This window comes from Grimontia kaedaensis, assembly GCF_023746615.1.
GTDB classification, from domain to species: Bacteria; Pseudomonadota; Gammaproteobacteria; order Enterobacterales; family Vibrionaceae; genus Enterovibrio; species Enterovibrio kaedaensis.
Map to the genome: position 1 here is coordinate 1,438,466 of NZ_CP082275.1, position 461,373 is coordinate 1,899,838.

Below are 461,373 nucleotides of genomic sequence, written 5' to 3' on the forward strand. Positions count from 1 at the left end.
AAACGCTCGCCATAAAACACCTCATCGAGTTCGAGTTGAACAAGGGTTTCCCGACGTGCGCGCACTGCTTGGACGTTTTCTTCCAGCGCATGCATGGCTGTCAGGCGAATTTCATTAATGCTGTTTGTCACGGCTTGCTCATGAAGCGCTTGCCTCTGGGTTTCGGCTTCCACGCATTTGACGATGGCGTCATTGATATTTTTGACGGCATGTTCTTTGGCGGTGAGGGCATCACCGGTGAACTCCGCGAAGTCATCCTGACTGATGGTCATCATGTCCAAGGCTTCTGCCATGTCATTGAGCTCGGTAAGCGACTCATGCCCCTGTGTTTCGCCTAGACGTTTGATGTTCTCAATGCGGGAAAGGATTTCGCTCTGGCGTGCTTCTTCCCGCTCGTTTTGTATAGCCTGCCATTCATCGCGGGGTTTGAGGACAGCACTTCGAATTCCTGAAAACTGCTCTTCCACATGCTTTTTGGTGGCCTTCACCGCTTTGACCTGCGATTCCGCATCCACCAAGGCGTTATCAATGACCTTCACCACGGCGGTTTTACTTTCACTGACTTTGCGAGCCAACGAACCAATGCGCTCACGGCCTTTGCGGGTTTCCACATCCGGGACTTCACTTAACGCTTCATTGCGTACCGCTTCGATGACCTTTTCCACACTGTGTTTGCTTTGAAAGGCTTCAAAGGCATTTTCAGGGGAAAGGGCGAGCACTTGGTCGAGAGAGGTGAGGGAGTTTTCCATGGTCTCTATCCTTCTTTGCTGGTCAGTACGTCACGTCTTTTGGTGTACTCAGACTTGAGGTACTCGATTGAGGACGCAGGTGACACGCCCAACTTGTCCGCTGAATTCGCCAGAATGCCGCAGTGCTTTTTATAGGCGTTGTCCAGCGTGGTCATGCTTGGCATGCCGTGAATGATGCGAGCGTATTCTTGGGCTTGTTGCTCCAGCTCGCCGAGGTGTTGCTGTTTGAACTGGTCGCTCTTGGCATCCAGCTCTTTCATCTTTAATTGGCGCAGTTGTTGAAGCGTTTCCCGCGCCTCGGTGTCTTGGGCAGATTTGATGGCTTTAATCGCCTGACCGAGTGCGGAGGAGAGGGCTTCTTTGGTTTCTGCTGCTTTTACTGCTTCAAAGTATTCGGTGAAGTCGATTTGGGGGAGCGCCCAAGCGGGGAGGGGCGGAAACGCCCAATCGATGTATTTGTCAGGGCCGCCTCTGGTTTTGACGACATGGACATTGCCGTAATGCTTGTCGCGCATGCCGATACACTGACGACACTCTGCAAATACGGTGTCCATCTGATACAAATAACGACCCACACCCCATTGGACGGCGCAACGCTTCATGGCAGAGGAACGGCCACCTTTAATCGCTTCAATGTGAGTGTTCTCGCTCGCGTCCCACTTGGTGACTTTCTTATCACCGAACCAGACCGAAATCGCGCATTCACACCCAGTGATTTGATTGCCTGACACAATGTCTTTGAACTCGACTTCCCAACCAAACAACCCGAAGACTTCATCAAACCTTTCTTGAACCGCCCTTGCCGTGATGTAAGGCACCACCATCGCCCAAGGTTTATCGCCTGCAAATCCAGCGCGTTGAATACGCCACTCGATATCGTCAGGCGAAAACATAGCTTGGAGCTTTTCACGAAGCTCGGACGGAGTGTGGTCTTTTGAGGCAAACATGGGATTAGGCCGCTTTTAGCTCAGCATCGAAGGCTGCAGTAATGGTCGACATGTTCTGGACAAAGAACCCTTCAAAGGCTTTGTCGATAAAGGCAAGGTGTGTTTCGAGATTGAGGAAGGTGTGAGTACGGGAGTTAGATTTTAGAGAACCAGCCAGTGAGACAAGGTGGTCTGCACAGCGTCCTTCCATGAAATCAGCAAAGTAATACGTCGTAAATTGGCTGATGGTGAGTCCTGCAAACTTATCATGTGCTAAGAGGGCTTGTTTGCCTTCTTCGATGTAGGCGTTAAGCGCTTCGTCTCGTGCGTTTGCCTCATCGATGCGGTTTGATTCTCGTGCTATCGCATTGTTCAAGTAGCTATCAGAGTGGGTGTTCATGACAATCTCCTTGTTTAGGTAAGCGTTCTAGACGCTCCATTCCGCAATGGACGATAGTCAGTGTAGGTTTTGTTTCTTTTTGTTGTCAAATAAATTACGCAATAAAAATTACAATATTGATGAGGGTGAGTTGATAGTTTCTAGCGAGGAGACAAAAAAAGCCCGTTGATACGGGCTGTTAGGTCGGGATTCTACTCAAAGCGGTTTTACATGAGCTACAACCGAGCCGATGATTTTACAGTGTTGGGATGCATTGACGTACTTTAGTTCAGGAGGGTAGCTAGGGTTGAGAGCTGTTAGAAATAGGCTTCCGTCGATGCTCTGAACTTGCTTGAAAGTGATATCACTAGCACTGTCAAATTTTGCGACTACGAGTTTTCCATGAAGAGGTTCAAGTGAATCGGGATCCACAAAAATCAGATCACCTTCTTCAAATCGGGGTGTCATGGAATCCCCCCTTACTTTAGTCACAAAAGTGCTTTTTCCACATACAGAAGGACACGCGATATATTCAAAATCATCTGAAGATACGCGGCCAGTATCAGCGAAATTATTGGCTTGCTCCCATGTTAGAAGAGGGCAAACTGTTATACCGTCGGTCTCTTGGCTGTTTGTAAATCCATCGCCTGCAACAAATTCAATGGGGCCTTTTCCTAAAACCAACCAATTCGCATTGCACTTTAGAAAATCTACAAGTGCTAATAGGACGACGTCTTTAACACTATTTTGAATTCCCAATTCTACGTTGGACAACGATACACGACTGAACTTCATGCTAGGCACTCGCTTAGATACCATAGACGCAAGTTCTTCTTGAGTAAGGCCTAGCTGGTTTCTTCTTTCTTTAATTCGATCGCCGAGAGTCATGATTTCTTCTTCAGTGAAACTTTTCTTACCTATCATGGCATGAGTAAATAATATATTTATTGCGCAATAAAACTTGCATTCATGATATTTGCTTCCTAGTATTTTCGCTGGAGGTGCCCATGAACGATGAACTATACGATTTACTGCTCGCTCACTTTGGCACGCAACAAAGTATCGCGAACACTTTCGGTGTTTCTCGTCCCGCTGTTGCTGGGTGGAAATATCATGTTCCGGAGCGCGTCGCTCTTCTCTGTCACCTTTCCCAAAACATCTCCTACACCTATGACCCTAGCCACTTTCAGCGGGATAAGAAGGCCCTGAAATTGAACTGCGTGAAACCCACGGCCTTACCGCAGGATTCTGAGGTAACTACTAATGACCAACATGTTCATTCAGAAGCGGCTTGAACGCCTCAAAGAAAACCGATTAGCAGGAAAGCCAGGACTGTCGATAGACCAAGTGAGAGATACTCAAATGAAGCTTCGCTTTAACAAGTATGAATCTCAATTTATCGAGCTCGTTTCCAAGCAACTTGATCACCCCAAGGCTCTTATTTCCAACGTTTTACTGATTGAAGCAATCATCGAACTGGTCGCCACTGACAAGGACCTGTGTGAACAGGTAATGGCTGAATGGTACGCCCAATCAAAACCTAGCCTCGATTTTTTCTCAGAAATCCGAATACGCGCTCGTCGACTCGAAGATCCAATCGAAGCCGAGTTCAGCGAGGTTTCGTCCTCGGTTTCGCAAGCACTGGAGCACAAATAGGGGGCAAGCAAGTGAATCCTCTTTGGGCCAAGTTACTGCGGGGTGAATGCTCCGCAGAAGAACTTCAAGCAAGTAGCGATTTCTGTGAGTTAGTGATTCAAAAAATTGCTGAACGGAGAGGGCTTCGTCCTGACCAAGTGAGGTGCTCGCTAAAGCTTGAAGCAATGGGAGACCCTGAAATTTTGGGGCCTGTGGATACATACAGACCAGAACATCACGGACTGCACTAATGGATACTAACTATCGCGTTCTCGCAGAACTTATGGGGCAGGGGGCAAACCTGTCCGTTCCCCGATTACTCATTCGATTTTTCCAAGGCCAGTACAACACGGCAGCAGTTATGAGCCAGTTGATATTTTGGTCAGGTAAATCCTCGCGCAAAGATGGTTGGTTTTATAAATCCCAATCAGAGTTAGCTGACGAGCTTTATCTATCACGCGATCAAGTTAAGCGCGAAATAGGGAAGATTAAAAAGCAGCTTGCAGGCGTCGTCACGACCAAAGTGACTAAAGCAGATGGCGCGCCGACGACACACTTTAAAATTGATTTACCCACCTTGATTGAGTTGCTCTCTAACGATTGTGCGAAATCGCCAAATGGTTTGGGCGATTCCGCACAATCGAATGGGCGAGACCGCCCAAACCATGGAATGGGCGAAAGCGCCCAATCCATAACAGATCCGAACCATATACAAACAACAGATCCGATAGATCATGCGCACAACGTCGAAACGCCGTTGGACGCTGAAACCGAACCGCCGGTGTTTGAACTGCTTTTGAAGGGGGGAGGCAAACATCCCGTAACACAATCTGACATCACTCATCTAAGTGAAACCTATCCCACCATCAACGTTCCCTCGGAGATTGCCAAAGCCTCAGATTGGCTTATCTCAAACCCCACCAAGCGCAAGACGCCCAGAGGCATCAAACGATTTCTATCTGGGTGGCTTTCCAGAGCAGGCGAGAGGCGATACCGCTCGTCAGGTCTGAGCCAGCAAGCGCAGGTAGAAGCCCATAACGCCTCAGCAGTTGCTCAATGGCTGGAAAGTCACGAAGAGAATGTTTACGAACATGTGGGGTGATTCTGATGGAAGCAAGAGATCTCAAAGCCTTTGCCAATGACCTTGAAGCCGTCATGGGGCTCTACGGCAAAACCTTAACGCCCACGGTGCTTGAGGCTTGGTGGAAAGCGCTAAAACACATGGCGCTTCCTGCTGTGATCAAAGCGCTAGAACTTCACACCCAAAACCCTGATGCCGGGCAATACCCGCCTAAACCTGCTCATGTGATTCGCCTTCTTGGTGGTACATCGAAAGACCGGGTAAACATTGCTTGGGCGAAAGTCGAGAAGGCCATCACCAGTGTAGGAGTGTGGAATGACGTCGTTTTCGATGACGCACTGATTCACATGGTGATTGACCAGATGGGCGGTTGGGCAAAGCTGTGCGAAACCAAATCCAAAGACCTTTCCTATCGGGCGAAAGAGTTTGAAAGCAAATACCAAACTGTGCTCTTCAATCCTGCCCAATCCTATCCCAAAAAGCTCTCTGGGATGGCAAGTGTTCATAACGCATCGCGAGGTATGGACGTGTCGCCACCCATGACTATCGGCTGTGTCGAGCAGTGTCGCCGTGTCTACAAGGGCGGCTCATCCCATGTCCAAATTGGAATGATGACGCTTGATGAGGCCAATGACACTCGACTGCTGTCGGCGAACCAATGAGAGGTAATGACCATGCGTAACTACACACCCTCACAACTTGAAATCAACGCGATGCGCCAAGAGCTGGCGGCTAATGGGTTTACCAGCTTCATGCGCAAGATGAAGGAATGTACCAACAAACCCACCATCGACATCATCAAGGTCATCTCTGCCGAAACAGGGGTGAAGCGCGATGATATCCGCAGTTGGAAGCATCAGGGCGTTTGTAACGGGGCATGCGCTAACGTGCTTTGCGGTTTGGCCGAAGAGTCGGGGTTCTATTTTGGTAAACACATGCTTGTCCCTACGAAAGCGGTTTGTGAGCAATGGCTAGAACACGAGCGTCATAACTTCTCCGGCAAATAGTCATGAGTGGCGAGGCAACAGGCATCGTTGTTTGGGTAGTTATAGTCGTAGCGATTTATCTGCTGTGGCTTGGCTCAGACCTTCGAAAAGACGATGACCGCGATCATTGGGACGATTAGCTATGCAATTGGCCTTAATCAAAAGACAGGGTGGGGCGCTGGCCCCACTGACTGACGCAGACAAAGAACTGCTGGACAAAAAACGCATCGGGACGGTACTCGAAGCCCATTTCAAGGTGACGCGAAACCCCAAGTTTCACCGCAAGTATTTTGCCCTGTTAAACCTTGGCTTTGATTACTGGAACCCAAAAGGCGGGGCGGTTTCTCCCCAAGAGAGAAACCTTCTCAATCGTTTTGCCGAAGAGCTATCTAAATGGGGCGGCGAGCAGCAGACACTCACGGATTTGGCAGAGTCCTTCCTTGATGCGGTTGCAAGAAAACGCGCCTCACTGACGGTCGAAAAGAGCTTTGAGGCTTACCGCAAGTGGGTGGCGATGGAGGCGGGTTTCTTTCGTATCGTCGTCTTCCCCAATGGTGCGGTGAAAAAAGAAGCCAAATCTATCTCGTTCGCCAAGATGGACGACAACGAATTCTCTGAACTCTACCGCGCCTCCTTCAACGTGATTTGGAATCACATTCTGCATAAGTACTTCGAGAGCGAAGCGGATGCAGAGAGGGCGGTGAATAACCTACTGGGATTTGCATCATGACCATGAAAAAACCAGCTATCAGAAGTAAGGCTCTCACGGAGGCGGCAAGAGGACAGGAATGCACATTGCAGATTTCCGGGGTGTGCTGTTTTAACCCTGAAACTGTGGTGTTTGCGCATTTTCCGAGTGCGACACATGGCATGGCTTATAAGTCTGACGACTTTTGGGGTGCCGATGCCTGCATGAACTGTCACGACGTCATGGATGGAAGGGTGAGCTACGACTTTGAACCGGGAGAGCGAGAGGAATACATGTTAAGAGCCGTGCACGCCACGCTCGCAAGGAGAGTGAGAGCCGGGCTTATTGAGATAAAGGGGCAACGCGTATGAGTCGGGGATTGGAGCTTTTTATCCGCATGCACTGCGAGAAGACGCCTTCCATGCAGCGCGGAAGGTCATCACTGACAGCAGACGTCATTCTAGGCGTACTAGGAAAATTGCAGCACGACTATCCAATGGGGAGCGATGCGATCATGTGGAAGTGGCTAAACGATATCCCGGCCTTTGAGCGGCTGCAAAAGCGATTAGAAGCGCAGATACCACCAGATGCAAAGCGAAAGGATGTGTATCGGCACATCATCACGCTCGCGCTCATGGTGTTCGCGGACAAGCCGCTTTTTCCGCAACAAGAGCAGCTCACCAAGCTATGGAAAAACCACAGTGAACAGGCGCGTCGGAGTAAACGGCGAATTCGAACCTGGAGGGTGCAAATCAATTTCTACGAGAAGCAGCTAGGCGGACAATCTGAGTTCAAAACCAAGCAGCTATTGGCAGAGATAGAGAAGCGTCAAACGTGGATGGTGGAGGAGGAAAAGCGCTTAGAGGTGTTTGCTCGAAAGCAGGCAGAAAAGAGCTGTCAGTGCCCGAGGTGCGGGGGAACGGGGGTGGCGAAGGTGGTTGAGGCGTGCTCGGGGTGTGAGGGGAGAGGGAGTGTTGGTTTAAAGGCTGATGGAGTTAGTGAGCACCTAAAGAGGGTAGGGGTTGATGTGTCGGACGAGGCATGTGGGGCGGAACCCATTCAATGGTTTGAAGGGGTATTAGCTAGTGTTTTTGGCGAACATGATGAAGTACTGAGGAAATTAAAGGAGCGCCTCTATTTAGAGGCGGCTTAAACTCGATTTTGGACAGAAACGGCTTAGGGTTGGTGCTCTAAGCTGTTTCCTTCGGACAAGGAGAGTTTGTAAATGTTTTGAGTAAACATTTACCTTACTTAAAGGCATATACATGCTCTGATTGGATTTAAACTAATAGCCTCACCTATTTAGAATAGTGCTCCCACGGTTTCCTTTCCATTTTCTTGGAAGCAACCTCACAAATCCTATCAGTATCATGGCGAAGCTCCCATACAGATTGATCAAGCTTACGCATTATACTCCAATCTAGCTCTTTATTTGGCTGGTCATCTGCTATTTGAAGACAAGGTTCCAGACGCTTAAGTTGCGCGTTAATCAATTTTATGTGTTCTACTTTACCATATATGGCATAACCGTCTAAGAATAGAGTAAGCCCAAATAAGGAAATTAAACTTAAACGAGTTATACCCCACATGGAGGATATCTTAGAAATCCATTTGTAATCCCATCGATACAGTGTAACCAACAGATAATATGCGATTGACATAAAGTAACCTTTTTAAAAAATAGTTATACAGTCTTGAATCCTAGCTCGGTAAACAAAGTGCTATTAGCTATTGACCGGAGAAGGGCTTATATGTGTTATACATTTTCTATCGTGGTGCACTGTTATAAATACGTTCAATTTCCGCATCCGATATTTCACGATGTTGATCTATTGTATTGAACAAAGAACGCATGACGTCTTGAACATCAAGACCGGTACCAAGCTTATAATTATCCCTTACTTCCAATAATTTTAAAATGACATATAGAAACTTGCTCGTTTCTAGTATGGCTCTAGCTGATAGTTGAGAATTGACTAGTACTTTGCCATTTTCTAGTTGTTTAGCGTTGTCGTTCTTCTTATTTATTACACTTTTCACGACTTTATCGTGTAACTTAATTTCTTTTAGAGCTTTTCTAATAGGAAAAGGAATATCTGCACCAAGCCCTTTCTGCAGATCGTTTAAATAGCCCCAATCTATTCCTAATGGCTTTACTCGGCTGTTACGAACAGGATGCCTAAACTCATCGAGCAAACTATCAAGTATAGATTCGAGGCTTTCCCTGATATCTTCCAGCTCTAACCATAGACTTTCTTTGTACTTTTTTTGTTCTCTGCCTGATTTTCTTTCACCAAGTACGAACGCAATTAAAACACCGACTATAGGTATAGCCGCAATTATTATATCGTTCATGTAACCTCATAAATGCATAACGAATGACATGGATTCCCCCTCACGAGGATTTGCCACACTTAGGTGTCGCGTTAAATACCGGAGGTAACCATGTCTTCTCAATTCTTTTTCGGCGTTGAACTCGTAAATATTACTTTCCGCTACAAGCTGTTCAAGACCAAGGAGAGGTCATTCTTCCTCCGCTCGTCCGAGAAGTTCACTTAACAAAGCACCGACGGGCTTGTTCAACACCCAAATAAAGTGTCGTCTACGCGGCAATTATTCATATTTGTTACCTTAATTACCACGATAAGGTATTGGTGTTTTCGTTACCTGCACTGCCGATAGATTGGATTTAGCAAGCAGCAACTCCAGCGATTTTTGAGCGAGATCCGAATGAGGGTTCGGACCAACGATCAGTTCTTTAACACAACTGCTATTAACATTTAGCTCAACATATGGAATTAAGAAATAGTCAGAGCTACGTAATTGGATTTTTCCATGTTTTTGCCCATAGACTACGTATCGCCACTCACACTCTTCCCTAAACCCAACGTCTTTCATTAGTGTACATGCAACCTTAGCTTTCGAGATAAAGTCTAAGGTTGCAGACTGATCATCACCATTCGGTGGTATAGGTTCACTAATATATCTTTTCAATAAATCTTCAGCATATTCATATTTAGATTTATCATCATATATAACTGGGTAAAAAAGGCCCTTATTGTTAAGCTCTGATTCAAAGTTTGGAGAAATACCTATAGAAACGCCATGCCCATTCGGGGTATAAGCCCTCCACTGACTCAACAGATCTTTCTGACTTGTCAATGAAAGAACAAAAACTCCAGCGTCCTGTGCAAAGGATAAATTTGTTCCAATTGCTTCAGTGAATCGAAAAAAAGGCTCTAAACTACTTAAACTTTGTAGGATTAGAGAATCTCCTTTATTTTCATATTTAAATCGAGTGAAAACATCTTTGAGTATTTTAAACCCATGAAAATACTCCTGATGATCATTCAGAAAATTTATTTCACTAACCCAAAATGATAGTTTTCCACTTCCTTTAACAATGTTATTGATTGCATCAAATGATGTGTAATGCCAGAGAGCATCAGGTTTATCCTGATTTAAGTATTCAAGGTAGTCTTTATACAACTCTATCTCCATGACCTAAATTATTCAGCTAACAATTTATTAGTACACAAAGTGGGTTTAATTAAACACCCCACCTTGCGATTTTTTAAACATCTTACTCACGCTACCGCCCTTCGCTTATCGGCACGCAACACGCCATCACTGTCTAAAACTTTTGGCGGAAATGTACCACAAAGTGCATAAAAGCAGATTTGATTTCGATCGCATGAGGAACTGAATGACTATTGATTAATCATCTGATAATTAAAAGTATTTATGGGGTGAATGGGTTAGACTTAAATGATGGTTTGGGGTTATCTATGAGGGTGGGGTGGCTGCGCGGGGCAGCCGGGATGCTGTGGGTTGTTGGCCGTGGGAGAGCATTGTAGAAAGAAAGCTCCTAGGAACTGCTTTCTAGTACAACCCATCAATTAGGTAACTCGGAAAATGGCCGGTCTCCCATGGCTTTTCCTTCTTTGTTTCGAAGTCATTCATTACATTCTCTAGTAGGGTATCGCAAAGGTTACCCAAGAATTCAGACGGATGAATAAGTTCAAGGTGAGCATTTTTCTCACCCTTATTCCAATACACATAGTGGACATTCTTGTGTTCTTTCGGAAAAAGAGGGAAGCCATTTGCGGAGTATTGTTGGTGTAGCAACCCATTTCTCATACCATATAGCAAATTGACGTGAGTGAAATGCTCTAGTTTTTTCTTATGGTGCTTTCTTTTTCCTTGGTCGGGCCATAGCTCAGCTATTTCATCTTTGTGTGGTGCTGAATCAAGATATATGATTCCATCTGGTTGGAGTTGCCAATCGTTTAGCAAACCATTCAATTTTTGTAATACTTCTGGTAAGCCGGGTGATACTTCTAAAAAACGATGGAGATGCATTGGGCATATTTTTTCTGCTTCGGGCCAATTACCGTGCTCGATAATTACACGAGTAAAACGCTCTCGAGTATTGACTTCTTTCCCATATCGCGTAGCGCCCAATGCATCAATAAAGGAAGTGTATAATATTGCCCGCATTATCGTTAGGTTATCAGAATGTGCCTGAATATCATGTATATTGTTTAGCCTTTCTCTCAGAAAATCATGTACTTCTGCAATACGCTCTCCAGTTCCCACTATAGCTCCTTTTTTGATTGTCATTAGAGTGTTTCTCTTAGTTGCATATAAGATGTATTAGAAAGATTGAAATCATGAGGGGCTTATTCGATATGTTATAGAAATAAGGTGTCATTTAGAAGAAATGTATGCAAACAAATCGGCCTAACACGAGAATGTATATAAGCGGGCTTATTCCAGAGTCAAATATAGTAATGGGTGAGTGTCACCGACTCTCATTTTTTAGAGCTACTATCCGCAACATCATGTTTTGTTTGATTTGTTAACGACTCTACTCGTTGATTTATGAATAGATATAAGTTGGTGGAAAACATACCTACGAAAATCGCAACTAATGCCATTGTGTAAAAATTTTCAGGGTTCTGAACAACACTATATGTTTCAAAGCCCTTCAGCTCCATATGGGGGGCTACAATAGCAAGTAAAACACCACTTTTGATTCCAATCCATGAAAACGCAGCCATCAAACCAGACGAAATAATTAATGAAACCTCATCTGCTACTCTAAGACCTGACATGATAATACGTGAGATTCCACCAATAGCCCCAAGAATAAAGGGGATCAGTAGAATAACCAAAGCATTAAACGCCTGATTAATAACTAGAAGAGTTTCTTCATTTATTCTATAAAGACCTTGATTTAATATCGAGACTATTGTGAGTATGAAAATCAGTATAAAGAATAGCATATAGAGCCTTATTATTTTATGATTCTCATTAGATCCACTTTCTGATTGATTTATGTTTCTATATTGATCGCTGCGATCTTGAGTGTCATTTTTTATAGGTTCCTCAAGTTTTTTTTCAGCTTCAACTGAATGTAAATTGCTTGTGGACTTTTTATTACTGCTCATTTTTGTACCATTTTATTTTTGTAGCCTTAATGAATAGGATAGCCATCCCCTAGCGAGTATTTACAATAGCTACCGCCCTTCGCTTATCGGCACGCAACACGCCATCACTGTCTAAAACTTTTGGCGGAAATGTACCACAAAGTGCATAAAAGCAGATTTGATTTCGATCGCATGAGGAACTGAATGACTATTGATTAATCATCTGATAATTAAAAGTATTTATGGGGTGAATGGGTTAGACTTAAATGATGGTTTGGGGTTATCTGTGAGGGTGGGGTGGCTGCGCGGGGCAGCCGGGAGGCTGTGAGTTATTGGCCGGGGAAGGGCTCATATGTGCTAAATGTTTTTTGTAAGTACATACTCTGCAATTTCAAATGCAGCAGCCAAGGCTTGACCACGTTGAGGATAGTCATTTGGGACCACCTCAATTTCTTGGACCTCCAGACAGCCATTGTGCTTTTGATTAGCACTTCGTACACCTTCCAATATTTCTTCGATATGTCTGTTGAGATCAAACTGTACTTCAGAGCCTTCTTGCTTGAGGGTAAGACGCCTTACTACTAACAACCCATCTTCTGGTGTTTTACCGAACTTTATTGAGACAAGGACACACCCAGTACCTGTGACATGCTGCCTTCGATAATATGTACTTTCGTGAATGCTCATAGACATTTAAACGTTCGAATAACGGGCACTTGCCCGCACTTGACCCGACCAAACCTATGTATTCACACCACTTTTTAGCGCTTTGAGGTTGGTAAGGTGCCCTGTTAATGACCTTGTTAGGTGCGCGTTTATAGACCCCGAAAAGAGCAATTCGACCTACCACATTTACACTTCACAATTGCAGCAGTTTCAATAATTTCCGTTTCTAATAGTTCGTCACAGTATGGGCAGTGTTGATCGATATCTAACCCATTTATGACTTGAAGAAAGGCGGTATAGGATTGCCTAGCATGTTTAGGTAAATTGTCTTTACCCTCCATTAGGGCCTCTACCTCTATTACAATTTCCTCTCGGACCATCATTGCCACCTAACACCCCGCCTAGGGGCAATAACACGTGGGCTAAAATTTGGAGCGAAGCGACTGAGACCACGTGTTATTGTCCCATGAAGCTTGCGACCGACTACAGCGGCTTGCTATGTGCGCTCTTGCATACAATGCGCATATACTTCGTTTAACTTTTCCCATGAAGGTTCGTCAACAACTTGCAACTCAATGGGCAGCTTAGAAAATGAAGATAGCGCCTCATTTATTTTTGAGCCAACCTTTTCGATGTCAGAAACATAGAAATGCCATTCACGCGTACCAGAGTGTGTATAACTGAAAACGAAAATGGCTAAACGATCACAATCGAGAGCATTCACAACAGTATCTTCGAAATCACGCATACTATCCATTTGGCTCGAACTTGGAAGCCCGCTTGAGTCTTCTTGGGTGTAATCCCAGAAAATGGTCAATCTTTGGGAATATTTCTCGTTATAGAATAAGTAATCCAGATCCGGCCTATAGCGAATTAGAATGGGTTGATCATTTCGTTGCCCCTCAGCTATGTTCCATGAAGCTGAGTCAGCCGATTCTATTTGCATAAATATCCTTCTAGCACATAACGTTGCAATAACGGGCGCCTATCGAACTACCCAAACTGCTTCAATCCTTTGTACTCACAACACTTTGAAAAGCTGCCACAGTGACAAAGCGTCCACGTTTATTGCTTTGTTATGTGCGTGGCTAGAATTCACCATTAATAACACCTTGATACCATGCTGCCATGTTAGGTGTTGTGAGCCTTTTTGACCAGTCAGCATCCTTAAGTGTCGAGGTGCCAATAATGAAGTAGACTGTACCGTTTTTATCTAGGCAAGCTAGTGTATTTGTCACGCTACTTTTAGCGAATGGGAATAGCTGGATTCTAGAGGAGAGATCTTCGTTTACCAAACTGTACGCTACGTCGAATAGCCCCTGCGAAGACCCAATAAACCACCATCGAAGCTCACCGAATTCTCCATCGTGCGAGCATACATAGCGCTCGTATTCCTTCGGATAGGAAAGCCCATATTTCTCAGCGAGATAGTATTCGTTCGATTTCATGATTGCACATAACGCCTTTGTAACAGGCATTTTTTGTATAGTGGAGTTTTGCGGTATAGTGGCGTGGCCACCGCAAAACGGAGCGTAGCAAAAAGTGTCCTGTTGACAAACTTGTTATGCATTATTTCCGGCCGCGAACAGGCATATCCCATAAGCAGCCATCGCCGTCTTGATTAATTAGCCAAGCACTCGGATCATCCATTGAGAGTATATCGATACTCTCTACCTGCATCTCTGCATTATTATATTTACTAATAGACTGTAGAATATATTCAAAGTCATGAATCAGTTCGTAAGCAACAACTAAATGTGGCAAGCTCACAGATCCATTTAAATATGGTACGTTAACCACCAAAATTTTTGGCAAAATATAGTCGCTTGCTATGCTCTCGCTAAACTCAAAGAATAATTCCTCAGTATTGATTGAGAACTGAACGACTTTCTCTGGCCACCATCTTGGATCTTCACCATATTCAACAACATTAATGCAACCGGCTAAAATGTCCCACATCTTATCCTTTAGCCAGAGGGAATATACTGGTTGCTTCCCATGATCCCTGTAATCTAGTAACCACTCCTTCTCAGCCAAAAATACAAACCCGTAATTTTCTTCCAACGCTTCCAATTCTTCAATTCGATCATCTACAGACCAACCAAGAAGACAAAATCCAATTCTCGTTTTGGTTTTTTGAACTCTAACTAGTTCTTCATACTCATCTTTTGATATTTTTTTTCGGATATCTTTATAATTGCTAAAAAGATTCATTCAACTCTCATTTCTTAGGTATGCATAACAGTGTATTGGACACCAAAGTGGTGTACTTAAACACCCCATTGTGTCCAACAATAACAAGCCACTGTATTTTTAAAGTAGCTTTCCCTATGTTTTAAAAGCCCTTTCTCGCGGTACTAAAAATGGCCTTGTGAAAACGCCCCAAAATGGGGCTACGTAGGTATTATGCGACACCTTTGCGTTTACTGTGTGTATCAACAGTGGAAAAGCACGTTTCGGATTACAAAAAGTAGGGTGAATAGGAGACTTTTAAACACCTCATCAAAAATGATGCTGGCTCACTTTGGGGCAAAAACGTGCTAGAGTAGATCGGACTAGCACGAGTATGGACAGGATTCAGTTAGGGTCAGAGGTCTAATCCGCTCGCTTCGGATAACTTCAATTTAGGTGAGTGAGCATGTCTCGAAAACGGGCTTGTTCAACACCCAAATAAAGTGTCGGCTGCGCTAATCTTTTCTTTTTTACGCAAAAATCGTATTGAGATAATTATCTATTTAGAAATGTAATTACGGTACAATTGCCCAATTAAAATCCCGAGCCCAGTTCCAACTGGCCACACCTGAACAACTTTTAATATTTGGATTGAACGTAATATTAACGCTTTTATCCTGTGCTTTTGCTGCTAGCAGCAAACTATATATAGCGCGGCAAGCCTCTGGATCTACATTATTTTGTTTCTCAGATAAATCACAGAGATAAGTAGATGGAAGACCACCAGGACCACTAATCAAAAGTACACTTCCCCTACCTACCGCTAGTGTTTCAATTTTTCCTTTACAGAAAGAATCTGCGTAGACCGGGGAGAAAGCGACGGACATCATCGCTACTGCAATAATTTTCTTGAACATTTTACTTCCTGTTAACGATAAATATGGTTCTTTATCACACCTATCAGACTCCAAAATGCGATCATATCGGTACTATACAACATCTTTATATTTACTGTATCTATTAACCGTGGAAAAGCATTTTTCGGATTATAAAAAGTAGGGTAGATAGGAGACTTTTAAATACCTCATCAAAAATGATGTTGGCTCACAATGGGGCATAAACGTGCCAGAGCAGAGCGGATTGACACGAGAAGGCCATTAATGGGCTTGTTCAACAACCAAATAAAGTGTCGGTTGCGCGATACTTATTCTTGTTTGTTATGTGATTTCATTTTGTATACCACCACTCATCGTTTTTGAGCCAAAATCAGCGCTTGGAACTAACTCTTTGTAGTTCCTCAACACCTTCTTAATTCTGGACTTTTCATGATTTGTATTTTTCTTGGAATACAACCAAAACTGATATGACTTTGCATAAGCAGAGAATCGAGGCAATAAGCAATAGACGATGAAAAATACCTTTCGCTTACTTGCATGCTCTATAGAAGTGAGTCGATCATAGTACTCATGAAGGATATCCACCTTTTCATCTTCACTTAGTTTAAAAAACGCATGCATATTCTTGAGTTTGTTTTTAACAAATTCATTAAGCTCTTGTCGTTCCAAATCGCTAGATTCGAGATACAGAAGTGTTTCATAACTACTTGATAAGTTGATATCGTCATAGCCTAGCAATAACATGTAGTCTTTAGGTAAATGGTTAGCTTCTGGGGAAGGTGCTTTTAATATATCAAACTCGTCAGCTAAGAACATTTTAGTGAGTAGTTCATTGTCTCCTTCCAAAATTCTCTCAATAGCCTTGATATGTGGAATTACTGTTGCCTTCATTATGCTTAATTCAGAGAGCATAATGTTGTGACACTGATGAAACACATATGAAGTCGCATATACTTTTTGCTTACTTTCTCGCACTCTGTGAGTGTTGAACTGGATAAACAACACCGTCAAAGATGCACCTAACGTAGCTAAGAATGGAAGAAACAATTTCTCACTAAGCATTACAACCTCGCTCACCGCTGCAAAAAATTGCATAAAAATTTATTAGATCCCAAAGTGGGATGTTTAAACACCCCATTTTGGTTGTTTTGTGCTTTCGCCGGACACTTGGGCTCAGCATAACTGCATTACTTGATTTACTAACGCTACCGCCATTCGCTTATCGGCACGCAACACGCCATCACTGTCTAAAACTTTTGGCGGAAATGTACCATAAAGTGCATAAAAGCAGATTTGATTTCGATCGCATGAGGAACTGAATGACTATTGATTAATCATTTGATAATTAAAGGTATTTATGGGGTGAATGGGTTGGACTTAAATGATGGTTTGGGGTTATCTGTGAGGGTGGGGTGGCTGCGCGGGGCAGCCGGGATGCTAGTGTCTATTGGACGGAGAAGGGCTCATATGTGTTAGGGCCAGCTGAACTTGAAGGGGGTATTACTTATTGACTTGAAGCCAGTCAGGAATTGGGAAGTCATCAATGCAACTATCTGTTAGATAGACGTTGATCGTCTTTCCTGCCAAAAGCGCAGACAACGCTGCAGAGTATTGAGCTTGGGAGCCAGGAAGGCTGATATTGAATCTAATTTGGTTTTTGAGAGGGCAGGAAGTATTCTTCGCCTCTTGTTCTATTTGCACGTAGCAGGTCCCTTGAGGAAAGCAACCCACAGCAACTACGTTATAATCAGCTGCTCCGGCTGAGTACGCTAATGAGCTAGGTAAGATTACACTGGTAGCAAGCCAGCGTATGATTGATTTTTTCATAATAATCCTAATAAAAACAACTACCTACTATACGGTTTGTATCCTAACGCCCGGCTCAGGCGCGACGGTTGGCTGTCGCTTGGAGCCGTTTGTTATGTGCTGGTGTCTTCTACACAGCTTGTTTTTACTCAACCCTAAGCAAAAAAATTAGTGGATTACACTAGAAAAGTTCACTTCACCAATCTGCAACTCAGTTATCTTAGCGGTGCTTGAACCTGGTTCACAAGTTATTGCAACACTAACTTTCCTATCGGCCGCTTGTGCTGCTAACAGCATAGAGACAATCCGCCCTTTCTCATCCACGAGCTTATATATCCCATTCTCATCTGAAGTTTTACAGCCAGCGTGAACGCTAGAAGTAGACAGTTTTATATGGTGGACAGTTGAGGATGGATACGCCCTAATCGCAAGAACCTTAGAAAATGGGGTCCACCCAGCCATGGCATTAAAACTAATCATAAAAACGAATAGAAACGGTATAGATTTCAAAACTACCTCGCAATGTATTCTAATAATTACAACTGGATAACCAAATAATTAACCAGTTACTTGCTGCCTGTAAAGAACTCACAAAGCTACTACACATAACGTCGCAATAACGGGCGCTTACCAATCCGCCCAAAACAGCTTTAATCCTTTGTATTCACAACACTTTGAAAAGCTTCCGCATTGACAAGGCGCTAGGTTTCTTTGCTTTAAACCTTTAAAGACTTTTAATTCTTGTTACTGTCATTCTTCCTTCCGCATGGGAAATGGTTCCACATTTTGTGGCATCGACCCCAACTTGAATCTCAGAATCACTGCGCTGAGCAGCTAGCAAGATTGAAAGCACCATTTCTAAATCCGCTTCTGATTGGCTGACTGAATAGTATGATGCATTAGGACAGTTTTTTGGGTTGTGATGGGGAGATTTAGTAGAGAACAATATTATCCCTTCTTTATATCCCGCTATAACTTCCTTAACTTTTGTACTACTACTCCATTCACTTGCAAAAGCTTGTGACGAAAAGAGAATGCATAATGCAAATAAAAAATTGTATTTCATAATAACTCCATTCCTTTGGTTTATAACGTTGCAATGACGAGCGCCAATCAAACTGCCCAACATCGCTTTAATCCAATGTAATCTCAAAACTTTGAAAAATCGCTCGAAGTGACGATGTCATTGTTGTATCAATTGCTGACTGCCCTTACGCCAACATTTTTATCAAAGGAATCGTCAGCATAATTGTAAATCGAGACTTTGGCACCGCAAGCTAAAGCGGTCAGCATCATAGAATAAGTACGGTTGTGTATCTCAGATGTTGATGCTTCAGAACGGGGAAAGAAAATGAGTTTATCTGAAGAATCTGATACGCAGGGGCCCGAACCTCCACGAACTATAGCTGTAAACGTATCATTGTTTCCGGATGTACTTTCTACGGCCACAACCTTAGCTTGCTCAGCTATCCAACCAGCATTTGCCAGACATAGGTATCAATACTAAAAGTGGTGATAAATATTTGATCATTGTTTTTCCTCGAATAACGCCTTCAAAAACGGAGAGCGATTTTTTGTGGTTTGTCTTTTGCCAAGCCGCCCCATAGATGACCTCTAGAAGGACTAGTGTACACAACTATTGTTTAACTATTATCAGATCCACTTTCTCGCGGTCTCTAATACACTCTCCGACACCCTGTCCGTATACTTCAATCGTCCTATCAGACGCTGCTGCCATCAAAATCACTGACATCACTGATTTACCTTCGGCCGTTTTGGTTTCGACTCCCCAAGCGGGTGTAGGGCAACCGGGATTTTGATGAGTACCAGCGGTGAAAAGCAATATTCCATCGCTTGTAATTAACATATCACCAACCTTACCAGCACTACTCCCAGAAAACGCAGGGAAGGAAAGCACGGCTAAAGACAAAATAAACATTATTTTTTTCATAACACATCCTAACTTTCTTTTGATTTGGTCATACTTAACGTTGAGATAATTGGTACCGAAATTCACCCGCCAATGATTGCGGGCGAATAGAAGGCTGATATCCCAAGGATATTTTGTAAATTTTACAGCGCAAACTTTCAATACCATTTTTGGTAGAATGCATGCACCTTCCTTTTTAGAGACAGCCATGACAACCTCCACCCCTAAGAGCCGCACCGACTGGCTCATCTTCTTCCGCCGTGCAAAGAACGTAGATACATTGGATTTGATGCTAGATGGAGCATTGAAGAAGTTGAAAACACCATCAGAGCAGGCTGATGCGATACTTGGTCATGAGGCGAGGTTGGATGAGCTGGAAGGTCCAGGTAGATAGGTTCGAGAGCCCAAACACCAGAGCGTTGGCAGGAAGAAAGGCGTGAAGGGCTCTCATTGATGATTAGAGCGGATTTGGCCGGTGAAGGCCAACCCAGGTGCCCGCTTTACGTGTGATGCGGGTACCCGATGTAATTGAGCGCTTTGTTATGCGGTAAGTTTGGGGGAGAACTAACACCCCACTCGACCTTTCATCTCCGCACTCTCCGTCACGGCCGGCAACTGGTAATCCAGACGGTTTTCTAGGTCGCTGACTTTAATCTGGGTATCGCAGTACTTCACCCCTTTCTCGATATCCTGGTCCATGACAAAGGCCACCCCATTCCCTTTGATGTCATACACCAGCTTGTAGAAGCCTGAAGGAACCTGGTGTTCTTCATTGGCGTTAGGCATGTCCTTCATCATCTTTTCATAGAGCGTGCCTGTCACCACATACACCGGCTCTTTATACTCAACGGAATGACGCACTGCTTCTTCCAGATCTTCCCAAGCGCGACCATTTAGGTGCTTATGCTGTGGCACGATATTGCTGATGTAGTTGGTCTCCCACCAATATTCGTTCCCTGCAAAGGCGGCCAGTGGTGTCATGTGGCCACGCTCCATACCAAGCGCCCCATAGGCACCGTCGTAGTCGCGCTCCTCGAGCTTGTCTTCATCTGGGATGAGGTTGTTTTCCATCCAGTCCCTACCCGGACCAGGTCCAAAGTTCAACACGTTCACCTCATACGCCGTCCAGTCCGCGAACTTGGTATCCGGATTGTTTGACAGTGCATATATGTGGGTAAAAACGAGGTTGTTACCCTCCTTTACTTCCGGGCAGCCCAACGGGCAAAACGGGGAGTAGATGTCAGCGGAGGAAACGGAGGTGGAAAACAGAAGTAGCGCAGCGAGCTTGGTGGCGGATTTCATTTGAGCATCCCTGTCCAGTTTGGATACCCGTTACTTTCACACTACAAAGGAAAGATGTCAGCCAAACATCGGATTGATGTGCCAGTAATCACGCAATGAAGTAATCAAAGCGAATTTGTTGTCATTAAAGCTTGTTATGCACGTTGGATTCAGCTGTTCCTTTAAGCAGTTCGACCATTACATTGGACATCGTCAAATCTTGGTGAGTAAATTACGCAACATACTGATCAGTTGGACAAATCAAGAATGGCTATCTTTGACGAAATAAAACCGCATTTGAAAAAATATCCACTCATATACGGGTTTGTACTGGGGATAATCTCGGCAGGTGCTGTTGGCAAGTACTATGTAGTAGAGCTTCTGGTTGAAGCTAAGGTCGGTGAGTTTAAGGCACGTGTCGTTGAGGCTGAAAGTCAGAGGGATAAAGTTAAAGAAGCTTTAGCGAACACCAAGGATACACACGACAAAACGATAAAGGAACTTCAAGCCAGCTATACAGAGAAACTCAGCGTTGTGAAACAAGACGCGAGTGAAGAAGCCGATGCATTAAAAGCCCGATTATCCAGCGTAGAGCAAGGCTATGCAGCGTTTAAACAGGAAAACGATACGTTGCGAAAGGACAATAATTCTCTTAAAGAAAAATTAGCCAATAGAGAACAACTCTTCGTATCACTGAATGAACTTCGGTCAAAAGAGTCGCAAATAGAACGTGAAATTAACAACAGCCAATTAGAGTCAAATAGTCTTTCTGCGAAACTCGGCGAATCAAAGGTCAATTGTGAGCAGTTTAAATCAAAGGAGAATAGATTCTCTGTAAGTGACCGAGACTGCATGACTTACTATGAATTAGAAAATGAAAAGAAAGGTTTAGCCGCTCTTATCGCCTCCAATCAACTTACTCTCGAAGCAGTGCGTCAACAGATACATAACCTAACTACAAAGGGTTGATTACAACCCTTCTTTTGCCAACGTCATCTGATTTTCTAGAGGTGGAGGCGTGAGAGCCTTTAACAGAAGTACGCCTTAGTAATCAAAAGATCCGGGGCACATTGTCTTTAGTGCGCGGGCAAACTCCTGACAGCTCATTTTTTCATCAATAACAAATACACCAGTCATAGCATCCACTGCCCCTGTGAACGGATCCAACATGCGTGTTTTCATGAATTCAAAATGCAGAGCGTTTAGGTCTCTGAGATCTTGAGTCGCACACCTCCAAAGTAGATTGTCTTTTTCTCTATTGAACTGTGCTCGCAAACTATCATCTGGCTGCTGCTGCTCGGTACAGTTCCTGATAAACCTAGCGTCGTACACGATGTCATAATTTTTCTCGAGATAGCCGTCTTTGGTGAGGTTGCTGGAATCGAGCGCGGCCTTTAAACCTAACAACCCTATCGCACCGAAAATCAAACTAGAACTTACATTCTCTTTCATTGAAACAAAATCACTGCATCCCCAAGAAATAACCAATATTGCGGTCAAAAACAAACTACCGCCTGTGAATACAGATGCTGTGAACGTTTTGAAAACTGCTGCGATTAACAAAATGAACGCAATGATTCCGAAAAAAATCAGCCTGTACATAACCTTGTAACCCTCTATATTTACATGTATGCATGCACAGTATCGAGTTAAACTCGCGAGTTAAACCAATAATTTAGTGCAAAAACATATACAAGCATTGAATTTTGATCCTCTCTACAGTTGCTATGCTCATCATGGTTTCGTTACACTTAATACTGTGTTTATGTACAGTTAATTTTATGCCTGCTATCCGCATCCAACACAATGCCGTCACTGTGGTCATTACCGCACCTAAAGCGTTTCTTCAGTGCGTCTCCCATCAAGAGCACCTGCCTGCGAAGGTGAAAAGCGGCGGCATGCTCTATTTTCCCTTTGGCGGCTTTGTAGAAAGGGAAAAGCTCAACAAGGACGCCCAGTTCGTGAAGCTGTTATCTATTGATGGATATTCAGAAGCGGATGATGGCAGCGGGCCATGGAAACACTTTCCTCATGGCATCGCTTTGCTCGGTGTGTTCAGGGAGAAGACTTACTACCTGGTGCTTGAAAGGGGAAAGGTGGTGAGGGTTTGAGCTTCAATCCATAATTAAATAGGATTGAAGCTCCTAAATCACAGCGTTTCTACGAAAAAATGAGCCACGAGTAAACATCCCGTTCATGTTTGCTATTAATAAAATTATCGCATTACCCCATAGTTCCATGTTTCAACGTATGTTCCTCCATAAACTCCACACTTTCCTAAGCCATATGCTTCAACCTCCACACCCATTGCTTTTGCTGATAAAGCAAGGCTAAGTACGGCTTGACCGCCTGCGGTATTCGCATCAAAGGCCAGCTTATTTTTGAACGCATGATGTACACAGCTAGGTGGAGTCCCCGCAATTGGCTTATCAAACTCCACCATACCTTGGCCTGTACCATCAACGCGAACGGCAACTACTTTTCCATGAACCGTACCTATCGCAAACGCGGGGTGTACAACACAAAAAAGTAAGAATGTACATATTATTTTCTTCATAAAAAATCTCCAATAATTGAAATATAACGTCGCAATAACGGGCGCTTCATAGACATAGGTTTTTAACGAACTAGCGTTTAGATTCCTTGTTTTGACATACAACGCCTTCATCAATTTATCAACTGATAAGACCAATCTAACTATCACTCCCAAATTCGAATGTTGGTTATCTGACGGATATTCTTTGCAATACAGGAAAAGTACCCGGATTATCTGTTTGAGGTAGAGCATGACATTCGTTGTCTAGAACGGAGAAAGCGACCGTCTTATCGCCCATTTTGGCAGCCAACATTACGCTCAAAGCTCCATCAGTGCCTAGTGAGTGTTTCATAACGTATGCTTGGGTGTGTGAACAATTGGCAGGATTAACTCGCTCTGTCCCAAGCGGGATAAAAGCGATAGAACCGTCAGGATATCCTGCAAAAACATAGTCAACTTTAGCGCTCGTAAAGATAGGGGCAGCAAAGGAAAGTTGAGATAGACATGTTAAAAAAATTGCGGCACTTGCCATCTTCATATCTAAACCCTTTCAGTTGGTTGTTTTTCCAATTACTTTCTTAATCTAATGTGTGTCAATAGTGCTACATTGCCCTGATGAGGCGAACACTGAAAGTCATCTACATAACCTGTCACGGTAAAATCACTGGCAAACGCGGCTAACAACATAGCCATGTATTGTTTCCCTTCTTCTGAAGATTTATCAAATCCAATAAAGTTGCCAGCGGATGCGCAGGCTGGTCTGGGTTGAACCATGCAGGTCAACGCGACATGACCATTTTTGGAACCTGCAGAAATTATCTCTGTGACCTTACAGTTATCAAAATCAGCTGAATGTACCGAACTAACAGAGAAGAACGATAGAAGTAATAGAAATTTGATTGCATTTTTAAACATACTGACACCTAACCTATTGATTTATTCTGCTTTTGATTATGAGTGTGATTTTATAGCCTAAATGTCACAGCGAACCTTGAGTTATTGCCCCGATGCTATTTTTTGAAATCATCTGCTAAAGCTTAAGAAGAAGCTTTATTACTTAATAACAAGTAGATATACGGGGGCAATATAGTGTTTAGTTAAGGTACTGCAGGCTTCACTACTTACACTGGGTGCAAAATGAGTACTAACGACTTTGTCAGACATCATCGCCGCAAGAACAATTGCCCCTCCGTTGTCTGTTGGTGTACAAAACCATTTTCCATTAGCATTTTCCAGCATGAATGCAGTTTGCCCGTTGCATTGCTGGGAATGGTCCATTACCCGAATGACCTTCCCTGAGCATTTTGTACCGCTGTTGGCGACTGCAATCCCGGGAATAAGCAATGTAAAAAGTAGTAATAGCGTTTTCATTCTCTATCTACCCAACCGTATTGAAAGTGATTTAGCTAATTCCATGATTTAATTTATTTTTTTGTTTTTTTTGCCCAACAAATGTGATGTTGGAAATCTACGTGTCAAAAATAGCAGAATTATCACTGCGCTTTCTTGGTTTCTTTGCTGAGACTGTGACGAGAATTTAATTCGAAAGCGGATATTCGGCTGTCTTTTTTCCTGATTTGTAGGCTGGAATAACGCCTCGTTTGTGGACTTAAATGCCTATCTATTAAATCGGGGGAGGTCCAGTAATCAAGGCGCTGATATTGTTATCAAACTTATGGATATATTGAAATTTGATATACCCATTCAAGGCCGCTTTGTGAGCAAGATGGAGTGTCTCCATTGGAGCCTCCAGTCACAACCCATATCTTTTTGTCGGCCATTAGTGCAGACAGAGCTATCGATAACATCTGCGCACGTTGGTCTGAAACGTTCTCGCCCTCGCTTATCAAAAACCATGGGTTTGGATTGCTCTGAGAGTGTCCACCACAGCCATGCCACGTGATGTTTTTGAATCTAATCAAAGTTTGGTTACCATGCGCCACTTTTATTTCAGCGATCTTATCTTCCTGAGACCAAGCCCAGCTTGAGGTGCTGGTCATTAGACAAACGAGTGCCGATAGAAATATTGGCTTAACTAAGTTGAGTTTCATATTTAAGTTCGATGCCCTTTGGGTACTAAATTCGGAATATCTCTTGCCTGACTACAAACCTTAACACGGTGTCAAATTTGGTCGATACGATTTACAAAGAAATGAGTCTTAGCACTCACTATTGAAAGCATTGTCAATAAGGCTGTTTTGAGTTAAACCGCTTGAGGCCCACCAAAAACCGCGTTATTTTATTCCCAATAATGTATAACCTCGACCTTTCAAAGGGCCGAGGTTTTTTTATACCTGAATTTCAGGAGGGAAGACGATGGCCTTTAAATTGGGTAAACGTTCCCAAACAATACTCTTACCTCTTCACACAGACATTCAACGCGTCATCGAGCGCGCCATTCAAATCACCAAGGTAGATTTCACTGGTTTAGAGGGCCTCAGGAAGCCTGCATGTCAAAAGCAGCTCTTTGCTCAAAGGCGCTAAGAGGACCTTTGTTAATACACCACGATTAAGAAGGGTATGCCATACTACTGGATTGCGTCGATTTGGAGTGTGTAAATACACCACTTCGGTTTCTAGTAGACCAAGGTCACTCTAATGTCGTACTAAGGGAATTATTTTGGGAAAAGCACAAGAAACATGGATTTGTGGATTCTGGACAAGAATCGGAGCTTTATATACTGATATTCTATTTTTAGCAATTGTTGGGAATCTTTTAGGTATCGTCCATAAAGATTTTCTCGCTCAGCTTGGTGGGTGGGGATGAAGGGGATATTGATGACGATTTATAAGTTAGCCATGCTTCAATATACGACATTTTACGCAGAAATAGCTGTAAAAGATGAAACTGTATATGATCTTCAATAAAGTCTTACATCGATAATGTTCCATAATATTTTAAATTGATACTACTGTAGCATTTCATTATGGTAGTCATACAAAGAAATAAAGTAGTTTTATGTGGATTATAGTTAGGAGAATTTTAATGAAAAAAACGATGTTTCTGATTATTTTTCTGATAAGTGGAAGTGTCTATGCAGACACTAACCTGCCCCCCCAAACAATAACCAAAATTGCGACAGGTTGGGATAAAGAAGGTATCTTCCTTTCTTTTTCTGAAGATATCAAGGTAGAAGGTTGCGCTGACTCTAGAGTTCGTATTGAACGTGATCATCCATTGAAAGACGACATATTATCCATTGCACTATCGGCTTTTTACGCGGGTAAGCAGGTTCAAGTAAGAGTCTCTGGATGTATTGGGGCTCAGCATAGAGGTATTGCAATATCTGTTCTTAATTAAGAACATAAAAGGCAATGGACGGGACGCATTTGTCAATACGATAAATTGTCAAAGTGTCATTAATTCAGAAATTTAAAGTGGTTTCTGGCGTTGTGATTACAACCACTAATACGGAGATTAAAAAATGAAGAATGTAATTATCTTGACTTCTATGTTGTTATCGGCAAATGCTTGGGGCGTAGAACATATTAATTTGACCGTTGATAAATGTCGAGTTATTCCTAACGGAGATCTTCGCGTGATCGGCAACTCAAATGGTATAACAAAAACTATATCTCTGCAGAATAGCACCTTTAGTAAAGATGTTATGGATAGGTATGTTTCGTTGTGTATGGCGGGTGTTGTATCTGGTAAGACAGTTCGTATTGACTATTTAAACTGTTCTGATTCTAACTGTACAGGAACAGGCAATACATCTTTGGAACTTTTTAAGTAAACTCATGTGATAAGGCTATGTCGAATTATTGAACTTAAAATCAGTAATTAGGCTTTGCATATTATTGAAGCTTGCCGAAAAGTGATGTAATTTATACCCATCATGCAAAACCTCGACCCTTCACCGGGCCGAGGTTTTTTTGTGCCTGTTTGAACCCGCCAAGTGCGGGTTTTTTCGTACATGGGATCTGGAGGCGATATGGCTTATCAGTTTGGAAAGCGATCACTCAAACGTCTTTCACCGCTTCATCCCGACCTTATCAAGGTCATGAAACGCGCCATTGAGATAACAGCGGTTGATTTTACGGTGCTGGAAGGGCGAAGAACGATTGAGCGCCAGAAAACGCTATTGGCGAAAGGGGCGTCAACGACGATGCGCAGCCGACACCTCACTGGCCATGCGGTTGACCTTGGTGCTTATGTGGATGGTCGTGTTGACTGGAGTTGGCCGCTGTACCACAAGATAGCCGAGGCGGTAAAACAAGCGGCAGCAGAGTTGGATATCCCCATCGAGTGGGGCGGCGACTGGAAAACGTTCAAAGACGGACCGCATTTCCAGCTTCCCTGGTCAGACTATCCGTTAGAGCAGGAGGCTGCCTGATGAGTGTTTGGAACTTTATCACGGGCCTCGTTGAGCCTGTAACCGACCTGATAGATGACCTGCATACCAGTGAAGAAGAGCGGCTTGAGGTCAAAGCCAAGCTATTTGCCATGCAAAGCGCGATGGCAGCCAAGGTGATGGATTATGAAGCGCGTCTGATTGAAGCCAAAACCAAGGTCATTACTGCAGAAGCACAAGGCGCGAGTTGGTTACAACGTAACTGGCGTCCTATCACCATGCTTACATTCCTCGTGCTCGTTGTTGCGGACACGTTTGGGTTAACTGAATTTCGTTTAGCCGCTGAGGCATGGACCTTACTACAAATTGGTTTGGGCGGTTATGTGGTTGGCAGAAGCGCTGAGAAGATTGTCCCGAAGATCACTGAGGTGATGAGGAAGGATTGAATATGAATGATTCCGCTTCGGCCATTTCCTATAGTGCTTCTGCTGTTACGACCATGGCAGGACTCACCATCAATGAGTGGGTTGCCCTGGGCGGCTTTCTGATTGGTGTCGCCACCTTTGCCGTTAACTGGTGGTACAAACACGTGCAAACCAAAATCCTTCAGGACCAGAGCAAGCAAGACTAGCTTGCCAATACTTCCATGACCTACAAATCCGGCCGCATCGCCAGCGTTATCCGTTGGAACGGTGTCAGTGCGCGCGTGAGACTCAAAGATGGCTCTCGAGTCACCACCAAGGCGAGCTATCGTCCCCGTGTTGGTGATTGGGTTGTGGAAGGGGAATTGAGCTGCGAGCAGGTTAGTTAGTTATGGCTAAGGATTGGAAGAAGCTACAAGCACAGTTTCAGCATGACCATGAGAAATACGGTACCGGTGCGCGTGAATGGTGCGAGGCAAAAGGGCTCAATTATCAGAGTGCGCGTCGATACATCAAAGTGCGCAGCACCCCGCCAATCGACAGTGCGCAAAAGAAAAGTGCGCAGAAACGAAATGCGCAGAGACGGGCGGCACAAGAGAAACTCCAGAAGACCCAGGTCATCATCATCGATGAGAGTCAACGCGAGAAAGCTGAACGTGGTGAAGACGTCAAAGGAGAGCCACTGAGAAAAGGCGGCATTTACGCGCGCTACTTTCCTACTGAAAAGCAGGTGATGTTTGATGCGGCGTTTACCGCCACGTTAGATGATGAACTGGCACTGACACGGGCAAGACTTCAAAACAGCATTGAGTATCTCGGCAAAATCCATGAGGACATCACCAAGGCAGAAGACCTCGAGCAACGAGTCGCGCTCTATGAGTCTTTCACCCGCCTGAATGGCCAGCTCGATACCTTAACGGCACGCATTGAATCACTGACGCGAACCATGAGCTCATTGGGCATCGATGAAGTGAGCCACGAGAAGATTGTCGCTGATACACAGCGTATAAGGAACGCCTCACGCAAACTGGCTCTGGAAGCGGATAACCTTTCGAAAGAGGGTAAAGGTGATGAGACGCCACTTGGCCGCATGCTCGATGAGCTGAGAAGAATGGGCTCTGGCGGATTGATGAACTCGTGAGGCGATGTTGATGAATGACAGAGCACGAGCAAGCGGAGGAAATCAGACGCAACCTTGGTGACAAGTGGTGGCGCCTTAACAACCTCTACAAAATCGAAAACGAACAGGGCGAGTTAGTCACCTTTCGTTTGAGGCCAGCGCAAAGGCTGCTGTTTGAGCTGATGCACTGGCTCAACATCATCCTGAAGGCCAGACAGATTGGCTTCTCCACCGCGATAGACATTTACCTGTTGGATGAAGCCCTTTTCAACAACAACCTGAAGTGCGGCATCATTGCCCAGGACCAAAATGCCTCGGGTGAGATATTCCGGACCAAGATAGAAATCCCGTTCGACAACTTGCCGGAGTGGTTGAAGGCCCGCTTCAAAATCAAATCGCGGACCTCAGGGAAGACGGGCGGCAGTATCCTGTTTGAGCATGGATCGAGCATTCAGGTCGCCACTTCATTCCGTTCAGGCACCGTGCATCGCTTGCACGTTTCAGAACACGGCAAGATTTGCGCGCAATACCCTCAGAAAGCCAAGGAAGTCAGAACCGGGACGCTCAATGCGATTCATCCGGGTTGTGTGGCGTTCATCGAATCGACCGCCGAAGGAGTTGGCGGCGATTTTCATGCGATGTCCATGAAGTCGATGGAGCATGCGAGAGTTGACGCCGAGCTAACCCAACTCGATTGGAAGTTCCACTTCTTCGCGTGGTGGCATGACCCGAAGTATCGGGCACCGGTACCAAAGCATGGTCTGGTGATGAGCAAAACCCATCGTGAGTACTTTGCTGCAGTGGAAGAAGCCATGGACTGCAGCATCGATGACGAGCAAAGACAGTGGTACCTGCTGAAAGAAGCAGAGCAGGGCGAAGAGATGAAACAGGAGTTTCCCTCGACGCCTATCGAAGCGTTCCTCACATCAGGGCGCCGCGTCTTTGATGCCAACCATGTGATGACCGCGGAAGGCCAATGCAGCAAACCACTCATTGTGTATGACGTTGAGCCCGTCACAGGCAAGCGCACCAAAGCGCCAAAACCTGAAAGGCTGGATGAGCAAGGCCAGCGTAGCTTGATGAACATGCTGTTGGTCTGGGAGCTGCCAGACCCCGATGAGGAATATGCCTTGGGTGTCGATATCGCAGAAGGGCTTGAGCATGGAGATAGAGCGAGCCTTGATATCGTTAAGCGTAGCGATGGCGAACAGGTGGCGCATTGGTATGGGCTCCTTGATGTTGAGCTCTTGGCGCATCTCGTGGCCCATTTAGGCAAGTGGTACAACAAAGCTTATGCCGGACCGGAGCGAAACAATCACGGGCACGCTTTCATTCTGGCCTTCAAAGAGCTTTACCCAACGCAGCGCATTTACTGCGAGCAATACATTGACCGCGATGACGAAGACGAAACGGTCAAACTTGGTTGGCTCACCACTAAGCATTCCAAGCCCATTCTCACTGAAGGCATGAAAACACTACTGCGTCATGGTCAGTCCGGCATCAACTGGATAGGTACCGTGTCAGAGCTGCATACCTTCGTGTATGACAAGAAAGGCGCAATGGGAGCACAGGAAGGGTGCTTTGACGACCAGGTCATGAGTTATCTGATAGCACAGGAGATGCGGGCAAGGATGCCAGCCCGCGTGGTGAAGGACAAAGAAGCGCAACACCCAAGAGTGAAACACTGGATGGCGAGGTAAATGACCGCAGCATTGACAGACAAAGGCATGGAGACCGAGCAGCTGACCGCCATCATGTCGGACATCGATGCGCAGCCCCAGTGGCGAAGCAACGCGAATCGGGCTTGTGCTTACTATGACGGCGACCAGCTTTCACCCCAGCTGATTGAGGTACTGCGAGAGCGGGGCCAGCCTGAAACCATGCATAACCTCGTGGCACCGGCCATTGACGGTGTGCTCGGGATGGAAGCCAAAACCCGCACCGATTTGATGGTGGTGGCTGACGATCCAGATGAGGAGATGGAAGCCATTGCCGAAGCCATCAATGCAGAGTTTTCCGATGCTGCCAGACTGGGCCGTTTGGATAGGGCCCGCTCAGAAGCCTATGCCGGTCAGACTAAGTGTGGCATCGGCTTTGTCGAAGCCTATCGAAACCCTGATCCCTTTGGGCCCAAGTACAAAATCAGGCATGTTCCCCGAGATGAGGTTTTCTGGGACTGGTTCTCCATTGAACCGGATTGGTCGGATTGTAATTGGGTGATGCGCCAGCGGTGGGAAGAGATAGATACTCTCAAAGCCCGTATGCCGGACAAAGCCAAGATCTTCGAATACGCGGTCAAGGAGTGGGAAGGCTTTGCGGATGTCGCGTTGATTGAAGGGATAGACGCCAACTTGGTGAGTGCCTGGGAAGAGTATCAAGGTTGGAGCCGTTCACACTCTGAGTACCTCAGCACCAACCGAAAGCGTATCCGAATCCAAATCGTGTATCGCCGGCACATAGAGCGCAAAACAGTGATCCGCTTGAGTGACGGCAGGGTGATTGAGTACCAGCCGGATAATTTGATGCATGCGACTGCTGTGGCCATGGGGAAAGCGACACTGGATGTGGGGCAGGTGAGCCGCATTGTAGAGACCTGGTTTGCCGGTCCCCATAAGTTGGGGTCACGACCCTGTCAGGCACCCAACGGCATGTTTCCCATCGTCCCGTTCTATGGGTACCGCAAAGACAAGAGCGGCGAGCCCTACGGTCTCATTGCCCGTGCGATTCCTGCACAAGACGAGGTCAACTTCCGCCGTATCAAACTGACTTGGCTCTTGCAGGCCAAACGGGTGATTGCGGACGAGGATGCCACCAACATGAGCCGCGACCGGTTATTGGAGGAGGTCGAGCGACCCGATGGCTACATCGAACTGAACCCACAGCGCAAGAACAAGAAAAGCCTCGCTGAAGCGCTGCAGGTACAACAGGACTTCAGTGTCGCAGCGCAGCAGTTCGAGGTCATGCAGGACTCGATGAAGCTCATTCAGGACACCATGGGGATTTACTCTGCGTTTCTCGGACAGGAAGGAGCGGCAGATTCAGGCGTCGCCATTGCTAATCTGGTTGAGCAAGGCTCGACGACACTGGCAGAGCTTAACGACAACTACCGCTTATCCAGCCAAATGTTGGGTGAACTCATCCTTGGTTACATCATCGAGGACTTAAGCAGCCAGACGAACAAGCCCGTCGTGATCAATCGCGACAACAAGCTCAAGCGCAAAACTGTCATTCTGAACGAAGACACCGGAGACGGGCTAAACAATGAGGTCTCGAGGCTACGCGCGCATATCTCGCTAGCACCGATTCAGCAAACCACCGCGTATAAGGCCCAGCTTGCCGACCGCATGATGATGCTGACATCCAACTTGCCGCCTGAAGCGCAGATGGCGGTATTTGATCTGGTGTGCGAGCTCTCCGATATCCCCAACAAGCAAGAGTTCATTGAGCGGATACGCGGGGCCTTAAACGTTCAGAAAGATCCCGAAGACATGACTCCACAAGAGCAGGAAGCGTTTGAAGCTGAGCAGCAAAAAGCCGCTGAGCAAGAAGCGCTGGTCATGCGTGAAATGGCCGCGAAAGTGGGTGAGCTGGAAGCCAAGGTCGAGAAACTGAAATCCGAGACCGCTTCTTCCCAATATGACAATGCCAAGAAGCAGGCCGAGACCGGTAAAACACTCGCTGAAATGCAAAAGCTCACGGAAGAAATGAAGCAGCTTCGTGGGCAGTACGATGCGTTTCTCTCCCAGCAAATAGATGCGTTGCAGTTATAGAGGTAAAGCATGAAATTCCATGGTGTTGGACGACATGAATATCGCGTCACGTTGACACTGGGCGATCTGGAAAGTGCCCAACAAATCGCGTGTGCACATGGCGGGAATGGGCGTATTTTTTTAGTACCGATGTTGGGCGGGGCTATTGCTGATGCGTCGTCAGGCCGATTGCGTTTCTCGGTGCTGTTGGCCGGTGTAAAGGAAGACATCCCCAACGGTGTTGTTGACCTTGCCACTACCACACCAGCCAATTATGAAAAGCCATCGTGGTCAGGACTTGCCGACAAGGTGCAGGTGGACATAGAGGCTCCCCTTGCCGGCATTGATGCGGTACAAGTGATCATCGAGAGGTGGTGAGATGCGTGATAAGGCGGAGACGTTTTCTGGGCTACCCGCAGGGTTTGGGTACCATGTGGAAGGTGAGTACCTTGTGCTTTCTTTCGGTGAGCAGGAAGTGTGGCGGGCCAAACCCGGCGAGCTCAAGCTTAATCGTCTGGAAGAAGGGTTTGAGCCACCGCGTGGAGAGGAACCTGGCGCACAATACAAGAACATTGTCTTCGTGGGTGATTCGCTGACCCGGGACATAGGTCAGAGTCTGACGACGCCCAGTGAGAAAGCCACGGCTATCTTTCAGGCTGAAGGCATGGATGTCACGGTGTATGGCTGGGGATGGTCGGGGTATCACATTAAAAATGGTACGCTGAAATTGGCTGAAGCCCTCAACGCGTTTGGCCCCGACACAAATACCCTGTTTGTGGTCACTCTTGGCATGAATGACGTGAATACCACCAAGCCGTATGCGTCAGCGACCCAAGAACAAAAAGACCGGATAGCGGCCGACTATGCCGCCATGGTCACTGTGATTGGTGACCGGATGGGTGATTGCATTATCAACAGCATTCCGTTTGCTGATTTTGACACCAATGGGGATGGTGTGGGAGAGGTGAAAGACGATGCCTCACTGGGCACTTTGGCTTACAACACGGCACTCATGCTGCCTATCCAAAACGATAAGTTTAAAAACAGTGATGGATACCCCGTCCTTGATTGGTATGGCATGACGATGGAGCTTCAACCATTGATGCATCCTGATGGGATCCATTACACCGCTGAAGGTAATCGCCTAAAGCAAAAGAAAACCGCGCAGCGCCTCGCCTACCTGTTTACAGGAGAGGGCATGCCACCGCCATATTCTCACGAACCATCGCTGGCGAGTATTGCAAACCCAAACGCTTGTCTGGTGAACTTCGGGGTCTCCGCCATCAATGGGACAGGAAAGGGAAATGGGCAGGGTGTGACTCGCCAGCAGATTATCGACAAAGCGGTTATCCCTCTTATCCCGAACAATAAAACTGCACCTGTATTGTCGTTAACGTTTGAGCACAGTGTGAGTGCGACAAACGAACTGAACATGTATTTTACGAACGTCATCGTTGACCGCGACTTTGATTACAGCCTGGGCTGCGATCCCTTTTACAAAGAAACACTTTTCGTCCGCCGGGGCGTCACGATGACCCTCATCATCCAAGGATTAGCCGCCAATGCGTCCGTCAACCTGGGGTTTATGGGATATCGAAGTGCATCCAGTGAAAACATCTCCATCGTTGAGGATGTGCTGAATCCTGCCAATGCTGCTCAATGGAATACGTCAGACCTTCAGGCGGAAGAGGCCACGTTAACGGTCACTGCCAATGGTAATGGCGAGGCTAGCGTGAGCTTGAAACCGGGGCCAGACAGTACCTTCGCTTACCTCGGAGGGATGCGAATATCCCCCTGAATAATCTTTTTTACTGAGCCGCCTTCGGGCGGTTTTTTTGTCTCTGCCGCTAAGGGTTCTTTCGAGAGCCTTTAACCGCACAGACAGCGACACGTCTACATAGGAGAAGCAAGCGTGGACATCGACATTACAGGTAATGAAACCCTCGAGGAACTGGAAGCATTGACGGAAAAGTATGCCGATGCGGAGGTAGTTGACGAACTGCCTGCAGACGACGAACAGCCTGAAGAGCAACCGGAGACTGACACCCCATCTGAAGCCGACACTGACGCGGACCCGGCACCCGCGGATGAGGAGCCAATCGAGGAAGAGGAGCCAACACCGACGGGCATCGAAGCCAAAGACGGCGAGCATGTTATTCCTTATGACGTACTCGAGCGTGAGCGCAAAGAGAAAGCCCAAATCAAAGAGCAATTGGAGAGCTCAGAACGGCTGCTTGCCGTGAGAGACCGACAGCTCAAGCGGTTAGGTGTGGACCCTGAAGATTTACCTGAAAACCTGCAGCTGACGGACGAGCAACTTGACGCGTTAGCGGATGACTATCCCGAGATTGGTTTTGCCATCCGGGGGCTGGTCGCCAAAGTCGCCCGTCTGGAACAACCGCAGGACCACGAGGCAGACCCTCCAAGGCCCTCAACCGAATCCGACACGGACACTCACCCAGTGTTAGCGGCTATTCATGCTAATGAAGCGCTCAAAGCGTGGCACGAAAGCGGGGGAGAGCAATGGAACAAAGCCATGGATATCGATGACCAATTGCGCGCGGATCCCGAATGGGCTGACAGGCCCCTAGAGGCACGTTTTCAGGAAGTGACTCGCCTGACAAAAGCGCACTTTGACCAACAGGTGAAAGAGAAAGCGAAGGAAGCCGAGCAGAAAATTCAAGAAGACGTCTTGCCCAGTTCACCGAGCGAGATGGGCTCATCCACTCAACACACCCCCACCAAAGCTGACCAACTCTTGAATGCAGATGCGTCAGAGATGCAAAGCCTGATGGCAGACATGTCGATGGAAGAGATAGACACCCTCCTTGCTCAGTTCAGTGATTAGCACTGCCGTGTAGACGGCATCGGAAACCGCCCGCGTGGCGGTTTTTTTTGTGTGAAGGATACCGAGCATGACAACCATTACGCGTGAGCAAGCCAGGCGCTTGCAGGAAGCGGCACTGTTTACTGCCGCCAACCGAAACCGCTCGATGACGAATATGCTGACCGAGCAGGCCCCGAAAGCCGCCATGGGCGACAAAAAGGGCAACAAGCAATCGTCACCTGGCGCGCCTATTGTGCAGGTCACAGACCTCAAAAAAACCAAGGGTGATACCGTGGACATGCAGATCGTCCACAAACTCACCAAACGCCCAACCATGGGTGATCAACGCATCGCGGGTCGCGGCGAATCGCTCGACTTCACGGAGTTTGAACTTTCCATCGACCAAGGCCGTCACCAAGTGGATGCTGGCGGTAAGATGAGCAAGCAGCGCACTACCCATAATTTGATGGGCACGGCGCGCACCTTGCTCGGCACTTACTACAACGATTTGAAAGACCAACTCGCCACCATTCACTTTGCTGGTGCCCGTGGAGACTTTCTGGCAGATGACACCATCGTGCCATTGTCTGCGCACGAGGAATACGCTGGCATGCTGGTAAATGACGTGTTGCCACCCACGTATGACCGCCATTTTTTCGGGGGCGATGCCACCACGTTTGAAACCCTCGATCAGGCGGATGTGTTCAGCATGAGTGTGGTGGACGACTTGTCACTGTTTCTTGATGAGATGGCCCATCCTCTTCAGCCCATTCGTTTTAATGACGACAAGCTGGCTGGCGATGAACCGTTTTTCATCCTGAACATCACGCCGCGCCAGTGGCATGACTTCAAGCAAACCTCGTCCTACAAAGATTGGCAACAACTCACGGCTACCGCGATGAAGCGCAAGAGTGACTTCAGTCATCAGGTGTTTCGTGGGGATTGCGTGATGCATGAAAACATCCTGGTCCGCAAATACCTTGGCATGCCTATCCGCTTCAATCCGGGTTCCACCGTCGATATCTCCGCCAACGACAACGATGCCACCGTTACTCAGGTGACTTCGGGTACCACCGTTGATCGCGCCATGCTCATCGGTGCGCAGGGGTTAGCGGATGCATGGGGTTCAACATCCAAAGGCAGTCAGTTCAGTGTCCACACGGAGAAAACCGACTCCGGTAACCGGGACGAGGTGACGATTGCATGGATGAATGGCCTTAAGAAAATCCGCTTTAAAGACAAACATGGCCGCATGAACGACCACGGTGTGGTTGCCGTGGATACCGCCATTTCGATGGGCTGAATGAAGGCTGGGTCAATCCCGGCCTCTGATTGGGAGAAAGATTATGCCAAACGTTATCAAAGCCCCATCCATGCATGACCGTATGTATGTGGGCGCCCACGGCAATGTCTCACAGGCTTTTACGGGCGTGGCATTGAATGCGGCTGCTATCGATACCTTGGTCGAAATGATCCAGGTTGAAATTGGCATCAGCCTGATTGGCCTTCGTGTGAACACGGATGGATTGGGCAGTGGGGTGGCCGTTGATATCAAGCTGGGTGATACCTTACTGGCGGCCGACATCGATGTCAGCCAGGCGGGCTCGCAGGCGCTCTTTATCGATACGGTGTACACCATGGGCAAGGACGTGCTCACGGCCACCGTTAAGGGCGCATCTGCAACTGGCCGTCTGGAGGTCAACCCTGAATACGTGGTGAAAGGGTACTAAGGCGCTTCGGCGCCTTTTCTTTTGGAGGAGAGTGAGGATGGAAAGCATCGTTTATGTGGGGCCAAAGGACGTTAAGCGTGACACCGTCACGGGGTCAAGGCTCGTTTTCCCGCGGCTCAAGCCGATTGAAGTCAGCGCTGAGCAGGCTGCCATGTTGCTGCGCTTTGAGCAGGTGTTCTTGCCCCAGGCAGCACTGAAAGCGTTTTTGGAGGCGGAAAAAGCCAATGAGAAAGCGCTGGAAGAAGCCAAAGCAATGGCAGACGCCGAGGCCAAATTACGTCAAGAAGCCTTGGATATGACCGTGACCATTGATGGCGATGTCGTAGATTTGTCCAAGATGGCAGGGCCCAAACTAGCGACATGGGTGGAGAGTGTGGAGGGGCTGGACGTTGAAGCGAAAGGGCCACAAGAGCCGATGCCGGATTACCGTAAACGCGTGCGTGATGCCGTGCGTGCTTTGGATGACGTGTGATGCGTGAAGTCCCGGTCTCTGCGTACTTGCCAAGGCTTCGAACATTAGTAAACGTCCCTTTAGAGCCCCTCATGGAGGAAGCGGTCGTTTGGGCCGCTCAGGCGTTTTGTCGCCGCAGTCTTGCGATTTGGCGCGCTCGTACTTTTCATCAAGTCTTCAAGCATCAGACCATCAGTACGATTGAACAGTCCTCGTTAAATCACCGCACGTTGGGGGCGCTCAAATCAGCAGAAATTATATCGGTAACGTCAAAAGGTGAGCGTTTGGTGGTTGGAAGAGACTATAACGCAGTCTCACTCGACGACGTGCATTTCCTAGATGCGTTTGATGATGTCACCGTGACGTGTGCCGTCGAGCCGAGGGTAGGATCTTCGCATTTGCCGGCGTCACTGTTCAATGACTGGGAAGACGGCATTTGCGCTGGCGCTGCGAAAAGACTGTTGTTGCAACCCGACAAAGATTGGTCGGACGTTGCCCTTGCCGGGTATTACGAGAGGGAGTTTGTCGAGGCCATTCGCAAAGCCCGACGTTGGCGTCTCGAGGTGAGCCCCGACGTGACACCAGAGAATCCGCTATCGCGAAAACGGAGTTTCGTCTGATGAAAATCTCAGATGTAGTTGACCGGCTTGGTAGTGATCTCGTGGATAAGGACTATGTTCACTGGTCGCGTGAAGAGCTCCTTGCTTATATCAATGATGGCTTGTCAGAAATGGCTCTCAATTTGCCTTCACAGTTTCGTGTCGTGGCCACCGTTCAAACCGATACCGGTGAAATCACGCTTCCCCCCGAAGGCATTAAGGTGTTGTCTGTCCAGCACGTCGAAGGGAGACCGGTCAACTATGTCGAGATGACAAAGCTCAACCAGCTCGATGCCGCTTGGCGGGGACGCGTAGGGCAGCCCTCTTCCTGGACGCAAGAAGAGGATGAACAGCGGTCTTACTCACTCTATCCGCGGCCAACCGCCATGATGAGTGTTACTCACGCATACTCCGCTTTTACGCCACTTCAAGAAGACGATGCGTTGCCCATTCACTCCGTTTATCTGTCAGCGGTTGTGGATTACGCCATGTACCGTGCTTATGGGAAAGACGGCCAGAATGCCAGCGAGCAAAACAAGTCGATAAACCATTATCAAATTTTCAATGCTGCTATTGGCCGAGAGGTGAATGTTAAGCACAGGCACAAGCTTGAGCGAGAGCAGAGAGAGAACAAGCGATGATTACCGTTAAAGGATGCTTGACTGATGCGACGGGTGAAGTCGTGTTGGGTAAAGCGATGATCGAGTTCGTTGCCCAGCGTTCAGTCGGAGAGGTTTTCGCATATGCCGGTGCTTATGAAATTACGGATGAAAATGGCAACTATGAATTTACTCTAAAGGCAGGCGAATACCTGGTTTATGCCCAGGTCAATAAGCGCAGTGATGTTGAGCCACTGGGGCCATGTACGGTGTTGCCGGAGATGGAGGGAGAACATGATATTGAGTCTCTGCTTCGATTCTCTGAGCCAGTTCTTCCTGAGACGGTGCAGCAAAGTATCGTATTGCGCGATGAGGTCCGAGAGAAGCATAACGATGTCTCGGGATGGCATACCACGGTCAATGAGAAAGCCCAAGCCGTTAATGAGGATGCTACGCAGACGGCATCAGACAGGGAACAAACGGGCCTTGACCTACAAAAGGTGGCTGAGCACCGCGAAGCGGTTGAACAAGCATTTGAAGATACTGGCTTACTCGCGCAGCAAGTAGTTGAACACCATACGGTAGTGAACCAAAAGGCACAGCAGGTCTCAACTCACCATAGTGACGTCACCGAGAAGGCCAATCAGGTTTCCGGAAACACCCAAACTGTCACTCAACTGCATTCAGAGGTTGAGTCACTAAAAGAGCATGCGCAAAACAGCGCTTCAACAGCTTCAAGTAAAGCTGACATTGCCAGAAACTGGGCTGAAAAAGACGTCGATAGCGAGGTTGCTCCTGACGCGTTTTCCTCGAAACACTGGGCTGTAAAGAGTGCAACCTTTGCAAGCTCTGCAAGCAATTCGGCTGTAGGAGCGGCACAGGCCGAGCACTCCACAGAGAACCTGAAAAATGAGACGAAAGGATTGAGGGATGAGGCGCTTCAGGCGCGCAGTGAGATCCAAGTTTTGGCGACTTATGAGAACGCGCTGTGGTCACTCATTCATACAACGGCCGATCAGGCGGTTCGACAGCTTCGATTCAATGAAAGGCTAAATACTTTGGAGGCATTATGAGTGTTGCAGAAGATGCCATCAGCGCTTTGCAAGAAGCCGCTGCTGCGTACCACGGAAAAATTGACGACATTAACAATCAGCTCGATGCAAAAAAACAGGAACTGGATGCATCTATCGCTGCATTAGGAGCCAGATTGGTTTGGGCAGGGGGACCTAACGGACACTCGCTTGGGGAAGGGCTTGTTGACATGGACTTGAGCAGCACGCATCTCGAAGCCAACTCTGTGTATGCTACGGTTACAGGCGCAGAAATTACCATTAACAAAGCAGGATTGTATATGCTGCATGGCTTTGTCTTGCAACATTCAGGGGGCGGTCAACGCTATCTAGTGGTTCTCATTAATGGTGAAGTTTACCAGTTCACTCACTCTGGTTCGTTTGGTGGCTGGAGTACAGGTTATCCTTCTGTGTTACATAAGTTTTCCGAAGGCGACGTTGTTAAGATTCAAGTGCAAGTATTTGGCTCAAACCTATATAGAGCCCATTCACATGGCCGACATACACGAGTGCATTTGTTGTATTTGGGAGGCCTGGCATGATTGAGTTATCAAGTGGAGAAATTCTAACAAAACTACCAGACGGCAATCTTGATTTTGAAAGCAAAGCTATCGAGTTGCTGGATGATGCAGCAACAGAAGAAACTATCTTGGCAAAAGCTGCAGAACTTGAGTCACAGTACTTGGAAGAGCGCAGCTTTCTGGCAATGACGCAAATGATAGAAGAGCAAGTCTACTTTCATTACAGCCAGAAACAGCAGTCCCAGGATGAGAAATGGAACAGTCGTTTTTCCGCAAAAATTCGGGCGATGGGTGTTACGGATATTGATACCACCATCGTAGACACAGGTAGTAGAGTTTACGCTTCATTGCCGTTGTTTGATGAAGAGGTGAGTGCTGTGTTTGCTGCGTTACCGACCGAAGTTCAAAGCAATGAACCCGACTATCTTCACTACATGCTCGAAAAACTCATTATGATCGCTGTCAAAACTGAATGGGCGGAGAACGTCATTGCTGAAGGGAAGCTAGCTAGGGCAGAACTTCGTGAACCAGTTTGGCCTCCTTTTCCCCGCTTTATGTAACTCATCATGCTCATTGACATTACCATGATGCGGGGGGAAATCCCCCGCCTCAAAGACCACTTATTGCCCAATGAGGCAGCATCATTTGCTACTGATACCCACTTTGAAAATGGGGTGCTGGCACCTTTAGCAGCGAGTCAATCGCTAGCCACCTTGCCTATGTCGGCAGGGAGCTTTCACCGATACAGTGATGGGTGGCTGGCGTGGGATAGTCGTGCCATCAGTGTTATCGAAAGCCCAGTGGCGCAAGACCCCTTTCAACGGGTGTACTACACAGGGGATGGCAGCCCAAAGGTCACGGCACAGGATATTGCTCTCAATGGTGAGGGAGTCGGGCCATCAGCTTCTTATGAGCTTGGGGTGCCGAGGCCGGATTCACCGCCTGTCGTGACAAGTGTTGATGGCAGTACCGGCGAAGAACCGCCAGAGGGGGAGTCGCCATCTTATGACGATGAAGACCGGGTTTACATCCAAACGTACGTGACAAGATTTGGCGAAGAGAGCGCACCAGGCGAGCCGTCTTTGTCTGTGCTTGTTGAACGCCCTGGCTCCACGGTGACCGTGAAGCTTACCCGCCCGCTGACAAACCGAAATAACATCACGCATACCCGTCTGTATCGCTCAGCCACGTCTACTGAAAGCAGTGATTATGTGCTGGTTGCCGAAGTGCCAATTTCCCACCCCCATTTTGCTGACAGTGCCAGAAATGTGAATGGCCCGGTGATGGAGACCTGGGGCTATGAGCCGCCGCCTGCCAACATGCAGGGGTTGTGTCAGATGGCGAACGGGATATGTGCGGGATTTGCGGGCAATGAAGTCATGTTCTCAGAAGCTTACTTGCCTTATGCCTGGCCATCGTCATATCGCAGCACGACAGAGCATGAAATCGTTGGAATTGCTGCCATCGGAACTTCACTGGTAGTTGTTACTAAGGGCTATCCCTATCTATTTGAAGGGATAACACCCGACGCGATAGCGGGCCATAAGCTCAATGTAGAACAATCATGTGTGAGCGCCGAATCTTTGGTTGTCCTGAAGGGAACGGCGGTTTACGCGTCCCCGGATGGGCTTGTTGTGGTGAGTTCAGAAGGCGCTAATCTGCTGACAGAAAACATCATAGACAGAAACAGCTGGCAAACGATGGCACCCGATTCGCTGTGTGCTGTCGCCGTCGAGGGTGAGTACATCGCGCAAGGCAGTGCAGGAGGCTTCATCTATGACCCGGTGTCTGAGTCGTTAACCCGGGTAACGGAAACCTGGGAAGCTGCCTATGTCAGCCTTGAACGAGATGTGATGGTGATTGCAAAAGGCCGCCAACTTTCAGAGTGGAAAAGTGCAGACGGTGTCCGTTCCTTTGTTTGGCGCTCAAAAGAGTTTTGGACGCCGATGCAGGCGATGCTCAATTGCGCGCGAATTCAGTCCCATGACCCCGAACATTTATCGGTCCGGGTGATTGCCAATGGCGTTACGGTGCATGTCGTGGAAAAGGGCGCGTTAACCGGCGAAGCGTTTCGCTTACCTGCAGTACGTGCCAACCGCTGGCAAATTGAAATAACGGGTAGCGCAGAAGTCGAACGCATCATGATGGCAAGCTCCATGGAGGAGCTTGCTTGAACGGGGTGCGGGGCGGGCGCCGTCAGGAGGCGATACGGGAGAATGTCGAGAAGCTGACAGGGCAAAGGGGCAATGGTCTGGATAGAGCGGTCACCGTCCGTGAACTGCAGGCACTGGGCCTTGCGACGGTGTTCCGAACCCATGATGGCAAGGTGGTACCCAAGCCTATCCCGCCGGTGGGCTCAGGAGATGACAACGTAGAGCGCCCTTCACTGCCACAAGATTTCAAGGCGGTCGGCGGCTTTGGCGCGATACTGTTGGAATGGAAGAATCCGGGCTACATCGGTCACGCACATACAGAAATATGGCGACATGATGAGGACACGTTATCGGAAGCCACAAAGATAGCCACGACGCCAGCGACTGTATTTAGCGATATCGTGTCGCCAGGTTCGACGTATTTCTATTGGATCCGCCATGTGAATGTGAATGACATTGCGGGTCCTTATAACGGAACCAATGGGATAGAGGTTTCCACCAGTCAGGACATCAGCGAAATTATCGATGAGATAGGCGAGCAGATGGAGAACTCACAGCTCATTCAGGCGCTACAAGAAGATGTTGATGGTGCGCATGAGAAGTTTGACGACATGTGGGCGGTCAAGGCGCAAGCCGATGATATTCAAGCTGGGATAGGCATTTTGGCGAACGCTGACGGTGTCAGCCAGGTCGCCATTGCTGCGAGCCAGGTTTTCGTCTTTGACCCCAATGATGCAAACCAAGGGTTGGCGCCATTGCTGGCAATCGACCAAGGCAACGTCATTATTCCCAAAGCGCTTGTCGAAACCGCAACTATCCAAATCCTCAATGCACAACACATTGTTGCCGATGAGGTCAGAGCGAGCATCTCGATTACTTCTCCAACCCTCACCTCTGCCGTCATCAATGGTGCTGAAATCAATGTTGGGAGCGGTGGTCCCTACAATGGGTACCACACGCGTATCACGGATAATGGCGTCATCTATACCGATTACCTGGTGGCATCGGGGGGACGGTTCAATAACGTTATCATCGAGGAAGACTGCACGGTCAAAGGCACTATCTATGCCAATCAAATTATTGGCGACGTGGTGAAACCGCACGTTTATACCAATGGCTCCAGAAGGCAAAGCCAGCGCTCAGCGGGCTCAGTGTGGAGTAACATCTTCAGCATCACCATCCCGGCAGCGCCCTTTCCCCGTTTGCTAATAGTGCCCGAGATTCGTTTTGACTCCGGGGGCTATGGTCAGCCCTATGTCAGGTATTACATCAACAACGGATTGGTGTTGAATGAGATGAGCAGGATTCTCGGTTCGAGTACGGCCTCTATTCCGATAAAGGCCTACAGCCTGCCTCTGAACACCACGGTAACGTTCCGTATGGATGGCTATTTCATCAACTTTTCAGGTTCTGCCTATCTTTCATTTCCTGCTCAAAGCTTACTGTTTATGTCGTTTAAATCTTAGGCGCGACGATGAAGAACCGCTTTAGCCAAGCAGATTGGGAATCGTATCGTGAGCGGTTGCTACCCATCATCAGCCAAACAGCCAAACGAAACGGCCACGATCACACACAGCGTATTGATGATGCCCTCTCAAACAAGAGGGCATTTTTGTTTCTATGCCCGGATGGTTTTGTGGTGCTAAGTCTGCGGGGGAAGCAGGAGAAGCGACGGTTGCTCGTCCTGTTTGCCTTTGGATGGGGAGAGCATTTAATCGCGCGTTACCAACCACAAATCGATGATATGGCGAGGCGGGCAAAGGCCCAGAAAGTGGAGCTGTACACCGCCGTGTTGGGCTTGTCTCCTTTACTGGAGAAGCAAGGTTATATCCGTTCCCAAACGAATGGGCACGTGGGCCATTGGACAAAAACACTGTGAGGTAGAAATGGGTGGTGGAGATGACAACAAGGTTGAGGAAACCGAATACGAAAAGGCATCGGCAGACATTGCCAACAAGTATTGGGATATCTACCAAAAAGACCTCAAACAATATGAAGATGTGTTTATTCAACGTGTCGATAATTTAAATAGCGATTCGAACATGGCGAATGTGAAAGCTGATACTGATTTGGCTTACAACAGCGCGTTTAGCGAGAACCGGGATGCCACGGCAAAACATCTCACCGCATCCGGTATCAATCCTTCAAGCAAGAAATTTGGCAGCGCCATGGCAGACCTTTCCACCGCTCAGGCAACGCATCAGGCTGACACGGTCAACAGGGCGCAAGCCTCAGAGCAGGATGCTCATATTGCCGGGTTGTCCGATGTGGTAGCGATGGGCTTGGGCGAGCAGGCAGAAGCATTGCAGCGTTCGACTGACGTGGCCCACATGAGTCTTAGGGAAGCCAAACAGGATGCGCAGGCGGACTTTAATCGCCGATCCGCTAACTTACAAACAGCAGGTGCTGTCGCGGGGATTGGTCTGAGAAGCGCCCAGCAGTTTTCTGGTCGCGGTACAGGAACGTCCAACCTGATTGATGGGTCAAGTACCTCGCTGAAGGGCCACTATGATCCGAACTTCAACCCTCAAGGGGCGATGAATGCGTAAGGAGAGTGATGATGGGTATAGCATCTGATACCTACGCGGAAATTACCCGCAACATGTACGACGACTGGCTCAACCGGTTTTACCCCAAACAGGTCGAATTGCTTCAGAAATCCCAAAGCGGTCAACTGCTGAACGAGCAGCTGGCACGGGTAGACAGCAATGCCAACGATGCCGGCGCGTCCGCCAAGCTTTCTGAAGCGAACAAGATGGCCAGATATGGTTTAACCCCTGAAGGTGATGTTCACCGGAACGCCAAGCTCTCATTGGCAAAGGTCGCGGCGAAAAACGGACTCAGAGATCATGAACGTGACCGCTCCATGCAAACGTTGGCAGGCGCTGGGTATGCCGTCAAACAGAATGCGTCAGTGGAATAGAAGGAGGCAGTATGGGGTATAGCCTGAGAAGTGTCGCCAGCAAAACTAAAGGCATGGCACTCAATGGCCTTCGAGACGCGGCCATGATGGAGAAAGACAGAGAAGCGGCCAACGAAAGCATCGAACAGGCTGAAAAACAGCAGACAATGAACAGTACAGTCAGCGGCGCGTCTCTGGGGTTTATGATTGGCGGGCCCATTGGAGCGGGGATTGGTGCTGTTGGTGGGTTTGTGCTTGGCGAGCTGTTTTAAGAGGTGGTCATGGGAAAGTTAGATACCCGCGGATTCATGGATACGGCGCTGCGCTCTTTTGATGTGGCCGACCGTTATTTCGCCCGTCAGGAAGACAGGGAATATCAACGGTTGCGGGATGCGAAATACGATGAGCGTTTTGACCAGCAAATGGCCCTCAGACATGCACAAGAACAGCGTGCTCGACAAGCTCACGAAGACAAATATGGTGTGGATGGTGAGGGCGGCTGGCTTGCTGAGCAGCGCCGGCGTGAGGGGGAGTTGCACGAAAAGAACTTAACCTTACGAGAGGCACAAATCGGATTAGCTCAATCGAGTCAACGTCGCAATGATTACAACCACCAACAAGAACAACGATCAGCGTTTGTCGATGAGAATGCGATATTGCTGGACACTGGATGGAAGCGATTCATTGAAACGGGTGAGGCAGATGACGTTTTTGATAGCGAGTATGTTAAGGGAACGGCACTTGATCCTCGTCGCTACCTTGACCCTGCATTAAATCAAGCTGCAGATACCCTTGAGCAGAAAATACCGGATGTTCTAAAGGGACAGCTCGACTTCAACGACGCTGATTTGAAAGGTGCATTCTCTGCGTTTTATAAAAACAACCTTAAGGCTTCGGTTGGGCAGATAGACGCTTCTTCAGGGAAAACTATTCAGGACGTGAGATGGGGAAGCCTGACTTTTGCCAAGGACATTGACCCTTCCCAAGCGGGAGCACAGCCGGGATTGGTCATTAACGCCGAGGTTCAGTATGAGGGTGAGAGTGAGTGGGTTACCCGTCCGATCACTAAAGGTCGCTCAACGTCCAGCAATGACAACGTGAAAGTTGTTCCTTTAGAACATGCTCTCCAAGACATCACCGGTCAACTGAAACTGCGTCGTCAGGCTCAGCTGTCACCCGCCTATCAGTCGATGTTCCGCAGCGCCTCTAAAGATGACAAGAAAGACTATCGACGCGCGGTGATGGACATCGAGAAGCAACGAAGCGAAGCCTTGAAAGAGCTGAGTGTGCTTGGCACCGAAGAGCAAGTGGCAGCCGTGAATCAGCATTTTGACGGTCAACTTAAGAAAGTTCAGGCGCTCTTTTCTGGCCAGGACATGGCGACATCAACAGTACCTGAGCCGGCTATCGAGTGGGCAGGAGACGACCGCAACAAACAGGGTTTTCTGAAAGCATTGAAAGCCAAAGGTGAAGACCTGTCAGAGGTGGATGTCGCCGTCTTAGAACGCGCTTATCAAGACCAAATCAATAAACAAAAATCGGACAAGGCAGAGCAGCTTGCCGGCCAAATCCGCACAGAAAACGCCAAGCGTTACACCAGTCGCTAATCCCTCATCGATAAGGAGTGACCATGCAAGACGATGATGCGCACTTCACCCTCTCCGACGATTTTGATCTAAGCCGATATAGGGAAGAAGAAAACGTGGAAGTGGGCGCCAGTGACCTTGGCAAGGCAGTCGCGGCAGGCACCTTGGGGGCGCTGGAAGGCGGCACAGAAACCATCGAACAAACGCAAGGCTTTCTGGGTGAGACAGCGCGAGAGTTGGGCGTGCCAGAGTCAGTGGTAGAGGCGGCCAACTACACGCCACAAGGCTTAGCCGCCAATTACATTTCGTTTCTCGGTGATGCGTACAAAGGCGCCAAAGACTGGGTGACAGAGTCGTTGTCGGATGATGGCAAAAAGGCGTTGTCCACCATGCCGGTGACAGAGACCCCTGAGGGAGACTGGAAATGGTCGACGGATCCCGCTGTGTGGAGCATGCAACTGGCCAGAGGCATTGGTTACATGGCGCCGACTGTGGCATCGGCGATTTCGACCGGTGGGATGTCATCAGCGAATGCCCTGTCGTCTCTGACCAGTCTTGCCGTGCGCAGTGGTGCTAAACCTTCGTTGGCCCCTAAGATTGCCCAGATGACACTGGGCATGTTGAAGAAATTACCCACCACGGCAGTTGCTGTTGGGACGGATGTGGGTGCGCAAGGCCTCCAAGCCAAAGAGGGTATTCTCAATACCAACTTCGAACAGCTGGCAAACAGTGATGCGTTTCGCACAGCCTTCCTTTCGATTGATGATGATCCGGCATTCCTGCATCTGTCAGATGAAGAAAAGCTTGAACTGGCCAGAGAACGCATTGCTGATACAGCGTCCAGAGCGACCATGACGGACCCTATAACGTTAGGTGCCAGTGTCGCTGCGACATTAGTGGGCGACGTGCCGCTCGCAAATACTTTGGTCTCAGGCACGGGCAAAGGATTCGTAAAAAGCACAGCTGCTGGCGTCGCTAGGGAAGGGCCAACAGAAGCGCTACAAGGGGCCGCTGAGCAGTATGTGGCGAATACAGTATCTAATGAATATGGTGGGACAGAACGCGATCCGATGGAGGGCGTGGCATTGTCTGCGGTTAACGAAGGGATGTTGGGTGGTGCCACCGGTGGCATGATGGGCGCTGTAAGCATGGGCCGAGGTGCGGAACCTGACGTCCCTGAGGTTACGGAATCTCCACTTGAAGCGCCGACTTCCAGCCCAGAAACACCGCCACCGACACCTCAAGAACCCTCCCTTCAATCAAGACTCCAAAACTCCCGCCAATCTCTGCGTGAAAAACACGTCTTGAGCGATCCTCACGACCACCACTTGAGAACACTTAAACTCGCCTATGCACTGGACCCTGACAAAACAGATGCATTATTGGATCGCATCGAACAGGGCGATGAGCAAGCCGAAATGGGTATTTACACCTTGGCTGAAGAGGCCAGCAGTGCAGGTATTGATGAGACGGGTGTACAGCAGCGCTTTGATGAGGCGGTTGCCAAGCGTCGAGCGGTAAAAGACAAGGCCCAATCCAAAGCGGAACGCTATATCCACGCACTAGAGCAGGGGCGAGAGCGTGTCATGCAAACACAGCATTCACCGCCGACTTACAAACCGTATCACCCACCAGAAGACCCCAGGCTCCAACAATGGGCTGAAGAAGAGGCGATGAAATCAACGCGCCAATTTGACCCAGCTTTGGCACGTGCAGAGTTGCTCAAGCGAGAATCACAAGCAGAGCGAGCAGTGAACTCTAATGACCAAACTTTGCAGCCAACTACGGAAACGAAAACCTATCAGCGCGCAAAAGCAGAGCAGCAAAAGAAACGTGTGAGAGAAAACGTTGAGGCTAGTCGCCAATCTCGAGGTGAGTTTTCTTCTCGTCCATATTCGATGAAATTGAGAGAAGAGGGCAAAACGCCTCTAAGAGATATTGCTAAACGCATCAAATCAGCACGCAAACGCTTAAAACACAATCTGGCTACCGCTAATCCACAATTGGCAGAAGCGTTGCTTGCGACGCTGCGAGAGGCGCCAAAACGTCTTATGGCATTTGAGATAGAAGCACATAAGCGGAAGGCCTATGAAGATGGGTTGCCGGAAAACCAAGCGCGACGTGCGCAGGCTGAAGCCTTATTTGAAGATACTGAGGCGGCTGATGCGCCAGAGTTTCAGCGCAACGCCATGATGCAGGTAATTGATGAGCTAAGAGCGCGTGGGAAAGCCATCATTCAAACCTTACCTGTCAATGAACACGCCTCGGCGAGTGATACCCTTGATGAGGTATCGAAAGAAGTGCAATCAGAGTTTCGCAAGATGATGGCAGAGGCGAAAACCCAGAGAACGAAACGCTTCAAGGACTTCACGCCAAGTCTTACCCAAAGAGACAACGTAAACACTGCCTCGAATTCATCAACCGAGACGAATTCAAGGCTGGAGGATGTCGGCGAGAAGATCGGCGGCGCCAGAAAGGATGTCTGGCAAGCTTATTCGAGCAGCATGCAAGGCAAAGATAACGATGAGATCAAGTCCCTTCCTATGTCAAAGGTTTGGCCCCAACCGAACTACCAGAATATGGTCAAAGCAGGTGTGTCGCTCGAGGCGTTGAGCTTGTTTCGAGCGATCCGCGAGATGGTACCAGCGAAACCCCGTACCAGCTATAAAGTCACCCGGTGGGCCACAAATATCAGCATACTGCGTGAGATCGCCTTAGCCGTCATAGACGGTACATTGCCCACACAAGAGGCTGTCGCTGAACTAAAAGCGAGTCCGAATCGTGACGCGTTGGGGATTGCCGGCAAAGCGGCCCTCTATGATGCGATAGGGCATGAGCACAGTTTGTCAGATTTTGAGGTTTCGTCAGGGGATTACTCTCTGTTTGAAGGGAAACATTATAGTCCCGCTAAAACCATTTGGACCGTCGCACGCAAAGCCAAAGGCGGCATCTATGGGCATTGGCCACGGACCCTTGCCAGTGGTGACACTCAGGCCGAAGCCATCGAACGTTTTAAAGGCCGCTTTGCCGAACTTCGAAAGGCGCCAAGCCCAAAAAAGAGCACGTCATTTGATATCTACACGAAGGCGGGGAACAGCGGCTTTTTCATTGGCAAAAAGGTTGGAAGAACCTATGTGGACTTGGCTGGGCCGATAGATAAGTTGGCTGAGGCAAGAAAGCGGCTGACAGAGGACCATGATGCACTTGCCGAGAAGTTAGAAAAGGCAAAAGTGATTCCGCCGCTACGCAGAGATACCAATCAGCCTCGATTGGGTGAAGACATTCGCCAGGGGGGAGATGTCACCCCTGAAGACTTTGCGAATACATTCGGATTTCGTGGCGTAGAGTTTGGCAATTGGGTAGAGCAATCCAAGCGTCAGCGTATGGTCAATGATGCGTTTGATGGACTGATGGATCTCGCTGCCGTGCTAGGTATCCCTCCCAAAGCGATTTCGCTGAATGGCGAGCTAGGGCTAGCTTTTGGCGCTCGAGGTCAGGGAGGCCGTGACCCAGCTGTCGCGCACTATGAACCAGGTCGTGTGGTCATTAATCTGACGAAGAAAAGCGGCGCTGGCTCGTTGGGGCATGAGTGGTGGCATGCACTCGATAACTACTTCGGCAAATTGGATTTAGGTCTTAACCGTGGCACCAATGCTGCCATCTACCTGACAAAAGATGCCAGTCACCCTAATGCAGGGCGTGAAGTGCGAGCGGAAATGAGAGAGGCCTTCGTGGGCCTCATGAAAACGATTGATCAAACGGAACTTCGTCAACGCTCCCTTCATTTGGATAGAAAAAAGGCCAACGACTACTGGTCGACGAACATCGAAATGAGTGCTCGGAGCTTTGAGTCATACCTGATTGCTAAGCTTGCTGACCAGAATGCGAAGAATGATTTTCTGGCGAATATTGTCACGGAAGAAGGCTGGGCTCGCCATGCCACGGATGCGCAAACCGCTGCTGCGTATCCCTATCCAACAGAACAAGAGGGTATGGCAATCCGTCGGGCTTTTGACCGTCTATTTAACAGCATGGAATCAAAGGACACCGGTGATGGACGTGTCATGCTGTACTCACGTGAATCTATCACGCCAGGGTATCGACAAGTCAAAGGTCTACCCAAAAGAAACGTAGAGCTAGGAGTGAAGCAATGGCTTAGAGATTATAAAGGGGGGGCGGGGGTAAACATCCGTGTTATCCAAACACAAAAAGAGGCCGAAACACTGCTCGGCCAGTCCTTTCCCGACGAAACTGTTCATGCGTTCTATCACGATAAGTCCGCCCAGGTGATGGTGGTATCGGACAATATTGCGAGCATGACAATGCTTCGCCAGAAGCTTCGCCATGAAGTTCTCATTCATCATGGCTTGAAAGCCGTCGTTGGCGATAGTGAATACCAAAAAATCGCAGAGCGTGTCTTTACCGGCAGAAACTCCAAACACTTGAAACCGCTCTGGGACACCGTAAAGAAGAACTATGGCAGTCTTGATCCGCTCTCACAGGTGGAAGAAGTGTTAGCCCATGCAGCAGAGTTGGAGCGCTCTACCTTTCAGCAATGGTGGGACCGGGTCATTGAGGCTATCGCTCATGCACTACGCCGCGTCGGACTGATGCGGCCTGGGGACATGACAAAAGCCGAAATGAACAACATTGTTCAAACGTTGATTGACCGAGTGAAGTCGGTCAATCACTGGCACCCGAATGAGGGCGAAAGCGGAGGGACAACCAAACTATCCAAGTCTCAATTGTCAAAAGCGCGGTTCTCCAAAGAGCAACATCGCGAAGTGGATTTGAGGTTTAGCAAAGCTTCAAAAGAAGACTTTGATGACATCATTAGCCGCATAGCGAGCCAAAAGACACCGGCTGAACGGTTCTCATCACTGTTCAAAGCGATGGGCTCCGCAGCTAAGGGTCTTGCTGGCGGCAAAGTGGGCCTGGGTGCAGTCACGTTGCGCCAATTGGCCGATTTGTCCAAAGAGACATTGCCGATGGTCAAAACCTATGTAGATACGGTCCATCGCATGCTGACACGTCGCAATCAGATGGCCTTTGAGGCAGCGGAAATCGCTCAGGACATCCGAAAATGGTCAGCTAAAAACAGTGCGGTTGCTGATCAAATGTTCTCTATCGCGCACGATGCCACAGTAGCGGGCGTTGACCCTGACGTAGCGTTTGTACCCGCAGAGGCCGCTATCAAACGTCGCATTGAATACCTCGAAAACGTCAACAAAGGCAGCGGGAAGTCAAAAGCGCAAACCGATGAGATACGCCAGCTACGAAACGACCTGAAAGACGAACCGAGACGGCAGCGTAGACACGCCCAACTGCAGCTTCAGTTCGAACGACTACCAGAAGAAGCCAAAGCACACTACCGGTCAATGCGAGACAACTATGCGGCGCGTCACCAGGACTACCGGCGATTGCTTGAACAACAAATCCTGAATGCTGAGATTGATGGCCATATCAAGAAGAAGCAAATCGCAGAACTTCGGACTGTCTTCGACCTGCAGGAAGTGAACGCTCCTTATTTCCCACTGACACGATTTGGTGATTATTGGCTGGCGTCAGTCGACCAACATGGCGAGAAGCGCTACATGATGTTCGACACGGAAGGAGAGCAACAGGCTACGGCTAAAGGATTGCGAGATAAGGGTTATGGCGTGAACACGGGGTATAAGATGGATAACGTCAATGCCATGAATGGCGCGAGCCTTTCGTATGTCACAGAGCTCATCAAGAAAGTCGAAGACACCTCACTCAACGACAGTAAAAAAGATGAAATCAAAGACACGATTTACCAATTGTATCTTCAAGCTTTGCCTTCTCGCTCCATGCGCAAACAATTCATGCACCGCAAGAAGGTGAAGGGGTGGAGCAATGATGCGTTGCGCTCATTGGCATCGAACATGATGAAAGGTGCCTATCAACTCGCGCGGATGGAGTTTTCCGACGAACTAACAAATCTTGCTAAAGAAGCATCAGAGACCTCCCAGAAGAACAATAGCAACCAAGCTGGCCGCTATGCAGAGGAGCTCCTCAAACGGCATGAATGGGTGATGAACCCAACACACTCAAAAGCTGCGCAGACAATAACCTCTGTGGGGTTTGTTTGGATGCTCGGTGTGTCTCCGGCAGCGGCGCTCATCAATACCACCCAAAACTTTGTTGTTGCACTCCCCATACTAGCGAGCCGATATGGGGCAGGGAAGGCGGCTTCAGCCCTGGCAAACACGACGAAAGAGTTCATTGCAGCCAAGGGAAGCATCAAGGCAAAACTTCGCAATTACGAAGAGAAAGACGCCTATCAGCAATGGCATGACATGGGTCTTTTAGATGCCACCAATGCGCATGATTTGGCGGGGATGGCAGAAGCAGAGAATTGGCAATATAACGAGAAATACGACAAAGCGATGGGGATGGTCAGTGCGTTGTTCCATAAGGCGGAAGTGTTCAACCGTGAAACGACCGCAATGGCTACATATAGGCTTGCGAGAGAAAAAGGCACGAATCATACACGAGCGGTTAAGCTCGCTGCAGATACGACCTGGGACGCGCATTTTGATTACACCAACGCTAATCGAGCCCGCTACATGCAGTCTCCGACAATGAAAGTCATTACGCAGTTCAAGCAGTACAGCCAGAACATGACGTACTACTTGCTGCGGAATTTTTACTTGGGCTTCAAAGGCGTTACCGCAGAAGAGAAGCAAGTCGCCAGAAAGCAACTCATAGGGACGTTAGGTACCACTGCCATGCTGGGCGGTGTCAGCGCACTTCCCCTTGGGTTGGTTTACACAATGGCCAATGCGCTGAATGCGGTTTTTGGTGATGAGGACGAACCTTGGGACGCAGAAATTGAGCTCAAGGCATATTTAGCTGATGCGGTGGGTGAGGAGTTTGCTGATCTCGTGATATATGGCGCAGGCGGGGCAGGTGTGTCGCCACGAATCTCTTTGGATGGTCTTTGGATTCGTGACCCCTATCGAGATTTACAGGGGCAAGACTTATGGAGCCACTATGCGCAGCAGGTCGCCGGACCCGTGTTGGGTGGCGTTATTTTGGGTGGTATTCGAGGTTCGGAGGACATTGCTAAGGGACAGTACTGGCGGGGTATCGAAAGAATGGTACCTAAATTTGTCAGAGACCCTTTGAAAGCCTATCGCTATTCTGAAGAAGGCGCGCTGAGTAACAAGGGTAAAACATATAAAGAAGCAGATGACTTTTCGGTGCATCAACTGTTGGCGCAAAGCATGGGCTTTTCAGACCATGAATTGATGAAACTTTACGAAAGTAGAAGCGCAGCAGAAAACCAAAGACAAACTATCTTGAAACGCCGTCGCGAATTGATAACCGCATATTGGGTGGCAGTTAGACAAAGGGACCATGTACTGTTGGCGACTATCAGGATGAAAATGTCCAGATTCAATCGATTAAATAGACGCCAAAGTATAAAAATAAAGATAGTAGGTAATTAGTTTTAAACCTTCGAAAGGATTAATGAGAGCTTACTTCAATATCATATATCCTATTTTACAATAACCTTTACCCGAACTTGATTCTCTTGTTGCATAAAGCTCGACGGTTCTGTCTGCCACTTTAGCACTTAGTAATACACTTAAGTAAGACTGATAATTAGCGTCACTTTCGTTAATGTATGCCCAGTCATTATTATTTCCACATAACTTTGGCCGGCCCTGCAAAACCACTCTGAGGTCATAGTTGCCGCCTCCCGTTACGTGCATGTCAAGAATTTTCCCACTCTTGACGGCATCCCAAGCGAAAAGCGGAGGTGAGATGATAGCAAACATAAACGTAATAAAAATTCGTTTTAACATAACAGTGCTCCTAGAGTTTCTGAGAGAATCTTAATTGGTTTAGAGTGGGAAAACTTGAAGATGAGTTTAGGGTCGGTAATCTCGTGGTTACTTACATTCTGAGCTATCTTCTTAACTCCACAGAATACATTTCACAAACTACATTTTTTGAGCCTTTCCAGCGATTATTATCATAAGCATAGATTCGTACAGGTGTTGCAGCATGGTACGCAGAAAGTAAAGTAGATACTATTGTTTGATAACCTTCGCTTTCCTTATTAATGAAGTATCCATGGACACAAACTGTGTCGTTCTGTCGAAGCGATACATATGTATCTCCTTTGCCAAACTTCGAATAGGTGATGAGCCGGTCAATTTGACTTTTCGGTGAGACTGCTTTCGCATAAGACAATGTACTGTGTAACAGTAAAAATATAATCAAAAAACTTCTAATCATTGTAATTCCTGATTTGAGACTTGTTTATTTGGTTATCGCTTTAGCTGAAGCGTTTTGATATCTTCACCGTCGCCCCATCTTGAGCACTTTCCTGAACCATGAATTATTACTTCTTTGTCTGACATTTAGGCTGAGAGGAGCATCGAAAATTGAGACTGACCGTATACAGACTTTTCATCACGAATCATCCAATAACTATGATTTCTCGCACAATGGGGTTTCTGGCTTCTGTTTCCTGATATATGAAACCAGTGTAAGCCGTCAGAGCGAACAAGGATATCAGTCACTTTGCCTGTTTGAGTACTTGCAAAACTCGGGAAACATGCACTCAGCGAAAGTAGTGTTGTGATAATGACTTTTTTCATGTGTAGATACTCATTAATCTAAATATTTCGTAGCCAATGTTACTTGGCAATGATCCTATGAATTTTGTGTGCTGCGGAAATGCCACCCATTTTTGTCTCAGCGCGGTCATAGCAGTGAATATCAGCTCTTTTTCCTGAGGAGTACAATGTGAGGATCAAAGAATGAATCATTATCTCTTCAGCTGGGACATAACACCAAACATTATCCTCCCTCTGGAAATATAAAGGATTAGAACCAGAACCTTCCCATATTGTGATTACCTTTATTCTTGTATTTGGATGGTGAGTCCATGAGTACGCACTACTCGAAAAAAAGACTGCAAGAATAAAAAATGCTGCTGCTTTTATCATTGCTAGAGTCCCTATGTGTCTTACCAAGGCATAGAGCCCATTTTAATACCTAAAATATCCTGAGCGTTACCCCAATGGTTACAGGTGTTAGTGACAAAAATGTCCACATTATTTTGTTGGGACGTATATGCTGTCATAACGAGAGAAACTATTTCTTTGTAATGGGGAACCGAACTACTAATTGCTAATCTTCCAGTGATGGCACAACCAGGCAAGCCAGCCTTAGAACCACTGAAATTTATCATTAATATACTTCGATCGCCACTGAAGTATATGCCAGCTCCAGTAATGGTTCGGTTTCGATAATATGTGTTGTTTGCAAAAACACTGGTGCAGAACAAACTAAGAATTAGAAAAATAAATATCCGTTTCATAATGAATTCTTCGAGATAAAAACCGCCAGCACAACTTCAGCTGTCGGTTGACAAATAATAATTGATAATTAGAGCCATCAGCCTGAAAGCTGATGGCTTGGTAATTAGCTCAAAGGTGGAAAAATACTTACATCAAACTCAGGCGGCGAAGCTTTGAGTTCCTCCAGGCTTGGCCCTTCTCCTTTGATAAGCCACTGCGGAAGAAAGGGTGAGTCAAAGCTAACGGTTTCACCGAGTGTTTGGTAGATGACACGCATGAACGCCAAAATGTTTATGTGCATCATGGCGTAGTCATTATTTAAGCAGTCAGAGTTAGGGCCTATATCGGGCTGCCCACCCGTAATTTTAGCTCGGTCTCTTGGAACAATTTCGCTGAAATATTCGTAGTTTGCTTGCATAGCAGCTTTAACAACGGTGTCTAAGTCGTCATTTGCTGCCCCCCAACCGTACGCCACTATCTGAAAAAGAGGGATAGTTCTAAACCACGCATAGGTCTCAACAAAAAGAGAATCTACCGCCTCGATGGCTCCCGGTTTGGCTAGGGCACGGCAGCGGTGAAACGCGTCTGTTCTCACATCGATATCGGGCTCATCTCCCAAAAATGCCTTGAAAAGGTCAGCAAACACTAATGATGTCTTGGTCGAATTAATTGCCCCGGTTTTCTCAAAGCTTTCAGTGGGTACCTTTAGTAAATCTTGGCATGCCTGCTTGTCGCCCGTCAGAATAGCAAGACTCAATGCGTTCAACCATGTCTCTTCATTTGAGTATTTTTCTGTCTTTTCGCCTACGCCCGCATAGTATTTGCCGTACAACTCAAAAGCGATTTCTTCCCCGGGTTTTTGCTGCATCAAGAAATGAGCACGATAGGCGTTAACGGCCTGTTGCAACAGCCACTTAATATGTGACGGCGGCGCATTGAAAACATTGTATTGAGCAGCCAGACCGACCATATCTTCTGCCTTTTGTTTTAAAATATGGCAATAACGATGGCTCTGAATACAGTCAAACCATTCTATGGCTTCCAGAAGATCCTCAATTAACAGAGCGGGGCGTGACTCATACGCCCCGTTTGCTTTCAACTTTTCAGGGAAATAGTGGACACTGAAGTCGTATTTTGGGGTTTTACTTAATGTCATACGTTTTTATTACCGCTTCTCCAAGGGCACCGTTGTTTGGCGATATTGTCTGCACAACCATCTTATAGCTAATATTTCCTGAATCTTTTGCTCTCATGATTGCTTTGTAGGTATCTCTATAAGGGTCATCGGGCGATAGTTTACCCACAACCTCCTTCATATTTGCCATCATACTATCAAAATACTTCTGCGTGCCCTGCAAATGCTTGTCATTACCTATCCTGTGACCGCTTAGCGATGGGCTTGAACTGACACTGCCTTTCGCTTCCAAGATTGTCACTTTTCCGTTGCCATCCACATAGACCTGATCGAAAACGAAATTGCTTTGGTTGCTATTGGCCGGTTTGTTTGCAAGCTCAGTACCGAGGTTGGCTTCTTGAGCATATTTACGTGAGCGAAGCTCGCCAAGTGCCTCCGAGTAATTATTGATGTCTTTATTCAAGTGTGTTTCACCAGCATCACGGCGCTTAATGAGTTCATATCTCGCTTTTTCAGCTTCAGCAACACTGATGGTGCTATCTTCTCCGCCGCGTATCCCTTTAATCTTGATGCGATCAGTAGGTTTCAATGCATCTGTTTTTTCTACAATTGTTGGACTAGCGCGGTTGATCGTGACGTCGAAATCTTTGTTTATCCAGCCACGGTCAGGGTCATAGTACTGGGTTTTGCTTCTCTCTAAGAAGCTCTCTGGAGTGATTTTGGCTGAAGGTGCCACATCAAGGTGTTTTAAATACTCACCATAGTCAGCTTCACTCATTCCACTCGGTTTAGGGTGGAAAGCGCTAGAAGAAGAGCTTCCAATTGAGAGCTTGCTACTGCCAGTACCATCAGGCTGTGCGGAAATGCTGAGATGGTTTAATTCTGCGAGTACATATTTGCTGCCAGGTAAATCAATTTGGGCAAGCTTGATTTTTATTTCTTCAACAAGCTCAATCAATTTATCTGCTGGAATTGCTTTGGTGACACGTCCAATTCCCAGTTCAACAGCAAGGGCAACAATTGCTGCCTTGATCTTCTCGTTTATCTGCGCCTCAGTCAGACCATTTGGGTTGTTCAGGAAGTCATTGATTTCTTTTACTGTTTTAATGGCTTCATTGACAGCCATCGCGGTCATTACGGCTTTCGCAGCAGCCCACAAGATTGGGAGTATGAACCATGCGTTGTGTTGAGCTGCATTACCACCTGTAGTGATTGCGGTGTTGATATCGCCACCCAAAGCATAAACACTAAGACCCGCTACCAACTTAGATATGTTGACGCCTTGTCTTCGAAGTTCGAGCATCTCTAGCTGATAGCGCTCGAAGAGTTCGTTTTTAGAGAGTGTCGGGTTCTTATCTTTTAGATCATTGATAACACCTTCTGCGAACTCTTCAGACTCTCTTTCAATGAGCCCCATTTTTTCCTTGTAAGTCTCAGCGACATACTCACCAATAACACCGCCGCCTGCACCTGAGTAACAGCCGTCTTTGACCGAATCAGAGTTGCCTTCAAGTGAGGCGAGAGCTGCTCCCATGCCACATCCTAAGCCTGCATGGGCGATATATTTTGTCACTAACCCAATATCAGGCTCAGTGATCTGTCCGTTATTATCTTTGCCGGGACGAGATGCTTCACCAATTTCATTGGCGAGTTTTTCTCCAAGCATGTAAACGGCAGAGGTCGCAACGCTCTGTACAAGGGCGTCACCAAATTCATCAAAACTATGTCCATTTGCGATTGAATTGAGGCTTGTTGTTGCTGTTGCTTGAGTGAGTCGCTGAATTACTTGGAATTCAAGACTTTTGGGAGCAAAGCCGTACAGCTGTTCCAGTTTGCTAGGTATGGCATTTCCGGCTGCATCTGTCGATGCGGCGAAGAATTCAGCATTGATATGGCTCATCACCCCTGCTGTCACCATTGATGTTGCAATGCTTCTAAGCGAATCGGAACTGGTTACATCCTTAAGTGTTTTTCCTAAATCTCCACCATTCGCAAGAAGTCCGACAACAAGTTGGGTTTGTATTGCATTCAAACCAGCGGCCATTGCTGCCTTCATTGGCCCAAGTGCCGCTAAAGATGTACCACCAGTCATCATTGCCATCGCAACCATTATCACTGCCATGGCCGGGCCAGTAAGGCCGCTTTGGTCATAGTCCCACGTTTCATGGATGAGCTGGAGCTCTTCCCATTGAGCCTGAACCGCCGGGTTATTTCTTATATCGCCCATCCATGCTAGCTCTGGCATAGCAGATAGCCGATCAATGGTTTGGTTTAGCGTTTCACCTTTCTCTCCGGCGTATTGGATATTGATACCATTGGTGGCATCAAGCATTAGACCGCCGTTTTGAATAAACTCTGTGTAGTATGCAATTTCACGATTGTATCCGTGGCCCTGGTGTCTGAAGGCCAAAGCACCCTCAGAAGAGTGTTTATAGCTATATTGTTCAATGAGTGTTGCTAGGGTGAAGTCAATTGAGCCATTTTCTGCAATGAGGTTAGACAGGCCTTTATTATCGACTGTGACAGCTTCTAGTAAGATATTGCCTTGCGTGGTTTTCAATACCATGCTTTGGCCGGCTTTGAGCAGAGTCCTGACTATCTCTGCCTCGGTCTTACTCTCTTCGTAAGTTTCGGTTGTACCGAAAACACCACCGCTGCTGGCTTCGAATTTCTTCTCAAACGATTTTAAATCCGCCGCACTTTTTAGGGTGATGCCGTAGCCCGATAAGATTTCAAGAAGTCCCTGACTTTCTAGGATCGCACCTTCAATATGAACGGCACCGCCAGCAATCAGAGATAGCGTGTCTACAGCAGAAAGGTTGGTTTGAAGGTTAACGAGCGAAGATTCGCTGTCCGACCACATATCACCAGATTCAGCGCGCTCATTTTTGGCAGTTTGCGGAACGAGGATTATGTTTCCGCCTGCATTAATTTTTAAATCACCCTGAGCAGAGAAGTTACCGCCATGGCTGGTAACATCGCCTGATGTAAATATATTGAGGTCGCCAAGCGAAGAGATAGTGCCGATTTGCTGGAAGGCTTCAGCATATCCATGGGCATAGTCTGTCCGAGTGACAAGTGTGCTATTTTCAAGGTGTTTTGCGATAAGGGTGACATCATCGCCCGTTATTGTTCCTGATAAATTCTGTAGCTCTCTTCCAACTCGAATGGTTATCTCTTTACCTTCCAGATAACCCTGAGTGTTGATAAAGTCATTCTCGACATCCAAAAGGGATTTGTGCTTAAAGATGACGTTAGCGCCATTAATTGAAAATGTATTGGTATTAATCTCCGCCGACCCAGCAATAAATGAGGAATCGGTGATTCTTTGCTCATTTACGGTGCTTTGAGCAAGGTACACAAATGGAACAAGATATTGAATGTCATTTATGGTTCTCAGCTCCGGCCAGATAATATCGACATTGATGGCTGCAATTTGCGTTTCGCTCAGAGGTTGCCCGAGCTTAAATCCATACTGCTTAGCAACTGACACAGCATTCTCATAGAGTGCTTTGTTTTGGTCGTTCTCACTGGAATAACCATCTCGGCTTATCCAAGACTTGTTGATTATCTGAGTGATTTGATCCCGAATAATCCCTCGCTCGACATAGGGCGACCCGAAACGGGGTTTCATTTCGTCAATAGTGGGAGCTGTCTTAGAGCTCGGGTTGTATCCTGGAATCAGGTCCGGTCTTTGTTCTTTGAGTTGATGGAAAAAATGCTGAAAACCATCAAGGATCCCAAGCTCTTCGCTTTCCAATCTACCCGCATACAAATAGTTATGACTTCCGTGTGTAAGTTCGTAGTACCTGCCCGAGTTTTGGATCGCATCATTCAACTCTTCCATTGCGATGGAGAACTTAACAGCAGCAAACACAGGCAAGGAGATTTGAGACAGTAAAACGCCAGTAACGATAGACGACGTGACTTTTTGCCATAGAGGGGCTTTAATTTTCGTTCTATTCATTATTTAGCACCTAAGTAAGCTTGTAGTTGAGCTGCATAGTTCGGGTTAGGAACAAAGAATGTGATACCGCTATTAATGATTGGGATAAACCTGCTTGGCTTTGTCGGTTTTGGAGGCGCAGGGGGCGTATACGTTCCTCCTGGACCGAAAGTAATTTCGTCATAATCATTTACGTTGGAACCAAAACCTGAGTGCGCATGGCCTTCCACGAGAAAGACAAATGGATATTTGGCTGTTGATTCGTCCTGGGTAAGCTCAGGGATCGAGGTGGTGGTCCACCAATGAGTGGATTTCTTTATACACTTACCGAATATTTTTCGAGTACAATATCTACGAGAATGCTCGGTTCTGGTTGTTGATTCCCAAACTGTTCTCAAGTTAAGACCACGCTGATAAACATTTTTTATATCACTTATCAAATCAGTTTTTATTTCTACCGCACTATGGTTGTTATGGAAGTCCTGGCTTTTTAAAAGAGCCTTATCACCAATAAGAATCTTCGATGCAGGGGATAGTGCCTTTATGTACTGAACGTATATATCGTTCGATGTGGTTTGGTTGCCACTCTGAGTCGTATGATTGACCTTTATCGTATCGGCCCAAATTGAGTACCTTTCGTTGGTGATTAAAGGCGCCTGAATAATGGTATTTCCCGTCCAAGACTCGGCTATGGAAGAAATATTCCAGAAATGATGCTTGAGTCGAATGTCGAGAATCAACTCAGCCGAGGTTATCACCTGTGTACTCTCGTACGTATCTAGTCTTAGTCTTGCAGAACATTTAGGCGGAATACTGGCAGTACATATAGGGCTGCCAATAACTTCATAGGGATTTACGTTAACAAAATCCCTAGCTTCAACCTTGACGTTCTGGCCTAGAATATAGGCTGAGAGTGTAGATACTGGAACTTTGTTCATATTAGATGGTGCAGGAGGTACAGCTAGTTTTGCACCATCTTTTATCGTATTTATATATGATGAACGAGCAGCGATATGGTTAGTGGTTTTTGGTGTCAGGCGATAAGGGTAGAGAGAGCCATTCGTGATAACGTTATCGGACTTCAAATGAATAAATTCACCGACCAATACACCACCAAACTGATTTTTTATAAATGCAGAGCCGTCAATTAAGAGCTCTTTTGAAGTTTCTATATCTCCCTCGTTGATCACGCTGCCTGCTTTTAAGTGCGCATTTTCAGCTGAAACTGCTCCGGTTACCTCAATCTTTTGGAGAGCAACCAACTCTACCTCAGCACCCCAAATATTCTCGGTTTGATACTCCACCACACCTCCAGGAGGCGTCACGAAGACATTGTTCGTGGAATCAATCGTCACTTTGTTAGTGGCGAGTATCTTGTCTACTACGGTAATGTCGCCGTTTGACTTAACAAAGACGGACTCCAAAGGGATTACAGATTGATTTTTGTATCTGCCTATGTAATTCCAAACGCCTTTGGCTTGAACTAAACCGTCTAGGAATATGTTGCCATTCTCGTGTGTAGACTCTAGGTGTAGATTACCCACTTTTACATCAGCGTTGTTGGTTAGAGTCAGTGCGTTACCAGAAAGTGTGCTGAATTCTGCATCAGATTGACGGTCTGCATAGCGAAAGTTGAGTTTGCCGACAATGACTTGAACATCACCATTTGCAACATCTAAGGGGCCAGATGGATCGATTTGTTTGCTTTCTTGACCTCCAACTTTAGTGATCCTTCCTTTGAGGTTTGTCACCAAGGGACCATCTATTTCTGCGTTGCCTGCGACGAAATCAACGATAGCACTTTGCTTGGCCTCGAAACCGTCGCCGGTAATTCTGATTTTTCCGCTTTCTAGCGTCTTGATAGTTTTGAGTTGGCCGTTATCTAAACTTGTCGTGCCGGTCGCCAACGTTACACGCTCGGTATTTTCAACCTTGCAGCCATTACAGTCGATACCATTTGGCGATAACAATATGACATCACCTGCCCGTCCATCTATTTTGAGTTTTTTGAACGAGGCAGCACTTGTGCTTTCGACTGACAAAATGATTTTTTGTGCGGGCTGGTCCCTAAGCTTTGTGTTGCCCCAGAGGGAGTTAACAAGAACGATATCTTTACCGTTGGCTTTCAATTCGGAAAGTCGGTTAAAAGAGATGCCATGTTCATTGGGACGCGCAATTTTTATAAGGTAACTACTGGCATTTTCGACTACGGAAGCACCTGTAGGTAGTTCACTATCCGATGCAATACCATTTACTGCAGAAAAAGCTGTACTGCTTGTCGTGGATATCGCTATTGCTAATGAGAGCTTCAAAACTCCATCTTTCAGAGATCTAGCCAATATTTTTGACATCATGTAATCCGTGTCCCAAGAATGACTTTAATATATTTGTTTTAAAAAACAATAAATTGCATGCTATTTGTTTGTCGCTTAAGATTTGTATTTTTCTAGGCGCTTATTACTCGCGATTTGTATGAAAATACAACGCTATCTCTATATTTCTTATGCTATTTTTTTCATTACTAACCTCTTTGAAATGAAAACAAAGAGTGTTGGTATGAGTTTGAATCACTCATTAATGCCCAAGTAACTTTACTGTGGGAATATAACTAATTTTGATTTGTCAGCTCAGAAGTCTAGGCATGAAGTGTGACTGACCCGTTAAAAAAAGACATTCATTGGGCGATGAGAGATTGTCGTAATGAATGTGTATTGTTCTTGTTGCCTTGATGTGGTTATAGGTTGGTGGATCTTCTGGGCTAGTGCTTTTCCGTTGGCGTAAGGTAGAGTCAACAGCGAAGTACAACCATAAAGCCAAAACAGTCTGGTGACGTCCTTTCCTACGGTAATACACTAAGGCTTACGTTCTGAAGAATATGTCTAAGTATGTGGATGAAATATCACATTAAAACTCAGCTAACTTACACTTAGGATGCATATTTGACTGGATAGCCATACTAAATGGATGACGGGTTACATGTTTGAACTGTATGGTTAATGCTTAATACATTTGAAGCAATGGATAAATCATAAAGATTATGCAGGATTTTATGTTTTTAAATACTTGCATCATTGTAATTGACTGATAAATATAAGCAGTACCTTAAGTAGTAAATTAAGGGTTATTAAATAATGAAAAAGTCAGTTGGTGATAACAAAGATGCTGAGACGGAGGTCGACCTGGAGGAACTATGTGATGAAATTGATGCGCTCATGGACTTGATGCTCGTCGATGGAGAGCTTTCCGATGGGACAAAGGTTTGGATTCGGCGAACCCTAATCCGACTAGTCAACGCATTAGATGTACGACATGAATAACAATCAAAAGCACTTCTGACAGAGGTGCCTTTTTTTTGATGCTAGACATCGTTTTGTACTTGTACAACCTGGGACAAAACGGGGGCAAAAAAGGGGCAAAACCGTCAGATAAAGCAAATTTTGGGGGCAAAAAGGGGACAAAATCTGCTGACAATAACTGCTAAACACTATCAGCTTTTATCCATCTAATTCAGAGGGATAAATGAGTTTTTTGGTGTTTTCATGGGTTTATCTGCACTCTCGACCGCATTCAGCCCAGTATTTTGGATAATCGAAAATCGGAGTTACAGAATTGCGCATTTTTTAACCTCTTTCTCGCGAGGCGTGAATTATAGCGGCTTGCGCAGGTGAGAGCCAGATCGAATAAACCCTAGTAACTAAGGGGGTTAGTAGTGAGCAAGTCGACACACATACCATGTCATTGTGCCGTAGCCTGGCAGGTTACTGATAGAAGAGTTACTGAACTTCTCTTAGAACATCTCTGTAGCTAAGCGCTTTTCAATCCCGTCCAATCTTATCCCAAAAAACTCTCTGAGATGGCGGCTGTCCATAAAGTCTCACGAGGTATGGCTGTTGCACGCCCTATAAGTCTGACGACTTTTGGGGTGCCGATGCCTGCATGAACTGTCATGACGTCATGGATGGACGGGTGAGCGACGACTTTGAGCCGGGAGAGCGAGAGGAATACATGTTAAGAGCCGTACATGCCACGCTCGCAAGGAGAGTGAGAGCCGGGCTTATCGAGATAAAGGGGCAGCAAGTATGAGTCGGGGATTGGAGCTTTTTATCCGCATGCACTGCGAGAAGACGCCTTCCATGCAGCGTGGAAGGTCATCACTCACGGCGGATGTCATCTTGGGCGTGCTAGGAAAATTGCAGCACGACTATCCAATGGGGAGCGATGCCATCATGTGGAAGTGGCTAAACGATATCCCGGCCTTTGAGCGGCTGCAAAAGCGATTGGAAGCGCAGATACCGCCGGATGTAAAAAGAAAGGATGTGTATCAGCACATCATCACGCTCGAGCTCATGGTGTTCGCGGATAAGCCGCTTTTGCCACAACAAGAGCAGCTCACCAAACTTTGGAAAAACCACAGCGAACAGGCGCGTCGAAGTAAGCGGCGAATTCGAACCTGGAGGGTGCAAATCAATTTCTACGAAAAGCAGTTGGGCGGTCAGTCTGAGTTCAAAACCAAGCAGCTATTGGCAGAGATAGAGAAGCGCAAAACGTTGATGGTGGAGGAGGAGGAGCGCTTAGAGGTGTTTGCTCGAAAGCAGGCCCAAAAGAGCTGTCAGTGCCCAAAGTGCGGGGGAACGGGCGTGACGAAGGTGGTTGAGACGTGCTCGGGGTGTGAGGGGAGAGGGAGTGTTGGTTTAAAGGCTGATGGAGTTAGTGAGCACCTAAAGAGGGTAGGGGTTGATGTGTCGGACGAGGCATGTGGGGCGGAACCCATTCAATGGTTTGAAGGGGTATTAGCTAGTGTTTTTGGCGAACATGATGAAGTACTGAGGAAATTGAAGGAGCGCCTCTGGGTAGAGGCGGCTTAAACTCGATTTTGGACAAAAGTTCGTTAGAGTTAGCGCTCGAAAGCGTCTGATTCGGATAACTTCAGGTAGGGAAAATCGAAGTAGACGGCTTTGTTGTTCGAGAGCATTGGCTGCTTAACGCAGCCAAAAGAAGACTATTGCTAATTGACCTGAGAAGCGCTCATATGTGTTATGCAGCGCCCCGAACAAACAATCTATCTTTAATTCAACAACCTAACGCGCTTACGCCAACAGAAGACCTTGCTCAAAACAATGCCCACAGCGGAGAAAACAACCAACCTCGCTCGGTGTTAACAAAGCAAATTACCGATTGAGATGTGGGTTTACTTTTCTAAGTTAAACTTAAACTCTCGAGTTATAGTTTTCGGCAGAAACGCGATTGTGTATAAACAAACTGGATTATCCCTGAACTGGATTAATCCTTGTTTAAAGGATCCTGCTTGATCATACAACCGAATTCGATAGAAAAGGATCCCAACATCTTTTCCTTCATGCTCTTCGTATATGTATTGCTTCCTCTCAGTCTCTAGGCGAGTAAAATCCTCGAAATCTTCTCTAGGAACGTGTTTAAAAATAATGTCCAAATCATTGTCAGTCATTTTGTTCGCTATGTCTTTGCAGTATATTGCTTTGAGAGATTCAGGCTTGTACTGAAAAAGTATATCGGTAACTTCTTGAAGCCTAATTTCATTGCTTGATAAAGACTGCCGCATATAAGAAAACACTTCAGTGTTTGCATACGCTAGATCTGTATTTAGAGCAACAATCAGTAGTAGAAACTTCTTCATGGTTATTCCCTGGATTCTAACTTTTGCATAAGCGGCGTGCGTTTATGCAAGCTTTGATCTAACGGCGCGATGTTTGATGTATTTGTTACGCTCATGCTGTATGTAAACCAAACATAGTAATAACAAACACCAATATATCTAGATGGCATAAAAACTGTTGCTAAACTCACAACATCTTCTTCGTTTTAGCGCATAACAACTTATTAGCAGGCATAAAGCCCGTTTAGTCCGCGTACACTTAAGTCACTTTACCATATAGCTTAGTAGAATCAGTGGATTAATTTATTGGCTTGTGGTCCAAAAATGAGAAATCTGGCGTCCCGAATTTAAAGCGTTCACATTTTTACTATATACATATCCCTGTATTTTTATACATAGGGAGTGCATTAGACAAATTTGGCCATTGTACGTCGATTCAAGTGCTGGATTGTTCGAAATGCTAACTCACTTTGGGGCATAAACGTTTCAGAAACGGCGTGTTCAATACCCAAATAAAGCGTCGACTGCGCGACACTTATTCTTGTTTGTTATGAGTTAATTTCCACCAATTTTTCTCTTTTCCCGATGAGCTCTGACTTATATTCTTGGTAACCAGCTTTAGCAAATACGCCTTCAGGAAATGGATTTTTTGCAAACTTGTTGTGAATGCAGACCGCAGAAACTTGAGTATGATATTTGCTACCGAGTATTAAGACAGCACACGAAATACTAGTATTTTTCTGAAAACTTAAGGCACGTGATTTACCATGACTATCAATACAGATTGTTCGATCATCAATACCTAACCATGAAATATATTCTCCATACATAGCTTGGTGAAGTTCAAATACTGGTGACTCAGAGCGCACAGCAAATTCTCGAACGTCTTCGATCGCTACAACGCAAAGATCTTTTGCATTCGAATAGCCTTTTAATTGATGATTTGCTTCAGAAAGAGCTTTTTGAAATCTCTTTCCATCTAGGTTAATCGACATTGATACTAAGTTACTCTCGTTAAAGCGATTTAATACTTCTTTCTCGTCCGGATTCTCACGTATCTCCTTCACTTCGACTAGGATTCGATTCCCAGTCAGCGTAGCCTCAAAGTCAGGTGTTTTACAGTGTGGTTCTGGTGACTCTGGTATCTTGCTTAACGATATACCCAAAAGCCCAAATAAAGATAGAGTGTTTTCTTCAGAAATGTTCATAGTTACCATTAACTCATAACAATTTTTTAGGCTCCAAAGAGGGGTAATTAAACACCCCCTCTTTGGGATTTTTTTGTGCATCCGCCGCACACTTGGACTTAGCATAAACGCATTTTTTGAATAGAGTATCATCATATGCCACGAAATCATGAACTAGAAAATACTACAAAGTGGGGTATTTTCTCCACACCTCACGAATGGATTATAAAATCTATGGAAAACTCTCGATGTGGGAATGAGTGGGTTGGCTTTTTCCCAACGCAGAATGGGGCATTTTTGAGTTAGCCATCATGGCCAACTCAAAAGTGGACAGAAGTGAGTTGGCTACTTTACTCACAGGGATACACTTCGGATAACTTCATTTTGGTCAAGTGATCATGTCGTATCGAGAAGATGGGCTTGTTCAACACCCAAATAAAGTGTCGGCTACGCGACACTTATTCTTATTTGTTAAATTTCAGATTTCGACCAAAGCTGCTTTAGATTCTCTACAACACCCTGCTCGTCAGCGATATACGCAATAGTTAAATTAGACAGGTAAGACAAATAGCAAACTTCAGACATAATTGCAGTTGTATCTGATGATGACAGCTTCATTGTCATGACCTTCCCATCAAACCTATTGGCAGTTTGGTAACTTAGCCCATGCGTGAAACTACTCAAAACTCCATAGTTTTTACCCAAGTACCTTTTCCCAAAAAATGAGTCGTTTTCGAGCGTGTTATCTAGACTTTTTACCATTGACTCTAAGCTTGGCCATGAACCGTCTTTTACTGCATGTCGCTCAGCTGACTCTAGCGTTTCTACACAATGAAAAACCCACAAACCTCTGATCACAGATTCAATACAAGGGCGCACTAAAGCTAAAGCAGAAGCATATAGTTTTAGGTTAATTAAATGTGCAATAGACCTAGCATGATCATTTGCTAAATCGAGCAGAGAAATAGCTAAAGCACCTTGCGAGTCTGTTTCAACTCCGGAAATCGCACCCAACCTAGAAGCTGAATTAATGAAATCAACTTGATTCTGTTCCATGACTACCTTTGAAATTTAGCCGCGTTAAGTGGTGAACAACGCCAACCACCAAGCCTAAACCACTGTACCTTAAACACTAAATTCAACTTAAATAAAGAGCGCAAAGCGTTGTGAGTCCGCCTTAAACGCCTTGTTGAACGAAGCCGCTATTTATTTAACGACCACCTTTTGCTTCAAGCTATCCTGAAATGACTTCGCAACGAGTGCTGATACAGGGAAGATTTCCTCACCTTTCTTACCAACAATTTTGAGGCGTAAGTCAGACTCAGTTAATTCTTGCAATTTTTCGGCTGTCAGTTTGATAGCGAAATATTCATATATATTTCCCGCATTAGCTGTATCTCTATCAATGAGCGTTACTGGGTACTTGACCCCCTTTTCATTGTAAACAGAGTCAACAAAATACCAATCCGGTGATTTCAACACGAAGTACAACTGAATAAATTGCGGTGAATTGGCATTTTCGGACTTGTAAAATGCACGATATTTATACGCTATGCCGTTAGTACCACTTTCAAACCAACTCATATAGTAATCCGAAGTTAACCAGCCCTCTTTCTCAAACTGATCGAAATCGTAGGTAACATTGACAGCTTCGACACTTTCAGGTGTATTCGATACATCTATACGATCATAGTAAGCATGTTTAAGTGACTGGCAACCAGCTAGCATAACCACTAAAGCTGATACTATTATTTTGTTCATTGTTTCTCCGATTTACTACATAGTGCCTAACGAATGACATGGATTCCCCCTCATGAGGATTTGCCACACTTAGGTGTCGCGTTAAATACCGGAGGTAACCATGTCTTCTCTATTCTTTTGTGGCGTTGACCTCGCCAAACACCACTTCTCATTGCACGCAGTTGATGACCGGGGAAAGGTCATCCTTCATAAATCCGTGTCACGCGCTAAATTACTGACTACATTAGCAAATATGCCAGCTATGCGTATAGGCATTGAAGCGTGTAGTGGTGCGCATTATTGGGCCAGAGCGTTCACCCAATTAGGCCATGATACCCGCATCATGGCGGCTAAGTATGTCAGCCCCTACCGCACAAAAGGCAAGAACGACCTTAATGATGCCATTGCTATCTGTGAAGCTGTTCAACGACCCAATACGCGCTTTGTTCCTGTTAAATCACCTGAGCGCCAAGCCATTCTTGCTATTCACCGAATGCGTGAGCATTGGGTGCAGGAGCGGACTGCCCTCATTAATCGTATCCGTGCTTTGCTCGCCGAATTTGGCATCGTCGTTCCAACCGGACGTGCCGCTGTCCATCGCGAGGTTCCTCTTATTCTCGAAGCCGCTGAAAACGGCTTACCTGATATCGCCCGTGCTGTCCTGGCAGATTGCTTCGAGCACTTACAGACACTGAATCAACGTGTCGAAGACACCGACCAGTGCTTTGAGATGGTAGCCAAAGCCAGCCCTACTGCGCAGCGTATGCTCAACGTCCGAGGCGTCGGACCTCAAACCGCCACAGCCATTATTGCTGCCATCGGTAACGGTGAGCAGTTCGACTCCGGCAGAGACTTCGCCGCCTGGCTAGGACTAGTCCCGAAACAGTATTCAACCGGCGGTAAACCTCGCCTTGGGCGCATCAGTAAACGGGGCGACAAGTATCTACGAACCTTGTTAGTTCACGGCGCGAGAGCCGTCATAACCAACCTCGGGGAAAAACAGGACAGGCTCAGTGTCTGGGGGAGAAACGTCCTCGAACGACGAGGGATGAACCGAGCCATTGTCGCACTGGCAGCTAAGAACGCCCGCATTATCTGGGCGTTGTTACACAACCAAACCGAATATCAAAACTACGCCGCCTGAGTATGAGGCGGCGCTGGGAAACACACCAACCGGGTCATTGCAGACGCAGCTGATGAGGATAGGTTAAGACCATTTGCAGAGAGCCTGTTAATGCGGCGGGCACGTTGATGCCTTCTAACGAATTAGGCACTGCAACCGCGTAATGTCATCAGGGCCATGACGTGAGTCAGTGAAAGGCCGAATGTAGAGCGGCAGTCCAAAACCCATCTTCAAAAGTCTAGCGGATGTTTGACGAACGGGGGAATCCATGTAGCCGCGTTAAGTAGTGAGCAACGCAACCATGAAGCCTAACCGTGCCACCGTAAACACAAAACCCAATGATGGAATGAAAAATGCCATGCGTTGGGAATCTGTCTTAAACGCTTTGTTATGCTGCTTTCCGAGTTTTTAACTTTTCTCTCAGAGACATGATTCTAGCAACGTCTTCCTGACACACTTCTTTAATATGTTGTAGCTCCATACTAACGTAGGCTTTGTCTATTTCTCGCTTATCTTTAACTAGCTGGCGTAAAAAAGTTTCATATGAGTTTTGTCGATACAACTGTTGGTCATAAACATTATTTACATAAAGCTGAAATCGTGATTCATAATCATTCTCCAGGCTACTATCTAAGACTTTACCTTCTTTCACGGCATGATAATAAATTCGAGCACTTGCAATCGAGTTTTTGATGACATCACACTCCACTGTAGATGCAACACCATCAAGTTGTAATGGTAGCTCTCGGTAGGCTTGCTGAAGAAATTTTCTGGACTGTTCAACACTAGCTTCATTAATATCTTTCTTATAGCCCATGATATTTTCCATATGCTCTAGGCAGGTATCGATATAGTCAACAACTCGTTGAGTTTTTTCTTTCTGCTTTGCCGTCCGTATTCCTACTATTTGTAGGGCTATATTTACTAATCTTAACATTTAACCTTTATCCGAAACTTTTGATTGCAGCATAACAGCTTATTAGCGGGCAACTTGCCCGTTTAGTACAAACCCGGGACGCCCGATTAGTCCGCTTACACTTGTGCCAGCTTACCATATAGCCGCGTAAAATTAGTGAGTTGAGTTTTATGGTTGCAACTTGAATGGGAGAAAACGGGCGTCCCGTACTAAAAACCAGCTCATTTTTACTATATCCATCTCACTGTGTATTTATACAGATGAAATGCATGAGAAAAAATTAAACCTTGTGGGATGATTTGAGCAGTCGGATGGTCGAAGCGCTAACTCACTTTGGGGCATAAACGTGTCAGAATAGATTGGCCTGACACGACGATTGAGGTCGATAGACTTGTCCAACACCCAAATAAAATATTAGCTACGCGATACTTATTCCTATTTATTATTCACCCATCACCTGATTAAACCAAAGAGTGCCATTCTTATCATTTTCGCAGAACTCTTTGAAAACGAGATCAATCGGAAAAATAATGTGTCCATTAACCATATTTGGCTTATCACATTTACAAAAATACATCGTGTAGTTGCCTTGTCCATTATATGCATCTAACTTTGATAACTTCCAAGCTGAATGAGATAAGTCATGGTAAGTTACCTGAGCTGATATTATTCTGTTATTTTCAGAAACTCCCAATATATCTATATCTTTTAGAGTTCTACCAACTGGCGCTAATGTATGTATTAGCTTAGGTAAGTTGTATTTTTCTGCGGCTCCAGACCGAAGAAACTCCATACACATTACTTCCTGTAGATCTGGAGTTAAACTCCCTACAGTTTTCTCTACATAACCTTCAAGTTTTGAACGAACTCTTGAGCCGACTTTACGCCAATGACAGATCGTTCCCTGCCGAGGTTGAACTGACTTAAATGAGATACTTTCTGCAGCTGACAGTTCTTTGCTTCTGTCCAACTGGATAACCTTAATGACTGCTTCTCGCCCAGAATAAGCTCCCTTTCTCCCCCATAGTCCTTTGAGTATCTTAACTTTAGAACCAGGCTTAACAAACCCAAGTTTAGCCCCTTCAAATCCACGATATACAGAAAATACATAGCCGCCATTTGAAGCAATCTCATGCAACTTTTTCAAGCTAGATTTACCTCGCCCATCATAATCATTTGGGTCAAGACTAGTAGAGTCACCGTCTTCAAAGTTGCCATTTTTGTCCGTGGGATAATGAATCGCGATGTAATTTCCCGTTCGTAATAACTTTATTGTGGCGTCATCAAGATCTAACGCAGAGCTATGTCGAATAAAATATGTTTTCATTTAAAATAACCGAATTTTCCTGGGGCATATTTCGTCAACTGAACCGTATATGTGATAAAAATTTATAACGCTACCGCACTTTACTTCTCGCAACACGCCATCACTGTCTAAAACTTTTGATGGGAATGTACCACAAAGTACATAAACCCAGATTTGATTTCGATCGCATGAGGAACTGAATGACTATTGATTAATCATATGATAATTAAAGTATTTTTGTGGTGAATGGTTTGAATTGTAGGTGTCTGTTGGGGTTATGTCTGAGGAAGGGGAAGGTTGCTACCAAAGGGGCTGGTGCAATTCAGGCGGCGTGGTTGTGGCGAAGCTGACAAAGCATTTGGGGGATAGCTTGTATCTTGCCTATGAATGGATATTGGAGTAAGTATGTCTGACGCTTTTGGGAGGCGTCTTTCTGCTTTGGGCGAGTAAAGTTAGCGGGACACCAAAAGACGACAATGGAGAAAAAATGGTAGCTGATAAAGAAGTAAGGCTCTGCGTTCCTATTGGTCATGTAATTGTTAACAAACGCATAGTCAGAAACAAAGAAAAGGTAGGATATTTTTATAGAGAAACCCCAGACAACGACAAGGATAGCGGCTGGCGCTTTTTCACTGGCACAGAAACTCAAGAGTATGCTGATAATGCCGACAATTTCATGCTTTATAAAGCATCAAAATTGGTCGAGATTCATCCTGAGATAGAAGAGTATTTGTTGGAAAACTCACCGGTAGAGTTTGAATGGGATGGTTCAAAGTACGTGAAAATTTAGTGGAATAATTAGCGGGACATATCTGGACGCTCATTACCTAAAAGCCTTCTCGGCGCATCCTGTGGATGCTATGGGTTCTCGACCGGAGAAGGACTCATATGTGTTATATCAGCTTAGGTTCAAAAACTGATTGGTACTTAAGGTGATATGAATTTCTCATAGCACTCCCGACACAGCCACGTATTACCACCGCACCAAAAGCCAACTCCTGACTCTTCGTTATTAGAAGCAGAAATGCTGCCCTCTCACTATCTTTTGTGAGCACTTCAAAATCGCGTTTCTCCAATTCTACTGTAGCGGCGTAATCCATATGCCCGCTAGAAACGTAGAGTTTTAAGTTATATTTACCAGAGTCATCAATAGCAACCATGTAAAGTTCATCGAATTTAAGTTCTCTCATGAATCCTTCTCTGATATTTAGTCAGCGACATGGAAGACAACAACGTACTAGTGGGGGTAAAGCCCGTTTAGTCCAAAACTGAAAGGCCCGGTTACTACGCTCACGATTGTATTGTCGAGTTTGTCTGAGAGTTAATATGTTCAGCGATTAGATTTAACAGCGCAAACTTTCAATATCATTTTGGGTAGACTGCACGCACTTTCCTTTTAAGAGACAGCCATGACAACCACGACACCTAAGAGCCGCACCGACTGGCTCATTTTTTTCCGCCGTGCAAAGAACGTAGATACATTGGATTTGATGCTAGATGGAGCATTGAAGAAATTGAAAACACCGTCAGAGCAGGCTGATGCAATTCTTGGCCATGAGGCGAGGTTGGATGAGCTTGAGGGGCCGGGTAGGTAGGTTGAGAGCCCATTCACTAAACATCTCTAACAAAGGAATGTGTGAAGGGCTCTCAGCTTTCTGAGTTTGGACACTTGAGACGTAGACTGGAACAGCGACAGCGGTGAGTAAAGCCATCACGGAAATGGTGACAATCATCTCGATGAGGGTGAGACTTCGATAACGCTTCATGATGGTTCCTGATGATGAGCGTTAGAGAAGGGTAGAGAAAGTCTTTAAAGGATTTAAGTGTCAGCGAAGAGTTTGTCGATGTACTTCAATCAGCACTGCAATTGTTGATTTTGTTGGAGATGGTCGAAGGTACTAGTTATTCAAGTTATCCTTTAGCATCAATAACAAACAAGCTGACCAATGTAATTGTCAGCTTGTTTATACTTCTTTATACCCGTTTGAGGCTACTAATCGATAGGGGAGATAGTGATGGATATTGAGCCATCAGTATGACTTAAAGTTGGAGTAGCAACAGCTTTTATGCCATCAAATGTCCATGTGATAGGTGTCGTATCATGCTTAGCGTCAACCCATTCTCCTCCTTTGTAATACTTCCAAGTACATCCTTCACCTATGCCGAAAGCCTGAGTGTGTTTCTCAAGTTTTACTAGTACCTTGATCTCGTCGTTATCTTTGTCTTTATATCCAAGCTGAATACCAAAGTAACCATGGCCAAGCTCACTTAAAAACCCATCTGATGCTGCGGCTTTCTGCATGCCTGAATTTGCATTCAGAGTTTCAGCTGGTGTGTCTTCCATGTTCCCACCTGAATTCAAAGACCCTAAAGTTTTGTAGTCCCAACGGTCCCATTCGTGGCTTGAATAATTTACATAAGTGACTTCGAAGCTCATTTCTTTTCCTTTAGATTGTTATGCAGCAAGGATTTCGGCAAGCGCGCTGCCGACGATGTCAAGAATGTCGATCAAGGTTTGACCATCTATCGCGCCCTGTACGAACTGAGCTAAGTAGTAAAGTTCGTCAGTTGTTGCGAACAGTTGCTGTACCACATCGGCAGGCACTGCTAAATCTGGTAATTCGAGAATTGCATCTATGCTTTGCCCAAGAAATTCAACGCCTTGCTCCATTGCTGTACTTAGTTGCTGAACATTGAGCGCCTGCTCTTCCAGCGTTGTCCCAACAAACCCATAGAGGACATCAGTATTTGCAATTTGTATCACCCACTGTTCATTATTTAATAGAACAATTTGTAAAACGCCCATTAGCTTTCCTCTGTAACCTTTGCATGATTGATATCGAGTTAGTCTGAACCACTACCCAGAAGCAACGTAAAGCTCTGAAACCTATTCTTTAATACCGGATTTGGCAGCCTACGCATTAGGTATGCCTAACAATCTATACTACACGGTTTGTCATATCTGCATTTTATCTATTGAGGTAATTCTAGTAACTATATGATTCATCACTATTTGGTGTGATTTTCGTGCAAAAGGGTGCCTGAGGGTTTGATGAGGATTTTATTTTCGAGGTGTGTCTATTTAATTGGTTGCATTAGGGGTGTGCTTCTCTGCATCTCTTGCGCTCTTCCTAATAAATGGGGAGCCATAGTTAACATTCTTCTATATTGTGGGATTCAAGTTCTCAACAAAGCAGTGTTCTTGAGCTCACTAACGGTTAAAAAACGAATCTGTCACTTCCTGTGTGTTTAAATATTTAAAGCATGTTCAAGTCACAAGGATGATGGCAATGAGATATTTTCTATACACCTTCCTACTTGTATCAACCATGTCGTTAAGTTCTGGCCCTACACCACCTTTACGCTGTCCGATGACTTTTATTTGGTTATTTTCCACCAGTTAGTGACGTTTGGCAGGCAGGGTGCAAAGGGAATGCGTGTAAAAGGCATACTAACCGGAGTTGGTGGACGGACTAAAGAGTATTGCGGAGGCGCAGGCGTGAATTATAGCGGCTTGCGCAGGTGAGAGCTAGATCGAATAAATCCTTAAGTTTTAAGGGTTTGCTTACACAAATCCCCTAAATAGAATTCTTAAAGGCTGCTGAAGGCTTATGTCGCAACTTTCTGATAAGACTCGTGATCTTTGAAGCTAGGTTTAAATCTATCAATTTGGTCAAAAGGAATCGCTCTCTCAAAGTAAAAACCTTGGATGTACCTCACTCCCATTGTTTTCAACTTTAAGTACTGGATGTCTTTCTCAACCCCTTCAGCCACGCAGTGGAGGCCGAGGTCGTTACACATGGTGAAAATGTTCTTACAAATATGATAACCCTTTTCTGATTCAATATTGTCAATCAGAGACTTATCAACCTTTACCGTATTCATCGGCAGGAAGGTAAGCGTTTCAAATGAGCTGTAGCCAACGCCAAAGTCGTCAAGAGAAATACCAAATCCGTTGTCGTGGAGTCGCATGATATTGGCGATAGAGCTGGGGCTCTTGACAGAATCACGCTCAATAATTTCAAACTCGACATTCAGCCCTTTTAATTCTCTGATAATTAACTCGATGGTTTTGTTATCGGTAAGGGTGTCAGGATGTATGTTGACAGCAACTTTGGGGTTGAATCCTCCGAGACGCCAAATCTGGAAATGTTTTCTTACTTCTTTGCATACCCACAGATCAATGACACTTGCCAAACCTGCAAGTTCTAGAGATTCAAGGAAGAATGGACCCGAGATAGTACCGTCGTCCTTCCTGATCCTGAGTAGGGCTTCGTAGGCACTGCAGCGCTCTTCAATAATGTCTACTTTCGGCTGATAGTGAACTTCGAGCTTATTTGAGCTGATGAATTTGATGATTTTGTCGACTTCTTGATTGGATTTAATGATTTTCGATTCTGCGGCATTGGACTTGATGCCTTCGTTTGACTCCATTAACTCAATCATCTCTAGGTTGTTTTTAAGGTTTTCTAAATGATTAGAAGAAGATTGTGCCAGTGAGTACCGTTTGATAAATGGTGCGTAAATGAGAGTACCAACAACCACGAGAAGGAGTTGCAGCAATAGTGCTCCACCATTCCCGTCAGTCGCGATGAAGGCGTTGATAAATACAGGTGTTATCCAGGAAATCTGATTGTTGACGAAGGAAATATCAAAGAAGTCGACGTAAAAGTAAGCGACCACAATATTGAACATAGGAATAAGAACAAACGGAGCCAGAAGATATTTGTTTAGGACAATGGGCAGGCCATAGATCAGCGTTTCGTTGACGTTAAAGATAGCGAAAGGAAGGGAGATTTTGGAGACCTTATTAATGTGCTTGCTCTTTGAATAAATAAGTGCGGCAAAAATTAACGATAAGCCTGAGCCTGAACCGCCATATATAACAAACACATCATAAAAGGCTTTATAGGAAATATCGTTAATGATGGGGGAAAAGTGGCTTTCACTGGGCGCAATAATCGAGAGGGTGTTAGGCCCATGCACTCCCAAGAACCAAAGGAACTGTGACGCGAGTGTTCTGAGCGTCATAATGGAAAAAAGGTCTAAATCCAGAAAGCCAAAACTGATACTGCTGGCAATGGCTTCCAGTCCTTTAACCATCAGTAAATAGGCCAGAATTGAAACAAAATAGATAAGGATAAATGATTTGAGGTGGAAGAAAACGTGGCTAAGTTGACCGTTTGATAGCTTTAGGTCTTTTTCAAAGCGAGGAATGATGTTGAATAACGCAACGGAAACGATGGGGATGATAAGGACAAAGAATGAGACGCCAGCATCATGAAGTAACCATTGCGACTTGTGGCCATTTATCATGGACTCAATGGTAATGAAAATCGAGAATGATAAAGTGATGATAAATATATTATTGATATTATTGCGTTTTGAGAAATGGAAAGCGATTGAAGTCATCAGTATGACAGGGAAAAAGTCGCTCATGTAACCAATGATTTTGGTCAGTAAAATACTGTTAAGATAGGGGGAGCTGAAATCCGTTAAAATCAGGAGTTGGTTGATAAGCACAATAATGGAAGATAAAACCAAGTAAGGAACTGTGCTGATGAACGATTCTTTAATCGCCATGAAAAATACGTCTCTTCTCAACCTTTTGATGTTGTCCACGCCACTTTCCCCAATCAATTTAGCCAATGATTTTTTTGTTCTGGACGAAATAACGACCAGTTAGCTGGCTAGCGATAGACTTAGCTTTGATTGTGATGTGTCATTATTGAAGTAAATATCGGAATATTTAACGCCATTGAATTAAAAATGAGTCACTTATGTATGTGATATTTACACATATTTTTTGATGATATTTGGAAAGTCAGGCAGAACGTTGACGATAGGGAATGGTTAGAAAAATCAAGGCCAGGGATAAGATAGAAGAGCAAGTGGCAAAATTTTGTCAGGGCCTTCAAAGTGAGAAGAGAAGGATTTGGAAGGCCCCGTCAGTTTTTGAGTTCATCGCGATACAACGGCGATTGTGAAAGTAGCGTAATGCCTCAGTGAACCGTTACTTTAATAAGTGAATCTGGTTCTAACTCAATATAGAAATTACCTTTTTTTAATCCGTCCAAATACTTAACGTAAACTGACCCTTTTACGGGGCATTTTTTGTGGTACTGCAGTTGTATCAGTTCACCGTGTTTGTTCATGCAAATCATACAAAGCTCCTCAACACACTTTTCTAGACTATTTTTCTGCACGCTACCAGTATCCATTCGTTCTTGTTTTGTACCTCTTGTTACTCTACGACGTACTGTTATTCCCTTTGCAACGTATAGGCCAACTTTTATAAGAGGACTCTAAATGATTAAGATATCAATAGGTTAATATTCATCTGTTAACATACTTTCGGGGTGCCTAAGTTTACCGTCTCGTTGCAAAATGATTTTCAGAATGCAATTGCAAAATAGGACCATATGTGTGGTGAATTTCATGAAATTCAGATATTTGCCGAAGTTATAGCAATGCTTGAATTTTCTGACATGAATGAAAAACGCCGTCTTGCTTTATGGCAAAACGGCGTTGAGTAGAACGTTGCTTTTTATCAGAATCGGTAGGTGACACCGACAGAGCCAAAGAACTCGCTTGCGTTATAGAAGTCGATGTTGGAATCAGTATTGTTGTAACCAGCCAGAGTAACGAAAGAGAGCGGATGCACTTCGAAGAAATGTGCGTATTCATAAGCAAGGAACGCGCTGAACTCGCTGTCATTACGGACTTCACCAAATATTGGATGAGACGCATCGTAATCGCGGTAATAGTATTTACCCGTTAATACGATTTTATTGCGACCAGCGAAACTGAAGTAACTCAACTCGCCACCAAAGGTTTGATGAGACATTGCATCGCCGTCTGATTCATTTTTCATATACACAAACGCGGGTGTCACACCCAGACCTTTGCCCAGGAATTGTCGATAACTGAATTTGGAGTAGAAAGTATCACCGCTGCGGTTCAGGCTTTGTTGTTCTGCCGTCGTTAGAGCTTGCGTGCTTCCGCTCAGCTCTTCTTTAATATCGGTCTGAGCATAAGCGAGGTCCAGCGAAAACATGGAGCCGCCAATACGATCGAGTTGCAGTCGGTAAGCATCGCCAGTCTTTTCCGTTTCAGCTCTTGCAGAACCGACAGTGAATGGGTCTTTCCAAACGTCTTCCGCTAGCACGGTAGGAAGATAAGACAACGACACTTTGGTGCCAGAGTCGAGTTGCTGGCGGTACCCCAATTCCAAGGCGATGGTGCCGACAGCGATATCTTCGCGAGAGGTACCAAGGAATATTTGCTTATCCAGCTCTTGGCCAAACGTAAATGACAAGCTACCAAGTGCGCCGGCAATAGAGCTGACTTCTTGCTCGCCTGTTGAATTCAATGGCGCGTTTTTTGTCGCATTACCGTTAGTTGAGAGGTTGGAATCCGTTGAAGTCATACCGGCGATAACCGAGATTTCACCGCTGATGCCCTTTTGGTCTGCAAGTCCGGCGTTAGCAGCGAGCGGGAGAAGTGCAATGGTTGTTAAAAGGGGGCTTGTTATTTTCATTTAGTATTTTGTCCCTGAAAGAATGTGTTCTGATGCATATGTTAACAGAGTGCTTGATACAAAAAACACCTAAAACTCTTTAACTTATCGTCACCTTCGTAGAGGCGCTGTTAGCGTTCGGGATGCGGTATATTTTAGACCAGATTTATTACGGCTTGACGTATTGCAGAGATCATTCGGCGGTATCTGAGCCGTTGATAAGATTCACCAGAACATCAATTTTCGCATTTGAAAGCTGTCGATAATCGAAGTATGGGCAGATAAAAATAGGGAGAGAAGGATGCTTGGCGAATTCATTGTTTAGCCAGACGGACTTCTCGGACAGGCCTAGATTGAGAGCATGCGTGCGACCCGCAATAATATGTATGCCACCCCCTTTTCCTCTTTGTTCCACATCCCACATACCAAAGCAAAGTGCAGTATCACTTTGGTCTTGCAACAGACATTGATCCCTATAGTTTTGCCAGTTTAAAGCGTTATTAGGCCTAAAAATTGACTGGTGTGGAAAAGCGAACAACAGTTTGGCGTAAACATTGAAAACCTTCCGCCATCCATTTCCTCCTAACTCTCCAAGCGATTTGATGTCACCATCAATCAGTGCTTTGAAGCTCCCCTCTGAGGGGGATTCTCCCCATAGTGTTTCAGATGGCGGCGCTTTTTCTATATAGACATTGATACGAGCTTGAGGATGACCGAAGGCATAGTGGTTCACATTTCTTTCCTATTTATTGTTTTGAACAAAATCGATAAAGGCGCGGTCGGCCAAAGAGAGATAGCCATGTTTACGCCAGGCCATCGCGATGTCCAGCGTCACGGGCTCTTCAAAAGGAATAGGAATAAGCCCATGTTCGTGTTCAGTCACCATTTCCAGCAGCGTGGTAATAGCAAAACCGTGCCTGACGATATTGAGGATCATCGCTAATAGGTTGGTTTCGAATGATAGCTGTGGTGAGATTTTATGGGTGGCGCAAATCCGGTCGACAAACTCTCGGTGGAAATATCCTTTTTTGAACATCACCAGTTCCTCATTGAAAAATTCCTGGAAACTGATCGAGCGCCTCTCTGCTAAAGGGTGATCGGTAGATGTTACCGCGACCATTTGCGAGGAAATAAGGTGTGTGGTTTCGAGTGTGGAGGGTACGTCCTGGTTGTGGATGACACCAATGTCCAGTTCTCCATCTAGCAGCATTTGGCGAATGGACTGAGTGCCAGCTTCAACCACACTGAGTTTGAGGTCAGGGTAACGACTTTTGAAGCCCATCAGAATTGATGGGAAAAAGTAAGATCCCAGCATACCTGGCACGCCGACGCGGACTTCACCTTTTTGCAGTCCCCTAAGTTCAGCCATAGCGGTGTTGGCATCTTCTACCTGTTGAAGTACACGTTGTGCATGTGGCAGTAGAATTTCACCTTCATGTGTCAGGTGAACCTGCCGCTCATTGCGATCAAATAGCGGGAGCGCAATGCTATGTTCCAGCTTTTTAATGGCGATACTCAACGCAGGTTGCGCAATGTTTAGTTGTCGCGCAGCACGGGTAAAGTTCTTATGCTCCGCAACACAGACGAAGTAACGTAATTGGCGAATATCCATTTCAAATCCCTTTCCCCATCATCACATCTAGGTATTAATAAAAGATCTTACTCCTATATATTTAATATACTTCTTTTATTAAGAGGGCGTTGCTAAATTCACTGTATATCGAGAGAAAAACAGTGAATAACATCATGATTGAATTACAGACACCCGCCTATAGAAAAGCCGCTTTTGCATTGTCATTTGGGTCTTTTCTTGTGTTCTGTAATCTTTACCTCTTCCAACCATTGCTACCTGTTTTTTCAGGTGCGTTTGAGGTTACAGCGACTAAAGCGAACTGGTTACTAGCATCCTCAACGTTAGGGCTATCTGTCAGCTTAATCCCTTGGGCGGTGATTTCAGAGAAGATTGGAAGAAGGCCAGTGATGCTATTCAGCCTAGTACTCATGCCGCTTGTTGGTGTGGCGTCTCTATTGATTGATTCTTTCTGGGGCTTGGTTGCTATTCGGGGTTTAATGGGAATCACGCTAGCAGGCTATGCGGCGGTTGCTGTGGCCTATATGGCTGATGAGTTTAGCCCAACGGCATTGGTTGTCGCTGTTGGGGGTTACATTAGCGCAAACTCGTTGGGAGGCATTTTTGGTAGGCTTTCCGGCGGTATGATGGCAGACTTTTTTGGCTGGGAAGGGGCAGTTGCTTCCATGGCAATATTCACTGCTTTGGGTATGGTAATGGTGTATTACCTGCTGCCACATCAACGTCAGTTTGTGGCTTCGCAAGATTCTTTCTTCAAGCAGTTTCGTGTTGTTGGTCGCCACATCAAAAATCCAATTCTCTGGATGGCAATGGTCGTTGGGGGAATTAACTTTGCGCTATTCGTCAACATCTACTCTGTGACAACATTTCGTCTGCTTGAAGCGCCATTCAGTTTGCCGGTCGGTGTGGCTTCAGCCATTTTTATCTGCTATCTGGCCGGTACCTTAACGTCTCGATTTAGTGGTCGTTGGGCCAACCGTTACTCGCCAATATCAGGAATGACGTTCGGCACATTGGTGACTTTGATGGGGGTGATGATTGCCAGCATTGAGCACCCCGCAACCGTCATTATTGGTCTCCTCATCGTAAGTGGTGGTGCTTTCTTCACTCATTCCCTGGCTTACGGCTGGGTGAGCCGTCGGGCTACCCAAGGAAAAGCGACAGCTACGGCTCTGTATTTGGTTCATTACTATGTCGGCGGCAGTTTAGGCGGTTTTTATCTGATTGGATGTTGGGAAATGGGCGGTTGGCATGCCGTCACCTTGGGTGCTATGTCTTTAGCTGCCGCGAACATTGTGTTGATTCAATTATTGGGTGCTAAAAACAAAAAGGTTCCTGTTGAGGAACCTTGTTAATGCGTCACAGTATTTTTGAGTTAATTGACTAGCTCCAGCCAAGGGCGCTTCTGACCATCTTCAACCAGATCTTCTTCCTGATCATAAGTGCTGCTCTGGTCGCGGCCCCCATTTTTCGCCTTAAACAGGGCTTGGTCAGCTTGTTCAAGTATCAGCGAAAGATCATCGCTCTTACAAAGACTGGTGCTGATGCCAATAGAGGTGGTCACTTTAAGTGGCTCTGACACTCCTTCTACCTCTATGCCCATATCACGAACACGGGTCATGATGCGGTCAGCCACCAGTTGCGCGTTGTTGGCGCTGCATCGCGGTAAAAACAGAATAAACTCCTCACCGCCAAATCGGCCAAAAATATCACTCTTACGCTGTGTTTCCTGCACGGCTTGAGTAAAAGCCTGAAGCACGATATCCCCGGCATGATGACCGTACCTGTCGTTTACTCGCTTGAATCTATCGAGATCCATCAATAAGACGGAATAAGGGCGGGATTTGGTTCGGGTGTTCTCGAAATCTCGCTTGGCAAGTGTCAGTAGCATTCGGCGGTTATAAACCCCAGTGAGTGGGTCTAACGTGGCGTGGCGGTAGAGTCGCAGCATCATGTGTAGCTTGGATGTTTGTGCCCAAATCACGAGGAAGCCAACGACGGTTTGTAGCCAGTAAAGTGCAATAGTGTCGAAAGACAACAGCGCGCCACTTTGAGTGTCGACATAAATTTGGGACGCGGCGATGATTAGCATGACACAGACGGATTCTTTCACTGTAAGTGGCAGAATGGTCAAGATAACCACATATACGAAGGGAAGCAGGTTGTAGCAGTAGCTGAACGCATCAATATTATGTGGGTAGCCAAGCTGGTGATTGCTCAACATGTAGAACATGTTGAGACTAACGACCAGCGCGAACATAGCGTTCCTGCATGCATTGAGCGTGCTGCGTTGACTTGTTGTCCAGCCAACAAATAGCAGGACAGCACAAAGTTTCAGGCGGAGTATCGCGAGCGTGGTAACTGACTCATCAAGAAGCAGTGCATCAACAGGGATCCACAGTGCACACAACGCTGCCCAAATGTAGCAAAGCGCTACAATGCGCGTGCGTAAATAGGTTGCACGAGTAGTATTGAATGCAGCAGCATGCGAGCGAGCTGTAAGCAACTCGCCGAGCTGGGTTTTGTACTGTGATAAGGACAGTTCCATATCCCGCACGTATCATCCTGTCTGATAAAGTTGTCGTTTCGCCTGTTTTTTAGGCGGTCAAAAGGTAATATTTTGAACCGTGTTCACAATTGTAACTATGTTATAAAAACAGTTACATATAGTTGCGACTGAATGCAAAATAATCATTACGTTCTGTGATCGTCTCAATGTTGTTACACACAAAAGATGTGGTTTTATACCGAAACAATCTGAAAACTCTTGACTCATAACGTTTGGGTATAAATCGACCTAAAGGTATATAATCTGCGTTCATTTGATTTGGGTGATAAAAGATGTACGAAATTTTTAGCGCCGTAATACTTACCGGTGTTTTAGGAGCGCAAGCAGTTCTGGCCTTGGTTCTGCTGAAAGGGGATATTTGTCCTGGGCAGCGCGGACGTTTGCACAAAGCTTTCTGGTTTTTGGTCGCTGGCTGGGCGGTGACAATTCCTTTCTCGCCATTTTCAGCGCTGCCTTTTATTACTCTCGGCATTTTTTCTCTGCGCTCCAAGTCAGGCAAAACCCGTCAATCGGGCCCGGTTCCGCTGTTACATTTATCGAATGGATTTGGCGTTTTGGCGTTGCTGATGTCCGGTGTTGGGCAAGGTTTGTTGCCAACCTTACTGATGCTCTCGCAAGTTCTGTTGGTAGGTGCAATCACCGCACATTGCCTTCTGGTTAGAGCACGCTCTCGCCTTCAGGCGTTTCACCGTATTCTGCCAGTGATTGGCGTTGTTGCAGCGATGCTGACAGCGGTAACATTGGCTGTAGGCAGTATGATGCTAGAACCAGATGCGGCAAATGCGTTGGTGAATTCAGTGCTGATGAGTCTTGGTTTGGCTTTGGCGGGTGTGGTGGTCTGGGCCTCCCACTTGCTTCGTCAGACAGCGCCCCATATTGCGCAGCTTTGCGTGTCTTTGATAGTGATTGGTTGCGCTTCTGGTGTGGCATTGTCAACAATGATCTAACCGGCTGTAAGCTGTCTCAGCAACAATAAAAAGGCACGTGAAGTGCCTTTTTTGTTGCCTGATTCGTACTGGCAATGTAGCAATCGAACTATGCTTTACTCATGTCCCCACGTGTAGGATTGCCGTCATGGAAATACACAACCTTGATCATCTCGATAGCGCCATTATGTATGGCATCGTCAATGAAAAGCTGCGCCTTGAGTGCTCTTCACTGGATGACTTAGCGTCTCAGTTCGACCTCGATTTACAAGAATTCCAAGCGAAAATTGATGCCATGGGTTGCTATTACGATCCTCTGGTGAATCAACTTCGCCAGAAATAGTCCATAGGGTCTGCTGATCTTTGGTGGTTAAATTTTGTTCTAGCCCTAAAACTATACGCGCTTGATCCCTTCCAAGTGCGTATGGCATTGGTTCCGAGCTGTTGAAAAGAATGCCTTAAGGTAAGGACGTTGCGCTTCTTGGTTTCTAACGGCGGCAAACAAACGTCTCCATAACCCTTTACCTAATGGTCTGTCTACTACCAAACCTTGTCGCGAGAATTCACTGATCGCCCAGTTGGGGAGTGCGGCCACACCAAGCCCTGCCGTGACCATTTGAATCAGCATCAGCGTATTGTCCGCCGATTTGAAGTTGGCAGGTTCTATCCCCGCTGGCTGCAGGAAGTGCCTAATTACATCCATTCTTTGGCGCTGAACGGGATAGGTAAGCAAGGTTTCATTGGCCAAATCTTCTGGTTCAATGCGCTTTTTCTTTGCAAGCGGGTGAGTGTCTGCCAGCACAAGCCGCATCTCGAAATCAAAGAGGGCTTCGTAGTGAATTTCACTGCGCGGCGCAATGTCTGACGTGATCACCAAATCTAGTTCTCCGCCAGCAAGTGCTGGCAAAGGCTCAAAGCCGAATCCTGATGAGAAATCGAGCGTCACCAGAGGCCAGCTGATTTTGTATTCCTTAAGCGCGGGCATCAGCCATTGGAAACAAGAGTGACACTCAATGGCCATGTGCAGGCGTCCTTGCGCATCTTCCTTCAAAGCGGCCAACTCAGTTTCTGCCTGAGCGAGTCTCGGCAGAACATCATCTGCCAGTTTCAGCAGTACCTGGCCTTCTGCGGTAAAGCGCACAGGGCGGGTTTTACGCAGAAACAGAGGCGCGCCGATACGCTGCTCTAAGTCTTTGAGCTGATGACTCAATGCGGATTGAGTCAGACACAATTGCGTGGCGGTTGAGGTCAGAGAACCTGTATCTCTCAGTACAGCCAGCGTACGTAAGTGTTTCACTTCTAGCATGAATTTTTCTCAATATCCGTTTGAGTCATTTGAGTTTGTTTTATGCACTCTAATGAATCAATGTGGACATGTAAACATCTGGACGGCTAAAAATGAGGAAAGAGTCATGACCACAACGCATATTCTTGGTTACCCTCGCATCGGTAACAAACGCGAACTGAAATTTGCACTCGAACAATACTGGCAAGGTGAGATCTCTCAACAAGGATTGCTTGATGTGGGTGCGACAATTCGTCATCACAATTGGCAGGTACAAAAAGACGCAGGGCTGTCGTTTGTCACTGTCGGTGATTTCGCTTGGTACGATCAGGTTCTTCAAACCAGTTTGACGTTGGGACACATTCCTAATCGCCACCGCAACGGCCACCCTGATTTAGATACCTTGTTCCGCATTGCCAGGGGCAAAGCGCCAACCGGTTGCAGTTGTGCCGCGTCAGATATGACGAAATGGTTCAACACCAATTACCACTACATTGTTCCTGAATTCACCAAAGAGGATCAATTCAACCTGAGCTGGAATCAAATCTTCGATGAAGTCAACGAAGCACAGAAGTCGGGTCACAGTGTTAAACCCGTGATTCTTGGCCCGCTCTCTTATTTGTATTTGGGTAAAGAGAAAGAAGAGGGGTTCAACCGCTTGGATCTGCTACCTCGATTATTGTCTGTGTATCAGCAAATCTTTGCCAAATTCAAAGCACAAGGTGTGGAGTGGGTGCAGATTGATGAACCTATTCTGGCGCTTGAATTACCAGAAGCTTGGCGAAAAGCTTACAAGCTCGCTTATCAAGTGATTGCAGGCGATGTGAAACTGCTGCTGACAACCTACTTTGAATCAGTGGAGCAACAACTCGACATCATTTCTCAATTGCAAGTGAACGGCTTGCACATCGACTTGAGCGTGGCTCCACAACAGCTTGATGCTGTGCTCAACTCTGTTCCCCGGAATTGGATTGTTTCCTTAGGCGCCATCAACGGCCGTAATGTTTGGAGAGCCAACCTGAACACCTGGATTAAAACACTGACTCCGGCAATCGAAAAATTGGGGGACCGTGCTTGGCTTTCAACCAGTTGTTCGTTGCTGCATACACCTGTGGATTTGGAGCAGGAAACCGACCTGGAGCCAGAAGTTGAATCCTGGCTCGCCTTTGCCAAACAGAAAACTGGCGAAGTCGTGTTACTTGCGGAAGCGCTGAGCGGTAACGAAACGGCTATCACGAAATGTGCTGAATACAGCGCTACGATTGAAGCCCGTGCGACCAGTACCCGAGTGAACAAGCCAGAAGTTCAGTCGAGAGTGAATGCGATTACAGACGCTTTGGCGAAGCGCGATGTGGACTACGGCCAGCGTGCAGAAGCGCAGAGAGCGACGCTGAAACTACCATTATTCCCAACGACAACTATTGGCTCCTTCCCGCAGACTGGAGAAATCCGCCAGCAGCGCCGTGCTCACAAGGCTGGAAATCTTACCGATGCAGGTTACAAGTCAGCAATGCAAGGACACATAAAAGATGCCATCAAACGTCAAGAGAAGCTGGGGCTCGATGTACTGGTTCACGGCGAGCCGGAACGAAATGACATGGTGGAATACTTTGCCGAGAATCTGGATGGTTTTGCAGTAACCCGATTTGGGTGGGTACAAAGTTATGGGTCGCGTTGCGTGAAACCTGCATTGATTGTTGGGGATATTTCCCGCGAATCACCCATTACTGTTGAGTGGGCGACTTATGCGCAGTCGCTGTCAGAAAAGCCAGTCAAAGGTATGCTGACGGGGCCGGTGACAATTTTGGGTTGGACTTTCCCTCGTGAAGACCTTTCGCGCCAACAAATCGCTGAGCAAATCGCGCTGGCGTTGCGTGATGAAGTCGCAGACCTTCAGGATGCGGGCATCAAGATCATCCAGATTGACGAACCTGCTATTCGAGAGGGCATGCCGCTGAAAGCGAGCGATTGGAAAGCTTATCTGGAATGGGCGGTAAATGCCTTTAAGATCTCAGCGGCAAGTGCAGTGGCTGACACTCAAATCCATACCCACATGTGTTACAGCGAGTTTAATGACATTATCGATTCGGTTGCAGCACTGGATGCCGATGTCATTACCATCGAAACCTCGCGTTCTGACATGGAGCTGTTGCAAGCTTTTGAAGAGTTTTCGTACCCGAATGAAATTGGCCCGGGTGTCTATGATATCCACTCACCAAACATTCCGTCGGTAGAAAGTATTGTTGGACTGCTGGAAAAGGCACGTAAAACAATTCCTGACCAGCGTTTGTGGGTGAATCCAGATTGTGGCCTGAAAACCCGTAACTGGACTGAAGTGGAATCAGCACTGGCTAACTTGGTGGAAGCGGCGAAAACATTGCGCTCTGCTACACAGTAGAAAAGTTTACGGAACGTTAACAAAATGCTCGGGTCTTTTTAAAGGTCTGGGCATTATTGTATTTCAACGTGTGGTTATTCTGTATTGATTGCCCAATGCTGGCGGGATCTAAGATTATGTTCAACAATTAGTTAACATCTTGAAAAGGACGATGAAGGGATGGCGAAGCGGGTTTTATATTCAACGATACTTACAGTCTTTGTGGGGCTGTTTTTTTCGTTCCTTGCCGCTATGTCACTTTATCAGTCTGAACAGCAGTCGATTGAACATGAAATCCAGAAGGACGTAGAGAATGCCGCGCTATCTCTTGGGCGCGAGCTGAACATCGGTATCGAGCTTATGTATGCCCTCAGAAATCAACTTGTGATGGATGAAGGCATTAACGAAGAGTCCTTTGTCGAGCTCTCCCAAGCTGTGATGGACAGACACCCCAACATCCATGCGATGGAGTGGGCGGAAGTGGTCAGTGAAATCGATCGTGAATTATACGAAGCTGAAGCGGCACTGGAGTTCGCGCTGTTTGAAATCGTCGAGGTGAATGAGGAAGGGAACCTTGTTTCTGCCGCTTCCCGTAATCGCTATTTTCCTGTTCGATATATCCATCCGTATGAGCAAAATCAAAATGTCTTGGGCTTTGATCTTGCTTCCCGTCCTTCGATGAAAGACGCGCTTGAAATGAGTTGGTATCGAGGGGTACCGATAGCGACTCCAGCCATCCGTCTAAAGCGTGAATTCGAGGATCACAGTGGATTCTTGATGCTACTACCGGTTTTTTTCGGCGATCCGGAAACGGATGCGGACAGGGAGGATGCACTTCGCGGCTTCTTGGTGGCATTGTTTGATGTTTCCGATATTTTTGACCTTGCTATCAACAATACCGTGAAAGAGTCGATCAATCTTGAATTGGTGGATAAAGGGCTCTCGGAACAAAGCGATATCATTTACTCCAATGTCGTGGACTTGGGCCAGCCGCCTGTAGAAACACTCACTTACGGATCTGAGCCGATTTTCTTTGCAGGTCGTGAATGGCTGCTACGTGGCACGCCATCGGCTGCTTATGTCCATTCCAGAATGAGCATTTTCCCGCACCTGATATTCTTTATCGGCGTACTGATCTTCTCATTACTTGCCTATCTACTTTATATGCTTCAGCACCGCGCACTGACGATTCAAAAGCGTGTGGATGAGAAAACCCGGGAGCTTCGCGAGGCCAACAAGAAACTGGAAAAGCTCTCTAAGAGTGATGGACTGACGGGTTACTACAACCGCGAGTACTTTGAGCAGAGTGTCCAAGCGGAAGTGCGTCGTACACAGCGCGACAGCCTCTACATCAGCCTGATGATCATCGAAATCGACAATATGTCGACGTACAACGTCAAACATGGTCGTGTGGCCGGGGACAAAGCGATTCGCCTTATAGGTTCTGCTATTGCAGATACCATGAAGCGTCCTGGTGACTTGCTGGCGCGTTACAGTGGGGAAACTTTCGCGGTGCTGCTGCCAAACACCAAAGACGGTGCGCCCATGGCTGAAGCGTGCATAGAAGCAGTGAAATTGTTAAGACTGCCATTCGACAAAGAAGTGGGATCAGAGATTATTTCTATCTCGATTGGTGGTGTGACTGTACATGAGGCAAAATCACTGGAAGCTTCTAAGGTGTTGGCTTACGGTGAGGTTGCGCTTGGCAAGGCTGTGGCAGAAGGAAGAGGAACCTTCAGTTGGGTCTATATGCCTGAAATCATACAGCCTCCCGGAGGAGGCTGTTAGAAACATCTGGATTTAGATCAGGTGTTCGAATCACTTCGTGTTTGGAATTAGTTTACCCAGTCACGAAGTTGGAACGTCAGTACGTGATCGCTGTTTTCCAGAACCAGAGTTTGCTTAGTCAGGGTCACGTCACTCCAATCACCCAACACTTTAGTCATAACACCTTCCAGCTTCATCGCAGGCTCGGGACACGCCATCATGGTGCTAGCCATCTTATCGATGCGGAACTTATCACCTTTCAGCTCGCCTTGACCAAAGTAGCGGTTACAACCACCGTGGCCGTTTGCTGTGAATGACTCACCAATTTCAAGACTCGGTGCTGCAAAACCTTCTGGCAGATTCAGTGGTTGACCATCAACGCTTTCCAAAACCCAGTTGTGGTGTTGCATGTTAGCTTTAGACACTTCCATTGCGTCACCTTTGCCTGAAGTGCTGGTTGCACAGCCTGCCAGAATTGCAGGAGCGACCAGCATTGCGATTGCCATCTTTTTCATTATTAACTCCAGATTAATCTCTGAGTGTTTCTACATTTCGTCACGTAGAGACAGCGCCTGATTGGCTTGGTTCAATATTTTGACCCCATGATTATTATGAATCTTAATCGCTTAGCAAGTCAGAAATCTGTCAAATTGGTATTAAATTGCGGAACTTGGACAGGGTTTGTTCGTTTTAAGAATTGTCTCAACGACCCATACCCAAACGACCTGAAGATGCTCGTATTCAGAGGTCATCAATGCGTTCAATTCGAGGCAAATTTCGTGAGGAATAGTCATTCTATTTCCGTGGAATTTAACGAAGAAGTGGGCGCATTGAGGTCCTCCCTTCGGGCGAGTTGACTGACGCCGTGCTCTTTGTTGTTCCTTTTTGATGGAGGTGGCTACACCTGCAAAGGAACGCCGCGATCACAACGCCAGTCAATCTCGCTGAATCATGCATCTTCAGGTTGTTTGGGTATATTAACCGAAATGACGATATTTTATAAATATCAGTGATTTATATTGGAGTGTTTTTTAGGGCAGTATGAAAAAAGCCCCCGGGAGACGGGGGCAAAATAATCCATCGCGATTGTTATAGTAGTAATGAGAAGCTCTTGTGCTCAACGGTTAGCTTTTTAGCCAAAGTCGCCGTTCACATACCCACGTGTACGGTCGTCACGCGGATTGGCGAACAGGTTAGTTGTTTCGTCATGTTCAACCAGTTCACCCATCAGGAAGAAGGCAGTGCGGTCAGAGATACGACGCGCTTGTTGCATGGAGTGTGTCACGATAACGATGGTGTAGTTCTTCTTAAGCTCTTCCATCAAATCTTCGATTTTCTTAGTCGCAATCGGGTCAAGTGCAGAAGTAGGTTCGTCCATTAGAATCACTTCTGGTTCCATGGCAATGGTACGGGCGATACATAAGCGTTGCTGCTGGCCGCCAGACAGACCAAAAGCGTGAGATTTCAGGCGATCTTTTACTTCATCCCAAAGCGCTGCACCGCGAAGACTTTTTTCTACCACTTCATCCAGCTTTTTCTTGTCAGTCACGCCTTGTGCACGGAGGCCATAAGCCACGTTGTCGTAGATGCTCATCGGGAATGGGTTTGGCTTTTGGAATACCATGCCGACCTTAATGCGAAGGCTGGCGATGTCGATATTGCCGTAAACGTTCTCGCTATCCATGTCTAAGCGACCGTTAATTTTCACACCTTCAATCAGGTCATTCATGCGGTTCAGGCAACGCAGTAGGGTAGATTTACCGCAGCCTGAAGGGCCAATCAGTGCCGTCACTTTCTTACTTGGGATCGGCAGCGTGATGTCTTTTAGTGCGTGGTTAGCGCCGTTGTTATAAAACAGGTTCAGGTTTTCGATATCGAATTTGTTTGCTGTGTTCATTGCAGTTGCAGTCATCATTGTGTTCTCTCCCGGGCTCAGTAAGTGGCTTTGCTAAATTTGCTGGCGATAAGCTTGGTCAGCATGTTGATAAACAGCACGACAACAATCAGCACTGTCGCGGTGGCATACGCCTGGTTCCATTCGTGAATGGTGTAGAGCTCCTGGGTTAATTTGTAGAGGTGTACGGTCAGTGTGCGGCCTGAATCCAGCACGCTTTCTGGGATACGTGCGACCATACCTGCTGTCAGAAATACCGGTGCAGATTCACCAATGACGCGACCAACACTCAAAATGATGGAAGTCACGATGCCTGGCATGGCACTAGGCAGAATCAGTTTCCAGATGGTGTAGATTTTAGATGCACCCAGACCATACGAACCTTCTCGATAGGTTTGAGGCACCGCCATCAGCGCTTCCTCGGTGGTACGGATAATCACTGGCAGGATGAGAATGCTCAGCGTCAGTGCACCAGAGAGGATAGAGAAACCAAGCCCTAGCACGGCAACAAAGAATGTCATACCGAACAGACCGAAGATGATAGACGGGATACCCGCCAGTGATTCAGTACAAAATCGAATCACTTTCACCAGACGGCTTCCTACTTTTGCGTATTCGGTCAGGTAGATTGCCGTCATGATGCCGATAGGCGCTGCGATAGAAATAGAGGCGATAACCATATAGATGGTTGAAACAATCATCGGCCAGATACCGGATTGCTCACCAATACGGGTGTAATCACTGGTAATGAATGACCAATCGACGTATTGCAGGCCATTACTCAGGATGTACCAGATAATCCAGAAAAGGAAACCGACGGTCATTGCTGCTGCAGCCCAAACGGTAACCAGTGAAATTTTGTCTTTCATTTGACGGTTCAACATGGTCATTACCTCGCTTTTTCGCGGTTAAGGTAAAGCAGTGATGCGTTCAGGATCATGATAAAGACCAGAAGGACGATACCTGTTGCGTAGAGAGCACTGGCGTGGACACCTGATGCGTATGACATTTCCAGCGCGATGTTGGCGGTCAGCGTGCGCGCTGATTCGAGTAAACCGTTGGGCATAGCAGGTGCATTACCCATCACCATGATAATGGCCATGGTCTCTCCCAATGCGCGGGCGACGCCAAGGATGACGCCCGTCATGATGCCTGAGCGCGCTGCAGGAACCAGCAACTTGAAGGTGGTGAACATCGGCGATGCACCAAGCGCCAGAGAGCCTTCTTTATAGGCCTTTGGTACTGCGCGCAGCGACGTTTCAGAGACAGCGATAACCGTTGGCAGAATCATGACAGCAAGAACGATGATACCCGCCAGTAGTGTGTTACCCGCTGGAACGTTGAAGATGTCCTGAATCATTGGCACGATAATCACCAGACCGAAGAAGCCGTATACCACAGATGGGATACCTGCCAAGAGTTCAACGGCTGGACGGATGATGTTTGCCAGCCATTTTGGGGCAACTTCAGCGATAAAAACGGCGGTTAAAACCGCGACTGGCACGCCCAGCGCGACAGCGCCTGCGGTTGATGCCAGCGACGCCACAATCATTGGCGCGATGCCGTAAAGGGCTGGTGGCAGCCATTCTGAGCCGGTGACGATACCGGTAACACCGGCTTCCTGAATAGCAGGGAGGCCTTCACGGAAAATAAAGAAGCCGATAGTCGCTAGAGACAACACGCCCAGCGCAGCGGCTGTCAGGAATAACGTGCGGAAGATGTCTTCGCGCCAATCTCGGCGCTTACCATTCCCCAGCTTGCCTGCCGGGATTTGGATGGATTGTTCGGTTGCGATGGTCATAGTTGCTGTCCTTTGTGTCATAAGATGACAGTAGGGAAATGCTTAAAAACTCAATAAAGGTGGCCCACCAAAACTTGGCAGGCCAAGGGGGATTACTTAACTGGCACGTAGCCTTGGTTTGAAACGATTTTCTGACCTTCAGAAGAAACGACCCACTTCAGGAATTCATCTGCTGCTGGTGAAGGTTTGCCATCTTTGCTCAGAACCAGGAAAGGACGTGCGACTTTGTAATCGCCTGCAGCGACAGCTTCAGATGTTGGCTTAACGCCGTTTACTTTCACGGCTTTCAGTGACTCATCAATTGAACCTAGAGAGATATAGCCAATCGCGAATGGATTGTTGGCGACGATAGTTTTGATCACGCCATTACCATTACCTACTTGAGCTCGCTGGGAGATAGCAGACACCTTCATACCGTTAACTTTACGCTTCAGACCCATGATGTCTTCGAATGCGCCACGGGTGCCCGATGCTGTATCACGGGTAACCACAACGATTGGCTTGTTTTCGCCACCAACCTGAGACCAGTTCTGCACTTCACCACGGTAGATTTTTGCGATGTCTTCGATAGTGAGGTCATCCAATGTGTTCGCGTTGTTAACGACAACGGCGATACCGTCGCGAGCAATAACGGTTTCTTTTAGCGCAGGTTCTTTTTCTGAATCTTTCAGCTCACGGGATGCCATGCCGAACATTGAGGTACCATTTTTCGCCGCTTTTACGCCAGCTGACGAACCTGTGCCTTGTACTTCGATAAAGGTTTTGTCGTTCTGCGACTGGTAAGTTTCAGCCAGAACTTCCATAACTTCTGTTACAGACGTTGAGCCAGAAACTGTGATTGTTTCTTGAGCAGTTGCAGTGTGAGCAACGAGCGCGCCGGCCATACAAAGTGCGGTGAATGCTTTTGATTTCATTATAGATTTCCTTAATCGTTGCCTTTCTCAAAGGTCGTATATGAGTCAACGATTGCAACTTTAGGTCTCTTTTATGACACTCATGTTTCAACAAAATTAAGCATTAATGACGACGAACTGAGTTAGATATGAGTCGAATGGTTTGCTCGAAAGACATTGTTTATGTCAATGAAAGAGGAGGGATAGGCCGAAACGTACCTTAGTTTTGACTGGCAACGCGTGAATTGACCAATAGCGTTTCGTTCAGCCAAGCGTCTGTTTGGGCGAGGTTCATTGGGCGTCCGTACCAGTAGCCCTGGATTTTGTCACATCCTATGGAGACTAGATACTGCCCCAAGGCTTCGGTTTCTACCCCTTCTGCGACTACCCTGCAATCCAGGCTATGTGCGAGGTAAATCGTTGATCTGACGATTGCTTCGTGGTTACTGCTGTAGAGAAGGTCTGTTACAAAACTACGGTCAATCTTAATCTCGTCTATAGGCATGTTACTCAAAATCGACAGTGACGAGAAACCAGTACCGAAGTCGTCAATACTCAACGACACGCCGAGCTTTTTGATCTTCTCTAACACCGATCGGGCTTTGGCGGGGTTCTGCATCATACTGGTTTCAGTGATTTCCAGCGTTAGCTGGCCGGGATCGATCGCATAGCGACTAAAGAGCTTCGATAAATACGGCTCCAATGAATCATCTTCAATGTCTCTGGCCGACAGATTGACCTGAACTTGAGGAGTAATGGAAAGATTCCGCCAAACGGCCAGTTGGGCAACTGTGGTTTCCAGTACCCAATGGGTGATTTTTTTGATCGCATTGGTCTGCTCAGCAAGAGGGATGAAATCGTCCGGGCTCACACTGTAACCGTCGCTAAGAGGCCAGCGAATTAAGGCTTCGAATGTTGTGTTATGTGGACTATGCACATTCATGACTGGCTGAAAATTTAACTCGAAGTCCATGGTTTCCACTGCATTGTGAAGCATGGCAGCAAGTTCTGTTTTGTCGTAGAAGTGGCTCGACGCGGCAGGTTCATAGATGGCGTAGGGCGCCTGAATGCGTTTAGCGTTGTACATGGCGACTTCAGCGCGCTTAAGGACCTCTTCGGCGTTGCTGCCGTGCTCCGGAAAAAGCGCAACACCCACGGTGTTGGTGAGATTCACATCGTGATCATTGATAGTCAGCGGGTGGTCTAAATAGCTCTGAATACTTTCGATGTATTGGGCGATATTGATATTTTCTGGGTCGCTAAGGATCATGGTGAAGCGGTTCCCGCTGGACCGGGCGAGGAAGATTTCATCTTCGACAAACTCTTTAAGCCGGGTAGAGAACTGTGCAAGTAACACATCGCCTTTCTGATGGCTGAAGACTTCATTGATGTTATTGAAGTTATTGATATCAATGATGATTAAGGCAAAGTGCTGTTGAGAAGTGTTATAATTAATGACTTGTTGGCCAATAGTGTTCAACAAAAAACGACGGTTCGGCAATCCGGTCAGTGGGTCATGAGACGCGTTGTGACGTTGTTGAAACTCTGCGAACGCGATGCGCTCCATGCTTTGTGAGACAACACCAAAAATCATGACGCAGAAAATGCCCCCGCCGAAAAAGACCGCGGCAACAATGAATTCGATCATGGTGGCTTCAGGTTGACGAGACAGGAAGGCTGCGAAAATGACGTAACCCAGCACGAAACCAAGCATTACTGGAATGAAACTGAAAGTAGATGGACGGCGGTCGCGACGATATAGAGCGATCGATGATTTCAGCGCCGAAATTAGGGCGAGCATTCCGAGTATGACAAGCACTATCGAGACGGTTTTTATCATCGTCCTATCACTTCGCCTGCGTTGAAATATTAAGGTCAACAAACCTTGAAAGGGATTAACGCTGCCTTGATATGCCAAGACAGCATAAGCTGTTATAAATGTAGTAGAGATTTTTCAATAGTGAGAAAACTATCAGCAAATCAATGAGATTGTGTTAGGTAATGCAGACAGGGCAGGTTGGGTATTTAGGCAGATTGAAGTTGCGCCATTCGCTGGTCATCGCATCGTAGAACATGACCTTACCTGTTGGCGCAGGTGCAAAACCTGACAATAGTTTAATAGCCTCTAGAGCCTGACAAGCACCAATGATACCTACGACAGGACTGAGAATTCCGGCCTCAACACAGCTCAGCGCCTGATCACCAAAAAGTGCGCTGAGGCATTGGTAGCATGGCTCGCTCTCTCTGTAGGTGAAAATCGCTATATGTCCTTCTAGGCGAATAGCAGCGCCACTCACCAATGGCTTTTTCGCCTCAAAGCACAGACGGTTTAACTGGTTGCGGGTTTCTACATTATCTGAGCAATCCATCACTAAGTCGTGCGAATGAATTAGCTGACGTAAGGTTTCGTCGTCCAATCGCTTTGGAATAGTATCTACAACAATGTGAGGGTTGATTTTACGGAGGCTCGCAGCTGCTGATTCGACTTTTAGTTCACCAATCGTGTCGTCACTGTGCAGCACTTGGCGCTGTAAGTTTGAGAGCTCAACCTTGTCGTCATCAACAAGGCTCAGTTTCCCGACTCCGGCGGCGGCAAGGTATTGGGTGGCAGCACAGCCAAGACCGCCTGCACCCAATACCAGAATACTGCCTTTCTTAAGCGCTTCCTGACCATCAAAATCAAACTGACGTAGAATGATCTGACGGTTATATCTGAGTTCTTCTTCAGGAGAGAGAATATCCACGCTTTCCTCAGTTCAACACAGCATCAAAAGGTTCAATGGTGACAGTTTCGCCCACTTCGACATGACCACGGTTTTGCTCAAGCACCGCGAAACAGTTCGCCAGTGACAGAGAACTGAATGCACCTGAACCTTGGTTGCCCGTTGTTGAAACCAACAAATCGCCATTTTCATCCGTGCGATAAATTGCACGTTGATAATCTGCACGGCCTGGTGCTTTCTTGAAGCGGGTTGCGGCTTTGGCTTTCAGCGCTATTGAAGGTTGCCACTGCGTATGGCCTGCCAATTTGGCCAAAAGCGGCTGAACCAAAACGTGCAGCGTGACAAGCACTGAAACTGGGTTGCCTGGTAGACCGCAGAAGAGGGCGTCTTTCACTTTGCCGAAGGCAAAAGGCTTGCCCGGCTTTATGGCGATTTTCCAGAATCCGACTTCGCCTTCCTGATCCAAAATGTCTTTGGTGTAATCGGCTTCACCCACGCTGACGCCACCGGAAGTCACAATCACATCGGCTTCAGCTGCCGCTTTGAGGAAGGCCTCACGAAGTTGGTCAGGACAATCAGGAATCACGCCGAGGTCAATGGCTTCGCAATGCATCTTCTCAAGCATGGCACGAATGGTGTAGCGGTTGCTGTCGTAGATTTCACCTTTGCCCAGTGTTTCACCCACCTGTCGTAATTCATCACCTGTCGAGAAAAAGGCGACTTTAGGACGGCGTATAACGGTAACGTCAGCAATGCCCAGTGTTGCGAGCATTGGCACTTCGCGTGGTGTCAGTAGTGTGCCTTTTGGAATAACAACGTCACCTGCTTTAACGTCATCGCCAATCGGGCGGATGTTTTGCTGTGGCTGGGCAGATGTGGTGAAAGTGATCTGGTCGCCTTCAACTATCGTTTGTTCTTGCATGATAACGGCGTCTGCACCTTCCGGTACTTCTGCACCAGTCATGATGCGAATACAACTGCCTTTCGGCCATTCGCCTTCAAAAGGAACACCGGCAAATGATTTGCCTGCTAACGTCAAGGTGCTGGATTCTCCCAAATCGCTGGTACGAAGTGCGTATCCATCCATGGCAGAGTTAGCGAAAGGCGGCACGTTTAGCGGTGAGCGGATGTCTTCCGCGGTAATGCGGTTTTGCGCATTAACAAGAGAGGCCACTTCTGTTTCGGTGAGTGGCGTTGTGTTCTCAAGAAGGGTAGAAATAGCCTCAGAAACGGGCATCAATCCCGGCGTGTCGCAGCAACCCATGTAAATACTCTCATTCGGTTTTTGAATACTGTAGCCGATTGCGAACGTCAGGTCATATGACGTGACTTTGATGCTTAGCCTATGATCTCTATGTAGAGATGTACATATGGCTCTCGCCATCGGGGCAACGAGATTTATGTCAGAGCGTATTCCGCCCAGCTCGTAGAAGAAAGGCGGTATTATCGCAAACTTTGTGGGCGGAAACTAATGCCCACACGCAATTCGAGGTGTAATTTTCCTAGTATTAACGTTATGCTTCAAAATTCTGACAGCACATTGATCCTTGTCCTCAAAAGGCGAGTAATAAATAAAACTATAACATTGGAACGATCCGAGGAATGACTATGACAGCATTGAGCGATTCTGCAAAACGAGTCCGTGAGGCGCTGATAGCACGTGGCATTGAGACTCCGATGCAGGCCGGTTCGTCGATGACCGCCCAAGAGAAGAAAGAGAAAATCGAATACCACATGCGCGAGATTCTGACTGCAATGGATCTCGACTTGGAAGATGACAGCTTGACCGAAACACCGATCCGCATAGCAAAAATGTATGTGGATGAGGTCTTTTCTGGCCTTGACTACACCAACTTCCCAAAAATTACAGTTATCGACAACAAAATGGGCTGTGACGAAATGGTGCGGGTAAAAGATATTACGTTGACCAGTACCTGTGAGCACCATTTAGTAACGATTGACGGAAAATGTACTGTGGCCTATCTGCCAAAGAACAAGATTATTGGACTTTCGAAGATTAACCGCATTGTGCGTTTCTTTTCCCAGCGCCCACAAGTTCAGGAGCGGTTGACGCGTCAAATCTTGGTAGCTCTGCAAACATTGTTAGAAACCGACAACGTAGCAGTCCATATGAATGCGACTCACTACTGTGTGAAAGCGCGTGGTGTTATGGATGCTACCAGTGCGACGACGACAACGGCTTTGGGTGGCATATTTAAATCGAATGCTTCAACCCGTGCTGAGTTTCTTCACGGCATCGGCTAACAATACCAATCGTAGTAAGTTTCTGATCACCTACCTGCTGTGATTGGTACAAATCAGGCTGGTATAAAACAGCTTAAAAAGAAAAAGCGCCGATTGGCGCTTTTTCTGTCTCTACCGTTTCGGATTATTTCAGAACAGCAGCAATACCTTTACATAGTGGGCCCATGTTTGAGCGGGTCATACCAGCAACGCTAATGCGTCCAGAGCCTACAATGTAAACACCGAACTCTTCTTTCAGTTGGTTCACTTGTTCTTTGGTCAGGCCAGAGAAAGAGAACATGCCGTTTTGACGTTCGATGAAGCTGAAGTCGCGGTCTACACCTTCTTCTTTCAAGGTCGCTACAAACAGTTCGCGCATTGCTTGAATACGAACACGCATGTCTGCCACTTCCTGCTCCCACTCTGCGCGCAGTGCCTCATCGTTCAGGATAACAGTCACAACCGCAGCGCCGTGTGCTGGTGGGTTAGAGTAGATAACGCGCGCAATGCTCTTTACTTGGCTAAATGCAGTTGCTGCTTGCTCGGCAGAGTGACCGACCAGTGTGAATGCACCAACACGCTCATTGTACAGACCGAAGTTTTTCGAGAATGAACTTGCGACCAGAAGCTCTGAACAGCTTTCAGTGAAAATACGCAGACCCGCAGCATCTTCTTCAACGCCTTTCGCAAAACCTTGGTATGCGAAGTCAAACAGAGGCAGAAGACCTTTTTCTTTCACCAGTGCTGCCAGTTGTTGCCATTGGCCAGCATCTGGGTCGATACCGGTTGGGTTATGGCAGCAGCCGTGCAGAAGCACAACATCACCAGCGTTTGCGGTTTGTAGGTCAGCCAGCATGGCATCGAAATCCATGTCTTTGGTTTCTGCGTTGTAGTAGCTGTACTGTGCTACTTCCAGACCTGCCGCTGCGAATACGCCATTGTGGTTTGCCCAAGTTGGGTTGCTGACCCAAACTTTCACGTCGCCAAGTTGGCGTTTAATGAATTCCGCCGCCAGACGAAGAGCACCGGTACCGCCCGGAGCTTGTGCAGTTTGTGCACGTTTGTCTGCAATTACTGGAGCGTCAGCGCCGAACAGCAGTTTTTGCACTGCCAGACCGTATTCAGGGGTACCTGGAATCGCCAGATAAGATTTAGTGGTTTCGTTTTCCAGCAGAACAGCTTCTGCTTTTTTAACTGTAGCCAGAACAGGGGTGTTTCCGGATTCATCCTTGTAAATACCTACACCCAAATTGATTTTCTCAGCGCGGGCATCGGCTTTGAATTCTTCGGTTAGGCCTAGAATAGGGTCGGCCGGAGCCGCAGCAATTTTTTCAAACATCTTCGTTCATCCATGGCGTTAGTAACTTTCTTTTTTTATAACATTTGGCTGATCGTAATAAAACGGAAATTTAAGGATTTTTTACGATTAGCTATCACTTGGCTACCGGATGACAATAAAGCCTCTATTTCTCTATCTTTTCTCATTGGCGTGATTCAGAACAGCCAAGTTTTGGAGGAGTGACACAAAATCCTGAAACATGCATGAGAAGGGGAGTGGGACGTGCCAGAGAAGACGAAAACCTCGCCCACCAGATGAAGAAAAATTACAGACAAAAAAGGCCGCTTTCGCGACCTTTTTAAACATCCAAAATGGATTAGAAGTTTGCGCTACGTGGTGTACGTGGGAATGGGATAACGTCACGAACGTTGCCCATACCTGTCACGTAAGAAACCAGACGCTCGAAGCCTAGACCGAAACCCGCATGTGGTACGGTGCCGTAACGGCGCAGGTCGCGATACCAGTTCATGTGTTCTGGGTCGATATTCATCGCACGCATACGCTCGTCTAGTACATCCAGACGTTCTTCACGCTGTGCACCACCGATGATTTCACCGATGCCTGGTGCCAGAACGTCCATGGCAGCAACAGTCTTACCGTCGTCGTTCAAACGCATGTAGAAAGCTTTGATGTCTTTCGGGTAGTTTTTAACGATAACAGGGGCGTTGAAGTGTTCTTCAGCCAGGAAGCGCTCGTGCTCAGAAGCTAGATCGATACCCCACTCAACAGGAAATTCGAACTTCTTGCCAGATTTGATAAGGATGTCGATAGCATCGGTGTAGTCTACCTGAGCGAAATCAGAGTCAACAAACTTCTCAAGACGGCTGATGGCCTCTTTATCGATACGCTGAGCAAAGAATTCCAAGTCGTCACGGCGCTCTTCAAGCACGGCCTTAAACACAAACTTCAGCATGTCTTCGGCCAGCTTTGCTACATCGTCAAGCTCTGCAAACGCGACTTCTGGCTCAACCATCCAAAACTCCGCAAGGTGGCGGCTGGTGTTTGAGTTTTCAGCACGGAAAGTAGGACCGAAGGTATAAACCTTACTGATCGCACACGCGTATGCTTCAGCGTTCAACTGACCAGATACTGTCAGAAAGGTCTCTTTGCCGAAGAAATCTTCGTTGTAATCTACCGCGCCTTTATCGTCACGTGGCAGGTTTTCCATATCCAGCGTAGAAACACGGAACATCTCACCAGCACCTTCAGCGTCAGATGCTGTGATTAGTGGAGCAGATACCCAGAAGTAACCTTGCTCGTGGTAGAAGCGGTGAATCGCTTGTGCCAGACAGTTACGTACACGTGCTACTGCACCAATGACGTTGGTGCGCGGGCGCAGGTGAGCCACTTCACGCAGGTACTCAATCGAGTGACGGGTTTTCGCCATTGGGTACGTGTCTGCATCTTCAACCCAACCAACCACTTTCACGTTAGTTGCTTGCAGCTCGTATGCCTGACCTTGTCCCGGGCTTTCTACCACTTTACCGGTAACTTCTACAGAGCAGCCTGTGGTAAGACGCAATACTTCTTCCTGGTAATTATTCAGCTCATTAGGAACAACCGCCTGAATAGGGTCAAAACAAGAGCCGTCATAAATGGCAAGGAAAGAAATACCGGCTTTTGAATCACGACGTGTGCGGATCCAACCGCGAACAGTGACTTCTGTGTCTACTGCCGCTTTGCCGTGCAGGACGTCTGCTACAGGCACATAGTTCATAATTTGCATCTAACTCCGTTGAAGAATATCCGACGATTCAGAGTCATCGGATTAGGATAATTCGCACTAGGACTGGCAAGTTTACCCGCATACCTGAGCTACCTCAAGATGCAGGTGTCGTAAGGATTGATGGTGCGATGAGATCGAAGAAAAAACCAGCTAAATTCGGAAGGTGGAGAGTTAAAGCAGTATTTGTTTTTTCCTTTTCACCTTGAGGTTTGCTTTAACTTCATTAGAGCTGTCCCCCATAGACAGGAAAAATTCAGAACTGATTCAGTTTGAGCTCAACGTAATAATTGAGTAGCATCGCCGCGCAATGTAAAAACTCTCGATCACAGGAACGCTAAAAATGCATACCGAACTGTTTAAAGAATTCATGTTTGAAGCGGCACACCGACTGCCGAATGTTCCAGAGGGGCATAAGTGTGGGCGCCTACATGGCCACTCTTTTTTGGTTCGTATCTATGTAGCAGGCGAAGTAGACCCACATACTGGCTGGGTGATTGATTTCTCCGAGATTAAACAAGCATTCAAACCGATTTATGATCGTCTTGACCACTACTATCTGAATGATATTGAAGGTCTGGAAAACCCAACCAGTGAAGTGTTGGCAAAGTGGATTTGGGATCAGCTCAAGCCTGAACTTCCAATCTTGAGCAAAGTGATGATTAAAGAAACCTGTACTGCGGGCTGTATTTACACGGGCGAGTGAGCGGTTCGATATTAATCGTTGAATAAGAAAGGGCCAAATTGGCCCTTTTTTTATGCCTTGAAAAATAAGCAGTCTATACGCTTAATTCAGGCAATCTCTAGATACTTATGCGTCTGTATTGATAAACGCCAGTTTCTTTTTATGCAGACTTCAATACACAGGTTTGTCGCACGTGCTTTTTGGCTGATAGGCTGCAGAGCAACTTCTTTTCCAGTTAAATCAGTATCTTTCAGTAGATCGTCAAGTTTCTCAATATCTGTTTCCGTGCCAACAGGGTGCTTAATTTCATTCGCACGTTGAAGTGCTTCTGCCAGCACAGGCAGTTTTCCACGCATGTTGATTTTAGGAGAAACCGTCACCCAAGTGTTTGGTGTAGCCTTCACAGCGTATGTGCCACTGGTTTCGATTTGACAACGATAACCTTCTGATTCTAAGAGTGAAGTCAGCGGAAGTAGGTCAAACATGCAAGGTTCACCACCGGTAATCACTACATGTTTTGCGCTGTAGCTGGCCTGCAAATGTGTGAGGACCTCTTCAGCAGTTACTTGGGTCCACAGCGGGCTGTCGCCGTTTTTGGTGATGATGGTACCAAAGTCCCGTTCGTCTGCTGGCAGGGTATCCCACGTCTGACGCGTATCGCACCAAGGACAGCCCACAGGGCAACCTTGGAGGCGAACAAAGACAGAAGGCACGCCGGTGAAGGTACCTTCGCCCTGAATGGTTTCGAAAATTTCGTTGACGTTGTACATACCGCTATAACAGTCACTGATTCTAAAGAGGGGGCAGATTATGTCAGTTTCAGTCGTGGCTGTCTTGACCCGAAATGAACAGAAACATCTGTTACAGATTGAAATGTCGCTAACTTGTTGATTTTAGGAAACTGAACAATTTGTCTATGCGGTAAATCAATTAGCTCGTGACGTGGTTCACGACATTATCTCATGACGCTTCACAATTACTTCGCAAAGTAAAAAAATTCAATATTAAAGAATTTCACAGGGAGCATGGGATGATCCTCGCCCAGCCAGGACATATAGATCACATCAAGCGTAACAACGCTGGAGCAGTATATAAGTTGATCGATCAGCTAGGGCCAATCTCCCGAATTGAACTCTCTAAGCGCAGCCAGTTAGCGCCTGCCAGTATTACCAAAATTACCCGAGAATTGATTGAAGCGCATTTGGTCAAGGAGACCGAATACGGTGAACCTGTCAGCCGTGGGCGTCCTGCGATTGGTTTGGTGCTGAATAATGATGGCTGGCAATTCCTCTCCATTCGCTTAGGGCGAGGGTATCTGACGCTGGCGTTACATGAATTGGGTGGCAACATTCTGGTGGAGGAACGTCACGATATTCTGGTTCTCGAGCAGGACATACTGCTTGAATTGATTCAGCAGCATATCAATCAGTTCTTCTCAACACATTCCAATGTCGTTGACCGTGTTACTGCCATCGCTGTCTCACTTCCTGGTTTAGTCAACAGTGCTCAGGGCATTGTGATTCAAATGCCACATTATGATGTTCACAACATGCCTTTAGGGCCTGCGATTCATCGTGCAACAGGTTTGCCAGTCTTTATCGGTAATGACACCCGTTCTTGGGCTCTGGCTGAAAAGCTATTTGGCAACGCACGTGATGTTGAGAACTCGGTGCTGATTTCCATTCATCATGGTGTTGGTGCTGGCATCATGATTGACGGTAAAGTGCTTGAAGGCCAGGTGGGTAACATTGGCGAATTAGGCCATATCCAGATTAAACCTTTCGGCAAGCGTTGCTATTGCGGTAATAGCGGTTGTTTGGAAACGGTGGCGAGCTTGCAAGCCGTGTTAGAAGATGCACAGGTACTGCTGAACCAAGGCCATGAAAGCATATTGCAAGATAAACCGCTGACGATTGATTCTCTGTGTGCAGCGGCATTGGAGGGTGATGGCGTTGCCGTAAAAGTGATCACTGAGCTGGGGCACAACCTGGGCCAGGCAATTGCTATCGTGGTGAACCTGTTTAACCCAGAGCGGATCTTGATTGGCGGTGAATTTAACCAGGCGAAATCTGTGTTGTATCCAGCCATTATGGAACGTATTCAGAACCAAACGCTTCCGCATTATTTTGAGAACCTGGCGCTTGAAGAAAGCCACTTCTACACACAGGCAACCATGCCGGGTGCTGCACTGGTTAAGCGCGCTATGTACGACGGCTATCTGCTGATGAAGGTGCTGGAAGGCTGAGTTATATTGTGCAGATTGAAAAAGGAGCCAGCGGCTCCTTTTTTCGTTTACAGCGGATACCAGACAACACCGTTGTCGAGTGAACGTTTAGTTAGTGCGAGCGCAACACAGATGGCAATCAGTGCCAACATGCTCCAGTCTTTCGCCACAAGTGGACGTTCGTTATACCATGTGCGCGACTTATTGCGCCCAAACCCGCGAAGCGTCATAGCATTAGAGATCTCGTCGGCGCGATCCAGGCTGGAGAAAATCAATGGGATGAGGATTTTTGCCACTCCGCGAAAACGTGTCATCAGAGGAGCGTTCTTTGAGAAATCTACGCCGCGTGCTTGCTGTGCATGCATGATATTGACGAAATCGTTCTTCACTTCCGGTAAATAGCGAAGTGTCAGACTGACGGCATAGGCAATTTTGTAAGGAACACCAATGCGGTTTAGGCTAGATGCAAATTCCGTTGGGTGAGTGGTAAACACAAATACCAGAGCGATAGGGAACATGCTGAAGTATTTCAACGTGACCGTAAGCAGGTAAAACAGGGTTTCTTGAGTCAGCGAATAGTTACCCGGTAACGCAACGATCTCGGTGGTAGTATTTGCCCATTCAGAGCCTTGCTGTGGCGCAACCAGAAACATGAACACCGCATTCATGCTCAGCACACTCAAGGTACCAATCAAAAGCGGTTTGTAAACCTGAAAAGCCACGCCTGTCATTTTCAACAAAGCCAGACCAAGCAGTACCATTACTACGATAATGCGCAAGTCGAACGTTGTTAATACGATGGTCACCCAAGCCATGAAGAGGGCAAATTTGGTGATGCCGTTCAGCGCATGAAGTGGCGATTGAGTATCAATGTAGTTGATACCAAACTTCATTTTGGATGCTTTCATTTGGCGTTGCTCTCTGTCTCAATAAACTGCTGCATGAATCCATTGATATCGCTGATATCAGCCCGCTCTGCCAGCTCATAAAGGCTGGTGGTGGTTAAGTTGGCACTCTCTAATAAAGCTGGCTGGCTGAAGACGTCAGTCATTGGTGCATCAGCAATCAACTTACTGTCTGCAATTACGATCGAACGGGTGGTGTTTTCAAGCACTAGGTGCAGGTCATGGGAAATGATGATCACTGTCACTCCGCGTTCTTCGTTTAGTCGTTTGATGAAGGACAGCATCGCGGTGTAGTTGCGGTAATCCTGACCCGCAGTCGGCTCGTCCAGAATTAGCAGTTCAGGCTCCATCACCAGAATAGAAGCGATAGTGACACGTTTCTTCTGGCCATAGCTGAGTGCATCAACCGGCCAGTGTCGGTATTTGCTCAGACCGCAAAATTCAAGTACTTCAAGGCAGCGTTGTTCGATCTCTTTGTCATACAAACCTTGGTTTTTCAGGCCGAATGCCACTTCATCCATGATCATATGGTGGGAGATCATATGATTAGGGTTTTGCATTACGACGCCGACTTTCTTGCTTCGCTCAAAGATCGACAGTTGATTGAAATCCTGACCCTCGAAAGTGATGCTTCCTGAGTCCGGCTCTAAAACACCCATCACCAACTTGGTGATGGTGGACTTACCTGAACCGTTTTTACCGAGAATGGATACCAATTCGCCGGGGTGAACAGTGAAGGAAACGTCTTCAAGCGCATTTTTCTCACCGTCATAGGAGTAGGTGAGGTTATTCACGCTCAGTAACGGCTCTCGTGTTTCTGTGCTGACTGCGAGTGCAGAGCACTTTGCCCAACGTTGCAGTTGTGTTTTGAACCTATCTACAGGCACTGCATCCAAATAGGCTGGAGAATCGGATTCAGCCAGTTGACAACCTGCATGTTTGAGAGCAGAAAAGTAGAGCGGTTGGCGGATACCATGAGTTTCAAGCAAACCAGACATGATCAGCGCATTCGGTGTGGTGTCAGCCACTATGGTGCCGTTGTCCATCAGTATCACGCGGTCAACATGTTGGGTCAGCACATCTTCCAAACGGTGCTCAATGATGATGATAGTTTTACCGGTATCACGGTGAAGTTGGTCGACAATTTCAATGGTGCGCTTGCCTGTTTTTGGATCAAGAGCGGCTAGCGGTTCATCGAACAGCAGCACATCGACATCGTCGACCAATACGCCAGCAAGAGATACGCGTTGTTTCTGGCCACCGGATAGATCATGAGGCGCATGGTTGAGCAGAGTTTCCAGCTCAACCATCTTGGCAGTGGCTTTCACCACAGGGTACATATCAGCAATTGACACCTGTTGGTTTTCCAGAGCGAAAGCGATGTCTTCACCCACGGTTAGGCCAACAAACTGGCTGTCGGTATCCTGCAAAACGGTTCCCACTTGCTCGGTGTATTGAACGAGTGACATCGAGCTAGCACTCTTGCCGTCAATAAATAATTCGCCCGAAACGTCGCCTTCTACGGAATGAGGGATCAAACCGTTGATACACTGACCCAAGGTGGATTTACCACTGCCGCTTGGGCCGATAATCAGGACTTTTTCACCTTTCTCAATACGCAGATTGATATTTTTAAGCGTCGGGTTTACCAGCGCATCGTAACGGAAGCTGAAGTTTTTAAATTCGATGGTCATGGAAATGGTCAGGCCTCAGTCAGGTTACGGCACAGGCTATTGCGCTTGGCGACAGATTGCAGGATGAAGTAGCCGACGACTGACACGAGCAAAGCATTACCAGCGGCAATGATACAAAGCTGGATAAACACTTTGGTGAAAGGTTCTGCGTACAAAATAGTGTCAAGAAAAGCTGAGCAGCCGTAACCGAGCACATTGCCGAGCAATGCTAACAGCGAAAACAAGAACACATCAGGCAGCTTGAATTGGCCGTATTTGAGGCGTTTTTTGGTTAACAGTGGGAATAGCCCGATGATCATACCGACAATGCCTGAGCCTAATACCCAGGTCAGCCATACGCCCCATCCTGCGAAAAGGTCTGTCACCCAGTGGCCAATGAAGCCAACAAAAAAACCGACACCTGGGCCAAAGAGTACGCTGAACAGCGCCAGAATCGCCATAGCAGGTTTCAGTGTGGTGTTGGCAAAAACGGGGATACCAAACATGGGTAAACCACCGATGCCGTAGAGCGCGGCTCCAATGGCAATGATAACGACTGTTTTTGCAGAGAAATTCATAGATAACCTTTCGCGCCCGGCTTATCGAAGGCGAGCCTGGGCGCTTCGTAATGCAAATTATTTTAAGTGGCTCGCAAAAAATGAGGCGGGATTATATAGGATCAATTTGGAGAAAGGAAAGCTATCTATCTAGACGTCTAAACCTTTCTGTAAACCAAGATAGACGTTTGATGAAGCTTAGAACGGAGCGAAATTGAGAACCAATAAAAAAGGCGCCTAAGCGCCTTTCTCAAAAGATGGGAATAGGTTGCTATTTCGCCAGCTTTTCCAGTACCGCTTTTCGCTCTACTTCACGACAAGCCGCCGCAGTAAATACTACGTCTGTTGAGCTGTTCAGTGCGGTTTCAGCTGAATCCTGAACCACGCCGATAATGAAGCCTACCGCGACAACTTGCATCGCCACATCATTAGGAATGCCAAACAGATTACACGCCAGAGGGATCAGCAGCAGAGAACCGCCAGCCACACCAGACGCACCACATGCTGAAACTGCCGCAACGATGCTTAGCAGAAGTGCAGTTGCCAGATCTACCTGAATGCCCAGAGTGTTAACTGCCGCCAGCGTCAGCACTGTAATGGTAATCGCCGCACCGCCCATGTTGATGGTCGCACCCAGAGGGATTGAAACGGAGTAAGTGTCTTTATCCAACTTCAAACGGTTACAAAGCTGCATGTTCACAGGGATGTTGGCAGCGGAACTTCGCGTAAAGAAGGCAGTCATGCCACTTTCACGTAGGCATTGGAGCACCAATGGGTATGGGTTAGAGCGTGTTTTGAAGTAAACAATAATTGGGTTAACGACCAGTGCGATGATCGCCATGCTTCCAAGTAAAACAGCCAACAGGTGAGCATAGCCCATTAGTGCTTCAAAACCAGTTTCCGCAAAGGTTTTCGCCACCAGACCAAAGATACCCAGTGGTGCTAGTTTGATGATGTTACGAACGATAAAAGACACGCTCTCTGCAACATCACTGAACACGGTTTTTGTAGTGTCATTCGCGTGATGAAGGGCAATCCCTAAACCAATTGCCCATGCAAGGATACCGATGAAGTTGCCATTCATCAGGGCATTTATTGGGTTGTCAACAATGCTGAACAGTAGGGTAGTGATGACCTGAGCAATACCCTCAGGTGGTGCGATTGGAGCGTCAGAGGTTGTTAGCGTCAGTTCTGTTGGGAACAGAAAACTCATGGTTACTGCTGTCAGTGCAGCTGCGAAGGTACCAACAAGGTAAAGGATAACAATTGGACGAAGGTGTGTATGTTGGCCTTTGCGTTGATTAGCAATGGATGCGGCAACCAGAATGAATACCAGAATTGGCGCGACAGCTTTCAATGCATTGACAAAAAGTCCGCCCAGGAATCCAACGGCTTTGGCGCTTTCTGGCGAAAAACTCGCCAACGCGACACCCGCAATAATACCTACCAGAATCTGGATAACCAGACTGGCATTGGCAATGCGAGCGAGAGGAGATTGTGTTTGCTTCATTATATTCTCACTTCACTGTGTAAGGGTCTTGGGGCCCTTTAACCTAGAAAACCTCAAACGTCATCACGCTTGAGGTCAAACTGTTAACACGAGGTTAGCGGTTGGATTAAATCAGGAGGGCTGCCGCTCTGTAAAGCGGAAAGTGATATAAAATACACAATCTGATCGCACGTGCATGATTTTATAACGATATATGTGTAATGAGTAATGTAATGTGTTGGATAAAATACTGTTTATTAGTTGTTAATGGGGTCAATAAAAAAGCGCCCTGCAGGGCGCTTTAGATGAATTGTGAATGCGAGAGTCTGAAATAATAACTTTAATAAATAACTCGACCAACTGTGTTAAGTAGCTGGCTTACCCCTTTAGTAAAGTGGAGGGGCGCATCGGCAACTGTGTAACACAGACAACCATCATGTGTTTGTGGCGTATGATGATTCGAGCTATCGAGAACAATGAAATCGCCCGGAACATATTGGTCGTGCTCGTCTTCGAAGTGACCACTCAACAGAAGCGTTACTTCCATGCCTTTGTGTGTGTGGCTTGGGACACTGCCATTCATGCCAATGTGAAGAAGGCTGGCTCGTGTGTCGCCTTCGTTCAACGGAAGCCTAGCGCGGCTGATGGATCCAATTGAACTCCATCCCAGATGGTGGTAGCGGCGAAGAGCAGTTGGCAAATTATAACGATCACCAGCTACTTCAATCTCCGAACTGGGTGATGCAGAGACCTTGGTCAGCGGCGAACTTTCTCCGTTGATAATGGAAGCCATCATGTCGGCAAAAATGTCTTCTTGAGCGCTTTCCTGGTCGATGGCATTGTCGTCATTAAATGCAGAATCGGCCGCTTTTGCTTCATAGTGTGCGAGCTTTTCTGCACAGCAAGAGCAAAGCTCGCAGTGAGCTGCTACGGCGATAGACATTGACGCCGGTAACTCACCCGCCGCGTGTGACTCTAGTAATGCTTCAGACGGATGGTACTTAATCATTGTTTACCTCCAAATGACTACGCAGTTTTTGTAACCCCAATCTTAAACGCGATTTTATGGTGCCTAGGGGCACGTTGAGCTGGTCTGCAAGTTCTTGATGCGTAAGTTGTTTCAAATAAACACCTCTCACAACCTGCTGTTGGAGATCAGGAAGCAAATCAATGTAAGAGAGAAGCTGAGTCTGAATCTGCTCTTGCAACGCTTCGTCTTCTTGATCGCCGACTTCTCCATCAATTAGCGGCCAAATATCGCCACTCAAACAGTCTTCCCGGTTACTCTTCACTTTTCTGAGCATGTCAAAACTCACGTTGCGCATGATTGTGAAGACCCAAGTAGAAGCCCCACCTTTGGAACCGTCGTATAAGTGAGCTTTGCGCCAAACCAAAATCATGGTTTCTTGCACTAGCTCCATTGCTTGCCCGTCCGCTCTGAGGTGGCGGAGGCCGTAAGCTCGGATTTTAGGTGCGAAGTGGCTGAAAAGGCTTGAAAAAGCCTTGTCGTCCCTTTTATTCGCAACGAGTGTAAGTAACTCCGCCAAATGTTCGGGAGTAGGTGTAGACATAGATGACCGACTGTTTGATCGTTTCTGGTTGCTTGAATTATATGTGCTTTCGACCAGTTCCATGATGTTTGTGTCCTTTAAATGTCTTATCAGTCGAAACGAATTAAATTCAATTTTGGATCACTAATACATCAAGTTTTTTCTTCTGTGAGGAGCAATGAAATGAATTGTTTTGCTTCTTGTAGGTCCTGCTGTGCCAAAAACCATTGGCGTTGGTTATTTGCGAGCGGAAGAATTTCCAACCAGCGTTGACAAACCCACAACATATCGTCAAATTGCTTTTCGCTATGATATTGGGAGGCATGTTCGGGGTGCGCATCAAACAGGTTTTCTAGCGCTTCGCCCAACACTCCGGCAACTTCGACTTCATTCCAGTCAGGTAATGCCTCAGCATCGCCAATCCATAACCCGTCTTCTTCCTGTCCTATGTTGTCGAGTTTGACACGGGATAGACCTCGTATGGTTATACCAAGAAGACCGTCTGGCAGGGTTTCAAAGTCGACGATCTTTACATGCGTGCCAAAGCGGCATATTGCATCACCGTCTTTCATTGCCAGAACGAAGCCGCTGTCGCTAGCCATTGATTCTTTCACCAGACGCACATAGCGCGGCTCAAAAATCCTCAGCTTGGTCAAACCGCCAGGCAATAAAAACAATGGTAATGGGAAAAGACCTAAGTGCATTGAAACCTCCATAAAATTACGTAGAAATTTACGGAGGGAACAATGTGTGCGATCACCGTTTTTTAACCTTTGTAATCAAAATAGTCATTCAAGCCAGAACGAATAGCCTCAACCAGTTGCTGTAATTGCACACTGTTCATGTCGTATGGCGGCATGATGTAAACCAGTCGACCAAATGGACGGATCCATACTCCTTTGTTAATGAAGTGTTTTTGTATGGTGTCAACATCGACGGGTGAGTGCGTTTCCACCACACCAATAGCACCAAGCCAACGTACATCTTTTACGTGTGGCGTTTCCAGTAATGTTGGAAGTAATTCAGCTAACTTTGCTTCGATAGCAAGTACTTTTTCCTGCCAAGGAGTGTCTTGGAGTAATTGAAGGCTGGCGTTGGCCACAGCACTAGCGAGAGGGTTTCCCATAAAGGTTGGGCCATGCATAAAGCAACCTGCTTCGCCGCCACACACTGTGTCTGCAACTTGCTTGGAAGTGATAGTTGCCGCCATGGTCATATAGCCTCCTGTTAAGGCTTTGCCTAGGCAGAGAATGTCGGGCTCGATACTGGCGTGTTCACAGGCGAAAAGCTTGCCTGTGCGGCCAAAACCTGTCGCGATTTCATCGCAGATTAGAAGAATGCCGAACTCGTCGCATAGCTCCCTGACGCGTCTGAGGAAGGTTGGGTGATAAATCCGCATCCCACCTGCTCCTTGAACGATAGGTTCCAGGATCACAGCTGCTATTTGCTTTGCATTGCTTTCTAGTTTGTCTTTGAAATCGGCAATGTCATTTTCGTCCCACTCATCGTGGAAACCGCATTGCGGGGAGTCCGCGAAGATGTGTTCCGGCAAGAAGCCTTTATACAGCTTGTGCATTGAGTTATCTGGATCGGTCACCGACATCGCTGCAAAACTGTCGCCGTGATAGCCGTGGCGAAGTGTCAAGAACTTCGCCCGGCTTTCTCCTTTTGAATGCCAGTACTGCAGCGCCATTTTAAGTGCGACTTCTACAGAAATAGAGCCTGAATCACAAAGGAATACTTTCTCAAGCGAAGGCGGTGTCATCGCTATCAGCTTCTTACACAACTCGATCGCTGGCTCGTGGGTGATGCCTCCAAACATCACGTGAGACATGTTGGCAAGCTGAGAAGTAACAGCTTCATTCAATACAGGATGATTGTAACCATGAATCGCCGCCCACCAAGAAGACATGCCGTCAATAAGCTCGGTACCATCTTCCAGATAAATGTGAACGCCTTCCGCCCGGCTAACGGGATAACAAGTCAGTGGGTTGATGGTGGATGTATAAGGGTGCCAAATGTGATTGCGGTCGAATGCGATATCCATGCTTAAAAAATACTCAGATGTAAACCATAGAAAGTGTTTGCTGTTGACATTGTAAAGGGCGACCTTAGACTGGACAAGTTATCGTTGTAATCAATTTGAGGAAAGACAGGTGGACGTTCGCCATAACTGGACTGTCGAGGAAGTGCAGGCCCTTTTTGAAAAACCTTTTATGGATCTGATGTTTGAAGCACAGCAGATTCACCGACAGTATCAACCCGCTAACCACGTGCAAGTCAGCACACTGCTTTCCATTAAGACTGGTGCGTGCCCTGAAGACTGCAAGTACTGCCCCCAGAGCGCACATTACCGCACAGACGTTGAGAAAGAGCGTTTGTTGGAGGTAGAGCGTGTTCTGGATGCAGCGCAAAAAGCGAAAAATTCAGGTGCGACACGTTTCTGCATGGGAGCAGCGTGGAAAAACCCGAAAGAGCGTGACATGCCTTATCTGAAAGACATGATTAAAGGTGTGAAGGGAATGGGTCTTGAAACCTGTATGACACTTGGCATGTTGAGTTCGGATCAAGCGAATGAGCTAGCAGGTGCAGGTTTGGATTACTACAACCACAACCTGGACACTTCGCGCGAGCACTACGGCAACATCATTACTACCCGTACATTCCAGGACCGTCTGGACACGCTATCTCACGTTCGCGGAGCGGGCATGAAAGTATGTTCCGGCGGAATCATCGGCCTTGGCGAGAGCAAACAAGACCGCGCTGGTCTGCTTGTCGAGCTGGCGAACCTTCCACATCACCCTGAAAGTGTGCCAATTAACATGCTTGTTAAGGTCAAAGGTACGCCGATGGAAAGTGTCGATGACGTTGAGCCTTTTGACTTCGTTCGTATTATTGCCGTGGCGCGTATCATGATGCCAAAGTCTGCCGTTCGTCTCTCTGCAGGCCGTGAAAACATGAACGAGCAGATGCAGGCAATGTGTTTTATGGCGGGCGCTAACTCGATTTTCTACGGATGTAAGCTATTGACCACGCCAAACCCAGATGAAGACTCAGATATGATGCTCTTTAAGAAGCTGGGCATTAACAGCGAGCAGGCTGTCCAAAAACCGGATCAGGTTCAGGAAGAAACGCTGCTGACTCAAGTGGCAGAGCGTGTAGCTTCACGTCCGGGTAAAGACGACCTCTTCTACGAAGCGAACGTTTAGGAGCACGCTTCGACAATGCGTGAACAATGCCAGCTGCAAAGCCGTATCGAGCAGAGGCTCGAAGCGCGGCGGCAACAACGCCTTCACCGTCAGGTGGCTGCATTCAGCCACCAAGACGGACTGATAACGGACCGCGATAATCGTCAGTTCGCGAACTTCTCGGGCAACGATTACCTTGGCCTCGCCCAGGACGCATCTCTCACTAAAGCCTGGCAAGAAGGGCTTTCCCTTTATGGCGCAGGAAGCACAGCTTCGCCATTGGTAACTGGCTTCTCTAAAGCTCACCAGTCCTTGGAAGACAAGCTTTGCAATTGGCTTGGCTTTGATCGAGCAATATTGTTTAACAGTGGTTTCTCTGCCAATCAGGCGGTGATTTTCTCTTTACTGGAAAAGGGGGATTTGCTGCTTCAAGACAAGCTTAATCATGCCTCTTTAATGGAAGCGGGCATGCTGTCTGAAGCCACTATGAAACGCTTCCCCCATAACGATGTGACTAAACTTGGCGCGCTTTTACAGAAAGCAGACAGCCCAACGCTGACGGTCACAGAAGGCGTTTTCAGTATGGATGGTGATTTGTCACCACTGGCTGATGTGAAAGCACAATGTGAAGCTCACGGGTCATGGCTGATGGTGGACGATGCGCATGGCTGTGGGATTCTAGGCGAAGATGGTCGAGGTAGTAGTAATCATGCAGGTATTAAACCTGACATACTGATCGTGACCTTTGGTAAAGCCTTCGGAATGATGGGCGCGGCTGTACTTTGCAGTGAGAGTGTCCACGATTATTTGACGCAGTTTGCCCGTCACTACGTGTATTCAACTGCGATGCCTCCTGCTCAGGCACATGCTTTAACACAAGCGGTGGAGGTCATCAGCACACAATCATGGCGTCGTGAAAAACTCGCATCGCTCTCTGAGCTTTTTCATTCTTCGTTAGCTGACGCCTCAGAAGTCATTCCTACGGTAACGCCAATCAAACCCGTTGTATTGGGCGATGTAGAACGGATGCAAATTGCCGCAACATCGCTTAAAGCTTCGGGTTTTTGGACGGGAGCGATTCGTCCACCGACAGTGCCAGCAAATTCCTCTCGCCTTCGAATCACGTTGTCAGTCAACCAGAGCGAATCACAGGTGAAAGAGTTAGCAGCGACACTGAGCCAGATTTTGCGGGAGGTGTCATGAGTCAGGCTATCGATTTTCAGCAAGGTGCATTCACTATGCTGAATGACGAAAAGAAAGCCATCAAGGACGCCTTCGGTCGTGCGGCAAAAACGTATGACAATAGCGCTTCATTTCAGCGACGTGTTGGACATCTGTTGATGGAAATGAACACGGATTGGGAAGGTAAGACTGTCCTTGATTTGGGCTGCGGCACTGGCTATTTCACCAAACAAATACTGGAGCTTGGCACAAACATGATTGCGCTCGATCTTTCCGACAAGATGCTTGAGCAGGCGAGGTCACGTTGCGGAGACAGCGTGGACTATGTCTCCGCCGATGCCGAAGCGCTGCCATTGGCAGATAACAGTGTTGATATCGCTTTCAGTTCATTGGCATTGCAATGGTGTCATGACCTTTCTGTCCCTTTGAATGAGTTGAAAAGAGTCTTGAAGCCTGGGGGAAAAATCCTATTTACGACCTTGCTAGAAGGTTCGCTGGAAGAGCTGAAGCAATCATGGCGTCAAGTGAACGGGCAGTCTCACGTTAATACCTTTTTATCACACAAGCAGGTAAACATTGCGCTCGCTCAAGCTCACTGTAACCACTACCACATAGAATGTAAGCCGATTACGGAGTATTACCCCTCAGCGTTAGCGCTAATGAGAGACCTAAAAGGGATCGGTGCAACGCATCTTCAAGAGGGAAGAAGTGCGGGACTAGTTGGCAAACGTGCCTTTATTGAATTGGAAAGCGCATATGACGTTTACCGGAACGAAGATGGCACAGTACCCGCTACGTATCAGGTTTGCTTTGGAGCTATAACAAATGAATAAAAGCTTTTTCGTCACAGGTACGGATACTGAAGTAGGAAAAACCGTCGCTTCAATGGCGGTGATGCAGGCCGTCTCCAAGGCTGGTTACAGCGTGGCTGGATACAAACCAGTCGCCGCAGGCAGTAAGGAAACAGAACAAGGCCCAATGAACTCAGACGCGATTCGTCTGCGCGAATGCACAACAGTAGAAGTGAGTTACGCGGATGTGAATCCGTGTCTTTTGCATGCGGCTTGTTCACCGCACATTGCTGCTGAATTGGAAAATGAAACGGTCGACTTTAGTCTACTAACGGATGGATTGAAGAATCTGCAGGCGCGATCGGAATTCACATTGGTAGAAGGTGCTGGTGGTTGGCGAGTGCCTGTCACTTATGACACTACGCTGGCAGACTGGGTTGTGGGTGAGAAACTGCCCGTGATTTTAGTGGTTGGAATCAAGCTTGGCTGTTTGAATCACGCTTATCTGACCGCTGAAGCGATTCGCAGAGACGGCATGGAAATCGTGGGATGGGTCGCGAACCGCGTGAATCCAGGTACAGAGCACTACTGCGATATCGTGAAAACGTTAGAACATCATTTGAAGGTGCCTAAGCTGGGTGAAATCCCTTACATGCCTTCCATCAAATCACGTGATCTGAGTGGGTATATCGACATCTCGCCACTGGGCTTGTAAGACCTTGCAGAAAAAGAAAAGCCAGCTTGATAGCTGGCTCTTTTGGAACTTGTTTTGGTGCTTATTTGCTGTCTTCAGGCAGCAAGCCCATCAGCGATTGCTGAACATCGGACACTTCTTTGAGCTTTTGATTTTCGTCGTCGGCAAGCCCTAACTCGGCACAAGCTTCGTCGAAGCTCATTCCCAAGTGACAGCAAAGGATATCGATCGCCATACGATAATTTTCTTTGTCAGCCATGATTTTCTCTCCTTAGAATCGCGTCCCTGCTGGGCCACAATAGTATGCCTTTAAGCATTTCGTCCTCATGCGTAAGTTATTCCTCTATGGCGACAAATACAACTCGACAAAAGTCTAATACCCTAGTCGAACACTCTCGATTTGTTACCTGTTTTACGCACGACTAAAAAATAGTATGTGGCGCATGTTTGCAAGGACTTGCGTTTTAAACTGTGCTCCTTCGCAAATAACGAATGATGGAGATGTTAACTGAGTACTTGGTTAGTTCATTCAGGCTGATGGGTTGTTTACTGTTGCATTATTGCCAATGTGTATTTCGAAGGTAAGCTGGTAAAGGCAAGGACGAGGAGTGGTGAGGGCATGTTATTGTTTTCGGGAGATATATCCAGCAAAGAAAAACCAAGGGTGTATCTTGACTCGATTTTTGTCGTACCTAGTGAAAGCCTCACATCGATAGATGAGTGGGGGATGTTTTTGAAAACAGAAAATTTTGAAAGCTCCATTCGTAAAGAGCTGGAAGAGATTTTCAATTTACCTCATGTGTCGTCAGCCGAGAATGAGAGTGGTAACGACCTTGGCTTGCAGGTCGCCGTCGTAAGCTATCGAGGTGGTGAGTTTTTAGACTTTACTATGCCTCCCGCTCACGTTCCCATTTTCTGGAGACCTAAAATCGAGGTTCACTCTAGGCTGTATTTTCTGAAAGACGACAAAACCTTTAAAACCTTCAAAGCAGTGGAAAGGTATTCCTGGTCTGATTTTACTCGACGGACACTAACCATTAATGGCCTGCTGCTGAGGTATAAGCCCCTGTACAACAACAAGGATATAGAAAACTTGCTTGTGAAAGCGTGTTTTGTGCTAGTCGGAAAAATGAAATCATCTCTCTGATACGATAAAGAAATCATAACTGCTTCAAAGCACATGATGTAGATGAATAACTTGGCTTCCTGATGGTGTGCGAGTGAATGGTTTTTCTTTTGGCTCCCCAGCCAAGATAACAAAAACACCAAATGTTCGTGATTTGTGTTTTAAATTGTTACACAGGCTTGTTTTTCCACATTTCGACCCTACTATTCGAGAAGTATACCCAAGCTAGCTGAGGTCACTGGAACCAGCGACTTGAGGTAGCTTGAGTAATACGCTTTCATGATTCGGAGAATATTGACGCAATGAAACGCATCGCATTATTTCTGCTGACAAACTTGGCTGTACTGTTTGTCTTCAGCATCGTATTAAACATCGTATATGCCGTCACTGGCCTGCAACCAGGCAGCTTATCTGGACTGTTGGTTATGGCGGCATTGTTCGGTTTTGGTGGCTCACTGATTTCGCTGATGATGTCGAAATCTATGGCACTGCGTTCAGTGCGCGGCCAGGTTATCGAACACCCACGTAACGAAACTGAGCACTGGCTGATGAGCACAGTGAGCCGTCAGGCTCAACAAGCGGGTATTGGAATGCCAACCGTCGCTGTTTACTACTCAGACGACATCAATGCTTTCGCGACAGGCGCGAAGCGGGATGATTCACTGGTCGCAGTTTCCAGTGGTCTGCTTGAAAACATGACCCGCGACGAAGCAGAAGCTGTATTGGCGCACGAAGTGAGCCACATTGCTAACGGTGACATGGTGACCATGGCGCTGATGCAAGGTGTCGTAAATACCTTCGTTATCTTCATCTCCCGTCTTATTGCTGGTGCCATTAGTGGCGTTAACAGTAGTGACGAAGAAGGTGAAGGTGGCGGCAGCTTCATTACGTACTTTGTCGTTTCCTCAGTTCTGGAAATCGTGTTTGGACTGCTGGCAAGCATTCTGACCATGTGGTTCAGCCGTCATCGCGAGTTCAAAGCGGATGCGGGCTCTGCCAAACTGGTAGGTAAAGAGAAAATGATTGCTGCTCTTGAGCGCCTGAAAGTGAGCCACGAAAGCCGCCTTGAAGGTTCTATGACGGCTTTCGGCATCAATGGCAAGAAATCGCTGAGCGAACTGTTCATGACTCACCCTCCATTGGATAAGCGCATTGCATCACTGCGCGCAGGTGAGCACCTGTAACAGGAAATCGTCCTGACTTTGATAAAAACGCCTCCTTATTCAAGGGGGCGTTTTTTTATCCCCCTCTTCTTCCACCGAAAAGACAATCATCAGCTGAATTTCAAGAAAACGTAGGAGGGGAAAGGAAGATGAATCCAGTTGATTGTTTGGGAATATATGGACAGAGCAATGGCATTTTACGAAGTCGCTCTAGGTATGACGCTAAGCGAGCAAGAAGTGGGCGGACAGTAAATGGCATGGTTCCCGGTAGAAAAAGAAACAGCCTATGGCGCAAGGGGTGCATTGGTTCCAGGAGAGCTTGGCGCTTCGGCAACCACTGTCTACTTTGGGGTAGAAAGCATTGAAGATGTATTAAGCCGCATATCGGAAGGAGCTGTTGTTATGCTGCAAACAGCAATTGGTGAAAACTTTGGCTTTTTCGCACAGCTTCGTGACAGTGAGGGGAACTTCATAGGTATACATAGTCACACTTAAGCGACAAGTTGTAAAAAATCCGACGTTGCGGTCACGTTTGTGGCCGCTTTTGCTTGAGTGGTTGTTTTTTCATCGCTCTCAATGTGTTGAAATGACAGTCAATGCATGCAGGCACTGTTAATAAAGTCTAATAAATCAGTCAGTGCTGATCGTTTATTATACAATTAAGGGGCCATGTAAGACTGATGCTCAAGGCAATTAAATTTGTCACCTATAGTGCTATCGTTCTGGCGCTACTCGCCACCGCTGTATTTTACGGCGCGCTTACGCTCAGCCTTCCAACCTTATCTGGCAGTACTTCTACCCGCAGCATTAAAGACACCACTTATCTTCAGCGTGATGATTTGGGTACGTCAATCATCATCGCCCAGAATCGGTCCGATGCCTCTTACGCGTTGGGGTTTGCTCATGGGCAGGACAGGTTCTTCCAGATGGATTTATTACGCAGAAATGCAGCTGGTGAACTGTCGGCGTTGTTTGGAGAAGCAGCGCTCCCGATTGATGAGAACCGTCGTTTTCACCAGTTCCGCAAAAGGAGCGAAGAGGCATTCAAGCGATTGCCAAAAGCTGATCAGCGAGAGCTCGAGACCTATACCAATGGCGTCAATGATGCTCTGGCACAATTCTCAGTACCTTCTTTTGAATACTTGGTGACGCAGACTCAACCCCAACCTTGGAAACCGGAAGATTCATTGCTGGCAATATTCAGCATGTATCTGGACTTGCAAGGGAGGAACCTTGAAAGGGATTTGCTGACGGATGCACTGTACCAACAATTTGGGGACGATATAGCGTCTTTCCTGCTGCAGCCTTCGCCATTTCAAGCAGCTCTGGATGGCTCAAAAATCAAGACAAAGCCAGAACCTGCACCTGAACTACCTTCTTCTTTGTTGGAAACAGCTCAGCGCGTAGAGATAGAAAAAACTATTGCGGTAGGAAGCAATAACTGGGCAGTAGAAGGTTCGTTAACGCGAAACGGTAAAGCCATGCTGTCAGATGACATGCACCTTGGCCTCGCCGTTCCTGTTATCTGGTATCGCACTCAGTTAAATATCCAATCCGGTGATGATCTGTTGCAGATAACGGGTGTCAGTTTACCCGGGGCACCAGCGATTGTGGTGGGCTCCAATGGTCATGTCGCTTGGGGGTTCACCAATGGCTACATGGATACAGCAGATTGGTATCGCTTAAGCCCGAAAGACAAAACCAGACTGGAAACTGAAACGATTCCTCTCAAAGAGGGAGAGCATAAGTACCTGCTGGAACAGAGTGAGTTTGGTCCAGTCCGCGTCATCGATGGAGAAAAATATGCGCTGAGTTGGGTCGCGCATCGTGACTACGCTGTGAACCTCAACTTAATGAAGCTTGAGCAAGCGGAAACGGTTAAACAGGCACTGGATGTTAGTAAAGCAACAGGCATTCCAGTGCAAAACATGGTGCTGGCAGATTCAAAGGGAAATATTGCCTGGCAAGCAACCGGGGCTATCCCTGACAGAAAACAACCGCTCGCCAGACCAGTACCTTCAAGTGCATATGACAAGCGCTGGCAACAAAGCGCAAAAGATGTTCCTTTTATCGTAAACCCTAAATCAGAAAGAATCTGGACGGGTAACAGCAGGGTAGTGAGCGCCAAAGAAGATCAGCGCTATGGAAACGGTGGTTACGCGCTTGGTGCAAGAAGTGCACAGATTAAGCGCCGGCTGATGGAAAAAGACATCTTCGATATTGAAGACTTCTACGCGATTCAGTTAGACAACGAAGCGGTATTTCTTCAACGGTGGTATGAACTGTTACTGGAACTACTGACGCGGGATGACACACTATTTCAGGAAGACATAAAAGCACTCAGCAGCTGGAACAATTGTGCATGCGAGGATTCTGTTGGATATACATTGGTTCGCAAATACCGCGATGAACTGATAGACAGATTGTTTGCGCCGTTGGAAACCCATCTAGAAGAGCAACAACTCTCACTCTCTCTGATTGAACGACAAATTGAACCCGCACTTTGGCAGTTGGTTAAAGAGCAGCCTGAATCTTGGCTGCCAAAGAATACGGCCGATTGGAATCAGTTTCTTGTTATGGCATACCTTGAGATGCGTGACAACCTGATGATTGAAATGACAGGTCACGCGAATGGGTCTTTGCAGGCGCTCAAGTGGGGGGCGGTAAATCAACTTGAAGTTCAGCATCCATTCAGCCGTCAGATCCCTATTCTTGGCAGCATTCTGGATATGCCGCCGGTAGCTGGCTTTGGAGATCGCTTTATGCCAGCAGTTCAAGGGCGAACTTTTGGTGCTTCTCAGCGTCTGATTGTTCAGCCCGGTGATGAAATAAATGGCGTTTTAACGCTTCCTGGTGGGCAGAGTGGGCACCCTCTATCGCCTTTCTATCGAAAAGGCTTTGAATCTTATAGCAATAATGCTTTTACGCCTTTGCTTCCCGGCCCTCCGGTACAACAAATTTCATTTGAGCCGAATTAAACAGGTCAAGACTTTAAATTATCATTACAAATTAATAATAATGTCCCGGCTAACTGAATGAATAATGGAGAGATTAGTAAGACTGTAGGTTATTTTTACAGCTTATTTTTTGACGAAAATAATTGATATTTAGCGATAATTTATCAGCGCGTAGGTAGTATTCTCTCCATCAGGATATTTACTCGCATATCTCATTAGTGTGTAAAATAGCAAGCAAATAGGTGTTTCAATATTGATAATATAATTAAATATTGGAGTAGTGATCTATATTTGTGCCAACAACATTTTTTGATCGGAAAAGTATGAATATTCTCATTTGTGTACCGAGTGATTCGAAAGAGAAACGTCGCATTATAAATGACGCTCTAGATTGCTCGGACAATTTGAGGGTATTTGATATGCAATTTGATTCTTTTTCTCATGCATCGCGCTGGCTGGACCTAGCGACTTTTGGTCCAAAAAAAGGCGAAGCAAACAATCTGGTAAATAAACGCGCAAAAGTTTGGTTTGACGAGCAAACTTCACTGCCAGCGACATCTCATTTAGAGCAATGCCATAAGCAATTTGAGGCGCAGGGCTACGGTAAAAGACCTTCTAAGGCAACCCGTGTAAGAGCCTGGCTTGATGTCGCATTCAACTCAAAAGATCAATTGCGACAGCGTGTCGCATATGCACTATCCCAAATCTTTGTCGCTTCAGACCAAGATTCCAACCTTGCCAACCACGCTCCAGCTATCGCGAACTACAACGATCTGCTGTGTCAGCATGCATTCGGAAACTTCCGTGACTTGCTGAAAGATGTGTCTGTATCTCCGGTGATGGGCCAATACCTATCTATGGTTGGCAATATGAAAGGTGACCCAGCAAGTGGACGTCGACCAGATGAAAACTATGCTCGCGAAATCATGCAGCTCTTTTCTATCGGTCTGTATGAGCGTGACATTGACGGGACTTATTACCTGGATGGTAATGGCAAGCCAATCCCTTGTTACACAGAAAGAGACATCCAGGAACTGGCGCGAATCTTTACCGGTTGGAATCACAGCGATGATTCACTGATTCAGCCAATGGTGAACAACGCCGTTGATCATGACCGTGGTGAAAAATGGGTAATGGGCCACCGTTTCCCGAAAAACATGCCTGCAGAGCAGGAGATGGATCAGGTTATGGATATGCTTCTGCACCATCCATCGACCGCACCGCACATATCACATGGCCTTATTCAGCGCCTGACCAGTTCCAACCCATCGCCTGATTACGTGCGCCGCGTAGCGGAAGTGTTCCTGGATAATGGCATGGGCATAACGGGTGACTTGAAAGCAGTGGTTTGGGCAATCCTGACTGACCCTGAAGTTTACACAGCAACACCAATGACAATGAGTAAAGTGCGCGAGCCTTGGTTGTCTTTGGTCGCTATCTACCGTGCTCTTGACGTAAAACCGGGAGCAGGGAGTGAAGTTGTAGAAACAGATTTGGTTTATCTGAAAACCTGTAACCAATATCCGCTGGGTTCACCTTCTGTATTTAATTTCTACCTGCCGGATTATGCGCCAAAAGGTGTTGTGAAAGAAAATAATCTCGTTGCGCCAGAATTACAAATTATTGATTGGTCGCATATTATTTATGTCCACAACTTTATTTACGGTCTTCTTCGCCTGAATCTTCAGAAAACAAGTGCTCCATTAAGAAAAGAGCTCTATATCAATGTGGAAGATTTTAAAGCGTTGATTGCTAAAAAAGATATTGATGGTTTTGTTCAGGAAACATCAGAACGCTTTTTCAATGGTACGATGCCAAATTCACTGAAAGAGTCAATGTATAAACAATATAACGGAATGAACTTGAACCCAGGTAAATGGGTGCAGCGTTTATTGTTTGTTGCTCTGGCATCACCATATTTCCACGTTCAGGAGAACCGCGCATGAAACTGACAAGAAGAAATTTCATCAAATCTTTGGGGGCTGCGGGTGCAACGGTAGCCGCGCCAATGAGCTTAAGCGTTCAGGCGAGCGGTGCGGAAGATTATAAAGCCCTTGTTTGTGTATTCCTGGCTGGTGGTAATGACTTTTTCCATCAAGTGTTACCTTTAGACAGCACTAACTACGGCAAATATGCCTCTTCACGGAATTCGACAGTGGTTTCACACAGCCAAGTGCACCCTCTGAATATCCATGATGCGAATGGTGTGCGTTTTGGTCTGCATAAAGGCATGACACCGCTTATGCCTTTGTTCGAAAAGGGTAAAGCAAATTTTGCACTAAATGTCGGCCCGTTGCTGGCACCTGTCACTCAAAGTGATATCGCTTCTGGCCGTGCCGATCTTCCCCCATTTCTGTTTGCGCACAATAAGCAGCAGGAAGTATGGCAGCATAGCTGGATGGGGCAGGATTACAGCGAAAATGGTTGGTTGGGGATGTCTATGGATGTCCTCTCTCGAAGCTATGGTGGCATGCCAAATGCTTTCCACACCGGCCCGAATACACTGCTGGATGCTTACGGTACCGAAAAAATCTTCGTGAACAGAAATGGTTTTGAGTCGTTTAACATGCTTCAGAACGCCGCAATGCGCTCGAGCTATGAAAGCAACGCAAACGAATACTATGATTCGCCACTGACTGCAGGTTACGCGGATGTAGTGAAACAAGCCATGTACGCGCAGGACCAGATGAGCCCAATCGTTGAGTCTATCCCAATGGATAAGCGTATCCCTGACTCTAGTCTTGGTATGCAGCTACGTGCGGTTAAGCAAATGATTGAGGGTGCGCAATTACTGGGCCATAACCGTCAGGTGTTCTATGTATCACTCGGTGGTTTTGATACTCATGACAATCAGGTTCGTCGTCAGGATGAGCTGATGAAAGAGTTTTCGGAGGGTATTGCTTCGTTCTACGCCTCTCTTGAAGAGGAAGGGTTGGAAGATAATGTACTGACTTGTACTTTGTCAGAGTTTGGCCGCACGATGCATGACAACTCGCGTAACGGTACAGACCACGGCTGGGGTGGCGGACACTTCCTTTTTGGTGGTGGCGCGCATGCAAGCACTTGTTTCGGTACATACCCAGACTTCACGCGCGGTGGCCAGGATGACAACGGTGAAGGACGCTTGATCCCTAAAATCTCCCATGAACAATATGCAGCGCATGTGGTTCAGTGGCTGGGGCTCAATAACGGTGCATTGAACACAGTATTTCCTAACCTGTATAAGTTTGGTGGGCCAATGGCCCAAACTGCGGCAGCGTAAATCAGCACGCAAAAAGCACATTCAGACCCCCTATGTATTCAAGCCCGCAAAAGCGGGCTTTTTGTTTTCTTCTGCAATTCTGGTTTTTTCTAATTCTTACGATTTCAGGGCTTTCTGACTCACCTTGATAGATTCAATAAACAAAATGCCATACCATTTATATTCAACCATAAACAAGCAAGGAAACAAAAATGAGCGAAAGCTGGGATGATTTGGCCGCAGGGTGGGACGAAAACGAAGCGGTCATGGTGTATTCAGAGAAAGCTTTCAGCTCCCTCGGCGAACTTATCAATATTGAGGACGCGGTCGTTTTGGATTTTGGCTGCGGCACAGGCCTTCTTACTGAAAAGCTCTCTCCAGCAGTTGCATCCATAACAGCAATAGATCCTGCTTCAAAGATGATTGATGTATTGGAAGGGAAAGCGCTTTCTAACGTTATTCCGATTGCAGGCGTTGTTGATGAAGCCTTCGTGCGAGAGTGTCGACAGGCCAAACAGCGTTTCGACGTGATTGTTGCTTCATCCGCGTTGGCGTTTGTTCCAGACTACCCAGAAACCATCGCCTTGTTGACTATGTTGCTTGCCGACAATGGGGTTCTCGTACAATGGGATTGGGAAAAAAGCAGTGACTCTAGTGTTGGTTTTTCTGCCATAGAAATTGAAGACGCTTACGAAAACGCGGGCCTCAAAATGGTGTCTATGTCGAACCCATTTAGTATGGGTGATATGAGGGTCATCATGGCAGTAGGACAGCGAGAAGCTTAAACACATTTTCCGAAGCGTATACAAAAAGGAAACGCCAGTGTCGAGCAGGCAGTAGTTTTGCTCTTCACTGACGTTTAAATTTTTTTCGAGGAGAGATTACTTCAGAAGCTCAACCATTGCTTCACCTACACCATGCGCACTTGCAGGGTTTTGGCCTGTCACCAACTTGCCGTCAGTAATCACGTGAACGCCCCAAGGTTGGATTTTGCTGTATTTTGCGGCCTTTCGCGTCAAAGACTCTTCTAGCAAAAACGGAATATCATTGATGGTGCCGAAATCTACTTCTTCTTCACGGGTAAAAGCGGTCACAGTTTGGTCTGCAATCAACGGCTGACCATTACTCAACGTGATTGGCAACAAAGCCGCAGGGCCGTGACAAACTGCACCAATAACACCACCATTTTCATAAAGTTTGGCTGCTAGGCTTGCCGTTGGAGCATGTTGTGCAAGGTCAGAAAGCAGACCAAAACCACCTGGGTAGAAAATCGCGTCGTAGTCGTCGGCATTCAACTGGCTCACCGGAATAGTGTTCTTTACACGAGACTGGAATTCGTCGTTGTTGAAAACACGGCTGTTAACGTCGTCACCTTCCATATCTTCGCCATAGAAAGGCACTTCGCCACCATTGATAGAAGCAACGTCATAGGCAAAGCCAGCTTTTAGAAATACGTCCAGTGCGTGAGTCAACTCTGGTGCGTATGTGCCGTTTGCCTGGTCTGTGGTTCCAAGTGTGGCGTGATTCGTAACAATGATCAGAATCTTATTCATGTTGTAATCCTTTTTTATCGGTGAGCGGGGTTCAGTTCGCTCGATGGATATACTCTATACTTTCGCTATATAGGTGATAATCCACTAATATGGAAAACCGGCTTTGCTATATGGCAATAATCAATGAAGAAACGCTCACTCAGTTTTGAAGGTATTGTTGAGTTCGTCTCCGTGGCTGACGCAAAGGGATTCAGTGAGGCTGCACGGCGGCTGAACTGCTCTGTAAGCCATGTGTCAAGGCAGGTTTCCCGTTTGGAAGAGCGATTGGGAACGGCGTTATTTGCCCGCTCAACAAGGTCCGTAAAACTGACGGAAAGTGGGCAGCAGTATTATCTTCAATGCCAAGAGTTGGTAAGTGGTCTTTCTCAAGCCAATGAAATGGTGACAGGGGCACAGTTTGATTTACAGGGAACGTTGCGGATCAGTATGGCAGGTTCTTTTGCTGAGCAATTTGTCGCGCCTGTACTGGTAGAATTTGCCAAACTTCATCCCGATCTTACCGTCGAATTGGATTTCAGTAGCCGTCACGTGAATTTTGTTGAAGATGGTTTTGATTTTGCTATCCGCTACGGGCGTTTGCAGGATTCCGGGCTGGTGGCACGAAAGCTGGCGAACAGAAACTTGATGGCGGTTGCTTCGCCAGAATACCTTTTAGCGAAGGGAGAACCACAGAGTCCTCAAGCATTGGCAAAGCATTCATGCCTTATTACCAATAACGACACTTGGCTGTTCGAAAGAAATGGTAAAGAGATGCCGATAAAGGTGTCTGGCCGTTTCCGGTGCAACAATGCGAACGCTATGGTTGAAGCTTGTAAAGCGGGGCTAGGTATTGGCTATATGCCGAAAAGCAGCTTTCAAAAGGCGGTTGAAGAAGGGAGCTTGGTGCCTGTTCTCGAGCCTTACTGGACGAAGAACATTACCTCGTGGGTGGTGTATCAAAACCGCCGATTCTTGCCCCTCAAGGCCCGTCTTGCTATCGAGCACCTGCTCGACCATTTCAAAGGATGGCAGGAGTAACGGAGAGAGTGCAATGAAGCGGTTATATTTCTCGAACCCATTTAGCATGGGAGACATTGGATTGATGATGGCGGTTGGGCACGAATTGATGGCTAAAGTCGCTAAAAAACTGCGACTTTAGCCAGTCTAAGAATCTGACGTCAGTAAATAGGTGTGATAACAAGGTTATCAACTAACATACCACCAGTCGGCGACCCTTGGGTTCCAGTTATTGACAGTCGCTCAGTGTGATTTGATGCGACGAACTCTTGTGAGTTGCTCTTCCAGCTCTCTTTGCCCCTATTGTTTGCATGCCAAGAGTGTATCAAAGAACCAATTTCCACTTTCGCTGAAGCTTGATTCCAACACCAGAACCAAAGCCATGGGTGACACGCTTTAGAGGCTTCATGCACGGCATAGTCAAAGGTGACTTTGTATCTCTGGCCGACGCTAAGGCCTTTAATGTCTTGCCAGATTTGTCCATTGGCGTTTAAGTCGAGAAATTGCTTTCCATTAAGTGCCTGGCCCATTTGCTGATGTGAGGAGGCTTGAACTTCAATACCGTTGTTTTGAACGTACCAATCTCCCAAACGTCTTCCAGGCATATATTCGCCAAAGCCTACATCGATCTGGTCTTTTGTGTTGAGAGAAAGCCCGACTAAGTTAGCTTGCGTTTGAATAACTCCCCGTGCGGCATTTTCGCCAATAACGCCACCCAGCGCCTGAATGGCAGGGGTCACATCAGTAACGTCTATAATGCCAGCATTCTCAAAGTTCCCATTTCTCACCAGTGGCTTTTGCTCTGTCCAGCCCGGATTCTTTGATCTCGGGGGGAGGTGAACAATTGTCCCTATTGAAGGTGTTCCTTTATCATTGATGGCGAAGACCATGTAATGGCCCGGAGTTAACTGGTATGGGGATGATGGAATTTTTACCGTCACTGATTTAGCGGTTTTCTGAATAACTGGGATATGGCGAAAACGCTGTTCGTTGTTGAACGAGTGTGTGACTACACCATTTTTCACCATGGTTATGGACTTTATCGTATTACTGTCATCAACATTGATCGTAAGCTCTTGTCCATAAGTGACCGTTTTATTGGATATATTAATGGTTGGGCGTTTCGCCCAGTTATTACCATCAAACAAGTAAGGCGGATAAAAGATCTGACCGTTCAAGTTGTTCTTGGGGCCGGGCGCACCTGTTCCAGCTGAAAGAACTGTGCCATCGGGGAGCAGTAGCGCTGAGGAATGGTAGTGACGGAGATGTTTTTCAGAGGTCATGGTCGTCCATTGTTCAGTTCTTGCGTCCCATAGCTCCGCTTCGTAGCCGACCGGATGACTAAGCACCTCACCAACGGCTCCATTTGCTTCTGAGCCGCCCGTGACCAACACATTTCCATCTGGTAGTAGCGTGGAGTTAGCCCAGTGGCGACGGTTTTTCATTGGAGAAATTTGTCTTACTGAAGGCCAATTCCCTTTGACATCAATGACACTTGCTACATTTGATGCAATGACAGAGTCGCCTACATGATTGGCTTTATCCCCTCCACCAACCTGAAGGATTTTTCCGGGGCGGTACATCACCGCTGTTGAGGTGGCTCCTATGTTCCCCGTACTTAACTCACCAGCAGGTATCGTTTGGCCAAAGTTCTGTACGTCTGTGTAGTACATCGCAGGCCCTGAAATAGTGAATATCTTTCGGTTCGGCAGGACCCAAGTTCTCGGATACCACCAGCGGAAAAAATCATCGCCATAAGCAAACTCGCTTCTGGCGTTAATCAATGTGCGATAGCCCTTTCTTGGATTGTATAGCTCTGGCACAGTTACGCCTGTACCGAGAACGCCGTTCGTACTCCCGCCCTGTACCAGATATTCATCGCCGGGAAGGGTCGTTACTGTGGGGTACCATCTTGGATAATTCATAGAGTAGGAGATATTTTTTAGCTCACCACTGGCAGTAAATAACGTCGTATTTGCGTTACCGAAATTCTCACCCGTACCATTGTCACCTCCCATCATGATGAGATCACCAGAGCTAGCAAGTCTCGATTGACCAGCACAAAATGTATCTGTTGGCATCACATTTGGCAGTGTAGTGAAATGATTACCAAACTGGCGATTCCACACCACATATTCCATTGTCCCCTGGCTGCCGTCTTTTCCTGAACCGTACATTAATACTCTGCCATCAGGAGCCAGAGACATGTGAATAGGTATGATTGGGATAGAAAATACATCTCCCCACTTTCCTGTTGTGGAAGGAGAACTCGCACAGGACGTGTTAGAGCATCCGTTGAGGTATTCAGGGTTGGTATCATCTTGGTTTGGATTACTGAGGTTCAGCAGCCAATCAAAAAGAGGCGAAATGCTGACTGCGTAGCTTGGCAGAGGCACGGCAAGTAAAGTGCTAATAAAAAGAGCCAATTTCCGTGATCTAATTTTTTTCTGATACATCGATACATCCTTGAGTTACATCAAAAATCTATTTGAAAGCGTTTACTTGTAAACGTTTAGCTTTCTAGGAATAGTTCTTTACAGTAACGGTATAAAGTATGGAAAAAGTTGCAAAATTATGTAACTTTATGATTACGCTCGGTATTTATTATTATTTTTGCCAAATAGATTTTGTTTGGTGGAATGTGGGTATCTATGATGACTGACCTGAAGACGTCCACCTTCGGAGGTGATCAGCGCTTTGAATATGGAGTAAACTTCTCGGGGAATAATGGACGTTCGCAGAATTTAATCAGGAAGTGGATACATGGAGTGTCTTTCTTCGGGGGGGTTGACTGGTACCGTTTTCATAGCGCCAGTTAAATACCCTGAATCGCGCATCTTTACGTTGTCTGGACGTCTAAATAGAAATAAAAAAACACCGCCTACGAAACCGCAGGCGGTGTTTTAAATTGGATAGCTTCTTAAGCCGCTTGAGGCGCGTCTTCAATCGCTACGCGGTTAGCGTTCCAGCTCAGCATCAGACCCAGCGCCACACTTGCGCCAGCACCCATCATTACCGCTGACACTGTCAACAGACCCTGGATTGCCAATGCAGATACCACGCCACTTGCCACGAAACAGATCATCGTCTGCAGGAAGTTCAGCAGACCCGCTGCCGTTGCGCTGCAGGTTTTGAATTCTTCCAGCGCTTTGTTTACTACGATTGGGTAAATTGCCCCGTTAGCTGCTGCCAGGAAGCAGAATGGGATCAGTACCGGCCAGATGTTGGTCACATCAGTCTGCCAAGACACCACGAAAATGATTGAAACACTCGCGATGAACAGGCCCACGAACCACGGCAGCAGTACAGAACCATCAAACTTGTTTAAAAGTGCACGACAGCTGTAACCACCGACAATGAATGCGATAGTTTGTGGTACATAGCTCATACCGATGTCAGCGCCGCTGTAACCCATTTCTGTCATCACGAACGGAGAACCAGTCAGCCAAGCAAAGAACGCTGCAGAACAGCCTGCAAATACCAGCATGTTGCCAACAAACTTGCGCGAGCTGATGATGTTCTTGTAATCGCTAACCAGTTTCGCACCCAGCTTCTCATTGCTGTTGACTGCCGGCGCACTTTCTTTCTGACGCAGAGTCGTGATCACCAACACCGCGCCCAAGGCAACCAGTGCGATGAAAATGCTGCGCCAGCCAAACTGAGATTCAAGTGCCGCACCCGCCAGTGGCGCAAGGGCAGGAGACAGAGCTACCAACGGCATGATGGTAGCGAACACGCGTTGAGACGTTTTGCTGTCATAACGATCGATAACTACCGCTTGCCAAATCACAGAAGCAGAACACGCACCCAGAGCCTGTACAAAACGTGCAGCCAGGAACACTTCAATGCTGTCAGCCATAAAACAGGCTGCGGTAGCAGCACTGAACAGTGCCATACCGCCTACCAGCACTTTAATGCGGCCGATGCGATCAGACAGTGGTCCATAAACGATTTGGCCCAGAGCCATGCCCAACAGGAACACGGTCAGCGACAAGCCAATCATGGATTGAGTTGTACCCATCTCAAGGCGGATATTTTCAAAAGCGGGCAGGTACATATCAGTCGCCAGAAAACCGAGCATGCTCAGGCCGGCAAACCAAATCATTGTTGTCATAGGAACAGTATTTTTCATTTTACTTATCCGTTGTTGCAATATGCGCGCAGTCTACTGCTAGCGAAAAGCGCTGTGAAACGCTAAAATTTCCACATTGCTTTCAAAAAATTTGATTCGTATGTTTTCCTATCAAGATCTGCAAGTTATCGATGCCGTTGCCCGTCGTGGTAGCTTTTCCGCTGCAGCCGAAGAATTGCACAAAGTTCCTAGTGCGGTGAGCTATACCGTCAGGCAGATGGAAGAGAAGCTTGCTGTGAATTTATTTGAGAGATTGCACCGCTCAGTCAAACTCACGCCTGCTGGCGAGTTCTTCGTGCAACAGGCAAGAGACTTGATGAAGCGGATGGATGAGATACGCGATCAAACCCAGCGTGTTGCCAACGGTTGGACGCGAAGTGTCTCGCTGGCTCTGGATAACGTGGTGCGTGAAGATCGTGTCGATTCATTGGTGCGGGACTTCTACGACGCTTTCCCTGACGTAGAACTGCTGCTGACCATGGAAGTGTTCAATGGCGTGTGGGATGCACTGGCGTACGACAGGGCAGATATTGCCATAGGTGCGACAGCGGCGGTGCCAGTCAGCGGAAACCTAAGTTATCGCGATATGGGTATTCTCACTTGGCGATTTGTGGTTTCGAAAGACCATCCTCTGGCGGCAGAGCCTGAGCCTCTGAGACATGAACAACTGTTGGCTTACCCTGCAATTTGCCTTGAAGACACCTCCCGCATTCTTCCCAAACGTGCCACCTGGCTGCTCGACAACCAGCGTCGCCTCACTGTGCCGAACTGGCATAGCGCCATACAGTGTTTTCGTTCAGGGTTAGGGATCGGAGCCATGCCTTCGCATATGGCTCAGCCTTATCTAGAAAGTGGGGAGCTGGTAGAGAAAATGCTGGTGGAACCCCCAGCCAAAAGTCCCTGTTGTATTGCGTGGCGATCAGACAAAGAAAACCCGGCGGTGAATTGGATTTTGGATTACCTGGGCGATGCGGAGAAAGCGCATCGTGAATGGTTGGAGTAAGTTAGATAGAAACAACCGCCGCCAAAGCTCTCTCTTTGACGGCGGTATCCGAATTAGCCGTTTAAATTACACCTTGGCTTGTTTCAACTGACGGGTCATTTTCTTACCCAGCGCCAACCTTCTCCAAATCTTCTCAAGTGGCCCCATTCGGTGATGTTTCAGCCAGTAGTTGGCAAACAGCACTTGAATCACACCCATTATCACAACGATGCCAATCAGTGGTGCGCGGTTTAGCGACCCGTAAAGATCCGGAAGTATCCACTGGAAAACCGCCACGGCAACAAATGATTGCGAAAGATATAGCGTAAATGCCATTCGCCCACAGGCAGCGAAAGGCTGCACAACGGCCGACCTTTTTTCCACTAGCCAAATCAGCAGCTTGGCATAGCACAATGAGAGGAGCGGAGACAGGGACATATTGAGCAACTGCAACACCAGGCTTAGCTCTTCGTTGAAGCCAATTTCGCTTCTGACGTTCACTAAAAATGCTGATGCAAAAGCGGTTAAAGCGCCGATTACACACCAGATAATTAAACGTTTTGATGAATTGAAGAAACCTGTTTTATACAGCCCCATACCAATCAGCATCAGACCGCCGACATGGAACATCAGCACGGGTAAGCCAGATATATAAACGCGGTAATACATTTCTAAACGCAAAGGGATCTGTTCGAAAAAGTAATTGCCAGTGGTAGCTTGAATGAGTTCGGCAGCTTTGCTTGGAGAAACGGGAAGGTAGGTGCCCATAATGGGAGGCGGGATTTCTTCCGGCGGCGCAAATGCAATAGCAGCAGAAAGCGCGAGAAAGAGCAATGCGGCTAATGAAACGAAGAAAACCCCCAAAATCAGCTGGGTGCGGGCTCGCCAATTAGCAGCGCGGAAGAGAACAAGACCTGTGACGGCATAAACAAACAGGACATCACCCGGCCAAATTAAAGCTGCATGAAGTAAACCAATCACAGCAAGCCAAAACAGTCGCCTTGAAATCCACTTGCCCGCAGATTGCTTTTTGCGCTGCCAACTCTCCGTTTGAATGACCAAGCCAACCCCAAATAGCAGACTGAACAGGCTCATAAAGCGTCCATCAAGGAATATGGCTTGGAAGGTATAGACCGCCATATCCATATCAGTCGCCGTTCCTTGCCAGTCTGGTGCGTGTAACGCTAGAGCCGGCAAAGCTTGATGGGCAAAAATATTCATAAACAAAATGCCAAGAATCGCGATGCCGCGGATGACATCCAGACTGAGTATCCGTTCGGCTGGGTTGGGCGGTGCAGTTGTCATTTCACTTCTCTCATTCAAATGATTAAAAACTGTTCTGTGACATCTATATGTAACTCGTTAAGTTGTTTCAATGAGATAGAGGTGTTTTTGCGGATACGGTAAGCAATTTAACTGGAGGAATGATACCCGGATCTATAATTCATCAGCTGAATGTCATGGGTTGCAGTTTTTATTTTTCTTATCAATACCCTGCAGAAAAAGTGATGTTTCTTTCCGTGGATTATGAGGCCCCAGTAGGTAGTATCTGGGTAAGTGATTGCATTGATGTGACCACTTTTAAAAAAGGAATTTGCCTATGCTGGAAATCAGACCCAACTGCGAATGCTGCGATAAAGATCTGCCGCCTAATTCAACCGAGGCGATGATTTGCACCTACGAATGCACTTTCTGTACAGCCTGTGTTGAAGACATCCTTTCCAACGTTTGTCCGAATTGCGGAGGCGGATTTATGCCTAGGCCTATTCGCCCAAAAACAGCGCGGCGTGAAGGGGTAAGCGTTCAGCACCAACTGCCTTCAACTAAACGAGTACATACGCCTTACACCATTGAAGAACTCAAAGTATTTGGCGAGCAGTTTAAACATATTGCGCCTGAAGACCGCTAATGCCAGCAACAAGCCAACTTGATAAACAGAGAACTGAGATGGTTGCGTGTTATCCGAGGTATGTCATCGACCCGACGAAAACCGCAGAGTTCGAGCAATATGCCAAGATGTGGATTCCTTTGGTGAACAAGTTTGGCGGTCAGCACAACGGATATTTTATGCCTTCTGAGGGGGCGAATAATATCGCGCTGGCGTTGTTCACGTTTCCGAGTCTGGCGGAATACGAAGCGTATCGAAATAAATCGTTTGATGATGAAGCCTGTAAGGCGGCTTTCAAGTTCGCAGAAGAGACAGCCTGTATCGTGAGTTACGAACGTCGTTTTTTCCGCCCAGTTTTTGAATAGGCCTCAAACCTGTCCCAAACGCGCCACATGGCTGCTCGACAACCAGCGCCGCCTCACTGAACCCAACTGGCATTGTGCCTTCATTGTTTTTGTTCAGGATTAGGGGTCTGAGGCATGGCTTCACACATGGCTGATCCGTGCCTTGAAGATGTTGAATTAGTAGAAAAAACGCTGTGGAGTCCCCAACCAAAAGTCCCTGTTGCATCGCGTAGCGCTCAGACAAAGGAAACCCAGCGTTTTGGATTACCTGGGTGATGCAGAGAAAGCGCGCAAAGAATGGTTGGAATAAGTCCGTCAGCTATGTTTCACCAACGGATACCCTGCAGAAGACCAATGGATAATCCCACCCTTAAGCGAACACACATTATTAAACCCCATCCTCCGTAAAGACTCTGTTGCTAAAGCTGAGCGTGAACCCGAACGACAATAGAGAGCAATAGTGGCATTAGAAACATCTTCAACTTTCAATGAATCAACGAGGTACGCAATGATATTCATTTCCAGTATTCCTCTAGGAATAGGATGAGCGTTTTTGATAACGCCACCCTCTACCTCATTGGGCTCTCTCACATCAATGAGGATAATGTCATCAATATTTTCGCTGAGCTGCTTTGGTGATATTTCTGTGATTTTGTTTTTAACGACATCGACGAATTGCTGACTGGTCAAGAGCATATGTTCTTCCTTTCACAATATTTGATTGAATACAAAAACGGTAGAAATGATGATTAATAGCGCTCCGAACATGCGTGACATGTAAGCTTGGGGGAAGTGAGTGCGAAGCTTATCTCCGAACAACACGCCGATAGCGCCTAGAAGAGTGACTTGAGTGATATCCGCCCAACGAAGTGCGACAAATTGCTCTGGGGAGGACGTCACGTAACCAGTCAGGCCAAAAATGGCATTGAGAGTGATGAGTATTAAGCTTGTTGATAGTGCCTCATCGAATCTCAGACCTGCCGCTAATATCAGTGCCGGAACAATGAGGAATCCGCCACCAACCCCGACGAAACCTGTTAGAAATCCGACGAAACTCCCAGCGACTATGAGAGGAGAGATGAAATTTGACGTTTCCCGTGTCTTTGGTGTTTGGGTGAAAAAAAGTAATTTCGCCCCTGCGATATACATGGAAAAAGACAGAACAATCAGTTGCGCTGTAACAGGTGCAATAGCAGCTGTATTTGCGCCCAAAAAAGCGCCTAGAACACTGGGTATACCGAAAGCCAATAGGAGGTGAATATTGATATTTTTGGTGAGGGGGTTTTTAAAAGAGGATAAGAGGCTGAGAATACCAACAATAATCAGGGACGACATTATTGCTTCTTTTTCTGACATCTCCACGCTATACACCAGCACAGGTATAGTAATAATGGCGCCTCCTGAGCCTAAAATTGCTAGTGAAAAACCAATAAAAAGTGCTCCGAGTAAACCCATTCCTTTGCTCATTACCTAGTAAACGTATGAGCAAAACACTAATTGATGGGTCTAGAGCTCAACAACTTATGAAACTTTGCTCGCTTGGAAAGGGATTGTTTGTCGCTAGACGTTGACTAAGTGCTTGGGAAGCTCACTTTGTCAGGTTTACTGTCAGCTGTTTTGATGCAGGTATGGTACCTGCTCGGCATTTTGACAAGAACAAGTGTCATCGAGTAATCGATGAGAAGCTCCCCGAATAAGACGGATTTCACATTGATAGGCTACTCCTTTGGCATCGAACTTCCGTCTTGAATCATTGAGCTAACTGCCAATACGCCTCTCAATATAAATAACCGCCGCCAAAGATCTCTCCTTGACGGCGGCATTCGAGTTAGCCATTTAAATTTGCTGAAGAGACAGCTTGCATTATTAGTTACGAACGAAGCTTTTCCAGACCCATCTGCTTATAACCAATAACCTTCCAGCGCCTACTTGGACAATGATAATCAACTTATCAGTGTGTCACTCTCGAGTTATTTTATAGTGCCCACCCTTTGTATTACCTCTAAATGATTTCTTTAGTGCTATTGACGTTTGCAATTAACTTGGTACATAGTATCGACACGAAACGTTAAAAGTTTCGATTCGATACCCATTATTGGCGCAACAGGAATGGTGCCGAGGCGTATGGAAAATAACCACTAAATTTGAAGCAATGAGAGGTAGATATGAAAAAGCTTGTATATGCACTTTTTAGTGCATCGGTACTTTTGGGGTGCACCGGAACAGCAGTGAGTGCTGGAAATAATTCTGGAAGCAATATCCCTGGTTATGATGCTTACTCAAAATCTTTGGAAACCTCCCCTGTCACGCCAGAGGAATTTGCACTGTTACAAAAAACCATTTTCTTTGGTCCTGAGGATGTGAAGGCGCTTCGTCAGGCCCAAAAAATCCTTAAACCCCAAATTACTGAGATTCTCGATACTTGGTATGGTTATGTAGGTGCAAATCCCCATCTGCTTTACTATTTTTCAAACAAGGAATCGGGCGAAGCCAATGGTGAATATCTTTCAAGAGTCAGGGACCGCTTTGAGCAGTGGATTTTGGATTTGACTGATGCAAATTATGATCAGCAGTGGTTGAATTATCAGCATGAAATTGCCAAACGTCACCACAGCGTGGGCAAAAACCGCACTGATAACGTGAATTCGGTTGATCACATTGATTACAAATACATGGTGGCGTTCATTTACCCGATTACAACAACCATCAAACCGTTTTTGCAAAACGGCAATGCATCGCAAAAAGAGGTTGATGCTATGTATGAGGCGTGGAGAAAAGCAGTCATTCTGTCTGTGATTCTTTGGACACACCCTTACATCAAAGATGGTGATTTCTAAGGTCTACAGTTTACTCTCCTAGCTGTAACTTGATGACAAACAGGCCTCTTTAAGAGGCCTGTTAGTTTTCATTCTCATTAAAAATTGAGAAATTCTTTTAAAAGCTACGGCTTTTTAGCACTACTTACTGTGGACGTAGTGCATGGTTGTGAACTGCCGGCGAAGTGCGGAGACCACTTTAGCAATTTCCTCATCAGGTCTTCTACCCAACAATGAATCAGCAATATACTTGGCGACTTCAGGCATGTGCTCCACGGTGAAGCCAGCTCTGACAATCTCTGGTGTACCAAAACGAAGGCCGTTCATGTCTCGCGCCATGTCTGCAATTGGAAGGCCAATACCACAAGTGAGGATATTTGCTTTACGCAGCTTCTTCGCCATGGTTTGCCCGCCACCGAAAGGTACTGCCTGAATCGCGAACTGGTGAGATTCAGAGGGAGTTTGACCATTCGGGCCAGTTACTTGAAAAACTGGCAGTCCTTCAGTCTGACATGCACGAGCCAGCGCTTGATTAGCTTCAATCATGGCATTGGAATAATCCGCGCCGAACGTCTTCCAGTCCAACAGCGACACCGCGAGTGCGGCAGATTTAGCTGCATCAAAATTAGCGGTTAAACCCGGGAAGGCGATGCTATCAATGCGCTCCATCAGCTCGGCATCGTTCGATACAATCAGTCCACCTGGAGGCCCACCCAAACTTTTGTAAGTGCTCATGGTCATCAAGTGAGCGCCTTGATTCAGAGGGTTTGGCCAGCTTTTACCAGCAATGATTCCGCATTGGTGTGCGGCATCGAACAGCACTTTGGCACCCACTTCATCGGCAACGGCTCGTATGTCTGAAACAGGGTGGGGCAATAGGTTCAGGCTTCCGCCAATGGTGATCAATTTGGGTTTGAGGGCGTGTGCTTGTTCTCTCAGTACATCTAAGTCGACGGTGTAGTGCTCGGCATCGGCTTTCATTTCGACAATATTGAGCCCATATAATCCCGCTGCACCTGCATGGTGGTGAGTGACATGACCACCGATAGAAGCCGGTGGAACGAGAATGGTGTCGCCCGGTTGTGCGGTCGCCATAAAGGCGTAAAGGTTTGCCATTGCGCCAGAGGCGACGCGGATTTCAGCGTATTTAGCATCGAAAACATCACACGCCAGCTGCGCAGTAATGATCTCGATTTTCTCTATGGCCTCCAGTCCCATTTCATACTTGTCGCCGGGATAGCCGAGAGAAGGGCGCGTACCAATACCTGTTGCCAACAGCGCTTCTGCTTTTGGGTTCATGATATTTGTCGCCGGGTTGAGGTTGATGCACTCTCTTTCGTGGATGATCCGGTTCTCATCGGAAAGCGCATAAATCGCTGCAATGACCCCTGATTCGTTCAAGGTGCTGATATTGGCTACGGTGTCTTGTGCGTAATCATTGATGCTTTCTGCTACCCAAGGCTTCTTATGAAATGTCATTTTTGGCGTCCTTTCTCTGTTTCGTGATGTATCTATATCAACGCGGAAGACCATTTCGCTCAAATGGATTATTTTTTGTATAAGGCAAAAATAATTTTGGGCTTAACTCATGCGTTCTGTTCGCTTTCCTCAACTTCCCCCTTTAGATGCGCTGGTGGCTTTTGAAGCTGCGGCTGAACATGAAAGTTTTGCCAGAGCGGGCGAAGAGCTTTTTCTTACTGCATCTGCAGTGGCGTATCAGGTCAAAAAGCTCGAAAGCCATTTGGCCGTTTCTTTGTTCGCAAGGCATGGTAAAGGTGTTTCACTTACCCCAAAAGGCAAAGAATTTTTAGTGCTTGTTAAGCAAGCGCTCAAAGGTTTCGAGGAAAATGTTGAACGGATTCGGCATGGAAAGCTAAGGCCAGTTCGCTTGGCGACACAGCACGCTATTGCTCAGTTCTGGTTGCAAAAGCGTTTGGGAAATTATCAGCATGATTTCCCTGAACATGAATTGGAAATCACCGCTGTCTCGACCGTTTCCGGTCAGCCGGAAGAAACCGATCTTGCGCTGGGTTATTTCTTTCATGATCCTGGCCGTCGCTGGCAAAAACTGTGGAGCGAGAGACTGTTGCCAGTCAGTGCGCCTAATTATGTAGGGAAGGATGATCCCGTCTTTTACCAAGACATGCATTGGCATGATGATTGGCGGTTTTGGCAAGATAAGTTCAGTGGCAGACAAGCGCGAACGCGTCGCTCCAGTTTGTATGCTTTGTTGTTGCAATCAGTCTTGGACGGGCAAGGAGCGATGGTTGGGCGGGTTTCCCTGCTGCAGGATTACTTGGAGCGTGGTGAGTTGGTGCCTTGGCCTGACGATTCAGTGAATCAGGTGGAAAGTGGCGGATACTACCTCTATCGAAGCGCCGCGTGTGATGATCACCCTGTGGCCAATCATTTCTATGATTGGTTGACGGCGCAGTGCGCTTCTAGATAGGGTGAAGTGTCACCAAAAAGGATTTGAAGGTACGCCCCATGGAACTGATCACCTTTCTGTTATTTATCCCTGCCTGTTTTGCCTTAAACATGACGCCGGGGCCAAACAATCTGCTCGCGATGAATAATGCCCGTTGTTATGGCTTTCAACCTGCGCTGGTTGCCAGCTTTGGCCGAATCGCCGCCTTTGCGGTAATGATTGCACTAACTGCCTCTGGATTGGCGGTGATCCTCTATGCATCAGAAAAGGTCTTTCTGGCGATAAAGCTAGTTGGCGCTATGTATCTATTCTGGATTGCTTTCCAGCTTTGGCGGTCAACGTCTAGCCCGGTAAACGATATAGAAGCAGATAGAAAGGTCAAAGCATTACTTAAACAAGAGTTCGCGCTCGCCGCGGGTAACCCAAAGGCCATCCTTATTTTTACTGCGTTTCTGCCACAGTTTGTTGACCCGTCCGCACCCATCAATCAGCAGTTCTTTATTCTGGGTTTGACATTCCTGGTGCTGGAAGTGGTCGCGATTTCTATGTATGCGCTCTTCGGCATTTATCTTCGCCAGTGGTTTAGTAAACCCAAAATGGCGGGGTGGTTTAACCGCGGATGTGCTGTTGTACTCGGTGTGTCAGGCGGCAACTTGCTGATGATGAATCGAAGCTGACTTTGGGTTGTTTGGGTATATCCAGAAAGGGCGCTTAACGGCGCCCTTTGTTGTGATTAGTTATAGTGAGAGGTGAGTTTTCGCGCTTCGACTTCCATCGGCGCGTTGTAGTAGCCATAAACAAACATCTGCATCAGATACTCGCGGGTTTGGGCGGTGAGTCCTGCTCTCTCTGATTGCATCACATGCACTAATTCGTGAGGGAGTAGATCGCGTTGGGATTTGTAGCGGTTTTGAATCCAAATGCCGTAGCCAAAGGTGTAACCTGCCATATTAGGATTGGTGTAACCCACGCGTTTGGCGATTTCTAATAACTCCGGGTCGGTTGGTGCAGGCAGTTTATCTACATAATAAACCCGAACCTTTTCGGGATGTTTTACACCCATTTTTTCCGCGATGAGCACCTGTTGCGGTGTTAATGGAATCCCTTTCTCCAGTGCTTCTGCCTCGGCTTCGTGGGTGAATTTGGCTGCTGCAGGCATCAGTTGCTCGACACCGTCAATCAACTCCTGAGGTGGGTTGGCATAGATTTCATCTCTATTGACGCAACCAGTGGCTACCAAGGTGCCCAATACCATCGCTATGAGTTTTCCCCTCATTATCCTTTCCTTTCTCCATATACCGTTTGGCGAAAGGATACCCCTTGATGATTCAGACAAGGCAGACTGGCGCCCATTCTTCGAGTTGCGCCGAAATGGTTTAGGAAAGACCTAACAAAACAGCCACTCGAAAGGTGGCTGTTTGTCGTTAGAGCAGGCGCTGGAAGTTATTGCTGCTTAGACAAATCGCGGTAAGCGGCAGGTACGTTCAGACCTGGGTGAACCCAATCACGAAGGGCGTAACCGGTGAACTCTGGCAACTGCACTTTCTTCACCGTCTCGCCAAGAGACAAGCCATCATCAATCGCCTGCTGTACTTGGGTTTTAATCGCTTCCAGATAATCAATGTGCCACTGAATATCTTCAGGTGTCATCGGCGTACCATGGCCTGGCACTACCGTTGCGCCATCTGGGAGAAAGTCTTTCACTTTCTGAAGTGAACTCAGGGTTTCCAGCAGGTGACCATCCAAGAGCCAAGGCAGTGAAGGTTTCACCGTGACGATTGGGTTACCCGTGTACATGGTTTTTGATTCAGGTTCCCACACGAACAAATCACCACCAGTCTGTGCGAATCCGAAATCCATGATCTCGACATTTTTGCCACCGAGATCGATGGTGATTTTCCCATCTTTCCCGACAAGAATGTCGGCGTCAGTTGGTTTGATTTCCTCGATGCCGCGTCCTTTACCGAAGCTTTGCATCATCCACTGTATATCTGCCTCAAAATGATTGTCGATATAGTTTTGAGTCACTTCATGTTGGATGATTTTTGTTTCTTCCGGTAGGTACATGTTTCCGTAAGAGTGATCCCCATGGAAACTGGTGTTAACCGCGTAAATGATGGGCTTCTTTGTCTCAACGGCAATCATTCCCTGAAGCTGTTTATTCAGACGTTCGTTGAGAGTAGTGTCAATCACAAGCACACCTTCATCACCCACAATAAAACCGCCGCTGGTGGCAACAGGTAGGCCTTTCTTTTCCAGCTTTTTGGCATCGGTTGGGTAGTAGGCGTAAACCCCATCATCGAGTTTTTCAGCGACGAGCTGAACCTTGTTGGCATCCCATACTGGCTCATTAGCTTGCGTTGAGAGACTCAAGAGTGAAGTCGCAGCAAGTACTGCTACTGTTGTTTTGGTTATTTTCATCTTGCTTTCCTTTACTTGTCGTCCATTTGTGTTCACTCTAGAAATTCTTGGATAAAGAAAAAACAGCAATTGAAGTAACTCAGTGTTCTCCCTAAGAGAACAATTGGAGAGGCGATGGACAAGTTCACCAATATGGAGACCTTTGTGAGGGTGGTTGAGATTGGCAGTATCAGCGGTGCAGCAGACCGCATGAACATTGCCAAATCTGCAGTCAGCCGACGTTTAAAAGAATTGGAAGAACACCTGAATGTTCAACTGTTCCACCGCACAACACGCACCATGCATGCCACTGAAACAGGCACGGAATATTACAAGCATTGCCTGCGTATTCTCGAAGACTTGCGTGAAGCAGAGGAAATGACTTCTCAGGCACATTGCGTGCTGAAAGGACCGTTAAAGGTTGCTGTTCCCTCAACATTCGGGGTGCTACATATCGGCCCGGCCATTAACGACTTTCTTCAAGAACACCCACAAATTGAGTTTGAACTCGACTTTAACGACCGACAGGTTGATTTGATTCAGGAAGGCTACGATCTCGCTATTCGTATTGCCGATTTACCAGACTCGACGTTGCTCGCCAGGAAAATTGCTACAGTTCGACATGTGCTTTGTGCCAGCCCAGAATACCTGCAAACACACGGCTCTCCTGAATCCCTTTCCGATCTTAGTCACCACAAAGCGCTTGTATACAGCCTGAGCAAAGATGTCAGTCATTGGCGGCTAAACACTCCGGAAGGTAAGCTGCAAAAAGTGAAGATTAAGCCCGCATTGAAGGGGAGCAGCGGGGAATTTCTGCATTCCGCGGCAGAAAAAGGGATGGGCATAGCCCACTTGCCAACATTTGTTGTCCATCAAGCCATCAGGGAAGGGCGTCTAGAAGTGGTGCTGCCCGGCTATGCTTTTGGTGAGCTCAACGCCTATGCGATTTACCCGCAAACACGGCATTTATCACGCCGAGTCAGAACCTTGATTGATTTTCTTGTTGCCCGATTTGAAGGCACGCCATATTGGGATAAGTAAGATCTGCAACTCGCTGTAATGCGTAATGAATTAGCTGATAGTAAACCGATGAATAACGGAAAGGTGGATGGAAGAAAAGCAGATACTGGCACAGTTTGAAGCGGGTTTCAGACAGCATTTTGCTCTGAGCGATGACGAATGGCAGCCTTTTATCGATCAGGGAAAACTCAAGCTTTACAGCAAGGGTGATGTCCTGTTCAGCGCCGGAGATGTTGTCGACAAAGTAGGGTTTGTTTGTGCGGGTACCTTGTGCAATTTCTATCTCACGCCAGACGGCAACCGACGCAACAAGTCTTTTCTCCAACAGGGCGAGGTGTCTGCTTGTTTATCCTCTTTCGCAAGAGGGCTGCCTGCGCGCTTTGGCTGTGAAGTATTAACCGATTCAGTGTGTTTCGAACTGCCTGCGAAGGCGTTAAGAAGTCTAAGCGAGTCAACACCGGGATGGAAAGATGCCTTCCTACAGATGGTGACCGCATTGGCCTTAAAAAAAGAGGCGAGGGAAGCTGATTTACTGATGCTGTCGCCGACCGAGCTCTATATTCAGTTCGTCGAATCCTGCCCTGAATTATCGCAATCCTTGCCCAATTATCATATCGCGTCCTACCTTGGTATCACTGAAGTCTCACTCTCCCGCATCCGCGCTAAACTCGGCGTCCAAAACGCCTATCAGCGCCAGTAACAAAGAAGAAATTTGGTGGTTTTAACTCTTGTTAAAGTGTTAGCCGTCTCTTCCCAATAAGCTGACTCCCGAACTATCCAAAAAGGGAGTCAGGATGAAACTACTTAATAAAACCATTGTGCTGACTGGTGGGACGTCAGGCATTGGTCGACAGTTAGTTGAACAACTCGTCGGCGATAACCAACTGATAGTGCTTGGGCGGGATGCACAGAAACTCAGCACATTGAAGAAAAAATGGCCATCCATCATCACTTTTCAGGTTGATTTGGCTGACGTGAATCAGGTTCATCTCATCGCCCAATCTATTGCCTCCGCGAAACCCGAAATAGATTTGCTCATCAATAATGCTGCGACCCAGTTTATGCCGAAATTCACTGATGAGGCGTTCACATTCGACACGGTGAAAACGGAAGTCGATACCAACTTCACCTCTGTTTGCGCGCTAATTCATGGCTTATTGCCTGCGCTTCTTGCATCGGAGTCGTCTCGCGTCATCAACATTAATTCTGCCCTTGGATTAGTGCCAAAGGCATCTTCTGCGGTCTATTGCGCCACGAAAGGCGCACTCAACATCTTCTCCCAGAGTCTGCGCTATCAACTGGAAGGCTCTGTTGTTGGCGTACAACAGGCTTTTTTGCCTCTGGTAGATACCGCAATGACTAAAGGCAGGGGCAAGAACAAAATCTCATCGGATGTGGCAGCTGCTGAAATTATCGCTGGTATCGAAAAAGGCGAGGACGACTTCGACATCGGTGCGACCCGATTTTTACGAGTGCTAAATGCCTTGGCACCTTTTGCCGCACGCAAACTACTGAAGGCGTCATAAATGGTCACAAAACATAGTTGGCTGGGATTTATTTGGGGAGTGATTTCAATGACTGCAACGGCGACAGAAAACAGCGTAGACATCGTTGTGAAGGGGATAGATACAACAAGGCCAGGAAATGTGTTGGTGATGTTATTTGCTGAAGACGGTTTTCCAAAGAAGCACGACAAAGCGCTAAGGATCGTGAGTTACACCGCTGACAAAGCTGAGCGGAACGTCACCTTCGAAAATGTGCCAACGCAGTTTGCTATCAAGGTTCTACATGACGAAGACGAGGACGGGAAAGTTACCAAGAACTGGACAGGTGTCTGGCCCCAAGAGGGGTTGGGTTTCTCCAACGGTGCGAGAATCACGTTCAAAGCGCCAAGTTTTTCGAGCGCGCAGCTTGAAGCTTCAAGCATCACCTCTCCCCACGAAATTACTATTCGCTATCCGTAAGGAGGATTTATGTCATCACTTTTTAAACTCATGGTCATCATGGCCCTATTTTTTGCTTCGACCTTTATTGCGGTGAATGCGATGGGCTGGCTAACGGTAGACCAGATTCAGTTGTGGTTCGAGCAAGCACAGTCACTGAGTGCACTGACTGTTGCCATTATTGTCGTTTCATTGCTGTTTTTGGATTTGTTCATCGCGGTACCCACGCTTTCCATCATGATTCTCGGTGGCTATTTTGCAGGAGCATATGTTGGCGCTTTGGCAGCTTTCACAGGTACTTTGCTGGCGGGAGTTGCCGGATATGTCTTGAGTGCGAAGTTTGGCGATAGGCTGGTCAATGTCGTCGTGAAAGATGAGAAACAGCGCGCTGAGTTACGTGGTCACTTCCGTCAGTATGGTGTGTTAATGATTTTGCTTTCCCGCGCCATGCCGATTCTGCCTGAAGTCACAGCATGTATGTCAGGTATCAGCCGCATGAAATTCACAACTTTCCTACTGGCATGGTGCACAGTTAACCTGCCGTATACCTTTATTGCTGCTTATGCAGGGTCCATCAGCAGTTTGGAAAACCCAAAACCAGCGATTCTCACCGCGATTGCACTCTCAGTCTTCTTTTGGATTGGATGGGGACTACTAAGACGCTTTTCGTTGAAACGACCTGTTCGCGCGGACTAGTTGAGATAGAGGATTAAAAACAGTGTTTCGATAGTTAGATTTCACAACAATTCGACATTCGAAGCACTATATTTCACTAGAGGAAGCCTTTCTAATTCAAACCAATTTTATACACACGACAGGCAAGTCTTTTGAAATTGAAATTCGCACTGGATAACCGGAAAAACATCTTAGTTGCCGGAGCAGTATTACTTAGCTTTATCGGCATAGGCAGTTTGCTGCCGGAAGAATTAACGCTTCAACGTTGGATTGCAGCCTTTTTTGCTGCCAATGCCTTGGTGGGAATGGCATTGGCTTTTCTGCTTTCGACGCGCATGGAAATTCTGGAATCTATCTTTGGTGGTTTGGACAGGGTTTACAAAGCGCACCGATGGGCGGGTATTTGGTCGGTTTTTTCTATCTTCATGCATTGGTGGTTAGTGCCACAATCTGAAGTCGCTCGTGAAGAAACCAGTCTGATTGAGATTGGCTCCGACACCGGAGAATGGGCAACTTGGCTGCTGCTGGTCTTGGTAGTGATCAGCTTTATGCGCATGCTGCCTTACCACTTATGGAAGTGGAGCCATCGCTTGATGGGGTTGGTTTTCTTCATCTCCGTCTTCCACTATCTTTTTGCCGTCAGGCCTTTCCAGTTGTTCTCGCCAGCGGGAATCGCGATGAACCTGACGGCAGTTATTGGTGTTTGGGCTTGGTACTACTATGCCTTTGGAAAGGACACCAGTAAGCACTACATCGCCAAAGTTGAAAACGTGAAAAAGCAAAATGGTATCGTCAGTTTTGATACCAAGCCTTTGCAGGGCAAGCCGAAGTGGGAAGCTGGGCAATTCGCTTTTGTCTCAGTCCTTCATAACGATAACATCAAAAGCGAACCGCACCCTTACACTATCGCAAGCAGCTATCACGGCGGTAAGCCAAGTTTCTCGATTGCAGCATTGGGTGATTACACCAAAACGCTTTATGAGCACTTGGAAAACGGCCAGATGATTCGACTGGATATGCCATACGGGCGCTTCCACTTGGATATGAAAGCGAAAGAGCAAATCTGGATTGGTTCTGGAATCGGTATCACCCCGTTTATTGCCTGGTTACAATCGCTCAACAGCCAAAGCAAACAGCACCCTTCAGTCACGCTCTATTATCTGGTTAAAAACGAAGAAGCTGCCATATTTGCAAAAGAGCTTGGTGAATTAGTCGAAGGCTTGCCAACGGTAAACCTAAACATTGTCTATTCAGAGCAAGGGCGTCTAACGCCAGAAAAAATTTCCGAAGATATTAATGGTGATATCGGTGATGTTTCGCTCTACTTCTGCGGTAACCCTGAAGTCAGAAAGACAATGCAGGAAGGGCTAGAACAACTCGGCATGCCGAAGAACAACACCCATTATGAGTTGTTTGATTTTCGGGGTGCTTTGTAAGCACGAGCTTTTTCAAACGTCGGTTTCTGTGCATCCAACTAACCAAAAGTCACAATGCTAAGTTTCACGGGAGGAGCCTATGCACAAACAAAACATGCGCAATGCAGTATTGGCTGCTGTTATCTGTATTTTGAGCGTAGGGTGTTCATCAATGAACCAGTCGGGTAATTCTAGATTCGCCATGAATGTAGAATATGTAAATGATGACAATGAGGTCATTTCAAGGCCCGATCTACCTCAGCGAGTTATTGTCCAGTTTACTGTTATCCCCGGCGCAATATGGGGCCGCCCGTTAACTGATAGCCAGTACTTAGATGTCACCGACATCGGCAGCGTTTTGAATGCTGACTTTTCTGATTTACTCGCGAAAATTGAGCCTTTTGCAACTCCGTTGCTCGACACAGAAGCAAACGAAGGTTTAGTCATTACGCCAAAAGAAACAAAGTTAGCGAGATTTGGCACATTTACGTATGACTTGGAAACTCAGGACTCTTTGGGCGGGACAGGCTTTGGTAGTGCCGACCCTGAGATATATGGTCTAGTACTTACATACTTTGATCGACCCGCTGAGATTAAGGCGGTCAAAACCGAAAATGGGGATACATCAGAGTTCGACATCAAGGTAAAAAAGGAAGGGCTGGTTTGGCTGAAAATAACGAAACCTCGTAAGAACTTTTATCTTTACACTGTGCATGAGTTTGTTGGTAACGAATTTCTGTTCATTCGACCTCGAACACCAGACCCCAAAGAAGCTAAGCAAGACTTGTCGGCATAAAGTGGTCTGCTGAATATCTGTATTTGATATAGCAATTTCTAGGGAGCGAGTTAGCTCCCTTAGTTGTTTAGAAGTCTGCTTTTAGATCAAGCCCAACACCTTCAAAACCAATGACCCCACACAAACCGTCACGCTGGAAAACAGGGTAGTGAGCCCGATAATATTGGCGCTTAACGTGGTATTACCCCCTGCAGCTCTTGTCATTGCATAGCTTGCAGCAGCCACAGGTGCGGCGTTCATAAAGAACAGAATCCCCAGTTCCAGTCCTCTAAATCCATACAGGTAACCAATCAAGGTAAAGGCGAAAGGCGCAACCATAAGCTTGTTAGAAGTTGCAAACCAGGTTGGCTTTTTCTCGTCTCTCATCATCCGGAAATCCAAACTGCCGCCCGTACACAAGAGCGCGAGTGGAAGTGCGATTCGGGAAAGGTAGTTGCCCGTGTCGACAATCACGGTTGGAAGAGTGATATTCAGAAGTGAAACAACAACGCCAAGTGCAATCGCGATGATCAGCGGATTCTTGCCCAGATTGATAAATATGGTTTTTGTGGACTGCAGTTTGGAACCCGCCGAGCGCGGCGACAAGCAGATCACCGCTTGAATGTTATATACGACGGTAATCACCGCCACATAAATTGCCGCGAGTGCCAGCCCTTGACTGCCATAGGCATTTTCAACGTAAGCGATGCCTATGATGGCTGTGTTGGCACGAAAGCTCCCTTGAATCAGCACGCCGTGATCTGGATTTCCCTTGAAAGCCAGTTTGGTGGACGCGATACAAAACACGAAAAAAATCACCGTCATGACAACGGAAAAAGCCAGAAATTCTGTGGCTTGCGAGAAGTTATGGTCAGCCGTGGCAATGCTTAAAAACAGCATTGCGGGCAGGGCGACATTGAACACCAGCCGTGAAGCAACATCGTTAAAGTTGGCGTTGGTCCACTTTAGTCTTTTGAAGATATAGCCAAGTGAAATAATGAAAAAGATCGGCGCGACGAGAGAAAGGGAAAACGCTAATTGCTCCATGATGTTAGCCATTTTTCTTCTTCATCTCGACTGCGAAGGGGTTACTTAAAATCTACGCTATTTATGCGTGAATACTCAATAGCCATGCTATCAAGACTGTGTCTCTCATTTGCCTGTCCCACAAATCTTTCACTTCTTAACGCTTCTTTAACTTCCTTATTGATGACCTTATACCTTGGTCTTAATTGTCGACAATCCTCTTGATCTAACCCCTTTTCAGTGTCTAAAGTATGTCCATGAGATTAAATTGTAGACAATGTTGAGGTTGTATCGATATCTCAATTTCCTCCACAAATGCTCATGAAAGCGTTGGAGGAAACCACGACAAACACCGTCAACACAGCCTTTGGACAAGGAACACAATGAGCGAAAACAACGCATTAAGCGCGACGCTGGAAAGCGTGAGTCCCACATCGAAAGAAAACACCAAGTCGGAAAACCTGACAGCCTTGCTGGTTGAGGCTATCGTCTCCGGCGAAATCGCATCAGGCAGTAAAATCTCTGAACCAGAGCTCGCCCGCCGCTATGAATGCAGCCGTGGGCCGCTGCGCGAAGCCATAATGCGCCTGGAAGGGCTGGGGCTGATTGAGCGTATTCCTCATGTTGGGGCACGTGTCATTACCTTAACGCCAGAAAAACTCGTCGAATTGTATGCTGTGCGCGAAGCGTTGGAAGGCATGGCGGCGCGACTGGCAGCCAGAAATATCAAGCAGGATGAGCTTCAAGGTATTGAAGATTTGCTCACCAAGCACTCCAGACATATCGACGAAGTCGAGGGCGCATCTTACTTCCATCAATACGGCGACTTTGATTTTCACTACCGGGTAATCATGGCGAGCCGCAATCAAAAGCTGATCAATTTGCTGTGTGGTGAGCTGTATCACTTGCTTCGCATGTATCGCTACCAATCACCCAAGACTCAATCCCGACCCAACCATGCGTTAGAAGAGCACAAGTTTATTTTGCACGCGATCCGTAACCGTGACGAAGAGCTGGCAGAGCTGGCAATGCGTCGCCATATCGCGGGCAGCCGAAAGGCAATCGAACAACAAATCTTAAAAGATTAGAAGGACCTGACTATGACACTCTCCCCTGGAGCCAAATTCCGACAAGCCGTTGAGCAGAACAACCCACTGCAAATTGTCGGCACCATCAATCCTTACTGCGCCATGATGGCACAACGCCTCGGCCATCAAGCCATTTACCTCTCTGGTGGTGGTATCGCCAACGCGAGTTACGGTCTGCCTGATCTTGGCATTACCACGCTGAATGATGTGATGGTTGATGTCGAACGCATCACTAACGCCTGTGATTTACCGCTGCTGGTGGATATCGATACCGGATTCGGCGGCGCATTCAATATCGCCCGCACCATCAAAGCGATGGAGAAAGCAGGCACCGCAGCAGTGCATATGGAAGATCAGGTCGCGCAAAAACGCTGTGGTCATCGCCCAAACAAGGCGATTGTTAGCCAGCAGGAAATGGTCGATCGCGTAAAAGCGGCCGTCGATGCCCGTACTGATGAGCAGTTCGTGATCATGGCACGCACCGATGCGTTGGCCGTGGAAGGCATGGACAGCGCCATCGAACGCGCGATTGCTTGTATCGAAGCGGGTGCTGACATGATCTTCCCGGAAGCGATGAACAAGCTGGAACAATACCAGCAATTCTCAAGCGCGCTTCGCAGTGCGATTGGCAAACCTGTGCCTATTCTCGCCAACATCACTGAGTTCGGACAAACCCCGCTTTATACCTGTGAAGAATTGGCCGCAGTGGACGTCGACATGGTGCTTTACCCGCTGAGTGCGTTCAGGGCAATGAACAAAGCGGCGGAAAACGTCTATCGCCACCTTCTCGAAGAGGGCAACCAAGAGGCATTGGTCGATTCAATGCAAACCCGTGCCGAGCTCTACGACTACCTCAACTATCACGACTACGAAAACAAACTGGACGATCTGTTCGCACAAGACAAATCGTGATGATTGAAAAGAACACCCGTTAACAAGCGCTTGCTGAGACTAACGCTTGAATACAAAAACTAAATCCAATACGTGAAACCGTTCGTCAATAACGCCCCGATAGAGGGCAACCGCGAACAGAAAAGGAGTTCAACATGCCAAATAAAGAGCTAAGTGGAGCAGGGCTACGTGGTCAAAGTGCAGGGTCAACAGCGCTGTGTACTGTTGGAAAATCTGGCACAGGGCTGACTTACCGTGGCTACGACATTACCGATCTGGCGAACAACGCGCAGTTTGAAGAAGTCGCGCACCTGTTATTGCGTGGTCATCTGCCCAATCAAAAAGAACTCGACGATTACAAAACGCGTCTGGTGAGTCTGCGCGGTCTGCCGACAGAGCTGAGACAGGCTTTGGAACTCATTCCCGCTTCAGCGCACCCAATGGATGTGATGCGCACTGGCTGTTCGGTTCTGGGGAATCTAGAGCAAGAGAAGGATTTCTCTGAACAGTTGAACGCCACCGAGCGCATGCTTGCGTTGTTCCCAGCCATCATCTGTTACTGGTATCGCTTCAGCCACGACGGTGTGCGTATTGATACGGAAGACACGAGCGAAGATTGCACCGGCGGTTATTTCCTGAAAATGCTGACGGACAAAGCGCCGAGCAACCTGCACAAGCAAGTGATGCATTGTTCGTTGATCCTCTACGCAGAGCACGAGTTCAATGCCTCCACCTTTGCGGCGCGTGTGTGTGCGTCAACGCTGTCCGACCTGCACTCCTGTATTACGGCGGCCATCGGCACCTTGCGTGGTCCTCTGCATGGCGGGGCAAACGAGGCGGCTATGGAGATGATTGAAAACTGGCAAACGCCCGATGAAGCTGAGCAGAATATTCTGCGCATGCTGGAAAACAAAGACAAAATCATGGGCTTCGGTCATGCGATTTACCGTGAAAGTGACCCGCGTAATGCGCTCATCAAACGCTGGTCAGAAGAACTTTCTGAAGCGGTCGGCGATACCCACCTATATGCAGTATCAGAACGTGTTGAAGCCGTCATGAAGCGCGAGAAAGGCTTGTTCTGTAATGCGGATTTCTTCCACGCTTCTGCCTATCACTTTATGGATATTCCCACCAAATTGTTCACACCGATTTTTGTGATGAGCCGTTTGACAGGCTGGGCGGCACACGTATTTGAGCAACGTGAAAACAACCGCATCATTCGTCCGAGCGCCGATTACACCGGGCCAGAATCCCGCGATTGGTTGCCGATTGAGCAGCGTTAATGGGCGGAAATAGGAAACAGATGATGACGCAAAACAATACCCAATACCGAAGGCCGCTCGCGCAAACCGGACTCGACTATTTCGATGTTCGTGCAGCCGTTAATGACATTAAACCGGACGCTTACGACACCTTGCCTTACACATCCCGTGTATTGGCTGAACAACTGGTGCGTCGCAGCAATCCGGCGGATTTAAGAGCCTGCCTGACCCAGATTGTTGAAGGCAAAAAGGAACTTGATTTCCCTTGGTATCCCGCGCGCGTGGTGTGCCACGACATTCTGGGGCAAACCGCGCTGGTGGATTTGGCAGGCCTGCGCGATGCCATAGCAGACCAAGGTGGCGACCCTTCACAGGTTAATCCCGTGGTGGAAACCCAACTGATTGTTGACCATTCACTGGCCGTCGAACATGCGGGTTTTGAACCTGATGCGTTTGAAAAGAACCGCGCCATCGAAGAGCGTCGCAATGAAGATCGCTTCCATTTTATTGAGTGGTGTAAAACCGCCTTTAAAAACGTCAGCGTGATCCCGGCGGGCAACGGCATCATGCACCAAATAAACTTGGAAAAGATGTCGCCGGTTATCCAAAGCCAACAGGGCATCGCCTTCCCCGATACCTGTGTCGGCACTGACAGCCACACTCCGCATGTTGATGCATTGGGCGTGATAGCGATTGGTGTTGGTGGCCTTGAAGCCGAAACCGTGATGCTTGGTCGACCTTCCATGATGCGACTGCCGGACATCGTCGGTGTGAAATTGGTGGGCCAACGTCAGGAAGGCATTACTGCCACTGACATCGTCTTGGCACTCACTGAGTTTCTGCGCAACGAGCGCGTGGTGTCGAGCTATCTGGAATTCTATGGCGAAGGTGCACGAGCACTGACCATTGGGGACAGGGCGACTATCTCCAACATGACGCCGGAATATGGTGCGACCGCTGCTATGTTCTATATCGATGAACAGACCATCAATTACCTCAAACTGACAGGGCGCGAGCCTGAGCAAGTGGCGCTGGTAGAAACCTATGCCAAAACCGTTGGCTTATGGGCAGATGACTTAGAAAACGCCCAATATGAGCGTGTGCTGGAGTTCGATCTTTCCAGTGTGACACGTAACATGGCAGGCCCTTCAAACCCGCATCGCCGTTTGCCAACCAGCGAGCTTACGGAACGCTGTATTGCGTTAGCACAGGCACCAGTAGATTCAGAAGGCAGCATGCCGGATGGCGCAGTCATTATTGCTGCTATTACTTCCTGCACCAACACCAGTAACCCGCGCAACGTGGTTGCCGCTGGTCTGGTCGCGAAAAAAGCGAATGAGCTTGGCTTGGTGCGTAAGCCTTGGGTGAAAACCTCGTTCGCGCCAGGTTCCAAAGTCGCGAAGCTATATCTGGAAGAAGCAGGGCTGTTGTCTGAACTGGAACAGCTGGGCTTTGGCATTGTGGCGTATGCCTGTACCACCTGTAATGGCATGAGCGGTGCCTTGGATCCGGTTATCGAACAGGAAATTATCGAGCGCGACTTGTACGCGACAGCGGTGCTTTCCGGTAACCGCAACTTTGATGGCCGAATCCATCCGCACGCCAAACAAGCGTTTTTGGCGTCACCTCCGCTTGTGGTCGCTTACGCCATTGCAGGCACCATGCGCTTTGATATCGAACGCGATGCGTTAGGCACTGATGCCAACGGCAAGCCGATTTACCTTAACGATTTGTGGCCGACCGATGCAGAAATTGACGAGGTAGTGGGCAAGTCCGTCAAGCCAGAACAATTCCAACGTATTTACGTCGAAATGTTCGAGCAAGAAGAGAGTTCAAGCCTGAGCGAGCCGCTTTACGACTGGCGTCCAATGAGTACCTACATTCGCAGACCGCCTTACTGGGAAGGCGCCTTGGCAGGAGAGCGTACGCTGAAAAGTATGCGTCCGCTGGCGGTGCTGGGTGACAACATCACGACAGACCATTTATCGCCTTCCAATGCCATTTTGCCATCGAGCGCAGCGGGCGAATATCTGGCAAAAATGGGTTTGGAACCCGTCGACTTCAACTCTTATGCGACGCACCGAGGCGATCACCTGACTGCTCAGCGCGCCACCTTTGCTAACCCAAAGTTGCTCAATGAAATGGCGAAGGAAAACGGCGAAGTGATGCAGGGTTCATTAGCGCGCGTTGAGCCCGAAGGCAACGTCACCCGCATGTGGGAAGCGATTGAAACCTACATGGAGCGTAAACAACCTCTCATCATCATCGCTGGCGCAGATTACGGACAGGGCTCTTCACGTGACTGGGCGGCGAAAGGCGTTCGTTTGGCGGGTGTTGAAGCCATCGCAGCAGAAGGCTTCGAGCGCATTCACCGCACCAATTTGGTCGGCATGGGCGTTTTGCCTTTGCAGTTCAAGGCAGGCGTTAATCGTAACACCTTGGGGATTGATGGTACCGAGCTATATGACGTGGTGGGCGAGATAAAACCCGGCGCAGATTTGGCTTTGGTCATCACCCGATCCAACGGTGAAAAGCTTGATGTCGCCGTGACCTGTCGTCTTGATACTGAAGATGAAGTGAAGGTCTATCAAGCAGGTGGAGTGCTTCAACGCTTCGCGCAAGATTTCCTAGCGCAGTAGGTGGTGAGCATGAGTAAGAATTTAAAAATTCCTGCCACCTACATGCGAGGTGGCACCAGCAAAGGCGTTTTCTTCAGGCTGACAGATTTGCCTGTTGAAGCGCAATCGCCAGGTGCGGTGCGCGATGCCATTTTGATGCGGGTCATTGGCAGCCCAGACCCTTACAGCAAACAGATTGATGGCATGGGCGGCGCTACGTCCAGCACCAGCAAAACAGTGATTGTGTCTAAAAGTACCCGCGATGACCACGATGTTGATTACCTATTTGGTCAGGTCGCGATTGATAAACCCTTCGTTGATTGGAGCGGCAACTGCGGCAACCTTTCAGCAGCGGTCGGGCCATTCGCGGTACATGCAGGTTTGATTGCCAAAGAGCGCATGGTCGACAACGGCGTTATCTCTGTGCGTATCTGGCAAGCCAATATCGGTAAAACCTTGGTGGTTGACGTGCCAATGCGTGACGGGGAAGTAGAAGAGTCTGGCGATTTCGAACTCGATGGCGTGACCTTTCCCGCCGCCGAAGTACCAGTGGAGTTTCTTCACCCTGCGGGTGCGCCGGGTTCTCTGCTCCCGACGGGCAACCTTATCGACACGTTGGAAGTGCCGGAAGTTGGCGCTTTCCGCGCTTCATTTATCAATGCAGGCATCCCGACCATCTTCCTTGATGCGTCAGAGCTTGGCTATGAAGGCACAGAGCTGCAAGACGACATCAATAATGATGAGGAAGCACTGGAACGGTTTGAAAAAATCCGCGCTTATGGCGCTATCCAAATGGGTTTAAACCAAACCGTGGAAGATGCCCAAACCCGCCAGCACACACCGAAGATTGCGTTCGTTTCCCCGCCTAAAAGCTACCTGAGCTCTAGCGGGAAAAAGGTGGAAGAGGCCGAAATCGATGTACTCGTCCGAGCCTTGTCGATGGGCAAATTGCACCACGCCATGATGGGAACAGCAGCCGTGGCTATTGCCGCAGCAGCCTGTGTACCGGGCACTATCGTCAACTTGGCGGCTGGTGGTGGAGAAAGGGAAAACGTGGTGTTTGGTCATCCTTCCGGCACTTTAAAAGTCGGCGCGAAGGCACATCTCAAGCCCGAAGGCTGGTGGGTTGAAAAGGCAATCATGAGCCGCAGTGCCCGCATTTTGATGGAGGGACGTATTCATGTGCCTTCCAGCGTTCTAGAAGCGAACGAGCGCGGCGAAAGCTAACGTGCTCAGAAAGACATTTTGGAGGAATCAATATGTCTGGCTATCAACAGGAATACTTGAAAGCGCAAACCGAGCCAGAAGCCTTCTGGCGTGAGCAATCAGAACAACTTGATTGGTTTGAGAAGCCGAAAACCATTCTGGCCAACGACGAAAATGGCATTGAGCGTTGGTTTCCAGATGGCGTGATGAACACCGCCTGGCTGGCATTGGATTACCATTGCGAAAACGGGCGCGGCGACAAAACCGCGCTGATCCACGACTCCCCAGTCACAGCGAAAAGACAAGCTTACAGCTACTTTGAACTGCGCGACCAAGTGGCAAAAATCGCGGGTATGCTGGCTGGAATGGGCGTTGGGCGAGGCGATCGCGTGGTGATTTACATGCCCATGGTGGCGGAAGCCGCCATGGCAATGCTTGCCTGTGCCAGATTGGGCGCGATTCATTCCGTGGTCTTTGGTGGTTTTGCTCCTAACGAACTGGCGGTTCGCATTGAAGATGCAGAGCCAAAAGTGCTGATTACGGCTTCTTGCGGCATCGAAGTCAGCAAAGTGATTCCGTATAAACCGCTGGTCGACAAAGCCATAATGGACAGTCGTTGGAAGCCTGAAAAAGTGGTGGTGCTGCAACGTCCAGAGAGTGCTGCAACGTTAGACCAAGAACGCGATGTAGATTGGCGAACCGCCTATGAAGCGGCTCAGCCTCATGACTGTGTTCCTGTGCTCGCCACCGATCCGCTTTATATCCTTTATACCTCTGGCACCACAGGCAAGCCCAAAGGGGTAGTGCGCGATAACGGCGGGCATGCTGTCGCGATGAAATACTCGATGAATGCCGTGTACGACATGCCGCAAGATGGTGTGTTCTGGGCAGCGTCTGATGTCGGCTGGGTAGTGGGCCATTCCTACATTGTCTATGCGCCACTGATCCACGGGTGTACCACAATCTTGTTCGAGGGTAAGCCGGTTCGAACACCGGACCCAGGTGCCTTTTGGCGGGTATGCCAAGACTATGCAGTAAATGTGCTTTTCTCTGCACCGACGGCTTTCCGTGCCATCAAGAAAGAAGATCCAGATGGAAACTACGTCAATGAGTACGATTTAAGCTCGCTGAAATCCATCTTTATGGCAGGTGAGCGTCTCGACCCACCGACCTACGATTGGGTCGTCGAAAAAACCGGAAAACCGGTAATTGACCATTGGTGGCAAACCGAGACAGGCTGGGCGATTGCTTGTGACCCAATGGGTATTGAGGTAATGCCAGTAAAAGCAGGCTCATCGACAAAGCCAACACCGGGCTATCAAGTCGAAATACTCGATGCACTTGGTAATAGCCTCAAAGCCAACCAGCAAGGTTATGTGGCACTAAAACGGCCGTTGCCACCGAGCTGTTTGCCGACGGTATGGCGCAACCATGATCGTTTCGAGACGGGCTACCTCAGCCAATTCCCCGGCTACTATGTGTCTGGTGACGGCGGTTACTTGGATGAAGAAGGTTATCTCTTTATCATGGGCCGCATCGATGATGTGATAAACGTCGCCGGGCATCGCCTCTCAACCGGTGAAATGGAAGAAATTGTCGGCGCACATCCTGCTGTGGCTGAATGCGCGGTTATAGGTATTCATGACGAGCTGAAAGGGCAGCTTCCCGTCGGCTTTGTGGTGCTGAAAGATGGTGTCGACATAGCTTCAGACCAACTGGCTGGAGAGCTTGTCGCCAAAGTACGGGAAGAAATCGGCGCAGTGGCTTGTTTCAAGCTGGCCTTGGTTGTCGACAGATTGCCGAAAACACGTTCCGGTAAAATCCTACGCAGAACCATGCGTCAAATAGCCGATGGCGAACAGTATGTGGTGCCTTCAACGATTGATGACCCATCCAGCCTGAATGAGATTGAAAGGGTGTTAGAGCGGTAGGAGCGGTTGGTTATTTGGAATAGGAAGGGAGCAGATTGGCTCCCTTTTGCTATGAATAGCCCGTCCCAGACAACTGAACTCAAATTCAGCATGTTGAACTATTTATGGCGATTTCGAGGGTGACAGTGCACATCAATGTTACTTTTCTATTTGAGTCTCATACCCCCGATCAGAGTCAATTATGGTCTCTGGAACTAAAACTACTAATCATGACTTCCGCCGCGTTTTTGAGCGATTGATAGGTAACAAGCTCACTTACATCCGATTTCGCAGGAAGGGTAAAAAAGTCCCTAGGTAACAATGGTGTGTCTACATCAATGTTTAGTCCATGGTGTCGTGCAATGAGAACACAAATAAGTGCATCAATGGCCAAAATGTCCGATAACTGGAAATAACCTGATTTTCGGCCTTGCTGTTCGCAAGCTATTTTATGCACTGCGCTAGCCATTTCATTGATATCACGATTGAGTAAGCCGACAAAAAAGAGTGCCTCGCTCTTTGCATGATCTGATACGTCACGTTTCAAAACACTCTCAGTTTCTTGACCAAGGGTGGACATATCGCCACGAAGCGCCAGTTGAAAGAGCCAGAAACGGTGTTCATTGGTGCCAGGGATCGCCCTATTTTTGATGAATGTGTTGTAGTCATCGGCATCATTGGACCAGCGGAAAGATTTAGGGTCGAGGCTTGGAAAATCGCGCAGTGATTGCAACACCTGTTTCTTACCATTCAGTACTGCTAGCGCTAACACATCTCCTATGCCGTAATATTTAAGGTTGCCTAAGACAACGAGCTGAGGCTCCTCTTTGTTCCAATGATTCATTGATGCTTGAGAAACACTTTGCACCACGTCAGCACGTGGATAGATGGCATACAATGCCGCGGCTATCATGCTGGTTTTCGTCGGGTTTACTGCACAGGCCTTAACGGCTTTTGCAAAGCAAAAGTTCGAGGGTTCATCTTCAAAATGCAGGATTTCAAGCAAGCCACATAAGATTTTGGCTTTATCTTTCGGAATGGCGCTGTCTCCAGTGTAATAGTCCTTGACGTCGGAACTAAACTGAAAGGCTTGTTTCGGCAATGGTAGCTGCAGCATCATCGGCCAACATGTTGGATGATAAGATCGGTTTTTGCCAGAGCGTTTAAGCCATGCAGCAGGCACAACAAGTTCTGAATGGTGCAGTGAAATACCATGTTGTTTTGCAACGGTTAACAACAAAAACGCTGTCGGCGAGAATAAATAATCAGACCTGTAGAACTCATCCTTTTCTTGCTGGGCTTGCAAGAAATCCTTAGATAATTTGTCCAACGTGGTTTGCATTAACGCTGTGTTACCATCCAAAAGGCCGCGATAAAAGGTTAGTTCGGCATTGATGGCAGCGGGGATAGCGAGTACTTGACCAGTCATCACCCTTCCATATCTCCCCGCGTTATAGCTCTCTGTTAGCTCCTTAACAAAATGATCCAGCTCCTCAAATTGGCCCAAGAGCGCCAAACGGTGGAGATGCAGACTTTCACCTTTGTCATATTCCAGCACAAGATATGACTCATCCAACAAAGACAGTTCCTGACTGGTGATTTCATCAACCAACGCATGGCATTCTCCGAGCAGTGCAAGCACGAGCACCTCTATCATCGAATCCGATACAATGTCCTTAAGATCACAATACTTAAGATAGGCTTCCACCGCAGTCCATGCCCTGAAGCCTGTGATATCGCCAAACACATACCAAGATGTCAATGCATTGTAATTCGCACAACTAATGTAATCACTTTCGAATTCTGGCCATTGTGCGGTGTTTAACTCAGCATAATCGCCATATGCCATGTTAACCGCCAGTGTTTCTATCTGTTTTAGTCTCATGTGATTCCTCTGAGTTGAGGACAATAGGGCCATCAACTGAAGCCACTTCTTATCGGTCGTGACTGGTTTTATGGGGAGATCCTAAAATTAGCGCATATTGTCTTGCTGAGGTTATCTGGGCTCGGTTTTGGCTCTTATTTTTAGGGGCACTTAACACAGCGAGGCTGATTTGGCATTAAATCAGCGTTGGCAAAATCATACGCAGAACCATGCGCCAAATTGCCGATGGCGAACAATATGCGGTGCCTTCAACGATTGATGAACCGTCGAGCCCGAATGAAATTGAAAGGGTATTGCAGCGGTAGGAACGGTTGGTCATTTGGAATAGGAAGGGAGCCAGTTGGCTCCCTTTTGCTCATGGTCATCATCGCTCAAGTGTTTCAAAGTGGAACTTGTATTCACTGACACCGTCTATACGTACGCCTTTTTCCCTTAACTCAAGGTACTGCTTCATTTTAATAGTTCTGAAGTCCATGGCTTTCAGCGCAAGGATGATCCGCAGTTCATCCATTGAATGTGATTTTGCTTCAGAGCTGCATGTACCGCAGACAACATGGGTCTTCGGCTTAAAGCCAACCTGATTAAGCCAGTGCAAGTCTTTGGGTTCTTTACGTGTACCGCAGAAGTAGCATTGATTCTCTTGTTTCAATGCCGCCTGTTCCCTTAATTCCTTCGGACTTGGTGAATTGGCTGATTGGGAATTTTTAGCCTTCTTATTACCACCGAACTGGGGAAACTGAACGACATTAGACATTGGGTTTGGCCTTATTAATTGAGTTGTACCCAAACAACCTGAATATGAGCATCTTCAGGTCGTTTGGGTATATACAGCTAGTATTTTGCCAGAAAATGATCATAATCTCGCGACAAAACACGGGAAGAAAAATGACCATGACTGATTTTCAATATTACTTTCACCAACTGCCTTGTTTTAACTGCAAAAACACCACAGTAAGTACTGATCTTGGTTGGTTAACCCCAGCGATGAAAGACGATGTTGTTGCCCAAATCGCAGCGATTATTGCGCAAGGCAAGGTTGAACCGGATCTTTCAGTGAACGTGACATGCTCGAAACAGGAAGCGCGCGATTACTTGCTGTTGAACTTCTTCGGCTATTCAGAAGAAGAACTCGCGAATCAAGTTAAAGCGGAAGATGAGCAAGAAGTTCAGGATGAAATCGCAGAGCTTCTTGCTGACGGAAGTGATAAAGCTGTTTTCGAGCATGAAGTCGCGCTGCAAAGCTGCACTGACTGCGACATTGACTAATCGCGAAATCTCGCGTTAAGCCAAGTGTGACTGCGGGGCTTATGATGTTCTGAAGAAAAAGGCGCTATCAAACAAGGGTTTGATAGCGCCTTTTTGTTTTTGCGGTGATTGAATCGTTCGCCGAGGTTCAATCACATTCGTCCAGTGATACTGGACCTTGCAGCTCTTTCAGGATCATCTTTTGAATATCGATGCCCAAGCTCATCACGATCAGGCTCCAGTTAAGGAATGGCAATGAACCGTTTGCAATGCCGCGTGCAAAGTTATTGGCATTCCAATTAAATACCTCTGACAGCTTTTCGGTGGTCAGCGCTTCGTAATTATCGTTATCTATCAGATTGCTGAACTGCTCACTGGTGGGACACACAAACTTGTCATTAGGCCTGAAAGCCGTCGGTTTAAAATAAGAAAGCACTCTTCTTACGATAACTTCAATCACTTCACCACTGCTTTGGATATTCGGCTTGCCAGCGAGCGCGCACAAGAAGCACCAGCATGGGTAAGGGATGGTTGAAACGTTGTCAGGTTCGTTTTTATAACGCGCCGTCCACGCATTGATATTCTTTTGCTGGATGCCTGTTACGCTAACCAATTGATTCGAATCGTAGCCGTTATCTTTTAATAGGTTGATCACTTCGGCCACTTCTGACACCAAAGGCTTGGTCCATCTACTGTATGGAGTAAGTGTTGCTTCTCTGATCATAATTAAACTTGTTTATAAACAAATATTTAGTTTGCTTCTGTTTGACATTACCCGAGATCATACGTGTTCAGGCTGATAAGTCTACTTTTATCGGGAATGGTGACAGAGATGGTTTTCTTTCTAACTTGTTTAATGACCTTTCAGAAGAGACGAAGTTATCGACAAAAGTGAGAAGAAACCGACTACCTAAAGTCATGATGACTTCGAGCGCAGAGCGCTTTAACCTTCTATCTATCTTTGCTTTTTCCACAAAACTGACACGCATCCCGCTTTACATCCACGCTATAGTCTGATGAGTCTTTTTTTGACAATAAAAAGTGAGCTGTGCGTGGCGCAGCAGGGTAGGATGCCCAATAGATAATCAGCCAAACAAACAGGGAAAAGTGATATGGCGGTAGAGCAGGGTGTAGTTGAAAGCCTGAATGCGATGTGGGCGACGCCTTATGGTGTGGCAGCGAAATATATCTTTATCTCAGGCATTGTGTTGCAGATTGTTTTATTAATCACGCGATACAAAATGCCTGTGGTAGATGCATTACTGGCGGTAGTTGGTTTCAAGCGCGTTCAGAACCGTGATAAGTGGTTCAACATTTTGCACTTCTCTGTGATCGTCATTCCCCTCGCGTTACTTTCACTGGCAATGTGATTTTTTACTGTGCGATGAAATCCCCAGATGCAGGCATTTTGGGTTGAATTGATAGCTTGAGAGATTCGCTTTCGACAAATACCGATTGGTTTTGTTTATGTTTGAGCTGTTTTGGAACAGTACTCGACCGCAAATGTGATTCATGAATTACCATAGAGGCATCAATTGGCTTACCATTTTTTACTGTGCTGAATTTGCGGGCAGTCTGGTTGGTTTTTTTACAGAAAAAGATAGCTAAATATCCAGACCGAACAGTATTTTTTATCTGCCTCAGATATATAGATAAATTCTCTACACATTAACAAAATGGAACTTGTTATGACTTCACTTATTGTTTCTATCGTTATTATTTTGGCTATCGCGGTGCTCATAGTCAGCATTTACAACAAGCTCGTGACGCTGCGTAATCGTTTTAAAAACAGTTTTGCTCAAATTGAGGTTCAGCTAAAACGTCGTTATGACCTTATTCCGAATCTTGTGAGCACGGCGAAAGGCTACATGGAACATGAAAAAGAGACCTTCGAACGTGTGATTCAGGCGCGTAATCAAGCAATCTCTGGCTTGAAAGCGGCAAGTGATGCGCCAGACAGTGATGCTGCAATTAGCCAACTGGCTCAAGCCGAGGGCATGCTACAAAACGCGCTAGGTAAGTTGAATGTGGTTGTAGAGGCTTACCCAGAGCTAAAAGCCAACGAAACCATGAGTCAACTGCAAGAAGAACTTACCAGCACGGAAAACAAGGTCGCCTTTGCTCGCCAAGCATTTAACGACGCTGTCACCACTTACAACACTTACAAGCAAACTTTCCCTCCAGTGTTGTTTGCGAATATGTTTGGTTTCCAGGATGGCAAACTACTGGAATTTGCGGACAGTGAAGCAATCCAAGAAGCGCCAAAGGTTGAGTTCTAATGAATTTCTATGACCATCAAGATACCGCGCGGCGACGCACCGGGCTTTTGGTGTTTCTGTTTTCCTTAGCAGTATTAATCATTACTGGTCTAGTCAGCGTGCTATCCATTGGCATCTATTATTCAGTGACTGGGGAGCCCTTTGACGAACGAACCGCGATTATCTATGCCTTATTCTGCTTTGCAGGCGTCATATTGGTCGTAGCAGTCAGCTCCATGATTCGGCTTTATGAGCTGTCTTCACATGGGGGGCATGGTGTCGCAGAGAGTATTGGTGGGAAGCTTATTTCTTCTAATACGACAAATACCAAGCATAGGCAGCTGTTGAATGTTGTCGAAGAGATGGCAATCGCTTCGGGTATTCCTGTTCCTCCTGTTTATCTTTTAGCGGAAGAGCGCGGTATTAATGCCTTTGCCGCTGGTATGAGTATTGATGATGCGGTTATTGGGGTAACACAAGGCGCGCTAGACAACTTCACCCGTGATGAATTGCAAGGTGTTATCGCGCATGAGTTTAGCCACGTTTTGAATGGAGATATGCGCTTAAATACACGCTTGATTGGTGTATTGTTTGGTATCACATGTATTGCGCATCTGGGTCACTTGGTTTTAGACAATACGCACCATGCAAGATCCTCATCGAGAAGCTCTTCAGATTCGGGTAAGGCCTTTGCAGTGATCATGCTAATTGCGATTGTTTGCTTGATACTAGGTTGGGTTGGCACCTTGTTTGGGTCCATGATCAAAGCCGCAATTTCACGTCAACGTGAATTCTTAGCAGATGCCAGCGCTGTTCAGTTTACCCGCAATGACCACGGAATCGCGGGTGCGCTTAAGAAGATAGGCGGGCACTCGTCGGGATCTGGTTTGGATGCCAAAGCAAGTAAGCAAATGAGTCATATGATGTTTGGGCAGAGTCAACTGACCGGTTTCACCGGATTCTTTGCCACGCACCCCCCACTTGAAGAGCGTATTCGTCGTATCGAACCAAACTGGGACGGAAGTTTTGCTCACAAAAGCCAGCAAAAAGCGTCTGAGTTTGGGAGTGAACAAGTCAGTGGGTTCGCTTCAAATAGCGACTCTACTCTACAAGAGAATGTTGCAACTTCAACTGAGATGAGCGAAATCGGTAAACAGCTCATTAGCCAACTACCTGAAGAGCTGGTTGATATAGCTCGTGAGCCATACAGTTCGCGCTTTATTGCTTTGATGCTGATATTTGATGGTAGTGACATACAGCGCAGGATGATCAAAGGTCATGTCCCAATGGTCTCTCAAGCCGCACTGCTACCTTGGTTGGACTACCATCTGCCACTTCATTTGAGGCTTCCTCTTTTAGAGTTAGCGATTCCTGCGCTGAAAGCCTTGAGTGAAGGGCAAAAAAACAGGCTCTGCGAAGTGCTTCGAGAGCTATCCAAAACGGATGGTCATTACTCCTTGTCGGAGTGGTGTGTCATTAACTTAGTGGAAAAGCATCTCATTGGTCCTTTTGGCACAACTCGTCAGAATAAAAGCCTGAAACAACTAGAGGACAGCGTGCATTGGTTATTGCGGGAGTTAGCATGGGTGACTCATTCAGAGCAAGATGGCGCAGAGCGCGCTTTCAATACAGCGCTTACGTCTTTGGGTTTCGCTGAAACCACACTCCAAGATGCTAATAATAACTGGCGATTGAGTCGAGCGATGCTAGAGACGTTGCTTCAACTTAAAGCGCCACATAGAAGTAAGTTTGTAAAAGCTTGCCGGTTAGCCATCGAGTCTGACGGTAAAATCACAGTGGCAGAAGGTGAACTTTATCGAGTGATTGCTTGTTTCTTGGAGGTGCCGGAGCCTCCACTTACCGTCACTAGTTAAACCGAAGTTATTTGGCTCACCACTCAAATCTGAGGCTTGATTTATGAGACTGGCCTGCGATTTTAAGACTCCAGATATAGGGGAGGTGGGTTTTGACACCGAAGGGAGTCAACTGACTCCCTTTGTGTTAGGACTGGGTCATTACTGACCCAAAGTGACTTTGAGATAGCAAACCTCAACGATCTATCCCTGAGTATTTGCATCAGACTTTTGAATGACAAACTAGTGTTGTACAGATAACCACTTTTGACTCATTTCTCCGCACTAAATCACTCTGGATCGAGCAAGTCCAGATAAGGTGTACGAGATTATAAAAACACCCATTTTCCTTATGTTTAATGACATAAGTTGTTTTGAATGTTGTGATGGCGATTGCCTTACTCAATACGGGAAAAGTGCCTTTACATCTAGACTCATCAATTCGTTCAGTGCTTGTAAGCCTGATTCCAGCCGCTTTTCAGAGCTAATCGCCATCAGAGAGAGCCTCACATGGTTGCTTGTCCCCCCGTTGGTGACAAAGTAACTTCCACTCGTAACGATTATTCCTCGGTTTTTCGCTTCCATTGCAAAGCGTTCAGGTTGCCATTGCTGAGGGAGTGGTAGCCAAATGTGGTAACCAGAAGAAACAGATCCGTTCAGGGAAGCCAGAGTGTTTCGTGCCAATATCTGGCGTTCCGCGGCTGTCACCCTTTGAGCTTCTGCTATTCGAAAGGCTTCACCTGATTCGATAAGGACGGTGGCCACTGCGTAGTTCATCGGTGACGATAGCCAGATATTGGCGCGAATGTGGGCGTTTAGCAGGTCTACCTTGTTATCCGGTACTTTAATGTATCCACATCGCATTGCCGGGCTGAGTGCTTTTGAAAGTGCTGATATATGAAATGTAAAATCGGGAGCGAAATTGGCAATTGGCTCAATCGGTTGCTCGTCGAGAAAACAGTAGATGTCATCTTCTACCAACCACGTTTTGTGTCGGTTGATAACATCGGCGATAGCGCGTTTTCGTGATTCAGGCATGCTTATGCCTGTGGGGTTTTGGTGGGAGGGGACTAATACGACCAGTGTTGGCTTGTGCGATTTGATAACATTTTCGAGTGCGTTTGGACAAGCGCCATGATGGTCCATCTCTATGCCGACAACACTTCTACCTGACAGGCTTGCTATGGCGAGAATGCCAGGATAAGTCAACGATTCAACAGCAATGGTATCGCCAGGTTTAGAGAGCGTTTCAATCAGCAGTGACAAAGCATGTTGTGCGCCATTTGTCAGTAAAGTATTCCCACTGTGCCCGCCTTTCAGCCCATATTTTTTTGCCCAAGCTACGCCTGAAAGACGATGAGATTCGTGACCACTGTCTTCTACATAGCCGATCAACGCAGGTGTAAGCTGCTCGGCCGTCTGACGATAGGCCTGTTGGAGGGATGGAACATTTTTGTAAAGACATGGCTGTAAGAGAGAAAAGTTGTAAGTGTTTTCTTCATCCTTTGGGGCCTGAATTGCTTGGTTCAACTCAGAATGCCCACAAACAAAAGTGCCACGCCCGACAAATGATTCTAATTGCCCTTTGTCAGCAAGCAGTTTGTAGGCCTTCGCAACGGTCACGGGCGTCGTGCTCAGCTCATCAGCCAGTATGCGGTGGGTTGGAAGTTTCGTGTTTGGCGGATAGTCGCCATTAACAATTCTTTTTTCGATTACGTCCGCTATATCTCTGAATTTACTGTTGCTCACATTGTTTCTCCTACTTGAATCAGCAAAATAATAGCTCATTACATATGTTATTTCCTTCCTAAACTTCACATATCTTTTATCTTTTTCATATTGACATATGTTAATGCGTGGAATTAAACTAGCCAAGTTCACTACAACATCAGAATAGGCATAGGGAAATGTTGCAACAAAAAATGGAAATAGTTAAAGACCCGCGTATACGTGAAATCCACATACCGTACGAAGCAGCAACGAAGCTGAGGAATGCTTTTGCCAGCCTGAGGTTGGATGATGATAAATCATTCATAAAAACAAAAACTTGGTTTGGAAGTACGGTTAGGTATTGCCTTCCAGAACATCAGATAAACATCATTCAAGACTTCAAAGAATCAGACGAAAGTTGTGCACTTATTATTCGAGGTCTGCCGATAGACTCTGATCTAGGTGCAACTCCTTATAATGGCTATATCGCTCCCTCGAAGACTCCACTCGCAAGTGGATGTCATATTGGGATATATCAATTGGCTGGTATTGAACCTATTTCGTTTCAAACTGAAAATCAGGGTTTATTATTTAGACACGTAGTACCAAACCCAAAAGCCCGTACAGAGAAATCATCTCATGGTTCTACTCACACCTTTGGCCATCATGTAGATAACCCAGACCTTCCTTTGGCATGTGAGCGCCTAACAGATAAGAGTGGGTGTCCAGAATTCCTTTCTTTGATGGCCATGCGTTCTGACCTAAGCGTTCGCTCTAACTTTGTTCTAGTAGACGACCTTTTAACGGGGCTAAGCGCTGGCGTTATTGACGAATTGTTAAAGCCAAACTTTAAGATAAGCAGGCCTGATTCTTTCGGACAGGCAATTTCAACAGTTCTGCCAATATTGGTCATGGATGATTATGGAACGGCTTACTGTCGCTTTGACAAAGAAAATGTTACGCCCCTAACAGAGAGTGCCGCTGCAGCATTGCTTATGTTTGAAGCAAGGTTGAATGACGAATCATTGAAACACTATTTGGTTTACCAACCTGGTGATCTACTTCTTATTAAAAACCAACGCATATTGCACAGCCGTGAAGGATTTCAACCTCGGGATGATGGTGCAGATCGTTGGCTAATTCGCCTTTTTGGTATGAGTTCACTGGATCGGATTGTGACAGTGTATGACGACAGAAAATATATAGGAAAAGACTAAAAATGAGTATGGAAGCAATGAAAGTCACGTTTATCGGTTTGGGTGTGATGGGATACCCAATGGCCGGGCATCTATCAAAAGCAGGCTTTGATACGACGGTTTATAACCGAACAATAGAGAAAGCCAAAGCTTGGGCGGATACCTTTAAGGGGCAGTATCGTTCGACACCGGCACAAGCTGCGACGTCAGCAGATGTTGTTGCTATTTGTGTTGGAAATGATGACGACGTGAGAGCTGTTGTTTATGGCGAGGAGGGTGTTCTCGCTTCAATGAAACGCAATTCAGTACTTATCGATCACACCACCACGTCCGCCGAGTTAGCTGAAGAACTTGCGAATGCGTGTGCAAACAAAGGCGTTCACTTCATCGATGCACCAGTCTCTGGGGGGCAAGCGGGTGCGGAAAATGGATTGTTAACCATCATGTGTGGTGGTGAACCAGACATTTTCGATGGCGTCTCACCCGTACTCAATGCATACGGCCGTCAGTTCACTCTAATGGGGGATCATGGTCAAGGACAACGCTGCAAAATGGTGAACCAAATCTGTATCGCTGGCGTGTTGAAAGGATTGAGTGAAGCACTCTTACTGGCGCAAAAAGCGGGGTTGGATACTGCTCAGGTCGTTGATGTTTTAAAACATGGGGCAGCAGGGTCTTGGCAAATGGAAAATCGAGCCGTCACCATGTCTCAGCAGAAATTCGATTTCGGTTTTGCCATAGACTGGATGCGAAAAGATCTGGGTATTTGCAAGGACGAAGCAAAGAAATATGGCCTTCAGTTGCCCTTGATAGAAACCGTCGATCGAGAATATTCACAACTCCAAGCACAGGGTCACGGCCGCTCGGACACCTCCGTGCTCATCAAAGCATATGAATAACAAATTCAAAGGAATGAATCATGGAATGGTTAGGGAATGATATTACGTTTTGGGTGCTTATTGCCTTAATGCTGTCGGCATTTGCTGCCGGGTTTATCGATTCGGTAGCAGGCGGAGGCGGGCTAATACTTGTGCCATCTTTTATTCTTGCCGGATTGCCACCACAGGTAGCGCTGGGCCAAGAAAAAATCGTGAGCACACTAGGTACAATCGCTGCAATCAGAAACTTTATTAAGAATAAAAAAGTCGTTTGGACAGCGGTTGCAACAGGGATACCCGCTGGTTTGATTGGCGCCTATGCCGGGGCAGAGGCCATTCTCTATTTTGACCCAGAGACGATTGGTAAGATCATCCTGGCGATGCTACCGATAGGGATCATCTTTTCCTTTCTTCCTAAAGGAAAAGTAAGTGACGAAACGGAAAAGCCTGTGAGCAAAGGCGTGCTCTTGTTTGGTGTGCCTGCAGCGGTGTTTGTGATTGGATTTTATGATGGTTTTTTTGGTCCAGGTACAGGCAGTTTCTTGATATTGGCGCTGCATTATTTACTCAGATTTGAACTGGTGGCTGCGTCTGCAACGTCCAAGCTATTTAATTTTGCATCCAATATTGGCGCGCTGATCGCTTTTATGATTGCAGGTCATGTGCTTTATCTTCTGGCATTGCCTTTGGTAGTAATGAACCTGCTGGGCAATCACGTTGGTAGTTCGTCGGCGATGAAGTACGGGCCAAAACTGATACGTAGAACCATTTCTGTCTCGCTCAGCCTTTTGATGTTCTCGCTTGGATATAAGTTCCTGATTGCCTAATAATGCCGTGTAGCCACCGCTCATTTTGTTGTGTCGGTGGCTTTCTATCGAATACCCAATTGTCACTGACTTTATAGACGTTCGTGAGCAAGAGTATGCCCAAACCCAGTTTATCCGAACTGCACTGCTTAGAGTTCTAAGCCTAAGCCGCTTGTCCCTACTCGTACTAGGCTGATATCCACTAGCACATTTTTGCCCCAAAGTGAGCCAGCATCATTTTTGATGAGGTGTTTAAAAGTCTCCTATTCACCCTACTTTTTATAATCCGAAACGTGCTTTTCCACTGTTGATACACACAGTAAATGCAAAGGTGTCGCATAATACCGAAGTACGCCGTTTTGGGGCGTTTTCACAAGGCCATTTTTAGCACTGCGAGAAAGGGCTTTTAAAACATAGAAAAAGCCACTTTAAAAATACAGTGGCTTGTTATTGTTGGACACAATGGTGTGTTTAATAGCCCCATTTTGGTGTTGAATACACTGTTATGTAAAACGGAGTTGAAATGCTTAATGAAGTTAAACCCTAAAAAGTTTTTCCGAATAGCCTTTCCTTTAATTGTAATTGGGTTTACAGGCTTCCTTCTCGATACCGTGTATGAAGTAATATCCGGTAGAGGCCATGAATATTATATATCGGGTGTAGGTCATAGATTGACACCTTCTGGTGTGTTGGTTCTTTTGTCAGTTATACCTTTTGTACTATTGATAGGCTGGTACGCCAGATATCGTACAGATAAAGAGGAAAAGGACTTCCAGAAGAAGTACGGCTCAAAAAGAAAAAAAAGATAGCCATCTTAGCTTCGATTAGTTTTTACATAACAAGGCCATGAAACATCGCGCCCTTCGGGCGCTGGACTCGCAAAAAAGTGCTCGCCGTTTATGGCAGCTTTATGCCCAAAGGAAGCACCGATTGAGTAGCGAAGATTGGTATAGAAACGAGGAGTGGTGCGAAGAAATTGAAATCAACTTCTTCGAGAACTTTAAGCGTGCTCGCCGAAAAGAAAAGTATTTGCGAATTCAGGCTTGTACAATTGCCAGTACAGAACCTGATGTTGCACTTTCACTACTAGAGCAATACTTCGAGCTAAACGATGACTTTGATCATGCTCAGGCTTACTGTGATATGGCGACTGCATATATCGCTAAAGGTGAAATGGAAAATGCAATCAATTCTTACAGTAAGGCCTTAGAGCGAGAGTCGGCATTTCCAAATCTAAAAACCGATGCATATATTCTCTATCCACTGCTTATCGCAGAGAATAAGCTTACTAAATTGTATCAGTCTGCCAACGAAGTCCTAGAGGAACACCAGAAGCGGTTAATGTTTCCAGTCGATCATTTTCGGTGGCATGCTGCAAAGGCAATCATTTCCTCCGGAAGCGGTAACAACGATCAGGCAGCCAATCATGCCAGCCAGGTATTTGATGCTGCTCAAATTAAAAAGTCAGGTTGTCGTTTTCATCAAAACCTTGGCTTGGTGGGCAAAGAATATAAAGGCGTGGTAAATGAGCTTCGTGCCATACACGCATAACAAGGCGCTCAAGCAAGGACGCGCGCCGCTTAGTTTAGCAATCATCAACAAACGAGGCTTATCTTATGTCTATTACAAACAAATCAGACGCAGAGATTCTAGCAATTGCTTTACCTATGATTGATGCTGTTATTAATGCTTCAAATCAACAAGATTGGACTTCCTTTTGTGCCTATCAAACACAACAGGAGGCTCTTGACCCAGATAATAAAGCCGCTGTTCTGAAAGCATGGAGAGAACAAGTACTGTTTACATCTTTAAGCCTCGATAGGGAGGTCTTGGGCGTACTGCGTAATGATCAAGTTGCACAAATAATCTGGAAGCAAACCAGCACAAAAGTAGCGGGTGAGTATCTAGCTCGCTATTTCGTCCAAGAAATAGACCAAGAGATAAAAGAAGTCGGTTTTTTAATCGATTAACTCGCACATAACAAGGCCATCAAACATCGCCCTGGACCTCCCCCGATTTAGTGGACACACATTTCAGTCCATAGAGGGGGCCTTATGCCAGCCTACAAATCAGGAAAAAAGACAGCGGAATATTCACTAAACTTTAAACGTAAAGCGGTGGAGTGGAGCTTTCAAAGTCACCGCACAGTCAAGTCAGTTGCAGAAGCATTAGATATCCATCCGTTTATGCTTTCGAAGTGGCGACGGGCTTACCTAGATGGAGTGTTTGGTATGCCTAAAGTCCCTCCAAAATCGCAGAATAAGCCAAAATCACAAGACGAAATATCTGCATTAAAACAGCGTATTGCAGAGCTTGAAGAGGAAAATGACATCCTAAAGGAGTGGCAACGATTTCAAGCAGAACAAAGGCGCAAGCCTTCCGATTCATAAAAGCGTTCACTGGTGTGTATTCTGTGAAGTTAATGTGCCTGCACCTTAGGGTGTCACGTAGTGGCTACTACGCGTGGTTGCAACGTGGTGTATCTAAGCATGCACAGATAGACAAGGTGCTGGGCGAAAGAATAGCGCTTTTGCACAAACGTAGTGAAGGCAGATATGGTAGCCCGAAAATACACGAAGCGTTGAAGCAGGAAGGCGTCAGAGTGGGTAAGAAACGCGTAGCTCGCCTGATGAAAGAGGCCGGATTAAAGGCACGCGTTGACAGAGTCTATCGCCGTCGAAACAAAAGTAGAGCGTTCTTCAAAGGGCTCAAAAATCGTCGTAGAGAGTTGTCTAAGCCCTTAAAAATTAACCAGCAATGGTCGTCGGACGTGACCTACATTCGAGTCGGCAACAAGTGGGGATACTTAGCCGTTGTCATCGATTTATGTTCGCGGAAAATTGTGGGTTGGTCTTTAAGTCATCGACTAGACACGGACTTGACCATGCTCGCAATCACGAAGGCGGTGAGAGCTAGGAAGCCTAAGCAAGGGTTATTATTCCATACAGATAGAGGTCGTGAATATTGCGCGGATCGAGTACGTCATTACCTGAGCAGTATCGGTGCAATGCAAAGTATGAATCGTCCTGGTCATTGCACAGATAACGCGGAAGTGGAGTCCTTCTTCAAAACGCTGAAAGGCGAATTAATTAAGGATGCGTTTATTGGAAGTTTGGTGCAGCTTGAAGAGAAACTCCGGCGATACATTGATTACTTTTACAACCGAACACGACTCCATGGGAGTATCGGTTATGTATCTCCAATAGCGTTTGAGAAACAACAGATTTAGGTAATTAGGTGTCCGCTTAATCGGGGGAACATCACCCCCTACGGGGGCTGGACTCGCAAAACGCGCTCGCCGTTTATGGCGGGCGTTATGTTTACTTCAATAGCGCTGGTAAGGAAACCATATGGAAATAAATGAAGAACTATCTCTTAAGATTAAAGAAATATGCGATGAGGGGGATGTCTTCATCGAGTTGGGAGAGTATCGCAGTGCTTTTGATAACTTCGAAGAAGCTCTTGACCTTATCCCCACTCCAAAAGAATCATACTCTGTCACTGCGGGTGTCATGGCTGGACTTGGAGATGTCTATTTTAAATCAGGTAGTTTTGAGCAAGCTAAAGAGACCTTTTCTGCCTCTATGTACTGTGTTGGCGCAATAGGCAATCCGTATCTTCACCTTCGATTAGGTCAATCTCAGTTTGAGTTGGGCAATACAAACAAAGCAATTGATGAATTAGCACGGGCGTACATGGGGGCTGGGAAAGAAATTTTTGAGTCTGATGATCCTAAGTATTTCGACTTTCTTACGTCTAAACTTTCACCACCCGCGGGCGGAGAGTGGTAAACATAACAAGGGCATGAACGAGGGACGTTTACTCGTGGCGCTTTTTTATAGAAACACCGTGATTTAGGTATTCCGATACGTTTGGGCTAGTAAACGCCCGTTATGCTGACGTTATGCATTTAAAGAAAGGGAAAGCTTTGGTTGGTAGAAAATGGGACATTGAAGTTGGCGGTAAAACAAAAGATGAACTGCTGTTGCTGCTATCGGAGAGCAAAACTAGCTTTAATGCTTATGCAGTACTTCTGTTTATGTCAGAAAAGTTCCTGACTCATCAAAAAACAAAAAATGTAACAGTAGTCGCGTTAAGTGCTGAAGAACTTGGGTTTAAAGCGGGAGCTATTTATTCGGATATTGTTGGTGCGGCAACCTCTAGAGGCTTAGAACTTTGCTCCTTGGAGTTAGCGGCGAATTTTCGATTACAATATATAGAACAAACAAATAGCAGCCAAATCACAGTGGCTTCGCGTGAAATTTTTGATGACAAAGTCTATCCAAACGGTTTTTATCTGAGAGCTAATGACGAAGAACTATGGCTTAGAGGTTATCGTGCTAGTGATGACTGGGTTTGGGCAGCAGATAGCGTTTTTGCTTTCGTACTTTCGTAGAACCAACTGCATAACAAAGGTTTAAAGGGGACTAAAAACACTGGATCATTTTTAGTCTTTTCAAATTTTAGTGGTTAAGGTGGTTTTTTGCGTGAATCGTGTGTTTTTAGCCCCTTAAGCCGACGTTGTGTGTCAAGCGAGAATATGCAGGAAATGAGGAAAGCACAGCTTCTGAAATTGATAGGTTCTCTTATTAAGGCTGCCGATGGTGATCTCGTAAACAAACCGAGTTGCTTTCCATGCCCGGCTGAACAGCACGAATACTACAAAGTTATCCGAGACTGTTTTCAAGTTATCTATACCGATGCGGATTATACAAAGTCTCAAGCATTTATCATCGAAATGATGGGAAAGTCAGATGGCTTCATTAAAATGAAATCCAAGATACTTTTAATACCAGCTAAGCGTAAATCACATAGAGAAAAGTTACTCGCAAAACTTTCCGATTTAAATCAGATTGATAATGCTTTAGTTGATATAAATGTTGAACATGAGCCTTTGTTTAGAAAAGCTATCGTAAAAAAATGGGGACAGGCATTCTAATAAAATCTATAGCCCTTCACCCTCTCCGACTTAGTGCATCCCCCAACATTGGCGGCATTCAGTTAGATATGCCTGCCATATGTGTCGAATCGACGAACTTTTTCTATCCTTTAAGTCTTTTTCAAAAAGCCGAAAACTCAGATGAGTATCTGATAAGTTTGAAACAACGAGTAAAAGTGGAAATTAGTAGTCAGGCAGTCGGAGCCCAGACATCCTTTGGCGATTAAGGTGAGGCAATGCAGCTTTAACAGCCGATTCTGAGCCTACAATGGAGCCGCGCTCTATGCGCGTACAAGTGTTTAACCAACAATCAGGCTCTAATCCAAGCCGCTCAAGCAAAGGTGGAAAGGAATTTTCAACATAACCACGTTTGTCGTCCCGTATTTGTCGCCCTGTCCACTCAACCAGCTCCAAATAATCCATCAACCGAAAAGGTATACCGTCAGGCATGTTCTCTCTTGGATTACCGGAAAATGGAAACAAGTAGGGTGCTGTGGTTTCATCTCTTAACAGGGAATCCAAACGGGCTTTTACCGCGGTATGTGCAGACTGCTCAGGTGTAGGTGCTAACGCAGCACGAACAGGGTTTAAATCCACATAGGCCATCGCAGCCGCTAACGCTTTTTCATCCAGTAGTGCCTGGCTCTTGAAACGTCCTTCCCAAAAGTGCCCAGTACATTTGTCTTCTCGGTTTGCCTCGGTGGCAATGTGCTGATTAAGTAAGCGCATAAACCAACTGATCGACGTTAAACGCTCTCGCCAACTTTCAACGATTTCCAAACTACGTTATGTTTCTGATGCTGAGAGCTTGTCACCCCGCAGCCACCGCTGAACTAACAAGGGGCCTTGATGAAACACCAGCCAGCGCTCTGCAATATCGAATGGAGATAATGATTTTACCTGCTCTGTGTTGATATGAAGTACAACATGATAGTGGTTGCTCATGATGGCGTAGGCACAAACATCTATACAGAATGACTGCGCTAGCACTAGTAATCGCTTCTCTATCCACCCTCTTCGGTGTTCATAGCTTTTTCCATCCGTTTCATCAACACCACAGAGAAACGAGCGACGAACGCACCGTGAAACGCAATGGTAGTAAGGCGTGGCATCAACACTGATGAGAGAAGAACGGGATTTAGTCACAGGCATCGTATTCTTTTTGGCTATCAATGCGATTCAACATACCGAGACCAGAGCATCATTTCACATTCAATCAAGCAGTATGAGAGCGCAAAGATAAGACGATGAAACTGACTGTTTTATGATTTTCTAAAGTGCCTGTCACCTTTTTTCTCGTCGATGTTGCACCTCCAGATGAATATAAACACACAGTTTGGCAAGGATTCGCTTAAATGTAACACGTGTTAGTCAAAGACCTTTGCGCAAATTCCGCTTGCTACTTGAAGAGAGCGTAGTGGCCATCGATAAAATGATCCGTCTTCATTTTCAACCAAAGCATAGATTCGGACTCCGCAATCACTGTCGTCTTCCTTGAGCCTTACGGAGTGCACGATTTCGTAGTCCCAACCAGGTTGGGGAGTAAAAGAAAACGTTGTAGCACACCGTAATCCCACGCTAATTGCTGTTGAGTCTCCGAACTTGATTGTGTAACCGTCTGTAGATATCGCACCAAAATGCTGAACCAAAGCGGGCAATTCATACTCTTTGACTGATTTTGAGTCGTGTTCGAGTGAAGGCATACCAAGGAGTTCGTTATTGATATCACCTTGTTCGTCCACGCCACCTTTCTGTATTGTTGTTATAAAGTGTTGTTCACCTTCGCAGCCGTCTTTGTCGAAAGAATACACGTGCGAATAGAGGTCTGATGTTGCCACATATCTAACTCTCGCTTTGTCTTCTGGCGGATTGGTCTGGTTAGCGCATCCTGATAAAACGATTGTCGCAGCGATTAATATCCGTCTTTGTCCCAATGTTCTGCTCCTATGTAAATTTGAAGGGCAGTATATTTGTGACAGCCAAAAGAAGGCTAACACCGAGATCCTATTTTTAGACGGACTTCTGTTCCTTAAGCTTTAATTTCGGCTGAAGACTGATAGTGGCATAAAGGATACTGTAATCAGTGTCCGTTGCCGCTGTTTGTAAGATGGCTGCATCAGCTATCCGTAAAAATCTGGTATTTTCTTCGACTATGGCCAGCTAAAGTCTATGGGAAATATATGAGTCTTCTGGCTTTCATGGCGTAGCCTGTTTGGGTGTGTTCTAAGCCAAAGGGAGCCACCCGGCTCCCTTCGCATTTCCTTTCAGCCTGCTTTAAGCTGCCTCCACCTTCACCCTAAAGAAAATCGCATAGAACAACGGTATCACCACCAAGGTCAGTATGGTTGCGAACAGCAGACCAAACATAATGGTCACCGCCATGCTCTTGAAGAAAGGGTCAATCAAGAGCGGGGCGACACCCAGAATGGTGGTGAATGCGCCAAGCAATACCGGACGGGCGCGGCTGAGAGCGGCGTCGATAATCGCAAAGTAGGCCGCTTTACCATCGCGGGTTTCTGCGTCTGCCTGATCAACTAGTACAATCGCGTTTTTCACCATCATACCAATCAAGCTCAGGAAGCCGAGGATCGCCATAAACTCAAACGGTGTCTGGAACACTATCAAACCGACAGTCACTCCCACAACCGCCAGTGGGGCAGTCAGCCAAATCACCAAGGGTTGGCGCAGGGCGTTGAACATAAAGACAACGGCCAGAATCATGGCTGAAAATCCATAAGGCGCAGAAATCACTAGACCTTCGTTAGCATCTTTGGAGGCTTTGTATTCTCCGTACCACTTGAGCTCGTAGCCCGCTGGCAGGTCAATGGCTTCAATCTTGTTGCGGACATCGTTGAACGCATCCGCTGTCAACACACCTGGTGCAGGGTCAGCCTGAACCAGAATAGTTGGCACGCGGTCGATTCGGCGAAGAATTGCATCTTGATACACCACGTCGACTGAATCGACTAACTGGCTTACCGGAATAAAGGAGCCTGCTGCTGGGCTGAATACCTCGGTGTTCTCTATTGCACGCTGGTGGTTGCGTTCGCTTTCAGGAGCGCGCACCACAATCGGGATCAAATCATCGCCTTCTCGGTAAACTCCCACGTTACGTCCCGTCAGGGTTTGTGCAATCGCCTGGTTAATTTCCTGCGTAGTCAGGCTGAAACGCTGCGCTTCTTCGGAAGAATAAACAGGACGAAGCACTGGCACTTGCTGACGCCAATCGTCTTGCACCGCAATCAGGTTATCGTCGGCCAACATGATGGCTTTTGCTTGTTCTGCCAACTGCCGCAACACAGCACTGTCAGGGCCTTTAAAGCCAGCTTCGATTTTCTTACCGCCACCACGGCCAAGCATGAACTTCCACACCTTGATAGAAGCGTCTGGGTATTTCGCATCCAGTTCGCTTTGCAGTTCACCAAGAAGCGGGGCGATTTTGGTGTAGTCGTCGATATCAATCAGCAATTGGCCATAGCTTGGGTTACGGGCTTCCGGTGCGTAGGTCAGCATAAAGCGGAGGCCACCACCGCCAATAAAGCTGGTGATATTGGTGATGCCTTCTTTTGCTTTCACGTCTTTCTCGATGTCTGCGACAACGGCTTTAGTGCGCTTGATGTCTGAGCCTTGCGGTAAGTACACATCAACCACGAACTGAGGGCGTTGAGATTCCGGCATAAAGCCCGGAGGAACGAACTGAACACCCCAAATCGCGGCGGCCATTGTACCGAACAGCAGGGCACAACTGATGATGCGGCGTTTCAACACCCAGGCCAGCAAAGCTTTGTAACCTGTCACCATACGACCCGGTTTCTTATCGGCTTTTACCGGCTTCACTTTGAGGAAGTCATGGCACAGCATTGGCGTGACGGTAACGGCAAACACCCAGCTCAGGAACATGGAATACAGGATCACCCAGAACAGGGAGCCCGCGTATTCGCCCATGTCTGATGGCGACAAACCTATCGCACTGAATGCACAGATACCGACGACTGTGCCGCCAAGCAGAGGCCATATGGTGGCGTTCACCACGTCTGAAACCACAACCGTTCGGTCTGCATCGGGTTCTTGCTGCAATCGCACCAGAATACCGTCGGTTACTACGATGGCGTTATCCACCAACATGCCAAGCGCGATGATCAGCGCACCCAGCGAAATACGTTGCATGGCGATATCTTCAATCAGCATGATGCAGAGCGTGCCTGCGACAGTCAGCAGCAGGACAAAGCCGATAATCACACCAGAGCGGACGCCCATAAACAGCAGCAGTACAACAAATACGATGGCAACCGCAGCAATCAGGTTGTCGATAAAGTTAGCGACGGAATCACGCACCGAATCGGACTGCATGGAGATAACATTCAGTTCCATGCCGAGCGGACGCTGGCTTTCCAGTTCTGCTAGACGCGCTTTTACTGCGTCACCCATATCCACGACGTTACCGCCGGTGACATTCGAGATACCAAAGCCGATCGCACGCTCGCCGTTGTATCGCATCAGCATGGTGGAAGGCTCTTTGTAACCTCGCACGATGTTGGCGATATCACCCAGACGCAGCACGGTGTTGTTATCACCGACTGCGACCTGCAGGTTTTTCAGGTCGGCAACGGAATCAATGCTGGAACTTGGGATCACCGGAATACGCATGGCTTGGGTTTCAATGCTGCCCGCAACTGTCACCAGATTTTGCTTTTGCAGCACCTGGAAGACTTTTTCTGCGGACACACCAAATTCCGCCAGACGTTCGCTGGAGATCTCGACGAAGATGGTTTCCTGTTGCTCCGCCAAGGTTGCGGTTTTTGCTACGCCCGGTACCAACACGATTTCACGGCGAAGGGTATCGATATAATCCTGCAGCTGCTTATCGCTAAATCCTTCTCCGGTCACGGCAAAAAACAGGGCGTACACATCCGCAAAATCGTCGTTAACAATTGATGGGCCAGCGCCTGGAGGCAGCTGCCTTTGGGCGTCTGAAACCTTACGGCGAAGTTTGTCCCATACCTGTTGGAGGTCAGCGCTGCTATTGGCGAACTCAAGTTTGATTTCAACCGTCACCTCAGACATGCCTTGCATGGAGACGGATTTCACCTCTTTGAGTTCCTGAAGCGATTGCACCGCGCCTTCGATAACATCGGTCACTTCGTCAGAGACTTCCTGTGCTGTTGCACCGGAATATGGGGTGACGATGACCGCCTGACGGATTACAAACTCCGGATCTTCAAAACGACCGAGTTTGAGGTAGCTGATGTAGCCGCCAATCAGGGTGAGGGCAATTAGCACCCAAACACTGGTACGTTTGGCAATGGTATAACGTGCGATATCCATTGTTATGCTCCAGTACGTTCGTCTGTGTAAGGGCGCACTTCCATGCCTTCTCTCACGCTGGAAACTCCTGCGATGATGACACGTTCGCCAAGGGCCAAGTTCTGTTTCACGACAATGCGGTCTTTGACCAGCGCGCCCACGTCCACATAGCGTTTTTCAGCTTTGTTTTCGTCACCGACTACCCAGACGAACTGCTTGCCTTGGTTATCAGGAACCACAGCGGTCAGCGGCAGGGTGATAAGGGTGTTTTCGTCAGTAATAGCATTTGTGTATGGTATGACTTTCACGGCCATGCCCGGCAAAACGCGGAAGCCATTCACCTGCTCAAGCCCGAGTACGACGGCATAGGTCTGGGAGACTGAATCTGCCTGTGTAGCAAAAGTGCGCAGTGTCAGCGGGAACGCTTGCCCTGGAATCGAAGAAATCTCTGCGATGGCTTTAGTGCGGTTACCACCAGACAACATGACTTGATGAGGAATGTTAATCACCACTTCCAAGTCGTTGAGGTCATGCACGGTTAGCACAGGTTCATTGGCTTGCACCTGAATGTGGTTATCCACCATTTTACGGCCAACAATGCCATCAAACGGTGCGTGAAGTTCGGTGTATTCAAGCTGGCGCTTTGCTTCAGCAACACGGTTTTTTGCCAGATCAAAGCGTGTGGTGATCGCATCTAAATCGGCTTTTGATATCGCCTGGCTTTTCTTATAAATAGCCTGTGCACGCTCGTATTCCAGCGTGGTGTTTCTCAGTTCAAGTTCTGCCGACTCCAAGGCTGTTTTGGCATCGCGAGAATCCAGCGTTGCCAGTAATTGGCCTTTTTTTACTTCATCACCTTCATTGACGAAGATGTTGGTCAGCCGGCCACCCATGCGGAAGGCCATGTCTGCGCGCTCAGCCGCGCGCACCACACCGTTAAAGCTGAGATCAGCGGCTTGTTGTGTATTGACGATTTCAGTTAAGGCAGGCTGGATGACAGGCGCGGCGACTTGTTCAACCGCTATCTCGCCACATCCTGCCAGAAGAAAAGAAGAGATGATCAAAGTAGCAATCGCGCCGCGCTTGAATGACGGTTTGCCGAAAGTGTTGATGACCATGTAGTTCCACTCCACAAAGAGACCGGCCTGCAAAGCCGGTCTGATCAGACAATTTGGGGTTTGTGTTAAAACCAAAAGTAAACTCTGGAGTTTATCTTAAGCGTGTTATGCATTAAGGTAAACTCAAAAGTGTACTTTTTGATTCCAACTTGGTAGATTTGTCGCGTTGAGAAAAGGAGAGAGCCCATGACACGCTCAGAGCAGAAGCGCCTGGCGATCATCACTGCAGCCAAAGAAGAGTTTATCCAGCATGGATTCGCGGCTGCGAATATGGACCGCGTCTGCACAACAGCAGAAGTATCAAAGCGCACGCTTTACCGTCATTTTGAAAGCAAGGAAGTGCTGTTTGAATCTGTGCTGACCATCATTCAGTCTTCGATTGATGAAAGCTTAAGATACGAATTCGAAGCAGACAAAAGCCTGAGTGAGCAGCTCACTACAATTACGCGAAATGAGGTTGAAAACCTATATGGTACGTATGGGATTCCTTTCACCCGAACCATCTTGATGGAGTTCTTGCGTCAGCCAGATATGGCAAGACAGATCATTTCAAAAATCTACACCAATAAATCGCTGAACCATTGGTTTGATGAAGCGCAGAAGGCGGGGAAAATCAAAGCCATCAAATTGGAGCTGCTGACTCAGACATACTCAAGCCTGTTTAACGGCATGTTCGTATGGCCACAGGTATTCGACATGCAGCCAATTCCGGAAGGGAAAGATCTGGATGAGAAGGTTGAGCATATGGTGAGCGTAGTGATGGGGTGTTGTGCAGCCTAACACTCCACGTTGTACTTTCTACTTCTGACACTTGATAAAGATGAAATTAGGGTGCTTTCTTAAGCGCTCGTAGGTTTGCTGGCAGGTTTGTTTAATAGTTTCCGAAACCTGTCCTTCTGAAATCTGAGTGATAGACAGCCCGGCATTGGTGACTGCATTCGTGATTTCAACCAGTGGTCGACGGTAGAAGTTCACTTGAACCGGGGTGCCGACAGTATTCCACTCCTCTTGCACCAACTCGGTATCGAAGTAGTTACCCGATGTGGAACACTCAAAGTCTGCAAACGGGTGGTGGGTGGAAAACGCCATGTATCCGCCAGGTTTTAGCACGCGATAGACATCGCTAAAAAGGGCGGTGAGGTCTTTCAGATAATGAATGACCAACGGACAAACAATGACATCGTATTGCCCATCAGCTTCTTTGGGTAAGCCTTCTGATAGGTCCTGAGCATACGCCGAAACACGCTTATTAAACTTGTTCTTCACTATGTTGACCATCTCAGCAGAGAAATCGAGGCAGGTGACTGACGCAGCACCTTCACTCAAGAAGTATCCTGCATACACACCGGACCCACAGCCTAGATCCAAGATATTCTTTTCTTTGATGTCGCCAAGCATGGCTTGAAGGTTAGGCCGTTCAAACAACGCATTGTAGATATTGCCTTGAATTACTTCGTCATATTGCTGGGCAAATTTGGAATACATGTCGGATTTCATGATTTTTCTTTGGGCTCATTGGTGACGGAAAACCACGGCATTTTGCGTGTGAGTAAACTGAAATACAAATCTTCTTAAAAGGGAAAATCCCAATAAGGTCAGTCTTTCCATACACTTGCCGGTAAATCCATTGAATGTATGAGGATTATTACGAATCGGTAACCTAAAAGTAAATAAAAATGGGAATGGTTATCATTGACTAATGTTCTGAAAATTAAGACTTTTTCTGGTTGTTGTTCGCCTTAATTTCACTTAGGATGTGGCACATATTTTGGGATTACCAGCGTTATGAAAGGACCATCACAATGAAAGGTCATCAAGACATTGTCGTTGAGCTGAATAAGATTCTCACCTCCGAGCTTACCGCAATTAATCAGTACTTCCTGCATGCAAGAATGTTGGGCAATTGGGGCGTTGAAGCGCTCAATAAAGCCGAATATAAGAAGTCTATTCAAGACATGAAGCACGCTGATAAGTTGATTGAACGCATCTTGTTTCTGGAAGGTTTGCCTAACCTGCAACATCTTGAGCGCCTCCGTATTGGCGAGGAAGTTCAGGAAATGATCGAATGCGACAAAGTGATGCTCGAAGAACAGTTGGTGCAACTGAAAGAAGCGATCGCCATCTGTGAAGAGAAGCAAGACTATGTAACGCGTGAGTTGTTAAATGAGATCCTTGAAGATGAAGAAGAGCATCTGGACTGGATCGAGTCTCAACTAGAACTGATTGGCCTGACAGGTCTGCAAAATTATCTGCAAGCGAAAATGGAGAAATAATCATGAAAGGTAATCAAGAAGTCATTGATGGTCTAAACCGCTTGCTGACAAACGAACTGTCTGCGATGGATCAATATTTCGTCCACGCGCGCATGTACGAAGATTGGGGAATGGATGAGCTGTATGAGCGTATCAATCACGAGTCTGAAGACGAGCGTGAGCATGCTTCTATTCTGATCAACCGCATTCTTTTCCTGGAAGGCACGCCAGATGTTCAGACTCGTGAAAAGTTGCTGATCGGTGCTGACGTTGAAGAGATGATGCAGAACGATCTGAAATACGAGTACATGGTGGCTGCAGAACTGCGCACCGTAATTGCGCTTTGTGAAGAAAAGCAGGACTATCAGACCCGCGAAATCCTGTTGAAGCTTCTTGATGATACCGAGTCAGACCATATGTACTGGCTGGAGAAGCAACTTCGCTTGATCAATATGATTGGTATGCAGAACTACGTTCAGTCAAAAATGGGTAAATAACCCACATCGAATTCGAAAAAGGCCGCTTTGAACAGCGGCCTTTTTTTATCCGAGTCCAAACCATTACCTGAAACTGGAGGTTTGTTGGCTACACCGTTTTTACTTGTGAAGGTTCTAACTAACTGGACTCTATGATGGTTTGCAGGAGGCTTAATCGACTGGAGAACCATGGTTTGAAACCAGCGATTGTTCTAACGTATTCGGATGCTAATGAATGACTTATGAATTAAAGTAACTACCGCGCTGGAAAGGTAATATCAATACGATTGTGTGGTCATTAAAAGCGGTATGCTTTCTAATCAATATGACTAAAATTTTACCCTTCTTCCGTCACTACAACTTTACCTTGATTGCCAACGTAAAAGCGCACAACGCTCAGTCGGTTTGCTTCTTATGGTGAAAGGAATAATTGGAAGCGATGTTGCTATTTCGACAGATTTAAAGGCAGAATCTCTGGCTAGTGCTATCGGTTATCCTTCTCTGTTTCATTATTTCCATATAATGACAAAATCGCTAAGGTTTGAGGATGTATGTTCGCAAGTATTTGAATGCCTTTAAGTTATTGAATGTATTGCTTATTTTGCCGCTTGGAGTAGGTTATTTGTTCTCTTTAACAGCGGTGAAGTTGATACTGGGGTTTCCGATGTGCTTAGTCGGGTTAACCTAGTATGAGGCATTAATCTTTCATTATATTTCCCATTGAATTATGTATAGTGATTTTCAATATTTGTATAGAAAAAAAGCGCATCAAAAAATGTGGGAATAAAAAATATAAAGAGCATAACGTACTGTATATATTGTTTAAATTCTAGTAATAAGAGAAAAGTCCTATAAAACCAGTTTGATATATTAAGACCTCCAATCATTCTCTTCTCACAATAGATGTCTCATAACTAAGACATCTATTTCTCATTTGAGTCACCCTGTTTTTATTCCTAATGTTTCACTCAGGCGGTGGTCGCTTTTCACAAGGGGTGAATATGTCCGATTCTAGCTTCAATGAAACAGATGGAAATGACGTAATAATAGGAACAGGCTCTGGGGACACGATAAATGGTGCTCTAGGTGATGATTCTATTAATGGCGGCCAAGGCAACGATGTTATCTATGGCAACGGCACGGACCGAACGACAGGCTCATCGACGCAGACCTCCACGATAGAAGGTGGGGTAGATAGCACGATCTACAACATTCAAGCAGAGACGGCACTGAAGGTAACGCTGTCTGATATCGTTTCTGGTGCGGGTTTCAAAAACAGCATCGGCTACTATATTGTCGACGACAATGGAATGGTCATTCAGTCCTCCGTTTTAATCGATAACGCTAAAGAGGCTAACTCAGCTGCTCTCGAGATAACCGCGCCGGAGAATGCGGCCAAACTCGGTATGTTTCTCATCCCGAACGGCGATAGCCGTGGCTTTGACATCGGTGACGTAACACTCGACTTATCAAATGACAGTCCGACAGTGACACAAGACAATGTCACTGTTGGCGTGTATCTCACAGAAGCTCCTCTTAATAACAACGACCAAGACCATGAACACTTTGATGGCGAAACCTCTGGTTGGGAAGACCTCTGGAACTTAGGTGACAGAGATTACGACGATGTCACGTTTAAAATTGAAGTTACCCAAATACAAGTCATTGAGACAACCGACAACGACACCATTCGCGCCGGAAAGGGTGATGATGAGGTCTACGGTAATGGAGGTGACGACACCATATACGGTGGCAAAGGTGAGGACTTCTTAAGCGGCGGTAGTGGTAACGATGTTATAAACGGTGGTCGCGGTGCAGATGAAATTCAGGGCGGAACGGGAAACGACGAGCTCTCTGGGGGTCGTGGTAACGATTCAATTTGGGGTGGCGACGGCGATGATGTCCTGAAAGGAAACAAAGGCGCAGACTTGCTGCAAGGTGGCGAGGGCGACGATCAACTCTTTGGCGGCAAAGGCGCAGATGAGCTTTATGGTGCCAGTGGAGATGATGTACTAAACGGAAACCGCGGCGCTGACCGTCTGTTCGGTGGCGATGGTGACGACATCGTTAATGGCGGTCGTGGTAATGACTATGTGAAAGGCGACGCCGGGGACGATACGCTCTCTGGTGGCAGAGGCAGTGATGAATTAAAAGGCGGCATGGGCAACGATGTGCTGCGCGGTAATCAAGGCGCTGATGTGCTCTATGGCGATGACGGTGATGGAGCAACACGCGGGCCAAACCTTGTGCTCAACGGCGGGTTCGAATCTTACGGTGACGACGATAGGAGAATGTGGAGCCTAGTCAACGATGAAGACGTACCTGGCTGGGAAAGTGAAGGCAATATTAAGATGGAATTCCAGCAGGGTGGCTTTGGCGGCGGTCCTGCCAATGATGTAACAAACACTGTGATGGAACTTGATTCCACCGCAAACGCGACTGTTTTCCAACAATTCGATGTTTCATCTATTTCTGCGCAACAAGATGCGGCGATGGAAATCAGTTTCGACCATGCCAACCGATATCGTGGTAGTAACACCACAACCAGTGCTTTTTCGGTCAGTGTGACGGACCAAGATGGTGATGTGCTGTATTACCAATATTTCGATAACGACCAATCAAATCAAGCCTACGAATCTTTCAGCAGTCTACTGCTACTGCCTGAGGGGACAGAAAGCATCAAGGTTGCTTTTTCCGGTGAAGGGCAATCTGATAGCTATGGCGCACTGATCGACAATATTTCTCTGGCTCAAGTCTATGAAACTGTAGAGATTGACGGAGAGACCGTCACCTTTACAGGCAATGCCGACACTCTCTATGGCGGTAACGGAAAAGACGAACTCTATGGCGAGTCTGGAGATGACACGCTCCACGGCGGTAAAGGTGCTGATCTTTTGGATGGTGGCACCGGAGATGATGTGCTCAAAGGCGGCAGAGGCGCTGACGTCCTTGAAGGGGGCGTTGGGGAAGACACCTTGTTCGGCGGCCGAGGACAAGACACGCTTGACGGTGGAGACGGAAACGACGTCCTGAAAGGTGGCAGAGGTGCTGACGTTTTAGACGGCGGTGATGGTGACGATTCACTGTTCGGTGGTAGAGGACAGGACACTCTCAACGGTGGTGACGGAAATGATGCTCTCCATGGCGGTAGAGGTGCTGACACTCTCAATGGTGGTGAAGGAGAAGACACGCTCAAAGGCGGAAGAGGGGCCGATGAACTTAACGGCGGCCTCGGTGACGATACACTCTTTGGCGGCCGCGGGAGTGACATTTTAAATGGCGGTGATGGCGTTGATTCCCTTCGCGGCGGCAGAGGTGATGACGAGCTCAACGGCGGCAAGGACGACGATACACTTAAAGGCGGCAGAGGAAGTGATGTCCTGAAAGGCGACTCTGGTGAAGATACCTTATACGGTGGCAGGGGCGCAGATACGCTCTATGGCGGTTCTGACAACGACATGCTCTATGGCGGATTAGGCGATGATACGCTCCGTGGTGACAGTGGTAACGATACTCTGCACGCAGGGAACGGAAACGACCTTGTCTACGGCGGATCGGGCGATGATGTGGCCAACGGCGGAGCAGGTGATGATAGCCTCTACGGCGGCACCGGTGCTGACATACTGAATGGTGATGTGGGTGCTGACAAACTATATGGGGGCGACGGCAACGATATCGTCAACGGTGGTGATGGCAACGACTATGTCAAAGGCGACGACGGCGATGATGTGCTCAATGGCGGTGAAGGTGACGATACCCTCCTAGGCGGTATTGGTAATGATGTCTTGAATGGCGGTCTCGGCGCTGACACTCTGAGGGGAGAGGACGGTAACGATACGCTCAACGGTGGCGACGGTAACGATGAACTCATTGCTGGCATCGGCGACGATGTTCTGAACGGCGGTATTGGCGATGATCTCATGTATGGCGATGCAGGCGATGACAACCTAAACGGTGGCGAGGGCTCAGACATCCTGCAAGCGGGTACTGGTGACGACGTCCTCAACGGCGGTGATGGTAATGACGAGCTTTATGGCGCTGAGGGCAATGACGTCCTCAACGGCGGTGACGGCAATGACATCCTGAAAAGTGGTATCGGTAACGACTCTCTTTCAGGTGGTGATGGCAATGACTCCATCTGGGGTGATGATGGCAACGACAACATCCAAGGTGGAGATGGTGATGACCTGGCATACGGCGGTGAAGGTAATGACTTCGTCAAAGGTGGCTTAGGTAATGACACTCTATATGGCAGTAACGGTGACGACATTGTCTGGGGTGATAATGGCAATGACACCCTCTACGGCGGCTCAGGTGCCGATGTGCTGGTTGGTGGCAGCGGTGATGATACCCTGAACGGTGGCGGTGATGACGATATCATGCTCGGCGGTTGGGGTAACGACACCCTGTCTGGTAGCAGCGGCAGCGATATCGTATACGGCGGCGGCGGTGATAATAGTCTGGAGCTTGGAAGCGGCAACAATACCGTCGCTTACGACGGCAAAGGTAATGATGCTGTTATAGACTTCAGCACCCGTGATGACAAAGTCGTGATTTCGCGCTCTACGAATGTGCTGTCATTCGGTGCACTTGCGATGGCGCAAGTCGGTGTAGATGTAGTTATCACTATGGGCAGCAAAACCCTGACGCTGGAAGACACACTGCTGCAAAACCTTTCGGAAGATAACTTTGAGTTTGTCAGTGAAGAGGATTTCTCAGCACTACTTAATAATGACGGCGCGCCGACTTTCAGCCAGGAAGGCATTGTTGAGCAATCAGCGGGTAACTTCTTGGTGGCTGGAAATCTGCTTGCCGAAGCGGATACTTCCGGTAATTGGAACATGAAGACTGTCGAGGTTGATGGCGCAGTCTATGAAGTTCCCGAAGGTACCTTGGTTGTTCAGACTGAACGCGGCGAACTCACCATTTACGGTTCAGACGATGATCGTCACGCTGAGGGTGAATACGTTTACCAACTGTCGTCTGATGCTTCATTGGGCGAAGAGATTGAACACTTTGAACTGAAGTTGGAAAATGACTTCGGCGATACAGCAGACATGTCCTTGGATATCAATGCAGGTGAAGATGTTGATATCCCGCTCGGAAACCTGATGGAAGTTATTGAAGGCTCAGAATTGGACGACAACCTTAACGGTGGTGATGTAAACAACGACATCTACGGATATGCCGGCAACGATATCATTGATGGTGGCTTAGGCAACGATCTGATCGCAGGGGGAGCAGGCTCGGATGACATGTACGGCGGTGAAGGCTCAGACACCTTCATCTTCCTGCAAGGTGATGCGGCTGTCGGAACAGTAGATACAATCCATGACTATGAGCCTGAACTGGACGTGCTGGATTTTGCAGACGTACTGGGTGAGGTTAGCGATGACGACCTTGGCAGTTATCTCGTTGCGCTGGAAGAGAACGACGAAGGCGAAGCGGTACTTTCAATTGCCACAGAAGGCGACGCAGTTGACCAGCAAGTAGTGTTTGCATCAACCTCGATTGAGGACATGGTTAACGCCTTCGGATTGGATAGTGATGCTTCCGGTCAGGATGTCATCAACTCCATGATCGAAGAGAGCAAGCTAATTACACAGTCGTTCTAAACCAATATCTGAAATCAAACGCCTGGGAGAAATCCCGGGCGTTTTTGTTTGTCATCCGGGCTTAGTGACACAAACAAATCGTTTCCCTGCAGGCAATTTATCCTAGTTTGTCCCCCTTGTTTGGGCTCGCTAGTCTCAGTTAACTGTTGACTAGGGAGAACAAAACGATGGGCACTGACAGCAGAGGGTTGATATACACAGGCACAGATGACGCTGGCGTTAAAATGTTTGAAGCTGCATTGGAATGGATTTTCGACTATCGCCCAAATGCCATGGAAAAAATAGATTCCATCCTGGAAGCAAACCCAGAGTTTGTGATGGCCCATGTCTTGAAGGGTTACAGCATTGCGAGTGAAGGACGCTATTCATCATTGGCTGGCATTTCTTATGTGTTGAATTCCATTCGTTCTCTCGCCAAACAAACCAATAGCCGAGAGCAACAACATATCACTGCATTAGAAGCTTATCAGCGGGGAGATATCAAAACGGCACTCGATATTTGGGCTGGTATATTGAACCAATGGCCGCTGGACTTGCTCGCATTTCGTCAGTCTACTGGCAACCTTTTCTGGTTTGGAGAAAGGCAGCGTCTTGTGGATACCGCGGCGAAGATCGCTCCTCACTGGGGAGAAGATATTTCAGGCTACGGTTATTTTATCGGTGCTTTCAGTTTTGCGCTTGAAGAGGTTGGGGAGTACCAACTGGCTGAAGATTATGCCCGTAGAGCGGTTGAGCTAAACCCTGCGGATGTATGGGCCGTCCACTCTCTCGCTCATGTGCTGGAAATGAATGCACGCACTGATGAGGGCATAGACTGGATAGAGTCACGCAGAGAACAGTTACCTACCCATAACGCGTTTGTCGGCCATCTCTGGTGGCACCTTGCGCTGTTCCACCTTGAGCAGGGCAACATTGACGAAGTGTTCTCCCTTCTTGACCACCATATTTACCCTGAACCTTCCAATTTCTACTTGAGTGTGCAAAACGGCGCATCGCTACTGAAGCGTTTGGAGTTTTTGGGTATTGAGGTTGGTGAACGTTGGCAGCGGCTCTATGAAGGTGTGCGGGATGCTTATGGAGACTATATCTACCTGTTTACTGAACTTCACTCCGCCATGGTGCTCCATCGTGCGGGTGAAAAAGAGGCAATCTCTTCATTGAAGGGAAAGCTAGGTAACCCAAATGTTCTGCGTTACCCCATTGAAAATGAGCTTTCCCAAAAGCTGATTACGGGTATTGAAGCCTTTGAAAATGGCAATTTTGCCCAAGCTGCAAATTTGATCACGCCAATTCGATATGACATGGCGAAGCTGGGTGGAAGCCATGCCCAACAAGATATTCTGCATCAATACCTGATCAACGCTGAAGTTGAGCAAGGCCATTTGGAAACAACAAAAGGCTTCCTCAAAGAAAGGGTGTCTAGAAGAACCCAGTGGGACTCTGCGGCCGAGGTTTACTTGAGAAAACATGCTGAAATTGAAAGTTTGGCATTGGGTGACGAAAACCAAGCGTTAAACCAGCTACTCAGACGAGTTTTATAAATCTTATCAGCGACAAGGAATAGTCTGCCATGACGGTACAGATTAACTTCTACAGCGATTTACTTTGCTTCTGGGGCTGGGTTGGCCAGCACTATAACGACAAAATTACCCATCTATGGGATAACTCCCATGTTCAATGGCAACATCATTACCTGGGGTTGTATGCCAACGTTCCAGAGAGGATGAGCACCATTGGTGCCGGTGAACGCGGGTACATGAAATATGCCGAAATTACCGAAAGGTTAATGGCGAAATTTGACGGTTTGGATGTTCATCCGGATTTGTGGCGTAAAGTCAGACCATCAAGTTCACTGATGCCGCATCAAGCGTTGAAAGCGGTGCAGTTTGTTGCCGGTAATGAGGTTGCGGTTGATCTCGAACATGCACTCCGTGAGGCGTTTTTTCGCGATGCAAGGGATGTCAGCCACTATGGCGTGTTAAAAGATGTGCTTGAGGAGTGTCACCTGGCGACGCCAGACATCATGGAGCACTTTTTGACGGGGAAAGCCCTGGCAGATGTCTACGGTGATATCAAGCATGCTGAGGAAGAAAAAATCCCGGGAAGCCCTGCGTGGGTTTTTGACTCCGGTCGTTATCGATTCTTTGGTCAAGTTGATATCGATGTACTTGCATTTGCCATTAATAATCTGGCGCGGGATTGATCATCCCGCTTTATCCTGAGGTGGATTATCTTTCAGTGTTTGATAGCCCGCCCAAATACGCGTTGCTGTGGTAATCCAGCAAAGTGCACCAAACGTCCAGGCGATTTCTGCAAAGTAAGCCGGGAACAAACAGAACAGGACAAAACAGGCGATGGTTTCCGTTCCTTCGGTTAAACCGCCAATGTAGTAAAGCGATTTGCTTTGATAGACGGGGTTTTCGATATTTCGTTTACTCGCCATGATCGCAAATGCGAGGAAGCTTGATCCTGTTCCCATAAAGGAAAAAACAAGGAACGTCGCAGCAACTGCGTTTTGGTCGGGATTTGCCAGCGCAAAGGCAAACGGAATCATCGCATAGAAAAGGAAATCCAACGTGATATCCAGAAATCCACCGGCATCGGTAATGCCTTGCCGGCGCGCTAATGCGCCATCTAACCCATCAAAAATGCGGTTCAAGGCGATAAACAGTAAACCCGCCCAATAATGCTCGTAAGCAATCGCGGGCAGCGCTAGCAAGCCAATCAGAAAGCCACTCACCGTGACTTGGTTGGCTGTGAGGCCGATTTTGTCAGGGATCTTGGCCGCTTGTTTTAAGGGCCAACGGATAAGGGCGATGGAGTAGCGATCAAGCATTGTTCTGCTCCGTATTCATAAAACCCACTTTCGAGGTCGTTTCCCTTTCTTTATTTGGCCAATGCAGCAAGGTACTCTCCACAGGCACGTCATCCTCATCATGCGTCACCATCACAGCCGCGATGTTGCGGTTTTTGATTTGCTTGAACACAAAGGCTCGGAAGGATTTTCGAAGTGGCTTATCCAGCTTGCTGAAAGGCTCATCCAGCAAGATGACTTTCGGGTGGGAGAGCAGTGTTCTCATCAAACTGATGCGGGCACGCTGACCGCCGGAGATTTGGTCTGGCGCTTTAAAAGCGATATCTGCGAGTTCTATTTCTTGTAACGTTGCCAGCGCACGTTCTTTTTTTTCGGCAGCGCTCATGGTGTCAGGCAAGCCAAACGCAAGGTTCTGCCACACATTGAGATGCGGGAAAAGTAGGTCATCTTGAAACAGAATCCCTACCGCCCGCTTTTCAGCAGGGAGTAATTGGATGTTTTGGCCATTGACCAGAATATCGCCTTCGCAATCAAACTCTGGTGAAAGGTGTCCGGCAACTGCGCTGAGTAGGGTGGATTTACCACAGCCACTGGGTCCCATGATAGATAGTACATCCCCATTTTCGACGAGGAATGACATGCCAGTGACCAAAGTGGCTTGATTAGATTTTATAGTCAGGTTTTGTACGGACAAACTCATTCACAGACTCTCTGGATTCATCATGTCGGGCCAGACGGCGGCGTGGGTCAGCTAATCGGCTGGCAGCCAATGCAAGGGCAAAGAAAACAAGCGGCAGAAAGGCTTGAATCAAACCATACACGGCGCTGATACGTCTATCCTGACCGCTGGCAAGACTGACCGCTTCGGTGGTTAATGTGGTGATACGTCCTGCTCCTAAAAGCTGGGTGGGCAGATACTGAGCGAAACTGACACTCAGACCAACAGCCCAAGCCAGTAAAATCGCAGGAATGATAATAGGCAGTTTCACCTGCCACCAGGCTTTAAACGGACTGTGTCCCAAGCTCCGTGCGGTTTGTGTTAGGCGCTTATCGAACGATTTCCAAGGCCCATCCAACGCGAGATAAACATAAGGGAAGGCAAACAGGATATGCGCCCAGATGGTAGCAGGGACGTGCCATTGCCCCGGTAACATGTATATGGCGACCTGAATACCGAACAGAATCGATAACTGTGGGATCAGCATTGGCACTGCAATGACCAATTGCGGCAGTGATTTGTGGTATTTATCGCGATACTCCAAACACCCGACGGCAAATATCAACGCAACAGTCGCGGATATCAGGCCAAGAATCAGGCTGTTGGTCGCCAGTTCAATCAGATGACTGGATTCCTGTTCCCAAAATCGAGTGCTCGTACGTGTCGGCCAGATATCTGGAAAGCGCCAGCGAAGGGCGAATGACCAAACCAGCAACAGGGGAATCATCATAAAAGGTAAAAGAGCGATGAACTTAAATAGATGTCGCCCCGGCAGTGAATAGGTTTTGCTGCCGCTGAACTGCCAGTTCTGCCAAACGTTAATCAGTACATATTCCAACAGGCGATATAAAAGCAGTGTGCCGAAACAGAGGACGAATAACGAAATCGCCCCCGCTGCTGCACGTGGCAGCATGGATAGGTCAGGGTCGTTAAACCATTGCCACACCAATACAGCAAAGGTGGTCGGCGAAGTTGGGCCCAGAATCATCGCTACATCAACGACGGATAACCCGTAAGCCAACACCGCATAAATCGGGAAGCGCATTTTCGGCAGCCACTGTGGGAAAACCACTTTCAACCATGCTGCTGTGCGGTTGTAGCCGAGGCTTTGTGAGGCCGTGAGCAAACGGTCTACTTGCATTTGCTTAAGTACAGAAAGGCTCATCAGCAGAAGGAAAGGGGTTTCCTTCACAGCCAGTGCCAGAATTAATCCAATACCGCTACTGTCCTGAACCAGCGACCAGTGGTAGGGCTGTTCTTGTCCGGTAAACAGCGAGATAAAACGGAATAACCAGCCTGATGGGGCAAAGGTAAGGGCAAAGCCAATCGCAAAGGCGACGTGGGGCATGGCCAGCAAAGGTGAAAGCCACTGTTCGATGCGCTTCCAGAAACGGGTTCCCCAACAGGATTGAAGGATAAGAAACGTAAACAATACGGCAAAGAAAGAGGCGGCAACACCGGTAAACAGGGTGAGCTGAATGGCTTTGTGAGTGCCGGGCCATTCTTGCATCGCGCGCCAACCATCAAGGCTGGGTTCGCTTAGTCCAAGAACGGGAAGATAGCTGACGGCAGAGAGTAACACGCCGCCAAGTCCGGGAAGGAGAGGTAAACAGCACACGACTAATGTCATTAAATACAACAGGCGTAACATGTTTACCTCATTTCACTTGAAGCGGTTGTTGTCGCTTCAATATTTACTCTAATTATTGACCGTAGCGCTTAAGCCATTCTTGCTCGAGCGCACCTTGCCAGCTTGGATGTGGCTCAGGCTGTGACTTGAAAAGAGGCTTGCTGTCAGACAATTTCACGACCGCTGGGTCACCCCAGTAATCACTGTTTGCTTTACGAGCCTGCGCTTCTTCGCTCATCAGGAAGTTGACCGCGACGAGAGCGCCTTCTTTCGCATTGGCGTTCCAAGGGATACCCATAAAGTGAATGTTGGACAGCGCACCCTTGTCAAAAGCAAAGGCTTTAGCGGAAGGCGCAAGTGTACCGTTTTTCACTGCCGTTTCAGCGGCATTAGGGTTAAATGTGATGGCGAGCAGCAACTCTCCATCATCCAACAACTGCATGGTTTCCGCGCTGGCTGCCGGGAATTGTTTCCCCTTACGCCAAGCTACGGCGTGTAATTCATCCAGATACTTCCAAAGCGGCGCTGTCACTTCATTAAAATCAGCTTGATCTGCAGGTTTGTAGAGCGGGGCAGTATCCATGCTCAGTTCCAACAATGCGGCTTTCAGGAAGCTGGTACCGTGGAAAGCCGGTGGTTTCGGGTAGGTGATTTTTCCCGGAAACGCTTTGGCCAGACTCAGCATCTCGTTGAAAGAGGCTGGTGGGTTTGCCAGTGTCTTTTCGTCGTGAATGAAAACTAACTGGCCTACACCCCAAGGTGCTTCCAAACCATTTGTTGGCTCGGTAAAGTCCTCTTTGACTGGCAAGGATTTATCAACAATCGACCAGCTAGGCAGGCTTTCAACAAACGGTCCAAACAAAAGGTCGTTTGATTTCATTGATTTGAAATTTTCACCATTAATCCAAACCATGTCTACACTGCCGCCTTTGTTCTTACCTGCGGCTTTTTCAGCAACCAGACGGTTGACGGTCTCTGCAATGTCAGACACTTTAACGTGTTGAAGCGTGACGCCGTAACGTTTTTTTAGTTCATCGCCAGCCCAACGTAGGTAGGCATTGATTTCCTGACTTCCGCCCCAGGCGTTGAAGTAAACCGTTTGGCCTTGAGCACCTTCTTCAATTTTCTCCCAGTTGGAGAGGTCAGCCGCTGACACGGCTGAAGTGAAGGCGAGGGCGCAAGCTGCGACGATGGATTTCAAATTCATGGTGATCAATCTTCCTTAATCATGGTTTGAGATTTGTTTGCACTGGATTCGTTACGCATCCAGGTGTGGAACTTCTCTACCCAAGCCAACAATCCTTGAGGAGCATTGTTCTGCTTCCAAACACCGGCAGTGTATTTGGTGGCTTCACTCATGGTTGGGTAAGGATGCACTGTACCGAGGATCTTGTTTAATCCAAGGCCGTAACGCATCGCTAGGGTAAATTCTGCGAGCAGGTCTCCAGCATGTGAACCCACAATAGTCGCACCCAGAATTTTGTCTTTGCCTTTCGGAGTGATGACTTTGATAAAGCCATGGTCTTCACCGTCTGCAATTGCGCGGTCTAAATCGTCGATACCGTAGTGAGCCACTTCATACTCGATACCTTGTGCAATCGCTTCTTTCTCGTTGATCCCGACACGGGCAACTTCCGGCGCCGTATAAGTCGCTGCGGGCATCACAGAGTAATCTGCTTTGAATTTTTTAAAGTCACCAAACAGAGCATTCACTGCGGCATACCAAGCCTGATGGCCTGCTGCATGGGTTAATTGGAATGGCCCCGCTACGTCACCAACTGCGAAGATATTTGGGTAGTTGGATTGCAGATATTCATTCACTTTGACAGTGCCGCGCTCAGTGAGCTCAACGCCGATGTCTTCAAGGCCAAAGCCTTTAGTGTTTGCGACACGACCAAGCGCCAGCATCACATAATCAAACTCGATGACAACTTCTTCGCCATTGTGCTCAAGGTAAGCACGTTGAACGTCGCCATCTTTCTCAAAGCGTGTGGCTTTGTGACCAAGCAGAATGTTCACGCCATCTTCTTTCAGGCCTTTTACGACCAGTTCGGCAGCGTCGGCATCTTCACGGATAAGCAGTTGGTCTGCCATCTCCACCAAGGTCACGTCTGTGCCGAGACGAGAGAAGCTTTGTGCCAATTCGCTACCGATAGGACCACCACCCAGTACCAAGAGCTTCTTAGGCTGCTCCTGAAGCTCCCATACGTTGTCTGAGGTCAGGTAACTGACTTCCTGTAGACCTGGAATACCAGGAACTAAAGGACGCGCACCGGTTGCGATAACAATGTTGCGAGTAGTCAGGCGTTGACCATTCACTTCTACTTCCCAAGGAGAGAGGATTTTCGCTTCGCCTTCGATACATTCCACGCCAAGCTTGGTGTAACGCTCGACAGAATCGTGCGGCTCAATGTCTGCAATGACTTTGTGTACGCGGCCCATTACCTGTTGGAAATCCACGGTAGGTTCGCCAACGTTCACACCAAACTCTTGCGAGCGTTTGATTTCATGCACGGCATGACCTGCACGAATCAAGGCTTTTGATGGCACACAGCCAGTATTCAGACAGTCGCCACCCATTTTGTGTTTTTCAATCAGGGTGACTTTGGCTTTTACCGCTGCACCAATGTAGGTAGTCACCAAACCACCGGCACCCGCACCAATCGCAATCAGGTTACGGTCAAACGTGGTTGGCTTTTGCCATTTGGCGTACACACGGCGCTTTTGAATCACGTTCATGATCATCTTGGCGATGATTGGGAACACACCCAACAGAACCAGTGACAACAATACACCTGGAGAAACGATGCCGCGCAGCGAATCGATTTGTGCTAACTGGGTACCAGCATTGATGTATACCGCAGTGCCCGGCAGCATGCCGATTTGGCTAACAATGTAGAAAGTCGCGGTGCGGATTGGCGTTAGGCCCATCAGCAGGTTAATCAGGAAGAACGGAAATACAGGGATTAGACGCAGTGTCAGAAGGTAAAACGGACCATCTTTCTCTACACCTTGGTTAATCGTGGCAAGGCGATCACCAAATTTGCTTTGCACAGAATCTTTGAGCAGGAAGCGGCTGACTAAAAAGGCAAGCGTTGCGCCAATGGAGCTGGCAAATGAAACCAGAAGCAATGCCCACCAAAATCCAAATAGCGCTGCGCCAAGCAGGGTAGCAATGGCAGCACCGGGCAGCGAGAGCGCGGTCATAGCGATATAGACAACAAAATAGATGATGCTTGCGGTAACAAAATTACTCGCAATGGTGCCTTTCAACGCTTCGTGCTGTGCTTTGGCGTTTTCAAGCGTAAACAGTGCGCCTAAGTCTAATGCGAACCACGCAATGAATATGGCTGCGATGACAGCAAGAACAGCTAACTTCTTTGTGTTCATTTCTGATCCTTTTCTGATGACGTTGTTCCACGAGTCTGTTCACTCGAAAACGGTATAACTGCAAGTGATTTTGCACAACACTAACTATGGCAAAAGTTTCCTTTTGGCTGAGCGAAATACACTTCATTACCAAAGAGTTAAACAGGTTTATTGTCAAAACTGTGACCGAGGAAGTCATTACGTCTCAGTCTGACGAAAGCAATACGTGGAGTTGCGCGCTTTTCCTAATTTTGCTTGCTGGATATGACCGAGGGGATTTGGGAAAAATTACAAAGTTCTTCAAATTTTTCGATGTTATATGTTTAGGCATGTATGTAAAAACCGTTACCACAAGAGTAAGTCATTGAGTGTAAATGACAATGTACGTGGCTGGCTCCATGTTGGATGTATCAGTCGGGTGGTTAGGCTTAACTTTACAGGCAGTATTTGGTGTATTGAAGTACCAGAATGCCAAGTGGAACGAGTGCAAGCGTTGTTGCGCCACCAATATGATAGTTACGGTGCCAGTAGCAACGTTGCGCAAAGCTGTTTAGCTTCAGCCCCCAGATCACTACAAGTGCATTGATGCCGCAGAAAAGGATAACAATGATGGTGAGGAACGAAGGGTCGACTGTGCTGTGTGTGTTGGCAGCGTATGAAAAAGCAGGGAAGAAGAAACAGAAAAAAACCGTCCACTTGAATCTGCGCGGCCACTTTCTAAAATGGTCGCGGAAAATTTTATCAATCTGATCAGGAAACGGCTTTGTGTAGTGCATTTCTCTATTGCCATTTGTCTATCTTCTCTTTTGGCATAGTTCAGATTTGGATGCACTGATAAGCGACAGGTGCCGATATGTCTCGTATGTGTGATATATGTCACAAATATGATTTTATAGTGTCTTTAGGTAGGTTGATCGCCTCACCGACAAAATCTTGGCTTTTTTACAACTTTTCTATGACAAATCCTTCTGCTGTAAGCAATGGTTCGTGATGTTACTTCCCATTATTTCTAACAAGAAAGTGTGTCAAAGAGAGAGTTAATTGCATTTTAGAGGCTTTATACGGTACGGAGTATCTTCAAGACATTGCTAAATAACAAACAGCCAATGGCGGAGAGAGGCTCATTGGCTGTTGGGGGGTATTTGGCGATTATTGGCGAAGGGTTTCGAGTAGCTCGTTTCTTCGCTGCGGTGTAATCACCGACCAGTGCTTGCCTTCAATGGCTCCCTCAAGTGCCCATAGTAGTTCTAGGCTAAGGGCATCATTGTGTGATTTTTGCAATGCTTGGTATGCACCGACCGCGCCAGCACGCTGTAACTCCTCGACGGATTCGATGCCGGCTTTTTTCAGCATGCGTTCCGTCGCAAGGCGAAGGTTTGGAAGATCTTTGATACGTGAAGGCGCAGCAGTCTTCTTTTCTTGCTGGTCTTCCTTTGCAATGTCTAATGCCTTAACCGCATGGTCCATCAGGAGGTCTGATTGGTCCCACCATTCTTGAGGTATTGCATAATATTTGGTGACAACAGGGAATCCACGTTTTTTGTAGACGTAAGGTTCCATGCTAAGCGCTTTGAATTCAGATTCATTAGCTGTGCCAGCGCGAAGATGAAGCTGGTCATTGACGACGAGCGCAAACATCGTCTCATCGCAAAATACACCAAAACCGCCAAACATTGAGCGGGATTTTATTTTACCCAGACATTCGAAGAACTTCAGTGTGTTTTTTAGAGTAGGTTTATCCATGTGACTTATTCTCAATCAATACGTTCCTGGATGAATGGTCAAGGAGTAACGTAGCAAAGCTAATTCAGAGAATTGTCAACGTACCGGGCGAACCGGATTGTGAAATGCTAACGTCATCGGTAGCTCCGCTACCAACACCAGAGAAATTCTCGGTGGTGTGAGGCCGGAAGCTTTGCGTCCCAGGCTTTCGCCATGGTTTGCCTTTTTCTTGACGAGATTTAGCTTAACCGAATCGCGTCATTTTGTCGTTATTGCTAGTCTAACAAAGTGTGATCCTAGTTCAGAACGAGCTCTATTGATGCCTTTGTAATTATTCCGTTCCCTTTGTTATTGAAGAAATTTCGACCATCGCACCCCTTTTACAGTATGAAATAAGGGTAGCACTAGAAATCTGGGCATTTTATTGATTTTGAGGTTCGTCGCAACAATAAGATCAATTTATTTATTAAACTTGTCAGTAATAAAAAAGCCTGAGCGCGATGCTCAGGCTTTTAGTATGAATATAGACTGTTTTAAGGTGTTAACCGTTAAGATTCTTTACAGAACGTCGCACGATCAACTCAGGTTGCATTTCAAAAATCTGTTGCTGATTTTCTTTGTTCGCCAGACGCTCCATTAAAAGTTTGATGGCCGTTTTACCCAAACGGTTTTTAGGCTGGTGAATCGTGGTTAACGGCGGTGAGAAAAAGCCTGCCAAATCGATGTTGTCGTAACCGATGATCGAAATGTCATTCGGCACATCCAAACCAGCCTGACGGAATGTACTGATCGCAGCCAGCGCCATAATGTCGTTAAAACAGAAAACAGCAGTTGGGCGGTCTTCAAGCACAACGAGTTTGTTAGCGGCTTCTACCGCAGAGTCACATTCGAAATCCGCTTCGACAATCCAATCAGGCTTGTATGTTAATCCTGCTTCTTCCAACGCTTTGCGGAAACCGTCTAAACGCTCTCTACAGGTCAATTTGTCCAGCTGACCTGAGATACAACCGATTTTGGTGTGACCGTTTTCAATGAAGTGTTTAGTCGCAATGTAACCACCAAGTTCTGCATTGTCTTGAATACAGTCAGTGTTAATGTGCTGTGTACCCCAGTCCATCACCACCATTGGCATATCCTGCTTCTTCTCTAGCAAAGAGAGCAGTTCTTCGTTCAGGTCAGAACACATTACAAGCAGGCCGTCCACGCGCTTTTCGGCCAGCATGCGCAGGTAATCACGCTGCTTGGAGAGATTACCTTCGGTATTACACAGGATAAGCGTGTAGCCCTCTTTATAGCAGTATTCTTCTACACCATGCACTACTTCCGCGAAGAAAGGGTTGGTTGATTTGGTGACCAGCATGCCAATAGTGCGGGTAGAGTTGCACTTCAAGCTCCGAGCCACTGCGCTTGGTGCGTAATTCAGTTCATCGACTGCTGCCCATACTTTCTTTGTCGTGTTCTCTGCAACAAAACGTGTCTTATTGATCACGTGCGAAACTGTTGTTGTGGAGACACCAGCGAGTCGAGCGACGTCTTTAATTGTTGCCATTCGGTAATCTTCTTATCGTTTTCATTGGCAGTCTCTGTCATATCGGACTGCACAAGTTTACGCCGCTTAACCGATCTGAATGTTTTCGATTCAATCCGACGGTATAAGCGGCGTATCAGGTTCGTTCAAATTATGTGTGCTTTCTTTCTCTTACTGACGCGTAATCTGACGCAATGCCCAAATAGTCTGAGCGTTATTGACGCAGAGGAGAAGAAACGCGCGAGGCACTTACATGAGTTTGTTGCAAAATTTCAGAAAATTCTCAATGCCAATCGCTTGCGTTCACAGTTTAATGTCAATGGTCCTACGCCGCAATTATTGTGTCTTAGAGACGTGCATAAGGTTGATGCGCATCATGCTAACCACATAGTGCGTACTTTCAGTTTCAGCTAACTGAGCGCCAGCTTGGTGATTTTGAACGGCTAGAAATAAAAAAGCCGGGAACAAGCCCGGCGTTATAACAGTGTGCTTGCGATTATTCGCCTTTCAGGAAGGCTTTATCCAGTTTGATAAAGGACACCAGCAGATTTGCTGCCGCTTTATAGAAACCAAACTTGTCGAACTGATGCACGGTTTGCTGGAACTGCTCAATCCAAGGCAGCATCATGGTTTCCAGAAAACGTTGCTGCTCTTGCATCATCGCTTCCTGCTTTTCCTCATCAGTTTCTTTGTTCGCGAGGATGGCCAGATTACCCATAAAGTCGAGTTCTACCGCCAAGTGATCAAACGGCTCGTTAAAGTCTTTACGTTGAGCAATACCGTACTTTTCCATCCACTGGCCCATTTCAACCGCTGGCTTATCGTTCAACAAACCGGTTTCGCCAATGTACATGGAGGCATAAGGCAGGGCGCCTGACTTGGGTGTGCTCAGGAATAAGCCACAGAAATCTGCCGCCAATTCAAGCTGCGCATCTTCTCTGACTTTCAGTTTCGCCAAAGCGCCACGTAGTTCGGAAATCGGGGCTTTCAATTCGTCAGTCATCGCCAACACGGAGTAATAGTTATCCATGTCACCGCCGTGATAGTTGTCCAGATCTTGCTGGGTCAACTCGGTCGCGAAGAGTGAAGACATCCACCAGTAAAATTCAGCGCGTTGCTCGTTGATGGCGATAAATTCTTGCATTGTCATTCCGTAAGTGAGGGATGTTTTTCGTTAATTCTAACCAGCTTAGAGTAAAAAAGGGCAGCCAAGCTGCCCTTTTTCTTCACACTGTCTCTTATGCGATATCCATCGCTGGGAACAGTGGGTTAACGTCGTCAACGGCGATAGGGCCGCTGAAGCCGGTCACTGCTGGTACTTTGCCAGTGTATTTCTCAATTTCAACCAGTGCGGTGTGCGCTGAGGTTGCCTGAGCCAGCTTAGAAGTCCCGATATCAACGGTCAGCACGTTTGGATCGCCGTAAGTACACAAAGTACCTGGTTTGCCACCTTCCAGCGGCGCATACCATGCACCTTCGTGGATACGACATACGCCAGACATGTAATCGTCTGTTACCACTGCACCAGCCAGTACCTGACCACGGTCGTTGAACACGCGCACGATGTCGCCAGACTTAATATCACGTGCTTTCGCGTCAGCAGTGCTGATGTAGCAAGGCTCGCGACCTGCTACCGCGTAAGTGCCGCGGTGGTCGTCAGACGAACACAGCTGCGAGTGCAGACGGTGGTTCGGGTGACAGCTTTGCAGGTGGATAGGGTACTGCTTCGACTTAGGACCACCGTGGCTACGTTCTACTTTTTCGAACCACATTGGGTGACCCTGACAGTCGTCGTAACCCATGTCAGCGATAGTCTTACAGTAGATCTCGATCAGACCAGACGCGGTGCCCAGTGGCTCCAGATCCGGCTCTTTACGGAACGCTGCGTGACGAACCCACTCTGAACCTTCTGGGAATGCGATGAATTGCTCTTCTTCCCAGAATTTAACGAAGTTAGGCATGCGAACGCCGATACCACGACCTTGCAGACGGGCACCGTTGTAGATTTCTTCAATCCACTCCATCTTGGTCTTGCCGCCGGTGAAGGCTTCTTCACGATCGTAACGGGTACACAGCTCACGGAAGATATCGAAATCGTCTTTCGCTTCGAACATTGGCTCGACGATTTGTTTCATCGCGATGATGCCTTTATTCGAGTGGTTACCGAACTGCTCGATGTCGTTACGCTCGTAAGTGGTGGTCGCTGGCAGAACGATGTCTGCAAAGCGGCAAGTCGCTGTCCACTGATGCTCAACGCTGACAACCGTTTCCAGGTTACGCCACGCTTTGATCATGCGGTTACGATCCTGGTGGTGATGGAATGGGTTGTTACCACAGAAGATAGCCATCTTCATATGTGGGAATTTCACGCTGTGGCCGTTGAACTGGATAGTGGTACCCGGGTTCTCGATACAATCAACGAAACGTGCAACGGGAATGTAGCTTGAGTACCCGTTGTAGCTGCCGCTGTGGATTGGATCAACGCCAGTCACTGAGCTGAAACCAGACATCAGTGGACCCGCAGAAGTAATAGTTCCTGCGTCGTTGTAGTGCCAACCAAAGCCGAAACCACCGCCTGGCAAGCCGATTTGACCCAGCATGGCAGCCAGAACCACGATCATCCAAGCGTATTGTTCGCCGTGCTGCATGCGCTGCAGACACCAACCCGCGATGATCTGGGTGCGGCCATTTGCCATGGTGCGCGCCAGTTCGCGGATTTGATCAGCTGGGATGCCACAGATTTCTGCGGCCCATTCAGGCGTTTTCGCTACGCCGTCTTTCTCACCGGTCAGGTAAGGAACGAACTTGTCGAAACCTGTGGTGTAGTCAGCAAGGAACTGCTCGTCGTAGAGCTTCTCAGTGTATAGCGTGTGCGCGATTGCCAGCATCAGAGGCACGTCAGTTTGTGGGTTAACCGCAACCTGAGAACCGCCGAAGAATTTGTAAGATTCGTTCTTCACCGGGTCAACGTGAATCACGTTGATTTCGCCTGCTTTTACTTTCTCAGCCAGTTGCTGGTAGTAACCGTAAACGCTGTGGTCCGGAACCAGCCAGCCCACTTGCAGGTTCTTGATTGGGTCAGAACCCCAGATCACGATGTTTTTCGCGTTTTCCAGAACCAGCGGCCAAGAAGTTTGTTGCTCATAAACTTCCATCGCACCCGCAACGTAAGGCAGCACAACCTGCGCAGAACCGGTCGAGTAGTCGCCCACTTTTGCCAGGTAAGTACCGTGCAGGCTGATAGCACGCTGCATCATAGTACCAGCGGTGTTGAATTTACCGCATGACTGCCAGCCAGAGTGACCTGCGTACAGTGCGCTTGGGCCATAGGTGTTTTGAACACGCTCCAGCTCGTGGTGGAAGAAGTCCAGCGCCTGTGACCATGGCACACGCACAAATCGGTTGTCACCACGTTGTGATGTGTCTGATTTCCAGCCGTGCTTCAGCCAGTCGATGCGTACCATTGGGTACTTAACGCGAGAAGGGTTGTAAACCACTTCACGCACACCGTTCAGCATTGAGGTTGGGTGTGGATCGTTTTCAAACGCTACTGTGTCAACCCAGATACCGTTTTCAACTTTCGCGCGGAATGCACCCCAGTGTGAGCCGTGGATAACTTCACCAGAGAAAGTGTTTTTCGCTTCAGTCGCGGCCATTGCTTTGCGCGGTGCCAGAAGGCTGGAACCAATCACAACTCCCGCACTGGCGGTTAACATGCCAGAGAGAAAACGACGGCGGGAAATGCCTTGTTGTTTTTCAGTCGCCATGTAGAAGTCCTTATATTTTTTAATTCATCAGGGCAGATGCACGGGGCGCATCTGCCTCTTAGTATTCTCTTTACCGATTAGTGGGCGCCTGCACCGCCGGTATCACTACCGTGGTTCTGCAGATATTTCAGCAGTGTGCGCTCTTCGGTCTTGCTCAGACGGTAGTACGCACTCATCGCTTTCAGGCTTGAAATCCAGCCATTTGCAGTGAAGTGGCCAGGTGCCGGTGCTGCGTGACAAGAGTTACAGGTAGATGCGAACATTTCTGATGCATAGTCCCAGACTGGATCAATGCTCTGAACCAGGTGATCCTTGGTGATGTAGGCATTCACAGCCACTTGTTTCCAAGCGATGTTGGTTGCTGGATCCACTTCTTCAGAAATCACAGTCTCAGTCGCTTTCACATCACCACGAACGGTTGCCTTGAATACACGTTTACCCATGTACTCGGTCATCACGCGGCCTTTACCGTTGGTTTCGATCCAACCTTGAACACGCACTTTCAGCATGTCGCCTTCTTCGCCAATGACTTCTACTTCAGAAGCTGGCAGTAATTGGCCTTCAACCTTGCCGTTTGCATCAGCGGTAGCGAACAGGCTCTTCTCTTCGATAGAGAACAGTTTCTTCGAACCAGCCGGCGCGATCGCAGAAGCTGTCATGGTTTCGAATGTCTTACGGAAGCCACCTGCCATGTTTGGCAATTCGTGAGCGATACCTTTGTGACATTCGATACACGCCATATTTTCTTTCGCTGCAGGGATCATTTCTTTCATCGCCTGAACAGACTGCTTGTCGTGATCCATCGCTTCGTACGAGTGACAGGTTGTACAGGTTTTGTAGTTCTCGTCAGCCATGCGATCCCAGACTTTCTGGGCGAGTTCGAGTCTGTGCTCCTCAAACTTTTCTGGGGTATCAATCTTGCCCGTCACGAAGTGGTGGTAAACGTCTTTATAAGCGCCCATTTTGCGCCAGATTTTGCCTACGAAATCTTTAGGCTGGTGACAGTCTACACATTCAGCACGGATGCCTTTTGCGTTGCTGTAGTGAATCGACTGCTTATATTCCTCGTAGTTTTGCTGCATCGTATGGCACGACACACAGAACTCGGTTTGAGAGAAGTAGTCGAGAGACTTGTTCATCACGACCACGCCGGCAACCGTGATGACAGCACCGATCAGAACCAGCGCAAGGATGGAGTACTTCGCGCTAGGTTTGTTCAGCTTCTGCAATAGCTTTTTCATAAAAGTGGATACACCCATAAAAGTTTTTGTAGTTAGTGTTTGGGCCCTTTCCGGTAGCGTGTTTGGAAGCAAGCCAGCGCACTATAGCTACATGTTTTTGATGCGTTATTTTGTTGCGGGCATAGTAGCGATTGGATATGAATATGGTTCACCCAGAAAATGAACAGGCAAGCGGCAAATATGAACAGATATGAACAGGGTCGATTGTTAACGTGAAATGTGGGCTTTATGTGCTTCTAAATGTGCCAAAAATGACTTAATTGTCGCCTATCTCGCAAAATGACCCCTGGGTTTGTTAAATAACATGGTTGATTTGTCGCACATAAAACTGCAATAACCATGAGATAAATCAAGTTTGTTAGCAATTTAGGTGGTAAAGTGCGGCTCCTCATGACGATATGTGAACAGGGTAAATGTGACACATCACATCTTGGTCGTAGATGATGAAGCAGTGACTCGCACCATGGTGAGCGCATACTTCGAAAAACAGGGATATCACGTCAGTCAGGCCGCTGACGGCAAGGAAATGCACCAGATTATGAACGAGCAGCACATTGATTTAGTGCTGCTTGATATCAACCTTCCGGGTGAGGATGGGTTGATGCTGACGCGCCAACTGCGCAGCAAATGCGATGTGGGTATTATTCTCATTACCGCTCGAACTGACAGCATTGACCGAATTGTTGGCCTGGAGATGGGAGCAGACGACTACTGCACCAAACCACTTGAATTGCGTGAACTTCTTGTTCGAGTTCGTAATTTGCTCTGGCGCATTACCAAGGCGAATACTCAGCCTGAAATGCAGAGATCAGTAAAAGAAAGTGATAACATCGTGAAATTCAATGGCTGGATATTCGACATTGAACGCCGCGCATTGAGTAAAGGCGACAACGCAGTGAAACTCACCAAAGCAGAATATGAAATGCTGGTGGCTTTCACAGCGAACCGCAACCGGGTATTGAGTCGGGAGCGGATTTTGAACTTGATCAGCCATCGGGTCGATGCGCCAAACGACAGAACCATTGATGTATTAGTTCGACGTTTACGCAACAAAATCGAGGTCGAACCCAAAAAGCCGCAAATGTTCATTACTGTTCATGGCGAAGGTTACATGTTCGCGGGAAAATAACGTCTGCGAATTCTGAGAGAACTATGAATTACATTCCCTTTGAAGAATACAAACGTAAGTGGATTTTCACGCACCAGTCTATGCCTGTTGCTGAAGAAGATTTCGAGTACATTAAGCCGATGACAGAAGAGCGCGGTGGCCAGTTATGGCGCGATTTTGTCAGTCAGCAAAGCCCAACGCCGGATCACTTTGGTAAAGGTGATTGGGCGATCATGCGTGATGTGTGGCAGCAGGAATCAGATTGGCAGCACCCTTGGGAAGAGGAAGGTGAGTTACCAGAAGACGTATTGGCATATTTTCCATGGGAAGATAACGCCGTTGTATATTTCTGTTATGACAAAGGCAATATCGTGGAAACCCGCTGGGGAATGTTCAAGAAGTACTGGAAAAATTTCCTGTTCTACGATGACAAGCCACTACTGATTGGCCGCAAACGCAAAGAAGTGGCGATGTTCGAACAAGACGGCACAGTGAAGCTGGGTAAGCGTCCTTAGATAAACGACATTGTTTCAGTGATTTAGAAAGCCGGGATTGGATCCCGGCTTTTTTCGTTTCTATACCTAGGGGCTGTTCACCTTTGGTGATGATTTTTGCAGCATTTTGTAGGGGGTTTATGCAAGGCAGAGGCTTCGATGTGTAGCTAGCCTACATGAGAAGCTGATAACGCAGCAGAAATTCCCCGCAAACGCTGCCCGAAGGGTTCGACTGCACGTCCCGTACTCTAAGCGTTTTATGCTTTGTTGAGGTGTATTTGCTTAGAATGGCTAGGCGGTACACACCTTGCCGCGCCTAAAACGCTTATAGTAAGAACAAAATTTAACCACCAAAGGTCAACAGCCCCTGGGCAACCCGAAGAGGGACGACTTAGGTTGCCAGGATATAGGCCTGATTTTTGCAGGTTTTTTAACCAAAGACAAAATGTTGCCGCTTCTATTGGAAAGGATTTTTCATGAAAAAGTTAATGCTGGGTTTGATGGCTGCGGGTTTGGTATCAGGATGCAGTTATGTGTCCACTTATGGTGTGCACGGAAAATTGCTGGGAACTGAACAACAGATAGTGCAATGCGAATACGAGGCGGCGTTAGACACCTTGCAGCAGTTTACTGTGGTGGGCAGCAACAAAGAGAAATCTCAGGCTTTCAAATATATGGGTGTGGTCTATCAGGAAAAGATGGATTTAGAGGCCTTTAATCACACTGTTGACCGTTTTCTGTTCAGTGAAATGGGCAGGGGAGAAGGCCGTGCCCAAATAATCATGGAGTGGAATGAAGCACGTCGCGAAATTCGTGAAAAACGCCTGTACGAATTGGGCCGAGCAGAATGTTCTACAGACTTTACAACCACATCGTGAAACGTGGTTTCATTGCAAATGTGACTCGCTTTCCAGAGTAATATCTGGCTCGCAAAATTGCCGCATCTCAATAAAACATAAGGAAACTTTCTTATTGACCTCACAGTTTTCTTATTCATCAGGTACTAAATTACCTCTGTGTTCAAAATCAGTCAGTAATGCAAGGCCGCCACTTACAGACTGATTCTGAACCAAAAGACTTTCATTTCTTTCATTTGGTCCTATCAGCTGAAGGAAATTAATGAGAGGGCAGAACTCTAAATCTGCCAACGTAAAAACTCGAGGAAAACCAGCGTCGGTATTGGCCTATCAACGCTGGTTTTTTTCATTTCAGAGTTCTATCCACATAAAAAAAGAGAACCCCAAAAAGCTAGGTTCTCCGTTAGCAAAAAATGAAACTTTAGCGCAATGCCACTATTTCCTCGGGCTTTAACGCCAATCGAATAGAAGAGCCGTTCTCTATATGTTCAGCCCCTCGGCGATGCGGATCGTCGACCATCAATACTTGCCCTCCGACATCAATACTGTATCGGACTAAATGACCGAGAAACTCTTTGTGTTTCACTGAACCTTGCAGTTCAATTCGGTTGGGCACCATGTCTTCATCACAAATTTCGAGACTTTGGGGCCGGAAAACGAGAGACATTGCCCCGTTATCGGGATGATCAAAGGGAAAGCTAACCCCGAACTCTGTCATAAAGGTTTTTCCGTTAAGACCTTCGTGCAATCTGCCATTCAGCATATTAGCGGTACCCAGAAAATCGGCGACAAACTTGTTGGAGGGGTTGTCGTAGAGTTCCATGGGTTTGCCCACTTGCTGAATAACGCCTTGGTCAAGAACCGCGATACGGTCAGAAATGGTGTTCGCTTCTTCTTGGTCGTGGGTAACAAAAATCGTGGTTAGCCCAAGCTGACGCTGAAGTTCCAGTAGATCTCTACGCATTTGCTCTCTGAGGTTCGCATCGAGATTAGATAGAGGTTCATCAAGCAGCAAAACCCTTGGTTCAACCACAACGGTGCGGGCAATCGCAACACGCTGCTGCTGCCCACCGGAAAGCTGGGATGGTCGTCGTTCTGCCAAATGATAGAGACCGACGAGATTGAGAGCATTGTCAACGCGCTCCCTAATTTCCGATGTGGGAACTTTTCTCTCTTCAAGCCCATAAGCAACGTTCTGTCTGACTGTCATATGCGGCCACAATGCATAGCTTTGAAAGACCATGCCAACGTTTCTTCTCCACGGTGGAAGCGCTTTGATGTCTTCATCACCCAGTAATATTTGCCCTTGAGGTTCGGGGCCAAAACCTGCAATGGCGCGTAGTAACGTCGACTTACCTGACCCAGAAGGACCAAGGAAAGCAAAGAACTCTCCGGGCTCAATCTCTAAATTTACGCCTTTAAGAACCTCTGTCTCCCCGAATGCAAGGGTGAGATCTTTAATGGTTATTCCAACTTGCTGTTTGTTGTTCGGTTGCATAGTCATTCCTTAACTTAATGTTGTTTTTCACCGTGTGCCTGACGTGTGCGTTCCACAATCGTGTGCGATAGATAGGTTGCGAGGCCAACAATCACAACAGCGATGACACCCAGAGCTGCACCAGGACCACGACCGGAAGCACTTTGCATAAAGAGATAGAGACCATACGCAAGGGGCGCATCAGATTCTTGAGAGACCAACATGATGGTGGCAGATAGTTCGACAGCCGCAGTAGCAAATGCAGTGACGAAACCAGCCAGAATACCTGCAGCCATTAGAGGAACGACGATACGACGAATAGTTTTTGCCCTCGTTGCACCCAGGTTTTCAGATGCTTCTTCAAATGAAGGGCTGACTTGTTGGAGAGCTGCAACACATGAGCGCAACGCGTAGGGCAGCCGGCGAACGGAAAGTGCAATCACGATAATGCCCCACCATGTTGCCATGGAGGTTCCGATGATGGGCAACTCTACATCATAGAAGGTGCGAAGGTAGCCGATACCGAGTACAACACCAGGTACTGCCAATGCTGCCATCGCACCAAAGTCGAGCCATTTTCTTCCCTTAATTTTCGTGCGCCAAACCAGATAGGCAATGGCGGTACCAAGAATGACATCAATTAACCCAGCTAAACCTGCATAAAGTAGCGTGTTGGTAATGAACTCTGAGGCTTGGGTGATAGCCGTTGCGTAGTGATCCAAGGTAAACCCATCAGGCAATGGGCTGAAGCTCCAGATAGTGCCAAAGGAAAGTAGCAGTAGGGCAAAATGTGGGGCCAGGACCAGCAGAAGAATAAGGGCTATGACAGCATAGCAACCAATCATTTCTAATGGGCGTAGCTCGCGTTTTGACAAGCCACCTCCGCCTTTTTGATTGGTTGAGTAGTCCTTTCCTTTCAGAGCCTGAAAGGAAATCCACAGTGCAAACGCCGAAAATACGACCAGAATGACCGAGATGACATATCCCATTGGGTCTGTGATACCGACCGATGAAATACGAAGGTAGGCTTGTGGTGCGAGCATATTGTTGACGTTTAACAGGAGAGGTGTGCCCAGATCATCAAAAACCTTCACAAACACTAAGGACGCACCAGCGACGTATCCAGGCATCGCCAGTGGGAATACGATGCGTCTGAATAGTCTTAATCCTGATGAGCCAAGTGATTGTGCGGACTCTTCCATTGAACGGTCAATGTTCTGCAATGCTGCAGACAAGTTAATGAGAATAAATGGAAAATAATGAACACTCTGGACGAAAACGACACCATTTAGCCCTTCCATTATGGGAATGGTGAAGCCGAAGTATTCATCCAGCAGGAGGTTCACACTGCCGTTTTCACCAAAAAGCAGTTGCATCGCCACTGCGCCGATGAAGGGAGGCATAATCAGTGGCACGATACCCAGAGTTTGGATCAGAACGGTTCCGCGAAACTGAAATCGACTGGTGAAATAGGCAAGTGGCATGGCAATGATTGAGGCCACGATAACCGACATAAATGCCACATAAAATGAGTTAAAGAACGACTCTCTGAACAAGCTTGAACCAAAGAAGTCTTTGAAGTTCACCAGAGTCAGCGAGCCATCAGGGTCTTGAAAGGCAACAAAAATAACTTTTAAGACGGGCACAAACAAAAATACTACAACAAATAGCGCGATGAGCGCGGCGCTTAGGTATAAGGCCCAATCTTCACGAACCTTGCGCCAAAGCCCCTTTGAATTGGCACTGACTGGTTTGTCGGACTGAGATATAGAGACATTGCTCATTAGATACTCCGTTATCTATGGAATATTCACGCCCCTAACCGCAATAATTGGGGTATCGCTGAAAGGGGCGTGGGTTATGGGCTACAGAAGTTCTATCGCTTGCTCTGCAAGCTCAGTCGCTTTTTGATAGTTAGCCAGCGTTGTTTTATCCCACTCCTGCTCAATCTCTGCCTGACGTGCTTCGACTTTGTCAGAGGCTTTTTTACGTTTCTTTGTAAAGATGCCTGCAAATTTAGGGTCAGATGCTTGCTCAGCGGTAATAGGGACGGCGGATACGAGAAGTTTTGCTTCGGCGACGAGATTCATTGCCTCGGAATTTTTGGCCGCTTTTGCTTTGGCTTCAGCCTCTTGAATGGCTTTTGTTGCTTCGCGCAATTCATCCAGTCTGTAGGTCACCATGACATCAAAAAGGCTGTTGACGACGTTATAGCGGGACTTAGAAACATCGAGGTTAAAATCAACGGTGCCCAGTTGCTCGCCTGTAAATGGGTTAGGGAAGCCTTCTGGGGTACTTGCATAGGCTGCAGGGTTAACTGGAAGTCGTTGGATCTTTTTATCAAGCAGCAGCGCTTGCCCTTCCTCCGATAACAGGAAATCAATAAAGGCAGCAGCGGCCTCATTGTTAGGCGCGTTACTGACCATGCCTACGTTTGCAGGGACGAGAGCTGTCACGGTGGGGTAGTGAAAATCAACGGGAAACCCTGTTGCTTTTGAAGATAACCCAAAGAAATCAATCACGATACCCACGCCAAACGAACCGCTATTGACGCCATCAGGTACGCCGAAGCTGCGCTCAGTAACAGTTTTGAAGTTTCCTGAAATAGATTTAAGGGTCGACCATCCTTGTTCCCAACCCTCGCCTTGAAGAATGGCTTCAACGGTAAGGTGTGTTGTCCCAGATCGTGATGGGGCCGACATGCCAACATGCTTGTGATAAACCGGATCTGCTAAATCATGCCATTCTTTCGGAGTCGGCAGCTTTTTGGCTTTCATGTAGCGCTCATTCCACATCATGCCGTAGCCAGAAAGCGCAAAGCCTTTATAGAAACCGTCAGGGTCATTAATCGGGAAGGTACCGACTTTTTCAGGTATACCGCTCACGGAAGATTGGTATGCGGCAAGGAGGTTATTATCTTTTAGCACCTCGAAAGCGTCTGGTGCAGACGCCCAAAAAATGTCAGATTTATTGTTACTCGATGTCTCTTGTAAGTACTTAATTCCCGCAGTCGTTTTCTTGGAAAGAACTTCGACGTTAATGTTGGGGTACTTTTTCTCGAAAGCCTTTTTGTAGACATCGGTGACGTCATTGGGAAATGAAGTGACAATCACGAGGTCTTTATCAGACATTGCCAGTGATGAAGTACTGCTAAGCGCAAGTATTATTGATGAAGCCAATGAGACTTTTACATACTTACCCGTCAATCCTTGATGTTTGCTTGCTGTCATAAAACACTCCACTTGATTTGATATACCCAAGCAAACTGGAGATACAGGATTCAACTCGCCCTAGGGAAGGTTCTCAATGCAAGCACCTTCAGGTTATTTGGGTATAAAGTAGGGGAATTCCTACTCATCAGCCGTTTAGCATTTCAAGTGTTGTGCCAAAACATTAAAGCTTCCTAACTTTATGCTTTTAAAGTGTATTTTTGTTTTTCGATGGAGGGTTGATGTGTCATTCTTGGTCTTTGGCATGTCTTGAGTAGGTCAAAACTGACCTACTCAACATCTTTAAGATTATCAACGAGGTAACTCTCTTTATTTAAGCCATATTTCTTCATGCGCAGATAAAGGTTCTTACGTGGTATATCCAGATATTCTGCAGCATTGGCAATGTGGCCATGAAACATCTTCAAGGTGTGATGAAGCACTGAAAACTCGTACTGGGCCAACTGATGTGAGAGAGAATGGCAGGCGTCAGCATCATTGGTAAAAATCAGGTCAGAGATGCCAAGGACAATACGATCTGCTTCGTTCATCAACTCCCTCACATTACCTGGCCAGTCGTGAGACATGAGTTGTTGGAAATGGATAGAGGTTAGCGTTGGTGCAACTTCCCCCAACCGCTTTTCAGCTTCATAGAGAAAGTAGCCCAACAGTTGGGGAATATCAGACTTACGCTCCCGTAACGGTGGAATATCGAGTGATGCAACGTTAAGCCGGTAGTAAAGGTCCTGTCGGAATGTACCTTCCTGAGAGAGCGCAAGAAGATCTCCTTTTGCTGCTGAAAGTACTTTAAGATCAACCTTTACTGTCTCATTACTGCCTACACGTTCAAGTTCACCTTCCTGTATCACCCGCAATAAACGTATTTGAGCAGTTAGCGGCATACTCTCGATTTCGTCCAGGAATAGTGTTCCCCCTGAAGCGTACTCAATTTTTCCTATCCGCTTTTTGTTTGCGCCTGTAAAGCTGCCTGCTTCGTGACCAAACAGTTCAGACTCGATGAGGTTCTCAGGCATTGCACCACAGTTAATCGCGACAAAAGGACGATTTTTCCGGCTGGACTGGCTGTGCAAAGTTCTTGCTATCTTTTCTTTGCCCGTACCTGTTTCACCATTAATGACGATATTGATGTCGGCATTTGCCAGTGTGATAAGACGTTGTTTTAGCTTTTGCATCACATCTGATTGGCCGATAAGCAGTTGGTCAACGGTGATATCACGTTGCTTATTCTGTTTTAAGCGCCTGTTTTCAAGCGTAAGGGCCCGATGCTGGGCTGCTTTGCCTGCCAGGCCAATAAGACGCTCAGGGCGGAGTGGCTTTTCAACGAAATCAAACGCACCAAGCTTGACGGATTCCAGAGCGGTTTCTATGTCTGCATGCCCTGAAATAAGGATAACAGGCAAGGTGGAGTCAAGCTTTTGAAGATGTTTGAGAAAAGTAATCCCATCCATCGTTGGCATACGGATATCAGAAATCACGATGGCGTCACTGTTGTATTGGAGACTAGCCAGTGCCATGTCGGCCCCGGCGAAGCCAGTCACAGTAAAGTTTTGTAATTCCAGAATTTCTTTAAGACTCTCTCTTAGCTCCTTGTCATCTTCTACCAACACTATGCGGCCGTTAGACATAATATGATCTCCGTTCCCTGGTTCGGTGTTGAGTTGACGACGATATTCCCGCCGAAGTCCTGAATAATGTTATGTGTGATTGACATGCCAAGCCCCAGCCCGCTGCCGACCTCTTTCGTGGTAAAGAAGGGTTCAAAAATCTGTGCTTGGGAATTTGCGTCCATCCCACAGCCATTATCGACGATATGAATGGCGATGTTCTGAGCCTCTTTGTTGGCAAAAATATGAATACGTGGCGTAAAGCTGCCAGTTTCTTGTTTGAGAGTGATAGCGTCGATGCTGTTACTGAGTAAATTGACGAAAACCTGTTCTAATCTGATGTCATTTGCCTGTACGTGCAAATTGTCGCTGATATCTACGGACACCCATGTGTCCGGTAAGCTATCAGTGAAGAGGTCCATGGCATTTTTCAAAACATGCTTGACTGATGTTGGCTGGGTCAGGTCATCGGTTTTACGTGCAAAGGATTTTAAATGCTGACATAAACGGGCGGCGCGGTCGGTAATATGGTCAATCTTGTGCAGTTTGTCTTTAGCCTGGTCCAATCTTTTCTGTTTGATGTATTGCTCCGCCAGATAGGTATTTGAGCTAATGGCGGCCAGCGGTTGGCTAAACTCATGTACGATACCTGATGTCAATTGCCCTAAAACCGCCAGCTTGGCGGCCTGTACAAGTTCTTCTTGTGTTTCTTGTAGGTTCTGTTCAGTCAGTTGTCGTTGGTAAATCTCTTCAGTAAGCTGCCTGTTTTTCATTTCCAACATTGCCGTGTTTTGTTTTACCTGTCTGGCCTGCTCATTGAAAATATTGGTGGCTTTGGCAAGTGAACTGACTTCGTCTTTACCTCTGATATCAATGAGTGGCTGAAGCTCTCCCTTTGCTAAATGACGCATACTGCGCAGCACATTTGATAATCGATTAAGCAATTGACTGCGAAGATAAGCGCCGACAAATAGGGTAAGAAACGCAATACCAATTAGGGTGAATTTCAGTTGCTCACTACTTTGGTCGATGACTTCAATGAGCGTTTTTGAGGTTTCTATGTTCTGATCTTCAGCGAAAGAAACAGCCTGATTGATGATGAGTCGGACATTTTCTATTAGGATTTGGTTTTTGAGTAAGAGGGTTCGGTTTTCTTGATCCAGTTCGAGTACCTTCAGACTCTGAGAAATCGAATTTTTGGGCCCCAGCGTTAATGCTTCTACCTGTGCTGCCATTTGGCGCACAGTGACAGTACTTGGGTAAGGGGTAAGAGTGTTAACCTGCCTGTTAATCGTTAATAAGGTTTCATCTATCACGCTTTGTGCTGCTAAGACATCATTTCGGTCGTTGAACAAGGAGGTACGTTGAAGCAGGTCGAGCACCAAGTTTAAATCAGCCTCTAGCTTCAGTAGCTGAACCTGTACCTCCGATTCTGAACGCATTTTCGCAAACTCTTCAGGAGACAAGCCATTTTGACGGGCTAACTTTTCTGATAACTGGTTGAGGTTGTACTGGCTGTCAGTGGTCAGTGGCGTGACTTCCTCAACAAAGTCTATTTGCAGCCAGTGCAATTGCTGTCTCAACTGTCGCTGTTCGTTTTGAAGCCGTAACTTTTGCTCAGTATTGCGATATATACTTTCGATATTTTCTGATAGACGGGATACAAGCAAACTGAATTCATAACTGCGTTGTTTTACTGCACTTGAGCTTGTGATGTCAGCGAGCTTAGGAAGGGCATTTGCCAGATTTTGTTGAGCCCGATCCAGCGCTTTTTCATTATTGGCCAGGGCCAGATTTGTTGCGTCTGTGGTGATACTTCCCCCTATTTGGGCAACCTTTGCCGCGGATATAAGAATGGGAAGTTGCTCATCAACCAGTGATCGCGAACTGTTAGCCAGATTCTGAAAAGACAAAGAATTTGAGAGTAAAAATGCGCCCGATAGCAAGCCAAGTAACACAAACAACGCAAAAATACGTGTCGCTATACTGTCACGTTTTTTCATTGGTTACGCTCCAGCTTGATGGTTTCCAATGCCGCTGTTGCCGCATCAAGATTTTGAGATAGCGTCTTCCTCCAGTCGCCTGTCACTGATTGGAATGTGTCGGTATAACGGCGCTCAGGGCTAAGCATGTTATTTAAATGCTGGTCTGCGGCTTCCTCGTGAGAAATCGGGACAGCCGTTGCTTGTTCAAATATTGCGTTGAGTTTGTCCTGTGTTTCTATATCTATGTTGTCGCTTTGAATTTGGTGCCACTGCTGCCAGAAGGTCTGAAGATCTGCCAGTCGATTGGTAATTAACTGATCAAAAAGGGCATTCACAGCGTGATATCGCATGGCCGACAGATACGGGTCAAACACTGGGCTAGGGTTCTGCTCAGTGATACGCTCTCCTTGTTGCAACGATATTCGGTTCACATTGGGTAACGACAGCAAGTTTTGTCCGCTATCTGACAATAGAAATTTGACGAACTTTTCACTCGACGTATTCTTTGACTGGCTACGGATATGTGCAATTTTGGCAGCAATAAGAGGAGTATTAGGCACGGGTTCAAAGCCGACTGGGTGGCCCTCTGCTAGCGCACTTCTGTAAAAGAAGTCGACCACTGGACCGAGCGTAAACCTTTGTTTAATGACACCCTCCCGCACACCGAAGCTTCTCGCTGTGACTGTGGCTAGATTTCCACCCAATTGGCTTAAATAAGCCCATCCGTCTTCCCAGCCATATTGTTGGAGAATGATTTCTATAAGAAGGTGATTGGTTCCTGAACGGGATGGCGCGCTGATAGCTATTTGCTGATGAAAGCTTGGACTAAGCAAGTCTTCCCAACGTTTAGGGGAGGAAATGCCTAACTCGGACAGTTTGTCGTTATGCCAAAAAAAGACAAACTGAGACCAAGCGAATGTGACTGGTTCGTCGATCAGAGATTTACTTTGTAGAGTGGCCATAGCATCAGCAGAAGACATCCACACTAAATCTGACTTCGGTGACCGTTCATTAGCAATATGCTGAATAACCGCCGGTGTTTTTTTGTTGAGTACTTGCAGGTTAAGTGACGGGTGCGCTTTTTCAAAGGCAGTTTTAATAGGTGTATAAAAACTCTCAGGAAAAGAGGTCAGCACCACGATGGTATCCTGAGGCTTTGCAACAACAAACCCAGGGACTAGCCACAAAAGGACGAACAAACGTAGTATGTGTGGCATGTTTGGCTCCTGAACAACTTTGCCAATAGTATTATAAAAACATACAATTTTAACAAAATCTAAACATAATTTTGTGGCCTGCTAATGCTGTTCACTGGCTGCAAGCAATTGCCTACAAAAGAAAAAAGAAAGCGGCAATATGCCGCTTTAAGTCTTGTTGAAGTGAAGAGTGTTTATTATGAATATCGGTATGGCTTACCCGCTTTCTCCATCACTCCTGCATATTCTTTAAATATTTCTATCACCCGAGCATTTCGTGGACTGGTTTCAGCGATTTCGTCCCAGAATTTGTAAGCCTCGACCTCAACCTGACGCCACTCTTCATCTGGAATTGTGGTCAGCTGCATCTTGGTGCCACTTGTTCTGAGTTTCGCTTCTCCGCCCCAATACCAGTGCTGACGATAATAGTGTGAAGAGTCCATCATGAGGTTAAAGAGCACTTTCAGGTGTTCTGGCAGTGCATTCCAACGCTCAGTGTTGGCAAAGAAAGAACCACACCAGGCGCCGGAGATATTATTCGTCAGGAAGTAGTTGGTCACATCTGCCCAGCCAACGGTGTAGTCTTCTGTAATACCAGACCATGCAATGCCATCCAGTTCGCCGGTCTGAACTGCCACTTCCACATCTTCCCAAGGCAGAGTGACGGGGATAACACCGAAACGGGAAAGGAATCGGCCAGCAGTTGGGAAGGTAAAGATACGTTTCCCTTTCAAGTCTGCCAGACTGCGGATTGGGTCTACCGTTGCGAAGTGGCAAGGATCCCATGAACCCGCACTTAACCAGGTCACACCTTTGACCTCGCCATAGGCTTCCTGCCAGATTTCTTTCAAGCCGTATTCTTCAAACAGTACTGGAACATCAAGGCTATAGCGGGTCGCGAAGGGGAAATAGCCGCCAAACACGGAGATATCGACAGGTGCAGCGATGGAGTCGTCATCACTTTGCACCGCATCAATCGTGCCTTTTTGCATTGCGCGGAACAACTCGCCCGTTGGAACAAGCTGGTCGGCGAAATACAGCTCAATGACCATTTCACCATTGGCTGCAGCGTTAAACGCATCTACAGCAGGTTTGATAACATGCTCAGCGAGCGCTGGGCCAGCATAGGTCTGTAGTCTCCAGCGAATAGGTTCCTTGGCGGATACAACAGCTGGTGCACCCAGAATCGCCGTTGAACTGGCAGCGCCGACGATACCTGCCTTTTTCAGAAAATCACGTCTGTTGTTACTCATAGTGGTGTCCTTATTACGTCATTAATTCGATAAACACACTTTTCTATTGCTTTGATTGTAGTTGCATATATGAAGTTGATATCTGTCGTCATTTCCTCCTATCGGCTGTAGTGCCATTCCGGCAGCCAGAGCGCGATCTGAGGGAATGCCATGACAATGACAAGCGCACAGATCATGATGAGAACAAACGGCACGATAGAGCGGTAAATGTCGGTCAGTGATACCTCGGGCGGTGCCATCGCACGCATCAGGAATAGGTTGTAGCCAAATGGCGGCGTCATGTAGGCGATCTGACAGGTAATGGTATAAAGCACGCCATACCAGATAAGGTCGAAGCCGAGTAATTTCACCAATGGCACATAGAGAGGGGCAACGATAACCAACATGGCAGTGTCGTCGAGGAAGGTACCCATGATGAGGTAGGACAACTGCATCAGGATCAGCACTTCCCACGGTGTGAGGCCGAGCCTGTCGATAAACAGCGCTTCTATGGCTTTCACGGCACCCAAACCGTCGAACACCGCGCCGAAACAAAGGGCGGCGAGAATGATCCACATGAACATGCAGCTGATGGCGAGGGTTTTACGCAGCGTATTTTCCATGACTTCTTTGGTCATACGACGCTTGACGATGGCTGCAATGGTCGCTGCCAGCGCGCCGACCGCAGAGCTTTCCACCAAGCTGGTGACACCCATCAGGAACAAACCCGTCATCGAGAAGAAAATCGCGAGCGGAAGAATACCCGCCCGAAGCAGTTTGAGCTTTTCGCTCATGGGTACGTTGCGCTCTTCTTCAGATAGCGCTGGTCCCAAATGCGGCTGCATTTTGCAGCGAACGACGATATAGATAATGAACATGCTCGCCATCAGCAGACCAGGCAATAAGCCGGCAAGCCAAAGTTGTCCTACAGGCTGGCGCGCAATCATCCCGTAGAGAACCAATACCACGCTTGGCGGTACCAATATCCCGAGCGAACTGCCTGCCTGTATCACCCCGGTGACCATGATCTTGTCATACCCCCGCCGCAATAGTTCGGGGAGAGCGATACTTGCGCCGATGGCCATACCTGCCACGCTGAGGCCATTCATCGCAGAAATGGCGACCATCAATAGAATTGTGCCGATGGCCAAGCCGCCGTGAATCGGACCCATCCAGACATGGAACATTTTGTAGAGATCTTCCGCGATACCGGACTCTGACAGCATGTAGCCCATGTAGATAAACAGCGGCAATGTCAGTAGTGGATACCACTTCATCAACTTCATGGCTGCGCCAAAGGCGATTTCTGAACCACCGTCTCCCCATAGCAAAAGGGAAGCAATGACAGCGACAGAGCCAATGGCAGCGAATACCCGTTGCCCAGTCAGAAGCATGAGCATCATGGAGGAAAACATAAGGAGAGCGATCAGTTCATAACTCATTGCACGCCTCCTTCTGATTTTTCCTCAGAGACTTTTGGAGCACGCAATGTGGCAATGTCTTTGAGCATGACAGCCGTGGCTTGAAGCAGCATCAGGAAAATACTGAGACACATGATGAGTTTGATTGGTGCCATATACGGCCGCCAAGCGGAATAGCTGCGCTCACCATACTCCAACGCATAGGAGGTACTGGAAATGCCGCCGTACAGCAGAATACCAAGATAGATAATTAGGAAAACGACGGTAAAGCTATCGACCATCGCCTTGGTTCTTGGCGACCAGTTACCATAGGCCAAGTCCATGCGTACATGGCTGTTAAGCTGCATTGAATAAGGGCCACCGAGCATGTAGTACGCCACCATCGCAAACTGTGCCATTTCGAGTGTCCAAAGCGAAGGCAGAAAGAAGGTTTTGGTAATAGATGAATAAACGAGAATGCCCAGCATCAGAAAAATCAGATACATGGCGAAGCGGCCGATGTAAAAATTGACCGATTCGACAAACCTGACATAAGCCGCGAACGGTGAGGGCAGATAGGCTAGGTTTTTATCCTCGGGCAGACGTGATGACTCCATAACTACTTCCTTCCTTTGAATGGGGTCGATTAAGGCGACGAAGGCGCTCGGGATGATGCAGAGGGTTGCTTTAAGAACGCGAGCAACCAACGGGTGACGAGTTCAGCATCAGGCATTTGTTGCAAAGAAGCCTGTCCCTTGGATATCACATCCTCTGGAATGCGATCCCTTCTTGCTTCCATCAAATCAAATGAGTAGGCACGACTGAACTCTGGATGTCCTTGAATCGCAAGGAAGTGATTGCCTACCGTAAACATGCCGACAGGGCAGAAATCACTGCTGGCCAACGTGGTGCTATCAGGAGGGAGCTGACTCACTTGGTCCTGATGACTAACGACGAGAGAAAAATCAGGTTTAAGTTTTTGAAGCCATGGCTGCTTGGCCTTTTCTTCGGTCGACAAGTGACTGGTGGCAATACCCACTCCCCAGCCTTTTTCTGAGCGCTCAACCTTGCCGCCTAAAGCTTGCGCCATCATCTGATGACCAAAGCAGATGCCGACGGTAGGCTTTCCCTTTTCATAAAGCGTTTTTACAAAGCTTTCAAACTGCTTAATCCAAGGGAGGTCGTCGTAAACGCTGTATCGGCTACCTGAGATAACGTAACCATCACATTCGTCAATATCTTCTGGATATTCGCCATCCATAACGCGGTAGCACCGAAGGGACAGCGAAGGATCCACTTTCCTCAGCGTGGTGTCGAACATATCAGGGTAGTTTCTGTGTGCGGTTTGAAGATCAGGCTTCACGTCGTCACAGAGTAAGAGGCCGATACGCATAATGCCCCTCAGAGTCCTTTTCCATGAACAGCATTGACGAAGAGTTTGCTGTACTCATCCGCAGAGAACGGGATTGGGTTACCGCCAGCAGAGGGGTCATTAATCGACATCAAGCCCACCTTCTCGGCCTCCACATCATTAATACCAATTTCACCGAGGGTATGTGGAATCCCCAGAGACCTTCGTAGCGCCAATACCCAGTTCAACACAGCATCAGTGCCTGAAGCTTCTAACGACAGATAGCGTGAAAGCCGATCCATTTTATCGTCGATTTCACTTCGGTTGGCTTCAAGCACATATGGCATCAGGATGGCATTCAGTAGACCATGGTGTGCGTTGTACAGTGCGCCTAGTGTGTGGGCGATGGCGTGCATGGCACCTAAACCTTTTTGGAACGCCGTTGCGCCCATACTGGAAGCGACCAACATCTGCATTCTGGCTTGTTTATCTGCACCGTTTTCAAACACGATCGGGAGGTTCTGCTGCACCAGACGAATACCTTCAATAGCGATACCTTCCGCCATTGGGTGGTAGCCGGGCGCGCATAGTGCTTCCAGCGAGTGGGAAAGCGCATCCATACCTGTTGCTGCGGTGATGTGTGCGGGAAGGCCGACCGTCAGCTCTGGGTCGAGAATCACTTTTTCGGGCAGCATTTTTGGGTGGAAGATGATGAGCTTGCGTTTCTCATCTTCTTTGGTGATCACAGAGGCGCGACCGACTTCTGAACCTGTGCCTGCTGTTGTGGGAATCGCGACGATCGGCGCAATGAGGTCTGAATCCGCTTGCGTCCAGTTGTCGCCAACATCTTCAAATGCCCAAAGTGGCAGTGATTGTTCTGCAGAAAGGGCTATGGCTTTCGCACAGTCCAATGCAGAACCACCACCCAGAGCAATCACACCATCGTGAAGGCCCTCATTGTAGGCAGTGTTACCTGCTTCTACATTCTGACCTGTTGGATTGCCTTGCACATCGCAAAATAGCGCGACAGACAACCCTTGCTGTTCGCAAAGATCTCTTGCCTCTTGTGTCATGGAAAGTTCTGCAATACCGGGGTCTGTGACTAATAATGGCCGCTCCATTCCCAGACTTTTACAAGCATCAGGCAATGCAGATAACGCGCCGATCCCGGCAGTCATTGCGGTGGGATAATTCCAGTTTGAAAATGACATTTCCGGCTCCTACACGCGTTTGAAGTGATAAGACTTAGGGCGCGTCAAATGCTCGAACCCAATCTTGGAAAGAGTGCATCCACGACCACTGTTTTTAACCCCCACCCAGGCAAGGCCGGGGTCCAGGTAGTCGCAGCGGTTGAGGAATACGGTGCCGGACTCGACGTTATCCGCTAACTGTTCACCGCGCGCTTCATCTTCTGTGAAGATGGCGGCAGTCAGTCCGAACTCGCTCTCGTTCATCAAGCGCACTGCTTCTTCGTCACTGCTGACACCCTGAATACCCAGAATGGGGCCGAATGTTTCCTCCGTCATCACCCGCATACTATGGTCAACGTTCACCAGAAGCTGGGGGGCAAGGTATGGGCTACTCACCTGATTTGCAGTGAAGTTGGAGGCATCAATCAAGGGTTTGGCGCCCTGAAGTATCGCTTCTTCCGTTTGCCCCCTTACAAAATCAGCGGAAGCAGTTCGCACCAAAGGCCCAAGTGTTGTGCTTGCTTCATCAGGTCTACCGAGTTGGTATTGGTTCACGAGTTTTACCGCTGCATCGACAACGTCATCAAAAACCGATTCATGTACATAAAGACGTTCCATGCCACAACAAGACTGGCCAGAGTTAAAAAACGCGCCGTCGATGACGGTGTCTACTGCATTGGGAACATTGGCGTCATGGCGAATATAGGCGGGATCTTTACCGCCTAGCTCCAACCCTGCGCTGATAAATCGCCCTGCAATGGCTTTTTCAACGACTCTGCCGCCAGGCACTGAACCCGTGAATGCGACATGTCGTATGGTGTCATGCTGCATCACTGACTCAGTATCGGCATGGGAAAGATGAAGGTATTGAAATACGCCCTCGGGCAATCCGGCCTCTGCGAACGCTTCCGCCATTCTTTCTGCGCAAAGAGGCGTTTGCGCAGAGTGCTTGAGCAGAACTGTGTTACCGGCCAACAATGCAGGAACAATCGCATTAACGGCTGTCAGGTATGGGTAGTTCCAGGGCGCAACCACGAATACCGTACCGAGTGGAACCCGCTTAATGTAGCGACGAAACCCTGCTTTATCGGGTAAAGGCATGGGTGAAAGGGCTTCTGGAGCGATGTCGATCATGTGCAGCGCGCGCTCTTCGAAGCCTGCCACTTCACCTTTTGCGTATACGATGGGACGACCCATCATCCAAGAGATTTCTTCTGCAATGTCTTCGGCTTTGGCAACAAAACACTCAACAGCTTTCCTGCAAAGTGCTTGGCGCACCTCGAGGGAGGTGTTTTTCCAAAATGGATAGGCTTTAACTGCGCTTTCCAAAGCCGCGTTAATTTCTGATGCGGTAGCAAAAGGACGCTCGACATAAACCGAGCCATCTACGGGTGTAATTGTCTGAAAACGTTCCATGTCTTCACCTAAATAATTTCAAAGTAACGGTCGAGTTCCCAATCGGTCACATGCTTGCGGAACTCTCTTTCTTCCCACTCTCTTGATGCTGCGAAGTGTTCAACAAAGGCTTCACCTAGCATGGCTTTGGCTGCTTCGGAGTGCTTGAACGATTGTGCGGCCTCCCAGAGTGTCCGGGGGAGTTGGAGCTCTTCTGGATGTTCGATGTCGTATGCGTTTCCGACAATACGGTCCGTTGGTTCCATCTTGTGCTCAACGCCATACAGACCGGACGCGAGCGCAGCAGCAAGGGCGAGATAAGGATTGGCATCTGCAGCGCCAAGACGATACTCAATGCGCTGCGATTTATCAGATCCCGGAATAACACGAAGTGATGTAGTGCGGTTCTCAACGCCCCAAGTCGCATCCGTTGGAGCCCAAAAGCCTGGGATCATTCGGGTGTAGCTATTGACGGTTGGGGCAATCATGCACAGGAATTGCGGCATCAAAAGCTGTTGGCCTGCGAGGAAGTGGCGCTGCACGTCACTCATATTGAGCTCAGCATCGGGCGCATAAAAGGCACTTTTCCCCGACGCCCGATCACGAAGCGAAATGTGAATATGCCCGCTTTGGCCGGGGTAATCATTGGTCCACTTGGCCATGAAAGTTGCCATCATGTCGTTCTTTTGTGCCAGCACTTTCATGTAGGTTTTGAAGAGGGCTGCTTTGTCTGCGGCGTCTTTTGCGTTGTCGACAGTGAGCGCAGCCTCAATGACTCCTGGGCCAGTTTCGGAGTGAATACCTTCGATAGGGAAGTCCATGGATTCACCCATGGCGAGAATCGCTTTATACAAGCCTGAGTAAGTAGAGTTACGAATCATCGAGTAACCGAACCAATCAGGCGTGATCGTTTTCAGGTTGCGGAAGCCTTTTTCACGGGCAGAGTGGGGAGTTTCATCGAAAATGAAGAATTCGTATTCAAGCGCGGCGTAGGCGTCAAACCCCATGTCCGCGGCCTTTTCCAATACACGCCTTAGTGTGGCCCGTGGGCAAACTGCTTCCGCGTCACCGGAAAACTCCGCAATGAAAAGCAACATGCCGTCTTCATCGAGCACGTCGCGACAAGTGTCTGGAAGAATACGAACTGGCGCATCAGGGTAACCGGTGTGCCAGCCAGTGTACTTTGCGTTATCATAGAGTTGGTCTTTGACATCCCAGCCCAAGACTACGTCGCAGAAGGCAAATCCATTGTCTAATGAAGAGAAGAATTTCTCTTTCGACATGTACTTTCCGCGCATCACACCATCGTTATCAAACAAGCCAACTTTGACGTGGGAGAGTTTCCTTTCTTCTACAATCTTCTTGGCGTCAGCCGCCGTTTTTACTTCACGCGCTTCCATACCCGCTCCTGTTATTTTCGTTACCGGACCGAAAAAAAAACTGCATGCTCCACGTGCTTCTGATGCTTCAGAAACCCATGAACCTCTATCAACGATAGTTGAAGCACGGGCAAGCAGTAGGTGACTCATCAGTCACTTACGGTTGGTAACGGCCTGTAAATTTAAAATAGGCGTGGCCAAAAAATTTTGACCACCACAATCACACAGGGTGGGATAACACTATTAGGAATTTTAATAGTGTGAATTTGAACGGCTTGTCAGGTGTACTTTCCAATGCGGATTTTTCCGTCCAGCCAGGGGTAATGTTGGCGGATTTTTGCCAGGAAATGTTGGCGCAGAATTTTACAGCTACCTTCGGCCAGTTTTTCCGGTAAATCACCCAGTTCATTGCGGCGAGCAATCAAAGTTAAGTATCTGAAAAAAGAATCCTTTTCTGGTAATGGAATAACACTGGTTTGATTGCGAAAAACCTCCCCTTGAAGAAGGCATAATGGGGTGGTTAACGTCCAGCCAAGTCCTTGAGCTACCGCGGAAAGGACTGCGAATGTGTTATCCAGTTGCATACGGTCTGGCACATCGAGACCTTGATGATGCAGATAGGTTTCGATGGATTGGCTGATAAGACTTTGTTCGCTGTAGCGAATCATGTCCAGATGTTTACTCAATGCGACAAGCGAGTGGCAGGTGTCGGGGTACTTTTGTTGGAACTGTTTTGGTACAACCAGGACAAATGGTTCTTTCAGTATTTGAAGGCGTCTAAGGTCATCCTGTCTTTCGAGGACATCATCAGAAATAATAATATCAATGCTACGACTGAGTAGGCCTTGCTGATGAAGGTGGGAGTAGCCCGTCATCATGGTCCAGTTTTCCGTGTGCGCTTTAATGACTTCAATCAGGGGCTGCCCGACCGTCGCGGCTAGCGAATCTACCATGGCAATTCGCACCAGGTGCAAACTATTGAAACTCCCTTTAGTGATGACATGCTGAGTTTTGTAAGCCTGTTCGAGCAGGTGAACGGACTGGTCGTAGAAATAGCGTCCGGCGACAGTTAGCTCTACGGGGCGCACACTGCGATCAAGCAACTTCACGCCGAGGCTACTTTCCAAATTGGCGAGGATTTGTGAAACCGAAGATTGAGAGATATCCAAATGTTGTGAGGCCGCGGTCATGTTGCCGGTTTTGGCGGTTGCCACAAACACTTCCAGCGATTTCAGCTCAAATCCTAATGTTCCCATCAGCAAATCCTTTTCACATCCTAAGTTCATCTTAGCCAAGCGATTTGAAATCAGCATGTTGCAGCAATGAGTCGTAAGCAGTGAGAAACAAAAAAGCCGCTCTCGCGGCCTTTTCTCATGAAGATTAATTCAGGATTTGCTCGGCAAGTTCGAGAAGTTTCGGATAGGCGATGGAGCTTTGCAGTGCCAGTGCTCTCTGCTCTTCTAACACTTCTTGTAGGATGTTTTTAGTGGTGAGCGGGTTTGCCAAAACAACACGAAACACAATTGTTGCGCGGTTATCTAAGTGGACAGGTGTTAGCGTGGTCCGGGAGACAAAGGTGTTCCCTGCTTCGCGTTGGTGCTTTTGAATGAAAACAGTCAGGTTATTTAAGTGCTGGTGGAGCACTTCGCGTTGTGTGTCATTGGCGGTCTCGAATGCTTTCTTGACCGATTCTGGCACAAAGCGATAGGTGAGTAGGCATAGCTCTGGCTTGCTGACGATTTCGAAGTCTGGCTGCTCAGCAATTAGTGACGCGAAGTATTCGGCCTTGTCGACGCTTTGATCTATCAGCAGTTCATAGCCTTCGCGTCCAATGATATTCAGGCTGGCGTAAAGCAACATAGCCATACCACTGCGAGACCCTTCGAGGGTGTGGCTGCCGAGGTCTTTAGAGCCTTTGCGCAGGATGTAGTTGGCGTGATGCTCAATGGCAGACACCATGGAAGGGTCTTTGAATATCACCATACCTGCACCCATTGGCACGTATAGCTGCTTATGGGCATCAATTGTCACCGAGTCTGCTCGTTCAATGCCTTTGAGTTTTTGACGCTGGGTGTTCGACATCAAACTCGCACCGCCCCAGGCTGCATCCACATGGAAATGAATATTTTCACGTTCAGCAATCTCAGCCATGGCATCAAGCGGGTCGATATTGCCAGTTTCAGTTGTGCCGGCCACGCCAACCAGAGCAAATACCTTGGTGTTTTTCGCTTTCAGCTCAGCAACTTTCTGTTCGAGCTTATCAATGCGGATTCGATTGTTTTCGTCTGTCGGAATTGCAATCAAAGACTGTCGCCCAATACCAAGGACGTCAGCGGATTTCTTAAGAGAGTAATGGCCGCGATCTGAGACGAGAATGGCTAAGTCGTCATAGCCATAATGACGCATGGCACGGAACAGACCTTCCTCAGCGACGCCTTTGAAATTACCATCCGCTCTTAATGCAGCATTGCGGGCGACCCATAAGGCCGTAATATTGGCAATGGTACCACCGGAGCAAAACGCCCCTAGGGAATGTTCAGCGCTATGCATCCAGCTTTCATAAAAGCGCTCGTCACGGCCATAAATCAGGTTGTGGAGCATCCCCAACACCTGACGCTCAAGTGGCGTGAAGGCCTTTGACGTCTCGATTTTGACCGTATTCTGGTTCAAACCAATCATGATTTTTGACAGCGGCATCAGAAAATAGGGAAGCGCTGAGGTCATGTGGCCAATAAAACGTGGCGATGAGGTATGAACCGATTGGGCAACCAGTTTATCCAGCAAAAACTCGGTGTGTTCGGAAACGAAGGTTGGTTTTTCAGGGATCAACGGGTTGCTGAAATCTTTTTCGATATCAGTGAGAGATGAATCAGTCGCAGCAATATGATTTTGCAAAAAGCAATTCAGGTTTTGGGAAATTTCCTGCTCGATTTTGCCCAAAGTGGAATCGGGCGCTTCGGGCACGGTAAAAATACGGTGGAGGCTTTCTAGGGACGCTTCCGCCGTCTTAGTTTCTGTAACCATCCGAGGTTCTTTATTTTCTAATAATGGGCTTTTCTACACGATGTTCGCCGAAGTTACAACACAGGAAAGACGTGGGCTTGGTCGATATCAAAGGGTAGAAATCTTGGGATTTGAGGTAAAGGCCACCATTTAGGTGACCTTTGTAAAGCTTGGCGCGTGGTTGTTATTGCTTATCGCAACTGGTCTCAGCCAGCTTCATCATCGCATCGTTGTACTGAGTCAAAGGCACATCGATTTCTTTAGGGTGGCTGAGCAGGGATGCGAGAGCCGAGCGAAGATCGTAGTTACCTTCGTGGGCTTTACCCTGACGGAATTCGAAGACTTTCTTCGCTGCATCCGCTAATTCGCCTTGTGAAGTGCTCAGTGATTTCACGTCTTCTTGGGAAAGGTTCAACCAAGACTCTACAGGCGCGTCGAAGTTCAGTTTGGCTGGGTCATTTTCCAGAAAATAATCAAATGCTTCTTCATTCAACTTGAAGTGGTTGCGGCGGCCTTCAAGAAACCAACCTGCAACACCTTCTAGCTCAGGATCTTTCTTGATGGTGAGGTCTACCAGATTTTCATACCAAGTGACCGAAGCATTAACATAGTTGTGATATTTCTTACTAACGCAAAGCTTGTCCAGTTGTTCGATGTCTTTTGCAAACGAAATGCCAGGCACCAAGGTGGTGATGAGGATCAGGGCTGAACGACGCATTATTAAATCCTTTTGGTCGAAGGTTGTTTCCGAGTCACTGGGTTCTGGACCCAATATCAACGTCGGATTGTTTTTATAGGTGTAATGGTAATGTTAGCGACCGAAGAATAAAAACGAAAATTTTCTCTGGAATTAGTGGATTGTCACAATCCAAGCGAGAGATTTCTCAATTGCCCAGATTGTGACAAAGAGGTGGGTTAGCTTTCGATACGTTTTTCAGTTTCTCTATCGAATAGGTGAATGTTTTTAGTATCGATAGTGAGCGGCAATGAGGCACCGTCTTCAACAACGACATGCCCCTCAACACGGAGCGTCATTTGCTGGTCGGAATCGGCAAGCGTTCCGTAAACCAACAGGTCAGCGCCTAACGATTCAGTTAGTGTGACCTTCATGGTGAGCTGTTTTTCCTCGGGGTTCTCGGTAATCTGCAGGTGCTCTGGTCGCAAGCCAATGTATAAATCTCGGTCTTCAAGATTGGTATCCGACACCGATTCGCCATTGGCTAAGGTTAACTTTCCGCCACTCGTATAGCCTTCAAGAATATTCATAGACGGGCTGCCGATAAACGTCGCTACAAACAATGACGCAGGGGTGTCATAGACTTCCAGTGGTGTACCCACCTGCTCAACATCTCCGGCACTTAACACAACCAAACGATCTGCCAGCGTCATCGCCTCGACCTGATCGTGAGTCACATAGATAGAAGTCGTATTCAGTGAGCGTTGTAGCTTTTTGATTTCCAAACGCATTTGAACGCGAAGTTTGGCGTCGAGGTTAGAAAGTGGCTCATCAAACAAAAACGCTTTTGGACGACGCACAATCGCACGCCCCATCGCTACACGTTGACGCTGACCACCGGAAAGCTGAGACGGTCTTCGGGTCAGCAGATGGTCAAGCTCCAGCATCTTTGCCACCTCGTTGACCGATGTTTCTATCTGATCTTTTGGAACGCCACGGTTTCTCAAGCCATAAGCCATGTTATTAAACACTGTCATGTGCGGATAGAGTGCGTAGTTCTGGAACACCATGGCGATGTCGCGCTCGCCGGGTTCTTTTTCGTTTACGCGATCACCGCCGATAGACAGTGTGCCATCTGATATCGTTTCCAGCCCAGCAATCATGCGAAGCAGGGTAGACTTGCCGCAGCCACTTGGGCCAACCAGCACTATCATTTCGCCATCAGCGATATTCAAATCTACCCCGTGAATTGCTTTGAAGCCGTTGGGATAAACTTTTTTAATTTGGTCGAGTGTCATTGTCGCCATTCACGCATCCTCTGTGTGAAGCTTAAATCTTTATTATTTTTCAGTTTCTACCAGGCCTTTCACGAACAGCCTTTGCATGCCAAGTACCACGAGTACAGGTGGGATCATGGCAAGCAGTGTCGTCGCCATCACCTTGTTCCATTCCACTTCGCCATCACCAACTGCCAACATGCGTTGGATACTCATCACGATGGTGTAGTAGTTATCTTCGGTGGTGATCAGCAGAGGCCATAGATATTGGTTCCAGCCATAGATGAACGTAATCACAAACAGTGCTGCGATATTGGTTCTCGAAAGCGGCAGGAGAATATCAAAGAAGAATTTGATCGGGCCTGCGCCATCGATTCGGGCCGCTTCTAAAAGCTCGCCCGGTACAGTCATAAAGAACTGACGGAACAGGAAGGTGGCGGTAGCACTGGCAATCAACGGAATCGTCAGCCCTGACATGGTATTCAGCATGCTGAGATCCGCGATGACCTGGAAAGTCGGCATAATACGAACTTCTACAGGTAACATCAGGGTCATGAAAATCACCCAGAAAGCCAACATACGTCCTGGGAAACGGAAATACACCACGGCATAGGCAGACAAAATGGAGATTGATAGCTTACCGAAGGCAATACCAAGCGCCATCAGAGTGGAGTTCCATAGCATACCTGCCACGCTGATTTTCAGCTCACGTGAGGTACCTTCTGTGAGTATTTCATGGAAAACCTCAAAGCCACGATCGCCGAACCAAAGTGGTGTCATGCCACTCACAAACTCTTTACTGTCGTGTGTTGCTGCCGTCAATGCGAGCCAAACAGGCAAGGCGACGGCCAGCACACCCAGAATGAGAATGAAGTGGCTGAAGAATGTCAGTAACGGTCTTCTTTCTACCATCAGTAAGCCACCTTCTTCTCAACATATTTGAACTGAATGACGGTAAGTACACCAACCAGAATCATCAGCAGGACAGACTGCGCGGAAGATGAACCTAAGTTCAGCCCCACAAAGCCATCGGCGTAAACCTTGTAAACCAACGTTGTGGTCGAGTCGCCTGGGCCACCCTGTGTCATCGCATGGATAACGCCGAAGGTGTCAAAGAAGGCATAAACCAGATTCACAACAAGAAGGAAGAATGAGGTCGGTGAAAGCAGTGGGAACACAATGGTAAAGAATCGCTTCGCCGGACCTGCGCCATCAATGGCTGCCGCTTCAATCAAAGAACGTGGAATGGATTGAAGACCAGCGAGGAAGAACAGAAAGTTGTAACTGATCTGCTTCCAAGTTGCTGCAACAATCACCATAAACATGCCATCCCCTCCGTTGATAAAGGGGTTCCAATCAATGCCAACCGCAGCCATTGCGTGTGCCAATACACCCACTGTTGGGTTAAACATAAACAACCAAAGCACACCGGCAACAGCGGGAGCAACCGCATATGGCCAGATGAGCAAGGTTTTATAGGCAGTGGCGCCTTTAATGATGTGGTCGGCCATGACCGCAAGCAGCAGGGAAACGACGAGCGCCAGTGCTGCAACGGCAAAGCTGAAGAATAGGGTGGTGCCAAATGACGAGAAGTAAGCACTGTCTTCAAGGAGCTCTAAGAAGTTATCTAGGCCCACGAATTCTGTACTTAACCCGAAGGGATCTTCCAATAACGTTGACTGCCAAACTGCTTGTCCCGCTGGCCACAGGAAAAAGATAAAAGTGATGACCAATTGAGGGGCAAGCAGCGCGACGGGTAACCAAACGTTATGAAAGACGGGTTTGTTATCCATAACAACCTGCTTATTGTAATTATGTGGATCAGCGGGGGGATGTTTCCCCCCGGTTTTACGGTGAGCGTATTACTTGTTCGCTTTCGCGAATTTTGCCAGCAGTACGTTTCCGCGCTTAACGGCTTTATCCATTGCATCTTGTGCAGAGGCTTCGCCAGACCAAACATTTTCCAGTTCTTCGTTGATCACATCACGGATCTGCACAAAGTTACCGAGACGAATACCTTTGGAAGCTGGCGTTGGCTCAACAGAAGTCATCTGAACAATCGCCACGTCAGTCCCTGGGTTTTCGTTGTAGAAACCTTGTTTTTTACTCAGGTCATACGCTGCGTGAGTGATTGGCAGGTATCCAGTGAACTGGTGCCAGTCAGCTTGGTTTTCTGCGCTGGACATGAATTTGAAGAACTTAGCGACACCGTCGTAGTCTTTCTTGTCATGACCTTGTAGAACCCACAGGGTTGCACCGCCGATGATAGAGTTCTGTGGTGTTTTGATCTTCGAGGAGTAGTAAGGCAATGGTGACACACCAAACTCAAAGTCTTTCACGTTGCCTTTAATGCCCGCGTAAGACGCTGAAGAGTTGATGTACATTGCACACTCACCGCTATAGAACAGTGGCGCACTGTCTGAACGGCGACCGCCGTATTTAAAGGTGCCATCTTTTTGCCATTCTGCCAGTTGAGCGATGTGATCAACGAAGATTTTATCGTTGATCAGCAGTTTGGCATCAGTGCTGTCGAAACCATTATTAGCAGTAGCGATAGGTGCATTGTGGCGCGCACCGAAGTTCTCGATTTGTGTCCAGGACTGCCAGCCTGTGGTGAAACCACATTTTACACCGTTAGCCAGAAGCTTGTCCGCCACGGCGTCCATTTCTTCCCACGTTTTAGGTGGCTCTACACCTGCTTTAGCAAACAGGTCTTTGTTGTAGTAGAGCACCGGAGTGGAACTGTTAAATGGCATAGACAGCATGTTGCCGTCACTATCTGTGTAGTAACCGGTAACGGATGCCAGGTAGGCCGCTGGGTCGAATTCTGTTTTGGTGTCTTCCATGAGTTGGTAAACCGGATAGATAGCGCCTTTTGCGCCCATCATTGTGGCAGTACCAACTTCAAAAACCTGCACGATTTCCGGTTGCTGCTTTGCGCGGAATGCAGCAACAGCACCTGTCATTGTTTCCGTGTAATTGCCTTTGTAAACAGGCTTAACAACGTAATCGCTTTGGCTTGCATTAAACTTATCTGCAATCTCGTTCACTTTCTCACCGAGATTACCACCCATCGCGTGCCACCACTCGATTTCTGTTGCCGCATAAGATGGGGATGCCAGCAGCAGTGATACAGAGGTTAGTGCTGCTAATTGACCTAGCTTCATGGTTTACTCCTTGTCTGACGAACTTCTATTGCCGTATCGGCTTTCCATTTCGAAAGTGTGTTTGCTCGTTCGAGCGGGAGGTTAGAGCATATGAGCGTTATGTTACGGTTTTGTTATAGCACCGCCTAGTTTGCGTGTCTTTACTCGCAAATTAAATGTGTGAGTTCCCGCCAACTTACAACGCGTCGCAAAGGGTAGGTATCTGATTTGACAGAGATATTAAGTTTCGATGTCGAAAGTGAATAATGTGAGTAGTTCGGTTTTATCAACAGTTTTGAATCTCGTCCCCAATAAAGGGGACGTAGATGGTAGGACAAGCGAGTATTAAAGTCGGTCAGCCAAAACAGCTGCGCGAATGTGCCGCATGGTCTCATCAATATCGACGTTGTCGTCATTGAAGAAGCGGCTGATGACATCAAACAGCGCAATTTGGGATGCGCGGCCAATCGCCATGTTATGTGACAGACTGGCAACCAGATTGTCGGTGGCTGCGGCGCGCAGAAATGCTTGCATGGAGTCTTGCGCACAGGCGTCAAAACCTTCCATATCGATATCGACACGCACTGGGATGGAGCCCTTACTGAGATTAAATTCTCGCTGGAAATCTGGGTCGAGAATTAATTTTGCCAGCATCTTCTGGGATTCTGTGGTCTGCGTTGCGCCATTTTTGAAGAAGACGAAACTGTCGATGTTGAAAGAAAATTGGTTAGCAGTGCCCGGAGCGGGAATACAAAGGAAATCCTTACCAGCCTGCTTTCCTGCGGCGAGAAATTCACCCTTTGCCCAGTCGCCCATCATTTGCATCGCCGCTCTACCGTCGATCACTAAAGATGTGGTGTCGCTCCAGTTGCGCCCCGGCGAATTAATATCTGTGTATTGCTTCATCCGTCGGAAAACCTCAAGGGTTTTGCGCATTTTGTCACTGGTTAGCGCGTCGCTGTCCTGTTCGATAAAGGCTTTGTGGAATTCATCTGTACCCATCACAGCGAGTGCTATCAGCTCAAAAAGCGTGGTTTCCTGCCAGGGTTCATTGCCGAGTGCGAGTGGGATATAGCCTGCTGCCTTAATTTTCTCGGCAACAGAAAAGAACTCATCGAGTGTTTGCGGTGGCTGCACTCCAACTTTATTCAGAACATCAGCATTGGCCCACAACCAGTTGACGCGGTGAATGTTAAAAGGCACTGCTACATAGTGGCCGTCTACTTTCAGGTAATCGCTGACGCGGCGCGGAACCAGTTCGTTCCAACGTTGTTCCTTGGCGACATCATCGACGCTGGCAAGAAAGCCAAGCTTTCCCCACTCCTGAATTTCAGGACCCTTGATTTGCGCAGCATCGGGTGGATTGCCTGAGAGGGCACGAATGCGAAGAGTATTGATTGCACTTTCGCCTGCTCGGCCTGCGACAGCAAAGTCACGCCACACATGACCTTCGCGCTTCATCATATCTTTGAGTGTGTCGACGGAGCGCGCCTCGCCGCCACTCGTCCACCAATGGAGAACTTCTACGTCATTGCTGTCACTTGCCTGTGCAGAAAAAGCGAGGCTGAATACCAACAATAGGGGGGGAAATTTCTTCATAATTCAGGTCCTGGGGAAAGCGATGTCGATTTGCAGACCGCCTTCCTTGCGGTTGGAAAGAATGATTTCACCACCATGTGCACGAATGATATTTTTTGCGATACCTAAGCCGAGGCCAGTTCCGTGCAAATCTGTATGTAGACGGAAATAAGGGTCAAAAACCTTTTTGAGGAATTCGTCAGGAACGCCCGGGCCATTGTCCATCAAAGTGATATCGAGAGACTTCTCGCCATCATGAACATAAACCATAACCGCATCGCCGTACTTCACTCCGTTATCGATGAGGTTAGTCAGGCAGCGCTTGAACGCCAAAGGCTTACAGTAAAATGGACGCAGCTGTTCGCCGGTAATGTTTACCCTCAACCGTTGCTGGTTATGTATCTCGGCGATAGTGTTCAGAATTTGCACGACATCAAGCGCCGTTACGTTCTCATGAATGTCAGTGTCTTTCACCGTCTGGAGAGCGCCTTTTACCATGATCTCAAGTTCATCAAGGTCTTTGTTGATCTTGTTAGCTTGAACTTCATCGTCAATCAACTCTGCACGAAGACGTAAACGGGTGATTGGCGTCTTCAAATCGTGAGAGATAGAACCAAACAGTTTTTCCCTGTCATGCATGTAACGCTGAAGGCGTTTCTGCATCAGGTTAAAAGCACGGGTTACTGTTGTAATTTCACTGGCACCTTCTTCTACCAATTCTGGCTGTTCGATATCGGTGCTCAGTCGGTTAGCTGCCCTTGCCAGTCGCTTTAATGGCCGGGTTTGGTTGCGGATCAGCGTAAAGGTAAAGACCAGAAGCAGTGTGGTAATCGCAAACAGGAAGACGACTTGATCCGCGTTAATCAGATCATTTTCCAAAGTCACATAAGGAGCAGGCAGAATAGCAGCGATGTATACCCATTGCCCTTCGGTGAGTTCTATTTGCACAACAAGAATCGGCGGATTTAGGGGTTCCAAGCTCAGCGTGTGATGCGCCCAGGACTTCGGAAGGTCAGACAGCAACAAACTGTTGTTCAACACTCGTAAAGTCTCAGGGCGCGAGAAGTCCACTTTGATTTGGTCAACGTTAGGTAGCTCTTTTTTGAGTACGCTTTCGATGGTGTTAATGGCTTCCAGTTTCGAGCGGGTTTCCGGTATTGGCGTAATCCGTATTTCTTCGGTGTTGAATGAGACGAAGAATCGCGCACCACCCATATTGCGAAGTTGGTCGAGGGCAATATGACGATATTCAAGTGGCAATGACTGGAAAAAGGTCGTGGTGGAGGCAAACATCTGCGCCATGCTTTCTGATGCAGATTTCAAACCTTCCACTTCACGTTCTTTAGACTGGGTATACCAGAAAAAACTGGCAACACTTTGTGCAAGGATTACCGATAGAACGGTGAGTAGCAGCGTCCGCGAAAGCAGAGAACGCGGCCAGAAATAGGATTTTAAATTAAGACTCATAGGTGATGTCTGCGACAAACATATAGCCGTTGCCACGAACGGTTTTGATGATGGTGGACTGGCGGCCATTATCCTTCAAACGTTGGCGCAAGCGACTGACCTGAACATCAATGCCACGTTCTTGAGGTTGTGCATCACGGCCGCGGGTCGCGTTAGAAATCGCATTTCTGTCCATCAGAGAATTTGGATTTTCAATAAACAGCATTAAAAGGGCAAAGTCAGCGGAAGTCATTTCTACTTCCTGACCGGTGACCTGATGGTTTAACCGTTGGGTGACAGGATCCAAACGCCACTGCGCAAAGCGAATACCTTTCGGTTTCGACATGGTGGTTTCCTGTAATTGTTGTGTGCGGCGGAGCAGGGCACGGATACGGGCAACCAATTGGCGAGGACTGAAAGGCTTCGCAATGTAGTCGTCTGCACCAAGTTCCAGCCCGATGATTTGGTCTGTTTCATCAGAGACAGCTGTCAGCATGATGATTGGTACGCTTGAGTCCTGACGAACGTACTTACATAAGGTGAAGCCATCATCGCCGGGGAGCATAACGTCGAGAAGAATAAGGTCGGGGTATTGAACAGCTAACTTGGCCTTCATTTCCTGCCCGTTTTGCGCGGTCGTCACATCATATCCGGCTTTAGACAGATATTCTTGAAGCAGTTCGCGGATTTCTAAATCGTCATCCACCACCAGGATCCGCTTCTGATTAACCATGAAAGGTCTTCCCCTTATTCTCGACAAATATCACGTTATTATCTTAGAGAAAATGTCCTGATTCTAGCGAGGGGCACTCAATTTGAGTGGATAGGATCAAACAAAGTGTTGATTTGGACAAAAAAGAACCCCGGCATAGGCCGGGGCTCTTCATTTTTCTGGGCTCGGATTACTTATCCGAATTCATCGCGCGGCTGATGCAGTATGCTGCGCCGCCCCACGTGATGCCAAAACCAATCAGCATCATTATGATTGCGCCTGTTGTCATGCGTTTGCCTCCTGTGAGTCATCTTCTGCTGAATCCTTAGCAGGACGAGATACGATGTTGACGATAATACCTACTATAACCAGCGCTGCTGTCAGGCCCCAGCCCAACACGAGTAGGTCGCTTTGCTCGTAACCGCCGTAACCTTCTTTGAATGTGTTAACAAGGTTGGTGCCTACGATCCAAGCCAGCATCAGTGGGCTCACAAAACGTACACACACTTCCAGCCATGCACCGACTGAGAACTCTGAGACCTTGTTCACGTGGTCACGGATATCAGATACTTTGATCAACCAGCCCAAGATAACCAGCTCAATCAGACAGCTCGCCAGCAGGGCCACGTTGTTCATGAAGTAGTCAACCAGATCCAGCAGCAACAGACCGCCGTTAGTTGCGAACGCCATAGAAACTGCGAAGCCAGTACCACAAACTACAGAAGCGGCGACTTTACGGCTGATTTTCAGCTTGTCAATGATGGCTGATGTTACCGCTTCAATGATAGAAATGTGTGAGCTCAAACCCGCAACAACGAGTGCTAGGAACAACAGTGGACCAATGATGTATGGTGCTGGCAGCAGGTTGATGGCCTGAGGAAGGGTGATAAACGCCAGACCAACACCACCGCCAACCACTTCAGTGACTGCTTTACCTTGTTCTTGTGCCATGTAGCCCAAGATAGAGAAGATAAGCACGCCAGCCAGAATCGAGAAACCACAGTTGATCAGAACAGTCATGAATGCATTGTTCGTGACGTCAGACTTCTTCGGCAAGTAGCTCGAGTAAGCCAGCATGATGGCGAAACCAACAGACAAAGTGAAGAAGATCTGGCCGTAAGCCGCAGACCAAACTTTCGCGTCAGTCAGTTTGCTGAAATCAGGGGTGAACAGGTAGTTCAGACCTTCAACAGCACCTGGCAGGAACGCAACACGTGCAATCAACAACAAAACCATGATGAAGAGTATAGGCATCAAGATCTTGTTTGCGCGCTCAATACCTCCTTTGATACCGGTAAATACGGCTGCAAAGGTGATCGCCCATGCGATTGTCATAGGGATCGCAATATGAAGCTGCCAACTACCCAGATTACTTGGTGAATTCTCACCCAGTTTCAGGTATTCGCTGAAGAAGAATGCGTTTGTGTCTGTACCCCAGCTTTGATCAAATGCAAAACCAACGTAAGACATTGCCCAGCCGATAACGGCAACGTAGTAAACTGCGATAACAGCAGCAATACCAACCTGGAACCAGCCCAGCCATTCGAACTTAGTGTTCAGTTTTGAAAAGACAACCGGTGCAGAACCACGAAGTTTATGGCCAAGGCCAAACTCCATGATCATAAATGGAATACCCGCGGTCAGCATGGCGAAGAGGTAAGGAATAAAAAATGCGCCGCCGCCGTTTTCGTAAGCCATATATGGGAAACGCCAGATGTTCCCCAAGCCGATTGCGGAGCCCACTGCCGCCAGAATAAATCCTGCGCGAGAGCCCCAGACTTCTCTAGTCATAACTTCTCCTTGTTGTTGATAGCACCCATCATTTTTTGAGCAGACTATAGCTTGTAGCCTGCACTGTGTTATCAGCAGCTATCTAACTGAACAGAATTGAGAGTTTTTATTACTGTTCTGGAAGCGCGTGGTTGCGGGTGCTAAGTCAACCATGTTGTGTTTGGAATTTTTACCATCACTGAAGCAAAACAATCTTCTGCATGTGAGGTTAATGGCAGATTAAGCGTTGGTAATATCTAAATCAATAGCGCAAATCTCTTATGTTTATGCTGTATTTATTGTGATAATCCCAGATTAACTGCTGTTAGTAGTATGTTTCTAATTGTAAATAAACCATTACCAGTGCATTGGTCTGTCTATATTTGATCTGATAGTAGAAAGTTGTGAAGTGCTATTTTTGTTCGTTTGAGTGAAAAATAAGCAAAAGTGCGTATAGGTTCGAATAAGCACGATAAATAGAGAAAAAAGTATCTATTAATATCACTGATTTTGATGATCTAGCTTTAGATAGGCTTGGAGATACAGATTATTAGTCATTTTAAGAAGCCTAAATATTGCTCAAAAACATAAAGTTAATCGATATCCTGATTGAAAATAGTAGTTAATGAATTGTTAGCTGAATAAGTCCGGTTAAAGCTCATTAACTAATCATAAATATGGTGAATACTATCAAAATATCGCATTTTTATTCATGAATTATTGTGGGTGGAAGTTGAAAAAGAGCTTTTCGAGAAAACGCTTTCTTGACAGGATAAGATTCTGCTGGCTGCTTATGAGTAGGGGCTTTGCTTTGTGTCACAAAATGAAACATTTGGATCGTCAGCTAAACGATCTTAGATTGGAAACTGAATATTCAGGCTTGCGGTGGTAACTTCTCTACATTATGAATGTGTAACGTGAGTGTTATCGCAAGGAGCCGTAAATGGACAATAACTTAAAATTCGCTTTAATCACTGCATTCTGCGCACTGAGTGGCATCATTACTTTCGCGACTGTAGCTATCGCTTTTTCATAGCACTCAGTTGTATAAAAACATTGGCTCTGTGTGAGTGAGCAAGCGTAAATTAACGCCATTTCATTGATTACACCCAGAGGTGCTTGTGCAGAGTCCAAAAGACACTGACTCTACAGCGTTTTTCCCATCAGAAAGGGTTTCAACAGTTTCTGCGCGTTTCCGAGCTAAAGGACGCAAACAACGCATCGCTCTCGTTGCCCAAGGTGGAGGGCAACGCGGTGTTTTCACATCTGGCGTACTCGATAGCTTCCTTGACGCTGGATTCGATCCATTTGAACTCTACATTGGCACTTCAGCCGGCGCGCTTAACCTTGCTTCCTATATCACCCGTCAGCGTGGCTTCGGGCATCATTTCATCACTCAATACACCACTCACGATCGTTTCTTTAACTTAATGAGATACGTGCGTCGTCAGCAATTTATGGATTTGGACTGGGCGCTTGATATGGCAGGGCCAGATCATCCAGAAGGGCTGCGTGTTGAGAAAGCAAGGGAGACATTGACCAATAGGGCTGCTTTCGCCTGCGTGACCAATAGCCACACCTTGGAGCCGCACTTCTTTCGCATGTTTGAAGATGATTGGTTGAATGTAATGAAAGCGACTTGCGCCATCCCTATGCTTTATCCTTCTGCTATTGGCATTGGGGAGCAGTTTTATGTAGATGGCGGCGTTACAGGAGCGATTCCTGCCCGAGAAGCTTTTAATCGAGGGGCAGATATCATTGTCGTCATTCGCACTGAACCGGTTGCCGAAGACAAAGCGCCAATGAGTTCGGCCTTGGTGGAAAATTTTCGTGGGCGCATGGAAAAGCGACTCCCAGATTATCTGACAAGACTCAATATTGATGACCGCATGGAGAGGCTCTCAGAGTTTCATCAACAGCTCTCCCATCGTTTAGAAGAGATTAGGGAGCGTTACCGCGATAAAACCCCTGAGCCGCTTTGGCATAAGCTCAGAGAAATGATGCAGCAGAAGAATCAGAACGGAGGACGCTGGTTGTTTGGTGGCGATTCAATTTACCGTCTTCATGCCTTGTCTGGGCACAAACTGAATGCAGATATGTTGGAAATGCTTACACGACATTTTCAAACATATCAGGATGCTATAGAGTTTATGTCGCATCCGCCAGTGAGAACGGAGCTAATCCAACTTGCGCCCCGCCAACCATTATCAAGCAGCGCTTTACTCAGCAAACCTTTCCAGCTCGAGCATGATTATCAGGATGGTCTTGTGGCAGGACGCCGTTTCGTTGATGAGTATGCGACAATGCTGAGTGACGTATCGACCGTAAAGAGCTAACTTTAAAAAATCACAATGATTTCAAGGAAGAAAGATTGACTGAATTCGAGAAAATGCAGCAGGGGATGCCCTATAGTCCTGCTGATCCCGAGCTTACCCAATTCCGTTATGCTTCCCGACGACTGTGCCAGCAATTTAATAGCATTGATCCTGCCGATGTTGACGCCCATGAAATGGTCATTACCAAGCTTTTTGCGATCCGCGGAAAGGGCGTGGTGGTGGAAGCTCCTTTTACCTGCTCATACGGAATGAACGTCAATGTGGGCAATAATGTCGCGTTTGGTCCGAATTGCACCATCATCGACAGTGGGCACGTAGAGATAGGGAATAATGTGCTTATCGGACCTGGGGTAGGGATCTACACCATTACCCAGAGTCTTTTACCGCTGGAAGTACTTGATGGCGAATTAGAAATTTCTTTGCCTATAATTATTGGCAACAACGTCGTCATTGGTGGCAACAGTGTCATCAAAGCGGGTGTATCGATAGGTGCAGGTGTCGTTATCGAAGCTGGGTCCGTGGTAGAGGGTGATATAGAACCCTTCTCCGTTGTGTCCGGAAACCCAGCAGTCGTGGTTCGACGCCTCCGTTGATGGGTTGGCAGTGTAATCGGAGTTCTGTTACGATTGCCCGCCAAAGGATTAGAATTGTTATATTATAACAATTTCACTACTACGATGTTGATATGTATCCGGCGCTCAGACACTTAGCGGCTCAATCCGGGTATACAGGACATTACAATTCGGCATCGCCGAGTGACAAAGAGAATTTAAGTCGATGGCAAAAATTAGAGCAAGAGTCCCGTTGAACGTGGGTGTAGGTAGCAAGATTCCTGCAGAAATACTTTCGTTCGAAGGTTTAGGCTCAGATAAAGAGCACGTCGCTATTATCTTCAAGTGTGCAGACCAGCAGCTGGAAGCTCCACTGGTCCGAATGCATTCAGAATGCCTGACAGGCGATGTATTCCACTCCTCTCGCTGTGATTGTGGCGAACAGCTGGAAGAAACCATCCAGAAAATGGGCGAAGAGGGCGGGATCATTCTCTATCTTCGTCAGGAAGGCCGTGGTATTGGTCTTTACAACAAGCTGGATGCGTACAAACTCCAGAGTGAAGGCATGAACACTTACGAGGCGAATAATCACCTCGGATTTCCGGATGATTTGCGAACTTTTGAAGACGCTGCTGACATGCTTAAAGCACTGGAAGTGAATGCCATTCGTCTCATCACCAACAACCCGAAAAAAATTCGTGAGATTCAGGAACAAGGCATCGAATTAGAAGGTGTCGTTGGTACACAAGCCCACATTAAAGATGGCAATGAAATGTACCTCAAAGCGAAAGTTTCACATGGCAAGCATAAGCTGACCATTGATTAATTCCTGCAAGGTGATGGGTGTAAAAGCAGCGCGTTGTCGCTGCTTTTTTGATTTTAGGGTTAATATCCATGGTTATTCTTAGTTGGCGAATAATCAGGCAAATCAATGGTTGTAAGTTAGCATTAGATTAACTAATCCCTCATATGATTTCTTATCGTGCTTGAATAACGTTTAATTAGTTGTTTGAAGCCCCTCACGGCACTAAACTCTGCGAAAAATTAGAGTTGGTGGCGCACTATTCAACAAAAGCGTTAAATTTCCCTTTTATCGTCCACTTCCTCGCATAAAAGATTCTTGGTGATTACTTGCTTCCGGGAGTGCTGGTGATGTCTTCGGCAACGCCTTTATCCAAAATTCTACTCATGATTATCATTCTGGCTGCCGTCGGTCAGATGACACAGACCATGTATGTGCCCTCAATGGCCATGATGGCTGAAAGCTTTGCTGTACCGCCAGCTTGGCTACAAGCTGTGATGGCGTGTTACCTGATCCCATACGGTCTTTCCCAGTTTATCTATGGTCCACTGTCTGATCGCTTTGGTCGTAAACCCATCATTCTTGTCGGTTTGGCGATTTACCTTGTTGGTACCATCGTGACACTCATGGCACCAAGTTTTAGCGTTTTTCTACTAGGTAGTGTGATTCAGGGGGCGGGTATTGGCTGTGGCGGTGCAATGGCGCGCACGCTGACACGTGACTGCTTTGATGGTAGCCGTCTTCACAAAGCGAACAGTCTTGTCAGCATTGGTCTGATTTTCTCGCCGCTGATGGCACCTTTAATTGGTGGCTTGCTGAGCACCTATTTTGGCTGGCAGGCAAGTTACGGATTTTTGTTCGTGTTGGCAGCAGTGGTGTGCTTAGTCATGTCGTTGTACTTTCAGGAAACACTGCCGCCTGAATCACGTCGTAACGACTCAGTGATCAAAAGTTATCACCATGTGATGAGTAACCGACAGTTTCAAGGCTATCTGATCTGCCTGATTGCCGTATTCTCTGGTATTTCAGTGTTTGAAGCAGCAGCTGGCGTTTTGCTGGGAAGCACACTCGGTCTGAGCGCAACCATGGTCAGCCTGTTGTTTGTACTTCCATTGCCAGGATTTATGGTTGGGTCTTGGCTCTCCAGTGCGATTGAACAACGTCTGTCTTCAGGCAAATCGCTCTTTGTTGGGTCGGTGATTCTTCTCGCTGGTGCGTTGACCGTTGTGATTCCTGGCTACTTTGCCACTGTGACCATTGAAACCCTGATTGGCGGTGCATTCATTTACTTTATGGGAGCCGGTGTTCTGTTCCCAGCAGCGACAACCGGTGCGATTTCTCCGTTTCCTCGTCATGCAGGGACAGCTGGTGCGGTAATGGGTGGCGTTCAAAATATGGCAGCGGGTCTATTTACCTTGCTGGCTGCTCAAATGAACTTGAACGATCAGTTCTCACTCGGTGCAATTTTATTGGCAATGGCTGTGGTTTCAGGCCTTGGTCTGCTCCTGTGTCGTCGCCACAAAATGGCACCGGACGCGCCAGTTGCAGCCTAACTGTAAATCTCAAAATACAGTCGATTCACCAAATAAAGGCAGGAAATCCAAAAGGGTCTCCTGCCTTTTTCTATTCTGGATGCGACTGATGGAGATCAAAGTAAATTTGAAATAAAAAATTTTGTGCATTTTATATTTGCGACATGATTCAAATTGATGCAATGTGTACCGCCTGTAGCGGAGTTGGAAGGGAAAAGGAGGACCTAGAAACTCCCGCTTTAATAATCATAAAGGCGGTAAACACACAATGAATGCAAGCAGACAGTCCGAATGGCTGGGTCATCCTCGCGGTCTGTTCCTCCTCTGTGGCACAGAGTTATGGGAACGCTTCTCCTTTTACGCAATGCGCGCCATCCTGGTGCTTTACCTCACAGATAAAACGATTAACGGCGGTCTTGGATGGACGACACAAGACGCGCTGAACCTCTATGGTATTTACACCGGACTTGTTTACCTCACGCCTGTTCTTGGCGGCTGGATTGCTGATAATTTCCTTGGCCAACGACGCTCAATCATCGTGGGCGGTGCGCTCATGGCAATTGGTCAGTTCACACTGGCATTACCAAACAGCTTTATCGACCCGTTTGAACTACAGGCATTTTATATCGGTCTGGCATTTCTGATTATCGGTAACGGTTTGTTTAAGCCAAATATTTCCACCATGGTCGGACACCTTTACAACGAAGGCGATAACCGCCGTGATGGTGCTTTTACCATTTTCTATATGGGTATCAACCTGGGCTCATTGCTGGCAGGCATTATTGCCGGTACGGCTTCCATGCATTATGGCTGGAAAGCAGGCTTCCTGTGTGCGGGTGTCGGTATGCTCATGTCGTTGGTGATTCAGCTGTTGTTTGCGAACTGTCTTCTTGGCAGCATTGGTATTGAGCCATCGGCAAAAGCGCACATGAACAAAACCGGCACTAACGGGAAACAACCACTGACCAAGGTGGAACGCGACCGTTTGAAGGTAATCGTGGTGATGAGCCTGTTTGTGATCATCTTCTGGGCGGGCTTTGAGCAAGCGGGTGGTCTGATGAACATCTATTCGCAGGAATACACTAACCGTATGCTGGGTAGCTTTGAGGTGCCAGCGGCCTGGTTCCAGTCACTCAATCCGATGTTTATCATCATTCTTGCGCCATTACTTGCAGTGTTCTGGCGTCGCCTTGGTGCGAACGAGCCAAGTTCTCCGATCAAGTTTGCGATGGCAATGGGCTTTTTATCCCTGGGTTTTGTCTGCATGGTAGGTGCAGCAATGCAGCAGGGCGGGGATATGGCTGTTAAAGCCTCTATGTGGTGGTTGGTTGGCGCCTATTTCTTCCACACCTTGGGTGAGCTGTGTTTATCGCCTATCGGGCTTTCACTTATTACTAAGCTGGCACCTCTTCGTCTGATGTCTGTGATGATGGGCACCTGGTTCTGTGCCAACGCAGTAGCAAACTATGTGGCAGGATTTATTGGCAGCCATGTTGGTGATGCTGGCCCACTGGCCATCTTCGGTGGCATTGCGGTGACTTCAGCGATTGCTGGCCTGCTTCTAATCCTGTGTTCAAGCAAGTTGGTAGACTGGATGCATGGTGCGGAAGGAAATAAACAGGATTCTGACGAAAGCCTGACAGAAAAGCCTACTGTAGCTGCCTAATATTAACTAAGCCAATAGCATGTCTAGAAAAGCCATCGGTTGATGGCTTTTCTGTTGATATCGCCATACAGCCCTTTGAAAACGTCACATATGACGTACGGTTTAATACCATAATCACTCGAGAGTACGGCTTTTCACGTAGTGCTTTTCTAATGCCTGTTCGTTATTTTCTAAAAGTCGGCTAAGACCACTTCCACCCTCAGCCTTATATTAAGTATTAATTGCACTTTGGACGCTTGCTGTGGTGCTCTCATTCGGCCAACCTGATATCGCTTTAATACAGTGGCACTAGTGCATTGCGAACGAAAGGTGCCCATTATTCGAGATTCATCAATAGGACAACTATTCGGAGTTAAAGCCATACCTGTTGTGAAACAGGGACGGAAAGTTTCGGGTCTCAGGGTTGTTGGTGGTACTGAGACGGCTGGACTGCCTCTTGCTTTGGTTAGCTAAAAGAGGGACAACAAATGTCTAATATTATTGGTACTTCAAACGGCGAGACACTTAACGGGACTTTGGGAGATGACTACATCGAGGGTCTTGGTGGTGACGATACTATCTATGGTGATGTGGGTAGCTCGTCAGGCAATGGCAACACTGGCGCTGTTTTTGTACTTGGTGATGATTTCACTGCTTCAAGTGGCGAATTTCACACTTTCAATTTCCCACCAACACTTAATTTCTCGGGTTCTACAACCGATGTAACGTTTAATGATGACGACGCTAAGCTCGACGGCGATGATCGTTGTAACGAGTATTCAGATGATAAAACGCAGACAGTTGAACTGAATGGCAACGAGTACGATGTAAACGTTGACTACCAACTGAAGTACTGCGACTCAGACGGCAACATCTATACGTTTGCTGTTGTGGACATCGACGCTGACAATAATGGCAGCCATTACCATAACGTTGGTGAGAACGGCAAAATCCTGATCCAACTGGATGGCCCAGAAATCACCTCTTCAACCAGCATGTCATACGTTCAGGGCTCTTACGCGAACATCAGCAGCCTGGACTACTCTTCTTTCACTTCTCCTGAAGAAGTCGATCCAAGTGTTGGTGGTGACGACGAGATTTACGCAGGCGACGGTGACGACACTGTGTATGGTCAGGGCGGTGATGATTACATTGAAGGCAACAACGGTCAGGACCAGCTTTTCGGTGGTGATGGTGATGACACTATCTACGGCAACACTGCGTCTCCTAACTTTAGCGACGAACCCAGCGTAAATGTTTTCCAAATGGGCAGCGACTTCACTATGCCTTCAGGCGGTGAGTTTCATACTTTCTGCTTCCCGAGCAAACTATCTTTCGATGGTGGCTCTACCAATGTCACGTTCCAGGATGACGATGGGAAGCTGAATGGTGACGACTACTGCAACGAATATTCAGATGACAAATCACAGACAGTGACCATTGATGGCAACACTTATTCTGTGAATCTGGATTACACCCTGAAGTACTGTGATTCAGATGGAAACATCTACCAATTCGCAGTGATTGATGTAGATCTGGATGGTAATGGCCACCACTACAACAACCTGAATGAAAACGGTAACCTGCTTCTTCAACTGAGTGGCCCTGAAATCACAGACGCCACTGACCTGTCACTGGTACCACATTCATATAGCAACATCAGCTATATCGAGTACGACCAAATTGCTGAAGAGCCAACTGAAGTTTCTAACGATGAAGACTACATTGATGGTGGTAAAGGTAACGACACCATCTACGGTCAATGGGGCGACGATGAGATTTACGGTGGCGAAGGCGACGATGTAATTTATGGTGGTAACTATGGTCATCAAACACTGGAGCTTGACCGTGGCCACGATGGTTACTGGGATATCAGTAACGGTGACGCTGTCACGTTGGATCTTTCACACATCACCTCAAGTGCTTCTTACAGCAACAGTGTGGGTTACTACGTACTGGATGAGAATGGTAACGTCCTGAAAGCCGTGATCATGGCTGACAACGCGAAACTGGATAACGAAGCACAAGCAATTATCGATGTTGAAGGTGCTGATCGCCTGGGCTTGTTCATCATTCCAGACGGCGATACCAAAGGCTTTGACGAAGGTGAAGTAATACTGAGCTTTGCTAACGGTAGCCCAGTATTTGGTCAAGGTACTCTGTCTGCTGGCGGCTATGTGTCTGAGCAAGGTAAAAACGGTGACCGTCAGGATCACGAAATCAACACTGGCGAGAACTCTTGCTGGGAAGATCTATGGTGTCTGGGCGACAAAGACTTCAATGACGTTGTGATGAAAGTGAATGCGACTCAGGTTGTGGAAGGGAGCGACGCAGATACTATCTACGGTGGTGAAGGTAACGACACCATTTATGGTGGTGACGATGTTGACCACATTATGGGGGGTGTTGGTGATGACACCATCTATGGTGGTGAAGGCGACGACATCATTGAAGGTGGTGAAGGTAACGACACCTTATTCGGTGGCACTGGTAAAGACACCTTGCTGGGTGGTGCCGGTGATGACTTCCTGCACGGTGGGCCAGGCGATGATGTGACCATCGACGGTGGTGAAGGTGTCGACAGCTACCGTGGTAGTAGAGGTGACGATGTGCTTATCTTTGACCAGGATGACTTTGTTGGCCTCACCACAACTAACAACAGTGGTGAAGTGATTAATCAGCACATGTACTACGGTGATACTGGCTTTGACACAATGCTGGTTGATGGCGATGCGATTGTCGATTTCACTGGCGTTTCTTATCAGGCAGACTCCAACGTAACGGGCAATGTTATGGCTCAAATCGAAGCAGTGATCGGTGATGAAGGTGACCAGACGGTTATTATCAACCCGAATGCTATCGAAGCACAGTCAGACGTGCCTACTGGTGAAGACCTGGGCACACCTGACGACTGGGACGGCTTTGTTGCTTACCTGGGTGAAGGTGATGATGCTCTCGATGTATCTGGCGTGCCTTGGGAGTTTGTTGACGGCGGTACTGTTAACGCACCAATCTCAGCAGAAATGGTCAGCCTGATGGGCCTGAACAATACTCAGGTTGGTGAACTGAATGCTTACGTGTTTGAGCACGAAACGTTGGATCGCACCATCACAATTTGGACTGATGCAGAGACAGTCACGCTGAACGGTGAAGATCTGTTCTAAGTCTGTGTGTAAGTGAGTAAAAAAAGGGCGACCATTTGGTCGCCCTTTTTTAAGCTTGGTTTTTGAGTCTTGTTGGTTAAGCCTTCAATTAAACGCCCTTTGTATCGGCTGTCACGAGATGCAAGATAACGTTTATCAGGAGTACTTAGGAACCATTCATCACAGCAATCGCAGTGTTGTAAGTGCAACGTATCCTGAGTGCCACGTGCCAAAAGAGTGGGGTCTGAAAATTATACATAAAATTCAGGCAAGTAAGGAACTCTATGCAAAAGCGTTTGGTATTGTTGATACACCTCAAAATTTGAAGATCACCGACTAGAAATGGCAACTCGAGAGTGGAACCGAATGAAGGCAAACGACTCTCAAGAATGTAGGAACTATTATAACTTTGAATTTTTGGATTCCAGTGCACAGAAATCAGTCGCAGCCAACGTGCATGACAAAACAGAAGAAGCGGGGCAAACCTGTATCGACTGTCACAAAGATATTGCGCATAAACTGCCACGAAACCATGACGCGTCTAGAGAGTTTCAGTTTTAACTTGCCAACGGGCCAGCGGACGTTTTTGCGGGCCCACATTTTTTCCTAGGGGCTGTTGACCTTTGGTGGTTGAATTTTGTTCTTGCTATAAGCGTGTTAGGCGCGGCGAGTTGTGTGCCGCCTAGTCATTCTAAGGAAATACACCTCAACAAAGCAAAAAACGCTTAGAGTACGGGACGCGCAGTCGAACCCTTCGGGCAGCGTTTGTGGGAAATTCCTGCTGCGTTATCAGCTTCTCATGTAGGCTAGCTAAACATCGAAGCCTCTGCCTTTCATAAAATCCCCACAAACTGCTGCAAAAATTATCACCAAGGGTCGACAGCCCCTTGTTATTCTGCTGCACGCTTCCAAAGCATATGACAGAATTTTTGTTCTGGGTCACGGCTGATCAGCATACGAACCAACACATCGTCCAGCGTATCGCCGGAAGCCAAGCCAATGCGGATTTCAACAAACACCTTGCGGTCTACCTCAAACGCCACGTGGCCTTCCCAATCGCTTTCTGCTTCTACGGCAACACCAGCGCCTTCTTCATCGAAGCGTTCTTGATAAGCCAGCATGTCATCGTATTCGAGATTGTCCTCTGCCATTTCGTAGAAGATTTCAAAGGCAGTGTCGAGTGTTTCGTCAATTGACAGTAAAGGCGTTTCCATGGAGGTCTCTCAGGATTTCTGAATTTGTGTCATTACACCACGGTGTCGAAGATTTCCCAATCACCACAAACACCAGTTGGCGATAAAGGCAGCGATAAGTCACTCGATTTCATATTGATACCAGCATCTTGGGTTTCTTTAGGTATATACCCAAACAACCTGAATATGCATGATTCAGCGAGTTTGACTGGCGTTGTGATCGCGGCGTTCCTTTGTAGGTGTAGTCATCTCCATCAAAAAGGAACAACAAAGAGCACGGCGTCAGTCAAATCGCCCAAAGGGAGGGCCTCAATGCGCCCACTTCTTCGTTAAATTCCACGGCAATAGAACCACCATTCCTCGTAAAATTTGCCTCGAATTGAACGCATTGATGACCTCTGAATGCGAGCATCTTCAGGTCGTTTGGGTATAGAATATAGAAAACTAAAGCTGCCTGAACGAGGACATGCCTTTGTACAAGAACAAGCCGCGTGGTGGCCTGTTACCAGAGTTAGATAATGAAAGACCGTTTCAAACTGATTATGTTGAACCGATAGCGGCTTCTGTCCGCCAGATTCAGTCAGCGATGGGTGACGAACTTTTTCACAGCCTTTATCTTTCTGGCGATGTTGCAAGGAGAGAGGCGGGAGAGACCGCTGATCTCTCATTACTGTTTGTCTGCAAACGCACTTTAAATGTTCAGGAGCATACGGCGTTAAACACCGTTCGCTGGCGCATTGAACAATCCAGCGATGCCATAAAACGTGTGCTTATTGATGCAGTACCACTGAAAGAAGTGACCAATTTAGCGAATATTTTCCGTTGGGGCTTTTTTCTTAAGCACTGCGCTGTTTGCCTTTCCGGAGATAACCTTAGCAAGAGCTTCGGACACTTTGAAGTAAGCTGGGAAGTGTCTAAGGCCATGAATGATGATTTAGCAGTCAGACTGAAGGACTTGCGCCATAAGATAGCTATTGCAACCAAATGGGGACCGCAACTGGATGCGGCACAGGAAGCTGCAGAGCGACTTATCAGGGCAAGCTTTGGGCTGGTGGCACATAAAGAGCGGAAATGGGAATTTGACTTGAAACCCGCATCAGAGGCGTTTCTTAGTCATTACCCCGATAAGCTATTGGAAATAGAACGCCTTTTCTATTTGATTGAGCGTAAACCTGTGAAGAAACGTGCCGTTGTTGCTTTGATGGATGATTTTAGTGCATGGGTGGAATCGGAATATGCAAAGATTGACCGCAAGATTGGGTAAGTATTCATTTATTTGAATGCTCTAAATGGTAATAAAACCGACCTGAAAAGGTCGGTTTTTTACTATTAAGCTTAGTGTTTTTTACAGGCTATTAACAATTAATGCGTTAAATATATACAATAAGAGACTCTATAATGGTCAATCAGACCTTTTTAATTAAATTATTCAATATAAATGACTATTTATTGTTTACATGCAAAACAGGTTGCATTAATCTTGCGCTCAATTAGTCACTTTTAGTGAATATCTATTTCGATCAACGCATTGCTCAGGAAGTTTCGCCATGCAAAAAACAGAAGAACTACAAACGTCGTCTTCATCAACACGGAATCTGTTAATGTTCCTGATCCCATCTCTACTGGGCGTCTTGCTGTTTATGACACCTATAATGATTGATGGCGGTTTCACTATTCCAATCGCTGTTTTGGCCAAATCGTTCCTTAGTTTACTAGGCCAAAGTGCCACTATCGTTGTCACCAGCATTATTTTGGTCAGTGCCATTGGCTCGGTTCTGGCGCTTGCAACAAAGCCTCGTTTTATTACTGAATCAAAATTTCTGTCAGGCCTCTTTTTAGTGACTCCAGTTTGGTTGACAGTGCGTTTGTTGGGGACGGCGTTTGTGCTGATGGCCTTTTTCGGCTTCGGTCCAGAGCATGTAATTGGCGGTGCAACTGGCGGCTTTGTGCTGGCAGATCTTCTGCCGACACTACTTTCGGTGTTTGTTTTCGCGGGCCTTTTCCTGCCGTTGCTGACGAATTTTGGTCTGTTGGAGTTGATTGGTACCTTCATGACTAAAATCATGCGTCCTTTGTTCGGACTACCAGGTCGTTCCGCCGTTGACTGTGCAAGCTCATGGTTAGGCGACGGCAGCGTAGCTATCCTGATGTCGAGCAAGCAATACGAGCAGGGCTACTATACCGAGCGTGAAGCGGCAATTGTTGGTACGACGTTCTCAGTTGTTTCTATCAGCTTCAGCTTGGTAGTCATTGCTCAGGTTGGTCTTGAGCATATGTTTGTACCTTTCTACCTCACAGTGTGTCTGGCGGGTTTTGTAGCAGCCATTGTTGTGCCTCGTCTTCCTCCTCTTTGCTGGAAAAAGAACACCCTGGTCAACGGCGAAGAGAAAACGTTCGAGCATGAGACTCTGCCAGAAGGTGAAAACCTGTTCTCCTTCGGCGTGAAAAGTGCAGTGAACCGCGCTTCTCACATCCGCTCTTTGGGTAATGTTTTGAAAGAAGGCTTCCAAAACGCTGCAGACATGGTATTCGGCGTACTGCCAGTGGTAATGGCAATTGGTACGTCTGCGCTGATCATCGCAGAATACACACCAGTATTTACGATTCTGGGTATGCCTTTTGTTCCTCTGCTGGAAATGCTGCAGATCCCTGAAGCTGTTGCAGCGTCAGAAACCATGCTGATTGGTATTGCGGATATGTTCATTCCGGCTGTTCTTGCCGCGAATATTGATAACGAAATGACACGTTTCGTTGTGGCAACGCTGTCAGTTACCCAGTTGATTTACATGTCTGAAGTGGGAGCATTGCTGCTGGGCAGCAAGATCCCTGTGAAAGTTTGGGAACTTGTGATGATTTTCATTCTTCGTACCCTAGTGACTCTACCAGTGATCGCGGGTATTGCCCACATCATCTTCTAAGTGAAATTACGAAAAAGGTGGTTCAAGTGGCCGCCTTTTTTTTTTGATGGATTCTATTTTCTGTTTGTTAACGGTTTCTGCCGTCTCTTGCTTCATATTATCGGATGGTGTCTTATTTTTCCCCGGCGCTCAACAATGGCTTAAAAGCAAAAAAGCGACCACAGACTGGGTCGCTTACCATGAAACACTCAGGGGATTTAGCTAGTACCTTCGAAGGTTTTGTCTTTACCCAAGCAGGCTGCTTTCTTCTTCATCTGCTGACGTTCCATTTCAGCCGCCTCTTTGGCAGCTTCGTGTTCCATTTTGTCCATGTCACGTTTTGCTTCTTGTTCTAGTTTTTTCAGTTCGCGTACACGTTCCTTCTCAACTTTCTCTGCTTGTGTCACTGGGGCATTTGCATTGACCGAATATGGGAAGACAACGAGAAGTGATGATATAAGGACAAGATTTCGTAAGTTCATCATATTTTTCCTAAATATTTTAAGCCCGGACAGCTAAACATTGCCTGGGAACATCTTGTGGCTTTCTGTTGACGAATTGAGTACAAGGTTTATTAGCCACACATAAAATACCTATTCGAAGAGTGTACGCTGCGTCTCAATTTTAATATTAAATTTAAGGTTGTTCTGATTCGCAACTGCTTCATGGTTCAGGCAAAGACAAGCGCGAGGGCTCAAACACATTGAATCCAGCACTTTCAGTTTGTTTGGGCAATCGAGGTATCGTTCAGGAGAATGGAAAAAATAATGAAAATCATTCTATTACATGGATTGTATATGCATGGTATAGCGATGATCCCTCTGGAAAAGCGCTTAACAGATGGGGGCCACACCGTGCTGAATATCTCTTACAATACGGTGATGCCAAACCTCAATGCTTTGTTTGGTGAGATTGATACTTTCATAGATGGTGTGGAGACAGCCATTGTGGGGCACTCGATGGGAGGCGTAATCACCCGCGCTTATCTGGAGAATGAGAGCGAGATGTCCAAGTACGTGAAAACCGTGATTACACTGGGCACGCCTCACAAGGGCTCTAAAGTTGCAGCATTTTTTAAGGAAATTGGTATTAGCGATTTTATGTTTCAGGAATCCAGTCGATTCTTGCTGCCTGATCATGAACCTACATGGCCTGAAGGTTCGACCTTATACAGCATTGCAGGTGATATGCGTATTGGTCCGGCTACAGTGCTGGTGAGAAGTGAGGAATCGGACGGTACCGTGCTCGTCGATGAGACCAAGATTGACGGCATGGCTAGCCACGAAGTTTTTCCGTTAACGCACACTGCGTTAATTCTTGCGAAAAGAGTGGCTGATAGAATCATTGAAATCTTGGCGTAGAGCACTTTTTGTCAGAGCTAAAAGGTAAATTCAATAAGGGAACGGTTTCTCAATTTCTGCGCTGCTATCGTGTCATTGTAATCAAGGGAATGGCAAAAGGATTCTGCTTGCAGTTGGCAAAGAAAAAGGCGACATCAGGTCGCCTTGTTAGGTCGTATAAGAATTTAGTATTTCAGCAAGCTTTCTGAAGACTTAGCGTTTGCCCATTTATCAACGAACTCGCCATCTGGATCGTAGACTTCGGTTTGCTTTTCAAGATTGAATCGACGTTGACCGCGAGGGTCTGCGCCGACACCCGCCAGATACTGCCAATTACCATAGTTGGTGGCGACATCAAAATCGATGAGTTGTTGTTCGAAGTAAGCAGCACCAAAACGCCAATCTACCCCCAGTTCATTAACCAGACAAGAAGCGACAATCTGACGACCGCGGTTGGACATGTAGCCGGTTTGATTGAGTTGGCGCATGCAGGCATTCACGATTGGGTACTCGGTGGTACCTTGTTCCCACGCTTTGTAGTTTTGGCAGTAGTAAGTGGTGAGCGGGCGTTTGTTCTTAATTCCTTCAAACGCAAACATGCTGGCTCCGTGGTAATGCATCATCCACTGGAAGTATTCACGCCATAGTAGCTCAGCATACATCGACTGCGTCGAATCAGAGCGTCCATGTCGATATTCGTAGTTATCTAATTCTGCCGCGACGATGCGGGGGGAAATGGAACCGTTTGCCAGCCAAGCGGATAACCGGGAGGAAAATTGCCATCCATCCAGACCATTACGGGTTTCTTTGTAATTCTTCAGACCTTGGGTTTTCCAGAAAAACTGATTGAGTTGTACCATGCCTGCATCTTCACCGCCCTGATAAGGCGTTAAGTCGTACACAAACTCTTGGCCACCCCAGATATCGCGTCTTTCGTCAATATGCTTGGGCAGTGAGTCCGGTGCGCTGATAGGAATACAGGGTAGGATGTTTTGCTTTTCTACATGTTTCCTAAATTGGCTGAATGTTTGTGGGTAAGAGGTTTTGTCAAAGATGAATTGGCTGCGGAGGAAGAGTGAGAAGCTTTCACTGACGCTAACTTCGCAACTTAGCGTGCGAGATAGGTAAGCGACCTGTTGGCGTTCATAAACTCCGGGATGATCAGTGACAGCCACTAAATCGATTCTGTGTTTCTTGCAAAGCTCGGGGATGACTTGAAGAGGATTCCCGACTTTCACCACCAGCCGTTGTTTGCGCTTTTTCAGTTCGCGCTCAAGTGCGCGCAGAGATTGGTAAAGGAACTCTTCCCTAAATCTCCCAAGGTGGCGCGACTGATAATGTGCGGGTCTAAACCATTCCGGGTCAATCACGTAAACCATCAGGGCTTCGCTGCAGCGGCGGGAGAGGGCGACGAGTGCGGGATTGTCTGCCAATCGTAAGTCGTGTCTAAACCAAATAAGCCCTTTCATACCGTCTCTCCTTAATTATTGAACATTGCGAATAGAAGGGTGGTTGTCTTGTTAGCGGTTTCACCTCCTCACTATGTAGTACGCAATAAAACGTCAACGGAGTGCAGACGATTATACGGATGAGATGCATGTCTCACTGTTAAAGCTTAGCGCAGCATGAGTAAAGTCGAGAAGTGGCGGGAATGAAATGTGTGCGAGATCAACTTGATGCAAAACGGCTGTTTTTTCCCCGCTGGACAAGTGACAGCAATTTTTACGGTTTAGCTGAGTTTAGTACCCTAAATTGATACTTTTTCCCGAAACACTTAAGAATAATGAGTTGAGTTTTACGAAAGTGATTATAAGTCTGTCAGACTTTTTGACGGTTTTCGTCCGAATGTGGTCATGCCGGGATTAACAGACCGGTTGATATCACTATATTTGGAATGATTATCGTTGAAGTTAATACGGATAAGAACAATGAGTGTGATTGGGCTAGAACTATCAGGTTTTGTTCGCCAAGCGCTGCTAGGCGTATCAGGGATTAGTGAAGAGATCGACAACGAGCGTGTTTATTTCTATCAGCACGGACGTTTGTTCAGCATTGTTGATGACGAAGGTTTGCAATTCGTTGTCGGCGACGAATGTATGAAAGAAGCATTGCGACGCCCTGGAGCATTTCTGGAGCAGCCAAGTGGTAAGCGTTGTAAAGGTGTCATTCGTGTAACGCCAGACAAATGCACAGAAACCGATTTGGATTTCTGGCTGTTATTAGCTTTGCCAACCAATCAGGGAACGGTTGACCCTATTATACTCCATTGAGATTTTGCTCCTTAAAATGAAAAGCAACGATAAAACAAAAGGGCCTCATATGGCCCTTTTTGTGTTTCTGGATTTTTGTTTTCTTCTAACGACTACTTGTCTTCAGGAGAGGTAGTGTAGATAGTCCATTTCTCAACTACCTCGGTTTCAGATACTTTCACGCTTGCCGTTACACGGCGACTGAGGATATCTGATTGCTCCTTTGATTGTGCTTCAACCGGTTCAGATTCACCGTAACCAATAATACGGACGCGATCTGGTGTGATTCCTTGTCGAATTAGCGCACTTTTCACCGCTTTGGCTCGACGCTCTGATAAGGCTAGGTTGTAATTCTGGTCGCCCACAATGCTCGCATAACCATTCAGCTCTACAACGATGTAAGAGAAAGCTTTCATAAAGCGGGCGAGGTCTTTCACTTCACCAACAAAGCTTGCCGGGATCTCTGAAGAATCGTTGGAAAACAGAATATGCAGGTCATCACGGGCGCTGATTTCCAATTGCTCTGAGCAGCCATCATTATTAATAACAGCGCCTAGCGGCGTGCCTTCACAGGCATCCCTGGCATTGATGACTCCATCGCTGTCATCATCCCGTAAATCAGCTTGTTGGTTAGCAACAGGGGCTTGAGGTGCGCTGATAGAGCATCCTGCCAGCACGAGAGCCGCGATGATCAGAAATACACTGCTGAGAGCTTGCCGAAACAGGCCAGCGTATCGCTGAAAAGCGTTCATCATTCGGAATCTCCTTGTTTATTTTCGTTGTTCCTGCCATAGACCGAGGTTTGCCACTCTTCAGGCGTATCGACACGCAGTTCATCAAGTAACAGGCCAGTGGCGTTTAACACGCGGTATTTTGAGTAAATACCCGTGTAGTGAGAGTCAATGTAAGAGCGGCGCGCGTCGAATAACTCGTTCTCTGTATTGAGAAGATCGAGAAGGGTACGACGGCCGATCAAGTATTGTTTCTCGTATGCTTCAAGTGTCTTTGAGGCAGAGTCAACGTGTTGTTGCAGGAACTGGGTTTGTTTCTCTGCCAACTCTTTCGCTGTCCACGCCAGACGCGTACTTTCATCCAACAGACGATGTGCGTTGTGGCGAATGTTCTTCGCTTTATTAACCTGATATGCGGCACTGCGCGCCTCAGCACTGTCTATGCCGCCGTTATACAGGTTGTAGCGCATGCGCAGCATAGCCTGGAACTCATCGGTATCACCCGGCTGGCCGTCCAGTTCTTCACCCCATTCCTGTGATGCTTCAATACTAAAGGTTGGCAAGAAGCCGCCTTTCGCTTGCTTATATTGACGATGAGCGGCTTCCACATCGTTGGTTGCCACTTTGATCACTGGGTTGTTTTCTTTTGCAGTGCTAAGGGCTTCAACAAGTGTTGGCGGCACGAACAAAGCATCGACTTCCGGCATCACCAAATCGAGCGGAGAAGCGCCAACAATCCGCTCGAACTCGATGACAGCATCATCGACATTACTCATCGCAGAAAGGAGGTTAGTTTGCGCCTGAGCCAGACGGCCTTCGGCCTGAGATAAATCAGCTGTTGAGCTGATTCCCGAATCAGCACGTCGCTGGATGTCTCCAACAATGCGTTCGTGGGTTTCGAGGTTCTTCTGAGAAAGATCTTGGATAGCCTGAGTACGAAGAACCTCTATATAGGCTTCAGTGACGCTAAGCGCTTTATCCTGTGCATCGGCCAGTAACTGAAAGCGTTGCGCTTCGGCTTCAGCTTTAGTGCGTTTGATATCGTTGTAGGTGATTGAGCCATCCCAGATTAACTGGCGAAGACTGATCCTTACATCTTTAGGGTGGTAAGTGCCATCGTTGTTGTCACTGTCATATTCGGAATAACCTACACCTGCATCAAGGTCTACAGAAGGCAAGTAGCCACCCTGAGACGCATCAATATCCGCTTCACGACTTTTGAACTCGTTATAGGCTTCTCTGATTGTCGGGTTTTGTGAAAGTGTCGTTGCTACAGCTTGTTCTAATGACTGCGCCTGAGCAACAGATGCAATGCCAGCTGAAGCGAATGCAAACGCGATGACACTTAACGCAGGTTTCCAAGCCTCAGGAACCTCCGGTGTCTTTACCAAAAACCGCCGTCTAGAGTGGGTGTTACGTTGCTTCATGAATGCTCCCTCAAAGCGAAATTAGACCGTGCGTAAAAAATAAAAAGTCAAAGCGTCAAAATGCAGTGATTAACTCTGGAAGACACCCTCTGATTTACCTGTTTTTATTTTCCTAAAACTGCTTGGATGCGCAGATAAATAGACAGTTGTGTCACTGGAAATTGCGTTAAATCACATATTTGACGTATCAACGTAAAAAATAGGGCATGTTTAAAAAGATTTGACCCCCCAAATAAGGGTTTATCGCTTTTCTATCGGAAATGAGACAGGTCAATACAAAGTCCTAAGAGCCAAACTGTCTGAGAGGCATTAATTTTTTACCAAATTGATTGCTTAATACTTTCAAACGCTCCAAAGAGCGGTTTCAATTCGAAAACTCGTCTCACTGCAATTTTGTTAGTAAAACTGGACAGTTTGCGTCAGCTGAGTGGTTCGTATAGGCAATAGGTAACGCGATGAAGGCAGCAGGAACCGACACGCTGGCGTCGGTGAATACGGAAAACGTGTCAGCTTCAATTACGGTGGAAGAGGGATTGGTATATCTCGTTCAAAATCACACGGCTAATCCAATCACCGATAGTTCAGAAGTAAAAATAGACGATATTGTCGTTGCATCCCCAAACGCCCGATATGTAGTTATAAAAGATGGTGTGCCGGTGCTGGTCTCGGAGCCTTGCGCCACATGTATCCAAATCAATGATGAGGATATCGAAATCATCGGCCTTGGCGAAGACGTCACACTTGCTGAGAGTGAAGAGGCGATCGCTTTGCTGGATGGCGACATCGCGGCATTACAAGAAGCGATTCTCGCGGGTGTGGACCCGACGCTGGATTTTGAAGCACCTGCAGCGGGGGCTGGAGGTGGCGCAACCAGCTCCTCCATCGGTGATTTTGCGGTTATCCAATATAACAATTTGAGTGTTTTAGCTCAGGCAGGTTTTGATACTGTTTTCTCTCCGAATTCAGTAGCACCTGCAGACGACGATGACCTACCGATTTTACCGCCATTGGGCGGCGAGTCTCTGGCAATCCTGATCACCGAAACTGATTTGCAGCCAGACGAATACCCGGTTTCAACCAGCTCTACTGTATTGGTCGCTTCCAGCTCTTTACCGTTGGATGCAGACAGTTTTGCGATTGAGCCCACCGTAGCCGTTGCTTTAATAGCTGAGCTCACGGCTGATACCCAAAGTGGTGGTGAGTCACTGACCTATATATTGTCAGCCGACGGCAAAACCATTACCGGTAGCCTGAACGGTGAAACCATTGTCACCATTTCTGTTGCAGGTTCACAGCTTGGCCTGGACGTCGAAGTGACGGTTTCTATTACTCTGAATGCGCCTTTAGATCACAACGCAGATGGTGACGGCGCAGGATTGGTATCTGTCGCTGGTGATGCCATCAATATAGATATGAATATCCAAGGCCAGGATATCGCCGGAAACGATCTGGATACGCCTATCACAGCAAATGTATCTGTATTAGATGGCGCCGATCCGACACTCAGCCCTGATAGCCTGACGGTCAATGAAAACAATGTCGAGTATGTTTCTGAGCCGATCCCTATCAATCTTGATGTAAACAGTGATGCGCTGGAAAGCATCGGATTCATCTCAACCACTGCCCTGACTGATGTGCTCAGTGCCATTACCAGTAATGGGCAATCAACGACATTTGTTGTTGAGGACAGTGAAATCCGCCTCAGTCTGGAGAGTGACCCTTCGGTCGTGGTAATGAGTATTGCGCTCTTGCCTGTTTCTGACGCAGCAAATGAATACGCTTATGTTGTCACTCAAAATGCGAGTATTGATGAACAAGGCGACAGCAACAATGTTGTTATCCCGGTAACGGTTCAAGCGCAGGATGACGACGGCGATGTCGGTTCTGGAACTTTTAGTGTCACCTTTGAAGATGGTGACAATGCCTCTGGCGCGAATGCCACCATTGAAGGTCAATACGATCTAACAGAGGACCAACTCGAAGAGCCTGCCTTGGTAGCAAATGGCACCATTACTCTGGATGCTGCGGCGGACAGATTAGTCCCGGATACCATTGAGGTATCAAACTTGGCAGGTCTTCAATCTGAACTGAATGAACTAACTTCTGGCGGTGATGCACTCACTTTTACCTTCAGCAAAACAGGCAATGTTGTTGAAATAACGGGAACAAAGCCCGACGGTGCCGACATCGTCAATATCACTTTAACGGCAAGCCAAAACTCTGGCACTGGTGCTCAAGGCATTTCTATAGCTTCTGCATTTACTTTGGATGGGCCGCTTGATCATTTAGACCCGGGACAGTTTGCTGACAACCAGTGGGTGACCATCTCCTCTGCCTCTGGTTCCGATGAAGAAATCTTCGATATAAACGTTGAGCTTCAGGTTCAAGATACCGACGGAGACCCACTCGATGCGCCTATCAGCGTAAAATATCAGGTAGAAGATGGGATTAAGCCGCTTATTGATGCAACGGATTCAACTCTCACAGATCCAATGGTTGGTGCGTCAGCTTCCACTACATCTGAATCGCTGGGTTTGGAAGTAGGCAGTGATGACATCGCTTCACTTACATGGGATCTCGATAGCTTTTTCGAGACCTTCATTGAAAGTCTAACCAGTAACGGCAACGCATTATCACTACTCACTCCATTGAGTAAACTAAATGTTGATGGCGTACCAATTCAGATCGGGTATACCGAGTCTGGCACTGCGATTAGCGTGCTGACAATCGAACTCGATCAAGCCAGCAATGAATATAAGGTCACATTGGCGCAACCAATTGATGAACCAACTGATGATAAGGTTGAATTCCCATTAACGGTAAAAGTGACAGACGATGATGGGGACAGCACAACCTCTGAGTTCACTCTCACGATTAACGATGCTGGCAATGCATCTGGCGAGTCCGCGACGGAGAGTGGTGGCTTTGAAATCACAGAAGATCGGTTGAATGAACCGGCTCAAACCGTCAACGGCACGATTACGCTGGATGCGAAAACTGACCGTCTTCAACCCGATTCCGTCTCTATTGCCAATCTGTCGGAATTACGTGCCGAGCTCAATGAACTGACGTCTGGTGGCGATGCGCTGACTTTCTCGATAGAGCCAGGCACTGCCGCGAATGTTATCGAATTAGTGGGTAAAAAAGCCGATGGCACGGAAGTGTTCAGTCTGACGTTGACCACGACCCAACAGCCGGGTTCCGGCGCACAGGGGATCTCGATTGCCTCTGCTTTTACACTCAACGAACCGCTAGACCACATTGAAGACAGCAAATTTGCCGACAACCAATGGGTCATAATCAATCCTGCATCCGGTAGCAGCGAAGAAATCTTCGACATCAAGCTGCAGCTTCAGGTACTTGATACAGATAATGATGCGTTAGATGCGCCCATTGAAGTGACGTATTCGATTGAGGATGGCATTCATCCGGCGATTAATGCCGCTGACGTTGAGCTCGTCGACCCGCTAAAAGGGGGGAGCGCATCGACGGTGTCGGGTTCGCTTGGCCTTAACATTGGCAGTGATGATATTGAATCGCTGGTTTGGCAGCTGGATAGCACATTCGAGACAACTATTGAAGGATTCACCAGTAACGGAAACGCGCTTTCATTGTTAACGCCGCTCAGTGATCTCAATGATTCCGACAACCCAATCAACATTGGTTATGTCGACGGAACAGGTGCGACCATCACGGTTATGACGGTGACGCTCGATCAGGCAAACAACGATTACGACGTGGCATTGCTGCAGCCTTTAGATCAAACCACTGCTAACGACAAAATCGAGATTCCACTTTCCGTCAAAGTCACAGATAAGGATGGGGACACGGCCGACACTGACTTCACTATCACCATTGGAGACAATGACAACGCCAATGGCGTCAATGTCAGTGTCTCCGGTAATTACGACTTAACTGAAGACCAGCTCAATGAACCTGCTCAAACCGCCAATGGCACCATTACATTAGATGCAACAACCGATAGATTGCAGCCGGATTCCGTCAACATCGCCAATCTTGCCGCGCTCCAAACTGAACTTAACGAACTGACTTCCGGCGGTGATGCGCTGACTTTCACCATTCAACCAGGTACGGCTGATAACGTCATTGAACTCGTCGGTAAAAAAGCAGATGGCACCGAGGTGGTTAGCCTCACACTGACTACCACACAAATCTCGGGCAGCGGTGCGCAAGGCATCACGATTGATTCAGTCTTCACGCTCAACCTCCCGCTCGACCATGCTGACCCAGACAAGTTTGCTGACAATCAATGGGTCACCATCAAATCTGCATCAGGCAGCAGTGAAGAGATTTTTGATATCAAGCTTCAACTGCAAGCAAAAGATACAGATGATGATTTGCTGGATGCGCCGATAGAAGTGACGTATTCGGTTGAAGATGGAATCCATCCAGAAATTGCTGTCCAGGATGCCAGTGTGACGGACCCAAATTCAGGTTCAACGGCAACAGAAACTCGCTCGCTGGGATTGGATATCGGGAGTGATGATATTGAATCACTGGTTTGGCAGCTTGATAACGCATTCCAAACCACAGTTGAAGGGCTAACCAGCAATGGCAATACCTTGTCATTGCTAAGTCCAATCAACGATTTAAATGATTCTGATAATCCGATAGAGATTGGCTATACCGATGGTTCCGGTGCAACAGTGACCGTGATGACGATTGCGCTGGATGCAGATAGTAATCAATACACAGTGACACTGTCACAATCTATCGACCAGCCATCAGATGAAAAGGTTGAGCTGCCACTTTCTGTGAAAGTCACGGATCACGATGGTGACAGTGATTCCTCTGACTTTACCGTCACTGTCAATGATGGCAGTAACGCGTCGGGTGAATCGGCGACAGTGAGTGGTGAGTATGAAATCACCGAAGACAGGCTCAATGAGCCAGCTCAAACCGTCAACGGCACGATCACATTAGATGCGGCTGCGGATAGGCTGTTGCCCAATTCTATCTCTATCGCCAATCTGACCCCGCTGATCGGCGAGTTGAATGAACTAACCTCTGGTGGAGATGCGCTGACATTCCGAATTGAGGCGGGCACCGCAGATAACGTCATCACGCTGATGGGTGAAAAGGGCGATGGTACCGAAGTGATCAGCTTAACGTTGACCACGACACAATCGGCGGGTACGGGGGCGCAAGGTCTTTCCATCGCATCAGTCTTTACACTTAGCGAACCACTTGATCACGTCGAAGAAAGCAGGTTTGCTGACAATCAATGGGTGACGGTTAAACCGGCTTCTGGTAGCGATGACGAAATCTTCGATATAAAGGTTCAATTTCAGGCACGCGATACGGATAACGACCTGCTTGATACACCTATAGAAGTCACTTACTCAGTGGAAGATGGCATTAACGCGATTATGGAAGTCGTGAATGCGGAACTCACTGAACCTGCCAATGGCGACACCCCAGTTTCGACAACAGAATCTCTGGGTCTGGAGGTAGGAAGTGATGACATCACCTCGCTGGTCTGGGATTTAGAGGCTTCTTTGGCTACCCAAATAGAAGGGCTAACCAGCGAAGGTAATGCGCTGACTTTGCTAAAACCATTGAACGAACTCAATGGCTCAAATAAAACCATCGAAGTGGGGTATATCGACGGGTCTGGCGCCACTATAACTGTGCTGACGGTAGCTATCGATCAAGCGAACAACCAATACACCGCAACCGTGAACCGTCCGATTGAACAGCCTGACAGTGAGTCGGTAGAGTTGCCGCTCTCACTTAAAGTCACAGATGATGACGGTGACACAACGACATCTGATTTCACGCTCACCATAAAGGATGGTGCGCCGCCGAGTGTCGATCCTGTCGATTCAACACTCATTGACCCCATTATTGGCAGCACGCGCTCGCAACAGAATATCAGCCTTGGCATTACCCAAGGCACAGATGCCATCCAGTCCATCGAGTTCTATGCACCATCAGGATTGGAAGCAGCACTTAATGCCATTACCAGCAGTGGTTACCAAACCAGTGTTCAACCACAGCCATTTTCTTCGCTGACTAACGAAATCATCGTCGTTATTGATGATCCAAGCTTGTCCGCGTCTTCTTCACCAGCGAATGGTGACACGGTGCTGACCATTAAGCTTGATACTGACGCTTCGGGTAAGCCAACAGGTGAATACTCGGTTGTTTTGGACTTGGCTGTTGATCAAGCTGGTAGTGATCTTGAACTGCCGATTGGCGTAAAAGTGACGGATATTGATGGCGATGAAGTGACAGGCGAGTTTACCGTCACCATTGAGGATGATGACTCGGCGATCATTCCTTCAACAGACAAAACCTTGCCGATCACTGAGCCAGATTTAACCCCTGATGGCGCTCAAGTTGGCTATCCCGACACCTCAACCGTGAGTTTGACGGTCAATGCGAGAACTGACCGATTGATTCCGGACGATGTGAGAATCAGTAGCACTCAGTTGGATGATCTGATTAAAGACATGGAGGAGGTACTCACCAGTAACGGTGAGTCCATCAACTTCGAATATGACCAGACAACGGGTGTCCTGTCTGGGCGGGTTGATGGTGAGTTGGTCATAACGCTGAGCTTTGCTGCAACCCAAAGCAGTGATGGGTATGGCTTGGTGATAGAGCCCTCTATCACTCTCTACAAGCCTATCGACCATAACGCAGACGCGATATCAAACACAAAGGTAACGATTGACGGTGATAAGATAATCATTGCTATTTCATTGGATACCAAAGACTCAGATGGTGATGTGATCAGTGGTATCGCAGCGATAAACGTCAATATTCAGGATGGCGAAGCGCCAGCAATTACCAACGCGCCTTCGTTGAATGTCGAAGAAAGCGATATAAACGCCAATGGCTCAAGCCCCAATCAAAACCGTCCTGGTACTACTCCCGGCGGCGTGGGCACCGATCAAGATACCGCGACCGGGCAACTGGAAATCAACAGTGGCAGTGATGAAATCGCTGATGTAGCGATAAACGTTAGCGGCTTTGCCTCGGTAAACAGCGACAATAGTGAAGATGCGGCTGGTACTGCCATTCCGCTGAGTTCAAAAGGCACCGCCGTCACGCTGGAGCTCTCCAGTGATACGTCTGCCAATAAGGTTTACACCGGTATGGCAGGTACAAGAGAAGTCTTTACGCTAACCGTATTCCCGAATGGCACTTATACCTTTGCACTGCTTGGTGCACTGGACCATCCAAGAGGTGAAGAGAAAAACTCTCTCGCGATTAACTTCCCTGTCGAAGTGACAGATGCTGATGGCGACAAAGCGACAGCCAATATCGTCGTGAATGTCCTTGATGATGTGCCTTTTTCGTTGGAGACCGACGGCGTCGGAACTGGCGGTGGCAGTTTGGTGACGGAAGAAGGGGATTCATCTTCACGCATTACCATTTTGCCTGCGCGCAATCGTGGCGCGGACGATGCAACCATCAAATCAGTCACCATCAATGGCGAACAGCATGAACTGACACCGGGCATTAATAACCGCTTCACAGTCACTGAGGGGAGTGGCGGGCAAGAACTCGGCACCTTGGTGATTCATAGCCGAGGTACGGTGGAATTCATTGCTAACGATGACATTACACACACGGGCTCAACCAGCAACCGCATCACAGAATCTTTTAGCTATGAAATTCTCGACGGCGATGGAGACATCGTTGTCGGCACCACGGAAATTGTGGTTGTCGATGACCAGCCACAACTTGTCGTCCAAAACGCATCTGGCGTGGAAGATCAGGGCAGGGAGCCAGATCCTAACGATGATTTGGTTGCGAATCCAGCTGATGGTATCGCCATCAACATGACTGTCGATGTTGGAGACAATGACCAAGGTGAAACGGTTGACCGCGTTCTGATTACGTTGCCATCTAACGCTCACGGAACGTTTTACGCAAACGGCACCGAGCTGGCGATCAGTGGCAATCAAATTGAGTTACCTGGCAATTTGTTTACGCCCGATTCTGCGAACGAACTTTGGACGTTGCAGGGTGTGACCTTTGTTCCGGATCAGGATTATTCGGCGGCAAATGGAGTGCCGACCTTTACTGTAACTGGCTTTGTTAAGAATTCAGATGGTTCCGAGCGTCAGTTAGAAAATCAAACCTTCACGATTACTGTCGAAGGCATAGCCGATGTCCCTATCTGGGATGAAGCTTTAACGGATCTGCATTATCGCATTGATGAAGACAGTGAAGGCGCAACGCTTAATTTGAACGCGGAGCTTGAAGACAGGGATGATTCGGAAGAGTTGAACTACATCCTTACGCTCGACAGCGGCAGCGCAACCTTGTTGCTCAATGGTACGGAGCTGACGCCAACCGATGGCAAATACACTGTCGCCGCAGCGGACATTAACAATGTAGTGGTAAAACCCGACGAAAACTTTTCCGGTGACATTACTCTGACTGCCATCGCGCAGAGTAAGGAGAAATCCAATTTTGCCTCAGGTCAGCAGACTGCTGACTCGGAAGCACAAACCATTACTATCGCAGTCGATCCAATTGCAGACACCACCACGCTGAAAGTGACTCGTGTCAGTGGTTTGGAAGATGAGCTTATCGACTTAGCGCCACACATCTCACTGACTGACTCAGCTGATACAGACGGCTCAGAGGCGCTTTATGTCTGGATTACAGGCATGCCAACGGGAGCAAAGCTTCTGCTGGGTGATGGCACGGAAGTACCTGAGAACGGCGGCGTCTATGAAATTGCCTACACAGATATTGGTGGTTTGAAACTTCAGCCACCGCCGGAGAGCAATGTCGATTTCGCGCTCAATGTGCGCGGTGTGGTGAAAGATACCGTTAACGTCACCAACGCCAGCGGGGTGGCCGAAACCGTCACTGATATCTACGAGACCGGAGCGAAAACCCTTAATGTTGCTTTGAAAGGTGTGGCTGATGTGCCAGATATTGAAGCAGATTTGGGCAATGTTTGGCAGCCAGTTATCGAAGATGGCGTAGAAACCGGTATTGAAACCACCATTCCGGAAAATGGGGAAGTTTCACTCTCATTTACTATCAAATCTGGTGAGAAAGGGACTTCTCTGCCTGGCGATGACTCTGAAACACTGTCTACGCTGGTCACCAATATTCCCAAAGGCGTGACCTTATTAGATACCGACGATGACGAAATCAACCTAGTTTATGCTGGCCTGGGTGCTAATGGTGAACCCCAATATCAGGCCAAGGTAGATGGGCTTTCAGACGTTAAACTGGTTCCTCCCCCCGGTAGCACAGATGATATTACCCTGACTGTCACCATTATCGTCACTGAAGATGATGGCGATTCTTTGACCGTCGACAAAGATGTTATTGTCCATATTGAACCGGAAATTGATGCGCAAGATTACACGCTCAACAGCCGTGGATTTGAAGACCAGAATGTGGTCGTTAATTGGCGTCCAAACACGGATGAAGGATTTACTGATAACAACGAATCTATTACGGCCATTACCTTTTCGATGGCTCAGGCAGCGATCGACGATGGGTATACGCTGACGATTGCAGGCGAATCAACCCCTATTACCTTCTCCGGAGGAGAAGCGGTACTCACTGCTGATCAAGTGAGCAAGCTCTTATCGGGCAGTAATCTATTACTTAGAGCCCCAGTAAACTCTGACCTCGACCGGGATCTTGATCTAAGCGTGAAGCTAACTGTTGAACAGAAAGACACCGACTCTTCGGCTATTGATACCAAAGAGATCACTGGTGATCTGAATGTCCTTATCATCGCGACCGTAGAGAATACTGGAGACATCGAGCTAATTGATGCTTCCGATAATATTCTTTCGACGACCATTGTCGGCGAGGGTACTGGCTCAATATCACTTTCCAGTCCTGATAGACGTTTGGCATATATAACACCTGAAGGCGTAAACACCGACGGAAGCAGCGAGGAAATTATTACCCAGGTCGTGGTCACTTTTGTCGCTGATGCCAGTGGAACACCACTGACAGAAGAACAGCTTGAACTCTATGACCAGTTCTACGTGACAGGTGGGATCAATAATGGTGACGGCAGTTGGACTGTTCCTGCGAATGCATTAGATACATTGGCCATTACGACGTCTGCTAAAACAACAGCGCCTGTATATGTGCAAATCACTGCGCAGGTTCAGGATCAGGGGGATGGTACTGAAGGAGACATAAGTACTCCCGTAGAACAGAAGCCTATTGTGCTGACACTGGACTTTCAGGGTGAGACAGGTCAGACCGAGTTGGCAGGTGATATATCGGTCAACTTGCAGAATGTGACTGGCATAGAAGATAAAGCAATCGATCTTGGCGAGCAGCTAGATGGATATATCCAGATTAATGCTACTGATGCACCAAATGATGAGCTCACATTAGTTATTGATGCTCCGGCGTTGTCATCGATTGGTGCTTCGGTTTCAGGGATGGAATTCAATTTTGAAACCAGCGAATACGTTGCCAAAGTACCGGTGGGAGCAGATGGCGCGGTCAACCTTTCAGGTATATTCTTGTCGCTTCCTAAACATTTTGCTGGTGATGCGGTCCTTCCAATAAAACTGGTTAATACAGATCAACTCAGCGGCAACATCAAAGAACTTGATACCTCAATTGCTCTCGTGGTGACTCCCGTTGTAGATGGCATTGCGACCGAAGTGAAAGTCATTCAAACCGACGGACTGAACAGCGAAGAACAGCCAGTCGATGACGAGTCGGAATGGGTGCCAGTGGCCAATAAGGCCTTGGAAGATGGCATTATTGAGCTGGATTTTACATCCGAGCTGGTAGACCCGGATAAGTCAACCACATCTGGTGTAGAAACGATCACTCAGGCGGTATTGAGCGTCGACAGCTCCGTAGGCTTTTTTGTCGATGAAAAGGGAGAGAATCCGCAAAGTTCAATCACAGTCTCCAGTGCAGATCTCTCGAAGATTTACTTTAAGCCAGTAGAGAACTTCAGTGGTGATGTCAGCATCAAAGTCGATACGACAATTGAAGATCGTGCGGTGAATGACCAGACAGGTTTGCCTGACTCAGTCACTGTAAAAACTATCTCAACCAATGTTTCCTTCGAAGTGTTACCGGTGAATGACCCTGTTATTTTCAGTGGTAACACTTCACCTGTTACGGGCAACGAAGACGAGCAAATCCCACTAACAGGGGTAACGGCTGCGCTGCAGGACACCGATGGATCTGAGAAAATTGTCTCGGTCAAACTATCAGGCGTTCCCGATGATTTCCAATTGGTTTCTAACGGTAGCCAGTTGGTGCAGAACAGTGGTGGTGGTAACTGGACGATCAGTGTTCCTGCGAATAGCCAAAGTTTCACGCTTGATGATATCGCCTTTGTTCCGCCTCAGAACTTCAGCGGTTCGATGACGGTAGAGATGGTGGTTTATGCCAAAGAAAATCTCCTGAGTACACCCAAGGAATACAGCACGACGATCGATGTGGTGGTGAACCCGATAGGTGATGGTGTTGATACTGAAATTACGACGTCGGTATCCGGCACAGAAGATGAAAACATAGAGTTGCCACTCGATGTCACCGTGTTAGATAACAAATCTTCTTATGACGGTACAGGCTTGTCGGTAACAGAAAATGGCCCAGAAGTGGTTAAAGTTGTTTTGACCAATGTGCCTGATAGCTCCACCATCAGTTTACCGCCTGGTGTCGCGAGTGGCAGCAGTGCTGAAAAACAACCTGACGGCAGTTGGATTGTGATCGCAAACCAGACCACTCTGTCTTCGTTGATATTCACGCCGGGTGATGCCAATGAAAATAACTGGAATGGTCAGCTCGAAGTCTCGATTCGTGCCATCGACAATGGCGTAGAAGCAGAGAGCTCGCTCTGGGTGAATCAGGTTATTGACGTTACCGTCACGCCCGTGAACGATGAACCAGAGCTCACATTACCGACTTCTCTTGAAGCCGAAGAAGAGACCACGCTGCTCATCGAATCTATCCAAGTGAAAGATGTCGATGCCAATGAAACAGCGGGTGGAAATATATCGATTCGTTTGAGTGTTATTGATGGAGTCATTGGCTTACCTGACTCACCACCATTGCCTTCGGGTGTGACTGTGAGTGGTCAGGGTACCAATAACATGACACTTGAGGGGCCACTGGATGCTATCAATGAGGCGCTCTCCAACGGTGTGACTTACCTGGGAGATACTAACTTCAGTGGTGAAGATACTCTGACTGTGACGGTGAATGACAATGGAAATACTGGTGATGGAGGAGCGAAAACTGATGTTGAGTCAGTGAATATCAATGTGCTGCCCAAACCGGATATTCCGACCTTAACCTTGAACACGCCTCAAACTGCGGCGGTTGCAGGTAGTGTGTCATCCGTGATTCCTTTGCTTGGATTGGCAGCCACACTTACTGATCCTTCAGAAACGCTTTCCATTGAAATCCGAGATGTACCTGCAGGACTCACGTTTGTAGATTCAGACGGCGTGGCGATGGGCACAGGGCCTAGTGGCGGCGTGTTAACCCTGACGCCAGCTGAGCTGGGCCAGCTCTATGTCACTGGCTCATCAGTGTTGTCGAGCACCGTTGAAGTGGTCGCGATTTCAACAACCTCTGCCGGTGATTCTGCAGAGTCAGACTCCATCGAGCTATCTATCAATGTCTCTAACGCGGGCGCCGGTGTGATTACTGCCGTCGATCCATCAGTCGATAATCTAGTGGTATCGGGCACAGAAGATGCAACTCTCGAAGGTGGTGCTGGTGAAGACACCCTTATAGGCGGGCTAGGCGCGGATATTCTTAGCGGTGGTGCTGGCGATGACAGCCTCTGGGGAGGTAAAGAAGGGGAAGCGGACAGCAGTGTAGACAGGTTTGTCTGGGAGGCATCTGATTTGGGTTCATCGGAAAGTCCTGCTGCGGATACCATCGAAGACTTCGATACCGCGACAGATGTGGTGGACTTAAGTAGCGCATTAGCTCTCAAGAACCTTACGAGCTTCGCTGCCTTGACGGATATTCTCGAGTTTACGGAGAGTAGCGGTAGCACAACGCTGAGTATTTCTGTGGGTGGAAACAAGGTTCAGGAGATTGCTTACAATGGCGTTAGTCTTGATGAAATGGTCAATGGTACGGCGTCAGGAATGACTCAAGAAGAAATTCTCACATCCGTCATCGACAGTGGTCAGCTCTATCTCGGTACCAATTTCGGCAATGAATCTGCCAATACGCTGGTGGCTGATGATGTAGGAGAAAGCTTATTTGGTATGAATGGCAACGACACGCTTCAAGCGGGCAAAGGCGATGACATTCTCACGGGCGGCGAAGGGGACGATCTCTTTGTATGGCTGGAGTCTTCGCTTAGCACTCCAGCAAACACAGACAGAGTAACGGATCTTACACTGGGCCAGGACAAGCTCGATATTTCCGATTTGCTGACGGGTATTGGCACAAACCCAGAAGCGTCAGACCTGTTGCCGTTTTTTGATGACGCGTCTGTGACAAGTGATGGCACTATTTCATTAACGTTGTCATCCAATGGTCAAACTCAAAACATTGTGTTGGAGAGCATGGATATATCCAGTTCAGGGCTTGATTTGGCGGCGGGGTCCAGTACTTCTGCCATTATTACTGCGCTCTATGAGCAACAAGCGATTAAGGTGGACTGAACGTTGAGCAGTGCCAAACAAACGTGGTGTTCTGACCCAAGGTGTTGAATTGGAGGTAACTAATTTCGCTAATTGAGTCGTCTGTCGATAGATTAAGACTATGCTGTTAGAGGACATTACTGTTTTTTGCCCCGACATGCATTGAGATTTGGTATGAGCACAGAACTTAAAACATCAATCTTGACAGAAAGTGGTACCAATGAGCTCGAGATTATAGAGTTTCGATTAGAAAAGTTATTACCCGATGGGTCCAAGAAAGTTTGCTATTACGGAATTAACGTCGCCAAAGTGCGTGAAGTCATTCGTGTGCCGGAGACCACCGACTACCCGAATGCGCAACCTAATGTGTTGGGGGTATTCTCTCTCCGGGGCAAACTCATTCCTTTGGTGGATTTAGCCAGTTGGTTGGGGGTGCCCACAACGAATAATGTCGATGAAAAAGTTGTCATCGTGACGGATTTTAACAAGATGGCGAATGGCTTCTTGGTAGATAGCGTCAGTCGGATACACCGTATTTCTTGGGAAGAGGTAGAATCTCCCAGTCAATTTCTCGAAGCGTCAGATCAAGACTGCGTGGTGGCAGTTGTCCGTCAGGAAACCAATCTCATCATGATCCTGGACTTTGAGAAAATCATTGCTGATATCAACCCAGAACTCAGCATGGAAAAATACGACGTCACAAAAGATAAATCTGTGGTTATTGACGACGCCATGATGGCAAAGCGTGAGGCGAAGACCATTCTTGTGGTTGATGATTCTGCGTTTATCAGGCGTTTGATTGAGAACACTCTGCGATCGGCGGGTTACAACGTGATAACGGCGAAAGATGGCCAGGAAGGCCTCGACAACATGATCGAGTTTGTCCGGCTTTGTACTGAAGAACAACAGCCAATCACAGAATTTGTTGATGGCGTGGTATCTGACGTAGAAATGCCGAAAATGGACGGCTTGCATTTAGTGAAAAGACTGCGTGATATCGGTGAATACAAAGACATTCCGATTGTCATGTTCTCTTCTCTTATGAGTGAAGACAATCGCCGTAAAGCGTTGGACCTTGGCGCTGACGACACCATCACCAAACCGGAAATTGGCCGAATGGTAGGTTTAATGGATAGCTTGGTGTTGAAAGAGGGTAAGTAACCTCCCGACAAAAGAAAAAAGCGCTGCGAAGGCGCTTTTCTTGTTTTATGTAAACATGAATTTAGGCAGTCACCAACGGTGGAGCTTTTTTATATGAATATACAACCAGCGCGATAAAGAGCCCCGCACCCAGTAAACGAAGCCAAATATCTAATCCTGGCCACATCATCAAGGCCGCCATACCGAATGTTGCTATCCGGAATAGCGGATTAATTGGCCCTTCAAGATATCCCTCAAGGCCCGCAACCAGCGCCCAGGTGCCCAGAATGGCAAATAGGGTGACAATGACAACCTGCTGAAAATCTCCCGCGACTAATGGTGTATACGCCATGAGTAGTGGCACCAGATAAAGTCCTTTTGCGATTTTCCATGCCTTAAACCCTGTAGCCATTGGAGGAGTGCGCGCAATAGTTGCTGCTGCAAAGGCAGTTAAACACACCGGAGGCGTAACATTACTGTCCTGCGATAGCCAGAATATGATGAGGTGCGCGGCCAGCAGTGCCAAGCCGACAGTGACAGGCCCAAGAGATTGCTCAAGTAAGGTCGCTTTAAAGTCGTCTGGCACCTTGCCCACCAAATCGACTGCCATTTCAAATGACATTGGCGAGCCCAAAGCGGCAAGTTGCTCCGGTGCTATCAGCATAAATATCGTTTTGGCCTCTTCTGGGAGCTGACCTGTCGTAAGAAGTTCCAGCAACTGTTGCTCAGCTATCAAGCCATAAAGTGCGGGCGCCGAAAGGGTACCCAGAACGATATAGGAAGCGGTGACTGGCAAACCCATACCCAAAATCAGAGAAGCGAGTGCGACCAACACAATCATGATAAACAGGCTGCCACCCGCCCAATCATTGATCATCAGAGAGAAGGTATTACCTATGCCAGTCGTACTGATGACGTTCACCACCAGACCAATTCCTGTCAGTAACACAGCGGTGGTCGCCATGTTGCGAGCACCTTGGGCTAGCGCATCGAAGATGTCCGCCACGCCCATTCGATTTGGAGATAACCAAGAAGCGACGACCACGGAAATAATCGAAATACCGGCTGCATACGTTGGGGTAAAGTCCATCACCAACAGGGCAACAAGCACAGCGAGAGGGATAAGATAGTGCCAGCCTGACGCCAATACCGAGAACATCGAAGGCGTGTCGGTTTCCAGTTGATGAACTCCGGAACGTTTTGCTTCAATGCGAACGAAAAACGCCACTGACAGGAAATAAATCAGTGCAGGAGCGAATGACACCGCGATGATTTCGACGTACGGAATCTGGGTGTATGACGCCATGATAAAGGCGCCAGCCCCCATGACAGGTGGCATGAGCTGTCCGCCTGTCGATGCTGCGGCTTCCACGCCTGCTGCAAACTTTGGTGGAAAGCCCGCTTTCTTCATTAAAGGAATGGTAATGACACCAGTAGATACCGTATTGGCGACACTGGAGCCGGAGACCGAACCCATTAAGCCAGAACCCAATACGGCAACAAAACCTGGGCCTCCGATGATTTTACCTGCTGCAGCCCGGGAAACATTGATGATGTAATCACCTGCACCGGATTTGACCAGAAACGCCCCAAACAAAATAAACATGAAGACATAGCTCCATGAAATGCGGGAAATCGGGCCAAACATGCCTTCTGAACTATAAAAGGCGCGATACAGCATGGTCTCTGCGGAAAGCCCCGGGAAAGCGAAAATGCCGTCCAGCCAGCTTCCCCACCAAACCACATAAGTCAGTGCGACAATAATCAGGCAAGGGATAAACCATCCCATGGTGCGTCGGATAAGTTCTAGCGCAATCAATATGGCAATAACGGAAAATACCCAATCACTGGTCACGAAGGTGACCCCTCGTTCGTACAGTGCGTCTTCCGCAAAAATTACGTAAACCAAACAGGCAATCGCGGCGACTGCAATACCAATATCGATCGCCAGCGCAAAACGGCTATTTCGCCATTTTGCCGCCGCGGGATAGGTCAATGCACACATCACCGAAAAGCCTGCGAAATGGGCAGCAGAGACCCAGAGCTCGGGTAGGGTGGCGAATGTGTTAAACCAAATGTGAACAAGTGAAAGCGCAATTCCGAACACAGTGACAATGCGGGTGATCAGCGGGAAGTCGGTCCGCTGAGTGAGTTCAAACTGGGAGAGTTCGGTTTCGAGTTCCTGAGGCGAATCAGCGCTGGAAGATTTATCGGTCATATTCCCTCTAGCGTGCAGAGAAGGCACGACGTCCTGTTGGGCTGGAAACAAAGAAGAGGCGCTGAAACTATCAGCGCCTTATTGCTTAAGATTTATTGACTAACAAGGTGGTCTGGAATCGTCAGACCTTGCTCTTTGTAGAATCGTGCCGCACCAGGGTGAAGGGGTACTGGCAAACCATCGATTGCTTTTTGCAGAGACATTGCCTTTGTCGCTTTATGTATGCCATTCAGGAAAGCGAGGTTTTCATAGATAGTCTTCGTCAGCAGGTAAACATCTTCATCGCTGATGTCGCTGCGCACGGCAAGGAAGTTTGGCTGTGCGATAGTTTCAACAGCTTCAGTCTGGCCAGGATAAGTGTTTGGTTCAATCACATATCGGGTCCATAGGTTGTAGCTGCCGTTTGCTTCTTTCACTTGCTCGTCAGTGAAGTTCAGGATTCTGATTTTATCGCCCATTGCCGCATAAGCACGGGTGACTGCGCTGACAGGGACACCAGCAGGCGTGTTCATGCCCTCAATGTTGCCATTTTGTAGTGCGTCTGCACTGGCACCGTAACCCAAGTGGGCCATGTTGAATTTGTCGGTGTTAACATTCAGTCCAGAAAGAATTTGTAGGCCAGAACCTTCTGTACCAGAGTTCTTTTTACCAATGGAGAACTTTTTGCCATCCATTGCGTTCATGTCTGTCATGGTGCCGGTTTTTGCCAGCTCACTCATTACAATAAAGTGCTCTACGTTTTGCCATAGCATGGAGACAGAACGCAGCTCTTTCTGAGGACCCGCTTGTTTCACTTTGCCTTCACCATTCCATGCCCAAGCGCCGTAAAGACCTTGCAAAATAGCGAACTGAGCTTCGTTTTCACGCAGCAGTTTTACGTTTTCACCGGAGCCGGCAGAGCTGATCGCTGAAAGGGAAAACTTATGCTTAGGTTCCAGTTTTACTTTGCTCAATGTTGCCAGTGCCACACCAACTGGATAATAGGTACCACCAGTCGATGCCGTTGCGAGGATGTAGTCACGGTCTTGAGCAGTTGCGCTGCCCATGCCAGCGGTAACAATCGCTGTTGCCAGTGAGAGGGTCTTCACTAAGGATTTGATTTTCATACAACACTCCAATGTTAGAGGTATCCGTAGAGTCGGTGCTTTTCATGCCGAAGATATCCCGCAAAGAATAGCTGAGCTTGTAAAGATTATGTTAATTGGCTCTGATAAACATAAGCCTTCTCTCAGTTTTTCTGTTGGTTTAAGACTTTAGTCTTAGGTTAGAATCGCCAAAGGATCATTGGAGGTAACGTGGCGAAACCCAACAAGAAATTGCCGGAGCGATCAGTCGATATCATCTGCACTAAATGCAAGGCGATGTTGTTCAAATACAAGAAAGGCGGGAAAGGGTCTTTGGTGAAGTGTTTCAAAGAGCGTATCGTCATTGATTACACCGAAACGCCCTGTGAATGTCCTTCTTGCGGCAACGTGTTTGCGAGGGAGACATTGGTAAGGGGAACGCCCGCCTACAAAATTATTGGTGGTAAAGCGGCAATGAAATGAGAAGAAGAAATGAAAAAGGCACCCTGAGGTGCCTTTCGCGATGTTGAAGCTAGGCTTAGATGCCTGCGCGCTTGAACAGGCCTGCCATCAATTTGGAGCCAGATTTAACGCCACTAGATTTACCTTTGAATTCACCCGCCAGTTTGGTATTACCCACTTCACGGGCAATGTGCTGCATGGTGAGGTACATGTCTTTTGCTGATTTCATACGGTTCTGGTCGTTAAGAGGCGCTAAAAGTTTAATCATGTCAGCGCCCGACATTTTATTCGCTACCGCATGCTCTTCAATCGCTGTCAGCAGTCTATCTAAATCGCTGGTTGCTTCTGAGCTCTCAATGCCTTCTTTCTTCATCGCTTTCAGATTGCGGCGACGAATCTGTTTAATGATGAAAGTAGGGCGGCTTACCATTTTGTAACCCCAAAAACCCGCTGCGACGACAAGAGCGATACCGCCAACCACGTATGGCCATACGGAACCGGAAGATTCAGCAACGGTTTGTGCATTAGCTGCGACTTCTACAACAGCTGAAGGTACGTCAGACATCTTTTTACCTTTGTTCTTTTTGAGTTGGGCGTAGTTTCGCACTGTGGCACGAAAAAACACTGTTGCGCTTCACATTAAAGGAAAAGACCCACCTTTGTGAAGTTTGATTGCAGAATTTTTATGCGGATTTTCAACAGTCACTTACTTATTTAGAGGAAATTCGTTAATGATTAGTGAATGTTATGAGCGCAAAAGTGAATGAAAGGGATTTCTTGGCGTTAAACGAATTTTGTATATGTTTTGTGCTATCTAAACAAAAGAATAAGCAGAAGTTTCGCTCCTGCTTTTTCTCTGTTCTGTAAGATATCATTAAAGGTTACATGCCGCCGAGGCAGATATACTTGGTATTCAGGTATTCATCGATGCCTTGTTTCGCGCCTTCCCGGCCAATACCTGACTGTTTAACGCCACCAAATGGGGCCACTTCAGTAGAGATAACACCTTCATTGACGCCGACCATGCCGTAATCCAGGGCTTCAGCAATGGCGAAAATACGGTTGATGTCTTTGCTGTAGAAGTAGCTGGCGAGGCCATAGATGGTGTCGTTAGCCATTTGAATCAGCGATTCATCGTCATGGAATCGGATAACGGGTGCGATTGGGCCAAATATTTCTTCCTGCACAATGGCCATGTTGTGAGTGACATCCGTGAGAACCGTCGGCTCAAAGAATCGACCACCATGATCTTTTCCTCCGACGGCCACTTTCGCACCCTGTTCAGTGGCACCTGCAATCAGACGCTGGACTTTGTTTTTGGCGTTATCGTCAATCAGAGGCCCTATCGACACGCCTTCTTCAAGGCCATGGCCGATTTTCAACTCAGATACGGCTTTAGAGAATTTACTGACAAATTCATCATAGACAGAGTCCTGCACATAGAAACGGTTCGCACAGACACAGGTTTGGCCCGCATTGCGGAATTTTGAGGCAATTGCCCCTTTGACTGCCGCATCGATGTCCGCGTCATCAAACACGATAAACGGAGCATTGCCGCCAAGCTCCATAGAAACTCGCTTCACGCTTTCAGCGCTTTGTTTCATCAGGATGCGGCCAACATTGGTGGAGCCGGTAAAGGAGATCTTTTGAATTTGCTCACTGCTGCAGAAGAGTTCGCCCGCCATTACTGCATCTGTGGTGGTGACAATCGCTAACAAATCTCGGGGTAAACCTGCTTGATAGGCAAGCTCTGCGGCGGCGTAAGCGCTCAACGGTGTTTGCGCTGCGGGCTTAGCGACAAAACTGCATCCTGCCGCAAGAGCTGGCGCTGCTTTACGGGTGATCATCGCGATGGGGAAGTTCCATGGGGTGATAGCAGCTGCAACACCAACAGGCTGGCGGATAGTCATGATCCTGCGATCGGCCATTGGGGTAGGAATTGTCTCCCCGTAAGTACGTTTACCTTCCTCTGCAAACCATTGGATGAATGAAGCGCCATAGGCCACTTCACCGCGTGATTCGGCAAGTGGTTTGCCTTGTTCCAATGTCATGATTCGGGCTAAATCCTCCTGATTTTCCATCAAAAGGTTAAACCATCGGAGTAGAATCTCACTTCGCTGTTTCGCCGTTTGCTTGGCCCAAACCTTTTGCGCTTCAGCAGCTTTGCTGACTGCACTTTCTATTTCTTGTTTACTGTGATTAGGGACATAACCCAGTATGCCTCCGGTGGCCGGGTTATCGACAGCGATAGCACTGTTCGTGGTTTCGCACATAACAGAGAGTAGCGAGCGGTTCTTAATCTGTTCCATGATGGCTTCCATTCAGTAAACCGAGTGATTTATCACTAGCCTAACTTTAGGAATAGGGGCGTGCAAGGAATACACAGGGGATGCAGTAAAACCGAGGTAGGAAGTTAGTAAGATTGTGATTTGTGAAATATATTGAACGGTGATTTTTGAAAGGGTGTTAAATAGCCAGCATGAGTGCTGGCTATTATGCACCCAAACAACCTGAAGATGCATGATTCACAAGTCATTTGGGTATAGGAGTCTCATCGCGAATATTACTTCGCGACATTTCCTGCCACGTTCATAATATCCCACGTACGTGCGAATGGTGGGGCATACGCAAAGTCCATCATTCCCAATTGGCTCGTGCTCAATCCTGTGCTTACTGCAATAGCCATGGCATCGATACGGTGAACTGCACCTTTATAGCCAATGATTTGTGCACCCAAAATACGCTTTGAGCCCTCTTCATACACAAGCTTCATGTGCATATCGGACTGACCTTCACAGTAGTTGGTGTGGCATTTGTCTTTGATTGTGACGGTTTTCACCTTAAAGCCAGCGCGAAGGGCTTCTTGTTCAGATAGGCCAGTGCGACCTGCTTCCAAGCCCAGAACGCGAACACAGCTGGTACCCAAAGAGCCCGGGAATTCCAATGGTTCACCCTCAACTTGTACGATGTTGTCGCCAATCATTCGGCCGAGCTTATTAGCGCCAGTAGCAAGCGGAATATAAACATTCTCGCCGGATACTGAATGCCAGATTGTAGCGCAGTCACCAGCAGCCCAAACATCGGTCAGAGACGTTTTACCTTGACGATCTACCACAATAGCGCCGTTATCTAAGGTATTGATGCCAGTCTCTTTCAGGAATTCGGTGTTTGGTTTAACGCCCGTACACACGACGACCAAATCTGTTGCGTATTGGCCCTTGTCTGTTTCAATACCAGAAACTTTCTCTTCGCCCAAAACGTTTTTCAGAGATTCGCCAGTGTGAATTTCAACACCCGCTTTTTCCAGTTCAGACGAAAAATGAACGCTAATTTCCGCATCAAATGCATCTGGGATCAGGCGCTCAGCACGTTCAATCAGGCGAACTTTTTTACCTTGGTGAATCATGGCTTCTGCGACTTCAAGGCCAATAAAACCAGAACCAATCACAGTGACATGCTGACACGACTCGTTCTGAATCGCTTCTTTTAGCGAAATACCATCCTGCATGACGCGAAGCGTATGAACGCCTTGTTTGTCGAGGCCAGAAACCGGAGGCAACACCTCTCGCGCGCCTGTGGCAATCATCAGACGGTCATACTCTGCGATGAACGTTTCGCCCTGATGGACGATCTCCAATTTCTTTCGTTCAGCATCCAGCTTGGTGATGCGATGGCCGGTTTTCACGGTAATGCCGCGTTCAGCAAACTGTGCGGGCGTGAACTCTGACATATAGCCAGCATCCTGAAACTCATCAGCGACATAGTAGGGAAGGCCGCATGCACCGAATGAGATGATTTCTGACGCTTCATAGACTGTGATGGTAGCGTTTGGATTAACGCGACGAGCTTTGGCCGCAGCACTCATGCCTGCTGCTTCGCCGCCGATAATAACGAAGTTCATGGTTTGAACCTATAGGTAGAACAGGAAAAAGGGGCGTGATGCCCCCGATTGCAATTAGATGAGTGCTTATGCCGTGGCGTCTTCGCCATCAAGATTAAGCGATTTGTCGTCGTTGAAAACGGTCATATTAGTCTGACCCATCAACTTACTGGTGACTGAACCTGCTGTGATTGAGCCTGAAACATTCAGCGCGGTACGCCCCATGTCGATCAGAGGTTCAATCGAAATCAGAAGGCCAGCCAACGCAACCGGGAAATCCATTGCTGACAGTACGATCAAGGCAGCGAACGTTGCGCCACCACCAATACCTGCAACGCCAAAGGAGCTGATAGTAATGATGGCAATCAGTGGAACCAGGAAGCCAATATCCAGTGGATTAATACCCAGTGTCGGCGCAATCATTACGGCCAGCATGGCAGGATAGATACCTGCGCAGCCGTTCTGGCCAATCGTCGCACCAAATGATGCTGCAAAGTTGGCGATGCCACTCGGTACGCCAAGCGCCTGTTCCTGTGTACGCACATTCAAAGGAATGGTTGCTGCGCTTGAACGGGATGTAAATGCAAAGGTCAGTACCGGGATGATTTTCTTCAGATGGCGAATCGGGTTAAGGCCAACCAGCGAAATGATCAACAGGTGAATGACGAACATGGTGATCAGCGCGCCATAAGAAGCAAAAACGAAGTTAGCGAGATTGATGATGTCAGCGTAGTTTGAACCTGAAATCACTTTGGTCATCAGCGCCAAAACACCGTATGGCGTGAGACGCAGCACCATAGTCACTATACGCATCACAATGGCTTGTGCCACTTTGATGAAGTGTTCGAATGAGGAGTAAATTTCAGGCCTCTTGGCGGAAATGCCTGTTGCGGCAAGGCCAATGAAAATTGAGAAGATAACAACAGCGATGGTCGATGTTTTGCGAGAGCCAGTCATGTCTTGGAATGGATTGGCAGGAATGAACTCCAGAATCATGTTGGCGAAAGAGAGGCTTTCGATACGGCCCAGATTTGCTTCCAATGACTGACCACGGGCTACTTCAGCTGCACCCGCTGTCAGGCCTTCAGCACTCAAACCGAACAGCAGCGACCATGCAATACCAACTAGAGCTGCAATCATGGTTGTAATCACCAACACGCCAATGCTCATCGCACTGATTTTTCCCACTGAGGTGCCGCCGTTCAGCTTAAGAATCGCTGAGATGATAGACACCATCACCAGAGGGATGATGATCATCTGCAGCAACTTTACATAGCCTTTGCCGACGATGTCGAAGTAGTCGATGCTGGTGGCAATGATGTCTGATCCTGCACCGTAAAACAGTTGCAGCAATCCACCAAAAACAACACCTAAGCCCAAGCCAGCAAAAACACGTTTAGTAAAAGGAACATACTTGGCTTGGAGTTGATAAAGGAAATAAACAAGCGCGATGAATATCGCGAGATTAAATATAACGCTCATTGTCATTTTATAATAATCCTTGAAAAATTAGCGTGAAAAACTGAAACAAATAAAAAATAAATACTATTAACCAGTGGGTTCGAATCATTCAGGCGTGAAGATTGTCCTCGAGAATACCTGGTTTCAGTAAGCAAGCGTGGTTGCGGCGAATCATATAGCTAAAGGCTTAAGCATATAAACGAGATCTATATTACTAATCGTTATAAGATATGAATTCGACGAATATTGGATGAATAAGAATCTTAACTCACAATAAAATGTATATTTGAGATAATTAAATTAACTAAAGAATAACATTTTATTCGATTATTTATCTCTTAAATATTATTTTACTAAGGGTTTTAATTTAGGGTTTTTTAATTAAATCTAAAACTGGATTTACCTCTTTTAAAGCAAAATTATCTTCTCCTAAATACGGGATATCGTCGTGTAAAATTTACAAATTTTAGCGTGGTCATGATCACGTAAATCAGGCCTCCTCACCTCAACCGCTAGTCTAACTTTAAGGTGAAGTGACCGAGATCACTCAAATCTAAAAGTGGCAGCTAACTTTCAGAAAAATAAAATAATGATGATCTGAATGTTCGTCAGATCGGATTCAGTGACCTAGGGGATTAGCCGATGAACAAGCTTAATGCGGTCTTTTATGCCGCCACCTTTGCATCTTTGCTCAGCGCCTGTCAATCAACCAGTGAACCACGACAAGTCGCCTCCGATACCAATCTTCCAGCTCAGGAAAATCAGAATACACTGAAGATTTACGAAGCATCCAGAGCTGACTATGAAAACTGGTTGGCAAAGATGGATGAAAGTAAATCGCTGCGTCTTTACGATGATGATCTGGTCGATGATTTGTTTGATGCATGGGATGAAGCTGTCGATGTCTACGAAGACTTTGCATCAAACCCAGAAAAAGCGACGAAAGACTACTCTATGTTTTCTGATGGGACATACGTCGAGACGTTTGATAAGCGCCTGACTGAGGTCGCTAAACTCTATGATGAGTTGCAAACACTTAAGGCAACGGCAGATTCCTTATTGGCTGAGGCCATGGTCGAAATGGCTTATCTCAACGAAATCGGAGCCGATGAGCTGTACGCTTCCCGTTATAAGCGCTTGTCTTCTGATTACAGAAAACTGTTTGCTTATGTCGCAGACAACGATATCGACGATGCTCAGGTAAAACAGGCTGTATTTCTGGAGAATGCAAAAAAGCTTGAGATAGCAGTGGTGTTGAAAACCCATGTTGCGCCACTCAAAGATCAAATCACTTTACTTCGCAGGGAAGGATTCAAGTCAGTGGCACCTATCAGCTTTACTAAATCTGAAGCATCACTCGAACAAGCGGTTGCGGCGGTAAATGTAAACCCTCGGGACATAGAATCAATAAATATCGCAGTGGCTGCCGTGCAGTTCGAAATTGACCACGTGAAACATATTGGTCAGGAGGTAAAGCGCTTCCGAAATGTTGATGACGGGAAGTTTGAACCACTAATTCTTGAACTAGAAAACCGCCTCCATGCCATAGCCCAAGCCATGGAAGGGTTAGATCTTCGCAATCAAAATATGCAGCAACAAGCCTTGGTGCTGGAGGAAAAAGCACAGATGCGTAGTAATGCGTTAACGGAGAAACCGGATGTAGATCCTCAGTTTGCCAAGTTAATGAGTGAGTTAGACAAAGTTCAATCGGATTTATCGGTATCGCAACAAGAGAAAGAATCACTGACCGCTCAGGTCACCACATTGGAAGCGCAAAACAGCAAGAACGAAGGGTTGATTGATGATCTCAAGATGGTGATAGATACCATCAAGCCAAAGGAAGATAACAATGCGGCTGAAGTCGGTGCCGAATCCGTTGGCGGACTATAGTCGTTAAACAATCGTCCAAAAGAAAAGAGCGCTTAACGCGCTCTTTTTCATTTTGTACTGGCTCATGCTACCAAGTAGTAATGATTGTTCGCTTTCTTGTCAATGAGGCCACCTTGCATCATTGCTTCAAACAGAGAATCCACATCATCATTTGATAGCAGGAAGTGTTTGCCAACGGCCTTCTTAGAGCAAGTTATCACACCGTCTTGAACTGCCTTTTTCACTTTTTCTTCAAGTGATAGTTCGTCTTCAACTGATCCAGAATTTGAAGTAAATGATTCACCTAAGTCCGGCTTATGCTCCAGATAGCCAATCGGCTTGCTGACTTCGTCCGGCGTAATATCAACTTCCGCGTGATGCTGGTAAAAGCGGCGGAAGCGCAGCTCTTCGCCAATCACGCCAACAAAGAAAGCGGCAAACAGATCAAGCAGAATAGAAAGGAAGACCACGAGACCAAATTGTGCGGCCTGCTGTGAAACACTAAATGCATCTTCCAGGCTATCAATTAACCCAATGGCGGAACCTTGCGTGACAGGGGGCAGTGAGTCGCGTTCAGTTGCCAACTTGATTTGCTCTTCACGAAGCTTGTTATTTTGCTGTTGAATACGGGTCACACCAGTCGCGATGCGTTCCATTTCGATGTACTTCTCTGCAGCGAGGTTATTGAGCTCAATTTGTTTTTCTATGGCGGCGATTTGTCTGTCATAAGCAGCAACTTTAGCTTCCTGAATGGAGATAACCCCCTGTGCTTTATTGGTGGCACTGTTGATACCGCCAATACTCCCACCAATCGAAATGGCAGCCAGCACCAAGTAGAAGACCAATGCTGTCATTGCGCCTGTGTAGTTTTTGTGTGCACGGCGTTCACCAAACTCATACCAAGCATAGAACTTACCGGCTTCAAAAATGATCGCCAAAGTACCAAACAACACTTTCATCATGGTGTTGTCATCAATGGAAAGGAATAGCAGCAGCGAAAAGACCGTAGAGGTAACAACAGCGGCACCGGTAAAGGTGTACACGCTGATCATGGCAAACGGCCCTTTAGGGTAACGATAACCCAACATGTTTTTGTAAAGCATAAATGTGTCATTGATCACGGTACGAGGGCGTGGAGCATACCGCAATGATCATGAGGGTTCCGCAACTGTGGCACGTTAAGATGTTCAAGTGCCTGCTAATGCATCAAATTGCTAGAGAAGTGAGCGGGTTAGTAGCTCTTGTCCGAATCCATCGCCCATAAATGTGCAGCGACCAATGCCCGATAAGGAGAAAAAGACGCAAGCCATTGTTTGGTTTCCTTCTCCGTTGGCTTTTCTTCCAACCCTAACAACTGTTGAAGGCTTCTGCGGACGGCGACATCGCCATGAAGTGAACCATCCAACCAGCCGAATCCACGCAAGAGGGTATAGCTGACCGTCCAAGGCCCCACGCCTTTGATAGCAAGAAGTTGTTCTCCGATCTCTTTGGGGTCTGCATCTAACGACAGAGACAGGCTGCCGTCTACCAAGGCTTGAGCGATACGTTGAATGGTTGTGGCTTTACTGTTTGAGTATCCGCAGCTTCGGTATGTTTCAATTTCCGTTCTAGCCAGAATCTTTTCGTCAGGCAAGCACCACATGCCACTGCTATGCTGCACGCCAGTCGCTTCTATTAATCTGCGTCGAATAGAAACGGCAGCTTCTACGCTGATAAGCTGCCCCGTAATCGCCCAGGTAATGGCTTCAAAAGGCGTGACAGTTTGTGGAATTCTGAGACCTGCAGAATGGTTTAACAGGCGAGATAGTTCTGGGTGAGCGCGATACTCAAATTCAAATTCATCGGTGGTTTGGCGCAGTCCGAGCATGTGTTTCAGAAGATACTGGAGTTCCTCTTCCGTCATTCGGCATTCTTCAGCGTCTGAGTGAATACTCAAGCGAGCCGTTTTGTCAGAGAGGGTTAGATGAAGCAAGGTGGGTACACCTTGTAAAGTGATCCCTTTAATAACCTCACTGCAGTCAACTTTTTCCGCAAGCTCGGTTTTGTCCCTTCGATGAAAAGTCAGAAAATCTTGGTGTCGAAAGCTCTCAGGTAGTGGCGTTGTTACTGAAAGGGGAGCATGGCTCATAGTCTCTGACTCCGTTGAGAAGTGTTGGGTATATTCATTGCCCAAGCGCGAATGACAAGACTAAGCAATCCGCGAATGGAAATGCGATAAATAAGTCTTAATACCCAAACAACCTGAAGATGCAGTATTCAGCGAGCTTGACTGGCGTTGTGATCGCGGCATTCCTTTGTTGGTGTAGTCACCTCCATCAAAAAGGAACAACAAGGAGCACGGCGTCAGTCAACTCGCCCGAAGGGAGGCCCTCAATGCGCCCACTTCTTTGTTAAATTCCACGGAAATAGAATGACTATTCCTCGTGAAATTTGCCTCGAATTGAACGCATTGATGACCTCTGAATGCGAGCATCTTCAGGTCGTTTGGGTATAAAGCACTATAACTAAATATGACTCATTTGAATTATTCAACCGAGGTCACAGGCACACGAGTATTTTCTCGGTCTGCAAAGGATTATGCGGAGATGTATCTGCGTTCTGGTCGACCGACGCTGCCGTAATTAACCTGTGCTTCCAATTCCTGGGTGCTGACCATGTATTCGAGGTAGCGTCTTGCCGTGGTGCGGCTCGCGCCGATCATAGCACCAACTTCTTCTGCGTTGAGGGAGGCGTCTGAATCAGAGAACACTGTACGGATTTTATCTAGTGTGATGCCATCAATCCCTTTTGGCAGCCGTTGAATAGAACTGGCGATTTCTTGTGACGCTGTACCCGTACTTACCGCACGTTGTGGTAATAAGGTATCGACGTCGGTTTGAACCAAATCATCCATTGCATGCAATTTTTCAAGATGCGCGGCGTATTGATGAATGGCTTCTTTTAAGCGTTCGAACACCAGAGGTTTGAGGATGTAGTGGAATACGCCGCTGCGTAACGCTTCACGCAAGGTATCGACCTCTTTGGCCGCTGTGATGAGAATGACATCAGTTTCGCTATTGTTTGCGCGTAATTTACGGAGAAGCTCAAGGCCTGTTCCATTAGGGAAGTGGTTATCGAGAAGCAAGAGTTCGGGTTTGAATACATCCACCAAATCTTCCGCATCTTCAAGCGTATGCGCGATGCCGACAAGTTCGACGCCCTCGATACGTTCAAGAAAGCGTTTTTGAATCTCTGCGATTTGAACGTCATCTTCTGCGATAACGACGCGGATGTTTTGTGTCATAGGTACTAACGACTCCTTGTTTTGTATCTTATTCTTATCTTAGCCCTGACTTTCAGAGCATTTCGGGATATATACGGTAAACCGGCTGCCCATGGTATCGCCAGGCTCGAGTAAAATGGTACCGCCGAGCTTTTGCAGAAGCTTTTGTACCAAATGAAGCCCATAGCCGTGACCTTCGCCTTTTTTGCTGGTGACACCTTTAAGGAAGATGCGCGAATGGTCCTCTTCGAGAATACCTTGCCCTTCGTCCTCTATCTCGAATATGAGGTCATTGCCGAGATCGGTCATGGATAGCCTGACTTCCAACCGTTTGTTGCTTAACGTGGCTTCAAGGGCATTGTCGATCAAGTTACCGATGATACTCACTAACTCTTCGCGAGGGATGTGATCGGGAATCTCTTTCATTGAGCTTTCTGGGTCGATTTCGAGGCGTAAACCCAGTTCTTTGGCGCGGTTGTATTTCCCCAGCAAACAGCCCGCGAGGATAGGATCCGGCACGGCTTCAACCATCAGATGAATCAGTGCTTGATGGCTTTGGGTTTCCTGTCCAATGAGTGCCAATGCTTCTTCAGTAGCACCAATCTGAATCAGACCCGCAATGGTATGGAGTTTATTCGAATACTCATGGGACTGACTGCGCAACGTATCCGCATATTGCTGGATTTGAGTCAGCTGCTTACTCACGGCATCGAGCTCGTCTTTACGGCGAAAGCTCGATACCACACCAGTGATTTCGTTGTCCTGAAGCAGGGGGAGACGGTTCACAATCAGGTTTCTGTCTTGTAGCCAAATTTCTCTATCAAAATGCGGTTTGCCGGATTTAAGCACATCCATTAAACGGCTGTCTGGCAGCACTTCTTCAATCGGGCGGTCGGTGAGCTTAGTGTTGGCATCTAATCCCAGTGTTTCAACGGCAGCGCGGTTGAAGGTTGTAATACGTCCTTTGTTATTGACGGCAATGATCCCTTCACGGACGGATTCAAGAGTCGCGTTTCTCTCTTGGAATAATCGACCTATCTGTTCAGGTTCGAGGCCAAAAATCGCTTTTTTAAAGTGGTTAGCAAACCACAGTCCCGTCAAGACACTCAACGAAAAGCTGATGGCGATAACGATATAGAGTGTGGCGATATAGCGGTTGATGATGTCGTCAACGGATTTGAGCAAGAAACCGACCGAGACAATACCGGCGACCTCTTCGCTACTGGAATCAAATATTGGGGCTTTGCCTCTCACTGTCGCCCCAAGGCTACCCGTTGCTTTTTGAATATAGGGTTTTCCGTAAAGCAAGGCGGGCTCATTGTAATCGCCGTCATCGTCATACATGGGTTTACCCACCCGCTCCCAAGATGGGTGGGCGAGTCGTATGCCATTTCGGTCTCCAATCACGACAAACCGGGCGTCATTCACTTCTGCCAGATCAATCGCCAGCGGTTGCAGGTATTCACTGTCTCTTTGTTCTGCGGCTTCAACCACGGCCGGCATGGCGGCAATGGTTTTGGCCACGTTCAAAGCGCGTTGGCTGATTTGTTCGTCGAGAGAATGAGAGAGATAGAAAAGTGCAAACAGACCGATAAATCCAGTTTGCAGCAAGGCCATCATGCCAAGGATCAGCATCATGCGGGTTTTGAGCTTGAGCGCGCGAAGTGAAAACATCCAGAGGTGAAACCTTTTGTTTACGAAAGAGGTCGAGTTCGTGGTTTAAGCATACTCGCTATTATCTATCTACTTGAAATGATGATTCTTTGTTCCTTATCACGCAAGTGAACAATATGAACAAAATGTTTTTAAAGGTTTAAAAAAACATTAAATACACAAGCTTTTCAGATCTGAGGTCACCAAATAGTTTGAAAGAGTAGGGCAAAGATACCGAAACGGCGCATTGCGCTAAAACGCCATCTTGAGCGGAGTTTCGGCATACATCTATCTCGTCCAGAGGACGGAACGACACGAGGAAAAACCTATGATTTCAAATCTGTTCGCCAAAAAACGTTCATTCGTTGCTGCATTGGCGCTCACGTCTGCACTGAGTGCGGGAATAGCTAATGCTGCTGTTGAAGAAGTTCATTTCCTAATCCCTGGTGGTGCAGGTGGTGGCTGGGATGGCACTGCGCGCGGTACCGGTGAGGCATTGTCTAAAGCAGGTCTTGTTGAAACTGTTTCTTATGAAAATATGTCTGGTGGCGGCGGCGGTAAGGCGATTGCGCACCTGATCGAAACAGCTGATCAAGCTGACAACACGCTGATGGTGAATTCAACCCCGATTGTTATTCGCTCACTTTCCAAAGTTTTCCCTCAGTCTTTCCGCGACCTGACGCCAATCGCCGCGACGATTGGTGACTATGCGGCTTTCGTGGTGCCAAGCAGCTCCAAATACCAAACTTTCGCTGAGGTTTTGGCTGACTACAAAGAAAACCCACGTTCTATTGCGATCGCAGGTGGTTCTGCGCGAGGCAGCATGGACCACTTGGTTGCGGCTCAAGCATTCAAAGCAGCGGGCGGTGATCCTAAGAAACTGAAATACGTCGCTTACGATGCAGGTGGTAAAGCAATGGCTGGCATTCTGTCAGGTGAAGCTCAACTGCTGTCTACCGGTTTCTCAGAAGCACTGGCACTCAAAGATGCAGGCGAAGTTCGCATTCTGGCTATGACAGGTCCAGAGCGCTCTCCTGCAGCTGCGGACGTTCCTACTCTGAAAGAGCTGGGTGTTGATGCAGAGTTCACTAACTGGCGTGGTTTCTTTGCCGCACCGGGTTTGTCTGATGCACAAGCGGATGAATACGCTGCAGTACTGGAGAAAATGTATTCGACCGATGAATGGGCGGAAGTTCGTGACCGTAATGGTTGGATCGAAATCTTCAAACCTCGTGCTGAGTTCGTGACTTTCCTTGAAGGTCAGGAGCAAGAAGTGGGTTCACTAATGAAAGAGCTTGGCTTCCTGCGCTAAGCCTCAACAAAAAGGGCTCGGTTCTCCGAGCCCTGATTCAATTTAAGGCCCAAGGATAAGGCCTTATCGCTTTTCAAGATGGACATTGCCGTCTTAATTTGCAGTTCAAGGAGTGTCACATGGTTGTCACTAAAGACCATCTCGGTGGTCTCATATTTCTCATTCTTTCAGTGGCATACGGCTACTACGCGCGTCAAATCCCAATGTTGCCCGGTGACGAATACGAACCTTTCCACGCACAGACTTTGCCTATTGCCTTGTCATATCTGGGCGGTATTTTAGGCGTGCTCATGCTGGTTACTGGGCGAAGAGATGCTGCCTCGAAGTTGTCCCTGACTGGGCTGGATTTCGTGTTGGTGGCGAAACTGCTGATGCTGATTGTTGCATTCGCTTTTGCACTGGAGTGGGTCGGCTTCCTGCTTTCTACTATTTTCTTTTTGGTTGTCGGTTACTGGATTCTTGGTGAACGTCGTCCAAAAACATTGTTCATTGCGTCTGTGCCGTTTGCTGTGGGTATCTGGTTTGTGCTGGCAAAGCTATTAGATATCTATCTCGCTCCAGGGCGCGCGTTTACCCAGTTGTTCGGAGGTTAAGGCTATGTGGGAAGGAATTGCTACGGGCTTAGGCACCGCAACTATGCCTTTTAACATTATGATGGTGGTCGTTGGCTGTTTCGCCGGTACCTTCATCGGTATGCTGCCGGGCCTAGGCCCAATCTCGGCGGTAGCGCTCATGATCCCGATCACTTATGGTCTGGATCCTGCGTCTGGCATCATCCTGATGGCTGGCGTGTATTATGGTGCCGTATTTGGTGGCTCCACCTCGTCTATTTTGATTAACGCCCCAGGTTGTGCGAGTACAGTGGTAACTGCATTCGACGGTTATCCGCTGGCGCAACAACGTCAGGCGGGCAAAGCACTGGCGTTGGCGGCTTACTCTTCTTTCACTGGCGGTACTATTGGCGCAATTATTCTGTTGTTTGCCGCGCCAGCGCTGGCAAAGGTTTCGCTAAGTTTCCAGTCTGCCGACTATTTTGCATTGATGATCCTTGGCTTGACCGCAGTTGCTGCATTTGCCGGTAAAGGTCAAGTGTTAAAAGCGATGGCAATGACCGTATTCGGTCTGATGATTGCGACCGTGGGTACGGATGTTATCACCGGTGCGCCGCGTTTTACGTTCAACAATATCGATCTGATTGACGGTATCAGCTTCCTGTTGCTGGCAATGGCAACTTTTGCTTTGGCAGAAGTGGTGATGACTGTACTGAAAGGCCAGCACAAAGAAGAAGAACCAGATATGGACATGGCGGCGCTTGGCAGCATGAAATTGTCTAAAGACGAAGTGAAAGAAGTTGCACCAACGGTAGCTCGTTCTTCAGTCTTTGGCTTTATCGTGGGTGTGCTTCCCGGTGCAGGTGCAACGATTGCATCGTTCCTTGCTTATGGTTTGGAACGAAACCTTGCCCCAAAACGTCTGAAGGAGAAGTTTGGTAAAGGTGCATTACGAGGCCTCGCAGCGCCAGAATCAGCCAATAATGCAGCATCGACAGGCTCTTTTGTGCCACTGCTAACCTTGGGTATTCCTGGCTCCGGTACAACAGCGATCATGCTGGGCGCTTTGATTGCTTATGGTATCCAGCCTGGGCCGCGTTTATTTATTGATAACCCGGATGTGTTCTGGTCGGTGATCATCTCGATGTACTTTGGCAACATCGTACTGCTCATCCTGAACTTGCCGCTGATCCCATATATCTCACGTCTGCTGGTCATCCCAAGACCGATTCTGATCCCACTTATCCTGTTCTTCTCCATCACAGGGGTGTACCTGGTCAGTTTCAATACTTTTGATATCAACATGATGGTACTGATCACTGTCGTGGCAATATCGCTCAAACTATTGGACTTCCCAATGGCTCCAATGCTACTGGGCTTTATATTGGGCGGTATCATGGAAAACAACCTCAGTCGGTCGCTCATTATCTCTGATGGTAGCTTGAGCTTCCTCTGGGAGAGGCCACTGACGTTGACCATTATGTGCATTTCGGTCTTTGTTCTGTTGTTGCCTTTGATTCGTGCAGGCTTGGAAAAGCTTGGCGTTGGTGTGAAAAGGAGTCAACAGGCGAATGTTCAAATTGACCGAGGTGATGGTTAAAAGGACATAGACTGAAATAAATCTGAGGGCCACCGATGAAGGTGGCTCTTTTATATAAAAATATTGAACACTGTTTTATATTTCTGATAGGGTGACTTGATATGTGATTCAAGTTGTCTTTAATAGACTGACGATACCGCAGGTTTGGGTATAAGATTCAAACCAAACGCCAAGCAATCAAATAGGGAGAGCATGATGAATCCAATGAAAGCACTGGTGCTGTCATTAATGCTTGTGTTGCCTTTAGCGGCGCAGGCAGAGGAAGAAAGTAGCTGGGACAAAGCGAAAGAATCTGCAAGCGAAGCTTGGGGCTCTGCGAAAGAGGCCGGTAAGAATGCTTGGGATGCGACCAAAGAAAAGAGCGGGGAACTGCTCGATAACGCTGAGGAAGGTGGAAGTAACCTTTGGGACAGCGCCAAAGAGAAGAGCTCAGAGCTCTGGAATAAAGGCAAAGAGAAAGGCAGCGAACTGGTCGAAGAAGCAGAAAAGAAAGCTGAAGAAATGCTAGAGCCTGAAGAAACTGAACCTGCGCCAGTTAAACCTCTAAAACCAGAAAAATCTGAGAAATTCAACCAGTCAGCCTGAATGCACGAAAAGGCATAATGAACAGCATTGTGCCTTTTTTCTTAAATCGCCTTACGAACCCCTTCAAGTTCATCCAGTCTGGCCTCATGGCCAAGGATCGCATCAGCCTGTTCTGCAGGTGTCTTTAGTTTTTTTAACGCACCGTCCAACATTAAATCCAACGTGTCGATAGATTTTGCACGACGAAAGAAAATCAGCCATTCGGTACGGTTTTTAGGCGAGGCTTGAGACATGAAACTCCGTTCATATTTTGGTTTTATAATAAGAGCATTTTAGCAAAGCTTGAGCGAGGAAAGGAGTATATTCAAAGCCAACGCGCATTTTTCGGGAATAAATCAATTAAAAGCCAACTTTTTAGACTTTAGGCGCACCGCCTTAGAGTGATTATCTTGTATCCAACTTTATATTTTGTTTCCATGAAATGGTGCCCATAACGAAGAAGTGGATACGTTTCATGATTAAACAAGTTGGCCCTACAGAAATAAAAGAGAAACATAAGTTTGCCTGTCACTGTTGTGGTGTGGAGTTGGAGCTTTCTTTGCCGAATGGTATTGATAAACCTCGCCGTTGTGATTGTTCAATTTGCCGCAGAAAAGGGGCCGTGGTGGCTTCTGTTAAATTGGATGGCATCAAGATCGTCAAAGGGCATGATCTCCTCAAGCTGTATACGTTCAACACACATACTGCAAAACACTATTTTTGTTCAGAGTGTGGTATCTACACACACCACCAGCGTCGCTCAGACCCTTCAGAATATGGTTACAACGTGGGTTGCCTGGAAGATGTTAATCCTTTTGATTTAGGTGACGTTGTCACTAATGACGGCGTAAACCATCCCGCTGACCGCTAAATACAAGGATGCTTCAATGCGTTTAGCCCTGATTTCAGACATTCACAGTAACGTTTTTGCATTGGAAGCAGTGCTGAGTGACATTCGTCGAGAAAATGTCGATGTTATCGTTAATCTCGGCGATATTTTGTACGGACCTATCGCTCCACGTGATACGTTTAATTTATTGATGCAGCATGAGATTGTTACTATTCGTGGCAATCAAGACAGGCAGATTTATGAGGCGCAAGAAGCGGAAATTGCTTCAAACCCGACGATGCAGTTTATTCTGGATGATCTTGGCGCACCGCCCCTCGACTGGATGAAGTCAATGCCACCTACCATGCAATTCAATGAGGATGTATTTTTCTGTCACGGTACACCGAATAACGATTTGGTGTATCTGCTGGAAGATGCGTCAAGCGGAAGCCCGGTATTGAGAAGTGACGACGACATAATGACGTTGCTGGCGGGCAACCCAAGCCACCTAATTTGTTGCGGTCATACCCATTTAGCAAGATCAGTTTCGACGCGCAGCAATCAACTCATCGTTAACCCTGGCAGTGTGGGACTTCCCGCCTACAAGGATGACGAGCCTTGGGTTCATGCGATGGAAAGCTTTAGCCATCATGCTTCATACGCAATTGTAGAAGGTGAGGGTGAAAGTTGGAGCGTGAGCCACAAGCGAATCGATTACGATGTTCGCAAAGCCGTTGAAGCTGCAAAAAGCAGAAATCGTGATGACTGGGTTTCGTTCCTAAGCACAGGACGTGCAGTTAACTGAGCAACGCGATTTCGCCGCCTATTAAACAAATTAGGGGACCTTAATGGCTAACAAATATCAGTTCTTCACCATTCCAAATTCGAAGAGACAGAAATTTACTTATTTGGACATGGCTTCAAACACCTTTCTGAAAGAAAAGGATGCTCTGCTGGCACAGGGTTATGAAGTAGAAGATGACTCGATATATGCAGATTCAGCACAGGAAGCGGTAGAAAAGTACAAATCAAATTACATCTATGCGCTTGAGGAATATAACGCTTCAACCAATCCGTACTACAGCCTGATTCTTATATACAAATGGCTTAAGGGTTTGTTTGTACGAGCTAAATAAGAACGAAAGAAAGTAAAGCAGCATAAGGAGGCGTTTCGCCTCCTTTTCTGATCATGGCGTACCGATGACGAATTCACGCTCGATGATATTAGTGGCTTCGCCCATTGTCCCTGATTTGGCATCAAACGGAGAGCGAATGGTATTGCCGGAAATATCTTCCAATTCGGGACTGACGATAAGTTTATAGTGCCCACTATGCCATGCCGTTTCCGGGGTCAGTGTCCAGGTGCGATCTTCGCTGACCAGCTTTCCTCTAAGGGTTTCTCCATCAGGACCTTTCAATCGAATGAGTCGCTGAGCTGCGTATCGGTCGATGATTCTGTCGAATGTCACCACAAGTGGTTGCAACCCGTTTGCTGGTGGTGTGTTCAATTCCCAATCGGCGGGTACGATGGCGTGTCGCTCAGGTGCCATCACATCAAACTCAATGATCTGGTCTTCCCCGATTGCTTTTCCTACCGCGTTTTTCATAGACCCAGAGACAACAAGTCGATATTGGTTACCTTCTACCAATGGAGCACCAGCATGTACGTTTGGTCCTACCGACTGTTTAACCCGGCCTGGGTCAAATAAAAGCGTGACCCTGCGTTGTTCGCTATCCCAAAGCTCGGTGTAGAGGTTGAGAAACGGGTTGATCACTTTGCTGCCGTCTTCGCGTTCAAGCCGAATATGACTTTGGACTTGTCCTCGAGCCATTGGCTCCGAAAAATAAAGGTAGAAACGAAGGGTGTTGGCAGGAATAGCGGATTGAGAAGGGGTGTAGCTAAGCAAAGCTGCCTGAGCAGTGCTTACTGCCGAAGAGAAAAAGAGCACGACAAAAAATATTTGTCGTGCTGCTGCGTTTAGGAAAGTCATGCTTAGTATTTAACAGGTGGCAATGACTTATAGCCGAATGGATCCGGACCGTCAGCCCAGTTCATTTCTACAACGTGGTCAGCGCGGTCGAAAAAGAACGGTAATGGCAGGGTGTGCAAATCGATACCGCCAACTTCTTCAGGGTTACGACGGATAGTCGCTGCCCACTGATCGTTGATGAGATCAAGATGCAGTGTTCCACTCATTGGCAGTGGGAACTGATAGACACCAGCAACCTGGAAAACAGGTTTTACGCCCTCTCCGGATGGCATCGCTTCCGCTGTCGCAATCGCTTGTAACGGAATTTGCGCAGCACTGCGGTTTGTGTTCGTCACAACCACATAGTCGTTGTTGTCCATGCCACTAGTGAAAGATACGATATCAATAGGGGTGTTACCGTAGCCCATCTCACCAATCATGGTTCCCCGCACTTGCGCACCATCTTTCAGCTCGTCGAGAGGGATCCTAACGATAGGCGTACAGGCGTAAATAGCGATCAGCGTTGGCTTGCCATCCAGTTCACGGATGGTTTGCGTGATAATCGGTGCGCGGGTCTCATACTGAGCATGAACAGCGTGCCAGATTTCAATTGAAGTCGTGTTGACTTCACCCTTGAATGGGAAAGGAATACGACGCAGTTTCGAAGAAAACACTTCATTGGAAACACCAGCTACGAAGATTTCACCGTTGTAATAATCAATGTCCGTAATGGCCAGTGAGTTCAGTGGTTGACCGAATTCCAGCGTTTCCTTGGTAGGCACTGGACCGACACTGATAGAAGTGTGCTTAGCTGATTTCAGGTTCACCTTCTCTAACTTGCCGTTATCTACTTTCAGAATGACAGGCTTTGGTTTAGGACCGTGTCCTTTGTGGACAGAAAGATAGATTTCACCAGATGGTTGGTGCACAACCATGTCGTTAATAGAAATATCCTCAGGTGACGCGCCAAGTAGTTTTGCGATCTTCTGGTCTATATTTTCGACGACAGTTCTACCTTCAAAGCTCTGAGCTCGACCCCATTGGTAGCCACTATGGTCTTCAAAAGACTTTTCTGGCAGGTCAAAGGCATGGACAACGCCCGCTTTACTGTCACCAACGAAAAGAACATTTTTGCTGTCGAACGCCAATGCGCCCGCTGATTGCATGACTTTATCTTTTGCCAGTGCAGGTTGAGTAAGGGCAAGTGCAATCCCTCCCATCAACGCAAAGGTTTTTATTTTATTCTGAAGCATTGAAAAATCCCTTTTTTATATATGAGAGCAAGGTGTATTAGCTTAACCGAAAATAATGAAATACTTTCTTCTCGAAAACGGGACTAAGCGTTTTTAATTTCAGCAAGATCAGTTAACTAGTCATATGCGATACGGCTTTTTATTCAGCTATTAATAATCATGCATATGACAAAATAACCCTAGTCAACAACTTGTGGCCTTGCCAAAAGAGTCATGCTTTGGAGGGGAGAGATGCTCTCAGAAAATAAGAAAGCCCCCAATATGGAGGCTCTCTGAATGTCATTAAGATTCTTAGATCAGGCTGGTTTGTCAGATGAAGGAGTAAGCTGCCCTGACGCCATGTGAAGGTGTACATCTTGTTGTGGGAACGGGATAGAAATGCCTTCTTTGTCGAATCGGATTTTCACTTCTCTTGTCACATCCCAGTAAACATCCCAATAGTCATCGGTTTTCACCCAAGGGCGAACAATGAAATCAACCGAAGAGCTGTTCAACACATGCAATTTGATCATGGGTTCTGGCGCGCGCAATACGGCAGGGTGGCTGGTGATAATGTCAGTCAGTACTTTTTCTACAAACTCAATATCGTCGCTATAGCTGACACCAAAGACCATATCGACACGTCGAACCCGCTCATGAGTGACATTCTTAATCACATCGCCCCAGATCCTGCTGTTCGGAACGATGATGATTTGGTTATCGAAGGTTTTTATGGTGGTGTTCACCAAGCTCATATGGCTTACCTTGCCTTCAACGCCACCTGCCTGAACAAAATCTCCCACATCAAATGGACGATATATCAAGAGCATCATACCTGCTGCGAAGTTAGAAAGGGTATCTTGCAGAGCGAAACCGACGATAACACCAGCAATACCGAAACCCGTAAGAATAGGCGTGAGGTTCAGACCAATCTGGGAAAGGGCAATCAGAATACCGATAAACCAAACCGCTTTACCGGACATGGAAATAAAGAAGTCCTGCATTAGCACTGAGAACTTCAGGTTCTTCGCAGCCACCGCTTTTTTCACTACCTTACGTGTTAGGTTAGCGATTTGTCGGGCAATCAGTAGGATGATCAAAAAGACGATAAGCTGGAAGATATGTTGTGGTGCGTTTTCAACGAACCAGTTCCAGAACTTGCTCGACCAGGTTTTGATGATGGAAAGCAGGACATCACCACTCAACAAATCTTGCGTCACACTCCCCGTCGCTTCAAAGTAAAGGCGCTTATATTCAGCCGTTTCAATCCCAACCTTATCAGACAGCTCAATCATCACAGAAAGACTGCGTGTAGTAATAGCCATGCGACGTTGTGTAATAAGCTGCCTCAGCTGAATGGTCGCTTTTTCAGATTCCGGCGCAACTTTCAGTTGTGCGTCATCAGCACTGAGTTGTTGGCGTATGTACTCTACATTGGCAGCAACCTGTTCTGTCCGGCGATTGATTTCAAGTTTGAATGCTTTTTCCGCTTTTTCGTCAATAGCGTTGAGTTTTTTCAGCCAATCAATGTTCTGAGCTTGCTCTTCATACATGCTGTCGAGGTATTTGCGGGATTCTTCGTAATCAGAAAGTACCGAGAATTTGTCCTCACTTTTTGCTTCGCTCAACTGATCCGAAAGCGTGGAAGAGCGTTCAGTCAGATACTTAATGCCTTGGTCTGCATATTTCTGTTGCTGTTTGATTTGCTTGATCAGAAATGCCCGATCGAAGCTGTCGTTTTTCACACCACTGGCAACCAATGCCCGCAACTCTTCGTTTTTCTGAAACATTTGTAGTTGCAATGCCAGTTTATCTTCACCGCTGGCTTTGCTCTGAAGGGCGACGAGCTCACCAAGCTCTCTGTGTAGGTTGCCGACTTGGGTTTGCCATTGGCTTGAAGCATTTGGTCTTTCTGCTGGCGGTGACGCCGTTTCGGCGTTTGCAAAGCTGACAAAGGAAAAGGAGGAAAGAAAGAGTATAAAAGGCAGAGTAAATCCGGCACACCAACGGGGGATCATGAACGTCTCTCCAGCATAATAAATATTGATTAGGTAGTATGGCACTTAGCATTCGTGCAAGCACTGTATGTCGATCTCACATTTGAAGATTTTCCTAGATATCCCAAAACTATATGAAAGAACTAGATTTTCTCTGTCATCGCTTTGTCTGAATACAGAAAAATCTAATGACGAATTATTCGACTCTCCGGCATTTGAGTCGCTGGGTATGAGATGAAAACGAGCATTTATTTACAGACTCAGGTTTAGCTGAAATACGTTGAATATACAGTACTAATTTTACCTAACTTTACACTGGGCTGATTGTGTAGTGTTCAGCTTGAGCGCAAGATATACCCCAATTCAATGAGGATATGGAGAGTTGAAAAATGAGTTCGTCGTCTTTGTCTAAGCCGACCAGAATGTTTCACTGGGGTGTTGCGATATTGTTCATCGCGGTTCTCGCTTTTGGTTTGTATGTTGAAGACTTACCAAGAGGCCCAGAGAAGGGTGAGATGATTGGCCTGCATAAATCTTTTGGTTTTTTCGTTTTATTGCTGGCTTCTGCACGTATTGTCTGGCGCTTTAAAGAAGGCCCGATTCCAGTCATCCCAGGCTCACCAGGTTGGCAAGAAAAAGCAGCCAAGGCGGTTCATCATACCTTGTTACTTGCAACGCTATTGATGCCAATATCAGGTATTGCTATGTCAGTCGGCGGTGGCTTTGGTTTGTCTGTATTTGGTATGCCTCTGATTCCAACAGGCGACAAAATCGAATGGCTTGGTCAAGTGGGACATGTTACCCATGGTGTATTGGCAAACATTGTGATTGCCACGCTGGTTCTGCATATCTCTGGTGCGCTCAAACACCATATTATCGATAAGGATGAGACCCTAAAGCGCATGCTGGGTAAATCTTAACTGTTCTACACGCCAGTCATTTGTATGGCTGGCGCTGAGTATTTCTACTGATAATCGAGACACATCTTCACTTTTTCTTTCTCTGGTGTTGGTAAGCTACTGATTGAGTATGCACAGTTCGTAGTCGTGCTTTTTCAAAACATTGGAAGGGAAAACGATGCGAAGAATCATCTTCAACCAAAAGGGTGGTGTAGGTAAATCCAGTATAACGGTTAACCTTGCGGCGCTGAGTGCGGCAAGTGGCAAGAAAACACTGCTTATTGACCTCGATATTCAAGGGAACAGCAGCCATTATCTGGGTGTAGATATCAATGCTAAGAACGACAGAACGATTGCTGATCTTCTCGATCAAACCGTTTCTTGGTTTTCAGTTTCGACCCCCATCAAAAATTTCCCTCAAGCAACGGCTTACGAAAACCTCGATATCATTCCTTCAAGTCCGAGGCTTGCTACCTTGGAGCCTGAGCTCGAGCGACGCTACAAGATATACAAGCTACGTGATGCATTAGATGAGCTGGAAAAAGAATATGAGCGCATTTACATCGACACGCCGCCTAATCTTAACTTCTACAGCAAAGCGGGACTGATTGCGGCACACAAGCTGCTGATCCCATTTGATTGCGATAGCTTCTCTCACCAAGCTCTTTTGACCTTGATGGATAACCTTGCTGAACTTCGTGATGATCACAACCGCAAACTGATGCTGGAAGGGGTAGTGGTCAACATGTTCAACGCCCAGGCGAAGTTCCCAGGGCAAATAATTGAGAATGTGAGAGAGTTGGGTTTGCCTTTGTTGGAGCCATTTATTCCGCAGTCAGTGAAAATGAAAGAGTCGCATTACCACCAAAAGCCGCTTGTTCACTTTGCGCCAAAACACAAACTCTCTGAGAGTTTTCATGCACTATACGAACAACTCGAGAGTCCAGTTGAAGAACCAGTACGTGACAAAACAGCGTAACCTTTGACAAAGTTACATAAAGGCGTAACATTTAATCATGTTACTTATATGTGTAACTTGGGGGTTGCATGAGCATCAGCACGGCCGGTGTGATCACCGGAGATTTGGTTGGTTCCACAGAAATGGAAGAAGCACTGCGTCGCCAATGTATTGAGGCGATAGAGCAGTGCTTTTCCCTCTTTGGAGAAACCGCTCAAGGTGAAATCTATCGGGGCGATGCGTTTCAAATCTATACCGTCGAACCCGCTATGCTGGTGGAGATAGCAATCAGGCTAAGACTTTCTCTCATCGCCTTGGGACAAGATGCCAGATTATCATTGTCTGTGGCAGAGGCGACTGAGCGGGAACTGCCAGTGCGAATGGCGAACAACTCTGAAGCCTTTACGTTATCCGGTAGAAACTTAGATGCGATGAAAAGTGCCAGATTAGCGTTTTCTTCGAACAGCGAACCTTTCAGTAGTGATGTGAAAATCGTCCTCGCGTTTCTCGATGATCACTTAAGCCAATTGACGTCTAAGATGGCTCAGGCTTTGCTACTTTGGCTTGATAACCCATCAAGGCAGCATACTGAATTAGCAGAGAAATTCGGGATAAGTCGAAGCGCGTTCACAAGAATCATCAACCGTGCCAATTATGGACGCATTGAAGAAACGCTCAAATGGTATGCTGGCAGGTTAGTTAGATATCAAAGGGATTGAGTGTTTTGTTGACCTTATTACTGGTGTTGGTGGTCATCCACATATTCTCTGAGTTTTATCTGTTCCCGGTGTTGGGCAGTAAACTGCAGGGATTGATTCTGGTAGCGGCTTTGCAAGCAGGCTTAGCGCTTATCGCTTTCATCATTGTGGGAACGCCTCTGCTAGCTGCTTTTATCGCGACACTGGCACTATCTGCACAATATGCTGTCTTAAGCCACTGCATGACCATGCCTCCCGAGCGGCTCCGCGGAATGCTGCTCAAGCTCACTTTGCACATTGCTCTGATCGCACTTATTACGGCTTTCACAGTGACAACTGATCAGCGCCATGCTGCATGGGAAGCGGTTGTATCCGCCAAATGGCAAACCTTGCTTTGTTGGGGGCTGGCTTATCTGCTTGCGCTCAAACCCTCTTCTTCTGCAATTGCACTGATTTTGCAGAATTGGACGCTGGAACTAACTCCGACTGAAGATGCCGCAACCAATCGCCCCTTAAAAGAGGCTGGAACCTTCATTGGCTACTTTGAGCGCACACTGATTGTGACCTTTGTTCTTTGGGGTCAATTGCCTGGCGTCGCTCTAGTCTTGGCTGCTAAATCTGTTTTCAGATTTGGGGACCTTAAAGATCACGGCAGCAGAATGTTCACCGAGTATGTGATGCTGGGAACCTTTGCAAGCGCCATGTTTGGTATAGGCTGTGGTTTGCTGGGTGATTATCTCGGAAAACTGTGATAATCCGATATTGATGAAATAAAGGCACCGCGTAGGTGCCTTTTTCAGTTTTAGTTGTCGCTATTAATGCGCCAGTTTTTCTACCTGACGTTGTTTCCAAATGGAAGCGCCGATACCTATCGCCAGTGAACTCACGATGACACACAGCGACACAGGCGTCGCGATAGCAAATGGTGTGTCGATAAGCAGCATTTTCACACCAATAAAGCACAGCATGAAAGCCAGGGTATGGTGTAGGTAAGCGAACTTGTTCAACATGCCGCCCAGCACAAAATACAGGGATCGGAGGCCAAGCATCGCGAAGACGTTAGCCGCCAGAACCAGATACGGTTCTTGAGTGACGGCGAAAATCGCAGGGATTGAGTCCAATGCGAACATCACGTCGGTCATGGCAATGACCATCACCACCACCAGCATTGGCGTAGCAAGAATGCCTACCGCATCGCGGATGAACATCTTATTACCGTGGTAATCCATGCTCACACGCAAGAAGCGTTTTACCAAACGCACAGCAAAGCTGTCTGAGAACGACTCTTTTTCTTCGCCATGTTGGCGCCACATTTGTACGCCGGTCCAAATCAGGAAGAAACCGAACAGATACAGAATGACATGGAACTTGGCAATCAACGGTGCGCCAAGAGAAATCATAATTCCGCGAAGGATCAGCGCCCCCACAATACCCAGCATTAGAATGCGGGGAACATTTCTTTCAGGCACTTTGAATTGGGCAAAAATCAGTGCGAAAACGAACAGGTTGTCGACACTGAGCGATTTTTCTAGCAGATAACCGGTAACGAATGACGTTGCCGCTTCACCATTGGTTAAGCCGCTATTGGGTGCCATGTGTGGCCAGAAGAAATAGATCGCGGCAGCAAAGGCAAATGCCAGCGCAAACCAGAAAACACTCCAGACAGCAGCACTACGGAAACTGATTTTTCCGCGGGTTAGCAACAAGTCGATGCCAAGCATCAGAAGTGTGAGAACTAACAGGCCTTCATAACCTGAGAAAAGTTCGCTTAGGAACATGATACCTCCAGCATGCGGAGGTCGCAGGAGAGGGGGATCGCCTGACCAACCGCACAGCTAAAAACGAAAGTTAAAGCAAGTGTGTGCGTTGGTCTTGTCAAAACACTCTGTGTGAATGTTCTCGCGTGCCGGAAGCGATAAGCTACGGGATGACGACAGCGCGACAAAGTGACTACTCCCCAAAACGCCGCCATAGTAGTGCTTTTCCTCCAAATAAAAAACAAAAATTTTCGGGAACTTTCTTTGCGTATTTAGTAGTCATAACAGTTTGCAGTGACCAAAAAATAAAAGGGAAGATAAATGAAAAGACGCACTTTCATACAAGGGATAGGAATTGCTGCCATCACCTTTCCTGCCTGGGCCGAAGATAGAAAAACACCTAGCCAACAAGAGGGGCCGTTCTACCCCGTTAAAGAAATACCAGTGCGGGAGTCGCTGATTCTGAACGCAGACTCGTTAGTGGGCGAATCAATGCATTTGGAAGGCAAAGTGTTCGATACCAATGGCAATGCACTTGTGGGCATCAAAGTCGAAATTTGGCAGTGTGATGGTGTGGGGCTCTATGATCACCCTCGTCAAAATGATACTGAGAAATTTGACCCCGCATTTGGCGGCTTTGGTGCAGCAATCACAGATGCGGAAGGAAACTACCAGTTTCAAACCCTTTACCCTGTGCCTTATACGGGAAGGCCACCACACATACATGTCAAACTTTGGAATGGAAACAAGGAACTGCTGACAACACAGCTCTACTTAGAAGGACAAACAGGTGGAGGTTGGTTCAGTCGAGAAAGAGAAAGGCTGCAGATTTCTCCGCAGCCTTCCGGTGACACTAAGCTAGCCAGTTTCAATTTTATGGTTTAAATATTGAACTTGGCGATGGCAGTCGACAACTGTTGGTTAGAAGCTGCCAGTTGCTGAACATTCGACAGCGTTGCTTCACCGCTTTGATTAAGTTTCTCCACCATATCCCTGATGCTGGCAATACTTTGGCTTATCTCGTTCGAAGATTGGCTTTGAGCTTTGGTGATATCAGTGATGGTGCTATTGAGCGTATTGATTTCATTGACTGACGCCGCCATTACATCGAGGTTGGTGTCAACAACGTCAGCTTTCTCAACGGCGAGCATGCAGCTCTTCTTGGTATTTTCTATTGCATGAACCGCATTTTCCGTGCCTTCATTGAGCTTAGAAAGCATATCATTAATTTCAGATGTACTTTCCTGTGTGCGGCTCGCCAGAGCACGCACTTCATCAGCAACCACTGCAAATCCTCGTCCTTGTTCACCGGCGCGTGCTGCCTCAATGGCTGCATTCAATGCAAGCAGATTGGTTTGTTCAGCAATATCACCAATCACCCCCAGTACCGATGCTATCTTCTCCGAGTTGGCGCTCATGGCCTGAATATCCGCTTCCATATCTGAAATTTCCTGGAGAAGGGAATTTACGCTGTTTACAGACTCTTTAACCTGATGCTTCGAATCGGACGTTTGTTGATTGGTACGTTGAGTACAGGCCAGTGCTTCTGACGCACTTTCAGCCACAGAATCCACCGTGGAATTCATGTTTTCAATGCGGCCAACAACCTGCTCAGTCACTTCACTGTGATGGGTGAGGGTGTGATGATTGCTCTCGGTTTGGCCTTTCACCTGATCGACTTCACTGGATATGTTGGTTGTTGCCTGGGAGATACCGCCAACGATATCGCGAAGGTTTTGGGAGACCTCATTGATACCGCGCGCAATCACACTAATTTCGTCTCTGGTGGTGACTGGAACCTGGGCCGTTAAATCCCCCTGCGCAAGCTTCTTCATGGCTCGCATGATTGGCGACAGTGGTCTGAGTAGCTTGTTAACCAAAAACATCACCAGAGCTGAAACCAGCAGTACTTGAACCGCTGCAAAGATAAGTGAGTCTGTTCTTGCTGCGTTCACCGTCTGAAAAGCGAAAGCTTTATCAACGGCGACAGCGACGTACCAAGGTGTTCCTTCAACCGCCTGAATGTTGAAAAGGTAAGGGGTGGTACCGATGGACATTTCGCTCACTTCGAAAGACTGAGCGATAGCTGGTAAGGTTTCAGCGCTTATCTGCTTTGTAAGCTCACTTGCTGGTTGCAGTGTCATGCTGTCATCCACACTGGCAAGAATAGTGGCGTTGTTATCAAACAAGATTGCCTGAGTGCTCTCGCTACTGATGCTTTTGATGTACTCAATAAGCTGGGTAATGTTGATATCACCTGCAACGACGCCTTGTTCACCGGAAGCACGTGTGTATTTCTCAGCAATAGTGACAACAGGTTGGCCACTTGAAGAGTCTTTATAGGGTTTGGTGATGATAGGCCCTTCCGTACCCGATGCCTGAATATACCAAGGGCGCTGTCTTGGGTCGTATCCTGCTTTAGATGGCTTCGCGTTATAACGAATCATCTCTCCGCTTGCGGTGCCCACATAAACAGACTGAAAGTTACCGGATGCGCGGGCTTGGTCCAAATACGCGTAGATGGGCTGGCTTCCAGCGTTAAGGTCGCTCCTCTGAGCGCTTTGGATGATGCCGATGCGCGGTTGAATCCAATTTTGAATCCCTTTTGCAGTGGCAATGTTTACAGAGTCGATATATTGGGCGACTGAGTTCTGGGTATAGTTCATCAGCTGTTGGTCTTGGCGTGTAAACTGCACCGCTGCAACAATGATGATGATGAAGGCAATCGCGAGGGAGAGCTTGCTCTTGATAGAACGTGGCATAGCGCTGTCTCTTTTTTGTGATTGGTGTTAATAAAGCTTAACAATCAGCATAGGACAGGGCAGGAGATCATACCTAACTGGAAACTCAATTAGTTAACGATAAATGAAGTCATGGCTTGGCATCCAAAAAAGCGAACGCCGGAATGCGTTGCAAAAGCGGTTAAGGGCCAGCGTGATATTGGCGTAGCAAAAAGTGACAACATCCGGCCCTTTGTGTATGTTCAACAACTGGTTAAGAATCAGAATATATGGACATAGAATCAGTTGGCTATTCCCTCGATTAAAATCAGTTTGCTTTCGTTATCTTTCCTACTGGTTGGCTGTGACTCCCCGCCAGACAGCGTACCAATCTCTCAACAAAATCACTGTGAGGGAAAATCCGCGATAGAGCGCCAATCTCTCTCATCCTACTTAGCCCCTTACAAAGACCAACTGAGCGACAAAACTGGCGTTTATGTGTTAGAGCAGGGCGCGGAAGCCATGATGTCTAGGGCTTGGTTGACTGAAAGCGCAGAGAAATCCATCGATATCCAATACTTTATTTTCTCTGTGGACAACATCGGGTTGATAGCCAGTGACATGCTGGTAAAGGCCGCTGAGCGGGGCGTAAAAGTCCGAGTCCTCGTTGATGACATCATGATTGAAGCCCGTGGCGATGAACTGTTGATGTTGGCGGGTCATGAAAATATCGAGATCAAAATCTACAACCCCAACGTGAATATCGGGAAGAATCTTGCTGAAAAAGTGAAGGTACTGCTGACTGATTTCCATGGTTTGAACCAAAGGATGCACAACAAAATATTTGTGGTTGATGATCAGGTGGCCATTACTGGCGGGCGCAATATCGCAGACGAATACTTTGGGTTCGACCATGCCTATAACTTCAGAGACAGAGATGTGTTCTTAGCAGGAAAAGAAGTGAGAACGCTGACAACCTCTTTTGAAGAGTATTGGAATAACGATTTAAGCGTGAGCGTTGAAAAGCTTTTCCCTGAGGATACTTTCCCGAAAAATCCTGACTTCTCTCGCTTGCACGCTTATGCATGTAATCCAGAAAACTTTAACCCAGAAATTCGCGCTGAAATCGAAAAAGTACCTGAGACATTTCGTTATCTGGAAGAGCTGGGTAAGTTCAGGTTCATTGAAGATGTTGAATACATCTATGATAAGCCGGGTAAAAACGATAAGAGTGAATTCTTGGGTGGAGGCAGTGTCACGCAAGATAAACTGGTTGAACTTGCCGACAGTGCGAAAGAGAGCATCTTGATACAAACCCCTTACCTGGTGACAACAGCGCGCGACAGGGTATTTTTAAAAGAGCTTGTTGATCGTGGCATATCGATCAAAATCCTCACCAATAGCCTTGCATCCAATGACAACCTTGAAGCGTTCAGTGGTTATCAAAGAGATCGCAAAGCACTGCTTGGTACCGGCGTTGAGATATATGAATTTAAACCTGATGCCAAGGTAAGACAGAGGGTGATGACAGAGCATATGGTAAAGCGTTTGCCTACTCAGCCTGTCTTTGGGCTTCACGCAAAAACCATGACCATTGATGACCATACAACGGTGATTGGTACCTACAACCTCGATCCGAGAAGTGCAAACCTAAATACCGAAAGTATTACCATCGTAAGATCAGAGGCGATAACCAAGGATGTTCGCCGAGCAATGGAAGTGGAGTTAGAACCTGAGAATGCATGGCGAATTACTGAAGATTTCAACCCAGACGATACCGTGTCTACCTCAAAACAGTTAAAGGTGAAACTGCGAAGAATTGTGCCTAAAGACATCCTTTAATGTTGCCTCCGAGAAGGGTTAGAGTCTGACTAGTTAAATAAAAAAGCACCTCATGAATTGAGGTGCTTTTTTATTTAACTAGTCAGTGTGCTAAAACTGATTTTTGAACGCAGTGCTAGCTAGCATGTGTAAAGGCGAAGAACCTTGCTTACTTCATTAATTCTACGTTCGAAGCTTGCAATAGATGCGCGTTCTTTGACGGTATGGTCGCCATCTCCGAAGGGCCCAAAACCGTCAAGCGTTGCGACACCTGCACCTGATACTAAATTAGCGTCACTGACACCGCCGCGTGATTCGGTTGCCAATGGGTAGCCAATTGCTTGCTCAAATGCGTTTAACAAGGCTTTTTGCGCCGGACTTGGAATCATCACGTCTCGTTGAAGACCACCAGACAGGGTTGCTTCAACCCCCTCTACTTTTGGATTCAGCGCGATCTCTTCGATACTCCTTAAAATCTTTTCTTGTTCATGGGAAGTGGTAAAACGTGCCTCGACGAGTAGGTTGGCGTTCGGAGATATGGTATTCGCACCGATTCCCCCCTCCATTTTCCCCACGTTCACCGTCGTTCCTTGATTAAGGTCTGTCAGGGAATTCAAAGCGATAAGCATTCGGGCAGCGGCAAGGTTTGCATCTGCGCCTGAGGTATAATGGTTACCTGCATGCGCTGCTTTGCCAGTCAATTGGACTTGATATGTGGCCACGCCTTTCCTTCCAATGACCACTTCATGATTGACTCCGGCAGCCTCAAAATCGATGCATGCATCGTAATTGTTTGCGATGGATTTTGTGAGGTACCGGCTGTCATCACTGCCGGTTTCTTCATCACTGACGAGCAGAAAGTCGATATTAGTAATGGAAATACCATCATTCACCAGGCTTCTTAGGGCTTCGATAGCGACAAAGTTGCCTCCTTTCATATCACAGACGCCAGGACCATAAACCCATTCTTCATCTTGGCTAAAAAGTTCAAAAGTACCGGGTGGAAAAACAGTATCAAGGTGGCCGAGAAGAAGAAGGCGTGGTTTGTCAGATTTAACGGGGGTAAAAAACAGTAGGTGATTCCCCACACTCTCACGCTTATATACTTCTGATTTAAAACCCAATGAGGTCATAAAAGATTGTATTAAACGACCATGCTTGTCTACACCCTCTTTGTTCTTTGTCCAAGAGTTTATTTCTACCATTGCCTTTAAATCATCAAAATTTAACATTTCTAATCCTATCTCACTGATTTTTACCGCATAACTTACTGAATAAAAACATTTTAACCACAAGCAAATATGCAATATGATTTTAATATAGTGATGCAAGAGTATGTATTAAAAGTGACAGCAAATCTAAGTTGTAGGCTGAAAGAATCCACTTAAGTTTTATTGATAAATCAATAAATTTGACACTTAGAGGCTAGGTAAGATGCGTAACAAAGTTGGATTGTGGATATACGAAAATGGTGGTGGTACTGATATTCAGCAGAAACTTATAAAAACTCTGAATGATAAAGATATTGACTGCATAACAGGTGTTGATCTGTCTATGGCATTTGCGAAAGAGGGAACGGTTTACTGTAAAGGCTATGATCTGGCTAACTTGGATTTATTTTTTTCATACAACGCAGGTCAGCAAACGCCCTATCAAGTTTACCTCTATCAGACAATCGATAGCATGATGCCGATGATTAATAACTTCGCCGCATTTTCGTTGTCGGAAGATAAGTTTAGAACCGCCCATAAACTTAAGCTTGCGGGTATCCCTACCACTGATTATATCGTTTGTAATCGAGACAACATTGACCAGATCAGCGACCAATTAAAACGATGGAATGGTAGGGCGATCTGTAAACCAGTTAATGGCTGGGGCGGTAATGGGATCATTAAAATCGAGCATGAGCGTGATTTACGTTTATTGAAGCCTTTCATTGAATCTCAGCCCAATATTCAATTTTACCTTGAGCGTATCATAGAAAACGATTTTTCTGATTATCGAGTGGATATTGTCGATGGTAAATTTGTTGCTTGTTATGGAAGAAAAGCTGCACCAGGAAGCTGGAAAACGAATATCTCTAGCGGTGGTAAAGTCATCCTAAGAGAGCCTATTCCTGAAGTCGTTCACCTGGCTCAAAGAGCTGCTTTTGTCACTGGTTTAGAGATTGCCGGTGTCGACATCATTTACGACATTGAATATCAGCAATACGTGGTGATTGAGGTGAATGGGATTCCTGCTTTCGCTACGCCGGAGCAAGAGGCGTTAGGCCTCAAATTTAATAACACAAAAATCAACTATATTGCCGATCTGATTGAGTCGTCGATCAGGCCTGTTACGACCAACGCTCAGTCAGCCAGCGCAAGCTTAAACAGCGGAATGATTCACTTACCATCCCCAGAAGATGCGCAAGCTACATTGACTCATAAAGTTTCTATTCATCCTGCAGAAAGCAATAACTCAACAACAAACGCTGACCATCCAACAAACGATAGCTTCGAGGAATTCGCACTATGAGCGCAAAAGCAACATCACGCCCTAAGATTGGCTTACTTTATTTGGATTACGTACTGCGCTTTTTTGACCGTTCGAACTTTAAGGGGTGGCCAGATAAAATCGAACATGTTGTTTACCACTGGGGAAATGATAAGCAGCGTTTTATCAATGAGGTAAAACGCAAAAAGATACAAGTATTGATTGGTAATGTTCCCGCAACGGCCTACGAGACTTTCCGCGAAATCAGCCGAGAACTGCCCGACGTACAATTTGTTCCTTCGCTCGATAGCCAGTTTTGTAACAAATCCAAAGAGAACGTCACTCACTTTTGTCGTAAGCACGATTTGCCCGTACCCAACACAGAGGTTTTTTATGACGTTGCTCAGGCGCGCAAATACCTAAAAGCGACCGATTATCCCAAGATTGTCAAGCGATCTTATGGTCCGTCGAACTATGGCGGCTACTTTGTTCACAAAGTGGATTCAGAGAAGGAAGCGCTGCAACTTTTTGCGGACAAGCGTTATTACCCAGCCTATATCCAAGACTTTGTGCCAATGAAGGCGGATATTCGCGTGATGCTTATTGGTCACCAGCCAGTTTGCGCGTTCTGGCGTCGTCCACCAGAAGGTGAATGGCTAACCAATACGAGTCAAGGCGGCAGCATGGACTATCAAGCCGTTCCTCAAGAGGTATTGGATGTGGCAGTGAAAGCCTCTAAAGCGGCCAATGCGGAGTATTGGGCATGTGATATAGCAGTGAGTATGGACGACCAGTACACAATACTTGAGTGTGCTAGCGCTTTTGCTGCTTTCCCTTATATACGTGATTGGATAGGGCAATATCTGATGTGGCTTTTTGCGCCAGGCTCCTTTAGAAAGCCCCATTATGAGCACCGTAACTGGGAAGAGCTGGGGAAAATTGCGCCATCACTGCTGAGAACGATGCGCCATCTTAGTTTCGGAAAAGCAACTGAATCTACCGATACGGGTGAGCTGGCACCGAACAGCGAGTTTTATCCATTGGTTCGCACTCATACTATGTTGGGTGAAGAATGGCCGAGTGAAATTTGGAATAAGCAGGGGTTATTGCCTCACCAATCTTTTTCTGTTGAGTCACACAAGCCACTGTGTGAACAGGACAGTGGTATTGAGAGTCTGGTTACGTTTGATATTGCAGTAGATGCTGAACCCAATGACGGAGCAAATAGGGATTCGAACCACGAATCATTATCAGAGGAGCAACTCTTGGCTTTCCTCATGAGTGTCAAAGGCATTGGTAAAAGATTGGCTAGCACCATCATTGAGCAATTCGGGGTTCAGGAAACGATCTTTATGCTTAACCATGCCCCTCAACGCTTAACCGAAGTATCAGGGTTAAAGCAGAAAAAATGTGATGCGATATACCTGCAGTGGCAGTCGAGACGCATTGCAGAGCTTGCTGACATCGAGGCCGTGTGATGAAAAAGCAATACTTTTGCTATCGCCAGACCCAGGAATTTTTGGAGCAAGCTGCGGCATCACACCCGGAATTAATCCAGTTACAGAGTATTGGAGAAACCCACGAAGGCAGGCCTATATTGCTTGCCACTCTCTCCCAGAATGTGGCTTTTTCACATCTGAAGCCTGCACTGCTTTACACCGGGACAGTTCACGCAAGAGAGTGGATTGGTAACGAGCTTGCGGTGGCGTTTATCCAGTATGTTTTGGATAACTATCAAACCAATCCGGATGTGATAGATGCGTTGAGCCGCAATACGCTCTACATGGTGCCATGCTTAAACCCTGACGGTTTCGAGTACTCCCACAATCATTTCTCATTTTGGCGCAAAAACCGTCGAGATAATGGAGATGGTACATTCGGTGTCGATTTAAACCGTAACTTTGACGTGAACTTTCGGCAATCAGTGCAAACCAATTCGAATGTATATGGTGGGCCTAACGCGTTTTCAGAGCCAGAAACTCAAGCAATAAAAAGGTTTGTAGAGGCGCATAACAATATCCGAATTGCGCTCGATTACCACTCTCAAGGTAATGTCTTTTTCCCCGCGCACAAATTTAATCACGAGGCTGAAATAGAGGGTACGGACCTCAATATATTGTGTGCAAATATGGCACAAGAAATTTTCAAAGTAACCAAAAGACGCTACGGTATTCACAGGGGTAAGCCGCCTGCCAACCTTATTCATGGAAGTGGTAGAGAGTGGTATTACAGCCGAGGAATATTAGCGACAGTGGTAGAAGTTGGAAGCAGAAATATCCCGGACTACCTGATCAATATGACGCAGAGCGTTGATGAAAATATCCCAGCTCTGCTTTACGCATGGCGAAATGCGATTAACTATTCGCACTTAGCACCCTCCCGGCCTGAGCAATTCACGGTCAGACGTGTAGGATCTTCGTATGCGGAGTTACTTTGGCAGAGCACTGAGAACGAACATAACTGTTACTACCAGATCTTTCGTAGTGAGAGTCAGAAAGCGCCTTGTGGAAATGAAAACCTGATTGGTATTACGTCACAGACAGAGTTTACTGACAAACAACTTAAACCCGGTAAAAGCTATTACTACAACCTAAGAAAGGTCGACAAATTAAATAAAATTTCATCTCCCTTTGCACCTGAATTAAGGATCAAGACCGCGCTAGATAAGGCGGACTGCTCGTTCACCTTGTTTCCTACACCAGATAAGGTTGGTTACGTCGGTGAGCAAACAAAAAATAACAGAGACCACTTTGGTAACAATTCTCTTTTTGTTGGAGTCAATAGCACCAAAGGCATCTGTTATGGGGTGATTGATTACGATCTAAGCCGTTTACCAGAAGATGCAGACATCGCGGCGGCTGAATTCTCCCTGTATCCCATGAACCGAGTGGGAGCCAAAATTGAAAATTATGGCGAGTGGTCGGTTTCTATTCTTGATCCGGAAGCTGTAACTGATATCACCAGCTTTGAACAAATCCACCATGCACCAGTGATACAGACGTTAGGCGATACGATCGACTCCGACCGCCTGACTCAGGGAATTTGGAATAGCTGGAGCTTTAGTGGTGTTGAAAAGCGCCTTTTCGAGCAGTTGCTGACACGAGGACGATTGTTGTTGAGGATACAAGGCCCCTCACAACTCCCCATTGGTAACGATTCACAGATGATGCAGTTTGACATTGGATATGGCCGGTTTGGTGGCGGGATCCACTATCGACCCAGTTTGTATGTGATCTATCAAAGAAAGCCGTCAACGTTGCAATTAGCGGCTTCTCATTGTCATACATTTGAGTGCGATGGCATCAACCATCAACGCTTAGCGACTGGTTATGATGCACTGGGTCAGCCAGAAATTGGGCAGATGGTCTTCAAACTACCGAAAATGGTTGATGAAAACGAATTTGTGGTCACTGAGGCCTCTGTCGTTTTAGAGGTTGAATCGAGTCAATCTGTCGAGAGCTCTATGCGCTTTTGTGTCGGCATCATAGATACCAATCCCGATAACGACGTATTACCCGAAATGTTAGAGGAGTTGGAATATGTGGGTTACGAAGTGAGTTCGCAGGATCTCGCACGTCATCATACTCAGACGTTTCTGTTTGACAGTTCAGCAAGGCAACTACTCGAAGAGATGTATTTTGACGAGCGCGAAATACGCTTAGTGATTATGCCCACTTCAGAATCCAATCCGATAGACAGTCGCGTGATTTGGAAAACAGCGCTCTCTGGTGAGTCGATGTCACCAAAACTCGTGCTTACTTACGTCGAACGCAGAAAAACCGCGCTGCCTGGGCCGACTGATCTCACTGCACATGTTGAAGATGGTGTGGTCAAACTGTCATGGACCAACCCTAACGACCCTGCTTGGGTAGGGTGTTATGTGGTAAGAAACAGTTTTCATCCACCCAGAAACTTTTTTGATGGCGTAAAGCTCTATGCGGGTAAGGATAACTATACCTATGACCGCTTCGGTAACAGCAACAAAGCCAAGTACTACTCAGTATTTTCCTATGACGACGTGCCTAACTATTCAACACCTACGACCTTGAGTTTCAGCAGTGATGAGGTGACAGAAGTCTTTTTTCAAGAGTTCGAGGCGCAAGATGAAGTGGAGCAGCGCTACCGTGACGGAGATTGAGTAAGCGGGCGACTAATCAATCACTGGTAGATGAAGCGTTTGGAATAGGATGCTTGGTACAGAGGCGGCTCAGCAGCAAAACCTCGACTTATCAAAGGTCGAGGTTTCTGTCTTTCAGAAACGATGTTAGCGCCACAACGCCAAAGTCGTCTCCCTCAGTAACTTAACTGGTAGTAAGCTAACTGGATGGCAGACATTATTGCCTTCAGACGATTAATTCGTTGCTGGCTCCACCGCAGTAATATTCTGGGAAAGTGTTTTAATCCACTTTCTATTTCTGATTCTTAGCATCACAGGGATCAGCTTGAGTGTTTCCTCCAGCAAGACTGCGGCATAAACATACTGCACGGGCAGCTCAAACCAAAACGTCAGTACCAGCATCAAAGGAATGGCTCCAAACCATTGCGCCACCATATCCAGATACATGGTGAACTTGGTGTCGCCGCCGCTTTTCAGGATGCCCGACATAGACGTCATGGTCACTGAGCGAAGGAATATAGAAGCCAGAATGAAAGGGAAGAGCAGATACACAGCATCCAGCACTTCTGGCTCAATCCCATTGAACAACCCAATGAGCAAATCACGCCCAATCCAAAGTAGGGCAACTATCGTTCCTCCTACCGCAACAGAAGCAATCAAACCCGCACGAACATAGTCATTGAGCTCTTCATGATTATTGGAACCAATCTTCTGACCGACCAACACACCAACAGCGGCAGCACAACCCCAGCTAAACGAACCCAGTAGTATTTCCAAAGGCGCGAGGATCGACATAGCCGCCAGAGCGGTGCCATCAATATTGCCGTAAATGGTGTGATAGGCCGTCATGCCGCCACTCCAGATGATTTCACCGCCAATAATCGGCAGTGCAATGTTTACGAAGGCTACATTCTTGGTTTTCTCCCTCGCCGCAACAAATGAAGATGCCGTAAAGCTAAGTATTCTCTCGAAGGCATGAACATAGAAAAACAGGATCAATGTGGAAGCTGTTCTGGCTACTAACGTTCCCCAAGCTGCGCCTTCAAGACCAAGTGCCGGGAAACCAAAGTGACCGAAAATCAGCAGGTAGTTGAGAGAAACATTAAGGACCAGCTCAAAGACAAAAAGATACAAAATCACTTTTGGCTTTTGAATCGCTCTCAGGCCAGCTCCCCAAATCGCTGAGAAACTCGTGACCAAAACACAGAGAATTGAGATTTCAATATAACTGCTGGCCATCGCTGCAATCGCACCATCATTTGTCATCAACCCGGCAATCTGATCTTTGAAAACAAGTGCAGCGCTGACTAACAGCATGGAAGCGATCACCGCGTGAATCATCCCGATATGAACAGTAACACTAAGACTTTTGTTATCTTTTGCTCCCCAATGCTGGGCACAAAAAATAGTAGTGGCACCAGCAATGCCGACAATCACGTTAGAGACAAACCACAGCACCCGCGAGCCAATACCAGCCGCCGCAACGTTATCACCGCCCAATGCAGAGAGCATGAAGGTGTCGATAAAGCCGAGACTTGCAAACAACACACTGTGCAATGCAATGGGAACGGCAAGGAACAAGATATCCTTATAGGGTTTCATAACCATCCTTGGTTTTTCTTATCTTTCAAGAGTGGCTATTTTCGCTGTAAATTCATAATGATATTGATACATATCAGTCAACATGATGTAGATATCGGTCGATTTGGGGAAGGTAGATGCTATGTAACCATTTAAGTGCTCATATTGAGATTGTCGAGAGAAGAAACTATGTTTCTCAGCTAATTTTGGAAACAGCTGAACAATGGCAGAAGAGAGCTAAACACCTTTTAGCATGTGTGATGAAGTGTATAAAACGCTGTGTGATGTTGAACCGGATAACTTTGAGGGCCGTGTTCTAGAAGAACAAAAATAAGACATCAAAATACTTAATCAAGGCCGAGTATCGAGTGAGGGTAGGTACCTTAGCGACAGTAGGAAGGGGATTTTTGCGCTGCCTGTGGTTCGTGTGAAAACGCTCAAAGACGGAGAAATCCATTGGTTCGAAAATCCCCGACGATCAGAGGTGATACCCGCATTCGTTCAGCTTATTCGACTTTGGTGTGAGTCTATGTTTGAAAACAACAAATCGTTTCACTAAAGACGACATCTCCTTTTCCTCGCCCAGCCAACTCATCATTTGTCCTCATAAACAGTCATGCACTAATCACTAATGCGGTGTTCATTTATTTAATCTTATTGTCTCATAATGCATACGAATGCCTAATATTTTTCTGATTTACCATTCCAACTGACGAAATCTTGGTCAATCCTGAAGAAAGTTTGAGCTTGGAAGAGGTAGGTTTGGATTTGAAATGGAACGTCGCATTTTTTTTAGGGTTGGTCATTTCCCCTTCACTGTCTGCCGAGAACTTGCCTGTGTCGCCATCGACGCAGGCAGAAATTGATCAACAGCAGGAAGCGCGTCTTAAAGCGCTTGATGACGCGCGCCAGTCTCTGGAGAGACTTGTCCCTTTGCCTTCTGAAGTCTCCTCCGCGCCTGTAGATGAAGCTAACTGCTTTGAGGTATCTCAGATCCGCGTGGTTGGCAACAGCGTGCTCTCCACAACAGAAATCACCCAACTTGTCTCGCCGTTTGAGGGGCAGTGTCTGGGGGCGCAAAACATTAACCAAGTCCTGAAAGTACTGACAAACGCCTATGTGTCGAAAGGGTATGTCACCACCCGTGCTGTGTTGGAACCACAGGATTTGGGCTCTGGTACGTTAACTGTCCGTGTGATTGAGGGCGAATTAGGCGGTGTGACCCTCAATGGCGAAGACTCTGATGCGTTTGCCATGGCGCTGCCTTCCTATGAAGGGAAGATCCTCAACCTTCGTGATATTGAACAAGCGCTCGATCAAATTAATCGGCTTCCACGTAATGACGCCAAGATTGAGATGTTGCCGGGGGAAAACCTTGGTGAGACGGTGGTGGCGTTTACGACAGAAGATGCGGGATGGCTCCAAGCTGGGTTGAGCTTTGACAACGGCGGACAAAAAAGCACCGGTGATTCCCAGTTAAGACTCAATCTGACCGGTTCAAACCTTCTCGGTCTGTTAGGCCTTTGGCAAGTTTCCGCCAGCACGAGCAGCGAGTTTTCATCCCGCTTTGACTCACAGAGCCTTCGTGCCGCCTTGTCTGTACCGTATGGGTATTTCACTTTCGGGCAAAGTTATACCTATAGCGACTACAAAACGACTGTCGACAGCAACAATTTTTCATTTATCTCGACCGGGAATACCAGTAATTACACCAGTGATGTGAACTGGTTATTTCATCGTAACAATATCAGCAAATCATCATTGAATCTTGCTCTGAACTACACACGGGAAAAGAATTTTATTGATGATGTTAAGTTGGTGTTGGGGAGCCGTAACCTGGCCAATGCCTCCTTGGCACTCTCTCATGCCAGCCGGCTTGGCAGTGGCTTTTTCACCGTATCGCCCCGTTACGTGCGTGGCGTAAAGCTGTTTAACAGTGAAACGGATGAAGGTAAGGCTACGGGTTCACCGAGTGCAGAGTTCAACAAAGGGGAACTCACGCTTCAGTACACCTTACCCCTAACAAATAGTTTGACCTTCTCTACAACAGGCTTTGGGCAGTGGGCGACCGACACGCTTTATGGCTCCCAGCGCCTGTCTATTGGCGGACTGTATTCAGTCCGTGGTTTTAAAGAGCAGTCTCTGTCCGGTGATGCGGGTTATTACTGGCGGAACGATTTGACTGCCCGCCTGACCGAAGTGCCTTTCTGGGGCTGGATCAGCACAGATATAGCGCTGGATACCGGCGCGATTCACCCCGACGCATCTGATCCCAATGAGCGCGGTCACCTGACGGGAACCAGCGTTGCCTTCTCTACCCGAAACACCGACTTAAATTCTTCATTCGGTGTCGGTTTTCCGCTCGATCACCCCAGTTGGATGACGGTCGATCACTACAGCCTTTACTACCGTTTCAACGTCGTTTTCTGAGGAGCATTAAAGGATGAAAAAGCATACGAACGTGATCTTCAAACCTGTTTCTCTGGCACAAACGGCGTTGGCTTACACGTTATGCGCCACGCTTACGGTTCAACCGGTGTTTGCAAACGTGGTCTCCTCAAGTGCTGAAACACAAGTGACTCAGGCGGGCAACGGTGTCCCTGTCGTGAACATCGCCAAACCCTCTGACAACGGGCTGTCACATAATCAGTTCCAGCACTACAACGTCACGGAAAAGGGACTCATCCTCAACAACTCAACAAAGAAAATTGACCAGTCTCAGCTCGGCGGTTTATTGCAAAACAACCCCAACCTCGATGGTGAGGCCGCAAAGAAAATCCTTAACGAAGTCGTGGGCGCGAACGCAAGCCAACTCAATGGCTATACGGAAGTCTTTGGCCAGTCTGCTGATGTGATTGTGGCGAATCCTTACGGCATCAGCTGTAACGGTTGTGGATTTATCAACACCCCTAACGTCACCCTATCAACGGGTACACCGAACATCACCGGGGGCGACCTCACTGGGTTCAATATTGAACAAGGGAATGTCGCGATTATCGGCAAGGGATTGGATGCTACCAATCAAGATTACTTCTCTATTCTGTCGCGTACTGCCACCTTGCAGGGTGAAGTTAACGCCAAAAACCTTGCCATTGTCACCGGTAAAAATAAGGTCGAATACGGCACCAATCGCGTGATTGAAACCACAGATGATGACAATGACAAACCTGCTTTGGCGATTGATGCGTCAGCCTTGGGGGGAATGTATGCAGGTCGCATCTCTCTGGTGGCGACAGAAAAAGGGGTGGGTGTTAACCTCGCGGAGGTGGCAACAAATGCCGGAGACATAGTTATCAGCGCTGATGGAAAGATATCTCTTAGCCGAACCAGTAGTGCCGCCAATACCCAAATTACCAGTCAGAATGAGGTGATGCTTTCCGGTCAGCACCATGCCGCTGGCAACACCGCATTTACTGCAACGGGAGGTAAGGTGACCACCTCAGGAGCGTCAGTCTCCTCAGGTAATGACATCACTCTCATCGCAGACAGCGTCTCAGCTCAGGGCAGTCAATTTTTGGCAGGCATTCAAAGCGATGGCACCTTAGCATCAGCCGGATCAATAAAGGTTCAAGCGGGGAATTCGCAGCTTTCTTCCTCTACTGTACAAGCTGTCGAAAGGGTCACGATTGACGCCGATGTCCTCTCTACCGACTCGGAGTCTGACCTTGCCGCCAAGGAGGTCGCTGTAAGAGGGGCCCAAACCCTGAAGGGCGAAATCACTGCGACAGACTTCCTGATCCTTGAAGGAGATCAGGTGACGATCACCGCTACCGCCTCGCTCAAAGCCAATGCCCTCACCACCGAAATTCAAGATACCCTGACTGTGGATGGTGAAATTGAGGCCAATCAGGCGAATATTGTCAGCAAAGAGCTAAATATTGGCGACAGCGGTACCTTGTCGGCCAGTAATAACTTAACCGTCTCTGCATCACAGGCGTTGAACAATGAGGGCCGGATTCTGTCCGGTGCAGGATCCACTGTCGATACAGCGGTCCTGACACAGAACGGCGACCTTATTAGCCAAGGGGCGTTAGCCTTGACTGCTGAGCAGGCAAGTCTTACCGGACTTACCCAGTCTGGCGATAAAACCACACTTACATCAGAAAAGGTTTCTTTGGAGACGGGGAGCACATTGCTGGCGGGCGAACAGCTCACTGTCAACGCGACCACATTGGACAATCACGGGCAGATTGCCGGTGGCAAAAACGTCAACCTCACCACCACCGAGACACTCACCAATGCTGGTAAGGTAGAAAGCCAGACAAACGTTACACTAAACGTGACGACATTTTTGACTAACAACGGGGAGATAAAAGCGACCCAAGCTGTCGGGCTGACAGCTGATACGCTGAATGCAAACGGTCATGTCAGTGCCAGTGATATAACAGCAACTGCCAGCGAACTTACGCTCTCAAACAACGCGAACTGGCACAGCCAATCGAAAACCACCGTGAACGCCACGACAGCCAATCACCTTGGTCAGTTACGCTCTGATGGAAGTCTTGCTATCACAGCAGACAGTTTGACCAACGAATCAAACATTCATGCCAACGACAGTGCCATCATAACGACGCAAACCTATACCCAGACAAGCGACGGAGAGGTCAAAGCTGGAGAAGATTTACAGCTCACGGCTTCGGGTGATTTGGTCCTTGGCGGAAAGCTCAATGCCAATAAGGACATTATTCTCTCGGCAGGCACAAGTAGCGTGAATGGGGCGGTGGGTGCTGGCAGAGATGCCCGTTTAAACGCAGATACGGTTACCTTGAACGGTACCCTGTCAGCCACGGAAGATTTAACGGTCTCGACCGTCAATGGTAAGACGTTGACTGTCAATCAAAACGGTGTGCTTAGCGCAAATAGCACAACGATCAATTCCGGCACGCTCAACAATCAGGGGCGAATATTTGCCTCTTACGCGCTGACTGCCAATGTGAACAGTTTGAGTAACAACGGGGCACTGGTGTCTCTCGGGGATGCCACCCTTACCGCCAATGGCAACGTCGTCAATACAGGACTGATTTACACAAAAAAAGATCTCGATATCAACGCCAGTGGAAATGTCTCGAATACGGAAGCAGATATTATTGCGGATGGTGACATTACGATTTCCGGCCTGAATGGCGATACCAGCTTTGCCAACCGCTTCGATAATCTGTCGGGGTATGTGGAGGCAGGGAATGACCTATCAATTGCTGCTGGGACGATAAATAATGCAAGGAAAGTGCTTGTTATTAATCGAACCAGCGCCCCAATTTCACTGAGCCCACATAACAATGCTGATTCGTTTGAACTGCGCTCAGATTCGAATTCAGAACACGCGCCACGTATCTCTTCTGAAGATTGCTACTGCTCTGAAAACCATACTTTTTATTACGTTACAGCACATCCCAAAACAATCAATGTTGTTACCGAAGACCAAACAGTGACGATTGAGTCACTCACTGAGACCTCACAATTATTAGCAAACGGGAATTTACAGATTTTTGCTAATCACGTTATTAATGATGCGAGTTTAATTCATTCCAACAAGGGAGCGTCTATAGCGGCTAAAGTTGTTGATAACATTGGTTATCAAACAGGTCGATTTAAACAAGAATCTGAGTATCATTTTGATGGATTTACGACAAAATCGAGTAGCAGCCGTTTTGATTTCTACCGCTATTTTACTTTCAACAGGACGGCTCAGTCTACGGAGCGCACGAACACCCAAACCTTATACTCCACCATCAGCGCAGGTGGCAACCTGTCGATTTCAGGCAGCAAGAACTTAACCAACAGCGTAGAGAAAAGTAACGCCAACGCCTACAACGGAAAGAATACAGCCGTTGATAAGTCCGAAGGTGAGCGCTTTGGCGGCGGCTTTGGTGTGACCCCGTCATCGGGTGGTTCCGTCAATCTGCCTTCTGGCAAGATGGATAGTGTTAGCAGCAACCCGGTCGCATTCCCAGCTTTCACACTTCCGTCTAATCCCAATGGGTTGTTCTTTTACAGTGATGGCCCTGATAGCCAATACCTGATTGAGACCAATCCCGCGCTGACCAACCTCGACCAGTTCTATGGCTCGGATTACTTCTTTGATAACCTGGGCTTCTCGCTATCCGCCGACATCAAGGTGCTGGGTGATGCGTATTACGATACCCGTATTATCTCCCAGGCGATTTTCGAACAAACCGGCAAGCGATACCTGACCGCTGATGTCGGCGGCAACCTTGAGCAAATGAAACAACTGCTCGACAGCGCAGCCATGCAAACTGCCGCGTACAATTTAACCCCAGGTGTTGCGCTGACGGCCAATCAAATTAACCAGTTGACCCACAGCATGGTGTGGTATGAGCCGGTTGTGGTGAACGGGCGGGAAGTACTGGCGCCCAAGCTGTATCTCGCCAGTGTGAATGAATCCAGTTTGGCACAAATCGCTTCCGTGTCCGGTGCTACTGTTCGCGTTGAGGCGGGCGATATCAGCAACAGCGGCAGCATCAATGCAGCGTCTAACCTGACGTTGGTAAGTCATAACGAAATCGCCAATATTGCCGGAGAAATGGTTGGGGGTGGTGATACCACGCTGATAGCGAAAAACGATATCCGCAATATCAGTGGCTCGATCGCCGGTGATAACGTCAGCCTTACCAGCGAAAGCGGCGATATCATTAACCAGACCTTTGTGCAGCAGCAATCTGTGCAGAAAGACGGCACAGTGACCACAAATTCCCATGCCAGCGACATTGTCACTACCCAGACGGAAGTCGGTGATACGGCCAGCATTCAGGCGAGCGGTAACCTGACCCTGAATGCAGGAAAGTCCATTAATAACACCGCCGCTGAATTGAAAGCCGGCGAAAATGCCAGCTTGAACGCCGGAGAAAACATAGTGATTGCAGCCCGAGAGCTGCGCACTTATGACAGCTTTGATGGCGCTTATAGACAAAGCGCAGACCTTGAGACTTCAACACTTGCCAGCCATGTATCAGCAGGCGGCGATCTGACACTAAATGCCAATAATGACATTGACGTGCAGGCGTCCACCCTCGCTGCTGGCGACACACTGGCACTCGCCGCAGGTGATGACATTTCACTTGCAGCGACCCAAAACCGTGATGAAACCTCATCGTCCCGATATGGCAAGGTAGACATAGCGAAAGACTTAACCCATCAGGGCGCGGCCTTGAGTGGTAACAATGTCTCTTTAAACGCCGGCGGTAATATCACCTCCACAGCAAGTACTATCGCAGCAGACAACAATGCAGCTTTGAAAGCGGATGGCGACATCGCCCTGCTTGCGGCCAATGACAGTCAATACCGTTACTCTCGGGAGGAAACCAAAAAGTCTTTTGGCCGCAAGAAAGTAGAGACTAATGAATCCCTCAAAGAAACCGTGGTCGGTGCGGACATCAGTGCTGGAAACAACATCACCATTCAGGCTGGAGATGGCTTAACCACGAGTCTGGATGAAAGCGCGATATCTGTGGTGGGCTCGGCGCTGGACGCGCAAGGTGACGTGACCTTGGTGGCGGATGGTGATGTGACCATTCAGGCGCAGGAATACCGTGAGTTCTCCCGCCACGAAACCATCAAAAAAGGCTTTGGCGGTCTTTCCTCAAAGCAATCGGTCGATGCGACTTCCAAACAGGCGCTGGATGCATCAGAGCTGCTAAGTGCCCAGAACATCGTCGTGAAATCCGGCGAGGATTTGCAGGTATTGGCTAGCGATATCGTGGCAGACGGTGACGTCAATCTGCAAGCATTGGACGAAGTGCTGATTGCCGCAGGTGAAATGGTCACCCAGTCTGAGCAGTGGACCAAAGAGTCCAGCTTCTTCAGTGGCGGTGATTTATACAGCCAGTCTTTCGACCTTCAGGGTGAGGAGCACACTACGGCCGCACAAAGTCAGGTGCAGTCAGGTGGTAACCTCACGGTCAACGCGGGTAGCATCAAAGTCGTGGGCTCAGAGCTGGGTGCCGGTGAAAACGCTGCGCTGACGGCAGACACCGGCAATGTGGACATTTTGGCGGCCAAAGAAAGCCATACCACTTACGAAGAGCATGAGAAGATCTCTATCAGCGCCGGTGATGTGCTGACAGAGCTCATGGACACCAGCAACTACACCGATTCACTGGAAAGTGGGCAGGCCAAGTTCAAGCTGGCTGAAGCGACCTACGACAAAGTAGACACCCGTACCGACGAAACCACTCATCAGGGCTCAAGTCTGGTGGCGAACAGTGACGTGGCTATCGATGCAGCCTCTGATATCAACATTGAAGGCTCAACGCTAGTCGCAGATGCAGATGCCAATCAGAACGGTGACCTGACGCTGAAAGCAGGTGATAGTGTCCGTATTACCGACGTGACCAACTCCCGCCAAACGCAAACCGAAGAAACCCACGGCAAAGCTGAAGTGAGCGTGGTGGTGCAACATCAGGCGGTGGAAGTGGCAAAAGCTGCTCAAGCATTGCAAGAATCCACCAAAGCCTTGAAGCAGGCGAAAAATGACTATCGTCAGTACAAAAAACAGCTGGATACCCTAAACACGACCCTTTCCAAACTGGAGCAGGAGCTGGCGGCTAATCAGCCCGGCGTCACGCAGGCCGATATTATCGAACTGAAAGGCCTGATTGCGGATGTGAAAGGCGATGAGGAATGGTATGTCAGCGGCATTGCGCTTGCGACTGCCGACGTAGTTGCGAAAGGGTTAGCTGTTTATCAGCAAACGGCAGCTGCGGGGCAATCAGCCGCGACCTATGGTTTCAATGCCGGTATTCAGTTAGATATCGAAGGCAGTAAAACCCAGACCGAGTCCCGCCAGACCACGTCTCAGGCGTCGCAGTTGGCCGGTAACAACATTACTATTCAGGCTGGGAACGAGAAAGGCAATGAAGCCATCATCAAAGGCAGCCACCTCGCCGCGACGGACTCGCTCTCTATCGCTGCCAACGAAGTGAATCTGCTCGCTGCGCAGGAAACCAGCCAGTCAAGCAGCAACAATAAAACGGTATCAGGTTCCGTTCAAGCCACCGCCTATGGTGCGACATCCGGTATATCCGTCAGCCTTAACGGCAGTGAGAGCGAGAGTCAGTCGTCCTCTACCACCCACATTAACAGCATCCTGACGGCAGACAATATTGCTATCACCTCCACCGGTGATACCACCGTACGTGGTGCCAATGTGGATGCACAGAGCGAGCTTGCCCTGAATGTGGGCGGCGACCTCACCGTGGAATCAGTGCAGGACAGACACAGCAGCAACAATAAATCGCGGGGCGTCAGCGCGGGCATTAGCTTAGGTGGCGGCAAAGTAGACAGCAACGGCGTCGTCGATGTCGCGGGCAGTGAGGGTAACGTCACGGGTGCCAATGGCGGCTTGAATGCTGGCAGCGGCCGCACTTATCAGACTGACACTGTTCTTACCAGCCTCAACGCTGGCGAAACCGCCACCATCAAGGCTGATGGCCACACCCAAATCAATGGCGCGCTGATAGCGACCGTGGATGAAGACGGCAAAGACGCAGGAAACCTGACGTTAGAAACAGAGACTCTGGGCTTCAGTGACCTGAAAAACACCACCTACGCACAGAACAGCGCCATGGGCATCAGCACCGGTGTGGGGATAGGTAAAGAAACAGGTGTAGGCGGGAAAAAGACCGACAACACCGAGGTGGATTCCACCTACAACAGCTCCACCCTGCAATACCAAAACAGCAGTGATTACAGTGTCACCAAATCCCTTGCAACAGTGGGTAAAGGGAATGTCAGCGTGGGCGGCGACAGCAACAGTGACAGCCTGACGGCGCTGAACCGCGATGTGGAGAACACGAAGAAAGACCTGTTCTCCGTCGAGCGCAATGAAGGGAATGTGGATGTCACGGTTGACCATAGGTTGTTGACGGAGAAGGGGCGGAAACAGATTTTACTTGATCTTAAGCGCACGTCTTTGTTGGGAGAGACGTTGGCTGATGTCATCTCAGAAGATTCGGTAAAACTTGAGAATACGCTTGAGCACATCGACGTTGTCCAGAAGGAGCTGGATGTAGAACTGCTGCTTGCTGGTAGCAATGGCGGGGAAGCACTGGTCACACTCAACAACCTTGATACCGCAGAAGCGATTGATAAACAGTCTGCCCTCAGTGCTTATGCCGCAGCGTATGCCGAAACCTTTGGCATCTCTATTGAATCTGCCACCGTCATTGCTTACAGCAAGTTTGTGAAAGGTGTGCACATTTCGGGAAGCGAAGGCGCAACCATTGCTCTCAACGACGAAGCGTTAAACAACGCCCGAGATTACATGGAAACGCTGGGCCATGAAGTCACCCATGCCTTAATTGACCAAGGGGCTATTAAGCCCCGCGATTCCTATACCGCAGAAGAAGAGTACGCCTCACTCATTGGCGAATATGTAGCTGATAACTATGCCTTTGCGCTTGAGCATGGTGGGCTGGGTGAAATCCGTGAAGGGAATGTTAATGCGAATTTGGGGAACGCAACATCCACTCAAATAAAGGCCAACTGGGACACAATCAAAGATACGCCCATTTCTCAAATCGACTTTGAAACGGTAAGAGAAAGTGGCTACGAAAATTTAGCCCAATTGTTCTCCAACCATCCAAAAGGTAAAGACACGACGTTTCAAGAAGTCACTCAGTTGGCTGATGACATCGCATACATCATGACGTATGGAGACGGAGCCTTAGCCAACTCAGGAGCAGCACCTCATGAGAAAATGGATTATGTGATTGAGAAGCTGGAACAAAATGGCGCTGACCCATCTACCATCTCGGTACTCAAAGATTATCAATCGAAAGTGGGTGATTTAGTCGTTGGTCCAGACGAAGGACAGAGAGAAGCCCTTAACCGAGCTGTATCAACCTTGACGACCGTCGGCTTGATAGACCTTGTGAGAGATCCTTCTGACGACCCTCGTGTGAATCACCTGAAAGAGACATGGGACAATGCGTTTGCGATAGCCGGGGCGGGAGTTGGCGCTCTTGAAGCAAAAGCGATAGGGCAAGGTTTGGCTGAAGCCCTTCACGGTGTCGGGTATGCGGTTAAAAATCCGGAAGAATTTATTGCTCTCGCAAAGGCGACAGGCGCGGATATTGCGGCACTACCGAAGAAAGTTGTTGATAGTTTGTATGAGGGGTATCGAGATAGAGCTCAAACGACTTTTAGGAATGATAACCCAATTGATAATTTTGGTTATGTAGATGCTGAAATTGGTTTGTCTAAGCTTGATAGTGATTCTGCTATTTTAGTTGCACGGCAACAAGATCAGCTGCTGGAGAAAACTGAGTCTCCGTCGTTAAATACTGACGTTAAAAAGCTTCTTTCAGATCCAGCGTTTAAAGACAAATTGCTAGATGTTGATTGTGTCGACTGTGATGACATTGCTCGACAGTTGTATAAAGCTGGAGGGAAGCAGGGAAAAATTTTAGACCTCACTGTCCCAGGTAAGGACATACAAGTCACTGAGTTTGGAGAAGTGCAGGATTTTGTTGATCATCGGGTGTACTTTGATGGCATAAATATAATTGACCCAAGGTTTTCTGAAGAGCCAGTTCCATATGATGTGTATATGAGTGATTTGAAAAATTTAAATCCAGAGATAGTAGTAAAAGACATAACACCAAGGTAAAAGTTAACGTGAATTTAGTTATAGAAATAGAAAGCTCCATAAGAAACCTGAACAACAAAGAAGTTATCCCTTCTAGAGCTTATAGAAGGGATAGTCCTCACTATGAGCTAGTTTGTTATGTGAATCATATAATTGGGTGCTACCTATCAAGTAACTTGAAGCCAATTCCTACACTGATTAGCAGGATAGAAGCTTTCTTTGATGATGGAAAGGGGGGCCAATATCTCGAAGTCTATGAGAAAGAGATTAATACTTTTATCGTGCTAATTGAGCAATACCTTCAGTCAGAAATGAGTTAGTTGACTGGACAGGTCAAATGCTTACTGCAGGAACTAACAGGGACACACACTCTAAGCAACCAAAGACCCGTGTCCCATCAACGTGGTGAACACGATACTCAGTCGCAAGTGTTCGGAAATCTTACCTAAGTTCTCAGTCTGGGTGATGCTTTTTACGATTTACCTAGATTACAGACGACACAGTCTCATTTTAGGTTCGGTGCAAAGCCTCAACATTAAGCTTCACTTGAGCAGGGGTAATGTCAAAGCCTTTTGCAGTCTTACCAGACCAATTCACTCCGACCAATAGACCATCACGAGATAGGCCAGGAATCCACGTTTCACAGAAGACCTCCCATTCGATTGCAACAGGTTCAAAGCCATAATATGCCGGTACATTATTTACAATGGATAGCGCCCTAGACTGAGAAGACCAAAACGGCATTGCTCGCGAGCCTCCACTACCTCGCGGAGCAGGAAAGCCACCAGTATCTTCTATACTCCAAACGACACCTGAGGCTGCAACCTCACGGTAAAAAGCTGCTGCATGTACTGATGAAATACTCATGACACTCCTAATGCTTGAATAACGGGCGCTTATCAATCTGCCCAAAACTGCTTTGATCGCTTGTATTCACAAAACTTTGATAAGTGGCTAAGTAGCAGCCCCTGCCGATGGTCACTAATGTCTCAGTGACCCGATGAATCTAACATATATTGCTTAAATCGACGCTTGAACCCGATCGCATGGAGTCAACTGCGAAGGTTTTGTTCAAAGAAAGGAAGTGGGGAAGAGGGGATTGGCTGCGAGGGGCAGCCAAATATATTACATGCCTTTGAACAAGCTGTTGGGTAACTTCTCGTTTAGTCCGTTCGAGTTGTGTAGCTCAAAGTTCAGGTCTTTGAAGTGTCGGAAGTTGAACTTGAGCAGATTTGATTTTTGGTCCAAGTGAGCTGATTCGATGTCAGACCAAGGTATAAATAAATTTTTATGGCCAAATTTAAAAGGGAGTAACATTTTTGCGTATAACCCTTTTGGGCTTGTCGATATCCTCAACGTTCCCTTATGACGTATTCCGCCGATAACGCCGCTATGGGTCGTAAAACTCAAGTCTGGTTCTGATTTGGAAACCAAGTGATAGCTATCAGCAAGCTTACTCCAGCCACTTGTTCTTGAAAGGTAGTAGCAGGCAACGAACCAACCCACGACAAATACAGCAAAGAACCATTCTGAATTGACGAAAGCAAATAACAGTTGTTCGATGGATTCGACGTAACCTCCAAAGACATCAGGAATTTCATTGCCTGATGATTTATAGAACTGCAGAGCAATAAACGCGAAAACTGCAGCGCCCCACAACTTTCCCAGAATGCTTAAAATTAGCTTCATACATCCTCTTTTAGACCACATGGTGAAAATAGGCACTTCCTTACCTGCCTGGCTAGATAGCTTAAGCGACAGGAGAGCGTGGGCAAAGTGAGGAAAAAAGATAACGTGCGCTGGGCCGGAGGATAAGATAAAGAACCCATTCACGAAACGTTTTCTCAACACAGGAAATGGGGGAAGGGCTCTTAGAAGCATTTAGACAGGAGCGGGCTGATAGATTCGATTTGTGCATTTACGCTGAGCATTCAATTCTCTGTGACTCGGAGACATTCAAGTATGGTGACTCAGTGGGCTTGTATCAGTGTGCAGAGATGTTTAGACAGTCGCTTGAAAGCGGAAGACATAAAAACGAAAAAAGCCTGCTCGAAAGCAGGCTTTTTGAAGTGGTGGGCGATACCGGGCTCGAACCAGTGACCCCCTCCTTGTAAGGGAGGTGCTCTCCCAACTGAGCTAATCGCCCGAATAAACGCTTGGGATGCCCTCGAAAGGGTAGTGCGTTTATTGGAATTTGGTGGGTCTAGGCAGACTCGAACTGCCGACCCCTACCATGTCAAGGTAGTACTCTAACCAACTGAGCTATAGACCCAAATTCTGATTCCATCCTGGTTAGGGAAGGAGTTGGTGCGTCCGGGCAGACTCGAACTGCCGACCCCCGCCATGTCAAGGCGGTACTCTAACCAACTGAGCTACGGACGCAAAGTGTTTTCTTTCCAGAGAGAGCATGGTGCGTCTGGGCAGACTCGAACTGCCGACCCCTACCATGTCAAGGTAGTACTCTAACCAACTGAGCTACAGACGCATATCTTACTGATAATCAGCCTGCTTTCCCTGAAAGCGGGATGAATATTAGCGAGTAGGGACTTTGCACGCAAGCGTAAAACCTGACTTTTTTTCGGTTTGGCGTCTGTTTGGTGGTTTGCTGCACAACTTGGCTGGTTTACATGCGGTCGAGAAGGGGCAAAAGGAGTGTGGTCTGGGCCGCGATCTATGTAGGTACTTGCATAGTAAGAGGATGTGAATGTGTGAAAAATGCAAAATAATATGTTGCTAATTGCTTTAATTAAATCATTCCTTGTGTCTTTATGGGGTAAATAATAAAAATATAAACAAGCATGCTAAAAGCAATTAATAGAAGTAAGGATATATTTTTCTTTTAACGTTAGTTGAATTTATTTGATTAAATATTAGACAATTGATGTGTGGTTAATATTTATTCATATGTGTTATTCATGTTGAAACTTATTGATTGCTACGCAAAAAAAATGAAATTCAGGTTAGTTTTTATATAGCAAATAGGGTTTGGTTCTAAAGCAGGCTTTATAATTTACAGAATGATTATTCATATATTGTAAGTTTGTATTGTCTAATGTGGCACGTCTGAGGCGTTACCTTTTGTTTTATAGGGGCAATTCAATGTGCTGACACAGAACGACGAAATGTGGACTGGCCTGATTGGCCGTTTTTCATACAAATGATTGTAAAAGTAAAAGGACTCTTACCATGAGCAAAAATACACCATTTTTCAGCAACTTTATGGAAGCGCAAACTCTGACTACAGAAGAGACGAAGCAAGCGGCTGGCGGTCTTGATTTTGTTAAACCAGGTGATCTTCCAGGTGATTTTGACCCATCTAAAGAGCCAATTTACGTCACAATGAAACACCCATCAGATGATGATGAAGGCTTCGACGCGCCAGTATTCCTGCGCTAAAAGCGATTAAATAGTGGCTCGGAAGAGCCACTATTTTTATATGAATTACATTCATTTTCTCTAATGTTTATTTCTTTCGAAGAACAAACTTTCTGTTTGAACATCATATCGGTTTTGCGAGATGCACAATGAAAAAAAATAAAATTGTATTATGTGTCACGCATTCTGATGATTCTTATCCTGTTGACTGGGTAATTGAGCATTTAAATAGTCAAGGTGCGATTGGTCTAAGGATTAATTCTGATGCTTATCCTCTCGGGTTCAAAATGAGCGGATGTCTTGATATAGGAAATAATGAAGTACATATCGAAACCACAATCGGAGACATAGAAGCGAGCCGTGTGTCAGCAATATGGCATCGGAAGAACCGCCATTGTGATTTGAAGGACCATGTTGACGAAGCGTTATTAGAACAGTCTATCCGCGAATCAGAAACGATAAAGGTGGGGCTGCTTCATAGTCTCGATGCGTTTTGGCTGGATCATCCTGACATTCAATTCCGTGCGGAAAACAAATGGCGCCAATTGATGACGGCAAAGCGTGCGGGGTTATCAGTTCCTCCATCTCTGATTTCAAATGATCCTGAGAAGGTGACCCAATTCTATTTTGCCCAAAATCGTCAGGTGGTCGCCAAGATGCACACACCATTCAGTGTATCTATGGGACGGCCTGAAGCCTTTGTTTATACATCCAAAATCACTGAAGCGCATTTAAGCCAACTCGATGGCCTGAAGTACTCACCGATGATTTTTCAGGCTGAAGTGGTTAAAGACACAGAAATACGGGTGGCATATGTAGATGGCGATTGTTTTGCAGCCAGCATCGATGTGAGTGAACAGAGTAAAGCGCAATTGGATTGGAGAAAAGCTGACCCGATAAGGCAGTGGGAGGAAGTCAGCTTGCCCTGTGATGTAACAGAAAATATCTCCCGCTTTATGGGCAGCATGAACCTGAAGTTTGGTGCGATTGACTTCATTTTGGACACTGAAGGCAACTACCAGTTTTTGGAAGTCAACCCGGCAGGAGAATGGGGAATGTTGGAGAAAGACACAGGAATGCCGATTTCGGAAAGTATTGCTAAGTGCCTGTTGAGACATAGTGCGTGAACTGAGGTTTAAGGAAGTAGTGTGAAAAAGAATAAAGTCGTTATCGTTACACATTCAAACGATAATCCATCTATTGATGTTGTCTCCGAATACCTCAAAGAAAGGGGTATACAAGCCGTTCGGCTTAATTCCGACTTATTCCCGACCCAGGTAACGATAGAAAACCACCAAACCAACGAAGGCTCCAATAATCGTCTGATTACCGAAGCGGGTATTGCAGTAGAAAGCGGCGAAGTACTCGCGCTGTGGTATCGCCGTTTTCAGCCAGCCAAAGGATTACCCAAGGACATGGAAGCGTCATTTAAAGGACCTTCCGCTGAGGAGAGTAAACGGACTTTGCTCGGCTACATGGACAGCCTTGATTGTTTCAAGCTGGATGACTACTGGTCTATTCGCCACGCTTCAAACAAAGAATTTCAGTTGATGTTGGCACGTAAAGTCGGTCTCGATCTTCCCAACACGCTGACAACCAACTCCCCAAAAGCGGTGCGCGAGTTTTATCACGCTAACCAAGGGAACATTATCACCAAGATGCAGACGTCTTTTTCTGTTTGGGAAGACGGGCAAGAACAAGTGGTGTTTACCAACAAGGTTGAAGAGCCACACCTGGAGCAGTTAGAGAGTCTCAATCTTTGCCCTATGGTGTTTCAGGCGCACATTGAGAAAGAAGTCGAACTTCGTGCCACCGTCGTTGGTAATAAGGTCTTTTGTGCGGCGATCAATCCCAATGAAGTCTCAGGCATGGAGTTGGATTGGCGTAAACGAGGTCAGCATACCCTGGATAAGTGGATGCCTTATGAGTTGCCGCAAGAGATCAGTGACAAGCTGGTTCAATTAACTGTGGCTCTCGGTCTTAACTACGGGGCGGCGGACATCATTGTGACACCAAAAGGTGAGTACAAATTCCTGGAAATTAACCCTTGTGGTGAATTTTATTGGATGGATGCTTTCCAGCAACTGGGTATCTGCGAAGCGATTGCCGAAAACCTGCTTGCTGGCGGTCGCAGTAAGGTCTGATTGTTTGAGCCAGTTATATCGCCAAGCCGTCTTAAATGCCCGAAAGCAGCGCCTTCAGGGTGAGGTGTTGCTGCTGCAACCCATGCCTTTGACCCTCACTATTTTCCTCTTGGTTGGTGCCACGACCCTGATTGCACTCTTTCTTGCTTTTGCTGAGTACAGCCGTAAAGAGACGGTTCAGGGATATCTCGTCCCTGACCTAGGTGTTATCCAGTCTGTTTCCCTGAATGAAGGCATCATCGAGCGTGTCCATGTGACGGATGGCGAGCAGGTAATAAATGGAGAGCCATTGGTGACCATTCGCTCGAAAAGCGAGCTTGAAAATGGTGTCGATGTCAACGCGAGCACGTTAGAAGAACTTCAAACCCAGATTGCTACGATCTCTCAGGAAATAACCCACCAACAGGCGCTTCATGAAAAAGTCATGCATAAACAACGGCAGTGGCTTTCAGATTTGAATGCAGAACTTACGGCTATCGAAGGGCGAAAAAATCTGATAGAGCGAAAGATGATATTGGCGAAAGAGGAACATTCGTTGCACCAACGTCTGTTCGATGACGGCCATATCTCTGCACAATCGATGCGAGTTGAGTTGAGCGAGTTACTTGACCTTCAAACTCAGCAGCAGCGGATTTTGGCTGAGGAACTTGCCCTAAGGAAAAACCGCAATACTGCTATTTCAGATCTCGCAATGTTGCCGGAAGAGTATCAATTGAATTTGCTTGAGCGCCAGAAAGAGCAGTCCTCACTCAGGCAACGCTACAGTATCGCGCTGGCTAACCATCGTCATGTGCTGACGGCGAACCAGGATGGTTATGTCTCCGGCATTTTTGCCACTAATGGTGAAGCTGTCAGGGAGGGAGATCGGTTAATTAGCATCATCCCGGAAGAGGCGACCTTGGTGGCAGAACTCATGCTACCAACGCGTTCGGCGGGATTTGTTCAAACGGGAGACTTGGTAAAGATCCGTCTCGATGCATTTCCTTATCAGCGTTTTGGTTACGTAGAAGGCACAGTGTCTTTGATTGATAGCGTACTGATTCAACAAGAGAATGCTGTTTTTCCGATTTCGGAACCTTCTTATCGGATTCGGGTGACCCTGAAACAAGCTGTGATAGAGCAGGGCGGTCATGAATACCCTCTAAAAAATGGCCTCAGGCTGGAAGCTGATATCGTGTTGGAAAGCCGCAGTATTTTGGGTTGGATTCTTGAGCCACTCTACGGCTTATTAGGGAAAATTTAGTATGCAAGTCGTCGATCAGGATCCTCATATCACTTCATTGATCGAGTACTCCGGTAAGAAGTCGGTCAAGCCTATCTTGCAAACTGAAGCAGCAGAGTGCGGCCTTGCCTGTCTTGCTATGGTCTCAAGCTATCATGGTCACAAGCTGGATATGCCTTCAGTGCGGAAACGTTTTTCTGCTGGCCTAAGTGGGATGACCGTTCATCATCTTATTCAGGCTGCCGACAAACTGAGTCTTGTGGCCCGAGCCATCAAGTGTCCGCTTGAAAGTGTGGGAAAGCTGAGCTTGCCCTGTATTCTTCACTGGGATTTAAACCACTTTGTGGTGTTAACCGGAGTGAAGAAAAACCAAGTCTTCATCAATGATCCTGCAACAGGGCCGAAGGTGCTATCTGTTTCGTCATTTAGCGAGAAGTACACAGGTATTGCTGTAGAGCTTATGCCGACATCCGACTTCAAGAAAGCCGATGAACGGCAGAAGATGTCTTTAACGCAACTGTGGACAAAGATTTCAGGCTTTACCGGTGCGCTAACTAGCCTGATCGTGTTGTCTATTCTGCTTCAAATCTTTGTGTTGGCGAATCCCTATTATATCCAGCTTGTGCTCGATGAGGTCATCGTTCGCTACGATGATGTTTTGCTTATTGTGCTCGCTTTGGGTTTCAGTTTGTTGCTTCTGTTCAGCACAGTCACGACCGCGATTCGGAGCTGGCTGATCTTGCGATTATCGAGTCAACTGAACCTGCAGATGGGAGCGAATCTGCTTCGCCATTTACTTCGTTTACCGATGAGTTTTTTCGAAACGCGCCATGTGGGTGATATCGTTTCCCGCTTTGGTTCTCTTGCTGATATTCGCGAGAGAATGACGACAGGGCTGGTCGAAACTGTTGTTGATGGCGTGATGTCGACGACGGTTTTGATTGTGATGCTGATTTACAGCCCCACATTGACAGCGGTTGTCATGGCGGTTGTGCTCTTGTATCTGGCTTTGCGTTTGGTGATGTTCAGAAGGCTGAAACAGGTCACTGAAGCCTCTATCGAAGCCAAAGCCAAAGAGCAAAGTCAGTTTCTTGAAACCGTTCGGGGAATGCAAACTGTTAGGCTTTTTAACGCAGAATCCACGCGTCAGAGTCACTGGCAGAATCTGTATGGGTCAGTGATCAATTCGGATATCCGTCTTGGTAGACTGAATATTGGTTTTGAGGCGGCGAGGCAGTTCCTTTTCGGATTGGAACATATCATCGTGATCTATCTGGCGGCGACGGGCGTGATGAGCGGTTCTCTGACTGTGGGTATGGTATTCGCGTTTTTGGCATATAAAGCGCAGTTAACCACCCGGTTTACGGCCTTAATCGAGCAATTGATTTTGTTTAAGATGATGCGCTTACACCTTGACCGTATTGCTGATATCGCTATGCACGAACAGGAAGCGCACAGAGACAATGGTCGGGAAATCGAACGGTTGGGCGGGGAAATTGAGTTGGTGAATGTTTCCTTCCGCTATTCTGAACAGTCAGATTATCTCTTCAAAAATATTAACCTACGCATAGCACCTGGCGAGTGTGTGGCTATTGTCGGTCCTTCGGGTTGCGGTAAGTCGACCTTGATAAAAATCATGCTAGGTCTGCTGCAGCCTACATCCGGGCAGGTACGAGTGGGTGGTGAGGATATCAGGGACATTGGTTTGGTGAACTACCGGAAATTGATTGCTTCTGTGATGCAGGACGATGTTCTCCTTAGTGGAAGCGTTGAAGATAATATTGCTTTCTTTTCACCTGAACCCAATCAAGAATTGATTTATCAGTGCGCTTATTTTGCTGATATTCATCAGGACATTACCCGCCTACCCATGGGTTATCAAAGCTTAATTGCTGACATGGGATCCAACCTTTCTGGTGGGCAGATGCAGCGCCTTTTGTTGGCTCGGGCTTTGTATAGACAACCCGCCATTCTTTACCTCGACGAGGCGACCAGTAGTTTGGATGTTGAGCGAGAGCGAAACGTAACACGGAATATTACTTCATTGCCTCTCACCAGAGTCATGATTGCCCACCGTCCAGAGACGATTCAAAGTGCTGATAGAGTCATTGATATGGCAGCACTATAGCTGCACATTGCAGCGTTGAAATAGCTGTTGCCAGTATCCTACATGATCTTTTACTGCCTTTTGGAAACTCTGATAGTGGCTGCCGGCAAAATAGGCGTCGTTGTAGCTCAAGAAAACGTCATTTTCTGGCAATTGCCTGTGGAGGGTTTCCAGCGCAGGCTGGGCATCAAGATAAAGCCCGTTAATTTTCGATAGGTATGGTTGCACTTCACCGATGAAAAACTTATCGAATACGTTTCTGAGGTAGTTGAGGCGGGTTGGGTCCCGGTTTGCGCCGCAGATCACCAAGAGGTCATCGCGATAAAGCTGTTTGGTGATGGTGTTAAGCCAGCGGGTGCTTTCATCCATGGAATGAAAAACAGAGCCAAGATAACGCTGCTTCTCAATAGGCTCCTGTAACGAAACAATGTCGGTGCCCCTCTCGTAAAGATTAGCGTATGCGTTGATGGCCAGAAGCGCTTCACTATGAGGGAAGGGTTTATCAGGCGCAATCAGGCTAACACTTGCAGGTGTGAGTTGCTGACGCCACGCGTCACTGCTGACCAGCGTGTTCCAGTACACCGTACTGAGTTGCTGTTGCTTCTGTTTCTGTGCGTTGAGTAATTGTTCGCGAAGGGCATCGCTTTCGACGTCTGCTAGACAAAGTTCAAGTGTGTTTAATAGCGATACTTCGTAGTTAAGTTGCCTGAAGGCGTCCTGAACCTTGCCGAGAATGGAGTTTCTGTCAGCGATTAGCTGAAACAGACCGCATTCTCTTAGTTCGTAAGCATCAAGTAAGCCCATACGCACGTCACCAACGGGCAGCTTTAAGTCCCGCTTCCTGGGAAGTTCGATATAGTCGCTTTCCTCTAATGGCAGAGGTTCAGTGTTGACGACATTCGCGAGGCGGGTTTGATAGTTTTCAAATTGCGCACGTGCCTTGTCTGGTTCCAGACAGCCTGAAAGCAGGAACAGAGCAATAATGATGACGGCAATTCGATTAACCATTTTCTAGCATTTTCAAGAAATCATAGTCATGGTACGAAGTATAAAAGAAGCGGGATCCAAAAAGAAAATCCCGGTATCAGAACCGGGATTTTGAAGAAGGGCAGTGAAGGTTTATTTTTCTGCCATCGCCAATTGGAATTCGTTCGACTGTTTGCGGATCCAACGAAGGCGAATGCCGAGCATAATCGCTGCCGATGTCAGGCCAATGATGATGCCTACCCAGAAGCCGTAAGCACCCATTGGTTCAACGATCAAATCTGTCATACCGAGAATGTAGCCAATCGGCACGCCCAGTATCCAGTAAGCGATGAAGGTACGAATGAAGATAGCCCCCATGTCTTTATATCCTCTAAGCGCACCGGCAGCGACGACCTGGATAGCGTCCATACACTGGTAGACCGCGGCGAGTAGCATAAGGTTAGCTGCCATAAGCACAACTTCAGGGTTACTGTTGTAAAGCAGAATTATCGGCTCGCGGAATATTACGGTCAGTGTGGCTGTCACCATGGCGGTTGTCAGTCCAATCAATATGCCGAGCTTGGCTGCTCTTGCAGCGCCTTCTGTCGATTTTTCACCCAGTTGGTGACTGACGCGAATACTGACTGCTGTCGCCAAACTCATCGGTAGCATGAACACCATAGAGGCAAAGTTCATCGCAATTTGGTGTGCGGCGACAATGATAGAGCCCAGTGGTGAAATCAGGAGTGCAATACCGGCGAACATGGTGACTTCAAAGAATATCGACGCTGCGACGGGTAAGCCCATCTTGAAGATACGTTTGAGTGCAGAAATGTCTGGAGCAGTGAAGCTGGTAAATGCATTGATAGCCTTCAGTCGTTTGTTGACCAAGACATAAACAAACATGGCTATCAGCATCAGCCAATAGACAATAGTGGTTGCCACACCACAACCGACAGCACCAAGCGCGGGAGCACCAAATTTGCCGTAAACAAAAATCCAATTCAACGGCACATTGGCGGCAAGGCCAATAAAGCCAATGATCATTGCTGGAACGGTGAGTGATATACCTTCCGCTAAGTTACGTAGTACTTGGAAGAGCAAGAATGCTGGTACGGCCAAGATAACGGCATAGAGATAACCGATGGTTTTCTCAGTCAAAGCTTCTTCAACATTCATGTAGTTGATGATATGGCTGGCGTTGTAAAGCAAAAGTCCAATAGGAACCGATAGTAAGATAGCCAGATAGATGCCTTGCTGAACCTGAAATGGGATTTTGTTTTGCCGACCAGAGCCATTTAATTGTGCGATGATGGGTACCATCGCTATCAAAATACCAATGCCAAAAAGAATTGAAGGAAGCCAGATGCTGGTAGCGACAGCTACTGCAGCCATATCAGTTGCGCTGACGCCGCCTGCCATCACGGTATCGACAAAGCTCATTGAAGTTTGCGCTAGCTGCGCAATGAAGACAGGGATCCCCAATTTAATGATGGATTTGGCTTCCAGGCGATAGTTTTGCACCTATGACTCCGGAAAGAAAAGTGAGGCTGAAAAAGGAGTTGTATTATACGTTTGCATTGTAAAGCGACAATGGATACTTTTGGGAATTCGCTAAAATTTAGTGTTTTGTTTGCATCACAGTTAATACAGCCAGATGCTGTTAACAGGAATAGTTATGTTTACAGGTATTGTTCAAACCACCGCAGAAATCGTTCAGATAGAAAAAAAGAGAGATTTTCAGAGCCATGCGCTTCATATGAACGATGTGATGCGCAAAGGATTGGAAATTGGCGCTTCAGTTGCGCACAACGGTTGCTGTTTGACCGTGACAAAAATCGACAGCGACGTGGTTTGGTTCGATTTGATGCAGGCTACACTGGCGCTGACTAACCTTGGTAGCATCCAGGAAGGCGATAGAGTAAACCTTGAGCGTGCGGCTAAGTTTGGTGATGAAATTGGCGGTCACTCTATGTCTGGCCACATAATGTGTACAGCCGAAGTGGTTGATGTCATTGAGTCAGAGAACAATCGCCAGGTGTGGTTTGAGGTGCCGGCAAATATCTCCAAGTATGTTTTTGACAAGGGCTACATTGGCATTGATGGTATCAGTCTGACCATCGGTGCCGTTGAAGATAACCGTTTCTGCGTGAACTTGATCCCTGAAACACTGCAGAGAACCAATATGGGATGGCGAGCGAAAGGGGATATGGTGAACATTGAGGTTGACCCACAAACGCAGGCGGTGGTTGATACCGTTGAGAGGGTACTTGCTGCGAAACAAGCTTAAGTCTTGTTCAGTGATTGCTGAAAAATGAAAAAGCCAGCTACAGCTGGCTTTTCTTATATCGACTGCCTGAAAATTTTAGAAAATCTGCTCGTCGTCAGCATCTACGAATAAGTTGATGGTTTTGTGCTGAGAGTCGATGATGAGATTCAAATGAATAGCGTTACAGCATGCCGGACAATCGTCATAAAATTCCTGATCACCGCCGCTGGTATCCAAAGTAATGCGAATCCTATGTCCACAGTGCGGACAATCGATCCCTCTTTCAGTAAAATTTTGCATGTTCAACTCCCTATCTGAACTGCGAGCCTATTACATGACGATGCAAAGATAGCTGTTTCTTGAATCGCCCATGTGTTCCCATTTTAAGAACCTAAGAATGTTTGCTCAGTGAAATAAGAAAAAAGTATGACCGCACACCGAAAATCGCTTCGAATTATTAGCTTAAGAAATGGTATGTAACAGATGTATCCGGTGCTCTGGTTGGGATACGTGCGAAATTATTACAGAGTGTGAATGAGGGTTGCGAACTGTGAATGACGTTCAAGAAGGAAATGAAACAACAGGGCAAAACTCGACACTTTGCCCTCATATTAGAGATTAAGCCCCCAGCATTTCCGGGCTTAATTCGTCTAGCGAGTTAAGTTTCACGTCGCTGATCACCCAACGATCCTGTGCCGCAACCTTATGTTCTGGCACGACAATTGCGCGCATCTGAGCCGCTTTTGCTGCCAAAAGGCCAGTGAAAGAATCTTCTAACGCAATACAGTTTTGAGGGGCAATCCTTAAGCTCTCCGCAGCATTTAAATATACTTCTGGGTGAGGCTTACCATATTTAAGGTGTTCAGCAGAGTGGCACTGCTCAAACCACGAAGCGATACCCAACGCTTCTAAAGAAGCATTGATGAGCTTCATGGGAGAAGAAGATGCCAATGCAATACGAAGATTCGCCTCTTTACAGAGTGTTAGCGCGTGCATCACCCCTGGCTTCATGGGTTTATGAATAGAAACTAGCTCAATCACTTTGTCGAGGATCATATCGCACACTTCATCACAAGAAGGGCCTTCCCAACCTTGAGTGTTGTAATAGTGCTTAACAATCTGATCTATGCGAATGCCCGTGGTATCAATGGTGTCCTGGCGGGTGATTTTTACCCCCAGACTTTGAAAAACTGTAAGTTCAGCATCTTGCCAAAAGGGTTCTGAATCAACCAAAAGGCCGTCCATATCGAAAATAGCTGCTTGGATCATAAAGGTTCCTTAAAACGAAAAAAGGCGCCAAAGCGCCTTATTTTGACTGATGATTTCGTTACAGGAAAATCAATTCAGCTCTAGTTTGTTGATCAGTGCCTCGGTTTCTGCCAAATAAGGACCACCGAACAATAGGCAATGATTCAGCATGTGGTAAAGGTTGTAGATGTCTTTACGTTCTTCAAAGCCCTCATCAAGAGGCCACACTTCTTCATACCCTTCATAAAACTCATCGGGGAATCCGCCAAAGAGATAGGTCATCGCAATGTCTACTTCACGATCTCCCCAATAACAGGCAGGGTCGTAAACTATCGGACCATTCATGGTTGATGAGGCATTGCCCTTCCATAAATCGCCATGCACTAAGCTTGCCTTTGGCTGATGGCCATTGAGTCGTTCTTTCACTGCTTCAACAATACTTTCCACATCCCCAAATGACATGCCTTTTTCTTCTGCTAACTGAAGTTGAAAGCCGATGCGGTGATCAGCGAAAAAGTTTGCCCATTTTCGGTGCCAGCTATTTCGTTGCTCTGTAGTACCAATAAAGTTATCTATATCGAAGCCATATTCCAACTGCTCGCCCCATTTGTGAAGACTGGCGAGATCTTTACCCAAAAGGTAGGCATTTTCAGTGTCGAGTTGCTTCATGGGAATATAATCAAGCACCAACACTGATTTCTCTTTGATAATGCCAAGATATATCACCTGCGGGATAGATACTTCGCCGCTGTTTGCCAAATGCCGAAGGCTCTCGGCTTCGGCTTCGAAAACGGGCAAGTTGTCTCGTGAATTCACTTTCACAAAGAAGCGCATATTTCCACTTGCAATGGCGTAACACTCGTTGATGTCACCACCATCTATTGGCGTCTTTTCCTCGACTTCAAACTGCTGACCCAGAGCGAGCGAAAGCTGAACTGAGAGCGAATGCCACATGAGTGCACCTCTTCATGACGATGAAAATTGGTGTGATAACAAAATAGTAGTGCAATTCAGAGAGAGTGATATGTGTCTAATCCCACAATTTGTATCGGTTTTTCAAATTTTGGTGGAAATAAGACAAGGCCCCGTAAAACCGGGGCGTTAGAGAATGAAATACGGCCTTAAAAGCTGGGCAACAACTTGTTTGGCATGTATTTGTTGTGATTGGCTTCCAGAAGATGGGCGTTTGCTTTCTCTATATCTGGCGCGAAGTATCTGTCTTTGTCATAGAAGGTGACATGACTTCTTAGTTCTGCCTTGATTTGTTCCAGGCGTTGAGAGGTTTTCAGGGGTGCTCGGAAATCCAAGCCCTGGCATGCGGCGAGCAACTCTACCGCGAGAATGCCGCGAGTGTTATCTGCCATCTCCGCAAGACGACGCCCTGCGAATGTCGCCATCGACACGTGGTCTTCCTGATTGGCCGATGTTGGAAGGCTATCTACAGATGCGGGGTGTGCCAGCGTTTTATTTTCACTAGCCAACGCCGCAGAGGTTACCTGTGCGATCATAAAGCCGCTGTTTACACCGCCATTGTCGACAAGAAACGGAGGAAGCTTGCTCAAGCCGCTATCGATAAGCAGTGCCATACGTCTTTCAGACAAACTGCCGATTTCAGCAATTGCTAATGCAAGGTTATCGGCAGCCATGGCAACGGGCTCGGCGTGGAAATTACCACCTGAAATGATGTCACCATCATCGCAGAACACCAGTGGGTTGTCTGACACTGAGTTTGCTTCAATTTCGAGGACATCTGCGGCGTGTCGGATTTGCTGAAGGCATGCGCCCATGACCTGAGGTTGGCAGCGCAGAGAATATGGGTCCTGCACTTTTTCGCAGACTTGGTGGCTGTCGCCAATGTCGCTGTTCTGTTCTAAGAGGTGTCGGTATGCTTCTGCAGCATCCATTTGTGCGCGATGCCCACGAACGCGGTGAATACGTGGGTCGAATGGACGGCGACTGCCTAAAGCTGCTTCAACGGAAAGCGCACCACAAGCTGTTGCTGATGCGAAAAGGTCTTCTGCGGCAAACAGCCCTTCCAAAGCAAACGCGGTTGAAGCTTGTGTGCCATTCAACAGTGCCAAACCCTCTTTAGGGCCGAGTGTGATAGGGTCCAAACCGGCAATTTTCAGTGCCATTGCTCCGGAGATGACTTCTCCTTTGTGTCTTGCCTGGCCTTCGCCCAATAGAACCGTACTCATGTGGGCGAGGGGAGCCAAATCACCCGATGCGCCTACGGAGCCTTTCTTGGGAATGCAGGGGAAAACTTCCGCATTAATGAGCTTTGCCAGGGCTTCCACAACCGAATAGCGGATACCGGAATAACCACGGGCAAGACTTGAGATTTTCAAAACCATCATCAAGCGAACAGTAGCATCATTCATGAAATCGCCAATACCAGCAGCATGAGAAAGCACTATCGAACGTTGCAGAGTTTCGAGATCTTCCAGTTCGATACGGGTATTGGCGAGTAAGCCAAAACCCGTATTGATGCCATAAACCACACGTCCTTCGTCGAGTACACTGGCAACGGTATCAACACTTTCCTGCATGGTCTCGGCGACGCCGTTGGCAAACTGAACCTGTGTGGGCTCACGGCTGACAAGGCGAAGATCTCTGAGTGTTAGCGCACCCGGAATGAGCGTTAGTGTATTCATTGTTATTAGCTCCTTACTGCTTGACTGGAACGTTTGGAATGTCGAGCAAAGGTAAGTCAAGTTGTTGTTCTTCCGCGCAGTTTATCGCGATATCGTATCCGGCATCTGCATGGCGCATAACACCGGTGGCAGGATCGTTGTGCAAGACGCGCCCAACACGTTTCGCTGCCTCGTCTGTACCGTCACACACGATCACCACACCAGAGTGTTGCGAGAAGCCCATGCCTACGCCGCCGCCATGGTGCAGTGACACCCAGGTTGCTCCCGAAGCGGTATTAAGCAGCGCATTGAGCAGGGGCCAATCTGATACAGCATCAGAGCCGTCCATCATACCTTCAGTTTCTCTATTTGGACTTGCAACTGAGCCTGAGTCCAAGTGGTCTCTGCCGATGACGACCGGTGCTTTCAGTTCGCCATTTTTCACCATTTCGTTAAAGGCCAATCCAAGGCGTGCGCGGTCTTTCAGTCCCACCCAACAAATACGGGCGGGTAAACCCTGGAATTGAATGCGCTCGCGGGCCATATCTAGCCAGTTATGAAGATGTGGATTGTCTGGAATCAGCTCTTTGACTTTCTGGTCGGTTTTATAAATATCCTCCGGATCGCCAGAGAGTGCAGCCCAGCGGAAGGGGCCGATGCCCTGACAGAAAAGAGGACGGATGTACGCCGGCACAAAACCCGGAAAATCGAATGCGTTTTCGACGCCTTTTTCGAGAGCCATTTGGCGGATGTTGTTGCCGTAGTCCAGCGTCGCTGCACCTCGTGATTGCAGGGTCAGCATGGCTTTGACCTGTTCTGCCATAGACGCTTTGGCGGCTTCAACCACCGCAGCCTCGTCGGCTTTGCGCTTTTCTGCCGCATCTTCCATGGTCCAGCCTTGCGGTAAGTATCCATTTAGCGGATCGTGCGCTGACGTTTGATCGGTCACTACATCGGGTGTAATGCCACGCTCAACAAGCTGCGCGAAGATATCAGCTGCATTACCAAGCAGACCAATAGAGAGAGGCTTGTTGTCATCGATTGATTGTTGAAGGATGGAAAGCGCTTCATCCAAATCTGTGGCTTTTTTGTCAACGTATCCGGTTCGAAGGCGGTAATCGATTCGGCTTTCATCACATTCAACGGCGATCATAGAGAACCCTGCCATGGTTGCTGCCAATGGCTGCGCACCACCCATGCCGCCAAGACCACCGGTCAGTACCCAACGACCTTTCGCTTCACCACCAAAGTGTTTCTTGGCAACAGCCACAAAGGTTTCATAGGTACCTTGAACAATGCCTTGTGAGCCAATGTAGATCCAGCTTCCTGCCGTCATTTGACCGTACATGGCTAAACCTTGTTTATCGAGCTCGTTGAAGTGCTCCCAGTTTGCCCAGTGGGGTACCAGATTGGAGTTGGCAATCAATACCCGTGGCGCATCTTTATGAGTGGGGAAGACACCAACAGGTTTGCCGGATTGAACCAGAAGAGTTTGATCGTCCTCCAGACGGCTCAGTACCTCTACGATTTTGTCATAGCACTGCCAGTTTCTCGCTGCGCGCCCAATACCGCCATAAACCACGAGGGCGTGAGGGTGTTCGGCCACGTCAGGGTGCAGGTTGTTCATCAGCATTCGAAGCGGCGCTTCAGTCAGCCAAGATTTTGCAGTTAGTTTGGTTCCTGTCGGCGCTTTGATCGTGCGCGACAGATCGAGACGTGGGTCGCTCATTGTTTCACTCCTTGTGTATTAGCAAGGCTGCGGGAAATCGTCCAAACCAGACGGGCAGCAAGTCGAGATGTGTGGTTATCAATGTCATAACGCGGATTTAGCTCTGCGATATCAGCAATCTTGAGCTTGGGGTGGCCATCTTTATTCACTGTTTCAGCAATGGTTCTAATGAGACGCTCCACCAGTAGATATTCAACACCATGCACAGCAGGTGCGCTAACACCCGGCGCTGTCGCTGCTGGGAAAACATCTAAGTCGATAGTCAGGTAGATGGCATCCATTCCTGCGATAAAGGTGTTTAGTTGGTCTTCGATGTATGCATAAGAGGATGTGGTAAAGTCTGAATCTTCAACCACCAATACGTTGAGCTCGCGGGCCTTGTTAAACAATGCCTGAGTGTTACTGGCACGGCTTACGCCAAGACAGGCATAGTGGAAAGGCCAATTGCGGTTGTGGCAGAAATCGGCGATTTGTGAAAATGGGGTGCCAGAACTGCCGTTCTGGGCATTACCTACAGGCGTTCGGAGATCAAAATGTGCATCAAAATTAATGATGCCGATCTTGGGTGCCTCAGCAGGATTTTTCTGTATGAAGTGGTTCGCTAAACCCTGAAACGTGCCCCAAGCAACTTCATGTCCGCCACCCAGAATAAAGGGGAAGTGTTTTTGTCGCATGGCCTCACTGATATTGTCTGCCAGTTGTTTTTGCGCTTTGGACAAGTCGTGGTCATCGCAACACACATCGCCATTATCGAAGAAACAGAGTGATTCATGGTGCCAAGGTAAGTTAGCCAACATCCTTCGAATTTCGGTTGGCGCAGAGTACGCGCCAACGCGTCCTTTATTGCGGGACACACCTTCATCGCTGGCAAAACCTATTATCATGCAGCCGGGCTCTGTTGCTTTATCAGCGCTTTGTACTTTTTGGTGAAAGCGATATCCGCTCTCGCCGTCTTCAGAGTCTGTCCGGCCATGCCAGACGCTCATATCAATCGTCATTGGCTTCGACTCCTTTCAGGTAACGTGCATGCAATGGCGAAAGACCTATCTGGTAACTGAGCTGTGCTGGAGACGTTAAATCCCAAACTGCAAAGTCAGCATCAAACCCAGAGGCTATTTGACCTTTTGCACGCAGTCCTAATGCTTGTGCAGCATGACGGGTTACACCATAAAGATTTTCTTTCGGTGTCAGCCCAAACAGGGTACAGGCCATGTTCATCATAAGTGTTAGGCTGGCGAACGGTGATGTGCCGGGGTTGAAGTCAGTGGCAATTGCCATGGGAACCTTGTGCTGGCGAAGCCACTCGATCGGTGGTTTCTGAGTTTCACGCAGAAAATAGAAAGCGCCAGGAAGGAGAGTTGCGATGGTGCCATTCTCCGCCAGAGTTTTAACCCCTTCTTCGTTCAAGTACTCGATGTGGTCGACAGAGAGTGCACCCATCTCGGCAGCTAGCGCACTGCCCCCGAGATCAGAGAGCTGCTCGGTATGGCCTTTAACTTCCAGCCCATGAGCTCGTGCGGCGTCGAAGACTTTTGCCATTTGCGCGGGGGAGAAGCCAATGCCTTCGCAGAACACATCAACCGCATCAGCAAGTTTTAACTCTGCTGCTGCTGGTATCATTTCCTTGCACACCAATGAGATATAACCGTCGCTGTTGTCTTTAAACTCTGGCGGCAGAGTGTGAGCACCAAGTAGAGTGGTCGAGATGTTCACATCGATCTCTTGATCAAGGGTTTTCGCCGCTTTTAGCATCTTGAGTTCATGCTCGACCGTCAGACCGTATCCACTTTTTACTTCAATGGTTGTTACGCCGTCACGCATCAAAGCCTTGGCACGTGGAAGCGCCAAAGATACCAGTTCTTCTATGGAAGCTTCGCGGGTCGCTTTGACAGTAGAGAGAATGCCACCACCGTTTTTAGCGATTTGTTCGTAGGGAACACCTTGCAAGCGTTGTTCAAACTCACCAGAGCGGTCGCCGGCAAAAATGATGTGGGTATGCGCGTCGATAAGACCTGGCGTAACCAGACGGTTTTCAACTGAAACCTTGTCATATCCATCTGTTGACAGGTTTTCACCAATAGCGACGATGCGGCCATTTTCAACCGCAATCATTTGGTTATCGCGTACTTGGTACCCATCACTTTGGCTGACGTCTGTATCCATTGAAACAAGACGACAATCCGTGAACATCTTCTTCATTTTTGCTGTGCTCTTTATTTGTATATATAAATGTATAGACAATTAAAAAGGCGATGACAAGATCTGTTGTTATGAAATTGTGATGGCGGGTGTAAAGCTCAGCGGCCAACTTAGTGTAAGCCCGCTGAAAGTAAGGAAGTGTACTTCGGTTAAAGTTCTGCGCGAGCGCTGAGTTTGTAGCGGTTACCAGGGTGGTAGAGAAGGGCTGCACTGACCAATTGGTTCTCGCTCCAGGTGCGGCGATGAAGTAAAAGGCACGGCTGGGTGGTTTCTATTTGAAGAAGCTTTGCGATATGTACAGGAGGAAGAATGGCCTCTACGGTATGTTCAATAGTTCCCAACGGGCAGTTTGATACGAGGTATTGGTTGGGTGTGATAGCCGAAAAGTCTTGTTTTAAATAGTCAGGGGCAAATGCGGGATTTACCCATCTCAATTCAACTTGAATCGGTACTTCATCCGCAAAATGTACGATTTCGCTTTTGAAAACATCGCTACCTAGCATAATACCGAGACGCATTGCCACATCTTCCGGAGCACGTATCTTTCTTAAGGATATGATTTCACTGTGATGTGCTTGACCGCGCCCTGATATTTCTTCTGCGATATTGCGGATATCCATCAGCGGACTTTCCGCTTTGCGCTGGCATACAAACGTGCCTAAACGAGGGGTTCGTTCTAGCCAACCCTCATTGACTAAATCTCTTACCGCTTTGTTTACCGTCATTCTACTGACCGAAAACTGCTCACAAAGCTCTGCTTCTGTTGGCACTTTTGCGCCAACTGGCCATTCCTGTGATTCAATTTTCTCAATCAGGAAGTCTTTAATCTGCTGGAAGCGGGGAGATTTCGGCATAGGTACTCTGATTTATATTGGTATATACAATTAATCATTGATGAAGTCTGACTGAAAATCAAGGATGGTAGTTTGGGAGTCGGATGGTGCGCATAAATCAGGCTACTTGTCTTATCTTTTGTTATGGCTTTGATTTAACACTGAACGGTAAGATTTCTGTCTCAATTCATTCATCTGGTTAATTCAGAATTCGCCCCTACGGTGAACAACCCTAATTTTATACCCAAACAACCTGAAGGAAGTGGCACATGAAGAACATCGTTAAGTTGGGTTTGGTTTTTTCTGTGTTGGCAGCAGGTTCCGCTGTCGCTTCGAATGACTATACATTGGGTCCACGTCCATTATTTCTCGTTGCGGATATGGATGAAGGTGAGTTGAAATCAAAACTAGAAAAATGTCTGGATGACAAGCCAAAGAAAAGTGACTTCTCAATTGGCCACCGAGGTGCAGCATTGATGTTCCCGGAGCACACAAAAGAGTCTTATATGGCTGCGGCCAAAATGGGCGCAGGTGTGTTGGAATGCGATGTAACTTTCACTAAGGACAAAGAGCTAGTTTGTCGGCATTCCCAGAATGATCTGCACACCACGACTGACGTGTTAGCGCATCCGGATCTCGCCGCGAAATGCAGCGTGCCGTTTACACCAGCAAATCCAGCAAAGGGCGAAAAAGCGAGGGTTGAATGTCGCACCACCGATTTCACACTCGCGGAATTTAAACGCCTCAAAGGCAAAATGGATGGCGCAAACCCGATGGCGACAACACCGGAAGCGTATATGGCTGGTACGCCAGGTTGGCGTACCGATCTCTACGCGAGTCGCGGCACATTGATGACACACGCTGAAAGTATTGAACTGTTTAAAGCACTTGATGTGAAAATGACACCTGAGTTGAAAAGCGCGACTGTCGATATGCCATATGATGGATTAACACAGCAAGGCTATGCCCAAAAGATGATAGAAGAGTACAAAGAGGCGGGAGTAAAACCTTCAAACGTTTTTATCCAATCTTTCAACCTTGATGACGTGAAGTACTGGATTTCCGCTGAGCCAAAGTTCGGTGAGCAAGCAGTTTTCTTAGACGCCCGTATGTATAAAAACAAATTGTGGGAGCCGACTCTAGCAGACATGAAAGCGCTGAAGAGCGCGGGTGTTGAGTTTATCGCACCACCATTGTTTGCCTTGGTAACGTTGAGCAGTGAAGGTGAAATTGTTCCTTCGGACTATGCGAAAATGGCCAAAGAGGCTGATTTGGGCATGATCGCTTGGACGTTAGAACGCTCTGGTTCTCTTGGTAATGGTGGAGGGTGGTATTATCGGTCTGTGAAAGAAGCCATCGACAACGACGGTGATGTATTCAACTTACTGGATGTATTGGCTCAGGGTGTTGGTGTTGTTGGCGTCTTTTCTGACTGGCCGGCTACGACGACTTTCTACGCAAACTGCATGGGCTTATGATAAAAAGAGGCCTCAAAGACGGGAGTCTCTGAGGCCTAAGCTACAGCATTGCAACATCACTAACCCATTACGTGATGTTTTTCTGTTCAGTTCACTTCTAGCTCTTCATTTTCTCTTGAGAGTTCTGCCAACTTCATGGCGAATTGTACATAAGCCCTTCGTTCTTCTTGAGTGAGGTGCCTGTTGATAGCGAGAAAAGCAATGAAGCTGTCAATAATGGGCTCCAAAGGATCTTGAACATTTGTGTCGCATTCCAAGTATCTTGGCAGTAGCTTTTGCATCTGACTTAAAAGGCCTGGCTCGAGAACAATGGTCTTGTCCATTTGCTCTGCGTGATTGAGAGCAGCTGCCACTTTATCCAGGATCTGGTTCTCTATGTCTGTGACTGTAGGCTTGCAATGCTCTTGGAGCAGCTGACTATAGAATTGTTTGTGGTGATCTGGCACTTGCTCATGAATATCTGCGTGAACGGCTAGTGTGGTCAACAGGACAGAGAAGGCAACAAAAAATACAACAATTGGCATGCGAAGAGACTTTTTTCTTTATTGGATTGCATTGGTATGTTCATCATCCTGTTTTGAGAGCGAATGACCATCTCTTTGGAAGGGAATTTAGTTTCAAATTGTTTGAAGGAACGAACTTTGGACTGAAGATCTCTTCCCTGTAGAAAAGTCATTGCTGTGCAACGGGAATTCTGTCGCATTATATACCCAAACAACCTGAAGGTGCATGACTCAGCGAAATTGACTGGCGTTGTGATCGAGGCGTTCCTTTGCAGGTGTAGTCATCTCCATCAAAAAGGAACAACAAAGAGCACGGCGTCAGTCAACTCGCCCGAAGGGAGGCCTTCAATGCGCCCACTTCTTCGTTAAATTTTACGGAAATAGAATGACTATTCCTCGCGGAGTTTGCCTCGAATTGAACGCATTGATGACCTCTGAATGCGAGCATCTTCAGGTTGTTTGGGTACACCGCAATGAAATAACGAGAATTTACCGGTGTTTACCCATTCAACTCTGAGTGGAATAGGCTCCATCTTGTCCCATTGCCCGATAATCTTGCCGTTTTCTATCTGGAAAATATCGAATACTGCCATCTTTGGAAACCACCAGCAGCAAAGCCTAGGAGTTCAGGTTCCCATGTCCTGTTGCTAAATCGAACTTAGATATTCTTGCCTGGAAAGAAGCCAAACTTTTTTGAGAGATTGAACTTGCGATTGGAAGGTTTGCCTTCAAAGGATCAACAGCCCGGTTTCTTACCAGCACTTCATAGTGAAGATGAGGACCCGTCAATCGGCCCGTAGCACCAGAAAGCGCAATTTTCTGGCCGCGTTCTACACGTTGTCCGCGTTTCACCAATATTTTATGCAAATGTAGATAGCGAGTTTTGTAAACGCTGTTGTGCTCAATAACCAAATACTTCCCGGCATAAGGGTGATTACGCACGCTAACTACTTTGCCGTCTCCTGTTGAGTAAACAGGCGCACCAACCGGTGTAGCAAAGTCAGTACCATTGTGCGGTGTTACCCGCCCGGTAACTGGGTGCTTTCGTTTCGGGTTAAAGGCAGAGGTAATCCGGCGATACTTTTTATCGATAGGGTAGCGATTGAAAGCACGTTCAAGGCTGTTTCCATTTCTATCGTAAAATCGACCATCATCTGCAAGAAATGCTGCGATTTCTCGGTTACTGAGGTTAAATGAAATGGCTTGGATTTGATTATTTCCCGTTGGATGATCGCCAAGGAACTGCTTGTTGACGAGGATATTGAAACTGTCTCCGGCACGAAGTGAGCGGGTGAAATCCAGTTTGTCCTTCAACACATTTGTGATGTTTGCTATTTGGTTTGGATTAAGGCCGACTTTGTGTGCGGATAGAGAAAAACTACCGTCTACTGTTCCTGAATAAAGAACTTCTCTCCACTCGCTTGGCATCTCGATAAATTTATAGATGAACCCTCCTTCATCGTCCAAGGTATAGGTGGCTTGTTCTACCAGGCTAATGTGATAGCTCAGTTTTTGGAGAGTCATCGCTTCTCTTAACACGGTGAAACTTAGGTGATCGCCCGGTTTAATAGTATCGAGTTGAAGGTGTGGCTCATCCGCCGCCAGGATTTCCAGCAATGCGCTGTAAGGTAATTGCAGAGATGAGAATATCTCGCTGAGTGTATCGCCAACTTTAACGACGTAATCTATCTTTTGTGCTTTAGGCGTCTCAGCTGGCTCAGTTTCACTTTCGACAGCGTCTGTTTGAACGGTTAGTGGTAGCTCAGTTTTTTTATCTGGTGTTGGTTCTGTCGCCTCTATAGATTTTTCGTCAGCGTCTGGGATGAAAAAGGCAAGCGTGAAGGCAAAAACTGCTGTGAGAAGGGCGATAAGTTTAAAGTGTTTCATTACCAATGCTAAAGGTTTATCGTTTGTTATGTTATAACATAACATCTCTTGCGGTCTCATTCGATAGTAAATAGCACCCTTTGACCCGCGGTGCATTTGATTGACTGTGACACTGTCACGATTTAAACAGTGGAAAAAAAGTGACAGTGGGAGGGCACTTCATTGGTTGCGTTATTCCACCACATCGTTACAATCCTCTATCGATTCGGGTTCAGACATTTTGATTTGTAACAAAATTGGACCCATAAAAATCATTCATTCTCTTGCATTTATCGCTCTCTCAGCTGAATGCAAAAAATCCAAACAAGTGTTACTTCGTGTGTAACACCACTGTAAATAGGACAATATAATGCCTGTAATTACTCTTCCTGACGGTAGTCAACGTTCATTTGATAACCCAGTTTCCACTTACGACGTCGCAGCTGACATCGGTCCTGGTCTTGCAAAAGCCTGTATCGCGGGTCGTGTTAATGGTCAGCGTGTAGACGCATGCGACCTGATTGAAAACGACGCAAATCTGGAAATCATCACTGCAAGAGACGAAGACGGTCTTGAGATCATTCGCCACTCTTGTGCTCACCTGCTGGGTCATGCGATAAAGCAGCTTTTTCCTGACGTGAAAATGGCGATCGGTCCAACCATCGACAGCGGTTTCTATTACGACGTTGACCTTGACCGTTCTCTGACTCAAGAAGACCTGGATGCGATTGAAAAGCGCATGAAGGATTTGGCGAAAACCAAATACCAGGTCATCAAGAAGAACGTGAGCTGGCAGGAAGCGCGTGATGCTTTTGAATCACGTGGCGAACCGTACAAGATGGAAATTCTGGATGAAAACGTATCTCGCGATGATCGTCCAGGTCTTTACCATCACGAAGAATACATCGACATGTGTCGTGGTCCGCACGTACCGCACATGGGTTTCTGCCAAAACTTTAAAATCCTGAACGTTGCTGGTGCATACTGGCGCGGTAACAGCGATAACAAGATGCTGCAACGTATCTACGGCACGGCTTTCAACGATAAGAAAGAGCTGAAAGCGCACCTGCAGCGCTTGGAAGAAGCAGCGAAGCGTGATCACCGTAAACTAGGTAAGCAACTTGACCTTTACCACATGCAACAAGAAGCACCGGGTATGGTGTTCTGGCATCACAACGGTTGGGTTATCTTCCGTGAGTTGGAAACCTTCGTTCGTGCAAAACTGAACGAATATGATTATCAGGAAGTGAAAGGCCCATTGATCATGGACCGTGTTCTTTGGGAACGTTCAGGTCACTGGGATAAGTACTCTGAGTACATGTTCACCACACAATCTGAGAGCCGTGATTACGCACTGAAGCCGATGAACTGTCCTGGCCACGTGCAGATCTTTAATCAGGGTCTGAAATCTTACCGTGACTTGCCGCTGCGTATGGCAGAGTTTGGCAGCTGTCACCGTAACGAGCCATCAGGCGCTCTGCATGGGCTGATGCGTGTTCGTGGCTTCACCCAAGATGATGCACACATCTTCTGTACTCCAGAACAAGTTCAACAAGAAGTGACTTCTTGTATCAAGATGGTTTACGACACTTACCAGACTTTCGGCTTTGACGAAATCGTGGTGAAGCTGTCTACCCGTCCTGAAATGCGTGTAGGTTCTGATGAAATGTGGGACCGCGCTGAGAAAGCACTGGCTGAAGCACTGGAATCTATGGACATTAAGTTCGAGATTCTGGAAGGCGAGGGTGCGTTCTACGGTCCTAAGATTGAATTTACTTTGCATGACTGTTTGGATCGTGCGTGGCAGTGTGGTACTGTGCAGCTCGATTTTGCTCTGCCTGAGCGTTTGGGCGCAACGTACGTTGGTGAAGACAACGAACGTCACACCCCAGTAATGATTCACCGTGCGATTCTGGGTTCACTGGAACGTTTTATCGGTATTCTGATTGAAGAATACGCGGGTCATTTCCCAAGCTGGTTAGCTCCTCAACAAGCTGTAGTGATGAACATTACCGACAATCAAGCGGAATATGTTCAGGAAGTAGCGAAAAAACTGCAAAAAGCAGGATTTAGAGCGTCTGCGGACTTGAGAAACGAGAAGATTGGCTTTAAAATCCGCGAACACACTTTGAAGCGCGTACCTTATATGTTGGTTTGTGGCGACCAGGAAATGGAAGCTGGCGAAATCGCGGTACGTACACGCAAAGGTAAAGACTTGGGTAAATATAAAATTGACGAATTCGTTTCTCTGCTCGAGAACGAAGTTCGCACCCGAACTCTTAATATTTTGGAGGATTAAGGTATTAAAGGCGCAAGAAAAGTCCCGGCTAAACAAAATGCTCACCGTCTTAACGAAGAACTTCGTGGTCTGCGTGAAGTACGTCTGACTGGTATTGATGGTGATCAGCTTGGTATTGTTTCATATGATGAAGCGATTAAAGCGGCAGAAGATGCTGGTGTTGATCTGGTAGAAATTAGCCCTAATGCCGAGCCGCCAGTATGTCGTGTGATGGACTATGGTAAGTTCATCTACGAAAAGAGTAAGGCTGCGAAAGAGCAGAAGAAAAAGCAAAAGATTGTCCAGATCAAGGAAGTTAAATTCCGTCCTGGAACCGATATTGGCGACTATCAGGTAAAACTACGCAACCTGGTTCGCTTTATTGAAGAGGGTAACAAGGTCAAGGTTACAATCCGTTTCCGTGGTCGCGAAATGGCGCACCAGGATATCGGTGTTGACGTTCTGAACCGACTGAAGGAAGACACTGCTGAAATCGCTTCAGTAGAAAGTTTCCCTTCAAGAATTGAAGGTCGTCAAATGATCATGGTTCTTGCCCCTAAGAAGAAGTAATTTCGGCATACAAGTAACGAGAGGCTATGCCTTCGGGCATAGCCTCTTTGTTCGCCAAATTACACTGTTATTAATTGCATACAATGCGGAGTTATTCATCATGCCTAAGATGAAAGCAAACAAAGGCGCTGCTAAGCGTTTCAAGAAAACTGGTGGCGGTTTCAAGTTCAAGCACGCAACTAAGCGTCACATCCTGACTAAGCGTACTACTAAGAACAAACGTCAACTGCGTCCTAACTCAATTCTGCCTAAGTGCGAAATGGGTGCAGTTGCGCGTATGCTTCCATACGCATAATTTTCTTAGTATTTTTAACGAATTAGTTTAGGAGAGACATAATGCCTCGCGTAAAACGTGGTGTACAAGCTCGTGCACGTCATAAGAAAGTTCTGAAACAAGCTAAAGGTTACTACGGTGCACGTTCACGTGTTTACCGCGTAGCTTTCCAAGCAGTAACCAAAGCTGGTCAATACGCTTACCGTGACCGTCGTCAGAAGAAACGTCAATTCCGTCAACTGTGGATTGCACGTATCAACGCTGCGGCTCGTCAAAATGGTATGTCTTACAGCCGTTTCATCAACGGTCTGAAGAAAGCGTCTATCGAAATCGATCGTAAGATCCTGGCTGATATCGCTGTATTCGACAAAGCTGCATTCTCTGTTCTGGTAGAGAAAGCGAAAGCTGCTCTGTAATTTATTACAGAATAGACTTTGTGAGAAAGGGGAGCTTCGGCTCCCCTTTTTCTATTCTAAATCCCGACAGTTAATTCGCTGTGCAAGATGGAATTAACTCCCAAGGCGAGTTTTCGTAAAGCCCCGGTATTTGCTGGGTAGTCCACCATTTAGCGATGTAGTTATCTCCCCGATACGCGACAACACTGCCTTCGGCATATATTGTATATACATTCCAATCGTCTTTGGGGCAAAAGGTCAGTGGCTCAGGATTTTTCATCCAATCAATGATTTCAATGTGGCTGACAAAACGTACTTCAGATTTTGATAATGCGTACTCGATAAATTTGGAGAGGGCAGCTTGGCGGCTTTGGGTGTCTGAACCCGGCATTCCAAACTGTTCTTGTCCATTCACCAGCCCATAGAAGCCGGAATGTAACCCCAAAACCAAAGGTGCTCTGTTTCCTTTTAAACGTAAATCCAGGTTATAGGCATAAATAGCAAATACCTCGTCTCCGGATAGTCCTGCAGCACCCCAGGCAGGCTCGGAGTATAGGTTCCAGTCGAAGTTGTCACCTTTGCCAGATTCAAGGTCAAACCAGGGCACGTGCTTGGCAATCTTGTCCCTCAAGGAATAATCAATGCCATATTCCGACGTCAGGTTATCGGGTGGCACGATCAGAGTGTGTGCAGGAACTTCCCACAAACCTGGATAGTTGGCGATCTGCGGTTTCCAACCACCATTAACGGCAAGATCATGTTCTGGGCTTCCGTTCTCAAGAGTGTATGGCCAGTAATTATTGGTTCCGTCATGAGTGGGTGTTATGCCCGCAGGAAAACTGACGTCGTATGCTACGCCGTTTTGAATGACTGCCTTTAGCGTGTTGTCATTGTAGGTAAGAAAAGGCGCTCGGAAGCCATGTGCTTTTTCAATACCTATACCGCCTTCTTCGACAGCAGAGGTGAGAAACTGATTACAGAGCGTCACTTCTTGCTGCCAAGCTTCTTGAGTCATCCAATTGTCTAAGGGATTCCAGTTCACCTTGTCATCCGGGTGTGTTTCGGTGTGGCTTCCAATGTCATGGCCCGCTTGGTGGGCGCGTCGCCATAAGTTCAAAACGTCTTCGTTTTCCCTTGATTGGCCGCAAAGCATAAAGAATGATGCGGTAAGATTGCGATTAGCATGTTTGTCCATGCCATTCGGATTTTTATGACTGGCCAGGGTATCGAGAACCCACTTAAGACCTTCTACGTCGTTATTATCATCAAAGCCTAGTGAGACGAACATAGGCGTTTTTGCAGTATCAATCGGTGATGATTGAGAGGGTGGGTAAGCATTTTCCATTGCGAGTACTTGTGCTGACATAACTATTGGAAGAAAAAGCGAGTAACTGGTTTTTTTACCCACAAGGTGCCAACTGAATTTTGCCATTGTATTGTCCTATTTTTAGGTTCGACGTTATTGAATGTGAGCAAGAGCTCATCAACTAGAAAATACATACTCGAGCCTGATTTCTACGACATCTTGCACGTGCTGTTATCAAAATTTGACTGTGACGATAGCGAAGGCTGTAAGTTGCATTCAGAACCGAACAGATATTGGTATTTGATCGCACTAAGTGCTGAATCAATAAGCAATTTTCTGAGTCAAATACGTTGCTATGGACTGGAATCTGGATAATTTCACGCCGTTGAAAAATATCAGGTGATAAAATCGCCGACGATTTAGTCATGACCGCCATTAAACGGCTATTTCAGATTGGATTTGAGCCGCGGTTTATTTACTATGTACCGTTACGTCTTATACCAATTCTCAGAGCGTGATCTGCCAATGCGAATTCGCACTGGAAAGACGGATTCTGCTACGAGAATTGGTATATCTTTTACTCCCCCGTAGGACACTGCCTGGACAGGCAGATGAGGAAACGATGCAACAACTAGAAGAGATTCTATCCAACGCAACGGCTGCTATCGAAGCAGTTGATTCAGTTGCGGCTCTGGATGAGGTACGTGTTAAGTACCTGGGTAAAAAAGGTGAGCTGACCCTACAGCTGCAGCAGTTGGGTAAACTTCCGCCGGAAGAGCGCCGTGAAGCGGGTGCAAGCATCAACAAAGCAAAGCAAGCAGTTCAACAAGCGCTGACCGAGCGTAAAGTTGCACTGGAGAGCGCAGAGCTTGAAGCGAAGCTGGCAGCTGAGACTATTGATGTGACTCTGCCGGGTCGTCGTATCGAGAACGGTGGTATTCACCCTGTAACCCGCACTATCGAACGTATCGAAAGCTTCTTTGGTGAGCTTGGATTTAGTGTTCAAACAGGCCCAGAAATCGAAGACGCATTCCATAACTTCGATGCTCTGAACATTGCGGAAGACCACCCAGCGCGTACTGATCACGACACTTTCTTCTTCAACCCTGATCTGATGCTGCGCACGCACACTTCAGGTGTTCAAATCCGTACGATGGAAACCAACCAGCCGCCACTGCGCTTTATCGCACCGGGCCGTGTTTACCGTAACGACTACGACCAGACTCACACCCCAATGTTCCATCAGGTCGAGGGTATGCTGGTTGACGAAAACGTAAACTTTGCACAGCTGAAAGGCATCCTGAACGACTTCCTGTGTAATTTCTTCGAAGAAGATCTGGAAGTACGTTTCCGTCCTTCATACTTCCCATTCACTGAGCCTTCAGCAGAAGTTGATGTTAAAGGCAAAAACGGCAAATGGCTGGAAGTACTGGGCTGCGGTATGGTTCATCCGAACGTACTGCGTTCTGTTGGCATTGACCCAGAAAAATACTCAGGTTTCGCATTCGGTATGGGCGTAGAACGTCTGACCATGCTGCGCTACGGCGTAAACGATCTGCGTGCGTTCTTCGAGAACGATCTGCGTTTCCTGAAACAATTCAAGTAAGCATTGGGGTAATTGATAAATGAAATTCAGTGAATCCTGGCTTCGCGAGTGGGTTAATCCTGCAGTAAACAGCGAAGAACTGGCACACCAAATCACCATGGCAGGTCTGGAAGTCGACGACATTGAAGCTGTTGCAGGTGAGTTTACCGGCGTTGTTGTTGGTGAAGTGGTTGAGTGTGGCCAGCACCCTGATGCAGACAAATTGCGTGTTACTAAAGTGAACGTTGGCGGTGAAGAGCTGCTGGACATTGTTTGTGGTGCACCGAATTGCCGCCTTGGCCTGAAAGTAGCCGTAGCGACTGTTGGCGCAGTGCTGCCAGGCGACTTCAAAATTAAGAAAGCAAAACTGCGCGGTCAGCCATCTCACGGCATGCTGTGTTCGTTCTCTGAGCTGGGTATCGACGTCGAGTCAAACGGCATCATGGAACTGGCTGCTGATGCAGTTATCGGTACTGATTTCCGTGAGTTCCTGAAACTGAACGACGTGACTATCGATGTAGACCTGACTGCAAACCGTGCAGACTGTCTGAGCATCAAAGGTCTGGCGCGTGAAGTAGGCGTTCTGAACCGTGCTGAAGTATGTCAGCCAGCGTTCGAGAAAGTCACTCCGGCAATTGACGACAAAATCTCTGTTGCGATCGAGGCGCCAGCTGCGTGTCCACGTTACCTGGGCCGTGTAGTTCGTAACGTTAACGTAAAAGCGGCTACACCACTGTGGATGCAAGAAAAACTGCGTCGTAGCGGTATCCGTTCTATCGACCCAATTGTAGACATCACCAACTACGTGATGCTGGAACAAGGTCAGCCAATGCACGCATTTGATCTGGCGAAGATCGAAGGTGGCATCGTTGCGCGTTTGGCGAAACCAGGTGAAAAACTGGTTCTGCTGGACGGCAATGAAGCTGAGCTGAACGAAAATACGCTGGTTATTGCTGACCATAATAAAGCGCTGGCGATTGCAGGTATTTTCGGTGGTCAGGATTCTGGCGTAAATGCAGAAACCACGACTAACGTTCTGTTGGAAGCAGCGTTCTTTGCACCAGACGCAATCCGCGGTCGTGCACGTAGCTATGGCCTTCACACTGATTCTTCACACCGCTTCGAGCGTGGTGTTGATTCAACGCTGCAAAACTACTCGATGGAGCGTGCTACTCAGCTGCTTATCGATATTTGCGGTGGTGAGGCAGGTGAAATCGTAGGTCAGGAGTCTGAAGAGCACCTGCCTAAAGCGAACACCATTGCATTGCGTCGCACCAAGCTGGACAACCTGCTGGGTCACCACATTTCTTCTGAAGACGTGGTAGAGATCCTGAGCCGTCTGGGCTGCGAAGTTGAAACCACTGAGCAAGGTTGGACTGCGAAAGCGCCTTCATGGCGTTTCGACATGGCGATTGAGCAAGACTTGATTGAAGAAGTTGGCCGTATCTATGGCTACGACAACATTCCAAACCAAGCGCCTGTAGCCTCTCTAAACATGAACGAGCACAAAGAAGCCAATCAGCCTCTGAAACGTGTTCGTGATCTGCTGGTTGATCGTGGTTACCACGAAGCGATTACTTATAGCTTTGTTGAGCCAAACCAACAGAAGCTGATCGTGCCAGACTTAGAGCCATTGATTCTGCCGAACCCAATTTCAGCAGACATGTCAGCCATGCGCCTGAGCCTTTGGACTGGCTTATTGAATACCGTTGCTTACAACCAGAAACGTCAGCAACCACGTGTTCGTCTGTTTGAAGCAGGTCTTCGTTTTATCCCCGAGCAAGCTGCAGAAAACGGCATGCGTCAGGAAATGATGTTGGCAGGTGTGATTGCAGGACCTCGTTCAGAAGAGCACTGGGACATCGCAACAAACACTGTAGATTTCTTCGACCTGAAAGGCGATCTCGAAGCGATTTTGGAGCTGACTGCAAACGAACTGAGCTACAGCTTTAAAGCTGCTAAGCATCCAGCACTGCACCCTGGTCAATCAGCTTCAATTGAAGTTGACGGCAAAGTCGTGGGCTACATCGGTACGGTTCATCCAGAGCTTGAGCGTAAGTTTGGCCTGAACGGACGTACCATCGTGTTCGAAATCGAATGGTCAGCGATTAACACTCGTGTCATTCCAGAAGCGGTTGTTATCTCCAAGTTCCCGGCTAACCGCCGTGACATCGCTGTGATTGTTGCTGACGACGTTGAGTCAGAGGCTGTGGTTCGTGCTTGTTTGGAAACCGACAATGCACTGATCACCGGTTCTAAGCTGTTTGACCTTTACAAGGGCAAGGGCGTAGAAGACGGCAAGAAGAGCTTGGCTATCGCTTTGAGCCTACAATCCACTGAGCGCACCTTGGAAGAAAGTGATATTTCTGAGGCGGTTGCATCGGTTGTAGCATTGCTTGGCGACAAATTTGGCGCGCATCTTCGCGACTAATTATAAATTTGTTAATAAAAAAGCAGCCTGATGGCTGCTTTTTTTATGTCTAAAAGTTCTAACACGTATCGTTTTGATAAATCTACGTTTTATCAGAATCTTAACAAGTTGTACTAAGCAAACGATTAAAACCTCAGTAAAAACATCACTTAATGACTATATTCACAATAACCTGTCTCAGTTTTTATGCATGCCTTAAGAATGAAAAGCTCATAAACAGAGCACTGTTCCAAATAATGATATGGAAAAAAGTTGGCGCAAATCAGCCAGTTGGCTTACACTGTTCGTAAGTTGCTGCTAGAGATTATGCTGCCCGACGAAGGAGCAAGTGAATAATTCTTTTGTAGTGCAATCGTGATGTAGATACGACGTATCACATTTGTGTTCAACATTTCTTGAGGGAATGACCTATGGCGCTCACCAAGGCCGATTTGGCTGAGAACCTGTTTGAGAACGTCGGGATGAGCAAGCGGGACGCCAAGGAAACTGTCGAAGCGTTTTTCGAAGAAGTTCGTAAGGCGTTAGAAAGTGGCGAACAAGTCAAGTTGTCTGGCTTCGGAAATTTTGATCTTCGTGAAAAGAACGAACGTCCTGGCCGTAACCCAAAGACGGGCGAAGATATTCCTATCACGGCGCGTCGCGTTGTTACTTTCCGTCCGGGCCAAAAACTTAAGGCACGTGTCGAAAAAGCCAAAGTAGACAACTAATCGTCGTACGAGAGTTTTCCAAAGGACCGTGGTTATTTAACCGCGGTTTTTTTGTTGTCTGTAAGGTAGGTGCTTCGGCTTCTTCGCATGGCGATATAGGCGTCTAATTGCGTTTGTTATCAGAGTGTTTAATTTGTATATTGGGGGTCAGATACGAGAAGAACACATAAAACAAAATAATCAAAAAGGACAGCTTGAAATGGATAGTCAACTCTCCGGGGGCTTTCTAAAGCACACGCTATTTCCACCCAAAATATTTACTCCCAACAGCATCACGCTTTCCAACGGTGTCATTGTCAGACACAACGCGATTGGCGTTGTTGAAATTACACCACCAGTGTCTGATAAAGCCATTGTGATATCGTCGGGTATTCATGGTGACGAAACAGCACCTATCGAGCTTGTGGACGACTTGGTTTCCAGTATTCTCGATGAAGCATTTCAGCCTACATCTCGTTTACTGTTTATTATTGCCCATCCAGATGCCATTCATGCTCACACACGCTTTATTGAGGAAAATCTGAACCGTTTGTTTGCTGACACCAATCCTTTGAGAAACAAAGAGTGCCAGCTTGCAAATAATCTACAAGAACAAGTGCAGACTTTCTTTAAGAAGGGTACTGAAGAGCCATGGCACTTTGACTTGCACAGTGCCATTAGGGCGTCTGAGCACTACATGTTTGGTGTTGTACCTGCGTCAACCAAAGTTACGGATATCAGGCCGCTTGTAAGCTTTCTGAAAGCGTCGCACATGGATGCTGTTATGCTGAGCCGAACGCCTTCATCAACGTTCAGTTGGTACAGTGCAGAAAAGTTCGGCGCATTGGCAGCGACCTTTGAAATGGGCCGTGTTGCCCGTTTGTATGAGAATAATATGGAAGAGTTTAAACCATTGCGTGATGCATTGGTTGCGTTGCTGTGCGGAGAGACCCTTCCGGCACCTTCTAAAGAAAAAGGGTTCTCCAACTATAAAGTGACGCGAACCATCACCAAAACAAGTGAAGCCTTTAATCTTGCTTTTAGCGATGATGCGGCAAACTTTACATACTTTGCTGAAGGTGAGCAGTTAGCGGAGGAAAACGGGACTGTATATTCAGCTATCGCAGGCGGTGAAGCAGTAGTATTTCCGAATTCAAAAGTTGCGATAGGGCAACGTGCTGCATTGTTGGTTCAACCTTTTGAACCGAATCTGTCAGAACCGCTCTACGTCAACGTAGAACGCGATCCCGGACCTGTCGCCTTCAGTTAGCGCTTTTCATTTTCATCTGTTCTATGTATGGTTGGCGGCAATCGCGATTAAAACCCGAAAACCATGCATTTACTTCAACTTGTCCAGCGTCGGGAAAGGCGCTGGCATGCTGCACTTATCATCTCAATATGCCTTCTCACTGTTAGTGTGCTGCTGTCATTGTCTGCTGGCGAAATCTGGATATCGCCACTCTCATTAAGTTCTCCTTTGGAGCAACAACTGTTGATCGAGCTACGTGTACCCCGCGTCATCGCCGCAGTAGTGATTGGCGCATCATTAGCAGTATCAGGTGGTGTATTACAGGTTTTACTGGGAAACCCCTTGGCGGAGCCTGGCGTACTGGGTATCTCTGGCGGTGCGAGTCTTGCCCTGGTTGTTGTCATGTTTCTGTTTCCTGCGCTTGCTACGTCTTATGGACTAATGAGCGCAGCGATGGCCGGTGCGCTCGCGTTTACAGCCATTCTTGTCATGTTGGCAAGAAGACGAGCCATGTCTACAGCAAGGCTATTATTGATTGGTGTTGCACTCGGTATTCTCTCTGGTGCTATTGTCACCTGGGCGTTCTATTTCAGTTCTGACCTGAATTTGCGTCAGCTGATGTATTGGTTGATGGGAAGTCTGTCTGGAGTGCATTGGCCTCAGTTGACGCTGACTGTTTTAGTCTTTCCTGCTCTTGCTTGGCTTTGCTTTCAAGGCAAGAAGCTCGATTTGATGATGCTTGGAGAAATGCAAGCCAAACAACTTGGGTTGGATACAGATGCATTAAGGTGGCGTTTGATTCTATTAGTCAGCTTATTGGTTGGTGCTTCGGTCGCGATGGCTGGCGTCATTGGTTTTGTCGGCTTGGTCGTGCCTCATTTTCTTCGTTTGTGGTTGGGAACAGAGAACAAGTTTCTTTTACCTCTGTCAGCAGTCTCTGGGGCAGCTTTGATGCTAGTTGCAGATACGATTGGACGTATGGCAATTGCAGAAGCTGAGTTACCAGTCGGCGCTGTGACGACTTCTATAGGCGCACCTCTGTTTATTTGGATGTTGATGAGACGCGTATGATCAATGCAAAAAACATTGCGCTAGGCACGCGCCTCTTACCACTGAATTTCAACGTCGATAAAGGTGAGATCGTTCATCTGTTGGGGCCCAATGGGAGTGGAAAAAGTACTCTGCTAGAGCTCCTTTCGGGCCTGATTGAAGGACAGGGAAGTGTTGAGTTGGATAAAGAAGATTTATCCGAAATCGACAGCATGTCTCTTGCTCGTCAACGCGCCTACCTCAGCCAGCAACAGAAACCCGCTTTTGCTATTGGTGTTTATCAGTATCTAAACCTGAGTTTGTCAGCCATTCCACAGCTCGCCCCATCATCAGCGGAGCACGCAGTTATTGAGGTTTGCGAAGTATTGGGGATATCAGACAAGCTAAACCGCAGCACGGAGCAGCTCTCCGGTGGTGAATGGCAGCGTGTCCGTCTAGCTGGTGTGTGTTTGCAGATTTGGCCGGATATCAACCCCGAAGGAAAACTACTGATACTTGATGAGCCCGCCACGGCATTGGACATTGCGCAGCAAAGCGTAATGTACAAAATCGTCCGAAAGATTGCAGATAAGGGGATTGCGGTGGTGATGTCTAATCATGATATCAACCGAACATTATCCGATGCTGACCGAGTCGTATTGCTCAAAAACGGCCATATTGTTGATCAAGGTATACCCAGTGACGTGATGAATGTGGAAACCCTTGAGGAAACATTCGGTGCTCAACTTCGTCGTGTGGAAGTTGATGGGCAAGTATTGATACTTACCCAGTAAATGGGATGTAGGACCTATACGTGCGTCTGTGATAGTAACTTTGGAGAAACGGCAATTACTGCTGCCCAGTCACCTCCAGCTTTGCTTTAATAAACAATGCATGGTCCAGATATAGCAGTTCAGCGGTTTTGCGGATCACTGAGTCCTCCAGTGGATCCAGCTCACCATCTGCATACGCCACTTCCCACATCGCCTTGACCAAGTCGTAGCGTTGGCTTTGTTCTAATTGACGCAACTTGTCCGTGTAGTCATAAAGCGAAACTGAGTGTTCGCTATCTCCTAGGGCTTCTTCTACCAAGAGGCTGGCTTCCTTTTCATCAACATCCAGCAATGAGCAGAGTAGGCTGACTTTGGCTGCTTCTTCTCGAGGGTCGAGTTGGTGGTCAGCGCCTGCAACTTCGCAAAGCAAACCCGCCATTGCTCGTTGATAGCGCATTTCATTTGAGGTGGCACTGCCACCTTCTTCGGAAAACACTTCTTTTAGAATCGAAGACAGTTTTGAAAACATAGCCGTCATATCTCCTGATTTCTTGTCTAATCAAAGAGTATGCGACAAAGAAAGGCTATGTAAACTGTATTTACAAAGCGAACTCACAATGACGCTCACCGTAAAATACCTAACAATGAGCGCCACTTGAAGTTAACCGAGCGTCAATTTAAGTGTTACCTCAGCGCCGGTTACCAAGCGGGACACCGGACATTTCTGCTTTGCAATTGAGCCCAACTCTTGAAGTACGCTGTCTTCAAGGCCATCAGCAGACACGTGCGATTCCAATTCGATAAGCGTGATTTTGGGGCCATCGTCATCACCCAAGTGAACTTTGGCTTGTGTAGAAATGGTTGGAACCAAGCCTTTTTCCGATAGCAGAGCAGAGAGAAACATGGAGTAGCATCCAGCGTGAGCTGCACCTATCAGTTCTTCAGGGTTGGTACCTTCACCATTTTCAAATCGGGAAGCGAAAGTAAACGGCCCAGTAACATCACCGTATTTCATCACGCCTTTACCTGACTTTAAGGTACCTTCCCATACTGCATTGGCTTTTTGTGTTGGCATTTTCTTCTCCTTATTTAAATTTACCCAGTCAAGTGGTACTAACGGGATAACAACCCACTCACTTTATCGTGCAGTAAGATTCTCCCGATTTAAGAGGTGGGTAACAACCAATGAAATGTTGCCTGAGGGGAGAGAAAAAATATGTCGGTGGAGAATAAAAAATGCGCGCTGTAAAGCGCGCAAGGTAGTATTGGCAGACGACCGCACTACAAAACTGATTTCGGACTCAGTACGATCTATTTCGCCATATTTGCTAGGGACTTATGTTCTCATTATAAAGACATTATCCTAAAGTCGTAGACGCAGGAGTTTTCTTGTTTAACGTGATTTAACTGTTGTAGAACATAAAATCATCACTTGAAAACTCATCCAGCTGGGAGTTGTTTAGAACTATGGAGTGCTCTTCACCGATTTGAAGCTCAACCGTTGGACCGCGTTGAGTTATCTTCAAATCTTCAAAACTATTGGCGACATTAAATAGCACCACTTTATCAACGCCTTGCTCAAAGTCTACGATACGGTCTTTACTGACCGCCCCGTCGAGTAAAGTGGTGAAAATGAAGTAATCTGCGCCTTCTCCACCAAAATACAAATCTGAGCCACTGGTACCAATCAAAAAGTCATTGCCGGTATCGCCAAATGAGCGGTCATTTCCAATACCACCCACAATGACATCATCACCATCGCCGCCAAGAAGCACATTATCACCAGCTAAACCAATTAAAATATCTTGGCCTGTTCCACCCCTAACGACATCATCGCCCGCACCGCCACAGAGAATGTCGTTACCAGCTCCACCAATAAGAGTGTCGTCATCCCCCTGTGTTGCAAGCAGGGTAAGAAGATTCTGATTCTCAATGAGAAAGTCCTGGATTCCTGTTAATGCGTACTCAACATCTGAAGGTGTGGTCCCAGAAAAATCCTTTCCCTGAATAGACTGATACAGCGTCGACACGGTGTCTTGAAATGCCTGACTGTCGACATCAAAATAGTCCTCAAGAGGGATATTATCGCCCAAGATCAAATCGCCGCCACCAAAGCCAATCATGGTATCGGAGCCGTCGAAGCCATTGATAAACCCATTGCCATTATCACCGTTCAGGGTGTCATCATCTTCTGTACCAAACTTCACATAGTCGAACTCAATTCCATATATGGTTGTCATCTTTATCTCCTGAATATTCTATGTTCTCTATTAGATGAAAAGGTAGGTACGAAATTAATTCTATGCGTTATTAAACATTAATTTTTTTATTTCATCCCATAAATATTGGATTGGAACGGATGAGTTGAATATAAGACGGAATCTTTCATTTTTGAGATTCATTGGGTGTGGAATGTTTGTTGTTTCGAAAATATTAATTCGCTTAATTTAAATGAGTGACAATTAATTTAACAACGTCTGTTTTAATTCTTGAATAATTTACGGTTCATTAACCCTTTTCCCAATACTTTCGATTTGCTTCCGGATGTCAGTGGTTTGAAAAATTATTACCAACGATAAGGAATTAGGCGGCTCATTGGTTGACGCCCAGTGTCCAAATGTAAACGCAGTTGATTAGTAACGATGCCACGGTCAGGAGAGATGAAGGAACCTAAGACGCAACAGTGGGAAAGTATGCACCAACAAGTATGGATGCTGCTGAAGAGGTTAATGATGTTCCATATCCAGAGTGAGTGACCAGCACATTTGGTCCGCGGATCAATCGTCCAGTATAAAAGTTGGGGGCGATGGGGTTTACTGGCCCGCGACTTGTGAACCTGGGAGATTGCTGATGAACGATAAGCGCATTGGGCTGTTTGGTAGCGGAAAAGACGTTTTCTCAGATCATCGAATGGTTGGGTATAAGCTGGATTTACACTGACGGCAATTAATATTGAAAAGCCGGGCAAGAGCCCGGCTTTTCAAGAAAACGATATGATTTTTCTGGGCGTCCAAATCAGAATTGCTTGGGTGCAAAACCTGTAACGACCCCCAATTTCAATTCCTTGCCCAGCTTTGTCAGTGGATGAACGATAACCAAGCCACGTACAGATTTCTTTAGTTTGCCCATGTCAGCTTGCTCTTGCTTAGTAATTTCGCGAGAAAAAGGCATATCAAGCAGCGCTTTACGTTCTTTATTCAACGTGAAGCTTTGCTTATGAGTCAATTGGCTAATTTTTTTGTTCAAATCTTCGATGTCGTTAGTGAATTTGGTCACCATCATGTCGTCACCACGAGACTTAGCGGCATCAAGTTTTACTTGGCTTTTGTTCAGACGGTTTTTCAGTTGTTGTAGTTCTTGTTTAATGCTCATGGTAATCGACCACTCAGATTGACTTGGGCGCGGAGTGTACCACACGCAAAGAAAGATGGTATAGCCAAGCTTCTTATGCGCTCGTCCTTGCGGAAATGAAAACAGCATCGATCAAACGTCATCAGCAAACGGCTCAATGTTCTAGAGAATCTGGAAGTAAGATTGAAGATCGAGCTTGCAGCGTGTTGTGGTAGAATCTTCGCAATTTTTCAAACGGTACTGAGCCTTATCGAGTCTTACGCTCGTATCGTGAGTGGATTTTCTTCAAACAGCATTTCTTTGGATATCGATTTGACCGCTTCAATCCATCAAAACAACGCTAAAACGCTTTTCGCTGCGCTTAATGATTGCATGCTGAAAGACAAGTTTCGTCTCAGCAAACGCATCAAGGGAGCACAACGCATTAAGAAAGACGAAGCCCGTCAGGCTGTCTTCGATGAGATCGCACTGGACATCGCTAAGTCGATGCACGTTCGTATGCAGCGCTTGGCGAATAAGCCAAACATTACTTTCCCTGAGCAATTGCCAGTCAGTCAGAAAAAAGACGACATTGCAGAGGCGATTGCCAACAATCAGGTAGTCATTGTTGCCGGTGAAACCGGTTCAGGTAAAACCACACAGTTGCCTAAAATCTGTATGGAGCTGGGACTTGGTGTATCAGGCGTCATTGGCCATACACAGCCCCGCCGTCTGGCTGCACGCTCAGTAGCAACCCGTATTGCAGAAGAGCTAGAAACCGAACTGGGTAAAACGGTCGGTTATAAAGTTCGATTCAACGATCAGGTATCGGAAGAGTCGCGCGTAAAACTCATGACGGACGGTATTCTGCTGGCGGAAATCCAGCATGACCGTTTCCTGAATCAATATGACTGCATTATCATCGATGAAGCGCACGAACGCAGTCTGAACATTGACTTCATCCTTGGTTACCTGAAACAGCTGCTGCCAAAGCGCCCGGATCTCAAACTGATCATCACATCAGCAACCATCGATCCTGAGCGTTTTTCTAACCACTTCCGTGGCGCGCCGATTATCGAAGTCTCTGGCCGTACCTATCCTGTGGAAGTGCGATACCGTCCTCTAATTGAAGACAGTGAAGATACTGATCGTGACCAGCTTCAGGCAATTTTCGATGCAGTCGATGAACTGCATGACGAAGGTCCGGGCGATATTCTGATCTTCATGAACGGTGAGCGTGAAATCCGTGATACGGCTGATGCGTTGAATAAACGCAATCTGCGTGATTGCGAGATTTTACCGCTCTATGCACGTCTGTCATCGGCAGAGCAAAATCGTGTGTTCCAGTCCCACTCTGGTCGACGCATTGTTCTGGCAACCAACGTTGCAGAAACCTCGCTGACGGTTCCTGGCATTAAGTACGTGATTGACCCGGGTACGGCGCGTATTTCGCGTTACAGCTACCGGACCAAGGTTCAGCGCTTGCCTATTGAACCCGTTTCTCAGGCGAGTGCGAACCAGCGTAAAGGTCGATGTGGTCGTGTATCTGACGGTATCTGTATTCGCTTATACTCAGAAGAAGATTTCCTGTCGCGTCCTGAGTTTACCGATCCGGAAATTCTGCGTACCAACCTGGCGTCCGTTATTCTTCAAATGACGGCGATTGGTCTGGGTGATATTTCTGCCTTTCCATTCGTTCAGCCGCCTGATAGCCGCAACATTTCTGACGGTGTTCGTCTGCTTGAAGAACTTGGTGCGCTGAAAGAAGTTAAAAAAGGCGATGACCACAAACGTCTGACCGAAACGGGACGTAATCTGGCACGTTTGCCAATCGACCCGCGTTTGGCGCGTATGGTGCTGGAATCAGCCCGTCTAGGGTCATTGCATGAAGTCATGGTCATTGCGTCAGCGCTGTCAATTCAGGATCCGCGTGAGCGTCCATCTGATAAACAGCAGCAGTCTGATGAAAAGCATCGCCGCTTTAATGACAAAGAATCAGATTTCCTCGCTTATGTGAATCTTTGGGAACATATCAAAGAGCAGCAAAAGGCTCTGTCTGGAAACCAATTCCGCAAGCAGTGTAAGAAAGACTATCTGAACTACCTTCGTGTTCGTGAGTGGCAGGATGTCCATTACCAAATTCGTCAGGTGGTGAATGAGTTGGGCTTCAAGATTAATCAGGAACCGTCTGATTATCAGTCCATTCATATGTCACTGCTGGCTGGTCTGCTCTCTCATATTGGTTTGAAAGATCAGGAGAAAAACGAGTATCAGGGTGCGCGTAATGCCCGTTTCAATATTTTCCCAGGATCTGGCATCTTCAAGAAGCAACCGAAGTGGGTGATGGTCGCCGAGCTGGTCGAAACCTCCAAGCTTTGGGGTCGTGTTGCCGCCAAGATCCAGCCTGAATGGGTAGAGCCGCTGGCAAAACATCTTATCAAGCGCAGCTACTCCGAACCGCACTGGGAGAAGAAGCAGGCTGCGGTTTTCGCGTTCGAGAAAGTCATGCTCTACGGCATTCCTATCGTTCCAAAACGTAAGGTCAATTACGGCAGCATCGATTCGGTTGTCAGCCGTGAGATCTTTATCCGCTCTGCACTGGTGGAAGGGGATTGGGATACCAAACATAAGTTCTTCCATCAGAACCGTAAAATGCTGGCGGAAGTCGAGGAGCTTGAGAAGAAATCACGTCGCCGCGATATTCTGGTTGATGATGACACGCTCTACGAGTTCTACGATCAGCGTATCGAACATACCGTAGTTTCCGGTCGTCATTTCGACAGCTGGTGGAAGAAAGCCAGCAGGGATGAACCAGAAAAGCTGAACTTCGAGAAAGCCATGCTGCTGGCAGGCGATGCCAGCCATGTGACTGAGCTGGATTACCCAAACTTCTGGCATCAAGGCAATCTGAAGCTCAAGCTGAGTTATCAGTTTGAACCAGGTGAAGATCACGATGGTGTGACGGTTCACATTCCTTTGCCAGTGTTGAACCAGATTGAACCTGAAGGGTTTGATTGGCAAATCCCGGGATTACGCCACGAGCTGATTGTTGCACTTATTAAATCGCTGCCCAAGACGTTACGACGTAACTTCGTACCAGCGCCAAACTATGCGTCTGCATTCCTGCAGCGTGTTATACCAATGGAAATGCCGTTGTTAGATGCGCTGGAGAAAGAGCTCAAACGCATGACTGGCGTGACCGTGCTTCGAGAAAACTGGCAGCTGGACCAGTTGCCTGAGCATTTAAAGATCACCTATCGCGCGGTGGATCATAAGAATCGCAAGCTGAATGAAAGCTACGATTTGTATGAGCTGAAAGATGGCTTGAAAGAGAAGGTTCAGGAAACCTTGTCACAGGTTGCGGATGATGATATCGAGCAACAAGGGCTGACCACCTGGAGCTTTGGTACGTTGCCGAAAATGTATCAGCAAAAACGCGGTGGCTTTGAGGTAAAAGCTTTCCCGGCGATTGTTGATAACAAAGATTCGGTGGGCATTAAGCTTTACGAAACTGAAGAAGAGCAGCGACAGGCCATGCAACAGGGTCAGCGTCGACTGATCCTGCTGAACGTACCATCGCCAATCAAATACCTGCACGACAACTTGCCGAACAAGTCCAAACTCGGCTTGTACTTCAACCCGTACGGCCGCGTACTGGATTTGATTGATGACTGCATTGCCTGTGGTGTCGATAAGTTGATTGAGTCGCAGGGCGGTTTGAAGTGGCAACCTGAAGAGTTTGAAGCGCTGAAAGAATATGTTCGTGCAGAACTGGGTGACACTGTGGTGGAAATCGCCAAGCAGGTAGAGCAGATCCTGACGACGGCATTCAGCATCAATAAGAAGCTGAAAGGTAAAATCGATTTCACCATGGCGTTCGCCCTGTCGGATATCAAAGCTCAGGTAGAAAGCTTGATCTTCAAAGGGTTTGCGACCGAATGTGGCTCGAAACGTCTGCCGGACATTCAGCGTTATCTGAATGCGGTAGAGCGTCGTTTGGAGAAATTGCCGATTGATCCTAACAAAGATCGTCTGCACATCCTCAAGATTGAATCTGTCACTAACGACTATAAAGAGCTGCTGAACAAAATCCCGAAAGGGCAGCGTGTTCCTGAGTCAGTGAAAGAAATCCGATGGATGATTGAAGAGCTTCGCGTTAGCTATTTCGCTCAGCAACTTGGCACGCCTTATCCGATTTCAGATAAGCGAATCAAGAACGCTATCGACGCCATCTAGCTCTGCTTTACAGTCATGCCTCGTCTTAGAGGCACTTATCTATAAAAATAGAAAGCCAGCGTTGTCGCTGGCTTTCTCACCTTTTGCCGCTATGGCAACATTCCTTCATACAGGTGATGACAAACGGCAAGCATATGCCTTTTCCACCGACCACATGCAGGTTGCGCACGAAAGGAAGAATGCGCAGTTTGTAGACTGATAAAGCTAACTTACTGAAAAAATATAATTAATCGTTTCAGATAAGGCTCTGGCACGAATTTTGGTATGACATAAATGGGATTAGCCGATTTGCATTGCTCGGCACGCATTTTTTAATCACATACCATTTACGGGGAATGTTATGTTTAAGGCGTTGAAAGCGACTTTTGCGCTCATTTTATTACTGTTTTCTGCGAACGTATTCGCAGCCATTCTGCCAGATGCACAGTCCATGTATCGGCAACTTAGCCTCTCTGACGAGGTATCTTTCGACAAATTCCAGAAAGCCTACAATCACTTCCGCACACACAGAACAGGAAAATCTGTTTTCACTCTCATTGACTACGGCAAACCTTCTTCAGAAAAACGTTTTTGGGTCGTTGATGCAGAAAAACGCAAGGTGCTGTTCGCTTCTTATGTCTCTCATGGCAAGAACAGCGGCTCGCTATACGCGAAGAAATTTTCTAACGTGGTGAATTCGCGCCAAACCTCTATCGGCGTGTTCCGTGCTGCGGAGACTTACTATGGGAAACACGGTTACTCATTGCGTCTCGATGGTTTGTCTAAAGGTGTGAACGACAACGCACGTCGCCGAGCGATAGTGATCCATGGAGCGGCGTATGCTCATCCGAAAGTGATTGCGAAAACAGGTCAGCTGGGTCGCAGTTGGGGTTGTCCGGCGCTACCAAATTACTTGTCGAAGAAAGTGATCAATACCATCAAGAACGGCACTTATATTTACGCCTTTGCTTGATGTTTAAATACGAATTTAAGAACGGCGCATTCAGACGAATGCGCCGTTTTTTTGTTTGTACCTGCAACAACAGAATGAGATTTTGACGAGACATCTCAAATCGCTTATTCAAACTGGTATTCGAGTGAGCGGGAGGAAAAATGGATTCAACCTCTTGAAATTATGGTGTCGATGCCATGAAACCTGCTCCATTGCTTTTAGCCCTCAGTTTAGGTCTGACAACCAGTCAGCATGTCCATGCCACCACTTGCTTGCATTATAAGCCTCAGCTCGCGATCCCGTTTGAAGAGTCTGAAATTAGTCACTGGGAAAATTATGTGTTCAGTGAAAAGCTCGATGGTATTCGAGCTTACTGGAGCGGCCAGTATCTTTTTACCCGTCAAGGCAAACTGATCTATGCGCCGAAATGGTTTATTGATGCGCTACCCGAAATACCACTGGAAGGTGAACTATGGATCGGTCGTAACAGCTTTGAAGAAACCATGGCGGCGGTGATGGATGGCAAACCTGATGACAAAGAGTGGGGGAAGGTGAAATTTATGGTCTTCGACCTTCCTGCCAGCCTGGATAGCTTTGATGTTCGCTACAAGCAGTTTAAGAGCATGGCGCAAGGACTGAACATTCCTCATCTTGATTTTGTTGAACACAAACCTGTTGAAAGCAAAGCATCACTGTTGGAAATACTAGAGACAATCAATGATGCAGGCGGTGAAGGTTTGATGCTGAGAAAGCTAAGCGGAATTTATCAGGCCGGGCGTTCGGCAAATGTCATCAAAATGAAAGTGGCTGATGATGCAGAAGCAGAAGTGATCGGGTATGTAGACGGCAAAGGAAAACATGAAGGCCGGATGGGCGCATTAGTAGTGAGAATGTCCAATGGGAAGGAGTTTAAAATCGGCACAGGCTTTTCTGATTTTCAACGGGAAAACCCGCCAGAGCTGGGTGAGCTGATCACATATCGGCACAACGGTTTCACCAAAAATGGCATTCCAAAGTTTGCGCGTTTTATGAGAGTAGATACCAGTAAGCAATAACTTTATTCACCGTGTATACAGTTAATGTTATGGGTCACATTTTGCATATTCCTATTGGCGAATAACTGAATCGTCTCAAAAACTTATTGGAAGAGTGTTTTGAGGAGATTGCTATGGGAAAGAATCGTCGTCCTACCATGAGTGACGTGGCCGAGCGCGTTGGCGTCACTAAAATGACCGTCAGTCGCTACCTCAAACATCCACAAAAAGTTGCCAAGAAAACAGGCGAGAAAATCCAGATCGCTCTCGATGATTTAGGATACATCCCAAACCGGGTGCCAGATATTCTTTCTAACCGCAGCAGTAAAACGCTCGGCGTCATCCTTCCTTCTCTTCGTCATCCTGTTTTCCAGCAAGTGATCGCTGGTATAGAAGCCATTACAGAAGAAAACGGTTACCAGGTTATGCTGGCTCATGGTGGCTATGAGGCAGAGATTGAACAGCAACGTATTGAGTCTTTGCTTTCGTTCAATGTGGACGGGTTGATCTTGGCTGACAACGACCATACCGAGAAATCTCTGAAAATGATTCATACCGCGGGTATCCCTTATATCGAAATCATGGATGCGACGGAAACTGAAACAGCCCAAAGCGTTGGAATCGATAACGAACTGGCGGCATTTTCTATGGTCACCCTGATGGTTGAAAGAGGCTTCGAACACATTGTTTGTCTGAATGTGAAAAAGGGGATTCGAACCTCAAGCAAGCTTCAAGGCTATGTTGACGCAATGGAAGACGCCGGACTGACGCCAAGGAGTATTACCGCCAAGGCGGAATCCTCAGTGTCCTTGGCCCGTAAAATGACGACTAAGGTATTGGAACGCTACCCGGATACCGATGCTTTCTTCTGCACCGATGATGAGCTGGCTGCAGGTGTATTGATTGAGTGCCAAAATCAGGGGTTGTCGGTTCCAGAGCAAATTGGCATTGCCGGTATTCATGCACTTGATATCGGGCAGTCTATGATGCCGAAATTGGCCAGTGTCATTACGCCTGATAGAGAAACTGGCGAACATGCTGCACTGGCTTTATTCAGTCAAATTCATGGGACCCAAATTGACATGGAGCCGCTGGGCTTTGATATTGATGAAGGTGAGAGCCTTAGCTTATAAACAACCTAAACGGCCTGAAAAATCATGTTGTTTGGGTGTATTGGATTCCCTGCGTATTCAGTTTGATACCATAAAGTGACGTTGTTGCAGTGATGAACAGGTAGGACTGATCGTTACCGCCAAAAGTGCAGTTACTGACCCGCTCAGGTACGGGTATTAATCCAAGTTTCTCGCCGGTTGGTGTAAAAACGGCAATTCCTTCATCGCAGCTGCAGAAGATGTTCCCTTGAATGTCTACCCGAAACCCATCTGGGATCCCTGGCTCGACAATACAGAGGGTATCCCCTTTACCGAGTGAACCGTCTTCTTCGACAGTAAACTGGCGGATTTCGCGTCTGCCCTTGGTGGGAAATTCGACTATCGACATATCGGCTACGTACAGCGTCTGTTCATCCGGCGAGAAAGCGAGGCCATTCGGCCTCTGCACGTCCGTCGTCATGATATCCAGTTCACCTGTTCCCGGGTCGAAGCGATAAACGTAACATCCAATCATCTGGCTTTGTGCCTGAAATCCCTCGTCATTCCCTAAAATCCCATATGGTGGATCCGTAAACCAAATGCTGCCATCTCGCTTAACCACGACGTCATTTGGGCTGTTCAATCTTTTTCCATCAAAGTTATCAACGAGAATAGTGCTGACGCCGTCTGCTGTCGTTTTGCTGATGCAGCGCCTACCATGTTCGCAACTGATAAGATTGCCATCTGAGTCAAGATAATTCCCGTTTGAAAAATGGGAGTAGTCCTTTTCTATTGTGAGGCCATCCGCTTCACTCCATCGATAGAGTTTGCAACCTTTGACATCACTAAAAAGTACCGCATTGGTTTTCCTCAGCCAGACTGGGCCTTCTGCCCATATTACGCCTGAGCAAAGTTTTTGCGGTGTATTTCCTTCAGCGAAAATATCATCGAAATGAATGGTGTAATCCATGAAGCACTATCCTGATTCTTTATTTTATTCTGGCTGACCATCTATCGTTCTACTGACATTCAGTGGGTTATCTGCTTTCAACTCGTCAGGCAGAAAAGCCTCTGGAACGTTTTGATAACAGACAGGACGGACAAACCTATCAATCGCGAGTGTACCCACAGATGTGGTTTGACTGTTCGATGTTGAAGGATAAGGACCGCCGTGAACCATCGCACTCGATACCTCAACCCCAGTGGGGAAGCCGTTAAACAGGATTCGCCCAACTTTGAGCTCCATCGCTGACACGATGCCATGAACACACTCAGTGTCATCATCAGAACCAGCATGCACAGTGCCCGTCAGTTGACCTTCAAGGCGTTTAATAACTTGGATCATATCTGTTGTGTTCTTACAGATAACCAGCATGGAAAAAGCCCCAAATACCTCTGCATGTAGGCTTTCGTCTTCCAGGAAGGCTCTGCTGGATACTTCGATAAACGCGGGCTGACAACTGTTTGGGCTGTCTGCTTTTCCCTCGACGATTACGTTCACCTTTGAGTGACCCATCATTGTGTTTCGCGCACTGTCGTAATGTTTAAAGATATTACTCGTCAGCATGGTCCCAGCACTACAGTCCATAAGTTGCCGCTTTACTTGTTCAACAAACAGAGACAACGAGGGGCTAGGAGTTGCGAGTATCAAGCCTGGGTTGGTACAAAATTGTCCCGCACCCATCGTCAAAGATGCGGCAAACTGATTAGCTAAACCTTCAGGGTCTGCTTCAAGAGCTTTCGGCATCAACACCACTGGGTTAATACTGCTCATCTCTGCGTAGACTGGAATAGGCTCCTTTCTTGATTGTGCTGTTTGCATCAAAGCCAGACCAGCAGCTTGAGAGCCGGTGAATCCAACGGCTTTCACATTAGGGTGAGCAACAAGCTCATGTGCGATGGAGTTTCCATTGGCAAACACCAAAGAGAAAGTCCCGGGGTGTAACTCACATGATTTAACTGCCTCTGCGATACATCGCCCAACTAATTCGGATACTCCCATGTGTGCCGGATGTCCTTTTACAATGACTGGGCATCCAGCCGCCAATGCTGATGCGGTATCACCCCCTGCAACAGAAAAAGCAAGTGGAAAGTTACTGGAACCAAAAACAACCACTGGTCCTAAAGGCAGCTTCGTCATACCAAGGTATGGGCGGGGAAGTGGGTTTCTATCGGGCAGAGCAGAGTCAATTCTGACATTCTGCCAACTGCCACTTTCAAGAACATCTGCAAAGAGGTTCAACTGCGAACAGGTCCTTCCTCTTTCACCCACTAGCCTTGCTAGCGGTAAACCTGTTTCCAAAGTGCCCCGTTCTATAAGTTCGTCACCGAGCGACATGATGTTTTCAGCTATTTTTCGTAGAAATCTCGCCCTATGTTTCGGTGATGTGTGCCGATAACTTTCGAATGCTTTATCTGCTTCTATACAAGCTCCCATTGCTTGTTCACTGGAGGCACCCGCGAAGGGAGGACTAAAAGGTAAAGCGGTCGTAGGATTGATTGAATACATCTGACCGGTTTGGCCATTGACTTCTTCGCCAGCAATAAACATTACACCGTTTACAGACATACTCAGACTCCGTTTTGAGTTGAAGAGGATTGAAGGACCATTGAAACGTCGGGCTCCGCGAGGCAAGAGAATGATCGCTTCACGTTTAAATTATTCGAATCGAGCACTGCAACGGTGTCATTAGTCAATGAAACAAAAACATCACCACTCGTTGGATGGAAGCTGACAGCAATTGGATCGGCAGGTAAGTCAATTATCCCTATATTTTCGAGTGCTAAGGTAAAAATACTGATGGACTGACCGCCGTAATTGGTGACATAAAGTTGGTTGCTAGGAGATAGGTAGGCTCTGGTGGGATCGGCCCCTGTGTCTGCCCGCGCAGTCACTTCTAGCGATGTTGTATCAACCGCGACAACTTGGTTATCAAGGCGGTTGGTCACAAATAGTGTCTTTTCATCACTGGTTAAACAATTACCCTCGGGCTTTTTACCCGGACACATGGCAACGGGCGAAAAGACAGGGTCCCAAGGTTTAATCTTTGTCACAGTATGGCTGAGAAGGTTCAGACAATAAGCGGAATCACCATCCTTTGTTAATGAAAACAAGTGGGTTTTGAGGCCACCAGAAGGCAGCGCTCTATCTGGCGCGGAGGCCGTTCTTGGCGATTCAAAAATGACCATGACATTTTGGGATTCACTCATGGCATAAAGGCGGTCTTGGTTATCAAGCGCTAAACCGTGAATCCGGTAATATGGCCATGTGCTGATAGTGTGGACGTGCTCTTGAGTTTTCAAATCAATCACAAAAATACTACAACCGCCATGGTCTTCAGTCACCCCAGAGTTTTGCACGCCATAATGGCCCACATACGCAAACTCTTTTTTTGAATCTACGACAAACTCGTGAGGAAACTGGCCTACCTCTATTTGCTTTAAGGCTTCACCGCTTTCTACATCAAAAAAACCAATTGTGTGCGCGCTCTTTTGGTTCAGTAGCAAAATATCTTCATTCATGCCTAATCCCTTTAATACATCACATCAACAATCACAACTGAGTCTGCACTTGGGCTTTCCTGCATCAATTTGTTGCTCAGTGGTCTGCCGAACTCAGGCACTTCAATTTCAAACACGTCACCGTCTATCGTCTTTACTGAATCTGCGAAGCTGAGCGTAGACGTACCGAAAAAATGTATATTGACGTCACCGGGATGACGGAAAAGACTGTACTTGAAATGATGATGTTCAAGATTACGGATGTTATGGGACATATTGCTCTCGCCTGTCACAAATGGCTTTTCCCAGATGACTTCGCCATTTCTCATAATCCTGCTGGTACCTTCAAGACTCTCCGGGATTTCACCAATCAGAAGTTCTGGTCCAAAGCTACAGTTCCGGAGCTTGGAATGCGCTAGCCAGAGGTAGTTGTGACGCTCGGTGACGTGGTCAGAAAATTCGTTTCCTATCGCAAAGCCTATGCGATGTGGGTTCCCAAGGCTGTCATTAATATATGCGCCTACGAGTTCGGGCTCTTCCCCTGCATCTTGCGCGAAAGAGGGGGAGGCCATTGCACCAAATGGCATTTGGACAATACTGCCGTTACCCTTATAAAACCATTCGGGTTGAGAGGCATAACGTGTATTTGTCGCAATACCGTCTTCTATGCCCATCTTGAACATCTTCATGGAGTCCGTCAGTGCCGACTCATCCTGCTGGATTTTGCTGTGCATGGAAGAGCGTGTGTCCGCACTGCCTAAGTGAGTTAGGCCAGTGCCCGTGACAAAGGCGTGGGCATCGTCCGGATGATGAAAAGGAGGAAGAATCAGACCTTCATCAATCAGTTGCTGATAGCTGATGGCTTTATCCGACAACAAACCGTCAATCAAGGATGTTAATGGTATTGAGCCTTTTAAAGCCATTAAAGCTACGTCATAGGTGGTCAGTGTCTTCTTTAGAGGTATCACCTCGTCAGCATTAATAACCTTTGCTAAGCAAGGCCCTTCGTTCGACAGAAATTGGATTACACGATAGTGGGTCATGTTGGCACCTATCCGATGATATTAAAGTGGTCCAAATATTTGGTTGATATTGACAAGCCCAACCCAGGCATATTGTCATCTAAATCCAGATATCCATTGACGGGAGCAGGGTCGCCTTCAAATATGTAGTAGAAGAGTTCGTTACCAACTTCTACATCATGAACAGGGAAGAACTCTGCAATAGGAGACGCCAGTGTCGACATCGTCAGGTGGTAATTGTGCATTTGCCCCGCGTGAGGAATGACAGGTACGCTATAAACCTCGGCTAAGGCATTAATTTTACGTGCGGCTGTGATACCACCGACGCGATTGGTATCGTACTGAATGACAGAAATTGCTCTCTTGTCTAACAATTGCTTGAAGCCATGACTGGTAAATTCATGCTCTCCACCGGAAATCGGGATACTCGTCAACTGATTCAGTTCGGCATAACCGTCGATATCATCTGGGATTACTGGCTCTTCTAACCATCTCGGTTCAAAGCGCTCAAGTTTTGGCAAGATGCGCTTCGCGTATTCCAGATTCCAACCCATGTAGCATTCCAGCATCAAATCATTGTCGTAACCGATAACTTCCCGAACTGCTTCAACGGACATTAGGTTCTGTTTAACGCCTTGAGGGCCGTCGTTTGGGCCGTAGCCGAAACGCATTTTCATCATGTTGAAGCCCTGATCCAGATAAGACTGCGCTTCTCTTTGCATTTCATCTAAGTCAGTTCGGTACAGCTTTGAGGCATAAACAGGGATTTTTTCCTTCGTTCTTCCTCCAAGCAGTTTAAATACCGGTTTATTCGTGGCTTTGCCCATGACATCCCATATGGCGATATCAATGGCAGAAATGGCGGCCATACCGATTCCTTTGCGCCCCCAAGCAATGGTGGAGCGATACATGCTTTGCCAAATATGCTCGTAGTCAAAAGGATCATGACCGATGACAAGTGGAGCCAGGTAATGGTCAATGATGTTTTTAGCGATGCGCGGTGCCAAGGCGACATTACCGATGCCGACAATACCGGTATCTGTTTGTATCTCCACTACCGCCCAATCATGAAAGCGGAATGTGCCCATTGAATCGCCTGAACGCCAAAGCATATCTGTTGCGTTCGAACAGAAGTTAGACGCGGGTGGAACAGTGTGACCCTTCCACTCGAAAACTCGGGTTTTTATCGATGTAATTTTCATTGGCTTCCCTCTTTGAGATCATCGATTGGAGGAGGATTTTCCCTAAATTGTGATTCACCCATGACACAGGCTAAGTTGAATGCTTTGCGCATGGCATTAAAGTTGGCTTTGTTTTCTCCGGCGATATCGAAAGCCGTTCCGTGAGCCGGGGTAGTGATAGGAATAGGGAGCCCACCTTGGACAGTCACGCCATTTTCAAAGCCCAACAGTTTTATGGCGATCTGTCCTTGATCGTGGTACATGGTGACAACTGCATCATATTCACCGTCCCTGACTTTGAGAAATATGGTGTCTGCTGGGAATGGGCCGTATGCATTGACTTTCATCTCTTTCAAGAGACTGACCGCTGGAGCTATGATGTCGATCTCTTCTCTGCCACACGTACCACCATCACCACCATGTGGATTTAGCGCCGCTACCGCTATTCTTGGATTGGATATACCGGCTTTAATGAGGCTATCGCTGATTAAACAGCCTGCGTGTACGATACGTTCACTCGTTATGTACTGTGAAATATCTGTCAGGGGGACGTGTGATGAAATCCTAGATGTCCATATTCCATCTAATGTATTGAACTCACAAAAGTAGTTATCGACATCTAGGAAATCCGCGAAAAAATGGAGCTCGTCTTCAAAAGCCATTCCTGCCAATTTCATGGCATGTTTGTTGAGTGGGGCGAAGCAGATAGCGTCTATCTTTCCGCCTTGGGCGGCCTCGAGACAGAGAGAAAGTGCATCAAGTACTGATCTTCCGCTTGCCTCATTTGCGACAGCAACCTGCAAGGATTCTTCGTTCATCGTGTTGATTGGCAGAAAGTAAATCGTGTTTTCAGATGCGTGCGCGAGGTCGTCAATATTGGCGATTTGTGCCGTGTCTATTTCGATACCGACGTCTTTCTGCGCTTTGCTAAACAGCCATTCGTCTCCGACTATCACGATTTTGCATCGTCCGCGTTCAAAGTGAGGGTCTGCAAAGTTTTTAACAACTAACTCGGGGCCGATACCTGATGGATCTCCCAATGTCACCGCCACTATTGGCTCATTTCTCGCCATTCTCTCTTTCCTGTTATCCGCGTTTCACTGTCGGCTCCCGCACACGCGCTGAATTCTGTGAGGTGTGTTCTCAGCAGTGTTTTTTACTGCTGGGTGAGCAACATTTGCACTAAATGGTCTTTAAAACGTACCAGTTGATATTTTGTGTGACAAGGTGAAAAGACAGCCGCTTACTAGTTTTAACCACAATTTATGTAGATTTTTGAAGATATTTTGTCACCTAACTTATTGATATTTACTGATGACATTAATACTAATATGCGTTGAAAGATTAATTATTATAACTTATCTGTTTGATATAAATGACTTTAAATTGAATTTATCGAATTTTCGCTACTAATAATTAAATAATATTATTAATCGTCTCATTAGCAATAAATCATTCATCTATTACGTTATCAAGTTTGATCGAAAGCTAATTATGAACAAAAAATGATCAGTCGACGATCTGAAAATGATTTCTTCTGGTACATTTAATAGACCAGTTCGGCTCAGGCTCTTTTTATGGGCGTCAGAAGACTCAGCGGTAGACGGGTTCTTTTACCCTTCGTGACAAAAGGACCGCGGGTTAGTTTTTACATTTTCAAGGACTGAACATGCCTCAAATCAGAATTAAAGAACTCGTAAAACGGTACGAACACGTCGAAGTCATCCACGGGCTGGACCTGACCTTTGAAGATAACGAGTTCACTGTGCTAGTCGGCCCATCGGGTTGTGGCAAATCTACGACACTTCGCATGATTGCCGGTTTAGAGAGAGTCTCTTCTGGCGATATCTATATCGGTGATAGGGAGGTAAGCCAACTAGAGCCGAGAGACAGAGACCTTGCCATGGTGTTTCAAGACTATGCACTGTATCCACACATGAACGTAGAGAAGAACCTCTCTTTCGCGCTCCGTCTTGCCAAAGTGGACAAAGCTGAAATTGCTCAACGAGTAAGAAGCGTTTCTGAGATGCTTGGTCTTGATCATCTTCTCCATCGGAAACCAGGCGAATTGTCCGGAGGACAACGCCAACGAGTTGCTATGGGCAGAGCCTTGGCACGTGATGCTTCTACGTTGTTGATGGATGAGCCTCTTTCTAACCTCGACGCAAAGTTGAGAGCGCAGATGCGTGCTGAGCTCATTCTTATGAGAAAAAAGGTCAACAAAAACATTATCTACGTTACCCATGATCAGATTGAGGCCATGACGCTAGGCGACAGAATTGTGGTTATGAACGATGGGTATGTTCAGCAACACGGCACGCCAGAAGAACTTTTTTGCCGACCGGTAAACAAATTTGTTGCGGGCTTTATGGGTTCGCCTTCAATGAACTTCTTGTCTGGCGAAGTAAGGCAAACAGAAGACGGGATCTTTATTGACGGTGATGGCTTTCAATTCCAAGTAGATCCGGTGCTTGAGCATAAAATAAAACAACTACCATCATCATCTGTCTATGTAGGTGTTCGTCCGTCTTCATTTTCTACAAAGCCTCTGGAACACTCGAACAAAATAAGCCTCCCAGTGCTGGTTACAGAGTACTGCGGTTCTAACTCCATCATTGTTTCTGAAATCGGCGGCAACCGGGTTGCTATTGAAGTCACATCCGATTGTTTGCCTAAGAGAGACGAGTACGTTGATTTCTACTTCAAGTATTCAGACCTCTATATCTTCGATGCAAAAACCGAAAAAGCACTTTACCCAGACAACTGATCGAATACAGGGAAGTGTTATTCATTACTCACCAATTACCCCAAGCAGTTATGCGGGAGGAGAAATGTTAAGGAATGCAAGAAATCTGAAGAGTTGTGCCATTTCGTTGCTGGCTTGCACAGGAATGATGTTTTCGGCCAGTTCGCTAGCGAACCCTTACAAGCCATATGAGGGTGAAACATTGGTCGTGAATTTCCCAGCACACCCTCACTATGATGCCGTGATGAAGGTGCTCCCGGAATTTGAAAAGCAAACCGGGATCGATGTTGAAGTCGACCAACTTCAGTATTTGGCCATGCGCCAGAAGCAAACACTGGAGCTTACAAAAAGGAAAGGTGACTACGATCTGATCGCTTATGTTGTTTTCTCAAAAGCTGACTATGTATCAGCTGACCAGATAGAGCCGCTTGCTCGCTTCTTCATGAATCCAAAGCTGTCTGACCCCAACTATGATGCCGATGACCTCATTGATGGCTACGTTCAAAACGTAGGTGTTGCTGGGGGTAAGAAAGGTTACCTACCGGGCCCTACAGGTGCTTTGTTCGGTATTCCATTTGGCTCTGAAACCTCGGTACTTGGCTATAGGAAAGACATTTTTGACAAGCATGGCCTTAAAGTGCCTGAAACTTATGAAGAGCTACTTGAGACCACTTGTAAAATACAAGAACTCGAACCAGGAATGGTTGGCTTAGCGACACGCGGTAAATCAGGGCACCAAATCTCTCATGCTTATCTGCTCCACCTAGCACCGTTGGGTGGGAGGATATTCGATGACGAGTGGAATCCCACCATCAATAGCCCTGAAGGCATCAAAGCCGCTGAAGCACTTAAGAAAATTCTAGAGTGTGGCCCCGAAGGTGGTACGTCGTTTGGATTGTCTGAAGCGAAAAATGCTTTCTTGCAAGGAAAGGCTGCGATGTATCTAGACACGACAATTGTGGCTGGAGAAGTTGACGATCCAGAGAAATCAAAAATCGTAGGTAAAGTGGGTTGGGCAAAACACCCGATGGGTGAGCGAAGGGCTTCGCAAACCGGTGGGTTTGGTCTGGCTATTCCTAAAAATGCTCAAAATAAAGAAGCGGCGTTCTTATTGATGCAATGGCTGACCTCCAAGGAAGCCGACAAGATGATCGCGCTAGCAGGGGGTAACCCATCACGCTTCTCTACCCACCAAGATCCTGACGTCGTCGCTAAATTCCCCCAAATGGAAATTTTCGGAGAGGCGCTCAAGGACGCAGACCCCGACTGGAGACCAATCATCCCTGTATGGGGGCAAATTAATACTGAGTTGGGCACCAATCTATCCAAAGCGATGACGGGAGAAATCACTATCGAGGAGGCGTTGGATAGAACTAACAACACCGCCAAATCGATCATGGAAAAAGCAGGCTATTACACTTATCAATAAAAATAGGGGGGCAGGCTAACCGCCTGCCTCTAACTATCCAACGGAACTGGAAAATGCAAATTATGAGTTCATTGTCGTTGGGCAAAAGCGAAAAAACGGAGCGGCGGACACTACGTCACTTCCTTAATAACGCTGCCCCTTACCTATTCATGGCACCTGCAGCAGTCATTCTGGTTTTCGCCCTGGTCTATCCGGTCGGCTACATGATGTTTGCCAGCTTCTTTGACTGGAGACCAAGCCAGCCTTTTTCCGATGCCGAATTTGCAGGGCTGGATAATTATATTTGGCTGCTTCAGGACGCTGGATTTCTAGAATCTTTCTTTGTCACTGTCACTTTCGCTTTCACCGTTGTGCTACTAGAGATGGCATTAGGTGTTGGTTTGGCATTGATGCTGGAAAGGCCAATGAAGGGGATGTCCGTTTACCGGACGATATTCATTCTCCCAATGATGATTGCCCCAATCGCCGTTGGCTTAGTTTGGCGCTACATGTACAACCCGCAGTTTGGAATATTCAATAAAATGCTTAATGCCATGGGCTTTGAGAATGTCCCTTGGTTGTCTGATCCGTCTTGGTCTCTGTTTTCTATCATTCTCGCGGACATCTGGCAGTGGACCCCCTTTGTAATGATCCTTTCACTGGCAGCACTTCAGTCTCTGTCTAGCTCGGTGGTAGAAGCCGCGCGCCTGGATGGGGCGAACAACTGGAATTTGATTTGGCACATCAAGATTCCACTTATGCTTCCTGTTCTCATCGTTACGCTGCTACTGAGGCTGATCGATGCATTCAAGGTACTGGAAGTCATCATGATCCTTACCAATGGCGGGCCAGGGTTATCAACTGAAATACTGTCCCTGAGGATTTTTAAAACGGTCACCGATAGTCAAGAGCTTGGTCTTGCAGCAGCACTTTCAAACATGCTTCTGGGCTTAGTGTTAATCATCACCATTGTGATGTTTGTCTTTAACAAAATGCGTGAAACACGTAGCAGCAAAATGAAAGCTGCAGCAGAGAAGTATTAGGGAGATTGGGACATGAAACGAAGCACAGTAAACACGGTCCTGTACTACTCGGTACTCCTCTCACTTGTCGTTTTTTCATTGGGGCCGATCGTCCTGATGTTCATGACGTCTTTCAAGTTGAAAGTGGACATCATGAGCGATAGCACGGCATGGTTTTTTATTCCAACGTTGCAGAACTACGCAACTATGCTTGATGACCGTTCGTTGGTGAACAACGTCAGTAATTCACTGTATGTGGCTATCGTATCAACTGCGATAACGTTAGTGGCGGGTTGCATGGCAGCCTATGCCATTGTCCGGTACCGATTCTTCGGCAGGGATGTGGTCTCAATGACGACGTTGGTGATGCGAATGGTTCCACCGGCTGTGTTGCTGGTTCCTGTCTTCGGTATATGGACTTTCGATTATCAGATTGACGGCACTCTCAACGGTATTGTTCTCATCTACACAGCGATGAACTTACCATTTGTGATATGGATATTGCAGAGCTTCATTACTCAGATACCTATTCAGTTAGAAGAAGCAGCAAGGATGGATGGTGCAAATCCCTTCCAGGTTTTTTTCCACATCATCTTGCCCGTGATTCAACCAGGTTTAGCTGCAGCTTCAATCTTCACATTCAGAATTGCATGGAATGAGTTCCTTATTGCCAACGCTATTTCGGACCGAAGTACGAGGACAACCCCCGTGTATATTGTGAATTCATTGACGGAATACAATATTGACTGGGGGGCCATCATGGCCATGGGTGTGCTGTTGGCGATTCCACCCATCATCTTTACCTTTATTGCGTCGAAACAGATTATCTCGGGGATGACTGCCGGTGCTGTGAAGGGGTAGCAATGAGGTGGTTGTTAGACAAACTCGCTATCAAACCTCTGTGTCGTTGGCAGAAAAGGGTGATTGCATTTGCATCGATTGTGTTAGCCATGGGGGCGTGCATATTTGTCACGTTACTCGTTTACCCTCATATCGCTATAGATGCTAAAAATCCTGATCTCGCTTTACTGACCCCAGACATAAAAAATGGCGAGTATGTTTATCATTTGTCCGGATGCGCAGCGTGTCACACGAGTTTGGGGAATGGCGCAAAAGCTGCAGCGGGTGGGAAGAGGATAAAAACGCCATTTGGGACGCTTCTATCTTCTAATATCACGCCGGACGAGTCCTTTGGTATTGGGAAGTGGAGTGTCGCCGAGTTTGAAGGGGCGATGAGAAAGGGTATTTCACCTGATGGTTATTTTTACTATCCGGCATTTCCTTACACCACATATTCGCGCATGAGCGACCAAGATATCGTTGACCTTAAAGCATATATCGATGCCAGCATTGCTCCAGTGGCCGAAAAAGTAGAAGAGAAGGAACTCCCGTTTCCTTTTAGCATCCGCTATGGGCTAGGAATATGGAATGCCCTCTATGCCGACCACGACGACATCGCTTTTTCATTGAGAAACTCGGTATCTCCTGAACTATTGCGTGGAGCATATTTAGTGGAAGCGCTGGGCCATTGTGGCGAGTGCCATACCCCAAGGGATGCTTTGGGAGGTATTTTGCGTGACAAATGGATGCATGGTGTGGAAATAGGAGAATTCAATCCCGCGCCGAGTTTGATGAATTCCTCAGATGCGCTTGGAGAGTGGTCCAAAGAGGATTGGCGTCGCTTTTTGAAAACAGGGTTGTTACCAGACGGAAACTACACTGGTGGAGAGATGGCACTTGTGGTTGACGAGATTACCTCAAAGCTCAGTGATGAAGACGCGAATGCAATGACGGCATACTTTCAATCACTCCAGGAAGGAGGAGAACGGTGAAACTTTTACTGACAATTCTTATGCTGTTTTCTTTCTTATCTAATGCAGAGGAAGCGACGCAGTGTAATACGTACCAGAATCAGGCAAGGCTTATCGACAGTGACCTCACTCTATGCTGGTCGTTGCATGACGAGGCTATGAAAATCAAAGCGTTTCATCCTGGCGAAGTCTGGATTGGACTTGGTTTCGGTAAGACGATGACAAATGCCGATGCGGTTATTGGATACATAGATAAGGCTCTCGTTGTCGATAGTCACATGTCGGGCAGACTTCAGGTCGATATCAATGACGACCCTGAACAGAATATCACCGGCTCATCCATTGAGTTCAAAGATAACGAGACCATACTGGTATTTGAACGCATGCTGGATACCGGCGACAGCATGGACGTGGTCATTAATCCATCTCAATTTACTGACTTATTGTGGGCCGTTGGTGGGAACAAGTCGTTTGGCCTGCACCCAGAATATGGGGTACAGCAAATTCATTTTGAGAGTGGTGAGCAAGCGCAAAGAAGCTTTTCAAACCTTATTATCCTTCATGCGCTTTTACTGGTACTGAGCTGGGGGATCTTGTCTCCAATCATTATTACAGTCACACGTTATTTCAAGGTTACCCCTGGGCAAAACTTTCCAATTTCTCTCGATAACAAGTTTTGGTGGGTCACCCACTGGTTAGGTCATGCCGGTGTTATTGTTTTGTCTATCATTGCATTTGGATTAAGTGTTTGGAGTATTGGCGGTTTTGACCTTTCAACCCTTCATGCAAAGGTAGGCATAGGAGTGTTGGGACTATCAGTTATTCAGGGAGGATATGGCTGGGCAAGGGGAACAAAAGGAGGACCTGTTGATGATGATGGGAATCCTGTGCCCAGAAACATGTGGTATGGCGATCATTACAACATGACACTGTATCGTCGGCTCTTTGAGTGGTTACACAAATCGATGGGCTATGTTGTGCTAATAGCCTCACATCTATGTTTGTACACAGGATTCTTTCTCTTCAACCTTGGCGCCTGGGCTTATATTTCGTTGCTTGTTATGGAAGTACTCATGGTTGGTGCGTATGTGCTATTCAGTCTCCAGCACCGTTGGATAGATACGTACCACGCTATATGGGGCTTTAGCCGGTCTCACCCTGGCAACAGATTTAGTAAGCGGCCATACGAAGAGTAACATACCCAAACTCGCTGAAGCCTACGTCTCCAGATTGTTTGGGTATCAATACACCCTCAAAAACCACTTTTACCACGCATTACCTCTAGTGTCGTGTCGTAAACGCTATTGAGGTGGTTGACCATCATTTCTTCCGCTCTGTCTGGGTCTCGGTTTTCTAAAGCCTGATATATCCTCACGTGTTCTTTATAACTCTTCTCGATGCTTCCATCGACAGACAGCACAACACGCCTGAATTGAAGGCCAAAGGCATAGAGCTCTTGGGCGTATTTGTTAAGTAATTCGTTAGGAACGCATTCGGCAATTAAACGGTGGAACTGTTTATCAGACAGTTGAAAATGGACGGGTTGATCGAAGAGCTTTTGTTGTTGTTCAAGCAGCGAGGCCATGGTCTTGAGGCCAAACTCATCGATATTCAGAGTCGCTTTTCTAACGATCGCCCGTTCAATGATTTTCCGAGTTTCAAATACGGTATCTATATCATGATTGTTTATCTGAAGGTCTGACAGGCTGGGATTCAGCTCCTGACATTTTTGTAGGAGGTCTGTTGTTCTGTTAATGGTTGTTTTTGCACCGTGGGAGATGTTAAGCAAGCCGAACTCGGATATCAGCCCTAATGAGCCGCGAACCGTTTCTCTACTTACACCAAAAGTGTTTGATAGTTCTCGTTCGCTGGGAAGCTCGTCACCGTCTCTCAATAGTCCAGTGAAAATCATTTCCAAAATTTTTTCAGCAAGAATTTCTTTTTTGGTTTTGTTTCTTAGTTTGTGTTCATTATCTAAAAATAACAGAGACATAATGGGCAAGCCTTTTACTTTCTTCGCGGTAGCGTCGACTAAAAACAAAAGCAGATTGATAGTTAACTGGTCTTTAAAGCATACCAGAAAACGAATAGATTTTTGTAGTACTTGCGAGATTTGTATGGATATCAATTGATCAGGCGTGATCGTGATGAGGAGACAGTTAAAAGAGATAAAGAGCAGAGACGTTGTCCGCTGCTCTTTGGTGAGTAAAAATAAATCTATTTAGTTTGTTGGCGTGGAAGCCTCATCCAATAGGTACAAGATGTTACGATATGGGATACCGCTGTGATGAGTTAATCCAATCTCACAGGTTCTACTGTTACTGAATCCCCGTGTACAACCGTCCGGAATCTGGGCCTTGAGCGGTGAAAGGGCGGACTCATTGAGCTCTGGCGTGAAGAAGCCTTTATCTCCTGCAAAACCACAACACTCAATATGTTCCGGCACAATCACTTCCTTTGCACACGCTTTAGTAGCTTTCAGCAATGTCTCTGCGACTCCCATACGTCTCGAACTGCAGGTGATATGAAGCATCACGATTTCATCCAGTGGCTTGATATCCAGTTCATCAATGAGGTGTTCCATGATAAAGCCTGCAGGCTCCATGATATTCATGGTCTGGGAAAAGTGTTCCTTACTGAGTTTGGTGCAAGGACTGGTATCCATCAGCACCGGGATTTTTCCGTGCTGGCTTGCATGCCAAAGAGCGGCCTCAAGCTCCTCGCTTTTGTTCTTGGCGATAGAATTCATGCCTTTGCTGTCATAAGGCATGCCACAACAAAGTGACTTGAGTGAGTTTGGTGTAATGACTTGATATCCCGCACGTTCAAGAAGTGACAATGTCACCTCAGTCAATGAGCGTTTGTCATCACTGGTCACTTCATTGCTCATATTGCGTGAGGAACAGGAAGGGAAGTAAACGACTTTTTTCTCTTTAGCGATAGAAGATGGCTCGACCGGGGCACTATTAGCAACAGGAAAGCTCTCATGCCAGTTTGGGGTTCTACCTTTGGTCAGTTTACGAAGTCCATTGAAGGTCGAGCTGAGCGCTTTTTGGCCTAGCGCTTTCTGCATCACTTTATTGGTGGTCAGGCCGAATCGCGTCATAGCTGTGACAGTTGAGAAGTGATCTGCCGTCCAGGTCGCTATCGGCGTAAAGCGTTTGTACTTTTCTGTGCGGACCTTCTTGATAAGATCACCGGTATTGATACCAACAGGACAGCGGTCAGCACATAACCCCGTTGCGGCACAGGTATCTACACCAAGGTAATCGAAAGCCTTCTGAAGCTCTGCATATCGCTCTTTAGAACCATCGCGCTCTAAACGACTAAGTTCACGATACATGACGATACGCTGTCTTGGTGACAGTGAAAGTGTTCTTGAAGGACACACAGCCTCACAGAAACCACATTCTATGCAACGATCAACAAGATCATCCGCTTTTGGCATGGGTTTCAGGTTCTTGACGTGCGCATTAGGGTCTTCATTGATGATCACGCCAGGGTTAAGCAGCCCTTTGGGATCGAACAAGGTTTTAATACGTTGCATCAGTGAATAGGCATCAGTTCCCCATTCTAATTCGACATAAGGCGCCATGTTACGGCCGGTACCGTGTTCTGCTTTTAGTGAACCGCCATATTTCACAGCAACGAGTTGTGCCACGTCGTCCATAAATTTGCCATAGCGTTCAACCTCTTCTTCACTATCAAACCCCTGTGTGAAGACAAAGTGCAGGTTACCCTCGAGTGCATGGCCGAAGATGATAGCTTCGTGGTAATCGTATTGGCTAAACAATGCCTGAAGTTCGCGCACGCCTGATGCTAGACGTTCAACGGGGAAGGCGACATCTTCGATAATCACCGTTGTACCCGCTTCACGAACAGCGCCAACGGCAGGGAACATGCCTTTACGAATCCCCCAGAGTGTCGCGACGGTGTGAGCGTCTGAAGTGAATGCGACTTGATGCGGCACGTCATATTGGGCGATGGAAGAGAGAACAGCGTCGCACTGCTGGTCGAGTGTTTCCTGATCCGCGGCGCGGGACTCCACCAGCAAGGCGCAATGTTCGAGCGTTAGCGACGGCAGAAAGTCTGGCATGCCTTGCTTGTCGGCCACGGAACCCAGTGCGCGCCCATCCATCATTTCTACCGAAGAAACGGGCGTTTTAGAAAGGGCGGTGACGGCATTGGATGCGGTTTCGATATCATTAAATACCAACAAGGTTGATGCTTTGTTCGGGTGCTCCACCACAGTGTGGTAAGTGATCTCTGCAATAAAGCCCAATGTGCCTTCAGAACCCACCATCAAGTGCGTGAGCACATCAATAGGATCAGTGAAGTCAATCAAGGCGTTGAGTGCATAGCCAGTGGTGTTTTTTAAGCGGTATTTATGAGCGATACGTGACCTCAATTCGTGATTAGCGTTCACATGATCACAGAGTGACTGAATACCTTCGATCAGATGCTGGTGGCTTTGTTTAAATTGATCGACCGATTGGCTAGATGCGGTATCGAGAAGGGTTCCATCGTGAAAAACGATCTTCATCGACTCTACGGTTTTATAGGTGTTCTGTGCAGTACCACAGCACATGCCACTCGCGTTATTCGCGGCGATACCGCCGATTTTACAACTGTTGATCGAAGCTGGATCCGGCCCAATCTTACGGTCAAAAGGGGCAAGGTAGCGATTGGCATCAGCACCAATCACACCTGGTTGAAGTCGGATTTTTTCACCGTCTTCTAGAATGGTGTGGTTACGCCAGTTGTCTGTCAGTGTAATCAAGACTGAATCTGATACTGCTTGACCGGACAGGCTGGTGCCGGCAGCGCGGAAGGTGAAAGGGACGTTTAACTCGCCGCAGGTTTGAATGATAAATACCACATCCTCTAGATCATCCGCCTGCGCGACAATTTTAGGGATTAAACGATAGAAGCTGGCATCCGTACCATAAGCCAATCGCCGGGTTTCATCCGTGATGAGGCGTTGCAGTGGAATCCTTTGTTGCAGCGCCTCATGAAGAGTTTTGTAAATTGAATCCGCCAACGCTTGGCTCATGGTTACTCCTTAACCAAAATCAGGATCAGGCGCTTCGGTCCGTGTGCGCCGTAGGCGAGTGTCTGTTGAATATCTGCCGTTTTTGAAGGGCCAGAAACCAATACCAAATTGGTTGGTGGTTGGGTTTCCCATCCCGCTTCTTTCCAAAATGTAGAAGCCATTAACTCGCTGAAATTAGAAACAATGTCAGATTCATGAAGGATAGCAATATGAACAGGAGGAACCAGTGACAGGGCTCGCGGTTCGTCTTCGCCGGTAACAATGGCGAGCGTGCCAGTATCTCCAATAGCGGCTTTAATCACATTAACGCTGGCATCGACCTCTTGAAACAAGGTGGTTTTCAGCGTTTCCATGGTTTGGTCATATTTGAGCGCAACAGTGCCAGGGCATTGGCTTACGACAACTTCCGCCAAGGGACTGTTTTTGGTAAACAGCACTTTTCCGAGTCCATTACTTTGAATACATTGTGTCAACGTAGTCTCAATGCTTCCTTTCTCGGTGTGGATAATTTCCGTGTGGCTTGCCTTCATGCATCCCAATAAGCGCTCAACGCGTGTTTGACTGTTTTCCGATGACCAGGCTTGCCATACTGGCAATTCATTACTTTTTGGCGCTCGTGGTGCCGCGTTCAACTTAGCGAAGATCGCAGCGCGGGCTTCTTGACTCTGTGCTTTCATTTTTGGCCTCCGTTGCGCTGTGCGAGCTTGGTTTTAAGCGAGGTTTTGGCGAGTTTCGGTTTCACGCGACACTGCGTCCAGTTGCCGAGATGATTCGGAATGAGTCCGTTCATCTTTCTCGCAGCATCAAGGCCTGTATGGTAAAGCGATGGATGAGTCGCGGCATAAGCGAAACTTTTCATTGCGGCCTTTTCTAGCGTATTGCTGGCAGCATTTTGTCCCTTTAAAGCATCATGACCTGTCTCAGGCTTGTTCTTAGATTCCTGACGCAAACGCTGGAGCAGGGAAGGGATAGGAATGCGAACCGGGCACACTTCCTCACAGGCACCACATAAGCTAGAGGCGGTAATCAGTTCATTGGTGCTGTCTATTCCCATGAGGTGCGGAGAAATAATCTTCCCTATGGGGCCTGGATAGACTGTGCCATAGGCGTGGCCACCTATCCGGGTATAAACCGGGCAGTGGTTCATGCAGGCACCACAGCGAATACACTGGAGTGTTTTACGCAGTTCTTCGTCGTGATAAGCCTGAGTCCGGCCATTGTCTAACAAAATAAGGTGGACTTCTTTAGGGCCATCCAACTCGCCCTTTTTGCGTGGACTGCTGATCATGTTGAAGTATGTTGTGATGTTCTGACCAGTGGCAGAACGGGTCAGGGCACTATAAAGCGGTGGTACGTCAGACAGGAACTCGACCACCTTTTCGATACCTGTGATGGCAATATGGACGTTGGGGATCGTGGTACACATACGCCCGTTGCCTTCGTTCTCGACCAAACAAAGGGTGCCAGTTTCAGCGACAGCAAAGTTAACACCTGAAACACCAATCTCTGCTTCTTGATAGGCCTCACGAAGAGCATTGCGGCCAGTTTGAATTAAGGTATCGACATCGGTCGTTGGTTTGAAATTGTGTAGGTTATGCTCAAATGTGTCCGAGACCTGCTGCTTGTTCTTATGAATGGCGGGCATGATAATGTGCGAAGGGGTATCACCGTCCAGTTGCACTATATACTCGCCCATGTCGCTTTCTAAACAACTTACACCTTGCTTTTCCATGTGGTGGTTGAGGCCAATTTCCTCACTCACCATAGACTTCCCCTTCACCATGAGTGTGGCTTGGTGTTTATTGGCAATGTCACCGAAAATCGCATTGGCTTCATCAGCATTGAGTGCCCAGTGAACATGAATACCGTTACGGGTGAGTTGGTTTTCTAACTTCTCTAAAAGCTCTGGCAGCTTGCTTAAACAGCGTTGACGAATGGCTTCTGCCCGGTCGCGCACGGCTTTCTCTTCAGCTGCATCAGGGAAGGCATCACGACGTTTGCCACGCAGGTAGTCCATCGCTCCACGGAAATTCTGTCGAAGCTCTTTGTCACCCAGCGCTTCTTGTGCCTGCGGGTGGAAATGTTCTGGCGTATTATGACTCATCGTTTACCTCCTGCCGCGCTGGTGCGCTCGGCCAAAAAACGGGCGATATGTTTACCCTTGAAGGTTTCGCCTTTGTATTCCAGTGCGCCATTGATATTGAGCATGCAACCCCAATCTGCGCTGACGAATTCAACGCCGCCGGTATTTTTCAGGCTATTTGATTTGTCATCCACCATGGCTTCACTGATGTTCGGATGACGAACAGAGAAAGTGCCACCGAACCCGCAGCATTCTTCTTCATATTGGGGGTGCTTCACTTCGACTTTGTCGAGGAGTCCGAGCAAATGCGCCGTGTAAACGTGTACGTTCATTTCTCGTCGTGCGGCACAAGAGGTATGCATAGCGACAGTGGTTTGTTCACCGCAGTCTTCGAACTGAGCGCGGCAGACATTGGTCAAAAACTCTGTGAGCTCAAAGACCCGTGACGCAAAAGACTTGGCAGTGGCTTCAAGACGATGATCTTTAAACAGGCGAGGATAGTGATGCACCATCATGCCACCACATGAGCCGGAAAGAATGACCACGGGAATGTTCTCTGGAAACAGAGACATTTGGTGTTCAGCGACGGCTCTGGCTTCTTCTGTATAGCCCGAGCTGTAAGCAGGCTGCCCGCAACAGGTTTGTTTAGTAACGAACTCGACGTCTAAGCCTTGTCGCTCCAACAAAGAAATAGCATCTAATCCAGTGTCAGGGTCAAAAGCATCCACCAGACAAGTGGCGTAGAGGTAAACCTTCCGTGGCTTTGCAGGGTAAATCCGAGGTTGTTCCATGTGCTGTCCTCGCGACATTGCTTTCATTGAGATCTAGCCACTATTTCAGTGGCTGGATTTTCTAATTATTAGAATTTGAGAATATGCAGCGACTACCTTTCGATAAATAGCATTAAATGAATTAATTGTTTCCAAAATCGATTTAATAGGAAGAGGCTTTGATTTGGTATGAGCAAAAAAAAGCGCCTTTTAGGCGCTTTTCTGAAAGGAGGTTGGTTTTGCTTAGAGCAGAGACTTGGCCATCTCACGGCCAGCTCCACGTATATCGTCAATCGACCCGGCAACACTTTCGTTAAGTCCAAGCATGCTATATTCGAGTTGATGATTAAGCCAAGTGATTTTGGCTTCTCCGTCGACAAGGCCGTCCCAGTTTTCGTCTAATTTTGCGCAGAAATTAATTATTGCGGCAAGTTGAGAAAAGTTGTCCCCTTGTACAGCACCATATTGATGAGCAATGGCATCAACCAATGTATCGGCAAATTTCCAGCTCTTTGCTAGTTGACCGCCGAGTTGTGCATTGTCTGTTTCCAGAACAATTTGTTGTGCTTCAGGCTTGGTTTTCCCTGCTTCCATGTGGAGTTCGACTTTTTGAGCCTTGTCAGGGTATACGGTGTAAATCAACAAGTCGCCGATGTTATGCAGCATGCCTGCGGTAAAAGCTTCGTTTTGATCAGCTTTGAGTTCTTTAGCAACGTGTTTACATAAAGTTGCTACTTCGAAGGTGGTTCCCCAAAACTCATTGAGATCCAATCCTTCAATTTTTGGAAAAGTACTCATTAATGCCGAAGCCGTTACCAGCGTTCGAATAGGGCCCAGACCCAGTCGAATAACGGCTTCATCAACAGAGGAGACGCTTCTGCCTCGGCCAAAGTGGGCTGAGTTTGACAGACGCAAAACGCGAGCACTGATCACTTGATCCATCGCGATTTTTTCCGAGATTTGGTTCATGTCTGAACCTTCATTATTCACCAAGTCCATCAGTTCCTGAACGACCTTTGGAATCTTTGGGAGCTTATCGATATGAGAGAGTAGATTCGCAGTTGCCATATTTAACTCCAGCGCGCTATTGATAAGTTAAATATAGAACAATGTTTTAAAAGTGTGACTAAATATCTAACATAAGACATTGAAGCAAATAAAAAACCCCGAATGAATCAGGGTTCATATGGTATGTCATACAGGTTATGCAGGCTGTGCAGATAAGAATTCTGATTTTCGGCTGTTGAACCTATCAACCAAAGCATCGACTGCTGAAGTTTCAAACTCACGAAGGCCGCTACAAACCATCTTTTTCTTTCCTTCACCAATAACTTCACCATTTTCTTTAAACGCAAAGGCGAGAATAACAGCGCCGCGCTTACCGGATACTTCCATGGTGGAGTTAGTTAGCTCAACCGTCGGGTTTGAAAAGTTGAGGTGTTTGAAGTTGAGCTCCATGCTCTCATACATCACCAACGGGCGATCTGGATTAATCATCATGCCGCTTTCTTCCATTAAAGGAACCATGATGTGGGGAAAGTTCATGCCAGAAAATTTCACATAGTTTTCGGCAACGTTAGCCGCAAGCCTCTCATTGACCAAATTATCACCTTGACGGTGCATGGTCAGATAACACTTGTCGTTGGCATCGACCACATCCAGATGACCACTTTCATCTTCACGAATCGCGAGGCCAAGATTGTCTGAAATCATGCCTGAGAAGCTGACTCGCATATTCTGGCTAATTCCCGCCTTCGCAAGAAGAACAGAGAAAAGAAGATCACCTGGTACACAGAATCGTTTGGAATCCTCGTCGTGAATCGGGTTGAAATCGCCGGCAACGAGTTTGGCGAAGTGACTTGCCTGTTGGCGAGTGAAAACGAATTGACCGTCTTTCTGACTGAAGTAGTTATCTAACTGCATGATCTCTTTTGGTGGATGTCCACTGTTAATCTTGTTGGGCATTGTAACTGAGTGGCTAACAACAAATGGTCTAGCCAGTTACATAATGTGACCTTGATAGATCTTGTCGAAGGATTTGGCTTGAAGCGCTTCCACCATGGTTTTCGGAAAGAAAAGCACATCCGGCAATTTATCGAGTGGCATCCAGACCGTACCTATTTGGTCTTTATCCGGTTCTGACGCTTCGGTTATCTGTCGGAAATTGGTCGCTTCAACAAAGAGTTCGATTTGATGAAGGTGTTTGGGTAGGTAAGTGGTATCCAATTCATCCGCAATCACTTCACGGACAAAAAGAATGTCGCCCATATCTGCTTCACCACCAGTTTCTTCAAGAAGCTCACGTTTAAATGCAAGGTCGAGCGTTTCGTTATGCTGTATGCCACCACCTGGAATAATGTACCAAAGGCCACGATCGTCGCGATGTTCAGCGAGCAGTATTTTGTCGTCTCGGTAACAAACAGCACGGACTGAAACTCTGAGAGGGTGCATCACCAAGCTTCCTTTCCTAATGAAGATTCGAACGAGAATACAGAGCTATAGAGCAAGGGTCTATACCCAAACAACCGTAATATGCCTGATTCAGCGAGTATCTTCAGGTTGTTGGTTTTTTCCTTGTTGAGATAGTTTATCGATTTGCCGAAGCTGTCGCTTCTTCTGCTTGATAGAAGCGGTAGAAGTTTTTGCCATTGTTTTTCACGTAATACATAGCTTCGTCAGCCTGCTCGATAAGTGCATTGATGGCTTCGTCGTTGTCAGGGTAGACGCTGATACCGATACTTGATCCAACGCACGCGGTTTGCTCGTGGCCGATTTCAACGGGTAGGGCGACTTGGAATTGCAGATCTGATGCAATATCTGACACCGCCGTTTCGTAATTCGGGTTATAGGAGAAACCGATGAGGAACTCATCGCCACCCCAACGAGCTACCACATCAGAACCGCGGAAGAATTGCTTGATACGTTTGGCGACTTCAATGATCACCTTGTCACCTGCATCATGACCGTATGTGTCGTTGACATGCTTGAAGCCATCGAGGTCTATCATTAGCACGGCAAATTTACGCTGTTTCTTTTCGGCGTCCTGAAGCGATACTTCCAACTTAGCCATACCAGCCCGACGGTTCAGAAGCTGAGTGATAGGGTCGTGTTCCGCCTCATAAATAATATTCTGCTCACGCTCGGCACGCTCTGTGATGTCGTAGAGTACAACTTCAAGTAAGCTGTCATCTGGATTATTAATGTCTTCGACTTTCGAAAATAGGCAGTGTACCCAGCGGTCTGCAGCACGGACCTTATGTTTGAGCTGAATATCCATGGCGCTGAACTGGTTGCCAGGTTTAAGCCAGAACTCTTCAATGAATTCTTTGATTTCGGCAGGATCGTTGAAGTAACCCGTGAAGTCTGTTTTTGAGAATCGATCGGTATCGACAATAAAAGTCTGGCCGAGCAATCTCAGCAGTGCAGGGTTTGCAACAATAAGCTGATTCCCTGAATCAATCAGACCAATGCCGGCACTCGCTCTTTCAAATATAAAACGGAACTTTTTGGATAGATTTTCAGTTTCAGAACGCAGATCCCGCTCGTTATCTATTTGGTTGTTTACTGCATCGAGCAAGCCATTAATGTCGCTGACTAAGGCTCCGATTTCATTTTCTTTATGACCAACAGGAACTTCGATTCTGGTTGTATCACCAGGCGTGATGATGTGGAAGCGATTAGCAATGTTTTTCATCGGTTCCGTCAGGATTCGGTTGACGATGATGAGTGTCAGCAACGCGATAATAACGGAATAGAAAACCAGCACAATAACCTGAATCTTCGCTAATGAAATGGCGTTGTTTTCAATGTAACGCTGATTTGGGTATACCAGCAGATCGCCGACAAATTCATTCTTGTCAAAAGGTGACACAATAGGGAAGATGATAGCGGTATCAGTCTGGTCCAGTTCGCTGTTACCAGAAAAAGAGGCGGAGAGACCGTCTTGGCTGGTTAAGCGAGCGGCTGAAATAATATCATTGGCTTCCAGTCCACGCAGCACTTCTTCTGCCAGTTCCTTATTACCCAAGTACATTGCGATAGATGCGGTTTGTTCAATGGTTGTGATGACTTGCTTAATTTGACTACGGGAGCGGTCGACTTCTTGGTGATATGAAATATAAAACCAAGTGATAGAGGCAAAAATCGAGAAAAGGAATGCGCCAGTGGCCACTCCCGTTGCTACCCGAATGTGAATACGTTTATTGAGAATCATCAAATCGATATACCACTTTTAAACCATCGACCAAGTCGGCTTCGTTGATATAAGCAATCGCGTTCTTGTTATCTTTTACTAGAGCAATGACGTCAGCGGAAGAACGAACGGTTAGTGGAGGCTCTGACTTGCCGGTAAAAAGTAACCTTGCCCAGTAAGCGTTAATTTGCGCGGCAGATTTGCCGACTAGCATCCGATAAAAATACTCGCGTTCTTTGCTTTTCTCAGGAAGATCGGTTGTATTCGCTGATTCTCCGTTTGGATAGGAGTTGTAACGACCCATGTATAGGTCTATCAACTGCCGAGAGGACAAGGAACTTAGCGGGTTGTCTGCATTCACAACCACAACCAACTCGGCACGGACTCCGGGAGACCATGCTAGCCATATCAATGTGAGTATTGCGAATACAAATTTTTTCATATCAGAACACAAAACTCAGGCTAATAGAGAAGGTATCGATATATTCAGGTACTGGCTTTGTTAGGCTTTTTTCAGTTACTGACCAGCCCCCGATCCTATCGTTGTTCAACCAAGTTCTTTCAAATTGTCCTTTTAGTGATAGCTGTGGATTGATGTAATAACGCGCTCCAACACCGAACGTCTCCTGGTCGATCACTCTTGCATCTAGGTTGGTCTTGATTACCTCATATGCATAACTGATCTCTGGTACTGTTAAAACGTTACCAAGTGGTGGTTCTAATTCGTAGAAGTTGCCTACAGATTTTGCTTTTGAAACAAAACCGTAAATGGTGAGGTCATCAACTGTTTTTCCGAGGCTGGTATATCCCGCCATCAAATCTGGAAAGAAAGGCCAATCAGCATCCGTGTAACTCAATTCGGTTTGTACGTTCCAGTCTCCGGTTTCATATTGAGCGCCGACCGAATAGTAGTGAAAGCGTGTTGATTCGAATTCAAAGTCCTGCAATGTGCCTTGAAGTGAGGGCCATGCTGCTAGAATTTGCGTGTTCCCTGCAGCTAACGCGATCAAAGACGCCGCTGGGTTTCCCTCATCAACTTTGGCCGAGGCCGCTGAAGCTGAGAGGTTCCAATGGTCAGACATAAAACTAACTTTTGCCCCCACTAGAGGTGACAATGTCACTTCGTAAGAGCTAAATACGGTGTTTATGGATACTTCGGACTGCCCACCAAACACTTTGGCTTCTATGACGCCATCTGAAAATGGTTTGGTGTAAGCAATGTCACCGCCATTCAAGCTGGTAATAGGAATATTGGCGTAGAAATCGGTGATGGGTTTGGTCCACAGGTAAGCAAAACCTACATCGCGGTATTCTGACAACATATAAATCGGAGTGGCGATACGTCCGACTCTAACGGTCACGTCTGGAGAGATTTTGTATCGGAGAAAGGCCCAGGCAATGCTCTTATTTAAATTGTTTTCTATACGATCCTGAACAACTCCCTGAATCACAAAGTCCCAATTGTCAGAGAGACTGGCATTAAGTTGTAATCCCACCGCAGAACCCGCTTTAACGCTCCACTCGTCAAAGACACCTTCTTTGGTTAGGTCATAAACGAAACCAAAATCTTCGGAGCCTGAGTGAATGGCAGATATATTTCCGAACCCACTGACCTTGACGTGCTCATTAGCCGCAGTATTACCTGAAGCTAATGTAGCTGCTGAAGCGGCAAGTAATGTGAGTTTGAGCGGTCGCAATTAGTCGTTCCGATTCATGTTTGGGACACTTATTAAATATAAGACATATTTCGGATTTCTCTCGTTAAATACTGTTTTATGTAGGATTTCGACCATGGTCTAGTCTCACTGAGCTGTTTTGCCAATATCAACAGTGATATAAAGGTTTAAAGCGCTAATGGATGAATGATGAAAAAAGCGCGTAGATCCCTCGAATAGAAAGGAAGCTCAACATGCAATTTCCCTATAAAAACATTGTCATACTTACAGGTGCTGGTATCTCTGCAGAGTCAGGGATCCGGACCTTCAGAGCTCAAGACGGTTTATGGGAAGAGCATCACATCGAGGATGTTGCCACGCCTGAAGGTTTCGCAAGAAATCCGGCATTAGTTCAAACCTTCTACAACCAACGCCGAAGACAATTGCAGTCAGGTGTTGCTCCGAATGCTGCTCACGAAGCGCTGGCAAAGCTGGAACAGGAGCTGGAAGGATCACTGACTGTTGTCACACAAAACATCGACAATCTTCATGAACGTGCGGGAAGCGAAAACATTATCCATATGCATGGCGAGTTATTGAAAGCGCGCTGCAGCGGTTCTAATCAGGTGTTGGATTGGAAAGATGACATCATGGTCGATGATTTATGCCATTGCTGCCAAATGCCATCGCCAATGAGGCCACATGTCGTCTGGTTTGGTGAAATGCCACTTGATATGGACAAGATTCATACCGCCTTGGTAAAAGCAGACCTATTTATCTCGATTGGTACGTCGGGCTCTGTTTATCCTGCAGCAGGGTTTGTGCACGAAGCGGCGATTAATGGCGCGAGAACGATTGAAGTGAACCTGGAACCGAGTGCTGTAGAAAGTGAGTTTGATGAAAAGCGTTATGGAAAGGCGAGCGTTTTGGTCCCAGAACTGGTTGAAGAGATTCTTGCACTGCAAGATTGAGCTGGTTTGACAATGAGTGATAAAAAGCGGCCATTGGCCGCTTTTTGTGTGTTTATTGACCCGCTTTCAGCTTTTGGAAGTACTCTTCATAAAGCACATTCGCTTCGCCAACTGAACTTTGCCATTCACCTTTCTCCATCACATCTTGTGGTGGGTAGATGCTTGGATCGTCTTTGAATGCTTTCGGTAGGAGAGGGTAAGCCGCTTTAACCGGAGTTGGGTAACCGATTTCGATAGCCAGTTTCGCTGCATTCTCAGGACGTAGCAGGAAGTCGATCATCTTGTGTGCAGCGTCCACGTTTTTCGCTGTCGCTGGGATCGCAAGGCTATCCATCCAGAAAATCGCGCCTTCTTCTGGCCATACGATGTCGACGGGTGCGCCTTCGCTACGAGCGATGTAAGCAGAACCGTTCCAAAGCATACCCAGTGCAACTTCACCTGCCATATAAGGGTTTGCTGGGAAGTCTGAGTTGAACACCAGCACGTTTGGCATAATCTTCTTTAGCTCATCGTAAGCCGCTTTGATTTCTTCCGGGTTGGTGGTGTTAGCCGAGTAGCCGAGTTTGGTCAGCGCGATATGGAAGAATTCACGAGCGTCATCCATCATCAGCAGTTGGCCTTCGTAGTTAGGACTCCAAAGGTCGGCCCATGAGTTAACAGAGTCTTTTTCAATAAAGTCTGTATTCACACCAATACCTGTAGCGCCCCAAATGTAAGGGATAGAGTATTGGTTATCTGGGTCAAACGGCTTGTTCAGGTTGTTTGGATCAAGGCCGTCGAAGTGGCTGAGTTTGCTTTTATCGAGTTTTTGCAGCATGCCTTCGTCGCGCATCTTCTTCACATAGTAAGTCGATGGCACAACCAGATCGTAACCTTCAGGGTGTGTTTTTAATTTTGCATACATGCTTTCATTTGACTCGTAGGTTGAGTAAATGACTTTGATGCCAGTTTCCTCAGTGAACTGTTCAAGCACTTCAGTAGGAATGTATTCTGACCAGTTGTAGAAGTAGAGCTCTTCGTCAGCAACAGCAGCAGTAGAAAGAAGAGAGAAGGACAGGGCGCTTCCTAGCACAAACTTGGACCAGGCTTTCATCGAAAACTCCTGTAGTTTTTTGTTGGTATGAGTTAGTTAGAATAATGGGTGGTTTGAACCATCCGTGACTGAAAAATGCGAAAACAACAGAGGGGAACGACCTTGAAGGTTGATCCCCTCGTATCATTATCGCACTTTGTCGCGTGCCAGCATCTGAGAGCAAATAACCAGCACGAGAGAGACGATAAGCATCAGCGTCGCCAGAGCATTCACTTCTGGAGAAACGCCAACCTTAACCATTGAGTAGATTTTCAGTGGCAAGATTTCGTAGCTTGGACCCGTCACGAACGAACTAACGATGACGTCGTCCAAAGACAGGGTAAAGCTTAACAACCAGCCTGCAGCAACGGCAGGTGCGGCCAGAGGCAGAATGATTTTTGTCAGAATCGTCCACTCACTCGCAGCTAAGTCTTTCGCTGCTTCAAGCATACGTGCATCAAAACCATTCAGTCGGCTGTAAACCGTCACGACAACAAACGGCAGACAGAAAGTGATGTGTGACAGCAATAGGGTCAGGAAGCCCAGTTGTGCGCCCATCAACACGAACAGTGCCAATAGCGAGATTGCCATTACGATGTCAGGAGACATCATTACCACGAACAGCATGCCATTCACGAAGCCTTTACCGCGGAAGCGATAGCGGAACAGGGCAACGGCAGTCAGACTGCCGATAACCGCCGCTGCGGTTGCAGAAAACACAGCAATGGTCAGTGAGTTCCACGCCGCCTGCACCAGGCTGTCGTTATTCAAAAGCAGGGTGTACCACTTGGTGGTAAAACCTTTCCACTCCATACCGAATTTACTTTCGTTAAACGAGTTAACGATAAGAATGACGATAGGGATGTATAAGAACGCATAGACCAGCGACATAAAGCTGGTACGGAAAAACTTACTCATTCCAGCTCTACCTTCTTGTTAATCAGTTTGCCAACACGCCAGTAGGCGAACAGCATAAGACCCATCAATACAGTCAGGGAAATACTCGCTGCTGAACCAAACGGCCAGTCACGAACATTCAGGATCTGACTCTTGATGACGTTACCAATCAACAGGTTCTTCGCGCCGCCCAGCAGGTCAGATACGTAGAACATACCCAGTGCTGGAAGCAGAACCAGAAGACAGCCAGCAATGATGCCCGGCATGGTCAAAGGCAAGATGACTTTGATAAATGCCTGAAGCTTGCTTGCGCCCAAATCTTTCGCCGCCTCAAGATAGCTGTTGTCCAGCTTCTCGATACTTGAGTAAAGCGGAAGAATCATAAATGGCAGCAGGATATAAACTAGGCCAATCATCACCGCATACTCGGTGTACATAATACGTAGTGGCTTATCGATAATACCCAGCGTCAGTAGGCCTTCGTTAAGCAAACCACGGGTACCCAAGAAAATTTTCAGGCCATAAGTACGGATCAGTGAGTTAGTCCAAAAAGGAATAATCACCATAAACAGCATCACAGGACGCCATTTCACTGGCATGCGCGCAATAATGTACGCAAACGGGTAACCAATCAGCAAACAGAGCAGAGTAGCAATGGCTGCCATGTAGAATGAATGCCAAACCACCTTCGCGTAGAGCGGGTCCATCAACTTGGCGTAGTTGCTCAAGGTGAAGGTCATCTCAATCAAGTTTGCGTCATCGCGGGTAAGGAAGCTGGTGACAATAATCATCAGGTTCGGAATAAACACGAACAGCAGCAACCAACCTACAATCACGCCAATGATGGCGTTTTGGAGATTAAGCTTCTTCATCAGGCAGTACCACTTCCCAGCTTTCAACCCAGGTAATCGCAACTTTCTGATCCAATGAGTGGTCTACATCTGGATCGTCTTCATTGAAGAACTCGCTGACCATGACTGACATGCCAGATTCCAGCTCAAGCACTGAATCCAGCGTCATGCCCTTGTAGTTGCGCTCGCGAACGTAACCGATAATGCCATTGCCAGAATCTGCCGCTTCGATTTCTTCGATACGCAGATCTTCAGGGCGAAGCAGAACTTTCACACGGTCACCCGCTTTGACGTCCAACTTACAGTAAACCTGACACTCACGGCCTTCGATGGTCGCAGTAATTCGCTGCTCATCGATGCGCGAGATGACATCTGCATCGAACACGTTGATTTCGCCAATGAAGCGCGCAACAAACAGGTTTGCAGGTTCTTCGTAGATTTCGCGAGGGGTTCCATCTTGGACTACTTCACCTGACTTCATCACAATGATGCGGTCAGACATCGACAGGGCTTCTTCCTGATCGTGAGTAACGAAGATGAAAGTAATGCCAAGTTTACGCTGGAGCTGTTTCAGCTCCATCTGCATTTGTTTACGTAGTTTGTAATCCAGCGCAGAGAGCGATTCGTCCAATAGCAATACTTTAGGTTTGTTCACCACAGCACGCGCGATAGCAACACGTTGTTGCTGGCCACCAGAAAGCTGGTGAGGTTTACGAGGGGCGAATTGCTCGAGTTGAACCATACGAAGTGCTTCCATCACACGAGGTTCGATCTCACTTTCAGCGACTTTCTGCATGCGCAGGCCGAAAGCAACGTTGTCGAACACAGTCATGTGTGGGAACAGCGCATAGCTCTGGAATACGGTATTTACATGGCGTTGTTCTGCGGGGATAGCAGTAACATCCTGCTCATCGATGATAACTTGGCCATCGTCTGCATCTTCAAGACCAGCAATCAAACGAAGTACTGTGGTCTTGCCACAACCTGACGGACCTAGAATGGTTAAAAACTCACCGTTGTTAATTTCAAGATCGAAGTTTGAGATGATCTCTTTTCCATCGAAGCTCTTACACAGTCCTTTCAACTGGACAACGGGTTTTTTAATTGGTTGTGTTGCGTTCAATTCTACTCTCACTCCTTACACCGCGGGCGATTAGCTAAGTAAAAATTCCCCTAAAAATAGACGGCGCATGATAGACGCGCGAACCATGAAGTTAAAGCGTTTTTTCATGTTTTATCGGCAATTTTTCGCCCAAAAGTTGACGCGGTATCGGAAATTGTAGAAACCGCGAGCAAATCCGATTCTTGTGACCTGCGTCGATAAATTGGAGACGAAGGCGTTCGGTAGTATAGACCGTTAATGTGACGCCTAAAAATGCGACACCTTGAGACGTGTCCAAAAAATATCACCTATAACTTTAAGAGTGGGGAAATTTCTTAGGCTAAAGACAAAAGTTACTTTGCTATGAATAAACAACAGTTGAGCAACGCACTTCACGTTGGCGGCACCTTAGAGAATGCGCTGAGCGGTAACTACAACTTAAGTGCTTCCAGTGTGGTTCAGGAAGCCGTTAAGCTGACGCAGAAGCATTTTTGGCAGTTCCTGCCAGCTACCGTCGTTTTGACCATGGCGCACATCCTGATTTTCCTGGTGGCGCTGACCATTATGAATGGCACGCCTTATTCGGTGATGGAAGCCTTCATTGGTAAACAGCAGATGACGCCTGATCTTATGGCATCAGCGCGGATTGCTGTTTTTGCAGCCACAGTCCTGTCAGCGCCCCTTTACGCAGGGGCAAGCTTAATGGGGTTGAGTCATGCCATTGGATTCAGAACTAAGCCAAGGCATATCATCAAAGGTTTGGCTTATGCACTCGCCGTAACACTGGCCATGAGCTTTATCAATGCTCTGCAAAGCTTTAGCAGTCAGTTAATACCACTGTTGGGTATCTTCCTCGGTATCACCTTCTCTATGACCATTTTGCTGATCTGTGAAAAGCGCCTTCGGCCGGTAGAGGCGATGATCGTTTCATTTAGGGCGATTATCAAAAAACTGATACCATTAACGTTGGTTTACATCGTCATTGCTGTCCTGTTCGTGTTTTCTTATGCAACCGCAGGTTTGGCGCTGGTATGGGCGTTGCCATTTATGTTCAATGTGAAGGGCGTGCTTTACCGCGAAATGTTCGGTGTTGGTATTGAAGTGACCGTGTCACAAGAAGGGGATGATGACTCTTCTTCTGACGATGGCAACAAAGAGGTTTTCAACGCTTAAATGAAGCTTCCCTATGCTGTATTGGCTTCGGCTCTATTAATTTCAGCGTGTAGCGACGCACCACAAACTCCTCTCACCGTAGACAAACTCCAACCGGCTTCTCCACCACCTTCAATGGTCGAGAAGCCTGATTTTGCTTCCTACAAAATTGTTGATGAGAAAAAGAAAGCGTTTGTGGCTTTTATGAAACCTGGCATCAACTATATCAACGGACTGATCGAGAACGCACGCACGCGGCTCATTGGACTGGAAAAAGGCAAAACACCAACGGATGAAGACGAAGCGTTTCTTGCCCGTGTGGCCGAGCTGTTTAATCTGCCACTTCCAGAAGAGGGCGCGGACAAAAAATGGTATCAAGAAGCCCTCAAGCGTGTGGATGTGATACCTGTAGATCTTGTGTTAACTCAGGCAGCCAAGGAATCTGGGTGGGGCACATCACGCTTTGCCCGCGAAGGAAATAACTACTTTGGTCAGTGGTGTTACACTTCTGGCTGCGGCATGGTGCCAAGTGCACGCTCGCAGGGTAAAACCCACGAAGTCGCCGTGTTCAAAGACACTTATCAATCAATCCGCGCGTATTTTCTGAACGTCAACCGTAACAAAGCATACGCTCAGTTACGTGATATCCGTGCTGACCTGAGAAAATCAGGTGAACCGATTTCCGGCGTTGCTTTGGCTAACGGATTGAAAAGCTATTCTGAGCGCGGTCAAGCTTATGTCGATGAAGTGCAAAGCATGATTCGATACAACGAGAAGTATTGGAGCCAAGGATGATTAAAGGACTTACGGCCGTCTTGCTGGCAGCTGTAATTTCATCACCTGTTGCTGCGGCGCAGGTAAAGTTCAGTTATAGCAAGCTTTATACCCAGCTCAAACATAACTACGGTGAAGACCATCCAGACGTAAAGATTGGATATTTTATGGTCTCTCCTTCAACAGGAGCGACTTGCCAAATCACCAAAGCCTGGATGACTAAGAAAGAGCACTACGAGGAGTTTGATATCCCGGCTTCACAAGAGCTGCCTCTGCCCATTGATAACTACCTGCGTAAAGTGAATCCGGATGTGTTTATTGAAACGGCGGGTGACCAAGCTTGTGATATTTCATTCCAGGTCTTGGCAAAGAGCAGTTTTGGTACTGAGGTGACGGAAGAAGAGGTCAGTAATCTTGTTCCTCAAATGACGACTATGATGCAGGATTTAGGTGGCATGTTTGCTTCATGGTTTATGCCCGAAGTGGAAGGAGTAACTGTCCACTTTGCTGATACCCAACCTGAGCTGAAAACGTCAGAGGGTCGCACCATCAGTGTGGATGGTAAAGTCGCCGTTATCCGCGCTGATGAGTTGAAAAACGGAGAGCGTGTCTTTTTTCCTGAAGTACCGTTGAAAGTCACACCATGGATTCCGCAAAGTTAATGGCGGAATACCAAGAATCAAAAAGCCCGCAATCGCGGGCTTTTTTGTACCTAATGCTCAGCTTAGTTGACCTGAACGACATCCAGCTTCATTGACGGGTCAAATTCAATCACGTCATCTTCTGAAGGCTGTGTATCACCGAACTGCTCTTTATCGAAAGCAGTATCACCGCCGTTGATCACGCCAGAGTCTTTGTCGATAGTCTTGAAGTCAAACAGTTCGAAGTCTGCTAAATGTGATGGCACCACATTTTGCATGGCACGGAACATGGTTTCGATGCGGCCTGGGAAACGGCGGTCCCAGTCGCGAAGCATTTCTTTGATCACCTGACGTTGCAGGTTTGGCTGCGACCCACACAGGTTACAAGGAATAATCGGGAACTCGGCTGCTTCTGCATAACGCTCGATATCTTTCTCACGGCAATATGCCAGCGGACGAATAACCACGTGCTCACCGTTGTCAGAAACCAGTTTAGGAGGCATGCCTTTCATCTTGCCGCCATAGAACATGTTCAGGAATAGTGTTTCAAGAATATCGTCACGGTGGTGACCTAGTGCGATCTTGGTTGCGCCTAGCTCTTTAGCCGTACGGTAAAGGATACCGCGACGCAGGCGAGAGCATAGCGAACAGGTGGTTTTACCTTCTGGTACTTTGTCTTTAACAATCGAGTAGGTGTCTTCTTCTACAATCTTGTACTCAACGCCAAGACCGTCAAGATACTCAGGCAGCACGTGCTCAGGGAAACCCGGTTGTTTCTGGTCCAGGTTTACTGCAATAAGTTCAAAAGAAATCGGTGCGCTTTTCTGTAGACTTTGCAGGATCTCCAACATGGTGTAGCTGTCTTTACCACCACTCAGACAAACCATGATACGGTCGCCATCTTCAATCATGTTGAAGTCTGCAATGGCTTGGCCAACGTTACGGCGAATGCGCTTTTGCAACTTATTCTGGTTGTACTTTTGTGCTTTCGTGATTTCTTGATTCGACATGTTAATACTAAGTGCCTCTAAAATTTCTCTACGCGATCAAGCCAGCCAATGGCATATGGTGATGGCACATCGCTCCCCGATGCGAAGGTTAGGCGCGTATGATACGGATTTCGTGCCAGGATGCCAGTGTCGAAAGGAAATAGACTCAAAGTCATAGACAAAGAAAAAGCGCCATTCGGCGCTTTTCAAAATTATCCTCTTAGCCCAAGCCAACATTGGGCGCCAGCGGGCTGACATAGCCATCAGGTTTTATCGCTAATACATCGCAATTGAGCTGATCGATAGTGTGCTCGGCAGTATTACCAATAAAGATCGCTGACAAACCAACACGACCTGTTGTCCCTAGAATCACGAGTTCAGCGTCCAATTCTTTGGCAACGGCCGGAATAACATCCTCCGGCAAGCCTTCCATACAGAAAGTTTGTTCTTCAACAATGCTGTGTTTTTGGCGCAGCGCTTTCATTTGAAGGAGGTGATGGCCCCTAACAGCATCAGTGTAGGATGCTGGATCAAACTCTGGAAGCTCTATAGTGACATTCACCGGTGTAGCAGGATACGCATTGACCAGATTGACTTCTGCAGTGAGGAGTTTGCTCATGGCTTTTGCTTCATCGATGAGTTTGTCGTTGAGCGGTTCATGGGTTTCATTCTCAGACGAAACGTTCACTGCTGTGAGTATCTTGCCGTTTTCAGGCCAGCTATGCTCTTTGACTAAAAGCACCGGACAAGGACACTTACGCAGCAAATGCCAGTCGGTTGGGGTAAAGATTAATGAGCCTAGTTTATCGTGTTGGTGGGTCGCTTTGATCAATAGGTCATGGTCGCCATCAAACACCTTAGCGATCATGCTTTCATAAGGGCGATTATGCCAGACAACGTGTTTAACGATGTCGATTCCTTTAGACGCATTTTGCTCAACAACTGAATCTATCCACTCTTCACGCTGTTTAAGTACACCTGCACGCATCGCCTGACGTTCTTCTGCTGACAACATTGAAGTCATCTCATACGAAAAGTCATAGATAGCAAGGAACAGAGTGATTTTTACTGGCGCAGAGGATTTCCTAGCGATGTCCATCGCACGGGAGAGAGCAGGTTGTTCTTCATGGTCGGGATCGATAGCGACGAGCAAGTTGGTATATCTATTCATAACAACCTCCAGCTTAGTGATGCCGATACTTTAATTTAACCTATTGTGGCAGGATGTTGCGATAAATTCAGATGGATAAAAGCAAAAAAAGAGAAATGGCGCGTATAGCGCCATTTCGACATTTAGGTCTAGGGCAGGTGTTTACTTGGATACGCCTGCTAAATGGCTCAGTTCTTCGTGATCAAGAATAGTGATGTATTTGCCTTTTACACTCAGGATTCCACTTTTCTGGAAACGGCCCAGCAGACGGCTTATGGTTTCTACGGTCAAGCCAAGGTAGTTACCGATATCACCGCGTGTCATGGTGAGGCGGAATTCTTTTGCTGAGAAACCGCGCGCTGAAAAGCGGGTAGACAGGCTGTGAAGGAATGCAGCAAGGCGCTCTTCGGCATTCTTTTTAGAAAGAAGCAGGATCATTTCCTGGTCGCCTTTAATTTCACTACTCATCAAACGCATGATTTGCTGACGCAGTTTAGGCATTTTGCCTGAAAGGTCATCCAGGATTTCGAATGGGATCTCACAAACCATCGATGTTTCCAGCGCCTGAGCAAAGCTAGGGTGGGACATATGGTTAATGGCATCAAAGCCAACAAGGTCACCAGCTAAGTGGAAAGCCGTGATTTGTTCGTCACCTTGTTCTGTAATGGTGTAGCTCTTGATAGTGCCAGAGCGAATAGCATACAGAGAACGAAGTTGATCACCTGCTTGGAACAATGGCTGACCTTTTTGAATCGGCTTTTTACGCTCGATAATTTGGTCAAGCTGATTCAGTTCACTCTCGCTTAACGTAAATGGGATACAAAGCTGACTGATGCTGCAGTCCTGACAATGGATTGCGCAACCACCAGATTGAACACGTTTAGTAGGAATTTTGTCTTGAATCATGAGCCTGCTTAGCCATATTGATTTTAGTCAAGATCTTACCATTTCCGGAAAAGAAAGCGAGCCTTACTACAACTGATTGTATACAGAATAAGCGGTAATAATTCCGTACATTAGCAGTATCAAAGATGAGAGTTTTCGGAATGTCATATTGTTAAGGAGACTCTTGGTTGCCTCTGCAGCGGTGCCAACCAAAAGCATTGCAGGAAGTGTTCCTAAACCAAATGCGACCATTATCAATGAACCATGAAACGCATTTCCAGCGACAGCTGCCCAGCTCAGAGCGGAATAAACCAGCCCGCACGGTAGCCAACCCCACAACATACCAAACGGTAATGCTGCAAGCGGCGATTTCAGTGGAAGCAACTTGGAGGAAAGTGGAGAAATTCGTTTCCAAAGCTGCTGTCCAACGCGCTCAACATAAGCAAGGCCATTCCAGAAACGACCGATGTAAAGCGCGAGAAGAATCATCATCACTGCTGCGACTAGCCTCAGCCAAAGGAGATCCTGCGTCAATTGGGTAACGCTCAAAACACCAGAAACCAGCCCGCCAGCCATTGCACCAATCAACCCATAGGAAAACAGGCGGCCACCGTTATAAAAAAGTAAGAAGGGGAATTTGCGTCGGTTTTGGGGTGTCCCCATAGAAACTGCGGCAGCAACACCGCCACACATACCAAGACAGTGGCCTGCACCTAGCAGGCCAACCATGAATGCAGCAAAGAGATCAGTAAGTGGCATTTACTCTTTTTCCGACTTAACGCTACCAGTTTTCTTTGATTCGGAAGAAGGATCATCTTCATCAAGAAGAATGTTCATACCTTGCCTTTCCAAATCTTCAAATTGCTCGGATTTTACCGCCCAGATAAAAATACCAACGGCGACACAGACAAGAACAATAGCGATGGGGATGAGAATATAGAGACTTTCCAAATCGTTACACTCCCTTCAGCGTTTCGACTAAATCTTTCTTAAACAAACGAAGCGAGTTTGTAACGACGATTACAGAGCTGCCGGACATACCTGCTACAGCCACATAAGGCGCGACAAATCCCATCACCGCCAATGGCAAGATGACAAGATTGTATCCTAATGCCCACGCTAGATTCTGACGAATGATTTTTTGTGTAAAACCTGCCAGTTTGCGTGCATCTAACAGTTTGGTCAGATCATCGCCAAGCAAGACCATATCGGCAGAAGCTTTCGCGACATCTGTACCGCCACCCATCGCTACGGATAGATGAGCACCAGCCAATACGGGGGCATCATTCACGCCGTCACCAATCATCATGGTGATTTGATCACTAGGTAAAGAATTTAAGTATTCAAGCTTACCTTGAGGCGAAACACCCGCGACCAATTCATCGATACCAAGTTTGTTAGCAACTGCTTGTGCCGTTGCTGAGTTATCACCCGTCAGCATGGTGACTTTGATACCAGCCTCGTGGAATTTGTCTATAAGCGTTTGACTGGATTCACGGATAGGGTCGACCAAAAGAAAGGATGCAATTGCTTCGCCATCTCGTGATAACCAGATTTGATGGGCGCTATTTGCAGCGATATCTGTATTGTTCAGTGAAAACTCAGGTTTACCGATTTTCCACTCCTTGTTACCGAACTGGCCTTTCAAACCTTCGCCAATCACGTTTTCTACGTTTTCTATGCCGTCTTGCTTCGAACAATTACTAAAAGCCTCAGCAATTGGATGGTTTGCATAGGACTCGAGAGAAGATGCTATCGCCTTTGCTTGCTCCACATCGATATCAGCGTAAAGCTGAGTGTCAGAGATAGAGATATTACCTTCTGTGAGCGTACCCGTTTTGTCTATAACAACACGATTGATTCGTGTGAGCGTTTCAAAGACGTGACCGCGGCGGAGTAAAATCCCAAGCTTGCCGAACGTTGATGTTGAACAGGTAAGCGCGGTAGGTGTTGCCAAAGATAATGCACAAGGGCAGGTAGCAACGAGAACGGAAAGCATGATCCAGAAGGCATCCTCTGGACGATGACTCTGCCAATACCACCAAGTACATGCAGAGATGACAAGGATTGCCGCAACAAAGTAGCGCGCAACAATATCTGCTATCTCGGCGACCCTCGGCTTTGCAAGCTGGGCGGCATCCTGAAGTTGGACGATATGCGCGATGAGTGAGTCCTTTTTCTCTGCAGAGACTTCAACATCAACATTGCCATCGATATTCATGGTGCCGGCATAGACTTTGTCACCAATCTTGCGTGATTCGGGCATCGATTCACCCGTAAGCATCGACTCATCAACAGTGGTCACGCCCTCAACAACCATACCATCAGCAGGGAAGGGTTCCCCTGGGAGTACTCGCACTACATGGCCAATCGACAAAGATTTTGCGGGTATCTGCTCGCCAGATGAAAGTGTCGCCAAACGTGGTATCAGTTTGAGGAGGTTTGCACTTGCAGCCGCCGCCGTTCTTCGGGCTCGCATTTCAAGGAACCTGCCCACCAACAAGAAGAAGGTAAACATGGCGATAGATTCAAAGAACACTTCGCCTTTCCCAGTGACAGTGGCATACAGGCTGGCGAAATAGGCAAACAAAAGCGCAATTGAAACTGGAACGTCCATCCCAAGCGTTTTTGCCTTTAAGTTCCGCCAAGCGTTGATATAAAACGGCATTGCTGAATAAAGGAGTACTGGTGTAGCGAATATTAGGCTGACCCAGCGGAAGTAATCTCGGAAAGATTCATCCATGTCTCCGAACACCTCGAAGTACATTGCCACAGCCAACATCATGACCTGCATGGTTGCCAAACCTGCAATACCCAATTTAAACAGGTACTGCTTCATGGTGTGGTGATACTGAGCTTCCTGATTATCTGCCTCAAATGGCGCGGCCTTGTATCCCAATGCATGGATCTTGTTGAGCAGCGTACTCAGTTTAGTTTTAGATGGATCCCAACGAAGTGTCGCACGGTTAGTTGTGGTATTCACGCGAATACGCGAAACACCTTCTTGGTTGTTTAGCTGCTTCTCAATCAGCCAAGCGCATGCCGCACAAGACACACCGTCTACTGACAGCACAACCTCATCAATACCATCTTCATGGCGGACAAATTCTTGTTGGACATCTTCATTGTCATAAAGCGATAGCGACTGGAGCTCTTCGGGGACGAGGTTAGCTTTTTCTGCCGGAGCGGTACGGTATTCGTAGTAAGAGGTGAGGCCGCTTGCCACAATGGTCGCGGCGACTGCTTCGCATCCAGGGCAACACATAATGCGGTAAACGCCCTGAATTTCGACTTTATAGGAGTCACCGGTGAGAACCGGCTCTCCACAGTGATAACATTCTTTCGTCATTCCTTGCTCTGACCATACAACTCTACTGGGCCTTCAGATGGGAAATTCGCTCGGCCGTTTAATGCCCATGTTCCATCGAATGCGTTTACTTCAACATACCAAGGGCCAGTAAGCGGTTCGCTCAAAGCCAGTCGATAGCGGCCTGAAGCGTCAGCATTGACCATTTGTTCGATATCTCTATCAGCAAGCGTACGGTGTTGGAATGTGATTTTTAGAGTAGGGTATTGAGTAAGTTCACCTTTGTCCAAAGTGAAAATCGCAGTGTCATTCTGTGCAGACAGGAAAGCGGAGATGGCTAGCTCATCGGCTTTTTTCAAGCGCGATATATCGACGTTAATGCCTTTACCTTCTTTGTAGTAGTCTTCCGCGACGAGGGATACCTGATTTTTACTGAAAAGAGAAAAAGTAAAGAGGCTTGCAACGACAACGCTACCTGGGAGGGCTATCAGGAACCAGGGCCAGAACTGCTTATACCATGGCTTAATCATATCGCTTTCCTGTGTGAACTGAATTCTTGGGGAAAAAAGCCCCTGCAAGCAGGGGCTTAACTAACTAATAATTGATTTTATTGGTTTTGTGGTGTGCTGAGCTGCCAGACATAAGCGGAAAGGAGCTGGATTTTGTCTTCGTCCAGAATGTCTTTCCACGCTGGCATAACGCCTTGGCGACCGTAGCGAATCGTTTCTTCAACGGCTTTACGAGAGCCACCAAATAGCCATACGTTATCAGTCAGATCAGGTGCACCAAATGCTGGGTTGCCCTTACCATCCGTGCCGTGACAAGCCGCACAAACAACGAAACGTGTTTTACCTTTCGCCGCTTCCTGAGCATTAACTTTACGACCCGATAGACTCAGTGTGTAAGAAGCCACTTCGCGAACTCCGTCATCACCAAAAGCATCAAGCCATGCTGGCATGTTACCCACTCGACCATTAACCAGAGTCGCTTTAATCGTTTCTGGCTCACCACCATACAACCAAGCGTCGTCTGTTAGGTTGGGGAAGCCTGACTGACCACGAGCATCAGAACCATGGCACTGAGCACAGTTTTGAATGAACAGACGCTGGCCCACTTTAATCGCTTCAGGATTCTTAGCAATTTCAGTGATGTCTTGCAGTTCATCCGAACCTGGCTTGTATGCGAGTTTACGGAAGGTTTCGCCGAAAACCGCATTCGCAGACGCTAGCTCACGCGCGTACTGATTGATACCGTCGCTGTCAGCGAGCAACTGACGCGACTCTTCAATGTTGGCAACGTCCTGAGCAGAACTCTTCCAATTGAAAACGCCTTTCCAGTTACCCAGACCAGGATACAGTACGAAATAGACTGCACCGAATACGATGGTCGCCCAAAACATGTACGACCACCACTTAGGCAGTGGATTATTCAGCTCACGAATACCATCGTATTCGTGGCCCATATCTTCACCATCAGCCACGCCATCAAGGTCTTTGCCACACCAAATAATCAGTGCGGCACAACCTACCAACGTACCAAGGGTAATGACAGTGATAAATAGACTCCAAAATGTAGTCATTTGTTATCTTCTCCTGTCTTTTTATCGCCTTTTTCCTCGTCCGCGAAGACAAGGTTAGCAGCTTCGTCGAATTCCTTTTTACGGCGACTGCTATAGGCCCAAAGCACAATTACAATGAAGCATACGAAAATCGCTAGCGTCCATAGGGCATGAAAAGATGCCATAAGAGCTCCTTACTTCATCGCGTGGCCGAGTGACTGCAAGTAAGCGATGATGGCATCCATCTCCGTCTTACCTTCAACGTCTGTTTTCGCATTTGCAATTTGCTCATCAGTGTAAGGAACACCGAACATATCGCGGAAAACAGTCAGTTTCTTAGCTGTGTTGTCGCCTGTCAGAACATTCTCTGCCAACCAAGGGAAGCCAGGCATGTTTGACTCAGGCACAACCGCACGGGGGTCGATAAGGTGAACGCGGTGCCACTCATCAGAGTAACGGTCACCAACGCGCGCCAAATCTGGACCTGTACGCTTGGAGCCCCATAGGAATGGGTGTTCCCAAACACTTTCACCCGCCACAGAGTAGTGGCCATAGCGCTCAGTTTCTGCACGGAATGGACGGATCATTTGGCTATGACAAACATTACAGCCTTCACGGATGTAAATGTCTCGGCCTTCCATCTCTAGCGCAGTGTAAGGGCGCAGGTTATCGACAGGTTCGGTCGTTTGCTTTTGGAACAACAGCGGGGTGATTTCAACAAGCGCACCTAAGCTGATAGCAATGACCGTGAGGATAGCGAAAAGACCAACATTCTTTTCTACAATTTCATGACGACTAGAACTCATTCGTTGGTCTCCTTATGCTGCTTGCTCAATGGATTTGAGGCTTGCTTTTGGTGCGGCAATAGTCTTGTAGGTGTTGTAAGCCATCAAGAGCATGCCTGACCAGAAGATTGCGCCACCAACGAAACGTACAAAGTAGAACGGATAAGACGCTTCCAAAGATTCTACAAAGCTGTAAGTCAGTGTGCCGTCAGTGTTAACTGCACGCCACATCAGACCCTGCATTACGCCGGAAATCCACATTGCAACGATGTACAGCACGGTACCTACAGTTGCTAGCCAAAAATGGACATTGATCAGGTTGATAGAGTACATACGCTCTTGCCCGAACAATTTTGGAATTAGGTGGTAAACCGCACCGATTGATACCATCGCTACCCACCCCAAGGCTCCGGAGTGAACGTGGCCGATTGTCCAGTCGGTGTAGTGTGACAGTGCGTTAACTGTCTTGATTGCCATCATCGGACCTTCGAAGGTAGACATACCGTAGAAAGACAGAGAAACAATCAGGAATCGGAGGATTGGGTCATAACGCAGTTTGTGCCAAGCACCTGACAGGGTCATGATACCGTTGATCATGCCACCCCAAGATGGAGCAAACAGGATAATAGACATCACCATACCCAGTGACTGAGTCCAGTCAGGCAGGGCAGTGTAATGCAGGTGGTGAGGACCTGCCCAGATGTACAGAGAAACCAGTGCCCAGAAGTGAACGATAGAAAGGCGATAGGAGTAAACCGGACGACCTGCTTGTTTCGGTACGAAGTAGTACATCATACCCAAGAAACCTGCAGTCAAAAGGAAGCCTACAGCATTGTGACCGTACCACCATTGGATCATGGCATCTATTGCGCCTGCATATATCGAATATGACTTCATTCCAGACACTGGAATAGCCATGCTGTTTACGATGTGCAGAACAGCGACTGTGATGATGAATCCACCGAAGAACCAGTTAGCAACATAGATGTGCGAGGTTTTTCGTTTGATCATGGTTCCGAAGAACACGACGGCGTATGACACCCACACAACCGCAATGGCGATATCGATTGGCCATTCCAGCTCAGCATACTCTTTACCACTGGTGAATCCCATTGGTAGTGTTATTGCTGCAGACAGAATGATTGCTTGCCATCCCCAGAAGGTAAATTCAGCCAGCTTGCCTCCGAACAATCTTGTCTGACAGGTGCGCTGCACGACGTAATAAGACGTCGCAAACAGGGCGCTGGTACCGAACGCAAAAATCACCGCATTAGTATGCAGTGGGCGTAAACGGCTATAAGTCAGATAAGGAATGTCGAAGTTCAGCGCAGGCCATACCAGCTGAGCGGCTATTAGAACACCAACACCCATGCCCACAATTCCCCATAGGATAGTTACCAAGGTGAATTGACGGACAACGCGGTAGTTGTATTCCAGTTCAAGCTGCTTTTCTTGGCTCATATTGCATGCTTCCACTTTTTTAATTACTACACTCACGTACTACAAAGTGACTTAAACGTCACAATGCCACCCCAGAAGCAATGCAATGCGGATAGTGATTGATTTATACCCACTTGATGCATTCCATTGCTATTTCATTGTAAAAGTGGCATTTTCATCGATAATAATACTTCAGTTATTCAGTTAAATACAGGGTCGAACCCACACTCGGTTTACGCTCGGGTAACATTTCTACTAAAACTTTGAGCTCTGTAACACGGGAAAAGTATAAATCACATGGCAGCAGAAAAACTAACCACAGGTCGTTTAGTACAAATATTAGTCGTTATGACGGTGCTTATAGCGGCTTTTATTTGGCGAACGCTAGAATATTCCGAATCCACTACTTTGCCGAAATGTTCAGTGGTGGCGGGAAGTTGCAGCGTTTTACTTCACGGCGAAACGATTGAAATTGAGTTTGAAAATCAAGACGATAAAACCCAGATTATGCGGGTGATCTCAGTGTTCGAGCCTGGTGAACTACGTCTGTTAGGAGAACCTGATGTTGTCATAACTTCTCACACAGTTTTGGCAACCGAAGGTGAAAAACGTGCCTATATTTATGGTTTACCTGTGGATGTTAATTACGGGCCAGCGCAAAAATGGATGTTATTCATTGATCAAGATCAATTAGAAATTAACTTTTAACATCGAATTAATATTTGTGCGAAATGCATTAACAATTTTCCGTTTGAATGTTTAAATCAACTGAACGCCTCAAATTCCATATTAAAACAGCTATAGGCTGCTTTTTTACTGCATGTTATTCTGATGAATTACCAAAATAAAAGGCTTGATGACGTACCGCTTTAGCGTTTATTGAGGACAAGTAATGGATTAGATCTGAAGTATCTGTTGCAATATCGGCACACTTAGGTCCTTGGGTGTATTGATGGGTTCCAATAATAACGTGGTTGACCTTTATGCCTTTACTCGGGAATTTGCTGATATGGGAGAGTTCGCAAAGCTTAAGGTGAAGGTCCTTTAGAGACTGGCCACTTTTCTCATCATTCGGGACGATAACATAGGTGAGAGAAAGCTCATCAGTTTCCTGCGAGAGCCCTTCATGTAACGACGCGAAGAAGCTTTCTTCGATTGGTATAGACAATTGACGAATCGATTCTTCGGTAACAACTACAACGACACCATTTACGGGACCAACATAACGTGTTGCCCAGTCAAATTCACCAGCAATCATGCCACGGTCAAAGGTCAAACAATGCCGGTATCGGACACGGGGTTCATCAGCGGCAATCGCATATCCGTCTTGCTCGTTATCCGCCAAATAAATAACGGTATTGCCTTTTTGGGCGAGACGTTTGCTAATTATTTGTCCTAAGGGAAGATTCGCATTAATTACGATATAGAGCTGGCTGTCCATTGCGCGCGCAGTTTTTTTGGTCAATGTTGGCGATTCTATCGTCTATTAATAGAGAATTCAGTGATTAAGCGAAAAGAATCACGGTAAATACTGGTGTTTGCAGAAGTGAGAGAGCTATTATTGAACGTATTGCCGCAAACAGCCGTGTAGATGTAAGTAAATGAGAATTGCGACATCATCATCGACAGCCCCCAATGCCAGTGAGGCCATCCAAGCAATTGCAGAAGAGATCTCGAGGAAAATCTCGACACCTTCTTTGATGCTTGTTTATTACACCGAAACGCAAGATGCCGAAGGTATCTTGTGCGAAATCAATCGCCGTTTTCCCACCACTTGTGTTGTTGGTTGTTCATCATGCCAAGGCACCATGACTGATAAAGGCTATGTGGGCGGGCACACCCTTGCTGTTTGGGCAGTTGAAGATCCAGAAGGCGCATATGGTTCAGCGCTATGCGAATTAAAGCAGGGCGATGATATCGCAGAATCAGCTAGCACTGTGCTTAGCAAAGCGATAGACAGAAGCGGCAGACCCGGAGAGCTTCCAGCACTTATCACGCTTCATGCAACACCGGGCCACGAAGAAACTATCTTAAGTGCAATACGCGACGAACTTGGTGTAAATGTACCTATTATTGGGGGGTCAGCTGCTGACGATGGTGTCAGTGGAAAATGGTCACTGTTAGATAACGAGCGCGTTACGTCTAATGGCATCTCCATGGCTGTCTTCTTTCCATCTGCACGCGTCAGTTACTCTTTTCACAATGGGTATGCGGCAATGGGGTTAAGTGCCATTGCCACCAGAGTGGATGGAAGGACGCTGGTTGAGTTGGATGGTAAACCAGCATTCAACGTTTACTCAAAGTGGTATTTCGAAGCCACTGGCAGCGAAATTAATCCTGACGCATTGTTTGCAAAATCCACACTCTTTCCCCTTGGTCGACAGACCGGTGAAATACATGGCATGCCTTATTACACGCTTTCCCATCCTGCGACAGTGTCGCCAGAAGGCGGCATACAAATGTTCTGTAACATACAAGAAGGTGAGACGGTTCATTTCATGTCAGGTACGACAGAAATGTTGGTATCGCGAGCAGGGCGCGTAGTGGACTCTGCCAACGACCATGATAAGAACACTCGTGATCCCATAGGTGGATTAGCGATCTACTGCGCAGGATGTATGTTACATGTTAGCGATTCTCTGCACAGCGTCGCAGCGAACATGCGTCTTTCTATGCATCATGCTCCTTTTATTTGCCCGTTCACATTTGGCGAGCAGGGACAGTTTCTCGGCGGGGAAATTGCCCACGGTAATTTGATGATATCCGCCGTATTGTTCCACAAGGAAGAGCTATGACAGGCGCAATCTCAGAGAAGTTGCAAGAAACACTGTTCGAACTGAACCGTGTTGAAGAGAGAGAGCGGAAATTCAAGGAAGAAAATAGTGCGATCCTGTCGGCTATATCTGCCATGTCTGGCGCCAGCAACAAAATCGAGGTCTTTAACACTCTACTCAAAGTGATTGAGCGTTATGTTTCTTTTGATAATGCCCTGGTACTGACCCGCAATAAAGAAACAGAAGACTCCTATTCCTGTTTAGTTTCTACATCACATAATGTGGAAAATTTCCTTTGGAAGGACGGAGGAACATTTTCCCGTTGCGTTAATGGCCAAACAGTCGTGCTTTACGCTCCAGATCGTGTGAAAGAATTTTCGCTGTTACACAACGAGGATTTTGATTCATGCCGTTCTGCCATCATCACTGGTATGACAGTGAATGCCAGCGAATCCATTTTGATCCTATTCGCATCGGAAAAAGGGCGTTTTGATACCAAGGCCCAGCAAGTTATTGAACGTTTCAGACCACTTATTGAGCGAACTATTATTGATATCGATTACCGGGAACGCCTTCAATGTCTGGTATCGGTAAAAACTCAGGAACTCACAGCAAGCCGGCAGCGATTCCGTGACTTTGCGAAAACGGCTGGCGACTGGTTCTGGGAAATAAATAACAACCTGCAATTTACATATCTGTCTTCACCTTCCAATGAATTGTATTCTGCTGAACCGCAGGCGATCATGAATCAACTCAATCGTCAGCCCGATGTGAAGCATAAACTGTTAGACCTTATCCAGCTGAAGCAACCTTTCTCAGAAGTAGAGTGGAAGGTTTACCACGAAGGGAAGGAACAGTGGATCAGCCTTTCTGGCCGTCCTTATTATGACAAGCGCGGAAATTGCATGGGTTTCCGTGGTACCGCCAAAGATATTACTGCTCGTAAGCAACGCGTACATGAACTGCAACAGGCGAGGCAACAGGCTGAATCTGCTAACGCTGCGAAATCTCAATTTCTCGCGATGATGAGTCATGAAATACGCACACCATTAAATGCGGTTATGGGCTTGTTAGACACACTGCAGCAATCACCACTGGATAATGAGCAAGCTGTCTGGGTTTCCCAAATGGATAAATCCGCGCAGTTGCTGCTCACCATCATCAATGATGTCCTTGACTTATCAAGGATTGAGTCAGAGCGATTTTCTCTACACCCTGAAAGCATGAACCCACGTGACAGTGTCACTGTTGTGTTTTCCCAGTTGAATGAAGTGTCGTCCAAAAAAGACATTCAAATGGAGATGGATATCGCTGATGACGTGCCAGACAACATCTATCAGGATGGAAATCGCTTCACACAGATATTATTGAATCTGGTTGGTAACGCAGTGAAATTTACCGAGCACGGTAAAGTGAAAGTATCGATGCGCGTGCTAAATGGGAGGTTGAAACTCTCGGTGCAAGACACCGGGATTGGTATCAATGCCGAGCGCAAGAAAGATGTATTCCAACCATTTACCCAAGCGGACGGCAGTATCACACGACAGTACGGCGGAACAGGACTTGGCCTTTCTATCTGTAAAAAACTCGTCTCTATGATGAATGGCAGCATAGATTTTGAAAGCGAGCTAGGCGTTGGTACTACTTTCTACATCGATATTCCATTGATCGAACCTTCACCAACTGAACCTGTGAAAAAAGACAACACAGACAACAGTGACCTGCATTCTTTGAATATCTTGGTTGCGGAAGATAGCAAAGCTAATCAGATGGTCGTGAAGTTGATGCTGGAAAAAGCAGGGCATCACGTTGTCGTCGCTAACAACGGCAAAGAAACTGTTGATTTGGTTCACGATGGTCGTGTTCAATTCGATATGATTTTAATGGACATGTCTATGCCGGTTTTATGTGGTGTAGAAGCAACCAAACAGCTACGCGCTGAAGGGTATACCTTGCCAATTATCGCTTTAACAGCAAACGCTATGAATGAAGACAAAGAGCGCTGTATGGAAGCAGGCATGGATGATTTCGTGACAAAACCAATACGTGCAGTGGTTCTAAAACAGGCGTTACGGCGTCACGTAAAGGTTGGCGCACAAATAAATTAGTTGTTATCTGTTCGTTTTCTTTTAGTAAGTGACGCTGTCACTTACTAAAAGAGCAACGCTTAATTATCTTATCCTTATAATTATTTACACTTAACAAATAGTTACTGAACGCTTGTGCGATCGGTGATAGCTCCTTGTCACTTCGATGAACCAAATACCAATGCCGTATAATAGGCATGTCTTCCACATCCAACACTGTCAGTTTGCCTGCTTCCAGTTCAAGAGAAATAGTGTGGCTGGACACTATTCCCATACTTAAACCGGCAGACACAGCCTGTTTAATCGCTTCACTTGCACTCATTTCCGCAGAGACATTCAGTTCGTGTCCGCGCTGAAGAAAAAAGCGTTCAATCGAAAACCGCGTGCCAGAACCTTTCTCTCTCACAACCATAGGTTCATTAGCTATCACAGATAATGGAATCTTCTTTTGTTGGCTAAGCGGATGATTCACAGGGGCGATGACCACCAGTGGGTTCTCCATAAATACTGTGGCTTCTACATCAAACTCTGCTGGCGGTTTTCCCATGATCACCAGGTCACAATCGTTGCTCTTAATATCTTTGAGCAACTGCTCTCTGTTCGTCACTTTCAGACTGATTTTAATGCCCGGATGTTGCTGGGAAAACTCAGCCAGAAGTTTGGCGGCAAAATAGTTCGCGGTGCTGGCAACGGTCACTTTAAGTTTGCCGCAGGTCAGTGATTTCATGTTCTCAAACGCATCTTCCGCATCGCGCAGTTGTTCGGAAATGCGTTCGCAGTAACCTAAAAGTTCTTCACCGGCATGAGTGAGATACAGGGATTTCCCTAAATGCTCAAATAACGGCAAACCAATATTGTCTTCGAGCTGTTTAATTTGCATTGAAACGGCAGGTTGGGTGAGGTGTAGTTCAGAGGCAGCGCGCGTGAAACTTAAGTGCGTCGCCACCGCTTGAAAGATATTGAGCTGTCTTAACGTCAAATGCATAACAACCTTCCTTGTTTCTTATGCAGAGAGTGCTTTTAATGAACAGCGAATGATTAGGCAGACGTCCGGGTAATGCTCGCGAATAAGTTCGGTAATACATCAGGCAGTCTGTTGGCATCATCCAAAACTGAATAATGGCCTTCACCAAATATCTGAGCGACGTAATTGTCCGCGTCCGGATCTATCGTCAGACAGAATGGAGTGATGCCTTGCATTAACACATCATCGATAGCATGTTTGGTATCTGCCTGAAGATAAAGCGGATCACGGCTGTCTATGTCCGCAGGTTCACCATCGCTGACCATTAACAGTAGTTTTTTTCGCTGGGGTTGCTGAGCCAAATATGTTTTGGCGTGTCGCAATGCTGCGCCCATTCGGGTTGATAATCCGCCTTCCATTGCAGCTAACCGGGACTTTGTAGTGTCATCGTAAGCTTCATCAAAATCTTTAAAGCGTTGATAACGAACATCACTTCGGCCGTTAGAGTTAAACCCATGAATAGCAAACGGATCCCCAATGCCATCAATCGCATTGGCTAACATCACCGCCGCTTCCTGGGCAATATCCAGCACCCAGAGGTCACTGTGATTGCCAGGTAGTGAATCCATGGTCGATTGAGAGAGATCCAGTAAAACCAACACGGCCAAATCCCGTTCACGCCGAATAAGTCTTTGGTCAATGTTCATATCAGGCAGCGCGCCACGACGAATTTCTTTCATGGCATCGATTGCAGCATCCAGATCCAACTCATCACCTTCAAACTGTTTCCTGAACCTCTGCAGTCCTTTGGGTTGAAGGGCTTCAATGATGGCTTTGATTTTCCTGAGTTGGGCTTGTCGGTTCTCGACGAGTTTATCAATGTCTGCCGCTGCACCTTTCTTCACAGAACGCTCGGTAAGCGTCACCCAAGCCGGACGGGCTTGGTTTGCGGTGTAATCCCATTCTGGATAATAGAAGGGCGAGGATATTTGTTGCTTGCCTTCCAGCTCATTCATGCTGACGTTTTCAGGATCACCATCGCGAAAGAATTCAGACTCCAAAATCCACACTTCCTGAGCATTGTCATCGGCGAGTTCATTGTCGATTTCGTTGACCATCTCCATCACATTGACGGTTCTTTTCACCTGTGGCTCGGACAGTAGAGGCCACTGATAAAACTCATCACCATCTTCGAGCCAAAGGTAAGTATTGTCGTCACGATAACAGACAGCCTCAGGCTCACCTGTTTCAACAAATTCACCCAAAGCTGAAACCAGTTGGCCAGGAAGTTTATTCATTTCATGTTGCTGAGCATCACGACTGTCTAAATCGATCAATCTGTTGAAGGCATTCACGGCAAATGCCAAAGTCGGCGGCGCATCCTCGATATTGCCAGTCAGTAACGCCAGAGAAAGCTGACTCGATAGGCAATGACTTTGGTGAGTTTTCTCGAGGTGAAAGGGCATCCATAGTTGGCGCAACCCCTGAAATTCTCTGATTGCCATTGCTTCCACGCGCGCATCTTCTAACACGCCGAACCAATAGCGTTCAGTCCTTGAGTATTCATCGGCCGGTGTTGGTCTTGAATATATCAAGTGCGCTGCCGCGTGGGCAGCCGCAGCCCGGAAACGGTTTTTCGCTGAAAGTGCAGCGTTATCTGTGCTTGCAGCTTCCAATGCATCGGGAAGAAAAATCGTACCTGCTTGAATACTAGGAATAGTAGCCACCGCAGTGCAATCATCCGATTGAACGGTATCGCTAATACAAGGACGAAGAAAGAAATCACGCCCCCAAATCGCGCGAATGAAGAAATGCAATTGGCGCTGAACATCAACAAACAGCGTGCCGCGGCGTTGTCGTTGGAAGATATTTTGACTGTCCACTGACGACAGCGTGAAGTAACTGTTGAGCGCTTCAATATCATGAGCGTGGGCTTTCGCCCCAATCATGGCCCAGTGGCGTAATCCCAATATAGGCAATGATGTGAGCAAGCTGGGTGACCGCGTAAGGAACACATTAAGACACCTTGGTGCTTTGCGAGCGAGGTCCTCGACCAGCTTTTGATAAACGGCCAAACCTTCCTTCGAGCAAAGTCGTTCCGAAACAGCTGGCAGGGTATTCAGGTATTGTGATAAACGCGCAGAGCCCAACCAATCTGCGAGCAAAAGAACCGATCCTGATATGCTTTCAGTGACACTGTCACTTGTATATTTATGAGTATTGGGAACAGAGAGTAAGAAGGCGGAGATAACGTCATCTGATTGATATTTATTCATTAAATTTAGAGTCTCACACAGGAAAGTATTCAACTCGTAAGCATTCATCAGTGCGTCTGCTTCCTGAAAGCCAGTTTCAAAAGCGAGCTTTAACCCATCTGTTTTTTCGACCAGCTGCGCTTCAATTCTTTGTTTATTGGCGCGTATTCTGTCATCCATATTTAGCCCCAAAATATCTCGTCAGAAGCAACCCTGAACCGTTGTTTCTAAGGTTTCTCGAATGTCTGCGTCATCGCTCAGCGGACGAACCAAAGCCATGTGGCAGGCCGCAACAGGGGGAATGCCTTTCTTGATAAGTTGAGCGGTATACACCAGAAGGCGGGTAGAGATACCTTCATTGAGCCCATGCCCGACCAGATTCCTGGCATGTTTTGCTATTTGAATAAGTCGGCCTGCCGTTCCTTCATCGATCCCGGTTTCATGGCAAACAATCGAAATTTCGGTTTCTTCATCCGGATATTCGAACTCCAATGCAGCAAAGCGCTGTTTCGTTGATGTCTTAAGGTCTTTCATCAGCGTTTGGTAACCGGGGTTATAGGAAATCACCAATTGGAAATCGTCATGTGCCTGCAGCAGCTCACCTTTCTTTTCCAGAGACAGTGTCCGGCGGTAGTCAGTGAGAGAATGAATAGCGACAGTCGTATCCTGACGCGCTTCAACCACTTCATCGAGATAACAAATCGCACCGATTCTCGCTGCGATCGTCAATGGACCATCTTGCCAGTAGGTGCCTTCTGCATTGAGTAGGTAGCGGCCAATTAAGTCGGAAGCTGTCATGTCTTCATGACACGAAATCGTGATAAGCGGTTTACCCAATCGCCAGGCCATATGTTCAATAAAGCGTGTTTTCCCGCAGCCCGTGGGACCTTTGAGCATCATAGGAATGCGAGAATCATACGCGGCTTGGTACAGCGAAATTTCGTCGCCAGATTCTTGATAGTAAGGCTCGTTGGCAATCAGATATTGATTGTTCAGCGGCACAGGTTGGATTGCCTGACTCATAGTGAACTCCGTAACGAATGAGCTAAACCAACAGGGAAAAAGGACTGGGAGACGCAGGACTGTGGATTCCCAGCCAAGCCCTATCGAAAAGGTTTACCCAAACAGCACCGGAGACGTTTGGGTAAGTTCGGCGTTACTCAAATCCAGGGGCGCGGTAGATAACCATGGATGATCCCTGACTTTGGCGATAGTTGTCATAACCAATCAAACGAACATGGTGGTTCGGATTCAGGTTATGGCAGAGCTGTGCTTCGTTCAGGATCTGATCCACATTGGTTTCACCAAACATGGGCAGTTTCCACATGTACCAGAAGGAGCTTGTCGCTTCCTCCGGCTCAGTGTGCTCAATGGCCGGGTTCCAACCTTTACTGACGATAAACTCGACCTGACGGCGAATCTGTTCGGCGGTCATTCTCGGCAGATAAGAAAAGGTTTCAAACTTGCGGCTGTGTGGGTCTGTCAGCCGCGACGAATAATCCATCACTTCACTCATTGGGATTCTCCTTCATCTATCACTAAGCGTGCACAACATCGAGTTTGTCGACCGTATCGAATTCAAACTTGATCTCTTTCCACGTTTCCATGGCGGCCTTCAACTCAGGACTGTGTTTCGCTGCTTGCGTAAGAATGTCTTTGCCTTCACGTTCCAAAACCCGACCTTCATTACGCGCTTGTGTACAAGCTTCCAGAGCGACACGGTTGGCAGCTGCGCCTGCGGCATTACCCCAAGGGTGACCCAAGGTTCCGCCGCCAAATTGGAAGACTGCGTCATCACCGAAAATAGAGACCAAAGCAGGCATATGCCACACATGGATACCGCCAGACGCCACGGGCAGAACGCCAGGCATAGAGCCAAAATCCTGGTCGAAGAAAATGCCACGGGAACGATCTTCCTTAATGAAGCGATCACGCATGATGTCAATCCAGCCCAGCGTTGCCTCACGGTCGCCTTCGAGTTTGCCCACCACGGTACCTGAATGAAGATGATCACCCCCTGACAGACGCAGGCATTTCGAGAGCACACGGAAATGAATACCGTGGCGGGGATTTCTATCAAGAACGGCATGCATCGCACGGTGAATATGCAGCAACATGCCGTTTTCACGACACCAGTTCGCCAGACCTGTATTGGCGGTAAAACCCGCGGTCAGGTAGTCGTGCATGATGATGGGCATATCGAGTTCTTTAGCGAACTCTGCGCGGCGATACATTTCTTCCGGGGTAGGCGCGGTCACATTCAGATAATGGCCTTTACGCTCTCCGGTTTCTCGCTCGGCGCGGTGAATGGCTTCGGCGACATACTCGAAACGATCACGCCAGCGCATGAAAGGCTGAGAATTCACGTTCTCGTCATCTTTAGTGAAATCCAACCCTCCACGAAGACCTTCATAACACGCGCGACCATAATTCTTTGCAGACAAACCCAGCTTGGGTTTAATGGTGCAACCCAACAGCGCACGGCCGTATTTGTTGAGCTTGTCGCGCTCGACTTGAATACCGTTTGGCGGCCCGCCACAGGTTTTCACATACGCGATGGGGAATCGCACATCTTCAAGCCGCAAACCACGAATCGCTTTAAAGCCGAATACATTACCAACGAGCGACGTCAGCACGTTAACCACAGATCCTTCTTCAAACAAATCGATGGGATAGGCGACAAAGGCATAAAAGGTACTGTCATCGCCCGGCACATCCTCAATCGCGTAAGCGCGTCCTTTGTAGTAATCCAAATCCGTGAGCAAGTCAGTCCATACCGTTGTCCATGTACCGGTCGAGGACTCTGCAGCAACCGCGGCGGCGGCTTCTTCTCTTGGCACACCCGGTTGGGGTTCGATTTTAAAACACGCCAGAATGTCGGTGTCAGCGGGGGTATATTCGGGCATCCAGTATGTTTCCCGGTACTCCTTTACACCTGCCTGATAACTCTTAGCCATAACCCATTTCCTTCTGTGAATCGCCAGATGGCTTGAAACCTTCTGATGAAGATTGCTTGTGATTAAGTGTTGGGAAATGGCGGCCACAAGTGAAATTGGTTCTTCTTATGCTCAGGATAAGAAGTTCTGTTAAAAGGCAGATTTTCACCATTTTGATGACGAAGAAAAACGCTAATATATTGAATTTAGGCAGCAATATTTGATTAATGACGATTCGACAAAGCAGAGTTTTTGTCAGGCACTAATTCGCTAACAAACTGATTTCATTTGGTTAAGTGTTCGAATATCAAGGCTATAAGTTTTACTTATCGTCTTTGCGGCTATTCCTGATTGGAGTCACCGTAACCGACTGGATAACTTGGAATGCAGAAGGAATTTTATTTTGCGTCCAAGGAGACCGTCATGGCACTGATCAGTTTGAGACAATTGCTCGACCACGCCGCCGAATTTGGATACGGCGTTCCCGCATTTAACGTCAACAATATGGAGCAGGTACACGCCATTATGGGGGCTGCTGCCAGCTGCGATGCGCCCGTGATCCTGCAAGCGTCAGCGGGAGCCAGAACCTATGCAGGGGCAGGGTTCCTGCGTCATTTAATGCTGGCATCTGTAGAGCAATGGCCAGAAATTCCTGTCGTCGTACATCAGGATCACGGAGCTTCACCCGCAGTCTGCCTGCAATCTATCCAGCAGGGATTTACCTCTGTCATGATGGACGGATCCTTGCTCGAAGACATGAAAACGCCAGCGAGTTACGAATACAACTGCGATGTAACAGCGCGGGTGGTTGATATGTCACACACTGGTGGCGTTTCTGTAGAAGGGGAATTGGGTTGCTTAGGCTCACTCGAAACGGGCACAGCTGGTGAAGAAGACGGCTCTGGTGCAGAAGGGGTGTTGAGCCACGATCAATTGCTGACTGATCCGGAAGAGGCCGCCATGTTTGTGCGTCAAACAGGCGTTGATGCTTTGGCTATCGCCATTGGTACCAGCCATGGCGCTTACAAATTCAGCCGCCCACCAACGGGCGACATTCTTGCCATCGAGCGTGTAAAAGCGATCCACGAAAGGATCCCGGATACGCATTTAGTGATGCATGGTTCATCGTCCGTGCCACAGGAATGGTTGCAAATCATCAATGAGTTTGGTGGTGATATGGGAGAAACCTACGGCGTCCCAGTGGAGGAGATTGTCGAAGGGATCCGCCACGGCGTTCGCAAGGTGAACATTGATACCGACCTTCGCATGGCAAGCACAGGCGCGGTGCGACGTTTCCTCGCACAAAACCCCAGTAACTTTGATCCCAGAAAATTCCTCGCAGCCGCCACCAAAGCCATGGAAGCCTTGTGTAAAGAACGCTATCAAGCCTTTGGCTGCGCAGGCATGGCATCCAAAATCAAACCCGTCAATCTGGAAGTCATGTCTGCCCGTTATGCTTCCGGTGAATTGAATCCCTCCGTCAGATGAAATCGATCTGAACCCTCAACGCATTTCATTTGAAGGAGAAACCTATGTCAGTGAAACATCCTATTGTGGCAGTAACCGGATCGTCCGGTGCTGGCACCTCAACAGTAAAAAACGCGATGGAACAAATTTTCCGTCGTAACCAGTTCAAAGCCGCCGTGATCGAAGGCGACAGCTACCACAAATACGACCGAGCAGAGATGCGGGAAAGGCTGAGGAGGGCGCAGGAAAAAGGGAAGAACCTGAGTCATTTTGGTCCTGAAGGCAACGATTTCGCCGAACTGGAGAAAACCTTCCGAGCTTATGCAGAATCCGGTACCGCGCTGCGTCGTTACTATGTTCACAACGAAGAGGAAGCCCAGCTTCACCAATCACGACCCGGTACATTCACCGATTGGAGCCAGATCCCCGAAGGATCGGATCTTTTGTTCTATGAAGGTCTGCATGGCGGCGTGGTTACTGCTGCCAGTAATGTCGCGCAATACGTTGACCTTTTAATTGGTGTGGTTCCCATCGTGAACCTGGAATGGATTCAAAAAATCCACCGCGATACCCATGTGCGGGGCTACAGTCGTGAAGCCGTGACTGACACCATTTTGCGTCGCATGCATGATTATGTTCATTACATTACGCCGCAATTTTCACTCTCGGATATCAATTTCCAGCGCGTGCCTATGGTGGATACCTCGAACCCGTTTATCTCGCGCGATATTCCTACTTTGGACGAAAGCATGGTGGTGATTCGTTTCCGCGACCCTAAGAAAACCGGCGTTGATTTCCAGCACCTGCTCAATATGATCCGCGGTTCGTTTATGTCCAGACGTAACAATATCGTCGTGCCTGGCGGAAAAATGGGATTCGCGATGGAGTTGATCATGCAACCACTGATTGAAGAACTGGTGCTGCACGGCTCTAACCGCGTGAGTGTTGAAACCACCCATGATCGCTTCTCGAAGCGCGTGCCAGCGCTGTAAGGAGGAGCCATGATCAGGAAAGGAACGACATTTACACGTTTTATCATCGAAGATTTACGAAAACTGCCCGAAGCGACAGGTGACTTTACCTTGCTGCTCAACACCATCGTCACGGCCTGTAAAGAGATTGCGGACGACGTGAGCCGTGGACAACTCATCAATGTGCTTGGCTCAGCTGATACTGAGAATGTTCAGGGAGAAACCCAGAAAAAGCTCGATGTAATTTCCAATGAAATCCTGATCAAAGCGCTGGAATGGTCAGGGCATGTAGGCGCGATGGCATCGGAAGAAATGGAAGAGGTTTATCCCATTCCCACCAAGTTTCCCAAAGGGAAATACCTGCTGGTTTTCGACCCGTTAGACGGTTCTTCAAACACCGAAGTGAATGTCTCGATTGGGACGATTTTCTCGATTCTGCGCTGTCCGTCGGGTATTTCAATCCCGACAGAGCAGGATTTTTTGCAACCGGGTGCCAGTCAGGTATGTGCAGGATACGTCCTCTATGGACCAGCGACCAATCTGGTGTTGAGCACAGGGCAGGGGGTGAATGGCTTTACGCTGGACAGAGACATTGGCGAGTTCATTCTCACCCATCCTAATCTCACGATTCCCGAAAAGACCAGCGAGTTTGCCATCAATATGTCGAACCAACGCCACTGGGAACCTGCAGTAAAACGCTATATCGATGAGGTTGTCGAAGGTAAAGAAGGCCCTCGGGGACGAGACTTTAATACCCGCTGGGTCGCTTCCATGGTCGCCGAAGTTCACCGGATTCTAATGCGTGGCGGCATATTTCTATATCCGCGGGACAGCCGTGAGAACGTGAAAGAAGGGCGCTTGCGTCTACTTTATGAAGCTAACCCTATGAGCTTCATCATCGAACAGGCCGGAGGCGCAGCATCAACGGGTAGGGAGCGTATTCTCTCCGTTAAACCTCACCGTTTGCATCAACGCATTCCCGTCGTTATCGGTGCCCGAGAAGAAGTGGAAAGGGTGGAACGGTATCACCTCAGCATGGATAAAGAGTCATAACCCCATGATATAAAGATAGAATTAAAGGTGAATCATCATGATGATAGAGACTTCTGAAACCCACTCGTCTTTGGGCGATTATTTGAAAATACGTGAAAGCGATCTGCAATCCTTGCTTTTCGATATCGTCAGAAGTGCGGCTTTCAAAGCGATACTGCCATTGTATCAGCGAGGTTTAACCAACAGCGATATTGGCTACAAAGACAATAATGACATAGTCACTGCCGCCGATACGGAGATGCAGAGCCGTTTGATTGATGCGTTTTCTAGATATTGGCCAAACATCGGGGTACTAAGTGAAGAACAGCCTATAGAAATACAATGCACTGTTTTTAATGATAAAAAAAGGCCGTATTGGGTATTGGATCCGATTGATGGAACCAGCAATTTCGCCTTTGGCATACCGTATTTCTGCACATCTTTGGCGCTGATCTTCGAAGGAGAGATTCGCGTTGGTCTGGTTTACGATCCAATCAGAGATGAGTGTTTTTACGCTTCTCAGGGGAATGGCACTACACTTAATGGAGTAAAGCTGCCTGGTGTCGCCCAATTAAATCAGTCGGATAGCGAGACTGATTTTAAAAGCGCAATAGCTATGGTCGACTTCAAAAGGTTGCCACAAACACTGGCCGCAGAGCTTGCAGCTAAGCCGCCATATCGCTCACAACGAAGTTTCGGGGCGAGCGCGTTGGATTGGTGTTGGATAGCTGCAAATCGGTGCCAGCTTTATCTGCACGGAGAACAAAAGCTGTGGGATTACGCAGCAGGAAGTTTGATTCTGTCAGAAGCTGGCGGAATGTCATCGTCGTATGATGGCAGCAACGTGTTTAACCAATCCATGCAGGCAAGGTCGGTCATTGCCGCCACACAGCCAGCGCAGTTTGAGCAATGGCAACAACACATCAGCCAACATCTGTAACCGAATCGGCATCAGCCACACAAGTTAGGCCACAGCATCGGCTTTCGATAATTCACCAAAGCTAGAAGAACTCTGTTGGAACAGAATGATCCAATATGAGCGTCTTAGAGAATTGGTAATTATCTATTTTATGGTAAATAGATAATTACGTTCAATAGACTGAAATATTTGAAGAAAGTGGGTAATGACAGACAAAGGAGAGTCAGATTTGGCATAGCTACATATATTATTTAACATAATATACATAATGCGCACTTTAGGGATAAGATTTAACAACCCAAAATAGTCCCAGATTGAGCTTCAGTTTGTTCATATCTAATCATGGCTATCAGCTTTCTGTGTCACGCCTGATTGGCATCATACTGACAAAATAGAATCGGTGTTTCCTCAATTCTCTTTCTGTTTTCATAACGCCGCTAAATCCGATGACCGAAAAGCTGCTTTTGATTAAAGCTCGTGGCTATTGCCCAATGACCTTAACTGGGACAGTTTTAAGGTCAATGAAGACCGCGCGGTACTCGTGACCCCAGACGGCCGTGAATTTCATCCCTATGAGCTGGTGACGTTCCCCATATGGAAAGCTGAGTATTACGCGCTCAGGGAGAAATACGGGCGTATCTCATCGCCACCCATGCGGCCAGCCCGTGAGCCGTTAACCGTCTATCGTGGCCCCAAGCGCACAGCGCCCGCGCCTTGGGTGCCAACTCGGGACAAAATGAAGTAAAAAAAAGCCCGCTACTGCGGGCTTTCTAGTTTCACTTTATTATTATGTATCAACACCTATATATCCGCCATCATCGAATCTAGCTCTGAAATTTTCTTTATTACAGCCTGTCATCTTTTGGCAATAAATACATTGAGTATTATTTTTAAATAAAATGCTGGTATCAAATGAGCTGCTATCACTGAAAAAAATTGGTGACGGGAACCATTTTTTACAATGAGTACAGCATATGGATATCTCTTTTATTTTGGACATTTTTACTTACTCAAGTGTTTGCTTTAAACAGATTGAGTTTCTTCTAACTCAAACTTTGACATTGATTCTTTTTCGAACTTCAAAGCTTCCGTTCGACTACCTAGATACCTTGAAATCCCAGAAATGGACATAAATCCGCCAATTGGCTTTTCATGATAACCTAGAATTAACCCACCAAAGCAGTTGTGTGCTCTACATCCACTAATTAACGTATTATTATTTGTAACTAGGATATTTGAAGGACGTATAAGGACTTCAACACCATTTCTTAGAAATCGCCCTTTATTAATAATGACTTTATTAGGAGGCATGAATTCTATTTCAATGAGTATCTTTCTTGCTGCTTCCCTAACAGTTAACTTTTTCCCGACTAATTGAATATCCCACGGCTCTATTGAGTAAAGAAGCTGGTTGTTTTTTATATGGAGAATTGGAACGTTGCACTCATCAAAAACTACTAAGTTCAACAAAAGGTGGCCATCCGTTAATACGAGACCGATTAGAGGAGTTCCATCAACGCTAAGCGGAACCATTGCTGTACCATACCCATGATCTTCGCAGGTAAAACTGTTTCCTCCAACTACTATCTCAGCGGTTTTGCCCGCGAAATGCAGATTGTAGGGTTTTGACGCTCCTTTTCTCAGGTTGAAAGGGTCTGAATTTGCGTAGGCTACAACTTCTTTGGGTAATAACCCAGCTGTTTTCTCTCTGTGGTGTTGGTCGCAGAGCAAAGTTATTTCATCAGCCACATGGCGCTTCACTTCAGCCCACTCTTCCATGTGTTCGTATTCGTAAAGTGGCATTCCACATACAACACATCCAAAACCACATCTTTGTCTTACTTCTCGCTGAATTGGTAAGGGTATATTACGGCTAGTAAATTCAGTCTCAGTGCTCACATTTTAACCTTAAATCAACAATATGCGCACACATGATACCACTGTATCACCTATTGGACGCGGTAATACACGCAATGTTTATGAGTTAATTCAAAAGAAAAAAAGCCCGCGTTTACGGGCTTTCTCTTTTAACCTAGTGCCAACTAAATCAACTTTCTTTGCTTGCGAGCTTTAACGCCTTTTTTACCTACTGCGCTCAGTTTCTTGCGCATGGTGGCCGCAAACTTGCGGTCGTTTTTCCACTTACGCGCAGTAGCCTGACCGCCCTTTTTGCCCGCCTGTTTCACCTTGAGAGACTTGGTTGGCATGGCTACACCTCCAAGCCTTCAAGCTTGCGCAGGCGTTGCTCATGGTCAGAAAGCTTTTCTTTCATACAGCGCATATCGACTTTGAGCGCGACCACCGTTAACACGGACGACAGCAAGCCAGTCGCAGCCGATGCGCCGAGCACTGATAACAAATCCATATCAGCGCCCTTTCTTCTCGTTACGCAAGGTTTCCCACGCGCCAAGCGCCAAGGTGCCGAGCGTCGCCACGGTGCCGCCGAACTGTGGGTCACCGATATTCGGGATTGCCACGGTCAGCAACTCATTCACGCCACCTGCACTCAGTGCGGAGCTTGCCAGCAGTGCCAAGCCTTTGAACGTGCCCTTCAAACTTGCGCAGGCGTTGCTCATAGGCTGAAAGCCTTGAAATCGCATTGTCAGAAACCAAAACGCTATCTATCTCAATAACATGGCGTTTTCTCATCATGACGCAACGAGTATTGATTAATTGAACGATGTTCTATTCAAGCTTTCCCGTTTTAATACCCTGTTTTCACTATATTCACCGACTTTCTGGTTGAGTTAGCCTGTTAACGCTCAACAAACCAACAATAAAAAGGAAGGTAAATAATGTCGCCAATGTTAAAACGCGCACTCTGCGTCAGTTTAGTGTTAACCCCTGCTCTGCTCTCATCTACAACCGCTACAGCGACCGTCACGCAATTCGAAGGTCAAAATGATTGGGTGATGAATAAAGAAACCAGTGATGAACGATTTAAGGTGTTGCAGAAGCAAATGCGTGGCTTCGACATGACCATGTTCGAAACCGGTGCGCGCTTCAATACGTTCTACTTTGCGCTAAAAAATCAGAACTACGACATGGCAACCTATCAATGGAAGAAGATTAAGAAGACCATAGTGAACGGCACTGAGCGTCGTCCTGCGCGCAAAGCCAATGCTGATGCCATGTTCATCAACTCGCAATGGAAAATGATGCAGGCGGCCATTGATTCAAAAGATGATGCGAAGATTTGGGAAACATACGAAACCACTAAAGCGGTGTGTAATGCTTGCCATGTGGCTGAAAAGGTTCCTTTTGTAAAAGTGGTAGACCCTCAATATCCCATGATGCCTGTACAATAAACTCTGCCGAAGCACGTTGTTAAACGACGTGCTTCGTCATAGGGTTGTCTTATCGTTCAAGTGTCGTTCTCGTCCAAAATCAACGGCCACTTCATCATCAATCACAAACTCACCAAATAACATTTTTGTCATCGTTTCTGCCCCATTTACTGTTGTTACGTGCCCTTCCCTTTGCTATTGGGTTGTGATGGCGGCTATGTCACAACACGTCAAAGTACCAGTGCAGATGTGTTCGCTAACGACAGCATGCATGTCTGTGGGCTACCCTGACCTGACACTTCTAATGTGAACAATGAGCTATTCAATCGCGCGGGCTCTGATGTCTATACCCAAACAACCTGAAGTTGGTTGGGTATAGATGCTGCGCGGTTTTTGAATGATTGCAGAAACCAATCCTTCCTTTACGGTCTATTAGCTTCCTCCATCGTTACACATATTGTTACAGCTCTAAGGAATACATTAATGGAAACGCTAATCGAACACTGTATTATTGCAGCGGAATGTTTACATTCTCTTGGAGTAGTCTGGCTATCGGCCATGGATTAAGACAGGGACCGTTTTTGCAAGGAAGCCTTTATAAACAGCAATAAAAAGGCTTTACGATGAAGAAAATGACTATCGTATTGGTTGTCGCGTTATCCGCACCCACTTTTGCGTCTGATACGTCAGACGACACTTATCTTTTCGGCGGATACAAAGGCGGTGATCGTAGCGGTTTTACTCTGGGGGCTGGCTATCAACTCAGTGAAAGCTTAGGCTTCGAAGCCTCTTACGCCTATGGCGGTGATGAGAGTTTCTATGAGTTCGAAGGAAACAGGGTTACCTATCGAAACAAGGTTAATGTCACTTATCACTCCACACACTTTGATGCGGTATGGAGCAAGGAAATGTCTTCCTACTTCATCCCGTTTGCTAAAACGGGGATCGCTTACAACGTTGGAAAATCGGACATGACAAGCACCTTTAGTCCTGGACAAATGTCATCCAGTGACAGTGAGATTAGACCTCATTTGGGCTTAGGTGTTGAGATGCGTTTGCCTTCTGAAAGTAACGTATTTGTCAGGATGGAATACAACACCTATCTCATATCCAGCCCAGCCAGTGACAGTTGGTGGGGATTGAATCTGGGTTACCGCTTTAGCTAATACCTTCTGCTAAAAGCTTTATCATTAAAGTGTCTAAACTTAAGGCTCTTTAGGTTGGCTTGCTTTGTATTTCTATTGGTAATTTTAAAAAATAAAGCCCCCTTTCGGGGGCCTTTTCTTACGAGTTGTGTCTACTCAAACTTTAAATTTGTTTAACTCACTTTCCTGCTGACCAGCCAGATCCGAAATCGCGATACAAAGAGATTCCTGTTCTTTTGCCTGTTGTGAAAGTGTTTCGCTGATACCACGAATGTTATCCGTGTTTTGTTGGATATCGGTAGCGGTATCTCGTTGTCTGAACGAAGAGTTAGAGATCTCGGTGATCAAGTCGTTAATGCGGTAAATGTGGTTATGAATGTGAGTCAATGCGTCGTTTGCCCCAAGCACTTCTTCCTGTGTGCTTAATGCTGTATTGCGGCTTTGAATGATGACGCTTTCCGCTTCGCCAACACCAGCTTGAAGCTGGGCAATCATGTTTTTGATTTCTTCCGTTGAAGTTTGGGTGCGTGAAGCCAGTGCACGAACTTCATCGGCAACAACAGCAAAGCCTCGACCCATTTCGCCAGCACGAGCAGCTTCGATTGCAGCATTTAATGCCAGTAAGTTGGTTTGTTCAGCAATGTCGGTGATCACGGTGAGGATGGATTCAATGTTCGCGCTGTAGTTAGCCAGTTCGTTGACTTTGGATACTGCGGTTTCCATTTCGCCCATCAATACTTCAATAGACGCTTTGGTTTGCTCGACGGAATGTCCACCTTTGTTTGTGGCTTCGCTACTTTCTGCAACGGCTTCGGCAGCGTGGCGTGCCCGCTCAGCAACATCGTTAGAGATCTCCGTCATTTCCTGAATGGCATTGGAAACCAAGTTGATTTCATTGAGCTGATGGTCAGCGCCTTGAGCGGCACCTTTAGCGGTCGAAACAGTGAGGCTTACATTGTTGGAAACTTCATCTGAGGTAGTTTTGATACTTGTTACAAGTGTTTGAAGATACTTAATGAAACCATTGAATTCGTTAGAAACGCCACCAAACTCGTCGTTACTTTTGATGGTAAGACGTTTGGTGAGGTCGCCATCGCCACTGTTAATTTCTTCCAGACTTTGGCGCAGGTTATCAAGCGGTCTCAGCTGGCGCGAAATCAGCAAACTGAGTAAAAGTCCGATAAGAACGGCGCAACCTGCCGTGGTCGCTGCTGCGGTTAATCCAAAATTATCGCTGTGCGCCATGACAATGGATTTATCAAGCACAACACCTATCAACCAGTTACTGCCTCGCAGACCATCAAGTGGCTGAAATGCAGTGAAAGCACTACCGGTATCGACCTCAACTTCCTGAAAAGTATCATCCAGCATTGGTAATGTGCCTTTGAATAGCTCACTGAGTTTGAGTCCATTTAGCTCACCATTTGGGTGGCTGATGATGGTGCCGTCTGCACTCAACAAAAAGGCGTAACCGGCATTGTTGAAATTGAGGGTGTTAAGCGCTTCTGACACGGTTTTTAAGCTAAGATCCCCACCAAAAGCTCCTTTGGATTTGCCGTTATCATAAAGATTAGCAACAACGGAGATGAGAATTTCTTTGGTCGCGGCATCCGCGTATGGGTCGGTCAGCATCGCAGAATCGTTTTTCTTGGCAAAGGGATACCAAGGACGTTTCCGAGCATCCCAGCCTTCTGGATTCCAAGTTGGATCATTGGTGATGCGTTTCCCATCGGTGTCGAGCCCTCCAAATATCAGGATAAACTCGTCTTTAAGCATCGGAAGATCGAAGGTGCTTTGAATGGTTTCTGCACTGAAGTTGGCATTGATGTTTCCGGCCATCATATCGATGAGGGCGAGTTTACCGTTCAGCCAGTTGGTTATTTGCTCTCCCATGGCAGCAGTGGTTTCAAGGGTGTTTTGTTGTGAGCTGATCAGCTCTTCCTTTTTGACGCTCTGGTATTGAAACCAAGAAAGCGCCGAGAGTACTCCGATAACAACTGTTGTCGAAAGTAGAGCAACACGATAAGAGACTTTCATTTGCGATACCCGTCATTGATTAGGTGGATCAATTTTTCTTATATGTATCGCTTACTGAAGCAGACCCTTTAGTCTCAAGCTAGGACTTGTTAATGATTATTGTGTTATTTGTAAACATAATGAGTTGCCTCTGTCGGTATATTTTACACTTGGCATTTTTTCCTCGATCTTTCAGTGTATTGAACTTGAAGCATGACAAAGTAAATCGCCTGTTTTTATAGACTTTTCACCCTGACAGAGACCTTTACTCCGCGGTACTCTACTTGCTCTATTTCCTCAAACCCAATGCGGCCGTATAAACCTCCGTCTAGCTGTTCGGTTTGGAGGTGAAGTTTTTCAATACCCAAGTCTTTCGCCAAGCGCTCTAACTCACCAACCATCTGAGATGCGACCTTCTTGCCACGATGCGCTTTTTCTACATAGACGCCACCGACCCAATGTTCCTTGTCGGTGTAGATGCTCATTTCGTGATAACAGAGGTAGGAACAACCGAGGATTTCATCACCTTCAACGGCATAAATCATTAACGGGAGTTTATCTCGGTTCAGGTACTCACTGAGTTTGGATTGATTGCGCTCTAGCGTCGCTTCCGGGTTCAGGTGGCCCCACTCATTGAGAAACCACTGAGCAACGGTAGGAAGTGTTTCTGGCTTATCTGCCAGGAAGATGAATTTCATGATTTGGCCTTATCCACAAGGTTCTTGGTTTTTAACCAAGAATACAGACCATAGAAGATACCGCCTAATGGAAACGCCCAAAGCGAGAATGAGAGCGCTTCTATGAAGCCTTTACCGGTAAAAAGCGGTGTAATAGCAGCATAAAAAATCGCGGTGGGAATTCCCCATAACAACACCCCGTAAATCAGTATGTGTTTGGGCATCCCCACCGCGATTTTTTGTTCAAGTTTTTTAAGGTCTTCTGGATTCGTCACTGTCGGCTCGTATGCATGATAGTTAAGTCATGCTTTGTTTATGCCTCTCTGACTTTCTCCTGCAAAGTTGCTGCAATGATTGTTGCGAGTTCAGTCGCAGGCGTCTGGGTGCTATCGAGTTTGAGATCATATTTCAGGTGATGTGGTGATGTATAGAAACCATGCCTCACTTCATCTAACGTTCTATCTCCTCGGTCAAATGTGCGTCTCTCTAACTCTGGAAGATCGCAGACAAGACCAACGTATAAACGCTCATGGCTTTCGAAAGCCAGATCCATTTTCAGTGCACGCTCAGGCGTTGAAATCACAGCATCAAAAATGACCTTGTTACCCGCTTCCAGCAAGGCATTCACACAAGAAAATGCCCCGTTCATCAGGGTATTGGGATCAAGTGAACGCCAATCGTTTTCCTCATTGCAGCGCTTTAGCACTGACGGAGGAAGTGAATAGACCAATGTATCGATCGAAAAATAGAGCCAGTTTTCTGGAAGAAACTGCTCCTGGAGAGCTTTCGCCAGCGTGGTTTTACCCGCTCCAGAGGCTCCATCGAGAACGATTAAGTTTGGGCTCATAAAAAAAATTGCCTCTTTGTTGTTTTTGTTGGCGACATCATTCTTGTTCTGGCTTTCTGAGGGAAGTTTTAATGGTTTATCGGGCAGAAAAATGCGATCCATAAGCACTCTGTTTCAATGATGAGGCACACATTTTCAATGCAAAATCACTGTAAACTGAAGGGTCTTTGTAACTGACAGGCGGGCGGATTTCACGCGAAATGGATGTCGCTCGAATTACTTCACAGTTACCTTGTAGCCAATTCTCTCTGTACTAATGTTCTGGAAAATACTTATAAAAAGCCCGACTTATTGGGCAAGTACATCAATAACGTTAGTAGAATCATTAGGGAAATGACAATGGCTAGAGTTCTTATCATCGCCGGTGATTTCGTAGAAGATTATGAAATCATGGTGCCCTTCCAAGCGCTTCAAGTTCTGGGACACTCTGTTTCAGTGGTTTGCCCTGGAAAGTCTAAAGATGAAACCATCAAAACGGCTATCCATGATTTCGAAGGCGACCAAACTTACACAGAAAAACCTGGACATAATTTCACTCTGAACGCGGACTTCGATTCTGTATCAGAAATTTCGTTTGAGGGTTTGCTTCTTCCAGGTGGCCGCTCTCCGGAATACCTTCGATTGAACGAAGATGTGCTGAACCTGATCACTGCGTTCAACAACAAGAACAAACCGATTGCAGCCATCTGTCACGGCGCACAATTACTCACGGCATCCTACGTGGTTTCAAATCGCGCAATTTCTGCTTACCCCGCATGCGCTCCAGAAGTACGGTTAGCGGGCGGTGAATTTACAAACATTGCAATGGACGAAGCCATTACCGATGGCAATCTCGTTACCGCACCTGCATGGCCTGCACACCCTGCTTGGCTGAAACAATTCCACACTTTGCTCACTTTACAATAATAATGATCCATCATTAAGCCTCCCATTTGGGCGCTATCAGCGCCCTTTTTTTATTAAGCCGTCGTTCTTCTTTAAACCACATAATATGAGCATGATATGAGCTAGTTAGTACGAATAACTTGGTTTACTCAAAGTAAGTTATAGTGCATTAAAATATCGCAAACCCTCTATAACCATTGTTCCGTTTTGGCATTGGATGAATAAAAAACTTTAGGCGCAAAATCACTGAGTGAATCTGGAGTTAGCTGGGGCTTCGCTACCACAACATAACGTAACGGCCCGTTGAACGTCATTGCATTGAAGGGATAACAGGTCACGAGTGTGACGCGATCATCGTCCGTTTGCTCTATCCATTGTGTATCCGACTCGTGTGCGATGCTGACCTCTTCCACTTGGTAGTAAACCTGAGTGCCTGCACGGGTCTCAATGTTTATGGTATCCCCCGGGTTTAGCTCAGACAGCCCCGAGAAGTGAGTATCGTTGTGGCCATAGATAACCACATTTCCCCTCCTTCCCGGCAAGGCTGTTTGCATTTGTAATGTCGGTCCGAACGCCAGATTTCGCATGTTGGCCCCAGACAGCACCCACTGAGGTTTGTTGTTTTTGAGCGCAATCTTGGCGATGGGATAAGTATCAGCCCACGGCCAAGGGGATTCGTTTTCACCGGTTTCTTTTTGCTTCTCCCATGCATGGGAAATCATTAACTGGGCAAGTTGCGCTTTGGCTTTGATGTAAAGACCATTTGCCATGATGACACCTCCACACAGAAAACTGGCGACAAATACTAGCTGCCAAGCTTTCTGTGGAAAATAGCGTTGAATAACGTCCATATTTAGATTCCCCTTCGCTAGAAAACGTCACGCGAAGCACGGCTAAAGCGAATCCCTAGCGCACTGATTGCCAGCAACAGAGTACCCAGTAACATCATGAAGGTGCTTCCCAAACCACTCTGCAGCATTGCGACGTTGTTTTTGGGTGCATGTGGATTGATTTGATGCGGCTTTGCTTTCTCATCCAACGGTCGACTTGGATTGTTATCAACGGCGACCAGCGACGTATGCTTGGTGACAATGTGATGATTTAAACCTAGCTCTGTGATTCGGTTTTCTTTCTCATCTGCACTCAAGGTTTGATTAAGAGTGATACTTTCTGTTTGCTTCCGAGCCCAAAGCACATCGATACCCGTTGCAACCCCCGCTTGAATGGCTTCAAGGTCAATATCCAGCTGCCAGGGTGCGTCGCTTTGAATGCCTGTTAGCTGTAATGTGTTCGCGTTTTCGGGGATGGTAAACGCCAAATCTAAAGGCTGGGTTTTGTAGAGATCCGGTACTGGGTTTGGCCAAGCATCGACAGGCTCGCCGTTCTCCCATGTCACGGTGATGTCTTTCATTACTGGGCTGGACAGCTTTTCAAACAGTGGCTTTAGGGATGTAGAAACTTCGTTGAGGTTACTGATATGGGTGAAGCTTCCTTTCCCTAATACGGCGGCGCGCAGCATAAAAGCGCTGTTTGGCGCGGATCCAATCCCTACGGTAAACAGTCTTCGGTCTTTCAATCCTTTGCTGATTAAGCCATACAGCTCATCTTCATTTCCAATGGCACCGTCTGTCATAAAGACAATTTGGTTCAGGTAACCAGTCATTGGTTCAGACGCATAGGCCAACTCCAATGCTGTCGCCATTTCGGTGCCGCCATCTGCTTCAATGCCACGGACAATGCTGCTGACTAAACCGATATTTTTGAGGGTTGCTTGCACAGGCACGGACGAATAGCGGCGCGCTTCATGGTTAAAGATAATCAGGTTGAAGTAGTCGTCGGCTTCAAGACTGTGAAGCGCATAGATGACAGCTTCTTTTGCTTGCTCGATGGATTCACCGTACATAGAGCCGGAGATATCCAACACCAAAGTGATGTTTTGTGGGATGCTGTTGCTCTGTTTAGATTGCGGCGGCATCGCCATCAAAAGGCCGTATTTCTCGCCCTCTTTTTCCTGCACAAATAAGGCAGCTACCGGCATGCTGGCAGCTGCTGGTCGCCACTTGAGTACAAAATCCTTATTGGCGATTTCCATTTCGCTCAGTGTCACGGAATAGCGGCTCTCAGAGACCTTTTCTACATTGATAGAAGCTGTGGTGCTTTCGACAAAATCAATGGGCAAACCCATGTTGATGTCGGCTTCCAAGGTAAAAGCGATTTCGTCTTCCAGCAACGGATCACGATACTCCGGCGTGATTTCATTGGCATCCGGCACCTGACGCGTTGCCACCGCCCATCCGTTTTGCATTTCCTGTAACGGCGTTACCACTTCTTCAACGCGTTGGTCGCCTTCTTCTGCGAATGGGGCTTCTGTGTCACCTCTTGCCTGCAGTGCCGTCGAATCGGGCAGACCCGGAATATAGCGATGCGTGAAGGTGGTTGGGAAACGAAGGCTGAACTCGCCATCTTCATAGTGAACCGTCTCCTGATATTGGATATTCACCACAATGGTTTCACCAGGCGCAACATTGGCAATCTGCGTAGAGAACAAGTTAGCGCGGTGCTGTTCCACCAACGAGGTTTTTTTACCCTGCTCAGCGGCACGGTTGAACGTTTCCCTCGCTTGCTGTTTCTTTTGGATTTCACCTTCAATGATGCGCTCACCGATTTGAATCGTCAGATGATCAACCGCTGCATTCTGAGGTAGCGGAAACAGATAACGGGCGTTAATCCAATCGTCCGTGGGATTGGTAAAACGCTGTTCGACCTTCACGCGATTCACCAGACCGTTTATCACCATCTCTGCACTGGTAGAAAGCTGAGGCGCTGCCGTCCAGAGTTTGTCTTCGCTGTTTTGCGTTTGTATATACAAGCCGCCTTCTTCCTCACTGGCAAAGGCAATCGCAGGGAGGAACATGATGAAAAGCGCTGTCAGCAACCAATCTGCCAATGGCGCTTTGAATGAGACTTTGGAGATGTTCAGGGTGTACATTGCCACTTCCTTGACCTGTTGTTATTGACTGGCATTACACCAAATCAATCTGTCGGTTCTGGGTAGCAACTGAGGCCAATTCAGACCAATTGTGGCAAGATTATGGCAGCTCAACACCTATAAGTTATAGTGCATTATGAAGTTTGAAATAGTGCGTCTCTCTGGCATGTGGAGCGGCTCATCCAATGAAAATGAACGCTCCTTTCTGTCTCTTCTAGATTATGAAGTCAGGGAGGATTTGGACACCTTTGACTCGCACCAGCTCAACTATGTGTTGAGTGTGTGTGACCGACATGATTCGATGGCATCTGCGGGGCGTGAATTGTTCAATATCAGTCGCACGAAAAAGGTTCAGTCTAACGACTCAGCGAGGCTTCAAAAGTATCTGGCAAAGTTTGGGGTTTCTTGGAGGGACTTGAAGAAGAAATGAGCAATAAACTTCTTGTAACGTGATGAAATTCCGATGGTAAATTCAGAATAATGAATACTTACGCATGAACTATTTTACTTCCCTCGGGAAATTTTTCACTTTAGTGATAAGTCATTCAATTCAATGAATAAAATACGTAAAACTGCGCGAATATAAAAAACGGACGCTTTGTAGGCATCCGTTCTTGTATTTATTCTTTGCTCACCACCAGCTCGGTGTAGCCAGTATCGGGATCATGCTCTCGACTGAACCCGTAACCATCAAACTTCAGTAAACATACTTCCGCGGTATGACTGACAATACAGCCTTCCATCAAGTGCCCGCCGATCACCGTGCCCTGTTCGTCCGCGACCGAAATATGTAGGTGGACATGCTCTTGCGTGAGCGTGCCTGAAACAGAAAGGATTTCGAATGGCTCGATTTTGCTAAGCGTCGATTTTCCGTCGGTCACACGAATTTTTAGTTCAGACAGACACCCTACCAACGATGCTACACAGCCAGCTTGAATCTGATGCGTTTTCAATGCATCGAGAATTGACCGCTTAAGATCTGCGCCTCGGGTAAGACGAAATGCTATAGGTTCGACAGATGACATGGCGACTTAAATGATGGTTATTTAAATGACTTGTGTGGGAAAACGTTGCGAATTCGTTGCTGTACTTTGTGGTCAATATCTTTTGATAGAACCAGCTTGGCAGGATTAAAACGGTTTCGATACACCTTGATGGTGCCGCTGAAAGGCGTCCGCTTGTTGATTTCTTCACAGTCATGAAGAAACCCGTGAGGAATTTTCCCTTTCTTATTAACAAGCTGACCGTCTTTAAACTTGATAAGAATAATAGGACGGTCAACCAAAAGATAAGCGAATAAAGCGATAAAGCTAACAGCGAGAAAGTACTCCATGCTCATTCCTTACATGTCGAGCAAACTACTCAAATCTTTCTTAAGCGCATCGACTTTCTTGTTCGCATTCTGGGAACGGTTGGCTTCACCAATCAGGTATTCAATCGTGTCCGAGAGCGTCGCATCGAGTTCCTGCGCTTTCAAAGACAATTTTTCCCAAACTCGGAAGTCCAGGTCAATCGACTTTTTGCGCGTGTGTTCTTGTTCAGCATTGAAGTGACGCTTACGCTTCGCACGAATTGCCTGCTTAAGCTTGGTATCAAGCTCTGAGGACATGTGCTCGCCGATCCATTCGATCACTTTTGTAGGCTCATGTTCGAGCGCTAACAGTGATTTTACTGCGGCTTCGACCTCGCTGGTGTCGACATAACGTGTAACGTTCGCACCTTCTTTATGCTTTTTGACCAGATAGCTCCATTTCCATCCGGCTTCGAGGTTTTCAAGTTGTTGATATTTCATAATTCGAGTTTTATTTGGTTGAGAGCAAAATAAATGTGAAATACAGTGACAGCGTAACAGCAGTTTACTTTTTAATCAAATTAACTCTGCGTATCTCTTTGATCTTTTCTATTCAGATATCAAAACTGAACCCTTTTGTATCGAGGCTCTATTCACTTCGTTTCTTTAACTCCGACAACTGGTTATCTTCGCTACTTTGAAAGAGCGTATTCATTTATACTCATCGGTAATTAATACACTGAAAAAGTTGATACCCAAACGTATGCAAGAAGTTTCCTGGCAGTCCGTCGTGCCGCAGTTTTCTCATGTTGAAGCACACATTCATCAATATGCCGCTATCGAAGCGACCTCTCCTTGTGCATTGCAACCGAGATTAAAAAGCAGCATTGAACGTCTCGTTCATGAGCATCACTTCCCGCGTCTTCTTCTGGTGACAGCTCCAGATGTTTATGACTACCTGAAATTGCTCGAGAGCATGACGAAAGCGGCGCTACCGTCAGATGATATGCCAGTGGTCATCGCAGAGAATATCGATGAGGTTCAGCTGTTTGGCGCAGTGTATCCGAACAATTCTGATGTGACAACGTCACGAACTGTAAATGGACTCCTTCATCAAGCAAATGGCGGTGTGCTTCTCATTTCTCTTGGCTGCATTCTTGCTCAACCCAACGTTTGGAGCCGATTGAAGTCCCTACTTTCAACGAACAAACTGGGCTGGAAAAGCGCAAAACCCGATGTTTACTGCGAACTGCCACCTGCTTCAGAAATTTCCGTCAGAGTTATCGTCGTTGGCGATCGCGCATTGATGTCTGACTTTGAAGCTGGCGAGCCTGAATTGCATGGCTTGGCAAGTTACACCGAATTCGAACAGGACATGTATCTGACTGAAGAGAACGTTGGTACCTACCTGTCGGTGCTAAAAGGTCATCAACAAGCTTTCGGTATCAAGCCTCTTGATCCAGAAGCCGCTCAACGTGTGATGCAGGCTGGTGCGAGATATACCGAAGATCAGGAAAGGTTGCCGCTCTGCCCGCTCTGGACGCAAACCTTATTGCGTGAAGCAGACTACCAAAGTACTGGCGAGACCATTGTGGCACCAGATGTTGAAGCGGCCATTGAGGCTAAATACTTCAGAGAGTCTTACCTGCCATTGCGCGCGGTTGATGACATTCATAAAGGTCAGGTATTCATTGATACCCGCGGCGAACATATAGGACAGGTCAACGGCCTGACAGTGATTGAAATGCCGGGCCACCCAATGGCTTACGGCGAGCCCGCTCGTATTTCTTGTGTGGTCCACTTTGGTGACGGCGACATTGCTGACGTTGAGCGTAAAGCAGAGCTCGGTGGTAACATTCACGCCAAAGGTATGATGATCATGCAGGCGTTCGTTAGCGCTGCGCTGGATTTGGACGAGCCTTTGCCATATTCCGCATCCATAGTGTTTGAGCAGTCTTACTGTGAAGTTGATGGCGACAGCGCTTCTCTTGCTGAGCTTTGTGCCTTTGTCAGTGCGCTGTCCCAGACCCCCATCAATCAAAGCATTGCCATTACTGGCGCCGTTGACCAATTCGGTCGCGTGCAGGCCGTTGGCGGCATCAACGAGAAAATCGAAGGCTTCTATCACATCTGTGAGCACCGCGGCCTCAGCGGCGATCAGGGCGTGATTTTGCCGAAGACCAATCTCAACGCACTCTGCCTGAGTAAAGATGTGACTGAAGCAATCCGCGACGGTAAATTCCACATCTGGGCAGTAGAACATGTTGAGGAGGCTTTCCCACTGATCACTGGCCTACGGTTTAGTGGTGATGAAAATGAGGAAGATGGAGTTGAAACTGAGACACTCCTCGGGAAAATCGCCCAACGAATAGATGTTTTTCATCACGGTGAGACCCGTCACACATCCTTAATAAATAAGCTTAAACACTGGTTAAACCACAACTGATCCGAGTTGTTTAGCTTACACGTGTACGCTAATCTGCTCCTAACTTTTTATAGGAGCAGTTTAATGCTAATGAAACGTCACTCTTATGACAGAGACGACCTACTAGCCTCTAGCCAAGGAGAGCTTTTCGGACCAGGTCGTCCACAGCTACCAGCACCTAACATGCTGATGATGGACCGTATTGCAAACATCACGGACGAAGGTGGTGACCATGGCAAAGGCTTTATCATCGCTGAACTAGATATCACTCCAGACTTGTGGTTCTTTGACTGCCACTTCCCTGGCGACCCAGTGATGCCTGGTTGTCTTGGTCTTGACGCGATGTGGCAACTGGTAGGTTTCTTCCTCGGTTGGTCTGGTGGCGAAGGTAAAGGTCGTGCACTGGGTGTGGGTGAAGTGAAATTCACTGGCCAAATTCTGCCTACCGCTAAGAAAGTGACGTATGAAATCCAGATGAAGCGCGTTATCAACCGTAAACTGGTGATGGGCTTGGCTGACGGCCGTGTATTAGTAGATGGTAAAGAGATCTACGTAGCGAAAGACCTGAAAGTAGGTTTGTTCCAAGACACCTCTTCTTTTTAAGTAGTCATCGACACGCCAAAGTTCTAAACCGCCTCCGGGCGGTTTTTTTGTTCTCCCTACACTTTTCTTTCCTTTTTCCCTAGCAATAAGCGTTATGTAAGCGCCTCCATTTTGATATAGAGCATTTTGAACCAAAGAAATAAGTTATAGTGCATTATAGAGTGAACAAAAGCCCCGTCTCCGGGGCTCATGTATAGTTTGATGTGGGTTAAAAAGTTACTTCAGCATCGATACTTTCGTATCTCGACCTTCGCGCCAACCTCCTAGCCATTGGCTGCGCGCGTCCATGGCTTGATAGGGACATGTCTCAGAGGATCGACCGTTTACACCAGCTTGGTAGCCTTTCGCTTGTGCTCGCTCTAAACGATCTCGCTTCTGTCTTTTCATATGTTCGCCCTCTTATCCTAAGATAGTTGTATCTTTTCAGTGAGGTTTCATTCAAGTTGATCTTTTATGAACCTCACCAATTAAGATTCACGCATGGTTAATAAATAATCAAGCATCGAGAGGCTCATCCAACAAAAATTTGTGAAGATGAGCCAGAAAGTGAAATTACTTTTTACGACGGAAAATTCCGCCTAACGCCAGCAACCCGAGGCCTATAGCACCTATACCACCACCACTACGTTCAATAACATTTTTTTCCTCTGGACGAGGAGAAATATCACCCGATTGGCGAACCAATTTTACAGCTACCAGCTCTTCGGTTCCGTTACATCTTGCATTGTGCGCTACTGAGCTGTATCCACCAGCACAGTAGAAAGCTGAAGCGGCAATATCGCCATTTGCTGCAATATCAAACGCTTCGGCGATACGAAACTGGTTAGCATTTCCGGTTGGGTTGTCATCGTTAGTCAAATCATCCAGACGCCAGCCACGAGTGCTATCAAAATCTGCACTCGGTGTACCGTGAGCATAGATGTAGCCACGCTGACGACGGGAGCGATCACGTGAATTTTCGATATCAACTTTACCTACAAGCTCGTTATTGTCGTTGATAGCCGCAGCGGTCGCGTTGTACCCGTTAAAGAACAGAGCACTCTGTGACGTACCCAGAAGCGTGGTGGAACTTCCATCGTTAACGAATACGGTTTCTGCATAAGTACCGTTATTTAGGCGTGCATTCTTTGCCACACCAACAATAACGCCGCTACTATTGATATCGGTCGCTTCGGTGTATTGATAAATGATATCTCCGCTCTGACGAATATCGACACCAGGTATCAGCGACATATCCCAGCAGCGTTTGGTTGTACCTGTGATACAGGTAGCGAAGTCGGCAACTGGTGTATATTTAACAGCCCGTGCATAAAAACCGCTGTCGTTATAAGTATTAAAACCGACCATGGTTGGAGCACTGTTACTTACAATGGCAGCTGCATTTACACTGGCTTGCGCGGTATCGTCAGTGTTGCCCGTCGCTCCATTAGGAAAATCGGCGATAGCAAAAGCATTGACTGCATCAGCCGCACCAGAGCCTGATGCCAACCAAATAGCAGCCTGATTGGCAAATTGGAAGTACTGGCAAGCACGATCGGAGTAATTCAGGTTCGTTGCACAGCTTGAAAGATTTGCTAGACCAGTGTCTTCAGGAACTTTATTTCCATTACCTACATCAGCCATGTTTGCTACTGATGCTGAACCAAAAACAATAGTCTGACTTGCAGCTTCAATTACACCGTTGGCGTTGGTTTGTCCAATCGCTTCTATGACTGTGCTTGAACCTGATGGTGGCAACATTTCAGCTTCACCGTAAAAGCCTCTGCGTTGAAATGCTCGTGCGTGAATAGCGCCAGAGTTGGTGTAAGGAGCACTTGAAGTACCAACTGCAACGCCGCCATCAGTCACTGAGTTAACAACAACATTGGTCGACGCGGGATCTGCACTACCCGGTGGTTCAGTGCCATAAACACCATTACCAAAAGGATTAACAGAGGTTGCGTTTACTGTGGCGACACTATTGCTGCTGAAACCGTTGCTCCATGCATCAATTTCTTTCTTCAAACCACCTAGGCAATTTTGCGTGCTATCTTGACTATCACAAACAGCGCCGGAAGCTTGAACACCGTACCACCTTTCATCAGCCCACTCTTCACAGGTGTTGTAACCCAGAAAATCGCGGCAGTAACGGTAAAGATTGTCCTGACTGTTAATGAAGTGCTCAACATCTACCATATAAGGCAGTTCTTCCGAGTAATTCAGACCAACCGGACCACTCAAGCCTTCAACAGCAACCTTCGACGAATCCGAAGAAATTGCTGTTGTTTGAGAAGAATTACTTGAAGGTGAATCCATCAACTGGACTTGGTAAAGGGCAGCATTTGCTACCGCAGGGATACCAGCCACCGCAAGTGCGATAGCTGATAGTTTGAATTTGTTGAACTGCATTACGATTCCTTTTGCATCTCTTCGAGTTCTTCCCATCTTTCAAAGGCGGTTTCCAACTCAGCTTCTGCTTCGCTCAAACGCTGCAGGACAGGCTGTGTTTCTTCCGTACTTTTCTGGAAGAACGCAGGATCGTTTACCGATTCCTGTATTTTCGCGATTTCATTCTCTAGGTTTTCAATAAGCTGTGGAAGCGCTTCAAGCTCTCTTTGCAACTTGTAAGACAATTTTTTGCCTGGCTTATTGTTATTTGCCTGTTTTTTAGGCAGTTCTTCCTTTGGAGCTTCCTTCGCTTTCGGTTTTTCTAACTCGATGGTCTTTAGGTAGTTATCACGTTGCTGCATCGCATCGTGATAACCACCAACAAATTTACGGATGACACCATCGCCTTCGAAAATCCAGCTATGGGTAACGGTATTGTCGACGAACTGACGATCGTGGCTCACCAACAGTAACGTACCCTGATAATTGGCAAGCAATTCTTCCAAAAGTTCCAGAGTTTCGATGTCCAAATCGTTGGTTGGTTCATCGAGTACCAAAAGGTTGCAGGGTTTTAGAAAAATTCGTGCCAACAGAAGCCTGTTTTTCTCACCACCAGACAGCGCTTTTACAGGCGTACGGGCACGGCGTGGGTGGAACAGGAAGTCTTGTAGATAACCGAGCACATGTCGCTTACGGCCCCCGACTTCCACTTCCATCTTACCTTCTGCCAGGTTGTCGATAACCGTCTTTTCCGGATCCAGTTTTTCACGGTACTGGTCAAAGTAAGCGACCTCCAACTTAGTACCCACATGGAACTTGCCTGAATCTGGCGCGATCTTTTCCAGCATCAGCTTCAAAAGCGTACTCTTACCACAGCCATTGGGGCCGATCAGCGCGATACGATCTCCGCGCATCACATTGAAACTGAAATCACCAATGATCTTTTTACCATCCCAGTGGTAGTCGATGTCACTGGCTTCAAACACAATCTTGCCCGAGCGCACAGCTTCATCCAGTTGAATGTTTGCATTGCCCTGCACTTCTACGCGATCCGCACGCTCTCGACGAAGCTGTTTCAGAGCGCGCACACGACCTTCATTACGTGTACGACGTGCTTTGATGCCCTGACGAATCCAAGTTTCTTCCTGAGCCAACTTCTTATCGAATTCAGCATTCTGCTCTGCTTCTACACGGAGCATCTCTTCTTTGCCTTCTAGGTACTTCTCGTAGTCGCCCGGCCAGGAAGTCAGTTGGCCACGGTCTAAGTCGACAATGCGGGTTGCCATAGATCGGATAAATGCACGGTCGTGTGAAATGAAGACGATGGCACCTTTGAAATCTTTCAGGAAGCTTTCCAACCAGATGATGGTCGCCACATCCAGGTGGTTGGTTGGCTCATCAAGCAGCAGAACGTCTGGATCACACACCAGCGCGCGAGCCAACGCCGCTTTACGCTGCCAGCCGCCAGAAAGCTCGGACAGCTTTTTGGTACCATCCAGTTTCAATGCGCCTAATACCGTAGTCAGTTGGTTTTCAAAACGCCACGCACCGGAATGTTCAAGTTGCTCTTGAACACGTGCCAAGCGATTGATGTTCTTCTCGCTTGGGTCATGCTCAATTAAGCCCAGAAGGTCGTGATACTCTTTGAGCTGCGCTCCAACTTCTGCCAACCCTTCAGCGACATAATCAACAACACTTCCCTCAGCATCACGCGGAGGATCCTGCTCTAGGCGGGAAACTTTCAGATCTTGTTGGCGGTTAATGCTGCCGTCGTCGAGTTGAACGGTGCCATGAATCACCTTCATTAAGGTCGATTTACCTGCGCCATTACGGCCAACCAAACAAACCCGCTCGCCCTGCTGCAGGACAAACTCTGCGTGATCCAGCAACGGGTTATCACCATAAGCCAGTTGCGCGTTAGTGATGTTAATCAATGCCATGTTTTACTAACCAAGTGTTTAAAGCTGAAGAATCGAATGGCCAGCCCAGTTCATCGTCGACTGAGCCGTCATTATTTTGGAGAGAGAGCACCGGAATAGTGACGCCGTAACGCTCAAACAAAGTGTCATCAAACGCTATGTCTACAACGCGCAAGGCAGCGGTTTTACCCGCTGCCTGATATAGCGCCAATGCCTCTTCACATAAGTGACACCCTTCCGTGCTGTAGAGGATTAAGGCCATTAACCTTCCTTGTGTGTGATAATCCAACAGTTATGAATCTGCTTATTACGCTCAAAATCCATCGGGATTGAGCGGTTTGTGATGTTTTGAGCTTGTAAGCCTATCTCTGCCAGCGCTTCGACATCCATCTTGAAGTTACGCTTGTTGTTAGAGAAGACAATTTCTCCGCCCTCGCGTAACAGACGCTTAAGCTCGGTCATAAGTTTGATGTGATCGCGTTGGACATCAAAGGTATCGAGCATACGCTTAGAGTTCGAGAAGGTCGGCGGATCGATAAAAATCAGGTCATATTGCCCTTTCGCCATCGACAACCATTTCAGGCAGTCAGCTTGCTCGAACATGTGCTGGCGACCTACTTTACCGTTAAGCTTCATGTTGCGCTCGCCCCAGGCAAGGTAAGTCTTCGACATATCTACCGTGGTGGTAGATCTAGCGCCGCCTACCGCCGCGTGAACGGTCGCTGTGCCGGTGTAAGCAAACAGGTTGAGGAAATCTTTGCCTTTCGCTTTTTCACCCAGCATCTTGCGTGTATAGCGGTGATCCAAGAACAGGCCTGTATCCAGGTAATCATAGAGATTCACTTCCAGCGTCACACCGTACTCGTGAACCTTCATAAAGCGCTTGGCTTCACCTAACTTCTCGTATTGGTTGGTACCCTTTTGCTTCTCTCGGGTTTTCAACACCACATTATTGGCATTGACGCCCGTCACAGCAATTGTGGCGCGAACCATGTCAAGCAGACGACGACGTGCTTTCTCTTCTGGAACGGTTTTAGGTGGCGCATATTCCTGAATAACAATGTTGTCGCTGTAACGGTCAATTGCCGCGTTGTACTCAGGCAGGTCTGAATCGTATAGACGATAACATTCAACGCCTTGTTGCTTAGCCCACTTTTCCAACTTCTTGATATTCTTGCGAAGACGGTTAGTAAACTCAGGCGCCACATCAGCGACCGGTGCAGGCCCACCTTGTGACGTTGTCACTTCACCACGTGCGGTAATGTGATAAGTCTTCATTACGCAATCAAGCGCGCCATTACGGAGCTTGTAAGTATTGTCTGCTCGCATGCGTAAGCAGCTCAGCAACTCGTCAGAACCCGAGTAGATGGATGCAATTGAGCCTTTAAACTGGCTCTTCAACTGAACGCCTAACTGGGTGTATAACGCGATAAGGCCCGGCGTAGTGCCCAGACGCTCACCATATGGAGGGTTACAAATGATGTTGCCCGCTTCGAAGCCTTCTGGACGTGTCAGTTCCGCTGCGTCACCTAACTCAAACTGAATCAGGTCTGCTACGCCTGCACGACGGGCATTTGCTTTGGCCGTTTCCAGCACGCGACGATCGTTATCGAAGCCGAAGAATTTACTGTCGCACTTCGCAGGACCTTTCTTCGACTTGAAAGTTACCTCCGCGTGTACTTCCATCCACTCTTCACGACTGAATGATTTCAGTGCTTCAAAGCCCCAACGCTTGCGTTTCAGGCCTGGCGCCACTTCTGCAGCCATCATCGCCGCTTCAATCAGCAATGTAC

General features: G+C 47.1%; 402 protein-coding genes, 4 tRNA genes, 2 pseudogenes and 2 riboswitches (2 of these 410 only partly in view). Of the genes and pseudogenes, 186 read left to right on the forward strand and 222 right to left on the reverse strand.

The window, feature by feature from the left end:
* From K6Q96_RS06685 to K6Q96_RS06700, 4 genes are all read right to left on the reverse strand, one after another.
* Positions 1–749, reverse strand: the 5' portion of a protein-coding gene (locus K6Q96_RS06685) for an Atg14 domain-containing protein (protein WP_251878870.1). 244 nt of this gene lie to the left of the window's left edge; the window shows 749 of its 993 coding nt (coding positions 1–749); the start codon lies at positions 747–749; its stop codon lies off the left edge, out of view.
* Positions 750–754: 5 nt separating this feature from the next.
* The gene (locus K6Q96_RS06690) at positions 755–1,696 is read right to left on the reverse strand and encodes a Rad52/Rad22 family DNA repair protein (protein ID WP_251878872.1); all 942 of its coding nucleotides are present in this window, start codon (positions 1,694–1,696) and stop codon (positions 755–757) included.
* A gap of 4 nt (positions 1,697–1,700) precedes the next feature.
* Positions 1,701–2,075: a hypothetical protein gene (locus tag K6Q96_RS06695; RefSeq protein ID WP_251878874.1), complete on the reverse strand. Its 375-nt coding sequence runs from the start codon at positions 2,073–2,075 to the stop codon at positions 1,701–1,703.
* A 195-nt stretch (positions 2,076–2,270) separates the two neighbouring features.
* A complete protein-coding gene (locus K6Q96_RS06700; protein WP_251878876.1) occupies positions 2,271–2,942 on the reverse strand; it encodes a S24 family peptidase in 672 nt (223 codons plus the stop codon).
* A 119-nt stretch (positions 2,943–3,061) separates the two neighbouring features.
* Between K6Q96_RS06700 and K6Q96_RS06705 the strand changes: the two genes are divergently transcribed.
* From K6Q96_RS06705 to K6Q96_RS06740, 8 genes are all read left to right on the forward strand, one after another.
* A complete protein-coding gene (locus K6Q96_RS06705; protein ID WP_251878878.1) occupies positions 3,062–3,349 on the forward strand; it encodes a Cro/CI family transcriptional regulator in 288 nt (95 codons plus the stop codon).
* Complete coding sequence (locus tag K6Q96_RS06710; RefSeq protein WP_251878880.1) at positions 3,318–3,710, forward strand: hypothetical protein; 393 nt, start codon at positions 3,318–3,320, stop codon at positions 3,708–3,710. The genes K6Q96_RS06705 and K6Q96_RS06710 overlap by 32 nt, the downstream gene beginning before the upstream one ends.
* A gap of 229 nt (positions 3,711–3,939) precedes the next feature.
* Positions 3,940–4,791 carry a hypothetical protein gene (locus tag K6Q96_RS06715; protein ID WP_251878882.1) on the forward strand — a complete coding sequence of 284 codons (852 nt, stop codon included), beginning with the start codon at positions 3,940–3,942 and terminating at the stop codon, positions 4,789–4,791.
* A gap of 5 nt (positions 4,792–4,796) precedes the next feature.
* A complete protein-coding gene (locus K6Q96_RS06720; protein WP_251878884.1) occupies positions 4,797–5,432 on the forward strand; it encodes a DUF6475 domain-containing protein in 636 nt (211 codons plus the stop codon).
* 12 nt (positions 5,433–5,444) lie between these two features.
* The gene (locus tag K6Q96_RS06725; RefSeq protein ID WP_251878886.1) at positions 5,445–5,777 is read left to right on the forward strand and encodes a hypothetical protein; all 333 of its coding nucleotides are present in this window, start codon (positions 5,445–5,447) and stop codon (positions 5,775–5,777) included.
* 121 nt (positions 5,778–5,898) lie between these two features.
* Positions 5,899–6,486, forward strand: coding sequence for a DUF1367 family protein (locus tag K6Q96_RS06730; protein WP_251878888.1), 588 nt, complete (start codon positions 5,899–5,901; stop codon positions 6,484–6,486).
* Between the two features lie 2 nt (positions 6,487–6,488).
* Positions 6,489–6,815, forward strand: a complete 327-nt coding sequence (locus K6Q96_RS06735) for a nuclease domain-containing protein (protein WP_256481833.1) — start codon at positions 6,489–6,491, stop codon at positions 6,813–6,815.
* Entirely contained in the window at positions 6,812–7,597 is a 786-nt protein-coding gene (locus K6Q96_RS06740) for a TIGR02642 family protein (RefSeq protein WP_251878892.1), read from the forward strand. Before K6Q96_RS06735 ends, K6Q96_RS06740 begins: the two co-directional genes overlap by 4 nt.
* A gap of 614 nt (positions 7,598–8,211) precedes the next feature.
* On the opposite strand, the gene K6Q96_RS06745 is transcribed toward K6Q96_RS06740, so the two are convergent.
* From K6Q96_RS06745 to K6Q96_RS06810, 14 genes are all read right to left on the reverse strand, one after another.
* Positions 8,212–8,799: a hypothetical protein gene (locus tag K6Q96_RS06745; protein WP_251878894.1), complete on the reverse strand. Its 588-nt coding sequence runs from the start codon at positions 8,797–8,799 to the stop codon at positions 8,212–8,214.
* 276 nt (positions 8,800–9,075) lie between these two features.
* Positions 9,076–9,933, reverse strand: a complete 858-nt coding sequence (locus K6Q96_RS06750; RefSeq protein ID WP_251878895.1) for a DUF2971 domain-containing protein — start codon at positions 9,931–9,933, stop codon at positions 9,076–9,078.
* 393 nt (positions 9,934–10,326) lie between these two features.
* Positions 10,327–11,067 carry a hypothetical protein gene (locus K6Q96_RS06755; RefSeq protein WP_251878897.1) on the reverse strand — a complete coding sequence of 247 codons (741 nt, stop codon included), beginning with the start codon at positions 11,065–11,067 and terminating at the stop codon, positions 10,327–10,329.
* A 191-nt stretch (positions 11,068–11,258) separates the two neighbouring features.
* The gene (locus K6Q96_RS06760; protein WP_251878899.1) at positions 11,259–11,897 is read right to left on the reverse strand and encodes a hypothetical protein; all 639 of its coding nucleotides are present in this window, start codon (positions 11,895–11,897) and stop codon (positions 11,259–11,261) included.
* Positions 11,898–12,233: 336 nt separating this feature from the next.
* On the reverse strand, positions 12,234–12,569 hold the full coding sequence (locus K6Q96_RS06765) for a hypothetical protein (protein ID WP_251878901.1): 336 nt from the start codon (positions 12,567–12,569) through the stop codon (positions 12,234–12,236).
* 469 nt (positions 12,570–13,038) lie between these two features.
* Positions 13,039–13,488 carry a DUF695 domain-containing protein gene (locus K6Q96_RS06770; RefSeq protein ID WP_251878903.1) on the reverse strand — a complete coding sequence of 150 codons (450 nt, stop codon included), beginning with the start codon at positions 13,486–13,488 and terminating at the stop codon, positions 13,039–13,041.
* Positions 13,489–13,630: 142 nt separating this feature from the next.
* The gene (locus K6Q96_RS06775; protein ID WP_251878905.1) at positions 13,631–13,990 is read right to left on the reverse strand and encodes a hypothetical protein; all 360 of its coding nucleotides are present in this window, start codon (positions 13,988–13,990) and stop codon (positions 13,631–13,633) included.
* Positions 13,991–14,111: 121 nt separating this feature from the next.
* Positions 14,112–14,756: a hypothetical protein gene (locus K6Q96_RS06780; protein ID WP_251878907.1), complete on the reverse strand. Its 645-nt coding sequence runs from the start codon at positions 14,754–14,756 to the stop codon at positions 14,112–14,114.
* Positions 14,757–15,289: 533 nt separating this feature from the next.
* Positions 15,290–15,631, reverse strand: a complete 342-nt coding sequence (locus K6Q96_RS06785; protein ID WP_251878909.1) for a hypothetical protein — start codon at positions 15,629–15,631, stop codon at positions 15,290–15,292.
* Between the two features lie 300 nt (positions 15,632–15,931).
* On the reverse strand, positions 15,932–16,705 hold the full coding sequence (locus K6Q96_RS06790; protein ID WP_251878911.1) for a hypothetical protein: 774 nt from the start codon (positions 16,703–16,705) through the stop codon (positions 15,932–15,934).
* A gap of 405 nt (positions 16,706–17,110) precedes the next feature.
* On the reverse strand, positions 17,111–17,437 hold the full coding sequence (locus tag K6Q96_RS06795) for a hypothetical protein (protein WP_251878913.1): 327 nt from the start codon (positions 17,435–17,437) through the stop codon (positions 17,111–17,113).
* Between the two features lie 703 nt (positions 17,438–18,140).
* A complete protein-coding gene (locus K6Q96_RS06800) occupies positions 18,141–18,482 on the reverse strand; it encodes a hypothetical protein (protein WP_251878915.1) in 342 nt (113 codons plus the stop codon).
* Between the two features lie 128 nt (positions 18,483–18,610).
* Positions 18,611–18,904, reverse strand: coding sequence for a DUF5992 family protein (locus tag K6Q96_RS06805; RefSeq protein WP_256481834.1), 294 nt, complete (start codon positions 18,902–18,904; stop codon positions 18,611–18,613).
* Positions 18,905–19,052: 148 nt separating this feature from the next.
* Positions 19,053–19,556, reverse strand: a complete 504-nt coding sequence (locus K6Q96_RS06810) for a hypothetical protein (protein ID WP_251878920.1) — start codon at positions 19,554–19,556, stop codon at positions 19,053–19,055.
* Here K6Q96_RS06810 and K6Q96_RS06815 point away from each other — a divergent pair.
* Complete coding sequence (locus K6Q96_RS06815) at positions 19,555–19,740, forward strand: hypothetical protein (RefSeq protein ID WP_251878922.1); 186 nt, start codon at positions 19,555–19,557, stop codon at positions 19,738–19,740. The genes K6Q96_RS06810 and K6Q96_RS06815 overlap by 2 nt on opposite strands.
* Positions 19,741–19,910: 170 nt before the next feature.
* Here K6Q96_RS06815 and K6Q96_RS06820 read toward each other — a convergent pair whose 3' ends face one another.
* Positions 19,911–20,648, reverse strand: a complete 738-nt coding sequence (locus K6Q96_RS06820; RefSeq protein ID WP_251878924.1) for a DNA/RNA non-specific endonuclease — start codon at positions 20,646–20,648, stop codon at positions 19,911–19,913.
* Between the two features lie 246 nt (positions 20,649–20,894).
* Between K6Q96_RS06820 and K6Q96_RS06825 the strand changes: the two genes are divergently transcribed.
* The gene (locus tag K6Q96_RS06825; protein WP_251878926.1) at positions 20,895–21,596 is read left to right on the forward strand and encodes a hypothetical protein; all 702 of its coding nucleotides are present in this window, start codon (positions 20,895–20,897) and stop codon (positions 21,594–21,596) included.
* A gap of 75 nt (positions 21,597–21,671) precedes the next feature.
* Here the strand turns inward: K6Q96_RS06825 and K6Q96_RS06830 are convergent, their stop codons facing one another.
* Positions 21,672–22,229 (reverse strand): hypothetical protein, encoded by a 558-nt coding sequence (locus K6Q96_RS06830; protein ID WP_251878928.1) that lies wholly within the window; start codon positions 22,227–22,229, stop codon positions 21,672–21,674.
* Positions 22,230–22,408: 179 nt separating this feature from the next.
* Here K6Q96_RS06830 and K6Q96_RS06835 point away from each other — a divergent pair, with 179 nt between their 5' ends.
* Positions 22,409–22,738, forward strand: coding sequence for a hypothetical protein (locus K6Q96_RS06835; RefSeq protein ID WP_251878930.1), 330 nt, complete (start codon positions 22,409–22,411; stop codon positions 22,736–22,738).
* Positions 22,739–22,842: 104 nt separating this feature from the next.
* Here the strand turns inward: K6Q96_RS06835 and K6Q96_RS06840 are convergent, their stop codons facing one another.
* Genes K6Q96_RS06840 through K6Q96_RS06850 form a run of 3 tightly spaced genes read right to left on the reverse strand, consistent with a single transcriptional unit; the run spans position 22,843 to position 24,078 of the window.
* A complete protein-coding gene (locus K6Q96_RS06840) occupies positions 22,843–23,319 on the reverse strand; it encodes a hypothetical protein (protein WP_251878931.1) in 477 nt (158 codons plus the stop codon).
* Positions 23,320–23,350: 31 nt separating this feature from the next.
* On the reverse strand, positions 23,351–23,701 hold the full coding sequence (locus K6Q96_RS06845) for a hypothetical protein (RefSeq protein ID WP_251878933.1): 351 nt from the start codon (positions 23,699–23,701) through the stop codon (positions 23,351–23,353).
* A 32-nt stretch (positions 23,702–23,733) separates the two neighbouring features.
* Positions 23,734–24,078, reverse strand: a complete 345-nt coding sequence (locus K6Q96_RS06850) for a hypothetical protein (RefSeq protein WP_251878935.1) — start codon at positions 24,076–24,078, stop codon at positions 23,734–23,736.
* Positions 24,079–24,316: 238 nt separating this feature from the next.
* Here K6Q96_RS06850 and K6Q96_RS06855 point away from each other — a divergent pair, with 238 nt between their 5' ends.
* From K6Q96_RS06855 to K6Q96_RS07000, 31 genes are all read left to right on the forward strand, one after another.
* Complete coding sequence (locus K6Q96_RS06855) at positions 24,317–24,586, forward strand: hypothetical protein (protein ID WP_251878937.1); 270 nt, start codon at positions 24,317–24,319, stop codon at positions 24,584–24,586.
* 893 nt (positions 24,587–25,479) lie between these two features.
* On the forward strand, positions 25,480–25,647 hold the full coding sequence (locus K6Q96_RS25030) for a hypothetical protein (RefSeq protein WP_491899751.1): 168 nt from the start codon (positions 25,480–25,482) through the stop codon (positions 25,645–25,647).
* A gap of 136 nt (positions 25,648–25,783) precedes the next feature.
* Entirely contained in the window at positions 25,784–25,930 is a 147-nt protein-coding gene (locus tag K6Q96_RS06860; RefSeq protein ID WP_251878939.1) for a hypothetical protein, read from the forward strand.
* 219 nt (positions 25,931–26,149) lie between these two features.
* Complete coding sequence (locus K6Q96_RS06865) at positions 26,150–26,464, forward strand: hypothetical protein (RefSeq protein ID WP_251878941.1); 315 nt, start codon at positions 26,150–26,152, stop codon at positions 26,462–26,464.
* Positions 26,465–26,588: 124 nt separating this feature from the next.
* Positions 26,589–26,900 carry a hypothetical protein gene (locus tag K6Q96_RS06870; RefSeq protein WP_251878943.1) on the forward strand — a complete coding sequence of 104 codons (312 nt, stop codon included), beginning with the start codon at positions 26,589–26,591 and terminating at the stop codon, positions 26,898–26,900.
* Positions 26,901–27,098: 198 nt separating this feature from the next.
* On the forward strand, positions 27,099–27,500 hold the full coding sequence (locus K6Q96_RS06875; protein WP_251878944.1) for a M15 family metallopeptidase: 402 nt from the start codon (positions 27,099–27,101) through the stop codon (positions 27,498–27,500).
* Complete coding sequence (locus K6Q96_RS06880; protein ID WP_251878946.1) at positions 27,500–27,904, forward strand: 3TM-type holin; 405 nt, start codon at positions 27,500–27,502, stop codon at positions 27,902–27,904. The genes K6Q96_RS06875 and K6Q96_RS06880 overlap by 1 nt, the downstream gene beginning before the upstream one ends.
* 2 nt (positions 27,905–27,906) lie before the next feature.
* Positions 27,907–28,089, forward strand: coding sequence for a phage holin (locus K6Q96_RS06885; RefSeq protein ID WP_251878948.1), 183 nt, complete (start codon positions 27,907–27,909; stop codon positions 28,087–28,089).
* Positions 28,090–28,104: 15 nt separating this feature from the next.
* Positions 28,105–28,269, forward strand: a complete 165-nt coding sequence (locus K6Q96_RS06890; RefSeq protein WP_251878949.1) for a hypothetical protein — start codon at positions 28,105–28,107, stop codon at positions 28,267–28,269.
* 2 nt (positions 28,270–28,271) lie between these two features.
* Positions 28,272–29,021 (forward strand): hypothetical protein, encoded by a 750-nt coding sequence (locus K6Q96_RS06895; protein ID WP_251878951.1) that lies wholly within the window; start codon positions 28,272–28,274, stop codon positions 29,019–29,021.
* 14 nt (positions 29,022–29,035) lie between these two features.
* Positions 29,036–30,700 carry a terminase large subunit gene (locus K6Q96_RS06900; RefSeq protein ID WP_251878953.1) on the forward strand — a complete coding sequence of 555 codons (1,665 nt, stop codon included), beginning with the start codon at positions 29,036–29,038 and terminating at the stop codon, positions 30,698–30,700.
* A complete protein-coding gene (locus tag K6Q96_RS06905) occupies positions 30,701–32,770 on the forward strand; it encodes a portal protein (RefSeq protein ID WP_251878955.1) in 2,070 nt (689 codons plus the stop codon). It abuts the gene before it with no gap.
* Between the two features lie 9 nt (positions 32,771–32,779).
* Positions 32,780–33,127 (forward strand): hypothetical protein, encoded by a 348-nt coding sequence (locus tag K6Q96_RS06910; protein WP_251878957.1) that lies wholly within the window; start codon positions 32,780–32,782, stop codon positions 33,125–33,127.
* A 1-nt stretch (position 33,128) separates the two neighbouring features.
* Positions 33,129–34,547: an SGNH/GDSL hydrolase family protein gene (locus K6Q96_RS06915; protein ID WP_251878959.1), complete on the forward strand. Its 1,419-nt coding sequence runs from the start codon at positions 33,129–33,131 to the stop codon at positions 34,545–34,547.
* Between the two features lie 114 nt (positions 34,548–34,661).
* Positions 34,662–35,597, forward strand: a complete 936-nt coding sequence (locus tag K6Q96_RS06920; RefSeq protein ID WP_251878961.1) for a hypothetical protein — start codon at positions 34,662–34,664, stop codon at positions 35,595–35,597.
* A gap of 67 nt (positions 35,598–35,664) precedes the next feature.
* On the forward strand, positions 35,665–36,879 hold the full coding sequence (locus tag K6Q96_RS06925; RefSeq protein ID WP_251878963.1) for a N4-gp56 family major capsid protein: 1,215 nt from the start codon (positions 35,665–35,667) through the stop codon (positions 36,877–36,879).
* Positions 36,880–36,922: 43 nt separating this feature from the next.
* Positions 36,923–37,306: a hypothetical protein gene (locus K6Q96_RS06930; protein ID WP_251878965.1), complete on the forward strand. Its 384-nt coding sequence runs from the start codon at positions 36,923–36,925 to the stop codon at positions 37,304–37,306.
* Positions 37,307–37,343: 37 nt separating this feature from the next.
* The gene (locus K6Q96_RS06935; protein ID WP_251878967.1) at positions 37,344–37,778 is read left to right on the forward strand and encodes a hypothetical protein; all 435 of its coding nucleotides are present in this window, start codon (positions 37,344–37,346) and stop codon (positions 37,776–37,778) included.
* Between the two features lie 71 nt (positions 37,779–37,849).
* Positions 37,850–38,377 (forward strand): hypothetical protein, encoded by a 528-nt coding sequence (locus tag K6Q96_RS06940; RefSeq protein WP_251878969.1) that lies wholly within the window; start codon positions 37,850–37,852, stop codon positions 38,375–38,377.
* Positions 38,377–38,997 carry a phage adaptor protein gene (locus K6Q96_RS06945; protein WP_251878971.1) on the forward strand — a complete coding sequence of 207 codons (621 nt, stop codon included), beginning with the start codon at positions 38,377–38,379 and terminating at the stop codon, positions 38,995–38,997. Before K6Q96_RS06940 ends, K6Q96_RS06945 begins: the two co-directional genes overlap by 1 nt.
* Positions 38,994–40,028, forward strand: coding sequence for a peptidase associated/transthyretin-like domain-containing protein (locus K6Q96_RS06950; protein ID WP_251878973.1), 1,035 nt, complete (start codon positions 38,994–38,996; stop codon positions 40,026–40,028). Before K6Q96_RS06945 ends, K6Q96_RS06950 begins: the two co-directional genes overlap by 4 nt.
* Complete coding sequence (locus tag K6Q96_RS06955; protein WP_251878975.1) at positions 40,025–40,567, forward strand: hypothetical protein; 543 nt, start codon at positions 40,025–40,027, stop codon at positions 40,565–40,567. Before K6Q96_RS06950 ends, K6Q96_RS06955 begins: the two co-directional genes overlap by 4 nt.
* A complete protein-coding gene (locus K6Q96_RS06960) occupies positions 40,564–41,106 on the forward strand; it encodes a hypothetical protein (protein WP_251878977.1) in 543 nt (180 codons plus the stop codon). Before K6Q96_RS06955 ends, K6Q96_RS06960 begins: the two co-directional genes overlap by 4 nt.
* 6 nt (positions 41,107–41,112) lie before the next feature.
* Positions 41,113–42,720 carry a hypothetical protein gene (locus tag K6Q96_RS06965; protein WP_251878979.1) on the forward strand — a complete coding sequence of 536 codons (1,608 nt, stop codon included), beginning with the start codon at positions 41,113–41,115 and terminating at the stop codon, positions 42,718–42,720.
* A 5-nt stretch (positions 42,721–42,725) separates the two neighbouring features.
* Positions 42,726–44,165: a phage tail tip fiber protein gene (locus K6Q96_RS06970; RefSeq protein WP_251879607.1), complete on the forward strand. Its 1,440-nt coding sequence runs from the start codon at positions 42,726–42,728 to the stop codon at positions 44,163–44,165.
* A gap of 8 nt (positions 44,166–44,173) precedes the next feature.
* On the forward strand, positions 44,174–44,578 hold the full coding sequence (locus K6Q96_RS06975; RefSeq protein WP_251878981.1) for a hypothetical protein: 405 nt from the start codon (positions 44,174–44,176) through the stop codon (positions 44,576–44,578).
* Positions 44,579–44,585: 7 nt separating this feature from the next.
* Positions 44,586–45,248 carry a hypothetical protein gene (locus K6Q96_RS06980; protein WP_251878983.1) on the forward strand — a complete coding sequence of 221 codons (663 nt, stop codon included), beginning with the start codon at positions 44,586–44,588 and terminating at the stop codon, positions 45,246–45,248.
* Positions 45,249–45,256: 8 nt separating this feature from the next.
* Positions 45,257–45,622: a hypothetical protein gene (locus K6Q96_RS06985; RefSeq protein ID WP_251878985.1), complete on the forward strand. Its 366-nt coding sequence runs from the start codon at positions 45,257–45,259 to the stop codon at positions 45,620–45,622.
* 11 nt (positions 45,623–45,633) lie between these two features.
* Complete coding sequence (locus K6Q96_RS06990; RefSeq protein ID WP_251878987.1) at positions 45,634–45,873, forward strand: bacteriocin; 240 nt, start codon at positions 45,634–45,636, stop codon at positions 45,871–45,873.
* Between the two features lie 9 nt (positions 45,874–45,882).
* On the forward strand, positions 45,883–47,208 hold the full coding sequence (locus K6Q96_RS06995; protein ID WP_251878989.1) for a hypothetical protein: 1,326 nt from the start codon (positions 45,883–45,885) through the stop codon (positions 47,206–47,208).
* Positions 47,209–47,231: 23 nt separating this feature from the next.
* Entirely contained in the window at positions 47,232–54,662 is a 7,431-nt protein-coding gene (locus tag K6Q96_RS07000) for a PLxRFG domain-containing protein (RefSeq protein ID WP_251878991.1), read from the forward strand.
* Between the two features lie 30 nt (positions 54,663–54,692).
* Here the strand turns inward: K6Q96_RS07000 and K6Q96_RS07005 are convergent, their stop codons facing one another.
* From K6Q96_RS07005 to K6Q96_RS07025, 5 genes are all read right to left on the reverse strand, one after another.
* The gene (locus K6Q96_RS07005) at positions 54,693–55,022 is read right to left on the reverse strand and encodes a hypothetical protein (RefSeq protein WP_251878994.1); all 330 of its coding nucleotides are present in this window, start codon (positions 55,020–55,022) and stop codon (positions 54,693–54,695) included.
* Between the two features lie 840 nt (positions 55,023–55,862).
* Complete coding sequence (locus tag K6Q96_RS07010; protein WP_251878996.1) at positions 55,863–56,174, reverse strand: hypothetical protein; 312 nt, start codon at positions 56,172–56,174, stop codon at positions 55,863–55,865.
* Between the two features lie 478 nt (positions 56,175–56,652).
* A complete protein-coding gene (locus tag K6Q96_RS07015) occupies positions 56,653–57,684 on the reverse strand; it encodes an Imm49 family immunity protein (RefSeq protein ID WP_251878998.1) in 1,032 nt (343 codons plus the stop codon).
* Entirely contained in the window at positions 57,671–61,630 is a 3,960-nt protein-coding gene (locus K6Q96_RS07020; protein WP_251878999.1) for a DUF637 domain-containing protein, read from the reverse strand. The genes K6Q96_RS07015 and K6Q96_RS07020 overlap by 14 nt, the downstream gene beginning before the upstream one ends.
* A complete protein-coding gene (locus K6Q96_RS07025; protein ID WP_251879001.1) occupies positions 61,630–63,963 on the reverse strand; it encodes a two-partner secretion domain-containing protein in 2,334 nt (777 codons plus the stop codon). Before K6Q96_RS07025 ends, K6Q96_RS07020 begins: the two co-directional genes overlap by 1 nt.
* Before the next feature lie 1,725 nt (positions 63,964–65,688).
* Between K6Q96_RS07025 and K6Q96_RS07035 the strand changes: the two genes are divergently transcribed.
* Entirely contained in the window at positions 65,689–66,474 is a 786-nt protein-coding gene (locus K6Q96_RS07035; protein ID WP_251879005.1) for a TIGR02642 family protein, read from the forward strand.
* A 323-nt stretch (positions 66,475–66,797) separates the two neighbouring features.
* Here K6Q96_RS07035 and K6Q96_RS07040 read toward each other — a convergent pair whose 3' ends face one another.
* The 4 genes from K6Q96_RS07040 to K6Q96_RS07055 all read right to left on the reverse strand — a co-directional run bounded on the left by K6Q96_RS07040 (position 66,798) and on the right by K6Q96_RS07055 (position 70,189).
* Complete coding sequence (locus K6Q96_RS07040; protein ID WP_251879007.1) at positions 66,798–67,262, reverse strand: hypothetical protein; 465 nt, start codon at positions 67,260–67,262, stop codon at positions 66,798–66,800.
* A gap of 527 nt (positions 67,263–67,789) precedes the next feature.
* On the reverse strand, positions 67,790–68,530 hold the full coding sequence (locus tag K6Q96_RS07045) for a hypothetical protein (RefSeq protein WP_251879009.1): 741 nt from the start codon (positions 68,528–68,530) through the stop codon (positions 67,790–67,792).
* A 369-nt stretch (positions 68,531–68,899) separates the two neighbouring features.
* On the reverse strand, positions 68,900–69,484 hold the full coding sequence (locus K6Q96_RS07050; protein WP_251879011.1) for a DUF6988 family protein: 585 nt from the start codon (positions 69,482–69,484) through the stop codon (positions 68,900–68,902).
* A gap of 150 nt (positions 69,485–69,634) precedes the next feature.
* Positions 69,635–70,189, reverse strand: coding sequence for a hypothetical protein (locus K6Q96_RS07055; RefSeq protein ID WP_251879012.1), 555 nt, complete (start codon positions 70,187–70,189; stop codon positions 69,635–69,637).
* Between the two features lie 100 nt (positions 70,190–70,289).
* Between K6Q96_RS07055 and K6Q96_RS07060 the strand changes: the two genes are divergently transcribed.
* Entirely contained in the window at positions 70,290–71,312 is a 1,023-nt protein-coding gene (locus tag K6Q96_RS07060; protein WP_251875500.1) for an IS110 family RNA-guided transposase, read from the forward strand.
* A 367-nt stretch (positions 71,313–71,679) separates the two neighbouring features.
* Here K6Q96_RS07060 and K6Q96_RS07065 read toward each other — a convergent pair whose 3' ends face one another.
* Positions 71,680–72,228, reverse strand: a complete 549-nt coding sequence (locus K6Q96_RS07065) for a hypothetical protein (protein WP_251879014.1) — start codon at positions 72,226–72,228, stop codon at positions 71,680–71,682.
* Positions 72,229–72,649: 421 nt separating this feature from the next.
* Positions 72,650–73,534: a hypothetical protein gene (locus K6Q96_RS07070; protein WP_251879016.1), complete on the reverse strand. Its 885-nt coding sequence runs from the start codon at positions 73,532–73,534 to the stop codon at positions 72,650–72,652.
* A gap of 466 nt (positions 73,535–74,000) precedes the next feature.
* Between K6Q96_RS07070 and K6Q96_RS07075 the strand changes: the two genes are divergently transcribed.
* Positions 74,001–74,303 carry a DUF2185 domain-containing protein gene (locus K6Q96_RS07075; RefSeq protein ID WP_251879018.1) on the forward strand — a complete coding sequence of 101 codons (303 nt, stop codon included), beginning with the start codon at positions 74,001–74,003 and terminating at the stop codon, positions 74,301–74,303.
* A 103-nt stretch (positions 74,304–74,406) separates the two neighbouring features.
* Here the strand turns inward: K6Q96_RS07075 and K6Q96_RS07080 are convergent, their stop codons facing one another.
* On the reverse strand, positions 74,407–74,703 hold the full coding sequence (locus K6Q96_RS07080; protein WP_251879020.1) for a hypothetical protein: 297 nt from the start codon (positions 74,701–74,703) through the stop codon (positions 74,407–74,409).
* Between the two features lie 219 nt (positions 74,704–74,922).
* Here K6Q96_RS07080 and K6Q96_RS07085 point away from each other — a divergent pair, with 219 nt between their 5' ends.
* Positions 74,923–75,108: a hypothetical protein gene (locus K6Q96_RS07085; protein ID WP_251879022.1), complete on the forward strand. Its 186-nt coding sequence runs from the start codon at positions 74,923–74,925 to the stop codon at positions 75,106–75,108.
* On the opposite strand, the gene K6Q96_RS07090 is transcribed toward K6Q96_RS07085, so the two are convergent.
* The 7 genes from K6Q96_RS07090 to K6Q96_RS07120 all read right to left on the reverse strand — a co-directional run bounded on the left by K6Q96_RS07090 (position 75,040) and on the right by K6Q96_RS07120 (position 82,644).
* On the reverse strand, positions 75,040–75,279 hold the full coding sequence (locus K6Q96_RS07090) for a type II secretion system protein (RefSeq protein WP_256481827.1): 240 nt from the start codon (positions 75,277–75,279) through the stop codon (positions 75,040–75,042). The genes K6Q96_RS07085 and K6Q96_RS07090 overlap by 69 nt on opposite strands.
* A 227-nt stretch (positions 75,280–75,506) precedes the next feature.
* Positions 75,507–75,950 carry a hypothetical protein gene (locus tag K6Q96_RS07095; RefSeq protein WP_251879024.1) on the reverse strand — a complete coding sequence of 148 codons (444 nt, stop codon included), beginning with the start codon at positions 75,948–75,950 and terminating at the stop codon, positions 75,507–75,509.
* Between the two features lie 18 nt (positions 75,951–75,968).
* Complete coding sequence (locus tag K6Q96_RS07100; protein ID WP_251879026.1) at positions 75,969–76,319, reverse strand: hypothetical protein; 351 nt, start codon at positions 76,317–76,319, stop codon at positions 75,969–75,971.
* A gap of 803 nt (positions 76,320–77,122) precedes the next feature.
* The gene (locus tag K6Q96_RS07105; protein ID WP_251879028.1) at positions 77,123–79,096 is read right to left on the reverse strand and encodes an EAL domain-containing protein; all 1,974 of its coding nucleotides are present in this window, start codon (positions 79,094–79,096) and stop codon (positions 77,123–77,125) included.
* A 967-nt stretch (positions 79,097–80,063) separates the two neighbouring features.
* Positions 80,064–81,053 carry a DUF2860 family protein gene (locus K6Q96_RS07110; RefSeq protein ID WP_251879030.1) on the reverse strand — a complete coding sequence of 330 codons (990 nt, stop codon included), beginning with the start codon at positions 81,051–81,053 and terminating at the stop codon, positions 80,064–80,066.
* Positions 81,054–81,225: 172 nt separating this feature from the next.
* On the reverse strand, positions 81,226–81,765 hold the full coding sequence (locus K6Q96_RS07115; protein WP_251879032.1) for a DUF6942 family protein: 540 nt from the start codon (positions 81,763–81,765) through the stop codon (positions 81,226–81,228).
* Between the two features lie 9 nt (positions 81,766–81,774).
* Positions 81,775–82,644, reverse strand: coding sequence for a LysR family transcriptional regulator (locus tag K6Q96_RS07120; RefSeq protein ID WP_251879034.1), 870 nt, complete (start codon positions 82,642–82,644; stop codon positions 81,775–81,777).
* Positions 82,645–82,778: 134 nt separating this feature from the next.
* Here K6Q96_RS07120 and K6Q96_RS07125 point away from each other — a divergent pair, with 134 nt between their 5' ends.
* A complete protein-coding gene (locus tag K6Q96_RS07125; protein WP_251879036.1) occupies positions 82,779–83,978 on the forward strand; it encodes an MFS transporter in 1,200 nt (399 codons plus the stop codon).
* A gap of 20 nt (positions 83,979–83,998) precedes the next feature.
* Here the strand turns inward: K6Q96_RS07125 and K6Q96_RS07130 are convergent, their stop codons facing one another.
* Entirely contained in the window at positions 83,999–85,171 is a 1,173-nt protein-coding gene (locus K6Q96_RS07130; RefSeq protein WP_251879038.1) for a GGDEF domain-containing protein, read from the reverse strand.
* A gap of 293 nt (positions 85,172–85,464) precedes the next feature.
* Between K6Q96_RS07130 and K6Q96_RS07135 the strand changes: the two genes are divergently transcribed.
* Positions 85,465–86,139: an HI_1241 family integral membrane domain gene (locus K6Q96_RS07135; protein ID WP_251879040.1), complete on the forward strand. Its 675-nt coding sequence runs from the start codon at positions 85,465–85,467 to the stop codon at positions 86,137–86,139.
* Between the two features lie 127 nt (positions 86,140–86,266).
* Positions 86,267–86,461, forward strand: coding sequence for a DUF4250 domain-containing protein (locus K6Q96_RS07140; protein ID WP_002535009.1), 195 nt, complete (start codon positions 86,267–86,269; stop codon positions 86,459–86,461).
* 51 nt (positions 86,462–86,512) lie between these two features.
* Here K6Q96_RS07140 and metR read toward each other — a convergent pair whose 3' ends face one another.
* Positions 86,513–87,424 carry an HTH-type transcriptional regulator MetR gene (gene metR / locus K6Q96_RS07145; protein ID WP_251879042.1) on the reverse strand — a complete coding sequence of 304 codons (912 nt, stop codon included), beginning with the start codon at positions 87,422–87,424 and terminating at the stop codon, positions 86,513–86,515.
* A gap of 106 nt (positions 87,425–87,530) precedes the next feature.
* Between metR and metE the strand changes: the two genes are divergently transcribed.
* Together metE and K6Q96_RS07155 are read left to right on the forward strand one after the other, a co-directional pair.
* Positions 87,531–89,801 (forward strand): 5-methyltetrahydropteroyltriglutamate--homocysteine S-methyltransferase, encoded by a 2,271-nt coding sequence (metE, locus tag K6Q96_RS07150; protein WP_251879044.1) that lies wholly within the window; start codon positions 87,531–87,533, stop codon positions 89,799–89,801.
* Positions 89,802–89,960: 159 nt separating this feature from the next.
* A complete protein-coding gene (locus K6Q96_RS07155; RefSeq protein WP_251879046.1) occupies positions 89,961–91,568 on the forward strand; it encodes a CHASE domain-containing protein in 1,608 nt (535 codons plus the stop codon).
* 47 nt (positions 91,569–91,615) lie between these two features.
* On the opposite strand, the gene K6Q96_RS07160 is transcribed toward K6Q96_RS07155, so the two are convergent.
* From K6Q96_RS07160 to moeA, 8 genes are all read right to left on the reverse strand, one after another.
* On the reverse strand, positions 91,616–92,062 hold the full coding sequence (locus tag K6Q96_RS07160; RefSeq protein WP_251879048.1) for an META domain-containing protein: 447 nt from the start codon (positions 92,060–92,062) through the stop codon (positions 91,616–91,618).
* A 617-nt stretch (positions 92,063–92,679) separates the two neighbouring features.
* Positions 92,680–93,444, reverse strand: a complete 765-nt coding sequence (gene pstB / locus K6Q96_RS07165) for a phosphate ABC transporter ATP-binding protein PstB (protein ID WP_251879612.1) — start codon at positions 93,442–93,444, stop codon at positions 92,680–92,682.
* A gap of 35 nt (positions 93,445–93,479) precedes the next feature.
* On the reverse strand, positions 93,480–94,325 hold the full coding sequence (gene pstA, locus K6Q96_RS07170; protein ID WP_251879050.1) for a phosphate ABC transporter permease PstA: 846 nt from the start codon (positions 94,323–94,325) through the stop codon (positions 93,480–93,482).
* Between the two features lie 5 nt (positions 94,326–94,330).
* Positions 94,331–95,242: a phosphate ABC transporter permease subunit PstC gene (gene pstC, locus K6Q96_RS07175; protein ID WP_251879052.1), complete on the reverse strand. Its 912-nt coding sequence runs from the start codon at positions 95,240–95,242 to the stop codon at positions 94,331–94,333.
* Positions 95,243–95,334: 92 nt separating this feature from the next.
* Positions 95,335–96,156, reverse strand: coding sequence for a phosphate ABC transporter substrate-binding protein (locus tag K6Q96_RS07180; RefSeq protein ID WP_251879054.1), 822 nt, complete (start codon positions 96,154–96,156; stop codon positions 95,335–95,337).
* Positions 96,157–96,355: 199 nt separating this feature from the next.
* Entirely contained in the window at positions 96,356–97,975 is a 1,620-nt protein-coding gene (locus tag K6Q96_RS07185) for a putative bifunctional diguanylate cyclase/phosphodiesterase (RefSeq protein ID WP_251879055.1), read from the reverse strand.
* 154 nt (positions 97,976–98,129) lie between these two features.
* Positions 98,130–98,879 (reverse strand): molybdopterin-synthase adenylyltransferase MoeB, encoded by a 750-nt coding sequence (moeB, locus tag K6Q96_RS07190; protein ID WP_251879057.1) that lies wholly within the window; start codon positions 98,877–98,879, stop codon positions 98,130–98,132.
* A 7-nt stretch (positions 98,880–98,886) separates the two neighbouring features.
* Entirely contained in the window at positions 98,887–100,122 is a 1,236-nt protein-coding gene (gene moeA, locus K6Q96_RS07195; RefSeq protein WP_251879059.1) for a molybdopterin molybdotransferase MoeA, read from the reverse strand.
* Between the two features lie 344 nt (positions 100,123–100,466).
* Between moeA and folE the strand changes: the two genes are divergently transcribed.
* Complete coding sequence (gene folE / locus K6Q96_RS07200; RefSeq protein WP_165011971.1) at positions 100,467–101,123, forward strand: GTP cyclohydrolase I FolE; 657 nt, start codon at positions 100,467–100,469, stop codon at positions 101,121–101,123.
* A gap of 124 nt (positions 101,124–101,247) precedes the next feature.
* On the opposite strand, the gene K6Q96_RS07205 is transcribed toward folE, so the two are convergent.
* Entirely contained in the window at positions 101,248–102,441 is a 1,194-nt protein-coding gene (locus K6Q96_RS07205) for an amino acid aminotransferase (protein WP_251879061.1), read from the reverse strand.
* Between the two features lie 316 nt (positions 102,442–102,757).
* Positions 102,758–104,158 carry an asparagine--tRNA ligase gene (asnS, locus tag K6Q96_RS07210; protein WP_251879613.1) on the reverse strand — a complete coding sequence of 467 codons (1,401 nt, stop codon included), beginning with the start codon at positions 104,156–104,158 and terminating at the stop codon, positions 102,758–102,760.
* Between the two features lie 349 nt (positions 104,159–104,507).
* On the opposite strand from asnS, the gene queD reads away from it, so the two are divergent.
* The gene (gene queD, locus K6Q96_RS07215) at positions 104,508–104,870 is read left to right on the forward strand and encodes a 6-carboxytetrahydropterin synthase QueD (protein WP_002535034.1); all 363 of its coding nucleotides are present in this window, start codon (positions 104,508–104,510) and stop codon (positions 104,868–104,870) included.
* 86 nt (positions 104,871–104,956) lie between these two features.
* Here the strand turns inward: queD and queE are convergent, their stop codons facing one another.
* On the reverse strand, positions 104,957–105,619 hold the full coding sequence (gene queE / locus K6Q96_RS07220; RefSeq protein WP_251879063.1) for a 7-carboxy-7-deazaguanine synthase QueE: 663 nt from the start codon (positions 105,617–105,619) through the stop codon (positions 104,957–104,959).
* A gap of 260 nt (positions 105,620–105,879) precedes the next feature.
* On the opposite strand from queE, the gene mlc reads away from it, so the two are divergent.
* The gene (gene mlc / locus K6Q96_RS07225) at positions 105,880–107,094 is read left to right on the forward strand and encodes a sugar metabolism global transcriptional regulator Mlc (protein ID WP_251879065.1); all 1,215 of its coding nucleotides are present in this window, start codon (positions 105,880–105,882) and stop codon (positions 107,092–107,094) included.
* Positions 107,095–107,141: 47 nt separating this feature from the next.
* Here mlc and K6Q96_RS07230 read toward each other — a convergent pair whose 3' ends face one another.
* The 8 genes from K6Q96_RS07230 to bioA form a co-directional block, all read right to left on the reverse strand.
* Positions 107,142–107,981 carry an energy-coupling factor transporter transmembrane component T family protein gene (locus tag K6Q96_RS07230; protein ID WP_251879067.1) on the reverse strand — a complete coding sequence of 280 codons (840 nt, stop codon included), beginning with the start codon at positions 107,979–107,981 and terminating at the stop codon, positions 107,142–107,144.
* On the reverse strand, positions 107,978–109,672 hold the full coding sequence (locus K6Q96_RS07235) for an ABC transporter ATP-binding protein (protein ID WP_251879069.1): 1,695 nt from the start codon (positions 109,670–109,672) through the stop codon (positions 107,978–107,980). Before K6Q96_RS07235 ends, K6Q96_RS07230 begins: the two co-directional genes overlap by 4 nt.
* An 8-nt stretch (positions 109,673–109,680) precedes the next feature.
* The gene (locus K6Q96_RS07240; protein WP_251879071.1) at positions 109,681–110,229 is read right to left on the reverse strand and encodes an ECF-type riboflavin transporter substrate-binding protein; all 549 of its coding nucleotides are present in this window, start codon (positions 110,227–110,229) and stop codon (positions 109,681–109,683) included.
* Positions 110,230–110,479: 250 nt separating this feature from the next.
* Complete coding sequence (gene sstT / locus K6Q96_RS07245; protein WP_251879073.1) at positions 110,480–111,718, reverse strand: serine/threonine transporter SstT; 1,239 nt, start codon at positions 111,716–111,718, stop codon at positions 110,480–110,482.
* A gap of 319 nt (positions 111,719–112,037) precedes the next feature.
* The gene (locus K6Q96_RS07250; RefSeq protein WP_251879075.1) at positions 112,038–112,706 is read right to left on the reverse strand and encodes a ChrR family anti-sigma-E factor; all 669 of its coding nucleotides are present in this window, start codon (positions 112,704–112,706) and stop codon (positions 112,038–112,040) included.
* Positions 112,699–113,331 carry a sigma-70 family RNA polymerase sigma factor gene (locus tag K6Q96_RS07255; RefSeq protein ID WP_251879077.1) on the reverse strand — a complete coding sequence of 211 codons (633 nt, stop codon included), beginning with the start codon at positions 113,329–113,331 and terminating at the stop codon, positions 112,699–112,701. Before K6Q96_RS07255 ends, K6Q96_RS07250 begins: the two co-directional genes overlap by 8 nt.
* A 68-nt stretch (positions 113,332–113,399) precedes the next feature.
* Positions 113,400–113,951: an LON peptidase substrate-binding domain-containing protein gene (locus K6Q96_RS07260; RefSeq protein ID WP_251879079.1), complete on the reverse strand. Its 552-nt coding sequence runs from the start codon at positions 113,949–113,951 to the stop codon at positions 113,400–113,402.
* 62 nt (positions 113,952–114,013) lie between these two features.
* Positions 114,014–115,294 carry an adenosylmethionine--8-amino-7-oxononanoate transaminase gene (gene bioA, locus K6Q96_RS07265; RefSeq protein WP_251879081.1) on the reverse strand — a complete coding sequence of 427 codons (1,281 nt, stop codon included), beginning with the start codon at positions 115,292–115,294 and terminating at the stop codon, positions 114,014–114,016.
* 109 nt (positions 115,295–115,403) lie between these two features.
* Here bioA and bioB point away from each other — a divergent pair, with 109 nt between their 5' ends.
* The 4 genes from bioB to bioD are packed head-to-tail and all read left to right on the forward strand — an operon-like array spanning position 115,404 to position 119,123.
* The gene (gene bioB / locus K6Q96_RS07270) at positions 115,404–116,456 is read left to right on the forward strand and encodes a biotin synthase BioB (RefSeq protein ID WP_251879083.1); all 1,053 of its coding nucleotides are present in this window, start codon (positions 115,404–115,406) and stop codon (positions 116,454–116,456) included.
* 15 nt (positions 116,457–116,471) lie between these two features.
* Positions 116,472–117,638, forward strand: a complete 1,167-nt coding sequence (bioF, locus tag K6Q96_RS07275; protein ID WP_251879085.1) for an 8-amino-7-oxononanoate synthase — start codon at positions 116,472–116,474, stop codon at positions 117,636–117,638.
* Complete coding sequence (bioC, locus tag K6Q96_RS07280) at positions 117,635–118,450, forward strand: malonyl-ACP O-methyltransferase BioC (RefSeq protein ID WP_251879086.1); 816 nt, start codon at positions 117,635–117,637, stop codon at positions 118,448–118,450. Before bioF ends, bioC begins: the two co-directional genes overlap by 4 nt.
* Positions 118,443–119,123: a dethiobiotin synthase gene (gene bioD, locus K6Q96_RS07285; protein ID WP_251879088.1), complete on the forward strand. Its 681-nt coding sequence runs from the start codon at positions 118,443–118,445 to the stop codon at positions 119,121–119,123. The genes bioC and bioD overlap by 8 nt, the downstream gene beginning before the upstream one ends.
* A 61-nt stretch (positions 119,124–119,184) precedes the next feature.
* Here bioD and K6Q96_RS07290 read toward each other — a convergent pair whose 3' ends face one another.
* On the reverse strand, positions 119,185–119,361 hold the full coding sequence (locus K6Q96_RS07290) for a hypothetical protein (protein ID WP_002535055.1): 177 nt from the start codon (positions 119,359–119,361) through the stop codon (positions 119,185–119,187).
* A gap of 360 nt (positions 119,362–119,721) precedes the next feature.
* Here K6Q96_RS07290 and K6Q96_RS07295 point away from each other — a divergent pair, with 360 nt between their 5' ends.
* The 7 genes from K6Q96_RS07295 (at position 119,722) to K6Q96_RS07325 (ending at position 128,374) form a co-directional block, all read left to right on the forward strand.
* Entirely contained in the window at positions 119,722–120,249 is a 528-nt protein-coding gene (locus K6Q96_RS07295) for a hypothetical protein (protein WP_251879090.1), read from the forward strand.
* Positions 120,250–120,530: 281 nt separating this feature from the next.
* On the forward strand, positions 120,531–121,412 hold the full coding sequence (htpX, locus tag K6Q96_RS07300; protein ID WP_251879092.1) for a protease HtpX: 882 nt from the start codon (positions 120,531–120,533) through the stop codon (positions 121,410–121,412).
* A gap of 231 nt (positions 121,413–121,643) precedes the next feature.
* Positions 121,644–121,886 (forward strand): VOC family protein, encoded by a 243-nt coding sequence (locus K6Q96_RS07305; protein ID WP_251879095.1) that lies wholly within the window; start codon positions 121,644–121,646, stop codon positions 121,884–121,886.
* Positions 121,887–122,071: 185 nt separating this feature from the next.
* Complete coding sequence (locus K6Q96_RS07310) at positions 122,072–124,369, forward strand: penicillin acylase family protein (protein WP_251879097.1); 2,298 nt, start codon at positions 122,072–122,074, stop codon at positions 124,367–124,369.
* A gap of 398 nt (positions 124,370–124,767) precedes the next feature.
* Positions 124,768–126,294 carry a DUF1800 domain-containing protein gene (locus K6Q96_RS07315; RefSeq protein WP_251879099.1) on the forward strand — a complete coding sequence of 509 codons (1,527 nt, stop codon included), beginning with the start codon at positions 124,768–124,770 and terminating at the stop codon, positions 126,292–126,294.
* Entirely contained in the window at positions 126,291–127,610 is a 1,320-nt protein-coding gene (locus K6Q96_RS07320; protein WP_251879101.1) for a DUF1501 domain-containing protein, read from the forward strand. Before K6Q96_RS07315 ends, K6Q96_RS07320 begins: the two co-directional genes overlap by 4 nt.
* Positions 127,611–127,801: 191 nt before the next feature.
* On the forward strand, positions 127,802–128,374 hold the full coding sequence (locus K6Q96_RS07325; protein ID WP_251879103.1) for a class I SAM-dependent DNA methyltransferase: 573 nt from the start codon (positions 127,802–127,804) through the stop codon (positions 128,372–128,374).
* Between the two features lie 96 nt (positions 128,375–128,470).
* Here the strand turns inward: K6Q96_RS07325 and K6Q96_RS07330 are convergent, their stop codons facing one another.
* Positions 128,471–129,142, reverse strand: a complete 672-nt coding sequence (locus K6Q96_RS07330) for a type 1 glutamine amidotransferase domain-containing protein (RefSeq protein WP_251879105.1) — start codon at positions 129,140–129,142, stop codon at positions 128,471–128,473.
* Between the two features lie 123 nt (positions 129,143–129,265).
* Between K6Q96_RS07330 and K6Q96_RS07335 the strand changes: the two genes are divergently transcribed.
* Positions 129,266–130,159 carry a LysR family transcriptional regulator gene (locus K6Q96_RS07335; protein ID WP_251879107.1) on the forward strand — a complete coding sequence of 298 codons (894 nt, stop codon included), beginning with the start codon at positions 129,266–129,268 and terminating at the stop codon, positions 130,157–130,159.
* A gap of 140 nt (positions 130,160–130,299) precedes the next feature.
* Here K6Q96_RS07335 and K6Q96_RS07340 read toward each other — a convergent pair whose 3' ends face one another.
* The gene (locus tag K6Q96_RS07340; protein ID WP_251879109.1) at positions 130,300–132,594 is read right to left on the reverse strand and encodes a galactose oxidase early set domain-containing protein; all 2,295 of its coding nucleotides are present in this window, start codon (positions 132,592–132,594) and stop codon (positions 130,300–130,302) included.
* 464 nt (positions 132,595–133,058) lie between these two features.
* Positions 133,059–134,270 (reverse strand): purine nucleoside transporter PunC, encoded by a 1,212-nt coding sequence (gene punC / locus K6Q96_RS07345; protein WP_251879111.1) that lies wholly within the window; start codon positions 134,268–134,270, stop codon positions 133,059–133,061.
* Between the two features lie 100 nt (positions 134,271–134,370).
* On the opposite strand from punC, the gene punR reads away from it, so the two are divergent.
* Positions 134,371–135,273, forward strand: coding sequence for a DNA-binding transcriptional activator PunR (gene punR / locus K6Q96_RS07350; RefSeq protein WP_251879113.1), 903 nt, complete (start codon positions 134,371–134,373; stop codon positions 135,271–135,273).
* A gap of 66 nt (positions 135,274–135,339) precedes the next feature.
* Here the strand turns inward: punR and K6Q96_RS07355 are convergent, their stop codons facing one another.
* On the reverse strand, positions 135,340–136,557 hold the full coding sequence (locus tag K6Q96_RS07355) for a DUF418 domain-containing protein (RefSeq protein ID WP_251879114.1): 1,218 nt from the start codon (positions 136,555–136,557) through the stop codon (positions 135,340–135,342).
* Between the two features lie 295 nt (positions 136,558–136,852).
* Between K6Q96_RS07355 and K6Q96_RS07360 the strand changes: the two genes are divergently transcribed.
* Both K6Q96_RS07360 and K6Q96_RS07365 read left to right on the forward strand, forming a co-directional pair.
* Positions 136,853–137,161, forward strand: coding sequence for a DUF1272 domain-containing protein (locus K6Q96_RS07360; RefSeq protein ID WP_251879116.1), 309 nt, complete (start codon positions 136,853–136,855; stop codon positions 137,159–137,161).
* A 38-nt stretch (positions 137,162–137,199) separates the two neighbouring features.
* The gene (locus K6Q96_RS07365; RefSeq protein ID WP_251879614.1) at positions 137,200–137,505 is read left to right on the forward strand and encodes an NIPSNAP family protein; all 306 of its coding nucleotides are present in this window, start codon (positions 137,200–137,202) and stop codon (positions 137,503–137,505) included.
* Positions 137,506–137,799: 294 nt separating this feature from the next.
* Here K6Q96_RS07365 and K6Q96_RS07370 read toward each other — a convergent pair whose 3' ends face one another.
* Both K6Q96_RS07370 and K6Q96_RS07375 read right to left on the reverse strand, forming a co-directional pair.
* Positions 137,800–138,180, reverse strand: coding sequence for a rhodanese-like domain-containing protein (locus K6Q96_RS07370; RefSeq protein WP_251879118.1), 381 nt, complete (start codon positions 138,178–138,180; stop codon positions 137,800–137,802).
* Positions 138,181–138,192: 12 nt separating this feature from the next.
* Positions 138,193–138,939, reverse strand: coding sequence for a sulfite exporter TauE/SafE family protein (locus tag K6Q96_RS07375; RefSeq protein WP_251879120.1), 747 nt, complete (start codon positions 138,937–138,939; stop codon positions 138,193–138,195).
* A 710-nt stretch (positions 138,940–139,649) separates the two neighbouring features.
* On the opposite strand from K6Q96_RS07375, the gene K6Q96_RS07380 reads away from it, so the two are divergent.
* Positions 139,650–140,321, forward strand: a complete 672-nt coding sequence (locus K6Q96_RS07380; RefSeq protein WP_251879122.1) for a protoglobin domain-containing protein — start codon at positions 139,650–139,652, stop codon at positions 140,319–140,321.
* 120 nt (positions 140,322–140,441) lie between these two features.
* On the opposite strand, the gene glyA is transcribed toward K6Q96_RS07380, so the two are convergent.
* A complete protein-coding gene (glyA, locus tag K6Q96_RS07385; RefSeq protein WP_251879124.1) occupies positions 140,442–141,779 on the reverse strand; it encodes a serine hydroxymethyltransferase in 1,338 nt (445 codons plus the stop codon).
* A gap of 109 nt (positions 141,780–141,888) precedes the next feature.
* Between glyA and K6Q96_RS07390 the strand changes: the two genes are divergently transcribed.
* Positions 141,889–142,749 (forward strand): LysR family transcriptional regulator, encoded by an 861-nt coding sequence (locus K6Q96_RS07390; RefSeq protein ID WP_251879126.1) that lies wholly within the window; start codon positions 141,889–141,891, stop codon positions 142,747–142,749.
* A gap of 38 nt (positions 142,750–142,787) precedes the next feature.
* Positions 142,788–143,405 (forward strand): LysE family translocator, encoded by a 618-nt coding sequence (locus K6Q96_RS07395; RefSeq protein WP_251879128.1) that lies wholly within the window; start codon positions 142,788–142,790, stop codon positions 143,403–143,405.
* 56 nt (positions 143,406–143,461) lie between these two features.
* On the opposite strand, the gene K6Q96_RS07400 is transcribed toward K6Q96_RS07395, so the two are convergent.
* Both K6Q96_RS07400 and K6Q96_RS07405 read right to left on the reverse strand, forming a co-directional pair.
* Complete coding sequence (locus K6Q96_RS07400; protein WP_251879130.1) at positions 143,462–144,004, reverse strand: hypothetical protein; 543 nt, start codon at positions 144,002–144,004, stop codon at positions 143,462–143,464.
* Positions 144,005–144,171: 167 nt separating this feature from the next.
* Positions 144,172–145,149 carry an MBL fold metallo-hydrolase gene (locus K6Q96_RS07405; protein ID WP_251879132.1) on the reverse strand — a complete coding sequence of 326 codons (978 nt, stop codon included), beginning with the start codon at positions 145,147–145,149 and terminating at the stop codon, positions 144,172–144,174.
* Positions 145,150–145,263: 114 nt separating this feature from the next.
* On the opposite strand from K6Q96_RS07405, the gene K6Q96_RS07410 reads away from it, so the two are divergent.
* From K6Q96_RS07410 to K6Q96_RS07440, 7 genes are all read left to right on the forward strand, one after another.
* Positions 145,264–146,169 (forward strand): LysR family transcriptional regulator, encoded by a 906-nt coding sequence (locus K6Q96_RS07410; protein WP_251879133.1) that lies wholly within the window; start codon positions 145,264–145,266, stop codon positions 146,167–146,169.
* Between the two features lie 67 nt (positions 146,170–146,236).
* Positions 146,237–146,848, forward strand: coding sequence for a Crp/Fnr family transcriptional regulator (locus tag K6Q96_RS07415; protein WP_251879135.1), 612 nt, complete (start codon positions 146,237–146,239; stop codon positions 146,846–146,848).
* A 94-nt stretch (positions 146,849–146,942) separates the two neighbouring features.
* Complete coding sequence (locus K6Q96_RS07420) at positions 146,943–147,674, forward strand: SDR family oxidoreductase (protein ID WP_251879137.1); 732 nt, start codon at positions 146,943–146,945, stop codon at positions 147,672–147,674.
* Positions 147,675–148,112 carry a DUF2141 domain-containing protein gene (locus K6Q96_RS07425; RefSeq protein WP_251879139.1) on the forward strand — a complete coding sequence of 146 codons (438 nt, stop codon included), beginning with the start codon at positions 147,675–147,677 and terminating at the stop codon, positions 148,110–148,112. It abuts the gene before it with no gap.
* Positions 148,113–148,121: 9 nt separating this feature from the next.
* A complete protein-coding gene (locus K6Q96_RS07430) occupies positions 148,122–148,787 on the forward strand; it encodes a TVP38/TMEM64 family protein (RefSeq protein WP_251879140.1) in 666 nt (221 codons plus the stop codon).
* A 131-nt stretch (positions 148,788–148,918) separates the two neighbouring features.
* Complete coding sequence (locus K6Q96_RS07435; protein ID WP_251879142.1) at positions 148,919–150,202, forward strand: ferredoxin reductase family protein; 1,284 nt, start codon at positions 148,919–148,921, stop codon at positions 150,200–150,202.
* A gap of 79 nt (positions 150,203–150,281) precedes the next feature.
* Positions 150,282–150,977 carry a hypothetical protein gene (locus tag K6Q96_RS07440; protein ID WP_251879144.1) on the forward strand — a complete coding sequence of 232 codons (696 nt, stop codon included), beginning with the start codon at positions 150,282–150,284 and terminating at the stop codon, positions 150,975–150,977.
* A gap of 81 nt (positions 150,978–151,058) precedes the next feature.
* Here the strand turns inward: K6Q96_RS07440 and K6Q96_RS07445 are convergent, their stop codons facing one another.
* A complete protein-coding gene (locus K6Q96_RS07445; protein ID WP_251879146.1) occupies positions 151,059–152,015 on the reverse strand; it encodes an AEC family transporter in 957 nt (318 codons plus the stop codon).
* Between the two features lie 350 nt (positions 152,016–152,365).
* On the opposite strand from K6Q96_RS07445, the gene K6Q96_RS07450 reads away from it, so the two are divergent.
* The 6 genes from K6Q96_RS07450 (at position 152,366) to K6Q96_RS07475 (ending at position 160,978) form a co-directional block, all read left to right on the forward strand.
* Complete coding sequence (locus K6Q96_RS07450; protein WP_062661938.1) at positions 152,366–153,070, forward strand: GntR family transcriptional regulator; 705 nt, start codon at positions 152,366–152,368, stop codon at positions 153,068–153,070.
* A 12-nt stretch (positions 153,071–153,082) separates the two neighbouring features.
* Entirely contained in the window at positions 153,083–153,982 is a 900-nt protein-coding gene (gene prpB / locus K6Q96_RS07455) for a methylisocitrate lyase (protein WP_251879147.1), read from the forward strand.
* A gap of 134 nt (positions 153,983–154,116) precedes the next feature.
* Positions 154,117–155,244 carry a bifunctional 2-methylcitrate synthase/citrate synthase gene (gene prpC, locus K6Q96_RS07460; RefSeq protein WP_251879149.1) on the forward strand — a complete coding sequence of 376 codons (1,128 nt, stop codon included), beginning with the start codon at positions 154,117–154,119 and terminating at the stop codon, positions 155,242–155,244.
* A 20-nt stretch (positions 155,245–155,264) separates the two neighbouring features.
* Positions 155,265–157,862, forward strand: coding sequence for a Fe/S-dependent 2-methylisocitrate dehydratase AcnD (acnD, locus tag K6Q96_RS07465; protein ID WP_251879151.1), 2,598 nt, complete (start codon positions 155,265–155,267; stop codon positions 157,860–157,862).
* 9 nt (positions 157,863–157,871) lie between these two features.
* Positions 157,872–159,068, forward strand: coding sequence for a 2-methylaconitate cis-trans isomerase PrpF (gene prpF / locus K6Q96_RS07470; RefSeq protein ID WP_251879153.1), 1,197 nt, complete (start codon positions 157,872–157,874; stop codon positions 159,066–159,068).
* Positions 159,069–159,100: 32 nt separating this feature from the next.
* Positions 159,101–160,978: a propionyl-CoA synthetase gene (locus tag K6Q96_RS07475; RefSeq protein ID WP_251879155.1), complete on the forward strand. Its 1,878-nt coding sequence runs from the start codon at positions 159,101–159,103 to the stop codon at positions 160,976–160,978.
* Positions 160,979–161,153: 175 nt separating this feature from the next.
* Here the strand turns inward: K6Q96_RS07475 and K6Q96_RS07480 are convergent, their stop codons facing one another.
* Both K6Q96_RS07480 and K6Q96_RS07485 read right to left on the reverse strand, forming a co-directional pair.
* A complete protein-coding gene (locus tag K6Q96_RS07480; RefSeq protein WP_251879157.1) occupies positions 161,154–162,842 on the reverse strand; it encodes an immunity 49 family protein in 1,689 nt (562 codons plus the stop codon).
* A gap of 364 nt (positions 162,843–163,206) precedes the next feature.
* Positions 163,207–163,596 (reverse strand): hypothetical protein, encoded by a 390-nt coding sequence (locus K6Q96_RS07485; protein WP_251879159.1) that lies wholly within the window; start codon positions 163,594–163,596, stop codon positions 163,207–163,209.
* A gap of 137 nt (positions 163,597–163,733) precedes the next feature.
* Between K6Q96_RS07485 and K6Q96_RS07490 the strand changes: the two genes are divergently transcribed.
* Entirely contained in the window at positions 163,734–164,108 is a 375-nt protein-coding gene (locus tag K6Q96_RS07490; protein WP_251879161.1) for a hypothetical protein, read from the forward strand.
* Positions 164,109–164,235: 127 nt separating this feature from the next.
* On the opposite strand, the gene K6Q96_RS07495 is transcribed toward K6Q96_RS07490, so the two are convergent.
* Positions 164,236–164,811, reverse strand: a complete 576-nt coding sequence (locus tag K6Q96_RS07495) for a hypothetical protein (RefSeq protein WP_251879163.1) — start codon at positions 164,809–164,811, stop codon at positions 164,236–164,238.
* A 388-nt stretch (positions 164,812–165,199) separates the two neighbouring features.
* Here K6Q96_RS07495 and K6Q96_RS07500 point away from each other — a divergent pair, with 388 nt between their 5' ends.
* From K6Q96_RS07500 to K6Q96_RS07510, 3 genes are all read left to right on the forward strand, one after another.
* Positions 165,200–165,457, forward strand: a complete 258-nt coding sequence (locus K6Q96_RS07500; RefSeq protein WP_002535099.1) for a hypothetical protein — start codon at positions 165,200–165,202, stop codon at positions 165,455–165,457.
* A gap of 318 nt (positions 165,458–165,775) precedes the next feature.
* Entirely contained in the window at positions 165,776–166,366 is a 591-nt protein-coding gene (locus K6Q96_RS07505) for a LemA family protein (protein ID WP_251879165.1), read from the forward strand.
* Positions 166,366–168,219, forward strand: coding sequence for a M48 family metallopeptidase (locus K6Q96_RS07510; protein WP_251879167.1), 1,854 nt, complete (start codon positions 166,366–166,368; stop codon positions 168,217–168,219). The genes K6Q96_RS07505 and K6Q96_RS07510 overlap by 1 nt, the downstream gene beginning before the upstream one ends.
* A gap of 381 nt (positions 168,220–168,600) precedes the next feature.
* Here K6Q96_RS07510 and K6Q96_RS07515 read toward each other — a convergent pair whose 3' ends face one another.
* Positions 168,601–169,947, reverse strand: coding sequence for an aminotransferase-like domain-containing protein (locus K6Q96_RS07515; protein ID WP_251879615.1), 1,347 nt, complete (start codon positions 169,945–169,947; stop codon positions 168,601–168,603).
* Between the two features lie 158 nt (positions 169,948–170,105).
* On the opposite strand from K6Q96_RS07515, the gene K6Q96_RS07520 reads away from it, so the two are divergent.
* The 9 genes from K6Q96_RS07520 to K6Q96_RS07560 all read left to right on the forward strand — a co-directional run bounded on the left by K6Q96_RS07520 (position 170,106) and on the right by K6Q96_RS07560 (position 177,727).
* Positions 170,106–171,125 carry a TauD/TfdA family dioxygenase gene (locus K6Q96_RS07520; RefSeq protein WP_251879170.1) on the forward strand — a complete coding sequence of 340 codons (1,020 nt, stop codon included), beginning with the start codon at positions 170,106–170,108 and terminating at the stop codon, positions 171,123–171,125.
* A gap of 8 nt (positions 171,126–171,133) precedes the next feature.
* Positions 171,134–172,003 carry an NAD(P)-dependent oxidoreductase gene (locus tag K6Q96_RS07525; protein ID WP_251879616.1) on the forward strand — a complete coding sequence of 290 codons (870 nt, stop codon included), beginning with the start codon at positions 171,134–171,136 and terminating at the stop codon, positions 172,001–172,003.
* Between the two features lie 20 nt (positions 172,004–172,023).
* Positions 172,024–172,809: a TSUP family transporter gene (locus tag K6Q96_RS07530; RefSeq protein WP_251879172.1), complete on the forward strand. Its 786-nt coding sequence runs from the start codon at positions 172,024–172,026 to the stop codon at positions 172,807–172,809.
* Between the two features lie 909 nt (positions 172,810–173,718).
* Positions 173,719–174,339 carry a tetratricopeptide repeat protein gene (locus K6Q96_RS07535; RefSeq protein ID WP_251879174.1) on the forward strand — a complete coding sequence of 207 codons (621 nt, stop codon included), beginning with the start codon at positions 173,719–173,721 and terminating at the stop codon, positions 174,337–174,339.
* A gap of 65 nt (positions 174,340–174,404) precedes the next feature.
* Positions 174,405–174,758 (forward strand): hypothetical protein, encoded by a 354-nt coding sequence (locus K6Q96_RS07540; protein ID WP_251879176.1) that lies wholly within the window; start codon positions 174,405–174,407, stop codon positions 174,756–174,758.
* 84 nt (positions 174,759–174,842) lie between these two features.
* Positions 174,843–176,017 (forward strand): IS3 family transposase gene (locus K6Q96_RS07545; protein WP_251875508.1). Its coding sequence is split into 2 segments (ribosomal slippage): positions 174,843–175,128 and positions 175,128–176,017, totalling 1,176 coding nucleotides; the frame shifts between segments, so codons are not numbered across the junction.
* Positions 176,018–176,138: 121 nt separating this feature from the next.
* Positions 176,139–176,579: a tetratricopeptide repeat protein gene (locus K6Q96_RS07550; RefSeq protein ID WP_238030531.1), complete on the forward strand. Its 441-nt coding sequence runs from the start codon at positions 176,139–176,141 to the stop codon at positions 176,577–176,579.
* A 113-nt stretch (positions 176,580–176,692) separates the two neighbouring features.
* Positions 176,693–177,184 (forward strand): hypothetical protein, encoded by a 492-nt coding sequence (locus K6Q96_RS07555; protein WP_251879178.1) that lies wholly within the window; start codon positions 176,693–176,695, stop codon positions 177,182–177,184.
* A gap of 129 nt (positions 177,185–177,313) precedes the next feature.
* Positions 177,314–177,727, forward strand: a complete 414-nt coding sequence (locus K6Q96_RS07560) for a hypothetical protein (protein ID WP_251879180.1) — start codon at positions 177,314–177,316, stop codon at positions 177,725–177,727.
* A gap of 183 nt (positions 177,728–177,910) precedes the next feature.
* Here K6Q96_RS07560 and K6Q96_RS07565 read toward each other — a convergent pair.
* The 4 genes and pseudogenes from K6Q96_RS07565 to K6Q96_RS07580 all read right to left on the reverse strand — a co-directional run bounded on the left by K6Q96_RS07565 (position 177,911) and on the right by K6Q96_RS07580 (position 184,149).
* Positions 177,911–178,873 (reverse strand): annotated as a pseudogene (locus K6Q96_RS07565) (transposase).
* A 221-nt stretch (positions 178,874–179,094) separates the two neighbouring features.
* Positions 179,095–179,661 (reverse strand): hypothetical protein, encoded by a 567-nt coding sequence (locus tag K6Q96_RS07570; protein WP_251879182.1) that lies wholly within the window; start codon positions 179,659–179,661, stop codon positions 179,095–179,097.
* A gap of 340 nt (positions 179,662–180,001) precedes the next feature.
* A complete protein-coding gene (locus K6Q96_RS07575; RefSeq protein WP_251879184.1) occupies positions 180,002–183,052 on the reverse strand; it encodes an efflux RND transporter permease subunit in 3,051 nt (1,016 codons plus the stop codon).
* 2 nt (positions 183,053–183,054) lie between these two features.
* Positions 183,055–184,149 carry an efflux RND transporter periplasmic adaptor subunit gene (locus K6Q96_RS07580; protein WP_251879186.1) on the reverse strand — a complete coding sequence of 365 codons (1,095 nt, stop codon included), beginning with the start codon at positions 184,147–184,149 and terminating at the stop codon, positions 183,055–183,057.
* 186 nt (positions 184,150–184,335) lie between these two features.
* On the opposite strand from K6Q96_RS07580, the gene K6Q96_RS07585 reads away from it, so the two are divergent.
* Positions 184,336–184,929 carry a TetR/AcrR family transcriptional regulator gene (locus K6Q96_RS07585; RefSeq protein WP_251879188.1) on the forward strand — a complete coding sequence of 198 codons (594 nt, stop codon included), beginning with the start codon at positions 184,336–184,338 and terminating at the stop codon, positions 184,927–184,929.
* A gap of 18 nt (positions 184,930–184,947) precedes the next feature.
* On the opposite strand, the gene K6Q96_RS07590 is transcribed toward K6Q96_RS07585, so the two are convergent.
* Positions 184,948–185,646: a class I SAM-dependent DNA methyltransferase gene (locus K6Q96_RS07590; protein WP_251879190.1), complete on the reverse strand. Its 699-nt coding sequence runs from the start codon at positions 185,644–185,646 to the stop codon at positions 184,948–184,950.
* 305 nt (positions 185,647–185,951) lie between these two features.
* Here K6Q96_RS07590 and bfr (K6Q96_RS07595) point away from each other — a divergent pair, with 305 nt between their 5' ends.
* From bfr (K6Q96_RS07595) to K6Q96_RS07615, 5 genes are all read left to right on the forward strand, one after another.
* Positions 185,952–186,422 carry a bacterioferritin gene (gene bfr, locus K6Q96_RS07595; protein ID WP_251879192.1) on the forward strand — a complete coding sequence of 157 codons (471 nt, stop codon included), beginning with the start codon at positions 185,952–185,954 and terminating at the stop codon, positions 186,420–186,422.
* A 2-nt stretch (positions 186,423–186,424) separates the two neighbouring features.
* Complete coding sequence (bfr, locus tag K6Q96_RS07600; RefSeq protein WP_251879194.1) at positions 186,425–186,898, forward strand: bacterioferritin; 474 nt, start codon at positions 186,425–186,427, stop codon at positions 186,896–186,898.
* A gap of 980 nt (positions 186,899–187,878) precedes the next feature.
* Positions 187,879–192,492 carry a calcium-binding protein gene (locus tag K6Q96_RS07605; RefSeq protein WP_251879196.1) on the forward strand — a complete coding sequence of 1,538 codons (4,614 nt, stop codon included), beginning with the start codon at positions 187,879–187,881 and terminating at the stop codon, positions 192,490–192,492.
* Between the two features lie 167 nt (positions 192,493–192,659).
* On the forward strand, positions 192,660–194,033 hold the full coding sequence (locus tag K6Q96_RS07610) for a tetratricopeptide repeat protein (RefSeq protein WP_251879197.1): 1,374 nt from the start codon (positions 192,660–192,662) through the stop codon (positions 194,031–194,033).
* A 29-nt stretch (positions 194,034–194,062) separates the two neighbouring features.
* The gene (locus K6Q96_RS07615) at positions 194,063–194,695 is read left to right on the forward strand and encodes a DsbA family oxidoreductase (RefSeq protein ID WP_251879199.1); all 633 of its coding nucleotides are present in this window, start codon (positions 194,063–194,065) and stop codon (positions 194,693–194,695) included.
* Here the strand turns inward: K6Q96_RS07615 and K6Q96_RS07620 are convergent, their stop codons facing one another.
* From K6Q96_RS07620 to torC, 11 genes are all read right to left on the reverse strand, one after another.
* On the reverse strand, positions 194,696–195,328 hold the full coding sequence (locus K6Q96_RS07620; RefSeq protein WP_251879201.1) for a CDP-alcohol phosphatidyltransferase family protein: 633 nt from the start codon (positions 195,326–195,328) through the stop codon (positions 194,696–194,698). It abuts the gene before it with no gap.
* A complete protein-coding gene (locus tag K6Q96_RS07625; protein ID WP_251879203.1) occupies positions 195,321–196,007 on the reverse strand; it encodes an ATP-binding cassette domain-containing protein in 687 nt (228 codons plus the stop codon). The genes K6Q96_RS07620 and K6Q96_RS07625 overlap by 8 nt, the downstream gene beginning before the upstream one ends.
* Complete coding sequence (locus K6Q96_RS07630) at positions 195,970–197,676, reverse strand: ABC transporter permease (RefSeq protein ID WP_251879205.1); 1,707 nt, start codon at positions 197,674–197,676, stop codon at positions 195,970–195,972. The genes K6Q96_RS07625 and K6Q96_RS07630 overlap by 38 nt, the downstream gene beginning before the upstream one ends.
* Positions 197,677–197,728: 52 nt before the next feature.
* Positions 197,729–198,862 carry an ABC transporter substrate-binding protein gene (locus K6Q96_RS07635; RefSeq protein WP_251879207.1) on the reverse strand — a complete coding sequence of 378 codons (1,134 nt, stop codon included), beginning with the start codon at positions 198,860–198,862 and terminating at the stop codon, positions 197,729–197,731.
* Between the two features lie 5 nt (positions 198,863–198,867).
* On the reverse strand, positions 198,868–201,045 hold the full coding sequence (lpdA, locus tag K6Q96_RS07640) for a dihydrolipoyl dehydrogenase (protein WP_251879208.1): 2,178 nt from the start codon (positions 201,043–201,045) through the stop codon (positions 198,868–198,870).
* A 413-nt stretch (positions 201,046–201,458) separates the two neighbouring features.
* Positions 201,459–201,800 carry a hypothetical protein gene (locus K6Q96_RS07645; protein ID WP_251879210.1) on the reverse strand — a complete coding sequence of 114 codons (342 nt, stop codon included), beginning with the start codon at positions 201,798–201,800 and terminating at the stop codon, positions 201,459–201,461.
* Positions 201,801–202,173: 373 nt separating this feature from the next.
* Entirely contained in the window at positions 202,174–202,767 is a 594-nt protein-coding gene (locus tag K6Q96_RS07650; RefSeq protein ID WP_251879212.1) for a TfoX/Sxy family DNA transformation protein, read from the reverse strand.
* A gap of 115 nt (positions 202,768–202,882) precedes the next feature.
* Positions 202,883–202,979, reverse strand: a riboswitch (cyclic di-GMP riboswitch).
* A 308-nt stretch (positions 202,980–203,287) separates the two neighbouring features.
* The gene (gene purR / locus K6Q96_RS07655) at positions 203,288–204,295 is read right to left on the reverse strand and encodes an HTH-type transcriptional repressor PurR (protein ID WP_251879214.1); all 1,008 of its coding nucleotides are present in this window, start codon (positions 204,293–204,295) and stop codon (positions 203,288–203,290) included.
* 475 nt (positions 204,296–204,770) lie between these two features.
* Positions 204,771–205,418, reverse strand: a complete 648-nt coding sequence (gene torD, locus K6Q96_RS07660; RefSeq protein WP_251879215.1) for a molecular chaperone TorD — start codon at positions 205,416–205,418, stop codon at positions 204,771–204,773.
* Positions 205,419–205,512: 94 nt separating this feature from the next.
* On the reverse strand, positions 205,513–208,041 hold the full coding sequence (torA, locus tag K6Q96_RS07665) for a trimethylamine-N-oxide reductase TorA (RefSeq protein ID WP_251879217.1): 2,529 nt from the start codon (positions 208,039–208,041) through the stop codon (positions 205,513–205,515).
* Positions 208,042–208,118: 77 nt separating this feature from the next.
* A complete protein-coding gene (gene torC / locus K6Q96_RS07670; RefSeq protein WP_434802161.1) occupies positions 208,119–209,282 on the reverse strand; it encodes a pentaheme c-type cytochrome TorC in 1,164 nt (387 codons plus the stop codon).
* 415 nt (positions 209,283–209,697) lie between these two features.
* Between torC and torR the strand changes: the two genes are divergently transcribed.
* From torR to K6Q96_RS07685, 3 genes are all read left to right on the forward strand, one after another.
* Positions 209,698–210,411 (forward strand): two-component system response regulator TorR, encoded by a 714-nt coding sequence (gene torR, locus K6Q96_RS07675; RefSeq protein WP_251879221.1) that lies wholly within the window; start codon positions 209,698–209,700, stop codon positions 210,409–210,411.
* Positions 210,412–210,434: 23 nt separating this feature from the next.
* Complete coding sequence (locus K6Q96_RS07680) at positions 210,435–210,905, forward strand: DUF2947 domain-containing protein (protein ID WP_251879223.1); 471 nt, start codon at positions 210,435–210,437, stop codon at positions 210,903–210,905.
* 455 nt (positions 210,906–211,360) lie between these two features.
* On the forward strand, positions 211,361–211,762 hold the full coding sequence (locus K6Q96_RS07685) for a hypothetical protein (RefSeq protein ID WP_251879225.1): 402 nt from the start codon (positions 211,361–211,363) through the stop codon (positions 211,760–211,762).
* 400 nt (positions 211,763–212,162) lie between these two features.
* Here K6Q96_RS07685 and K6Q96_RS07690 read toward each other — a convergent pair whose 3' ends face one another.
* The 25 genes from K6Q96_RS07690 to K6Q96_RS07810 all read right to left on the reverse strand — a co-directional run bounded on the left by K6Q96_RS07690 (position 212,163) and on the right by K6Q96_RS07810 (position 242,809).
* Entirely contained in the window at positions 212,163–213,239 is a 1,077-nt protein-coding gene (locus tag K6Q96_RS07690; protein WP_251879227.1) for an ABC transporter ATP-binding protein, read from the reverse strand.
* Between the two features lie 14 nt (positions 213,240–213,253).
* Entirely contained in the window at positions 213,254–215,002 is a 1,749-nt protein-coding gene (locus tag K6Q96_RS07695; protein ID WP_251879229.1) for an ABC transporter permease, read from the reverse strand.
* A gap of 81 nt (positions 215,003–215,083) precedes the next feature.
* The gene (locus tag K6Q96_RS07700; RefSeq protein WP_251879231.1) at positions 215,084–216,448 is read right to left on the reverse strand and encodes an ABC transporter substrate-binding protein; all 1,365 of its coding nucleotides are present in this window, start codon (positions 216,446–216,448) and stop codon (positions 215,084–215,086) included.
* A 269-nt stretch (positions 216,449–216,717) separates the two neighbouring features.
* The gene (locus K6Q96_RS07705) at positions 216,718–218,073 is read right to left on the reverse strand and encodes a sigma-54-dependent transcriptional regulator (RefSeq protein WP_251879233.1); all 1,356 of its coding nucleotides are present in this window, start codon (positions 218,071–218,073) and stop codon (positions 216,718–216,720) included.
* The gene (locus tag K6Q96_RS07710; RefSeq protein ID WP_251879235.1) at positions 218,055–220,055 is read right to left on the reverse strand and encodes an ATP-binding protein; all 2,001 of its coding nucleotides are present in this window, start codon (positions 220,053–220,055) and stop codon (positions 218,055–218,057) included. The genes K6Q96_RS07705 and K6Q96_RS07710 overlap by 19 nt, the downstream gene beginning before the upstream one ends.
* Entirely contained in the window at positions 220,052–221,254 is a 1,203-nt protein-coding gene (locus tag K6Q96_RS07715) for an ABC transporter substrate-binding protein (protein WP_251879237.1), read from the reverse strand. Before K6Q96_RS07715 ends, K6Q96_RS07710 begins: the two co-directional genes overlap by 4 nt.
* Positions 221,255–221,430: 176 nt before the next feature.
* Positions 221,431–222,486 carry a TRAP transporter substrate-binding protein gene (locus tag K6Q96_RS07720; RefSeq protein WP_002535138.1) on the reverse strand — a complete coding sequence of 352 codons (1,056 nt, stop codon included), beginning with the start codon at positions 222,484–222,486 and terminating at the stop codon, positions 221,431–221,433.
* Positions 222,487–222,584: 98 nt separating this feature from the next.
* On the reverse strand, positions 222,585–223,907 hold the full coding sequence (locus K6Q96_RS07725; RefSeq protein ID WP_251879239.1) for a TRAP transporter large permease: 1,323 nt from the start codon (positions 223,905–223,907) through the stop codon (positions 222,585–222,587).
* Positions 223,904–224,482 (reverse strand): TRAP transporter small permease subunit, encoded by a 579-nt coding sequence (locus K6Q96_RS07730; protein WP_251879241.1) that lies wholly within the window; start codon positions 224,480–224,482, stop codon positions 223,904–223,906. Before K6Q96_RS07730 ends, K6Q96_RS07725 begins: the two co-directional genes overlap by 4 nt.
* A 29-nt stretch (positions 224,483–224,511) precedes the next feature.
* Positions 224,512–225,258 carry a glutamine amidotransferase-related protein gene (locus K6Q96_RS07735; protein WP_251879243.1) on the reverse strand — a complete coding sequence of 249 codons (747 nt, stop codon included), beginning with the start codon at positions 225,256–225,258 and terminating at the stop codon, positions 224,512–224,514.
* A gap of 8 nt (positions 225,259–225,266) precedes the next feature.
* On the reverse strand, positions 225,267–226,427 hold the full coding sequence (locus K6Q96_RS07740) for an iron-containing alcohol dehydrogenase (protein ID WP_251879245.1): 1,161 nt from the start codon (positions 226,425–226,427) through the stop codon (positions 225,267–225,269).
* A 9-nt stretch (positions 226,428–226,436) separates the two neighbouring features.
* Positions 226,437–227,822, reverse strand: coding sequence for an aldehyde dehydrogenase family protein (locus K6Q96_RS07745; protein ID WP_251879247.1), 1,386 nt, complete (start codon positions 227,820–227,822; stop codon positions 226,437–226,439).
* 8 nt (positions 227,823–227,830) lie between these two features.
* A complete protein-coding gene (locus K6Q96_RS07750) occupies positions 227,831–229,201 on the reverse strand; it encodes a glutamine synthetase family protein (RefSeq protein WP_251879249.1) in 1,371 nt (456 codons plus the stop codon).
* Between the two features lie 257 nt (positions 229,202–229,458).
* Positions 229,459–230,436, reverse strand: coding sequence for a LysR family transcriptional regulator (locus K6Q96_RS07755; RefSeq protein ID WP_251879251.1), 978 nt, complete (start codon positions 230,434–230,436; stop codon positions 229,459–229,461).
* A gap of 124 nt (positions 230,437–230,560) precedes the next feature.
* Positions 230,561–232,204: a pyridoxal-dependent aspartate 1-decarboxylase PanP gene (gene panP, locus K6Q96_RS07760; protein WP_251879253.1), complete on the reverse strand. Its 1,644-nt coding sequence runs from the start codon at positions 232,202–232,204 to the stop codon at positions 230,561–230,563.
* A 163-nt stretch (positions 232,205–232,367) separates the two neighbouring features.
* Entirely contained in the window at positions 232,368–232,901 is a 534-nt protein-coding gene (locus K6Q96_RS07765) for a hypothetical protein (RefSeq protein WP_251879255.1), read from the reverse strand.
* Positions 232,902–233,098: 197 nt separating this feature from the next.
* On the reverse strand, positions 233,099–234,166 hold the full coding sequence (ugpC, locus tag K6Q96_RS07770; protein ID WP_251879257.1) for a sn-glycerol-3-phosphate ABC transporter ATP-binding protein UgpC: 1,068 nt from the start codon (positions 234,164–234,166) through the stop codon (positions 233,099–233,101).
* 33 nt (positions 234,167–234,199) lie between these two features.
* Positions 234,200–235,048 (reverse strand): sn-glycerol-3-phosphate ABC transporter permease UgpE, encoded by an 849-nt coding sequence (ugpE, locus tag K6Q96_RS07775; RefSeq protein WP_251879259.1) that lies wholly within the window; start codon positions 235,046–235,048, stop codon positions 234,200–234,202.
* Positions 235,048–235,929, reverse strand: a complete 882-nt coding sequence (gene ugpA, locus K6Q96_RS07780; protein WP_062661827.1) for a sn-glycerol-3-phosphate ABC transporter permease UgpA — start codon at positions 235,927–235,929, stop codon at positions 235,048–235,050. Before ugpA ends, ugpE begins: the two co-directional genes overlap by 1 nt.
* Before the next feature lie 69 nt (positions 235,930–235,998).
* A complete protein-coding gene (ugpB, locus tag K6Q96_RS07785; RefSeq protein WP_251879261.1) occupies positions 235,999–237,303 on the reverse strand; it encodes a sn-glycerol-3-phosphate ABC transporter substrate-binding protein UgpB in 1,305 nt (434 codons plus the stop codon).
* Positions 237,304–237,627: 324 nt separating this feature from the next.
* On the reverse strand, positions 237,628–238,881 hold the full coding sequence (locus K6Q96_RS07790) for an ABC transporter substrate-binding protein (protein ID WP_251879263.1): 1,254 nt from the start codon (positions 238,879–238,881) through the stop codon (positions 237,628–237,630).
* A gap of 3 nt (positions 238,882–238,884) precedes the next feature.
* Positions 238,885–240,327, reverse strand: a complete 1,443-nt coding sequence (locus tag K6Q96_RS07795) for an ATP-binding protein (protein WP_251879265.1) — start codon at positions 240,325–240,327, stop codon at positions 238,885–238,887.
* Positions 240,317–241,039, reverse strand: coding sequence for a response regulator (locus K6Q96_RS07800; RefSeq protein ID WP_251879267.1), 723 nt, complete (start codon positions 241,037–241,039; stop codon positions 240,317–240,319). The genes K6Q96_RS07795 and K6Q96_RS07800 overlap by 11 nt, the downstream gene beginning before the upstream one ends.
* A 169-nt stretch (positions 241,040–241,208) precedes the next feature.
* Complete coding sequence (locus tag K6Q96_RS07805) at positions 241,209–241,307, reverse strand: MetS family NSS transporter small subunit (RefSeq protein WP_152442386.1); 99 nt, start codon at positions 241,305–241,307, stop codon at positions 241,209–241,211.
* Positions 241,304–242,809 carry a sodium-dependent transporter gene (locus K6Q96_RS07810; RefSeq protein ID WP_251879269.1) on the reverse strand — a complete coding sequence of 502 codons (1,506 nt, stop codon included), beginning with the start codon at positions 242,807–242,809 and terminating at the stop codon, positions 241,304–241,306. The genes K6Q96_RS07805 and K6Q96_RS07810 overlap by 4 nt, the downstream gene beginning before the upstream one ends.
* Before the next feature lie 922 nt (positions 242,810–243,731).
* On the opposite strand from K6Q96_RS07810, the gene cydH reads away from it, so the two are divergent.
* The 8 genes and pseudogenes from cydH to K6Q96_RS07850 all read left to right on the forward strand — a co-directional run bounded on the left by cydH (position 243,732) and on the right by K6Q96_RS07850 (position 253,358).
* Entirely contained in the window at positions 243,732–243,824 is a 93-nt protein-coding gene (cydH, locus tag K6Q96_RS07815; RefSeq protein WP_251879271.1) for a cytochrome bd-I oxidase subunit CydH, read from the forward strand.
* A gap of 85 nt (positions 243,825–243,909) precedes the next feature.
* Complete coding sequence (locus K6Q96_RS07820) at positions 243,910–245,124, forward strand: patatin-like phospholipase family protein (protein ID WP_251879273.1); 1,215 nt, start codon at positions 243,910–243,912, stop codon at positions 245,122–245,124.
* Positions 245,125–245,159: 35 nt separating this feature from the next.
* On the forward strand, positions 245,160–245,717 hold the full coding sequence (locus tag K6Q96_RS07825; RefSeq protein WP_251879275.1) for a sugar O-acetyltransferase: 558 nt from the start codon (positions 245,160–245,162) through the stop codon (positions 245,715–245,717).
* A gap of 184 nt (positions 245,718–245,901) precedes the next feature.
* On the forward strand, positions 245,902–246,501 hold the full coding sequence (locus K6Q96_RS07830; protein ID WP_251879277.1) for a GTP cyclohydrolase II: 600 nt from the start codon (positions 245,902–245,904) through the stop codon (positions 246,499–246,501).
* Between the two features lie 326 nt (positions 246,502–246,827).
* Positions 246,828–248,030, forward strand: a complete 1,203-nt coding sequence (gene emrD, locus K6Q96_RS07835) for a multidrug efflux MFS transporter EmrD (protein ID WP_251879279.1) — start codon at positions 246,828–246,830, stop codon at positions 248,028–248,030.
* 247 nt (positions 248,031–248,277) lie between these two features.
* On the forward strand, positions 248,278–249,675 hold the full coding sequence (locus K6Q96_RS07840) for a peptide MFS transporter (RefSeq protein WP_251879281.1): 1,398 nt from the start codon (positions 248,278–248,280) through the stop codon (positions 249,673–249,675).
* A gap of 347 nt (positions 249,676–250,022) precedes the next feature.
* A riboswitch (cyclic di-GMP riboswitch) is annotated at positions 250,023–250,112 on the forward strand.
* 30 nt (positions 250,113–250,142) lie between these two features.
* Positions 250,143–252,818, forward strand: a complete 2,676-nt coding sequence (locus K6Q96_RS07845) for a calcium-binding protein (RefSeq protein WP_251879283.1) — start codon at positions 250,143–250,145, stop codon at positions 252,816–252,818.
* Between the two features lie 55 nt (positions 252,819–252,873).
* Positions 252,874–253,358: pseudogene (locus K6Q96_RS07850) on the forward strand (NapC/NirT family cytochrome c).
* Between the two features lie 329 nt (positions 253,359–253,687).
* Here the strand turns inward: K6Q96_RS07850 and K6Q96_RS07855 are convergent.
* Positions 253,688–254,011: a DUF440 family protein gene (locus K6Q96_RS07855; protein ID WP_251879285.1), complete on the reverse strand. Its 324-nt coding sequence runs from the start codon at positions 254,009–254,011 to the stop codon at positions 253,688–253,690.
* Between the two features lie 445 nt (positions 254,012–254,456).
* Here K6Q96_RS07855 and K6Q96_RS07860 point away from each other — a divergent pair, with 445 nt between their 5' ends.
* Both K6Q96_RS07860 and K6Q96_RS07865 read left to right on the forward strand, forming a co-directional pair.
* Complete coding sequence (locus tag K6Q96_RS07860) at positions 254,457–255,254, forward strand: hypothetical protein (protein WP_251879287.1); 798 nt, start codon at positions 254,457–254,459, stop codon at positions 255,252–255,254.
* Between the two features lie 337 nt (positions 255,255–255,591).
* Positions 255,592–256,908: a YjiH family protein gene (locus K6Q96_RS07865; protein ID WP_251879617.1), complete on the forward strand. Its 1,317-nt coding sequence runs from the start codon at positions 255,592–255,594 to the stop codon at positions 256,906–256,908.
* A 197-nt stretch (positions 256,909–257,105) separates the two neighbouring features.
* Here K6Q96_RS07865 and K6Q96_RS07870 read toward each other — a convergent pair whose 3' ends face one another.
* Positions 257,106–257,372: a hypothetical protein gene (locus tag K6Q96_RS07870; RefSeq protein WP_251879289.1), complete on the reverse strand. Its 267-nt coding sequence runs from the start codon at positions 257,370–257,372 to the stop codon at positions 257,106–257,108.
* Between the two features lie 282 nt (positions 257,373–257,654).
* On the opposite strand from K6Q96_RS07870, the gene K6Q96_RS07875 reads away from it, so the two are divergent.
* Positions 257,655–258,248, forward strand: coding sequence for a PGAP1-like alpha/beta domain-containing protein (locus K6Q96_RS07875; protein ID WP_251879291.1), 594 nt, complete (start codon positions 257,655–257,657; stop codon positions 258,246–258,248).
* Between the two features lie 164 nt (positions 258,249–258,412).
* Here K6Q96_RS07875 and K6Q96_RS07880 read toward each other — a convergent pair whose 3' ends face one another.
* On the reverse strand, positions 258,413–259,696 hold the full coding sequence (locus tag K6Q96_RS07880) for a DASH family cryptochrome (RefSeq protein WP_251879293.1): 1,284 nt from the start codon (positions 259,694–259,696) through the stop codon (positions 258,413–258,415).
* 459 nt (positions 259,697–260,155) lie between these two features.
* On the opposite strand from K6Q96_RS07880, the gene K6Q96_RS07885 reads away from it, so the two are divergent.
* The gene (locus tag K6Q96_RS07885) at positions 260,156–260,497 is read left to right on the forward strand and encodes a hypothetical protein (RefSeq protein ID WP_251879295.1); all 342 of its coding nucleotides are present in this window, start codon (positions 260,156–260,158) and stop codon (positions 260,495–260,497) included.
* 92 nt (positions 260,498–260,589) lie between these two features.
* On the opposite strand, the gene K6Q96_RS07890 is transcribed toward K6Q96_RS07885, so the two are convergent.
* Both K6Q96_RS07890 and K6Q96_RS07895 read right to left on the reverse strand, forming a co-directional pair.
* On the reverse strand, positions 260,590–261,231 hold the full coding sequence (locus tag K6Q96_RS07890) for an OmpA family protein (RefSeq protein ID WP_251879297.1): 642 nt from the start codon (positions 261,229–261,231) through the stop codon (positions 260,590–260,592).
* Positions 261,228–262,634, reverse strand: coding sequence for a TolC family outer membrane protein (locus K6Q96_RS07895; protein WP_251879299.1), 1,407 nt, complete (start codon positions 262,632–262,634; stop codon positions 261,228–261,230). The genes K6Q96_RS07890 and K6Q96_RS07895 overlap by 4 nt, the downstream gene beginning before the upstream one ends.
* Positions 262,635–263,089: 455 nt before the next feature.
* Between K6Q96_RS07895 and K6Q96_RS07900 the strand changes: the two genes are divergently transcribed.
* Together K6Q96_RS07900 and K6Q96_RS07905 are read left to right on the forward strand one after the other, a co-directional pair.
* Positions 263,090–276,262, forward strand: coding sequence for a retention module-containing protein (locus tag K6Q96_RS07900; protein WP_251879301.1), 13,173 nt, complete (start codon positions 263,090–263,092; stop codon positions 276,260–276,262).
* A gap of 153 nt (positions 276,263–276,415) precedes the next feature.
* Positions 276,416–277,402, forward strand: coding sequence for a chemotaxis protein CheV (locus tag K6Q96_RS07905; RefSeq protein WP_251879303.1), 987 nt, complete (start codon positions 276,416–276,418; stop codon positions 277,400–277,402).
* Positions 277,403–277,463: 61 nt separating this feature from the next.
* On the opposite strand, the gene K6Q96_RS07910 is transcribed toward K6Q96_RS07905, so the two are convergent.
* Together K6Q96_RS07910 and K6Q96_RS07915 are read right to left on the reverse strand one after the other, a co-directional pair.
* Complete coding sequence (locus K6Q96_RS07910; protein ID WP_251879305.1) at positions 277,464–279,599, reverse strand: TRAP transporter permease; 2,136 nt, start codon at positions 279,597–279,599, stop codon at positions 277,464–277,466.
* A 92-nt stretch (positions 279,600–279,691) separates the two neighbouring features.
* A complete protein-coding gene (locus tag K6Q96_RS07915; protein ID WP_251879307.1) occupies positions 279,692–280,705 on the reverse strand; it encodes a TAXI family TRAP transporter solute-binding subunit in 1,014 nt (337 codons plus the stop codon).
* A gap of 189 nt (positions 280,706–280,894) precedes the next feature.
* Here K6Q96_RS07915 and K6Q96_RS07920 point away from each other — a divergent pair, with 189 nt between their 5' ends.
* Positions 280,895–281,146 (forward strand): hypothetical protein, encoded by a 252-nt coding sequence (locus K6Q96_RS07920; protein WP_251879309.1) that lies wholly within the window; start codon positions 280,895–280,897, stop codon positions 281,144–281,146.
* A 55-nt stretch (positions 281,147–281,201) separates the two neighbouring features.
* On the opposite strand, the gene K6Q96_RS07925 is transcribed toward K6Q96_RS07920, so the two are convergent.
* The 4 genes from K6Q96_RS07925 to K6Q96_RS07940 form a co-directional block, all read right to left on the reverse strand.
* Positions 281,202–281,690, reverse strand: coding sequence for a hypothetical protein (locus tag K6Q96_RS07925; RefSeq protein WP_251879310.1), 489 nt, complete (start codon positions 281,688–281,690; stop codon positions 281,202–281,204).
* Between the two features lie 316 nt (positions 281,691–282,006).
* A complete protein-coding gene (locus tag K6Q96_RS07930) occupies positions 282,007–283,434 on the reverse strand; it encodes an NAD-dependent succinate-semialdehyde dehydrogenase (RefSeq protein ID WP_251879312.1) in 1,428 nt (475 codons plus the stop codon).
* A 254-nt stretch (positions 283,435–283,688) separates the two neighbouring features.
* Positions 283,689–285,026, reverse strand: coding sequence for a CoA-disulfide reductase (locus tag K6Q96_RS07935; RefSeq protein ID WP_251879313.1), 1,338 nt, complete (start codon positions 285,024–285,026; stop codon positions 283,689–283,691).
* A 66-nt stretch (positions 285,027–285,092) separates the two neighbouring features.
* Complete coding sequence (locus K6Q96_RS07940) at positions 285,093–286,493, reverse strand: L-cystine transporter (RefSeq protein ID WP_251879315.1); 1,401 nt, start codon at positions 286,491–286,493, stop codon at positions 285,093–285,095.
* 615 nt (positions 286,494–287,108) lie between these two features.
* Between K6Q96_RS07940 and K6Q96_RS07945 the strand changes: the two genes are divergently transcribed.
* Complete coding sequence (locus K6Q96_RS07945; protein WP_251879317.1) at positions 287,109–288,356, forward strand: hypothetical protein; 1,248 nt, start codon at positions 287,109–287,111, stop codon at positions 288,354–288,356.
* Positions 288,357–288,418: 62 nt separating this feature from the next.
* On the opposite strand, the gene K6Q96_RS07950 is transcribed toward K6Q96_RS07945, so the two are convergent.
* The 4 genes from K6Q96_RS07950 to K6Q96_RS07965 form a co-directional block, all read right to left on the reverse strand.
* Positions 288,419–289,438 carry an SH3 domain-containing protein gene (locus K6Q96_RS07950; protein WP_251879319.1) on the reverse strand — a complete coding sequence of 340 codons (1,020 nt, stop codon included), beginning with the start codon at positions 289,436–289,438 and terminating at the stop codon, positions 288,419–288,421.
* A gap of 128 nt (positions 289,439–289,566) precedes the next feature.
* Positions 289,567–290,463 (reverse strand): DNA-3-methyladenine glycosylase family protein, encoded by an 897-nt coding sequence (locus K6Q96_RS07955; RefSeq protein WP_251879321.1) that lies wholly within the window; start codon positions 290,461–290,463, stop codon positions 289,567–289,569.
* Between the two features lie 447 nt (positions 290,464–290,910).
* Positions 290,911–291,618 carry a response regulator gene (locus tag K6Q96_RS07960; RefSeq protein WP_251879323.1) on the reverse strand — a complete coding sequence of 236 codons (708 nt, stop codon included), beginning with the start codon at positions 291,616–291,618 and terminating at the stop codon, positions 290,911–290,913.
* A gap of 39 nt (positions 291,619–291,657) precedes the next feature.
* Positions 291,658–293,271 (reverse strand): ATP-binding protein, encoded by a 1,614-nt coding sequence (locus K6Q96_RS07965; protein WP_251879324.1) that lies wholly within the window; start codon positions 293,269–293,271, stop codon positions 291,658–291,660.
* Positions 293,272–293,578: 307 nt separating this feature from the next.
* Between K6Q96_RS07965 and K6Q96_RS07970 the strand changes: the two genes are divergently transcribed.
* The 4 genes from K6Q96_RS07970 (at position 293,579) to K6Q96_RS07985 (ending at position 297,298) form a co-directional block, all read left to right on the forward strand.
* Complete coding sequence (locus K6Q96_RS07970) at positions 293,579–294,562, forward strand: tripartite tricarboxylate transporter substrate binding protein (RefSeq protein WP_251879326.1); 984 nt, start codon at positions 293,579–293,581, stop codon at positions 294,560–294,562.
* Between the two features lie 119 nt (positions 294,563–294,681).
* Entirely contained in the window at positions 294,682–295,155 is a 474-nt protein-coding gene (locus K6Q96_RS07975) for a tripartite tricarboxylate transporter TctB family protein (protein WP_251879328.1), read from the forward strand.
* 4 nt (positions 295,156–295,159) lie between these two features.
* Entirely contained in the window at positions 295,160–296,713 is a 1,554-nt protein-coding gene (locus K6Q96_RS07980; RefSeq protein ID WP_251879330.1) for a tripartite tricarboxylate transporter permease, read from the forward strand.
* Positions 296,714–296,905: 192 nt separating this feature from the next.
* Complete coding sequence (locus tag K6Q96_RS07985) at positions 296,906–297,298, forward strand: hypothetical protein (protein ID WP_251879332.1); 393 nt, start codon at positions 296,906–296,908, stop codon at positions 297,296–297,298.
* Between the two features lie 41 nt (positions 297,299–297,339).
* Here K6Q96_RS07985 and K6Q96_RS07990 read toward each other — a convergent pair whose 3' ends face one another.
* Positions 297,340–297,531, reverse strand: a complete 192-nt coding sequence (locus tag K6Q96_RS07990) for a hypothetical protein (protein ID WP_251879334.1) — start codon at positions 297,529–297,531, stop codon at positions 297,340–297,342.
* A 221-nt stretch (positions 297,532–297,752) separates the two neighbouring features.
* On the opposite strand from K6Q96_RS07990, the gene K6Q96_RS07995 reads away from it, so the two are divergent.
* Genes K6Q96_RS07995 through K6Q96_RS08005 form a run of 3 tightly spaced genes read left to right on the forward strand, consistent with a single transcriptional unit; the run spans position 297,753 to position 299,242 of the window.
* The gene (locus K6Q96_RS07995; protein WP_251879336.1) at positions 297,753–298,148 is read left to right on the forward strand and encodes a GFA family protein; all 396 of its coding nucleotides are present in this window, start codon (positions 297,753–297,755) and stop codon (positions 298,146–298,148) included.
* Positions 298,149–298,164: 16 nt separating this feature from the next.
* Positions 298,165–298,911, forward strand: coding sequence for a metallophosphoesterase family protein (locus K6Q96_RS08000; protein WP_251879338.1), 747 nt, complete (start codon positions 298,165–298,167; stop codon positions 298,909–298,911).
* Positions 298,912–298,954: 43 nt separating this feature from the next.
* Positions 298,955–299,242, forward strand: a complete 288-nt coding sequence (locus K6Q96_RS08005) for a hypothetical protein (protein WP_251879340.1) — start codon at positions 298,955–298,957, stop codon at positions 299,240–299,242.
* 51 nt (positions 299,243–299,293) lie between these two features.
* Here the strand turns inward: K6Q96_RS08005 and K6Q96_RS08010 are convergent, their stop codons facing one another.
* The 3 genes from K6Q96_RS08010 to K6Q96_RS08020 form a co-directional block, all read right to left on the reverse strand.
* The gene (locus K6Q96_RS08010; RefSeq protein WP_251879342.1) at positions 299,294–300,097 is read right to left on the reverse strand and encodes an Ig-like domain-containing protein; all 804 of its coding nucleotides are present in this window, start codon (positions 300,095–300,097) and stop codon (positions 299,294–299,296) included.
* A gap of 2 nt (positions 300,098–300,099) precedes the next feature.
* Positions 300,100–301,329, reverse strand: a complete 1,230-nt coding sequence (locus tag K6Q96_RS08015) for a hypothetical protein (RefSeq protein WP_251879344.1) — start codon at positions 301,327–301,329, stop codon at positions 300,100–300,102.
* Between the two features lie 296 nt (positions 301,330–301,625).
* Positions 301,626–303,326: a mechanosensitive ion channel family protein gene (locus K6Q96_RS08020; protein WP_251879345.1), complete on the reverse strand. Its 1,701-nt coding sequence runs from the start codon at positions 303,324–303,326 to the stop codon at positions 301,626–301,628.
* A gap of 368 nt (positions 303,327–303,694) precedes the next feature.
* Between K6Q96_RS08020 and K6Q96_RS08025 the strand changes: the two genes are divergently transcribed.
* The 4 genes from K6Q96_RS08025 to K6Q96_RS08040 all read left to right on the forward strand — a co-directional run bounded on the left by K6Q96_RS08025 (position 303,695) and on the right by K6Q96_RS08040 (position 306,612).
* The gene (locus K6Q96_RS08025; RefSeq protein WP_251879347.1) at positions 303,695–304,225 is read left to right on the forward strand and encodes a cytochrome b; all 531 of its coding nucleotides are present in this window, start codon (positions 303,695–303,697) and stop codon (positions 304,223–304,225) included.
* A 157-nt stretch (positions 304,226–304,382) separates the two neighbouring features.
* Positions 304,383–305,183, forward strand: a complete 801-nt coding sequence (locus tag K6Q96_RS08030; RefSeq protein ID WP_251879348.1) for a ParA family protein — start codon at positions 304,383–304,385, stop codon at positions 305,181–305,183.
* 68 nt (positions 305,184–305,251) lie between these two features.
* Positions 305,252–305,881 carry a winged helix-turn-helix domain-containing protein gene (locus K6Q96_RS08035; RefSeq protein WP_251879350.1) on the forward strand — a complete coding sequence of 210 codons (630 nt, stop codon included), beginning with the start codon at positions 305,252–305,254 and terminating at the stop codon, positions 305,879–305,881.
* 5 nt (positions 305,882–305,886) lie between these two features.
* On the forward strand, positions 305,887–306,612 hold the full coding sequence (locus K6Q96_RS08040) for a DUF3307 domain-containing protein (RefSeq protein WP_251879352.1): 726 nt from the start codon (positions 305,887–305,889) through the stop codon (positions 306,610–306,612).
* 63 nt (positions 306,613–306,675) lie between these two features.
* Here the strand turns inward: K6Q96_RS08040 and K6Q96_RS08045 are convergent, their stop codons facing one another.
* Entirely contained in the window at positions 306,676–307,638 is a 963-nt protein-coding gene (locus K6Q96_RS08045) for a TerC/Alx family metal homeostasis membrane protein (protein WP_251879354.1), read from the reverse strand.
* 300 nt (positions 307,639–307,938) lie between these two features.
* Between K6Q96_RS08045 and K6Q96_RS08050 the strand changes: the two genes are divergently transcribed.
* Positions 307,939–308,502, forward strand: coding sequence for a dioxygenase family protein (locus tag K6Q96_RS08050; RefSeq protein WP_251879356.1), 564 nt, complete (start codon positions 307,939–307,941; stop codon positions 308,500–308,502).
* On the opposite strand, the gene K6Q96_RS08055 is transcribed toward K6Q96_RS08050, so the two are convergent.
* Positions 308,499–310,379, reverse strand: a complete 1,881-nt coding sequence (locus tag K6Q96_RS08055) for a methyl-accepting chemotaxis protein (RefSeq protein ID WP_251879358.1) — start codon at positions 310,377–310,379, stop codon at positions 308,499–308,501. The genes K6Q96_RS08050 and K6Q96_RS08055 overlap by 4 nt on opposite strands.
* A 264-nt stretch (positions 310,380–310,643) precedes the next feature.
* On the opposite strand from K6Q96_RS08055, the gene K6Q96_RS08060 reads away from it, so the two are divergent.
* A complete protein-coding gene (locus K6Q96_RS08060; RefSeq protein WP_251879360.1) occupies positions 310,644–312,179 on the forward strand; it encodes a phospholipase D family protein in 1,536 nt (511 codons plus the stop codon).
* Positions 312,180–312,298: 119 nt separating this feature from the next.
* Here K6Q96_RS08060 and K6Q96_RS08065 read toward each other — a convergent pair whose 3' ends face one another.
* Positions 312,299–313,390, reverse strand: coding sequence for a M20 family metallopeptidase (locus K6Q96_RS08065; RefSeq protein WP_251879362.1), 1,092 nt, complete (start codon positions 313,388–313,390; stop codon positions 312,299–312,301).
* A 202-nt stretch (positions 313,391–313,592) separates the two neighbouring features.
* Between K6Q96_RS08065 and K6Q96_RS08070 the strand changes: the two genes are divergently transcribed.
* The 3 genes from K6Q96_RS08070 to K6Q96_RS08080 are packed head-to-tail and all read left to right on the forward strand — an operon-like array spanning position 313,593 to position 318,771.
* On the forward strand, positions 313,593–314,675 hold the full coding sequence (locus K6Q96_RS08070; protein WP_251879363.1) for an ATP-grasp domain-containing protein: 1,083 nt from the start codon (positions 313,593–313,595) through the stop codon (positions 314,673–314,675).
* A complete protein-coding gene (locus tag K6Q96_RS08075; RefSeq protein WP_251879365.1) occupies positions 314,672–316,111 on the forward strand; it encodes a helix-hairpin-helix domain-containing protein in 1,440 nt (479 codons plus the stop codon). The genes K6Q96_RS08070 and K6Q96_RS08075 overlap by 4 nt, the downstream gene beginning before the upstream one ends.
* The gene (locus tag K6Q96_RS08080) at positions 316,111–318,771 is read left to right on the forward strand and encodes a M14 family zinc carboxypeptidase (protein WP_251879367.1); all 2,661 of its coding nucleotides are present in this window, start codon (positions 316,111–316,113) and stop codon (positions 318,769–318,771) included. The genes K6Q96_RS08075 and K6Q96_RS08080 overlap by 1 nt, the downstream gene beginning before the upstream one ends.
* A gap of 213 nt (positions 318,772–318,984) precedes the next feature.
* Here the strand turns inward: K6Q96_RS08080 and K6Q96_RS08085 are convergent, their stop codons facing one another.
* Complete coding sequence (locus K6Q96_RS08085; protein ID WP_251879369.1) at positions 318,985–320,352, reverse strand: MATE family efflux transporter; 1,368 nt, start codon at positions 320,350–320,352, stop codon at positions 318,985–318,987.
* Positions 320,353–321,093: 741 nt separating this feature from the next.
* On the opposite strand from K6Q96_RS08085, the gene K6Q96_RS08090 reads away from it, so the two are divergent.
* Both K6Q96_RS08090 and K6Q96_RS08095 read left to right on the forward strand, forming a co-directional pair.
* Positions 321,094–322,761 carry a ShlB/FhaC/HecB family hemolysin secretion/activation protein gene (locus K6Q96_RS08090; RefSeq protein ID WP_251879371.1) on the forward strand — a complete coding sequence of 556 codons (1,668 nt, stop codon included), beginning with the start codon at positions 321,094–321,096 and terminating at the stop codon, positions 322,759–322,761.
* Positions 322,762–322,774: 13 nt separating this feature from the next.
* Complete coding sequence (locus K6Q96_RS08095) at positions 322,775–331,957, forward strand: two-partner secretion domain-containing protein (RefSeq protein WP_251879373.1); 9,183 nt, start codon at positions 322,775–322,777, stop codon at positions 331,955–331,957.
* Positions 331,958–332,446: 489 nt separating this feature from the next.
* On the opposite strand, the gene K6Q96_RS08100 is transcribed toward K6Q96_RS08095, so the two are convergent.
* The 6 genes from K6Q96_RS08100 to K6Q96_RS08125 form a co-directional block, all read right to left on the reverse strand.
* The gene (locus tag K6Q96_RS08100; protein ID WP_251879375.1) at positions 332,447–332,803 is read right to left on the reverse strand and encodes a DUF2750 domain-containing protein; all 357 of its coding nucleotides are present in this window, start codon (positions 332,801–332,803) and stop codon (positions 332,447–332,449) included.
* 258 nt (positions 332,804–333,061) lie between these two features.
* Complete coding sequence (locus tag K6Q96_RS08105; RefSeq protein ID WP_251879377.1) at positions 333,062–333,625, reverse strand: hypothetical protein; 564 nt, start codon at positions 333,623–333,625, stop codon at positions 333,062–333,064.
* Between the two features lie 381 nt (positions 333,626–334,006).
* Positions 334,007–334,082 (reverse strand) — tRNA-Val (locus K6Q96_RS08110).
* A 49-nt stretch (positions 334,083–334,131) separates the two neighbouring features.
* A tRNA-Val gene (locus K6Q96_RS08115) sits at positions 334,132–334,208 on the reverse strand.
* A gap of 33 nt (positions 334,209–334,241) precedes the next feature.
* Positions 334,242–334,318: transfer RNA gene (locus K6Q96_RS08120), tRNA-Val, on the reverse strand.
* Between the two features lie 26 nt (positions 334,319–334,344).
* Positions 334,345–334,421: transfer RNA gene (locus tag K6Q96_RS08125), tRNA-Val, on the reverse strand.
* 701 nt (positions 334,422–335,122) lie between these two features.
* Here K6Q96_RS08125 and K6Q96_RS08130 point away from each other — a divergent pair.
* The 5 genes from K6Q96_RS08130 to K6Q96_RS08150 all read left to right on the forward strand — a co-directional run bounded on the left by K6Q96_RS08130 (position 335,123) and on the right by K6Q96_RS08150 (position 340,805).
* Positions 335,123–335,332 carry a microviridin/marinostatin family tricyclic proteinase inhibitor gene (locus tag K6Q96_RS08130; RefSeq protein WP_251879379.1) on the forward strand — a complete coding sequence of 70 codons (210 nt, stop codon included), beginning with the start codon at positions 335,123–335,125 and terminating at the stop codon, positions 335,330–335,332.
* A 128-nt stretch (positions 335,333–335,460) separates the two neighbouring features.
* Positions 335,461–336,438: an MvdC/MvdD family ATP grasp protein gene (locus K6Q96_RS08135; protein ID WP_251879381.1), complete on the forward strand. Its 978-nt coding sequence runs from the start codon at positions 335,461–335,463 to the stop codon at positions 336,436–336,438.
* Between the two features lie 21 nt (positions 336,439–336,459).
* A complete protein-coding gene (locus K6Q96_RS08140) occupies positions 336,460–337,455 on the forward strand; it encodes an MvdC/MvdD family ATP grasp protein (protein ID WP_251879383.1) in 996 nt (331 codons plus the stop codon).
* A gap of 4 nt (positions 337,456–337,459) precedes the next feature.
* A complete protein-coding gene (locus tag K6Q96_RS08145; RefSeq protein ID WP_251879385.1) occupies positions 337,460–338,698 on the forward strand; it encodes a beta-barrel domain-containing protein in 1,239 nt (412 codons plus the stop codon).
* A 1-nt stretch (position 338,699) separates the two neighbouring features.
* Positions 338,700–340,805 (forward strand): peptidase domain-containing ABC transporter, encoded by a 2,106-nt coding sequence (locus K6Q96_RS08150; RefSeq protein ID WP_251879387.1) that lies wholly within the window; start codon positions 338,700–338,702, stop codon positions 340,803–340,805.
* Here the strand turns inward: K6Q96_RS08150 and K6Q96_RS08155 are convergent.
* Both K6Q96_RS08155 and K6Q96_RS08160 read right to left on the reverse strand, forming a co-directional pair.
* Positions 340,800–341,792, reverse strand: coding sequence for a DUF3080 family protein (locus K6Q96_RS08155; protein WP_251879389.1), 993 nt, complete (start codon positions 341,790–341,792; stop codon positions 340,800–340,802). The two genes, K6Q96_RS08150 and K6Q96_RS08155, sit on opposite strands and share 6 nt — an antisense overlap.
* Positions 341,793–341,903: 111 nt before the next feature.
* A complete protein-coding gene (locus K6Q96_RS08160) occupies positions 341,904–343,274 on the reverse strand; it encodes an MATE family efflux transporter (protein ID WP_251879391.1) in 1,371 nt (456 codons plus the stop codon).
* A gap of 154 nt (positions 343,275–343,428) precedes the next feature.
* On the opposite strand from K6Q96_RS08160, the gene K6Q96_RS08165 reads away from it, so the two are divergent.
* Entirely contained in the window at positions 343,429–344,040 is a 612-nt protein-coding gene (locus tag K6Q96_RS08165; RefSeq protein ID WP_251879392.1) for a riboflavin synthase subunit alpha, read from the forward strand.
* A gap of 75 nt (positions 344,041–344,115) precedes the next feature.
* Here K6Q96_RS08165 and K6Q96_RS08170 read toward each other — a convergent pair whose 3' ends face one another.
* The 8 genes from K6Q96_RS08170 to hutC form a co-directional block, all read right to left on the reverse strand.
* Positions 344,116–344,319: a CPXCG motif-containing cysteine-rich protein gene (locus tag K6Q96_RS08170; RefSeq protein WP_062661675.1), complete on the reverse strand. Its 204-nt coding sequence runs from the start codon at positions 344,317–344,319 to the stop codon at positions 344,116–344,118.
* A 318-nt stretch (positions 344,320–344,637) separates the two neighbouring features.
* Positions 344,638–345,288: a hexitol phosphatase HxpB gene (hxpB, locus tag K6Q96_RS08175; protein WP_251879395.1), complete on the reverse strand. Its 651-nt coding sequence runs from the start codon at positions 345,286–345,288 to the stop codon at positions 344,638–344,640.
* Between the two features lie 69 nt (positions 345,289–345,357).
* Positions 345,358–346,221, reverse strand: coding sequence for a fructosamine kinase family protein (locus K6Q96_RS08180; protein WP_251879396.1), 864 nt, complete (start codon positions 346,219–346,221; stop codon positions 345,358–345,360).
* Positions 346,222–346,388: 167 nt separating this feature from the next.
* Positions 346,389–347,921, reverse strand: coding sequence for a histidine ammonia-lyase (hutH, locus tag K6Q96_RS08185; RefSeq protein ID WP_251879398.1), 1,533 nt, complete (start codon positions 347,919–347,921; stop codon positions 346,389–346,391).
* 13 nt (positions 347,922–347,934) lie between these two features.
* Entirely contained in the window at positions 347,935–349,629 is a 1,695-nt protein-coding gene (gene hutU, locus K6Q96_RS08190) for a urocanate hydratase (protein ID WP_251879400.1), read from the reverse strand.
* Positions 349,626–350,627 carry a formimidoylglutamase gene (gene hutG, locus K6Q96_RS08195; protein WP_251879401.1) on the reverse strand — a complete coding sequence of 334 codons (1,002 nt, stop codon included), beginning with the start codon at positions 350,625–350,627 and terminating at the stop codon, positions 349,626–349,628. Before hutG ends, hutU begins: the two co-directional genes overlap by 4 nt.
* Positions 350,617–351,828, reverse strand: a complete 1,212-nt coding sequence (gene hutI / locus K6Q96_RS08200; RefSeq protein WP_251879403.1) for an imidazolonepropionase — start codon at positions 351,826–351,828, stop codon at positions 350,617–350,619. The genes hutG and hutI overlap by 11 nt, the downstream gene beginning before the upstream one ends.
* Before the next feature lie 149 nt (positions 351,829–351,977).
* Entirely contained in the window at positions 351,978–352,682 is a 705-nt protein-coding gene (gene hutC / locus K6Q96_RS08205) for a histidine utilization transcriptional repressor HutC (RefSeq protein WP_251879405.1), read from the reverse strand.
* 248 nt (positions 352,683–352,930) lie between these two features.
* Between hutC and K6Q96_RS08210 the strand changes: the two genes are divergently transcribed.
* Entirely contained in the window at positions 352,931–354,139 is a 1,209-nt protein-coding gene (locus K6Q96_RS08210; protein ID WP_251879407.1) for a glycerophosphodiester phosphodiesterase family protein, read from the forward strand.
* 86 nt (positions 354,140–354,225) lie between these two features.
* On the opposite strand, the gene K6Q96_RS08215 is transcribed toward K6Q96_RS08210, so the two are convergent.
* The 3 genes from K6Q96_RS08215 to K6Q96_RS08225 form a co-directional block, all read right to left on the reverse strand.
* Positions 354,226–354,663 (reverse strand): hypothetical protein, encoded by a 438-nt coding sequence (locus K6Q96_RS08215; RefSeq protein WP_251879409.1) that lies wholly within the window; start codon positions 354,661–354,663, stop codon positions 354,226–354,228.
* 368 nt (positions 354,664–355,031) lie between these two features.
* Positions 355,032–355,235 carry a hypothetical protein gene (locus K6Q96_RS08220; protein WP_251879411.1) on the reverse strand — a complete coding sequence of 68 codons (204 nt, stop codon included), beginning with the start codon at positions 355,233–355,235 and terminating at the stop codon, positions 355,032–355,034.
* Positions 355,236–355,260: 25 nt separating this feature from the next.
* Positions 355,261–356,529 (reverse strand): peptidoglycan DD-metalloendopeptidase family protein, encoded by a 1,269-nt coding sequence (locus K6Q96_RS08225; protein ID WP_251879412.1) that lies wholly within the window; start codon positions 356,527–356,529, stop codon positions 355,261–355,263.
* 349 nt (positions 356,530–356,878) lie between these two features.
* Between K6Q96_RS08225 and thrS the strand changes: the two genes are divergently transcribed.
* From thrS to rplT, 4 genes are all read left to right on the forward strand, one after another.
* The gene (gene thrS / locus K6Q96_RS08230) at positions 356,879–358,807 is read left to right on the forward strand and encodes a threonine--tRNA ligase (protein ID WP_251879414.1); all 1,929 of its coding nucleotides are present in this window, start codon (positions 356,879–356,881) and stop codon (positions 358,805–358,807) included.
* Between the two features lie 3 nt (positions 358,808–358,810).
* The gene (gene infC, locus K6Q96_RS08235; protein WP_082111321.1) at positions 358,811–359,356 is read left to right on the forward strand and encodes a translation initiation factor IF-3; all 546 of its coding nucleotides are present in this window, start codon (positions 358,811–358,813) and stop codon (positions 359,354–359,356) included.
* A 100-nt stretch (positions 359,357–359,456) separates the two neighbouring features.
* Positions 359,457–359,651 (forward strand): 50S ribosomal protein L35, encoded by a 195-nt coding sequence (gene rpmI, locus K6Q96_RS08240; RefSeq protein ID WP_002540100.1) that lies wholly within the window; start codon positions 359,457–359,459, stop codon positions 359,649–359,651.
* Between the two features lie 41 nt (positions 359,652–359,692).
* On the forward strand, positions 359,693–360,046 hold the full coding sequence (gene rplT, locus K6Q96_RS08245; protein ID WP_002540099.1) for a 50S ribosomal protein L20: 354 nt from the start codon (positions 359,693–359,695) through the stop codon (positions 360,044–360,046).
* 70 nt (positions 360,047–360,116) lie between these two features.
* Here rplT and K6Q96_RS08250 read toward each other — a convergent pair whose 3' ends face one another.
* Positions 360,117–361,457, reverse strand: coding sequence for a polysaccharide deacetylase family protein (locus tag K6Q96_RS08250; protein WP_251879416.1), 1,341 nt, complete (start codon positions 361,455–361,457; stop codon positions 360,117–360,119).
* 496 nt (positions 361,458–361,953) lie between these two features.
* Between K6Q96_RS08250 and pheS the strand changes: the two genes are divergently transcribed.
* The 6 genes from pheS to btuD all read left to right on the forward strand — a co-directional run bounded on the left by pheS (position 361,954) and on the right by btuD (position 369,105).
* The gene (gene pheS, locus K6Q96_RS08255; protein ID WP_251879418.1) at positions 361,954–362,937 is read left to right on the forward strand and encodes a phenylalanine--tRNA ligase subunit alpha; all 984 of its coding nucleotides are present in this window, start codon (positions 361,954–361,956) and stop codon (positions 362,935–362,937) included.
* Between the two features lie 19 nt (positions 362,938–362,956).
* Complete coding sequence (gene pheT / locus K6Q96_RS08260; RefSeq protein ID WP_251879419.1) at positions 362,957–365,347, forward strand: phenylalanine--tRNA ligase subunit beta; 2,391 nt, start codon at positions 362,957–362,959, stop codon at positions 365,345–365,347.
* 410 nt (positions 365,348–365,757) lie between these two features.
* Entirely contained in the window at positions 365,758–366,054 is a 297-nt protein-coding gene (locus tag K6Q96_RS08265; protein WP_062661611.1) for an integration host factor subunit alpha, read from the forward strand.
* Between the two features lie 199 nt (positions 366,055–366,253).
* Positions 366,254–367,303 (forward strand): succinylglutamate desuccinylase, encoded by a 1,050-nt coding sequence (locus K6Q96_RS08270; RefSeq protein WP_251879421.1) that lies wholly within the window; start codon positions 366,254–366,256, stop codon positions 367,301–367,303.
* 63 nt (positions 367,304–367,366) lie between these two features.
* Positions 367,367–368,353: a vitamin B12 ABC transporter permease BtuC gene (gene btuC, locus K6Q96_RS08275; RefSeq protein ID WP_251879423.1), complete on the forward strand. Its 987-nt coding sequence runs from the start codon at positions 367,367–367,369 to the stop codon at positions 368,351–368,353.
* A complete protein-coding gene (btuD, locus tag K6Q96_RS08280) occupies positions 368,350–369,105 on the forward strand; it encodes a vitamin B12 ABC transporter ATP-binding protein BtuD (RefSeq protein WP_251879425.1) in 756 nt (251 codons plus the stop codon). The genes btuC and btuD overlap by 4 nt, the downstream gene beginning before the upstream one ends.
* Before the next feature lie 55 nt (positions 369,106–369,160).
* On the opposite strand, the gene K6Q96_RS08285 is transcribed toward btuD, so the two are convergent.
* The 4 genes from K6Q96_RS08285 to K6Q96_RS08300 all read right to left on the reverse strand — a co-directional run bounded on the left by K6Q96_RS08285 (position 369,161) and on the right by K6Q96_RS08300 (position 372,456).
* Positions 369,161–369,613: a tellurite resistance TerB family protein gene (locus K6Q96_RS08285; protein WP_251879427.1), complete on the reverse strand. Its 453-nt coding sequence runs from the start codon at positions 369,611–369,613 to the stop codon at positions 369,161–369,163.
* A 132-nt stretch (positions 369,614–369,745) separates the two neighbouring features.
* Positions 369,746–370,159 (reverse strand): OsmC family peroxiredoxin, encoded by a 414-nt coding sequence (locus K6Q96_RS08290; RefSeq protein WP_251879429.1) that lies wholly within the window; start codon positions 370,157–370,159, stop codon positions 369,746–369,748.
* 328 nt (positions 370,160–370,487) lie between these two features.
* A complete protein-coding gene (locus K6Q96_RS08295; RefSeq protein WP_251879431.1) occupies positions 370,488–371,324 on the reverse strand; it encodes a calcium-binding protein in 837 nt (278 codons plus the stop codon).
* Between the two features lie 775 nt (positions 371,325–372,099).
* Positions 372,100–372,456, reverse strand: coding sequence for a YibL family ribosome-associated protein (locus tag K6Q96_RS08300; protein ID WP_251879433.1), 357 nt, complete (start codon positions 372,454–372,456; stop codon positions 372,100–372,102).
* A 291-nt stretch (positions 372,457–372,747) separates the two neighbouring features.
* On the opposite strand from K6Q96_RS08300, the gene hrpA reads away from it, so the two are divergent.
* From hrpA to K6Q96_RS08320, 4 genes are all read left to right on the forward strand, one after another.
* Positions 372,748–376,650, forward strand: coding sequence for an ATP-dependent RNA helicase HrpA (gene hrpA / locus K6Q96_RS08305; RefSeq protein ID WP_256481835.1), 3,903 nt, complete (start codon positions 372,748–372,750; stop codon positions 376,648–376,650).
* 340 nt (positions 376,651–376,990) lie between these two features.
* On the forward strand, positions 376,991–377,602 hold the full coding sequence (locus K6Q96_RS08310; protein WP_251879435.1) for a murein L,D-transpeptidase catalytic domain family protein: 612 nt from the start codon (positions 376,991–376,993) through the stop codon (positions 377,600–377,602).
* A gap of 176 nt (positions 377,603–377,778) precedes the next feature.
* A complete protein-coding gene (locus tag K6Q96_RS08315; protein ID WP_251879437.1) occupies positions 377,779–378,636 on the forward strand; it encodes a DNA ligase in 858 nt (285 codons plus the stop codon).
* Positions 378,637–378,749: 113 nt separating this feature from the next.
* Positions 378,750–379,748 (forward strand): substrate-binding domain-containing protein, encoded by a 999-nt coding sequence (locus tag K6Q96_RS08320; protein WP_251879439.1) that lies wholly within the window; start codon positions 378,750–378,752, stop codon positions 379,746–379,748.
* 22 nt (positions 379,749–379,770) lie between these two features.
* Here the strand turns inward: K6Q96_RS08320 and K6Q96_RS08325 are convergent, their stop codons facing one another.
* From K6Q96_RS08325 to K6Q96_RS08350, 6 genes are read right to left on the reverse strand one after another with little or no spacing between them, the layout of a single operon-like run.
* A complete protein-coding gene (locus K6Q96_RS08325; RefSeq protein WP_251879440.1) occupies positions 379,771–380,676 on the reverse strand; it encodes an SMP-30/gluconolactonase/LRE family protein in 906 nt (301 codons plus the stop codon).
* 24 nt (positions 380,677–380,700) lie between these two features.
* Positions 380,701–382,275, reverse strand: coding sequence for an aldehyde dehydrogenase (NADP(+)) (locus K6Q96_RS08330; RefSeq protein ID WP_251879442.1), 1,575 nt, complete (start codon positions 382,273–382,275; stop codon positions 380,701–380,703).
* A gap of 2 nt (positions 382,276–382,277) precedes the next feature.
* Positions 382,278–383,228: a YncE family protein gene (locus tag K6Q96_RS08335; protein WP_251879444.1), complete on the reverse strand. Its 951-nt coding sequence runs from the start codon at positions 383,226–383,228 to the stop codon at positions 382,278–382,280.
* Between the two features lie 11 nt (positions 383,229–383,239).
* A complete protein-coding gene (gene araD1, locus K6Q96_RS08340) occupies positions 383,240–384,250 on the reverse strand; it encodes an AraD1 family protein (protein WP_251879446.1) in 1,011 nt (336 codons plus the stop codon).
* A gap of 8 nt (positions 384,251–384,258) precedes the next feature.
* Entirely contained in the window at positions 384,259–385,431 is a 1,173-nt protein-coding gene (locus K6Q96_RS08345; RefSeq protein ID WP_251879448.1) for an L-rhamnonate dehydratase, read from the reverse strand.
* Positions 385,428–386,483 carry a 4-hydroxythreonine-4-phosphate dehydrogenase PdxA gene (locus K6Q96_RS08350; RefSeq protein WP_251879450.1) on the reverse strand — a complete coding sequence of 352 codons (1,056 nt, stop codon included), beginning with the start codon at positions 386,481–386,483 and terminating at the stop codon, positions 385,428–385,430. Before K6Q96_RS08350 ends, K6Q96_RS08345 begins: the two co-directional genes overlap by 4 nt.
* A gap of 596 nt (positions 386,484–387,079) precedes the next feature.
* On the opposite strand from K6Q96_RS08350, the gene K6Q96_RS08355 reads away from it, so the two are divergent.
* The 6 genes from K6Q96_RS08355 to K6Q96_RS08380 all read left to right on the forward strand — a co-directional run bounded on the left by K6Q96_RS08355 (position 387,080) and on the right by K6Q96_RS08380 (position 393,593).
* Positions 387,080–388,177: an ABC transporter ATP-binding protein gene (locus tag K6Q96_RS08355; protein ID WP_251879452.1), complete on the forward strand. Its 1,098-nt coding sequence runs from the start codon at positions 387,080–387,082 to the stop codon at positions 388,175–388,177.
* Positions 388,178–388,241: 64 nt separating this feature from the next.
* Positions 388,242–389,585 carry an extracellular solute-binding protein gene (locus tag K6Q96_RS08360; protein ID WP_251879454.1) on the forward strand — a complete coding sequence of 448 codons (1,344 nt, stop codon included), beginning with the start codon at positions 388,242–388,244 and terminating at the stop codon, positions 389,583–389,585.
* Between the two features lie 53 nt (positions 389,586–389,638).
* Positions 389,639–390,607 (forward strand): carbohydrate ABC transporter permease, encoded by a 969-nt coding sequence (locus K6Q96_RS08365; RefSeq protein WP_251879456.1) that lies wholly within the window; start codon positions 389,639–389,641, stop codon positions 390,605–390,607.
* Positions 390,608–390,619: 12 nt separating this feature from the next.
* A complete protein-coding gene (locus K6Q96_RS08370) occupies positions 390,620–391,447 on the forward strand; it encodes a carbohydrate ABC transporter permease (protein ID WP_002537198.1) in 828 nt (275 codons plus the stop codon).
* A gap of 2 nt (positions 391,448–391,449) precedes the next feature.
* Positions 391,450–392,418 carry a c-type cytochrome gene (locus tag K6Q96_RS08375; RefSeq protein ID WP_251879458.1) on the forward strand — a complete coding sequence of 323 codons (969 nt, stop codon included), beginning with the start codon at positions 391,450–391,452 and terminating at the stop codon, positions 392,416–392,418.
* Entirely contained in the window at positions 392,415–393,593 is a 1,179-nt protein-coding gene (locus K6Q96_RS08380) for a cytochrome and DOMON domain-containing protein (RefSeq protein ID WP_251879460.1), read from the forward strand. Before K6Q96_RS08375 ends, K6Q96_RS08380 begins: the two co-directional genes overlap by 4 nt.
* Positions 393,594–393,649: 56 nt before the next feature.
* Here the strand turns inward: K6Q96_RS08380 and K6Q96_RS08385 are convergent, their stop codons facing one another.
* The 11 genes from K6Q96_RS08385 to K6Q96_RS08435 form a co-directional block, all read right to left on the reverse strand.
* The gene (locus tag K6Q96_RS08385) at positions 393,650–394,390 is read right to left on the reverse strand and encodes a FadR/GntR family transcriptional regulator (RefSeq protein ID WP_002537192.1); all 741 of its coding nucleotides are present in this window, start codon (positions 394,388–394,390) and stop codon (positions 393,650–393,652) included.
* Between the two features lie 228 nt (positions 394,391–394,618).
* The gene (locus tag K6Q96_RS08390; RefSeq protein WP_251879462.1) at positions 394,619–397,450 is read right to left on the reverse strand and encodes an FAD-binding and (Fe-S)-binding domain-containing protein; all 2,832 of its coding nucleotides are present in this window, start codon (positions 397,448–397,450) and stop codon (positions 394,619–394,621) included.
* A gap of 2 nt (positions 397,451–397,452) precedes the next feature.
* Positions 397,453–398,127, reverse strand: a complete 675-nt coding sequence (locus K6Q96_RS08395) for a LutC/YkgG family protein (protein ID WP_251879463.1) — start codon at positions 398,125–398,127, stop codon at positions 397,453–397,455.
* On the reverse strand, positions 398,124–399,554 hold the full coding sequence (locus K6Q96_RS08400; protein ID WP_251879465.1) for a LutB/LldF family L-lactate oxidation iron-sulfur protein: 1,431 nt from the start codon (positions 399,552–399,554) through the stop codon (positions 398,124–398,126). The genes K6Q96_RS08395 and K6Q96_RS08400 overlap by 4 nt, the downstream gene beginning before the upstream one ends.
* The gene (locus K6Q96_RS08405; RefSeq protein ID WP_251879467.1) at positions 399,551–400,324 is read right to left on the reverse strand and encodes a (Fe-S)-binding protein; all 774 of its coding nucleotides are present in this window, start codon (positions 400,322–400,324) and stop codon (positions 399,551–399,553) included. Before K6Q96_RS08405 ends, K6Q96_RS08400 begins: the two co-directional genes overlap by 4 nt.
* A gap of 222 nt (positions 400,325–400,546) precedes the next feature.
* On the reverse strand, positions 400,547–401,371 hold the full coding sequence (locus tag K6Q96_RS08410; protein ID WP_251879469.1) for an HDOD domain-containing protein: 825 nt from the start codon (positions 401,369–401,371) through the stop codon (positions 400,547–400,549).
* A gap of 135 nt (positions 401,372–401,506) precedes the next feature.
* Positions 401,507–402,226, reverse strand: coding sequence for a DUF3581 family protein (locus K6Q96_RS08415; protein WP_251879619.1), 720 nt, complete (start codon positions 402,224–402,226; stop codon positions 401,507–401,509).
* Positions 402,227–402,304: 78 nt separating this feature from the next.
* A complete protein-coding gene (locus tag K6Q96_RS08420) occupies positions 402,305–402,754 on the reverse strand; it encodes an NUDIX domain-containing protein (protein ID WP_251879471.1) in 450 nt (149 codons plus the stop codon).
* Positions 402,755–402,890: 136 nt separating this feature from the next.
* Positions 402,891–404,519, reverse strand: a complete 1,629-nt coding sequence (locus tag K6Q96_RS08425) for a sensor domain-containing diguanylate cyclase (RefSeq protein ID WP_353621780.1) — start codon at positions 404,517–404,519, stop codon at positions 402,891–402,893.
* Positions 404,503–404,799, reverse strand: a complete 297-nt coding sequence (locus K6Q96_RS08430) for a hypothetical protein (RefSeq protein WP_251879476.1) — start codon at positions 404,797–404,799, stop codon at positions 404,503–404,505. The genes K6Q96_RS08425 and K6Q96_RS08430 overlap by 17 nt, the downstream gene beginning before the upstream one ends.
* Before the next feature lie 139 nt (positions 404,800–404,938).
* Positions 404,939–406,192, reverse strand: a complete 1,254-nt coding sequence (locus tag K6Q96_RS08435) for a porin (RefSeq protein WP_251879478.1) — start codon at positions 406,190–406,192, stop codon at positions 404,939–404,941.
* Between the two features lie 212 nt (positions 406,193–406,404).
* Between K6Q96_RS08435 and cobB the strand changes: the two genes are divergently transcribed.
* A complete protein-coding gene (gene cobB / locus K6Q96_RS08440; protein ID WP_251879480.1) occupies positions 406,405–407,121 on the forward strand; it encodes a Sir2 family NAD+-dependent deacetylase in 717 nt (238 codons plus the stop codon).
* Positions 407,122–407,173: 52 nt separating this feature from the next.
* Here cobB and K6Q96_RS08445 read toward each other — a convergent pair whose 3' ends face one another.
* From K6Q96_RS08445 to potA, 4 genes are all read right to left on the reverse strand, one after another.
* Entirely contained in the window at positions 407,174–408,214 is a 1,041-nt protein-coding gene (locus K6Q96_RS08445) for an extracellular solute-binding protein (protein ID WP_251879482.1), read from the reverse strand.
* Positions 408,215–408,340: 126 nt separating this feature from the next.
* On the reverse strand, positions 408,341–409,111 hold the full coding sequence (potC, locus tag K6Q96_RS08450) for a spermidine/putrescine ABC transporter permease PotC (protein WP_002537168.1): 771 nt from the start codon (positions 409,109–409,111) through the stop codon (positions 408,341–408,343).
* On the reverse strand, positions 409,108–409,965 hold the full coding sequence (potB, locus tag K6Q96_RS08455) for a spermidine/putrescine ABC transporter permease PotB (RefSeq protein WP_192815496.1): 858 nt from the start codon (positions 409,963–409,965) through the stop codon (positions 409,108–409,110). Before potB ends, potC begins: the two co-directional genes overlap by 4 nt.
* Complete coding sequence (gene potA / locus K6Q96_RS08460; protein ID WP_251879484.1) at positions 409,949–411,064, reverse strand: spermidine/putrescine ABC transporter ATP-binding protein PotA; 1,116 nt, start codon at positions 411,062–411,064, stop codon at positions 409,949–409,951. The genes potB and potA overlap by 17 nt, the downstream gene beginning before the upstream one ends.
* A gap of 342 nt (positions 411,065–411,406) precedes the next feature.
* Between potA and K6Q96_RS08465 the strand changes: the two genes are divergently transcribed.
* From K6Q96_RS08465 to K6Q96_RS08475, 3 genes are read left to right on the forward strand one after another with little or no spacing between them, the layout of a single operon-like run.
* Entirely contained in the window at positions 411,407–412,216 is an 810-nt protein-coding gene (locus K6Q96_RS08465; protein ID WP_251879486.1) for a DUF2189 domain-containing protein, read from the forward strand.
* Complete coding sequence (locus K6Q96_RS08470) at positions 412,217–412,990, forward strand: glucosaminidase domain-containing protein (RefSeq protein ID WP_251879488.1); 774 nt, start codon at positions 412,217–412,219, stop codon at positions 412,988–412,990.
* Positions 412,987–413,631: a DUF2987 domain-containing protein gene (locus K6Q96_RS08475; RefSeq protein WP_251879490.1), complete on the forward strand. Its 645-nt coding sequence runs from the start codon at positions 412,987–412,989 to the stop codon at positions 413,629–413,631. Before K6Q96_RS08470 ends, K6Q96_RS08475 begins: the two co-directional genes overlap by 4 nt.
* 62 nt (positions 413,632–413,693) lie before the next feature.
* Here the strand turns inward: K6Q96_RS08475 and ttcA are convergent, their stop codons facing one another.
* From ttcA to ccoN, 11 genes are all read right to left on the reverse strand, one after another.
* Positions 413,694–414,620 carry a tRNA 2-thiocytidine(32) synthetase TtcA gene (ttcA, locus tag K6Q96_RS08480; protein WP_251879492.1) on the reverse strand — a complete coding sequence of 309 codons (927 nt, stop codon included), beginning with the start codon at positions 414,618–414,620 and terminating at the stop codon, positions 413,694–413,696.
* A gap of 199 nt (positions 414,621–414,819) precedes the next feature.
* Entirely contained in the window at positions 414,820–415,770 is a 951-nt protein-coding gene (uspE, locus tag K6Q96_RS08485) for a universal stress protein UspE (RefSeq protein WP_251879494.1), read from the reverse strand.
* A 141-nt stretch (positions 415,771–415,911) separates the two neighbouring features.
* Entirely contained in the window at positions 415,912–416,655 is a 744-nt protein-coding gene (gene fnr / locus K6Q96_RS08490; protein WP_251879495.1) for a fumarate/nitrate reduction transcriptional regulator Fnr, read from the reverse strand.
* Between the two features lie 66 nt (positions 416,656–416,721).
* Entirely contained in the window at positions 416,722–417,393 is a 672-nt protein-coding gene (locus tag K6Q96_RS08495; RefSeq protein ID WP_251879497.1) for a sulfite exporter TauE/SafE family protein, read from the reverse strand.
* Positions 417,394–417,585, reverse strand: coding sequence for a cbb3-type cytochrome oxidase assembly protein CcoS (gene ccoS, locus K6Q96_RS08500; RefSeq protein WP_251879499.1), 192 nt, complete (start codon positions 417,583–417,585; stop codon positions 417,394–417,396).
* A gap of 4 nt (positions 417,586–417,589) precedes the next feature.
* The gene (locus K6Q96_RS08505) at positions 417,590–419,983 is read right to left on the reverse strand and encodes a heavy metal translocating P-type ATPase (protein WP_251879501.1); all 2,394 of its coding nucleotides are present in this window, start codon (positions 419,981–419,983) and stop codon (positions 417,590–417,592) included.
* Positions 419,980–420,471 (reverse strand): FixH family protein, encoded by a 492-nt coding sequence (locus K6Q96_RS08510; RefSeq protein WP_251879503.1) that lies wholly within the window; start codon positions 420,469–420,471, stop codon positions 419,980–419,982. Before K6Q96_RS08510 ends, K6Q96_RS08505 begins: the two co-directional genes overlap by 4 nt.
* Before the next feature lie 77 nt (positions 420,472–420,548).
* Positions 420,549–421,520, reverse strand: coding sequence for a cytochrome-c oxidase, cbb3-type subunit III (gene ccoP, locus K6Q96_RS08515; RefSeq protein ID WP_251879505.1), 972 nt, complete (start codon positions 421,518–421,520; stop codon positions 420,549–420,551).
* A complete protein-coding gene (locus tag K6Q96_RS08520) occupies positions 421,517–421,684 on the reverse strand; it encodes a CcoQ/FixQ family Cbb3-type cytochrome c oxidase assembly chaperone (protein WP_002537147.1) in 168 nt (55 codons plus the stop codon). The genes ccoP and K6Q96_RS08520 overlap by 4 nt, the downstream gene beginning before the upstream one ends.
* 9 nt (positions 421,685–421,693) lie before the next feature.
* The gene (ccoO, locus tag K6Q96_RS08525; protein ID WP_251879507.1) at positions 421,694–422,305 is read right to left on the reverse strand and encodes a cytochrome-c oxidase, cbb3-type subunit II; all 612 of its coding nucleotides are present in this window, start codon (positions 422,303–422,305) and stop codon (positions 421,694–421,696) included.
* Between the two features lie 12 nt (positions 422,306–422,317).
* A complete protein-coding gene (ccoN, locus tag K6Q96_RS08530) occupies positions 422,318–423,745 on the reverse strand; it encodes a cytochrome-c oxidase, cbb3-type subunit I (RefSeq protein ID WP_251879509.1) in 1,428 nt (475 codons plus the stop codon).
* Positions 423,746–424,021: 276 nt separating this feature from the next.
* Here ccoN and K6Q96_RS08535 point away from each other — a divergent pair, with 276 nt between their 5' ends.
* Positions 424,022–424,432 carry a hypothetical protein gene (locus K6Q96_RS08535; RefSeq protein ID WP_251879511.1) on the forward strand — a complete coding sequence of 137 codons (411 nt, stop codon included), beginning with the start codon at positions 424,022–424,024 and terminating at the stop codon, positions 424,430–424,432.
* Between the two features lie 115 nt (positions 424,433–424,547).
* Here K6Q96_RS08535 and K6Q96_RS08540 read toward each other — a convergent pair whose 3' ends face one another.
* Positions 424,548–425,189 carry a hypothetical protein gene (locus K6Q96_RS08540; RefSeq protein ID WP_251879513.1) on the reverse strand — a complete coding sequence of 214 codons (642 nt, stop codon included), beginning with the start codon at positions 425,187–425,189 and terminating at the stop codon, positions 424,548–424,550.
* A 136-nt stretch (positions 425,190–425,325) separates the two neighbouring features.
* Here K6Q96_RS08540 and K6Q96_RS08545 point away from each other — a divergent pair, with 136 nt between their 5' ends.
* Both K6Q96_RS08545 and K6Q96_RS08550 read left to right on the forward strand, forming a co-directional pair.
* The gene (locus K6Q96_RS08545) at positions 425,326–426,519 is read left to right on the forward strand and encodes an FIST signal transduction protein (protein ID WP_251879515.1); all 1,194 of its coding nucleotides are present in this window, start codon (positions 425,326–425,328) and stop codon (positions 426,517–426,519) included.
* Positions 426,516–428,606, forward strand: coding sequence for an ATP-binding protein (locus tag K6Q96_RS08550; protein WP_251879517.1), 2,091 nt, complete (start codon positions 426,516–426,518; stop codon positions 428,604–428,606). Before K6Q96_RS08545 ends, K6Q96_RS08550 begins: the two co-directional genes overlap by 4 nt.
* Positions 428,607–428,643: 37 nt before the next feature.
* On the opposite strand, the gene K6Q96_RS08555 is transcribed toward K6Q96_RS08550, so the two are convergent.
* The 5 genes from K6Q96_RS08555 to K6Q96_RS08575 form a co-directional block, all read right to left on the reverse strand.
* A complete protein-coding gene (locus tag K6Q96_RS08555; RefSeq protein ID WP_251879519.1) occupies positions 428,644–429,570 on the reverse strand; it encodes a LysR family transcriptional regulator in 927 nt (308 codons plus the stop codon).
* A 53-nt stretch (positions 429,571–429,623) separates the two neighbouring features.
* Positions 429,624–431,984 (reverse strand): nitric oxide reductase activation protein NorD, encoded by a 2,361-nt coding sequence (locus tag K6Q96_RS08560; RefSeq protein WP_251879521.1) that lies wholly within the window; start codon positions 431,982–431,984, stop codon positions 429,624–429,626.
* 21 nt (positions 431,985–432,005) lie between these two features.
* Positions 432,006–432,827, reverse strand: coding sequence for a CbbQ/NirQ/NorQ/GpvN family protein (locus K6Q96_RS08565; RefSeq protein ID WP_251879523.1), 822 nt, complete (start codon positions 432,825–432,827; stop codon positions 432,006–432,008).
* Between the two features lie 133 nt (positions 432,828–432,960).
* Positions 432,961–433,320, reverse strand: a complete 360-nt coding sequence (locus K6Q96_RS08570; RefSeq protein ID WP_251879525.1) for a ribulose bisphosphate carboxylase small subunit — start codon at positions 433,318–433,320, stop codon at positions 432,961–432,963.
* A 22-nt stretch (positions 433,321–433,342) separates the two neighbouring features.
* Positions 433,343–434,761, reverse strand: a complete 1,419-nt coding sequence (locus K6Q96_RS08575) for a form I ribulose bisphosphate carboxylase large subunit (protein ID WP_251879526.1) — start codon at positions 434,759–434,761, stop codon at positions 433,343–433,345.
* 402 nt (positions 434,762–435,163) lie between these two features.
* Between K6Q96_RS08575 and fba the strand changes: the two genes are divergently transcribed.
* The 5 genes from fba (at position 435,164) to K6Q96_RS24920 (ending at position 439,874) form a co-directional block, all read left to right on the forward strand.
* A complete protein-coding gene (gene fba, locus K6Q96_RS08580) occupies positions 435,164–436,228 on the forward strand; it encodes a class II fructose-bisphosphate aldolase (protein ID WP_251879528.1) in 1,065 nt (354 codons plus the stop codon).
* A gap of 44 nt (positions 436,229–436,272) precedes the next feature.
* On the forward strand, positions 436,273–437,199 hold the full coding sequence (locus K6Q96_RS08585; protein WP_251879530.1) for a phosphoribulokinase: 927 nt from the start codon (positions 436,273–436,275) through the stop codon (positions 437,197–437,199).
* 9 nt (positions 437,200–437,208) lie between these two features.
* The gene (locus K6Q96_RS08590; RefSeq protein WP_251879532.1) at positions 437,209–438,231 is read left to right on the forward strand and encodes a class 1 fructose-bisphosphatase; all 1,023 of its coding nucleotides are present in this window, start codon (positions 437,209–437,211) and stop codon (positions 438,229–438,231) included.
* Positions 438,232–438,268: 37 nt separating this feature from the next.
* Positions 438,269–439,150 (forward strand): inositol monophosphatase family protein, encoded by an 882-nt coding sequence (locus tag K6Q96_RS08595; RefSeq protein ID WP_251879534.1) that lies wholly within the window; start codon positions 438,269–438,271, stop codon positions 439,148–439,150.
* Between the two features lie 463 nt (positions 439,151–439,613).
* On the forward strand, positions 439,614–439,874 hold the full coding sequence (locus tag K6Q96_RS24920) for a DUF3653 domain-containing protein (protein ID WP_353621781.1): 261 nt from the start codon (positions 439,614–439,616) through the stop codon (positions 439,872–439,874).
* 278 nt (positions 439,875–440,152) lie between these two features.
* Here K6Q96_RS24920 and K6Q96_RS08600 read toward each other — a convergent pair whose 3' ends face one another.
* The 4 genes from K6Q96_RS08600 to K6Q96_RS08615 all read right to left on the reverse strand — a co-directional run bounded on the left by K6Q96_RS08600 (position 440,153) and on the right by K6Q96_RS08615 (position 441,705).
* Entirely contained in the window at positions 440,153–441,028 is an 876-nt protein-coding gene (locus tag K6Q96_RS08600; RefSeq protein WP_251879536.1) for a hypothetical protein, read from the reverse strand.
* A 143-nt stretch (positions 441,029–441,171) separates the two neighbouring features.
* On the reverse strand, positions 441,172–441,336 hold the full coding sequence (locus K6Q96_RS08605; protein WP_251874996.1) for a hypothetical protein: 165 nt from the start codon (positions 441,334–441,336) through the stop codon (positions 441,172–441,174).
* 2 nt (positions 441,337–441,338) lie between these two features.
* Positions 441,339–441,494, reverse strand: a complete 156-nt coding sequence (locus K6Q96_RS08610) for a hypothetical protein (RefSeq protein ID WP_251874998.1) — start codon at positions 441,492–441,494, stop codon at positions 441,339–441,341.
* A gap of 1 nt (position 441,495) precedes the next feature.
* Positions 441,496–441,705, reverse strand: a complete 210-nt coding sequence (locus K6Q96_RS08615) for a hypothetical protein (protein WP_251875000.1) — start codon at positions 441,703–441,705, stop codon at positions 441,496–441,498.
* A gap of 219 nt (positions 441,706–441,924) precedes the next feature.
* Between K6Q96_RS08615 and K6Q96_RS08620 the strand changes: the two genes are divergently transcribed.
* Together K6Q96_RS08620 and K6Q96_RS08625 are read left to right on the forward strand one after the other, a co-directional pair.
* A complete protein-coding gene (locus K6Q96_RS08620; protein ID WP_002537117.1) occupies positions 441,925–442,437 on the forward strand; it encodes a hypothetical protein in 513 nt (170 codons plus the stop codon).
* A gap of 602 nt (positions 442,438–443,039) precedes the next feature.
* Entirely contained in the window at positions 443,040–443,582 is a 543-nt protein-coding gene (locus K6Q96_RS08625; RefSeq protein ID WP_251875002.1) for a porin family protein, read from the forward strand.
* A 135-nt stretch (positions 443,583–443,717) separates the two neighbouring features.
* Here K6Q96_RS08625 and K6Q96_RS08630 read toward each other — a convergent pair whose 3' ends face one another.
* The 4 genes from K6Q96_RS08630 to K6Q96_RS08645 all read right to left on the reverse strand — a co-directional run bounded on the left by K6Q96_RS08630 (position 443,718) and on the right by K6Q96_RS08645 (position 447,203).
* Positions 443,718–445,598, reverse strand: a complete 1,881-nt coding sequence (locus tag K6Q96_RS08630) for a methyl-accepting chemotaxis protein (protein ID WP_251875004.1) — start codon at positions 445,596–445,598, stop codon at positions 443,718–443,720.
* 215 nt (positions 445,599–445,813) lie between these two features.
* Complete coding sequence (locus K6Q96_RS08635) at positions 445,814–446,275, reverse strand: GNAT family N-acetyltransferase (protein WP_251875006.1); 462 nt, start codon at positions 446,273–446,275, stop codon at positions 445,814–445,816.
* Positions 446,272–446,529: a hypothetical protein gene (locus K6Q96_RS08640; protein WP_251875008.1), complete on the reverse strand. Its 258-nt coding sequence runs from the start codon at positions 446,527–446,529 to the stop codon at positions 446,272–446,274. The genes K6Q96_RS08635 and K6Q96_RS08640 overlap by 4 nt, the downstream gene beginning before the upstream one ends.
* 38 nt (positions 446,530–446,567) lie before the next feature.
* Positions 446,568–447,203: a phosphotransferase-like protein gene (locus K6Q96_RS08645; protein ID WP_251875011.1), complete on the reverse strand. Its 636-nt coding sequence runs from the start codon at positions 447,201–447,203 to the stop codon at positions 446,568–446,570.
* 237 nt (positions 447,204–447,440) lie between these two features.
* On the opposite strand from K6Q96_RS08645, the gene K6Q96_RS08650 reads away from it, so the two are divergent.
* Positions 447,441–448,007: a DJ-1/PfpI family protein gene (locus K6Q96_RS08650; protein WP_251875013.1), complete on the forward strand. Its 567-nt coding sequence runs from the start codon at positions 447,441–447,443 to the stop codon at positions 448,005–448,007.
* Between the two features lie 167 nt (positions 448,008–448,174).
* Here the strand turns inward: K6Q96_RS08650 and K6Q96_RS08655 are convergent, their stop codons facing one another.
* On the reverse strand, positions 448,175–448,837 hold the full coding sequence (locus K6Q96_RS08655; protein WP_251875016.1) for a class GN sortase: 663 nt from the start codon (positions 448,835–448,837) through the stop codon (positions 448,175–448,177).
* A gap of 17 nt (positions 448,838–448,854) precedes the next feature.
* Complete coding sequence (locus K6Q96_RS08660) at positions 448,855–450,975, reverse strand: marine proteobacterial sortase target protein (RefSeq protein ID WP_251875018.1); 2,121 nt, start codon at positions 450,973–450,975, stop codon at positions 448,855–448,857.
* Between the two features lie 166 nt (positions 450,976–451,141).
* Between K6Q96_RS08660 and K6Q96_RS25035 the strand changes: the two genes are divergently transcribed.
* Positions 451,142–451,405 (forward strand): hypothetical protein, encoded by a 264-nt coding sequence (locus K6Q96_RS25035; protein WP_491899753.1) that lies wholly within the window; start codon positions 451,142–451,144, stop codon positions 451,403–451,405.
* A 190-nt stretch (positions 451,406–451,595) separates the two neighbouring features.
* Here K6Q96_RS25035 and K6Q96_RS08665 read toward each other — a convergent pair whose 3' ends face one another.
* The 3 genes from K6Q96_RS08665 to matP are packed head-to-tail and all read right to left on the reverse strand — an operon-like array spanning position 451,596 to position 452,767.
* Complete coding sequence (locus tag K6Q96_RS08665; protein ID WP_251875020.1) at positions 451,596–452,000, reverse strand: PPC domain-containing DNA-binding protein; 405 nt, start codon at positions 451,998–452,000, stop codon at positions 451,596–451,598.
* A 17-nt stretch (positions 452,001–452,017) separates the two neighbouring features.
* Complete coding sequence (locus K6Q96_RS08670; RefSeq protein ID WP_251875022.1) at positions 452,018–452,308, reverse strand: DUF3634 family protein; 291 nt, start codon at positions 452,306–452,308, stop codon at positions 452,018–452,020.
* Between the two features lie 9 nt (positions 452,309–452,317).
* Complete coding sequence (matP, locus tag K6Q96_RS08675; protein ID WP_002537092.1) at positions 452,318–452,767, reverse strand: macrodomain Ter protein MatP; 450 nt, start codon at positions 452,765–452,767, stop codon at positions 452,318–452,320.
* Positions 452,768–453,029: 262 nt separating this feature from the next.
* On the opposite strand from matP, the gene K6Q96_RS08680 reads away from it, so the two are divergent.
* A complete protein-coding gene (locus K6Q96_RS08680; protein WP_251875024.1) occupies positions 453,030–454,712 on the forward strand; it encodes an AAA family ATPase in 1,683 nt (560 codons plus the stop codon).
* 63 nt (positions 454,713–454,775) lie between these two features.
* Complete coding sequence (gene fabA, locus K6Q96_RS08685) at positions 454,776–455,294, forward strand: bifunctional 3-hydroxydecanoyl-ACP dehydratase/trans-2-decenoyl-ACP isomerase (RefSeq protein WP_062661437.1); 519 nt, start codon at positions 454,776–454,778, stop codon at positions 455,292–455,294.
* Between the two features lie 216 nt (positions 455,295–455,510).
* Here fabA and rmf read toward each other — a convergent pair whose 3' ends face one another.
* From rmf to rlmKL, 5 genes are all read right to left on the reverse strand, one after another.
* The gene (gene rmf / locus K6Q96_RS08690) at positions 455,511–455,681 is read right to left on the reverse strand and encodes a ribosome modulation factor (protein WP_082111327.1); all 171 of its coding nucleotides are present in this window, start codon (positions 455,679–455,681) and stop codon (positions 455,511–455,513) included.
* Between the two features lie 165 nt (positions 455,682–455,846).
* Positions 455,847–457,682 carry a DUF3466 family protein gene (locus tag K6Q96_RS08695; protein WP_251875026.1) on the reverse strand — a complete coding sequence of 612 codons (1,836 nt, stop codon included), beginning with the start codon at positions 457,680–457,682 and terminating at the stop codon, positions 455,847–455,849.
* On the reverse strand, positions 457,682–459,601 hold the full coding sequence (gene uup, locus K6Q96_RS08700) for an ATP-binding cassette ATPase Uup (protein WP_251875028.1): 1,920 nt from the start codon (positions 459,599–459,601) through the stop codon (positions 457,682–457,684). The genes K6Q96_RS08695 and uup overlap by 1 nt, the downstream gene beginning before the upstream one ends.
* A complete protein-coding gene (locus K6Q96_RS08705) occupies positions 459,588–459,842 on the reverse strand; it encodes a glutaredoxin family protein (RefSeq protein ID WP_251875030.1) in 255 nt (84 codons plus the stop codon). Before K6Q96_RS08705 ends, uup begins: the two co-directional genes overlap by 14 nt.
* On the reverse strand, positions 459,842–461,373 hold the 3' portion of the coding sequence (gene rlmKL / locus K6Q96_RS08710) for a bifunctional 23S rRNA (guanine(2069)-N(7))-methyltransferase RlmK/23S rRNA (guanine(2445)-N(2))-methyltransferase RlmL (RefSeq protein WP_251875032.1). Its footprint extends 601 nt past the window's final position; the window shows 1,532 of its 2,133 coding nt (coding positions 602–2,133); the start codon falls outside the window, past its right edge — the gene reads right to left on this strand; its stop codon occupies positions 459,842–459,844. Before rlmKL ends, K6Q96_RS08705 begins: the two co-directional genes overlap by 1 nt.

Bases quoted from the DNA above. Each gene is read 5' to 3' on its own strand.
- K6Q96_RS25030 (WP_491899751.1), top strand. From the start codon at position 25,480: ATGGCCTTTAAATTGGGTAAACGTTCCCAAACAATACTCTTACCTCTT.
- K6Q96_RS07865 (WP_251879617.1), top strand. From the start codon at position 255,592: ATGTTCCTGATCCCATCTCTACTGGGCGTCTTGCTGTTTATGACACCT.
- K6Q96_RS08215 (WP_251879409.1), bottom strand. From the start codon at position 354,663: ATGCCAATTGTTGTATTTTTTGTTGCCTTCTCTGTCCTGTTGACCACA.
- K6Q96_RS08445 (WP_251879482.1), bottom strand. From the start codon at position 408,214: ATGAAAGCCTGGTCCAAGTTTGTGCTAGGAAGCGCCCTGTCCTTCTCT.
- K6Q96_RS07050 (WP_251879011.1), bottom strand. From the start codon at position 69,484: ATGGAACAGAATCAAGTTGATTTCATTAATTCAGCTTCTAGGTTGGGT.
- K6Q96_RS06700 (WP_251878876.1), bottom strand. From the start codon at position 2,942: ATGACTCTCGGCGATCGAATTAAAGAAAGAAGAAACCAGCTAGGCCTT.
- pheS (WP_251879418.1), top strand. From the start codon at position 361,954: ATGCAACAACTAGAAGAGATTCTATCCAACGCAACGGCTGCTATCGAA.
- K6Q96_RS07330 (WP_251879105.1), bottom strand. From the start codon at position 129,142: ATGAATAAGATTCTGATCATTGTTACGAATCACGCCACACTTGGAACC.
- K6Q96_RS07125 (WP_251879036.1), top strand. From the start codon at position 82,779: ATGATTGAATTACAGACACCCGCCTATAGAAAAGCCGCTTTTGCATTG.
- K6Q96_RS06910 (WP_251878957.1), top strand. From the start codon at position 32,780: ATGAAATTCCATGGTGTTGGACGACATGAATATCGCGTCACGTTGACA.
- K6Q96_RS08570 (WP_251879525.1), bottom strand. From the start codon at position 433,320: ATGAGTGAAGTGATGGATTATTCGTCGCGGCTGACAGACCCACACAGC.
- K6Q96_RS08395 (WP_251879463.1), bottom strand. From the start codon at position 398,127: ATGAAAGCACAGAGTCAAGAAGCCCGCGCTGCGATCTTCGCTAAGTTG.
- uup (WP_251875028.1), bottom strand. From the start codon at position 459,601: ATGGCATTGATTAACATCACTAACGCGCAACTGGCTTATGGTGATAAC.
- K6Q96_RS08050 (WP_251879356.1), top strand. From the start codon at position 307,939: ATGAAAAGACGCACTTTCATACAAGGGATAGGAATTGCTGCCATCACC.
- K6Q96_RS07635 (WP_251879207.1), bottom strand. From the start codon at position 198,862: ATGAATTTGAAATCCATCGTCGCAGCTTGCGCCCTCGCCTTCACTTCA.
- K6Q96_RS07755 (WP_251879251.1), bottom strand. From the start codon at position 230,436: ATGGGAACATTAGGATTTGAGCTGAAATCGCTGGAAGTGTTTGTGGCA.
- K6Q96_RS08130 (WP_251879379.1), top strand. From the start codon at position 335,123: ATGAGCAAAAATACACCATTTTTCAGCAACTTTATGGAAGCGCAAACT.
- K6Q96_RS07315 (WP_251879099.1), top strand. From the start codon at position 124,768: ATGCAATTTGATTCTTTTTCTCATGCATCGCGCTGGCTGGACCTAGCG.
- K6Q96_RS07025 (WP_251879001.1), bottom strand. From the start codon at position 63,963: ATGATGTCAAAAATATTGGCTAGATCTCTGAAAGATGGAGTTTTGAAG.
- K6Q96_RS07945 (WP_251879317.1), top strand. From the start codon at position 287,109: ATGAACAAGCTTAATGCGGTCTTTTATGCCGCCACCTTTGCATCTTTG.
- bioF (WP_251879085.1), top strand. From the start codon at position 116,472: ATGCGTGAACAATGCCAGCTGCAAAGCCGTATCGAGCAGAGGCTCGAA.
- K6Q96_RS07075 (WP_251879018.1), top strand. From the start codon at position 74,001: ATGGTAGCTGATAAAGAAGTAAGGCTCTGCGTTCCTATTGGTCATGTA.
- K6Q96_RS08625 (WP_251875002.1), top strand. From the start codon at position 443,040: ATGAAGAAAATGACTATCGTATTGGTTGTCGCGTTATCCGCACCCACT.
- K6Q96_RS06800 (WP_251878915.1), bottom strand. From the start codon at position 18,482: ATGAAATACAATTTTTTATTTGCATTATGCATTCTCTTTTCGTCACAA.
- K6Q96_RS06725 (WP_251878886.1), top strand. From the start codon at position 5,445: ATGCGTAACTACACACCCTCACAACTTGAAATCAACGCGATGCGCCAA.
- K6Q96_RS07995 (WP_251879336.1), top strand. From the start codon at position 297,753: ATGATTAAACAAGTTGGCCCTACAGAAATAAAAGAGAAACATAAGTTT.
- K6Q96_RS07900 (WP_251879301.1), top strand. From the start codon at position 263,090: ATGAAGGCAGCAGGAACCGACACGCTGGCGTCGGTGAATACGGAAAAC.
- K6Q96_RS07070 (WP_251879016.1), bottom strand. From the start codon at position 73,534: ATGAAAACATATTTTATTCGACATAGCTCTGCGTTAGATCTTGATGAC.
- K6Q96_RS08360 (WP_251879454.1), top strand. From the start codon at position 388,242: ATGTTAAGGAATGCAAGAAATCTGAAGAGTTGTGCCATTTCGTTGCTG.
- K6Q96_RS06975 (WP_251878981.1), top strand. From the start codon at position 44,174: ATGAAGAACCGCTTTAGCCAAGCAGATTGGGAATCGTATCGTGAGCGG.
- K6Q96_RS07810 (WP_251879269.1), bottom strand. From the start codon at position 242,809: ATGACTAGAGAAGTCTGGGGCTCTCGCGCAGGATTTATTCTGGCGGCA.
- K6Q96_RS08300 (WP_251879433.1), bottom strand. From the start codon at position 372,456: ATGAGCATTAAACAAGAACTACAACAACTGAAAAACCGTCTGAACAAA.
- btuC (WP_251879423.1), top strand. From the start codon at position 367,367: ATGCATTTACTTCAACTTGTCCAGCGTCGGGAAAGGCGCTGGCATGCT.
- K6Q96_RS07450 (WP_062661938.1), top strand. From the start codon at position 152,366: ATGAGCGAAAACAACGCATTAAGCGCGACGCTGGAAAGCGTGAGTCCC.
- rmf (WP_082111327.1), bottom strand. From the start codon at position 455,681: ATGAAAAGACAGAAGCGAGATCGTTTAGAGCGAGCACAAGCGAAAGGC.
- K6Q96_RS07360 (WP_251879116.1), top strand. From the start codon at position 136,853: ATGCTGGAAATCAGACCCAACTGCGAATGCTGCGATAAAGATCTGCCG.
- K6Q96_RS08670 (WP_251875022.1), bottom strand. From the start codon at position 452,308: ATGGAGTACTTTCTCGCTGTTAGCTTTATCGCTTTATTCGCTTATCTT.
- rplT (WP_002540099.1), top strand. From the start codon at position 359,693: ATGCCTCGCGTAAAACGTGGTGTACAAGCTCGTGCACGTCATAAGAAA.
- prpB (WP_251879147.1), top strand. From the start codon at position 153,083: ATGACACTCTCCCCTGGAGCCAAATTCCGACAAGCCGTTGAGCAGAAC.
- K6Q96_RS06830 (WP_251878928.1), bottom strand. From the start codon at position 22,229: ATGTACAGGCTGATTTTTTTCGGAATCATTGCGTTCATTTTGTTAATC.
- ttcA (WP_251879492.1), bottom strand. From the start codon at position 414,620: ATGTCGAATCAAGAAATCACGAAAGCACAAAAGTACAACCAGAATAAG.
- K6Q96_RS08105 (WP_251879377.1), bottom strand. From the start codon at position 333,625: ATGAAGCTAATTTTAAGCATTCTGGGAAAGTTGTGGGGCGCTGCAGTT.
- K6Q96_RS06900 (WP_251878953.1), top strand. From the start codon at position 29,036: ATGACAGAGCACGAGCAAGCGGAGGAAATCAGACGCAACCTTGGTGAC.
- K6Q96_RS07990 (WP_251879334.1), bottom strand. From the start codon at position 297,531: ATGTCTCAAGCCTCGCCTAAAAACCGTACCGAATGGCTGATTTTCTTT.
- K6Q96_RS08565 (WP_251879523.1), bottom strand. From the start codon at position 432,827: ATGAGTCAGGCAATCCAACCTGTGCCGCTGAACAATCAATATCTGATT.
- K6Q96_RS07015 (WP_251878998.1), bottom strand. From the start codon at position 57,684: ATGACATTAAGTAAAACCCCAAAATACGACTTCAGTGTCCACTATTTC.
- K6Q96_RS07590 (WP_251879190.1), bottom strand. From the start codon at position 185,646: ATGAAATCCGACATGTATTCCAAATTTGCCCAGCAATATGACGAAGTA.
- K6Q96_RS07575 (WP_251879184.1), bottom strand. From the start codon at position 183,052: ATGGATATCGCACGTTATACCATTGCCAAACGTACCAGTGTTTGGGTG.
- K6Q96_RS06795 (WP_251878913.1), bottom strand. From the start codon at position 17,437: ATGAAAAAATCAATCATACGCTGGCTTGCTACCAGTGTAATCTTACCT.
- btuD (WP_251879425.1), top strand. From the start codon at position 368,350: ATGATCAATGCAAAAAACATTGCGCTAGGCACGCGCCTCTTACCACTG.
- K6Q96_RS08210 (WP_251879407.1), top strand. From the start codon at position 352,931: ATGAAGAACATCGTTAAGTTGGGTTTGGTTTTTTCTGTGTTGGCAGCA.
- K6Q96_RS08355 (WP_251879452.1), top strand. From the start codon at position 387,080: ATGCCTCAAATCAGAATTAAAGAACTCGTAAAACGGTACGAACACGTC.
- K6Q96_RS07910 (WP_251879305.1), bottom strand. From the start codon at position 279,599: ATGACCGATAAATCTTCCAGCGCTGATTCGCCTCAGGAACTCGAAACC.
- K6Q96_RS08695 (WP_251875026.1), bottom strand. From the start codon at position 457,682: ATGCAGTTCAACAAATTCAAACTATCAGCTATCGCACTTGCGGTGGCT.
- hutH (WP_251879398.1), bottom strand. From the start codon at position 347,921: ATGAATACACTAACGCTCATTCCGGGTGCGCTAACACTCAGAGATCTT.
- K6Q96_RS07765 (WP_251879255.1), bottom strand. From the start codon at position 232,901: ATGCGTCGTTCAGCCCTGATCCTCATCACCACCTTGGTGCCTGGCATT.
- K6Q96_RS07375 (WP_251879120.1), bottom strand. From the start codon at position 138,939: ATGGGTTTACTCGGAGCACTTTTTATTGGTTTTTCACTAGCAATTTTA.
- K6Q96_RS07260 (WP_251879079.1), bottom strand. From the start codon at position 113,951: ATGCACTTAGGTCTTTTCCCATTACCATTGTTTTTATTGCCTGGCGGT.
- prpF (WP_251879153.1), top strand. From the start codon at position 157,872: ATGAGTAAGAATTTAAAAATTCCTGCCACCTACATGCGAGGTGGCACC.
- K6Q96_RS06875 (WP_251878944.1), top strand. From the start codon at position 27,099: ATGGCTTATCAGTTTGGAAAGCGATCACTCAAACGTCTTTCACCGCTT.
- K6Q96_RS08630 (WP_251875004.1), bottom strand. From the start codon at position 445,598: ATGAAAGTCTCTTATCGTGTTGCTCTACTTTCGACAACAGTTGTTATC.
- K6Q96_RS07740 (WP_251879245.1), bottom strand. From the start codon at position 226,427: ATGTCATTTTCAAACTGGAATTATCCCACCGCAATGACTGCCGGGATC.
- K6Q96_RS07035 (WP_251879005.1), top strand. From the start codon at position 65,689: ATGAGTCGGGGATTGGAGCTTTTTATCCGCATGCACTGCGAGAAGACG.
- K6Q96_RS06760 (WP_251878899.1), bottom strand. From the start codon at position 11,897: ATGAGCAGTAATAAAAAGTCCACAAGCAATTTACATTCAGTTGAAGCT.
- ugpE (WP_251879259.1), bottom strand. From the start codon at position 235,048: ATGGTAGAAAGAAGACCGTTACTGACATTCTTCAGCCACTTCATTCTC.
- pheT (WP_251879419.1), top strand. From the start codon at position 362,957: ATGAAATTCAGTGAATCCTGGCTTCGCGAGTGGGTTAATCCTGCAGTA.
- K6Q96_RS07410 (WP_251879133.1), top strand. From the start codon at position 145,264: ATGGACAAGTTCACCAATATGGAGACCTTTGTGAGGGTGGTTGAGATT.
- K6Q96_RS07110 (WP_251879030.1), bottom strand. From the start codon at position 81,053: ATGAAAATAACAAGCCCCCTTTTAACAACCATTGCACTTCTCCCGCTC.
- K6Q96_RS07495 (WP_251879163.1), bottom strand. From the start codon at position 164,811: ATGATCAGAGAAGCAACACTTACTCCATACAGTAGATGGACCAAGCCT.
- K6Q96_RS08000 (WP_251879338.1), top strand. From the start codon at position 298,165: ATGCGTTTAGCCCTGATTTCAGACATTCACAGTAACGTTTTTGCATTG.
- K6Q96_RS06915 (WP_251878959.1), top strand. From the start codon at position 33,129: ATGCGTGATAAGGCGGAGACGTTTTCTGGGCTACCCGCAGGGTTTGGG.
- pstC (WP_251879052.1), bottom strand. From the start codon at position 95,242: ATGACCATCGCAACCGAACAATCCATCCAAATCCCGGCAGGCAAGCTG.
- K6Q96_RS06735 (WP_256481833.1), top strand. From the start codon at position 6,489: ATGAAAAAACCAGCTATCAGAAGTAAGGCTCTCACGGAGGCGGCAAGA.
- K6Q96_RS08610 (WP_251874998.1), bottom strand. From the start codon at position 441,494: ATGGATTTGTTATCAGTGCTCGGCGCATCGGCTGCGACTGGCTTGCTG.
- K6Q96_RS25035 (WP_491899753.1), top strand. From the start codon at position 451,142: ATGTGGAGCGGCTCATCCAATGAAAATGAACGCTCCTTTCTGTCTCTT.
- K6Q96_RS08155 (WP_251879389.1), bottom strand. From the start codon at position 341,792: ATGGTTAATCGAATTGCCGTCATCATTATTGCTCTGTTCCTGCTTTCA.
- K6Q96_RS08345 (WP_251879448.1), bottom strand. From the start codon at position 385,431: ATGAAAATTACATCGATAAAAACCCGAGTTTTCGAGTGGAAGGGTCAC.
- K6Q96_RS07530 (WP_251879172.1), top strand. From the start codon at position 172,024: ATGGAATGGTTAGGGAATGATATTACGTTTTGGGTGCTTATTGCCTTA.
- K6Q96_RS07840 (WP_251879281.1), top strand. From the start codon at position 248,278: ATGAATGCAAGCAGACAGTCCGAATGGCTGGGTCATCCTCGCGGTCTG.
- bioA (WP_251879081.1), bottom strand. From the start codon at position 115,294: ATGGATATCGCATTCGACCGCAATCACATTTGGCACCCTTATACATCC.
- K6Q96_RS07875 (WP_251879291.1), top strand. From the start codon at position 257,655: ATGAAAATCATTCTATTACATGGATTGTATATGCATGGTATAGCGATG.
- K6Q96_RS07390 (WP_251879126.1), top strand. From the start codon at position 141,889: ATGCGTTCTGTTCGCTTTCCTCAACTTCCCCCTTTAGATGCGCTGGTG.
- K6Q96_RS07400 (WP_251879130.1), bottom strand. From the start codon at position 144,004: ATGAGGGGAAAACTCATAGCGATGGTATTGGGCACCTTGGTAGCCACT.
- moeA (WP_251879059.1), bottom strand. From the start codon at position 100,122: ATGGGTTGCTGCGACACGCCGGGATTGATGCCCGTTTCTGAGGCTATT.
- K6Q96_RS08270 (WP_251879421.1), top strand. From the start codon at position 366,254: ATGGATAGTCAACTCTCCGGGGGCTTTCTAAAGCACACGCTATTTCCA.
- K6Q96_RS06820 (WP_251878924.1), bottom strand. From the start codon at position 20,648: ATGAAATCCGCCACCAAGCTCGCTGCGCTACTTCTGTTTTCCACCTCC.
- K6Q96_RS07475 (WP_251879155.1), top strand. From the start codon at position 159,101: ATGTCTGGCTATCAACAGGAATACTTGAAAGCGCAAACCGAGCCAGAA.
- K6Q96_RS07970 (WP_251879326.1), top strand. From the start codon at position 293,579: ATGATTTCAAATCTGTTCGCCAAAAAACGTTCATTCGTTGCTGCATTG.
- hutU (WP_251879400.1), bottom strand. From the start codon at position 349,629: ATGAGCGACCCACGTCTCGATCTGTCGCGCACGATCAAAGCGCCGACA.
- K6Q96_RS07520 (WP_251879170.1), top strand. From the start codon at position 170,106: ATGTTGCAACAAAAAATGGAAATAGTTAAAGACCCGCGTATACGTGAA.
- cydH (WP_251879271.1), top strand. From the start codon at position 243,732: ATGGACAATAACTTAAAATTCGCTTTAATCACTGCATTCTGCGCACTG.
- ccoP (WP_251879505.1), bottom strand. From the start codon at position 421,520: ATGACTACATTTTGGAGTCTATTTATCACTGTCATTACCCTTGGTACG.
- K6Q96_RS07980 (WP_251879330.1), top strand. From the start codon at position 295,160: ATGTGGGAAGGAATTGCTACGGGCTTAGGCACCGCAACTATGCCTTTT.
- emrD (WP_251879279.1), top strand. From the start codon at position 246,828: ATGTCTTCGGCAACGCCTTTATCCAAAATTCTACTCATGATTATCATT.
- K6Q96_RS08320 (WP_251879439.1), top strand. From the start codon at position 378,750: ATGGGAAAGAATCGTCGTCCTACCATGAGTGACGTGGCCGAGCGCGTT.
- K6Q96_RS07305 (WP_251879095.1), top strand. From the start codon at position 121,644: ATGGCATGGTTCCCGGTAGAAAAAGAAACAGCCTATGGCGCAAGGGGT.
- K6Q96_RS06705 (WP_251878878.1), top strand. From the start codon at position 3,062: ATGAACGATGAACTATACGATTTACTGCTCGCTCACTTTGGCACGCAA.
- K6Q96_RS08510 (WP_251879503.1), bottom strand. From the start codon at position 420,471: ATGATTAAGCCATGGTATAAGCAGTTCTGGCCCTGGTTCCTGATAGCC.
- K6Q96_RS06870 (WP_251878943.1), top strand. From the start codon at position 26,589: ATGAAGAATGTAATTATCTTGACTTCTATGTTGTTATCGGCAAATGCT.
- K6Q96_RS07580 (WP_251879186.1), bottom strand. From the start codon at position 184,149: ATGGTCATCAACACTTTCGGCAAACCGTCATTCAAGCGCGGCGCGATT.
- K6Q96_RS08025 (WP_251879347.1), top strand. From the start codon at position 303,695: ATGAGTTCGTCGTCTTTGTCTAAGCCGACCAGAATGTTTCACTGGGGT.
- K6Q96_RS06895 (WP_251878951.1), top strand. From the start codon at position 28,272: ATGGCTAAGGATTGGAAGAAGCTACAAGCACAGTTTCAGCATGACCAT.
- metR (WP_251879042.1), bottom strand. From the start codon at position 87,424: ATGCTAGAAGTGAAACACTTACGTACGCTGGCTGTACTGAGAGATACA.
- K6Q96_RS07250 (WP_251879075.1), bottom strand. From the start codon at position 112,706: ATGATTAAGTACCATCCGTCTGAAGCATTACTAGAGTCACACGCGGCG.
- K6Q96_RS07010 (WP_251878996.1), bottom strand. From the start codon at position 56,174: ATGATAAAAGCAGCAGCATTTTTTATTCTTGCAGTCTTTTTTTCGAGT.
- K6Q96_RS06815 (WP_251878922.1), top strand. From the start codon at position 19,555: ATGACAACCTCCACCCCTAAGAGCCGCACCGACTGGCTCATCTTCTTC.
- K6Q96_RS07540 (WP_251879176.1), top strand. From the start codon at position 174,405: ATGTCTATTACAAACAAATCAGACGCAGAGATTCTAGCAATTGCTTTA.
- queE (WP_251879063.1), bottom strand. From the start codon at position 105,619: ATGTACAACGTCAACGAAATTTTCGAAACCATTCAGGGCGAAGGTACC.
- pstB (WP_251879612.1), bottom strand. From the start codon at position 93,444: ATGAACACAGCAAACAAATTCGATATCGAAAACCTGAACCTGTTTTAT.
- K6Q96_RS07965 (WP_251879324.1), bottom strand. From the start codon at position 293,271: ATGTTTTCACTTCGCGCGCTCAAGCTCAAAACCCGCATGATGCTGATC.
- K6Q96_RS07440 (WP_251879144.1), top strand. From the start codon at position 150,282: ATGCACAAACAAAACATGCGCAATGCAGTATTGGCTGCTGTTATCTGT.
- K6Q96_RS07140 (WP_002535009.1), top strand. From the start codon at position 86,267: ATGGAAATACACAACCTTGATCATCTCGATAGCGCCATTATGTATGGC.
- K6Q96_RS06935 (WP_251878967.1), top strand. From the start codon at position 37,344: ATGGAAAGCATCGTTTATGTGGGGCCAAAGGACGTTAAGCGTGACACC.
- K6Q96_RS08620 (WP_002537117.1), top strand. From the start codon at position 441,925: ATGTCGCCAATGTTAAAACGCGCACTCTGCGTCAGTTTAGTGTTAACC.
- K6Q96_RS08325 (WP_251879440.1), bottom strand. From the start codon at position 380,676: ATGGATTACACCATTCATTTCGATGATATTTTCGCTGAAGGAAATACA.
- K6Q96_RS08495 (WP_251879497.1), bottom strand. From the start codon at position 417,393: ATGCCACTTACTGATCTCTTTGCTGCATTCATGGTTGGCCTGCTAGGT.
- K6Q96_RS07960 (WP_251879323.1), bottom strand. From the start codon at position 291,618: ATGACACAAAACATCCGCGTCGTTATCGCAGAAGATGACGTTCAAATC.
- K6Q96_RS07695 (WP_251879229.1), bottom strand. From the start codon at position 215,002: ATGAGCAATGTCTCTATATCTCAGTCCGACAAACCAGTCAGTGCCAAT.
- fba (WP_251879528.1), top strand. From the start codon at position 435,164: ATGGCACTGATCAGTTTGAGACAATTGCTCGACCACGCCGCCGAATTT.
- K6Q96_RS08165 (WP_251879392.1), top strand. From the start codon at position 343,429: ATGTTTACAGGTATTGTTCAAACCACCGCAGAAATCGTTCAGATAGAA.
- K6Q96_RS08595 (WP_251879534.1), top strand. From the start codon at position 438,269: ATGATGATAGAGACTTCTGAAACCCACTCGTCTTTGGGCGATTATTTG.
- K6Q96_RS08035 (WP_251879350.1), top strand. From the start codon at position 305,252: ATGAGCATCAGCACGGCCGGTGTGATCACCGGAGATTTGGTTGGTTCC.
- K6Q96_RS07155 (WP_251879046.1), top strand. From the start codon at position 89,961: ATGGCGAAGCGGGTTTTATATTCAACGATACTTACAGTCTTTGTGGGG.
- K6Q96_RS06880 (WP_251878946.1), top strand. From the start codon at position 27,500: ATGAGTGTTTGGAACTTTATCACGGGCCTCGTTGAGCCTGTAACCGAC.
- K6Q96_RS08295 (WP_251879431.1), bottom strand. From the start codon at position 371,324: ATGACAACCATATATGGAATTGAGTTCGACTATGTGAAGTTTGGTACA.
- K6Q96_RS08075 (WP_251879365.1), top strand. From the start codon at position 314,672: ATGAGCGCAAAAGCAACATCACGCCCTAAGATTGGCTTACTTTATTTG.
- hxpB (WP_251879395.1), bottom strand. From the start codon at position 345,288: ATGATCCAAGCAGCTATTTTCGATATGGACGGCCTTTTGGTTGATTCA.
- K6Q96_RS06690 (WP_251878872.1), bottom strand. From the start codon at position 1,696: ATGTTTGCCTCAAAAGACCACACTCCGTCCGAGCTTCGTGAAAAGCTC.
- asnS (WP_251879613.1), bottom strand. From the start codon at position 104,158: ATGAACTATGTGCCTGTAGCAGACGTCCTGCACGGCAAAGCGGCAGTA.
- mlc (WP_251879065.1), top strand. From the start codon at position 105,880: ATGATCCTCGCCCAGCCAGGACATATAGATCACATCAAGCGTAACAAC.
- thrS (WP_251879414.1), top strand. From the start codon at position 356,879: ATGCCTGTAATTACTCTTCCTGACGGTAGTCAACGTTCATTTGATAAC.
- K6Q96_RS07795 (WP_251879265.1), bottom strand. From the start codon at position 240,327: ATGAGTCTTAATTTAAAATCCTATTTCTGGCCGCGTTCTCTGCTTTCG.
- K6Q96_RS08070 (WP_251879363.1), top strand. From the start codon at position 313,593: ATGCGTAACAAAGTTGGATTGTGGATATACGAAAATGGTGGTGGTACT.
- K6Q96_RS07550 (WP_238030531.1), top strand. From the start codon at position 176,139: ATGGAAATAAATGAAGAACTATCTCTTAAGATTAAAGAAATATGCGAT.
- K6Q96_RS07885 (WP_251879295.1), top strand. From the start codon at position 260,156: ATGAGTGTGATTGGGCTAGAACTATCAGGTTTTGTTCGCCAAGCGCTG.
- K6Q96_RS07430 (WP_251879140.1), top strand. From the start codon at position 148,122: ATGTCATCACTTTTTAAACTCATGGTCATCATGGCCCTATTTTTTGCT.
- K6Q96_RS08465 (WP_251879486.1), top strand. From the start codon at position 411,407: ATGAATAAACAACAGTTGAGCAACGCACTTCACGTTGGCGGCACCTTA.
- K6Q96_RS07240 (WP_251879071.1), bottom strand. From the start codon at position 110,229: ATGAATTTCTCTGCAAAAACAGTCGTTATCATTGCCATTGGAGCCGCG.
- K6Q96_RS06990 (WP_251878987.1), top strand. From the start codon at position 45,634: ATGGGGTATAGCCTGAGAAGTGTCGCCAGCAAAACTAAAGGCATGGCA.
- K6Q96_RS08390 (WP_251879462.1), bottom strand. From the start codon at position 397,450: ATGAGCCAAGCGTTGGCGGATTCAATTTACAAAACTCTTCATGAGGCG.
- K6Q96_RS07395 (WP_251879128.1), top strand. From the start codon at position 142,788: ATGGAACTGATCACCTTTCTGTTATTTATCCCTGCCTGTTTTGCCTTA.
- K6Q96_RS08605 (WP_251874996.1), bottom strand. From the start codon at position 441,336: ATGCCAACCAAGTCTCTCAAGGTGAAACAGGCGGGCAAAAAGGGCGGT.
- K6Q96_RS07000 (WP_251878991.1), top strand. From the start codon at position 47,232: ATGCAAGACGATGATGCGCACTTCACCCTCTCCGACGATTTTGATCTA.
- K6Q96_RS07295 (WP_251879090.1), top strand. From the start codon at position 119,722: ATGTTATTGTTTTCGGGAGATATATCCAGCAAAGAAAAACCAAGGGTG.
- K6Q96_RS08705 (WP_251875030.1), bottom strand. From the start codon at position 459,842: ATGGCCTTAATCCTCTACAGCACGGAAGGGTGTCACTTATGTGAAGAG.
- K6Q96_RS08680 (WP_251875024.1), top strand. From the start codon at position 453,030: ATGCAAGAAGTTTCCTGGCAGTCCGTCGTGCCGCAGTTTTCTCATGTT.
- K6Q96_RS07690 (WP_251879227.1), bottom strand. From the start codon at position 213,239: ATGCAACCGAACAACAAACAGCAAGTTGGAATAACCATTAAAGATCTC.
- sstT (WP_251879073.1), bottom strand. From the start codon at position 111,718: ATGAAGCAAACACAATCTCCTCTCGCTCGCATTGCCAATGCCAGTCTG.
- K6Q96_RS08555 (WP_251879519.1), bottom strand. From the start codon at position 429,570: ATGCATTTGACGTTAAGACAGCTCAATATCTTTCAAGCGGTGGCGACG.
- K6Q96_RS07805 (WP_152442386.1), bottom strand. From the start codon at position 241,307: ATGACAACAGGCGCAATCATAATGATGCTGATTGGTTTTGGCATCACG.
- K6Q96_RS07925 (WP_251879310.1), bottom strand. From the start codon at position 281,690: ATGTCTGACGTACCTTCAGCTGTTGTAGAAGTCGCAGCTAATGCACAA.
- K6Q96_RS07255 (WP_251879077.1), bottom strand. From the start codon at position 113,331: ATGGAACTGGTCGAAAGCACATATAATTCAAGCAACCAGAAACGATCA.
- rpmI (WP_002540100.1), top strand. From the start codon at position 359,457: ATGCCTAAGATGAAAGCAAACAAAGGCGCTGCTAAGCGTTTCAAGAAA.
- htpX (WP_251879092.1), top strand. From the start codon at position 120,531: ATGAAACGCATCGCATTATTTCTGCTGACAAACTTGGCTGTACTGTTT.
- K6Q96_RS07080 (WP_251879020.1), bottom strand. From the start codon at position 74,703: ATGAGAGAACTTAAATTCGATGAACTTTACATGGTTGCTATTGATGAC.
- K6Q96_RS07325 (WP_251879103.1), top strand. From the start codon at position 127,802: ATGAGCGAAAGCTGGGATGATTTGGCCGCAGGGTGGGACGAAAACGAA.
- K6Q96_RS08420 (WP_251879471.1), bottom strand. From the start codon at position 402,754: ATGCACCCTCTCAGAGTTTCAGTCCGTGCTGTTTGTTACCGAGACGAC.
- K6Q96_RS06755 (WP_251878897.1), bottom strand. From the start codon at position 11,067: ATGACAATCAAAAAAGGAGCTATAGTGGGAACTGGAGAGCGTATTGCA.
- fabA (WP_062661437.1), top strand. From the start codon at position 454,776: ATGCTAATGAAACGTCACTCTTATGACAGAGACGACCTACTAGCCTCT.
- K6Q96_RS07790 (WP_251879263.1), bottom strand. From the start codon at position 238,881: ATGAAGAAATTTCCCCCCCTATTGTTGGTATTCAGCCTCGCTTTTTCT.
- K6Q96_RS07700 (WP_251879231.1), bottom strand. From the start codon at position 216,448: ATGACAGCAAGCAAACATCAAGGATTGACGGGTAAGTATGTAAAAGTC.
- hutG (WP_251879401.1), bottom strand. From the start codon at position 350,627: ATGACGATTGATATGAGCGTCTGGCATGGCCGGACAGACTCTGAAGAC.
- K6Q96_RS06960 (WP_251878977.1), top strand. From the start codon at position 40,564: ATGATTGAGTTATCAAGTGGAGAAATTCTAACAAAACTACCAGACGGC.
- K6Q96_RS08265 (WP_062661611.1), top strand. From the start codon at position 365,758: ATGGCGCTCACCAAGGCCGATTTGGCTGAGAACCTGTTTGAGAACGTC.
- torD (WP_251879215.1), bottom strand. From the start codon at position 205,418: ATGCAAGAATTTATCGCCATCAACGAGCAACGCGCTGAATTTTACTGG.
- K6Q96_RS07680 (WP_251879223.1), top strand. From the start codon at position 210,435: ATGAATTACATTCCCTTTGAAGAATACAAACGTAAGTGGATTTTCACG.
- K6Q96_RS06845 (WP_251878933.1), bottom strand. From the start codon at position 23,701: ATGAAGATGGCAAGTGCCGCAATTTTTTTAACATGTCTATCTCAACTT.
- hutC (WP_251879405.1), bottom strand. From the start codon at position 352,682: ATGCCGAAATCTCCCCGCTTCCAGCAGATTAAAGACTTCCTGATTGAG.
- K6Q96_RS08505 (WP_251879501.1), bottom strand. From the start codon at position 419,983: ATGACGAAAGAATGTTATCACTGTGGAGAGCCGGTTCTCACCGGTGAC.
- K6Q96_RS07930 (WP_251879312.1), bottom strand. From the start codon at position 283,434: ATGGAACAGATTAAGAACCGCTCGCTACTCTCTGTTATGTGCGAAACC.
- K6Q96_RS06940 (WP_251878969.1), top strand. From the start codon at position 37,850: ATGGAGGAAGCGGTCGTTTGGGCCGCTCAGGCGTTTTGTCGCCGCAGT.
- K6Q96_RS07365 (WP_251879614.1), top strand. From the start codon at position 137,200: ATGGTTGCGTGTTATCCGAGGTATGTCATCGACCCGACGAAAACCGCA.
- K6Q96_RS06780 (WP_251878907.1), bottom strand. From the start codon at position 14,756: ATGAATCTTTTTAGCAATTATAAAGATATCCGAAAAAAAATATCAAAA.
- matP (WP_002537092.1), bottom strand. From the start codon at position 452,767: ATGAAATATCAACAACTTGAAAACCTCGAAGCCGGATGGAAATGGAGC.
- K6Q96_RS07235 (WP_251879069.1), bottom strand. From the start codon at position 109,672: ATGACCATCGAATTTAAAAACTTCAGCTTCCGTTACGATGCGCTGGTA.
- K6Q96_RS08365 (WP_251879456.1), top strand. From the start codon at position 389,639: ATGCAAATTATGAGTTCATTGTCGTTGGGCAAAAGCGAAAAAACGGAG.
- K6Q96_RS07915 (WP_251879307.1), bottom strand. From the start codon at position 280,705: ATGAAAATCAAATCCTTAGTGAAGACCCTCTCACTGGCAACAGCGATT.
- K6Q96_RS08385 (WP_002537192.1), bottom strand. From the start codon at position 394,390: ATGTCTCTGTTATTTTTAGATAATGAACACAAACTAAGAAACAAAACC.
- K6Q96_RS07650 (WP_251879212.1), bottom strand. From the start codon at position 202,767: ATGGATAAACCTACTCTAAAAAACACACTGAAGTTCTTCGAATGTCTG.
- K6Q96_RS08470 (WP_251879488.1), top strand. From the start codon at position 412,217: ATGAAGCTTCCCTATGCTGTATTGGCTTCGGCTCTATTAATTTCAGCG.
- K6Q96_RS07975 (WP_251879328.1), top strand. From the start codon at position 294,682: ATGGTTGTCACTAAAGACCATCTCGGTGGTCTCATATTTCTCATTCTT.
- K6Q96_RS08030 (WP_251879348.1), top strand. From the start codon at position 304,383: ATGCGAAGAATCATCTTCAACCAAAAGGGTGGTGTAGGTAAATCCAGT.
- prpC (WP_251879149.1), top strand. From the start codon at position 154,117: ATGCCAAATAAAGAGCTAAGTGGAGCAGGGCTACGTGGTCAAAGTGCA.
- K6Q96_RS06950 (WP_251878973.1), top strand. From the start codon at position 38,994: ATGATTACCGTTAAAGGATGCTTGACTGATGCGACGGGTGAAGTCGTG.
- K6Q96_RS07205 (WP_251879061.1), bottom strand. From the start codon at position 102,441: ATGTTTGAAAAAATTGCTGCGGCTCCGGCCGACCCTATTCTAGGCCTA.
- K6Q96_RS07745 (WP_251879247.1), bottom strand. From the start codon at position 227,822: ATGGAACGTTTTCAGACAATTACACCCGTAGATGGCTCGGTTTATGTC.
- K6Q96_RS07505 (WP_251879165.1), top strand. From the start codon at position 165,776: ATGACTTCACTTATTGTTTCTATCGTTATTATTTTGGCTATCGCGGTG.
- K6Q96_RS08010 (WP_251879342.1), bottom strand. From the start codon at position 300,097: ATGACTTTCCTAAACGCAGCAGCACGACAAATATTTTTTGTCGTGCTC.
- K6Q96_RS08650 (WP_251875013.1), top strand. From the start codon at position 447,441: ATGGCTAGAGTTCTTATCATCGCCGGTGATTTCGTAGAAGATTATGAA.
- K6Q96_RS07935 (WP_251879313.1), bottom strand. From the start codon at position 285,026: ATGAACTTCGTTATTATCGGCGGCGAAGCAGCAGGCATGAGTGCTGCG.
- K6Q96_RS07605 (WP_251879196.1), top strand. From the start codon at position 187,879: ATGTCCGATTCTAGCTTCAATGAAACAGATGGAAATGACGTAATAATA.
- K6Q96_RS07585 (WP_251879188.1), top strand. From the start codon at position 184,336: ATGACACGCTCAGAGCAGAAGCGCCTGGCGATCATCACTGCAGCCAAA.
- K6Q96_RS08405 (WP_251879467.1), bottom strand. From the start codon at position 400,324: ATGGAACAACCTCGGATTTACCCTGCAAAGCCACGGAAGGTTTACCTC.
- K6Q96_RS07310 (WP_251879097.1), top strand. From the start codon at position 122,072: ATGCTCAAGGCAATTAAATTTGTCACCTATAGTGCTATCGTTCTGGCG.
- K6Q96_RS07020 (WP_251878999.1), bottom strand. From the start codon at position 61,630: ATGAATAGAACGAAAATTAAAGCCCCTCTATGGCAAAAAGTCACGTCG.
- K6Q96_RS07830 (WP_251879277.1), top strand. From the start codon at position 245,902: ATGGCAAAAATTAGAGCAAGAGTCCCGTTGAACGTGGGTGTAGGTAGC.
- K6Q96_RS07860 (WP_251879287.1), top strand. From the start codon at position 254,457: ATGCCTTTGTACAAGAACAAGCCGCGTGGTGGCCTGTTACCAGAGTTA.
- K6Q96_RS07890 (WP_251879297.1), bottom strand. From the start codon at position 261,231: ATGATGAACGCTTTTCAGCGATACGCTGGCCTGTTTCGGCAAGCTCTC.
- K6Q96_RS07615 (WP_251879199.1), top strand. From the start codon at position 194,063: ATGACGGTACAGATTAACTTCTACAGCGATTTACTTTGCTTCTGGGGC.
- K6Q96_RS08330 (WP_251879442.1), bottom strand. From the start codon at position 382,275: ATGTCTGTAAACGGTGTAATGTTTATTGCTGGCGAAGAAGTCAATGGC.
- K6Q96_RS07555 (WP_251879178.1), top strand. From the start codon at position 176,693: ATGCATTTAAAGAAAGGGAAAGCTTTGGTTGGTAGAAAATGGGACATT.
- queD (WP_002535034.1), top strand. From the start codon at position 104,508: ATGCATACCGAACTGTTTAAAGAATTCATGTTTGAAGCGGCACACCGA.
- K6Q96_RS06715 (WP_251878882.1), top strand. From the start codon at position 3,940: ATGGATACTAACTATCGCGTTCTCGCAGAACTTATGGGGCAGGGGGCA.
- K6Q96_RS08315 (WP_251879437.1), top strand. From the start codon at position 377,779: ATGAAACCTGCTCCATTGCTTTTAGCCCTCAGTTTAGGTCTGACAACC.
- ugpB (WP_251879261.1), bottom strand. From the start codon at position 237,303: ATGAAGCTAGGTCAATTAGCAGCACTAACCTCTGTATCACTGCTGCTG.
- K6Q96_RS06810 (WP_251878920.1), bottom strand. From the start codon at position 19,556: ATGGCTGTCTCTAAAAAGGAAGGTGCATGCATTCTACCAAAAATGGTA.
- K6Q96_RS06905 (WP_251878955.1), top strand. From the start codon at position 30,701: ATGACCGCAGCATTGACAGACAAAGGCATGGAGACCGAGCAGCTGACC.
- K6Q96_RS06865 (WP_251878941.1), top strand. From the start codon at position 26,150: ATGAAAAAAACGATGTTTCTGATTATTTTTCTGATAAGTGGAAGTGTC.
- K6Q96_RS08065 (WP_251879362.1), bottom strand. From the start codon at position 313,390: ATGTTAAATTTTGATGATTTAAAGGCAATGGTAGAAATAAACTCTTGG.
- K6Q96_RS08475 (WP_251879490.1), top strand. From the start codon at position 412,987: ATGATTAAAGGACTTACGGCCGTCTTGCTGGCAGCTGTAATTTCATCA.
- K6Q96_RS06955 (WP_251878975.1), top strand. From the start codon at position 40,025: ATGAGTGTTGCAGAAGATGCCATCAGCGCTTTGCAAGAAGCCGCTGCT.
- K6Q96_RS06885 (WP_251878948.1), top strand. From the start codon at position 27,907: ATGAATGATTCCGCTTCGGCCATTTCCTATAGTGCTTCTGCTGTTACG.
- K6Q96_RS07870 (WP_251879289.1), bottom strand. From the start codon at position 257,372: ATGATGAACTTACGAAATCTTGTCCTTATATCATCACTTCTCGTTGTC.
- K6Q96_RS07735 (WP_251879243.1), bottom strand. From the start codon at position 225,258: ATGCGTATCGGCCTCTTACTCTGTGACGACGTGAAGCCTGATCTTCAA.
- ugpC (WP_251879257.1), bottom strand. From the start codon at position 234,166: ATGGCGACAATGACACTCGACCAAATTAAAAAAGTTTATCCCAACGGC.
- bioD (WP_251879088.1), top strand. From the start codon at position 118,443: ATGAATAAAAGCTTTTTCGTCACAGGTACGGATACTGAAGTAGGAAAA.
- K6Q96_RS08135 (WP_251879381.1), top strand. From the start codon at position 335,461: ATGAAAAAAAATAAAATTGTATTATGTGTCACGCATTCTGATGATTCT.
- K6Q96_RS08560 (WP_251879521.1), bottom strand. From the start codon at position 431,984: ATGGATGACAGAATACGCGCCAATAAACAAAGAATTGAAGCGCAGCTG.
- K6Q96_RS07055 (WP_251879012.1), bottom strand. From the start codon at position 70,189: ATGAACAAAATAATAGTATCAGCTTTAGTGGTTATGCTAGCTGGTTGC.
- K6Q96_RS08370 (WP_002537198.1), top strand. From the start codon at position 390,620: ATGAAACGAAGCACAGTAAACACGGTCCTGTACTACTCGGTACTCCTC.
- acnD (WP_251879151.1), top strand. From the start codon at position 155,265: ATGATGACGCAAAACAATACCCAATACCGAAGGCCGCTCGCGCAAACC.
- K6Q96_RS07085 (WP_251879022.1), top strand. From the start codon at position 74,923: ATGACAACCACGACACCTAAGAGCCGCACCGACTGGCTCATTTTTTTC.
- K6Q96_RS06965 (WP_251878979.1), top strand. From the start codon at position 41,113: ATGCTCATTGACATTACCATGATGCGGGGGGAAATCCCCCGCCTCAAA.
- K6Q96_RS08520 (WP_002537147.1), bottom strand. From the start codon at position 421,684: ATGGCATCTTTTCATGCCCTATGGACGCTAGCGATTTTCGTATGCTTC.
- araD1 (WP_251879446.1), bottom strand. From the start codon at position 384,250: ATGACCCACTATCGTGTAATCCAATTTCTGTCGAACGAAGGGCCTTGC.
- K6Q96_RS08350 (WP_251879450.1), bottom strand. From the start codon at position 386,483: ATGGCGAGAAATGAGCCAATAGTGGCGGTGACATTGGGAGATCCATCA.
- K6Q96_RS07180 (WP_251879054.1), bottom strand. From the start codon at position 96,156: ATGAAATCAAAAGCATTCACCGCACTTTGTATGGCCGGCGCGCTCGTT.
- K6Q96_RS08020 (WP_251879345.1), bottom strand. From the start codon at position 303,326: ATGATCCCCCGTTGGTGTGCCGGATTTACTCTGCCTTTTATACTCTTT.
- K6Q96_RS07720 (WP_002535138.1), bottom strand. From the start codon at position 222,486: ATGAGTAACAACAGACGTGATTTTCTGAAAAAGGCAGGTATCGTCGGC.
- K6Q96_RS07645 (WP_251879210.1), bottom strand. From the start codon at position 201,800: ATGCACTACACAAAGCCGTTTCCTGATCAGATTGATAAAATTTTCCGC.
- K6Q96_RS07040 (WP_251879007.1), bottom strand. From the start codon at position 67,262: ATGAAGAAGTTTCTACTACTGATTGTTGCTCTAAATACAGATCTAGCG.
- panP (WP_251879253.1), bottom strand. From the start codon at position 232,204: ATGGTTACAGAAACTAAGACGGCGGAAGCGTCCCTAGAAAGCCTCCAC.
- punC (WP_251879111.1), bottom strand. From the start codon at position 134,270: ATGAAAAATACTGTTCCTATGACAACAATGATTTGGTTTGCCGGCCTG.
- K6Q96_RS07230 (WP_251879067.1), bottom strand. From the start codon at position 107,981: ATGAAAGCATCCAAAATGAAGTTTGGTATCAACTACATTGATACTCAA.
- glyA (WP_251879124.1), bottom strand. From the start codon at position 141,779: ATGACATTTCATAAGAAGCCTTGGGTAGCAGAAAGCATCAATGATTAC.
- K6Q96_RS08045 (WP_251879354.1), bottom strand. From the start codon at position 307,638: ATGTTCCTAAGCGAACTTTTCTCAGGTTATGAAGGCCTGTTAGTTCTC.
- K6Q96_RS07800 (WP_251879267.1), bottom strand. From the start codon at position 241,039: ATGGTTAATCAGAAGCGGATCCTGGTGGTGGATGACGATTTAGAAATC.
- ugpA (WP_062661827.1), bottom strand. From the start codon at position 235,929: ATGGATAACAAACCCGTCTTTCATAACGTTTGGTTACCCGTCGCGCTG.
- K6Q96_RS08310 (WP_251879435.1), top strand. From the start codon at position 376,991: ATGTTTAAGGCGTTGAAAGCGACTTTTGCGCTCATTTTATTACTGTTT.
- K6Q96_RS07685 (WP_251879225.1), top strand. From the start codon at position 211,361: ATGAAAAAGTTAATGCTGGGTTTGATGGCTGCGGGTTTGGTATCAGGA.
- K6Q96_RS08430 (WP_251879476.1), bottom strand. From the start codon at position 404,799: ATGGGTCGTTACAACTCCTATCCAAACGGAGAATCAGCGAATACAACC.
- K6Q96_RS08535 (WP_251879511.1), top strand. From the start codon at position 424,022: ATGGCAGCAGAAAAACTAACCACAGGTCGTTTAGTACAAATATTAGTC.
- K6Q96_RS08170 (WP_062661675.1), bottom strand. From the start codon at position 344,319: ATGCAAAATTTTACTGAAAGAGGGATCGATTGTCCGCACTGTGGACAT.
- K6Q96_RS08545 (WP_251879515.1), top strand. From the start codon at position 425,326: ATGAGAATTGCGACATCATCATCGACAGCCCCCAATGCCAGTGAGGCC.
- K6Q96_RS06695 (WP_251878874.1), bottom strand. From the start codon at position 2,075: ATGAACACCCACTCTGATAGCTACTTGAACAATGCGATAGCACGAGAA.
- K6Q96_RS07610 (WP_251879197.1), top strand. From the start codon at position 192,660: ATGGGCACTGACAGCAGAGGGTTGATATACACAGGCACAGATGACGCT.
- K6Q96_RS07705 (WP_251879233.1), bottom strand. From the start codon at position 218,073: ATGTCTAACGGCCGCATAGTGTTGGTAGAAGATGACAAGGAGCTAAGA.
- K6Q96_RS07905 (WP_251879303.1), top strand. From the start codon at position 276,416: ATGAGCACAGAACTTAAAACATCAATCTTGACAGAAAGTGGTACCAAT.
- K6Q96_RS06850 (WP_251878935.1), bottom strand. From the start codon at position 24,078: ATGTTTAAAAATGCAATCAAATTTCTATTACTTCTATCGTTCTTCTCT.
- potC (WP_002537168.1), bottom strand. From the start codon at position 409,111: ATGAGTAAGTTTTTCCGTACCAGCTTTATGTCGCTGGTCTATGCGTTC.
- K6Q96_RS07480 (WP_251879157.1), bottom strand. From the start codon at position 162,842: ATGAGACTAAAACAGATAGAAACACTGGCGGTTAACATGGCATATGGC.
- K6Q96_RS07625 (WP_251879203.1), bottom strand. From the start codon at position 196,007: ATGAGTTTGTCCGTACAAAACCTGACTATAAAATCTAATCAAGCCACT.
- K6Q96_RS06945 (WP_251878971.1), top strand. From the start codon at position 38,377: ATGAAAATCTCAGATGTAGTTGACCGGCTTGGTAGTGATCTCGTGGAT.
- K6Q96_RS08410 (WP_251879469.1), bottom strand. From the start codon at position 401,371: ATGGCAACTGCGAATCTACTCTCTCATATCGATAAGCTCCCAAAGATT.
- K6Q96_RS08645 (WP_251875011.1), bottom strand. From the start codon at position 447,203: ATGGATCGCATTTTTCTGCCCGATAAACCATTAAAACTTCCCTCAGAA.
- K6Q96_RS07630 (WP_251879205.1), bottom strand. From the start codon at position 197,676: ATGTTACGCCTGTTGTATTTAATGACATTAGTCGTGTGCTGTTTACCT.
- K6Q96_RS08250 (WP_251879416.1), bottom strand. From the start codon at position 361,457: ATGGCAAAATTCAGTTGGCACCTTGTGGGTAAAAAAACCAGTTACTCG.
- K6Q96_RS07060 (WP_251875500.1), top strand. From the start codon at position 70,290: ATGTCTTCTCTATTCTTTTGTGGCGTTGACCTCGCCAAACACCACTTC.
- K6Q96_RS07415 (WP_251879135.1), top strand. From the start codon at position 146,237: ATGGAAGAAAAGCAGATACTGGCACAGTTTGAAGCGGGTTTCAGACAG.
- K6Q96_RS08290 (WP_251879429.1), bottom strand. From the start codon at position 370,159: ATGCCAACACAAAAAGCCAATGCAGTATGGGAAGGTACCTTAAAGTCA.
- K6Q96_RS08415 (WP_251879619.1), bottom strand. From the start codon at position 402,226: ATGCAGTTAGATAACTACTTCAGTCAGAAAGACGGTCAATTCGTTTTC.
- K6Q96_RS07620 (WP_251879201.1), bottom strand. From the start codon at position 195,328: ATGCTTGATCGCTACTCCATCGCCCTTATCCGTTGGCCCTTAAAACAA.
- K6Q96_RS08005 (WP_251879340.1), top strand. From the start codon at position 298,955: ATGGCTAACAAATATCAGTTCTTCACCATTCCAAATTCGAAGAGACAG.
- K6Q96_RS06985 (WP_251878985.1), top strand. From the start codon at position 45,257: ATGATGGGTATAGCATCTGATACCTACGCGGAAATTACCCGCAACATG.
- K6Q96_RS06730 (WP_251878888.1), top strand. From the start codon at position 5,899: ATGCAATTGGCCTTAATCAAAAGACAGGGTGGGGCGCTGGCCCCACTG.
- K6Q96_RS06770 (WP_251878903.1), bottom strand. From the start codon at position 13,488: ATGCAAATAGAATCGGCTGACTCAGCTTCATGGAACATAGCTGAGGGG.
- K6Q96_RS08665 (WP_251875020.1), bottom strand. From the start codon at position 452,000: ATGTCATCTGTCGAACCTATAGCATTTCGTCTTACCCGAGGCGCAGAT.
- K6Q96_RS07045 (WP_251879009.1), bottom strand. From the start codon at position 68,530: ATGCACAAAAAAATCCCAAAGAGGGGGTGTTTAATTACCCCTCTTTGG.
- K6Q96_RS08375 (WP_251879458.1), top strand. From the start codon at position 391,450: ATGAGGTGGTTGTTAGACAAACTCGCTATCAAACCTCTGTGTCGTTGG.
- K6Q96_RS06890 (WP_251878949.1), top strand. From the start codon at position 28,105: ATGACCTACAAATCCGGCCGCATCGCCAGCGTTATCCGTTGGAACGGT.
- cobB (WP_251879480.1), top strand. From the start codon at position 406,405: ATGCAATTTCCCTATAAAAACATTGTCATACTTACAGGTGCTGGTATC.
- K6Q96_RS08100 (WP_251879375.1), bottom strand. From the start codon at position 332,803: ATGAGTATTTCATCAGTACATGCAGCAGCTTTTTACCGTGAGGTTGCA.
- K6Q96_RS07005 (WP_251878994.1), bottom strand. From the start codon at position 55,022: ATGTTAAAACGAATTTTTATTACGTTTATGTTTGCTATCATCTCACCT.
- K6Q96_RS08225 (WP_251879412.1), bottom strand. From the start codon at position 356,529: ATGAAACACTTTAAACTTATCGCCCTTCTCACAGCAGTTTTTGCCTTC.
- K6Q96_RS07750 (WP_251879249.1), bottom strand. From the start codon at position 229,201: ATGGAAGCGCGTGAAGTAAAAACGGCGGCTGACGCCAAGAAGATTGTA.
- K6Q96_RS07405 (WP_251879132.1), bottom strand. From the start codon at position 145,149: ATGAAAATAACCAAAACAACAGTAGCAGTACTTGCTGCGACTTCACTC.
- K6Q96_RS07500 (WP_002535099.1), top strand. From the start codon at position 165,200: ATGGCGGTAGAGCAGGGTGTAGTTGAAAGCCTGAATGCGATGTGGGCG.
- K6Q96_RS08655 (WP_251875016.1), bottom strand. From the start codon at position 448,837: ATGGACGTTATTCAACGCTATTTTCCACAGAAAGCTTGGCAGCTAGTA.
- K6Q96_RS07120 (WP_251879034.1), bottom strand. From the start codon at position 82,644: ATGGATATTCGCCAATTACGTTACTTCGTCTGTGTTGCGGAGCATAAG.
- K6Q96_RS06835 (WP_251878930.1), top strand. From the start codon at position 22,409: ATGCCTGCTATCCGCATCCAACACAATGCCGTCACTGTGGTCATTACC.
- K6Q96_RS08055 (WP_251879358.1), bottom strand. From the start codon at position 310,379: ATGCCACGTTCTATCAAGAGCAAGCTCTCCCTCGCGATTGCCTTCATC.
- K6Q96_RS07420 (WP_251879137.1), top strand. From the start codon at position 146,943: ATGAAACTACTTAATAAAACCATTGTGCTGACTGGTGGGACGTCAGGC.
- K6Q96_RS07290 (WP_002535055.1), bottom strand. From the start codon at position 119,361: ATGGCTGACAAAGAAAATTATCGTATGGCGATCGATATCCTTTGCTGT.
- K6Q96_RS07445 (WP_251879146.1), bottom strand. From the start codon at position 152,015: ATGGCTAACATCATGGAGCAATTAGCGTTTTCCCTTTCTCTCGTCGCG.
- K6Q96_RS07105 (WP_251879028.1), bottom strand. From the start codon at position 79,096: ATGGCGATTAAAGAATCGTTCATCAGCACAGTTCCTTACTTGGTTTTA.
- fnr (WP_251879495.1), bottom strand. From the start codon at position 416,655: ATGATTCAAGACAAAATTCCTACTAAACGTGTTCAATCTGGTGGTTGC.
- K6Q96_RS06925 (WP_251878963.1), top strand. From the start codon at position 35,665: ATGACAACCATTACGCGTGAGCAAGCCAGGCGCTTGCAGGAAGCGGCA.
- torA (WP_251879217.1), bottom strand. From the start codon at position 208,041: ATGGCGACTGAAAAACAACAAGGCATTTCCCGCCGTCGTTTTCTCTCT.
- K6Q96_RS08015 (WP_251879344.1), bottom strand. From the start codon at position 301,329: ATGCTTCAGAATAAAATAAAAACCTTTGCGTTGATGGGAGGGATTGCA.
- K6Q96_RS07370 (WP_251879118.1), bottom strand. From the start codon at position 138,180: ATGCTCTTGACCAGTCAGCAATTCGTCGATGTCGTTAAAAACAAAATC.
- K6Q96_RS07095 (WP_251879024.1), bottom strand. From the start codon at position 75,950: ATGAGCTTCGAAGTCACTTATGTAAATTATTCAAGCCACGAATGGGAC.
- K6Q96_RS07490 (WP_251879161.1), top strand. From the start codon at position 163,734: ATGACTGATTTTCAATATTACTTTCACCAACTGCCTTGTTTTAACTGC.
- K6Q96_RS07525 (WP_251879616.1), top strand. From the start codon at position 171,134: ATGGAAGCAATGAAAGTCACGTTTATCGGTTTGGGTGTGATGGGATAC.
- K6Q96_RS07355 (WP_251879114.1), bottom strand. From the start codon at position 136,557: ATGACAACTGCACCGCCCAACCCAGCCGAACGGATACTCAGTCTGGAT.
- bfr (WP_251879194.1), top strand. From the start codon at position 186,425: ATGAAAGGTAATCAAGAAGTCATTGATGGTCTAAACCGCTTGCTGACA.
- pstA (WP_251879050.1), bottom strand. From the start codon at position 94,325: ATGTTGAACCGTCAAATGAAAGACAAAATTTCACTGGTTACCGTTTGG.
- uspE (WP_251879494.1), bottom strand. From the start codon at position 415,770: ATGAATAGATATACCAACTTGCTCGTCGCTATCGATCCCGACCATGAA.
- K6Q96_RS07380 (WP_251879122.1), top strand. From the start codon at position 139,650: ATGAAAAAGCTTGTATATGCACTTTTTAGTGCATCGGTACTTTTGGGG.
- K6Q96_RS06930 (WP_251878965.1), top strand. From the start codon at position 36,923: ATGCCAAACGTTATCAAAGCCCCATCCATGCATGACCGTATGTATGTG.
- purR (WP_251879214.1), bottom strand. From the start codon at position 204,295: ATGGCAACAATTAAAGACGTCGCTCGACTCGCTGGTGTCTCCACAACA.
- K6Q96_RS06745 (WP_251878894.1), bottom strand. From the start codon at position 8,799: ATGAACGATATAATAATTGCGGCTATACCTATAGTCGGTGTTTTAATT.
- metE (WP_251879044.1), top strand. From the start codon at position 87,531: ATGACCACAACGCATATTCTTGGTTACCCTCGCATCGGTAACAAACGC.
- K6Q96_RS07335 (WP_251879107.1), top strand. From the start codon at position 129,266: ATGAAGAAACGCTCACTCAGTTTTGAAGGTATTGTTGAGTTCGTCTCC.
- punR (WP_251879113.1), top strand. From the start codon at position 134,371: ATGTTTTCCTATCAAGATCTGCAAGTTATCGATGCCGTTGCCCGTCGT.
- K6Q96_RS06765 (WP_251878901.1), bottom strand. From the start codon at position 12,569: ATGTCTATGAGCATTCACGAAAGTACATATTATCGAAGGCAGCATGTC.
- K6Q96_RS07130 (WP_251879038.1), bottom strand. From the start codon at position 85,171: ATGGAACTGTCCTTATCACAGTACAAAACCCAGCTCGGCGAGTTGCTT.
- K6Q96_RS08080 (WP_251879367.1), top strand. From the start codon at position 316,111: ATGAAAAAGCAATACTTTTGCTATCGCCAGACCCAGGAATTTTTGGAG.
- K6Q96_RS08285 (WP_251879427.1), bottom strand. From the start codon at position 369,613: ATGTTTTCAAAACTGTCTTCGATTCTAAAAGAAGTGTTTTCCGAAGAA.
- K6Q96_RS07715 (WP_251879237.1), bottom strand. From the start codon at position 221,254: ATGCCACACATACTACGTTTGTTCGTCCTTTTGTGGCTAGTCCCTGGG.
- K6Q96_RS08220 (WP_251879411.1), bottom strand. From the start codon at position 355,235: ATGGCAGTATTCGATATTTTCCAGATAGAAAACGGCAAGATTATCGGG.
- ccoO (WP_251879507.1), bottom strand. From the start codon at position 422,305: ATGAGTTCTAGTCGTCATGAAATTGTAGAAAAGAATGTTGGTCTTTTC.
- K6Q96_RS07510 (WP_251879167.1), top strand. From the start codon at position 166,366: ATGAATTTCTATGACCATCAAGATACCGCGCGGCGACGCACCGGGCTT.
- K6Q96_RS06710 (WP_251878880.1), top strand. From the start codon at position 3,318: ATGACCAACATGTTCATTCAGAAGCGGCTTGAACGCCTCAAAGAAAAC.
- torC (WP_434802161.1), bottom strand. From the start codon at position 209,282: ATGAAAAAGCTATTGCAGAAGCTGAACAAACCTAGCGCGAAGTACTCC.
- ccoN (WP_251879509.1), bottom strand. From the start codon at position 423,745: ATGAGCCAAGAAAAGCAGCTTGAACTGGAATACAACTACCGCGTTGTC.
- K6Q96_RS07100 (WP_251879026.1), bottom strand. From the start codon at position 76,319: ATGGGCGTTTTACAAATTGTTCTATTAAATAATGAACAGTGGGTGATA.
- K6Q96_RS07895 (WP_251879299.1), bottom strand. From the start codon at position 262,634: ATGAAGCAACGTAACACCCACTCTAGACGGCGGTTTTTGGTAAAGACA.
- K6Q96_RS06785 (WP_251878909.1), bottom strand. From the start codon at position 15,631: ATGTTCAAGAAAATTATTGCAGTAGCGATGATGTCCGTCGCTTTCTCC.
- K6Q96_RS08150 (WP_251879387.1), top strand. From the start codon at position 338,700: ATGCAAGTCGTCGATCAGGATCCTCATATCACTTCATTGATCGAGTAC.
- K6Q96_RS07135 (WP_251879040.1), top strand. From the start codon at position 85,465: ATGTACGAAATTTTTAGCGCCGTAATACTTACCGGTGTTTTAGGAGCG.
- K6Q96_RS07730 (WP_251879241.1), bottom strand. From the start codon at position 224,482: ATGGAGTCATCACGTCTGCCCGAGGATAAAAACCTAGCCTATCTGCCC.
- K6Q96_RS08095 (WP_251879373.1), top strand. From the start codon at position 322,775: ATGAAAAAGCATACGAACGTGATCTTCAAACCTGTTTCTCTGGCACAA.
- K6Q96_RS08635 (WP_251875006.1), bottom strand. From the start codon at position 446,275: ATGAAATTCATCTTCCTGGCAGATAAGCCAGAAACACTTCCTACCGTT.
- K6Q96_RS07950 (WP_251879319.1), bottom strand. From the start codon at position 289,438: ATGCTTTACAAAAACATGTTGGGTTATCGTTACCCTAAAGGGCCGTTT.
- K6Q96_RS07955 (WP_251879321.1), bottom strand. From the start codon at position 290,463: ATGAGCCATGCTCCCCTTTCAGTAACAACGCCACTACCTGAGAGCTTT.
- K6Q96_RS06825 (WP_251878926.1), top strand. From the start codon at position 20,895: ATGGCTATCTTTGACGAAATAAAACCGCATTTGAAAAAATATCCACTC.
- folE (WP_165011971.1), top strand. From the start codon at position 100,467: ATGACAGCATTGAGCGATTCTGCAAAACGAGTCCGTGAGGCGCTGATA.
- hutI (WP_251879403.1), bottom strand. From the start codon at position 351,828: ATGAAGAAGATGTTCACGGATTGTCGTCTTGTTTCAATGGATACAGAC.
- lpdA (WP_251879208.1), bottom strand. From the start codon at position 201,045: ATGAACACAAAGAAGTTAGCTGTTCTTGCTGTCATCGCAGCCATATTC.
- K6Q96_RS07725 (WP_251879239.1), bottom strand. From the start codon at position 223,907: ATGAGTTATGAACTGATCGCTCTCCTTATGTTTTCCTCCATGATGCTC.
- K6Q96_RS07880 (WP_251879293.1), bottom strand. From the start codon at position 259,696: ATGAAAGGGCTTATTTGGTTTAGACACGACTTACGATTGGCAGACAAT.
- bfr (WP_251879192.1), top strand. From the start codon at position 185,952: ATGAAAGGTCATCAAGACATTGTCGTTGAGCTGAATAAGATTCTCACC.
- bioC (WP_251879086.1), top strand. From the start codon at position 117,635: ATGAGTCAGGCTATCGATTTTCAGCAAGGTGCATTCACTATGCTGAAT.
- K6Q96_RS06790 (WP_251878911.1), bottom strand. From the start codon at position 16,705: ATGCAATTTTTTGCAGCGGTGAGCGAGGTTGTAATGCTTAGTGAGAAA.
- K6Q96_RS08615 (WP_251875000.1), bottom strand. From the start codon at position 441,705: ATGAGCAACGCCTGCGCAAGTTTGAAGGGCACGTTCAAAGGCTTGGCA.
- K6Q96_RS07940 (WP_251879315.1), bottom strand. From the start codon at position 286,493: ATGACAATGAGCGTTATATTTAATCTCGCGATATTCATCGCGCTTGTT.
- K6Q96_RS06995 (WP_251878989.1), top strand. From the start codon at position 45,883: ATGGGAAAGTTAGATACCCGCGGATTCATGGATACGGCGCTGCGCTCT.
- K6Q96_RS07985 (WP_251879332.1), top strand. From the start codon at position 296,906: ATGATGAATCCAATGAAAGCACTGGTGCTGTCATTAATGCTTGTGTTG.
- K6Q96_RS07855 (WP_251879285.1), bottom strand. From the start codon at position 254,011: ATGGAAACGCCTTTACTGTCAATTGACGAAACACTCGACACTGCCTTT.
- K6Q96_RS06775 (WP_251878905.1), bottom strand. From the start codon at position 13,990: ATGAAATCGAACGAATACTATCTCGCTGAGAAATATGGGCTTTCCTAT.
- K6Q96_RS06720 (WP_251878884.1), top strand. From the start codon at position 4,797: ATGGAAGCAAGAGATCTCAAAGCCTTTGCCAATGACCTTGAAGCCGTC.
- K6Q96_RS08590 (WP_251879532.1), top strand. From the start codon at position 437,209: ATGATCAGGAAAGGAACGACATTTACACGTTTTATCATCGAAGATTTA.
- K6Q96_RS07160 (WP_251879048.1), bottom strand. From the start codon at position 92,062: ATGAAAAAGATGGCAATCGCAATGCTGGTCGCTCCTGCAATTCTGGCA.
- K6Q96_RS07845 (WP_251879283.1), top strand. From the start codon at position 250,143: ATGTCTAATATTATTGGTACTTCAAACGGCGAGACACTTAACGGGACT.
- K6Q96_RS08660 (WP_251875018.1), bottom strand. From the start codon at position 450,975: ATGTACACCCTGAACATCTCCAAAGTCTCATTCAAAGCGCCATTGGCA.
- K6Q96_RS07425 (WP_251879139.1), top strand. From the start codon at position 147,675: ATGGTCACAAAACATAGTTGGCTGGGATTTATTTGGGGAGTGATTTCA.
- K6Q96_RS08085 (WP_251879369.1), bottom strand. From the start codon at position 320,352: ATGAAACCCTATAAGGATATCTTGTTCCTTGCCGTTCCCATTGCATTG.
- K6Q96_RS07485 (WP_251879159.1), bottom strand. From the start codon at position 163,596: ATGTCTAATGTCGTTCAGTTTCCCCAGTTCGGTGGTAATAAGAAGGCT.
- K6Q96_RS08400 (WP_251879465.1), bottom strand. From the start codon at position 399,554: ATGAGTCATAATACGCCAGAACATTTCCACCCGCAGGCACAAGAAGCG.
- K6Q96_RS07065 (WP_251879014.1), bottom strand. From the start codon at position 72,228: ATGTTAAGATTAGTAAATATAGCCCTACAAATAGTAGGAATACGGACG.
- K6Q96_RS08550 (WP_251879517.1), top strand. From the start codon at position 426,516: ATGACAGGCGCAATCTCAGAGAAGTTGCAAGAAACACTGTTCGAACTG.
- K6Q96_RS06740 (WP_251878892.1), top strand. From the start codon at position 6,812: ATGAGTCGGGGATTGGAGCTTTTTATCCGCATGCACTGCGAGAAGACG.
- K6Q96_RS07185 (WP_251879055.1), bottom strand. From the start codon at position 97,975: ATGATAAAAACCGTCTCGATAGTGCTTGTCATACTCGGAATGCTCGCC.
- K6Q96_RS08335 (WP_251879444.1), bottom strand. From the start codon at position 383,228: ATGAATGAAGATATTTTGCTACTGAACCAAAAGAGCGCGCACACAATT.
- K6Q96_RS08180 (WP_251879396.1), bottom strand. From the start codon at position 346,221: ATGTGGCATTCGCTCTCAGTTCAGCTTTCGCTCGCTCTGGGTCAGCAG.
- K6Q96_RS07320 (WP_251879101.1), top strand. From the start codon at position 126,291: ATGAAACTGACAAGAAGAAATTTCATCAAATCTTTGGGGGCTGCGGGT.
- K6Q96_RS07340 (WP_251879109.1), bottom strand. From the start codon at position 132,594: ATGTATCAGAAAAAAATTAGATCACGGAAATTGGCTCTTTTTATTAGC.
- K6Q96_RS07710 (WP_251879235.1), bottom strand. From the start codon at position 220,055: ATGAAAAAACGTGACAGTATAGCGACACGTATTTTTGCGTTGTTTGTG.
- K6Q96_RS06980 (WP_251878983.1), top strand. From the start codon at position 44,586: ATGGGTGGTGGAGATGACAACAAGGTTGAGGAAACCGAATACGAAAAG.
- K6Q96_RS07090 (WP_256481827.1), bottom strand. From the start codon at position 75,279: ATGAAGCGTTATCGAAGTCTCACCCTCATCGAGATGATTGTCACCATT.
- K6Q96_RS08585 (WP_251879530.1), top strand. From the start codon at position 436,273: ATGTCAGTGAAACATCCTATTGTGGCAGTAACCGGATCGTCCGGTGCT.
- K6Q96_RS08575 (WP_251879526.1), bottom strand. From the start codon at position 434,761: ATGGCTAAGAGTTATCAGGCAGGTGTAAAGGAGTACCGGGAAACATAC.